Source organism: Dactylosporangium cerinum (genome assembly GCF_042653625.1).
Lineage (GTDB): Bacteria > Actinomycetota > Actinomycetes > Mycobacteriales > Micromonosporaceae > Dactylosporangium > Dactylosporangium cerinum.
Window position 1 is genome coordinate 110,850 of the sequence record NZ_JBHSIU010000066.1, and the last position, 451,593, is coordinate 562,442.

411 protein-coding genes and 5 pseudogenes (2 of these 416 running past the window's edge) are annotated in these 451,593 nt (G+C 72.1%); 222 read left to right on the plus strand and 194 right to left on the minus strand.

The features are described 5' to 3' along the window. Both ACFPIJ_RS42850 and ACFPIJ_RS42855 read right to left on the minus strand, forming a co-directional pair. On the minus strand, window positions 1-82 hold the 5' portion of the coding sequence (locus ACFPIJ_RS42850; protein ID WP_380124550.1) for a hypothetical protein. Its footprint begins 272 nt before the window's first position; the window shows 82 of its 354 coding nt (coding positions 1-82); it begins with the start codon at window positions 80-82; its stop codon lies off the left edge, out of view. A gap of 47 nt (window positions 83-129) precedes the next feature. Then, a complete protein-coding gene (locus tag ACFPIJ_RS42855; RefSeq protein WP_380124552.1) occupies window positions 130-1,245 on the minus strand; it encodes an SMI1/KNR4 family protein in 1,116 nt (371 codons plus the stop codon). A 117-nt stretch (window positions 1,246-1,362) separates the two neighbouring features. Between ACFPIJ_RS42855 and ACFPIJ_RS42860 the strand changes: the two genes are divergently transcribed. Together ACFPIJ_RS42860 and ACFPIJ_RS42865 are read left to right on the plus strand one after the other, a co-directional pair. Next, window positions 1,363-2,013, plus strand: a complete 651-nt coding sequence (locus tag ACFPIJ_RS42860) for a DUF4241 domain-containing protein (RefSeq protein ID WP_380124554.1) — start codon at window positions 1,363-1,365, stop codon at window positions 2,011-2,013. 123 nt (window positions 2,014-2,136) lie between these two features. After that, complete coding sequence (locus tag ACFPIJ_RS42865) at window positions 2,137-3,840, plus strand: substrate-binding domain-containing protein (RefSeq protein WP_380124556.1); 1,704 nt, start codon at window positions 2,137-2,139, stop codon at window positions 3,838-3,840. An 84-nt stretch (window positions 3,841-3,924) separates the two neighbouring features. Here ACFPIJ_RS42865 and ACFPIJ_RS42870 read toward each other — a convergent pair whose 3' ends face one another. The 4 genes from ACFPIJ_RS42870 to ACFPIJ_RS42885 form a co-directional block, all read right to left on the minus strand. Then, entirely contained in the window at window positions 3,925-4,224 is a 300-nt protein-coding gene (locus ACFPIJ_RS42870) for a hypothetical protein (RefSeq protein WP_380124558.1), read from the minus strand. Between the two features lie 112 nt (window positions 4,225-4,336). Then, window positions 4,337-6,742, minus strand: a complete 2,406-nt coding sequence (locus ACFPIJ_RS42875) for a family 20 glycosylhydrolase (RefSeq protein ID WP_380124560.1) — start codon at window positions 6,740-6,742, stop codon at window positions 4,337-4,339. 32 nt (window positions 6,743-6,774) lie between these two features. Beyond that, window positions 6,775-7,149 (minus strand): NAD(P)/FAD-dependent oxidoreductase, encoded by a 375-nt coding sequence (locus ACFPIJ_RS42880; RefSeq protein WP_380124562.1) that lies wholly within the window; start codon window positions 7,147-7,149, stop codon window positions 6,775-6,777. Between the two features lie 26 nt (window positions 7,150-7,175). Beyond that, window positions 7,176-7,736, minus strand: coding sequence for a hypothetical protein (locus ACFPIJ_RS42885; protein WP_380124564.1), 561 nt, complete (start codon window positions 7,734-7,736; stop codon window positions 7,176-7,178). Between the two features lie 45 nt (window positions 7,737-7,781). Here ACFPIJ_RS42885 and ACFPIJ_RS42890 point away from each other — a divergent pair, with 45 nt between their 5' ends. The 4 genes from ACFPIJ_RS42890 to ACFPIJ_RS42905 all read left to right on the plus strand — a co-directional run bounded on the left by ACFPIJ_RS42890 (window position 7,782) and on the right by ACFPIJ_RS42905 (window position 10,224). Beyond that, a complete protein-coding gene (locus ACFPIJ_RS42890; protein ID WP_380124566.1) occupies window positions 7,782-8,237 on the plus strand; it encodes a hypothetical protein in 456 nt (151 codons plus the stop codon). A gap of 26 nt (window positions 8,238-8,263) precedes the next feature. Continuing rightward, entirely contained in the window at window positions 8,264-8,875 is a 612-nt protein-coding gene (locus ACFPIJ_RS42895) for a YdeI/OmpD-associated family protein (protein WP_380124568.1), read from the plus strand. A 67-nt stretch (window positions 8,876-8,942) separates the two neighbouring features. Next, a complete protein-coding gene (locus tag ACFPIJ_RS42900; RefSeq protein ID WP_380124569.1) occupies window positions 8,943-9,701 on the plus strand; it encodes an arginase family protein in 759 nt (252 codons plus the stop codon). A gap of 118 nt (window positions 9,702-9,819) precedes the next feature. Continuing rightward, window positions 9,820-10,224 carry a VOC family protein gene (locus ACFPIJ_RS42905; protein ID WP_380124571.1) on the plus strand — a complete coding sequence of 135 codons (405 nt, stop codon included), beginning with the start codon at window positions 9,820-9,822 and terminating at the stop codon, window positions 10,222-10,224. Between the two features lie 49 nt (window positions 10,225-10,273). Here ACFPIJ_RS42905 and ACFPIJ_RS42910 read toward each other — a convergent pair whose 3' ends face one another. After that, window positions 10,274-10,909, minus strand: a complete 636-nt coding sequence (locus ACFPIJ_RS42910; RefSeq protein ID WP_380124573.1) for a DUF998 domain-containing protein — start codon at window positions 10,907-10,909, stop codon at window positions 10,274-10,276. A 78-nt stretch (window positions 10,910-10,987) separates the two neighbouring features. Beyond that, window positions 10,988-11,812, minus strand: a complete 825-nt coding sequence (locus tag ACFPIJ_RS42915) for an SCO6745 family protein (RefSeq protein ID WP_380124575.1) — start codon at window positions 11,810-11,812, stop codon at window positions 10,988-10,990. 159 nt (window positions 11,813-11,971) lie between these two features. Here ACFPIJ_RS42915 and ACFPIJ_RS42920 point away from each other — a divergent pair, with 159 nt between their 5' ends. The 3 genes from ACFPIJ_RS42920 to ACFPIJ_RS42930 all read left to right on the plus strand — a co-directional run bounded on the left by ACFPIJ_RS42920 (window position 11,972) and on the right by ACFPIJ_RS42930 (window position 15,026). Continuing rightward, a complete protein-coding gene (locus ACFPIJ_RS42920; RefSeq protein WP_380124577.1) occupies window positions 11,972-12,505 on the plus strand; it encodes a DUF418 domain-containing protein in 534 nt (177 codons plus the stop codon). Between the two features lie 58 nt (window positions 12,506-12,563). Then, window positions 12,564-12,950, plus strand: a complete 387-nt coding sequence (locus tag ACFPIJ_RS42925; RefSeq protein ID WP_380124579.1) for a DUF1398 family protein — start codon at window positions 12,564-12,566, stop codon at window positions 12,948-12,950. Window positions 12,951-13,358: 408 nt separating this feature from the next. After that, window positions 13,359-15,026: an NPCBM/NEW2 domain-containing protein gene (locus ACFPIJ_RS42930; RefSeq protein WP_380124581.1), complete on the plus strand. Its 1,668-nt coding sequence runs from the start codon at window positions 13,359-13,361 to the stop codon at window positions 15,024-15,026. Here ACFPIJ_RS42930 and ACFPIJ_RS42935 read toward each other — a convergent pair. Continuing rightward, entirely contained in the window at window positions 14,983-15,681 is a 699-nt protein-coding gene (locus tag ACFPIJ_RS42935; RefSeq protein ID WP_380124583.1) for a hypothetical protein, read from the minus strand. The two genes, ACFPIJ_RS42930 and ACFPIJ_RS42935, sit on opposite strands and share 44 nt — an antisense overlap. A gap of 41 nt (window positions 15,682-15,722) precedes the next feature. Between ACFPIJ_RS42935 and ACFPIJ_RS42940 the strand changes: the two genes are divergently transcribed. Beyond that, window positions 15,723-16,463 carry a MerR family transcriptional regulator gene (locus ACFPIJ_RS42940; RefSeq protein ID WP_380124585.1) on the plus strand — a complete coding sequence of 247 codons (741 nt, stop codon included), beginning with the start codon at window positions 15,723-15,725 and terminating at the stop codon, window positions 16,461-16,463. Window positions 16,464-16,465: 2 nt separating this feature from the next. After that, complete coding sequence (locus ACFPIJ_RS42945) at window positions 16,466-17,056, plus strand: hypothetical protein (protein WP_380124587.1); 591 nt, start codon at window positions 16,466-16,468, stop codon at window positions 17,054-17,056. On the opposite strand, the gene ACFPIJ_RS42950 is transcribed toward ACFPIJ_RS42945, so the two are convergent. After that, window positions 17,031-17,813: a hypothetical protein gene (locus tag ACFPIJ_RS42950; protein WP_380124589.1), complete on the minus strand. Its 783-nt coding sequence runs from the start codon at window positions 17,811-17,813 to the stop codon at window positions 17,031-17,033. The genes ACFPIJ_RS42945 and ACFPIJ_RS42950 overlap by 26 nt on opposite strands. A 142-nt stretch (window positions 17,814-17,955) precedes the next feature. Here ACFPIJ_RS42950 and ACFPIJ_RS42955 point away from each other — a divergent pair, with 142 nt between their 5' ends. Continuing rightward, window positions 17,956-18,651 carry a hypothetical protein gene (locus tag ACFPIJ_RS42955; protein ID WP_380124591.1) on the plus strand — a complete coding sequence of 232 codons (696 nt, stop codon included), beginning with the start codon at window positions 17,956-17,958 and terminating at the stop codon, window positions 18,649-18,651. Between the two features lie 60 nt (window positions 18,652-18,711). Here the strand turns inward: ACFPIJ_RS42955 and ACFPIJ_RS42960 are convergent, their stop codons facing one another. From ACFPIJ_RS42960 to ACFPIJ_RS42975, 4 genes are read right to left on the minus strand one after another with little or no spacing between them, the layout of a single operon-like run. Beyond that, window positions 18,712-20,325, minus strand: coding sequence for an FAD-dependent oxidoreductase (locus ACFPIJ_RS42960; protein WP_380124593.1), 1,614 nt, complete (start codon window positions 20,323-20,325; stop codon window positions 18,712-18,714). A 5-nt stretch (window positions 20,326-20,330) separates the two neighbouring features. Beyond that, complete coding sequence (locus ACFPIJ_RS42965) at window positions 20,331-21,575, minus strand: MFS transporter (protein WP_380124595.1); 1,245 nt, start codon at window positions 21,573-21,575, stop codon at window positions 20,331-20,333. Next, window positions 21,568-23,694, minus strand: a complete 2,127-nt coding sequence (locus tag ACFPIJ_RS42970; protein ID WP_380124597.1) for an MMPL family transporter — start codon at window positions 23,692-23,694, stop codon at window positions 21,568-21,570. Before ACFPIJ_RS42970 ends, ACFPIJ_RS42965 begins: the two co-directional genes overlap by 8 nt. Before the next feature lie 17 nt (window positions 23,695-23,711). Continuing rightward, complete coding sequence (locus ACFPIJ_RS42975; RefSeq protein ID WP_380124599.1) at window positions 23,712-24,506, minus strand: alpha/beta fold hydrolase; 795 nt, start codon at window positions 24,504-24,506, stop codon at window positions 23,712-23,714. Between the two features lie 144 nt (window positions 24,507-24,650). On the opposite strand from ACFPIJ_RS42975, the gene ACFPIJ_RS42980 reads away from it, so the two are divergent. Together ACFPIJ_RS42980 and ACFPIJ_RS42985 are read left to right on the plus strand one after the other, a co-directional pair. Continuing rightward, window positions 24,651-24,872 carry a 2TM domain-containing protein gene (locus ACFPIJ_RS42980; RefSeq protein ID WP_380124601.1) on the plus strand — a complete coding sequence of 74 codons (222 nt, stop codon included), beginning with the start codon at window positions 24,651-24,653 and terminating at the stop codon, window positions 24,870-24,872. A gap of 5 nt (window positions 24,873-24,877) precedes the next feature. Continuing rightward, window positions 24,878-25,462 (plus strand): class I SAM-dependent methyltransferase, encoded by a 585-nt coding sequence (locus ACFPIJ_RS42985; protein ID WP_380124603.1) that lies wholly within the window; start codon window positions 24,878-24,880, stop codon window positions 25,460-25,462. On the opposite strand, the gene ACFPIJ_RS42990 is transcribed toward ACFPIJ_RS42985, so the two are convergent. Genes ACFPIJ_RS42990 through ACFPIJ_RS43005 form a run of 4 tightly spaced genes read right to left on the minus strand, consistent with a single transcriptional unit; the run spans window position 25,446 to window position 31,501 of the window. Further along, window positions 25,446-28,577 carry an ATP-binding protein gene (locus ACFPIJ_RS42990; protein ID WP_380124605.1) on the minus strand — a complete coding sequence of 1,044 codons (3,132 nt, stop codon included), beginning with the start codon at window positions 28,575-28,577 and terminating at the stop codon, window positions 25,446-25,448. The genes ACFPIJ_RS42985 and ACFPIJ_RS42990 overlap by 17 nt on opposite strands. Next, window positions 28,574-29,473, minus strand: coding sequence for a bile acid:sodium symporter family protein (locus ACFPIJ_RS42995; protein WP_380124607.1), 900 nt, complete (start codon window positions 29,471-29,473; stop codon window positions 28,574-28,576). The genes ACFPIJ_RS42990 and ACFPIJ_RS42995 overlap by 4 nt, the downstream gene beginning before the upstream one ends. Window positions 29,474-29,520: 47 nt before the next feature. Then, window positions 29,521-30,942 (minus strand): dihydrolipoyl dehydrogenase family protein, encoded by a 1,422-nt coding sequence (locus tag ACFPIJ_RS43000; RefSeq protein ID WP_380124609.1) that lies wholly within the window; start codon window positions 30,940-30,942, stop codon window positions 29,521-29,523. A 1-nt stretch (window position 30,943) separates the two neighbouring features. Beyond that, a complete protein-coding gene (locus ACFPIJ_RS43005; RefSeq protein WP_380124611.1) occupies window positions 30,944-31,501 on the minus strand; it encodes a hypothetical protein in 558 nt (185 codons plus the stop codon). A 102-nt stretch (window positions 31,502-31,603) separates the two neighbouring features. Between ACFPIJ_RS43005 and ACFPIJ_RS43010 the strand changes: the two genes are divergently transcribed. Next, window positions 31,604-32,176 carry a TetR/AcrR family transcriptional regulator gene (locus ACFPIJ_RS43010; RefSeq protein WP_380124613.1) on the plus strand — a complete coding sequence of 191 codons (573 nt, stop codon included), beginning with the start codon at window positions 31,604-31,606 and terminating at the stop codon, window positions 32,174-32,176. 94 nt (window positions 32,177-32,270) lie between these two features. On the opposite strand, the gene ACFPIJ_RS43015 is transcribed toward ACFPIJ_RS43010, so the two are convergent. After that, window positions 32,271-32,864 (minus strand): MBL fold metallo-hydrolase, encoded by a 594-nt coding sequence (locus ACFPIJ_RS43015; protein ID WP_380124615.1) that lies wholly within the window; start codon window positions 32,862-32,864, stop codon window positions 32,271-32,273. 115 nt (window positions 32,865-32,979) lie between these two features. Here ACFPIJ_RS43015 and ACFPIJ_RS43020 point away from each other — a divergent pair, with 115 nt between their 5' ends. Together ACFPIJ_RS43020 and ACFPIJ_RS43025 are read left to right on the plus strand one after the other, a co-directional pair. Then, window positions 32,980-33,933: a GlxA family transcriptional regulator gene (locus tag ACFPIJ_RS43020; protein ID WP_380124617.1), complete on the plus strand. Its 954-nt coding sequence runs from the start codon at window positions 32,980-32,982 to the stop codon at window positions 33,931-33,933. A 99-nt stretch (window positions 33,934-34,032) separates the two neighbouring features. Further along, a complete protein-coding gene (locus ACFPIJ_RS43025; RefSeq protein ID WP_380124619.1) occupies window positions 34,033-34,551 on the plus strand; it encodes a hypothetical protein in 519 nt (172 codons plus the stop codon). A 57-nt stretch (window positions 34,552-34,608) separates the two neighbouring features. Here ACFPIJ_RS43025 and ACFPIJ_RS43030 read toward each other — a convergent pair whose 3' ends face one another. Continuing rightward, window positions 34,609-35,388 (minus strand): class I SAM-dependent methyltransferase, encoded by a 780-nt coding sequence (locus ACFPIJ_RS43030; protein WP_380124621.1) that lies wholly within the window; start codon window positions 35,386-35,388, stop codon window positions 34,609-34,611. Window positions 35,389-35,405: 17 nt separating this feature from the next. Between ACFPIJ_RS43030 and ACFPIJ_RS43035 the strand changes: the two genes are divergently transcribed. Continuing rightward, the gene (locus ACFPIJ_RS43035; protein ID WP_380124622.1) at window positions 35,406-36,140 is read left to right on the plus strand and encodes a helix-turn-helix domain-containing protein; all 735 of its coding nucleotides are present in this window, start codon (window positions 35,406-35,408) and stop codon (window positions 36,138-36,140) included. Here ACFPIJ_RS43035 and ACFPIJ_RS43040 read toward each other — a convergent pair. Beyond that, a complete protein-coding gene (locus tag ACFPIJ_RS43040) occupies window positions 36,108-37,166 on the minus strand; it encodes a saccharopine dehydrogenase family protein (RefSeq protein WP_380124624.1) in 1,059 nt (352 codons plus the stop codon). The genes ACFPIJ_RS43035 and ACFPIJ_RS43040 overlap by 33 nt on opposite strands. Window positions 37,167-37,284: 118 nt before the next feature. Here ACFPIJ_RS43040 and ACFPIJ_RS43045 point away from each other — a divergent pair, with 118 nt between their 5' ends. Continuing rightward, a complete protein-coding gene (locus ACFPIJ_RS43045) occupies window positions 37,285-38,352 on the plus strand; it encodes a helix-turn-helix transcriptional regulator (RefSeq protein WP_380124626.1) in 1,068 nt (355 codons plus the stop codon). 6 nt (window positions 38,353-38,358) lie between these two features. Here ACFPIJ_RS43045 and ACFPIJ_RS43050 read toward each other — a convergent pair whose 3' ends face one another. Together ACFPIJ_RS43050 and ACFPIJ_RS43055 are read right to left on the minus strand one after the other, a co-directional pair. Next, window positions 38,359-38,937: a dihydrofolate reductase family protein gene (locus tag ACFPIJ_RS43050; protein ID WP_380124628.1), complete on the minus strand. Its 579-nt coding sequence runs from the start codon at window positions 38,935-38,937 to the stop codon at window positions 38,359-38,361. 88 nt (window positions 38,938-39,025) lie between these two features. Further along, window positions 39,026-40,282 (minus strand): outer membrane protein assembly factor BamB family protein, encoded by a 1,257-nt coding sequence (locus tag ACFPIJ_RS43055; protein WP_380124630.1) that lies wholly within the window; start codon window positions 40,280-40,282, stop codon window positions 39,026-39,028. A gap of 59 nt (window positions 40,283-40,341) precedes the next feature. Between ACFPIJ_RS43055 and ACFPIJ_RS43060 the strand changes: the two genes are divergently transcribed. Then, on the plus strand, window positions 40,342-40,626 hold the full coding sequence (locus ACFPIJ_RS43060; protein WP_380124635.1) for an ADP-ribosylglycohydrolase family protein: 285 nt from the start codon (window positions 40,342-40,344) through the stop codon (window positions 40,624-40,626). A gap of 27 nt (window positions 40,627-40,653) precedes the next feature. Next, window positions 40,654-41,121, plus strand: coding sequence for an HIT family protein (locus tag ACFPIJ_RS43065; RefSeq protein WP_380124637.1), 468 nt, complete (start codon window positions 40,654-40,656; stop codon window positions 41,119-41,121). A 19-nt stretch (window positions 41,122-41,140) separates the two neighbouring features. Here the strand turns inward: ACFPIJ_RS43065 and ACFPIJ_RS43070 are convergent, their stop codons facing one another. Both ACFPIJ_RS43070 and ACFPIJ_RS43075 read right to left on the minus strand, forming a co-directional pair. Then, window positions 41,141-41,530 carry a MerR family transcriptional regulator gene (locus tag ACFPIJ_RS43070; RefSeq protein ID WP_380124639.1) on the minus strand — a complete coding sequence of 130 codons (390 nt, stop codon included), beginning with the start codon at window positions 41,528-41,530 and terminating at the stop codon, window positions 41,141-41,143. Then, complete coding sequence (locus ACFPIJ_RS43075; protein ID WP_380124641.1) at window positions 41,530-42,288, minus strand: SDR family NAD(P)-dependent oxidoreductase; 759 nt, start codon at window positions 42,286-42,288, stop codon at window positions 41,530-41,532. Before ACFPIJ_RS43075 ends, ACFPIJ_RS43070 begins: the two co-directional genes overlap by 1 nt. An 80-nt stretch (window positions 42,289-42,368) precedes the next feature. Here ACFPIJ_RS43075 and ACFPIJ_RS43080 point away from each other — a divergent pair, with 80 nt between their 5' ends. After that, window positions 42,369-43,214, plus strand: coding sequence for an alpha/beta hydrolase (locus tag ACFPIJ_RS43080; protein WP_380124643.1), 846 nt, complete (start codon window positions 42,369-42,371; stop codon window positions 43,212-43,214). Between the two features lie 46 nt (window positions 43,215-43,260). Here ACFPIJ_RS43080 and ACFPIJ_RS43085 read toward each other — a convergent pair whose 3' ends face one another. Continuing rightward, on the minus strand, window positions 43,261-43,674 hold the full coding sequence (locus tag ACFPIJ_RS43085) for a DUF4259 domain-containing protein (RefSeq protein ID WP_380124645.1): 414 nt from the start codon (window positions 43,672-43,674) through the stop codon (window positions 43,261-43,263). A 405-nt stretch (window positions 43,675-44,079) separates the two neighbouring features. Here ACFPIJ_RS43085 and ACFPIJ_RS43090 point away from each other — a divergent pair, with 405 nt between their 5' ends. After that, on the plus strand, window positions 44,080-45,063 hold the full coding sequence (locus ACFPIJ_RS43090) for a serine hydrolase domain-containing protein (RefSeq protein ID WP_380124647.1): 984 nt from the start codon (window positions 44,080-44,082) through the stop codon (window positions 45,061-45,063). A gap of 183 nt (window positions 45,064-45,246) precedes the next feature. Continuing rightward, complete coding sequence (locus tag ACFPIJ_RS43095) at window positions 45,247-45,378, plus strand: hypothetical protein (protein ID WP_380124649.1); 132 nt, start codon at window positions 45,247-45,249, stop codon at window positions 45,376-45,378. 50 nt (window positions 45,379-45,428) lie between these two features. Here ACFPIJ_RS43095 and ACFPIJ_RS43100 read toward each other — a convergent pair whose 3' ends face one another. From ACFPIJ_RS43100 to ACFPIJ_RS43115, 4 genes are all read right to left on the minus strand, one after another. Continuing rightward, window positions 45,429-45,893, minus strand: coding sequence for a hypothetical protein (locus ACFPIJ_RS43100; protein WP_380124651.1), 465 nt, complete (start codon window positions 45,891-45,893; stop codon window positions 45,429-45,431). After that, complete coding sequence (locus ACFPIJ_RS43105; protein WP_380124653.1) at window positions 45,890-46,363, minus strand: hypothetical protein; 474 nt, start codon at window positions 46,361-46,363, stop codon at window positions 45,890-45,892. Before ACFPIJ_RS43105 ends, ACFPIJ_RS43100 begins: the two co-directional genes overlap by 4 nt. 94 nt (window positions 46,364-46,457) lie before the next feature. Beyond that, window positions 46,458-46,691 carry a DUF2283 domain-containing protein gene (locus tag ACFPIJ_RS43110; RefSeq protein WP_380124655.1) on the minus strand — a complete coding sequence of 78 codons (234 nt, stop codon included), beginning with the start codon at window positions 46,689-46,691 and terminating at the stop codon, window positions 46,458-46,460. Between the two features lie 56 nt (window positions 46,692-46,747). Then, complete coding sequence (locus ACFPIJ_RS43115) at window positions 46,748-47,164, minus strand: hypothetical protein (RefSeq protein ID WP_380124657.1); 417 nt, start codon at window positions 47,162-47,164, stop codon at window positions 46,748-46,750. 216 nt (window positions 47,165-47,380) lie between these two features. Here ACFPIJ_RS43115 and ACFPIJ_RS43120 point away from each other — a divergent pair, with 216 nt between their 5' ends. After that, the gene (locus ACFPIJ_RS43120) at window positions 47,381-47,704 is read left to right on the plus strand and encodes an antibiotic biosynthesis monooxygenase family protein (protein ID WP_380124659.1); all 324 of its coding nucleotides are present in this window, start codon (window positions 47,381-47,383) and stop codon (window positions 47,702-47,704) included. 72 nt (window positions 47,705-47,776) lie between these two features. On the opposite strand, the gene ACFPIJ_RS43125 is transcribed toward ACFPIJ_RS43120, so the two are convergent. Further along, window positions 47,777-47,938: a hypothetical protein gene (locus ACFPIJ_RS43125; protein ID WP_380124661.1), complete on the minus strand. Its 162-nt coding sequence runs from the start codon at window positions 47,936-47,938 to the stop codon at window positions 47,777-47,779. A 23-nt stretch (window positions 47,939-47,961) separates the two neighbouring features. Between ACFPIJ_RS43125 and ACFPIJ_RS43130 the strand changes: the two genes are divergently transcribed. Next, window positions 47,962-49,044, plus strand: a complete 1,083-nt coding sequence (locus ACFPIJ_RS43130) for a PQQ-dependent sugar dehydrogenase (protein WP_380124662.1) — start codon at window positions 47,962-47,964, stop codon at window positions 49,042-49,044. Window positions 49,045-49,105: 61 nt separating this feature from the next. On the opposite strand, the gene ACFPIJ_RS43135 is transcribed toward ACFPIJ_RS43130, so the two are convergent. Continuing rightward, window positions 49,106-50,044: a nidogen-like domain-containing protein gene (locus ACFPIJ_RS43135; RefSeq protein ID WP_380124664.1), complete on the minus strand. Its 939-nt coding sequence runs from the start codon at window positions 50,042-50,044 to the stop codon at window positions 49,106-49,108. Between the two features lie 220 nt (window positions 50,045-50,264). Here ACFPIJ_RS43135 and ACFPIJ_RS43140 point away from each other — a divergent pair, with 220 nt between their 5' ends. Beyond that, window positions 50,265-50,939: a hypothetical protein gene (locus tag ACFPIJ_RS43140; protein ID WP_380124666.1), complete on the plus strand. Its 675-nt coding sequence runs from the start codon at window positions 50,265-50,267 to the stop codon at window positions 50,937-50,939. Between the two features lie 55 nt (window positions 50,940-50,994). Beyond that, the gene (locus ACFPIJ_RS43145; RefSeq protein ID WP_380124668.1) at window positions 50,995-52,545 is read left to right on the plus strand and encodes a DUF2334 domain-containing protein; all 1,551 of its coding nucleotides are present in this window, start codon (window positions 50,995-50,997) and stop codon (window positions 52,543-52,545) included. Window positions 52,546-52,610: 65 nt separating this feature from the next. On the opposite strand, the gene ACFPIJ_RS43150 is transcribed toward ACFPIJ_RS43145, so the two are convergent. Next, window positions 52,611-53,795, minus strand: a complete 1,185-nt coding sequence (locus ACFPIJ_RS43150; protein ID WP_380124670.1) for an ROK family transcriptional regulator — start codon at window positions 53,793-53,795, stop codon at window positions 52,611-52,613. A 46-nt stretch (window positions 53,796-53,841) separates the two neighbouring features. On the opposite strand from ACFPIJ_RS43150, the gene ACFPIJ_RS43155 reads away from it, so the two are divergent. Together ACFPIJ_RS43155 and ACFPIJ_RS43160 are read left to right on the plus strand one after the other, a co-directional pair. Further along, window positions 53,842-55,107, plus strand: a complete 1,266-nt coding sequence (locus tag ACFPIJ_RS43155; protein ID WP_380124672.1) for a Gfo/Idh/MocA family protein — start codon at window positions 53,842-53,844, stop codon at window positions 55,105-55,107. A 36-nt stretch (window positions 55,108-55,143) separates the two neighbouring features. Continuing rightward, entirely contained in the window at window positions 55,144-56,103 is a 960-nt protein-coding gene (locus ACFPIJ_RS43160) for a hypothetical protein (RefSeq protein ID WP_380124674.1), read from the plus strand. 96 nt (window positions 56,104-56,199) lie between these two features. On the opposite strand, the gene ACFPIJ_RS43165 is transcribed toward ACFPIJ_RS43160, so the two are convergent. Further along, complete coding sequence (locus ACFPIJ_RS43165; RefSeq protein ID WP_380124676.1) at window positions 56,200-56,586, minus strand: hypothetical protein; 387 nt, start codon at window positions 56,584-56,586, stop codon at window positions 56,200-56,202. 662 nt (window positions 56,587-57,248) lie between these two features. Between ACFPIJ_RS43165 and fxsT the strand changes: the two genes are divergently transcribed. After that, window positions 57,249-59,498, plus strand: coding sequence for an FxSxx-COOH system tetratricopeptide repeat protein (gene fxsT / locus ACFPIJ_RS43170; protein WP_380124678.1), 2,250 nt, complete (start codon window positions 57,249-57,251; stop codon window positions 59,496-59,498). Between the two features lie 80 nt (window positions 59,499-59,578). On the opposite strand, the gene ACFPIJ_RS43175 is transcribed toward fxsT, so the two are convergent. From ACFPIJ_RS43175 to ACFPIJ_RS43185, 3 genes are all read right to left on the minus strand, one after another. Further along, window positions 59,579-60,136 (minus strand): HD domain-containing protein, encoded by a 558-nt coding sequence (locus ACFPIJ_RS43175; protein WP_380124680.1) that lies wholly within the window; start codon window positions 60,134-60,136, stop codon window positions 59,579-59,581. 76 nt (window positions 60,137-60,212) lie between these two features. Next, on the minus strand, window positions 60,213-60,887 hold the full coding sequence (locus tag ACFPIJ_RS43180) for a hypothetical protein (RefSeq protein ID WP_380124681.1): 675 nt from the start codon (window positions 60,885-60,887) through the stop codon (window positions 60,213-60,215). Window positions 60,888-61,202: 315 nt separating this feature from the next. After that, entirely contained in the window at window positions 61,203-63,131 is a 1,929-nt protein-coding gene (locus ACFPIJ_RS43185; protein WP_380124683.1) for a tetratricopeptide repeat protein, read from the minus strand. Between the two features lie 88 nt (window positions 63,132-63,219). On the opposite strand from ACFPIJ_RS43185, the gene ACFPIJ_RS43190 reads away from it, so the two are divergent. Continuing rightward, window positions 63,220-64,386 carry a CHAT domain-containing protein gene (locus ACFPIJ_RS43190; RefSeq protein WP_380124685.1) on the plus strand — a complete coding sequence of 389 codons (1,167 nt, stop codon included), beginning with the start codon at window positions 63,220-63,222 and terminating at the stop codon, window positions 64,384-64,386. A gap of 28 nt (window positions 64,387-64,414) precedes the next feature. Here ACFPIJ_RS43190 and ACFPIJ_RS43195 read toward each other — a convergent pair whose 3' ends face one another. The 3 genes from ACFPIJ_RS43195 to ACFPIJ_RS43205 form a co-directional block, all read right to left on the minus strand. After that, window positions 64,415-64,969 (minus strand): dihydrofolate reductase family protein, encoded by a 555-nt coding sequence (locus tag ACFPIJ_RS43195; protein WP_380124687.1) that lies wholly within the window; start codon window positions 64,967-64,969, stop codon window positions 64,415-64,417. Window positions 64,970-65,111: 142 nt separating this feature from the next. Next, window positions 65,112-65,525 carry a TrmH family RNA methyltransferase gene (locus tag ACFPIJ_RS43200; RefSeq protein ID WP_380124689.1) on the minus strand — a complete coding sequence of 138 codons (414 nt, stop codon included), beginning with the start codon at window positions 65,523-65,525 and terminating at the stop codon, window positions 65,112-65,114. Window positions 65,526-65,736: 211 nt separating this feature from the next. Further along, window positions 65,737-67,062, minus strand: coding sequence for a condensation domain-containing protein (locus tag ACFPIJ_RS43205; protein WP_380124691.1), 1,326 nt, complete (start codon window positions 67,060-67,062; stop codon window positions 65,737-65,739). 113 nt (window positions 67,063-67,175) lie between these two features. On the opposite strand from ACFPIJ_RS43205, the gene ACFPIJ_RS43210 reads away from it, so the two are divergent. Further along, the gene (locus tag ACFPIJ_RS43210; protein WP_380124693.1) at window positions 67,176-68,216 is read left to right on the plus strand and encodes a hypothetical protein; all 1,041 of its coding nucleotides are present in this window, start codon (window positions 67,176-67,178) and stop codon (window positions 68,214-68,216) included. 51 nt (window positions 68,217-68,267) lie between these two features. On the opposite strand, the gene ACFPIJ_RS43215 is transcribed toward ACFPIJ_RS43210, so the two are convergent. The 3 genes from ACFPIJ_RS43215 to ACFPIJ_RS43225 form a co-directional block, all read right to left on the minus strand. Next, window positions 68,268-68,921 carry a Kelch repeat-containing protein gene (locus tag ACFPIJ_RS43215; RefSeq protein ID WP_380124695.1) on the minus strand — a complete coding sequence of 218 codons (654 nt, stop codon included), beginning with the start codon at window positions 68,919-68,921 and terminating at the stop codon, window positions 68,268-68,270. A 245-nt stretch (window positions 68,922-69,166) separates the two neighbouring features. Beyond that, the gene (locus ACFPIJ_RS43220; protein WP_380124697.1) at window positions 69,167-71,665 is read right to left on the minus strand and encodes a DUF4832 domain-containing protein; all 2,499 of its coding nucleotides are present in this window, start codon (window positions 71,663-71,665) and stop codon (window positions 69,167-69,169) included. 67 nt (window positions 71,666-71,732) lie between these two features. After that, a complete protein-coding gene (locus ACFPIJ_RS43225; RefSeq protein WP_380124699.1) occupies window positions 71,733-74,063 on the minus strand; it encodes a fibronectin type III domain-containing protein in 2,331 nt (776 codons plus the stop codon). Window positions 74,064-74,213: 150 nt separating this feature from the next. On the opposite strand from ACFPIJ_RS43225, the gene ACFPIJ_RS43230 reads away from it, so the two are divergent. From ACFPIJ_RS43230 to ACFPIJ_RS43250, 5 genes are all read left to right on the plus strand, one after another. Continuing rightward, window positions 74,214-75,158 carry a carbohydrate ABC transporter permease gene (locus tag ACFPIJ_RS43230; protein ID WP_380125411.1) on the plus strand — a complete coding sequence of 315 codons (945 nt, stop codon included), beginning with the start codon at window positions 74,214-74,216 and terminating at the stop codon, window positions 75,156-75,158. Further along, window positions 75,158-76,039, plus strand: coding sequence for a carbohydrate ABC transporter permease (locus ACFPIJ_RS43235; RefSeq protein ID WP_380124701.1), 882 nt, complete (start codon window positions 75,158-75,160; stop codon window positions 76,037-76,039). The genes ACFPIJ_RS43230 and ACFPIJ_RS43235 overlap by 1 nt, the downstream gene beginning before the upstream one ends. A 31-nt stretch (window positions 76,040-76,070) precedes the next feature. After that, window positions 76,071-77,405: an ABC transporter substrate-binding protein gene (locus tag ACFPIJ_RS43240; RefSeq protein ID WP_380124703.1), complete on the plus strand. Its 1,335-nt coding sequence runs from the start codon at window positions 76,071-76,073 to the stop codon at window positions 77,403-77,405. A gap of 84 nt (window positions 77,406-77,489) precedes the next feature. Further along, window positions 77,490-78,989 (plus strand): glycoside hydrolase family 36 protein, encoded by a 1,500-nt coding sequence (locus ACFPIJ_RS43245; protein ID WP_380124705.1) that lies wholly within the window; start codon window positions 77,490-77,492, stop codon window positions 78,987-78,989. Between the two features lie 4 nt (window positions 78,990-78,993). After that, window positions 78,994-79,365, plus strand: coding sequence for a DeoR family transcriptional regulator (locus tag ACFPIJ_RS43250; protein ID WP_380124707.1), 372 nt, complete (start codon window positions 78,994-78,996; stop codon window positions 79,363-79,365). A gap of 10 nt (window positions 79,366-79,375) precedes the next feature. Here the strand turns inward: ACFPIJ_RS43250 and ACFPIJ_RS43255 are convergent, their stop codons facing one another. Continuing rightward, window positions 79,376-79,861: a DUF1801 domain-containing protein gene (locus tag ACFPIJ_RS43255; protein ID WP_380124709.1), complete on the minus strand. Its 486-nt coding sequence runs from the start codon at window positions 79,859-79,861 to the stop codon at window positions 79,376-79,378. A 180-nt stretch (window positions 79,862-80,041) separates the two neighbouring features. Here ACFPIJ_RS43255 and ACFPIJ_RS43260 point away from each other — a divergent pair, with 180 nt between their 5' ends. Further along, entirely contained in the window at window positions 80,042-80,443 is a 402-nt protein-coding gene (locus ACFPIJ_RS43260; RefSeq protein ID WP_380124711.1) for a hypothetical protein, read from the plus strand. Window positions 80,444-80,470: 27 nt separating this feature from the next. After that, window positions 80,471-80,602, plus strand: coding sequence for a hypothetical protein (locus ACFPIJ_RS43265; protein WP_380124712.1), 132 nt, complete (start codon window positions 80,471-80,473; stop codon window positions 80,600-80,602). 33 nt (window positions 80,603-80,635) lie between these two features. Here ACFPIJ_RS43265 and ACFPIJ_RS43270 read toward each other — a convergent pair whose 3' ends face one another. Next, window positions 80,636-81,091 (minus strand): cupin domain-containing protein, encoded by a 456-nt coding sequence (locus ACFPIJ_RS43270; protein ID WP_380124714.1) that lies wholly within the window; start codon window positions 81,089-81,091, stop codon window positions 80,636-80,638. A gap of 944 nt (window positions 81,092-82,035) precedes the next feature. On the opposite strand from ACFPIJ_RS43270, the gene ACFPIJ_RS43275 reads away from it, so the two are divergent. Next, complete coding sequence (locus tag ACFPIJ_RS43275) at window positions 82,036-83,268, plus strand: rhomboid-like protein (RefSeq protein WP_380124716.1); 1,233 nt, start codon at window positions 82,036-82,038, stop codon at window positions 83,266-83,268. Here ACFPIJ_RS43275 and ACFPIJ_RS43280 read toward each other — a convergent pair. The 3 genes from ACFPIJ_RS43280 to ACFPIJ_RS43290 all read right to left on the minus strand — a co-directional run bounded on the left by ACFPIJ_RS43280 (window position 83,248) and on the right by ACFPIJ_RS43290 (window position 88,389). Beyond that, entirely contained in the window at window positions 83,248-84,885 is a 1,638-nt protein-coding gene (locus ACFPIJ_RS43280; RefSeq protein WP_380124718.1) for an APC family permease, read from the minus strand. The genes ACFPIJ_RS43275 and ACFPIJ_RS43280 overlap by 21 nt on opposite strands. A gap of 151 nt (window positions 84,886-85,036) precedes the next feature. Continuing rightward, on the minus strand, window positions 85,037-87,337 hold the full coding sequence (locus ACFPIJ_RS43285) for a bifunctional lysylphosphatidylglycerol flippase/synthetase MprF (RefSeq protein WP_380124719.1): 2,301 nt from the start codon (window positions 87,335-87,337) through the stop codon (window positions 85,037-85,039). After that, a complete protein-coding gene (locus ACFPIJ_RS43290) occupies window positions 87,334-88,389 on the minus strand; it encodes a lysylphosphatidylglycerol synthase transmembrane domain-containing protein (protein ID WP_380124721.1) in 1,056 nt (351 codons plus the stop codon). Before ACFPIJ_RS43290 ends, ACFPIJ_RS43285 begins: the two co-directional genes overlap by 4 nt. Window positions 88,390-89,080: 691 nt before the next feature. On the opposite strand from ACFPIJ_RS43290, the pseudogene ACFPIJ_RS43295 reads away from it, so the two are divergent. Then, window positions 89,081-89,911, plus strand: a pseudogene (locus ACFPIJ_RS43295) (sulfatase-like hydrolase/transferase); the annotation flags it as partial. A 257-nt stretch (window positions 89,912-90,168) separates the two neighbouring features. Continuing rightward, window positions 90,169-90,702: a GNAT family N-acetyltransferase gene (locus ACFPIJ_RS43300; RefSeq protein ID WP_380124723.1), complete on the plus strand. Its 534-nt coding sequence runs from the start codon at window positions 90,169-90,171 to the stop codon at window positions 90,700-90,702. Here the strand turns inward: ACFPIJ_RS43300 and ACFPIJ_RS43305 are convergent. The 6 genes from ACFPIJ_RS43305 to ACFPIJ_RS43330 all read right to left on the minus strand — a co-directional run bounded on the left by ACFPIJ_RS43305 (window position 90,686) and on the right by ACFPIJ_RS43330 (window position 98,704). Beyond that, window positions 90,686-91,297 carry a nucleotidyltransferase family protein gene (locus ACFPIJ_RS43305; protein ID WP_380124725.1) on the minus strand — a complete coding sequence of 204 codons (612 nt, stop codon included), beginning with the start codon at window positions 91,295-91,297 and terminating at the stop codon, window positions 90,686-90,688. The genes ACFPIJ_RS43300 and ACFPIJ_RS43305 overlap by 17 nt on opposite strands. Before the next feature lie 221 nt (window positions 91,298-91,518). Next, window positions 91,519-95,226, minus strand: coding sequence for an FHA domain-containing protein (locus ACFPIJ_RS43310; protein WP_380124727.1), 3,708 nt, complete (start codon window positions 95,224-95,226; stop codon window positions 91,519-91,521). A gap of 49 nt (window positions 95,227-95,275) precedes the next feature. Further along, window positions 95,276-95,719, minus strand: coding sequence for a CBS domain-containing protein (locus ACFPIJ_RS43315; RefSeq protein ID WP_380124729.1), 444 nt, complete (start codon window positions 95,717-95,719; stop codon window positions 95,276-95,278). Between the two features lie 188 nt (window positions 95,720-95,907). Then, entirely contained in the window at window positions 95,908-96,393 is a 486-nt protein-coding gene (locus ACFPIJ_RS43320; RefSeq protein WP_380124731.1) for a GNAT family N-acetyltransferase, read from the minus strand. Next, window positions 96,393-97,046, minus strand: a complete 654-nt coding sequence (locus tag ACFPIJ_RS43325) for a response regulator transcription factor (RefSeq protein WP_380124733.1) — start codon at window positions 97,044-97,046, stop codon at window positions 96,393-96,395. The genes ACFPIJ_RS43320 and ACFPIJ_RS43325 overlap by 1 nt, the downstream gene beginning before the upstream one ends. Continuing rightward, the gene (locus tag ACFPIJ_RS43330; protein WP_380124735.1) at window positions 97,034-98,704 is read right to left on the minus strand and encodes a sensor histidine kinase; all 1,671 of its coding nucleotides are present in this window, start codon (window positions 98,702-98,704) and stop codon (window positions 97,034-97,036) included. The genes ACFPIJ_RS43325 and ACFPIJ_RS43330 overlap by 13 nt, the downstream gene beginning before the upstream one ends. Window positions 98,705-98,790: 86 nt before the next feature. Between ACFPIJ_RS43330 and ACFPIJ_RS43335 the strand changes: the two genes are divergently transcribed. The 3 genes and pseudogenes from ACFPIJ_RS43335 to ACFPIJ_RS43345 all read left to right on the plus strand — a co-directional run bounded on the left by ACFPIJ_RS43335 (window position 98,791) and on the right by ACFPIJ_RS43345 (window position 103,556). Then, a complete protein-coding gene (locus ACFPIJ_RS43335) occupies window positions 98,791-99,603 on the plus strand; it encodes an SGNH/GDSL hydrolase family protein (RefSeq protein ID WP_380124737.1) in 813 nt (270 codons plus the stop codon). 118 nt (window positions 99,604-99,721) lie between these two features. Further along, window positions 99,722-102,046 (plus strand): annotated as a pseudogene (locus ACFPIJ_RS43340) (Hsp70 family protein); the annotation flags it as partial. A 109-nt stretch (window positions 102,047-102,155) separates the two neighbouring features. Then, a complete protein-coding gene (locus ACFPIJ_RS43345) occupies window positions 102,156-103,556 on the plus strand; it encodes an MFS transporter (RefSeq protein ID WP_380124739.1) in 1,401 nt (466 codons plus the stop codon). On the opposite strand, the gene ACFPIJ_RS43350 is transcribed toward ACFPIJ_RS43345, so the two are convergent. From ACFPIJ_RS43350 to ACFPIJ_RS43375, 6 genes are all read right to left on the minus strand, one after another. Next, window positions 103,549-104,241 (minus strand): type 1 glutamine amidotransferase domain-containing protein, encoded by a 693-nt coding sequence (locus ACFPIJ_RS43350; RefSeq protein ID WP_380124741.1) that lies wholly within the window; start codon window positions 104,239-104,241, stop codon window positions 103,549-103,551. The genes ACFPIJ_RS43345 and ACFPIJ_RS43350 overlap by 8 nt on opposite strands. A gap of 61 nt (window positions 104,242-104,302) precedes the next feature. Next, a complete protein-coding gene (locus ACFPIJ_RS43355; RefSeq protein WP_380124743.1) occupies window positions 104,303-105,577 on the minus strand; it encodes an ammonium transporter in 1,275 nt (424 codons plus the stop codon). A gap of 36 nt (window positions 105,578-105,613) precedes the next feature. Beyond that, a complete protein-coding gene (locus tag ACFPIJ_RS43360) occupies window positions 105,614-107,119 on the minus strand; it encodes a VWA domain-containing protein (RefSeq protein ID WP_380124745.1) in 1,506 nt (501 codons plus the stop codon). A 14-nt stretch (window positions 107,120-107,133) separates the two neighbouring features. Then, the gene (locus tag ACFPIJ_RS43365) at window positions 107,134-109,647 is read right to left on the minus strand and encodes a hypothetical protein (RefSeq protein ID WP_380124747.1); all 2,514 of its coding nucleotides are present in this window, start codon (window positions 109,645-109,647) and stop codon (window positions 107,134-107,136) included. Then, window positions 109,648-111,018 carry a hypothetical protein gene (locus ACFPIJ_RS43370; protein ID WP_380124749.1) on the minus strand — a complete coding sequence of 457 codons (1,371 nt, stop codon included), beginning with the start codon at window positions 111,016-111,018 and terminating at the stop codon, window positions 109,648-109,650. Then, complete coding sequence (locus ACFPIJ_RS43375; protein ID WP_380124751.1) at window positions 111,015-112,799, minus strand: hypothetical protein; 1,785 nt, start codon at window positions 112,797-112,799, stop codon at window positions 111,015-111,017. Before ACFPIJ_RS43375 ends, ACFPIJ_RS43370 begins: the two co-directional genes overlap by 4 nt. Before the next feature lie 206 nt (window positions 112,800-113,005). On the opposite strand from ACFPIJ_RS43375, the gene ACFPIJ_RS43380 reads away from it, so the two are divergent. The 5 genes from ACFPIJ_RS43380 to ACFPIJ_RS43400 all read left to right on the plus strand — a co-directional run bounded on the left by ACFPIJ_RS43380 (window position 113,006) and on the right by ACFPIJ_RS43400 (window position 119,136). After that, the gene (locus tag ACFPIJ_RS43380; RefSeq protein ID WP_380124753.1) at window positions 113,006-114,076 is read left to right on the plus strand and encodes an effector-associated domain EAD1-containing protein; all 1,071 of its coding nucleotides are present in this window, start codon (window positions 113,006-113,008) and stop codon (window positions 114,074-114,076) included. Between the two features lie 413 nt (window positions 114,077-114,489). Then, the gene (locus ACFPIJ_RS43385; RefSeq protein WP_380124755.1) at window positions 114,490-115,152 is read left to right on the plus strand and encodes a hypothetical protein; all 663 of its coding nucleotides are present in this window, start codon (window positions 114,490-114,492) and stop codon (window positions 115,150-115,152) included. Beyond that, entirely contained in the window at window positions 115,152-116,129 is a 978-nt protein-coding gene (locus ACFPIJ_RS43390) for an AAA family ATPase (protein ID WP_380124757.1), read from the plus strand. The genes ACFPIJ_RS43385 and ACFPIJ_RS43390 overlap by 1 nt, the downstream gene beginning before the upstream one ends. Then, complete coding sequence (locus ACFPIJ_RS43395; protein ID WP_380124759.1) at window positions 116,093-117,316, plus strand: VWA domain-containing protein; 1,224 nt, start codon at window positions 116,093-116,095, stop codon at window positions 117,314-117,316. The genes ACFPIJ_RS43390 and ACFPIJ_RS43395 overlap by 37 nt, the downstream gene beginning before the upstream one ends. Then, window positions 117,313-119,136: a hypothetical protein gene (locus ACFPIJ_RS43400; RefSeq protein ID WP_380124761.1), complete on the plus strand. Its 1,824-nt coding sequence runs from the start codon at window positions 117,313-117,315 to the stop codon at window positions 119,134-119,136. The genes ACFPIJ_RS43395 and ACFPIJ_RS43400 overlap by 4 nt, the downstream gene beginning before the upstream one ends. Window positions 119,137-119,176: 40 nt before the next feature. Here ACFPIJ_RS43400 and ACFPIJ_RS43405 read toward each other — a convergent pair whose 3' ends face one another. The 9 genes from ACFPIJ_RS43405 to ACFPIJ_RS43445 form a co-directional block, all read right to left on the minus strand. Beyond that, a complete protein-coding gene (locus ACFPIJ_RS43405) occupies window positions 119,177-119,926 on the minus strand; it encodes an FkbM family methyltransferase (protein ID WP_380124763.1) in 750 nt (249 codons plus the stop codon). Then, on the minus strand, window positions 119,926-120,627 hold the full coding sequence (locus ACFPIJ_RS43410) for a RibD family protein (protein ID WP_380124765.1): 702 nt from the start codon (window positions 120,625-120,627) through the stop codon (window positions 119,926-119,928). The genes ACFPIJ_RS43405 and ACFPIJ_RS43410 overlap by 1 nt, the downstream gene beginning before the upstream one ends. A gap of 50 nt (window positions 120,628-120,677) precedes the next feature. Next, entirely contained in the window at window positions 120,678-122,354 is a 1,677-nt protein-coding gene (locus ACFPIJ_RS43415) for an alkaline phosphatase family protein (protein ID WP_380124767.1), read from the minus strand. Next, window positions 122,351-122,977, minus strand: coding sequence for a GTP cyclohydrolase II (locus tag ACFPIJ_RS43420; protein WP_380124769.1), 627 nt, complete (start codon window positions 122,975-122,977; stop codon window positions 122,351-122,353). Before ACFPIJ_RS43420 ends, ACFPIJ_RS43415 begins: the two co-directional genes overlap by 4 nt. Continuing rightward, window positions 122,970-123,902, minus strand: a complete 933-nt coding sequence (locus ACFPIJ_RS43425) for a lysylphosphatidylglycerol synthase transmembrane domain-containing protein (protein ID WP_380124771.1) — start codon at window positions 123,900-123,902, stop codon at window positions 122,970-122,972. The genes ACFPIJ_RS43420 and ACFPIJ_RS43425 overlap by 8 nt, the downstream gene beginning before the upstream one ends. 61 nt (window positions 123,903-123,963) lie before the next feature. Next, window positions 123,964-124,746 (minus strand): class I SAM-dependent methyltransferase, encoded by a 783-nt coding sequence (locus ACFPIJ_RS43430; protein WP_380124773.1) that lies wholly within the window; start codon window positions 124,744-124,746, stop codon window positions 123,964-123,966. Between the two features lie 82 nt (window positions 124,747-124,828). Then, window positions 124,829-125,866: a glycosyltransferase family 4 protein gene (locus tag ACFPIJ_RS43435; protein ID WP_380124774.1), complete on the minus strand. Its 1,038-nt coding sequence runs from the start codon at window positions 125,864-125,866 to the stop codon at window positions 124,829-124,831. Continuing rightward, window positions 125,863-126,261: a 6-pyruvoyl trahydropterin synthase family protein gene (locus ACFPIJ_RS43440; protein WP_380124776.1), complete on the minus strand. Its 399-nt coding sequence runs from the start codon at window positions 126,259-126,261 to the stop codon at window positions 125,863-125,865. Before ACFPIJ_RS43440 ends, ACFPIJ_RS43435 begins: the two co-directional genes overlap by 4 nt. 2 nt (window positions 126,262-126,263) lie before the next feature. Next, a complete protein-coding gene (locus ACFPIJ_RS43445) occupies window positions 126,264-127,205 on the minus strand; it encodes a zinc-dependent alcohol dehydrogenase (RefSeq protein ID WP_380124778.1) in 942 nt (313 codons plus the stop codon). Between the two features lie 81 nt (window positions 127,206-127,286). Between ACFPIJ_RS43445 and ACFPIJ_RS43450 the strand changes: the two genes are divergently transcribed. The 3 genes from ACFPIJ_RS43450 (at window position 127,287) to ACFPIJ_RS43460 (ending at window position 131,428) form a co-directional block, all read left to right on the plus strand. Beyond that, the gene (locus tag ACFPIJ_RS43450) at window positions 127,287-128,021 is read left to right on the plus strand and encodes a CDP-alcohol phosphatidyltransferase family protein (protein ID WP_380124780.1); all 735 of its coding nucleotides are present in this window, start codon (window positions 127,287-127,289) and stop codon (window positions 128,019-128,021) included. A 163-nt stretch (window positions 128,022-128,184) separates the two neighbouring features. Then, window positions 128,185-129,348, plus strand: coding sequence for a hypothetical protein (locus ACFPIJ_RS43455; RefSeq protein ID WP_380124782.1), 1,164 nt, complete (start codon window positions 128,185-128,187; stop codon window positions 129,346-129,348). Between the two features lie 538 nt (window positions 129,349-129,886). Further along, window positions 129,887-131,428 (plus strand): FG-GAP repeat domain-containing protein, encoded by a 1,542-nt coding sequence (locus ACFPIJ_RS43460; RefSeq protein ID WP_380124784.1) that lies wholly within the window; start codon window positions 129,887-129,889, stop codon window positions 131,426-131,428. A 67-nt stretch (window positions 131,429-131,495) separates the two neighbouring features. Here the strand turns inward: ACFPIJ_RS43460 and ACFPIJ_RS43465 are convergent, their stop codons facing one another. Next, the gene (locus tag ACFPIJ_RS43465) at window positions 131,496-132,323 is read right to left on the minus strand and encodes an MFS transporter (protein ID WP_380124786.1); all 828 of its coding nucleotides are present in this window, start codon (window positions 132,321-132,323) and stop codon (window positions 131,496-131,498) included. Between the two features lie 83 nt (window positions 132,324-132,406). On the opposite strand from ACFPIJ_RS43465, the gene ACFPIJ_RS43470 reads away from it, so the two are divergent. From ACFPIJ_RS43470 to ACFPIJ_RS43495, 6 genes are all read left to right on the plus strand, one after another. Further along, window positions 132,407-134,437 carry an autotransporter outer membrane beta-barrel domain-containing protein gene (locus ACFPIJ_RS43470; protein ID WP_380124788.1) on the plus strand — a complete coding sequence of 677 codons (2,031 nt, stop codon included), beginning with the start codon at window positions 132,407-132,409 and terminating at the stop codon, window positions 134,435-134,437. A gap of 724 nt (window positions 134,438-135,161) precedes the next feature. After that, on the plus strand, window positions 135,162-136,853 hold the full coding sequence (locus ACFPIJ_RS43475; protein ID WP_380124790.1) for an MFS transporter: 1,692 nt from the start codon (window positions 135,162-135,164) through the stop codon (window positions 136,851-136,853). 215 nt (window positions 136,854-137,068) lie between these two features. Further along, window positions 137,069-137,644 carry an RNA polymerase sigma factor gene (locus tag ACFPIJ_RS43480; protein WP_380124791.1) on the plus strand — a complete coding sequence of 192 codons (576 nt, stop codon included), beginning with the start codon at window positions 137,069-137,071 and terminating at the stop codon, window positions 137,642-137,644. An 8-nt stretch (window positions 137,645-137,652) separates the two neighbouring features. After that, window positions 137,653-138,912, plus strand: a complete 1,260-nt coding sequence (locus tag ACFPIJ_RS43485; RefSeq protein ID WP_380124793.1) for a CU044_5270 family protein — start codon at window positions 137,653-137,655, stop codon at window positions 138,910-138,912. Window positions 138,913-138,914: 2 nt separating this feature from the next. After that, the gene (locus tag ACFPIJ_RS43490; protein ID WP_380124795.1) at window positions 138,915-142,190 is read left to right on the plus strand and encodes a S8 family peptidase; all 3,276 of its coding nucleotides are present in this window, start codon (window positions 138,915-138,917) and stop codon (window positions 142,188-142,190) included. A gap of 259 nt (window positions 142,191-142,449) precedes the next feature. Then, window positions 142,450-143,793, plus strand: a complete 1,344-nt coding sequence (locus ACFPIJ_RS43495; RefSeq protein WP_380124797.1) for an ABC transporter substrate-binding protein — start codon at window positions 142,450-142,452, stop codon at window positions 143,791-143,793. A gap of 14 nt (window positions 143,794-143,807) precedes the next feature. On the opposite strand, the gene ACFPIJ_RS43500 is transcribed toward ACFPIJ_RS43495, so the two are convergent. Next, window positions 143,808-148,667, minus strand: a complete 4,860-nt coding sequence (locus tag ACFPIJ_RS43500) for an NAD-glutamate dehydrogenase (protein ID WP_380124799.1) — start codon at window positions 148,665-148,667, stop codon at window positions 143,808-143,810. A 179-nt stretch (window positions 148,668-148,846) separates the two neighbouring features. Between ACFPIJ_RS43500 and ACFPIJ_RS43505 the strand changes: the two genes are divergently transcribed. Next, window positions 148,847-149,254 carry an Rrf2 family transcriptional regulator gene (locus tag ACFPIJ_RS43505; protein WP_380124801.1) on the plus strand — a complete coding sequence of 136 codons (408 nt, stop codon included), beginning with the start codon at window positions 148,847-148,849 and terminating at the stop codon, window positions 149,252-149,254. After that, on the plus strand, window positions 149,251-149,835 hold the full coding sequence (locus ACFPIJ_RS43510; RefSeq protein ID WP_380124803.1) for an NIPSNAP family protein: 585 nt from the start codon (window positions 149,251-149,253) through the stop codon (window positions 149,833-149,835). Before ACFPIJ_RS43505 ends, ACFPIJ_RS43510 begins: the two co-directional genes overlap by 4 nt. 78 nt (window positions 149,836-149,913) lie before the next feature. Here ACFPIJ_RS43510 and ACFPIJ_RS43515 read toward each other — a convergent pair whose 3' ends face one another. Further along, window positions 149,914-150,357: a hypothetical protein gene (locus ACFPIJ_RS43515; protein WP_380124805.1), complete on the minus strand. Its 444-nt coding sequence runs from the start codon at window positions 150,355-150,357 to the stop codon at window positions 149,914-149,916. Between the two features lie 182 nt (window positions 150,358-150,539). Between ACFPIJ_RS43515 and ACFPIJ_RS43520 the strand changes: the two genes are divergently transcribed. From ACFPIJ_RS43520 to ACFPIJ_RS43530, 3 genes are read left to right on the plus strand one after another with little or no spacing between them, the layout of a single operon-like run. Then, a complete protein-coding gene (locus tag ACFPIJ_RS43520; protein WP_380124807.1) occupies window positions 150,540-151,379 on the plus strand; it encodes a hypothetical protein in 840 nt (279 codons plus the stop codon). Window positions 151,380-151,409: 30 nt separating this feature from the next. Further along, complete coding sequence (locus tag ACFPIJ_RS43525) at window positions 151,410-152,315, plus strand: hypothetical protein (RefSeq protein WP_380124809.1); 906 nt, start codon at window positions 151,410-151,412, stop codon at window positions 152,313-152,315. After that, window positions 152,303-152,590: a hypothetical protein gene (locus tag ACFPIJ_RS43530; protein WP_380124811.1), complete on the plus strand. Its 288-nt coding sequence runs from the start codon at window positions 152,303-152,305 to the stop codon at window positions 152,588-152,590. The genes ACFPIJ_RS43525 and ACFPIJ_RS43530 overlap by 13 nt, the downstream gene beginning before the upstream one ends. A gap of 210 nt (window positions 152,591-152,800) precedes the next feature. Here the strand turns inward: ACFPIJ_RS43530 and ACFPIJ_RS43535 are convergent, their stop codons facing one another. Continuing rightward, window positions 152,801-156,604: an nSTAND1 domain-containing NTPase gene (locus ACFPIJ_RS43535; protein WP_380124812.1), complete on the minus strand. Its 3,804-nt coding sequence runs from the start codon at window positions 156,602-156,604 to the stop codon at window positions 152,801-152,803. Window positions 156,605-157,032: 428 nt separating this feature from the next. Between ACFPIJ_RS43535 and ACFPIJ_RS43540 the strand changes: the two genes are divergently transcribed. The 10 genes from ACFPIJ_RS43540 to ACFPIJ_RS43585 all read left to right on the plus strand — a co-directional run bounded on the left by ACFPIJ_RS43540 (window position 157,033) and on the right by ACFPIJ_RS43585 (window position 162,275). Beyond that, entirely contained in the window at window positions 157,033-157,617 is a 585-nt protein-coding gene (locus ACFPIJ_RS43540) for a hypothetical protein (RefSeq protein ID WP_380124814.1), read from the plus strand. Window positions 157,618-157,686: 69 nt separating this feature from the next. Then, window positions 157,687-158,754: an SRPBCC family protein gene (locus tag ACFPIJ_RS43545; protein WP_380125413.1), complete on the plus strand. Its 1,068-nt coding sequence runs from the start codon at window positions 157,687-157,689 to the stop codon at window positions 158,752-158,754. Then, entirely contained in the window at window positions 158,751-159,164 is a 414-nt protein-coding gene (gvpJ, locus tag ACFPIJ_RS43550; protein WP_380124816.1) for a gas vesicle protein GvpJ, read from the plus strand. Before ACFPIJ_RS43545 ends, gvpJ (ACFPIJ_RS43550) begins: the two co-directional genes overlap by 4 nt. Window position 159,165: 1 nt before the next feature. Continuing rightward, complete coding sequence (locus tag ACFPIJ_RS43555; RefSeq protein ID WP_380124818.1) at window positions 159,166-159,960, plus strand: GvpL/GvpF family gas vesicle protein; 795 nt, start codon at window positions 159,166-159,168, stop codon at window positions 159,958-159,960. Window positions 159,961-159,962: 2 nt separating this feature from the next. Then, window positions 159,963-160,235: a gas vesicle protein GvpG gene (locus ACFPIJ_RS43560; RefSeq protein ID WP_380124819.1), complete on the plus strand. Its 273-nt coding sequence runs from the start codon at window positions 159,963-159,965 to the stop codon at window positions 160,233-160,235. Window positions 160,236-160,280: 45 nt separating this feature from the next. Then, on the plus strand, window positions 160,281-160,589 hold the full coding sequence (gene gvpO / locus ACFPIJ_RS43565) for a gas vesicle protein GvpO (protein ID WP_380124821.1): 309 nt from the start codon (window positions 160,281-160,283) through the stop codon (window positions 160,587-160,589). A gap of 10 nt (window positions 160,590-160,599) precedes the next feature. Beyond that, complete coding sequence (gene gvpJ / locus ACFPIJ_RS64600; RefSeq protein WP_460492432.1) at window positions 160,600-160,971, plus strand: gas vesicle protein GvpJ; 372 nt, start codon at window positions 160,600-160,602, stop codon at window positions 160,969-160,971. Continuing rightward, on the plus strand, window positions 160,964-161,752 hold the full coding sequence (locus ACFPIJ_RS43575) for a GvpL/GvpF family gas vesicle protein (RefSeq protein ID WP_380124823.1): 789 nt from the start codon (window positions 160,964-160,966) through the stop codon (window positions 161,750-161,752). The genes gvpJ (ACFPIJ_RS64600) and ACFPIJ_RS43575 overlap by 8 nt, the downstream gene beginning before the upstream one ends. Continuing rightward, window positions 161,752-161,967 (plus strand): gas vesicle protein, encoded by a 216-nt coding sequence (locus tag ACFPIJ_RS43580; RefSeq protein WP_380125415.1) that lies wholly within the window; start codon window positions 161,752-161,754, stop codon window positions 161,965-161,967. Before ACFPIJ_RS43575 ends, ACFPIJ_RS43580 begins: the two co-directional genes overlap by 1 nt. Next, window positions 161,964-162,275, plus strand: a complete 312-nt coding sequence (locus ACFPIJ_RS43585; RefSeq protein WP_380124825.1) for a gas vesicle protein K — start codon at window positions 161,964-161,966, stop codon at window positions 162,273-162,275. Before ACFPIJ_RS43580 ends, ACFPIJ_RS43585 begins: the two co-directional genes overlap by 4 nt. 75 nt (window positions 162,276-162,350) lie before the next feature. Here the strand turns inward: ACFPIJ_RS43585 and ACFPIJ_RS43590 are convergent, their stop codons facing one another. From ACFPIJ_RS43590 to ACFPIJ_RS43615, 6 genes are all read right to left on the minus strand, one after another. Then, window positions 162,351-163,091: an SDR family NAD(P)-dependent oxidoreductase gene (locus ACFPIJ_RS43590; RefSeq protein WP_380124827.1), complete on the minus strand. Its 741-nt coding sequence runs from the start codon at window positions 163,089-163,091 to the stop codon at window positions 162,351-162,353. Beyond that, entirely contained in the window at window positions 163,088-163,753 is a 666-nt protein-coding gene (locus ACFPIJ_RS43595) for a type 1 glutamine amidotransferase domain-containing protein (protein WP_380124829.1), read from the minus strand. The genes ACFPIJ_RS43590 and ACFPIJ_RS43595 overlap by 4 nt, the downstream gene beginning before the upstream one ends. A gap of 11 nt (window positions 163,754-163,764) precedes the next feature. Further along, window positions 163,765-164,805 carry a phosphotriesterase family protein gene (locus ACFPIJ_RS43600; protein ID WP_360572170.1) on the minus strand — a complete coding sequence of 347 codons (1,041 nt, stop codon included), beginning with the start codon at window positions 164,803-164,805 and terminating at the stop codon, window positions 163,765-163,767. A gap of 33 nt (window positions 164,806-164,838) precedes the next feature. Further along, the gene (locus ACFPIJ_RS43605; protein WP_380124832.1) at window positions 164,839-165,267 is read right to left on the minus strand and encodes a DJ-1/PfpI family protein; all 429 of its coding nucleotides are present in this window, start codon (window positions 165,265-165,267) and stop codon (window positions 164,839-164,841) included. A gap of 106 nt (window positions 165,268-165,373) precedes the next feature. Continuing rightward, window positions 165,374-166,330, minus strand: a complete 957-nt coding sequence (locus tag ACFPIJ_RS43610) for an ROK family protein (protein WP_380124834.1) — start codon at window positions 166,328-166,330, stop codon at window positions 165,374-165,376. Then, on the minus strand, window positions 166,323-167,171 hold the full coding sequence (locus tag ACFPIJ_RS43615) for a cupin domain-containing protein (protein ID WP_203849672.1): 849 nt from the start codon (window positions 167,169-167,171) through the stop codon (window positions 166,323-166,325). Before ACFPIJ_RS43615 ends, ACFPIJ_RS43610 begins: the two co-directional genes overlap by 8 nt. A gap of 139 nt (window positions 167,172-167,310) precedes the next feature. On the opposite strand from ACFPIJ_RS43615, the gene ACFPIJ_RS43620 reads away from it, so the two are divergent. Continuing rightward, window positions 167,311-168,066 carry a GntR family transcriptional regulator gene (locus tag ACFPIJ_RS43620; protein ID WP_380124836.1) on the plus strand — a complete coding sequence of 252 codons (756 nt, stop codon included), beginning with the start codon at window positions 167,311-167,313 and terminating at the stop codon, window positions 168,064-168,066. 26 nt (window positions 168,067-168,092) lie between these two features. Here the strand turns inward: ACFPIJ_RS43620 and ACFPIJ_RS43625 are convergent, their stop codons facing one another. From ACFPIJ_RS43625 to ACFPIJ_RS43635, 3 genes are read right to left on the minus strand one after another with little or no spacing between them, the layout of a single operon-like run. Continuing rightward, a complete protein-coding gene (locus ACFPIJ_RS43625; protein WP_380124838.1) occupies window positions 168,093-168,917 on the minus strand; it encodes a carbohydrate ABC transporter permease in 825 nt (274 codons plus the stop codon). Further along, the gene (locus ACFPIJ_RS43630; RefSeq protein WP_380124840.1) at window positions 168,914-169,873 is read right to left on the minus strand and encodes a carbohydrate ABC transporter permease; all 960 of its coding nucleotides are present in this window, start codon (window positions 169,871-169,873) and stop codon (window positions 168,914-168,916) included. Before ACFPIJ_RS43630 ends, ACFPIJ_RS43625 begins: the two co-directional genes overlap by 4 nt. Window positions 169,874-169,877: 4 nt before the next feature. After that, entirely contained in the window at window positions 169,878-171,143 is a 1,266-nt protein-coding gene (locus ACFPIJ_RS43635; RefSeq protein ID WP_380124842.1) for an extracellular solute-binding protein, read from the minus strand. Between the two features lie 377 nt (window positions 171,144-171,520). Here ACFPIJ_RS43635 and ACFPIJ_RS43640 point away from each other — a divergent pair, with 377 nt between their 5' ends. Further along, window positions 171,521-173,125, plus strand: coding sequence for an IS1634 family transposase (locus ACFPIJ_RS43640; RefSeq protein WP_380124844.1), 1,605 nt, complete (start codon window positions 171,521-171,523; stop codon window positions 173,123-173,125). On the opposite strand, the gene ACFPIJ_RS43645 is transcribed toward ACFPIJ_RS43640, so the two are convergent. Continuing rightward, complete coding sequence (locus ACFPIJ_RS43645; RefSeq protein WP_380124846.1) at window positions 173,076-174,023, minus strand: amidohydrolase family protein; 948 nt, start codon at window positions 174,021-174,023, stop codon at window positions 173,076-173,078. The two genes, ACFPIJ_RS43640 and ACFPIJ_RS43645, sit on opposite strands and share 50 nt — an antisense overlap. After that, entirely contained in the window at window positions 174,020-174,982 is a 963-nt protein-coding gene (locus ACFPIJ_RS43650) for an acetylxylan esterase (protein WP_380124848.1), read from the minus strand. The genes ACFPIJ_RS43645 and ACFPIJ_RS43650 overlap by 4 nt, the downstream gene beginning before the upstream one ends. Window positions 174,983-175,114: 132 nt before the next feature. Here ACFPIJ_RS43650 and ACFPIJ_RS43655 point away from each other — a divergent pair, with 132 nt between their 5' ends. Next, window positions 175,115-176,227 carry a C45 family autoproteolytic acyltransferase/hydolase gene (locus ACFPIJ_RS43655; RefSeq protein WP_380124850.1) on the plus strand — a complete coding sequence of 371 codons (1,113 nt, stop codon included), beginning with the start codon at window positions 175,115-175,117 and terminating at the stop codon, window positions 176,225-176,227. 43 nt (window positions 176,228-176,270) lie between these two features. After that, the gene (locus ACFPIJ_RS43660) at window positions 176,271-176,948 is read left to right on the plus strand and encodes a FadR/GntR family transcriptional regulator (RefSeq protein WP_380124852.1); all 678 of its coding nucleotides are present in this window, start codon (window positions 176,271-176,273) and stop codon (window positions 176,946-176,948) included. A gap of 25 nt (window positions 176,949-176,973) precedes the next feature. Here ACFPIJ_RS43660 and ACFPIJ_RS43665 read toward each other — a convergent pair whose 3' ends face one another. Next, window positions 176,974-177,975: a LacI family DNA-binding transcriptional regulator gene (locus tag ACFPIJ_RS43665; protein ID WP_380124854.1), complete on the minus strand. Its 1,002-nt coding sequence runs from the start codon at window positions 177,973-177,975 to the stop codon at window positions 176,974-176,976. 87 nt (window positions 177,976-178,062) lie between these two features. Here ACFPIJ_RS43665 and arfA point away from each other — a divergent pair, with 87 nt between their 5' ends. The 6 genes from arfA to ACFPIJ_RS43695 all read left to right on the plus strand — a co-directional run bounded on the left by arfA (window position 178,063) and on the right by ACFPIJ_RS43695 (window position 184,163). Further along, a complete protein-coding gene (arfA, locus tag ACFPIJ_RS43670) occupies window positions 178,063-179,559 on the plus strand; it encodes an arabinosylfuranosidase ArfA (RefSeq protein ID WP_380124856.1) in 1,497 nt (498 codons plus the stop codon). A 3-nt stretch (window positions 179,560-179,562) separates the two neighbouring features. Further along, on the plus strand, window positions 179,563-180,876 hold the full coding sequence (locus tag ACFPIJ_RS43675) for an ABC transporter substrate-binding protein (protein WP_380124858.1): 1,314 nt from the start codon (window positions 179,563-179,565) through the stop codon (window positions 180,874-180,876). Window positions 180,877-180,941: 65 nt separating this feature from the next. Then, the gene (locus tag ACFPIJ_RS43680; RefSeq protein ID WP_380125417.1) at window positions 180,942-181,808 is read left to right on the plus strand and encodes a carbohydrate ABC transporter permease; all 867 of its coding nucleotides are present in this window, start codon (window positions 180,942-180,944) and stop codon (window positions 181,806-181,808) included. After that, window positions 181,805-182,629 carry a carbohydrate ABC transporter permease gene (locus ACFPIJ_RS43685; protein ID WP_380124860.1) on the plus strand — a complete coding sequence of 275 codons (825 nt, stop codon included), beginning with the start codon at window positions 181,805-181,807 and terminating at the stop codon, window positions 182,627-182,629. Before ACFPIJ_RS43680 ends, ACFPIJ_RS43685 begins: the two co-directional genes overlap by 4 nt. Beyond that, the gene (locus tag ACFPIJ_RS43690) at window positions 182,626-183,624 is read left to right on the plus strand and encodes a glycoside hydrolase family 43 protein (protein ID WP_380124862.1); all 999 of its coding nucleotides are present in this window, start codon (window positions 182,626-182,628) and stop codon (window positions 183,622-183,624) included. Before ACFPIJ_RS43685 ends, ACFPIJ_RS43690 begins: the two co-directional genes overlap by 4 nt. Before the next feature lie 74 nt (window positions 183,625-183,698). Further along, window positions 183,699-184,163: a hypothetical protein gene (locus ACFPIJ_RS43695; RefSeq protein WP_380124864.1), complete on the plus strand. Its 465-nt coding sequence runs from the start codon at window positions 183,699-183,701 to the stop codon at window positions 184,161-184,163. Between the two features lie 60 nt (window positions 184,164-184,223). On the opposite strand, the gene ACFPIJ_RS43700 is transcribed toward ACFPIJ_RS43695, so the two are convergent. After that, entirely contained in the window at window positions 184,224-185,441 is a 1,218-nt protein-coding gene (locus ACFPIJ_RS43700; protein WP_380124866.1) for a cytochrome P450, read from the minus strand. Between the two features lie 11 nt (window positions 185,442-185,452). Further along, complete coding sequence (locus ACFPIJ_RS43705; RefSeq protein WP_380124868.1) at window positions 185,453-187,072, minus strand: FAD-dependent oxidoreductase; 1,620 nt, start codon at window positions 187,070-187,072, stop codon at window positions 185,453-185,455. Window positions 187,073-187,276: 204 nt separating this feature from the next. Here ACFPIJ_RS43705 and ACFPIJ_RS43710 point away from each other — a divergent pair, with 204 nt between their 5' ends. After that, window positions 187,277-187,651 carry a hypothetical protein gene (locus tag ACFPIJ_RS43710; protein ID WP_380124870.1) on the plus strand — a complete coding sequence of 125 codons (375 nt, stop codon included), beginning with the start codon at window positions 187,277-187,279 and terminating at the stop codon, window positions 187,649-187,651. A 149-nt stretch (window positions 187,652-187,800) separates the two neighbouring features. Here the strand turns inward: ACFPIJ_RS43710 and ACFPIJ_RS43715 are convergent, their stop codons facing one another. After that, the gene (locus ACFPIJ_RS43715; protein ID WP_380124872.1) at window positions 187,801-188,496 is read right to left on the minus strand and encodes a hypothetical protein; all 696 of its coding nucleotides are present in this window, start codon (window positions 188,494-188,496) and stop codon (window positions 187,801-187,803) included. 158 nt (window positions 188,497-188,654) lie between these two features. On the opposite strand from ACFPIJ_RS43715, the gene ACFPIJ_RS43720 reads away from it, so the two are divergent. Continuing rightward, window positions 188,655-189,389, plus strand: a complete 735-nt coding sequence (locus tag ACFPIJ_RS43720) for a sulfite exporter TauE/SafE family protein (protein ID WP_380124874.1) — start codon at window positions 188,655-188,657, stop codon at window positions 189,387-189,389. Between the two features lie 36 nt (window positions 189,390-189,425). Here the strand turns inward: ACFPIJ_RS43720 and ACFPIJ_RS43725 are convergent, their stop codons facing one another. Next, window positions 189,426-191,675 carry a winged helix-turn-helix domain-containing protein gene (locus tag ACFPIJ_RS43725; RefSeq protein ID WP_380124876.1) on the minus strand — a complete coding sequence of 750 codons (2,250 nt, stop codon included), beginning with the start codon at window positions 191,673-191,675 and terminating at the stop codon, window positions 189,426-189,428. Window positions 191,676-191,998: 323 nt separating this feature from the next. Here ACFPIJ_RS43725 and ACFPIJ_RS43730 point away from each other — a divergent pair, with 323 nt between their 5' ends. The 4 genes from ACFPIJ_RS43730 to ACFPIJ_RS43745 all read left to right on the plus strand — a co-directional run bounded on the left by ACFPIJ_RS43730 (window position 191,999) and on the right by ACFPIJ_RS43745 (window position 196,767). After that, window positions 191,999-193,468 (plus strand): GAF domain-containing protein, encoded by a 1,470-nt coding sequence (locus ACFPIJ_RS43730; RefSeq protein ID WP_380124878.1) that lies wholly within the window; start codon window positions 191,999-192,001, stop codon window positions 193,466-193,468. A gap of 102 nt (window positions 193,469-193,570) precedes the next feature. Next, window positions 193,571-193,918: a PadR family transcriptional regulator gene (locus ACFPIJ_RS43735; RefSeq protein WP_380124880.1), complete on the plus strand. Its 348-nt coding sequence runs from the start codon at window positions 193,571-193,573 to the stop codon at window positions 193,916-193,918. Beyond that, window positions 193,915-194,628: a hypothetical protein gene (locus ACFPIJ_RS43740; protein WP_380124881.1), complete on the plus strand. Its 714-nt coding sequence runs from the start codon at window positions 193,915-193,917 to the stop codon at window positions 194,626-194,628. Before ACFPIJ_RS43735 ends, ACFPIJ_RS43740 begins: the two co-directional genes overlap by 4 nt. Before the next feature lie 279 nt (window positions 194,629-194,907). Next, a complete protein-coding gene (locus ACFPIJ_RS43745; RefSeq protein WP_380124883.1) occupies window positions 194,908-196,767 on the plus strand; it encodes a hypothetical protein in 1,860 nt (619 codons plus the stop codon). A gap of 214 nt (window positions 196,768-196,981) precedes the next feature. Here the strand turns inward: ACFPIJ_RS43745 and ACFPIJ_RS43750 are convergent, their stop codons facing one another. The 4 genes from ACFPIJ_RS43750 to ACFPIJ_RS43765 all read right to left on the minus strand — a co-directional run bounded on the left by ACFPIJ_RS43750 (window position 196,982) and on the right by ACFPIJ_RS43765 (window position 201,679). Further along, window positions 196,982-197,797, minus strand: a complete 816-nt coding sequence (locus ACFPIJ_RS43750) for an SAM-dependent methyltransferase (RefSeq protein WP_380124885.1) — start codon at window positions 197,795-197,797, stop codon at window positions 196,982-196,984. A 203-nt stretch (window positions 197,798-198,000) separates the two neighbouring features. Then, window positions 198,001-198,495, minus strand: a complete 495-nt coding sequence (locus tag ACFPIJ_RS43755) for a (2Fe-2S)-binding protein (protein ID WP_380124887.1) — start codon at window positions 198,493-198,495, stop codon at window positions 198,001-198,003. After that, on the minus strand, window positions 198,492-199,382 hold the full coding sequence (locus tag ACFPIJ_RS43760; RefSeq protein ID WP_380124889.1) for an FAD binding domain-containing protein: 891 nt from the start codon (window positions 199,380-199,382) through the stop codon (window positions 198,492-198,494). The genes ACFPIJ_RS43755 and ACFPIJ_RS43760 overlap by 4 nt, the downstream gene beginning before the upstream one ends. A gap of 8 nt (window positions 199,383-199,390) precedes the next feature. After that, window positions 199,391-201,679 carry a xanthine dehydrogenase family protein molybdopterin-binding subunit gene (locus ACFPIJ_RS43765; RefSeq protein WP_380124891.1) on the minus strand — a complete coding sequence of 763 codons (2,289 nt, stop codon included), beginning with the start codon at window positions 201,677-201,679 and terminating at the stop codon, window positions 199,391-199,393. A 511-nt stretch (window positions 201,680-202,190) separates the two neighbouring features. On the opposite strand from ACFPIJ_RS43765, the gene ACFPIJ_RS43770 reads away from it, so the two are divergent. Further along, entirely contained in the window at window positions 202,191-202,694 is a 504-nt protein-coding gene (locus ACFPIJ_RS43770) for a hypothetical protein (RefSeq protein WP_380124893.1), read from the plus strand. Window positions 202,695-202,926: 232 nt separating this feature from the next. On the opposite strand, the gene ACFPIJ_RS43775 is transcribed toward ACFPIJ_RS43770, so the two are convergent. From ACFPIJ_RS43775 to ACFPIJ_RS43790, 4 genes are all read right to left on the minus strand, one after another. Further along, window positions 202,927-204,351, minus strand: a complete 1,425-nt coding sequence (locus ACFPIJ_RS43775; RefSeq protein ID WP_380124895.1) for a glucose-6-phosphate dehydrogenase — start codon at window positions 204,349-204,351, stop codon at window positions 202,927-202,929. Window positions 204,352-204,415: 64 nt separating this feature from the next. Then, window positions 204,416-205,003, minus strand: a complete 588-nt coding sequence (locus ACFPIJ_RS43780) for an NAD-dependent epimerase/dehydratase family protein (RefSeq protein WP_380124897.1) — start codon at window positions 205,001-205,003, stop codon at window positions 204,416-204,418. Window positions 205,004-205,072: 69 nt separating this feature from the next. Next, complete coding sequence (locus ACFPIJ_RS43785) at window positions 205,073-205,747, minus strand: response regulator (RefSeq protein WP_380124899.1); 675 nt, start codon at window positions 205,745-205,747, stop codon at window positions 205,073-205,075. Then, window positions 205,744-207,309, minus strand: a complete 1,566-nt coding sequence (locus ACFPIJ_RS43790; RefSeq protein WP_380124901.1) for a sensor histidine kinase — start codon at window positions 207,307-207,309, stop codon at window positions 205,744-205,746. Before ACFPIJ_RS43790 ends, ACFPIJ_RS43785 begins: the two co-directional genes overlap by 4 nt. A gap of 75 nt (window positions 207,310-207,384) precedes the next feature. On the opposite strand from ACFPIJ_RS43790, the gene ACFPIJ_RS43795 reads away from it, so the two are divergent. Then, on the plus strand, window positions 207,385-208,767 hold the full coding sequence (locus ACFPIJ_RS43795; protein WP_380124903.1) for a cation:dicarboxylate symporter family transporter: 1,383 nt from the start codon (window positions 207,385-207,387) through the stop codon (window positions 208,765-208,767). On the opposite strand, the gene ACFPIJ_RS43800 is transcribed toward ACFPIJ_RS43795, so the two are convergent. Further along, window positions 208,764-209,489, minus strand: a complete 726-nt coding sequence (locus ACFPIJ_RS43800; protein WP_380124905.1) for a DUF1275 family protein — start codon at window positions 209,487-209,489, stop codon at window positions 208,764-208,766. The two genes, ACFPIJ_RS43795 and ACFPIJ_RS43800, sit on opposite strands and share 4 nt — an antisense overlap. A gap of 63 nt (window positions 209,490-209,552) precedes the next feature. Between ACFPIJ_RS43800 and ACFPIJ_RS43805 the strand changes: the two genes are divergently transcribed. The 6 genes from ACFPIJ_RS43805 (at window position 209,553) to ACFPIJ_RS43830 (ending at window position 218,516) form a co-directional block, all read left to right on the plus strand. After that, complete coding sequence (locus tag ACFPIJ_RS43805; RefSeq protein ID WP_380124907.1) at window positions 209,553-210,884, plus strand: cytochrome ubiquinol oxidase subunit I; 1,332 nt, start codon at window positions 209,553-209,555, stop codon at window positions 210,882-210,884. Next, window positions 210,877-212,130, plus strand: a complete 1,254-nt coding sequence (locus tag ACFPIJ_RS43810) for a cytochrome d ubiquinol oxidase subunit II (protein WP_380124909.1) — start codon at window positions 210,877-210,879, stop codon at window positions 212,128-212,130. The genes ACFPIJ_RS43805 and ACFPIJ_RS43810 overlap by 8 nt, the downstream gene beginning before the upstream one ends. Then, entirely contained in the window at window positions 212,105-214,465 is a 2,361-nt protein-coding gene (locus tag ACFPIJ_RS43815) for an FdhF/YdeP family oxidoreductase (RefSeq protein ID WP_380124911.1), read from the plus strand. Before ACFPIJ_RS43810 ends, ACFPIJ_RS43815 begins: the two co-directional genes overlap by 26 nt. Before the next feature lie 88 nt (window positions 214,466-214,553). After that, window positions 214,554-214,976 (plus strand): hypothetical protein, encoded by a 423-nt coding sequence (locus tag ACFPIJ_RS43820; protein WP_380124913.1) that lies wholly within the window; start codon window positions 214,554-214,556, stop codon window positions 214,974-214,976. A gap of 52 nt (window positions 214,977-215,028) precedes the next feature. Beyond that, window positions 215,029-216,099: an NYN domain-containing protein gene (locus tag ACFPIJ_RS43825; RefSeq protein ID WP_380124914.1), complete on the plus strand. Its 1,071-nt coding sequence runs from the start codon at window positions 215,029-215,031 to the stop codon at window positions 216,097-216,099. Window positions 216,100-216,179: 80 nt separating this feature from the next. Further along, window positions 216,180-218,516, plus strand: coding sequence for a transglycosylase domain-containing protein (locus ACFPIJ_RS43830; protein WP_380124916.1), 2,337 nt, complete (start codon window positions 216,180-216,182; stop codon window positions 218,514-218,516). Between the two features lie 38 nt (window positions 218,517-218,554). On the opposite strand, the gene ACFPIJ_RS43835 is transcribed toward ACFPIJ_RS43830, so the two are convergent. The 3 genes from ACFPIJ_RS43835 to ACFPIJ_RS43845 form a co-directional block, all read right to left on the minus strand. Beyond that, entirely contained in the window at window positions 218,555-219,670 is a 1,116-nt protein-coding gene (locus tag ACFPIJ_RS43835; RefSeq protein WP_380124918.1) for a hypothetical protein, read from the minus strand. Beyond that, window positions 219,663-220,190: a SigE family RNA polymerase sigma factor gene (locus ACFPIJ_RS43840; protein ID WP_380124920.1), complete on the minus strand. Its 528-nt coding sequence runs from the start codon at window positions 220,188-220,190 to the stop codon at window positions 219,663-219,665. The genes ACFPIJ_RS43835 and ACFPIJ_RS43840 overlap by 8 nt, the downstream gene beginning before the upstream one ends. Before the next feature lie 307 nt (window positions 220,191-220,497). Beyond that, window positions 220,498-221,445 (minus strand): alpha/beta fold hydrolase, encoded by a 948-nt coding sequence (locus ACFPIJ_RS43845; RefSeq protein ID WP_380124922.1) that lies wholly within the window; start codon window positions 221,443-221,445, stop codon window positions 220,498-220,500. Between the two features lie 66 nt (window positions 221,446-221,511). Here ACFPIJ_RS43845 and ACFPIJ_RS43850 point away from each other — a divergent pair, with 66 nt between their 5' ends. Beyond that, window positions 221,512-222,111 carry a TetR family transcriptional regulator gene (locus ACFPIJ_RS43850; protein ID WP_380124924.1) on the plus strand — a complete coding sequence of 200 codons (600 nt, stop codon included), beginning with the start codon at window positions 221,512-221,514 and terminating at the stop codon, window positions 222,109-222,111. A gap of 64 nt (window positions 222,112-222,175) precedes the next feature. Next, a complete protein-coding gene (locus ACFPIJ_RS43855; RefSeq protein WP_380125419.1) occupies window positions 222,176-225,505 on the plus strand; it encodes an NACHT domain-containing protein in 3,330 nt (1,109 codons plus the stop codon). 9 nt (window positions 225,506-225,514) lie between these two features. Here the strand turns inward: ACFPIJ_RS43855 and ACFPIJ_RS43860 are convergent, their stop codons facing one another. The 5 genes from ACFPIJ_RS43860 to ACFPIJ_RS43880 all read right to left on the minus strand — a co-directional run bounded on the left by ACFPIJ_RS43860 (window position 225,515) and on the right by ACFPIJ_RS43880 (window position 229,104). Next, window positions 225,515-226,018 (minus strand): hypothetical protein, encoded by a 504-nt coding sequence (locus ACFPIJ_RS43860; protein ID WP_380124926.1) that lies wholly within the window; start codon window positions 226,016-226,018, stop codon window positions 225,515-225,517. Between the two features lie 31 nt (window positions 226,019-226,049). Beyond that, window positions 226,050-226,376: a transcriptional regulator gene (locus tag ACFPIJ_RS43865; protein ID WP_380124928.1), complete on the minus strand. Its 327-nt coding sequence runs from the start codon at window positions 226,374-226,376 to the stop codon at window positions 226,050-226,052. Beyond that, the gene (locus ACFPIJ_RS43870) at window positions 226,373-227,074 is read right to left on the minus strand and encodes a hypothetical protein (protein ID WP_380124930.1); all 702 of its coding nucleotides are present in this window, start codon (window positions 227,072-227,074) and stop codon (window positions 226,373-226,375) included. The genes ACFPIJ_RS43865 and ACFPIJ_RS43870 overlap by 4 nt, the downstream gene beginning before the upstream one ends. Before the next feature lie 144 nt (window positions 227,075-227,218). Continuing rightward, complete coding sequence (locus ACFPIJ_RS43875; RefSeq protein ID WP_380124932.1) at window positions 227,219-227,965, minus strand: response regulator; 747 nt, start codon at window positions 227,963-227,965, stop codon at window positions 227,219-227,221. After that, entirely contained in the window at window positions 227,944-229,104 is a 1,161-nt protein-coding gene (locus ACFPIJ_RS43880; protein ID WP_380124934.1) for a sensor histidine kinase, read from the minus strand. Before ACFPIJ_RS43880 ends, ACFPIJ_RS43875 begins: the two co-directional genes overlap by 22 nt. Before the next feature lie 118 nt (window positions 229,105-229,222). On the opposite strand from ACFPIJ_RS43880, the gene ACFPIJ_RS43885 reads away from it, so the two are divergent. From ACFPIJ_RS43885 to ACFPIJ_RS43905, 5 genes are all read left to right on the plus strand, one after another. After that, on the plus strand, window positions 229,223-229,888 hold the full coding sequence (locus tag ACFPIJ_RS43885) for a hypothetical protein (RefSeq protein WP_380124936.1): 666 nt from the start codon (window positions 229,223-229,225) through the stop codon (window positions 229,886-229,888). 4 nt (window positions 229,889-229,892) lie between these two features. Further along, complete coding sequence (locus ACFPIJ_RS43890; RefSeq protein ID WP_380124938.1) at window positions 229,893-230,432, plus strand: hypothetical protein; 540 nt, start codon at window positions 229,893-229,895, stop codon at window positions 230,430-230,432. Then, complete coding sequence (locus ACFPIJ_RS43895) at window positions 230,429-230,866, plus strand: hypothetical protein (RefSeq protein ID WP_380124939.1); 438 nt, start codon at window positions 230,429-230,431, stop codon at window positions 230,864-230,866. The genes ACFPIJ_RS43890 and ACFPIJ_RS43895 overlap by 4 nt, the downstream gene beginning before the upstream one ends. 78 nt (window positions 230,867-230,944) lie before the next feature. Continuing rightward, window positions 230,945-233,227, plus strand: a complete 2,283-nt coding sequence (locus ACFPIJ_RS43900) for a putative bifunctional diguanylate cyclase/phosphodiesterase (RefSeq protein WP_380124941.1) — start codon at window positions 230,945-230,947, stop codon at window positions 233,225-233,227. Window positions 233,228-233,273: 46 nt separating this feature from the next. Continuing rightward, window positions 233,274-234,110, plus strand: a complete 837-nt coding sequence (locus tag ACFPIJ_RS43905) for an alpha/beta fold hydrolase (protein WP_380124943.1) — start codon at window positions 233,274-233,276, stop codon at window positions 234,108-234,110. Here ACFPIJ_RS43905 and ACFPIJ_RS43910 read toward each other — a convergent pair. The 6 genes from ACFPIJ_RS43910 to ACFPIJ_RS43935 all read right to left on the minus strand — a co-directional run bounded on the left by ACFPIJ_RS43910 (window position 234,107) and on the right by ACFPIJ_RS43935 (window position 239,055). Beyond that, window positions 234,107-235,285 (minus strand): RNA polymerase sigma factor, encoded by a 1,179-nt coding sequence (locus tag ACFPIJ_RS43910; RefSeq protein ID WP_380124945.1) that lies wholly within the window; start codon window positions 235,283-235,285, stop codon window positions 234,107-234,109. The two genes, ACFPIJ_RS43905 and ACFPIJ_RS43910, sit on opposite strands and share 4 nt — an antisense overlap. A 2-nt stretch (window positions 235,286-235,287) precedes the next feature. Beyond that, on the minus strand, window positions 235,288-235,641 hold the full coding sequence (locus ACFPIJ_RS43915; protein ID WP_380124947.1) for a YciI family protein: 354 nt from the start codon (window positions 235,639-235,641) through the stop codon (window positions 235,288-235,290). A gap of 26 nt (window positions 235,642-235,667) precedes the next feature. Continuing rightward, a complete protein-coding gene (locus ACFPIJ_RS43920; protein WP_380124949.1) occupies window positions 235,668-236,105 on the minus strand; it encodes a DUF6069 family protein in 438 nt (145 codons plus the stop codon). Between the two features lie 118 nt (window positions 236,106-236,223). Then, window positions 236,224-237,027: an SDR family oxidoreductase gene (locus tag ACFPIJ_RS43925; protein WP_380124951.1), complete on the minus strand. Its 804-nt coding sequence runs from the start codon at window positions 237,025-237,027 to the stop codon at window positions 236,224-236,226. Between the two features lie 85 nt (window positions 237,028-237,112). Beyond that, on the minus strand, window positions 237,113-238,549 hold the full coding sequence (locus ACFPIJ_RS43930) for a hypothetical protein (protein ID WP_380124953.1): 1,437 nt from the start codon (window positions 238,547-238,549) through the stop codon (window positions 237,113-237,115). Then, window positions 238,546-239,055 (minus strand): SigE family RNA polymerase sigma factor, encoded by a 510-nt coding sequence (locus ACFPIJ_RS43935; protein ID WP_380124955.1) that lies wholly within the window; start codon window positions 239,053-239,055, stop codon window positions 238,546-238,548. Before ACFPIJ_RS43935 ends, ACFPIJ_RS43930 begins: the two co-directional genes overlap by 4 nt. 114 nt (window positions 239,056-239,169) lie before the next feature. On the opposite strand from ACFPIJ_RS43935, the gene ACFPIJ_RS43940 reads away from it, so the two are divergent. Continuing rightward, on the plus strand, window positions 239,170-239,814 hold the full coding sequence (locus ACFPIJ_RS43940) for a DUF6518 family protein (RefSeq protein ID WP_380124957.1): 645 nt from the start codon (window positions 239,170-239,172) through the stop codon (window positions 239,812-239,814). Between the two features lie 3 nt (window positions 239,815-239,817). Here ACFPIJ_RS43940 and ACFPIJ_RS43945 read toward each other — a convergent pair whose 3' ends face one another. Further along, window positions 239,818-240,819 (minus strand): serine hydrolase domain-containing protein, encoded by a 1,002-nt coding sequence (locus ACFPIJ_RS43945; protein ID WP_380124959.1) that lies wholly within the window; start codon window positions 240,817-240,819, stop codon window positions 239,818-239,820. Between the two features lie 52 nt (window positions 240,820-240,871). Here ACFPIJ_RS43945 and ACFPIJ_RS43950 point away from each other — a divergent pair, with 52 nt between their 5' ends. Next, window positions 240,872-241,426, plus strand: coding sequence for a hypothetical protein (locus tag ACFPIJ_RS43950; RefSeq protein ID WP_380124961.1), 555 nt, complete (start codon window positions 240,872-240,874; stop codon window positions 241,424-241,426). 98 nt (window positions 241,427-241,524) lie between these two features. Here the strand turns inward: ACFPIJ_RS43950 and ACFPIJ_RS43955 are convergent, their stop codons facing one another. From ACFPIJ_RS43955 to ACFPIJ_RS43970, 4 genes and pseudogenes are all read right to left on the minus strand, one after another. Beyond that, a complete protein-coding gene (locus tag ACFPIJ_RS43955) occupies window positions 241,525-241,773 on the minus strand; it encodes a molecular chaperone DnaJ (protein WP_380124963.1) in 249 nt (82 codons plus the stop codon). 7 nt (window positions 241,774-241,780) lie between these two features. Continuing rightward, a pseudogene (locus ACFPIJ_RS43960) lies at window positions 241,781-242,698 on the minus strand (DnaJ C-terminal domain-containing protein); the annotation flags it as partial. A gap of 1,592 nt (window positions 242,699-244,290) precedes the next feature. Then, entirely contained in the window at window positions 244,291-244,968 is a 678-nt protein-coding gene (locus ACFPIJ_RS43965) for a hypothetical protein (protein WP_380124965.1), read from the minus strand. Beyond that, the gene (locus tag ACFPIJ_RS43970; RefSeq protein WP_380124967.1) at window positions 244,946-245,764 is read right to left on the minus strand and encodes a hypothetical protein; all 819 of its coding nucleotides are present in this window, start codon (window positions 245,762-245,764) and stop codon (window positions 244,946-244,948) included. The genes ACFPIJ_RS43965 and ACFPIJ_RS43970 overlap by 23 nt, the downstream gene beginning before the upstream one ends. A 387-nt stretch (window positions 245,765-246,151) precedes the next feature. On the opposite strand from ACFPIJ_RS43970, the gene ACFPIJ_RS43975 reads away from it, so the two are divergent. From ACFPIJ_RS43975 to ACFPIJ_RS43995, 5 genes are all read left to right on the plus strand, one after another. Further along, window positions 246,152-247,144, plus strand: a complete 993-nt coding sequence (locus tag ACFPIJ_RS43975) for a LacI family DNA-binding transcriptional regulator (protein ID WP_380124968.1) — start codon at window positions 246,152-246,154, stop codon at window positions 247,142-247,144. 55 nt (window positions 247,145-247,199) lie between these two features. Next, window positions 247,200-248,495, plus strand: a complete 1,296-nt coding sequence (locus ACFPIJ_RS43980) for an enolase C-terminal domain-like protein (protein WP_380124969.1) — start codon at window positions 247,200-247,202, stop codon at window positions 248,493-248,495. Between the two features lie 66 nt (window positions 248,496-248,561). After that, the gene (locus tag ACFPIJ_RS43985) at window positions 248,562-250,628 is read left to right on the plus strand and encodes a PQQ-dependent sugar dehydrogenase (protein WP_380124971.1); all 2,067 of its coding nucleotides are present in this window, start codon (window positions 248,562-248,564) and stop codon (window positions 250,626-250,628) included. A gap of 13 nt (window positions 250,629-250,641) precedes the next feature. After that, window positions 250,642-253,443: a glycoside hydrolase family 2 protein gene (locus ACFPIJ_RS43990; RefSeq protein ID WP_380124972.1), complete on the plus strand. Its 2,802-nt coding sequence runs from the start codon at window positions 250,642-250,644 to the stop codon at window positions 253,441-253,443. A 114-nt stretch (window positions 253,444-253,557) separates the two neighbouring features. Further along, on the plus strand, window positions 253,558-254,670 hold the full coding sequence (locus ACFPIJ_RS43995; protein ID WP_380124974.1) for an RICIN domain-containing protein: 1,113 nt from the start codon (window positions 253,558-253,560) through the stop codon (window positions 254,668-254,670). 24 nt (window positions 254,671-254,694) lie between these two features. On the opposite strand, the gene ACFPIJ_RS44000 is transcribed toward ACFPIJ_RS43995, so the two are convergent. The 5 genes from ACFPIJ_RS44000 to ACFPIJ_RS44020 form a co-directional block, all read right to left on the minus strand. Beyond that, on the minus strand, window positions 254,695-255,255 hold the full coding sequence (locus ACFPIJ_RS44000) for a DUF7158 domain-containing protein (protein ID WP_380124976.1): 561 nt from the start codon (window positions 255,253-255,255) through the stop codon (window positions 254,695-254,697). Next, a complete protein-coding gene (locus tag ACFPIJ_RS44005) occupies window positions 255,252-259,379 on the minus strand; it encodes a glycoside hydrolase family 38 N-terminal domain-containing protein (RefSeq protein ID WP_380124978.1) in 4,128 nt (1,375 codons plus the stop codon). Before ACFPIJ_RS44005 ends, ACFPIJ_RS44000 begins: the two co-directional genes overlap by 4 nt. A gap of 13 nt (window positions 259,380-259,392) precedes the next feature. Next, complete coding sequence (locus ACFPIJ_RS44010; RefSeq protein ID WP_380124980.1) at window positions 259,393-260,205, minus strand: carbohydrate ABC transporter permease; 813 nt, start codon at window positions 260,203-260,205, stop codon at window positions 259,393-259,395. 85 nt (window positions 260,206-260,290) lie between these two features. After that, window positions 260,291-261,139 (minus strand): carbohydrate ABC transporter permease, encoded by an 849-nt coding sequence (locus ACFPIJ_RS44015; protein ID WP_380124982.1) that lies wholly within the window; start codon window positions 261,137-261,139, stop codon window positions 260,291-260,293. A 5-nt stretch (window positions 261,140-261,144) separates the two neighbouring features. Continuing rightward, window positions 261,145-262,485 carry an extracellular solute-binding protein gene (locus tag ACFPIJ_RS44020; protein WP_380124984.1) on the minus strand — a complete coding sequence of 447 codons (1,341 nt, stop codon included), beginning with the start codon at window positions 262,483-262,485 and terminating at the stop codon, window positions 261,145-261,147. A gap of 126 nt (window positions 262,486-262,611) precedes the next feature. On the opposite strand from ACFPIJ_RS44020, the gene ACFPIJ_RS44025 reads away from it, so the two are divergent. From ACFPIJ_RS44025 to ACFPIJ_RS44045, 5 genes are all read left to right on the plus strand, one after another. Further along, window positions 262,612-263,586 carry a LacI family DNA-binding transcriptional regulator gene (locus ACFPIJ_RS44025; protein ID WP_380124986.1) on the plus strand — a complete coding sequence of 325 codons (975 nt, stop codon included), beginning with the start codon at window positions 262,612-262,614 and terminating at the stop codon, window positions 263,584-263,586. 218 nt (window positions 263,587-263,804) lie between these two features. Further along, on the plus strand, window positions 263,805-266,198 hold the full coding sequence (locus ACFPIJ_RS44030) for a ricin-type beta-trefoil lectin domain protein (protein WP_380124988.1): 2,394 nt from the start codon (window positions 263,805-263,807) through the stop codon (window positions 266,196-266,198). Window positions 266,199-266,211: 13 nt separating this feature from the next. After that, entirely contained in the window at window positions 266,212-267,624 is a 1,413-nt protein-coding gene (locus ACFPIJ_RS44035) for a glycoside hydrolase family 76 protein (protein WP_380124990.1), read from the plus strand. A gap of 99 nt (window positions 267,625-267,723) precedes the next feature. Continuing rightward, window positions 267,724-269,097 carry an FAD-dependent oxidoreductase gene (locus tag ACFPIJ_RS44040; RefSeq protein ID WP_380124992.1) on the plus strand — a complete coding sequence of 458 codons (1,374 nt, stop codon included), beginning with the start codon at window positions 267,724-267,726 and terminating at the stop codon, window positions 269,095-269,097. Then, window positions 269,094-269,993, plus strand: a complete 900-nt coding sequence (locus tag ACFPIJ_RS44045) for a maleylpyruvate isomerase N-terminal domain-containing protein (RefSeq protein WP_380124994.1) — start codon at window positions 269,094-269,096, stop codon at window positions 269,991-269,993. The genes ACFPIJ_RS44040 and ACFPIJ_RS44045 overlap by 4 nt, the downstream gene beginning before the upstream one ends. An 11-nt stretch (window positions 269,994-270,004) precedes the next feature. On the opposite strand, the gene ACFPIJ_RS44050 is transcribed toward ACFPIJ_RS44045, so the two are convergent. Beyond that, window positions 270,005-270,601 carry a hypothetical protein gene (locus ACFPIJ_RS44050; protein WP_380124996.1) on the minus strand — a complete coding sequence of 199 codons (597 nt, stop codon included), beginning with the start codon at window positions 270,599-270,601 and terminating at the stop codon, window positions 270,005-270,007. Between the two features lie 127 nt (window positions 270,602-270,728). On the opposite strand from ACFPIJ_RS44050, the gene ACFPIJ_RS44055 reads away from it, so the two are divergent. Then, window positions 270,729-271,112 (plus strand): hypothetical protein, encoded by a 384-nt coding sequence (locus ACFPIJ_RS44055; RefSeq protein ID WP_380124998.1) that lies wholly within the window; start codon window positions 270,729-270,731, stop codon window positions 271,110-271,112. Between the two features lie 70 nt (window positions 271,113-271,182). On the opposite strand, the gene ACFPIJ_RS44060 is transcribed toward ACFPIJ_RS44055, so the two are convergent. From ACFPIJ_RS44060 to ACFPIJ_RS44080, 5 genes are all read right to left on the minus strand, one after another. Then, window positions 271,183-271,974: a DeoR/GlpR family DNA-binding transcription regulator gene (locus ACFPIJ_RS44060; RefSeq protein WP_380125000.1), complete on the minus strand. Its 792-nt coding sequence runs from the start codon at window positions 271,972-271,974 to the stop codon at window positions 271,183-271,185. 312 nt (window positions 271,975-272,286) lie between these two features. Then, the gene (locus ACFPIJ_RS44065) at window positions 272,287-273,321 is read right to left on the minus strand and encodes a LacI family DNA-binding transcriptional regulator (RefSeq protein ID WP_380125002.1); all 1,035 of its coding nucleotides are present in this window, start codon (window positions 273,319-273,321) and stop codon (window positions 272,287-272,289) included. Between the two features lie 107 nt (window positions 273,322-273,428). Then, window positions 273,429-274,289 carry a carbohydrate ABC transporter permease gene (locus ACFPIJ_RS44070; protein WP_380125004.1) on the minus strand — a complete coding sequence of 287 codons (861 nt, stop codon included), beginning with the start codon at window positions 274,287-274,289 and terminating at the stop codon, window positions 273,429-273,431. After that, window positions 274,286-275,242: a carbohydrate ABC transporter permease gene (locus ACFPIJ_RS44075; RefSeq protein WP_380125006.1), complete on the minus strand. Its 957-nt coding sequence runs from the start codon at window positions 275,240-275,242 to the stop codon at window positions 274,286-274,288. Before ACFPIJ_RS44075 ends, ACFPIJ_RS44070 begins: the two co-directional genes overlap by 4 nt. Then, on the minus strand, window positions 275,239-276,543 hold the full coding sequence (locus tag ACFPIJ_RS44080) for an ABC transporter substrate-binding protein (protein WP_380125008.1): 1,305 nt from the start codon (window positions 276,541-276,543) through the stop codon (window positions 275,239-275,241). The genes ACFPIJ_RS44075 and ACFPIJ_RS44080 overlap by 4 nt, the downstream gene beginning before the upstream one ends. A 347-nt stretch (window positions 276,544-276,890) precedes the next feature. On the opposite strand from ACFPIJ_RS44080, the gene ACFPIJ_RS44085 reads away from it, so the two are divergent. After that, window positions 276,891-279,125: a glycoside hydrolase family 97 N-terminal domain-containing protein gene (locus ACFPIJ_RS44085; protein WP_380125010.1), complete on the plus strand. Its 2,235-nt coding sequence runs from the start codon at window positions 276,891-276,893 to the stop codon at window positions 279,123-279,125. A gap of 66 nt (window positions 279,126-279,191) precedes the next feature. On the opposite strand, the gene ACFPIJ_RS44090 is transcribed toward ACFPIJ_RS44085, so the two are convergent. Beyond that, on the minus strand, window positions 279,192-280,484 hold the full coding sequence (locus tag ACFPIJ_RS44090; protein WP_380125012.1) for a hypothetical protein: 1,293 nt from the start codon (window positions 280,482-280,484) through the stop codon (window positions 279,192-279,194). Window positions 280,485-281,311: 827 nt separating this feature from the next. On the opposite strand from ACFPIJ_RS44090, the gene ACFPIJ_RS44095 reads away from it, so the two are divergent. Beyond that, the gene (locus ACFPIJ_RS44095) at window positions 281,312-281,842 is read left to right on the plus strand and encodes a VanZ family protein (protein WP_380125421.1); all 531 of its coding nucleotides are present in this window, start codon (window positions 281,312-281,314) and stop codon (window positions 281,840-281,842) included. 75 nt (window positions 281,843-281,917) lie between these two features. Here the strand turns inward: ACFPIJ_RS44095 and ACFPIJ_RS44100 are convergent. The 3 genes and pseudogenes from ACFPIJ_RS44100 to ACFPIJ_RS44110 all read right to left on the minus strand — a co-directional run. Beyond that, window positions 281,918-282,988 (minus strand): annotated as a pseudogene (locus tag ACFPIJ_RS44100) (diguanylate cyclase domain-containing protein); the annotation flags it as partial. A gap of 121 nt (window positions 282,989-283,109) precedes the next feature. Then, window positions 283,110-284,195: a sensor histidine kinase gene (locus ACFPIJ_RS44105; RefSeq protein WP_380125013.1), complete on the minus strand. Its 1,086-nt coding sequence runs from the start codon at window positions 284,193-284,195 to the stop codon at window positions 283,110-283,112. Beyond that, complete coding sequence (locus tag ACFPIJ_RS44110; protein ID WP_380125015.1) at window positions 284,192-284,854, minus strand: response regulator transcription factor; 663 nt, start codon at window positions 284,852-284,854, stop codon at window positions 284,192-284,194. Before ACFPIJ_RS44110 ends, ACFPIJ_RS44105 begins: the two co-directional genes overlap by 4 nt. A gap of 88 nt (window positions 284,855-284,942) precedes the next feature. Between ACFPIJ_RS44110 and ACFPIJ_RS44115 the strand changes: the two genes are divergently transcribed. Next, a complete protein-coding gene (locus ACFPIJ_RS44115) occupies window positions 284,943-286,385 on the plus strand; it encodes a DUF1349 domain-containing protein (RefSeq protein WP_380125017.1) in 1,443 nt (480 codons plus the stop codon). Between the two features lie 11 nt (window positions 286,386-286,396). Here ACFPIJ_RS44115 and ACFPIJ_RS44120 read toward each other — a convergent pair whose 3' ends face one another. Further along, complete coding sequence (locus ACFPIJ_RS44120; protein ID WP_380125019.1) at window positions 286,397-286,951, minus strand: TetR/AcrR family transcriptional regulator; 555 nt, start codon at window positions 286,949-286,951, stop codon at window positions 286,397-286,399. 96 nt (window positions 286,952-287,047) lie between these two features. Between ACFPIJ_RS44120 and ACFPIJ_RS44125 the strand changes: the two genes are divergently transcribed. Then, window positions 287,048-288,070 carry an aldo/keto reductase gene (locus ACFPIJ_RS44125; RefSeq protein WP_380125021.1) on the plus strand — a complete coding sequence of 341 codons (1,023 nt, stop codon included), beginning with the start codon at window positions 287,048-287,050 and terminating at the stop codon, window positions 288,068-288,070. Between the two features lie 23 nt (window positions 288,071-288,093). On the opposite strand, the gene ACFPIJ_RS44130 is transcribed toward ACFPIJ_RS44125, so the two are convergent. After that, window positions 288,094-288,495, minus strand: coding sequence for a DUF6069 family protein (locus ACFPIJ_RS44130; RefSeq protein ID WP_380125023.1), 402 nt, complete (start codon window positions 288,493-288,495; stop codon window positions 288,094-288,096). Window positions 288,496-288,661: 166 nt separating this feature from the next. Between ACFPIJ_RS44130 and ACFPIJ_RS44135 the strand changes: the two genes are divergently transcribed. Continuing rightward, window positions 288,662-289,435: an SDR family oxidoreductase gene (locus ACFPIJ_RS44135; protein WP_380125025.1), complete on the plus strand. Its 774-nt coding sequence runs from the start codon at window positions 288,662-288,664 to the stop codon at window positions 289,433-289,435. A gap of 58 nt (window positions 289,436-289,493) precedes the next feature. Beyond that, window positions 289,494-290,135, plus strand: a complete 642-nt coding sequence (locus tag ACFPIJ_RS44140) for a tetratricopeptide repeat protein (protein ID WP_380125027.1) — start codon at window positions 289,494-289,496, stop codon at window positions 290,133-290,135. 6 nt (window positions 290,136-290,141) lie between these two features. On the opposite strand, the gene ACFPIJ_RS44145 is transcribed toward ACFPIJ_RS44140, so the two are convergent. From ACFPIJ_RS44145 to ACFPIJ_RS44180, 8 genes are all read right to left on the minus strand, one after another. Continuing rightward, entirely contained in the window at window positions 290,142-290,477 is a 336-nt protein-coding gene (locus ACFPIJ_RS44145; protein ID WP_380125029.1) for a nuclear transport factor 2 family protein, read from the minus strand. A gap of 122 nt (window positions 290,478-290,599) precedes the next feature. After that, window positions 290,600-291,283 carry an arsenate reductase/protein-tyrosine-phosphatase family protein gene (locus tag ACFPIJ_RS44150; RefSeq protein WP_380125031.1) on the minus strand — a complete coding sequence of 228 codons (684 nt, stop codon included), beginning with the start codon at window positions 291,281-291,283 and terminating at the stop codon, window positions 290,600-290,602. Between the two features lie 32 nt (window positions 291,284-291,315). Then, entirely contained in the window at window positions 291,316-292,260 is a 945-nt protein-coding gene (locus ACFPIJ_RS44155) for an ornithine cyclodeaminase family protein (protein ID WP_380125033.1), read from the minus strand. 219 nt (window positions 292,261-292,479) lie between these two features. Next, window positions 292,480-292,752: a DUF4235 domain-containing protein gene (locus ACFPIJ_RS44160; protein ID WP_380125034.1), complete on the minus strand. Its 273-nt coding sequence runs from the start codon at window positions 292,750-292,752 to the stop codon at window positions 292,480-292,482. Then, window positions 292,749-293,102 (minus strand): DUF3618 domain-containing protein, encoded by a 354-nt coding sequence (locus tag ACFPIJ_RS44165; RefSeq protein ID WP_380125036.1) that lies wholly within the window; start codon window positions 293,100-293,102, stop codon window positions 292,749-292,751. Before ACFPIJ_RS44165 ends, ACFPIJ_RS44160 begins: the two co-directional genes overlap by 4 nt. Beyond that, window positions 293,102-293,533, minus strand: a complete 432-nt coding sequence (locus tag ACFPIJ_RS44170) for a phage holin family protein (protein WP_380125038.1) — start codon at window positions 293,531-293,533, stop codon at window positions 293,102-293,104. Before ACFPIJ_RS44170 ends, ACFPIJ_RS44165 begins: the two co-directional genes overlap by 1 nt. A gap of 46 nt (window positions 293,534-293,579) precedes the next feature. Then, window positions 293,580-294,119, minus strand: coding sequence for a histidine phosphatase family protein (locus tag ACFPIJ_RS44175; protein WP_380125040.1), 540 nt, complete (start codon window positions 294,117-294,119; stop codon window positions 293,580-293,582). Window positions 294,120-294,147: 28 nt separating this feature from the next. Then, a complete protein-coding gene (locus tag ACFPIJ_RS44180) occupies window positions 294,148-295,209 on the minus strand; it encodes a DUF6183 family protein (protein WP_380125042.1) in 1,062 nt (353 codons plus the stop codon). A gap of 29 nt (window positions 295,210-295,238) precedes the next feature. Between ACFPIJ_RS44180 and ACFPIJ_RS44185 the strand changes: the two genes are divergently transcribed. Then, the gene (locus ACFPIJ_RS44185; RefSeq protein WP_380125044.1) at window positions 295,239-295,934 is read left to right on the plus strand and encodes an alpha/beta hydrolase; all 696 of its coding nucleotides are present in this window, start codon (window positions 295,239-295,241) and stop codon (window positions 295,932-295,934) included. A 3-nt stretch (window positions 295,935-295,937) separates the two neighbouring features. Here the strand turns inward: ACFPIJ_RS44185 and ACFPIJ_RS44190 are convergent, their stop codons facing one another. Continuing rightward, entirely contained in the window at window positions 295,938-296,339 is a 402-nt protein-coding gene (locus ACFPIJ_RS44190) for a DUF6855 family protein (protein WP_380125046.1), read from the minus strand. A gap of 133 nt (window positions 296,340-296,472) precedes the next feature. On the opposite strand from ACFPIJ_RS44190, the gene ACFPIJ_RS44195 reads away from it, so the two are divergent. From ACFPIJ_RS44195 to ACFPIJ_RS44210, 4 genes are all read left to right on the plus strand, one after another. After that, the gene (locus tag ACFPIJ_RS44195; protein ID WP_380125048.1) at window positions 296,473-297,075 is read left to right on the plus strand and encodes a hypothetical protein; all 603 of its coding nucleotides are present in this window, start codon (window positions 296,473-296,475) and stop codon (window positions 297,073-297,075) included. A 98-nt stretch (window positions 297,076-297,173) separates the two neighbouring features. Further along, complete coding sequence (locus ACFPIJ_RS44200; RefSeq protein ID WP_380125049.1) at window positions 297,174-297,797, plus strand: SGNH/GDSL hydrolase family protein; 624 nt, start codon at window positions 297,174-297,176, stop codon at window positions 297,795-297,797. Window positions 297,798-297,901: 104 nt separating this feature from the next. Continuing rightward, window positions 297,902-298,639: an SDR family oxidoreductase gene (locus ACFPIJ_RS44205; RefSeq protein ID WP_380125051.1), complete on the plus strand. Its 738-nt coding sequence runs from the start codon at window positions 297,902-297,904 to the stop codon at window positions 298,637-298,639. Window positions 298,640-298,730: 91 nt separating this feature from the next. Then, window positions 298,731-300,212, plus strand: a complete 1,482-nt coding sequence (locus ACFPIJ_RS44210) for a beta-N-acetylhexosaminidase (protein WP_380125053.1) — start codon at window positions 298,731-298,733, stop codon at window positions 300,210-300,212. Window positions 300,213-300,347: 135 nt separating this feature from the next. Here ACFPIJ_RS44210 and gap read toward each other — a convergent pair whose 3' ends face one another. Next, window positions 300,348-301,343, minus strand: a complete 996-nt coding sequence (gene gap, locus ACFPIJ_RS44215) for a type I glyceraldehyde-3-phosphate dehydrogenase (RefSeq protein WP_380125055.1) — start codon at window positions 301,341-301,343, stop codon at window positions 300,348-300,350. 77 nt (window positions 301,344-301,420) lie between these two features. Beyond that, window positions 301,421-302,359, minus strand: a complete 939-nt coding sequence (locus tag ACFPIJ_RS44220) for a GlxA family transcriptional regulator (RefSeq protein ID WP_380125057.1) — start codon at window positions 302,357-302,359, stop codon at window positions 301,421-301,423. Window positions 302,360-302,481: 122 nt separating this feature from the next. Here ACFPIJ_RS44220 and ACFPIJ_RS44225 point away from each other — a divergent pair, with 122 nt between their 5' ends. From ACFPIJ_RS44225 to ACFPIJ_RS44245, 5 genes and pseudogenes are all read left to right on the plus strand, one after another. Next, window positions 302,482-303,330, plus strand: coding sequence for an HAD hydrolase family protein (locus tag ACFPIJ_RS44225; protein ID WP_380125059.1), 849 nt, complete (start codon window positions 302,482-302,484; stop codon window positions 303,328-303,330). A gap of 207 nt (window positions 303,331-303,537) precedes the next feature. Continuing rightward, window positions 303,538-303,708: pseudogene (locus ACFPIJ_RS44230) on the plus strand (winged helix-turn-helix domain-containing protein); the annotation flags it as partial. Window positions 303,709-303,883: 175 nt separating this feature from the next. Then, on the plus strand, window positions 303,884-304,762 hold the full coding sequence (locus ACFPIJ_RS44235; protein WP_380125061.1) for an AfsR/SARP family transcriptional regulator: 879 nt from the start codon (window positions 303,884-303,886) through the stop codon (window positions 304,760-304,762). Then, window positions 304,732-306,096, plus strand: coding sequence for a tetratricopeptide repeat protein (locus ACFPIJ_RS44240; protein WP_380125431.1), 1,365 nt, complete (start codon window positions 304,732-304,734; stop codon window positions 306,094-306,096). The genes ACFPIJ_RS44235 and ACFPIJ_RS44240 overlap by 31 nt, the downstream gene beginning before the upstream one ends. 114 nt (window positions 306,097-306,210) lie before the next feature. Continuing rightward, window positions 306,211-307,323, plus strand: coding sequence for a glycoside hydrolase family 130 protein (locus tag ACFPIJ_RS44245; RefSeq protein WP_380125063.1), 1,113 nt, complete (start codon window positions 306,211-306,213; stop codon window positions 307,321-307,323). Between the two features lie 42 nt (window positions 307,324-307,365). On the opposite strand, the gene ACFPIJ_RS44250 is transcribed toward ACFPIJ_RS44245, so the two are convergent. Then, window positions 307,366-307,686, minus strand: coding sequence for a hypothetical protein (locus tag ACFPIJ_RS44250; protein WP_380125065.1), 321 nt, complete (start codon window positions 307,684-307,686; stop codon window positions 307,366-307,368). A 252-nt stretch (window positions 307,687-307,938) separates the two neighbouring features. Here ACFPIJ_RS44250 and ACFPIJ_RS44255 point away from each other — a divergent pair, with 252 nt between their 5' ends. Continuing rightward, the gene (locus ACFPIJ_RS44255; RefSeq protein ID WP_380125067.1) at window positions 307,939-308,496 is read left to right on the plus strand and encodes a hypothetical protein; all 558 of its coding nucleotides are present in this window, start codon (window positions 307,939-307,941) and stop codon (window positions 308,494-308,496) included. Here the strand turns inward: ACFPIJ_RS44255 and ACFPIJ_RS44260 are convergent. Beyond that, window positions 308,460-309,149, minus strand: coding sequence for a TetR/AcrR family transcriptional regulator C-terminal domain-containing protein (locus ACFPIJ_RS44260; protein ID WP_380125069.1), 690 nt, complete (start codon window positions 309,147-309,149; stop codon window positions 308,460-308,462). The two genes, ACFPIJ_RS44255 and ACFPIJ_RS44260, sit on opposite strands and share 37 nt — an antisense overlap. A gap of 77 nt (window positions 309,150-309,226) precedes the next feature. Between ACFPIJ_RS44260 and ACFPIJ_RS44265 the strand changes: the two genes are divergently transcribed. Continuing rightward, a complete protein-coding gene (locus ACFPIJ_RS44265; RefSeq protein WP_380125071.1) occupies window positions 309,227-309,697 on the plus strand; it encodes a hypothetical protein in 471 nt (156 codons plus the stop codon). 50 nt (window positions 309,698-309,747) lie between these two features. Here ACFPIJ_RS44265 and ACFPIJ_RS44270 read toward each other — a convergent pair whose 3' ends face one another. The 3 genes from ACFPIJ_RS44270 to ACFPIJ_RS44280 form a co-directional block, all read right to left on the minus strand. Beyond that, complete coding sequence (locus ACFPIJ_RS44270; protein WP_380125073.1) at window positions 309,748-311,289, minus strand: DUF7402 domain-containing protein; 1,542 nt, start codon at window positions 311,287-311,289, stop codon at window positions 309,748-309,750. Between the two features lie 226 nt (window positions 311,290-311,515). Beyond that, on the minus strand, window positions 311,516-312,385 hold the full coding sequence (locus ACFPIJ_RS44275) for a S41 family peptidase (RefSeq protein ID WP_380125075.1): 870 nt from the start codon (window positions 312,383-312,385) through the stop codon (window positions 311,516-311,518). 11 nt (window positions 312,386-312,396) lie between these two features. Then, window positions 312,397-312,951 carry a TIGR03086 family metal-binding protein gene (locus ACFPIJ_RS44280; RefSeq protein WP_380125077.1) on the minus strand — a complete coding sequence of 185 codons (555 nt, stop codon included), beginning with the start codon at window positions 312,949-312,951 and terminating at the stop codon, window positions 312,397-312,399. Window positions 312,952-313,087: 136 nt separating this feature from the next. Here ACFPIJ_RS44280 and ACFPIJ_RS44285 point away from each other — a divergent pair, with 136 nt between their 5' ends. Next, window positions 313,088-313,210, plus strand: a complete 123-nt coding sequence (locus ACFPIJ_RS44285; protein WP_380125078.1) for a hypothetical protein — start codon at window positions 313,088-313,090, stop codon at window positions 313,208-313,210. A gap of 5 nt (window positions 313,211-313,215) precedes the next feature. Here ACFPIJ_RS44285 and ACFPIJ_RS44290 read toward each other — a convergent pair whose 3' ends face one another. Beyond that, on the minus strand, window positions 313,216-313,638 hold the full coding sequence (locus tag ACFPIJ_RS44290) for a hypothetical protein (protein ID WP_380125080.1): 423 nt from the start codon (window positions 313,636-313,638) through the stop codon (window positions 313,216-313,218). A 249-nt stretch (window positions 313,639-313,887) separates the two neighbouring features. On the opposite strand from ACFPIJ_RS44290, the gene ACFPIJ_RS44295 reads away from it, so the two are divergent. Continuing rightward, on the plus strand, window positions 313,888-314,403 hold the full coding sequence (locus ACFPIJ_RS44295; RefSeq protein ID WP_380125082.1) for a hypothetical protein: 516 nt from the start codon (window positions 313,888-313,890) through the stop codon (window positions 314,401-314,403). Here the strand turns inward: ACFPIJ_RS44295 and ACFPIJ_RS44300 are convergent. Next, the gene (locus ACFPIJ_RS44300) at window positions 314,327-315,166 is read right to left on the minus strand and encodes a helix-turn-helix domain-containing protein (RefSeq protein ID WP_380125084.1); all 840 of its coding nucleotides are present in this window, start codon (window positions 315,164-315,166) and stop codon (window positions 314,327-314,329) included. The two genes, ACFPIJ_RS44295 and ACFPIJ_RS44300, sit on opposite strands and share 77 nt — an antisense overlap. Window positions 315,167-315,175: 9 nt before the next feature. Then, on the minus strand, window positions 315,176-315,964 hold the full coding sequence (locus ACFPIJ_RS44305; protein WP_380125086.1) for an alpha/beta fold hydrolase: 789 nt from the start codon (window positions 315,962-315,964) through the stop codon (window positions 315,176-315,178). Window positions 315,965-316,124: 160 nt separating this feature from the next. Between ACFPIJ_RS44305 and ACFPIJ_RS44310 the strand changes: the two genes are divergently transcribed. Genes ACFPIJ_RS44310 through ACFPIJ_RS44320 form a run of 3 tightly spaced genes read left to right on the plus strand, consistent with a single transcriptional unit; the run spans window position 316,125 to window position 319,098 of the window. After that, the gene (locus ACFPIJ_RS44310) at window positions 316,125-317,282 is read left to right on the plus strand and encodes an endonuclease (RefSeq protein WP_380125088.1); all 1,158 of its coding nucleotides are present in this window, start codon (window positions 316,125-316,127) and stop codon (window positions 317,280-317,282) included. Further along, window positions 317,283-318,236, plus strand: a complete 954-nt coding sequence (locus ACFPIJ_RS44315; protein ID WP_380125089.1) for a DUF2332 domain-containing protein — start codon at window positions 317,283-317,285, stop codon at window positions 318,234-318,236. Window positions 318,237-318,282: 46 nt separating this feature from the next. Then, window positions 318,283-319,098 (plus strand): alpha/beta fold hydrolase, encoded by an 816-nt coding sequence (locus ACFPIJ_RS44320; protein ID WP_380125091.1) that lies wholly within the window; start codon window positions 318,283-318,285, stop codon window positions 319,096-319,098. Window positions 319,099-319,111: 13 nt separating this feature from the next. On the opposite strand, the gene ACFPIJ_RS44325 is transcribed toward ACFPIJ_RS44320, so the two are convergent. Beyond that, window positions 319,112-319,504, minus strand: a complete 393-nt coding sequence (locus ACFPIJ_RS44325) for a cupredoxin domain-containing protein (RefSeq protein ID WP_380125093.1) — start codon at window positions 319,502-319,504, stop codon at window positions 319,112-319,114. 197 nt (window positions 319,505-319,701) lie between these two features. Continuing rightward, on the minus strand, window positions 319,702-320,415 hold the full coding sequence (locus ACFPIJ_RS44330; protein ID WP_380125095.1) for a YcnI family protein: 714 nt from the start codon (window positions 320,413-320,415) through the stop codon (window positions 319,702-319,704). 180 nt (window positions 320,416-320,595) lie between these two features. Here ACFPIJ_RS44330 and ACFPIJ_RS44335 point away from each other — a divergent pair, with 180 nt between their 5' ends. Next, window positions 320,596-322,047 (plus strand): PepSY-associated TM helix domain-containing protein, encoded by a 1,452-nt coding sequence (locus ACFPIJ_RS44335; protein ID WP_380125096.1) that lies wholly within the window; start codon window positions 320,596-320,598, stop codon window positions 322,045-322,047. 139 nt (window positions 322,048-322,186) lie between these two features. On the opposite strand, the gene ACFPIJ_RS44340 is transcribed toward ACFPIJ_RS44335, so the two are convergent. Further along, window positions 322,187-322,780: a copper resistance CopC family protein gene (locus ACFPIJ_RS44340; protein WP_380125098.1), complete on the minus strand. Its 594-nt coding sequence runs from the start codon at window positions 322,778-322,780 to the stop codon at window positions 322,187-322,189. A gap of 116 nt (window positions 322,781-322,896) precedes the next feature. Between ACFPIJ_RS44340 and ACFPIJ_RS44345 the strand changes: the two genes are divergently transcribed. Both ACFPIJ_RS44345 and ACFPIJ_RS44350 read left to right on the plus strand, forming a co-directional pair. Beyond that, window positions 322,897-323,415, plus strand: a complete 519-nt coding sequence (locus tag ACFPIJ_RS44345) for a copper chaperone PCu(A)C (RefSeq protein ID WP_380125100.1) — start codon at window positions 322,897-322,899, stop codon at window positions 323,413-323,415. A gap of 1 nt (window position 323,416) precedes the next feature. Further along, window positions 323,417-324,652, plus strand: a complete 1,236-nt coding sequence (locus ACFPIJ_RS44350) for a Dyp-type peroxidase (RefSeq protein ID WP_380125102.1) — start codon at window positions 323,417-323,419, stop codon at window positions 324,650-324,652. A gap of 19 nt (window positions 324,653-324,671) precedes the next feature. Here the strand turns inward: ACFPIJ_RS44350 and ACFPIJ_RS44355 are convergent, their stop codons facing one another. Next, window positions 324,672-325,427, minus strand: coding sequence for a class I SAM-dependent methyltransferase (locus ACFPIJ_RS44355; RefSeq protein ID WP_380125104.1), 756 nt, complete (start codon window positions 325,425-325,427; stop codon window positions 324,672-324,674). A gap of 217 nt (window positions 325,428-325,644) precedes the next feature. Between ACFPIJ_RS44355 and ACFPIJ_RS44360 the strand changes: the two genes are divergently transcribed. The 3 genes from ACFPIJ_RS44360 (at window position 325,645) to ACFPIJ_RS44370 (ending at window position 329,876) form a co-directional block, all read left to right on the plus strand. Continuing rightward, window positions 325,645-327,771, plus strand: coding sequence for a diguanylate cyclase domain-containing protein (locus ACFPIJ_RS44360; protein ID WP_380125106.1), 2,127 nt, complete (start codon window positions 325,645-325,647; stop codon window positions 327,769-327,771). Between the two features lie 69 nt (window positions 327,772-327,840). Then, window positions 327,841-329,547 (plus strand): Hsp70 family protein, encoded by a 1,707-nt coding sequence (locus ACFPIJ_RS44365; protein WP_380125108.1) that lies wholly within the window; start codon window positions 327,841-327,843, stop codon window positions 329,545-329,547. A gap of 5 nt (window positions 329,548-329,552) precedes the next feature. Continuing rightward, window positions 329,553-329,876, plus strand: a complete 324-nt coding sequence (locus ACFPIJ_RS44370) for a hypothetical protein (RefSeq protein ID WP_380125110.1) — start codon at window positions 329,553-329,555, stop codon at window positions 329,874-329,876. 4 nt (window positions 329,877-329,880) lie between these two features. Here ACFPIJ_RS44370 and ACFPIJ_RS44375 read toward each other — a convergent pair whose 3' ends face one another. Further along, entirely contained in the window at window positions 329,881-330,993 is a 1,113-nt protein-coding gene (locus ACFPIJ_RS44375; RefSeq protein ID WP_380125112.1) for an acyl-CoA dehydrogenase family protein, read from the minus strand. A gap of 93 nt (window positions 330,994-331,086) precedes the next feature. Here ACFPIJ_RS44375 and ACFPIJ_RS44380 point away from each other — a divergent pair, with 93 nt between their 5' ends. After that, window positions 331,087-332,508, plus strand: a complete 1,422-nt coding sequence (locus ACFPIJ_RS44380) for an aldehyde dehydrogenase family protein (RefSeq protein WP_380125114.1) — start codon at window positions 331,087-331,089, stop codon at window positions 332,506-332,508. 41 nt (window positions 332,509-332,549) lie between these two features. Here the strand turns inward: ACFPIJ_RS44380 and ACFPIJ_RS44385 are convergent, their stop codons facing one another. Further along, the gene (locus ACFPIJ_RS44385) at window positions 332,550-333,212 is read right to left on the minus strand and encodes a GntR family transcriptional regulator (RefSeq protein WP_380125116.1); all 663 of its coding nucleotides are present in this window, start codon (window positions 333,210-333,212) and stop codon (window positions 332,550-332,552) included. A gap of 65 nt (window positions 333,213-333,277) precedes the next feature. Between ACFPIJ_RS44385 and ACFPIJ_RS44390 the strand changes: the two genes are divergently transcribed. Both ACFPIJ_RS44390 and ACFPIJ_RS44395 read left to right on the plus strand, forming a co-directional pair. Beyond that, a complete protein-coding gene (locus ACFPIJ_RS44390) occupies window positions 333,278-334,381 on the plus strand; it encodes a CaiB/BaiF CoA transferase family protein (RefSeq protein WP_380125118.1) in 1,104 nt (367 codons plus the stop codon). Beyond that, on the plus strand, window positions 334,366-335,397 hold the full coding sequence (locus ACFPIJ_RS44395) for an LLM class F420-dependent oxidoreductase (RefSeq protein WP_380125120.1): 1,032 nt from the start codon (window positions 334,366-334,368) through the stop codon (window positions 335,395-335,397). The genes ACFPIJ_RS44390 and ACFPIJ_RS44395 overlap by 16 nt, the downstream gene beginning before the upstream one ends. Before the next feature lie 54 nt (window positions 335,398-335,451). Here ACFPIJ_RS44395 and ACFPIJ_RS44400 read toward each other — a convergent pair whose 3' ends face one another. Together ACFPIJ_RS44400 and ACFPIJ_RS44405 are read right to left on the minus strand one after the other, a co-directional pair. Next, window positions 335,452-337,266 (minus strand): AMP-dependent synthetase/ligase, encoded by a 1,815-nt coding sequence (locus ACFPIJ_RS44400; protein ID WP_380125122.1) that lies wholly within the window; start codon window positions 337,264-337,266, stop codon window positions 335,452-335,454. 126 nt (window positions 337,267-337,392) lie between these two features. Beyond that, a complete protein-coding gene (locus ACFPIJ_RS44405; RefSeq protein WP_380125124.1) occupies window positions 337,393-338,619 on the minus strand; it encodes a TetR/AcrR family transcriptional regulator in 1,227 nt (408 codons plus the stop codon). 92 nt (window positions 338,620-338,711) lie between these two features. On the opposite strand from ACFPIJ_RS44405, the gene ACFPIJ_RS44410 reads away from it, so the two are divergent. The 3 genes from ACFPIJ_RS44410 to ACFPIJ_RS44420 all read left to right on the plus strand — a co-directional run bounded on the left by ACFPIJ_RS44410 (window position 338,712) and on the right by ACFPIJ_RS44420 (window position 343,948). Beyond that, complete coding sequence (locus tag ACFPIJ_RS44410) at window positions 338,712-339,923, plus strand: acetyl-CoA C-acetyltransferase (protein ID WP_380125125.1); 1,212 nt, start codon at window positions 338,712-338,714, stop codon at window positions 339,921-339,923. Further along, a complete protein-coding gene (locus ACFPIJ_RS44415; RefSeq protein WP_380125127.1) occupies window positions 339,923-342,016 on the plus strand; it encodes a 3-hydroxyacyl-CoA dehydrogenase NAD-binding domain-containing protein in 2,094 nt (697 codons plus the stop codon). Before ACFPIJ_RS44410 ends, ACFPIJ_RS44415 begins: the two co-directional genes overlap by 1 nt. 111 nt (window positions 342,017-342,127) lie before the next feature. Next, window positions 342,128-343,948 (plus strand): putative bifunctional diguanylate cyclase/phosphodiesterase, encoded by a 1,821-nt coding sequence (locus tag ACFPIJ_RS44420; RefSeq protein ID WP_380125129.1) that lies wholly within the window; start codon window positions 342,128-342,130, stop codon window positions 343,946-343,948. A gap of 12 nt (window positions 343,949-343,960) precedes the next feature. Here ACFPIJ_RS44420 and ACFPIJ_RS44425 read toward each other — a convergent pair whose 3' ends face one another. Beyond that, a complete protein-coding gene (locus ACFPIJ_RS44425) occupies window positions 343,961-346,309 on the minus strand; it encodes a glycoside hydrolase family 3 C-terminal domain-containing protein (RefSeq protein ID WP_380125131.1) in 2,349 nt (782 codons plus the stop codon). 346 nt (window positions 346,310-346,655) lie between these two features. Here ACFPIJ_RS44425 and ACFPIJ_RS44430 point away from each other — a divergent pair, with 346 nt between their 5' ends. From ACFPIJ_RS44430 to ACFPIJ_RS44460, 7 genes are all read left to right on the plus strand, one after another. Further along, window positions 346,656-348,356, plus strand: coding sequence for a type 2 periplasmic-binding domain-containing protein (locus ACFPIJ_RS44430; protein ID WP_380125132.1), 1,701 nt, complete (start codon window positions 346,656-346,658; stop codon window positions 348,354-348,356). Next, a complete protein-coding gene (locus ACFPIJ_RS44435; protein WP_380125134.1) occupies window positions 348,353-349,330 on the plus strand; it encodes an ABC transporter permease in 978 nt (325 codons plus the stop codon). Before ACFPIJ_RS44430 ends, ACFPIJ_RS44435 begins: the two co-directional genes overlap by 4 nt. Beyond that, the gene (locus tag ACFPIJ_RS44440; protein ID WP_380125136.1) at window positions 349,327-350,256 is read left to right on the plus strand and encodes a carbohydrate ABC transporter permease; all 930 of its coding nucleotides are present in this window, start codon (window positions 349,327-349,329) and stop codon (window positions 350,254-350,256) included. Before ACFPIJ_RS44435 ends, ACFPIJ_RS44440 begins: the two co-directional genes overlap by 4 nt. A 4-nt stretch (window positions 350,257-350,260) precedes the next feature. Beyond that, complete coding sequence (locus tag ACFPIJ_RS44445; RefSeq protein WP_380125138.1) at window positions 350,261-352,174, plus strand: beta-galactosidase; 1,914 nt, start codon at window positions 350,261-350,263, stop codon at window positions 352,172-352,174. After that, window positions 352,171-354,507 carry a glycoside hydrolase family 95 protein gene (locus ACFPIJ_RS44450; RefSeq protein ID WP_380125140.1) on the plus strand — a complete coding sequence of 779 codons (2,337 nt, stop codon included), beginning with the start codon at window positions 352,171-352,173 and terminating at the stop codon, window positions 354,505-354,507. Before ACFPIJ_RS44445 ends, ACFPIJ_RS44450 begins: the two co-directional genes overlap by 4 nt. A 162-nt stretch (window positions 354,508-354,669) precedes the next feature. Continuing rightward, the gene (locus ACFPIJ_RS44455) at window positions 354,670-355,491 is read left to right on the plus strand and encodes an ABC transporter ATP-binding protein (RefSeq protein ID WP_380125142.1); all 822 of its coding nucleotides are present in this window, start codon (window positions 354,670-354,672) and stop codon (window positions 355,489-355,491) included. Next, entirely contained in the window at window positions 355,491-357,986 is a 2,496-nt protein-coding gene (locus tag ACFPIJ_RS44460; RefSeq protein WP_380125144.1) for an ABC transporter permease, read from the plus strand. Before ACFPIJ_RS44455 ends, ACFPIJ_RS44460 begins: the two co-directional genes overlap by 1 nt. On the opposite strand, the gene ACFPIJ_RS44465 is transcribed toward ACFPIJ_RS44460, so the two are convergent. From ACFPIJ_RS44465 to ACFPIJ_RS44490, 6 genes are all read right to left on the minus strand, one after another. Further along, window positions 357,970-358,614 (minus strand): response regulator, encoded by a 645-nt coding sequence (locus ACFPIJ_RS44465; RefSeq protein ID WP_380125146.1) that lies wholly within the window; start codon window positions 358,612-358,614, stop codon window positions 357,970-357,972. The genes ACFPIJ_RS44460 and ACFPIJ_RS44465 overlap by 17 nt on opposite strands. Before the next feature lie 25 nt (window positions 358,615-358,639). After that, window positions 358,640-359,785, minus strand: a complete 1,146-nt coding sequence (locus tag ACFPIJ_RS44470) for a sensor histidine kinase (RefSeq protein ID WP_380125148.1) — start codon at window positions 359,783-359,785, stop codon at window positions 358,640-358,642. A gap of 10 nt (window positions 359,786-359,795) precedes the next feature. Beyond that, window positions 359,796-360,749: a nitroreductase family protein gene (locus ACFPIJ_RS44475; RefSeq protein WP_380125150.1), complete on the minus strand. Its 954-nt coding sequence runs from the start codon at window positions 360,747-360,749 to the stop codon at window positions 359,796-359,798. After that, window positions 360,746-361,825 (minus strand): GNAT family N-acetyltransferase, encoded by a 1,080-nt coding sequence (locus ACFPIJ_RS44480; RefSeq protein WP_380125152.1) that lies wholly within the window; start codon window positions 361,823-361,825, stop codon window positions 360,746-360,748. Before ACFPIJ_RS44480 ends, ACFPIJ_RS44475 begins: the two co-directional genes overlap by 4 nt. An 82-nt stretch (window positions 361,826-361,907) precedes the next feature. Next, window positions 361,908-362,360, minus strand: a complete 453-nt coding sequence (locus tag ACFPIJ_RS44485; protein WP_380125154.1) for a DUF4188 domain-containing protein — start codon at window positions 362,358-362,360, stop codon at window positions 361,908-361,910. Further along, entirely contained in the window at window positions 362,357-363,898 is a 1,542-nt protein-coding gene (locus tag ACFPIJ_RS44490) for a phenylacetate--CoA ligase family protein (RefSeq protein WP_380125156.1), read from the minus strand. The genes ACFPIJ_RS44485 and ACFPIJ_RS44490 overlap by 4 nt, the downstream gene beginning before the upstream one ends. A 98-nt stretch (window positions 363,899-363,996) precedes the next feature. Here ACFPIJ_RS44490 and ACFPIJ_RS44495 point away from each other — a divergent pair, with 98 nt between their 5' ends. Beyond that, on the plus strand, window positions 363,997-365,595 hold the full coding sequence (locus tag ACFPIJ_RS44495) for an amidohydrolase family protein (RefSeq protein WP_380125158.1): 1,599 nt from the start codon (window positions 363,997-363,999) through the stop codon (window positions 365,593-365,595). On the opposite strand, the gene ACFPIJ_RS44500 is transcribed toward ACFPIJ_RS44495, so the two are convergent. Then, the gene (locus tag ACFPIJ_RS44500) at window positions 365,583-366,140 is read right to left on the minus strand and encodes an Rv0361 family membrane protein (protein ID WP_380125160.1); all 558 of its coding nucleotides are present in this window, start codon (window positions 366,138-366,140) and stop codon (window positions 365,583-365,585) included. The genes ACFPIJ_RS44495 and ACFPIJ_RS44500 overlap by 13 nt on opposite strands. A gap of 85 nt (window positions 366,141-366,225) precedes the next feature. On the opposite strand from ACFPIJ_RS44500, the gene ACFPIJ_RS44505 reads away from it, so the two are divergent. After that, the gene (locus tag ACFPIJ_RS44505) at window positions 366,226-367,884 is read left to right on the plus strand and encodes a protein kinase domain-containing protein (protein WP_380125162.1); all 1,659 of its coding nucleotides are present in this window, start codon (window positions 366,226-366,228) and stop codon (window positions 367,882-367,884) included. Window positions 367,885-368,249: 365 nt separating this feature from the next. Beyond that, window positions 368,250-369,158, plus strand: coding sequence for an ADP-ribosylglycohydrolase family protein (locus ACFPIJ_RS44510; protein ID WP_380125164.1), 909 nt, complete (start codon window positions 368,250-368,252; stop codon window positions 369,156-369,158). On the opposite strand, the gene ACFPIJ_RS44515 is transcribed toward ACFPIJ_RS44510, so the two are convergent. Next, a complete protein-coding gene (locus tag ACFPIJ_RS44515; protein WP_380125166.1) occupies window positions 369,153-369,488 on the minus strand; it encodes a hypothetical protein in 336 nt (111 codons plus the stop codon). The genes ACFPIJ_RS44510 and ACFPIJ_RS44515 overlap by 6 nt on opposite strands. Window positions 369,489-369,535: 47 nt before the next feature. Between ACFPIJ_RS44515 and ACFPIJ_RS44520 the strand changes: the two genes are divergently transcribed. Genes ACFPIJ_RS44520 through ACFPIJ_RS44530 form a run of 3 tightly spaced genes read left to right on the plus strand, consistent with a single transcriptional unit; the run spans window position 369,536 to window position 372,577 of the window. Then, complete coding sequence (locus tag ACFPIJ_RS44520; RefSeq protein WP_380125423.1) at window positions 369,536-370,180, plus strand: tyrosine-protein phosphatase; 645 nt, start codon at window positions 369,536-369,538, stop codon at window positions 370,178-370,180. Window positions 370,181-370,183: 3 nt separating this feature from the next. Continuing rightward, window positions 370,184-370,510 (plus strand): hypothetical protein, encoded by a 327-nt coding sequence (locus ACFPIJ_RS44525; protein ID WP_380125167.1) that lies wholly within the window; start codon window positions 370,184-370,186, stop codon window positions 370,508-370,510. A 21-nt stretch (window positions 370,511-370,531) separates the two neighbouring features. Beyond that, a complete protein-coding gene (locus ACFPIJ_RS44530) occupies window positions 370,532-372,577 on the plus strand; it encodes a hypothetical protein (protein WP_380125169.1) in 2,046 nt (681 codons plus the stop codon). Here ACFPIJ_RS44530 and ACFPIJ_RS44535 read toward each other — a convergent pair. Further along, complete coding sequence (locus tag ACFPIJ_RS44535; protein WP_380125171.1) at window positions 372,561-373,055, minus strand: PaaI family thioesterase; 495 nt, start codon at window positions 373,053-373,055, stop codon at window positions 372,561-372,563. The genes ACFPIJ_RS44530 and ACFPIJ_RS44535 overlap by 17 nt on opposite strands. Before the next feature lie 35 nt (window positions 373,056-373,090). Between ACFPIJ_RS44535 and ACFPIJ_RS44540 the strand changes: the two genes are divergently transcribed. Further along, window positions 373,091-374,374, plus strand: coding sequence for a hypothetical protein (locus ACFPIJ_RS44540; protein ID WP_380125173.1), 1,284 nt, complete (start codon window positions 373,091-373,093; stop codon window positions 374,372-374,374). Here the strand turns inward: ACFPIJ_RS44540 and ACFPIJ_RS44545 are convergent. Both ACFPIJ_RS44545 and ACFPIJ_RS44550 read right to left on the minus strand, forming a co-directional pair. Next, window positions 374,316-374,903, minus strand: coding sequence for an NADPH-dependent FMN reductase (locus tag ACFPIJ_RS44545; RefSeq protein WP_380125175.1), 588 nt, complete (start codon window positions 374,901-374,903; stop codon window positions 374,316-374,318). The genes ACFPIJ_RS44540 and ACFPIJ_RS44545 overlap by 59 nt on opposite strands. Further along, window positions 374,896-376,407 carry an MFS transporter gene (locus ACFPIJ_RS44550; RefSeq protein WP_380125177.1) on the minus strand — a complete coding sequence of 504 codons (1,512 nt, stop codon included), beginning with the start codon at window positions 376,405-376,407 and terminating at the stop codon, window positions 374,896-374,898. Before ACFPIJ_RS44550 ends, ACFPIJ_RS44545 begins: the two co-directional genes overlap by 8 nt. A gap of 82 nt (window positions 376,408-376,489) precedes the next feature. On the opposite strand from ACFPIJ_RS44550, the gene ACFPIJ_RS44555 reads away from it, so the two are divergent. After that, a complete protein-coding gene (locus tag ACFPIJ_RS44555; protein WP_380125179.1) occupies window positions 376,490-377,230 on the plus strand; it encodes a TetR/AcrR family transcriptional regulator in 741 nt (246 codons plus the stop codon). Between the two features lie 156 nt (window positions 377,231-377,386). Further along, entirely contained in the window at window positions 377,387-377,650 is a 264-nt protein-coding gene (locus ACFPIJ_RS44560; protein ID WP_380125181.1) for an FAD-dependent oxidoreductase, read from the plus strand. 4 nt (window positions 377,651-377,654) lie between these two features. Here the strand turns inward: ACFPIJ_RS44560 and ACFPIJ_RS44565 are convergent, their stop codons facing one another. Continuing rightward, on the minus strand, window positions 377,655-378,221 hold the full coding sequence (locus ACFPIJ_RS44565) for a hypothetical protein (protein WP_380125183.1): 567 nt from the start codon (window positions 378,219-378,221) through the stop codon (window positions 377,655-377,657). A gap of 256 nt (window positions 378,222-378,477) precedes the next feature. Here ACFPIJ_RS44565 and ACFPIJ_RS44570 point away from each other — a divergent pair, with 256 nt between their 5' ends. From ACFPIJ_RS44570 to ACFPIJ_RS44595, 6 genes are all read left to right on the plus strand, one after another. Next, on the plus strand, window positions 378,478-380,061 hold the full coding sequence (locus ACFPIJ_RS44570; RefSeq protein WP_380125425.1) for an ABC transporter transmembrane domain-containing protein: 1,584 nt from the start codon (window positions 378,478-378,480) through the stop codon (window positions 380,059-380,061). Further along, on the plus strand, window positions 380,058-381,764 hold the full coding sequence (locus tag ACFPIJ_RS44575; RefSeq protein WP_380125185.1) for an ABC transporter ATP-binding protein: 1,707 nt from the start codon (window positions 380,058-380,060) through the stop codon (window positions 381,762-381,764). Before ACFPIJ_RS44570 ends, ACFPIJ_RS44575 begins: the two co-directional genes overlap by 4 nt. A gap of 16 nt (window positions 381,765-381,780) precedes the next feature. After that, window positions 381,781-382,134, plus strand: coding sequence for a hypothetical protein (locus ACFPIJ_RS44580; protein ID WP_380125187.1), 354 nt, complete (start codon window positions 381,781-381,783; stop codon window positions 382,132-382,134). A 90-nt stretch (window positions 382,135-382,224) separates the two neighbouring features. Further along, window positions 382,225-382,728: an RNA polymerase sigma factor gene (locus ACFPIJ_RS44585; protein WP_380125188.1), complete on the plus strand. Its 504-nt coding sequence runs from the start codon at window positions 382,225-382,227 to the stop codon at window positions 382,726-382,728. Next, window positions 382,725-383,444: a hypothetical protein gene (locus tag ACFPIJ_RS44590; RefSeq protein ID WP_380125190.1), complete on the plus strand. Its 720-nt coding sequence runs from the start codon at window positions 382,725-382,727 to the stop codon at window positions 383,442-383,444. Before ACFPIJ_RS44585 ends, ACFPIJ_RS44590 begins: the two co-directional genes overlap by 4 nt. A gap of 103 nt (window positions 383,445-383,547) precedes the next feature. Further along, window positions 383,548-384,009: a YybH family protein gene (locus tag ACFPIJ_RS44595; protein WP_380125192.1), complete on the plus strand. Its 462-nt coding sequence runs from the start codon at window positions 383,548-383,550 to the stop codon at window positions 384,007-384,009. Here the strand turns inward: ACFPIJ_RS44595 and ACFPIJ_RS44600 are convergent. Then, complete coding sequence (locus ACFPIJ_RS44600) at window positions 383,983-384,408, minus strand: DUF4259 domain-containing protein (protein WP_380125194.1); 426 nt, start codon at window positions 384,406-384,408, stop codon at window positions 383,983-383,985. The genes ACFPIJ_RS44595 and ACFPIJ_RS44600 overlap by 27 nt on opposite strands. A 26-nt stretch (window positions 384,409-384,434) precedes the next feature. On the opposite strand from ACFPIJ_RS44600, the gene ACFPIJ_RS44605 reads away from it, so the two are divergent. Continuing rightward, window positions 384,435-384,980 carry an AAA family ATPase gene (locus ACFPIJ_RS44605; protein ID WP_380125196.1) on the plus strand — a complete coding sequence of 182 codons (546 nt, stop codon included), beginning with the start codon at window positions 384,435-384,437 and terminating at the stop codon, window positions 384,978-384,980. Here the strand turns inward: ACFPIJ_RS44605 and ACFPIJ_RS44610 are convergent. Together ACFPIJ_RS44610 and ACFPIJ_RS44615 are read right to left on the minus strand one after the other, a co-directional pair. Next, window positions 384,944-386,755, minus strand: coding sequence for an ABC transporter ATP-binding protein (locus ACFPIJ_RS44610; RefSeq protein ID WP_380125198.1), 1,812 nt, complete (start codon window positions 386,753-386,755; stop codon window positions 384,944-384,946). The two genes, ACFPIJ_RS44605 and ACFPIJ_RS44610, sit on opposite strands and share 37 nt — an antisense overlap. A gap of 122 nt (window positions 386,756-386,877) precedes the next feature. Then, entirely contained in the window at window positions 386,878-387,366 is a 489-nt protein-coding gene (locus ACFPIJ_RS44615) for a MarR family winged helix-turn-helix transcriptional regulator (RefSeq protein ID WP_380125200.1), read from the minus strand. A gap of 60 nt (window positions 387,367-387,426) precedes the next feature. Here ACFPIJ_RS44615 and yczE point away from each other — a divergent pair, with 60 nt between their 5' ends. The 8 genes from yczE (at window position 387,427) to ACFPIJ_RS44655 (ending at window position 394,454) form a co-directional block, all read left to right on the plus strand. Further along, complete coding sequence (yczE, locus tag ACFPIJ_RS44620) at window positions 387,427-388,041, plus strand: membrane protein YczE (protein ID WP_380125202.1); 615 nt, start codon at window positions 387,427-387,429, stop codon at window positions 388,039-388,041. Next, window positions 388,038-388,862, plus strand: a complete 825-nt coding sequence (locus tag ACFPIJ_RS44625) for an LLM class flavin-dependent oxidoreductase (protein WP_380125204.1) — start codon at window positions 388,038-388,040, stop codon at window positions 388,860-388,862. Before yczE ends, ACFPIJ_RS44625 begins: the two co-directional genes overlap by 4 nt. Before the next feature lie 170 nt (window positions 388,863-389,032). After that, complete coding sequence (locus ACFPIJ_RS44630) at window positions 389,033-390,250, plus strand: ABC transporter substrate-binding protein (protein ID WP_380125206.1); 1,218 nt, start codon at window positions 389,033-389,035, stop codon at window positions 390,248-390,250. 21 nt (window positions 390,251-390,271) lie between these two features. Next, entirely contained in the window at window positions 390,272-391,147 is an 876-nt protein-coding gene (locus tag ACFPIJ_RS44635) for a branched-chain amino acid ABC transporter permease (protein ID WP_380125208.1), read from the plus strand. Next, a complete protein-coding gene (locus tag ACFPIJ_RS44640) occupies window positions 391,144-392,103 on the plus strand; it encodes a branched-chain amino acid ABC transporter permease (RefSeq protein ID WP_380125210.1) in 960 nt (319 codons plus the stop codon). Before ACFPIJ_RS44635 ends, ACFPIJ_RS44640 begins: the two co-directional genes overlap by 4 nt. Continuing rightward, window positions 392,096-392,893, plus strand: a complete 798-nt coding sequence (locus ACFPIJ_RS44645) for an ABC transporter ATP-binding protein (RefSeq protein ID WP_380125212.1) — start codon at window positions 392,096-392,098, stop codon at window positions 392,891-392,893. Before ACFPIJ_RS44640 ends, ACFPIJ_RS44645 begins: the two co-directional genes overlap by 8 nt. Beyond that, window positions 392,880-393,599, plus strand: a complete 720-nt coding sequence (locus ACFPIJ_RS44650) for an ABC transporter ATP-binding protein (RefSeq protein ID WP_380125214.1) — start codon at window positions 392,880-392,882, stop codon at window positions 393,597-393,599. Before ACFPIJ_RS44645 ends, ACFPIJ_RS44650 begins: the two co-directional genes overlap by 14 nt. Before the next feature lie 48 nt (window positions 393,600-393,647). Further along, window positions 393,648-394,454 (plus strand): hypothetical protein, encoded by an 807-nt coding sequence (locus tag ACFPIJ_RS44655; protein WP_380125216.1) that lies wholly within the window; start codon window positions 393,648-393,650, stop codon window positions 394,452-394,454. A gap of 13 nt (window positions 394,455-394,467) precedes the next feature. On the opposite strand, the gene ACFPIJ_RS44660 is transcribed toward ACFPIJ_RS44655, so the two are convergent. After that, window positions 394,468-395,211 carry an SDR family NAD(P)-dependent oxidoreductase gene (locus ACFPIJ_RS44660; protein ID WP_380125218.1) on the minus strand — a complete coding sequence of 248 codons (744 nt, stop codon included), beginning with the start codon at window positions 395,209-395,211 and terminating at the stop codon, window positions 394,468-394,470. Window positions 395,212-395,252: 41 nt separating this feature from the next. Here ACFPIJ_RS44660 and ACFPIJ_RS44665 point away from each other — a divergent pair, with 41 nt between their 5' ends. The 7 genes from ACFPIJ_RS44665 to ACFPIJ_RS44695 all read left to right on the plus strand — a co-directional run bounded on the left by ACFPIJ_RS44665 (window position 395,253) and on the right by ACFPIJ_RS44695 (window position 400,876). Continuing rightward, window positions 395,253-396,119, plus strand: coding sequence for an LLM class F420-dependent oxidoreductase (locus tag ACFPIJ_RS44665; protein ID WP_380125220.1), 867 nt, complete (start codon window positions 395,253-395,255; stop codon window positions 396,117-396,119). Further along, a complete protein-coding gene (locus ACFPIJ_RS44670) occupies window positions 396,116-396,961 on the plus strand; it encodes an SDR family oxidoreductase (RefSeq protein ID WP_380125222.1) in 846 nt (281 codons plus the stop codon). The genes ACFPIJ_RS44665 and ACFPIJ_RS44670 overlap by 4 nt, the downstream gene beginning before the upstream one ends. After that, window positions 396,951-398,102: an acyl-CoA dehydrogenase family protein gene (locus tag ACFPIJ_RS44675; RefSeq protein ID WP_380125224.1), complete on the plus strand. Its 1,152-nt coding sequence runs from the start codon at window positions 396,951-396,953 to the stop codon at window positions 398,100-398,102. The genes ACFPIJ_RS44670 and ACFPIJ_RS44675 overlap by 11 nt, the downstream gene beginning before the upstream one ends. Next, on the plus strand, window positions 398,099-399,061 hold the full coding sequence (locus tag ACFPIJ_RS44680; RefSeq protein WP_380125226.1) for an acyl-CoA dehydrogenase family protein: 963 nt from the start codon (window positions 398,099-398,101) through the stop codon (window positions 399,059-399,061). Before ACFPIJ_RS44675 ends, ACFPIJ_RS44680 begins: the two co-directional genes overlap by 4 nt. A gap of 47 nt (window positions 399,062-399,108) precedes the next feature. Next, entirely contained in the window at window positions 399,109-399,831 is a 723-nt protein-coding gene (locus tag ACFPIJ_RS44685) for a permease-like cell division protein FtsX (protein WP_380125228.1), read from the plus strand. Between the two features lie 28 nt (window positions 399,832-399,859). Further along, window positions 399,860-400,636: a PH domain-containing protein gene (locus tag ACFPIJ_RS44690; protein WP_380125230.1), complete on the plus strand. Its 777-nt coding sequence runs from the start codon at window positions 399,860-399,862 to the stop codon at window positions 400,634-400,636. Between the two features lie 87 nt (window positions 400,637-400,723). Beyond that, the gene (locus ACFPIJ_RS44695) at window positions 400,724-400,876 is read left to right on the plus strand and encodes a hypothetical protein (RefSeq protein WP_380125232.1); all 153 of its coding nucleotides are present in this window, start codon (window positions 400,724-400,726) and stop codon (window positions 400,874-400,876) included. Here the strand turns inward: ACFPIJ_RS44695 and ACFPIJ_RS44700 are convergent. Continuing rightward, window positions 400,859-402,994 carry an MMPL family transporter gene (locus ACFPIJ_RS44700; RefSeq protein ID WP_380125234.1) on the minus strand — a complete coding sequence of 712 codons (2,136 nt, stop codon included), beginning with the start codon at window positions 402,992-402,994 and terminating at the stop codon, window positions 400,859-400,861. The genes ACFPIJ_RS44695 and ACFPIJ_RS44700 overlap by 18 nt on opposite strands. A gap of 121 nt (window positions 402,995-403,115) precedes the next feature. Between ACFPIJ_RS44700 and ACFPIJ_RS44705 the strand changes: the two genes are divergently transcribed. Beyond that, window positions 403,116-403,835 carry a TetR/AcrR family transcriptional regulator gene (locus ACFPIJ_RS44705; RefSeq protein WP_380125236.1) on the plus strand — a complete coding sequence of 240 codons (720 nt, stop codon included), beginning with the start codon at window positions 403,116-403,118 and terminating at the stop codon, window positions 403,833-403,835. Here the strand turns inward: ACFPIJ_RS44705 and ACFPIJ_RS44710 are convergent. From ACFPIJ_RS44710 to ACFPIJ_RS44720, 3 genes are read right to left on the minus strand one after another with little or no spacing between them, the layout of a single operon-like run. Next, window positions 403,800-406,940 (minus strand): NACHT domain-containing protein, encoded by a 3,141-nt coding sequence (locus ACFPIJ_RS44710; protein WP_380125238.1) that lies wholly within the window; start codon window positions 406,938-406,940, stop codon window positions 403,800-403,802. The genes ACFPIJ_RS44705 and ACFPIJ_RS44710 overlap by 36 nt on opposite strands. 12 nt (window positions 406,941-406,952) lie before the next feature. Continuing rightward, window positions 406,953-407,729: an SDR family oxidoreductase gene (locus ACFPIJ_RS44715; protein ID WP_380125240.1), complete on the minus strand. Its 777-nt coding sequence runs from the start codon at window positions 407,727-407,729 to the stop codon at window positions 406,953-406,955. Beyond that, on the minus strand, window positions 407,704-408,855 hold the full coding sequence (locus ACFPIJ_RS44720; protein ID WP_380125242.1) for an acetyl-CoA C-acetyltransferase: 1,152 nt from the start codon (window positions 408,853-408,855) through the stop codon (window positions 407,704-407,706). The genes ACFPIJ_RS44715 and ACFPIJ_RS44720 overlap by 26 nt, the downstream gene beginning before the upstream one ends. 46 nt (window positions 408,856-408,901) lie before the next feature. Between ACFPIJ_RS44720 and ACFPIJ_RS44725 the strand changes: the two genes are divergently transcribed. From ACFPIJ_RS44725 to ACFPIJ_RS44740, 4 genes are read left to right on the plus strand one after another with little or no spacing between them, the layout of a single operon-like run. Further along, complete coding sequence (locus ACFPIJ_RS44725) at window positions 408,902-410,377, plus strand: FadD3 family acyl-CoA ligase (protein ID WP_380125244.1); 1,476 nt, start codon at window positions 408,902-408,904, stop codon at window positions 410,375-410,377. Further along, window positions 410,377-411,036 carry an SDR family NAD(P)-dependent oxidoreductase gene (locus ACFPIJ_RS44730; RefSeq protein ID WP_380125246.1) on the plus strand — a complete coding sequence of 220 codons (660 nt, stop codon included), beginning with the start codon at window positions 410,377-410,379 and terminating at the stop codon, window positions 411,034-411,036. The genes ACFPIJ_RS44725 and ACFPIJ_RS44730 overlap by 1 nt, the downstream gene beginning before the upstream one ends. A gap of 14 nt (window positions 411,037-411,050) precedes the next feature. Further along, window positions 411,051-412,244 carry an acetyl-CoA C-acetyltransferase gene (locus ACFPIJ_RS44735; protein WP_380125248.1) on the plus strand — a complete coding sequence of 398 codons (1,194 nt, stop codon included), beginning with the start codon at window positions 411,051-411,053 and terminating at the stop codon, window positions 412,242-412,244. Then, window positions 412,244-413,101 carry an SDR family NAD(P)-dependent oxidoreductase gene (locus ACFPIJ_RS44740; RefSeq protein WP_380125250.1) on the plus strand — a complete coding sequence of 286 codons (858 nt, stop codon included), beginning with the start codon at window positions 412,244-412,246 and terminating at the stop codon, window positions 413,099-413,101. The genes ACFPIJ_RS44735 and ACFPIJ_RS44740 overlap by 1 nt, the downstream gene beginning before the upstream one ends. A gap of 137 nt (window positions 413,102-413,238) precedes the next feature. On the opposite strand, the gene ACFPIJ_RS44745 is transcribed toward ACFPIJ_RS44740, so the two are convergent. Continuing rightward, a complete protein-coding gene (locus ACFPIJ_RS44745) occupies window positions 413,239-413,442 on the minus strand; it encodes a hypothetical protein (RefSeq protein ID WP_380125252.1) in 204 nt (67 codons plus the stop codon). 269 nt (window positions 413,443-413,711) lie between these two features. On the opposite strand from ACFPIJ_RS44745, the gene ACFPIJ_RS44750 reads away from it, so the two are divergent. Next, window positions 413,712-416,435 (plus strand): AfsR/SARP family transcriptional regulator, encoded by a 2,724-nt coding sequence (locus ACFPIJ_RS44750; protein ID WP_380125254.1) that lies wholly within the window; start codon window positions 413,712-413,714, stop codon window positions 416,433-416,435. A gap of 20 nt (window positions 416,436-416,455) precedes the next feature. Here ACFPIJ_RS44750 and ACFPIJ_RS44755 read toward each other — a convergent pair whose 3' ends face one another. Beyond that, entirely contained in the window at window positions 416,456-417,799 is a 1,344-nt protein-coding gene (locus ACFPIJ_RS44755; RefSeq protein ID WP_380125256.1) for a carbohydrate-binding domain-containing protein, read from the minus strand. A 105-nt stretch (window positions 417,800-417,904) separates the two neighbouring features. Between ACFPIJ_RS44755 and ACFPIJ_RS44760 the strand changes: the two genes are divergently transcribed. Then, window positions 417,905-418,570, plus strand: a complete 666-nt coding sequence (locus ACFPIJ_RS44760; protein WP_380125258.1) for an RraA family protein — start codon at window positions 417,905-417,907, stop codon at window positions 418,568-418,570. Here ACFPIJ_RS44760 and ACFPIJ_RS44765 read toward each other — a convergent pair. Continuing rightward, the gene (locus ACFPIJ_RS44765; RefSeq protein WP_380125259.1) at window positions 418,560-418,736 is read right to left on the minus strand and encodes a hypothetical protein; all 177 of its coding nucleotides are present in this window, start codon (window positions 418,734-418,736) and stop codon (window positions 418,560-418,562) included. The two genes, ACFPIJ_RS44760 and ACFPIJ_RS44765, sit on opposite strands and share 11 nt — an antisense overlap. A 401-nt stretch (window positions 418,737-419,137) precedes the next feature. Here ACFPIJ_RS44765 and ACFPIJ_RS44770 point away from each other — a divergent pair, with 401 nt between their 5' ends. Both ACFPIJ_RS44770 and ACFPIJ_RS44775 read left to right on the plus strand, forming a co-directional pair. Further along, a complete protein-coding gene (locus ACFPIJ_RS44770; protein ID WP_380125261.1) occupies window positions 419,138-421,357 on the plus strand; it encodes a hypothetical protein in 2,220 nt (739 codons plus the stop codon). A gap of 49 nt (window positions 421,358-421,406) precedes the next feature. After that, entirely contained in the window at window positions 421,407-422,444 is a 1,038-nt protein-coding gene (locus ACFPIJ_RS44775; RefSeq protein WP_380125263.1) for a hypothetical protein, read from the plus strand. Window positions 422,445-422,447: 3 nt separating this feature from the next. Here ACFPIJ_RS44775 and ACFPIJ_RS44780 read toward each other — a convergent pair whose 3' ends face one another. Continuing rightward, window positions 422,448-423,044: a TetR/AcrR family transcriptional regulator gene (locus tag ACFPIJ_RS44780; RefSeq protein ID WP_380125265.1), complete on the minus strand. Its 597-nt coding sequence runs from the start codon at window positions 423,042-423,044 to the stop codon at window positions 422,448-422,450. Between the two features lie 171 nt (window positions 423,045-423,215). Here ACFPIJ_RS44780 and ACFPIJ_RS44785 point away from each other — a divergent pair, with 171 nt between their 5' ends. From ACFPIJ_RS44785 to ACFPIJ_RS44865, 17 genes are all read left to right on the plus strand, one after another. After that, window positions 423,216-424,031, plus strand: a complete 816-nt coding sequence (locus tag ACFPIJ_RS44785) for a CoA transferase subunit A (protein ID WP_380125267.1) — start codon at window positions 423,216-423,218, stop codon at window positions 424,029-424,031. Next, entirely contained in the window at window positions 424,028-424,783 is a 756-nt protein-coding gene (locus ACFPIJ_RS44790) for a CoA-transferase subunit beta (RefSeq protein ID WP_380125269.1), read from the plus strand. The genes ACFPIJ_RS44785 and ACFPIJ_RS44790 overlap by 4 nt, the downstream gene beginning before the upstream one ends. Continuing rightward, window positions 424,780-425,829 (plus strand): NAD(P)H-dependent flavin oxidoreductase, encoded by a 1,050-nt coding sequence (locus ACFPIJ_RS44795; protein WP_380125270.1) that lies wholly within the window; start codon window positions 424,780-424,782, stop codon window positions 425,827-425,829. The genes ACFPIJ_RS44790 and ACFPIJ_RS44795 overlap by 4 nt, the downstream gene beginning before the upstream one ends. After that, window positions 425,829-426,470, plus strand: a complete 642-nt coding sequence (locus ACFPIJ_RS44800; protein ID WP_380125272.1) for a gamma carbonic anhydrase family protein — start codon at window positions 425,829-425,831, stop codon at window positions 426,468-426,470. Before ACFPIJ_RS44795 ends, ACFPIJ_RS44800 begins: the two co-directional genes overlap by 1 nt. Then, the gene (locus ACFPIJ_RS44805) at window positions 426,467-427,246 is read left to right on the plus strand and encodes an SDR family oxidoreductase (RefSeq protein ID WP_380125274.1); all 780 of its coding nucleotides are present in this window, start codon (window positions 426,467-426,469) and stop codon (window positions 427,244-427,246) included. The genes ACFPIJ_RS44800 and ACFPIJ_RS44805 overlap by 4 nt, the downstream gene beginning before the upstream one ends. 9 nt (window positions 427,247-427,255) lie before the next feature. Beyond that, window positions 427,256-427,678, plus strand: a complete 423-nt coding sequence (locus tag ACFPIJ_RS44810) for an FAS1-like dehydratase domain-containing protein (protein ID WP_380125276.1) — start codon at window positions 427,256-427,258, stop codon at window positions 427,676-427,678. Beyond that, window positions 427,675-428,040, plus strand: coding sequence for a MaoC/PaaZ C-terminal domain-containing protein (locus ACFPIJ_RS44815; protein WP_380125278.1), 366 nt, complete (start codon window positions 427,675-427,677; stop codon window positions 428,038-428,040). The genes ACFPIJ_RS44810 and ACFPIJ_RS44815 overlap by 4 nt, the downstream gene beginning before the upstream one ends. Next, window positions 428,037-428,771 (plus strand): enoyl-CoA hydratase family protein, encoded by a 735-nt coding sequence (locus ACFPIJ_RS44820; protein ID WP_380125280.1) that lies wholly within the window; start codon window positions 428,037-428,039, stop codon window positions 428,769-428,771. The genes ACFPIJ_RS44815 and ACFPIJ_RS44820 overlap by 4 nt, the downstream gene beginning before the upstream one ends. Continuing rightward, complete coding sequence (locus tag ACFPIJ_RS44825) at window positions 428,768-429,901, plus strand: acyl-CoA dehydrogenase family protein (RefSeq protein ID WP_380125282.1); 1,134 nt, start codon at window positions 428,768-428,770, stop codon at window positions 429,899-429,901. The genes ACFPIJ_RS44820 and ACFPIJ_RS44825 overlap by 4 nt, the downstream gene beginning before the upstream one ends. 10 nt (window positions 429,902-429,911) lie before the next feature. Continuing rightward, a complete protein-coding gene (locus ACFPIJ_RS44830) occupies window positions 429,912-430,802 on the plus strand; it encodes an acyl-CoA dehydrogenase family protein (RefSeq protein WP_380125284.1) in 891 nt (296 codons plus the stop codon). Further along, window positions 430,802-431,644, plus strand: a complete 843-nt coding sequence (locus ACFPIJ_RS44835) for an enoyl-CoA hydratase (protein WP_380125286.1) — start codon at window positions 430,802-430,804, stop codon at window positions 431,642-431,644. Before ACFPIJ_RS44830 ends, ACFPIJ_RS44835 begins: the two co-directional genes overlap by 1 nt. Beyond that, on the plus strand, window positions 431,644-432,378 hold the full coding sequence (locus ACFPIJ_RS44840; RefSeq protein WP_380125288.1) for an SDR family NAD(P)-dependent oxidoreductase: 735 nt from the start codon (window positions 431,644-431,646) through the stop codon (window positions 432,376-432,378). Before ACFPIJ_RS44835 ends, ACFPIJ_RS44840 begins: the two co-directional genes overlap by 1 nt. Further along, window positions 432,371-433,960 (plus strand): class I adenylate-forming enzyme family protein, encoded by a 1,590-nt coding sequence (locus ACFPIJ_RS44845; RefSeq protein WP_380125290.1) that lies wholly within the window; start codon window positions 432,371-432,373, stop codon window positions 433,958-433,960. The genes ACFPIJ_RS44840 and ACFPIJ_RS44845 overlap by 8 nt, the downstream gene beginning before the upstream one ends. A gap of 52 nt (window positions 433,961-434,012) precedes the next feature. Next, window positions 434,013-436,781 carry a helix-turn-helix transcriptional regulator gene (locus ACFPIJ_RS44850; RefSeq protein WP_380125292.1) on the plus strand — a complete coding sequence of 923 codons (2,769 nt, stop codon included), beginning with the start codon at window positions 434,013-434,015 and terminating at the stop codon, window positions 436,779-436,781. Window positions 436,782-436,882: 101 nt separating this feature from the next. After that, window positions 436,883-439,636, plus strand: coding sequence for an AAA family ATPase (locus ACFPIJ_RS44855; RefSeq protein ID WP_380125294.1), 2,754 nt, complete (start codon window positions 436,883-436,885; stop codon window positions 439,634-439,636). Window positions 439,637-439,662: 26 nt separating this feature from the next. Continuing rightward, window positions 439,663-440,964 carry a lanthionine synthetase LanC family protein gene (locus tag ACFPIJ_RS44860; protein WP_380125296.1) on the plus strand — a complete coding sequence of 434 codons (1,302 nt, stop codon included), beginning with the start codon at window positions 439,663-439,665 and terminating at the stop codon, window positions 440,962-440,964. Window positions 440,965-441,057: 93 nt separating this feature from the next. Beyond that, window positions 441,058-441,291 carry a hypothetical protein gene (locus tag ACFPIJ_RS44865; protein ID WP_380125298.1) on the plus strand — a complete coding sequence of 78 codons (234 nt, stop codon included), beginning with the start codon at window positions 441,058-441,060 and terminating at the stop codon, window positions 441,289-441,291. 89 nt (window positions 441,292-441,380) lie between these two features. Here ACFPIJ_RS44865 and ACFPIJ_RS44870 read toward each other — a convergent pair whose 3' ends face one another. Together ACFPIJ_RS44870 and ACFPIJ_RS44875 are read right to left on the minus strand one after the other, a co-directional pair. Further along, window positions 441,381-442,322 carry an RNA polymerase subunit sigma-70 gene (locus ACFPIJ_RS44870; RefSeq protein ID WP_380125300.1) on the minus strand — a complete coding sequence of 314 codons (942 nt, stop codon included), beginning with the start codon at window positions 442,320-442,322 and terminating at the stop codon, window positions 441,381-441,383. A gap of 41 nt (window positions 442,323-442,363) precedes the next feature. Continuing rightward, window positions 442,364-443,974, minus strand: a complete 1,611-nt coding sequence (locus ACFPIJ_RS44875) for a class I adenylate-forming enzyme family protein (protein ID WP_380125302.1) — start codon at window positions 443,972-443,974, stop codon at window positions 442,364-442,366. A 64-nt stretch (window positions 443,975-444,038) separates the two neighbouring features. Between ACFPIJ_RS44875 and ACFPIJ_RS44880 the strand changes: the two genes are divergently transcribed. Then, window positions 444,039-444,659, plus strand: a complete 621-nt coding sequence (locus ACFPIJ_RS44880) for a thioesterase family protein (protein ID WP_380125303.1) — start codon at window positions 444,039-444,041, stop codon at window positions 444,657-444,659. A 145-nt stretch (window positions 444,660-444,804) separates the two neighbouring features. Here ACFPIJ_RS44880 and ACFPIJ_RS44885 read toward each other — a convergent pair whose 3' ends face one another. The 4 genes from ACFPIJ_RS44885 to ACFPIJ_RS44900 form a co-directional block, all read right to left on the minus strand. Continuing rightward, window positions 444,805-445,827, minus strand: coding sequence for a methyl-accepting chemotaxis protein (locus ACFPIJ_RS44885; RefSeq protein WP_380125305.1), 1,023 nt, complete (start codon window positions 445,825-445,827; stop codon window positions 444,805-444,807). Window positions 445,828-445,905: 78 nt separating this feature from the next. Then, window positions 445,906-446,775: an alpha/beta hydrolase gene (locus ACFPIJ_RS44890; protein WP_380125307.1), complete on the minus strand. Its 870-nt coding sequence runs from the start codon at window positions 446,773-446,775 to the stop codon at window positions 445,906-445,908. 147 nt (window positions 446,776-446,922) lie between these two features. Continuing rightward, window positions 446,923-447,285 (minus strand): hypothetical protein, encoded by a 363-nt coding sequence (locus tag ACFPIJ_RS44895; RefSeq protein ID WP_380125309.1) that lies wholly within the window; start codon window positions 447,283-447,285, stop codon window positions 446,923-446,925. A gap of 273 nt (window positions 447,286-447,558) precedes the next feature. Further along, window positions 447,559-448,458 (minus strand): alpha/beta fold hydrolase, encoded by a 900-nt coding sequence (locus tag ACFPIJ_RS44900; RefSeq protein ID WP_380125311.1) that lies wholly within the window; start codon window positions 448,456-448,458, stop codon window positions 447,559-447,561. 41 nt (window positions 448,459-448,499) lie between these two features. On the opposite strand from ACFPIJ_RS44900, the gene ACFPIJ_RS44905 reads away from it, so the two are divergent. After that, window positions 448,500-449,060 carry a TetR/AcrR family transcriptional regulator gene (locus ACFPIJ_RS44905; RefSeq protein ID WP_380125313.1) on the plus strand — a complete coding sequence of 187 codons (561 nt, stop codon included), beginning with the start codon at window positions 448,500-448,502 and terminating at the stop codon, window positions 449,058-449,060. A gap of 7 nt (window positions 449,061-449,067) precedes the next feature. On the opposite strand, the gene lepB is transcribed toward ACFPIJ_RS44905, so the two are convergent. Further along, window positions 449,068-449,601, minus strand: coding sequence for a signal peptidase I (lepB, locus tag ACFPIJ_RS44910; RefSeq protein ID WP_380125315.1), 534 nt, complete (start codon window positions 449,599-449,601; stop codon window positions 449,068-449,070). A 162-nt stretch (window positions 449,602-449,763) separates the two neighbouring features. Here lepB and ACFPIJ_RS44915 point away from each other — a divergent pair, with 162 nt between their 5' ends. Next, a complete protein-coding gene (locus tag ACFPIJ_RS44915; protein ID WP_380125317.1) occupies window positions 449,764-450,585 on the plus strand; it encodes a tetratricopeptide repeat protein in 822 nt (273 codons plus the stop codon). A 3-nt stretch (window positions 450,586-450,588) separates the two neighbouring features. Further along, entirely contained in the window at window positions 450,589-450,897 is a 309-nt protein-coding gene (locus tag ACFPIJ_RS44920) for a DUF7489 domain-containing protein (RefSeq protein WP_380125319.1), read from the plus strand. Here the strand turns inward: ACFPIJ_RS44920 and ACFPIJ_RS44925 are convergent. Next, window positions 450,857-451,593 carry the 3' portion of a class I adenylate-forming enzyme family protein gene (locus ACFPIJ_RS44925; RefSeq protein ID WP_380125321.1) on the minus strand. 703 nt of this gene lie beyond the right edge of the window, so only the last 737 of its 1,440 coding nucleotides appear in the window; its start codon lies off the right edge, out of view; the stop codon is at window positions 450,857-450,859. The two genes, ACFPIJ_RS44920 and ACFPIJ_RS44925, sit on opposite strands and share 41 nt — an antisense overlap.

The window sequence follows — 451,593 nt, forward strand, 5'->3', positions numbered from 1 at the left end:
CGGTGCGATCGGTGTACCAGGGCCGCAGGTACTCATGCCAGCCGGTGCCGTCCGGCCGGAACATGAGGACCTCGTCCTCCATGGCCGAATGAAACCCGTGATCGAGCGACCACAATCCAAGAAGCTCCTTCATCGCTGGTGACCGTTCTTCGGGGTGGTGGCGATCCAGGCGGCCCGCTGCGGGGTGACGAGCGGACCCAGCACCGGATCGGTGAGCAGCTCCAACGGCGCGATGCGCAGCGGGTCGGCGCTGTGCCACCGAGGCACCGCCTCGGCGAGGACCGCCCATGCCGCCTCGGCGTCGCCCCGGCGCACCAGGTCGCGGGCCCGGTCGAACTCCGGCGGCTCCGGCGGCACCGCCGCGTCGACGGCCGCCCCGAGCGCCTCGTCGACCATCCGCCGGGCCCACGCACCGGGCTCGCGTCGCAGGAACAGCGGCACGAGCTCGGCCCGCACCCGACCGGCGCCGACCGCCTCGATGACATGCGGGTGCGCGAGCACGTCGTTGCGGATCCTGTGCTGCACATCGGGCTGCAGGAACGCCGCGACCACGACGGCCAGGTACTGTCCCGCGCCCGAGCCCTTGCGGGCCGCCGCCTCGAACAGCTCGCCCGCCGCCTCGGCCTCGCCCAGCAGCGCCATCCGCCGCCCCTCGGTGACGAGTGCGGCCGCACCGTCGGGCTCGACCGCCCGTCCCTCACGGGCGTTGAGCTCCTCGAACGACTCCCGCTCGGCCGCGACCAGGTCGGCGAACGAGTCGTACCGGTCGCCGAGACCCGGATACCACGAGGCCCAGCCGTACGCCGCCCACTCCCCGTTGTCGTCGACGTCCGAGGGGTCGAGCAGCCAGTAGCAGGCGTCCGCGTCGGCGGACACCAGCAGCGCCCGTGCCATCAGCTCCTCATCCTCGTCACCGAGGTCGCACAGCTCAGGCACGAGGTCCCGCAGCCACCCGACATCGGCCGTGGTCCGCATCGTCCACACGAACGGCCCCAGCTCGAGCCACCCGTCCGACGCCTCGAGAAACGCCCGGTACCCGGGCGGGAGCGCCACTCCGAGCCGCGCCTCGACGGCGGCGAGCGCGTCCTCGCCCGCCCCGGCGAACCCGAGCCACCCGCCGGCCCGCCGTTCCTCCCCGAGCCCTTCCAACCGCTCGGGGTCGGCGACGCGGAGGAAGTCGGCGCTGTAACCGGCAAGGTACGCCCGCCACTGCTCGGCCGTGCGGGGCCGCTCGATCAACGTCACGCCCCACCCTACGACGCAGAGGAGGCATCGACGTGACCGTCGTCATCCCGGGATACGTCGCAGCACTGAGCCATGCACCTGGCTGAACTCAGCTGATCTTCGCCGGTAGCTGTCCGCGTGCCGTACGTGCCGGATCTGCATGTGTTGTTGACCGCTGGATACCGTGTGGAGCACGGCGGGCTCGCCTGCGTCGTTACGCCCGTCGATCTCGGTGCAGTGGTCCTGCCGACCGGCCGGGTCGTGGGCTGCGACCCGCTGATTCCGCGCACGACGCCGTTCGTCGAGGTGGTGGCGCCGGGCCGCTACGAGCTGAGGGCCTGGGTGGCGGTGGTGCACAGCGACGGCGGCAATAGCCGCCGGATCGCCGCGCTGCAGCTGGTGGTGGCGGACGCGCCGACCGTGTCCTGGACCATGGCGTTGCTGCCGGGCAATGACCCCGCCTCGCTCGGCGATGACGACTACTTCGGTTACCTGGTCGACTCCGGTACTGCGACGCTGGCCGACCAGATCGCGATCGAGGCGCTGAGCAAATGGGACTACGACCAGATGGACGAGGCGTTCATTCCGGCACAGATCCCAGCTGACCCGATCGAGGCCGTCCTCGCGGCGGTCGTCGACGAGCCAACCGGGGCCAATGTGTACGTCGTCGGTGCCGGATGGGGTGACGGCGTGTACGCGACCTATGTCGGCCGCGCGGACGACGGGCAGATCACGAGCTTCGTCACGGACTTCGGCGTGGTGCCGGTCCCGCCCCTGACGGGCCTCTGAGCGAGCGGCAGCCGGTGTCCGGCGTTCGCCGGGCGTTCGCCGCCTGGGTGCGAGCCCGACGCCTGGTGCCGGTCCAATCTTCCTCCTCGGGTGGAGGGGGACCACATGGGTCGCGGTCGGCTGGTGGCAAGTGTCGTGACGTTGGTGCTGGTGGTGGCGGCCGGTGCCACGGCGAGCCTGCCGGCGTGGGGCGCGAACCACGCCCGCATCACGGGAACGGGCTCCTCGTGGGCCGCGAACGGGATCAACCAGTGGGTCGCCGACAGCGCCCGGCAGGGGATGCAGGTCGACTACACGCCGACCGGTTCGTCGACGGGGCGCAAGGACTTCGCGGCGACCGCGGTGGATTTCGCGGTCAGCGACATCCCGTTCCAGGGCACCGATCCGGTGACCGGCCAGATCGACACGAACCAGGGCCGGCCCTTCGCGTACCTGCCGATCGTCGCGGGCGGCACGTCGTTCCCGTACCAGATCCGCGTCAACGGCACGCTCGTGCGCGACCTGCGGCTCTCCGGGCGGACCCTCGCCAAGATCTTCACGAACCAGATCACCAACTGGAACGACCCGGCCATCACCGCCGACAACGGCGGGCGGGTGCTGCCGGCGCTGGACATCATCCCGGTCGTGCACGCGGAGGGCTCCGGCGCGACGTGGCAGCTCACGGCGTACCTGGCCAGTCAGTTCCCGGCGGACTGGAGCGCGTTCTCCGGCCTGTCGCGGGCGACCTCGTACTTCCCGCCGGTCCAGGGCCGGGCGATCGCCCGGAACGGCTCGGACGGCGTGATGAACACCGTCAGCGCCGGTTCCAGCAACGGCGCGATCGGCTATGACGAGTACTCCTACGCCCTGGCCGCGAACTACCCCGTCGCGAACGTGCAGAACGCGGCCGGCCAGTTCACCGCGCCGACGGCCGGCAACGTCACGGCCGCGCTGACCCGCGCCACGATCGACGCCGACCCCGCCTCGCCCACCTACCTCACGGCCAACCTGAGCCAGGTGTACACCTCGCCGGACGCGCGGGCGTACCCGCTGTCGTCGTACTCGTACGCGATCATCCCGACCGGCACGAACAACCAGGACAGCCGGATGAACACCGGGAAGCGTCAGACGCTCGCCGACTTCCTGGCGTACGGGCTCTGCGGCGGCCAGAGGTCCCTGAGCGTGGCCGGCTACGCGCCCCTTCCGGCGAACCTCGTCCGGGCCGGATTCGAGCAGATCCGCCGGCTGCAGACCGCCGATCCCGCGGTCGACCTGACCGGCGCGACGTCCTGCCCGGTCGCGGCCGGGGTGCTGCTGAACGGGGACAACCAGACGGCCCCCTACCAGGGCGCGGTCACGTTGCAGGTGGCCGGCGGCACCGCCGTACACCTGCTGCAGACGGATCCCGGTGCACCTGGTGGCCATCCCGCGCAGGCGACCGACCCGACCGGACACCGCCACGCCTGGGTGTTCACCGGCACCCTCACCGGCATCGCCGTCTCCGACACCCGACCCGACCAGCCCGGCTGGACACTCACCGGCCAGGCAACCGACTTCGTCGCCGGCGCGACCACCGTCTCCGGCGCCAACCTCGGCTGGATACCCGAGCTCGTCACCTCCACCAGCGACGCGGAAGGCACCCCCGTCGCCGGACCCGTCGTCCTGCCGCGCATGCAGGTGGCCACCGCCAACGGACTGGCCGAGCCCGGCAACACGCTCGCCAGCGCACCTCCCGGCAGCGGCCTGGGCATCCAGAACGTGTCGGCGGCGATGGCGCTGTGGATCCCGGACACCGCGCCCACCGGCACCTACACGAGCACGCTCACCCTCACGCTGATCAGCCCGTAACGCCCCCGACGCCGGCGATCTCCGCCGCGGCCGGCCTGCCCGGCTGCCGCACGCCGCCTGAGGGTCCGGTGGCGGCGGAAGGGGTCAGCGGATCTTCGGGCAGTACTTCTGCGCGGCCTCGACGGCCTTCTCCAGGCGGGTGACGGCGTCCCCGGAGTCGGGCTTGGTGTACCACGCGTCGACCGCGTCCAGGTACTGCTCCAGGGCCGCCCGCTGGCCGGCGTCCGACGACTTCGCGACCTCGGCGCGGGCCGCCTTGCTCAGCCGCGGGACCATCTCCTCGAGCTTGGCCTTCAGCTCGTCGGCCTTGGCCGTGTTGCCCTGGTTCGTAGCGGTGACGTACTGGCCCCACGTGCTCGTCAGGATCAGCCGTTCTGGCGGCATGAGAAGCAGGTCCGCGAGGCCGACAGGCCGGAGCGTGCAGGGGGCCGGGGCCGGCCGTCGCGGCGTGGTGCCACGACGGCCGGTCAGGGCGACGTGCTGGGTGAAACAGGCGTTACCGGTTGAACTGGAACCAGTTGAGGTTGACGAAGTCGGTGCCCGCGGTGCCGGTGAAGGTGAGGTACACCGTGTGGACGCCGGTGGCCGAGCCGGACAGGTTGGTGGTGGTGCTGGTCCAGGCCTGCCAGCCGCCGGTCGAGGTGACGGGGACGCTGGCGATGATCGGGCCGGTGGTGGAGTCCAGGCGGTACTGGATGGTGCCGCTGGACGCGCCGGAGGCCAGCCGCGTGGTCACCGACACCGCGGTCGGGGTGCCGAAGTCCACGCCTGCGTAGCCGAGCCAGTCCCCGGGCGTGACATAGCCGACGTTCTGGCCGCCGCCGGTGTCGGTGGTGGTCTCGGTCTGGGTGCCGGACTGGCTGCTGTAGCTCTCCGTCTGCCGCACGCTGTACGCGTTGGGCAGTCCGCCGCCGGCGTTGAACTGCAGCCAGTTGAGGTTGACGAAGTCGGTGCCAGCGGTGCCGGTGAAGGTGAGGTACACCCGGTGCACGCCGGTGGCCGAGCCGGACAGGTTGGTGGTGGTGCTGGTCCAGGCCTGCCAGCCACCGGTGGAGGTGACGGGGACGCTGGCGATGATCGGGCCGGTGGTGGAGTCCAGGCGGTACTGGATGGTGCCGCTGGACGCGCCGGAGGCCAGCCGGGACGTGACGGAGGCCGGCGACGCCGTGCCGAAGTCGAGGTCGTAGGCGAGCGTGTCACCTGGCGTGATGTAGCCGACGCTCTGGCCGCCGCCGGTGTCGGTGGTGGTCTCGTTCTGTGTCCCGGTCTGGGTGTTGTAGCTCTCGGCCTGGATCTGGGTGTACGCGCTGCGCGTCGGCTGCGACGTGCTCCACGGGACCTGCGGCGAGGCGTAGAAGTTGATCCCCTGCACCGTCCACCGTGGACCCTGCGCGCCGAGCCGCACCTTGAACGTGTCCCAGTTGCGCGCCGACTGCGGCGACCACGCCAGCTCGGCGAGTGCCGGCAGCCGCGGGAACGCCATGAACTCGATGTCGGCCTGCGTGGTGACCGTTTCGGTCCACAGCGGCGCCTCGACGCCGATGATCGCACTGGCCGGCACGCCGGACAGGTAGGCGCCCGGGTCCCAGTTGTAGGCGGTCTGCACCTCGATCAGGCCGGCCCACGTGTTGCCGATCGGGGTCGAGTTGGTGTACTTCATGTCGATGTAGGCCTTGTTCGCCGGCGACAGCAGGATCTTGTCGCCCTTGCTGACCGCCGCGCTCAGGTCGGCGTCCGATGTGGACGTTCCCCAGTACTGCGCGACCCGGTTCGCGGTGTGGTTCGCCTGCCCGATCTGGTGCCAGCCGATGACGGTCTTGCCGGCCGCGCCGACGAAGGGCTGCACGCGGTTCATGAACGTGGCGTAGTCCGCCGCCGGCGTGCTGGACGCCTCGTCGCCGCCGATGTGCAGGTACGGCCCGGGGGTGATCGCTGCCAGCTCGTTGAGCACCTGCTGCACGAAGGTGTACGTGACCTCCTTGCTGACGCACAGCGAGCTGAAGCCGACGTTGGTGCCCGTGTACAGCGGCGGGGCCGTGTTGTTGCAGTTGAGCTGCGCGTAGGAGGCGAGCGCGGCGTTGGTGTGCCCGGGCATGTCGATCTCGGGAACGATGGTGATCTGCCGCGACGCCGCGTAGGAGACCAGGTCGGAGTACTGCGCCTTGGTGTAGTAGCCGCCCGCGCCGCCGCCCACCTGCGTGCTGCCGCCCACGGTCGCCAGCTGCGGCCAGGCGTCGATCACGATGCGCCAGCCCTGGTCGTCGGAGAGGTGCAGGTGCAAGGTATTGATCTTGTATTGCGCGATGTCGTCGATGTACCGCTTCACCACGGCGGGGGCGAAGAAGTGCCGCGACACGTCGAGCATGGCGCCGCGGTACGCGTATCGTGGGTAGTCGATGATCCGGCCGCCGGTGACCGTCCACGGTCCACTCTGGACGGTCTTCGCCTCGATCGTCACCGGCAGCAGTTGCCGCAGCGTCTGCACCCCGTGGAACAGCCCGGCCGCGGTCTGCGCGCGAAGCGTGACGACGGCGGCGGTCACGTCGAGCTGGTAGCCCTCGGCGCCCACGCTCGGGTCGGCGCCGGACAGCAGCAGCGCGATGCCGCTCGTCGGCGTGCCGGTCGTGGTGGAGACCGGCAACGCGTAGCCGGTCGACGGGCGGAGGATGCCGGCGAGGTAGTTGCCGGCGTCGGTGGCGCCGGCCGCGGTCTGGATCGCGGCGTTCGACGGCAGCGTGTAGGTCACGCCGGCCGCGGGCTGCGCCGATACCGGTGCGGGTACGACGTCGGAGAGGCTCACCGCGGCGCTGGCCGGGGAGGCCGCCAGTAGCCAGGCGGCGCCGGTGGCGGCTATCGCGACGGCCACGGCGGAGGCGAGTAGCGGATTGCGGGAACGGTGCACGGCATCCTCCAGCGAAACTGTTAAGTTTCCTGCTAGTTTGACGGCACGCTATGTCCCGTGCAGGAAAGTGTCAAGGAGCGGCCCCTCCGAGCTGTGTCGCGGACACAGCAGTCGGCAAGGCCGGGAAGGCCCAGGCGCCGGTAGCGGACACCGCTGGCGACGACCACGGCCGAGGCCAGGACGTCGAGCTCGTCGTCGAGCCGGACCCGGAACCCGCCGCCCGCGTCCCGCGCCAACGTGGTGACCGCACGGGGTGAGGCCAGCCTGGTGCCGAACTTGACGGCCTGCAACATCGCCAGACGCGCGGCCAGCACCCGCAGATCCCCGGTGACGACGGCCGCACCCGCCGCGGGCAGATCGCAGGTCTCCGCGAGTTCCGTCCAGGCCCCCGCATCGCTGCGGAGCACCGTCCGGTACGGGATCTGGTCGCAGTTCAGAGCTTGCCGGCGACCAGCCGGATCCGGTGACCCAGCCGACTGCCGATGCCGGCAACGAAGTCGTCGCTCAGCGGTGGCCAGTTCCAGAAGGTCAGGCCCAGGTTGGCGAAGGCCCAGGCGCCGTCCGGCCATCGCCACTCGTTGACAGCGATGGTACGGCTGCAGTGCCGGCACGCCGTGTCGCTCGGGCGCTGGGCGTACCAGGCGTCGATCGCCTCGAAGAACGCGGCGCCGAGCGGTTCGTCGAACGGCTCGACGGTGTCGCAGCGCGGGCAGCCGACTTCGACGGAGCCCTGGCCCGGGTGGACCACCGTCCGGCCCGACCAGGCGTGCAGGCCGTTGGTGCGCAGGGTGAGGACCACGCAGTCGGGGCCGTCGAACGCCTCCGTGTAGCGCGGGCCGGGCGGATGACCCTCGTCCGCGCCGAACACGCAGTCGGTGCGCTCGGCGCTCACGATGCCGTCGGCCACCAGCCACGCCACCAGGCCGCCGGCCAGGCCGGGCGCCTCCGCGGAGGTGGCATCGAGGTCCGCGATCGTCTGAAACCAGTCGCCCACCTCGGGAGCGTATCGGCCCGCAGCCGGACCGTACGATGCCGCGCTGTGCAGTATGGTCGGCGGCGCCTGCTCAACGACGTGCGGGAGGACTTCACGTCGATGGCGTGCGGGCTGGTCGTCGTCAGCGACTCCGAAGGCACCGATGCGCCGAACACCTGGAGCCTGCAGGGCACCATGAGCGGCGACCGGCCGATGGCGGTCACCTGCGGCCACTTCGCCGATGGCGTGCTGAAGTACCTGACGTGCGCGGAGAAGCATTCGGCGGAGTACGTCGGGTCCGTTGTCGACGGCGGCGATCACGACACCAGCTGCCAGCGGCTGGCCGCGGCCCATCTCGGGCTGAGTGCCGACGAGTTCGCGACCCGCGAGGATCTGCAGGCGCACTGGCTGACCACGTTGCGCGACGGTGAGCGTACCGGCTGCGTCGTGGTGGCGGCATCCGGCAAGGACGTCCTGACCGGCTCGGTGAAGGGCCTCCGCACCGGACCGCTCCCAGGTTGAGGCGGGGCAGGCCGTAGCCTGCGGTGGTGGCAGGAAGTGAACTGGACGAGTTGATCGCGGTCGACGGTGCGGCGCTGCGCGCGTGGCTGCTGGAGCACCACACTGCCTCCCCTGGCGTGTGGCTCGCCCTGACCAGGAAGGGCGGCTCCGTCACCACGCTGACCTGGCAGCAGGCGGTCGATGAGGCACTGTGCTTCGGCTGGATCGACGGGCAGGCCCGCAAGCGCGACGAGTGGAGTTCCTGGAGGCGGTTCACCCCGCGCCGGCCCCGCAGCGTCTGGTCCCAACGCAACGTCGCCAACGTGGCCCGGCTGGAGGCGGCCGGCCTGATGCTGCCCGCCGGCCGCGCCGCGGTGGACGCCGCGAAGGCCGACGGGCGGTGGACGGCCGCCTATGCGCCGTCGTCGGAAGCGGAGGTGCCGGCCGACCTGAGCGCCGCGATCGCCGCCGACCCGGCGGCGCAGGCGATGTTCGACGTGCTCACCAAGACCAACCGCTTCTCCCTCATCGCCCGCGTCAATGCCGTCAAGCGGGCCGAGACGCGCACCCGGAAGATCGCCGAGTTCGTGGCGATGCTGGCCCGGCACGAGACGATCCACCCGCAGCGAGCCAGACCGGCGGACCCGCCGATGTCGTGACGGGGTGTGAGCCGGAACAGAAAAATCCGCGCACCCTGCGACGTCCACGTCGGACTATGGTGTGGGCGTGTCAGTCATCGGCGTTCCTTATCACCTCGACGAATACCTGCCTGACCTGGACTTTGCGCTGCGGCCGGGCGAGATCGTGACCGCGGAGCTGGCCGCCGGTGACCTGTGGGCGCGGCTCGCACCGCTGTATTCGGCGGTCGCCGGCGCGGTGGCTGCGGCGGCCCCGGCGGGCGGCGGCACTCCGCTGGTGGTCGTGACGGGCGACTGTCTCACAGCGCTGGGGATTGTGGCGGGGCTTCAGCGCGCGGGCACGGATCCGGGCATCGTGTGGTTCGACGCCCACGGCGACGTGCAGACGCCGGAGACGACGACGTCCGGCTATCTGGCCGGCATGTCGCTGCGGCTGCTGACGGGCTACCGGCCGGAGCTGATCGCCGGGCGGCTCGGCCTGCACGCTGTCCCGGAGCGGCAGATGGTGCTGGCCGGCGCGCGGGATCTGGACCCGCCGGAGGCCGCCTACCTGGGCGGGGCGCAGATCCGCCAGTGCGGGGTCGCGGACCTTACCGCCGCGGGGTTGCCGGACGGGCCGCTGTACGTCCACCTCGACATGGACGTCATCAGGCCGGCCGACCTGCCGGGCCTGCGCTTCCCGACACCGGGCGGCCCGTCCGCCGCGCAGGTCGCCGACGCGCTGCGGCTGCTGGTGGATACCGGACGGGTCGCGGCTGTCGGCATCGCCTGCAGCTGGTTGCCCGGGCACGGCGCAGCGGCGGCGATCGGCCCGCGGCTGGCGGCCGCGCTGGGAATCCAGCAGTAGCCGACCGGCCGGCGCCGGCTTCCGATCGCGCGACCCAGGCAAGCACCGGCCTTCGCGTTGCCGGGACCTGGACGCTTGGCCGCAGGCGTGCTGTGGTTGTCCTGTCAGGATGGGCTTCATGACTGGTGATGACGCGCATCGATCCGGGCTGGTCGAGTGGATGGCGCTGACGGTCGACTGTCCGGAGCCGAATGTCATGGCGGACTTCTACGCTGCTCTGCTCGGCGGAACGGTCACCCGTCGTAGCGCCGGTGAGGCCAAACTGGACGCTGCGGGCAGGCTCATCTACTTCCGGGCCCAACCCGGCTACAGGCCCCCGACGTGGCCCTCGCCCGAGGTGCCGCTGCATGCACACTTCGACTACGTCGTCGAGGACCCGCACGCCGCTGCCCAGCACCTTCTGCGGCTGGGTGGCAGCCTGGCTGCGCACCAGGACCCGAGCGACCCGCACCTGCTGGTCATGCTCGACCCGGCCGGGCATCCGTTCTGCCTCATCCGTAGCAGCGCGGCCGGACGCTATTGACCGCGAGCAGGCAACATCCCGTGGCACCGCCGGTCGTGTGTTGCGTGCATCAGATCTTGCCGGCATTGGGAGCGGCGGCACGGCCCAGCAGCACGGCGAGACCGGCGACGGCCATCCACACCGGCACGGCGAAGGCGGTGACCCGTTCGGTGCCGCCCATGCCCAGCCCGAGGTACGTGCCGGACAGGTGCAGCGTCGCCGCGGCCAGACCGGACACGCCGGCCGCCACCGCGAACCGGCGCAGCGGAGCGGGCCAGCCGCTGCGACCGGCCAGGAGCAGGCCGACGTTGCCGGCGAAGAAGATCATGACGGCGCCGAGCAGATGCCACGCCAGGTGCACGTCGGCCGGCACGAACCCGACCAGCACCCAGGCCGCGGCCGTTGCGAGCAGCAGGGCCGGCGCGGTGCGGGTCCGCCAGTACCGCCGCAGCAGCAGCACCCCGGCCATCAGCAGCAGGCCGGACACCACCAGGGCGGCGTTCATCCAGGCGTGCCGCGGCGAGCACACGTATCGCCGGTCGTCGCCCCAGAGCCCGCAGGTCACGTTGCCGAGGTCGCTGATGTTGTGATGGGCCCAGCTGTACGGCTGGGTCCAGGCCGCCTGGACCGCCAGGTGCGCAGCGAGGAACACGACGGCGGCGAGCACCCAGCACGCCGCACCGAACCGAGCTGATGCTGATCTCATGTCGGTCAGCTTGCCGCCGGGGCCGGCCCACCCACATCTGCCGAACGGCAGATCCACCCAGCCACCTGATGCACCCGCTCAGTCGTCGGCGGCCGCTACCGCGGCGGCGATCGGTTCGAGTCCCGCGACCAGCCCGTCGATCTCGTCCGCGCTGAGCACCTCGTACGCCGGTGCAGCCAGCTCGTCGGTGAGCGCCTCGATCCGCTCCTTGATCGCTCGGCCGGCGTCGGTGAACCCGCCGGCGGCGTCCACGAGGCCGCGGTCGCGCAGCCCGTCGATGACAGCGGCCAGCTGCGCCTTGGGCAAGTGGTGGATCCGGCCGAACTCCTCCGCCCTCATGCCGAGGGAGACGGCGAGAAGGACATGGGCCTCGGTGCCGCCGATGCCGTGCGCGAGGAGGGCGGCGTTGTGGCCGTCCCCGCGGTGCTCCCGCAGCAGCGTCGCCGCGTGCCAGAGCCTGGCCACCGGCTCCTCCGGCACGTCGAGCGCCCGAAGCCCGGCGTACAGCACCCGGCCCTCGGTCGGCGCGCTGAGCGCCGCTCGGGTGGCGAGGTCGGCGACCCGCACCAAATCCGGGGAGTCGGCGAGCTCCCCGATCATCTGCCGCAGCGCGGCGGCGCTGCTCCGCTCGCGCACGGCGATCGCCTCCTGCGGGGTGATCTTCCCCCAGACCCACGGGATGTGGCGCGCCACCTCGCCGTCGGCGAAGTTGTAGAAGACCGCGTGCACCACCCCGGCCGGTGCCAGCCCCAGGGGCGCGGCCCGGCCCGCGAAGTATCCGTCCCAGTAGTTGCGCATGCCGACGGCCAGGAACGCCTCGTTCGGTACCTCGGAGAAGGAGACAGTGGCAATCGGCTCGACGAGCTCGAACATGCGGTGGATCTTGGCCTGCGGGTGTGGCATCGTCCGCTACTCCTGTGGTCGTGACAGCGCCCTCGTGGGCGGCCTCTCACTCAACCTACGAACAGCGCGGCCCGGATCCGACAACTCCGATCGAAATCAACCCAGCCAAGATCGGCCGTACTCCCATGGCCGCCGGTCGGGCTACGGCGTGCTCTGGACGTGGGCCGTCACGGTCTACGTGAACCTGCTGCGCCGGCGGCCCGTGCTTCTTCCCGACCGACAAGGAGACACTCCGGCGCCCCCGAGCACCGGGCCCGGCTGCGCACGCTCGCCAGGGTCGGCGTCGGCGTGGGGCTGCCGCTCAACGTCCTGGTCGTGGTGGTTCAGAGCGCCGAGGGCTTCTTCGTCGTGGTCGCTGGGCAGGTGCTGCTGATAGCGCTGGCCGCCCCGCTGCTCACGGTGGGCCTCGCCGCCGGCGGCGTCCTGCTTTACGAGCGCCGTCGCGCGCCGTGGCTGGAGGCGGCCGGACGTCTGGCGCTGAACAACTACCTGACCCAGTCACTGGTCTTCAGCGCGGTCTTCTACTCCTACGGCCTCGGCCTCTTCGGCCGGGTCGGCGCCGCGACGGGCGTTGGCCTGGCACTGGCCCTGTTCGCGGTCCAGCTCGTGGTGAGCCGCTGGTGGCTCGCCCGGTTCGGCGCCGGCCCGGTCGAACGCGTCCTGCGACTGGCGACCCACGGCGGCCGGCGATGAGCCGCCCACCGGGCATGATCCGGCTGTGGAGCGCTCAATTGACCTCTACACTGTCGCCGTGTTTACCCTTGAGCAAATCACTGACATACACCACCGCTTGGGCAAACGGGAGACTCTGGGTGCCTATTTGCGGGCGCTGCGGGACATTGGCATCGAGACGTATGACTCGTACGTGACCGACGGGCACTCCGAATATTTCGGTGCGGACGGGCATCGGCTGGCCGGCCCGGCGTTCCACGAGACGTTTATCATTGCCGAGACCTGCGACAAGGAGCAGTTTCTGCAGTACATGCAGCAGGTTGAGCAAGGAGGCGTCGGCTACGTGGAGATGTCCAAGGCGCTGGCCGACCACGGCGTTGAGAAGTGGACGTTTGACACGGAACGGTTGACCATCACGTACTTCGACAAAGCTGGAATCGTGTTGCTGGACGAAAAAGTCGATTAGGCGGCGTGTGCCGGGCCGGAACCGGCTATTCCTGGACGAACAGTTTTCCGGCGTACGGGCTTCGATCAAGCCCGGGAACGTTGTCAAGCAATTGCTGCCGGCCGTACGAAAGGAATCCGGTCAGGGCTTCCAGGAGCTCGGACCGATCCGCCTCGGCCGAACAATCCGGTGCAGGGTCCACGATCCGGACCAGGACATCAGCACCAGGTTGCGACCTGTACCTGGTGCCACCCGTCACGTGAGCCGCGCGGTGACCGGACCGACGTCTCCGGTAGGGTATGGGCGGTATTCGGGGGAGTTGTAGCAGTGGGTGTCACGCCCCCGGACCATGTCGAGGCCACCTTTGATGGACGAGCACCACACCTTCGCACGGGCGGCAGTCCGTTGAGAGCAACCGAGCAACCGGCAGTGGCCCTGGCAGCGGCCCGGCCGCGGGAGCGCTACATCGACGTGTGGCGTGCTGCCGCGGTGGTGCGGATCGTCGTGTACCACGGCAGCGGCCTGGCCTGGTTGACCCTGCTGTTCCCGGCGATGGGCCTGATGTTCGCCCTCGCCGGTTCGCTGACCGCGCGGTCGCTGGACCGTTCGCCGTCGCATGTCGTGCGGGGACGGCTGCGCAGGCTGCTGCCGCCGCTGTGGGCGTACGGGGCGATCATGCTGCCGTTGACGTTCCGCGACGGCTGGGGACCGTTCCTCGACGAGCCACGCGAACGCATCGACCTGCTGTGGTGGATCGTACCGATCGAATGGCCACCACCCGGCGGCGCGGAGTGGGGCTGGATGGTCACCGCCGTGCTGTGGTACCTCGTCGCGTACCTGTGGTTCGTGGTGCTCGCGCCGGTGACCCTGCGGATCTTCCGGGCCTGGCCGGTCCCGACGCTGCTCGTCGCGCTGGCCGCGCCGGTCATGCTGCACCTCGAGCTGATCACCGTCGGCGGTTCGTTCGAGTCACTGACGCGGGACCTGTCCACGTACTTCGCCTGCTGGTTCGTCGGCTACGCCCACCGTGACCGGCTGCTGCACCGCATCCCGGGGCAGGTCTTCGCCGCCGCCGTGCTGATCCTGGCCGGGGCCGCGACGATCTGGCTGTTCCGGCACGGCGGCGGCCGCGCCGACTTCGACCTCAACCATCACCCGGTGGCCAACGCCTGGTGGTCCACCGCGTTTGTCGCCACGGTCCTGCGCTGTGACCAGCCGCTGCGCTGGCTGCGCCCCGGGAGCCGGCTCGACCGGGCCGTCGCCGTGCTCAACGCCCGGGCGGTTACCGTCTACCTCTGGCACTTCCCGATGCTCGGACTGGCGCAGTATCTGCTGGACGGTGCGAACCTCGGCGACTGGACCCGCCGGGCGCTGACCACCGGCATCGTCGTCGCCGCCACCTGCGTGCCGGTGCTGGCGCTGGGCTGGGTCGAGGACCTCGCCGCCCGCCGACGGCCCAGCATCGTGCCGCAGGCACTGCGGAAACCGGCCGGCGCCAGCCCACCGCCGGTGGCCACCGGCGACCGGCCCGACCAGTGGGCCCGCCGGACCCTCGCCGCGTTCGGTGTCACCGCCGTCGCGGTCGTCGTCGTCACCGGCGGCTGGACCGGCGACAGCACCTCCGGCAGCTCCGGGCAGTCCGGCGGCAGCGACCGGCAGCCGGTCCACGAGCAGGAGGACTTCGTCAGCGACCTGCCCTACACCGCCCTGCGCAACGGACTCGGCCCGATCGAGCGGGACCGCACCAACGGCGCCGCGGACCCCGACGACGGCGACCCGATCGTCCTGGCCGGTGTCTCCTACGACCACGGTCTCGGGGTCACCACCCCCAGCGCGGTCCGGCTCTACCCGCGGCCGGGCTGCCTGCGCTTCACCGCGATCGTCGGCATCGATCCGGCCGGCGACACCGGCACCGCCACCTTCCAGATCGTCGCCGACGACACGAGCATCGCCATGATCGGGCCGCTGGAGGCCGGACAGACCAGCGACGTGACCGTCGACATCACCGGTGCGACCCGCCTCGACCTGATCGTGGAGGACCACCAGGGGTCCGTCAGCGCCGTCTGGGCCGACGCGAAACTCGTCTGCTCCCAGTGACCAGCAGCCGCCAGCCCACCACGCCGTACCAGATCATGACGGGGAGCTGGAGTGCGTAGCCGAGCTGCTCCAGCGTCGGTGACATGCCGTGGGTCCCAGTGGTCCACGGCACGACCACCGCGGCAAGGCCGGCGAGGGCAGCGAACCCACCGGCACGGCGAAGCCGGCCCGGAAGGTGGGCGCCGGCCGCAGTGACCGCAGTGGCGGCGACCCACAACAGCCCGGCCAGGTTGACCCCCCACTTGGCGGTCAGCAGCACCGCGCCGGCCACCTCGGCGCTCGCGCCCACGGGCTCGGCGGCGAGCTGGGTCACCGCGAGGTTGCCGGCGTCGTGGAGCAGGCCCGCCAGCCCCGCGGCGGCCAGCAACCCACCGGCCGGCACGGCCAGGTGGGGCCGGATCACCGTGCCGGGGTTGCCGGCCAGCACCAGCCCGGCCGCGGTCAACGCCAGCCAGCCGAGCACGTCGAACGCGAGTTCGTTGAGATGCAGCCCGACGTGGTCGTGCACTGCGGTCAACGCGGCGGCCGGATCGGCCGGATTCAGGGAAAGTCCCGATGGCACCACGACAGCCGCCGAGGTCAGGATCGCCACCAGCGAGACCAGCAGCAGCATGCCCACATACCGGGCGCCCGGGTTCTTGTCAGCCAGCGTCATGGTGCGCGACGGTAGAACCCTGACCCAGGGAGAAGGTCAACATGTGGCGGATCGGGGAACTCGCCCGGATGGCCGGCGTCACCGAGCGCACCTTGCGGCACTACGACAAGATCGGACTTCTGACCCCGACGGCCGTCGACCGCGCGTCCGGTTATCGCTGGTACGGGGTTGCGGCGCTGTCCCGGCTGGAACGTATCCGTGGGCTCCAACGCCTCGGTCTGCCACTGCGCGACATCGCCGACCTGATCGAGGCGCCCGACGCGCAGGTGCGGCAGGCAACGCGCGAGACCGTGGCGGGCCTCCGCCGCGACATCGCGGCCCTGGCCCAGCTCGCCGACCGCGCCGAGGACTACCTCGCCACACCCATGTCGATCCTGCCCCAGCAGGCCACCGTCGGCGCACGCCACCTGCGCGTGCGCTACCTGACCGTCGAGCACCCCAGCGAGATCGCCGCGGCCTGCGCCGCCCACCCCACCACCCTGCTCACCTGGCTGTGCGCCCGCCCCGCCGGCGGCTTCACCGCAGCCGTCGGCACCGGCCGGACCGGCGAGCGGCTCACGTTGCCGGCCCGCACCGTGGTCCGCGCCGTCGTCCCACGCGAGACCGGGATCGTGCCCGCCGGGCACCAGCTCTTCGACTGGCTGCACCGCCACCGCCTGGCCGTCGCCGGCCCCACCGTCGAGGACCACCTCGTCGATGCCGACGGCGACCGCGCCACGGTGATGGAGGTCCCCATCCTCCGCGACGTTGCCTTTGGGGAGCCTGGCCGTGATACTCCGTGATCATGATCGCACCGCTCGCTGGGCCGCAACGGCGAGGCCCCCGCGTAGGACTCATCATCGGCATCCTCGGCCTGGTCGCGGTGCTGTGCACCGGCGTGGCAGGGATCGCCGCCTATGCGTTGCGTGACGACCTGCCCACGATTGCCGAGCAGAGCGGCTACACCATGCCGAAAGACGTCTGCGCCCTGCTCACCGGCGACATGGGCGAGCAGGCCGGTCCGGTCAGCGACAAGCAAAAGCTGGGAGACGCCTGCCAGTTCTCGTTCGCGGGCGAGCTGGGCGTGAACGAACTCCGGGTGTTCGTCGCCGTCGACAACGCCGTGGAGCGGTACAACGCAGCGGGTGCGGACTTCGGCAACCGCGACGGCTTCGTCGGCGACGTCATCGCCGACCTCGGCGACGCGGCGTTCTTCACCCGGCGGCTCCTGGACGGCGGCGGCCTGGTGGATGCGAAACTCGGGTGCGTCACCAGCAATCTCTACGTCGAGCTGCGCTTCCACGCCTCATCCAAGCGGGCATGGAGCTCCGATGACGTGCGGGCAAGACTCACCGCGATCGTCCACCGGCTCATGCGAGAGACGCCGCGCGGGTAGTACGCCAGAAGATTCCCGGAACCGATGACCACAGCGAGCGGGCCGGGACCGGCGGCGGCCGCGTGTTCGATGATCGCGAGTGTCTGCGGCAACCGTCGGGCTCGTGAGCGCCGGATGGAGCGGTCGTGAATGTTGTGTTCGGGCGACTGCCCAGGGTTCCGGGCAGGTGCTGAGTCGTGGCATGCTGCCGTGCGGAATGGTTGCGCAACGTCGTGGAAGGCGCACAGAAACCGAAACCGGGTTTGGCCTGGTGCGCCATTTTGCACCGATCGACATTCACGCCGAAACGTCGGGCGATGGTCGCTGGCCGGCGAATGTCGACTGACCGGGAGGATTCGGCGGCAATGAACCCGCAAGACGCGTCGCCGGACGTCTCGCACCGTCCGGCGCTCCGCCGCACCAGCGCCGGGATCGTCGCCGTGGCAATGATGGCCGCGTGTGGGTTGAGCGCCTGCAAGAACCTGCCGGTGGTCAGTGCCCGTTCGGAGCCGCCGGCCGGCGAAGGCAGACCGTCCGCGGCGGCCGGCAGCCATCCGGGCAGTTCGGCCTCGCCGACCGGTCCGGCCTCAGCCGCGAAGTCTGCCCCGGCAGCGGGTTCGGCGTCATCAGCGGCCGCAGGTTCGCCAGGCTCAGGTCCGCCGACGGACCCAGGCTCGGCGGCGGGCCCGGCGGCGCCGACCGACTCACGTTCGCCGGTTGGATTGCCGTCGTCGGCGCCGACGGCCACGACGACCAGCCCGACGATCGGCCCGACCACCAGCGCTCCGGCGCCTGGCGGCACCGGCGCGCCCCCGCCCTACACGGTGGCCGGGTACCCGGCCGCGCACAACACCGGGTATCCGCAAGGGCTGCCCGGCGACACCCGGGCCAGAGTGACGCTGACGCCGTATACGGGGCCGATGACCATCACCGTCGACGGCACCGTCATCGACGGCAAGGACATTGCCGGTCATCTGGAGATCAGGGCCAGGAACGTGACGATCCGCAACAGCCGGATCCGCGTCGCCAACGTCCAGGCAGTCACCGTCATCGACGACAGCGCCAGGCTCCGCATCGAGGACACCGAGATCGACGGTCAGGGGCAGGACGCGTCGCGCGGCGGTATCGCGCTCATCGGACGGACCGGCTTCAGCCTGCTGCGGGTCAACGCCCACAGTTCCGGCGACATCCTGCGCATCGACGGCTGGGGTGAGGTCCAGGACTCGTGGCTGCACGACCCGAACGGCGTCGGTGGGGAGCAACACAACGACGTCATCCAGTCGACGAACGCGATCTACATCCGCATCCTGCACAACCGTCTGGAGAACCAGCACACCCAGACATCGTGCATCCTGTTGAAGGCCGACCTTGGTTCGATCAGCGACGTCGTCGTGGACAGCAACCTGATGAACGGCGGCGGCTACCCGTTCTACTGGTACGACGCCAACTACAAGATCACCAACGGCAGGGTCACGAACAACAGGTTCATGCGCCAGGCCGGCGGTGGTTACTGGCCCAAGGGCGGCTACTTCGGCACGCAGGCCTTCCAGGCCTCGACGCTGCCCCAATGGTCCAACAACACCTGGAGTGACAGCGGTCAGCAGATCGGCATGTAACGCTGCGGGCCGGCGCTCAACTGCAGGGCGGCTGTCTGATCCGGAAATGATCGGTGCCCGTCATTCGCCGGCAAGGGCGGCGTGGACGGAGGAGACCCCGCCCGCGCCCTCGCCGACGGCGGTGGCGACGCGTTTTGCTGAGCCCGAGCGGAGATCGCCGATCGCGAAGACGCGGGTGGTGCTGGTCTGGAACGACAGCGCTCCACCGGACGATCCGGCGGGCAGCCGATTGTCGGTCAGGACGAAACCGTCGTCATCCACGGCCAGCCCCGACAGCCAGCCCGACACCGGGTCGGCGCCGATGAAACAGAACACGGCGGCGCAGTCCAGCCGGTTCCGGTGGCCGTCGACCCGCTCGGCGACGATCGACGTGAGGGTGCCGTCGCCGTTCAATGAGCAGATCGCGCTGCTGGCGTGGACCCGGATCCGGGGGTGCGCCTGGATCCGGTCGGTCAGGTAGGACGACATGCGAGCCTCGAGGTCGGCGCCGCGGATGATCAGTTCCACCGTGGCGCCGCGGGCGGCCAGGGACAGGGCGGCCTGCCCGGCGGAGTTGGCGCCGCCGATGACCGCCACCGGCTGATCGTCGTAGTTGCGGACGTCCAGGTCGGTCGCCGCGTAGCGGATGCAGCCGGACTGCTCGAACGCCGCCCATCCGGGGACGTCAGGGCGGCGGTAGTGCGCCCCGGTGGCGGCGATCACCGCCCGGGTCTGGATGCGTTGGCCGTCGTCCAACACGACGGCCGGCCGCTGCTCGTCGGTCAGGTCGAGGCCGGCCACGGCACACGGCGCGTGGATGCGCACGCCGAACTTGAGCGCCTGGACCATCGCCAGGCGGGTCAGGTGCTCGCCGCTGATGCCGTGCGGGAAGCCCAGGTAGTTCTCGATCCGGGCGCTCTTGGCGGCCTGTCCACCGATCCCGCTGCGGTCCAGCAGCACGGTGGTCAGGCCCTCGGACGCGCCGTAGACGGCGGCGGCCAGGCCGGCCGGGCCCGCGCCGACGACGACGAGGTCGACCGGGCGCCGGTCCGGCCGGTAGGTGAGGCCGAGCGCCTGCGCGACCGTGCCGGGCGTCGCGTTGCGCAGCGCCGAGCCGTGCACCACCACGGCCGGCAGGTCATCGGTGGTCAGCCCGGCCGAGGCCATCGTCGAGCGCCCGGCGGGGGAGTCCGGGTCGTGCCAGGAGTGCGGCAGGAGCAGCTGCGCCGCGTAGGTGCGCAGGTGCAACGCCGATGCGCCGTCGCGCCGCCCGACCACGACCAGGGCGCTGCCGGCCATCGTGCGGAAGACGTCGCGCCGTTCCTGGAACGCGGTGAGGAGCAGGTCGCCGATGTCGTCCTGCTCGGCGAGGGCCCGGCGCAACGCCGTCGCCCCGACGCGCACGACGGCGCCGGCGGTGACGACCCGGGCGGTCAGGTAGACGTGCTGGCCGGTCAGCAGGTTGAGTTCGCCGAGGAAGTCGCCGGGACCACCCCGGTAGATGAGCCGCGCCGGTTCGACGGCGGTGGCGTCGCGGACGATGTCGACGGCTGCGGTCAGGAGCAGGAAGCAGTCGTAGGACTCGTCGCCGGGGACGTACAGGTCCTGGCCGAGCTCGACGTGCTCCTCGGCTCCGTACGTGGCGAGGCGGCGGAACTGCTCGTCGTTGAGCACCGGGCCGCGCGGCGCCGCCACGCCGGTCACGTGGCCGGGTTCGGGACGGGCGCCGGCTGCATCCGGGCGACGGTCGTGACGTAGAGGAGCAGACCCGCGGCGGTCATGACGAAGCCGGCCCACACGGTGGACAGCGTCCCCCATCCGGCGTCGAGGGTGACAGCGCCGCCGATCGCGCCGAGCGCGTTGGCCAGGTTGAGCGCGGCCAGGTTGAGCGCGCCCTTCAGGGTCGGTGCGCCGGGTGCGAGCCGGGTCAGCCGGACCTGGATGGTGGGGATCGCGGCCATCATGGTGGCGCCGACGCCGAACAGGCAGGGCAGCAGGACCGCCAGGTTGGCACCGGCGACACCGATCAGGGTGAGCAGCGCCAGGGTGCCGCCGTATCCCCAGAGCAGACCGCTGTGGTCGTGCCGGTCGGCGACGCGTCCGCCGATGTGGTTGCCGACGGCCATGCCGACGCCGAAGACCGCGAGGGCGATCGGGACGAACGAGGCGTCCCGCTGCGCCGCGTCGGTGACGAATGGGCCGATGAAGGTGTACACGGCGAAGATGCTGGAGATGCCGAGCGCCGCGACGGCGACCATCAGCCAGACGCCCCGCCGGCGCAGGGCGTCCAGCTCGTTGGCGATGGACCGGCCGCGCAGGGCCTCGGTGCGGGGCAGCCACGCCACCAGCGAGGCGCCGGCGAGCAGGCCGATGCCGACGACGGTCCAGTACAGGCTGCGCCAGCCGGCGTGCTGGCCGATGAACGTGCTCAGCGGTGACCCGACGACGGCGGCGACCGTGAGCCCGCTCATCACCGTCGCGAACGCCCGGCCGCCCTTGCCCGGACCGTAGACGTAGGCGGCCACGACGGCACCGGCGCCGAAGAACGCGCCCTGGACGCTGCCGGCGACGAACCGGAAGACGACGAGCAGCGCGATGTCCGGCGCCAGCGCCGACAGGACGTTGCCGAGCAGGAACAGCACGATCAGGCCGAGCAGCAGGGTGCGCCGGTTGATCCGGGCGGCGAGCAGGACGATCGCCGGTGAGCCGAGCATCACCCCGACGGCGTACGCCGTGATCGCGTGGGTCGCGACCGGGATCGACACGTCGAGATCGGCGGCGAACAGCTGGATGATGCCGTTGCTGCCGAACTCGCCCGTGCCGATCGCGAAGGTGCCCAGCGCCAGCGCGAACAGCGCCAGCCGCGGGTTACGGATCGGTGTGGTGGCGGTGGTGTGCCGCCGCTCCTCGTCGACGCACTGGTCGTGGTATGCGCGGTCATGCACGGGGCTGTCCCGAGGTTTCCCGGAAGCCGTGCCGGTCGGAGAAGCGTTTCAGCGGTGCCGGCGCCCACCAGTTCACGGCCCCGAGCAGCCGCATCGTCGCCGGCACCAGCAGCGCCCGCACGATGGTGGCGTCGACCAGCACCGCGATGAGCAGGGCGACCCCGATCAGCTTGATGAACGTGATCCCCGAGATGGAGAACAGCCCGATGACGACGAGGATGAGCAGGGCGGCGCTGGTGATGATCCGGCCGCTGCGTTGCAGTCCGACCGCGACCGCGTGGGTGTTGTCGCCGGTGCGCTCGTACTCCTCGCGGATCCGTGACATGAGGAAGACCTCGTAGTCCATCGACAGCCCGAAGACGACCGCGAGCACGAGGATCGGCTGGGTGGCCTCCAACGTGCCGGTGGAGGTGAAGTGCAACAGGCCCGACAGGTGGCCGTCCTGGAAGATCAGCACCAGCGCGCCGAACGACGCACCGAGCGACAGCACGTTCATCAGGATCGCCTTGACCGGCAGGACGAGCGATCCGAAGGCCAGGAACAGCAGCACGAACGTCGCACCGACGATGATCAGCGCCATCCACGGCAGCCGGTCGGCGACGGCGTCGAGCTGGTCGGCGAGCCGTGCGGTCAGGCCGCCGACGAGCACCTCGCCGCCCGGCGGCGCCGGGACGTCGCGGATGTGGCCGACCAGGTCGCGGGTCTCCGCCGAGATCGGGTCGCTGCGATACGTGACGGTCACCCGGAAGACGTCGCCGGAGCGGCCGGTGATGTCGGCGCCGGTCACCCCGTCGACCGCGCGGACCGCCCCGACGTACCGTTCGATGGTGGCCGGGTCCGGCGCGGTGACGATCGCCTCGATCGGCAGCTGGCTGTTCTGGACGAAGTCCCGGTCGACGGTCTCGGTGACCACGCGGCTCTCGGTGCCCGCCGGGAGCACCCGCGGGTCGATGCCGCCGAACTCGACCCGCAGGAACGGCGCGCCGGCCAGCAGCAGCACGGCGAGGACCCCGACCGCGTAGAGCACCGGGCGGCGCATGATGCTGTGCGCGAGGCGATACCAGAAGCCGTGTTCCGTGGCTGTCGCCGGTCGGCGTCGACGCACGGACAGGGCGTCGACACGATGACCGAGCACGCCGAGCAGCGCGGGCAGCACGGTCAGCGCCGCGATCATCGCCACCAGCACCGCGGACAGCCCGCCGAGCCCCATCGAGCGCAGGAACGGCATCGGGAAGATCAGCAACCCGGCGAGGGACACCGCGACGGTGACGCCGGAAATCGCGACCGTACGCCCGGCGGTGGCCATCGTGCGGGCCACCGCGTCCTGCACATCGGAACCGCGGGCGAGCTCCTCGCGGAACCGGCCGACCATGAACAGGCCGTAGTCGATCGCCAGGCCCAGCCCGAGAATCGTCACCACGTTGATGGAGAACACCGACACGTCGGTCAGGTAGCTCATGACGCGCAGCGCGGTGAACGCGCCGATGATGGCCAGCCCGCCGATGGCGAGGGGCAGGCTCGCCGCGGCCACGCTGCCGAAGACGAGCACCAGCAGCGCGAGCAGCACCGGGATGGAGATCGTCTCGGCCAGGGCGATGTCGGACGCCACCCGCTCGCGGATGTCGCGGCTGACCGCGGTGACGCCGCCGACCTGGGACTGCAGGCCGGGAGCGGCCAGGTCGTCCTCGATCTCCTGCAGGGCCTGCCCGCGCTCGGTCTCGTCGGCGCCGGCGAGGGTCAGCACCGCGTAGGTCGCCCGCCGGTCGTGGCTGACCAGGCCCGGGCTGTGGTTCGTGTTCCAGTAGGTGACCGTCGCGGTCACCGTCTCGCCGGGCAGCGCGGCGAGGGTGTCGGTCACGGCCCGCTGGAACGCGGGGTCGTCGACCGTCATGGTCGGGCTCCGGTAGAGGACCACGACGTCGTTGCCGGTGCGTCCCAACGTCTCCTCGGCGCGGACGACGGCCCGGGAGCTCTCGCCGGACGGGTCCTCGAACCCCTCGGTGATCAGCGCCCCGAAGACCTGGGTGCCCCAGACGCCGCCGAAGGCCATGAAGGCCAGCGCGGCGCCGATGATCCACCACCTGCGGCGGACCATCGTCCGCCCCCACCGCTCGAACATCGCAGTCCTCCCCGTCGTCAGCGCGCGGCGCGCGTGATGAGTTCGGCCGTCGCGGTCGGCCGCGAGATCATCGCGACGTGCGAGGCGCTCACCTCGACGACGCGTGCCCCGGCCCGCTGTGCCATGAACCGTTGTGCCGCAACGGGAATCACCTGATCGTCGCGGGCGGCGAGGTACCAGGAGGGGATCGCGTTCCAGGCCGGCGGGCCGGACGGCTCCTCGAACGCGCCCACGTGCAGCGGCCGCTGACTCGCCCACATCCGGGCGGCCGTCGTCCTGGGCAGGTCGGCGGCGAACGCGTCGCGGAAGAGCTCCTTCTTGATGTAGGCGTCGGCGCCGGTGCTGTGGGGGCGGTAGTCCAGTGCCTCCGGGGTCACCTTGCTACCCGGGAACCGGTACTGCAGGCCGGGAAGCGTGTCGTCGGCGTCGGGAGCGAACGCCGCCACGTACACCAGGGCGGTGACGTTCGGGTTGCCGGTCGCGGCGTTCGTGATGACCATGCCGCCGTAGGAGTGCGCGACGAGCACCAGCGGGCCGCTGAGGGTGGCCAGGACGCTGGCCAGGTAGGCGCAGTCGGCGGCGACGCCGCGCAGCGGGTTCGCCGGGGCGATGACCGGGTAGCCGTCGCTCATCAGCCGGGCCGCCACGTCGTTCCAGCCGGACGCGTCGGCGAACGCGCCGTGCACGAGCACCACGGTGGGCTTCGGTTTCCCGGCGGGCCGGGACTGGGCCTGCGCGGCCGAGACCCCGGTCAGGGCGCCGGTGGCCGCCGCGGCGGAGCCTGCCAGCAGCGTTCTGCGAGTCGTCGTCATTGATGGAGCCCTTTCCACAGGTGGTGCAGGTCGGGAATTGCGGGTCAGCGTAGAAACGCGCACTTGACGGGCGCTGAACGACGACGGAAGCCCGTTTCACGAACCGTTCCGTCGCTGTCAAGTGCGCCGGCCTAGCGTCCGGGCATGACATCGATGAAGAGTGAAGCTGCCAGAACATGGGGCCTGCGAATCCACGTGCTCTGTTACGTGGTGGCCAACGTGGTGCAGGTGATGGTGTGGTGGTTGTTCGACTCGAACCACCACTTCTGGCCCGTGTGGTCGATCGTGGCCTGGGGCATCGGCCTGGCGTTCCACGTCCGGGGCGCATCCTCGGCGTCCAGGGTCAGCCACCGCCACCGGTACTGACGGCGGTGTCGTTCCTCCTGGAGTTCGTCCGCGACCCCCTGACGGTCGGCGCGATCGCACCGAGCGGCGCCGCGCTGGCCAGGGTGGCGACGGCTACGGTGCCCCGGACCGGTTCACCCGTCGTGGTGGAACTGGGTCCGGGCACCGGCGCCTTCACCGGCGCCATCCAGCGGCGTCTCGCCGGGCGTGGCCTGCACATCGCGGTGGAGGTCAACCCGAGATTCGCGCGGCACCTGGGCGCTGTGCATCCCGGGGTCGACGTGGTGACCGCGGACGCGACCGACCTCGCGGCGGTGCTGGCGCAGCGCGGGATCAGCCACGCCGACGTCGTGGTCAGCGGCCTGCCGTGGGCGGCGTTCGCCGAGCACCGTCAGCGCGACGTGCTGCGCGCGGTGGTCGCCGCCCTGCCGCCGCACGGCGCGTTCACCACTTTCGCCTACCTGCATTCGCGGTGGCTTCCACCCGCGCGGCGGCTGCTCATGTCCCTGCGGTCACGGTTCGACGAGGTCGTCGTCAGCCGCACCGAATGGGCCAACGTTCCGCCCGCCCTGGTGTACTACTGCCGCCGTCCGGTCACTGAAGCTCAGTGAGCAACAGTTCCGCGCGGCGGGCGAAGAGGTGCGTCGCCCGCCGCGCGGACCAGGCGCGGGCCTCCTCGGCGGCGGCCCGGACGACGTCGACGGGTGCCCCTTCGGCGTGCAGCACGCGCGCCCGCAGCAGCCGGATCAGGCCTTCGGCATAGCGCTGGCCGTGCGCTTCCAGGGCCCGGTCCGCCCGGTCGAGCGCCGTGCGGGCCGCGTCCGGGCGGCCGGCGGCCAGCCACATCTCGGCGATCAGCCCGTTGTGATACGCGATGCCCCACCGGGGCGGGTCGGTGAGTGTCGCGGCCAGGAGCTGCTCGGCCTCCGCCGTGGTCGCGGCCGGGTCGTCGCCGGTGAGGGCGCGGGCCCAGAACCAGTTCAGCCGCACGTAGATCTCCTGCTGGACGGCGGAGCGGCCGGTGCCCATGGCCATCCACCGCTCGATCGTGCGCATCACCCAGTCCGCGTCACCGGCCATGGAGGCGATGATGGTGATGTAGTACGCCCAGGTCGCCACCCCGTACGGGTCGGTGGGCCCGTTCCACTCGTCGATCATGGTGCCGGCCGTCTCGACGTCACCGTGCAGCGCCGTCACGACGGCCCGCCATCCGGGCCACTCCCCGGACACGTCGCTGCGGACCGAGGTCTCGCTGCGCGAGGAGACGTCACCGTGCAGCAGGGCGGGGTCGTTGTCGATGAAGTACCGGTACGCCTCGCCGATGTTGCCCGTATCCCACTGGTGCAGCCCCCACGCCTGCCGCCCGTACACGCGCAGGACCGGGTTGCCGGACGCCTCGCCCTGCTCATACAGGCGGCGGACCAGATGCGCGCGGTCCGGCTCCAGGAACGTGTAGGCCCCGAACAGGCGGGCGAAGAGCAGACCGGCGGCCTCGACGTCCCGGCCGAGCTGACGGGCCAGCAGCTCGGCCCGCTCGAGCAGGTCGAACGTGGTGCCGCCGAACCCGGCCTGCCGGCGCGGGGCGATGGCCAGCAGCGCGAGGGCGGACAGCTCCAGCTCGGGCAGCCCGGCCGTCCGTGCGATCTGGGCGGCCGTTTCCAGATGCCGGTCGGCGGCCGCGAACGCGAGTTTGCTCGTCGCGCGGCGGCCGGCGCGCTTGAGCGCCTCCACGGTGCGCACCGGGTCGGCGAGCGGGCCGGCGGCCCACAGGTGGTAGGCAAGGCGCTCGGGGACGGAGTCGTCGTCGGCCAGCTGTTCCTCGAGCGCGTCCGCGACGCGCAGGTGCAGCCGGATCACCCGCTGCGGCGCCGTGGTCTCGGTGATGGACTCGCGCACCAGGTCGTGCGCGAACCGCACCGAGAACGGGGCCTCGGGCCGCGTTTCGAGCAGGCCGAGCGCGTGCAGCGGCTCGAGCCGCTCCAGGCAGCCCGCGACGTCCGCCTCCGCGACACGGGCGAGCAGACCGAGGTCGACGTCGCGGCCGATGAGCGCGGCGATCTGCAGCAGGTCACGGGCGCTGTCGTCGAGGCCGGCCATCCGGCCACGCACGACGTCTCGCACCCCGGCCGGCACCCCCGCCTGCACTCCGGCCGCATCGTCGGCGAGTGCGCCCCGGTCGCTGAGGAACCGGGACAGCTCCCGGACGTAGAACGGGTTGCCGGCGGTGCGGTCGTAGATGGTGCGGGCGGTGCCGGCGCCGGGCTCGTGACCGGCGGCGCGGCGGATGAGTTCGGTGGCGTCGGCCAGCCCGAGCGGGCCGAGCCGGATCCGGCGGTGGATGGGCAGCCGGCTGGCGTCGGCGAGCGCCCGGGACAGGTCGGAGCCGGGCACGGGCGCGCGGTTGCGAAGGGCACCGATGACCGCGGTGCGCACGGGCAGCCGGCCCGCCAGATGGCCGAACAGCTGCAGCGAGGCGGCGTCGCCCCATTGCAGGTCGTCCAGGACGAGCAGCAACGGCTGCTCCGCCGCGGCCTGCCCGACGACGGCGACGACCAGCTCGAACAGCCGGAACTGGGCACGGCCGCCGGAAGCGACCGGCCTGCCGTCGTCGTGCCGCGATTCGACGAGACTCCCGAGGTCGCTTGCCAGCCACTTTTCGCGCGCCGACACCGGCAGGCCGTCGACGACGGCGGTGAGCGCCTGCTCCCACGCCCACATCGCGGGCGTGCCGTCGCCTTCCAGGCACGAAGCCCAGACGACCCGCGCCCCGCGCCGGCCCGCGTCGGCTGCGGCCTCCTGCACCAGGCGGGTCTTGCCCACGCCCGGCTCGCCCTCGACGAGGGCGAGCCCGGTGCCGCCGGTGAGCGCCGCCTCCACGGCCTGCCGCAGGACGGCGAGCTCCTCGGCCCGGCCGACCATGCTGCGCACGGGTGCGGTGCCGGCCCCGGGCGGTGCTGCCGGGGTCTGCGCCAGCACCCGCAGATACGCGGCCTGCAGCGCCGGGCCGGGGTCGATGCCGAGTTCGTCGGCCAGGCGGTCCCGGAACGCGCGGAACGCCGACAGCGCCTCGGCCTGGCGCCCGGCGGCGCCGAGCGTCGCGACGAAACCGGCCAGCACGGGTTCGTGGAACGGTGCCGTCTTCGTGGCGAGCTGCAACGCCGGCAGCACCCGCTCCGGCCGGCCCGCCGCCACGGCCAGGTCGGCCGCAGCCGTGCAGGCGGCCCGGAACTCGTCGTCGAGCGAGGCGAAGACCGCCATCGCGGCCGTCTCGTGGGTGAACCCGTCGGCCACCGGGCCCTGCCACAGGCCGAGCGCGTCGAGGTAGTGCTGGAGCGCCCGTTCGTGCTGGTCCTGCGCCAGCGCCGCCTCGGCGGCCGAGACGAGCTCCCGGAAGGCGAGCAGGTCCAGCGTGCCGGGGCCGCCGACGAACAGGTACGCGTTGCCGCGGCGGTGCAGGTACGAACCGGTTTCCCGAGCGGGGACCTCGGGTTCGAGCAGGCGCCGCAGCGCTCCGACGTACTTCTGGATCACGTTGAGCGCGCTCGTCGGGGCGTCGTCGCCCCAGATCAGCCCGATCAGCTCGCTGGTCGTGACCGGGTTGCCCACGCGGGCCAGCAGCAGCGCCAGGAGATACGCCTGTTGCCGCGGTCCGACGTCCAGCTCGACCCCGTCGCGCCACACCCGGAGCGGGCCGAGCACCTGTAGGCGCAGCCCACCGCCGTTCATCCTTGCTCGACCGGGGTCGCGTCACCCGCGGACCGCCGGACCCGGCCGCGGGTGAGCAGCACGCCGAACCCGGCCGCCGCGAACTGCATGACGACGCCGTAGACCACGCCCGGGACGGCCATCTCGGCGTTGTCCAGCAGCGCCGGGCTCAACGCGACCGTCACGGCGATCGTGGTGTTGTGGATGCCGATCTCGAACCCGGCGGCGATGGCCTCGCGGTGCTCGACGCCGGCGAGCCGCGGTGCGCCGTACCCGATCAGCAGGCTGACGAGGTTGAACGTCAGCGCGGCGAGCCCGACTGCGACGAAGTAGTCCGCGAGGTTGGCCCGCTCCGCGTACAGCACGAGGGAGATGACCGCGACCAGGACCACCACCGACAGCACCCGCACCGGGCGGTTGAGCCGCCGCGCGACCTCGGGCGCCCGCGCGCGCACGAGCATGCCGATCGCGACCGGCACGAGCACCATCAGGAACACCTGCAGCACCTTGCCGAACTGCAGCCCGAGCGCGGCCTCGTCGGGCAGGAAGTACGTGGTCGACAGGTTCACCACGATCGGCAGCGTGACGACGATCAGCGCCGTGTTGACCGCGGTGAGCGTGACGTTCAGTGCGACGTGCCCGCCGAACAGGTGGCTGTACAGGTTCGCGGTGGGACCACCCGGCGACGCCGCGACCAGCATCATCCCCACCGCCAGCGCCGCCGGCAGCTGGAACGCGAGCACCAGGCCGAAGCAGATGAGGGGGAGCAGCACGAGCTGGCACAGCAGCGCCACGACGACCGCCCGGGAGTGCCGTCCGACCCGCCGGAAGTCCTCGACGGTCAGGCTGAGACCCAGGCCGAGCATCACGACGAAAAGGGCAACGGGCAGACTGGCAGAGATCAACGCGGAGCCCACGGTGCATTGTCACCGGTGCGCCGCAGCCGGTCAATAGTTGATCTCCGTCAGCGGCTGTACGCCTCCAGCAGCCGCAACCACACCTCGCTGACCGTCGGGTACGCGGGAACGGCGTGCCACAGCCGATCCAACGGCACCTCGCCGACCACCGCGATCGTCGCGGCGTGCAGCAACTCCGCGACGTCCGGGCCGACGAGCGTGACACCGACGATCACCTGCCGGTCCTCGTCGACCACCATCCGGGCCTGCCCCTGATAGCCGTCGGCGTGCAGCGCGGATCCCGCCACGGCCCCCAGGTCGTAATCGACGACCCGGATCCGCAGCCCGGCGGCCTCCGCGGCGGCCGCGGTCAGGCCCACCGACGCGACCTCCGGGTCGGTGAAGACGACCTGCGGCACGGCCCGCTCGTCGGCGGTGGCGACGTGCCGGCCCCACCGCCCGTCGTCAACGGCTTCGCCCTTGGCGCGGGCCACGATGACGTCGCCGACCGCGCGGGCCTGGTACTTGCCCTGGTGGGTCAGCAGCACGCGCCGGTTGACGTCGCCGGCCGCGTACAGCCACCCATCGCTTTTGGCGACCCGCAGTGTGTCGTCAACCGTCAGCCAACCGCCCGCCTCCAGCCCGATCGTGTCGAGGCCGATGTCGTCCGTGTTCGGCCGGCGGCCGATCGCGACCAGGACCTCGTCGGCGTCGACCTGCCCGCCGTCGGTGAGCGTGACGCGCACCGTGCCGTCGCCGTCCCGGTGCACCGACGCGGCCTCGGCGCCCACGAGGACCGCCACGCCGGCGTCGCGCAGCGCCTGCGTGACGCGCTCGCCGGCGAACGGCTCCGCCTGTGGCAGCACACCGTCGCGGGCCAGCACCGTCACCATGGCGCCGAGCCCCGCATAGGCGGTCGCCATCTCCGCCGCGACCACGCCGCCGCCGATGACGGCGAGCCGGCCGGGAACCTTGCCGGCCGCGGCCGCCTCCCGGCTCGTCCAGGGCGCCGCCTCGCGCAGACCGGTGACGTCCGGCAGCAGGGCGCTGCTGCCGGTTGCGACGACGACCGCGTGGCGGGCGGTGAGCGTGACCGTGCTGCCGTCGGCGCCGGTCACCTCGACCACCCGGTCCGAGCTGATCCGTCCCTGGCCGCGAAACAGGGTGATCCCGGCCGAGTCGAGCCAGGCCACCTGCCCGTCGTCCGACCAGTTCGAGGCGAACGAGTCGCGGCGGCGCAGCACGGCCGCCGCGTCCAGGTCGCCGGTCACCGCCTCGCGGGCGCCGGGCAGCCGGCGGGCCGCCCGGAGCGCGGCCCCGCTGCGCAGCAACGCCTTGGTCGGCATGCACGCCCAGTAGGAGCACTCACCGCCGACCAGTTCCCGCTCGACGACGGCGGCGGTCAGCCCGCCCCGCACGACCCGGTCGGCGACGTTCTCCCCGACGGGTCCCGCGCCGATGACGATGACGTCGTATGTCGCGTGCTGCACGTCAGTTGCCTTTCGCTGCGCGGCCGAGGCGGATGGCCGAGATGAGGAAGAAGATGGCGCCGGGGATGGCGTAGCCGATCGCGTTGGTCAGCACCGGGTCGTCCGCGCCGGCGCCGGCGATGAACGTCGCACCGGCGACGACGGACAGGCCACCACTGATGATCATCGGCCATTGGCCGCCCAGCTGGCGGCGGGGGATCGCCACGATCAGCTGCACCAGGCCGGCGGCGATCGCCCAGGCGCCCCACACGCGCAGGACCGCCGGGATGCCGGACGCGTCGGCGAAGGCCAGGCCAACCGCGGCGAGCAGGCTGATCGCGACGTTCACGTACAGCAGGGTGGGCGTCGCGGTGGCGCGGGACGCGCGGGCGTCGACGAGCGCGGCGGCGACGTCGAACAGCGGGTAGAGCACGAGCAGCGTCATGGCGAGCGGGCCGAGGTGCTCCGCGGTCGTGAACATCACGAGGGCCCAGACGATGGCGAACGCGAAGCGGACGAAGTACAGCCGTCGCAGGGCGGACGCTGTGGTGGAGATGCCGGGGGCGGCAACGGTGGTCATGGCGATCCTCACGATGGGAGAACGAACGTTCTGTCTCGCCTAAGAGTGCCGACTCGCCCTCGGCTTGTCAAGACGGAACGTTCTGTCGCTACCATTGGGCCCATGGCACGCAGCGAAACCGAGACCAGGCCCTCCGAGGCGCGGGACCGGCTGCTCGCCACCGCCGCCGGGATCTTCTACACGCAGGGCATCCACTCCGTCGGCGTCGACCGGATCATCGCCGAGGCAAAAGTGACCCGGGCCACGTTCTACCGGCACTTCCCCGGCAAGGAGGACCTCGTCCTCGCCTACCTCCAGGCGGCCGACCAGGCCATCCGCGGGCAGGTCGACGCCGCCGTCGCCGCCGGCCTCCCGGCGCCCGACGCGCTGCGGGCCATTGCCGAGGCGATCGCCCAGGGCATCCGCTCCACCGGCTTCCGCGGCTGCGCGTTCCTCAACGCCGTCGCCGAGTACCCCGACCCCGGCCACCCCGTGCACCAGGCCGTCCTCGCGCACCGGCAGTGGTTCCTCGACACGATCACCACGCTGATGGCGGGCATCCAACCGACCGGCGCCGAACCCGCCGCCCAGCACTTCGTCATGCTCCGCGACGGCGCGATGGCGGCCGGCTGCCTGTTCGACCCCGGCCAGATCTGCGCGACCTTCCTCCGCGGCGTCGAGGACCTCATCCGCTGAGGTGCGCCGTGGACCGGTCGGTCCACGGCGCACCCACGGTCCGTGCGCCCCCGAGACGCTTCCGCACGGACCGGTTCGGGCCGGTGCGGGCCGCTCAGCGCGGAGTGGCCGCGTCCGGCCGGAACGGCGCACCATGACCGGGCACGATCACGTCGGCGACCGCGATGACCCGCTCCCGGCTGGCCCGCAGCCGGGCACGATCCGGCGCCACCGGATCGTCGGCCGGGCCGTCCGGCCGCCACCACAGGTCGCCGGCGAACGCGATCACGGCCTCCGGCGTGCCCACCAGCACCGTGACGTCCTCGGCGCTGTGGCCGGGCGTGCGGATGAGCTTCACCGACGGGGTGAGCTCGTAGCCTTCGGCGTCCCGGTCCTGCCACTGGTCACCGTGGTAGATCGCCTTGTGGTCGTGCACCCGGGCCCGGTCGAACAGGCCCGCGTTGAGGATGTTGTCGGGATGGTGATGGCTGAGCACCACGTCGGTGACCTCACCGGCGCTCACCCCCAGCGCCGACAGCGGATCGAGGATGACCGAACGGTGCGCGACCATGCCCGGATCCACCACGATGCGCCGGTCGTCGTCGGCGATGAACGACACGGTCGCCGCCACCCCGGGGCCGGTCGAGCTCGTGTAACCGGTCGCCAGGACATGGGTCGAGGCGGTGCGGGCGCGCGGAGCGTCAGGCATGGGAGTTCCTCACTGTGGTGTCGCGATCGTGGCGGGTTCAGCGTCGCCGCCCGGGGCGGGACTGACGAGTGGCACGATTGACACGGATCGCGGGTATCGTGCCAAGCTGATGCGCATGGCGTTCGTCTCGATTGCTGTCTACGCGCCGCCCGGGGTCGCCGCGTTCGGGCTCGGCCTGGTCGCCGAGGTGTTCGGCGACCGCCGACACCTCGGCCTGCCCGGCTTCGACGTCTCGGTGTGCGCGGACGCACCCGGACCCGTCCGGACCGACCTGGGCCTGCCGCTGCACGTCGAGTGGGGTCTGGACCGCCTGAGCGGCGCCGACCTGGTGTTCGCGCTGCCGGGCAACGACTTCCGCGACCCGCCGTCCGCCGCGAGCCTCGACGCGTTCCGCGCCGCGCACGCCCGCGGCGCCATCGTGGCCAGCCACTGCGTCGGCGCCTACCTGCTGGCCGCCGCCGGCCTGCTCGACGGCCGCCGGGCCACCACGCACTGGCGGTTCGCAGCCGGGCTCGCCGCCCGGTATCCATCGGTCACGGTCGACCCCGACGTGCTCTACGTCGACGAGGACCGGGTCGTCACCGGAGCGGGCGCCGCCGCCGGCGTCGACCTGTGCCTGCACCTGCTGCGCCGTGAACACGGCGCGGCGGTCGCCAACGCGGTGGCGCGCGACCTCGTGGTGCCGCCCCACCGCGACGGCGGGCAGGCACAGTACGTCGCCGCGCCCGTCGCGACCGGCACCGACGACGAACGCCTCGGCGCCGTGCTGGCCTGGGCCCGGGCCAACCTGCACCGCCGCACAACCATCGACGAACTCGCCGGCCGGGCACTGACGAGCCGCCGCACCTTCATCCGGCGGTTCCGGGACGTGACCGGCGCGACCCCGCACGCGTGGCTGCTCACCCAGCGGCTGAACCAGGTCGAGGAACTGCTGGAGGTCACCGACCTGAGCATCGAGGAGATCGCCCACCGGACCGGGTTCAGCAGCGCGGCCGTGCTGCGGGAGCAGTTCGTGCGCCGCCGCGGCGTCCCACCCCGCGACTACCGGCGCACGTTTGTCCGAGGTTGATTGTCCGAGCAGCGTGACGCTGCCGGACAACGCCGGAAACACGCATGGTCAGGAGGTGCGCGGCGGACGGCGCCGCGCGTCTCATGGAAGGGACCGTCCTTGAAGCGACTCTCCCGGGCGATCGCCGCGCTGCTCGTCACGTCGGGCCTGGCCGTCGGTGTCGCGTCACCGGCGCACGCGGTACCGCCGGACCTGCCCTACGACACCACGATCTGGCGGGTCGAAAACGGGCAGTGGTATGACAGCACCGGCGTCCGCGTGATGAAGAACGCCTCCGGCCAGCAGATCGGCTGGTACGAGCTGTGGGTGAACTACTACCACATCAACTACAACTCGGTGGAGGTCAGGATCTGCGTCTGGGACACGCTCGGCAACGGCCGGGGGGTCAAGGCGCGGGTCATGGGCAAGTACGGGGACAACAAGAGCGAAGACGTCAAGAAGGACATGTTCAAGGACGGCGGCTGCGAGACCGTCTACCACAACTTCGACAACCGGATCTGGGCCATCGACGTCGACCACGGCGAGACCTGGGCCGGCACGCCGTACCAGTACACCGGCTACTTCGACCGCTACGTGGTGTGGAACCCCACCAAGCCGAGCGTCCCCGGCTTCCGCTGACCTTCTTCCCCCTCCAGCGGTGGCCGGCTCCGCGGCCCGGCGGGGCCGGCCACCGCGCTACCCGCGCAGCGCGGTCACCAGCCAGGCCCGCGCGCCAAACCAGACACCCTGATCGCTTATCCGCGCGGCGAACGCGTCGCGGAGCCCCGTCACGGCAAGGCTCGCGACGGCCGGATCGGCGTTCTTCAACGCGGCGGCGGTACTGCTGAAGCCTCGGACCCACGCCAGCGCCGCAGCCTCGTCGGGGCCGTAGTAGACGGGTTCGTCGACGTCGGCGAACTGGACGTCGACGAACCCCGCCGCCCGTAGGATCCCGTCCCCAGTGGACGGGTCGGCGAGCGAGAACGCATCCGGCCCATCGTCGGCCGCAGGTCCGGTGACGGCCAGGGCCTGACGGATGGTGACCGCCCACTCGTTGCGGTCGCGGGCCTGCCAGACCAGCATGACCAGGCGCCCGCCCGGGCGCAGCGCGCGCCCGATGTTGGTGAACGCGGCGACCGGGTCGGCGAAGAACATCGTGCCGAACCGGCTGATCACCACGTCGAACGAGCCCGGCGCGAAGTCGTGCACCTGCGCGTCGGCACATTCGAACGTGACGTTGTCCAGGCCTTCGGCGCGGGTGCGGGCGCGTTCGACGGCTGCCGCGGACACGTCCACGCCGAGGACCCGGCCCGCCTGCGCCGCGCGGGCGGCCTCCCGCGTCGTCTGCCCGGCGCCGCAGCCGACGTCCAGGACCCGCTCCCCGGGCCGGATGTCCCAGGCGTCGCACAGGACCGCGCTCAGCCTGCTCAGCTCGGAGTCGAAGTCGACGGGGCGGGCGTTCGCGGGCTGATGCATCGGACCACAATAGGCACGTGGCACTCCGGTTCGAGACCCGCGCGTCCGACTCGCCCTGGGTCGACACCGTGTGGACCTGCACGAGTGCGCAGGTCGCGGAGATGACGTCGGTCGCCGGCGTGTGCTGGGGACTGGTGTTCTGGCAGCGCGACGGCATCGCGTACGCCAGCATCAGCGGACCGGAAACGAGGACCGGCACCGCGCCCGTGCCGGAGGGCGCGACCTTCGTCGGCATCGAGTTCGCCGTCGGCACGTCGCTGCGGACCGTGCCGACACCCGCCCTCGTCGACGGCGGCGTCGAACTTCCCGACGCGACCCGGCGCAGCTTCCGGCTGGACGGCGCCCGCTGGGAGACGCCGAGCGCCGATGACGCCGAGGCCCTCGTCAACCGGCTCGTCCGGGCCGGCGCCGTGATCCGCGACCCGCTCGTCACCGACGTCCGCCGGGGCCACGCACCGGCCGTGACCGCGCGCACCGTCGAACGCCGGTTCCGCGAGACGACCGGCCTCACCCAGGGCGCCGTCCGCCAGATCGAGCGCGCCCGCAACGCCTCGGCACTGCTCGCCGCCGGGGCCCCGGTCGCCGACGTCGTCACCGGCCTCGACTACTTCGACGAGCCGCACCTGGCCAGGGCATTGCGCCGGTACGTGGGACGCACCGCCCGGCAGCTGCGCGACGGGACCGGCGGGGCGATCGCCCTGAACCTGGACCGGCAGGACCTACACCCGCGCCGCGACCTGCGTCTCGTATGAGAAGCCGTGGGTGGACAGGAACCGCAGGAAGTCCGCGATGTCGAAGGCCTGGGCCGGGGACAGCACACCGGTCCGGTCGGCGCCGGCGACCAGGCGGCGGGCACCCTCGACCGCGATGACGGCAGTTGAGCCGTACACGTCGCGGCCGCGGATCACGGCCCGCCCGAGCCGGCCGTCGGCGCCGACCGCCTCGGCCAGGACCGTGAACGCCGCGGCCGGGCGCTCGTGCTCGGCCGGTCCCTCCGGCAGCGCGTCGATGACCCGCGCGGCCGCCTCCGGGGGCGCCTGCAACAGTTGCGCGAACTCCGGCGTCGCGGCGGCGGCGTTGATGACCACCTCGACGTTGCGGGTCCGGACGTGCCGCGGGACGGTGACGACCTCGCAGCCCGGCCAGGCCATCACCGGCGATTCGACGTCCCCGCCCGGGAACCGCATCGCCGCGCGGCGGGGCGGGCGGGGTGTGCGGTTCCAGCCGCCGTCGGCGTAGCCGAGCTGGGTGCCGTGCAGCATGTCGTAGGCGGAGCGCAGGGTGCCCCGGGTCATCCCGAAGTTGTTCAGGTCGTAGGCCACGACGAGTTCCTCGACCGGCTCGACCGCGGCACCGGCGAGGTGGGCGGCGAAGTCGCCGGGCAGGATGTCGTAGCCGGTGGCCGGGACGACCGCGACGCCGGCCTGCTGGGCCTTGTCGGCGAACCGCTCGAAGACGTCGGCGAGGAACTCCTGCTCGGCGCTGGTGTCGACGTAGTGGCAGCCGGCCGCGACGGCGGCGCCGACGACGCCCAGGCCGAGGGTGGTGAACGGGCCGGCGCAGTTGATGACGGCGTCGCAGTCCCTGAAGGCGGCGGCGAGGGCCGCGGGATCGTCGGCTCCCGCCGGGCGGACCTCGGCGCCGCCGACCCCGTCCGCCGTTTCCCTCAGGCGCCCGGCGTCGCGGCCGGACAGCACGACCTCGATGCCCCGGCGGCGCAGTTCGGCGGCGACGAGCCGCCCGGTGTACCCACTGGCTCCGTATACGGCGATCCTCACGATGGTTTCCCTTCCCGTTCCTCGACTGACGCACCTACCGTGCCGGTGGCGTCGTGCCGGGTCCATCCCGCAGGTGAGGGGGTGGCCGGGGCCGCTGCGAGCGGGCTACGGTCGGGCGATGCGCAGAACGACGCTCGGCTCCGGCGCTGCCACCACGCGGGCCGCCATCGAGGCGCTGTGCGCGCAGCCACTGGAGCCCGACGTGATCGTCCAGGAGGTCGCCGAACGGATCGGCCGGGTCGTGCCGCACGACACCGCCGCCTGGATGCGCACCGACCCGGAGACGCTGCTGCCGACCCACGCCCTGACGCTCGGCCTGCCCGACCCGGACGGTGTGGCGGCGGCGAAGGCACGCGGCGAGTTCGTCGACCGCGATTTCAACCGCTTCGTCGACCTGGACCGCTCGGGGCGCACCGTCGCCACCCTGACCGCGGCCACCGGCGGTGACCTGGCCCGCAGCGACCGGCACCGGGCCGTCTACGTCCCGCTCGGCCTGCACGACGAGCTGCGGCTGCTGGCCCGCTCGGCGACCTCGACGTGGGCCCTGGCCTGCCTGGTCCGCGCGGCCGACGCGCCGCCGTTCAGCGCGGACGAGGCGCGTTTCCTCGCCGGCGTCGCCCGCCACGTCGGCGCCGCCCTGCGCGCGGCCCTGATCCGCACGGCCCGCCCGGCTCGCGCCGACGGGCCTGATGGCGGGCGCGGCATGCTACTGCTTGACGAGCTGGGCCGGGTCGCGGCAGCCACGCCCGAGGCCACCCGATGGCTGGACCAGCTCCCCAGGTCCGGCCCGGGAGAGACCCCGCTGCCGGTGGCGATGGTGGCGCTGCAGGCCCAGGCTGCGGACACCGACCGGCCGGCCCGGGTTCGGGTGCGGCTGACCGGCGGCGGCTGGCTGCTGATCCACGCCGACATCCTCGTCACCGACACCGCGGGCCCGTCCCAGGTCGCCGTGATGCTGGAGTCGGCCGGCCCGGCGGAGCTGCTGCCGGTGCTCTTCGCCCTGCACGGCCTCACCGGACGGGAGCGGCAGGTGACCGGGCTGCTGCTGGCCGGCTACGGCACCGACGACGTCGCGCGGCGGCTGCACGTGAGCCGGCACACCGTCCGCGACCACGTCAAAGCGACGTTCGGCAAGGTGGGCGTGACCTCACGGGCCGGGCTGACCGCGGCGTTCAGCGGCGCCTGAGCCTGCTCAGCCGGTCACGTCGTAGATCACCTTCAGCACGCCGTTCGGGTACGCCTCGGACTCCCGCAGCCGCAGCATCTGCTTGGCCTTGTCCGCCGGGCTGAACAGCCGCTTGCCCGCGCCGAGCAGGACCGGGAAAACCAGCAGGTGGTACCGGTCGATGAGCTCCGCGTCGGACAGGCGCCGGGCGAGCTCCGCGCTGCCGTGCACGAAGATGGCGCCGCCGTCGCCCTGCTTCAGCGCGGCCACGTCCTCGGTCGAGCGCAGGATCGTCGCGGGACCCCAGCCGTCGACGAGCGCGTCGTCGGGCAGCGTCGCCGAAACCACGTACTTCGGCAGGTCCTTGTAGGCGGCGTGGTCCTCCGAGGTGCGCCACAACGGCGCGAACGCCTCGTAACTGCGCCGGCCGAACATCAGCGCCGTCGTCTCCTCGAGCTCGTCGCCCTTGAGCGAGAACGCCTCGGGCAGGAACTCGACGTCCTTGACCACCCAGCCGCCGCTGCGGTGCTCCTCGCCGGGGCCGCCGCCGGGGGAGTCGACGACACCGTCGAGCGAGACGAACCCGGTGTAGACCAGTTCACGCATGTGCGGTTTCTCCTCTGCTGTTCGCTTCAGAACGAATGCTAGGAGTGGCCGCGGTGGCCGTCTTGTACGGAAACGACGCTTGTGGAGTTCAGACGCAGACCGCCGCCCCGCACAGCCGCCACACCGACACCCGCTCGCGGTGGCAGGCCAGCAGCGTGGCGGTGACGAGGCACTTCGGTGGGGCGGGCCAGTGCTCCGTGCGGCCCAGCACCGTCACCGCGCCCGTGTCGAGGTCGAGGCGGCCGACCAGGGAGCCGCCGGGGTTGCGGCCGGTCACCAGGGCGGCGTGACCCGGCAACGCCGCGACCACGTCCCACGGGCCGAACCGGCGCACGACCCGGCCCGTGGCGGCGTCCAGCACGACGGCGCCGAGGGCCGGGTCGGCGGTGTTCGGGGTGGGCATCGTCGCCCACATGAGGCCGGCGTCGAACGGGCCGAGGTCCGTCCAGCCCGTGATGCTCCAGCGCTGGTCGCCGGTGTCGGGATCCACGACCGTGGTCCGCCCGACACCGCCGCCGCACAGCACGGTGCCGCACCACCACAGGCCACCGGCCGCCGCCATGTCGGTGCGCTGCCACAGCCGGCGGCCCGTCGCCAGGTCGAACACGGAACTGACCAGCAGCGTGGTCCGCTCGAAGTGGTAGACGAGCAACCGGTCGCCGGCGATGTCGAAGCCGTCGACCGGGTCGAGCCCCGGCAGCGCGACCGTCCGCACCACCGCGGCCGATCCGGCGTCGCGGACGAGCAGCGGCCCGCCGGGGTCGAGGTCGACGATCTCCGGCCGCCCGTCACCGGCCAGCAGCACCCGCCGGACCGCGGGCGTGCCGAGCTCCCAGCGCACCGCCCCGGTGCCGATGTCCAGGCCGAGCAGGCGCCCGTCGATCACCCCGTCCGCGCGGGCCAGCAGCAACCCCGGCGGGCCCTCACCGGACGGCAGCGCCGGCACGGCGCCCTCACGCCGCCAGACCTGGACGCCCGTGGCGGCGTCGAGACCCACGATCCCGGCCGTCTCCGCCTCTTCCATGAACAGCACCACCCGGCCCTGTGATGCGGCCAGCAGCTTGGCGCCGGGCTCCACCGGGACGCTCCAGCGGCGGGCACCGTCCGGCATCCGGTACGCCGCCATGACGGTGCGCCCCAGCAGGTACAGCGTGTCGCCGTCGGCGCGCAGTTCGCCGATCCCGTCGCCGTCCAGCACCACCGACGGACCCGGCGGCTGCCCCGAACCGCCGCCACCGGGCAGCAGCAGGAGCAGCACGGCGACCAGCCCCAGCGGCAACCAGCGGCGGCGTGACGGCGGCACCGCCAACGTCCGCGCCGGACCGGGAGCGTCGAGGTCAATCACCGCCTCAGTCTCGCCGAAACGGTTCGACACTTCGAGTGCCCGCCTGCCACGATCGGCGCATGACCGCCAACGTTGACGCCGCGACCCGCTCGTTGCACGGAACGGCGCTCGGCGACGCGTTCGGCGAGACGTGGTTCTTCCGGCCCGCCGACCAGATGCAGTGGCTGGTCGAAGAACGGCTGGTGCCGCAGGGACCGTGGCCGTGGACCGACGACACCGCGATGGCCGTGTCGCTGCACCGGATGCTCCGCGAGCACGGGCAGGTGGTGCAGGACGACCTGGCCGCCCTGGACGGGGTCCCCGCCGAGTGGCTCGACGCCCGCGAACCATTCCCGCGGCAGTAAGTGCCGGCGTCCCGCATACTCGTGACCGTGAGTTGGCCCGAGGACTGGCGGGCGCGAGTGGCCGGAACGGCGTGCACGTTCTGCGCCGAGGGACGTCCGCAGGAGTCAGCGGTGGGGTTACGCATCTACGCGGGCGACGTCAGCGATGCGTATCTGTCCCGCCGGGCGATGGTGCGGGGATACGCGGTGGTCATCTGGCGCGGCCGTCACGTGATCGATCCGCACCACCTGTCCGCGCAGGAGGCCGCAAGCTTTCATCTGGAGGCGTTGCGGGTGGGCGCGGCGCTTGAGCAGCACTTCGAACCGCTCAAGATCAACTACATGACGTTGGGCAACCGGGTGCCGCATCTGCATACGCACGTGACCGCTCGTTACTGGGACGATCCGGCACCGGGCGGACCGCTGCCCGACGGGCCGAACTATGACGTGCCACCGGACCAGCTTGCCTCCGACGCTGCCGCCCTTCGCCTGCTCCTTCGCACTCCTGAGAGGTAGTGCCGCACGACTGCGGCGCCTATGGCCCCAGCAGGTGGGTCCTCTCCCGCAGTGCGGCTTCCAGCCGGTCGCGGGCTTCGGTCTGGGCGGCGATGCGCTCGTTGAGGACCGCCAACCGGTCCAGCGCGACCCGCAGGCCCGCGTCCGAGGGCGGCACGGCAGCGACATCGCCGTCCAGGCACGGCAGGAACACGCGCACGTCGTCCAGGGTGAGCCCGGCGGCCAGCAGATGACGGATGTTGCGGACCCGCACCGCGGCCAGTTCGTCGTAGACACGGTAGCCGTTGGCGGTCCGTTCGGAGGAGATCAGCCCGGCCTGCTCGTAGTGCCGCAGCGCGCGAGCGGTTGTTCCCGTCGCTTCGGCCAGCTCGCCGATCCGCACCCGCTCCACCTCCCGTGCCGGTCGCATCAGGCTACGACTGCCCCACCGTCGACCGGGAGCACCACCCCGGTGACGAACGACGCACCCGGCGCGGCAAGCTGGACGATCGCCCAGGCCACCTCCTCGGGACGGCCGATGCGGGCCAGCGGGGTGTGCGCCAGCTGCCACTTCCGTACTGCCGCCGACTGCTGCGGGGTCAGGCCCTGATGCTCGCTGATGGGGGTGTCGATCGCGCCGGGGGCGACCGCCACGACTCGGACCCCGCGGGGCGCCAGCTCGACCGCCCAACTGCGGGTCAGCAGGTCCAGGGCGGCCTTGGTCGCGGCGTAGACCGAGTTGCCGGGCCAGGCCCGCTGTCCGATTGCGGTGCTGACGTTGACGATCACCCCGCCGGAGCGCTCCAGGAGCGGCAGCGCGGCCTGAGCCAGCAGGATCGGCGCGACGAGGTTGGTGGCGACCTGCGGGGCGATCAGCTGCTGGGTCAACGCACCGAGGGCGCCGCCACGCACGACGCCGGCGTTGTTGACCAGCACGTCCAACCGGCCGAAGGTCTCCGACACCGATCGGACGATCTGCTCGGGCCCGCGCTCGGCGGTGATGTCGACGGACAGTGGCGTGATCCGGTCATGCCCGGCGGCGGTCTCCACGAGTGGTTCGCTGCGCCGTCCGATGGCGACCACGTGGGCGCCCTCGGCGGCGAAGGCGTGGGCGGTGGCCCGGCCGATGCCGGTGCCGGCCCCGGTGACGGCGACGATCCTGACGCTCTGCGGTGCGGTGCTGTCCATGCCGGCGATCATGCAACCCTGCCGCCTACGGCAAGGTCAACCAGCGACGGCGGGACGGCGTTCCTCCGTAGGGTGCCCCTGTGACCGTCGAGGTGCCGTTTCAGCCCCTTCCCGTCGATCAGGACGTTCGGTACGCCCATGGCCCCGACTCGGCACGGCAGCCGGGAGTGCCCGCCGGCCGGACCGTCGAGTTCGACTGGAACGACAGCGTCGTCTATCCGGGCACGTCGCGGAGGTTCTGGGTGCACCTGCCGGCGCAGTACGACCCGTCGCAGCCTGCGGCGCTGATGGTGTTCCAGGATGGCCGGCTGTACCTGGATCCGGACGGTGAGGTCCGTGGCGCGATCGTCCTGGACAACCTCATCAGCCGCGGCGACATCCCGGTCACCGTCGGCGTGTTCGTCGATCCTGGCGTCCGGGACGATGCCGTGGGGCCGAAGCATCGCAACGTCGAGTACGACGCATTCGACGACCGCTACGCCACCTTCCTGCTGACCGAAATCATCCCGCAGGTCGCGGAACGCTATTCCATCACCACGGATCCGGGCGGGTGGGGCATCTGTGGCGGCAGCAGCGGCGGCAACTGCGCCTTCACCGTGGCGTGGCTGCGCCCGGACGCGTTCCGCCGAGCGATCTGCTGCCTGTCCAGCTTCGTGCAGATGCCGGACGGAAACCCGTACCCCGAGCTCATCCGCAGCGTCCCCCGCAAGCCGCTGCGCATCTTCCTGCAGGCCGGACACCGGGACCTGCGCTGGAACGAGCCAGAACGGAACTGGCTCGCCAGCAACCTGCACGTCGCCGCCGCCCTGGCGGAGACGGGCTACGACTTCCGGCTCGTGCTCGGCGACGGCGGCCACAGCCCCAACCACGGCGGTGTCCTGCTGCCGGACGCGCTGCGCTGGCTGTGGCGGCCGCTGGACTCCTGACAAGCCAGCGTTAGCTGGCAGTCCGGGCAGCTGGATCTGCCGCGCACTAGCCCAAGGACGAGCGCAGGACTGTGGCGACCGCGCGAGCCGTGCGGGCGCCCTCGCAGTCCTCGTCGCCGTCGATCCAGGTGTCGTACCAGTCGTTGCCGGGTTGCAGCATCAGCTCCAGCCCGGCGAGCGCCTGCGTCCGCAACTCGATGTCGACACCACCGGTCACGACCGCAGCCCCGGCACCGTGCCCGACGTCGGCCAGCAGCTCCCGACCGCCTGGCACGCTCAGCGCCACAAGCGCCGCCGCATCCACGACGTCCTGCTCGAACCAGTCAAAGCTGCGGTCCCCGATCCGGTTCACGCCGCCGAGGATCTCGCGCAGCACCCTCCGCCGCTCGTCCTCGGTGCTCCCGGCCAGCCGGCCGAGCAGGTCCTGGCCGGCATCACTCGCGAACGGTTCCGGTCCCATGTCGCCATGCGTCGCAGTACAGCACGGCGGGATCGCGCGATGCGATCGCGGTGACGGCCCCGGCGCCGGAGATCGGCCGCCGACCAGGGAACCCTCGCGGCGGTGCAGGGCAGCAAGCAAACTCCGCACCCACGCCGCGCCGGAACCCGACGTTTCGAACAAACCAGGTCGTTGAGGATTGCCGGTTCGGAGCGCTGGTACCGACCAGTCCAGCTGAACAGACCACCACCCGCGAACCACGACGAGGCCAACGACAGCGCCGCGGCCGCCGGCCGAGGGTCCCAAAAAGTGAACGGCGGAGTCCGGCGCTGCGTAGGTACTGTCGTCGGACAACTTCAGGTGCGCCGGTAACGGCTCGTTCTTCCGGCAGGCGCGCCGTCACTACTCAGGACTTCGGGAGCTGCGGTGCTGGACGACCTCGAAGGCTTCTCCGGGGCCGTCCGTGTCGACCGTGGCGGCGTGACGCTGTTCGCCACCGCGCGCGGGCTCGCCGACCGTGCGGCCGGCGTGGCCAACACGCTCGGCACCAGGTTCGGGATCGCGTCGGCGACCAAGGGGTTCACCGCGCTCGTCGTCATGAGCCTCGTCGAGGACGGGACGTTGTCGCTGGACACGTCCGCGCGGAAGGTGCTCGGCGACGACCTGCCGCTCATCGGCCCGGACGTCACCGTCGAGCACCTGCTGGCGCACCGGTCCGGGATCGGCGACTACTTCGACGAGGACCTCGACGGCGACATCACCGACTTCGTGCTGACCGCGCCGGTCCACGAGTTGGGCGAGACCGAGGACTATCTGAAGGTCCTCGGCGGGTTCCCGGCGAAGTTCGCACCCGGCGAGCGGTTTTCGTACTGCAACAGCGGCTACGTCGTCCTCGCGCTGATCGCCGAGCGTGTCGCCGGGGTGCCGTTCCGCGACCTCGTCGCGCGGCGAGTGACGGGGCCGGCGGGCATGACGGCGACCGGCTTCCCGCGCTCGGACGAACTGCCCGCCGGTGCCGCCCGCGGCTACCTGCACGGGGCCGGCTCCGACCGGACCAACGTGTTCCACCTGCCGGTCCGCGGCAGCGGCGACGGCGGCGCGTACTCGACGGTCGCGGACCTCAGCGCGCTCTGGACGGCGCTGTTCGCCGGGCGGATCGTGCCGACCGCGCGCGTGGCGGAGATGATCCGGCCGCGCAGCGTCGCCACGGAGGGGGACCGGCGCTACGGGCTCGGCTTCTGGCTGGCCGGATCCGGCCCGGCGGTCAGCCTGGAGGGCTACGACGCGGGCGTGTCGTTCCGCAGCGTCCACGACCCGTCGGCGGCGCTGACGTGGACCGTTGTGTCCAACTCGTCCGACGGCGCGTGGCCCGTCGCGCGGCGCCTGGCGCAGCGGCTGGCCGAGAGTTAGGCCGTGCGTCGACGTCGGGCGTGGATCTGAACACCCATGTGGCCTCCCGGCCTGTCCTCACACTCCGCCGAGCGCGCGAGACTTGGCCGACGGTGGCCGGCGTCGTGGCACGATCGAGATGTGACGGATCCAGGTCGCGAACTTGGTGATCTGCGCGCCTGGCTCGCGGTGACACTTCGCCTGATGGAGCGTTCTCCCGGGCCCGCCGGCCTCACCGTGGTCAGTGTGCCGTCCGACCGCGAGCTGGTCGAGGAGGTCCGGCGGCTTCGACGCCTGGCCGACTCGTTCGGTGACACCCAGCCGCATCAGGAATGACGTCCGCTCATGCTTGATCGGGCAGTCGAGCCGCCCGGCGATCGTGAGCTTCAGGGCAGGCGCTGAAACCAGTCGCCGGTGGTCGTCAGGATCAGGACGTGGTCGGGGGCGTCGGTCGGCGTCGAGGCATTGAGCTGGACGTCGCCGTGCTGCTCGACCGGTGCGTTGTCGGCGTCGAGCAGTTCGTCGAAGTCGAGCACGGCCTCCCGTGCGGTCTGCGGCGAGGAGTGCGACCTGGTGCCGAGCGTCCAGTGGCCGTGGCCGTGGAACGGTCCCACCCGGCCGGTGCGCTCGTAGATGGTGCCCAGCTGGCCGGCCGGTACGCCGGTCGCGGCGAACGTGCCGTCGGCGCGCAGGTCGTACCGCGCCGAGCTCTGGTAGCCGGCCCACACGCCCACCAGGTCGGCGGTGCCCACCTCGACCGGCTCCGTCGGGTAGTCGGCCAGGGCGTCGCCGAGCCCGCAGGCCGCGGCCAGCAGCAGTGCCGGCACGGCCAACACGAAGCGCCGCTTCACTGCTCGGTCATCCAGTCCGCGCCGAGCCCCAGCGTGAGCGGCTTCACCGGATCGTCCGGCGGGTCGCTGACCCACTGCGTCGCGCTGAACGTGATGCCGCGCGGCTGTGCGTACGGCTGCGCGTCGCGTTCGTCGCGGATCGAGATCACGTCGAGCACGAGCAGATGGCGGTCCGTTGCGATGTGCCAGGAGCCCCGGCAACGGTACGGCCCGATCGGACCACCGATGCGAAACGGCGCGTCGTCGTCGAAGGTCGCGGTCGGTACGCCGGCAGCCTCGAACGTGCCGTCTCCGGCGAACGTGTACGTGGCGCCGCTGACGTGGCCGACCCAGACACCGACGACGTCATCGTCGGTGAGGTCGACGTATTGCTGCTCCGAGTAGCGCGAGCCCGGCGAGGGATCCCAGAAGCATGCGGCACCGAGCACCACCACCGTGACCCACGCCGCCGTCCGCAATCCCCGTTGCACGCGGTCAACGTAGACGCCCGTCGTTGTGCGCTGCTACACCCGCTACAGAATCTTCACAGGCGCTCCACGCATGATCCGGGCCGGGCGCGGACGATCAGGTGATGTCCTCCGCCATTGCGAGCAGTTCCGGCGCGAGCTTCGTGCTCGCCGCCAGCACCTCGATGCCGGCGAGGCGGCCGAGCTCGTCGAAGTCCAGATTGATCATTCCGTCGACCTCGATCGGGTTGCACGGGTACATGCGGGCCACTCTGGCGCCCTCGGCGCCCGGCTTGAGGTAGATGTAGGCGGCATTCACGGACCTGTCGTACGTGACCTTCAACTGAGCCATGGCACAGGCTCCCATACCCGTTGATCCAACTCGCAGCGCGATCGCCCGCTGCTTCGTCATGCGGCGGAGGCAGCCGTCCCTGGCCCGGCGTTCCAGGCTCGGGACAGCAGGGCGGCCAGATCGACCGCTTCACCCGCGTCAACGGTCAGCAACTGGATCACCGAGCGGTGCCCGGGCCCGGGTTGGAACGGATGATCCCACCAGACGACGTACTCGTCGGGGTCCATGGCGATGCCGATGCCGACCGGCAGGATGTCCTCAGCGGCACCGGGCAACGGTGTCGCGCAGAACCACAGACCGCTCATGCTCGTGAACGGATGGAACGCGCCGAGCGTGCTGTCGCGGGCGGCCAGCACGAGTGCGGTCCGTAGCGGTGGCGGCCACGTTCCCGGCACGGACCTCGCGTCGTCGAGCCGTGCGCCCGCCAGCAGGTCGTCCCACTCCCGGTGCAGATCGCGGTCACGCCCACGCATGACTCCATCATGCCCTCAGTGGGGCATCACTCGGGCACGCCGTACGGGCTGAGCACCCACCACAGGCGGTCGGCACCCAGGCCGCACGAGGTCTGGATCGCGGGCGCCAGCGGGTACGGTCGGCGTCCTGCAGGCAGGTAAACGGCCGCTACCCGAGGTTTAACGGAGCACAATGCGCGCATAGGATCGACAGCTACCGTGGAAGGCTGGTGCAGCGTGATCGCACGGACTTGGCGAGGCTGGGCTTCGGCTTCCTCCGCCGATGAGTACCAGCAGCATTACGAAACCGAGGTCGTCGAGCACCTGCAGCAGGTGCCGGGATTCCGCGGTGCGCGGCTGCTGCGGCGCCATGACGGTGACGAGGTGCTGTTCACCTCCATCACGTTCTTCGCGAGCATGGATGACGTGCGCGCGTTCGCGGGCGAGAAGCCCGAGCAGGCCGTGGTGGCGCAGGCCGCCCGTCGCGCGTTGACCCGCTGGGACGAGCACGTGACGCATGACGAAGTCGCCGTCACCGGGCCGGCGATCCAGCAGGAGTGATTGCGGCGCCGAAACCTGCGAAGAGCAGCTGACGTCGTCAGCCGTTGCCCAGGATTGCATGGAAGGCGCTGGTCAGAAGAAGACCGTCCGGATGACGTAGACGGCCAGGACGACCGTGGCCGCCACTGCGGAGACAGCGACCAGGCCGTAGATGATCGCCACCGAAATGATGGCGGTGTTCATCCGCCGCTCGCCGAGCCGTCGCAGTTGCTCAGCCGTGCGGTCCCGCGCCATGCGGTGGAGCCTACGCTGGGGTGATGGCAACCCTGTTCACGTGTCCAAGCCGGGTTCTGGTGGCGTTGCTGGTCGCCGGCGCGGTCGCCGGTTGTGACAACGACAGCCGCTCCGCCGCGGAGTCCGGCATCGCCTCCGGGCAGGTCGCCGGCAGCGTCCCGTCCGGCCGTCCCGACCTCGCCGCCCCGCAGGAGGTGGCGCGGGGCATCGACGTGCCGTGGGGCCTGGCGTTCCTGCCCGACGGCGACGCGCTCGTCGCCGAGCGCGACACCGGCCGGATCCTGCGGCTGCGCCCCGGTTCCACGCCGCAGGAGGTGTACCGGGTGCCGGGTGTCGACGCGGGCGGTGAGGGTGGGCTGCTCGGCCTGGCCGTGTCGCCGCAGTACGCCGGCGACGGGCTTGTGTACGCCTACTTCACCGCCGAGCAGGACAACCGCGTGGTGCGTTTCCGGCTCGACGGCCGTCCGGAGGTGATCGTCGACGGCATCGCGAAGGCCGGTAACCACAACGGCGGCCGGATCGCCTTCGGACCCGACGGTCTGCTGTACATCGGCACCGGCGACGCCGGCGTCACCTCCCGTTCGCAGGACCCGGCCAGCCGCAACGGCAAGATCCTGCGGGTGGCGCCGAACGGCACAGTCACCGTGCACAGCCTCGGCCACCGCAACGTCCAGGGCCTCGCCTGGGACACCGAGGGCCGGCTGTTCGCCACCGAGTTCGGCCAGAACGACGTCGACGAGATCAACCTGATCGAGGCCGGCCGCAACTACGGCTGGCCCGAGGTCGAAGGCGTCGGTGACACCGCCGGCGGCCGGTACACCAACCCGCTGCTGACCTGGCCGACCAGCGAAGCGTCCCCGTCCGGCATCGCGATCAGCGGCACCACCGCGTACGTGGCCGCGCTGCGCGGCGAACGCCTGTGGACGGTGCCGCTGGTCGGCGCCACGACCGGGCCGCCGTCGGCCGTGCTGCAGGGCCGCTACGGCCGGCTGCGCACCGTGCAGGTCGCCCCGGACGGCGCCCTGTGGGTCACCACCTCCAACACCGACGGCCGTGGCGACGTCCACGACGGCGACGACCGCATCCTGCGCTTCCCGGCCCGCTGAACCGCCCGCTGAACCGCCCGCTGGACCGCCCGCTGACCCCGCCCCACGACCCGGTCAGGAGTCAGGAGCGGGGAGACGCGTAGGTGTCACGAGAACACGCCGAGGGCGGCGGCGATGCCGACGGCGACGACCGCGCCGCCGGCGAGCTCGCGGGGCCAGGACTGCTGGCGTTCGTCGCCTTCGCGGCCGAACAGTTCGATGAGGGAGAAGGCGAGGCCGGGCAGGGAGAGCAGGACGAAGCCGTTGACGATGCGGGAGGCCCGCCGGGCGGCGTGGGTTGCCCGCCGCGGACCTGGTACACGTACCGGCCGAGGTGCCCGCTGCCGCCGCTGTTGCGGATGAGGCCCGTGGTGGTGTTCGCGTCGCCGAGCGCGCCCGGGACCCCGGAGCCCGGGTGCACGTAGGTGGCCGTGCCGCTGGAGTAGCCGACGGTCAGCCCGCCGGCCGGTTCGTACGTCAGCCGGTCGTAGTTCATCACCAGGTCGAAGTTGCCGGCCCCGGTCTCCGACCGGTCGACGAGGATCAGCTGGGAGCTGTTGAGCCGGTCGGCGCCGTTGTTGAAGTAGCCGACGTTGACCCAGTTGACGCAGTACGCGGGCCGGCCGGCGAAGGTGATCGGGCCGTGCGACACCGGGGTCGTGGCGGGTGCGCGGGTGTCGACGTCGAAGAACGCGACCGCGACGATCGGGTTGCCGAACGCGGCGAGGTTGAGCCCGGAGAAGCCGGAGTAGGCGCTGCCGAACGTGACGTCGCCGTTGTTGTTGACGTACATGCCGCTGTACGTGGTGCCGAAGAAGTTGACCGGGAACCCGAGCGGCACCTGGCCGGACGAGCCGTCGTCGCTGCGGCCGAGGGAGTTCGTGGTGCATCCGGCGTCGGCGACCACCGCGTCCGGCCCGGCCGCGGCGGCGGGTCGGACGCCGAGGCCGAGGAATGCGGCCTGGGTCGCCAGGATGAGCAACGCCAGGAAACGAAACGCACGTCGGCCGCGGAAGGTCATGGGCCCACCATCGGCACCGCCGCCGCGCACTTGACCGGTAACGGCCCGCCTGGACGAACATCACAGCAGTCGGCTGAGCTGGGCGGAGTCGTTCGGATAAGAATGATCTCGCCGCGCCGAAGCATGCTATTCGTTGAAAACACAAGCAACCATGATTTACCTCCATCAATGACGGATAGGCGCTCGAACTCCGCTTTCCACGGGCCGACACTGGGTCGCGTTGATCCACGACATCAAGGGGGAGCACGTCATGGTCCAGCAGAACCCAACGAACCGGCTCAGCCGCCGCGGCATCCTCACCGGAGCGGGGGCCGGTGGCGTGGCCGCGGTCGCCGCCGCCGTCACCGCCACCGGCCCGGCCGCCGCCGCGCCCGGCGACCCGGTCGTGCAGGGCGCCGACAACAACGCCGGCGCCGACACCACCATCCTGCGCTCGACCTCCGGCGACGCCACGCTCGACGTGCGCAACACCGCGACCGTCGCCGTCGACGCCGACGGCTTCGACGCGGGCGTCATCGGCTTCTCCTCGAACGGCAACGGTCTCATCGGCCGCAGCGACATCGGCTACGGCGTCATCGGCATCGCCGGCGGAGCCGGCGGCGTCGCCGTCGTCGCCTCCGCACCCGACGAGTACGGCAAGACCGCCCTGTCCGTGCGCGGCCAGGCGCAGTTCAGCCGCAGCGGCACGACGACGGTCCCGGCCGGCGCCAACAGCGTCACCGTGTCCGGCCTGCACCTGTACGCCTCGACCCGGGCGTTCGCCCTCGCCCAGCGCAACACCGCCGCGTTCGTGAAGGCGGCGGTCCCGGACCCCGCGACCGGCCAGCTGCGCCTGCACCTCAACATCGCCGCACCTGCCGGCGGGGTGCCGGTCGCGTGGTGGCTGCTCGCCTGATCCGGGTTGGGCGAATCGGGGCCGGCCGGACTGCCCGCCAACTACCGTGGAGACAGTGGGTAGGCGAGAGGTGGTAGTCCGGCGGCTCTGCGCCGCGATCCTCGCGCTGGTGCTGGTCGCCGCCTGCTCGCAACCGTCCGCACCGAAGCCGAAACCCAGTCTGCCGCCGCCGACCGGGGTGCTCGTCCTCTACGACACCACCGGCGAGTTCGGCTCGCTCGGGGAGCTGTACGCGGTTCAGGCCGGCAACCTCGCCTCCCACTTCGACAAGTGGGAGGCGCAGCCGGTCACGCGGTACACGCCCGGCAGCGCCGCCCGGCACCGGCTGACCATCTACATCGGCTCGACGTACGACGAGCCGCTGCCCGACGCGTTCCTGGCCGACGTCGCCGCCGGCGCCGCGGTGCTGTGGATGGGCGCCAACATCTGGCAGCTCATCGAGAAGCGCGGCGTCGCCGGGCTGCAGAAGGCGGCGATCGATGAGTCAGCGGTCACCACGATCCGCTATCACGGCACCGAACTGACCCGCAACGCAGCCGCCGGTGCGATGGTCCGCGTCGGGACCGCCCAGGGCGCGGTCACGCTCGCCGACGCGGTGCTGCCCGACGGCGGCGTCGCGCCTTACGCGGTGCGGGCCGGCGCGCTCACGTATGTCACCGAGGTGCCACTGACGTACGTGACGTTCGACGACCGGTACCTCATGCTCGCCGACCTCCTGTTCGACCTGCTCGAACCGGGCGCGCCGCAACGGCACCGGGCGCTCGTGCGGATCGAGGACGTCGGCCCGCACTCCGACCCGGCCCAGCTGCGCACCATCGCCGACTTCCTGTCCGCCCGCGGCGTGCCGTTCTCGGTGGCGGTGTTCGCCGTGTACGACGACGCGGCCGGCGTGTACTCCGGCGGGGTCCCCGTGCACAGGACGCTGAGCGGCACGCCGGCGGTCGTGGACGCGCTGCGGTACATGGTCGGGCACGGCGGCACCCTGCTCATGCACGGCTACACCCACGGTCTCCTCGGGGCGAAGAACCCGTACGGCGTCAGCGCCGAGGACTACGAGTTCTACCGCGCCCACGTCGACCCGGACGGCACCGTCGCCCTGGACGGCCCGGTCCCGGACGACTCGGCCGAGTGGGCGCTGGGCCGCCTTGCCGCCGCCCGCCAGGAATGGACCGCGGCCGGGCTGACCCCCTCGGACATCTGGGAGTTCCCGCACTACACCGCCAGCGCCGTGGACTACCGCGCGATCGCGACGGCCCCCGGCATCCGGGCCCGCTACGAACAGGGTCTGTACTTCTCCGGCATTCTGAGTGGTACAGCCACCGGCAGCCGCTCGGTCAGCCAGTTCTTCCCGTACCTGGTCGACGACGCCTACGGCACGCCCGTGATCCCGGAGACCCTCGGCAACGTCGCCACCCAGCGGTTCAACCAGCACGGCGTGCGGCTCGCCCCGGACCTGATCGCCTCGGCGAAGCGGCAGCTGGTCGTGCGGGACAACGTGGCGAGCTTCTTCTACCACCCGTTCCTGGGCCTGCAGTACCTTCCCGAGCTCGTGGAGGGCATCCAGCAGCTCGGTTACACCTTCGTCCCGGCGACCTCGCTGCTCTGAGCGGCCTTCAGGTGGGGCTCTCCCCGCGGCGCGCCGTCAGGTGGGGCTCTCCTCGCGGCGCGCCTTCAGGCGGGGCTCTCCTCGCGGCGCGGCGCCGCCGGGGGAGCGCTGAGCCCGACGGTGAACAGGCGCCGGTCGACCTCGTTGAGCGCGAGCCGCAGCGCGCCGAGCGCGACACTGTCGGCGCCGAGCGTCGAGGCCCGCACGTCCGGCACCCGCAGGCACAACTTCTGCAACTCCCGCCGCAGCGGCTCCAGGACGAGGTCGGCGGAGCGGGAGAAACCGCCACCGAACACGACGACCTGCGGGTCCAGGGCGAGGACCAGCGCGGCGGTGCCGACGGCGATGTCCTTGACGTAGCGGTTCACCGCGGCGCGGGCGTCGCGGTTGCCGTCGCGGGCGGCGTTGAAAACCCAGGCGGCGGCGTCATCGGGGCTGACCGTGGTCGGCACGCCCGGGCAGCCCTGCAGGTGCGCCGGCGCCGACAGCCAGCGCACGGCCTTCAACGCGCCGATCTCACCGGCCGCACCGCCGAAGCCGCGACGCAGGACCCCGTCGATGATGAGGCCCGCACCCATGCGCATGCCGGCGAGGAGGAACACGATGTCGTTCGCGTCGCGGGCGGCACCCCGCCAGCGCTCGGCCAGCGCGGCCAGCTTGCAGTCGTTCTCCACGATGATCGGGCAGGTGAACCGGTTGCTGAGGTGCGCCGCGAGGTCGACGGTCTGCCAGCCCGGCAGCGGGGTGAACAGGGTCGTCTTGCCGGTGGCGTCGACCGGGCCGGTGACACCGGCGGTGACGGCCCAGATGTCCTGCGCGGCCTTGCCCGACTCCGCCAGGCAGGCGGCGAGCACCTCGTCGAGGGCGGCGAGCCGCTCGCTCGGGTCGGCGTCGGCTGCGACGGACCTGCGCGCGGTGTGCACGACGGTGCCGTCGAGGTCCGCGAGGAGCGCCAGTATCTTGTGGGCGCCGACGTCGACCCCGATGACGTGCCCGGCGCTGGCGCGGAACCGGTACCTGCGGGCGGGCCGGCCGACGACGCTGCTGCCGTCCGGCTCGACGACCGTGGCCCAGCCGCCGGTGACCAGCCCCTGCGCGATGACGTCGACCGCGGGGCGGGACAGCCCGGTCAGTTTGGCGAGCTCGGTGACGGTGGCCGGCGGCTGGTCGCGCAGGGCGCTGACGATCGTCAGCGAGTTCAGCTCCCGCAGCCGGGTCAGGTCGGTGCCCGCGATGACCTGATCTGTCACTGTGCGCCCCTTGACGTGTGCTGCCGGTATCCCCACCAATATTGCTATGGAGTTTACAAAGTCCGGGGGGAATCGCAAGCCCGTCACGATCGCGGTGGTCGGCGCCGGCCTCCGTGGCAGCGCGTACGCCCGCCTGGCCGTGGCGAGCGGACTCGGCCGGATCGTGGCCGTGGCCGAGCCCGACCCCACCCGCCGGGCCGCGTTCGCCGCTTCGCACCGGCCCGCGTCGGTGTTCACCGGCTGGGAATCGCTGGCGGCGGCCGGGCGCCTGGCCGACGTGGCGGTGATCGCGACGCAGGACCGGCTGCACGTCGAACCGGCCGTGGCGCTCGCGCGGCAGGGGTATCACCTGCTGCTGGAGAAGCCGATGGCGCCGACCGAGCCCGAGGCCCGGCAGATCGCCGACGCCGTCACCGCGGCCGGAGTGATCGGCGCGGTGTGCCACGTGCTGCGGTACACCGACTACACGCGTCGTCTCAAGGCGTTGCTCGATGACGGCCGGATCGGCACGCTCGTCAGCGTCCAGCACCTGGAACCGGTCGGCTGGTGGCACCAGGCCCACTCGTTCGTCCGCGGCAACTGGCGCCGCGCCGCCGACTCCGGGCCGATGCTGCTGACGAAGTCCTGCCACGACCTGGACTGGCTCGCCTACCTCATCGGCGCCACCCCACGCTCGGTGGCGTCCTTCGGCGGGCTCGCCCACTTCCGCCCCGAGCACCGCCCGGCCGGGGCATCGGACCGGTGCGTGTCCTGTGCGGTGGAGCCGTCCTGCCCGTATTCGGCGGTCCGCCTGTACACCCGCTGCCTGGACGACGGCGAGGACTGGCCGCTGAACGCGGTCACCCCGTCGCGGACCCGTTCCTCAATGCTTCTGGCGTTGCAGGACGGCCCCTACGGCCGGTGCGTCTACTCATGCGACAACGACGTGGTGGACCACCAGGTGGTGGCGCTGCAGTACGACACGGGCGTGACCGCCACGTTCACCATGACCGCGTTCACGCCCATGCAGCGCCGCCAGACCCGCCTGTTCGGCAGCCACGGCAGCATCGACGGCGACGGCCGCCACCTGCACGTGACCGACTTCCGAACCGGCCACACGGAGACCATCGACACGCACGGCTCCGGCGGCCACGCGGGCGCCGGCCACGACGGCGGCGACGCCGGCCTGGTGGAGGCGTTCCTGGCCGCGGTCGCCGCGGCAGACCCGTCCCTGCTGAGCTCCGACATGGCGACCAGCCTCGCCTCCCACCGCGTGGTCTGGGCCGCCGAACACGCCCGAACCACCGGCACGGTCGTGACCGTGTCCTCTTGACCAACTGCGGCGCATGCACGCGGTACCGTCCTTGTTGTGCTCGTCGTTCTGTGCCATCCATCGGACGTCGTGCCGGGCGCGGCGGAGCGGGACCGCTGGGTCGACCTCTTCGACCCGGCCGGCGCCGATCCCGGCAACATCAGTCGCTACCTGCGCGACATCTCCCTGGGCGCGTACAACGCCTCGGCCGTGCTCGTCACGGAGTGGCTCGACGTCGGGCACACCGCGGCGGATGCGGCCGCGGCCGGCGGGGGCGCGCAACGCGACCTGCTGGGCGGCTGGGGCGCGGACGCCGCGGAACGCGTCGGCCTCGACCTCGACGCGGGCACCGGTGTCGTCTTCGCCTACAACATCGACGCCGACCACGGCTCGCTCGGCGGCCGCCGCGCGGTCCTTGCCTACCGTGCCGGCCGGCCGTTCGAGCCCACCTTCATGGCCCATGAGGTCGGCCACGTCCTCGGGTTGGGCCACTCCCGCTCGCAGAGCGACGGCGAGTACGGCGACCGCTTCGACATCATGAGCGCCATGAACGTCTGGACCTTCCGCGACGCCTGGGGACGCGACGCCGGCCCGGCCGCGACGGGCATCAACCTCCAGCAGCTCGGCTGGATGGACGAGAGCCGGGTGTACTACGCCGACATCACCACGGCCGGCGGCTCCCTGCCGTCCGCGGACAACTTCCCCCTCACGCCGCTGTACCGGCCAGAGGTCGCGGAGGAGTCCCGGATGGTGGTGATGGCGACCCCGGCCGGCACCTACTACATCGAGTACCGCGAACAGAGCGGCTGGGACGCCGGCCTCCCGGGCCCGCGGGTGCTGATCCACCAGCACGAGAACGGCCCCGTGATCCTGGGCGGCGGGCCGGAACCGCTCGGCGCGCTCGCCCTGGGCGGCAGCGTGCAGCTGTCCGACGAGCCGTGCCCGTGGGGCCTCGCCTTCTACGCCGTGCGCGCAGACGGCTGCGCGGAAGTCGGCGTATGGGTCGACTACATGTAGGCCAGCCGGAGCCGGACCCTACCAAGTCGATCGACAAACTGGATGCAGTCGGAGCCACCATGTTCGGGCCGTGACTGTGGTGACTGTGTGGCCGGCTCAGTGGAGATCGGGTCCGCCCGCCTCCGCGAGTTCGGACAGCACACTGATCGCCTCGTCGACGTCGTCGGGGACGGCATCGGGGACGGCATCGGAGAACGATTCGGGTGCTTCCCCGTCAGCGAGGTGCGGGTACTTCTCGATAAGGAACCGCCGCCGGTAGGCAATGTCGGCGGCGTCGACGATCCGTTCCAGCGTGGCCCAGTTGAAGACGCCGCCGAGGACGATCCCGGCCGCGGGCACGACCTTGCCGAGCGACTGCTTGGTGACGCGAACACCGAATGCCGCCGCGAACCGCTTGTAGACCTGCGTGATGATCGACTGTTCCAGGACGGGCCAGGCCTTGCCGCGCACGAGTGCCTGGGTGAGCCGCGAGATGTCGGCCATGGCGGCGGTCTTCGTGCCCGAGCTTCTGGTGGCGGGCCACCACGCGGTTGGGGGAGAGCCCCACCCGCGAGACCCGTCCGACCGTCTGCCGCACCGACGCGAGCGCGGAGCCGCTCCAGTCGGTGACGCCGTCGGGTATGGCATCGGCGGCCTTACGCGCCCCTGAACCGATCACCTGGGCGCCCTTCACAACGAAGTCCTGCCCACGCGAAACGGCCGACTGCGCCCGTGGCTTGTTCTCCAGGTACTTCGTGGCCCGCTCGCTGAGCTTCGCTGCGCCGCTGGCGACCTGTCCGCTGGCGTTGCGCATCATCCGGGACAGGAGCCGGCCCTTGAACCGTTGGATGTCACGCCATGCCTCGAGCTCGTAACCCGACGGTTCCGTCATGCCGCGACTGTAGTGTCCCGGACCAGCGCAGAGAATGAACAAGTGGGTGCCGGAGCTGGTGTTCGTACGATGACTTCCCAGCCGGCCGGCCACCCGACCGCGTGGCGCTTGACGTCTCGGCGCGCGGGCCAGGAATCATGCACATCGCTTCATGGCGTCGGCCCGGGAGACCCGTCCAAGCGGCCGGAAAATCGGCATCGACGGACGACTTTGATGAAGCTCGCGATCCCCTACGTTGAGTCGGTATCAACGTACGGAGATGGAGCGATGGTTCATGACTCTGTTACGGCGTCACGGATTACCGGCGGGCATCTCGACGCTGTTGGCCGTCGGCACCGGAGCGCTGACGAACATCGCAACAGCGCAATGGCAGCCCTCGCTGGCCGCAGGTCTCGGCGTTCTCGTCGTCGGCTACGTCGGGTTCGAGGCGTGGCGGTCGACCCGGCAAGCTTCCGAGGACCAGCAGCCGCCGATGGTGTTCAGCGGTTCGGGATCCCACAGCATTTATCTCGGCCCCGTCGTCGCCCCACCTGCCGCCGCCACCGGAGCCACGAACCCGGTTCCACCCACTGCGGCCATCGCCGTAGCGGAAGGCTCCCTGGCGAGAGCGGTGCCACGGGTACGCAACGTCGCACCGCGGAATCCGGGCTTCGCGGGTCGCGACGACCTCATCACCCGCCTGCACGAGCGGCTGGCCGCCGGCGGAACCACGGTCGTGCAGGCGCTGCACGGCATGGGCGGGGTCGGCAAGACGCAGCTCGTGATCGAATACGTGTACCGGTTCGAAAGCGACTACGACGTCGTCTGGTGGATCTCGGCAGAGCAGCCGGAACTCATCGGCGACCAGTTCAGCGCACTCGGCGTCGAGCTCGGCCTGGCAGGAGCGGACACCGACGCACCGACGGCGGCACGTGCGCTCCGCTCGTACCTGCGCCAGCACGACCGTTGGCTCCTGGTCTTCGACAACGCAAACGACCCCGCGCACCTGCGCGAGTGGCTCCCCGACGGGCACGGCCATGTGATCGTCACGTCCCGGCTGGAGGGCTGGAACGATCTTGCGGCACCCGTCGAGATCGGCGTATTGACCAGGGCGGAATCGATTTCGCTACTGCGGTCGTACCACCCACGCCTGGAGGCGGACGACGCGGCGGGGCTCGCCGAAGCGCTGGGCGACCTGCCGTTGGCGTTGGCCCAGGCCGCCGGGTTCCTCGCGGAGACCGGGATGCGCAGCCGAGACTACATCGACCTGCTGGCGTCCAGGGCGACCCAACTCCTCGGCGAAGGACCGGCCGGCGCCTACCCCAGAACCCTGGCCGCAACGGTGCTCCTGGCCTCGACCCAGCTGACCCGCGTCGATCCCGCCGCGCTCGCGGTGTTGCGCCTGTGTGCCTTCTTCGCTCCCGAGCCGGTCCCCGCCGAGTGGTTCAGCCGCCCGCCCGAGGACGACGGATCCGTCCTGCGGCCACTCGCACTGGCCGCCGGCAACATCATCGAGTTTCGTCGCAGCATGGCCCGCGTCGCCTCGTTCGGCCTGGCAAAGGTCGATGTCGCCGGCGTCCAGATGCACCGGCTGATCCAGGCGATCGTCCGCGACCAGCTCGCCGACGGCGAACGTGACGTGGTCCGGCGGCATGTCGAGGCGGTCCTCACGTCGAACTCGCCCGGCGACCCCGCCGACCCGCCGAACTGGAGCGGTTGGGGCCGGCTGCTGCCGCATCTGCTTGCCGTCGAACCGGCCCGGAGCGACGACCCCATGCTGCGCCAGATGATCTGCGACGCTTGCTGGTATCTGCTGGCCCGAGGCGACGCGACCAGCGCCGAGGAGATCGCCGAGGAGCTGCACCGCTACTGGATCGGTCGTTTCGGCGAGGATCACGAAGACACCCTCTATGCGGCGGCCTGCCTGGCCCGGTCCTACCGGGACCAGGGCAAGCACGACATCGCACGAACGCTGGACGCGGACATCCTCGCCCGTCGTGTGCGGGTGCTCGGCCAGGACGCCCCACTGACGCTGCGATCGGCCAGCAATCTCGCGCTCGACCTGCACGCGCTGGAAGACATCGAGCAGGCCCGCCAACTCAACCAGGACACGCTGGAACGGCGGCGCCGCACGCTCGGCGACAACCACCCCAACACGCTGACCTCGGCCAGTCACCTCGCGGCAGACATCCGCGAGGCCGGCGACATCGAGGCCGCACTCGCCCTCGACCAGGACACCCTGACCCGCCGCCGCGAGGTCCTCGGCGACAACCACCCCAACACGCTCATCTCCGCCAACAACGTCGCCAGCGACCTGCACCTGCTGGGCAGGTTCGACGAGGCGTTGGTGCTCAACAGCGAGACCCTGCAACACCGGCGTCAGATCCTCGGCGACCAGCACCCGAACACCCTCAACTCCGCGAGGAACCTGGCCACGAACCTCCATGCGCTCGGCGACTCAGCGCAGGCACGCCGCATAGAAGCTCACTTCTCGCTGCCCGACACGCGGCCGTCAAGACGGGACCGAAGGCGGCCCCGTCGATGAGGAGGCCGGGCAGACCTTGACCAAGGCGCTGCAACGCCGGCTCCGCGAGGTGGGTTGGTGCACAGGCTGGCTGCGGCGCGTCAGGTGCGGCCCGGTCGGAGGTGGTCGCGATGCGCGTACTCGCGCAGCCGCGGGGCCCAGGTCTCGAGGCCGGGCACCACCCGGCCCACCTCTTTCGCCGACTCGTCAGCGCGACGGAGCGCGATCGCGGCCACCGCCTCAGGGCGCTCGGCGAAACGCTCCGCCTCCGGTCCGGTCATCGCGGCGCCCTGCCGGCTCAGGCTGAGGGAACTGGCCGGCGACAGGGCGTACGTCTCGGTGGCGGCCAGGTAGCGCTTCGCCTCCACGTGCAGGCCGACAAGGTCGGCAACGCGGTCGCCGAGGATCGGGCGCACCGCGGCGGCGCCGGTGTGGGCGTGGTCAGGATCGTCCCCGCCGGCGGCGTGGCCGATGTCGTGGACCAGCCCGGCGAGCTGCAGGCCGAGGTCGTCGGGGTGTCTGGTGCGCAGGACGTCGGCGCACTGCAGACCGTGCGCCAGCAGGTCGACCGGGTCGCCGTCCGGCGGCGGGGCGTCGAACACGCCGTCGAGTCCCGCGAACCAGCTCAGGAAGACGTCGACATCCGAGAAAACCGCCATGCCGGCAGGCTATCGCCGGCCAGATCACCCTGAGGCTCCACGACGACGGCCGGGCGGTGAACGGCGAGTGACAATGTCAGGTGGCCTCGGGGGGCAGCCACTCGTCGACGATCGCCAGCAGGGTGTCGCCGGTACGGATGGAATCCTGCCGGACGAGATCGACGAGGGCGGGCGTCAGTTCGCGACGTTCCAGCCACTCCAGGTGCCTGGCCAGTGTCGCGAGCTCCAGCAGGTAGCCCGAGCTGCCCGTCTGCCCCTCCAGCGCCGGGTCACGATCGTGGAGCATCTCGCCGGTGGCGTACCAGCTGGACACCAGGTTGGCGGCGGCGCCGACCGTGGCCCGGGTGTACGCGGCGGGATCGGGGTACCCGATGAGGTCGAGATGCTCGGCCAGGTTGCCGAAGGTCACGGTGATCCACGAGTCGTCACCGTCGAGGATCCGGTCCTCGGGGCCGGTCGGGACGAAGCCGCGAAGCTCCACGGCCAGCCGGCGGGACTGTTCACGGATCTGCGGCGCCCGTTCGGCGAGCGGACCGGGCTGCTCCCAGGCGAACCGCAGCGAGGCCTCCGCGGCGGCCCGGAACGCGGCACGGGCCGGAAATCGCGTGGTGCTGCGTTCGAAGAACGGGAAGCAGCGCTGGATCGCGCCCAGCGCGGCCACCAGCTGCTGCCGCACCGGCAGCCGGCCGGCCCGCTCCTGCAGCGCCTCGCACATCAGGTACCCGGGTGGCGGGGTCCATGTCACGGCCATGTCGCACCCGCATTCCTGACTGCCGTCCTCCGTTCGGCGGGACTGTACCGACGTGCGCGCAGCCGATCAAGGCAGCACGTTCGTCGGCATGACGGCTCGCCGGAGCCGGCGCGGCATTCCGGTCTTCCGCAGCCGCTGGGTCATGCCTAGGAACGGACGCTGCGGTCCGTCAGATGTAACTGCGGTGCGATGTTCGGTCCCGCCGGACGCCTACCTGCCCTCGTCGGGCGGGACATTGGACACGCTCGCGGAGTTGCCGAAAGGACGACCGTGGCACTCGGCCTGACCGGCCAGCCACGATCGGCGCTCAGTCACTCATGGCCTTGACGCCTCTCCGCTGAGCAGGCCGCGGACCTTGTGGTACTCGGCGGCCAGGTGCGGGTGCGTCTGCTCGAGCCGGTCGATGCCATCCGCGTGACGGATCTCGAGCGCCTGGGCCAGCAGCACGGTGCGGGCCTGCTCGTGGCGCCGCCAGGCGGCCCGGACGACGTCGGGCGTGGGTCGCTGCCCTGTGTCACCGAGCGTGGCGCGGACGGCGTCGGCGGCGAGGTTCTGCAGCTGGGCGAGGTGGTGCTGGCGGTCCCTCGGGTCGAGCCCGTGATCGACGAGCATCGGCAGGACCGCCAGGATGTCGTCGAAGACCAGTTCGGCACTCGTCCAGTCACCGCGTTCGGCGGCGACCGCAGCGCCCTCGCGGCCGGCGCGGGCCCGGATCATGGGTGGTGCGGTCGGGTGTCGCAGGGCCTCGCGAAAGACGCTCAGGGCCCGGTCGAGATCGGCGGTCGACCCGGTTCGTGCGTGGCGCTGGCGAAGGGACCGGCCGAGGTTGGCGAGATATCCGGCCCTGGCCGGGTCGTCCGCCGCGGCGGCGTCGGCTGCCGCCTGGCAGGTCGCGACGGCGTCCTCGAGGTCGGCCGGTGCCCCGCCGCGCGTGTAGCGGGTGGCCATCGCGATGCCCAGATTCGCCAGGGAGGCCGCGTAGTCGGGGTGGTCGGGCGGCATGGCGTCGACCGCCTGCCGACCCACCGTCACGGCCGCGTCCAGGTCGGCCGGCGCCTTCGTGAGACGGTGCCGGGACGCGAGCGCGGGGCCGAGGTTGGACAGGCAGGTCGCCCGGTCGGGGTGATCGGGCGGAATCTCGTCGATCGCCCGCTGGAGAAGGGCGATGGCCCGGTCCAGATCCTCGGCAATCTCGGTCCGGAGGTAGTGGGTGTACAAGGCGCTGCCGAGATTGGTCAGCAGCCCAGGCTCAGGGTGCGGCATTGCGGCCTCGGCATCCAGCCCGACGGCGATCGCCGCCTCCAGGTCCGCCAGCGCCCCGGTATGACGGTGGCGGGCCTGCAGTGCCGCGTTCAGATCCGACTGGACCTTCGCCCGGTTGGGCCGGTCCGATGCGACATGGCGGAGCGTCCGCTCGGCCAGCGCGATGGCGGCATCCAGGTCGGCCACGTTGCCGTTGCGGCGGTAGCGCGCCTGGAGGTCGGCACCGAGATCGGCAAGGCGCCTGGCCAGGCCGGCGGCCTCGGGTCGGGCGGCGTCCGCCGCCTCCAGAGCGGTCACGACGGCTCGGTCGAGATCGGCCGGCGATCCGGTGTGTTCGTAGCGGACCTGGAGCGCAGCGACGAGGTTCGACAGGAAGAGGGCGTAGTCGGGGTGGTCGCGCGCGGTGGCGTCCACCGCCTCCCGGGCGCTGGAGACCGATCGGTCCAGGTCGGCCGGCTCGCCGGTGTGCCCGTACCGGGTACGCAGGGCGTTGCCGAGGTTGGTCAGGAAACCGGCCCGGTACGGGTGGTGGTGCGGGAGGACCTCGACCGCCTGCTCGAGCCAGGCGACCGCCTGGCTCACCGCGGCCACGTCGGCCGCCAGATCCGGGTCCTGCAGGATCTGCATCGACTGGTGGTAGAGGCGCGCGGCGATGTCGCCGGCCACCTCCGCCTGACGCTCGAGGTATTCGCGGATCGGCTTCGGCACCAGCTCGGCCGCCAGGGGCAGCACCCGGCCGAAGGCGGCCAGCGCCACCGTGAGGTCTGCCGCGTCCCGGTCCTCGCCCGAGCGTTCGAACCGCACCCACCGCACGGCCGCGACGGTCAGCCACGCCTCGATGTCCGTGCGAGCGGCCACCGCGGCCAGGCGGTCGGTCAACGTCACGACGTCGGCCGCCATGATCGGCCCTGCGCTGTCGCCGTCGTTGTTGGCCACATCCAGCACGGCCGTCAACCGGCCGACCAGTTCGTCCCGTTCCATCGTGTCCCATTGAAGTGGACCCGCGACCGGAACGTATCCGTCGTCGGGCCGAACGACAACGCGAACGGGCAGAAGTAGGGTCCCGGGTATGTCCCTACGCGGTGATGCGGCGGCCCGGTGGCCCCACCTGTTGGACGAGATCCGGCAGGTGGCCGGCTTCGAGGGCTTCGCGCTGCCGCCGGCGATGGAGGCGTTGCACGAAGCCGCCGGCGTGGGGACCGTCGTGGCGATCACCGTCACCCGCCACGGCTGCGGGGCGCTGTGGCTGGACCGCGACGACGCGGGCAGCGTGGAGCTGCCCGACCTGACGATGAGCGACGCGGCCGAACACGCCAGAGACTTCCTCGACGCGATGAACACGCCATCGGGCCTCGTCGACGCCGCCGGGATCGCGCGGGTGCTCGCCTGGTTGTGGGACGCGGTCGCCGGCCCTGTGCTGGACGCCCTCGGCCACACGATCCAGCCGGACGTGCAGAGGCCGGACGGGTGGCCCCGGGTGTGGTGGATACCCACCGGGCCGTTGAGCGTGCTGCCCCTGCACGCGGCCGGCCACCACGACGATCCGCCGCAGGCCCGGCGCAGTGTGCTGGACCGGGTAGTGTCGTCGTACACGCCCAGCGTCCGGGTGCTTGCGGACGCCCGTGGGCGGATCGGCCGGCCCACGTCCGGGATGGCCGTGGGCATCAACCAGACGGCCGGCAGCGACCTGCCGCCGCTTCGCAAGGCCGAGACCGAGGCGAGCGGCGTCGCACGGCTGGTGCACCGGGACGCACCGCCGCTGCTGGGCCCGGACGCGACCCATGAGGCGGTGATGCGCCGCCTGCCGGAGGCCGGGTGGGCGCACTTCGCCTGCCACGGTTTCGTCGACCACGACGACCCGGGGCAGAGCTACCTGGCCCTCTATGACGCCCCGCTGAAGGTGCACGAACTGTTCAACGTGGAGCTGCGCAACCCGTACCTTGCCTTCCTGTCGGCCTGCACCACGGGCCAGGGATCGACGCGCCTGCCCGACGAGAGCATCCACCTCGCCTCCGGGTTCCAGCTGGCCGGCTACCCCCACGTGATCGCCACCCTGTGGCCGATCAACGACTCCATCGCGGTCCGCCTCGCGGAACGCATCTACACTGCCATCCATCCCGCGCCCGAGTCCTGGCACGAGCCCGGCCTGGCCCTGCATCGCACCGTCCATGCGTACCGGGAGCGATACCCGTCCGCCCCTCAGATCTGGGCGTCCCACGTCCACTTCGGGCCCTGAGGCCCCGACGCGTCGCAGCAGGGGATCGTCAGCCGCTCGGCGGGGCGTCGAGCACGGTGGGCACGTATTCGAGCAGCTGCAGCCGGCCGTCGAACGTGCGGTGGTCCACCAGGTCCAGGGTGATGTCCGGGTACCCGTCGAACAGGCGGTCATGTCCGGTGGCGCCGGTGATCACGGGGAAGACGACGACCCGGTACCGGTCGACCAGGCCGGCCTTGAGCAGCGACCGGCTCAGGCTGAGGCTGCCGATGGTGCGCATGGGCAGGTCGGCGTCCTGCTTCATCGCCCGGACCGCCTCGACCGCGTCGCCGTCGACCAGGGTCGTGTTGGCCCACGCCAGCGGCGCCTCGACGGTGGCGGAGAACACCACCTTCGGCTGCGCCGTCAACGCCGCCATGCTGGGCTCGTCCGGCATCTGCACGGCGAAACCGGACATCAGCCGGTACGTCGTCGCGCCCATCAGGGCCGTGTGCTCCTCCTGCCCGTCGAGCCAGGCCAGGTACTCCGGCCCTTCCAGGCCCCAGTAGCCGGGCCAGCCTTCGGCGGCTCCGTAACCGTCGAGGGACATGATGTAATCCACCATCAGATTCGGCATCGGTACCTCTCATCGGCTGCTGCAGCGGCGGTGCTGACAACGGCTCCGGCAGGCGCAGACCGCCCGCGGCCGTCAACATCTCCGCAAGCCTACGGGCAGGACAGGTCCGCCGCAGCGCGTCGGCGGCGCTTCACAGCAGCCCGGCGAGCTTGTACAGCACCAGCGACCCGGCCACGGCGACGTTGAGGCTCAGGCCGGTGCCGACCATCGGGATCTCCACGGCGCCGTCAAGCAGGTCCAGCGCTTCCGGCGGGATGCCGGTGGCCTCGTGCCCGAGCACCATGACGGTCCGGCGCCGCGCGACGGGCAGGTCGGCGAGCCGGACCGCCTCGTCGGCCAGCTCGACGCCGAGGACGTGCGCGCCCGCCCGGCGCTCGTCGGCGAGCCATTGCAGCGGGCTGCCGACCCGGTGCACGCAGGACGGCTGCCGCAGCGTGTTGCCGCGGGCGAGCGCCTCGTCCACCCACCCGAAGGGCGGCACGGCGAGGCACGCCCCGACGGCGTCGCAGGTGCGCAGCAGCGTGCCGAGGTTGGCACCGTGCATCGGCCAGAGCGGCGCGGCGACGAGGTGTCCCCAGCATCGGTGCCGGCGGGGTCGTCGGGTCGACCGGATCTCTTGAGGCGTCCGGACCCGGATCGCGGGACTCACCGCTCGGGAGCGAAGCCGCTCCTGTGTTCAAGACTCATGTGGGACACGCTTTTCGGCGCGTGCGGGCCATCAACGGGGACCTGGTTCCGCATCAGAATACATGCTGTCAGGCGAGCGCCGCATCGACCACGGTCGCCTCCATCCGACGCAGCAGTGCCGTCAGGTCGTCGCGGCTGATGGCGGTGGTGTTGAGCTGGGCCCGCACGCTGAGGGCGTCGTCGGCGTCGTTGATGTGGACCATCAGGGGCTTGTGGAGGTCCGGGAGCTCGCGCCACTCCAGCGTGGTCGGACCGGCGGCGCGCACGTCCGCCGCGGTCGGCACCGTCTCGATGGGGCCGTCCTCGGAACGGCGGTTGTTGAACAGGCACAGGTGGTCGAAGCTGACGCCGCGCTCACGGCTGACTTCGGCGATGATCCGGTCGAGGTCGACCTGCGAGTAGTACGCGTGCTTGTGCGCGGCGAGCAGCCGGCGCCGGGCCAGGACCACGAGGTCGTCGAACCCGCCGTCGGCGAGGTCGAGCGTGCACAGGCCGTGGTGGCTCATGTGGCCGGCGGCGTCGGCCAGGCCGGGCCGGAACCTGCTGTTCACCGTGATCATCGTGGCCACCCGGGTGGTTCCCGCCGCGTGCCCCAGCGCCTCCGCGTACGCCGCGTACAGGACCGGTGTCGTGGTCACACCGAGCCGGGCGGCGACGGCGCGAAGGGCTCGGTACAGGGCGGGCGACAGCAGGTCCAGCTCCCAGTAGCGGTGCTCCGCCGCCGCATCGCCGGCCGGTTGTGGAAGGCGTGGGGACGGCAGCGCCTGCAGTTGCGTCTGCCAGTACCGCAGCGCAGCCTCGTTCTGGCGCAGCGCCGACGGTGTCTGCTGCAGCTGTGCCTGCTCCAGTGGCTGCAGGCCGGGCGGTCGCGGCGGCTCGCCCGTCACGGGGTCGCGGCTGGTCAGGTCCTCGAACATGGCCATCGCGGCCGTCGGGTCGGCGACGTGGTGCGAGATTGCCACCACCAGGTGGGTCAGCGCCCCGGCCTGCCGGACGAGCGCCATCCGCATCGGCCATTCCCGCTCGTAGTCGAACGGGACGAAGTAGTACTGCGCGCTCACCTCGGCGGCGACGGCGGCCGGGTCGCGGTCGGCCGCGTCGTACACCTCGATGTGGGCCGTGCCCGAGTCCCGCACGACCTGCGTGACGCCGCCGTCCGGTCCGAAGCGCAACAGGGTGCGCATCGACTGGTACCGGCTCAGGTAGAACCGGTACTCCTCGACGTACTGGTCCACCGTCGCGCCGGGTTCGAGGTCCCTGACGGCGCCCAGCGCCAGTGAGCTGCCGGAAATTGCCATCTCCTTCCAGATGGACTGCTGGCCCCAGCTCAGGGGCCCCTCCCCGCTGCCGTCACCGGTGAACGGGACGGCGATGCGCTCGATCAGGCCGTTCATGAAGGTGGCTCCGTTCGACGGACGATACCCAGCGGCACTCTATCGGTCGATAGAGCGCTCTCTCGACGGGGACGGGTGGGCGCGGCAACGGTGACGCCGCTGCGGTGCCGGGGATGGCGATGGACGATGAGGAGTGGCTGGCGCTGCTGCGCAGCGTCGATCAGGCCGCGCAGCCGTTTCCGGCGGACCGCGATCCGTATCCGTCGTGGGTGCCGCCCGACTTCGACCGGGACGCGATGCAGGCGCGGTTCGGGGTGGACGGCGGGTGGAACTATGGCGCCATGCGTGATTTACGGGCATGGATGGCGCGGGTCGTCGCGGGTGGGCTGGGAGTGCTCCTGGTCGCCGTGGGCGGTCTGGTGGTGACGCCAGGCATAGCGGCCGCGGCGACGACGTTCTTCTCGTTCAGTGCGGGGGTGTTCGCGCCGAATCAGGTCAAACACGTCTGGTGGAACAATGCCAACTCCGACGCCTACGCGGCCGGGCTGGAGGTTTCCGGCACCGACGACCCCGGGGCGAAGTGTCACCTGGAGGTGCAGCGCACCTGGTATCAGCGCAACGCGTCCGGGGAGCGGGAGTTCCACCTGGAGATCGAGGGCGACTCGGTGCTGCGGTGCCAGGCGACGGTGTGGCTGGCGCGGCTGACCAAGTTCCGGGAGTCCTCGACCGGCACCCTGGCGGCTGGTCAGTCCCGGTCGTGGCACTGGAACAACGCGGACGCCGAGGGCACCGTCTACGCCGTCGGGGTGCTGCCGTCGCAGCCGGCGTCCGGTAGCTGCGCGATCGAGGTGAGCACGCAGTACCGGACCCAGCCGGACGGCGAGTACGAGTTCTCCTACCGGGCCACCAACGTCGGCACCGTCACGTGCAGCGCCACGTTGCGGCACGTGGCGCTCGGCGTCGACACCACCGTGGCGGTGCCCGAGGTGCCGGCCGGCGGCCCGTACAACATCGGGGTCCCCGGCGTGCCGGCCGGCACGAGGGTGATCGTCGCCGGTGCGGCCCAGAGCGTCACCCCCGCAGGGCCGTGCCAGGTCAGCGTCCTCACGACGTTCTACCAGCGGCAGGGAACCACGACGGGTGTCTACGCCGGGTACCGCAACACGGGCAGCGTCGCCTGCGAGTCGACGGCAACCTTCGCCCTGCTGTCCTGACGCGTCCATGGGCGCCGGGCGGTCGCCCTGAGACGGCCGCCCGGCTGAGGGCTACAGCTGGAGCACGACGGCGGTTGCCGTGAGGAAGGTGCGGTCGTCGTAGCCGCCGGCGATGAGGACACGGCCGTCCGGGAGCGCGGCCACCGCCGGGAACTGCCGCTCCGGGCCCGGAACGGTTCCCAGTGCGCGCAGCTCACCGTCGGCGTAGGTGTCCACACCGTATCCACCCGCGATCACGACCCGGCCGTCGGCCAAGCTGAGGACCGCTTCGGAGATCTTGTACCGCGGCTCGGACATCGGCGGCCCTGGCCGGAACGTCCCGGAACGTGGGTCGAAGCGTTCGGTCCGGGCGAGCCGGGCCTGCGGCTCGTCGGCGGTCTGGCCGCGGCGTACCGACACCGTCCCGGCGGGCGTGAACCGGCCGGTCGCCGGGTCGTACAGCTCCGTGCCGGCCAGCGGCGGCAGCCGCTCACCCGAGAACCCGCCGACCACGAGGACGCGGCCGTCGGCCAACGCCGTCGCGGTGTGACCTGCCCGCGGCGCGGACAGCGGCGGGCCGGGTGTGAACCGTCCGGTCACCGGGTCGAACAGTTCGCTGTCGGCCCCGGCGGTCCCGTCACAGTGATCCACCACGCAGCCGCCGATGATCAGCACCCGTCCGCCGGGCAGCGGCGTCGCCGTGTGCGAGGCTCGCGGGGTCGCCATCGCCAACCCACCCTGTGCCTGCGTGGTGACCTGCGACCGCTGAGGCGGTGATGGCCGGGACTGGTCCGAGGTGCAGCCGGTGGTGAGCCCGCCGGCCGCCACGATCACGCACACCGCGGATGGAGCGCGCACTGCCCACCTCCAGAACGACGAGGACCTGCAACGTCGATCCCGCGCGAGGCGTCCAGGTTCCCGGCGTCCGTGCATGGGTTGCCGGGGCGCCCCATGCACGGACGGTCCGCGATCTACTGGAAGGAGATGCTGTCGATGGTGATGGTGCTGTTGCCGCCGTACCAGAAGCCCATGGCGAGCTGGGCGGGGCTGGTGCGGCTGATGCCGTTGGCGACGAGCGGGATCCTGATGTCCTGGTAGGTGGTGGTCAGCGCCGGGTGGCCGCCGCCGTCGAGGGTGTAGTCGCCGAAGACCTTGCTGGTGCCGCCGAGGCTGAGGTTGAAGTGGGACTGTTCGCCGCCGGTGGCGCCCTTCACGCGCACGACGAGGTAGGTGTACGCGGACACGTCGGTGCCGACGTCGCTGCCGAACCAGCCGCAGTTGTTGTACTGCAGGGTGAGCGCCCCGCCGGAGACGGCACCGTTGCCGCCGCCGTTGGTGAAGCAGTTGCCGCCGGTCCACCGGCCCAGGTCGTTCTTCGCGGCCGAGGGGTACGCGGGCGTGCCGTCGAAGTCGTCGAGGACCAGGCCGACCGGGGGTGGGGTGGCCGTCGTGGCGGTCAGCGGCGCCGACGCGGTGGAGACGTTGCCGGCCGCATCTCTGGCCTTCACGGTGTACGTGTACGCCGTCCCCGCCGACAGCCCGGTGTCCGTGTAGGAGGTACCGGTCGGCGAGGCGACCTGCGTACCGTTGCGGAACACCTGGTATCCGGTGACGCCGACGTTGTCCGTGGCCGCGTTCCAGGACAGCGAAATCGATGTCGTGGTTGTGGCCGAGACCGCCAGCCCGGTCGGGGTGGACGGTGCCGCGCAGTCGGTGCAGCCGACGCCGACGGTGACGGTGTTGCTGGCCGCGGACTCGTTGCCGGCCGCGTCGCGGGCGGTGACCGTGTAGGCGTGCGATCCGGCCGGGACGCCGGTGTCGGTGAACGTCGTGCCGGTCACCGTGCCGACGACCGTGCCGTCGCGGCGGACCTGGTATCCGGTGACGCCGACGTTGTCGGTCGCGCCGGTCCAGGACAGCGACACCGACGTGCTCGTCACGGAACCGGCGGTCAGGGTCGGTGCGGACGGCGGTACGCAATCCGAAGTGCAGGAACCGACGGTGATGGTGTTGGTGAGCACGTTATAACCCTTGCCCGCGTCCCAGGTGCCGGTGTTGGCGAGCCGGACCGAGTAGGCGGGGTTGCCGCGCAGCCCGGTGGCCTGGTCGGGCAGCCACAGGGCGAGCTTGTACGTGCCCGCGGTCATCGCCGGCAGCGTCACCGTCTGGGTGGGGACGGTGACCGCGCCGGGCCGCCAGGTGCGCGGGTCGAGACCGGTGAGCGGCACGTTGTACCGGGAAGCGCCGTTGTCGAAGACCAGGAACACCGGGCGGGGCTTGATGATGCCGGCGTAGCCGTCGTTGGTCAGGTGCGCGGCGAACGTGAACGCGCTGCCCGCGACGGCCTGCGTGGTGTACGTGGCGTCCTGCAGGCGCAGCCGGTAGCCGAGCTTGCGTTCGATGCGGGTGAACAGGGTCTCCGCCGGGTCGTTTCCGGACGCGGCGAGGTGCGCGGCCTTCCAGATGTCGGTGTTGACCGGGGCGTAGTCCTCGTTGATCTCGGTCCAGTGCTGGTGGGACAGCTCGTACTGGGCGTTGACGCCGGCCGCGTCGTTGGCGCCGCTGGCGTTGCAGGTCTCACCGCCGATCATCTTGTTGCCGCCGGTGGTGGTGGCCATGTCGTACACCCACTGCTTCTTGACCGACACGTCGAACCAGCCGAGCCACGAGTTCTGGTCGTAGGTGCCCATGTCGGCGGTGTCGGCGAGGAAGCAGTCGTCGTGGAAGCCGAGCCGGTCCTTGTCCTGGGCGGTCATGAGGCAGTTGTCCGGCAGCGGGCAGCCGGCCGGCGGGGTGGTGCGCTGCGCGAACTCGTAGTTGAAGATGGGGTAGCGGATCAGCACGGGCATGCTGGCCGGGGTGCTGCTGAGCAGCTTCTTCACCAGGCGGTAGCGCACCGGTGCCTGGCTCTCCTCCGACGACGCGGTGTACGGGCTGGAGTGCCACTCGCCCCAGGCGCCGAAGAACCCGGCCTCCAGGTGCAGGATCACGTCGGCGTTGGCGGCGAGGACCGGGGCGAGCTGGTCGATGTGCCGTTCCATCTGCGGTTCGGTGACGGCGGAGTAGCCGTCCCAGACGTAGGCGACCCGCAGGACGATCTTCATGCCCTGGGTGCGGATCGCGGCGAGGCCGGTGCCGAGGTTGGTCAGCAGCGCGGGTGGCAGGTCGCTGGTCTGGTACTTGTCGAGGTGCAGGTAGCTGTGGATGAGCGTGTTGCCGTTCGTGCGCGCCCGGGCGAAGGTGCGGTCGAGCATGTCGGGGTTGAACCCGGGGATGGTGTTGCTCGCGTAATCGTTGACGGCCGGGTCGTCGACGATCTCGTAGCGGTTGTGGAAGCCGCGTTCGGGGTTGGTGAAGACGCCGGTGAGGTCGGCGGTGTATGTGGCGGTGGTCGTGGGCGCTGCGGCAATAGCGGCGCCGGGCGTCAGCGTCAGCGCGAGGGCCAGCGCGACGGCGAAGGTCCGTTTCATCGTTCTCCTTGAGAGAGCCGGCTTGAGGGTGCCGGCGCCGTCCACAGTGGACGGCGCCGGCCGGCGGTCAGTTGGTGAAGGAGAAGTGGTCGATGGAGATGCTGCTGTTGCCGCCGTACCAGAAGCCCATGGCGAGTTGGCCGGGGCTGGTGCGGCTGATGCCGTTGGCGACGAGCGGGATCTTGATGTCCTGGTAGGCGGTGGTGATGGCGGGATGCCCGCCGCCGTCCAGGGTGTAGTCGCCGAACACCTTGGTGGTGCCGCCGAGGCTCAGGTTGAAGTGCGACTGCTCGCCGCCGGCGTTGCCCTTGATCCGCACGACGAGGTAGGTGTACGCGGACACGTCGGTGTTGACGTCGCTGCCGAACCAGCCGCAGTTGTTGTACTGCAGGGTCAGCGCCCCACCGGAGACGACGCCGCTGCCGCCGCCATTGGTGAAGCAGTTGCCGCCGGTCCACTTGGCCAGGTCGTTCTTCGCCGCCGACGGGTAGGCGGGGTTGCCGTCGAAGTCGTCCAGGCCGATCCCGCCGCCTCCGCCGCCGCTCGCGTTGGTGGTGACGGTCAGCGGGCTGGACGCGACCGAGGTGTTGCCGGCTGCGTCATAGGCCTGCACGGTGTACGTGTAAGCGGTCGAAGCGGTGAGCCCGCTGTCGGTGTAGGAGGTGCTGGTGGTGGTGCCGACCTGGGTGCCGCCGCGCAGGACGCGGTAGCCGGTGACGCCGACGTTGTCCGTGGACGCGGTCCAGGTCAGCGAGACGCTGCTGGACGTCTTCGCCGGTGAGGCGAGCCCGCCCGGGGTGGACGGTGCGGTGGTGTCGCCGCCGGTCGTGCCGACGCCGATGCCGCCGAGGCCGAGCCATCCGTCGGCGTTCTGGGTGGTGTTGCCGAACCGCAGCTTCTTCGCGGCCGGGCTGACCGCCTCGAGGGGGTTCTTGACCCGCATGACCAGCTGGTAGGAGCCGGTCGCCACGCCGGTGAGGCTGACGGCGGACTGGAAGTACTGCGGGTAGCCGAAGTCGCGGTAGGTGGGGTCGGCGCCGACGCCCCAGTCGGGGAAGGCGCGGATCTTCAGCGGCTGGACGGTGCGCAGGTCCCAGGGGGTGTCCCAGGTCTTCACGACCGTGCCGGCGGAGTTCTTGAGCCCGAGCGTGACCGTCCACGGGTAGTAGAACGGGGCCACGCCGTTGTTGGCGAGCGTGACGCCGACGGTGGCGGTGCTGCCGGAGACGGTGTTCTGGTAATACGCGTGGGTGGCGGTGAGGTCGTAGCCCATGAGGCGCACGGCGGCGGCCACGTTGGCGTCGGTGGGGGAGTAGCTCTGGCTGGTCTGGTTGATCTTCCAGGTGGTGTGCTCGAGCTCGATGCAGGCCTTCATGTTGTCGACCTGGCCGGAGCCGCCGGGCCAGGCGCTGAACGCGGAGCTCTGGATCTCGGGGCGGACCTCACCGCCCATCGAGCTGGTGATCCACTTGTTCTCCACGCCCATGTTGAGCGCACGCTGCAGCTGCGCGTAGTCGGCGCCGCCCATGGACTGCGGCAGGGTCACGCCGGCGAGGGGCGAGCCTTCGCGGTAGCAGAACGAGTCGTCGTGGTAGCCGATGTCGCGGGTGTTGGCGGCGCCGCCGGCTGAGTCGGGGTAGCGCACCTCCAGCTTGGTCTGGTTGAACGCGGTGTCGAACGCCTGGATGATCTGCGCGCCGTGGGCGTCGGTCGGCATCAGGTTCGGGTAGCCGTCGGCGGTGTCGGTGTCGAAGGGCCAGGTGTGCCACTCGCCCCACAGGCCGACGAGGCCGAGGTTGATGAACCCGATGCGCGGGTCGCCGTCGTAGCGGGCGCCGAACGCGGCGATGAAGTTGGACACCGCGCTGAGCAGGTAGGGGCTGTCGTAGTCCGGGGAGACCGTGCCCCAGAAGGTGTTGTTGCGATACGTGACGTGCCCGTCGAAGCAGTGCGGAATGGCGTTTCCGGGGTGGCTGCCGGTGCCGCCGGGGTACTCCATGTAGAGGCGGATGGCGGCCTGGTTGCCGTAGGAGGCGATCTCGTTGAGCGCGTTGTCGACGATCGACCAGTCGTAGGTGCCGCAGTTCGTGGCGCTGGTCATGACCTCGGAGAGCCCGAAGTAGCTCCACGCGAGGGAGCGCGGATAGCCGGAGTTCTGGTTGTCGCCGGGGAAGTAGAAGCGGGCGAAGCCCTTGAGCGGGTTGTCCAGGGGGCTCGGGGCGGCGGTAAGCGGGTGGTCGGTGAGCGACGGGCTGGGCGTCGCCGGTGCTGCCGGGCGGGCTGGCGGGCCCGCGGGTGCCGCGGCGCTGGGTGTCGCCACGGCGAGCACGGCCGTGGCGGCGGCGGTGCAGAGTGCGGCGGCGAGCGCGGAGCGACGCCGCCACAGGGCGGTACGCATGGATTGAACCTCCGGGATGTGAGTTCGTGATACGAGGAGGTGTTGACAAACTTTCTCTGAGCTTCATCATTATTAACGGCCGTCCACCCCCCGCCGCAAGACAGAAGACTCGACGACTTTCGATGAATGAAACGAGGCCGGATCGTGACGATGCGTAACTCCCTGGCGGTGACCGCCCCGCCGGCATCGGGCCCGCCCGCCGGCCCCGCCCCCGGGGGCGCGCGCCGTCACCGCGACGACCGCCGGGTCGCCTGGCTGTTCCTGGCGCCGGTGCTGGTCGGTTTCGCCGTGTTCTACCTGTACCCGACCGTCCGCGGCGTCTGGTACTCCCTCACCGACTACAGCCTGCTCAACACCCCGTCATACGTCGGCGCCGACAACTACACGAAGCTCATCAGTGACGCACAGTTCTGGAGCTCGCTGCGCATCACCGGCTACTACGTGCTCGTCAACATCGGCACGCAGACGCTGCTCGCTCTCGGCCTGGCCGCGCTGATGCACCGGCTTACCCGCTCGGTCGTGTTGCGCGCGACGCTGCTGCTGCCGTGGCTGGTCCCCAACGTCACCGTCGGCCTGCTGTGGATGTGGCTGCTGGACGCCAACCTCGGCTTCGTCAACCACCTGGTGTCCGCGATCGGCGGGGAACCGCGCAGCTTCCTGGGCAACGCGGACCTGGCGATGCCGTCCATCGCGCTCATCAACACCTGGGCCTACACCGGCTACACGGCGCTGCTGCTCTACGCCGGCATGCTGCAGATCCCGCCGCACCTCTACGAGAGCGCGTCGCTGGACGGCGCCGGCGAACTGCGGATGTTCCGCCGGATCACGCTGCCGCTGCTGCGCCCGATCCTCGCCCTGGTGCTGGTGGTGTCGCTGATCGGCTCGTTCCAGATCTTCGACACCGTCGCCGTCACCGAGAAGGTCGTGCCGGTCGGCGCCACCCGGGTCATCTACCTCTACATCTACAAACAGGCCTTCACGTACTTCCACATGGGCTACGCGGCCGCGGTCGCCATGGCGCTCGTGCTGATCCTCGGCCTGCTGACCGCCGTGCAGATGTGGCTGCTGCGCGCCTCACGATCGGACCTCACCTGATGACCCGCCGTTTCCGGCCGGGCCGGCTGCTGGCCTGGACCCTGCTGATCGTGGTCGTCGTCGTCACGATCCTGCCGTTCTACTGGATGGTCCGCACGGCGCTCACCCCCGCCGCCGACATCTACGCCGACAGCACCGGCATCGTGCCCAAGCACCCCACAATGATCAACTTCTGGCGCGTCCTCGGCCTCGTCGACGAGCAGAAGGCCCGCGACGCCGGCGGCTCCGGCGCGAAAATCAACTTCCTCCGGTACGCCCTCAACTCGATCATCTACAGCGGGCTCATCGCGGGCGTCCAGACCTTCTGCTGCGCAATGGCCGGCTACGCCTTCGCCCGCCTGCGCTTTCCCGGCCGGGACCTGCTCTTCGGCGCCGTCGTCGCAGCGCTGATGGTGCCACCCATCTTCACCCTGCTGCCCAACTTCTCCCTCGTGCGCAGCCTCGGCTGGATCGACACGTTCGCCGGCATGGTCGCCCCGACGCTGCTGATGACCCCGTTCGCGGTGTTCTTCCTGCGGCAGTTCTTCCTCTCCGTGCCCGCCGAGGTGGAGGAGGCAGCCACCATCGACGGCGCCGGCCGCTGGGGCATCTTCTGGCGGGTCATCCTGCCGATGAGCCGCGGCCCGCTCATCACCATCGGGCTCACCACCTCCGTGTGGGCCTGGAAGGACTACCTGTGGCCGCTGCTCGTCGGCCGCGGGGAGGACAACCGGGTGCTCACCGTGGCCTTCGGCGTGTTCCTGCAGCAGTCACCCAACACCCAACCGGACTGGACCGGCCTCATGGCCGCCTCCACCCTCTCCGTCCTGCCCGTCCTGCTCCTGCTGATCTTCTTCGGCAAGCGCCTCGTCCAATCGCTGAACTTCACCGGCATCAAGTGACGACACCCCTCATTTGCGAAAGGTAACCCCCGTGAACCCACGATTCCGCACGGCGGCCGCGCTGACCGCCGCTGCGCTCGCCCTGCCTTTGGCCGCCTGCTCCTCCGAGTCCGGCGACGACGGCGGCAAGGTCACCCTCAACTACTGGCTGTGGGACGACAAGCAGCTGCCCGCCTACCAGGCGTGCGCCGACGAGTTCACCAAGGCCAACCCGAACACCACCATCAAGTTCACGCAGACCGCGTGGCAGCAGTACTGGCAGAACCTCACCACCCAGCTGGCCAGCGGCAGCGCCCCCGACGTCTGGACCGACCACGCGTCCTACTACCCGCAGTTCGTGACCAGCAACCAGATCCTGGACATCCAGCCGTTCGTCGACAAGGACAAGGTCGACCTCAACCAGTACCAGGCCGGCCTCGCCGACCTGTTCGTCAAGGACGGCAAGCGCTACGGCCTGCCGAAGGACTGGGACACGATGGCCCTGGTCTACAACACCAAGCTCGTCCCCGACGCCAGTGGCCTGGACAAGCTCACCTGGAACCCCGGCGACGGCGGCACCTTCGAGCAGGCGATCGCCAAGGCATCCGTCGACGCGCAGGGCCGCAACGGCCTGGACCCCGCCTTCGACAAGAACAACGTCAAGGTCTACGGCTTCCTGCCCGAGTGGGCCGACGGCTCGCAGGGCCAGAACGGCTGGGGTGACCTCGCCGTCGCCAACGGCTTCACCTACCTCGACAAGAACCCGTGGGGCACCAAGTACAAGTACGACGACCCCAAGCTCGCCGAGACCATCGGCTGGTTCAAGCACCTGATCGACAAGGGCTACGCGCCGAAGTTCGACAAGCAGTCGACCATCGGCCGCGACGCCACGATGGACTCCGGACAGGCCGCGTTCACCATCGTCGGCTCCTGGACCATCGGCACCTACCTCGGCACCGGTGCGAAGCAGCAGTACGCCTTCGCCCAGCTGCCCACCGGCCCGGCCGGGCGCAAGACCGCCATCAACGGCCTCTCCGACGCGATCTACGCCGGCACCAAGCACCCCGACCAGGCGTGGTCCTGGGTGAAGTTCCTCGGCTCCTCCGCCTGCCAGGACATCGTCGGTGACAAGGCCGTCGTCTTCCCGGCGGTCAAGTCCGGCACCGAAAAGGCACTCGCCGCCCACAAGGCCGCCGGCCGCAACGTGCAGGCGTTCACCGACCAGGCGACCGCGTCCGGCGGCACGTTCTTCCTGCCGATCACCGACCACGGCAACGAGGTCAGCCAGATCGTCCAGGACGCCATCCAGTCCGTCGTGGTCGGCCAGGCCGCCCCGGCCGACGCCCTCAAGAAGGCCAACGACCAGGTCAACGGCCTGTTCAAGTAACGCCTTCCCCTTTGCTCGCCTGCTTGTCCGCGCGGTGGGGCGCTGTGGTCGCGCCCCGCCGTGCAATTTCTGAAGAGGAGAACCATGGCACAGCTCGTCGAGGTCGGCGGACACCACTTCGCCCTCCAGCACTCCGCGAACGGGGCACCGCAGCCCGTCGCAGGCGGTGTCCTGCTACCCCCGGGCCGGGTGGCGATCCTGCACGGCCTCGGCGACGCGTCGTTCTACCGGCACGGACACAACTCGTGGAGCCCCTGCGGCTGGCGGCGGCTGAGCGAGACGCCGCTGCGGGTGCCGAACCCGCAGCGGCTCGTCACCGCCGACGACCCCACCTTCGACGACCCCACCCGGCACCACTCCTCGGCCGTCGCCGCCCTGCAGTCCGCTGACGGCCGGACCCTCCTGCTGGGCGCGCTCGGCCTCGACACGCCCCGGCTGGTCGCCGATCACGACACCCTCACCGGCTGGTACGCCAGCGCCGGCGCCGACTGGTTCCTCGCCCACGGCACCGAGGAGGACGTCTTCAGCGCCTACACCGAGCAGCTCCGGCTGCGGTTCGGCGGCAGCACCCGCCACGCCGGCAACGTCTGGTGCAGCTGGTACGCCTACTACGAGAACGTCACCGAGAGCCAGCTGACCAAGGACATCGCCGACCTCACCGGGCTGCCCTTCGACGTCGTGCAGATCGACGACGGCTGGGAGGAGCTCGTCGGCGACTGGCAACCCAACGCCAAGTTCCCCAGCGGGATGCGCAGCCTCGCCGAGCGCATCACCGACGCCGGCTTCACCCCCGGGCTGTGGCTCGCCCCGTTCATCGCGCTGCCACACTCCCGCATCGCCACCTCCCGACCGGAGCTGCTGCTGCGCGGCGCCGACGGGAAGCCGGTCATCGCCGGGTACAACTGGGGCGGGCCGTACTACGCGCTCGACCTGGCCCGCCCCGACGCGCTCGAACACGTCACCGACCTCATCCGCACCGTCGTGCACGACTGGGGCTTCCGCTACCTGAAGCTCGACTTCATCAACGCCGGCGCCGCCCCCGTTCCGAACGCCGACCGCTCACGCGAGGCGCTCTACCGGGAGGGGCTGCGGGTCATCCGCGAGACCGCCGGCGACGACGTGTACCTCCTCGGCTCCGGCGCCATGCTGCTGCCGTCCCTCGGCCTGCTCGACGGCATGCGCAGCGGCCCCGACGTCGCCCCGATGTGGGACAACTACGCCTCCGTCGACCCGTCCGACGCGACCGCCCGCAACGCCGTCGTCAACAGCCTGCACCGGCTCTGGCAGGCGCCCCTGGTCGAGGTCGACCCCGACGTCATCTACTTCCGCAGCAAACTCAACCTGCTCACCACCCAGCAGCTGCAGTGGCTGCGGGACCTCGCCGACATCTGCCGCTTCCGCGCCGTGTCCGATCCGCCCAGCTGGCTGACCCCCGCCGAACTCGAGGACCTCCGCGACTACCTCGACGCCACCCCGGCGGTTCGCCGCCTCGGCCGCTACCGCTTCAGCGTCGACGGCCGCGACGTCGACTTCGGCCCAGCCGTCGCCGCGGACACGGGCGGCCAGCTGTACCCGATCTCGTGACGTCATGTCTACGACCTTGCTGCCGTCCGTGCGCCACCAGCGGATCCTGGAACTGCTGGCCCAGCGCGAGTTCGTCACGATCACCGACATCCGCGAGGCGACCGGCGCGTCGCTGGCCACCACCCAGCGCGACCTGACCAGCCTGGCCCGCAGCGGCGCGCTGACCCGCCTGCACGGCGGTGCCACCCGACCACCGGCGCCACGCGGCGAGACCCGACTGCTCGCCGCGTGCCTGGCCCGCGGCCGGCACGCCCTCGACCGCCACGACCTCACGGCGGTCGAGGACGCCCTGCACCAGGCCCTCGCCGCCTGCGAACGCCTCCGCCGCACCCGTGCCGCTTCCGGAACCGCATCGGCTCGGTCCCCGTGGCGGTGACGTTGCGACTTCAGGCATCAGTTGCCTTCTTGACGAGGGCGGTGATGGTCGCCGCGGCTTCGTCGCTGAGCTCGGCGACGGCGTACGACGTGGGCCACAAGCCGCCGTCGTCGGCGAGGTTGGCCGCGGAGGTGAAGCCGAATGTCGAGTAGGGCTCCTTGTCGCCGTGCCCACTGCGGAAGAAGCACACCACCTTGCCGTTCCTGGCGTAGGCGGGCTGCCCGTACCACAGCTTCGGCGACAACTCAGGCGCCGCGCCGGTGACGATCGCGTGGACGCGTTCGGCGAGCGCGCGGTCTGACGGCTCCATCCCGGCGATCTTCGACAGCACGTCGACCTCGCCGAGCGCCGCCCGGTTGCCCCGGCCGCGGTTCGCGTCCTTCTTCACCTCCACGGCCCGTTCCTTGATCGCGGCGCGCTCATCCTCGGAGAGGCTGTCCGGGCTGGTCTTCCTGGTCGCGGTCATCGTGTCGCTCCTCCTGGCGGTTGCCGGCATGCGGTGTCGCCAACGTAACTGCGCTTCGGCAGCAATCGCTTCTTGATTCCGGACCGATGCGGCGGATGCCTCCGCCGTACCTCGGAGCGGCGTTGAGGCAGCGCACAGTCGTATGCTGCTATTGATCACGGACTGCCGGTTGCAGCCCCGGCCGTCGCTGCCCGAACAGAGGAGCTGCCGATGCCGCACGTGACGCTCCACGCGCTCGAACACGAGCTGGCCGGACGCGAACCCGTCCTCATCACGGAGCTGACCAACGCCGTCGTGTCCGTGTACGGCGACTGGGCCCGAAGTTCGGTGGATGTCAGGCTCATCGGCATCCCGGCCGGACGATGGGCCCGTGGTGGAGCGGCGGTCACCACGGCCGCACCCTCGGTCACCTTCGGCCTGCGCGAGGAGGTCTTCGCGCGTGAGGACGCCGCCGGCGTCGTCGCGAAGCTGGTCGCCGCGTTCACCGATGCCGTCACCGCCGCGTTCGGCGACGACTGCCGCGACGAGGTGCTCGTCGAACTCGTCGGCCAACCCACGTCCCGGTCCGGGCTCGGCGGCCAGGTCATCAGCGACCGGAAAGCCGGCGGCTAGCGCTCAGCACCGCTCCAGGAGGCTCGCATGTTCGAGACGGCACTGGCCATGGCGGCGGCCGAACTGCTCGACGGCGCGACCGTCATCCACGGCGACGACTTCTACCTGCAGACCACGTGGCCCCAGACCCGAGCCCATCTCCTCGTCCGGGGCCACTGAAACTCGCCCGCGCAGGCCGGAAAGAACGCCTCCTCACCCACCCGCGAGGGCGACGCCGTGGCGGCTGGTCACCGAGAGGATCGCCGCCATCGAGTCCGTGGCCGGCCGGTCTGCCGGGACCGAGTCGGCGAAGTCGGCGAAGTCGGCGAAGAACCGTCCGGCGCCGTCGCCGGAGGTGATCGCCAGGAACCTGGCGGACCCGCCGACGACCTCGAACGTGGCGGGGGTTCCGGCCGGGATGACGACGATGCCGCCGGGCTCCACGTCGTGCGGCGTGCCGTCCACCAGCGCGGTGATCCGGCCCTCGATCAGGTACAGCACGCCGCTCCACGGCGAGACGTGCGGGGGCGCCGGCGGGGCGGCGGGGGCGATCACCTCGAAGACCTCGAAGGCCCCGGCGGTGTCCTGGACGGCCGCCTTCGCGACGTGATCGCCGTCGATCATCGGGTAGTGCCGGCCGTCGCCGGGCCGGACGTGGACTGCGCTCATGGCTCCTCCTCGCGATGCGTAGGAACAGCCTCGGCCGGCGCAGCGGCACGGGCGCGGCGGCGAGCAGGTCGCCGAGCCGGGTCCAGGCGTCGGCGGCCTCGAGCAGCGCATCGCCGTCCTCGTCGGCCCAGGCCCGGGCGTGCGCGCGGGCGGCCGCGGCCCGGGGGCCGAGGCCGGCGAGGGCGTCGAGGCGGGGCAGGGCCGTGGTTGCGTCGCCGAACTGGATCGCGGTCTGCCACGCGAGCACCTCGTAGGCCGGGGCGCCCGTCTCACGGGCGAGGGCCGCCGCGGCGACGGCGTGGCCGAGTGCCTCGGTCGTCGATCTCTCGGCGGCCGCTCCCCACGCGCGCGCAAGCAGGTCGTCGGGCGCGAGGAGGCGGTACGCCGGATGCTGTCCTTCGACGATGCCGGCCAGGAGGGGTGCGGCCGCGGCCGCCTGGCCGCCCTGCGCCAAGGCCGTCGCCAGCAGGGTGCGGCAGCGGAACCGGAACTCGTGCCCCGAGTCCGCCAATCCGGCCCACGCCTCCCGCAGCGGGAGCAGCGCGTCGCGGACCCGGCCCCCGGCGAGGGCGGCATGCCCGGCGACGACCAGCCCCATCAGCCGGGCCGGTCTCGGGAGGTCGGCCGACGCGGCCTGCATCCGCCGGGCCGGGTCGTCACCCCGGTCCGGGGTACCGGCGAGGCGGTGCCCGAGCACCTGGTAGTCCGCGAGCCCGAACCCGGGGATGGCGGTCGGCACCCGATCGGCGGTGAGCCCACCCACGACCGCGGCCTCGTCGAGCAGTCCGGTGTCGCCGACGACCGCGGCCGCCGTCCGCTGAAGCGGGTAGCGGACAAGATCCGCTGCCGGGCGGGCAGCATCGCTCGTGAGCCACGATGGTTGCGTGTCGGGTGCCCGGCGGCAGTACCCTCGACAGAGAGATCATCTGGATAGGTCGCAGCTGATGGGTGTGCCGAGCCGGTGCCGGTTGTACAAGGACCTGCCTGGCCTTGTGGCGGCCTCCTACCTGCCTGGCGGCGACCTCGCCGATGCGCTTCGGGCGGCGGAGGGCTGGTCGTCCAGGGCGAAGATCTGCCTGTCGTTCCTTGCCCGGGTGCGGCTCGCCCCGCTGTATGTGCTGATCGTTATCGGCATCGATGTCATCCTGCACCACGCCGTCAGTGCGGAGGTCCGGAGCCAGATCGTCTCCGCCAACTCCACCAACGTGGTCAACCTGCAGAACCACCGGATCTGGACGTTGGTCACCAGCGCCTTCGTGCTCGACGAGCGGGCCGGCGTGGTGGCGATGATCCCGCTGCTGCTGCTCTTGTCGGTGGCCGAGGTGCTGTGGGGTTGGCGGCGACTGCTTGTGGTGTTCTTCGTGTCCAACGCCGTGACGAGCTGCCTCGTGTACGGGCTGTTGCTGACGGGCGTCCGCGGCGGCTGGTTGGGCGGCGCGATCACCATGGCCAATGATGTGGGCACGAGCTACGGCTCGCACGCGGTCGGCGGCGCGCTCGCGCTCACCCTGCCCGTGCGGGCACGGCGCTATCTGGTGCCGTTGGCAATTGTCGTCGTGGTCCTGCCGTTGCTGAACGGCGGTACCTTCACTGACGTCGGGCACCTGCTGGCCGTCCTTCTGGGCTTTCTCGCCGGTTGGCAGATGCGGCGGCGTCCGCTGGCCGGTCGCCTGCGCCGCCCGGCCCTGCTGCGCGCGGACCAGACCATGGCCTACTCGTTCGACGACGTGACGCAGGCCCGTGCGGCACTGATCACGGCGCTGCGCCAGCACCGTCCGGTGCGCCTCGACGACGCCGCGGTCGCCTGGTCCGACCGGGCGGACCGGATACACGTGCAGGAGACCCGGGACATGGACGCGATCGACGGCACCCTCGCCGGCGCTGCCTGGGGGGTGGTGCTGGGCACGTTCGTCGGCCTCCCGATGACCGGTCTGGTCATCGGCGCGGGTGCGGTCGCGGTGGTGGCGCGCTGGCACGACGCCGGCCTCAGCGACACCACTGTCGAGAGGACGATGCATGCCCTCCCAGCGGGGCGGGGCGCACTGCTGCTCCTGACCGACCCGGCCGGCCAGCCGGCACTGACCTGCGCGCTCGCCGGGACCGGTGGCACCCCGGTGCCCGAGGTCGTGCCGGAACGGGGTGCCGCTGGACCAGAATCAGGACGGGTCACCGGGTGACGGGCGGACATGACGGCCCACCGGGTCCTGTTCCCGGTCGACCGCGGCCCGCACCCGTTCGCTGTCCATGGCCACGCTGACGGCGTAGGCGAAGACCACCAGGCTGAAGGCGATCACCACGAGCAGGTCGATCCAGCCGGGCAGCCACAGGCGTGCGCCGCGCCCGTACCGGCCGAGGAACCCGATGACAGTGAGGCCGATGAGCCAGGGCCAGATCCACGACGACGCACGCCAGTCGACGGCGGGCCGTTCCCGGTCCGGGGTGTACGCCACGGTGATTGCGAAGAGGGCCAGCCCTGCACCGATGGCCAGCAGGAGTTTCCAGGTCGCCTCGAAGCCGCCCCAGTAGATCACCAGGTTCGCCGCGACGAAGGCCGCGGGTGCGGCGATCCCGGCGGCGGGTATCCGGTAGGGGCGGTGGTGCTGGGGATCACGCCGGCGCAGCGCGGTCAGTGACACCGGCGCGAACGCGTACATGATCGCGGTCGCCGACGTGACCAGTCCGACGAGCGACTGCCAGCTGGGGTACGGCAGGAAGGCCAGCTCTCCTGCGACGAACGCCAGCGCGATCGAGTACAGCGGGACGCCGCGGCGGCTGAGGTAACTCAGCGCCGGCGGCAGGGTGCCCTGCCGGGCCAGCGCGTAGGAGAGCCGGGCCGAGGTGCCCAGGTAGACCAGTCCCGTCCCGGCGGGTGAGACGAACGCGTCGGCGTACAGCAGCACGGCCAGCCAGCCGGCGCCCGCCGCGGCGGCGATGGTCGCATACGGGCCGAAGTCCCCGGCGCCCACCGGATGTGTCCAGCCGTCGGCGAGGTTGCGCGGGTCCAGGCCGCCGATGAAGACGATCTGCAGCAGGATGTACAGCACTGTTCCGATCAGCATGGCCAGGATCACGGCGCGGGACAGGTCCCGCTGCGGGTTGCGCGCCTCCCCGCCCAACTGGATCGCCTGTTCGAAGCCCTGCAGGGAGAAGACGACACCGGCGGGCAGCGCGGCGAAGATGCCGTGGGCACCGTACGGGCTGAATCCGCCGCCTGCGGTGAAGTTGGACGGCTGGAAGGTCAGCGCGGCCACGACGATGACGGTGAGCACCGGTATCGCGAGCTTCCAGAGCACGACCGTGGCGTTGCTCCTGGTGAGCCGCCGCACCCCCAGCACGTTGATCACGGTGAACAGCAACATGAGCAGGGTGGCGAAGCCCAGCCCGGCCGGTGACAGCGTGCCGTCGGCGTGCAGGAGGCCGAGGTGGCTGCGTACCCATCCGATGTTGTTGAGGTACTGTAGGCTTGCCTCCACCTCGATCGGCGCGATCGTCACGGCCTGCAGCCAGGCGGCCCAGCCCGCGGTGAGCCCGGCGAGTGCGCCGAACGCGAACCCGGGGAACCGTGCGGTGCCGCCGGCGACCGGGTAGGCGGTGCCGAGCTCCGCGTGGACCAGGGCGAGCAGCGCGAGCATCCCACCGGCCAGCAGCCAGGAGATCACCGAGGCGGGCCCGGCGGCCTGCGCCGCGGACAGCGCGCCGAGCAGCCAGCCGGAGCCGATGATCGATCCCAGTGACACGAAGGTCAGGCCCCACAGCCCCACTTCGCGCCGCAGGAAGCCGGAACCTGCGGGCATCCGGCCGGCCGTGCCGCCCGCATCCTGCACGGCACACCTCACCAGGTCGGTGGCGGGCCGTGACAGCGCGTCAACAGACGGGGTACACCGGCCCGTTCCGGCCCAGATACCGCGGTTCCGCCCACCCGAAACCCTGGCCTGACCGGAACTTCTACGGTGATCGCCCGATCCACCGGCGGGCGGCCGCGACCGCGCGTCCGGCCCGCGCCCGGCGCCATACCGGCAGCAGGGCACAGGCGCCGACCGTGACGAGCGCCGCGATGAGATGCTCGACGTCGAAGAGCCGGCGGTGGGTCACCACCGCAACGCCCAGCGTCGCGAGGACCCCGGCGACGGCGAGCAGCCGTGCCCTGCCGGGCAGGCTCCAGGCCACCGCGGCGGCCAGCGCCCAACTGCCGGCCGAGGAGCCGGCGTCGCGTTCGGTGATGAGCCGCGCCGCGCCGGTGGACCCGGTGGCCGCCGCCAGCCGGAGGGTGAGCAGGACCGACAGCGTCGCGACGGCGTCCGCGGCGAAGAAGATCAGCACGGTACGGCGGGAGCCGAGGCGCCACTCGGCCAGCGGCAGGAACGCGAGCAGCAACCACACCACCGACCAGACCCAGCCCGGTTCCGTCTGGATGAGCGGTGACGACACCAGGCGCCACACCAGGCCGTTCTGCAGATCGCGCCAGGCGAGACCGAAGTGGCGGATCAGTTGCCCGTGGGTGTCCGGGTCGAGCGCGGTCGCCGTCATGACCCACGCTTGGAGCAGGAGGAACGCCGTGGTCACCGGCATGCGCCGCAGCAGCCGTCTCAGCCGGCCGATCGGCGAGCGCGGGTCGGGCAGCTCCCCGGCGCGCACGAGTGCTGCGGCGCTGACGAGCAGCCGCGCGTCGGAGCGGTAGGCGAGGTACCGCGGCTCCCACCGGGGATGCCACTTGGCCTTGAACGCGCGCAGGCCGGCGAAGTTGAACGCCGCGCCGGCGTGCGTATAGATCAGCTGGAGGACCCGGTCGGGCAGCGACAGGCCGGAACCCGCGCCGGACAGCGGCGCCAGTCCCAGGTTCATGCCGGCGTACCCGCCCGCCCGGAACCGCTCGATGAGCGCCACGAACAGCTGCTCGACGACCCCGTTGACCGCATCGGGCCGGCGACGCATCAAGTCGAAGGTGGCGTCCCGCGACCGGTATGTGGGCACGATGTTCGCGAACGCCTGGATGCGCCCGCCGGCGTCGAGCACCGCCACGATCGGGGTCGTCCTGAGGTACCCACGGTCGAACCGCCCGAGCGTGAAGGTCCGTTCGCGGTGACCGCCGGAGGCCAGCCAGGCGTCGGACACCTCGCGCAGTTCGGCCAGGGTCGCGTCATCGATCGGGTGCGGCAGGTCGACCACGTGGTACCCGGCACGTTCGCAGCGCCGCACCGACGACCGGATCCCCTTGTACTCCGGGCGTTGCAGGTCGAACGCCGCCAGGTCGACGATCGCCTCCTCGCCGATCTTCAGGGTCTTCCACCCCGTGCCGGCCAGCACGGGCAGACCCTCGCCGGTCACCTGATGGAACACCGGGTTCCAGCCGTTGAGGGCGCACAGCTGGGCAAAGTCGCGGGCCGCCGACAGCACCGAGTCGCCGTGGCCGATCGGCTCGCCCAGCGCCACCGCCGTGGTGCCGACCACCTTGTAGCCGACGAACGCACGGCCGTCGGCGGTGATCACCCACGCCTTGTCGTCGAGCAGGTGGAAGTGGGCGAGCGCGGTGGCGGCGTAGCGGTCCAGCAGCTGCCGCACCCGGCGGCGCTCCCGGTCATGGCCGGGCCGGCCGATCACCGTCGCGACCAGCCAGATGAGCCCCAGCACCGCCACGCTCAGCGTCGCCGTCCGCGCCGACTCCATGAACCACCGCCCGTGCCCGGTGACCGGTTCGACGCTCACCGGCAGGAGGAACAGCAGCCGCAGCGCGTCGACGACCGCCGACCCGACCGTCTCGCGGTCACGGAAGTCGGGGTCCAGCCGGGACAGGCCGAGCACCGCGTACGCGAACACCGCGATCTCGCCGACCACCAGGACCGCCAGCCCACGGCGCAGGAGCGCGGGATCCGACCGGGCGACGAAGGCCTCCCGGCAGATCAGCAACAGCAGCAGCAGGCCGGCGGTGGCCACCAGCCGTGGCCACTGCCCCGGCCCGGCATGGTGGCCGGGAAGCGACACCGCCGCGGCGAGCAGCGCGACCCACCACGCCGCCCGCTTGCCGCGCAGCAGCGCCCAGACCACCAGCAGCAGGCAGACCCCGGAGGCCAGCAGGACGTAGTGCGCACCGAACAGCGCGGCGACCGGGTACGGCACGGGGCGGTGCGGCACGGCTGCGGGGGACACCACCACGGCCGCTGCTGCCAGGTCGATGAGCGCGAGCAGCAGCGCGGCGGCGGCGCACCCGCGGCGCGCCCACCGGCCGGCGGGGCCCAACGCGTCGTTCACCCGAACGCCTCATCCGCAGCGGGTCCCGACCCGCCCGGCCGGTCCGCAGGTCCCGCCCGGCGCCGGGGCAGCCACCACACCGCCACCGCGCCGACGGCGAGGGGGAGCCAGAACTCCCACAGCCGGAACACGACGGCCGCCGCGGCGGCGACCCCGACCGGTACACCGAACGAGACCATCACGGCCGCCGAGCCGACCTCGACGAAGCCGAGCCCGCCGGGCAGGAACCCGACGATGCCGAACACCGCGGAGATCGCGTACGCGACCAGCGCCACGAGCGGCCGATTGCCGCCGCCGACCGCGGCCAGCGCCGTCCACAGCATCGCCACCCCGAGTGCGTCGACGCCGAGGGCGAACCCGAACGGCGGCAGCCCGGTCAACGGCCGGGCGCGCAACACCGTCACCGCGTCGTAGACCTCGTTCGCCTTCGAAGGGTCGTACCCCGTGGCCGGACGCCGCAGCAGCCGGTCACGCCAGCGGGCGGGGACGCCCCACATCCGGACGAACGCCTCCCGGCTGCGGATCACCGCCAGCAGCAGACCGGCCCGCGCGACCAGGAACGCCAGGAAGACCGTCACGGCGGCGACCTCCGGCCGGGTGAGTCGCGCCGACGCCCACACCACCGAAGTCCCGGCCACCAGCGTCACGAAGAACGCCCCCTCCGCCAATACGGCGGCGAGCACGTACGCACTGCCGACCCGGCCGGGCGACAGCCGCCGATGGTGCCCGTCGTCCAGGAACAGCGCGAGCCCGGCCAGCCCGCCGGACTTCACCATCAGGTTGGCCGCGACGGCACCCACCACCACCGGAACCAGCCGCCGGAACTCCCGGTAGCCGCCCACCCGGGTGATCCGGCGGCACGACAGGTACAGCAGGGCCCACGCCGACCACCAGACGGTCAGCGTCAGCAATCCGCCTGCCAGCCACCTCGGGTCGGCGCCACGGAGAGCCCGGACCGCGGTCGGCAGTTCCGCCCGGTTGACCCAGACGACAAGGAGCAGGGCGATGACCGTCGCCCCGGCCACCGCCGTACGAGCCCACCGGCGCCGCACCGGCCTCCCCTTCCCCCGCACCGACGAGCACGGTCAGGGTCGACGCGGTCGCGCCTGGCACCCACCGTCCGGGACCAGGAGCCCACCGCCCGCGCCCGCCGCCCGCGCCCGCCGCCCGCCGAACAGGACGCTGCCGGACCCGGACGCCAGACGGCATCGCCGGCCACGGCGATCGTGCGGACCGATCCTCAGCGGGTGGCTGGGCGAAGGCAGCATTCCTCGAGCGCTCGCGCCCCGCACGGCAGTCTCCTCACTGCCCGGCGGCAGCCGCCGCAAACCCACCATGGCTGGTGACGGCACGGCTGCAGCGATCGAATCTCCGTGGTCGCCGTCAACCCGCACCCGGCCGACCTGAGGCGGCGGATCAGCACGCCCATGGGATCGCGCCGCGTTTCGGCGACGGTTGGTTTGTGCAGGTGGTGACGGGTGTATTTCGTCGGACGGCTCCGGCAAAATCCTATCTAACCAATAAGATTTACAGGATTCGAACACGGCGTTCGCCCAAAGCCGTGTCCCATCGTTCATCGTGGATGGCATGCGTAGATCCCTGGCCGCCCTGGCCACCGCCGCGCTCGCCGCCACGGCCGGCCTCGTCGCCTCCGCCGGCGCGTCGCCGGCCGTGGCTGCCGCCGCCCCGCCGAACATCGTGTTCGTCCTCGTCGACGACCTGGCGTGGAACCTGGTCCAGCACATGCCGAACGTGCAGCGCCTGCAGACCGACGGCACGACGTTCACCAACTACACCGTCACCGACTCGCTGTGCTGCCCGTCCCGCTCGTCGATCTTCACCGGGAAGTTCCCGCACGACACGGGGGTCTTCACCAACGGTGGTTCCGACGGCGGCTTCGCGGTGTTCCGCAACCGCGGCAACGAGTCGAAGACGTTCGCCACCGCGCTGCAGGCGCAGGGGTACTCCACCGCGTTCATGGGCAAGTACCTCAACGGGTACCTGCCCAAGGATCTCTACACCCCGCCGGGCTGGACCACCGCCGAGATCGACAAAATCAACACCGACTACCGCAAGCGCGCCCAGGCCGTCCAGGCCGTCGACCGCATGATCGCCGGCCTGCGCCAGCAGCTCACCGCCTCCGGGGTCGCCAACAACACCTACGTCGTGTTCAGCTCCGACAACGGCTTCCACATGGGCGACCACCGCCTGGTCGAAGGCAAGCAGACGGCGTACGACCATGACGTGGTGGTGCCGCTGGTGGTCGCCGGCCCGAACGTGCCCAGCGGCATCAGCCGCCCGCAGATCGTGCAGAACATCGACCTGGCCCCCACCTTCCAGCGCCTCGGCGGGGCCCCGGTCGCCGGCGACGTCAACGGCCGGTCCCTGGTCACGCTGCTCACCGGCGGGCAGACCGCCCCGTGGCGCACCGGCTCACTCATCGAGCACCACGGCCCGGGCGTCAGCGCCGACGACCCCGACGTCCAGGACGCCCGCAACGGCATGCCGACCACCTACGAAGCCCTGCGCACGGCGACCTACACCTACATCGAGTACGACAACGGCGAGCACGAGTACTACGACCGCACCGCGGACCCGTACCAGCTGAACAACACCTACGCCGGGCTCTCCGCGTCCCGCAAGGCGACCCTGCACTCGGACCTGGACGCGCTGGTGAAACTGCCACACGAACGCGTCCTGCTGGACCGCCGGCCACGTCAGCTGATCCAACGCCCCTGGGCACCGGCCGGGAGCGGACCGCCGCCCCCGGCCGGCTCGGTCACGTCCAAGAATTTCCCCGTCCCCCCGATCGACCACGCTAGCGTCGGGTGGTGTCCGAGTTGCAGCGCCTGCGGGCCGACCATGGCGCGGCGGTCCTGGCCTTCGAACTGGCGAACCGCGCCTACTTCGCTGCCTCGATCTCCGATCGGGGCGACGCCTACTTCGAGCAGTTCGCCGAGCGGCACCGCGCGATGCTGGCGCAGCAGGAGGCCGGCACCGACGCGTACTACGTGCTCGTCGCCGAGGACGGCTCGATCCTGGGCCGGTTCAACCTGTTCCTCGTCGGGGACGCCACGGCGAACGTCGGGTACCGGGTCGCGCAGCACGTCGCCGGCCGCGGCGTGGCGACGGCGACCGTCCGGGAGCTGTGCCGGCTGGCGGCGGTGGACCACGGGCTGCGCACGCTCAGGGCGGCCGCCTCCCACGACAATGCCGCCTCGCGGAAGGTGCTGTCCAAGGCCGGCTTCGTCCCGGTCGGCCCGGCCGCCCCGGCCGACCTCGGCGGAAAGCCGGGCACCTGGTACCAGCTCGCTCTGCGCCCGCACTCCGGGCGGCGAGCGGGCGGAACTACTGCGGGCGGATGACCGTGACGCCGGGCCAGCGGGTGTGTGGCTGGTGGCGCTCCAGTCTGGACAGGGAGCGTTCGACGGTGATCCGCTGGGGATTGCGCCGCCAGATACCGGCCAGGAGGTCGTCGAGACCGAGTGGGGCGTTGATCTCGACGGTGTCGGCCGGGCTGAGGCGCACCGCGACGGTGGTGGCCGTCTCGGGCCACGTCGCCAACGCCTCGTCGACCGATGTCAACGGTTCGACCGGGCCACCACCGAACTCGGCGGGGTACCAGAGGTGCACCGCCGCCTGATTGCTCGCCTCCCACGGCACGTCGGGCAACCGCCGCCGGAGGCGTTCGGTGACCCGGGCGTCGTTGTCGCGGCTCAGGTCGTGCGGATCGAAGAAGGCGACGTCCACGTCACGGACCCGTTCGGGCGCGAAGCCTGACCCGTACCGCGTTCCCCACACGAGGTCCCGCAGCGCGCCGGCCCCGACCCAGGCATCGGGAAGCTGTTCGTCGCGCACCGCGGCCAGGACCCGCAGCAGCCACCCACTCGACCGGACCAGGTCGATCAGGGCTGCTGCGGGGTCGGTTGGGCCCGGGAGCGGCTCGAGAGGTGTGACCATGGCGGCCAGTATGCCGTGACCATGTCGCGCGCGACCGCCCGGCGGCGCAGCCCGTCAGACCTCGTTGCGGCCACCTGGCGGAGCCGCGGTGAGGTTGCCGGCGAGCCCGCGGCTGCGCAGTCGCTCCTCGATGCTGCGGTTGGCGTTGCTGAGCGCGATGCGGCAGCCGATCCGCTGGGCTACCCGGCAGGCGGTGAGGTTGACGCCGGTTGGGTGTCAAGTTAGATCGGCGGGCCGCCGTGGCCGGGCAGGCCGCGGTCGGCCGGGACCGTTTCCTCGCCCGGCACGGCGGCGATACCGTGGCCGCTGGTCTGCCCGGCCAGGCGCCGGTGGTAGTCCGCGACCACGTCCAGCGGTGCGCGGGCGGCGCGCAGCAGGTCGGCCCCGGCCCGCTCGACGACGTCGGCCTCGTGCGTCTCGAAGGCCCGCACGCCGTCGAGCACCGCGGCCTTCACGTCGCGCAGCAGAGCAGTGTCGGCGTGGGCGTAGGTGCGGCACAGCACGGTGACCCGCCGGTGGTCCTCGCCGCTGCGCAGCAGCTCGCGCACCGCCGGGAGGCTGTGGCGGACCAGGGTGGCGTTGGCGTCGCCGGAAAGGGCGGCCAGGGCGGCGTCGTACGCGCGGACGTCCTGCCGTGGGTCACAGAATCCGGCCGTCTGCCGCCACAGTGTCCGCAGGTCCTCCTGCAGCAGCCCGTCGAGGTAGCTGACGAGGAACCGCCGGTGCGCCTCGAGGACATACTGGGCCTTGTACGGGGTCAGCTCCGCCGGGTCCTCGCCGGCCGTCGCGGTGGCAGCGGTGAAGCCGTAGTCGGCGCGTAGCGCGTTCTCCATGCCGACGACGAGGTACACGAAACGCACCCAGGACCGGAACAGCTCCTCCAGGGGCATCGAGCGCAGCCCCTCCTCGGTGAGCACGACGCCCCAGCGGGCTCCGAAGCGCAGCCGGCGCAGGTGGCCGAGGTGATACATCGCCAGTTGTGCATCGATCTCGGCATGCGTGTGGTGCAGCACCTTGCGGTAGGCGGCGGTGGCGTCGAGGCCGGTGTGGTTACGGATGATGTGCGGGCCGCCGACGTGCAGGTGCAGGAACTCGCCGACGTCGAACACGGCGCCGCCGATGGCCATCCAGTACCCCGTCTCCGGGGTGTTGCGGCGCGCGAGGTCCGACACGTCGAACCGCGGCCCCTGCTGGGCGTGGCCGAGGTAGGTCGTGAAGACGTCCTCGCCGAGCCGTCCCTCGGCGACGAGGCGGCGCAGGAACTCCCTCCCGTCGCCGGGCGCGATCTCGGCCAGCGCCCGCACAACGGCGGCGGCGAAGTACGCGCTGCCGCAGATGTAGACGTGCGCGCCCGCGCCACCGTCCTCCACCGGGCGCAGCAGCTCCTGCAGCGCCTCGGCGTCGGCCCGCACGGCGTCGTCGACCCGGTGCCGTGAACCGTCCCTGGTGACGTGGCGCTGCCCGTCGAAGCCGGCGGCGGTGTCGGCCCGGGAGAACGCGACGTGCAGCCGCAGCCGCCCGGCCGCGGCTGCCGCGTCGAGGCCGTCGCGCTCGACGAACTCCGCCGGGGTCCGCAGGCCCCAGTAGAGCCGATCGGCCGCGGTGGACCCGGCGGCTTCGGCGCGGGCGGCGACGAACGCGAGGAACGGGGCGACGCCGGATCCGGCCGCGAACATGATGACGGGCCGCGCAGGGTCGACCGGCAGCCGGAACCGGGGCGTGGGCACGATCCGCAGCGACAGCCTCGCCCGGCCCTCCATGCCGGCCCGGCGCAGGAAGTGCGACGCGGCTCCGCGCCGGCCCCGCGGATACGACCACGGGGTGCGGGCCGAGGTGTACTCCAGCCCGGCGACGACCAGCTGCAGCGTGGTGACCGGCCCGCCCGGCGGCGCCGCGGACGCGATGGAGTACAGCCGGAACGGCTCGGGCGGGATCACCGCGCAGAACGCCTCGGGCTCACCTGGATCGGCCTTCCACAGCCGGGTGACGTCCCACCCGCCCGCGTGCAGCAGGTTGAGCACGTCCCACAGCTCCCACTGCTCCTCCATACGGGCGTCCACGATCCGCCCCCAGGAGCCGACAGCGCTCAGCCGGGCGAGCCGCTTGGCCACGTCCCGGCCGATCGGGCGGAGCCGGGCGAAACGCAGCAGCGTACGCAGCGGCAACACGTCGACGTCGCCGTCGTAGCCGGCCCGGCAGGCCACCGCCGCCTGCCACGCCGGGGTCAACCGGACCAGCTCGTCGCCGCCGGCCTGCAGCGCGGCGACCGTGCGGGTCACCAGGTCGTCGTCGTGCTCGGCGAGGATGCCGACCCGGTCGCCCGGCTGGTGCTGCACGCCCTGGCCGGTCACGTCGAGCTCCAGGTAGCAGGTCCACGCGCCGCCGTCGGCGGTGACGACCCGGCCGCGGCGAGCGGTGCCGAACACCACCGGCGGTCCGACCGGTGGGCGCCGCTCGTCGCGGACCACCGCCAGCTCGACGTCGACCCGGTCCCACGTGCGGTCCTTGAACAGTCCCGTGAACCGGGCACCGGTCGTGACCTGGCGGCCGACCTTGAACGCCACCTCGAGGAAGCCGTACGCCTTGACCCGGTGCAGCCCCATCCAGCCCCGGTCGCCGGCGTACGCGTCCAGGACCGCGTTGTAGACGCCGCGCAGCGCCTGGTTGCGGGTCCGTTCGACGTACTGGCGCACCGACACCTCACGCAGCGCCGCCACCAGCTCCCGCCAGTGCCGCGGGAAGAAACCGGCGAGGTACACGCTCTGCTGGCCGACCATCGAGCCGAAGTCACGCCGTTCCAGGAACGCGTCGATGGCATGGAAGTGCGGCTGCGCGGTGCCGCTGGGGCTCGGGGCGCCGTCGAAGATCGGTACGCCCGCGGTGCCGACGGTCTTGGCCCACAGCACCTGGTCAAGTGGGTGGCGGCCGCGCGGGTTGGGGTCGATCTGCGGGTAGACGGCCTCGGTGACGTGGCGCAGGCTGCCGAGGATGACCAGCAGCGCACGCTCCAATCGGGCCGGGTCCTCGGCGACCACGGCCTCCTGCGCGTCGAGCATCGCCCCGAGCACCGGGGTCAGCCCCATCGCGAACTCGGTGGTGACCAGGTAGAAAACCCGTTCGGCGGCGTTGTCCCAGGTCGGAACGAGCAGCTCGAGGTTGTCCAGGACCCGCGGCCCCGACGGGTCCCGCAGCCGCCAGTTGTAGAAGAACAGGTCGATGTAGGACACGGCCGGCTGCGCCTTGCCCAGCCGCCGCGACACCGTGGTCCACGGCCGCAGCAACGACTCCGGCAGGGCCGTCGGCGGGTCGACCGCCATGTACTGATACGCGTGCGCGTAGACCCCGAGCAGCGTCGAAGCGCGCAGCAGGTACCTGTCCGGCAGCGCCTCGGGACGCGCGTCGAGCACCGGCAACGCGTCGAACGCCCGGCGCAGCGCCAGCCGGCGGAACAGCTCCGGCAGCCGGCCGGTCATGTCGTCCCAGGCCCGGTGCGACTCCGGGAACGCGGTGAGCGGCGGCTCGACGGGCAGGAACCCGTGCGCCAGCGACAGGAAGCCGTCCAACTCGTGTCCCACCCGCCGGTTGTGCGCCTCGGCGTTGTCGACGACCGTCCTGGCCGGGATCGTGGGCGGGCCGACCGGCTGTAGCGAGGTCCGTTCGCCCGGGTCGATGAACGCGGTCGCGTCGGGGTCGACGAAGAGCCAGCGGATGTCGTACCGCCCGATCCGCAACACGTCACCGGGGCCCAACGTCCGGCGGGTCACCCGCTCCTCGCCCGCGAACGTGCCGTTGGTGCTGCCCAGGTCGGTCACGAGCAGCGCGTCGCCGGCCGCGTCCAGCCGGGCGTGGCGCCTCGACACGTCCCGGTCGTCGAGCACCACCGAGGCAACCTTGCCGTCGCGGCCGAGGGTGACCGGCAGCGCGCACAACCGCTCGGTGCGCTCCCCGGTGTGCCGGTCGACGAGGACGAGCCGGACGTCAGGAATGGTAGATCACCGCCCGGCAGAGGTCGGCCCGCGAAAGCGTGCCGACGAGCGTGCCGTCGTCGACGACGGGCAGCCGCCGGATGCCGCGATCGATCATCACCACGGCCGCGCGGGCCAGCTCGTCGGTGGGGCGCACGGTGGCGGTGTCACGCACGACCAAGGGGTCCACGACCCGCTCCGCCAGGGCCCGCCCCTTCTCCAGGAACAGCCGGAACGCGTCGTCGAGGCTGCCACCGCTGTCGGTGACCTCGTCGAACCCCGGGAGCATGGCCCGGACGAGCTCCTCCTCGCCGAGCGACCCGACGAACCGGCCGTCGTGGTCGAGCACCATCAGCTGCCCGACCTCCGACACGCTGACCAGCTCCGCCGCCCGCCGGATGGTGGCCCCGAGCCGGATGTACGCCGGAAACGCCGTCATCACATCGCCGACCAGCACGCCGCCTCCCGCGTGTTCGATCTCCCGCCAGGTGAATGTAGCCCGGCCCGCCCCTCCCCGATGATCAGACGAACGGTTGCTCTCAACGCCGGCGGCGCAGCGTGGCGAGCACGCGGGCGGCCCGGTCAGCCGACCGCGTCGAGGTAGGACAGCACGGCGAAGGCCGCCGGCACCGCGGGCGCGGGCGGCTACGCCCTGGGATCGCTGCCCGTGACGTAGTGGCGCAGCGTGACGTGGTGGCCGTCGGGAGTGGTCCAGTCGGCGTCGGTGGTGTGGGTGTGCCGCCAGCCGGTGGCCTCGTAGAACGCGACGGCGGCCGAGCGGTGTCCGTCCGTGACGTTCAGCGCCAGTCCGGAGCCGTGTTCGGTGGCCCACGACCGGGCATGGTCGGCCAGTGCCCTGGCGACCGAGCGGCGGCGGGCGGCGGGGACGACGAAGAGGCGGGACAGTTCGGCGCCGGCGGTGTCGAGGCGTTGGACCGCGACGTGGCCGACGACGGAGCCGTCGGGCTCCACGGCGACCCACGCCTGCAGCAGCCGCGGTGGGGTGAGCCAGGCACGGGGGTCGGCCGGCCAGTTCAACGGGTAGGCGTCGGTGCGGTGCACCTCGCGCAGGGCCTCGACACACCGGTCCAGGTCGGACACCAGCCGGGTCCGGATGCTTGGGTACGGCATCAGCCCACCGCGTCGAGGTAGGACAGCACGGCGCGGACGCGGCGGTTGTCGGTGGCGGAGTCGGCGATGCCGAGGCGGTCGAAGATGTGCTGGATGTGGGTGCCGACCGTGCGGGGCGACACGGCCAGCCGTTCGGCGATGCCACGGTCGGTGAGACCCTCGGCCATCAGCACCAGGACGTCCCGCTCGCGGTCGGACAGCACGGCGAGGGCCGCCGGCACCGCGGGCGCGGCCAGCAGCAGCTCGACCAGGGTCGGGTCGACGACGACGTCACCGGCGCTGACCCGGCGCACCGCGTCGATCAGGGTGGCGCGCTGCATGATCCGGTCCTTCAGCAGGTACCCGACGTGGGTGCGCCCGCCGTCGAGGAGTTCCATCGCGAACGCCGTCTCGACGTACTGCGACAGGACCATCACGGCAACCGAGGGGTGGTCGCGGCGGATCCGGCCGGCGGCGTGGATGCCCTCGTCGGTGAACGTGGGTGGCATGCGGATGTCGACGATCGCCAGGTCCGGCCGGTCGTGGGCGACGATGCGGTGCAGCTCCCCGGCGTCGGCGGCCTCACCGACGACCTCGACGGCGTCGATCGCGCCGAGGAGCCTGGTCAGGCCGGCCCGGACGATGAGGGAGTCGTCGGCGATCACGATACGCACGGCACTCCTTCGAACCGCGCCGACACCGTGGTGCCGCCCCCGGGTGGGCTCTGCACGGTCAGGATCCCGCCGACGACGGCGACCCGGTCGGCCAGGCCGCGCAGCCCCGACCCGCGGTGCACGTCCGCGCCGCCGGGGCCGTCGTCGCGCACCGCGACGAGCAGCACGTCGTCGGCGAAGGTGACCTGGATCGACACCGAGGCGCCGGGCGCGTGCCGGGCCGCGTTCTGCAGCGCCTCGCTCACCACGAAGTACGCGGCCGTCTCCACGTCGGCGGCCAGCCGGGGTACCCCCGCAACCTCCAGCGTCGCCGGCACCCGGGCGCGGCGGCGCAGCTCGGCGAGGGCCGTGGGCAGGCCGCGTTCGGTGAGCATCGCCGGGCGCAACCCGCGGGCCAGGGCCCGCAGCTCGTCGATCGAGTGACGCAGCTGGCCGCTCGCGTCGTCGAGCATCGCGGCGGCCGGGTGCGTGTCGGGGACCTCGAGGCGGGCCGTCTCCAGGGCCATGCCGACCCCGATGAGCTGCTGCTGCGCCCCGTCGTGCAGGTCCCGCTCCACCCGCCGGCGTTCGGCGTCGGCGGCCTGGACGAGCCGTTCCCGGGACGCGCTCACCTCCGCCAGTTGCGCGAGGACCTGCCGGTGCAGCCGCGCGTTGTCGATGGTCATCCGGGCCGCCGCCACGGCCGCGTCGAACAGCTCCGGGTCCTCGGTGCGGGCGCTGCTGTGGTGCCGCAGGACGTAGCCGTCGCCCAGGTCGGTGCCGTCTCCCGCGGCATCTGACACGATGCGCACGGACGGGTCGCGCAGCAGGGTCGCGAGGCCCGACTGCAGCTGCGGGATGTCGGCGTCGCGGAGGCGCACCAGCAGCGCCGCCACGTCGGCCCGGGCCAGCTTCATGTTGACGAGTGCGATCAGCAGCCCGACCGGCACCAGGAACGTCGCCAGGCGCCGTGTCCACCACATGACCGCCCAGAGGGTGCCGTCGGGAGGCTCGATCAACGACAGCGTGGCCTGCATCAGGTACGCGGCCGACAGCACCCCGATCGCCCACAGCGCGGGTGCGGCGCTGCGCCGCTCCGGCGGGGCCATCCCGCGCCGGCGCAGCACGACCAGGGTGAGGAACCAGACGCCGAGGGCGATGGCGAGGGCGTCGTTGGCGTCGAACCAGTGCTCCAGGAACGCCCGCTGCGGCGAGATCAGGAACGGGTTGGCGGGGCAGCCGTCGGCCGGGCAGACGACCATCCAGCCAGGTTCGGCGAACAGCCACCCGGTCAGCCACCACAACGGCCACAGGTACGCGACGGTGAGGAAGACCCGTTCCCGGCGGTGACGCGTGCGGCCGTCGGGGTAGGTGAGCATCGCGTGGGCGAGCAGCGCCCAGTACCACGGCTGCAGACAGCCCTCGATGACGAGCAGCGCCCCGCTCTCCGCCGTGCCGGGGCCGTTGAGCACGACGAACAGGCCCCACCCCAGCAGGATCAGGCCGACCCGGCTGTCGGGGCGCCGTTTCGCGGCCACGAGACCGGCCACGATCACCGCGAGCTGCACGGCGGCGTTGATCAGCATCAGCCAGAGCCAGCCGCCGAGCCGCTCGAAGTACCAGATGCGCAGCGCGAGCAGCAGCACGGCGATCGTGAGCACGGCGACACGGAACTTCACCGCCTCAGGATGGCACCCGGAGTCAGTGGTGGACATGCGTAGAACTACCGATGCCCCCACAGGCGCAGCGACCGAGCATCGAACCCATGAACCGACCGCTGACCCGGCTGCTCGCCGTCGCACTGACCGTCGCCGCCGTGACTGTGGCGACGCCCGGCGCCGCGATCGCCCGGCCGCCGCTGCGCTACCACCTGGCCCTGGGCGACTCGCTGCCCTACGGCTTCACGACCGCCGGGGCCCTCGCCGGCCTGCCCCCGTCCGCGTTCACCGGCTTCACCGACCTCGTCTCACGGGTCGCCGGGCTGAAGACGGTCAACTACTCGTGTCCCGGCGAGACCACCGGCACCTTCATCACCGGCCCGTGCGGCTGGCGCGCCGCCGGCTTCCGGCTGCACGACGACTATCCGGGCAGCCAGCTCGCGGCGGCGGAGGCGTTCCTCGCCCACCACCAGCCGACCCTCATCACCGTCACCCTGTGGGGCAACGACATCCGGCTGTTCCTGCAGTCCTGCCCGGACATCCGGTGCGTGCTGGAACGGGCACCGGCCGAGATCGCGGCCCTCGCCGGGCGGCTCCAGCAGGCGCTGACCCGGCTGCGGCAGGCGGCGCCCGGGGCACGGATCGTGCTGGTCGGCGCGTTCACGGTGCAGCTCACCGACCTCGAGGCCGCCGACCGGCTGATTACCGCGCTGAACGCCGCCATGGCCGCCGTCGGCGCCGCTGTGGGCGCACGGTTCGCCGACCCGTCACCGGTCTTCAACCCGCCCGGCGACGCCACCGTCCGGCGGCGGGTCCTGTGCCACCTGACGCTCATCTGCGCGGAGAACGACGGCCACCCCAGCGCCGCCGGGCACCGTGCGCTCGCCGCGGTCGTCCTGGTGAACGGCTGGCGGCGATGACCGCCGGGCTGCTGGGCGTCGACTTCGGCACCTCCACGACGGTCGCCGTCGTCGCCGGGCCGGACGGCCGGCCCAGGCCGCTGCTGTTCGACGGCACCGAACTGCTCCCGTCGGCCGTGTGCGCCGACGACCACGGCAACCTGCTCGTCGGCCGCGACGCGGTGCACGCCGCCCGCGCGTACCCCGGCGGATACGAGCCGCATCCGAAACGCGGCGTCGACGACGGCACGCTGCTGCTCGGCGGGCGCGAGTTTCCGGTGCAGGACGTGTTCGCCGCCGTCCTGCACCGGGTCGCCGTCGCGGCCGGGCCGGTGTCCGGCGCCGTGCTGACCTGCCCGGCGGGCTGGGGTGCCCGCCGCCGGCGGTCCTCACCGGCGCCGCGACGGCGGCCGGCCTGCCGGACCCGCGGCTGCTGGCCGAGCCCGTCGCGGCCGGTTGCGCCTTCACCGGCGTCTCCGGCGCCGTCGCCGACGGCGGCAAGATCCTGGTGTACGACCTCGGCGCCGGCACGTTCGACGCCTCCGTCGTGCGCAGCACCGGCGACGGCTTCGACGTCCTCGCCGAGCACGGCCTGCCCGACGCCGGCGGCCTGGACATCGACGCGGCGATCGTGGCGCACCTCGGCGCCACCTACGCGCAGCGCGACCCGGAGACGTGGCAGCGGCTCACCCGACCGGCCACGCCGGCGGACCGCCGCGCCGCGCACGCGTTCCGCGAGGACGTCCGGGTCGGCAAGGAGATCCTGTCCCGGACCGCGTCGACGCTGCTGCACGTGCCGATCTTCGACGACGACGCGCTGCTGACGCGGGTACAGCTGGAGCAGCTGGCGCTGCCGATCCTGCAGCGCACCATGCGCGCCACCCAGACAGCGCTGCGCGAGGCCGGTGTGGGCCTCGGCGACCTGGCTGGGGTGTTCCTGGTGGGCGGGGCGGCGCGGATGCCCCTGGCCGGCACGCTGCTGCACCGCCAGCTCGGCGTGACCCCGACGGTGGTGGAGCGGCCGGAGCTGGTGGTCGCCGAGGGCAGCATCCTCGCCGGGCCGCAGACCGCGTCGCGGGCGGGCCTTACCACGGCGGCCGTCACCACGGCGGTGGAGCCGGTCGCCGTCGCTCTCGCGGCGGACGGGTCGCAGGCCACCGACTCGGCCTGGCCCGCCCCGCCCCGGGCGCTGGCTGCGGCACCGCCCATGGCGGCCCAGGTAGCGCCCGTGACGGCTCCGGCAGTGGAACCGGCGGCGCCGGACCGGCCGCGGCGGGGACGGGTGGGCATCCTCGCGGGCGTCGTTGCCGCGCTGGTCTTCGTGATCGTGACGCTGGTCCTGGGCGCCCTCTCCGCCGTCGCCGTGCTCCTCGTCGGTGCGGTGGTGGCAGCGGTCTGGCGCGGCCGGGGTCGCGCGGTCGCGGCCGCCGTCGCCGCCGTCCTGGTCGCCGCGGTGGTGGGCGGGCTCATCTGGCACAACCGCGACGACGACGACCGGGCCGCGAGCAGCGGCAGCGCGTCGTCCGGTGGCTCCGTCGAGGTCGCCACCGGCGCCAAGGACTCCGTCGGCATCGGCTCCGGCACCGTCGGCGGCGCCGCCCCCGCGTACGTCCGCACGCTGACCGGCCACACCGGCGAGGTGACCGGCCTGGCCTTCCTGCCCACCGGCGCGAAACTCGTCAGCAGCAGCAACGACAGCACCTCCCGGGTCTGGGACGTGGCGAGCGGCACGAGCGGCACACCGTTCAGCTCCGGACGCGGTGGGTACTGCGTCGCGGTCAGCCCCACCGGCGCCACCATCGCCACCGGCGGCAACGCCGACCAGTCCGTCCGGCTGTGGAGCGCCGACGGCGGCCGTAACGCCGCCACGCTCACCGGCCACACCGCCTGGGTCCACGCGGTCGCCTTCAGCCCCGACGGCAACACGCTCGCGACCGGATCCTTCGACGCGACCGCCCGGCTCTGGGAGGCACACACCGGCAAGGCGAAGGCCGTCCTGCAGGGCCACACGAAGGTGGTGTACGACCTGGCCTTCAGTCCCGACGGCAAGACCCTGGCCACGGCGGGCGGGGACGGCACGATCCGGCTGTGGGACGCCGCGACCGGCGGCGCGCTGCGCACCATCACCACCGGTTGGACGACCGTCTCCAGCGTCGCGTACAGCCCCGACGGCACGACCATCGCCGCGGCCGGCAGCGACGGGTCGACGGGCGGCATCAGGTTCTGGAAACCCGCAGCGGCGGCGCAGGTCCTCGCCCCCGTCGACGCCGAGCTGAACGCCGAGGTCGTCCGGTACAGCCCCGACGGCCGCCACCTGGTCACCGCCGTGGGTGACGACGTGCGCGTCCTGGACGCGGCCACCGGTGCGCTGACCGCCACGCTGCGCGGCCACACCGGATCCGTGCAGAGCCTGGCCTACAGCGCGGACGGGACCACGCTGGCGACCGGCAGCCAGGACCAGACGATCCGCCTCTGGCGGATGGACAGCCCCCCCGGCCGCGCCGGTGCAGGCGTCGGCCGGGTCACAGTCCGGCGTCGGGTCGTGAGCCGCCGCGCCTGGCATGATCGTCGGTGTGACCCAGGCGCCCGGCGGTTGGTCGCGGCCGGTGGCGTTGACCGTCGCGGCCGCGTTCTTCCTCGAGCAGACCGACGCCACCATCCTGGCCACGGCACTGCCCGCGATCGCCCACGACTTCGGGATGCGGCCCGGCGACGTCGGGGTGGCGCTGACCGCGTACCTCGTCACCGTCGCCGCGCTCATCCCGGTGAGCGGGTGGCTCAGCGACCGGTACGGCGGCCGCCGGGTCTTCCTCACCGCCGTTGCCGGGTTCGTCGGCGCTTCGGTGCTGTGCGGGCTGAGCTCATCCCTCGCCATGCTGGTGACCGGGCGGGTCATCCAGGGCGTGGCCGGCGCCATGATGGTGCCCGTCGGCCGGTACATCGTGCTGTCGGGCACCGCCAAGACCGACCTCGTCCGCGCCGTCGCGTACCTGACCTGGCCGGCGCTCGCGGCGCCCGTGGTCGCCCCGTTCGTCGGTGGCGTCGTCACCCAGTACGCCGGCTGGCCCTGGATCTTCTTCGTCAACGTGCCGCTCGGCGCGGTCCTGCTCGCGGTCGCCTGGCGGGTCATCCCGGCCACCACGCCCACCGGCCGGTCCGGCCTGGATGTGCCGACCCTGCTGCTGGTGGTGACCGGTGTCGTCGGCCTGGTGGTCGGCCTCGACCTCGTCACCGACCCGCGGCGGACGTGGGCCGCCACCGGCCTGCTCACGGTCGCGGCCGCCGGGCTCGGCTGGGCCGTGCGGCGCGCCCGGCGGGCCCCGACACCCATGCTGGACCTGCGCGCCTTCGCCCGCCCGACGTTCCGGGCGTCCGGCACCGGCGGCGTCGCGTACCGCACCGCGGTGGCCTCGGTGCCGTTCCTGCTGCCGCTGCTGCTGCAGGACGGCTTCGGCTGGACCCCGGTCGAGGCCGGGCTGATGGTCATGTGGGTGTTCGTCGGCAACTTCGCGATCAAGCCGGTGACGACGCCGCTGCTGCGCGCGCTCGGGTTCCGCCCGCTGATCGCCGCGTCCTCGGCCGGGCTGGCCGCCACGATGGTGGCCTGCGCGCTGATCACGCCGGGCACCCCGGCCTGGGTGACGGCCGGGATCTTCCTGCTCAGCGGCGTGTTCCGGTCGGTCGGGTTCACCGGGTACAACACGCTGCAGTTCGCCGACGTCCCGGCGGAGCAGATGAACGGCGCGAGCACGCTGTCTTCGACGGTCACGCAGCTCGCCAACGGCCTCGGCGTGGCCCTGGCCGCCGTGTGCGTCCGGGCCGTCGACGCCACCGCCGGCTACCGGTTCGCGCTGCTGGTCATGGCCGCGGTGGCGGTGCTCAGCATGGCGGCGCTGCTGCGCCTGCCGCCGGGCGCGGCCGAGCACGTGCGGCGCCCGGTGCCCACTCCGACGGCGCGGCAGAAGGTCAGTTGAGCACCGCGAGGAGCTGCTGGGCGAGGGGACCGGCGGACGCCGGGTTCTGGCCGGTGTACAGGTTGCGGTCGACGACCGTGTAGGGCTTCCAGATCTCACCGCGGCTGAACTCGACGCCGAGGTCGACGAGTTCGTCTTCGAGGAGCCACCGCGCCTTGTCGGCCAGCCCGACCGCTGCCTCCTCGTCGTTGGTGTACGCGGTGACCCGGTACCCGACGAACGGCGACACGCCCTTGTGCCTGGTGGCCAGCATCGCCGCCGGGGCGTGACAGACGACGGCGAGGGGCTTGCCCGAGTCGAGGGCCTCGGTCAGCAGCCGGCCGGACGCGGCGTCGACCGACAGGTCCTCCATCGGGCCGTGACCGCCTGGGTAGTAGACCGCGTCGTAGTCCTCCAGGCGCGCGTCCGCCAGGTCGATCGGGGCGCGCAGCTCATCGGCGGAGCGCAGGATCCCCTCCAGCTCCAGGGCGATCTGCTCGCTGCCCGCCATCGTCGGCCGCAGGCTCATCACGTCGACGTGCGGCACCACACCGCCCGGCGTGGCCACCACGACCTCGTGCCCGGCGCGGACGAGCGCACTGTACGGCGCCGCGAACTCCTCGGCCCAGTACCCGGTCGGGTGCCTGGTGCCGTCCTTGAGCGTCCAGTAGCTCGCGCCGGTCATCACGAACAGGATCTTCGCCATGACGAAAGCGTTCCCGGCCCAGGATCCCGTTGCCTGATCCGCGGGGGATGACTTGACGGGGTCAGAGCTCGTCGTAGGCGGACTCCTCGTGCTGCATCCGGTCCAGGCCACCGTCCTCGTGGTCGTGCGGAACCCGTCCCCGGTCGCCGCGGCCCAGCAGCCGGCCCAACAGCAGGGTGAGGCCGAAGGAGTAGAGAACGACCGCGGCGACGGCGACGAACTGCAACAGCAGCTGACCGGGTCCGCCGCCGTAGAACAGACCGTTGACTCCCGCCGGGTTGACGTCCTTGGAGGCGAACAGTCCCACGGCCAGCGAGCCGACGACGCCGGCGACCAGGTGCAGGCTGAAGACGTCGAGGGAGTCGTCGACCCTCCCGCCGATGAGGGCGGGCGCGGCGCCGCCGGCGACCGCGGCGAGAAACCCGATCGCGACGGCGCCGAGGGGTGTCACGTAGCCCGCGCACGGTGTGATCGCCACCAGTCCTGCGACGACCCCGGACGCCGCGCCGATGGTCGTGGGCCGTGAGCGCCGGAGCCGCTCGAACATGATCCAGGTCAGCAGGCCGGCGCAGGCGGCGGTGTTGGTGTTGATGAAGGCGTACGCCGCGACCTCGTCGGGCCGCAGGGCAGACCCGGCGTTGAACCCGAACCAGCCGAACCACAGCAGCGCGGCACCGAGCAGAACGAACGGCCTGTTGTGCGGCCGGATGCCGTCGTAGGGCTGCCAACCGCGACGGGGACCGAGCACGATCGCCATGGCCAGGCCGGCGGCGCCGGCGTTGGCATGCACGACGGTGCCGCCGGCGAAGTCCAGGGCGCCGCCCTTGAACGGCCCGATGGCAAGGGTCGCGATCCAGCCGGTCGGCGAGAACACCCAGTGCGCGATCGGCGCGTAGACCAGCAGCGTCCACAGCACCATGAACGGCACGAACGCGGAGAACCGCCACCGGTCCGCGGTCGAGCCGGTGATGAGCGCCGCGGTGATGACGGCGAACATCATCTGGAAGATCACGAACGCCAGCGGCGGGATGACCATCGCCTTGGCACCGACGAACCCGGGCACGACGTCGTGCATGTGCGCGAGTCCGGCGAAGCGCAGGCCGCCGAAGAACGCGTTGCCGTGGCCGAAGGCGATCGAGTACGACACGACCACCCACACGACACCGACCAGCGCCATCACTGTGAAGCCCTGCATCATCATGCTGAGCACGTGCTTGCTGCGGACCAGTCCGCCGTAGAAGAACGCGACCGCCGGCGTCATCAGCATGACCAGCGCCGCGCAGGCCAGGACCCATGCCGTCGCGCCGGAGTCCATCGTGGCGAAGTCGAACGTCATCGAACCCCCTCGTGGTTGCGTGCGGGCGTCGAACGGTCAGTGCGCATCGTCGCGGCACCATTCGAAGGCGACCCCGTTGACGATGACGAGCCGGCCGAGGCGGCAGTCGGTGGGATCGGCGGGCTCGCCGACCGGCCCGTAGCCGATCCGGAGCTTCACACCGTCCGGCTCGGGTGCCGGTGCGCCGCTGACCGTGCCACGCCCCGGCACGGCGAACGCGGGCGGCGCGATCGGCATCCTGCGCCCGCTGAGGCGGACCTCGCCGAAGAGCTGCCCCGAGATGGGCGACGTGGCCCGCAGCCGGCCGAACATCTTCGGGTTGCGCCCGAGCCAGCGTCGCCCCAGCAGGACGGCGCCGAGGAGCAGCAGGACGCCGAGGCCGGCGGCCCATGGCGCGAGCTGCCCCCGCTGGGCGGTGCCCTCGACGTGCCCGGTGGTGCCGTCGAGTGCCGGCGTGAAGTCGATCCCCAGGTTCTGCCGGATCACGGTTGACCAGGGGGAGTCGACCTTGCCCGCGGCCCTCAGCGTCGTCCGGGTCGATCGCGTGTCCACGGGCCAGGTGCTGCGCGCGCCGGCGTCCCAGTGGATGGTCATGTTGACGGTGGCGGCCGTTCCCGGCGGAATGCTGACGTGGTCCGTGTCGAGCTCGGCGGTGACCCGCGGGTCGTCGGACGTCACGGCCAGGCCGCTCACATCCAGTGGGACGTTCCGGGTGCGGGCCCGCAGGACGAGACTGGTGCGGGTGGTGCCGGCGGACAGGTCACCAAGCGCACCGGCCGGCCACTCGACGGTGACGCCGCGGCCGGGGTCGTCGCCGAGCGCCGCCCGGGCCTGCGCGGCCCGGCTGGCCTTCTTCGGGGCGGCGAGCTGCTGTTCCAGGTCGCCGATCGAGGCGATGGTCAAGGTCCGGGCGTCCGGCACGATCCGGGTCAGCAGACCGGCGTCGGTCTGCCCGGCCAGCGGCACCGCGTACCCCATCAGATGCTGCTTGTGCGTCTCGGCGGCCCGCTGGGTCAGCGTCGTCCAGCTGGTGCCTTCGGTGAACGGGTACCGGCTGCCGACCGGCGGGTCGTGCTTGCCGTCGGTGAGCAGCAGCACCGTGGTGATCGGGTTCGTCGACCCCTGCAGGACGCCGACCGCCACCTCCAGTGCCCGGCCGATGTCGGTGTGCGCCCCGCCGGCATCCGCCGGCAGCCTCGCGATCAGGCCGTCCGGGTTGTCACCGGCCGGGCCCTGGAACCGCACGACCGCGTCGTTGTCGAAGGTCACCAGCGTCACGTCGTCGGTCTTGTCGAGCGCGGCGAGGAAACCGCGGAGGCTTGCCTTGACCCCCGAATACGGGGCGCCCCGCATCGAGGACGAGGTGTCGATGAGCACGACGTACTGCGCTCCCGCCCGGTCCAGCCCGAGTGCCCGGTAGACCTCCTCCTCGGTCGCCGGCGCCGCCGACACGCACGCCGGGGTGGCGAGGACGACGGCCAGGACGGCCGCGAACGTCACCGGCAGCCACCAACCGGCCCGCACCGAGCTGTTGTGTGCCACGAACGGTTCACCTTTCATGTCGGTGGTTCCGGTTTGCGGCGCTGGACCCGACGCACGATCGACCAGCGGTGTGGCGAGCCGATGCCGGGCCGCAGCGCACGGCTGATCGCCAACCAGTGCAGCCGCGCCCCCTCCTGCGCGTCCACGAGCACGTCGCGGTACTCGGCGGCCATCTCCGCGCCCATGGCTTCGCCGAGGACTGCCTCGTGCACGTGTTGCGCCACCCGGTCGGCGGCGCGGGCCCCGGGCTGGATCTCGGGCCGGGTCAACGCGATCACCAGGAGGTACACCAGGTCGTACAGTCGGATCGCGGTGACGCCCGGCCAGGCCCGCAGCCGCTGCAGGACGGACTCGACGGAGCAGCCGAGCAGCAGCGCCCGTCGCCACAACTCCGCCACCTCGTCGAGCTTGTCGTCGTCTTCTGTGCAGGTCGCCAGCACCGCCGAGATGCGCTCCAGCACAGCCCGCTCCCGCAGCGCCGGCGACATTTCGACCAGCTCGTCCTGCATGACGGCCGGGAGATCGAGCAGCAGCGCCGGCGTTTCCTCGACCGCCGGCAGCACCGCGACCAGCACGTGGCGGTGCAGTTCGTCGGGGCGCAGCCGGTCGGCCAGCGCGGTGGCGACGAGCAGGCCGGAGCGCTGGTGCCGGGGGCCGGTGAGCCCGCGGACCAGCTGGACCGTCGCCATCCGCCGCCGGTCCGGGGTGAACAGCCGGCGCAGGAGGTCGGCGGCGACGGAGGCGTAGGCGTCCGCGTCGTCGACGGGCCGGGCCGCACCCTCGAACGACTCGCACGCGGCAAGCAGCAGGTCGACGAACGCCTGCGTCGCAGCGGACTGGGTCGCGATGCCGGTGAGGAGCCTCCCGATGCTCGCGCGCGCCTCGGGCTGCTCCGCCGCCCGGAGCAGCTCCGGCGTCAGGACCGGCAGCGTCTGCGGCAGTGTGTCGCGGGCACGGGCGAGGCAGAGCACGGCGAGCAGCGCGCGGGCTCCCCAGAGGGCCAGCGATACCGCATCGGCGTGTTGCATGGCCGGGCGGGCGCCGACCGCCACCCCGAACGGCCGCAACCAGTCCGGCGTCGGATGACTCGGGTCCGGCGTGCCGTCGGCGAGCCAGCGCAGCCATCGGATGGCGGGCTCGTCAGCGCGGTTGGCGACGGTGACGGCGAGCTCGAGGCACAGCGTGTGGTTCTGCAGCACCAGCGCCCGCAACGTGGTGTCGTCCTCGGCCGGTGGTGGTGAGGCGGCCAGGATCCGGGCCATCCGGACGTGGGCGGCGGGGTCTGGTCGGTGCGCCGCATCGCGCACCCACCTGTGGCGCATCGCGGTCAGCTCGGGTCGCCGCGCCAGCAGCGCGACGTAGCGTGCCGCGACCGGTTCGGCCGCCGTGCTCGCGACGGCTTCGCCCAGGACGGCGCCCACCTCGCCCGACCAGAGCCGGTCGAGCAGGTGCAGGTCCTGCTCGTCGCCGTCGACCGCGACCTGCCGGAGCAGGCCGAGGCGGATCTCGGCCGGCAGCTCCGCCGGGTCGGTGCTGGCCAGGGCCGCTCGGGCCTCGCCGGCGACGGCCGTGCGGGACTGGATGCGGTGGTACACCGCGTGCGGCAGATCCTCGTTCTCCAGCACGCGCAGCACCGCCGCCGCGACGTCCTCGTCGGGGGCCAGCGGCAGTGGCGCCGTGTGTTGCCACAACCGCCGGACGAGCCAGTCGGTGCCGTTGCGCCGCTGCTGCCGCTGAACCTCCTCCAGGTAGCGCGCCGTCGACGCGCTCAGCGCCGGCAGTGCCGGCAGCTGCTGCCAGCCGACCTGGAACTGGCTGTTGTTCGCGCCGTCGGCGAAGCCGAGGTCGATCTCGTGCTCCGCCGCGTTCGGCGTCCAGGTGCCGGCGACGAGGTTCGCCCGCAGCCCGTACGGCAGCAGGGCAACCACGGCGTCGAGGCAGCGTATCCGGTCGGCCAGCGGCGGCGGCTGGTCGCCGACGACCATCACCGGCCGGTCCAGCAACAACGCGGCCAGGGTCGCCACCCACTCGAACCCGAGCGAGTCGACGTCCTCCACCAGGTGCTCCAGGTTCGCCGCCGGCAGCCGAACCGAGACGCTCCCGTGCGCCAGCGGCAGTTGCAGCCGAGCGATCGCGGTGTAGAGCTCGAGATAGCCGGCCTGGCAGTCCGGTGCCGCCTCGAACGCGACGTCGAAATAGCGGTTCGCGATGATCGGCCGGCCGGTGCCGTCGCTGATGCGCCGGCCCGTCTCGTCCGTGGCCCAGTCCACGACGGACACGCCGAGCCGTTTGCCGGTGCGGGAGTGCTCGCCGCTGCCGGTGAACGTGAACCACGGCAGGTCGTGTCCCGGACCGGCCTTGCGGGGGGTTCCGGGTGAGGCCCTGCGGATGAGCAGGGCCAGGTCCCTGATGTCCTGCCCGCGGGTCGACTCGGCGATGATGGCGTAGTCGTCGAGTCGCCCCTGGTGTTTGCTGTACAGCGCCCAGCGCAGTGGGCGCGACGGCGAGTTGTACGGGACGAGGGTCATCTACCACGACCCCGTCGTGATGCGACGCTCGAGCCCGATCAACGGCTCCAGCACGTTGATCGGGTAGATCTGGTCGCGGATGCGCGGCTCGCCGTCGATGATGAGCACGTTGCTGTAGTCGCTGAGGTCCAGGACGTGGTCCCGGTTGAGGCTGAAACCGATGGAGGAGCACACGAAGTAGGCCACCCGATCGGCGTGGAAGTTCACGCTCAGCGCATCGCGGACCAGGTCGGCGCCGCTGCTCGGGGCGTGGTCGCACAACCAGTCGAAGAACTTGTGAGCCTTTCGACCGTTGGGCACGTGTGGCTGGTTTCTCGGCCCGCCGTCGAGGCTGACCGCGCCGGCGTCCACGGCCTGGGCGAAGACGATGGGGTCGTCGAACTTCGTGACACACACCGCCACGTGGTGCGGCAGCCGTCCCTCGACGAGCCTGTCCCGTTCCCACAGGCGCGTCCTGAGATGCTGCAGGACGCGGTTGAAGTACTCGAAGTTGCCCTGTTGGCCGTCGTCGGCCAGGGTGTCCCGGATCGGGTCGAACAGGTAGAGCAGACCATCGGACTCGCAGAGGTTGTCCAGCACGCGCTCGTCCGCCGGGTTGGCCTCGTCGAGCAGGAACCGGTTGCCCGGGATGTCCTGCAGCTGCAGGACGAACTCGATCTGGGCCCGGCTGGGCCGCGCGGGTGAGGAGTGCCCGCGGAACCAGCCGCGGCGCTCCTTCACGGGTGCCCTGTCCTGGTCCTCGGGGCCGGTGCGAAGGTCGCCGTGGACGAACCAGCTGAGCGGCTCGACGCCGATCGACGCCGCGGGGAACCTCCGCCCTCGCGCCAGGAGGTCCGTCATGTCGGTGAGGAACTTCGTCGCCTCGGTCGAGACACCCCCGACGTTCCAGCGGCCGTCTTCGCTGCAACCCCGGATCGACGCGATGCCCAACGCGCCGAGGTAGGTGGTCTTGCCGCCGCCGGTGGCTCCCCACAGGCCGATGCGGACCCGCCCGTCGGTGGCGTCACGCTGCTGCGGCACCGTCGGCACCGGCGGCTGGGGCAGCGGGCCGCGCTGCAGCGGGGGTGGCGTCGCGACGCTACGGCCGAAGCGTTGTCTGGTGCTCTGATGCCGCGGCGTCCAGGGCACGGCCGTCGGCACCGGCTGCGGCGCGGGGGACACCGGCTCCGGTTCGTCGACCAGGTCCTCAGGGTCCGTCGCGTCGGCCGGGTCCGCGACAGCCGGCGTGCCGCCGTACGCCTGCTGCGGTGCGGCGGTAAGCAGCGGTTCCGGGTCGTCCTCGCCGTCCGTCACCAACGGCTGGAAATTCTCCGGGAGGTCGCGGCGCCGCAGACCTCCGGGGCGTCCGTCATCGAAGGAGCCTGTGCTCACGTCGTTCCACCTCCGGAGGAGTGCGTGACGTCGTCGGGCGGAAGGAGGGCGAACGGTGACGTCGAGGGCGCGTCACCGACGAGCGCGGCGAGGTCCACCAGGTCGCGCGGCGAGGTGCGGTCCATGTCGTGGTCGCCGTGGGTGGCCAGGGACTGCCAGGCCATGGTCCGCTCGTGCAGTGCGGCGCGCACCCGGCTGTGCCCGCCCCAGCGCGGCTTGCCCCGGACCACCACCATCTGGACACCTTCCTGGCGAAGCTGTTGGACAAGTTGCTCCCAGTTGAGGCCGAGTGGACACGGAACGGCCGGGTCGAACGGTGTCTGACGGACCGGATACGGCGGCTTGGTGCCGAGGAACACGGCGACGCGTCGCGCGTCGGGGCGCCACTGAATCCGGCGGATCGCGTCGAGCGCGTCCTCGAGGGCCGCGGCGTGGTCGTCGAGATTGTCCTGGACGGGCCACCCGGCCAGGCGCCTGCCCGCTTCGGACGGCGCAGGGTCCTCGGCGACCTGGACCGGTGTGTCGGTGCGGGACTCGTGCCGGTTCCGCGAATGCTGCCCGTATCCGACCAGGAGGACCCGGACCAGTCCCGGCACCCGTTCGTCGATCTCGGCCAGCACCCGCTGGGCGTACGCCAGCCTGGCGGGGGCGGAGTCCTTGCCGGAGTGTTCGACGGCGAGCACGAGGTCGGTCGGTGACGGTGCCGGTGGGAGCATGCCGAGCAGCTCGACCCAGGATCGCGGATCCTCGACGACCTCGCCGACGCCGTCGAAACGGACCTGTCCGTCGTCGTCGAGCCGCGCGGTGACCGTCACGAGGTCGCCTGGTTTCAGGCTCGCCGAGTCGACCCGCACCGCGGTCCACTCGTGCGGGGCGAGCAGGTCGCCGGTGATGTCGTCGAGGCCCGTCACCACGGGCAGCGCGACCGAGCGGGGCAGGTCGGCGGGAGCGGGCCCGGGAACGCCGAGTGTCACGACCGTCGCGTCACCCGGGACCGCCCCGGTCGCGAACAGTTCCACCGTGGTCATCTCGGTCTGACCGGCCGCACCGAACCTGGACAACGCGAGGTGGTAGGGCCGGGTGATCGGTCGCTGGCCGCCGACCAGCCGCAGTAGCTCGCGCCTGCCGCCGCCGAGCCAGACCTCCGCGGCGTAGCGCCCTGCCGCCATCTCGGCCAGCCTCCGCAGCAGCGCCCACGCCGTGGGTGTGGCGAGGATGTACTGCGGTTTCCCGGCCAGCCGGGACGGGAGGTTGTCCCGGGCCTCGATACGGAGCTTGACGGGGTCGACGTCGTCGCTACCGACCCCGCCGGCGAGATGGAAGCGCAGCCGCGACGGGTCGTCGGCCTGGCTGGGCAGCAGCTGCGCCCACGACATCCGCTGCAGTGTGGCCAGCCGCGGCGGCCCGGTTCCGTCCTGGACCAGCTGCGCCACCTCGAGGTGGTCGGCCGACAGCTCGAGCACGGTCAACGAGGTCGGCGGCTCGCCGGACCACGGCGGCGTGAGTCGCGGTGACGCGGCACCGGCGGCATCAGCTTCGGTGTCGGCCTCGGCCGGTTCGCCCCGCAGCCAGGGCTGCATCCGCTGCAGGCCGGTGGGGTCACCGTCGCAGGCCCGACGCGCGGCCATGAGGTCCCACGCGTACTGGGCACAGGCCAGCGCCCGGCCATCGGAGCCGTCGGCGACCCACCCGCACGTCTGGCAGGGCTGCGTGGGCGGCACCGGCCACCGGCACACCGCACACGGCGACGTCACCGAGTTGGACTGCTGATTGATGAACATATCCGATGCCTCGATAGCTGAGTCCGTGATCTTCTGTACGCGTGAACGGTGCGGCGACATGACATCACGATTCCGAACGACCGGCATCGTTTTACTGTGTCGATCGGTTGCCCTGTTCGGTGCGGAAGACCACCGTTCGGGGGAATGCGGAGTGTCTCCGTCATCACGATATTGTCGATCGTCGTCGTAGCGAAGGGGGCCGATCAATGCAGGTGAAGGGCTGGGTGGTGGAGAATCTCGGCAAGGCGCTGCGAGAGGCATTCTCACCGCCGCAGCGGTTCGACCAGTTCCTTATGTTTTCACTCGACCGTAACAGGCATGAAATATCTATGGCAGGCGATTACGTCGGTATCACGTACGACGTGATCCTGGCCGCGCAGGCCGAGGGTTGGCTGGTCGACCTGGTGGCCGCGGCGCGCCTGGCGCGGCCGGCGAACCCGGCGTTCGTGCAGGCCGCGCGCGAGGTCGGACTGACCACCGGCCGATCGGACCTGGAGCGCATCCTCAACACGTCGCTGCCGGAGACCGACTCGTCGCCGTGGCTGGCGCGTTACGGCGAGTTGGAGGGCCGCGTCTGCCGGGTCGAGGTGGCCGGCCGGCCAGTGGGCACCGGCTTCCTCGTCGGGCCGGACCTGTGCCTGACCAACCACCATGTCGTGGCCGACGTGCTGACCGGCCGGGCCCGCCCCACCGACGTGCGCCTCCGCTTCGACTATCGTCGCAGCCCGGACGGGCGGGAGATCAGCCCCGGCACCGCGTTCGACCTCGCCGAACCCTGGGTGGTGGGGTTCTCGCCACCCAGCTCGCTGGACGGCGTGGCCGAGCCGGGCGATGCGCAGCCGTCGGTGGACGAGGTCGACGTGGCGGTGTTGCGGGTGGCCGGCCGGCCCGGTGAGTATCCGCCCGGCCGGGTCGACGGCGTGGCCGGCACGCCGCGGCGGGGGTGGATCGGGGCCGTCGGCGCGGCGCCGGGCAAGGGTGACGCGCTGTTCGTCCTGCAGCATCCGGCGGGCGAACCGTTGAAGCTGGCCGTCGGCCCGGTGCTGAGCACCAATGGCGCCGGCACCCGTTTGCGTCACAGGGTCAACACCCGGGCGGGATCATCCGGTTCACCGTGTTTCGACGCGAATCTCGACCTGGTGGCCATCCATCACGCGGGTGACTCGTTGCATCCTTCGCAGGGCGACCCGCGGTTCAACGCGGCGGTGCCAATGGCGGCCATCACCTCCTGGGCATCCCGACAAAATCCACCCATCCCGCTGTTTCCGGCGGCGTGACCGGCAGGTAATCGCGGCTGCCTGCAGTTGAGTTTCTGGACGTTCGGTCGGGGTGCCGTTGTCCGCCGCCGTCATATCGTTGCGGGTGCGGAAGTCACCGCATCGACGAAAGGTGTCCGGGGCTCGTGATCGATGACAGCGCATTGGACGCATTGGACGACGCGCTCCGCAGCTGCATTGTCGACCTCAAATCTCTGGATCGACTGGTTTCCCGGGCGCTGGGTCAGTCGCCCAGGAACATCTACCCGGAGAACGTCGGGATCGACGAGGCCGCCACGAGGACCACCAGATGGTCACGGACCCACGGCAGGACCTGCATCCTGGTGCACACGGCAATAGGTCAGTTTCCTCTGCGCGTCGAACCGCGCGAGTGGTGCGCCCAGCGGTGCCCGAGCAGTCGGCAACGCAGGGAGGTGCTGGAGGGGCCGGCGTACTTCGACCTGAACGAGCTGCGCCGCAGGGTCGCCACCACGCTGACCGCGCGGGACTCCGGCGTCTTCGGCTTCTCCGTCGCGTTCACCGACGGCATGTTCCTCAGCGAGCTCGCCAGGTGGTTCGACCTGGACATCCTGCCTGGCGCAGACGTGCGGGCGACGTTGATGCTGGATCCGTTGTACGCGACCGCCAACTGGCGAACCAAGATGCTCGCCGGCTACGGCGACATCCTGCAGCAGCGCGACCTGGTCTGCCCGGTCCTGGTCACCGAGGACACGACCGCTGAGGCGTCGCAGCAGTTCTGGCGCGCCGCGCAGGACCACTACTCGGGCGGCCGCCGCACGCTCGTGCTGATCTTCAGCGCGTCGAAGCCGGCCCTGTTCCCGGAGGGGCTGGTCGAGCTGCCCGTGCCGGAGTTCGAGATCGACGACATCAACCTCTGGGCCCTTCGCCTGGCAAGCTACTGCAGCACCGACGGCAGAACCGCGGCGCGCCGCATCACCGAACGCATCCGGGAGGCCGCCTGGACGGACGGCCGCCTCGCGGTCCGCCTCGTCTACGAGGCCATGTCCGACGTGATCAAGGCGATCGACAACGACCCCGACGAGTTCCTCATGAGCCTGGAGAACGGGAGCGAGTAGTGGACTACCGGCACGACGTCGACCTCGGCACGCGGTTCCAGCAGGACGCGCCGGCGCCGACCGAGAAGACCATCGAGATTCCCGACCAGGATCCACTGCAGGAACACGCCTGGGAGAGCCAGGTCGTCACCCGCGAGCCGTACCGGGCGAGCAAGGAACTCGAGGACGCGGTCAACCTGGCGATCGCGTTGGGCCGGCCGCTGCTGCTGCAGGGCGACCCCGGCACCGGCAAGACCCGGCTGGCGCACGCGGTCGCGTTCACCCTCGGCCTGCCGCTGGAGGAGATCCACGTCAAGTCCACCACCCGCGCCCGCGACCTGCTCTACACCTACGACGCGGTGCGCCGGCTCTACGACGTGCAGATGAGCGGTCCGGACTCCGACGGCCTCGGCCGGGAGGCGGCGCCGTACGTGCGGCTCGGCCCACTCGGCCGGGCCATCGCGCGGGCGGCCTACGGGCGGCGTTCGGTGGTGCTGATCGACGAGATCGACAAGGCCGACATCGACTTCCCCAATGACCTGCTCCGCGAGCTCGACCGGCCCGCGTTCGAGGTCGCGGAGGTGCCGAAGCTGCGATGGCGCGTTCCGCAGCGGACGGGCCTGCGGCCGATCGTGATCGTCACCAACAACGAGGAGAAGGCGCTTCCGAACGCGTTCCTGCGCCGTTGCGTCTTTCACTTCGTGACCTTCCCCGAATCCCACGAGGATCTCGACGCGATCCTCAGTCTGCACAACATCGAACGCCCGGAACTGCGCGCACAGGTGGTCCACACGTTCCGCGAGCTGCGGGGACTGGACCTTGCCAAGCGACCCGGCATCAGCGAGCTGCTCGACTGGGTCAACTACCTCGACGCGATCGACGAACCCGTCGAGAACGTGGCGTCGGTGCCGCATCTCGGTGCCGTGGTCAAGCAGCGCGGCGACCAGCTGCGGGTGGCCGAATGGCAGCGGGGCAGGACTTCCCGGGACCCGCAATGAGCGCCGGTGCGCTGCCGGAGTCCGTCGACATGTTGATCCGGCAGTTGCGCGGACGCGGTCTGCCGCTCGGCATCGACGACTGCCAGGCACTGCGCACCGCACTCGGGGCCGGGTTCGGCTGGGGGTCGTCCCGGTCGTTCCACGACCTGTGCGTCGCGCTGTGGGCGAAGTCGCCCCGCGACGCCGCCATCATCGGCGCCGTGCTCGCACGGATCGACGTGACGCCGTGGCTCCGCGTCGATCCGCTGGCCACGGGCGACGCACCACCCGAGCCCGCCCCCGGATGGCCGGCGGACCCGGACCGGGCGCCGGACCGCATCCCGGACCCGGGGGCCGGACCTGAAACCGGACCCGACGACGACCCGCCGTCGGTCGGGCCCGCCCCGAGCCTGTCCGCGACGCCCCCGGCCAGCGGACTTCCGGGTCCGCCGCTGGTGCTCGTGCCGCAGTACCCCGTCACCGAACGCGAGGCGATACAGATCTGGCGCGGGCTGCGCCGCAACCGCCGGGAGGGCCCACCCGTGCAGCTCGACGTCGACGGGACGGTCGACCGGCGCTGCCGGCTCGGGCTGCCCACCCCGCCGGTGCTGCTGCCCGCCCGGTTGAACACGGCACGACTGACACTCCTGGTGGACCGCAGCGCCTCGATGATGCCGTACCACGAGTTCGTCGAGCACCTCGAGCACGCGATCGGGACCTCGGCACGGATGGCCCGCTGCACGATTGCCTACTTCCGCAACGTCCTCGGCCACAGCCAGCACCGCTACCTGCTCGGCGGCGACGGCCCGGTGGGCCGCACGGCGCTGGACGCGGTGCTGCCCGTGATTCCCGCCCTGCAGGACGGCACCGTGTTCCGCGACCGGGCGATGACCGCGCTGCTGCCGTTCGCCGAGCTCATCGACGGGTTGGACAAGGACACGGGCGTCGCAGTGGTCAGCGACGCCGGTGCCGCTCGGGGCGGACTGTCACCGGTCCGGCTCCTCGACAGCGTGGCGGGGCTCAAGGCGCTCACCGCCCGGGCCGGCGCGGTGGTCTGGCTCAACCCGTCACCCAGCGACCGGTGGCGGCGCACGACGGCAGGCCGAATCGCCCGGCACGTCCCCATGCACCCACTGACCGTCGACGGCATGCACCGCGCGGTTGACGTGCTCCGCGGCCGGCAGACCGCCGTGGAGCGTCCGCTGTGATCGCCCCGACCCGCCTCGCCCATGCCGCCGGCCTGCTCACCAGCGCCCGCAGCGCGCTGACCAACCCGGCCTTCGAACTCGCGTACCACATCGCCGTGCCGGTCGTCGTCACGCCTACGTTCGTCCACCTGGTGCGCACCAACTTCTTCCTCGATCCGCCCGCCGAGGTGACCTACGAGGACGAGGCCAGGCTGCTGCTGTCGGCGCTGTGCCGCGAGGTCGGCCAAGGCCTGTATGACATCGACCCGGACCTGCGCGCACTGCTGCTGGTCGGGCTCACCACCCGGTTCGGCGCCGACCGCCTTCGCAGTGTCGCGAGCCTACTGGAGCGGTATACCGCGCACGGCGACGTCTGGGGCGGGCTGCCCGAACTGGAACAGGCCCAACGGCTGACCGCGCTCAGCCTGCTCCGGCCCGCGGTGGCCAGAGCCTGGTTGGACACCCACGAGACGATCGCCGAAACCGACCCGCAGCTCGGACCGGAGTGGTGCGTCGCGATGCGCCGTCGCATTCACGACCAGCCGAGGCCGGAGCGCCGGCTGGCGGAGGAGATCGCCTGGACCTGGTGCGGGCCGGCGACCGGTGGGACCATTCCCAACGCGGCCGCGTTACGGGCTCTGGCGTCCCTGCCCGGGGTGGACCGCGACGGCGTCGTGTCGGCGCTGCGGGACATCCGGCGCGGCACAGCAGCAGACGACGACCAGCTGGACGAGTCGGTGAGGACGGTCATCGCTGCCCTGACCGATGTGGACGTTGCCCCGGCACGGCCCGCCGATGTGCCGTTCGCCCCGCTCATCACGCAACGCTGGCCCGTGTCGGGCGCTGCTTCGACCGTCCCGCAGCGGACCGCCGCGACGGCGCAGCCCGATGCCACGGACTCGACGCCGAGCACCAGGATCATGATCGTCGGTGCGCCGGGCGCCGGGAAGACCACGTTCCTGGTCAGCCTGAGCCTGGCGGCGATGAGTCACGGCACCACGGGCACGCCGTGGACGCTGTACCGCTCGGATGTCGACGACGCGGCCGCGACCACGCTGCGGCTGGCGACGGACCGGCTGGCCCACGGCCGGTTCCCGGCCCGGACTCCAACCGACCCCCTACGGTTCAGGCTGGTCGGGGAGGTCGGCGAACGTACCACGCAGAAGGGCTGGGCCGGCACACGCACCCCGAGACGCCAGGTTTCCTGCATCGTCGAGGTGTTCGACGGGCTCCTGCCGCGAGCCGGGGCGGACCCCGGCGCCGCGCCCGTCGATCCGATCGCCCAACTCGCCGCCACGGACGGCGTGGTCTACCTGATCGACCCGACCACGGAGCTGACCGCCGGCCCCGGCCAGGGCAGCGGCTTTGAGTACGGCAACGCGCTGCTCCAGGCACTGACGAGCGAGTTGTACCGGCAGGGCCGCCTGGACCACGGCCGGTTGCCGCAGCATGTCGCGGTCTGCCTCACCAAGCTCGACGATCCGCTCGTCTTCGAACCGCTCGTCGCGGCCGGCCTGGTGCGGCTGTCGGACAGCCGCGGCCCGTACGTCCCGGACGACCGGGCCGCGGACTGCCTCGACTGGCTCGGCTCGACCGCCCCCTCACAGAGCAACGTCTCGCTGCTGCTCGACGCGCTTCGGCACGCGTTCCCCCCGTCCCGGCTGACGTTCTTCGCCAGCTCGGCGGTCGGCTTCTTCCGCCCGCAGGGACCGTCGAGCCCCGCCGAGTACCGCAATGTGGTCACCCGCGGCGACGAACTGCGAATCCGCGGCCCGCTCCGCCCTCTGAACGTGCTGGAGCCGCTGATGCTGCTGGAACGCCGCGTCGCCGAGCGCCGCTGACCCGCGCTGACCCATCGACACCGCCGGGCCCGTGACAGCGCTACCCTGACGCACCTTCGAGGCGGGCGTAGACGTCGCCGGAGCGGCCGAGCGGGCGGAACCGGTGCAGCAGGCGCATCAGGTCGGCGCGGTCCAGCCAGCGCTCGCTGGCGAACCGCATCGTCTCGATCGGCGAGTAGTTGTAGCGGTACGGGCCGAGCCGCTCCACCACATCCAGCACCGCGACTGTGGCGTCGTGCGCGAACGGCAGGTATTCGAACGACAGCGCGCGCAACGGCGTGCTCAGGCCGGACAGCACCTCGATCTCGAAGCCCTCGACGTCGATTTTGCAGAACGCCGGCTCACCGTGCTTCGCGATCAGGTCGTCGAGCGTCACCACCTCGACCTCGATCGACCGGTCCCACCGTACGCGGGCGAAGCTGCGGTCCTCGCCGACCGTCTCCATCCACGAGGACGACATCGACGAGACGGTCGGGGTGGCGCTGGACAAGGCCAGGTGGGCCGTCCCGGGCCGGGCGCCGACCGCGCCCGGCACGATCGTGACGGCATCGTCGCGGCCGAAGAACAGCCGCAGCACCTTGAGGCAGTCCGGCTGCGGCTCGACCGCGATCACCTTGGCGCTGAGTTTCCGCCACGCGCGCACCCGGCTGCCCACGTGGGCGCCGATGTCGAAGCCGATGTCGCCCGGACCGAGAAACTCGCTGTAGAAGCGGACCATGTTCCGGTGCCGGCCCGGTATGCCGTGGTACATGGCCAAGGATCGCCCGATCCCCCAAGCCCTGCTGAACATCAGGCACCTCCTCGAGCACCGTAGCGGTCGCTCAGCGCGTACCGCAGCAACACCACGTCCTCGATCTGCTGGACGTCCATGAGCGTGGCGCGGCACCCGGCGTTCCACGGGAAGTCGCCGTCACCGACGAAGCGCGGCGCCTTGGAGTTGCCGACGAAGAACGGTGCGACGACCAGCTGCGCCTCGTCGGCCAGCCCGGCGGTGAGGAACTGTGTGTGCATGCTGCTGCCGCCCTCGACCATCAGCCGCCGGATGCCCCGCTCGGCGAGGTCGGCGAGCAGGTCGAACAGGTCGATCACCTTACCGGCATCGACGACCGTCGCGACCCGACCGAGCCGGGCACACGTTTGTTCCACGACCGGCGAGGCGCAGTAGACGATCTTGTCGACGTCGCCGGCGGTGAAGAACGCCGCGTCCGGGTCGAGGTCGCCGTGCGCGGTGAGCGTGACCTTCGCCGGTGATGGCGGCAGGCCCCGGGCGGCGCGCGCGGCGCGCCGGTCGGGGGAGCGCACGAGCAGCCGCGGGTTGTCCTGGCGGATCGTGTGCGCGCCGACGAGGATCGCGTCGCAGCCGGCCCGCACGGCGTCGACCCGGTCGAAGTCGGCGTCGTTGGACAGCAGCAGCCGCGTCTCGGTGGCGTCGTGGATGTAGCCGTCGATCGACATCGCGCAGCTCAGCAGCACGTACGGTCGTTCTCTCACAGATGCCTCGCTACGGGGCATGGCAGGCCCGGTGGTCATCGGCTCGGTGCTCATCGGCTCAAGGGCCCGAAGGCGGTCAGGAACCGGTCGCGGAACGTGTCCATCTTCCAGACCGGAGCCTGCGGGTCGGGTCTGAGGCCGTCCTGCCAACCCCAGCCGGAGATCCGCTCCAGCACGGCCGGGTCGCGGGCGACGATCGTGATCGGCACGTCGCGGCTGGCGTTCTCGCCGGTGATGACCGGCGCCGGCTGGTGGTCGCCGAGGAAGACCATCACGAGATTGTCGTCGCCATACGTCTGCACGTAGGAGATGATCACACCGAGCGAGTATTCGATGGTCTGCCGGTAGTCGGCCCGGACCTGGGCGCCGGTGCGCTCCAGGACGCCGTTCTGGCCGCCGCCACCGAACGTGGAGCCGTCACCGATGCCGCTGTAGTCGACGAGCCGCGGGATGGGCGTCCACGGCGCGTGGCTGGACAGCAGGTCGATCTCGGCGAAGAGCGGCGGGCGGTTCGGCGCGGTCCGCTCGAGGCGCTGGAAGGCCGAGAGCGTGTATTGATCGGGGATCGAGGACAAGGCGTACGTCGGGCCGCGGTACCCCATGCCCCTGGAGTCGTAGATCTTGTCGTAGCCGTAGATCCGCCCCTCCGGCCAGTCGCGGGTGTTGGCCGGCGCGAAGCAGACCGTGCGCCAACCCGCGCGCTTGAACGCGCCGCCCAGCGTGAAGCGGGTGCTCGACGTGAACTGCAGGTAGCGCTGCTGGTTGTCGATCCACAGCCCGGACTGCAGCGTCGAGTGCGCCAGATGGCTGCCGCCGCCGGTGGCCGCCGACGTGAGGAACGCGCTGCGGGAGCCGAACCCGGCCGCGTCGAGCTGCCGCGTCCCCGCGTCGAGCACGGCGTTGACCTGCGGCGCGTATTCCGGGTTCTCCACCGCGTCGCGCCCGTAGCTCTCGACGAACGTCACGACGACGTCCTTGCCCCGCAACGCGGTGAGCAGCTGCGGGCCGAGCGAGTCGCGGAACGCGTCGACCGACGCCTCGGCCGCGAACGTCCTGCGGTCTCCGAAATCCTCCTGCACCAGGCGCAGATGGTCATACACCGGACCGGCGGCGTTGGTGGCGGCCACCGGCAGGCCGGCGACGACCTGCAGACCGAACACCGCGCAGCCGAGCCACGCCACGGTGCGGATGCTCGTGGCGCGGTGCCGCACCACGATGCCGGTGAGGCGAAGGACCGCCAGCGGCACGAGCACGAGCAGTCCGAGGACGAGCACGACGACACCGATGACCGCGCCGATCGCGCTCGGTCGGCCGATCGAGTCGGAGAGCACCTCGACCGCGGGCCCGAACAGCCGCCAGTCGAGCATCGGGTCGAACGGCCGCGCGAACGTTGCGAAGAAGCCCATGTCGAGCAGCTTCAGGATGCTCAGCAGCGCCAGGGCCACGCCGGCGACGACGGCGCCGATCCGCCGCGCGCGTCCGGGCAGCAGGAGCAGGGCGGCGACGCCGGGCAGCGCTTCCACCGGAAAGCGGACGAACGGCCGGCCCGGCTGGTTCGGCGCCGCGAGCGCGACGAGCACGAGCAGCGCGGCGAGCGTCGTCGCCGTCCACGCGACCACCGCCTTGGCCCGGCCGGTCCGCGGAGCCGCACCGGGCCGGCCCTGGTGCCGCGGCGCTACGGGATCCGCTGCAGCGTCTTCGTCGGTACCTTGCAGCACAGTCGTCATCCCCCGAACGGCGACACGGCGAGCCGGGCAGCCCTGGTCGCCTTCGCCGCGAGGTAACCGACGTTCGCCGGCGACCGGTACACGCCCGTCGGCACGCATTCGGTCACCGTCACCCCGAGCCTGCTGAGCTGGTCTGACTTGTCCGGATTGTTGCTGAGCAACGCGATGCGGTCGGCGCCGAGCGCGCCGAGCATCTGCGCCGCGACGGTGTAGTCGCGCTCGTCCTCCCGATGCCCCAATGCCAGGTTGGCCTCGTAGGTGTCCAAGCCGGTGTCCTGCAACGCGTACGCGTCGAGTTTGGCGTACAGGCCGATGCCGCGCCCCTCCTGCCGCAGGTACAGCAGGTAGCCACCCACGTCGGCGATACGCTCGACGGCCTCGCGCAGCTGCGGGCCGCAGTCGCAGCGTTGGCTGCCGAACACGTCACCGGTCAGGCACTCGCTGTGCGGGCGGACGAGCGGCACCCGGTCGTCGGTCAGCCGGCCGAGGCCGAACGCGAGGTGCTCCCGCGCGTCGACGAGACCATGGAACGTGAAGACGCGCGCGGTGGCGGCGAACCCGTCGGGAAACCGGAGCGGCACCGTCACCTCGGTGCGGACTGCGGCGGGCAGGAAGTCAAACACGGGTCTCCTCAGGACGGTCACGGGCGCGCCGGGCAAGCACCAACACCGCGGCTCCGGGCAGGGTCGACACGAGTGCCAGCGCCCCGTAGACCATCGCGGTCGCGACACCCTGGGTGGCGCTCAGGCCGGCGGCACTGAACGCCCATGCGGCGACGCCTTCGCGCGGACCGAAGCCGCCGACGTTCGCCGGCAGGACCATGGCCAGCAGGGCCAGCAACGTCAGCGGCACCAGCTGGGACAGCGGCGCGGTCGCGCCGGCCGTGCGCGCCGCCACCAGAAACGTCGCGAGGTTGCCGGCGAGGACCACGGCGGTGGCCAGGAGGACGCCGACCCACTTGCGCCGGGCGATCAGCCCGTCGCGGATGTCGGCCTTCGCGGTGCGGAGCGCACGCAACCAACGCGCCGGGCCGCGCTCGGGCACGAACCGGGCCAGCAGCACGGCGACGAGCGTCGCGACCACCGCCAGCGCGACCACGACCGGCAGGTACCGCCGGATCGGCGACGGGAACGCCAGCAGCACCACGGTCGCCAGGAGCACCGAGATGACCGTGCCGGCGGCGCGCTCCCACACGACCGCGCGGATGCCGCGGCTCACGTCGCCGGAGTCCTTGCCGTGCCGCATCGCGCGGTGGACGTCACCGAGCACACCACCCGGGAGCGTCGCGTTCAGGAAGGTGGCGCGGTAGCAGTGGGCCACCGCGGTGTGCAGCGGCAGGCGCACCCCGAGGCCGCCGGCGACCAGGCTCCAGCGCCAGGCGCAGGCCCACGTGGTCAGCACGCCGATGCCGAGCGCAGCACCGAGCGCGGGGGCGTCGATCAGGCGCAGCCCGGCAACGAACGGGCCGCCGCCCAGCCGCCACAGCAGGGCGGCGAGGATACCGACCCCGGCGAGCGGGTGTACCCAGGAGCGGATCGACCGCGGCACCGGACCTCCTTTGCGACAGGGGCTTCTCGTCTGAGGTATACGTACGCGGACGGCCAGGGGTTCATTCGCCGCCGGCGAGGAGGTCGTCGTGGTGCACCACGACCCCGAGCCGTCCCGCTGCCGCCTCGGCGAGCCGGCGACGACCGTACTCCTCCGCCGGCCCGACCAGGCCCGGTTCCTGTTCGCACGCCGCGCCCAGCCACCCGCGGAACCACTCGGCCGTCAGGGCACCGTGGTCGGATCCCAAGCGCCAGGGACTGGGCCGGACCAGCACCTCGATGCCGTGCCGGCCGAACGCGTTGATCGTCGCCTCGACCGCGTCCGGCCCGAGCAGCGACCGGCCGCCGGCGGTGCGGCGCTGGTGCGCGTTGAACGCCTCCATGATCGCCGCGTCCAGCGGGTCCGGCGGGTCCAGCTCCACCCGGCCGGTCACCGAGATCGTGAACAGCGTCGGGAACCCGGCGCACGCCGCGGCCACGCGCTCGACCTCGTCGGCGGTGAACATGTCCAGGAGCGCCGACGCGGTGATCAGGTGAGCGCCGTCCAGATCGTCCCTCGTGAGCCTGGTGATGTCGCTTTGCCGGATCTGTACCGTCGCGCTCTGGCCGATCTCCGCCCGCTCCAGCAGGTCTGCGTCGCGGTCGTAGAGCACCCAGTGCTGCGGACCCGGCAGCAGCGGTGCCAGCCAGCGCCCCATGGAGCCGGTGCCGGCGCCGAGGTCGTGGATCACCAGCTCCGGGCTGCCCACGAGGCGGGCCCGGAGCCGTTCGACGAGTTCGACCGATCGGGCCGCGGCATCGGCCGGCTCCCGCAGCGCCAGCCATTCGGGGGTGACGCGGCTCATGCCGCCACCTCCGCTGCGCTCCGGCGTCGGCCTGAGCTGAACCTGTCACATGATGAGCGGCCCGAGCCGCTGCGCTGGCCGCTCATGCCGCCACCTCCATCAACACCCGGGAAACCCGTGCGGCTGTGTCCGCCCAGCCGGTGAGCGTGGTCCGGCGCGACGTCGCGGACCGGCGCAGCGCCTGCCGTAGCTCGGGTTCGCTGAACCAGCGGCGCAGCCCGTCGGCCAGCCCGCCGGCCTCCTCGTCGGCGCTGACGAGGAGGCCGGGCAGGGAACCGTCCGGCGCGTGCCCGAGCGCTTCGGGCACCCCGCCGACCGCGGTTGCCAGCACCGGTATCCCGCGCGCGAGCGCCTCGGTGACCACCATGCCGTAGGTCTCACCGTGCGAGGCGAGCAGGAGCAGGTCGGCGCCGGCGTAGGCGGCCGTGAGCCCGGCCCCGGTTCGCGGGCCGGCCAGGACGACCCGATCCTGGATGCCGTCGGCGGCAAGCTGCCGGCGGAGCCGGTCGACGAACGCCGGGTCGCGATCGAGGGAGCCGACGCACACGCAGTGCCAGGGCACGTCGGCGACCTTGGCGAGCCCTTCGGCGAGCCGGTCGTGGCCCTTGTGCGGGGTGACCGCTGCCACGCACAGCAGCGCCGTGCCGGCCCCGGAGCCAGGCACGAGCGGCGCCGGATGGACGCCCGGCGGCGCGGCGTGGACCCGGTCGCCGGGCAGCGCGTAGGACTCGATGAGGCGCCGCCGGGTCCAACTGCTCGTGGTGACGATCGCGCGTGCAGTGACCAGTGCCTCGCGCTCCTGCTCGTTGTCGAGCGGCAGGTGCACCAGCACCACGAGGCGGAGGCGTTGCGCGTGCTCGCGGAGCACCGCTGGAACAACTGAGGCGATCAGACCGTCGAGCAGGACCAGGGCGCCGTCCGGCGCGGCTGCGAGGACTCTCGCGAGGCCGGCCCGCGAAGCGGCACCCGGCTCGGGCCACGTCCCGGGCACTGCGTGCTCCCGCACCGTCCACCCCTCGGCGACCAGGCCGTTGCACACCTCGCGGTCGTAGGCGTTGCCGCCGCTCGGCGTCGCTGGATCGTCGATGTCGTTGGGCAGCACGACATGTACGACCCTCACAGGGATCGCTCGTAGGCCGCCGACGCGATGTGCGACTCGTGCAGGGTGACCTTGATGGCGGACAGCTCGCGGGCGTTGTCGCCGAAGTTGCCCGCCTCGATGCGATCGGCGAGGCGGTCGGCAACGAACCGGGCGAGCACTTCGGTCGAGGTGTTCTGCCCGGCGAACACCTCGACGTCGTCGAGATTGCGGTAGTTCAACTCACCGACGACGGCGGCCAGCTCGCGCTGGGCGCACCCGATGTCCACGACCAGGCCGTCTTCGTCGAGATCCGTCCGGCTGAAGGTGGCGTCGACGACGTAGGTCGCACCGTGGAGGCGCTGTGCGGGCCCGAACACCTCGCCGCGGAAGCTGTGGGCGATCATCATGTGATCACGGACGGTCACGCTGAACATGGTCATTCTCCGCTGTAGGTGATGAGATGGCACAACGCGGGAAGGTTGCCCGCGGCGAACACGTCAGGTAGGTCATCGAAGCGCGACTCGCCGGCGATCAGCGCGTCGAACGCGGGGTCGCGCAACAGCTCCAGGGCAAGCGCCATTCGCTGCGCGAACGTACGGCGCGGGTGGGCAACGGTGCCGACCTGGCTGCTGCGGATCGTCAACCGGCCGGAGTGGAACGCGCCGCCGAGCCCCACGCTGACCGGCCGGTCACCGTACCAGCTCAGCTCGACCACCGTGCCCTCGGGCGCGAGGAGGTCCAGCGCACACTGGAGCCCCTCGGACGTCGCACTGGCGTGGATCACGAGATCCCGGCGCCGGTCGGCGGTGTCCGGCGTGGCGAACTCGACGCCCAGCGCGCCGGCCACGGTTTCGCGTTCCATATCCACGTCGACGAGCTGCACGTGCACACCGGGAAGCCCGGCGACCAGCCTTGCGACGCAGCAGCCGACCATGCCGGCACCCACGACGGTCACCCGGTCACCGATCCGAGGAGTGGCATCCCACAAGGCGTTCACTGCCGTCTCAACGGTTCCGGCCAGGACGGCACGTGTGGGCGGCACGCCGTCGGGTAGCACGTGGACGGCGCTGGCCGGCACCACGTAGGCGGTCTGATGTGGGTACAGGCAGAACACCAGCCGACCGTCGTCGAGCTGACCGACGTTGAGGTAGCCGTACTTCACCGGCCCGGGAAAATCACCTTCCTGGAACGGCGCGCGCATCACGGCGTACTGGTTCGCTGGCACGCGTCCCTGGAACACGAGCGTTTCGGTGCCCCGGCTGACGCCGGAGAACCGTGTGCGCACCAGCACCTCGTCCGGGCCGGGTGTGGGCAACGGCACGGGCCGGATCTCACCCGCGCCCGGCTCGCGGACCCAGAAGGCACGCGCTGTCGGCATCTACTCCCACCAACCCTTGAACCAAATCGTTGCCGTTGACGTATCCACGATCAAGGTCGCACACCATGGTACGGAGGCACGGTGCAAAAGGTTCAAACCGGTCCGGCAATCGGGTTTATCGCCCAGTTTGTCCTGCTGGCCGGCCTCGGCGAGACGGCCGGCCTCGGCGGTGCCGGCTGGCTGGTCGGGCTGACCTACGGTGCTGCGCTGTGCGGCCTGCTCACCTGGGGCATGCACCGCTCGGGTGTCCTCCACCTCGGTCCGGCCGACTGGGTGACGCTCGCCCGGGCGGTGCTCATCGGCGGCGTGGCCGCGCTGACCGCGGACTCGTTCGACCAGCCGGTTCCGGCACGGCTGCTGGTCAGCTTGACGATTGTTGCTCTTGTGCTGGACGGCGTGGACGGTCAGGTCGCACGGCGGACCGGCACCGTGTCGGCGCTGGGCGCGCGCTTCGACATGGAGGTCGACGCTTCGCTGCTGCTCGTGCTGAGCCTCTACGCCGCGCACCAGGTTGGCGCGTGGGTGCTCGTGATCGGGCTGATGCGCTACGTTTTCGTCGTCGCGACGTGGTTGCTGCCGTGGATGCAGGCGACGCTCCCGCCGCGGTACTGGCGAAAGGTCGTTGCCGCGACCCAGGGCGTTGTGCTCGTGTCCGCGAGTGCCGGCGTCATTGCGTTGCCGCTGATGGTGGCCGCGTTGATGATCGCGTTGGCGCTGCTGGTGGAGTCGTTCGGCCGCGACGTGCTGTGGATGTGGGCGCGCCGCGTCCCCAAGGTTTCACCCGCGACCCGGCGGTCCGCTGTGGACGTTGCCTGACGACGGAGACGGCATCCATGAAGTGGCGGACGGCGGCCGGATCATCGAAATAGGAATAGTTCAGGCAGAACATTGGGATTGGTTCAGGCAATACAATGAGCGTGGTTTAGGCAAATCAAATTGACGGTTCCATTTGGGGAATTGATCATGAACAATTGCTGATATGAATTCCCAATTCAGGTTGCGAACCGCCGTTTTCGCTGCCGTCCTCGGGTTGGTCGTCGCGCTGCCCGCCGCGCCCGCGGCCGCCGACGAGGGCACGGGTAGCTCGACAGCCACCACGACGAAGCAGGACGCAAAGCGCGCACAGCCCGGCGCCGGGGTGGCGCCGAAGACCGTCGCACCGCCGAAGCCCACCGTGTCGCCGAAACCCGCCGCGCCGAAGGTGGGCGTGCCCAAGCAGCGGTCCGCGCTGGCCGCCTGGCAGCTGACCCTCAACGTGCCCGGCGCGCACGACAACGGCGAGGGCGCACAGGTCTCCTGGCTGTGGATCACGCAGAGCTTCCACATCACCGCGACGGCGAACCAGGACGTCGGCCCGACGCCGTACTACATCCGGATCTACCGCGACGACGTGCAGATCGCGATCTGCGGCACCGGCACCACCTGCTCGGTCGACGTGGGCAGTTCGGTGATCGCCTCGTCCTGGATCAGCGCGGACATCAGCACCGCCGCCGGCAGCCGGATCGTCGCGTCGAACCCGCCGTTCGTGCTGGTCGACTGGCACTTCACGACCGTCAGCCTGAACGTCGCCCAGACGACGGTCAACGTCGGCAGCGCGGCGACGCTGACCGCGCGGACGTTCTTCGACGTCGGCCCGTCGCCGTTCTGGACGCAGATCTTCGACCTGACCACCGGTACCCGGGTGGCGATCTGCGGCAGCGGCGAGAGCTGTCCGGTGAACATCACGCAGGCGAGCGCCACGACGCACCGGTACCAGGCGTTCGTCGGGTACAACAGCGCCACGCTCCCGCTGTCCGGCCCGCAGAGCAGCAGCCTGGTCAACTGGGTCACCTGGTCCAACAGCGGGTTCCGGATCAGCCTGACGGCGCCGGTGTACACCGAGACGACCGAGACGGTCACCGCGACGGCGTCGTCGAGCGTGACACCGACCCCGTGGTACATCGAGATCTTCGACGCCGACACCGGCACCCGGATCGCGTTCTGCGGCAACGGGTCGGTCTGCTCGCTGACCGGCTACACCCCACCGGTGCCGAACGTGCGCACCCACCTGGTCGCGTTCGTCTCCAGCTTCAGCACGGCGTTCCCGCCGTCCGGCATTCAGGCGACCTCCAACCTGGTGGAGACGATGCACTACGTCCCATGACGTCGGGGTGGACGGCTGTGCGGGGCGGCGGCATCACCCGGCCGGCGCCGAGCCGCTCCGCCAGCAGGTCGCTGGATCTCGGCGTCAGCACCGAGATCGTCACGTGAACCACCGGTCCGCCGGCGCGGGGATGCGTCGGCGGACCGGTCACGTGCTGGGCGCGGTCAGGCCAGGTCCCGCAACAGCTCCGTGCGGGTGACCGGGTCGAGCCCAAACCGGCCGGACCCTCGGCGCGTGCAAGCCGGGTGCGGGAGAAGCCACCCCAAGTCGCACAACAATGTGTCCGACGCTCGACCGAAGCACTCCGGTCCACTGTGGACTGTTGAGGCGCGGGTGCGTCGCGGCGCATACGGCTGAGCCGCGGCGAGGACGGTTCCGGCCGGGCCGGAAGGGGCCAGGCCAGAGGCCTTCCGGGTTGCCGAGCGATCCAGGAAAGTATTCCTCAGCGGCAGCGAAAACGCCCGAGAAAATGAAACGGGAAGCACATAAATCACTTTCTGGAAAGGGCGGAGCCATGTCAATTTCGGATCATTGATCGATGTCCCGGAGCAATTCTCTTCGCATTCTTCGCAGTGTGGTCCACGTTGCAGAAAACCCTCATTGCAATTTTATCGAAAGGTGTACAGCCATGCACAAGGTCATTCGCCGCGGTTTCGCCGGTCTGCTCACCAGCGCCATTGCGTTCACCGGGCTCAGCCTGATCTCCGCCCCGGCGCACGCCGCGTTCACCTCCACCATCGGCGGGGACATCACGCGGTCGGAGGTGATGCAGCGGGCGCAGTACTGGCTTGACCACCAGCCCGGCTCGTACTCGCAGAGTTCGTTCTCGCCGGACCCGATCGGGTCGCGGAACTACCGCCGGGACTGCTCCGGCTACGTCGACATGTCCTGGCATGCGGCCGGCGACTACACGACGTACAACCTGAGCTCGATCACCACGGCGATCAGCCGCGCCGACCTCAAGCCGGGCGACGCCCTCAACGACGCGCAGCACCACGTCATCCTGTTCAAGCAGTGGAGCAACAGCGCGCACACGAACTTCGACTACTACTCGTTCGGCTCGACGCCGGTGAAGCTCATCCGCAACGCCTCGATCTCGTCCGGCACTTGGGACGGGCACCCGAACTCGGCGTATGAGGCGCGCCGCTACGTGCACATCAAGGACGACGTGGTCGCGCCGCCGCCGGTGGTCTACGACCAGTCGCCCGGCGAGGCCGACGTCAACGGCGACGGGAAGTCCGACCTGGTTGCCCAGAACGACACGAGCACCTGGGTGATGCTGTCCAACGGCACCTCGTTCAACGCCCCGGTGCAGTGGTCCAGCGTGGCGTTCTTCGGCGAGGTCGCCAACCACGCCGGCGACGTGAACGGCGACGGCAAGGCGGACCTGATCGCCCAGAACCAGACGGACACCTGGGTGATGCTGTCCACTGGCAGTTCGTTCAGCGCGCCGGTGCGGTTCTCGAACGTGGCGTTCTTCGGCGGCGTGGCGAACCATGTCGGCGACGTGAACGGCGACGGCAAGGCCGACCTGGTCGGGCAGAACGAGACGGACACCTGGGTGATGCTGTCGACCGGCAGTTCGTTCAGCGCGCCGGTGCAGTTCTCGAACGTCGCGTTCGTCGGCAGTGTGGCGAACCACATCGGGGACGTCAACGGCGACGGCAAGGCGGACCTGGTCGCGCAGAACGCCGCCGGTGCCTGGGTGATGCTGTCCGGCGGAGCGTCGTTCGGCGCACCCACCCAGTTCTCGGCGCCGGCCTTCCAGGGCGGGATCGCCAACCACATCGAGGACATCAACGGCGACGGCAAGGCGGACCTGGTCGCGCAGAACGACAGCAGTGTCTGGGTGATGCTTTCGAGCGGCACCGCGTTCGGCGCGCCGGCACAGTGGGCGACCGGCGCGTTCTACGGCACTGTCGCCAACCACATCGGTGACATCACCGGCGACGGCAAGGCGGACCTGGTCGCGCAGAACGAGACCGACGTCTGGGTTCGCACTTCGACGGCGAGCGCCTTCAACTCGTCGGCCAAATGGTCGAACGTGAACTTCTTCGGGCAGGCGGCGAACATCGGCTGACCCACCGCCACACCACGCTCATCCAACAACGTGAAGAAATATTGTCGCCCCCAGCGGCAATATTTCTTTACGTTGTTCTGCTGTGCCAGACCCCCGACGCCCACGACCAGGTCCGGTGCCCCGGTTCGCGAGATAGCCGGGTCACCGGCCAGCGCGGCGGACGAAGACGAACAGCCACGCGCCGGCGGAGCCGGACAACAGCGCGATACAGATCAGCAGCGGGAGATAGCCGGTGGCGCCGACCACCGCCGAGCCGATCGCGATGCCTGTCACCTGCGGGGTTCTGGTCAGCATGCCCATGGCGCCGGCGGCGCGGCCCTGCAGGTGCTGCCGGGGTCGTGCGTTGGAGCTTGGTCTGCTGCGCCACCACGAACCACGGCAGCGCGGCGCCGTAGAGCGCGAACCCGGCCAGCACCACGGGTAGCAGGGGAACCGCTATCAGTGCGGTGCCGACGGCCGCCGCGGTCAAACCGGTGCCGGCGGTGCGGGTCTCGCCGAAGGCGCGCACCGCGCGGCCGGCGAACAGCCCGCCGATCACCGCGCCGGCGCCCTGCAACGTGAACAGCACGCCCACGAATGCGGGCGGCCGCTGCAGGCCGTCGCTGTTGAGGGCGAACTCGGTGGGTTCGAGCAGCCCGAGCCCGAACACGGCCGTGGCGGCGGCGAGGACGATGCGGCGCAGCGCCGGGGTCTGTCGGCAGGCTATCGCAACATGTGTTTCGATGGTAGCGACGAAACGATGGATGTCAATCTGGGGACGAAGGTCCTTCGACCGGTGCCGGCTGGGCGTCGGCGAGCTCGTGCCGGTCGTGCAGCCGGACGGGACCCATGCCGCCGCGCCGTGGCGAGAGCCCCGCCGAAGCGGCGCCGGCCTGCGCGGCGAAGGTTTCTGCAAGGTGTACGGCAGGCCCGGCCGACACCCTGAGCCACGACTCGACCGGCCGAACCGTTCGGCCGGCGTGGCGAAAGGAAACGGCCTTGAACCGATCAACCATCCGCCGGGCGGCGATCACCGCCCTGGTCCTCACCTGCGCCGGCCTTGGGATGCCCGCGCCTCCGGCGAGCGCCTTCGCGATCTATGTCGTCACGAACGTCAACGACACCGGAGCCGGGTCGCTGCGGGACGCCATCGACATGGCCAACGGCAGCCCCGGGCTCGACTCGATCATGTTCGCCCTGCCCGGCGCCGGGCCGCGGGTGATCGTCCCGCAGAGCGACCTGCCGACGATCACCGATCCGCTGATCATCGCCGGCTACACCGAACCGGGCGCGTCCCCGGCGACCGCGACCACCCCGGCCACGCTCACCGTGGTCATCAACGGAACGTTCATGACCACCGGCCTGACCATCGACGCCGACGACAGCGCCGTGTCCGGGATCGTCATCAACAGCGTCGCCGGGGCCGGCGGCGACTGCGGCGGCGCCGGCATCTGCGTGCGCGGCGATCACAACCTCATCCGCGGCAACTACATCGGCACGGGCAACGCCGGCGCGGTCGCCCTGCAGAACAACGACTCCGGCGTGATCGTCCTCGGCGCCGACAACCAGGTCGGCGGCGAGCACCCGGCCGACCGCAACCTCATCTCCGGCAACCGGCTGTACGGCGTCGAACTGCAGGGCACCGGCACCAAGGTGCTCGGCAACCGCATCGGCAGCGACGCGACCGGCGCGAACGCGCTCGGCAACGGCAGCGGCGGCATCCTGGTCAACGGTGCCGGCAACCAGATCGGCAGCGACCAGGCCGGCGGCGGCAACGTCATCTCCGGCAACCCCGGCATCGGCGTCGACATCGACAACGGCGCCGACTTCACGATCCTCCACGGCAACCTGATCGGCGTCAACGCGGCCGCCACCGCGGCCCTCGCCAACGACAGCGGCATCGAGGTGAGCAGCAACTCCAACGAGATCGGCGGCTTCCTCACCGGCACCGCCAACGTCGTGTCCGGCAACACCGGTGTGGGCCTCGAGGTGGACGGGATCGCCGGGTCCAACCAGATCGTCGGCAACCTCATCGGCGTCGCGCCCGGACCGATGGGCCCGGTGGACATCGGCAACGGCGGCGACGGCGTCTGGCTGCGCAGCAGCACCGTCAACTCCCTGGGCACCGACGACGAGGGCGGCGGCAACACCATCTCTGGCAACGACGGCGACGGCGTCCGGGTCGACGGCAACGACCAGGACATCAAAGGCAACCGCATCGGCACGGCGGTCGGTGCCGCCGGAACGCTCGTGCCGCTGCCCAACACCGGCAACGGCATCACGGTCAGCGCCGACCGGACGATCATCGGCGGTGACAACAAGGAATCAGCGAACGTGATCGGCACCAACGGCGCCAACGGCATCGAGCTCGACGCGGCCACCGACGAGACCGTGATCCGGGCCAACGCGATCGGCACCGACCCCACCGGCGCGATCACCCTGTCCAACACCCTCAACGGCATCCTGATCACGGACGCCGACACCAACCACATCGGCTCGGTCGACCCGCTCGTCCCGCCGAACCGGATCGCCTTCAACGGCCTCGCCGGGATCGCGCTGAGCGCCGGCGCGGTCGACAACGACATCCTCGGTAACCTCGACTACGGCAACGCCGGCCTCGGCATCAACCTCGACCTGGCGCTGGCGCCGCCCGCGGTCGTGCCCAACGACTTCCAGGACCCGGACGCCGGTGCCAACAACCTGCAGAACCACCCGATCATCACGGCCGCCACCTACACCGCGGCCGGCACCACCACCATCAACTGGCGCCTGAACAGCACCCCGGTGACCATGTTCCGGGTCGAGTTCTTCGCCGCCGCGGCCTGCGGTGTCGGCGGCGTGAGCCCGGCGGAGACCTTCCTCGGCGCCGTCACGGTCGTCACCAACGCCAACGGCAACGTCGTCGCGGCGACCGTGCCGCCCGTCGCCACCCCGGCCGGCACCGTGGTCATGGCCACCGCGACCGAGATGCCGGCCGCGGCCACCTACGCCTCGACGTCGGAGATCAGCGCCTGCGTCGTCGTCGTGTAATCCCTGGGGCCGCCCGGACGCCAACCGGGCGGCCCAGCGCCATGTCGCTCGGTTGGCGATCGGGACGGTCACGCGTGCGTCACGAGGCCGGCCGAGCGGGCGGACGGCGTCGACGTGGCGATGGCGAGTGCCCCGTTGATCAGGGGCAGGGCGAGGGACGCGCCGGACGCCATGTCGAGGTTGCGGACGCGGTGACCGCCACGCTGGCCGCCGCGCCGGTCCCGGCCGGCTGACTCGGCCGCTCAGCTCGGGTGGGGCAGGTGCAGGTGCTTCCGCGCCGGCAGCACCCCATGAGCCGGGCAGCTGTGGCACCAGATGCCGTGCAGCGCACCGCCGCCAGAGGTCGGTCTTCATGGTGGCTGACCCCTCTGACGCCCCGGATACCTCAAGTGCTTTCAGCTGCCCAGCCGGAAGACGGGAGTGTTCTTGAAGCCCGCCGGGAGGTTGACAGTGAGTCCAGTTCTCAGCCCGGGTGCCCACTGCCTGATCCGCAGGGGGCGACTCGACCTGATGCACAGCGGCGCCGAGATCACGACGAAGTGCCGGCTCAGCCGATGCGGCCCGCCTGAGGGTGACGGGCGACTACCCGCTGGCTGGTAGTGCGACGCCCGGCTGGCGGGCCCGGATGACGGACGGTAGCGCCGATGATCAGGGCCGCCCGGATCCGAACACTTGAGCCCGTTGTCCTGATCCCGGCGTGTTGTGGAGGCCTTTCATCGTGGGTGTGCAGACCGCGGCATCGAAAGCATCGGGCTCGGCGTCGTCCGCCTGGGCGCCGTTGCGTTCTGGTGCGTTTCGCGCGGTGTGGCTGATGACCCTTGCCGTCAACATCGGCAACTGGATGCAGACGGTCGGGGCGCAATGGCTCGTTGTCGGCGCACCGCAGGCCGATGTGCTGATCGCCCTGCAGCAGGCCGCCGGAATGCTGCCGATGCTGCTGGTGGCCGTGCCGGCCGGCGTCATGGCGGACATCCTCGACCGCCGGCGGCTGATCATCGGTGTGCACCTGTGCACGATGGCGATCTGCGCGGGGCTCACGATGGTGACCCTCGACGGCGCCGTGCATCCAGGGGTGCTGCTGGCGATGCAGTTCGCCCTGGGCGTCAGCGTGGCGTTGAGCGTGCCTGCACTCGGCGCGCTCACCCCGGACCTGGTCCCGGGCTCGCAGCTGACGCAGGCGTCGGCGCTCGGTTCCATCAGCATGAACGTGTCACGAGCGATCGGCCCCGCCATTGCCGGGCTGCTCATCCCGCGGCTGGGACCGGCCTCGGTCTTCGCGGCCGACGGCCTGGCCGTCGCGATGTTCATCGCGGTCATGCTCCGGCTCCGCCCCACCCACCGGCCCGCCACGCGCCGCCCTGAGCGGTTCGCCGCTGGTCTGCGCGCCGGTGCCCGATACGTGCGGCACGCGCCGGTCGTGCAGCGGATCATGCTGCATGCGCTGCTCTTCCTGCTGCCGGCGTCGGCCCTGTGGGCGCTGCTGCCGATGTTCGCGAGCCGGCACCTGCATCTGAGCGTGTCCGGGTACGGCATCCTGCTCGCCGCACTGGGCATCGGGGCCGTCCTCGGCGCGCTGGTCCAGCCGCGGCTGCGTGCCGCGCTGTGCGGCCGGCGCATCGCTCTGGCGGCCGGCGCCACGTACGTGTGCGTGATCCTCGTGCTCGCGTGCGTGCAGCAGCCGATCGTGGTCGCGGCCGCGCTGGTCCCGGCCGGCATCGCGTGGGTGGTCGCGCTCGCCCACGTCAACGCCGAGGTCCAGAACGTGCTGCCGGCCTGGGTGCGGGCCCGCGGACTCGCCGTGTACCAGGTCGTCATCTTCGGTGGCCAGGGCGTCGGCGCTCTCGCCTGGGGCTTCTGCAGCAGCCAGATCGGCACCCGGTGGACGTTCGCGGCGGCGGCCGGCTGCCTCGCGGCCGGGGTCTGGGCAGCGTGGCACCGGCCGCTGCACGACACGACCCGGATGAGCCACCACCCGGCGGCGATGTGGCCGGAGCACCCCGCGGTGGAGGTCGAGCCCCACCCGGACGCCGGTCCGGTCCTCGTGGTCTGCAAGTACCAGGTGGCGAAGGCGGACGAGGACGCGTTCGTCGCCGCGATGCACGACGTGGGACGCTCCCGGCAACGTACCGGAGCGAACGACTGGCGCCTGTCGCGTCCACTGGGCACGGCGGGGGAGTTCGTCGAGACCTACGCGCTGCTGTCCTGGGACGAGCACCAACGCCACATCCACGACCGCAACACCACCTGGGAGAAGTCGCTGCAGGACCGTGCGGCGTCCCTCGCGGCCGGGCCGCCCCGCGTCGAGCGGTTCGTCGCCCCAGGCGCCCCAAGCGCCCAGGTGGACCGCGACGGGTCGGGCACCGCCGAGCCGGCGGACGGCGTGCGCGCACTCGACCTGGTCAGCGCCACCGGCTGACCTGCAGCGGCAGCGCGACCGCTGCGGGTCCTCCGCCTGCTCACGGAGCACATAACCGGTCTGATACCTACCTCGCAGAGGCCCTGGCGTTCTCGCCAGGGCCTCTATCGGCATGGCCGCGTTCGGCGGGATCGAACTTTTCGGCCGTACCCGTGAAGATCATGTTCTGCGCCGTCAATCAGGACATGAAGGGTATGACCGAAGAAGGGAGCCGGATGGGTTCGAAGGTGGCGGTGGAGGGGGACGACGCCGAGTTGCTGGCGCGGTCACGCTCCGATCCGGAGAGCTTCTCGACGCTGTTCGACCGGTACTTCACGGCACTGCACGGGTACGCGTCGCGACGGCTCGGCGGCACGGGTGGCGACGACGTGGCGGCCGAGACGTTCCTCGTCGCGTTCCGGCAGCGGGACCGGTTCGACCCGGGACGCGGGACCGTTCGCGCCTGGCTGTACGGGATCGCGACGAACCTCATCCGCGAGCATCGGCGGATCGAGGAGCGCGGCTACCGGGCCCACGCGCGGGTGGCGGCGCAGCCCGCGTACGAAGGTGACGTGGACCGGGCCGACTCCCGGGTGTCGGCGGCGGCGGCCCGGGACGGGCTCGTCGCGGCGCTGGCGGATCTGCAGCCCGGCGACCGCGACGTGGTGCTGCTCGTCGTCTGGGGCGAGCTGTCGCACGACGAGGTCGCCTCGGCGCTCGGCATTCCGGTGGGCACGGTCGGATCCCGGCTGCATCGCGCCCGGAAGCGGCTTCGGGTCGCCCTGGACAACATCAACCCGATCGAAAGGTGACGGCCGACATGGACGAACTTGAACTGCTCGCCGATGCGAGGCCGGTGAGCCCGCCGTCGGTGGAGACGGTGAACGAGGCGCGGCGCCGGCTGGGACGCGAGATCTACGCCAGGCCCGCGTCGCGCTGGCGGGTGCGGCTCCTGCTGCCCGTCGCGGCCGGGGTGCTCGCCGTCTCGACCGGGATCGTGGTCGGCACGCACGTCCTGAGCCCGGACCCTCCCGCTCCGCCCGGCGCCACCGGCCGCCCCGGACCGACCCGCACGCCGGACACCGGACCGCTGAAGCCGGACAACCGCTCGGCGCAGGAGCTGCTGCTCACCGCGGCCGAGCAATCGCTGCACCAGACCGACCCCGGCTCGGGCAAGTACTGGCTGTCCACCTGGGAGGAGGGCCAGCTCCTCCAGGTCGGCCGGAAGGGCGCCGAATACGCCATCATGGGCCGCTACTCCAACAGCCAGTGGTACTCGACCAAGGACAGCTTCAGCGTGTTCGAGACCCGCTGGGACGGTGCGGAGCCCGCCTCCGAGGCGGACAAGGCGGCCTGGAAACGGGCCGGGTCGCCGAGCAGCTGGCCGATCGATCAGGGTCCGGGGTGCCCGACGGACCCGACCCGGAGCTACACCGCCGACGCCGCAACGAGCAGCTGGGTCTCCAGGTCCGACGACGGTGCCGGGAAGACCGGCAACGGCAAGCTCACGCCCACCAAGGAACCGACCCAGTTCCGGGTCCTCGGCGAATACCTGACGGCGGACCAGATCCGCGCGCTGCCGTCCGACCCGGCCGCGTTGAAGCAGTGGCTGATCGGTGTCATCAAGAAGCAGAACCTGCCGCACAAGACCGACGTGGAGCTCGGCGAGGCGCTCTTCAACGGCGTGCAGAACCTGCTGTTCTTCAACCCCATCACGCCGCCGGTCCGCGCCGCCGCGTACCAGGTGCTCGCCGGGATGCCCGGCGTGACGTCGCTCGGCGCGGTGAAGGACGGCGCGGGGCGCAACGGCGTCGCCGTCTCCATCACCAGCAACGACACGGTCGAGGAGCAGCGCGCCGACTCGGGCGGGCCCTACGCGGTGAGCATCGTGTTCAGCCCCGACACCGGCGACACGCTCTCGTTCGAGACCCGGGTGCTCAAGCCGGCCGACTACCTGTCGTGGGTGCCGAAGGGCGCGCTGTTCAGCTACCGGGCGGTGACCGAGATGCGCTGGACGAACGACGAGCCGCCGGCCACGAACACGCCGTCGGTGGTCATGCGCAGCGCCGGGGCCTGCTGACGATGCGGCGTCTCAGCTGGCTCGCCGCGGCGGGTCTGATCCTCGCCGCGGCGGCGACTGTCGTGACTCCGGCAACGGGCCCGGCGGGCGCGACGCCGACCAGTACGGATCCGAACGGGTTCGCGGTCACGCTGGTCACCGGTGACCGGGTGCTCGTCAGCGGGAACCGCGAACACGTCACGGTGCGCAACGTGGTGCCGGGCAAGGGACGCGCGAGCGTGTCGTTCCGGCACCGGACCGAGCACGGCAACGAGTACGTGATCCCCGACGACGCCGTGGCGCTGGTGAACGCGAAGCGGGTCGACCGCCGGCTGTTCGACGTGTCACTGCTGGTGCGGTCCGGATACGACGACCGCAGCCGGACGACCCTGCCGCTGATTCTCGGTGGGCGGGCGTCCGCACCGGGGCTGCGGACGGTGCGGGCACTGTCCAGTGTGGGAGGGAGCGCGAGCACGCTGAGCAAGGCCGACGCGACCGGCTTCTGGAGGACCGTCGCCGACCCGCGGGCGAAGACGCTGACGGCCGGCGCGACCAGGATCTGGCTGGACGGCCAGGTGAAGGCGACGCTGGACAGGAGTGTGCCGCGGATCGGCGCCCCGGCGGCGTGGCAGGCCGGCCACACGGGCAAGGGCATCACGGTGGCGGTGCTGGACAGCGGGATCGACACCGGCCACCCGGACCTCGCCGGCGCCGTCGTCGGGGCGCAGGACTTCACCGGCAGCGCTTCGGGCACCGCCGACGGGTTCGGGCACGGCACGCACGTCGCGGGCATCATCACCGGCGACGGTGCCGCCTCCAGCGGCAGGTACGTCGGGGTGGCGCCGGACGCGACACTGCTGAACGGCAAGGTCCTCAACGACAACGGCCTCGGCCTGGAGTCGTGGGCCATCGCCGGGATGGAGTGGGCGGTCCAGCAGGGCGCCCGGGTCGTGAACATGAGCCTCAGCGGCTCCGTCGGGCCAGGTGCCGAGGACCTGATGAGCGAGACCGTCGACCGGCTGACCGAGCAGTCCGGCACCCTGTTCGTGGTCGCCGCGGGCAACGCCGGTCCGAACGCCGGCACCGTCGGCAGCCCCGGCACGGCAGAACGGGCGCTCACCGTCGGCGCGGTGGACGGGGGCGACGCGATGGCCGACTTCTCCAGCCGCGGCCCCACGAACCCGGGCGGCGCGCTCAAGCCGGACGTCACCGCGCCGGGCGTGGACATCGTGTCGGCGCTGGCCGAGGGTTCACGGTTCGCCCAGTGGTACGCAGCCGTGGACGGTCACTACGTGTCCCTGTCGGGCACCTCGATGGCGACGCCGCACGTGGCGGGTGCGGCGGCGATCCTGGCCGGGGAGCACCCGGGCTGGCAGGCGGTCGAGATGAAGGCGTCCCTGATGGGCACGGCCGCTGCGAACCACGAGGCGAGCGTCTACGCACAGGGCGCGGGCCGGATCGACGTCGCCGCGGCCACGAAGCGCCCGGTGTACGTCACGCCGTCCTCCGTGGACGGCAGGACCGTCGCCTGGCCGCACGCCGACGATCAGCCGATCGACACGGCGCTCACGTATCACAACGACGGGGACACGGCGGTGACGCTGCACCTCGAAGCCCAGGTGCAGGACCCGGCCGGGCACGCTGCCCCGGCGGGTATGTTCACGCTGCCCACGGCCGACGTTGCGGTGCCGGCGCACGGCACGGCTGTCGCGCATCTCGTCGCCGACCCGCGGGTGAGCGGGCCCGACGGGCAGTACCAGGGGTATGTCGTGGCGACCGGCGGCGACACGGTGGTGCACACGCCCGTTGCACTCAACCGCGAGGTGGAGAGCTACGACGTGCACGTAGCGGTGATCGGGCCCGACGGTGTGCCCGTCACCGACCACGACCTCTTCGGGGTCAGCTTCGCCGACGTGCGCACCGGCTTCAGCGCGGGAACGGCAGGGTCGACGGTACGGCTGCCGAAGGGCACGTACTTCGTCACGTCCAACCTGGCCGTGGCGATCGGGACGGACGACGTCGAGTGGCGGTACGTCAGCGGCGCCGAACCTTCGTACACAGTGGACGGTTCGAAGACGTTCGTGTTCGACGCCCGCAAGGCAAAGCCGATCGGGTTCAAGCTCGACCGGCCGGGTGCCGCGCTCGCCGGGAGCGCGAACATCGGCTACTTCCGCACCGTTGCGGGGCAGGTGTGGAGCGACGAAACCATCGGGCCGCCGGAGCGGTACACGGTCGTCCCGTCGCAGACCTCGGCTCCGGCCGGGCAGTTCACGTACCGGGTCGCCGCGATGGCGGGCAGGGCCGGCAAGGGTGCGTTCAGCGGTTCGCCGTACGCGTACGCGATCGAATGGAAGCACGACCGGAACGTGCCGGACGACCTGACCCCGCGCCTGCGGGACAGCGAGTTCGCGCGGGTCGAGCACCGGATCGCCAACAGCGGGCCGGACCAGGAGGCCTGGCTCGGCGCGGTCGGTCCGCTCACGACACCGGCGAGCATCACCGAGCTGCGCACACCGGAGCTGCCGTGGCAGTCGGCGGTGGCCCTGTTCCGCGCGGGCGGAGGTCCCGACGACGCCAACCTGCAGACCGTCTACTACCCGCTCGACGCGACGTACCGGCGCGGGCAGGTCGTGGTGAAGCACTGGAACTGCGGGGTTTTCGGGCCGGGGCTGGCGCCGCATCCATGGTTTTCGCCGTACCTCGTCCGGGACGGTGCCTATATCGGCTTCGGGGTGCCGTTGTTCGGCGACCAGTCGGGTGCCGACCGCATCGGCTACAGCCGTCCGGACACGGCGCGGCTCGTCCTGTCGAAGGACGGGCAGCGGATCGGTGAGTCCACCTACGACTCCGACGCCTTCCAGGTGCCGGACGAGCCCGGGACCTATCGGCTCGAGGCGCAGGTGACCCGGACCAACGCCGCGTACTCGACCCAGCTGTCGGCGGTGTGGACGTTCGTATCGTCCAGAGTGGACGCCACGGCGCTGCCCGCGCTGGCCGTGCGATTCGCGCCCGCGCTCGACGATCACAACCTGGCCCGCGCCGGCACGGCGAAGTATCCGGTCACCGTGCAGCAGCAGGCCGGAGCCACGTACGGGAACCTGACCACGCTGACGGTCGAGGTTTCCTACGACGACGGCAGGACGTGGCGGCCGGCGAAGGTCCAAGGAACAGGCCTCAACAGGACGGTCACCGTGCACCATCCTGCCGGCACGCGGTTCGTGTCGCTGCGGGCGACCGCAGCCGACGATCGGGGGACCGCCGTGACGCAGACCTTCATCCGGGCCTACGGGCTGCGCTGACGACCGAACCGGAGCGGGGTGGGTACGCAGGTCGTGCCCACCCCGCTCCGTATCCCGGCTACTTGCAGCGCCAGAGCACCGGGAGCGTGCTCCTGCGTCAGCGGGGTCGGGAAGTCGTCGACGAGCACCTCGACGGTCCAGTCCTCGGCAGAGGATCTCAGCAAGTTTTCCTCAAGGTTCCTTGTGGTTGCTGGTCGGGTGGGGCGGGGGTGCCTAGCCTCTGGCGAGGCTGGTTCGCGGGGGGGGAAGGGCAGGTGTCGTGGGACGCAGGACCTCGATGGTCGTGGCACTGATCGGGGTGGTGGCCCTCGTCACCGGCTGCGGCACGCATCCGGGTGACGGCGCGGATTCGGGCAAGCCGCTCGTGGTGCGGTTGTACGGGTCCGACGCGAACATGACGAACTCGCTCAGGGACAAGCTCGCCGACGCGCCCGGGGTGTTGAACGGGATGACGGGGACCGCGCCGCTGCTTGCGTTGCCGGAGTCGTTCAAGGCGCGGCTGCGGGGGATCAATCCGGCGCTCGTGGACTATGGGTACGCTGCCGAAGCGTACGACGCGGTCATGCTGGCGGCACTCGCGGCCGAGTCGGCGCGCACCACCGAGCCGGCGCAGGTCGCGAAGCACATCGTGGGCGTGTCGACGTCCGGCACGATCTGCGACACTGCCGCGGCCTGTGTGGCGCTGGCCAAGGCGGGTAAGGACTTCGCGTACCGTGGCGTCTCGATGCGCCGCAGCGGATTCAACGACACCGGCGAGCCGTCGTCCGCCTCGTACGGGGCGCTGCACTTCGGCCGGGACAACACGATCAACGACAACCTGACGGAGTACATCGGCGCCGGCGACGAGTCGCTCGCCTCGACCGCGGCCGGCCCGCCGTTCTCCTCGTACCCCACCTCCGGCAGCGGCAGGAAGAAGCCCGCGCCGCTCAAGATCGGCGGCCTCATGCCGCACACCGGACGGCTCGCCTATCGCAGCCCGCCCCGCTTCGCTGCGGCCAGGCTCGCCGTCGCAGATGTCAACGCCGCCGGTGGCGTGCTGGAGCAGCCGGTCGAGTGGGTCGACGGCGACGACGGCACCGACGCGACGGTCGCCGCCGCCACGGTGGACCGGTTTGTCGGCCTGGGCGTGCAGGTCATCATTGGTGCGTCGTCGTCGAGCGTGACGAAGGCGGTCATCCCGAAGGTCGTCGCCGCCGGCCGGATTCTCATCTCCCCGTCGTCCACATCGGACGAGCTGACCACCGTCGCCGACAACGGGCTGTTCTTCCGCACCGCACCCGCCGACACGCTGCAGGCCCGTGCCCTCGCCGACGTGATCATGCGCCACGGCCCGCACAGCGTGACCATCCTGGCCCGCGAGGACGCCTACGGTCTCGGCCTGCAGACGAACGTGAAGGCCAACCTGGTCGCGGCCGGCATGCCCGACACCGCGATCGACCTGGTGTCCTACGCGACCACGATGGTCGACTTCACCGCCATCGCCGCCCGCGTGCGGACCAACGCCCCCGAGGCGGTGCTGATCCTGGGGTACGACGAGACCGCCCTCATCGTGAAGGCGCTGTTCGTCCAGAAGATCGGCACGGCGGCCGCCCTCAACATATGACCTCGGCGTGAGGGTCAGGCGGCTGAGGTGCGGACCAGCGTTCTGATCTGGCGGAGCAGCACCGAGATGACGGCCAGGTCGCCCGAGGACTCGGCGAACTCGCCGATGGCGTTGCGGGTGCGGGCGATCAATGCGGCGTTGCTCTGCTCCCATTCGCGGACGCGGGCCTCGGCGTCGTCGGGGGCCGTCGCGTTGAGGACCTCCGCCGTCAGGGCGGCCAGCGCGGCGTACAGGTCGTAGCGCAGCGCCGTGCGGGCGAGCGTCTGCCAGCGGTCCTCGCGCGGCAGGTTGGAGATCTTCGACAGCAGGTCGTCGACCCGGAACCGCTCCGACAGCACGTAGTAGACCGTGGCGACCTCGTTGACGTCCCGGCCGGTCTGCGAGGCGACCTCGACGATGTCGAGGAGACCGAAGCCGTACATGATCCGGGTGGTCGTGTCGGCGATCTCTGCCGGCAGGCCCAGCCCGCGCAGCGTGGCCGCGTGGGTGTGCAGCGCCTCGCGCTCCCGGCCGCGGAACAGCGTCTCCAGCTGTGGCAGCAGGCGCGAGACGCCGGGGCGCAGGCGGGCGATCTCGCCGGGGACGTCGATCGGCAGGCGCCGGTTGGAGACCAGCCAGCGGACCGCCCGGTCGAGGAGCCGGCGGGTCTCCAGGCTGACAGCCGTCTGCGCCTCCGTCGGGACCTGATTGTCGAGGGACTCGACGGCGCGGCGGAGCTCGCCCAGCCCGTACACGTCCCGGGTCACCACCGATGCCCGGAGGATGTCGGCGGCGCCGGCCCCGGTCTCCTCGGCGGCGCGGTGGAAGAACGTCGGGTCGCTGCGGTTGACGGCCTCATTGACCACCTGCGTGGTGACGATCTCGCGGCGCAGCGGGTGCTCGGCCATCGCCGCAACGAAACGCTCCCGCAGCGGGGTCGGGAAGTAGTCGACAAGCACCTCGGTGGTCCAGTCCTCGTCGGGGAGGTGGGAGTCGAGGATCTCGTGCTCGAGGACGATCTTCACGTAGGACAGCAGGACGGCGAACTCCGGCGAGGTCAGCCCGAAGCCGGCCGCGGCCCGCGCGTCGAGCTCCTCATCGGTCGGCAGCCCTTCCAGGGCGCGGTCGAGCTGGCCACGGCGCACCAGGTCGGCGATGAGCCGCTTGTGGACCGGCAGCAGCGGGCGGGACTGCGCGCGGGCGTGGCCGAGCGCGGTGGCCTGGTCGTAGTTGTCCTTCAGGACCAGCTCGCCGACCTCGTCGGTCATCTCGGCGAGCAGCGCGTTGCGGTCCTTCGGGTCGAGCGCGCCGTCGATGACCGCGCGGTCGAGCAGGATCTTGATGTTGACCTCGTGGTCGGAGCAGTCGACACCGGCGGAGTTGTCGATGAAGTCGGTGGCGATGCGGCCGCCGCCGAGCGCGAACTCGATCCGGCCGCGCTGGGTCAGGCCGAGGTTGCCGCCCTCGCCGACGACCTTGGCGCGCAGCTCCCGGCCGTTGACCCGGATGTGGTCGTTGGCCTTGTCGCCGACGTCGGTGTGCGACTCGCCGGTGGCCTTGACGTAGGTGCCGATGCCGCCGTTCCAGAACAGGTCGACGGGGGCGGCGAGGATCGCGTGCATCAGCTCGTTGGGCGTCAGTGCGGTGACCGCCGCGGGGAGGCCGAGCGCGTTCCTCGCCTCCGGGGAGATCGGGATCGACTTCGCCGTCCGCGGGTAGACGCCGCCGCCGGCGGAGATGATCGACCTGTCGTAGTCGTCCCACGAGGACCGGGGCAGCGCGAAGAGCCGGGCCCGCTCCTCGAACGACGTCGCGGCGTCGGGTTCCGGGTCGACGAAGATGTGCCGGTGGTCGAACCCGGCCACGAGCCGGATGTGCCGGGAGAGCAGCATCCCGTTGCCGAACACGTCTCCGGACATGTCACCGACCCCGACCACCGTGAACTCGGTCGTCTGGGTGTCGACGCCGAGCTCGCGGAAGTGCCGCTTGACCGACTCCCAGGCGCCCTTCGCGGTGATGCCCATCTTCTTGTGGTCATAGCCCGCCGAGCCGCCGGACGCGAACGCGTCACCGAGCCAGAACCCGTATCGCAGCGAGATCTCGTTGGCGATGTCGGAGAACGTGGCGGTGCCCTTGTCCGCGGCGACCACCAGGTACGGGTCTTCCGGGTCGTGACGCACCACGTCGGGCGGCGCGACCACCTTGCCGCCGTCGAGGTTGTCGGTCACGTCGAGCAGGGCCGAGATGAACAGCTGGTAGCACTCGGAAGCCTCGTTCCGGTCGCCCGGCTTGTCCTTGAGGACAAATCCGCCCTTGGCGCCGGACGGCACGATGACCGCGTTCTTGACCACCTGCGCCTTGACCAGACCGAGGACCTCGGTCCGGAAGTCCTCACGCCGGTCGGACCAGCGCAGCCCACCCCGCGCCACCGTGCCGAAGCGCAGGTGCACACCCTCGAACCGCGGCGAGTAGACGAAGATCTCGAACTTCGGCCGCGGCGCCGGCAGATCGGGGATCGACTGCGGGTCGAGCTTGAAGGCCGTGTACGACTTGGGGCGCCCCTGCTCGCCGCGCTGGAAGAACGAGGTGCGCAGGGTGGCCTGGATGACGTGCAGGAAGGAGCGCAGGATATGGTCCTGGTCGAGGCTGGTCACCGTGTCGAGGTCCTCGTTGATCGCCGCGGCCATCTCCTTCGACCACTCCGACCGCGCCGTCTCGGACAACCGCAGCCGCACGTCGAAACGCGCCGTGAACAGGTCCACGAGCTTCGAGGCGATCGCCGGGTACTGCAGGAGCGTGGTCTCCATGTAGTCCTGCGAGAACACCGTGCCGGCCTGACGCAGGTACTTCGCGTAGGCCCGCAGGACGACAACCTCGCGCCAGGTGAGGCCGGCCTTCAGCGCCAGGGCGTTGAACCCGTCGACCTCGGCCTCACCGTGCCAGGTGGTGGAGAACGCGTTCTCCAGGTGGGTGCGTACCTCGGTGATCGCCCGCGCGTCGGGCGGTAGCTGCAGCCCGAAGTCGTAGAGGAAGATGGTGCCGTCGGAGCGCACGATCTCATAGGGCCGCTCGTCGGTGACCCGCACACCGAACGAGTGCAGCACCGGCAGCACGGCGGAGAGGGTCATCGGCGTGCCGTAGCGGAACACCTTGAACCTGATGTCGCTTTCGGCGCGGCGGCGCCGGTAGACGTGGATCACGAGCTGGCCCGGCACGTCGAGCAGCTCCAGCTTGGCGACGTCCTGCACCGCCTCATTCGGCGTGTGGTCGTTCTTGTACGTGTCCGACAGCGCGCCGCCGTACCGCTGGTAGAGCGCCTTGGCCTGGTGCTCCTCCCCGCACTTGCGCTCCAGGACGAGGCGGAAGTCGTCGTCCCACAGCCGGGTGGCTTCGGAGAGCCGCTCGGTGAGACGGTGGACGTTGATGTCGCCGGGCGGATTGCCGGGCTCGGTGCGCACGATGAAATGCACCCGGGCGAACTTCCACTCGCCGACCCGGGTGGTGTAGTCGACGCCGATGCCGTTGAGCTCGGCGAGCAGGATCTGCTGGATGCGCAGCCGGTTGGCGGTGGTGAACCGGTCCCGGGGCAGGTAGACGAGGCAGGAGATGAAGCGGCCGTAGGCGTCGCGGCGCAGGAACAGCCGCAGCTGCCGGCGGCCGGCCAGGCGCAGCACGCCCATGACGGCCTGGAAGAGCTCGTCGGTGGTGATCTGGAACAGCTCGTCGCGCGGATAGGTTTCGAGGGTCTCCAGGAGTTCCTTGCCGGAGTGGCTGCGCGGCGACAGCCCCGAGCGCTCCATCACCTCGGCGACCTTGCGCTTGACGACCGGCAGGTCACGGACACTGGTCCGGTAGGCGGCCGACGAGAACAGCCCGAGGAACCGCCGTTCCCCGACCACCTCGCCGTCGGCGTCGAACACCTTGAACCCGATGTAGTCCAGGTAGGCCGACCGGTGCACGGTGGCCCGCGAGTTGGCCTTGGTGACGATGAGCAGCCGCTTCTCCAGCGCCTTGGCGTAGGCCTCGGCGGTCATCGAGCTCAGCACCCGCGGACTGGTCTGGTCGGCCCGCAGGATGCCCAGGCCCGAGCCGAGCACCGCCTGGATCAGCTCCGCACCGTCGTCGCTCTTGACCAGCCGGTATTCGCGGTAGCCGAGGAACGTGAAGTGGTCGTCCACCAGCCAGCGCAGCAGCTCGACGGAGTCGGTGACGTCCTTGTCCGGCACCGGCAGCTGCGCGCCACCGAGCTCGTCGGCCAGCGTGAGCGCCTGCATGCGTATCCTGGGCCAGTCCTCGACCGCCTCACGCACGTCACTGAGCACCCCGGTCAGGTCGTTTCGCAGCTCCTCGAGATCGTCCTCGGCCCGGATCCGGTCGACCTCGATGCGGATCCAGCTCTCCACGATGTCACCGGGCGCGGCGTCCTCGGGCTCGAGGCCGGCCCGGACCCGCTCCAGCGCACCCAGCGGCGCCCGCCGCACGACGACGAGCGGGTGCACCAGCATGTTGACGTCGATGTCGCGGGACGACAGCGCACTGGTGACCGAGTCGACGAGAAACGGCATGTCGTCGGTGACGATCTCCAGCGCCGTGCCGCCGACGACACTCGTGCCCAGACGCAGCCGCAACTCGCCCGGCACCCGCTGCCGGGCCAGCTCCAGGTGCGACCGCGTGGCCTCGACCATCCAGGCCACCTGGCAACCGGCAAGCTCCTCGTCGGGCACGAGGCGCCAGTAGTGTGCGACCAGCTCGGGATCGGCGTCCTGGGCCGCCGCCAGCACGACGGCCTCCGCGACCAGGTGCTCCGCATCGGGCACGTACTGCGCTGCCTCGTCGTCCTCGACCGCAGGCTCGGCAATGCCAGCGCTCGCACGGGTGGCCGTCGGCCGGTTCATCAGTTGTTCTCTCCTCCCCAAATCTGCTGGAAAGAGGACAAGGTGGCTGTTTCTTGTAGTGTCTCTCAGCCTGGTCGGCCCAGCCAGGATGTGTCCGCACGGGCCGGCCGAATGTAACAGCAATGGTTGCTTCTGGCTGGGGTGTCGGTGAGACTGTCACGGTGACGGCCAATAGCAGGGTGACGATCGCTGCCCATGCCTTGGCATGGCTGGAACTGGCCAGGCGGCGCGGACGAGCGGTGCTCACCTCGGAGGAGGTGGCAGCCAGCGTCAACACGAACGCGGTCATCATCCGGCGCAGCCTCGGTGACCTGCAGCGGGCCGGCCTGGTGACGGCGCGCCGCGGCAACGGCGCCGGTTTCTCCCTCAGGCGGCCGGCGACGACGATCACGCTGCTGGACGTGTGGCTCGCCGTCTCGCCCGAGCCGCTGCTCGCCCTGCATCACTCCGAGCCGAACCTGGAATGCCCGGTCGGGCGCGGCATCCGTCCGGTGCTGACCGATGTGTACGACGAGGCGACCGACGCGTTCCGGGCGACACTGGCGCGCTGGACCGTCAACGACGTTCTGGAAAGGATCCTGACATGATCGTCGAACTGCGCCGGTACACCTTGCGCAAGGGACGCCGCGACGAGTTGATCGACCTGTTCGACCGTGAGTTCGTCGAGACCCAGGAGGAACTGGGGATGGCGGTGCTGGGCCAGTTCCGCGATCTCGACCGGCCCGACCAGTTCGTGTGGCTGCGCGGATTCACCGACATGCCGTCGCGGCGCGCCGGCCTGACCGCCTTCTACTCCGGCCCGGTGTGGGCGCAGCACGGCCCGGCGGCGAACGCGACGATGCTCGACTCGGACGATGTCCTGCTGCTCCGCGACATCGTCGCGGTCCCGGTGTTCGACCGCGGCACCGCCGACCCCGAAACGGTTCTGCACGCGACAATCTGGTATTGGGCCGGCCCGTTCCCCGATCCCACCGAACGCGCGCAGGACACCCTGGCCGTGCTGCGAACCGAGTACGCCGGGAACGACTTCCCCCGGCTGCCGATCCGCGAGGGAGAGCACGCGCTCGTCTGGCTCACCCGGTCACCCCTGCAGACGGAAGCTCCCGAGCAGGTGGTGAAGACCGAGCACTTCCGCCTCAGCCCCACCCACCGCTCCACCCTGCACTGAGCGGCGAACATGCTGGGTGCGCCTGCCGCCGATCGGTGCGCACGATCGGCGGCAGCGGAGTGCGTCCGGAGGCAGTGATCAGGCGGTCGGAGCCTGCTGCAGTGCGGCGGCGAGCGACTCGGCGTTCTTCTTGTCCACCCGCGGGAAGGTGAGCGCCACACCGTCGCCCGGAGTGCCGAACGAGAGACGCAGCAGGCTCACGATGCCCATCTTGACCTCGGCCAGCGAGAGCTGCGCCCGGGGCACCTCGCCCAGGACGTTCTTGCCGGGGCCGCCCAGGAACGTCTGCGACAGGAAGATCATGCGGTGGGTGGTGAGCACGACGAACTGCTTGCCGGTCGAGGCCAGCGCCGCGCCCAGCATCCCCGCGCCCTCCACGACCAGCGCCTGGCTGACGACCGCCCCGAGGCGACCGGCCGAGAACTTCCCGACCATGGCCCGCGTCGCCACGAGCGGCTGCTCGCCCGGGTGCAGGATCGGCGTCACCTGCTCGAACGCGCGGGTCTGAAGCTTCTGCTGCATTGCATCTCCGTTTCCACACGCGGCGGACCGCCGCGATCGTGCCGAATACTAGTGATCCAGCGGCTGATCTAGATCAGACGATCAGTTGACATCAAAACTCGGGAACGGTACCGCAGCCGAAGAGAAGCGTTGAGCTGGAAGGTGGTAGCCAGGTGGCGGATTCCGCGGATCACTTCCGTGAGATGGCAGAGACCTTCGCTGAGGAGCTTGGTGGGCCGCCGACCGTCGAAGAAGTGATGGGCATCCTCGAGCTTGCGGGCATCGGCGGGTCGGGCGTGGGACTGCGGTACACCACGAACATCAGGGCGGCGCCCGGAGCATCCCGGGTCGGTGACCTGAACGACGCGACGTTCGTGGCGGCCTCCGATGGCCTGGACGTGGTGATCGGGCCCGACACGGATCCGGATGGGCCTGGGTTCGCGGCAGAGGTCGGGCGCCGGCTCACGGTCGCGTTGCGGGAGGCGGGCATTGCCTACGCCGACGTGGATTCGGGTCGTGACGTCCAGGTCACGGCCACGGTCGTGCGCCGGTCGAAACGCATCCGGGTCGGCGATGTCGTGGCAGCGCCGGTCGAGGCGGGCGGGTATCGCATCGGGGTGCTCGTTGCCAACGATGTGTTCGGCGTGGCGATCGGATTCTTCACGGCGGTCGTGCCGGGTCCGCGCCTGCCGGCCGTCACCGCCGAAGTCGTGCCGTATCCGATGTATCTGGCCGATCGCTCGGTCGAGTCCGGGCAGTGGCCGGTCATCGGTCACGACGAGCGGCTGCTCGGCCTGTTTCCGCGCGAACCCGAGATCTACCATCGGCCGGACTGGCCGGCGAAGCAGCGCCGCGGCGAGTTCGGCACGGCGGAGACGGCTGCCGGTGCGCTCCGCAAGATCGACGCAGCGGAGGCGCGAGCCGTCGGACTTGCGGACGGCTCGTATCACCAGTTCCTCCCCGGGCCACGGATGCTGCTCTGGCTGGACACGCACTATCCGCCGGGCGGTGGCACGCGTGACGTGGTCGGGCATGTTTCTTGAACACCGAGGCAAGAGGGCGGCGTGCTAGCGATGGCGACCGAGGAGATGCTGCGGGGTCTGCTGCGGTGGCAGCACGTCGCGTTCGCGGCGGGATGTGTGTATCGGGTGGCGCCGTTGGTCGAGGTGTTCGGCGCCAGGGATGAGCGGTGGACCTGGCGGGACGCGGTTGAAGTGCTGCTCGACCCGCAGGGGCCACCGGCCGATGCGGCGTGCGAGCCGCTGCTCGCGCCGCTGCGGATCGTGCAGCGCAATCCGGACGTGATGGCGACCCCGCAGTTCCTCGATGCAGCGATGAGGACCATGCGCGCCGCCCTGCAGACCTGCCAGGCCGAGACGGCCGATGATGCGGAGGAGCTGGCGCTCGGCGCCGGGTGGGCCGCGGACGAGGTGTTCGAAAGCGTCGACGTCGACCCGGCGGTGGAGATCGACGCCCAGCAGCGGTCCGTCGATGCGATGCGCGCCGCGTCCGGTGCTTCCTGGGCGGACATGGTCGGTTTCATCCGGCGCGATGCCACGGACCTGACCGGGCTGATCGAGCGGTTGGCGGCGCTGGGCAAGGTGCGCCGGGCGGGGCCGTTGCCGGCCCGGGGTGTCCCGCGCCGCCGCCATGCGGGTCACGGGGGAGTGGCGCTACCGGTGTCCCCGCGGCAGCGCAGGACGCTCGTCGAGGTGGACGAGCGGGAGTTCGTCCCGGACGGTCAGGGCCGCACGTCGTGGCGGACCGGTGACGTGGTGGAGCTGTCGTGCGGATTCGTCGACGCGACCGTGGTGCGGGCCGACGAGTACGGCACCGGCCTCGCCGTGCCGTGGCACCCCAGCGAAGGCCGGTCCAGGTCGTTCTGCACCATCGGGCGTACCCGTGGCTGCGGCCCGGCGACCGGGTCCGCGACGCCGCCGGGACCGAGCTGGTCTTCCACCCGCCGTTGCTGTTCCTGACCGACCCGGCGGAGGCGGCCGTCCAGGACCCGCTCGCCTGGCCGGCGGCGACCGTGCCGCAGTGGCCGCTCACCCTGCTGCATCGCGAAGGGCGTGCGCCGAGCGCCGATCAGGTGGCGGCGGTCGCTGCCGCCACCGCGACCGGCTGCCACGACGAGCAGCTCGACGCGTGGGAGCTGCACGCCGGGGTCCGCCTCCCGGGCGAGGATCAACTCGCACCCTGCTTTCTGCGCATCGGCCAGGTGCCGCGCCATATCACGTATCGCCCCATGTAGGCCGTGCCCGGCGGCCTGACCACCGACGCGGCAACGGACGGACGCCGCACCACCGACATCCGTCCGCTGCCGCTGGCCGGCATGGCCCCCTCCTGCCTGCCGACCGCCGGGGCTGGCACCCAGCGGCACCAAGTTGCTGCCACTTCGAGGAAACTCCTGTTGGCGGCCCGGCGACAGGTCTGCGGAATCAGTCGGACAGGTTCGGACGCGCTACGGGCACGGTGCGGAGTACTGGATGTCGGGAACGTAGCGGAGCCACTCCTGCCTGGTGATCGGATCGCCGGCCGCCGCGCAGATCCAGGTGGTCGCGGAGGCGGGATCGGTGTCCCACAGCCGCACAGTCCGGTCGTGGCTGCCCGCGGCGAGGGTATGGCCGTCAGGGCTGAAGGCGACGCCCAGGACGCTGGCGCCGGGTCCGTTCAGTGTCGCCCGGAATGCGGGTGACTCAGGCCGGGCGAGATCCCAGAGCCAGACGGTGTTGTCGGAGCTGCCGGCCGCCAGCAGATTCGAGCGCGCCCCGAACGCTACGGAATAGATGCTTCCCACGGGGCCGGTGAGTGGCGGGCCGACCGGGGTGGGCCGTTCGGGGTCCCTGACGTCCCAGAGCCGGATGGTGTTGTCGGTGCTGCCGGCGGCGAGCAGCGTCCCGTTGGCGTGGAACGCGACCGTGTAGACGGCAGAGGCGAAGCCGCTCATCGTCGCGGCGAGCCGAGGGGCACGGCGGTCGGTGATGTTCCACAGTGACACCGTGCGGTCCTCACCGGCCACCGCCAGCAGCCCGCCGTCAGCGCTGAAGGCGGACTGGTACACCGGGCGCGGTTGATCCGGCCGGAGCGCGGCGAGTGGCATCGGGCGCCGCCGGTCCCGGATGTCGAACAGGTGCACGGCGCCGTCGTCGCCGCTGACGGCGAGGGTGTTGCCGGTGCCGTCGAGACTCATCGTCTGGATCAGGTCATCGGCTGCGTGGAACGGCTCGCCGAGCAGGACCGGCGCGGTGGGACCGGAGACGTCCCACAGCTGCACGGTGCCGTCGACGGACCCGATCGCCAGGGTCCGGCCGTCGGGCGTCAGCACGCCGGAGCCGGAGAAGCGGCTCTGCGTGGGGGAGTTCACCACGGGGTTGCCGAAGCGGCGCGGCCGGTGCGGGTCGCTGGTGTTGAAGACGGTTGCGGTGTTGTCGGCGGCTCCCGGTCCGACGAACATCCTGGCGCCGGTGCGGTCGAACCCGACGACGAACACCGAGTCCTTGGCTTCGGTGATCACCGGGCCGGGCAGCGTCCAGCTGCGGACCGTCCCGTCCTCGGCGGTGGTCACCAGCGCGCCGTTGCTGCCGAAGTGGACCTGACCCACCGGGCTGGGGTGCGGTAGCTTCTCGATCACGTCATGGGTTGCCGGGTCGAACAGCCATAACAGACCGTCCGAGCTGGCGGCGGCGAGGGTCGCGCTGTCCGGGCTGAACGCGACGCCGTTGACCCAGCTCGCCGGACCCGTCAGGGGCGGCCCGCCGCTGACCGGGCGGGCCGGGTCGGTGATGTCCCAGACGTACGCGTTGTGTTGTGCGCCGGTGCCGGCCGCCAGCCAATGGCCGTCGGGGCTGATGGCCACGGCGAACACCTTGCTCGTCGGGCCGGGAAGGGTCGGCGGGAGGGTGACGCGTCGGGGGTCCGCAACGTCCAGGAGCCGGATCGTGGCGTCGAAGCCGCCGACGGCGAGGACGCCACCGGTGGGTCCGAACGCCAGTGCGCTGACCGTCTGGTCGGACACGGTGATCGTCGTCATCGGTGTGGTGCGGGCGGTGTCGGCGAGGTTCCACAGGCGCAGGATGCCGGCGGCGTCGCCGGACGCGAGTGTCCGGCCGTCCGGGCTGATCGCCAGCGAGGCGACCCGCTCGGTGCCTCCGGTCAATGCACGCGGCGCCCTGGTGTCGCTGTGCACCAGGACCGATCCGTCGACGGCTCCGACCACGAAGGTGGCACCGTCCACGGCTGCGGCAACCGCCGAGGCCGTGCCTGCGCCGGCGGGGATCGGCGCCGGTTGACCTGCGAAGCTCCCGTCCGGGTTGGCGGACCAGGTCTGGACCGTGTTCTGGTCCGCGACCGCCACGATGCGCCGGCCGTCACCGCTGAGCGCGGCAAGTGTCACCTGCCCGGCAGGGCTGGGCAGGCGCGCGGCAGCGGGTAACGCCGTCGCGTTCAACAGGCTTGAGCGCGCCTCGGCCGTCGGCGCGATCCGGTACGCCACCAGGGACAGCTGCATGGCCAGCGAGACATCCTTCCCACGCAGCCGGTCCGCCTTTCCCGCCACCAGCCGGGACAGCGCCTCGGCCGCGATCCGGTTGGCGACCTGCCGTTCGTGGCGGCTCGCGGCCTCGGCCTGGTGGGCGTAGAACCCGACCGACAGGGCGAGGGTCGCGAGTGCCGCAACCAGCGCGATCGTCTGTTGCCGCCGGCGCACCTGCCGGCGTCCCCGCAGCTGGTCGGCCTCCCGGCGGGCCAGGCTCGCGTCGATGAAGTCCCGTTCGACGTCGTCGAGGTCGCGCCGGCGGGTGCCGGCGGTGAGCCACTCCTGGGCGGTGTCGAGGGTCGCACCGCGGAACACGCCGTCAGGGTCGCGTCCGGTCTCCTGCCAGTGCTCGGCGGTGGACGCCAGCGTGCGGTGGAAGCGCCGCCAGGCGGCGTCCGCGTCCAGCCAGTCCGTCAGCCGTGGCCAGGCCGCGAGCAGCGCCTCGTGGGCGATACCGACCAGGTCGGTGCCCGCGGTGAGCAGCCTGGCGTCCACGAACCGGTCCAACACCACCCGGCGGGCCGGGTCGGTGCCGTCGCCGACCCAGTCGGCCCGGCCGATCCACCGCCTGGTGTGCACGGCACCGTCGTCGGTGCGCACCAGCCGCAGGAAGAGCCGCCGGGCGGCGTCACGTTGCTCGTCGGTGGTCAATGCGCCGAAGGCGTCCTCCGCGGTCTTGGCGACCGCGCCGTGAATCCCGCCTGACGACCGGTAGTGTGCGGTGGTCAGGGTGCGCCCTGTCGCCTGGTCCCACGTTGCCAGCAGCGCGTGTGACAGCAGCGGCAGCACACCGGCCTCATGCGCGGTGTCGGCGCTGCTCAACGAGCGCTGGCGCAGGTCGTGCAGCAGCGTCTCGACAAGTCCGGGCTCGAGCTCGAGACCGGCCCGCCGCGCCGGTCCGGTGATCGCCTGGCGCAGCTCGTCCTCGGTCATCGGCCCGACGGCCAGTTGCCGATGCTGCAGGGCCGTTCTGAGCGACGGATACTGCAGTGCCTGTGCGTAGAAGTCGGCGCGCATCCCGATCACGACGGTCCTGCCATCGGCCGCGGCGACCCCCAGGGCGTCGATGAAGCGCTGCCGGGCGTCGGTGTCCTCACATGCGGTGAACACCTCCTCGAACTGATCGACGACGATGATGCCGGCGTCCACCAGCCTGGACATCGGGTCCGTGCCGGGCGTGAGCAGCGCGCACCGCTCGCTGACGGCGTCCGTGCCGCACAGCGCCGGAATCAGCCCGGCCCGCAGCAGCGACGACTTGCCTGATCCGGACGGTCCGATGACCATCACCGGGCCCGACCCGCCGTTGTGCACGAGCTGGACGAGTTCAGCCGTCAGTGCGGAGCGCCCGAAGAAGAACTCGGCGTGTTCGGGCTCGTACGGGGCGAGCCCCCGAAACGGCGACTGCATGCTGGACGGCCGTCGTCCCGGCGTGCTCCTGACCCGCCGTAGCGTGTCGAGCCAGAGGTCGATCCGCTCCTCGTCGGTCTCACCGCAGATCCGCAGCAGGTCCGTGAACATGCCGGCGTTGACCAGTTTCAGGGTCGGCAGGTGGCTCCCGCTGAACCAGCCGCCGAGCGTGGAGGTCGACACCGGAGCGGGCCCCTGCCGGCTCAGGAGTTTCGCGGCGTCCCGGATCGACAGGCCTGCGGCGACGCGGGCCCCGGTCAGTGCGCGGGCGAAGTCGGCGGGTGTCTCGATGCGTGTGAGATCCGTCAATGGCAGGTCAGGCACCTGGTCCTCCACCGGTCCGCGCCGCCGGGCAGCAGCATCACCAACAAGGAAATTATGTTGGTGAATGGCTTGGATGCCGTCGCCGGGTCAAGTGGCCGACTGTCCGGACGTGTCCGGACTATCGCGATCGAGATCGCGGCCGGGGCACGTCGCTGCCGCACACCTGTCGGTATGGCGGGCGGACATCGCGTTGCCGTCGTTGTGCGTTCCCGCCGTGCCCGCGGCAGGCCGTCGCGCGTCGCGTCGGCGGTGCAATGCGGGTTTCGCCCCTGGCGGGTGGGGTAGCGGATCTTGTGCGGTAGAACGCGTCTAAGTGCGGCAGGACGAGAGTTTTTTGTTCATGTTCGCGGGCCGGTTGCTTGCCTTTCCTGCGTCGCACGGGCCGCCGCACATGCCGGCCGGGTGGACCTGGGCCGAAGGGGGAAACTGTGAACTGCAGGACGCAGGTGGTGATGGCGGCCGGTATCGGCTATCTGCTGGGGCGACAGCGCAAGCTGCGATGGGGACTGTTGCTGGGCGCCGCTGCGGCCACTGGCCGGCTCAGCCGCCCGGGCGGATTGTTGCACCACGGGGTGCGGGCGCTCGCTTCATCGCCGGAGATCGGCAAACTCGGCGAGCTGGGTGCGCCGCTGGTGGAGGCGACGAAGGATGCGGCCCGGGCCGCGGTGACCGGCCGGATCGGCTCGATGAGCGACCGGATCCGCGGCCGGGCAGACGCACTCCGCGAGCCGCGCAAGGCACGCAAGCCCGAGGCCCGTGAGCCCGAGGAGCCGGAGGAGCCGGAGGAGCCGGAGGAGGACGTGCGTGAGCGTCCGGCCCGGCGCCCGCGAGCGGCATCGCCCGAGCCGCGACGAGACGACGAGGAAGAGTACGCCGAGCGTGGCGACGACCGGTCCGCCCGTCGATCACCGCCCGAAGAGGACTACGAGCGGGACGACGACGAAGAGGAGCTGGTGCCGGCCCGTGGGCGGTCGGACGGGCGGCGGCCACCCGTGCGCCGCAGGGAAAGGTAGCGGGCCATGGCTGGGCAATCGAGCACCAAGGCCGCCGGGGGTATCGGCGAGAAGATCACCGAGTTGCTCGTGCGGGAGCTGGGGAACCTGCTCTCGGCGGCCGGGCAGCGGGCGGTCGACGCAGCCGGCCAGAAGGTCGGTTCGGTGACCGATCGCCTGACCGAGTACGCGAGCGGTCAGGGTGGAGCGGGTCTCGTCGCCGCGGTGACCGGCGCGAAGAAGGTCGCCGAAGGGAAGTCGCCGCTGCGGGCGGCATTCAGCGGAGGGCTGGCCGGCATGAAGGAGAAGGTCAAGGGCCTGTTCGGCGGCGGCAAGGGCGGCAAGGCCAAGAAGCTGAAGATGACCAACATCGAGGAGACGCTCGATGTCGGTGTGCCGGTGCGGGTCGCGTACAACCAGTGGACCCAGTACGAGGACTTCCCGAGCTTCATGAAGAAGGTCGAGAACGTCGATCGGCCGTCAGACGAGAAGACCAACTGGAAGGCGCAGGTCTTCTGGTCCCACCGCACGTGGGAGGCCACCACCATCCAGCAGGTGCCGGACCAGAACATCGTCTGGCGTTCCAAGGGACCGAAGGGGCACGTCGACGGGGCCGTCACGTTCCACGAGCTGTCGCCGGACCTGACGCGCATCATGCTGGTCATGGAGTACCACCCGCAGGGGCTCTTCGAGCGCACCGGGAATCTGTGGAGGGCGCAGGGTCGCCGGGCCCGCCTGGAGTTCAAGCACTTCCGGCGGCACGTGATGACGCAGACGATCCTCAAACCGGATGAGGTCGAGGGCTGGCGCGGCGAGATCCGCGACGGTGAGGTCGTCAAGGACCACGAGACCGCCATGCGCGAGGAGCAGGAGGCAGGGAAGCAGGAAGCACCTGAGCGGGAGCAGGAGGAGCCGGAAGCGTCTGACCGGGAGCAAGAGGAGCAAGAGGAGCAAGAGGAGCAAGAGGAGCCGGAGGAGCAGGAAGCGTCTGACCGGGAGCAGGGCGGCCGCGAGGAGGAAGCGGAGGAAACAGCAAGCCGCAAGCAGAAGCGGCCGCTGCGGCAACGTCGGGAGAACGTCCGATCCCGCCGGCCGGACGCTGACGTCAGCGCCGACCGGGACAACGAAGACCAGAGATCCGAGGTGCCAGCACGATGACCACGGCCCTTCAGCAGGGTGGCGCCGGCGGAGCTGTCGACCGGCCGTCGTCCGCGTCACTGGCCGACGTGATCGACACGATTCTCGACAAGGGACTCGTCATCGACGCGTACGTGCGGGTGTCGCTGGTCGGCATCGAACTGTTGACGATCGACGCGCGCATCGTCGTGGCCAGCGTCGACACGTATCTGCGGTTCGCGGAGGCGGTGAACCGCCTGGACATCTCGCAGGAGAAGGAGGGGCTGCCCGAACTCGTGCAGGACATGACGCAGGGCGGCGCCAAGCACAAGGTGAAGGGCGGAGTCCAGGGCGTTCTGGAGGCGGCCGGGGAGAAGGTGCGGGACGTGATCGACGAACCTGCCGAACCGGAACGTGTGCCGCGTCGCCGACGCCAGGCGGAGGAGGAGTGACATGTCGACGGCCACCGCATCCACCGGGACGACCGGACAGGCGCAGGCAACTGGAGTCTACGTCTACGGCATCGTCCCGGAGGACGTCGAGACGGACCCCGAGGCCCACGGTGTCGGCGGAGAGTCGGCAACCGTGACCGTCGTGCGCCACGGCCGGATCGCCGCCCTGGTGACCGAGCTCGACCTCGACCGTCCACTCGGGACACCCGATGATCTGCTCGGGCACGAACGGCTGCTGGACGCCACCGCGGCCGTGGTGCCGGTGTTGCCGGCGCGCTTCGGTGCGGTGCTGGCGGACCGGCAGGCCACGGTCGACGAGCTCCTCGCGCCCAACCACGACTGGTTCGCTGCGGCGCTGCGCGAACTGGAAGGCAAGGCCGAGTACGTCGTGCGCGCCCGCTACGTGGAGGGGGCGGTGCTGCGCGAGGTGATCGAGTCGGATCCGGCGCTCGAACGGCTCCGCGCGCGAATCCGGGACAAGCCGGAGGAGACGACCCGCAGCGAACGCATCGCGCTCGGTGAAGCCATCAACACCGCGATCGACGCCCGGCGGCAGGCGGACGGCGGACGGGTGGCGCAGGCGATCGAGCCGTCGGCCGCCGGCGTCATCGTCCGCGATGCGGCGGGCGAGCTCGACGCCGCCAACGTGGCCGTGCTCGCCGAGACCAGCCGGGAGCCGGAGCTGGTGCAGGTGGTGGAAGGCCTGGCCCGGGACTGGGCGGGACGGGTCGAGGTCCGGCTGCTCGGCCCGCTGGCACCGTACGACTTCGTCGCGGATCTGCGGCCGGGGGAATGACCATGGGACTTATCGGCGGGATCGTGACCCTGCCCTTCGCGCCGGTTCGGATGGCGCTCTGGGTGGGCGAGCTGATCCGCGAGCAGGTCGAGCACGAACTGTTCGACCCGGCCGTGATCCGGAGCCAGATCGAGCAGCTCGACGAGGACAGATCAGCCGGCCGGATCGCCCCCGCGGAGGCCGACCGGCAGCAGCGGGAACTCATCGCCCGGCTGGTCCGGCCGGTCGGGCGCCCGGAACCGACGACTGCGACCGGCAGCAGGCAGGAGGGCTGACCCGTGCCTGGTGGACGCACCGCTGCGGACAGGCGCGCGGATGAGGTGTACGAAGACTACGACGAGGAACGCGAGCGGGCCGAACGGCGACCCCGGGAGGCGCTGTCACCGGCGACCGTGACCCGGGCCGTCCTGCGGGACGTCGCGGAGCTGACCGGCAAACAACCGTCGGGTGTCACGGCCCTGGAGCGCGACGACGACGGCTGGGTGGTGGAGGTCGAGGTCGTCGAGGAGCGGCGCATCCCGTCATCCGGCGACATCCTGTCGATCTACCGGGCGGAGGCCACCGCTGCCGGGTCCTTGACCGGCTTCCGCCGGATCCGCCGCTACCAGCGCGGGCAGGGCAACGACTAGGCGGTATGCGATGACCCAGGCAGCCCACTCCGGCGCGATGTTCGGCCCGAGCTCCGCGAACCCGGCGACGTCCGGGCACGAGCCGGCCAACCTCGGCGACATCCTGGAGCGCGTCCTCGACCGTGGCATCGTGATCGTGGGCGACATCCGGGTGAGCCTGCTGGACATCGAACTCCTCACGCTCAAGCTGCGGCTGGTGGTCGCCTCGGTCGACACCGCGCGCCAGATGGGCATCGACTGGTGGGAGCACGACCCGTGGCTCACGTCCCGCGCGCGTGGAGAGCTGCCCGAGGGTGCGGCCGGCGCCGACGCGCTCGAGGCCAAGGCCGGGGCCGAGGCGATCGACACCCACCCGGCGCACCGGCAGGTCCGGCGTGGCTGACAACCGGCAACCTGCCGGTGTCTGGCTGCACGCCGTGACCCGCGACGCCGATCCCTGCGGGCTGGACGGCCTCACCGGGATCGGCGGTTGCGCCGTGCGCACCGTCCAGGCCGGGGGACTGGTCGCGGTGGTCAGCTCCGTGGACCTGGCGCAGTTCGGGGAGGAGCCCCTGCGCCGCAACCTCGAAGACCTGAACTGGCTGGAGACGGTCGCCCGGGCCCATCACAGCGTCGTCGAGGCGGTTGGCCGTTCCCGCCCGGTGGTTCCGGCCCGGCTCACCACCGTCTACCGCGACGATGCCCGGCTCCGGGCGATGCTCGAGCAGCGGCGCGGCGACTTCGACGCCGTGCTGGACCGGGTCAGCGGCCGGACGGAATGGGGCGTGAAGGTGTATGCCGTACCGACCACCGCACCGTCGTCCGAACCCAGCGGCAGGAAGGCCTCCGGCCGCCCGGGAACCGCCTACCTCCAGCGGCGCCGCGCGCAGCTGTCGGCCGAGGACCAGCGGTGGCAACTGGCGGTGGCCGACGCTGAGGAGGTGCACGCGGCGCTCACCGCCTTCGCCGCCGCGGCCCAGCGACATCCGCCGCAGGACCGCCGCCTCACCGGCCGGACGGAGCCGATGTTGCTCAACGGCGCGTACCTGGTCGAAATGCGGGACTCGGATCGGTTCGGGGACGCGGTCACCGCGCAGGCGGCCCGCCACCCAGGGCTCCACCTGGAGCTGACCGGGCCGTGGCCGCCCTACTCGTTCGTCACGATCGACGAGGAGCCACCGTGATGACACCGCCGGCGAACGGCACCGTGGCGATGCCCGAGCGGGTCGCCCTGGTCGACCTGCTCGACCGGCTGCTCTCCACGGGCGTGGTCATCACGGGCGAGGTGACGCTGTCCATCGCCGACGTCGACCTGGTGTACATCTCGCTCCGCGCGCTCGTCGCGTCAGCCGGCACGGTCGCTGCCGATCCGCCCGCCGGCGGAGACGGGGCACCGTGACCGGGCCCGAGCCGCCGGTCCGTCGGCTGGGCCAGCGCATCGAGGTCGACCGCGACGCGGTTGAGCACGGATTCGCCAGTCTGGTGCTGACCGTCGTCGAGCTGCTGCGCCAGCTGATGGAGCGGCAGGCCCTGCGCCGGGTCGACGTCGGTGACCTCACCGACGACCAGATCGAGCGGATCGGGGAGACCCTCATGGCGCTGGAGGAACAGATGGCCGAACTGCGCGAGCACTTCGGCCTGTCGCCCGAGGACCTCAACCTCGACCTCGGGCCGCTCGGACCGCTGCTGCCGCGCGACCCACCGTGACCAGCCAGGGGTTTCCACAGGTCGGCGACTTGCGGAAACCCCTTTGCACCGCCCGGTTTTCCCGCCTGGCGTAGCTCAGGCGGAGAGCAGACCACCATCGATGACCACGGATTGTCCGGTCAGATAGGCGGAGCCCGGACCGAGCAGATACACGATGAGGGCGGCCACCTCCTCCGGATCGCCCTGCCGACCCAGCGGCACCCGCGTGACGATGCCGTTCAGGGCGGCCTCGGTGTCGGCCTGGGCGCTCCAGTACGGATCGTTGAACGGGGTGTCGATCCACCCCGGGCACACGCTGTTGACGCGAACGCCACGGCCCGCGAGCTCGACCGCCAATGATCGGGTCAGGCTGATGAGCGCACCCTTGGACGCGGCATAGGCAAACGTGCCGGGGCTGCCGCGGTGGGCCGCGGTCGAGCCCGTGAACACGATGCTGCCGCGGGTGTCGGCCAGCGCCGCCGCGGCCGCCTGGGCCAGCAGGTAGGGCGCCCGCACGTTCACCGCCATGGTCGCTTCCCAGGCCTCGAACGCGAAGGCCTCCAGGGGAGCGACGACGTGCAGACCGGCGGTCACGACAACGTGGTCGAGCCGCTCGAATGCCTCCAGGGCGGCGTCCACGGCGGCCTTCGGCGCGTGCCGGTCGGCCAGGTCGTGGTGCCCCACGACGATCCGCCCCGGGGCCTCCTGATCCGCCACCTCCCGGGCCGCCGAGTCGTTGACGTCGGCCAGGTAGACGTCGGTCCCGGCGGCGCGCAGGGCCCGGACGGTTGCCCGTCCGATGCCGGTGGCGCCGCCGGCGACCAGCGCGACGGTCACTCGCCGGCCACCGCGTACGCCCGGTAGTTGGCCGATCCCGGCCCGGCCGCGCGGTTCTTCACCACGGCGGCCGCGCGGTAGACCGCCGAGCTCGGCGTGGCATCACGGACGACGGCCGGGACCTCACCGCCCTTCGCGTCGCTGTCGGCCAGGGCGTCGAGGATCCGTGCGAGGAACTGGGGCAGGTCATTGGGCAGCTGCGAGGTGATGAGGTTGCCGTCGACCACGACGGCCTCGTTGCGCCAGTCGCCGCCGGCGTGAATCACGTCGTCCTTGATGACGGGGACCGACGTGACGGCCCGCCCCTTCACGATGTCCGCCGTCGCCAGCAGCCACCCCGCGTGGCAGATCGCCGCGACCGGGGCGGCCCGGTCGTTCAGGGCGCGGACGAACTCGACGAAGCGCGGTTCCCGGCGCAGGTACTCGGGCGAGAAGCCGCCGGGCACGATCACCGCGTCGAAGTCGTCGGGCGACACGTCCGCGATGCCGACCTCGGCCACCGCCGGGTAGCCCAGCTTGCTGGCGTACACCTCGCCCGCGCGGGAGCCCACGATCGTGACCTGTACGCCGGCCTCACGCAGTCGCAGGACCGGGTACCACAGCTCCAGCTCCTGGTACAGGTTCTCGGCCAGGACGGCCACTCGAGCCTTCTGCAGTTCCATTCAGTCCTCCGTCAGACCGCAATCGACAGGATGCGTCGGGGGTTGTGAATCATGATCTGGTCGAGCTGCTCGTCGGTGACGCCCTTGGCCTTCAGGCGCGGCACCCAGCTGGTGAACATGTAGTTGAGGTTGACCTTCTCGTTCTCCAACTGCGGGTCGGTCTCGGTGACCGTCGCCCGGGGGTTGAAGAACCACCGGTCGAACGACAGGACGATGCGGTCCAGGTAGCCGTCCTCGATGAGCTCGATGAGGGCGTTGGCCATCGCCTCGTCCAGCTCTTCGGCGCTGCCGACGCGCCAGGGGATGCCGATGTGGTCCAGCTGGACGTTGGCGCCCATCTTGAGGACCTCGCGCATCATGTTGACCTGCGGCGGCACGAAGGCGTGGCCGATGATCACCTTGGAGAGGTCCATGCCGACCTCGTCGAGGATCTCGAGCTGCTCGCGTCCCGGGTTCGTGACCTCGAAGTCCATCGGGTCGATGTGGGTGTTGATGCCGCAGCCGGTCGCCATGGCCGCCTTGCCGGCCGCCCGGATCAGGCGGTCCTCCACCTCGTGGACGTGGCGGCCGTACGCGCCCACCGGGCTCGGCTTGGGAAAGACGCTCTCCTGACCAGTGGCGATCTTGATGGCGCCGGCCTTGTACGGCGTCTGCTGCCAGGCGAACACCATGCCCTCGGTGAGGTCACGCACGAAGAAGTCGGTGAGCTCCTCGACGGTCTGCCGGCGCCAGTAGTACGGCACGCCCATGCGTTCCGGGAAGAACCCGGTGATCGCCACGACGTTGATGCCGGTGCGCTTGGCGACGTCCACCATGAACTGCGGGTGGCGGCCGACCTCGGCTGGGGTCATGTCGATGAGGGTGTTGTAGCCGTTGGGGATCATGCCGGTGACGATCTGATCGCTGACCCGCTCGACGGCGGCGGGGTGGTCGAACACGGTCCGGTGGTCCAGCTCGGCCCCGGGGTAGCCGTAGAGCAGGTGCTCGTGGGTGAGGATGCGGCCCGACTCCTCGGCCGGGACGTCACCGAGCACGGTACGGAAGATCTGCATGACGAACGCTCCTTCGACGTCGGCGAACGGGGCTCAGCCGGCCAGCTCGGTCCGCAGCCGGGTGAACAGGGAGGGAAGGGCGTCGGCGTCCACCGCGACGCGGTCGGGATCGACGTCGAGGACGAGCTCCCGGACCAGGTGGGCGCCGGAGCCGCTGGCGAAAATGGGCACCTCCGCGGCGCGCAACCGGCGCAGGAGCGTCACCTGCTCGTCGCTGGCCGCCGGGCGGCCGGTCACCGTCCCCGGCACGACCAGTGCGTCCACGTCCTCGGACACGACCTCGTCCGGGACCGTGTCCCCGAGGATCGGGTAGCCCAGGTGGCTCTCACACGGGCCGTCCCCCGGACCGACGACCTTGACCTCCGCCCCCTCCTCCCGGGCGCGCAGGACCGGGTACCAGAACTCGAGCTCCTGGTAGCCGTCGAAGGCGAAGACGACGATCGAACGGTTGGACAACGTCATGGGGAGTGACCTGGCCTCTCAAGAGAACTGGTCTATTACATGAACCAGTTGCAGTTTGCCACACGATGGATCGGCTGGGAAGTTCGTCAGGAGCCGGGCCGGGCCGCTACAAAGCCGCGGTGAACCTGTCGAGTGCGTGCGACGCGGCCCCGAGCAGTGCCGCGTCCTCGTCGTCGCCCACGTGGTGCAGCTCCGTGCGGGCCCAGCGCGGCCGGGTGCGGTCCCAGTGGGTTCGCACCGCCCGGCCGAACCACGTGTCCGGGGCCAGGGGCGCCCCGGCAAGGACGATGCGCTGCGGATCGTGCGTCGCGACGATCGTGCGCAGGCCGGCGGACAGGGCGAACGCGGACCGGTCGAGCACGCCGGCCGCCTGGCCGTCGCCGTTCTCGGCGGCGTCCTGCAGGTCTCCGGCGTGCAGGGCGCGTCCGAGCTGTGCGCGGGCGGCGAGCAGGGGACTCAACCCGTCCTCCGCGAGCGCGCCCGCGGCTTCGGCCAGGACCCGTCCGGAGACCAGCGCCTCGAGGCAGCCGGTGCCGCCGCAGGGGCAGCGGGGGCCGTACACATCGACCACCACGTGGCCGAAGTCGCCGGCGCCGCCGAGCCCGGAGTCCAGCGAGCCGTCCCTGATCACCGCTCCGCCGATGCCGGTGCCCATGGTCAGGACGGCGGTCGTGCCGTGCGGCCAGCGCGCCGCCACACCCAGCGCGGTGGCCTGCGCGTCATTGAGCAGATAGGTGGGCAGCGGCAGGTGCGGGCGCAGCGCCGCCGCGACGTCGGTCCCGTCGGTGAAACCGAGGTTGACGGCGGTGCCGACGATGCCTTCCTGCACCACGCCCGCGAGTCCCACGCCCACCGCTGCCGGAGGCGGGGTCAGGTCCGCGGTGGTGTGCAGGACCATCTCGGCGACGGTGGCGTACTGCTCGGCCAGGCTCGCCGGCTTGGCGCGGCGGTCTTTGCGCACGATCCGGCCGCCGGACACGGCGGCCGCCCGGATCCAGGTCCCACCCCAGTCGACGGCGGCCACGATGGTGTCGTGACCGCCGCCGACCGCGATGTCAGGCAACGCAGCCCGGCCGGTACTCGCCGGCCACCGAGAAGAGGCACGTGGCGGGCTCGTGGCTCATGTTGTAGAACGAGTGCGGCGTGCCGGCCGGGATCCGCACACCGTCCCAGGCGTCCAGCTCGACCCACTTCTTCGTGCCGGTCAGCTCGACGTGCAGGTTGCCCGACTCCACGAAGATCACCTTGTCGGCGCCGTGGCTGTACACGTCGCTGCGCTGGCCGCCCAGGAACGACATCTTCCCGCCGGTGAGGTGCTCGGTGCTGGCCAGGATGCCCACGAGGATCTCGCGGCCCCGCGTGGTGCCCTCCATCCGCCAGAGGATGTCGGCCTCCCGGATCATCCAGGTGGTCCGCTCGCGCGGAGTGTCACGGGCCATCGGCCAGTTGCCGAGCAGCTCGTCCTGGCCCTGCTTCGGCGGGCCGTCGAGCGGGGGCTGGGCGCGCGCGTAGGCGCCGCCCGTTCCGGCCTTGGGGGCGGGCTGGAAGAACTCGAGCATCCGCAGCTGCACGTTGCTGTGGTTCCACTGGTAGTGCCAGGTGTCCTTGCGGAAGAAGATGGCCTCGCCGGGGTTGACCACGAAGACCTCGCCGGTGACCGGGTTGCTCTGGACCATGCGCCCTTCGAGCACGTAGAAGAGCTCGTCGGCGCCGAACACCGTGGGGTGCTCCGGCGAGGAGATTGCGGAGCCGTTCGGCGGCATGCCGACAATATTGAGGTTCATCGTTGCGTCGTCGGCGTAGAACCAGTCGCACAGCCGCCCGGTGGTCTCGTCGCCCCATGTGCGCCGCTCGAGGTCTCGATACCGAAGGACCTGCGGCTCGCGGATGCTCTCGTCTGTCATGTCGCCCTCTCGTGACGCCAACTGGTCTGTATTCTAGACCAGTCTGGAGGACCGGGTCGTGCGTGTCAATCGGATCCGCCATGCGCGGCAAGGGCGCTAGGATGCAGCGCACACACGAACCAACCGAGGAGTGGCAGCCGTGGCGAAGGCACTCGACCTCAAGGTCTCCCTGGCCCGGGTGGAGGGCCGCAACAACGCGGTCGAGGCCTACCGCGCCCTCCAGGAAGCGCTGACCGTGGGGCAGTTCCCGGCCGGCACCCGGCTGCCCGGTGAGCGCACCCTGGCCGCCGAGCTCGGGGTCAGCCGGGCGACGCTGCGGCAGGTGCTCAGCGCCCTGGCCGATGCCGGCCGGATCGTGCCGTCGCCGCAGCGCGGCTGGTTCGTCGCGGAAAACCGGCTCGTGCACGAGCCCAACCGGCTGCGCGGGCTCAGCGAGGTCGCGCGCGAGCGCGGCATCGAGGCGACGTCCCGGGTCGTGCGGGCCATGATCCGCCCGGCCACGCTGGCCGAGGCGGAGGTCCTGGGCATTGACGCCGCCCAGCCGGTGGTCGACCTGCGCCGGGTCAGGTTCCTGGACGGCTCGCCGCTCAGTGTCGACCACTCGTGCCTCGATGCCGCCCGGGTGCCCGGCATCGAGGACGTCGACTTCACCGGCCAGTCGCTCTACGACGTGCTGCGCGACCGGTATGACATCGCGGCCAGCCGGTGCGACTACGAGCTCGCGGCGGAGGCGGTCAAGGCGCGCGAGGCCAAGGTGCTCGGCCTCGAGCCCGGCGATCCGGTGCTGGTCGGCTACCAGAAGACCTTCGACCAGCACGATCAGTGTTTTGACGTGGGCCGTCAGCTGTACCGCGGGGACTCCTACCGGTTCCAGGCGTCGCTGTTCCGCTTCTAGTCCTTCATCTTCTGGCCCTTCGTCTTCTAGCCCTTCATGGCGCCCGATGCCATTCCCTGCATCAGCCGCTTCTGCATGATCAGGAAGAAGATCACCACGGGAATCGTGAAGATCACGCTCGCCGCCATCACTCCGCCCCAGTCGGTGTAGTAACTGGAGAAGTACTGCTGCAGGGCGACGGGGAGCGTTTCGATCGCGGGCCGCTGCATGTACGTCGCCGAGAACATGAGCTCGTTCCACGACGTGATGAACGCGTAGACGGAGCTCGCGGCCAGCCCCGGCCACGCCAGCGGAAACACGATCGACCAGACGGCGCGCAGCCGGCTTGCCCCGTCGACCAGGGCGGCCTCTTCGAGCTCGAACGGGATCTCCACGACGAATGAGCGCAGCATGAACGTGCACAGGCCCACGGTCAGGGCCAGGTGGCTCAGGGTCAGCCCCTGAAACGTGTTGAGCAGGCCGGCGTTGCGGAACAGCGTGAACAACGGGATGACGAGGATGGTCTGCGGCAACAACTGCGTGACGAGGATGACGACCGTGAGGATGTGCCGGGTCCGCAGCCGGTAGCGGGCCAGGGCGTAGCCCGCCAGCAGGGCGATCAGGCCGGTCAGCACCGTCGTCGCCACGGCGACGATGAGGGAGTTGCGGAACTGGGTGGGGATGTTGCCGTCGAGCAGGTGCGTGTACCGCTCCACGGTCGGCGACGTGACGATGAACCGCGGGGTGCGGGTGAACAGCTCGCTGTCGGGCTTGACCGACGTGACCAGCATCCAGAAGAACGGGAACAGGCTGCTCACCACGATCACGGCAACGAGCAGGAACAGCGCCCCACGGCGCAACAGCGACGTCATCGAACGTCCTCTCGGTTCAGCCGGACGTACAGCACGCTCACCGCGGCCAGCATGAGGAACAGGACCACGGCCATGGCCGCGGCGGAGCCCTGATCGAGCTGCGCGAACGCCTCGAGCCAGGTCAGCAGGGACAACACCTCGGTCGAGTGGTCCGGGCCGCCGGGCGGTGTGGTCATCACCAGGAAGTGGTCGAAGGACTGATACGCCCAGATGGTCGAGATCGTGGTCATCACGACCAGCAGGGGGCGGATCATGGGCAGCCGGATCCGTCGCAGGATCTGCCAGGCGCTGGCGCCGTCGACCCGGGCCGCCTCCACCACTTCACCGTGGGTGCCGCGCAACCCGGCGAACAGGGAAACCGCCACGAAGGGGACCGAGTGCCAGACGACAGCGACGGTGATGGCGACCATGGCCGGTGTACCCGTGCTGAACCAGGAGTAGCCGTTGAAGGAGTCGAGGCCGAACCAGTTGACCAGCAGCCAGTTGACCACGCCGTACTGGTCGTCGAACATCCACTTCCAGACGATGCCCGACGCGACCCGCGGCATGGCCCAGGGAAGCAGCACGATGACGCTGAGCACCCTGGCCGCGCGGGGTGCGGCGTCAAGGACCAGGGCGATGGCCAGACTGAGCAGGATCGTGGTGACGACCACCGCGGCCGCGAACAGGGTCGTGCGCAGCAGCGCGGCGGTGTAGTTCGGGTCGGCGAAGATGTCGCGGTAGTTCTGCAGCCCGACGAACGGTCCGCTCTGCAGGTACTCACCGTCGAAGAACGACAGCCAGATCGTTCGCGCCACAGGGTATCCGACCACGCCGACGATCACCGCGAGCAGCGGCGCCAGGAAGGCCCACGGCAGGAATCGTCTCTCGAAGCCCTGCTGCCCGTGCAGCAAGCGCCGCTCGCGCAGCGCCCTCGGGATGGCCGAGGACGCCGCGCGACGGATCGTGGTCTTCACATTCTTAGCCAATTGCCTGGTTCACCTGGTCCGCGAGTTCCTTCATGGCGACGTCGGCCGTCTTCTTGCCGCTCATGATCGATTGCATGGCGTTCACGATGGAGTTGGCCCCCTCGACCTTGCCCCAACTGGCCACCGGGGGAATGGAACGGGTGTGGTCGGCCTGCTCGGCGTACGCCTTGAACAGCGGGGCGGAGAATGACCCGGTGGCCTTCTCCTGGGCCAGCGCGTCGTTCGTCGCCGGGAGCAGACCCAGGTTCGAGGTGACCGGCACGAGGTTTTCCTTGGTCATCATGAACTTCACGAAGTCGTTCGCCACCGCCTTGTTGTTGCACTCGCGGAACACGGCGAGGTTGCTGCCGCCGGCGAACGTGTCGTTGTTCCCGCCCGGCCCCTTGGGCAGGACGGCCGTGCCCAGTTTGCCCTCCAGATCGGGGCTCTGTTTGAGAATGGTCCGCAGGTCCCACGATCCGCCGACCATCATCGCCGTCTGGCCCAGGCCCATGGACTTGTCGACGTCGGCCGCGGTCCAGGCCGAGGCGCCGGCGGGCGACAGGCGGTCCTTGGTCAGCAGGTCGGAGTAGAACTGGAACGCCTGGACGGACTGCGTCGAGCCGGCCTCGGAGACCCACTTGTCGCCGCTCTGCTTGGCGATCTCCCCGCCCCAGTTCCAGATCAGCGGCAGGTAGTACCAATGCGCGCCGCCGATGATGCCGAACCCGTTGACGCCCTGGTTCTTGGCCTGAATGGCCAGGGCGTCCTCGCGCAGCTCCTGCCAGGTGGCGGGGGCCGCGGTCTTGCCGATCGCCTCGAGCATGTCCTTGCGGTAGATCAGGGCGCGGACACCGGTGTCGTAGGGAACGGCGTAGGACTTGCCCTTGAAGATGGTCGACTCGATCATGCCGGGCACGTAGGTGCCCTGCAGCGTCTTGGGGTCGTTGGCGTAGACCTCGAGGGCGTTGAGCGCCGCGAATTCGGGGGTCCAGGTGTTGCCGATGAGCGCGACACAGGGAACGCTGCCACCGGCGATCGAGGTCAGGTACGTCTGGTGTGCGTCTTTACCGAGGAACCGGAGGTTCACCTTGGTCCCCGGATGTGCGGCGGCGTAGTCGTCCGCCAGTTTCTGCATGATTGGCTGCTGGGCGTCCCCGATGGGGTCGCCCATCCAGAAGTCAATGGTTCCCTTGATCTCGCCCGAGCTGTTTGCGCCCGGGTCGCTTGCTCCACCACAGGCCGCGAGGGCCAGGGCCCCCGTCAGCCCGATGGCCACGGCGACACGGCCGCGCCAGAAGTTCCTTGCACGCATCGCTGCTCTCCTCTGCTGGGGACTGAAGACCTGCCAAACGCGGGGTACGCAGTGCCTCCGAACCTGTCCACCTGCCCGGCTGTCTGACAGCCGGATAAGTTGTCCCTCAGGGTGCACCGTGGTGAGGTGGATCGCAAGGGCCTCCGCTCGGTTCGTTACGAAGTTTCCTTGCGTCCGGGGCCCGCAGTTTGGTACACACGCGGGAGTGATCAGTTTCGGATCGCCGCTGGTCAGCAGCGGTATCGACCGGTCGCGAGACGGCTCGGAAGGATGAACATGTAGTAACGCGACTCAGTATCTTGACCTTGTGCTGGCAGGTCAAGAATGGTTTGGTCGTAGGCATGTTCCTGCGATTCACCTCGCGGACCAACGCCGACGGCGCGGTGGTGCGCTATGTTGCGCTGGCTCACAACCGGCGGGTGGACGGGCAGATCAAGCCGGACGTCCTGATGAATCTGGGCCGGGAGGACCAGGTCGACGTGGCCGGGCTGCAGCGGCTGGCCGCGTCGATCGGCAGGCACTTCGGCGGCGATGAGCCGGCCGGTGCCGCGTCGGCGGGTGCGGCCGCCCGGGCCGCGTCGCTGGAGGTCATCGATGTCCGGACCATCGGAGCCACCTGGCTGCTCGACGCGCTGTGGCACCGCCTCGACGTGGGTGCGGCCGTGCGTGCGGCCACCGGCGCGCGGCGGTTCACCGCCGGCCTGGAACGGGCGTTGTTCGCGCTGGTCGCCCACCGGGCGGTGGCCCCGATGAGCGGGCTGCCGGCCGCGGAATGGGTGCGCGAGGAGGCCGCCGTGCCGGGGCTGTCCACGATGGACGATGAACACGTCCGCCGGGCGATGGATCTCCTCGTGGGCACGGACACACAGGCGCGGGTGCAGGAGGCGCTGTTCCTCGCCGGGACCGACCGGCTCGACCCGTTGTTCTTCGACACCATCCAGTTCGCCTGCGACGACGGGGAGCAGATCGTCATCGGCCTGGCGGTGACCAAGGAAGGCATCCCGGTCCGCTGCTGGTGCTGGCCGGGTGGCGCCGGTGACGACGCCGTCCCGGCCGAGGTCCGCGACGACCTGCTGGACCGGCATCCTGGGCGGGTCATCACCGTGGTCGAGCGTGCCTTCTCCGGCGCGGACGACCTGGCCGGCCTACGCCGCGCCGGCGAGCACTACATCGCCGGGATGCGCATGTGCGACGGCAACCGCCTCGTCGCGGCGGTGCTGTCCCGCCCGGGCCGTTACCGGCACGTCCGCGACGACCTGCGCGTCCGGGAGATCCGCCTCGACGGCCAGGACGCCCGGTTCGTCGTGTGCCACGATCCGGACCAGGCGCAGCGCGACCGCCGGGAGCGCGACGAGGCCATCGTCCACATCCAAACCGAACTGACCCGGATCGCCGACCAGTACGCCCGAGACGAAGCCGCCCGCGTGCGGGCCGAGTGCACGCTCCGCGACCACCCCACCCTCGGCCGCTGGCTGATCCGGCTGCCCGACGGGCGCCTGAAGGTGGACCTGGCCAAGGCCAAGGCCGAGGCCAGGCTCGACGGCAAGTTCCTCATCGCCACCTCCGACCCGCACATCAGTGCCGAAGACGTCGCCCTGGGCTACAAGAATCTCCTGGAAGCTCGTGACCTCAAGGCGTGGCTGCTGCCCGGAGCGGCCGCCCACCGCTCGGGACAGCGCATCCGCGCGCACGTGCTGATCTGGTGGCTGGCGCTGCTGCTGATCCGCGTCGCCGAGCACTCCAGCGGTCAACCCTGGCGGACCATCAACCGGCAGCTCGGGCGGGTGGCCCAGGTGACCCTCACAGGTCCGGCCGGCACCGTCACGCAGACCACGCCGCTGGGCCCCGAGCAGGCGGCCATCTACCGGGCGCTGAGCATCCAGCCGCCGGCCCGGGTCACCGCGTCCGCGCCCGGTCGCCGAGGAGCTCGCGGGCGTTCTCGCTGAGCACGGCCGACCGATGCGTGTCGCCGAGATACTCGCGCAAGAGGGCGAAGCGCTCGGCCACCTCGTCGAGCGACGAGAACGGGAAGTCCGTTCCCAGCACGACCCGCGAGTCGTCGATGAAGGACAACAGCGCGCCGAGGTCGGCGGCGGTGTGGGACAGCGCGGTGTCATAGCGGAACGCCGCCAGCGCGCGCAGGACGCCGCCCTGCGCAGCGACGGCCGTGAGCTCCGGCATGCCTTCGGCCAGCACCATGCGCGGAGCGACGACCGGCATCGCGCCGCCGCAGTGCGAGAAGACCCACCGGATTCGCGGAAATCGGCGCGGCACATCGGTGAGGAGCAGATTCGTGATGAGGCGCGTCGAGTCGAAGAGATACTCCAGGACCGACGGCCGGATGGGGATCTCGCCCTCGGGCCACCATGCGGGCAGCACCGGATGCACGTGGATGAACGCACCGCGGTCGTTCAGGGTTTCCAGCAGGCCGTCGAATTTGGGATGGCCGACGTACGACCCGGCGTAGCTGGTGAGCAGGCCGACGCCGACGAACTCCGGCCGGTCGAACACCCGCTCGACCTCGGTGAGCGCGGCATCGACCGAGGGCAGCGGCAGGCAGGCAACCGCCGCGAACCGGCCGTCGCCATCGCGGACCACTTCGGTCAGCTCGTCGTTGGTGTCCCGGCACAGGGCCGTGGTGAAGGTCTGATCGCCGAAGTAGAACCCGGGTGAGGCGACGGACAGCACGGCCAGGTCAATGCCCAGCCGATCCATCATCCGGACCGAGTCCGCCGGCTCCCACACCGGAAACGGGGCGCCCGGCTGAGCCTGGATTCCCAGTGCCGTCAACCGGCTGACATAGGACGCCAATGGCGCGTGGTGGTGAAAGTCGACGATGGTCATGACACCAGCTCTCGGACGGCACGGATGGTTCGCAAGAGGTCTTCGGGCCCGCCCGCCTCGTGGCCGTTGAACTGCCACACGGTCATCTCCTTGGGCCCGGCGTAGGCATTGTATGCAGCGAAAACGGTGGAAGGCGGACTTACGACGTCATGCAGGGCGACGCAGAACCGGCCGGGACAGGCGGCCCGGCGGGCGAAGGACACGGCGTCGAAGTAGGCGAGGGTCTCGAAGGCGCGCTCCACCGAACCGCGGTGGGCGGCCAGCCATCTGACGATCTCCCCATGGGGATTGTGGTCCGTCACCTCTACTGCGCGCCGGAAGGCGGACAGGAACGGCACATGCGGCATCGCCAGCCGGACATCGTCCCGCAGGCCGGCTGCCACGAGCGCCAGGGCACCCCCCTGGCTGCGTCCCGTCACCGCGATCCGGTCGCCCGCCACGGCCTCGTGGGTCGCCACGGCATCGACGAACCGGTACGCGTCGGTGAACAGGCGGCGGTAGTAGTACCGCTCGGGATCGAGGATGTCCCGGGTCATGAACCCCGGCGCGGACGGGCCCGCCCCATGCGGGTCCGCGGTGTGGCCGGCCCGCAGGGCACTGCCCTGGCCGCGGGAGTCCATGATGGCGTGCGCGAAGCCGGCACTGGCGTAGGCGAGCGACTCGACCGGGTGCCCGCGTCCGCTGCCGTAGCCCAGATACTCCACCACCAGCGGCAGGGGACCGGTTCGCTCGTGCGGCAGCAGCAGCCAACCCCGTACCTCGTCCCCGGCATATCCGCCGAAGGTGACGTCGTACACGTCAACGGTCCGAACCAGCGCGTCCACCCGCTCAAACCGCGGATCGAGGGCATGCGCGCCCTGTTCGTGCAGGGTCCGGCTCCAGAAGGCGTCGAAGTCCCCGGGCTCGGGGTGCGGGTACTCGTACCGCACCAGTTGATCGAGGGGAAGGTCCACCCGCATTGCGCGACTCCTGTCTGACAGTCCGACAGGAGTCTAGGCAACGACGACCCCGCCGGGGAAGGGACAACTTGTCATGCAACCTGATAGCCTGCCAGGCGAGTGAAGCCAGGAGCTACGAGTGGAGGTGCGGGCATGGCGCGGACAGTCGCCTCCGGGTACGACGTCATTGCCGTCGCGGGTGACCCGGACGAGCGGGGATACCAGTACGGCCTCGCCGCGAAGACCCGGATCGAGCACGCGTTGCGGACCTATGCCGATGTGTTCCGGCACTACGCGTCGTGGGACTGGGACACCGTGCGGCGACATGGACTCCGGTTCGCCGGTCCGATCGAGGACTTCTCGCCGGCGTCCGCGCGGGAGATCCGGGCGATCGCCCGCGGTGCCGGCGTCGAGGTGGCCGACATCCTGGCCCTGAACACCCGCAGCGAGATCATGTTCGCCGCTCCCGGACGGGCCCGGGCGGTGGCATCCACCGAGTGCACGTCGTTCGCGCTGACCCCCGAGCGCACGACCTCCGGCGCCGCGCTGATGGGGCAGAACTGGGACTGGATCGAGGGGGCCCGGGAAACCGCGATCGTGCTGCGGGTGCGCCGGGACGACGGCCCGGACTTCGTCACGGTGGTCGAGGCCGGGATGCTGGCGAAGGTCGGGATCAACTCCAGCGGGGTCGGCCTGTGCACCAACACCCTCATCTCGGACGGGGACGAGGGCCGGTTCGGCGTCCCGTACCACGTGCTGCTGCGATCGGTGCTCGACAGCGACAGTGGTGCGGAGGCCGTCCAGCGGATCCAATCCACATCGCGGGCGAACTCCGCAAATTATCTCATCGCGGACGCGGGCGGGTTCTGCGCGGACCTGGAGACCGGACCGGGCGACGGCCCGTGCGGCGTGATCGCTCCCGTCGACGGTGCGGTCACGCACGCCAACCACTTCCTGGTCGACGGTCTCACGGGGGTGGACCGGTATCTCGAGCGCAAGGCGCACACCCGCAACCGGCTGCACCACCTGACCGCGCGCGTGCAGCAACACGACACGCACACGATCGAGAGCCTGCAGGAGGCGCTGGCCGACCACGCGGACGCACCGCACAGCGTGTGCCAGCACCCGGACTCGGCTCAGCCCGTGGCCGAGCGCACCTGCACCGTCGCGGGGATCGTGATGGACCTTTCGGCTCGCTCGCTGGTGTACGCCGCCGGCAGCCCGTGCGAGTCGACCTGGTCAGCGCCGGTGCGCGTCGATGCCTAGTTCCGGCCGTACGGCTGCCCGACAGGCTGTTAACCTGGCAGCCGTGAAGGTGATCCCCGTCGCGCAGCGCACTGCCGCGGAACACGTGCGATCGCAACTCATCGAACTCATCGAGTCGGGCGAGTTCGCGGTGGGTCAGCGGCTGCCGTCCGAGGCCGAGCTGTCCAAGTCGTTCGAGGTCAGCCGTTCGGTGATCCGTGAGGCGCTGCACAGCGTGAGCGCGCTCGGTCTCACCCGTTCATATGCGGGCAAGGGCACCTTCGTCGACGCGCAGTTCGCGCCGTCCCAACTGCTGACCGGCAAATACCTTCCCCGCGACCTGCACGAGGTCCGCCGGACGCTGGAGGTGCCCTTGGCCGCCCTCGCGGCCGAGCGCCGTTCGCGGACCGACCTCAAGACGATGACCGCGCTGCTCGTGCGGTTCCGTGAGGAGCAGGACCCCTCCATCCGGGTCGGCATCGACGCCGACTTCCACGTGGCCATCGCCACCGCGACCGCCAACCCGCTGTTCCCCCGGCTGGTCTCGGAACTCCGCTCGGTCCTGCAGGAGCAGGCCATCGCCGCGGCAGCCGTCCCGGGCCGGGCGGTCCAGGCGGCCGACGAGCACGACGCCATCCTCGCCGCCATCTCGGAGCGCGACGCCAACGCGGCGGCCAATGCGATGAAGCTGCACCTGGCCGCCGTGGAGGACACCGTGAGCGCGTCCGGACGCCGGAAATAGCAGCCCACGCCTTACGTCGCCGGGGTCAGGCGCTCTCGCCCCGGCGCAGCTCGTAGTCGACGAGGCGTTCCTGGGGCGGCGCGCCGTCCGGGCCGGCCAGGCGGGCGGCGAGCAGGTCGACCGCCACCTGGGCCAGGCGCTCCTTGTCCGGGGCGATGGTGGTCAGTGTCGGCACGCAGAAGCGGCCGTCCTCGATGCCGTCGAAGCCGGCGACCGCCACGTCGTCGGGGACCCGCAGGCCGGCGTCGTGCAGCGCCCGGAGCGCGCCCAGGGCGAGGGTGTCGTTGAAGCAGAACACGGCGTCCGGGCGGGCGCCGGTGGCCAGTAACGCGCGCATGCCGGCGGCGCCGTCGGTGCGGTGCCAGGCCGAGGCCGGCACGATCAGCGTCTCGTCGACGGGCAGCCCGGCGGCGGTCAGCGCGGCGGTGTAGCCGGCCAGGCGGAGCCGGGCCGTGACGCCCTCGGCGGTGTGCTGGGCGCCGATCGCGGCGATCCTGCGCCGGCCGAGGGCGATCAGGTGGGTGGTCATGTCGCGGGCGGCGGCGATGTTGTCGATCGCGACGTGGTCGGCCGGCCCGTGGTGCACGCGCTCGCCGAGCAGCACCATCGGCGCCCGCTCCGAGCCGGTGGCCAGGTCCGCGGCGGTCAGGGCGAGCAGGCTGAAGATGATGCCGTCGATGAGGTGGTCGCGGATGCCGAGGGCGACCGTGCGCTCCTGCTCGGCGGAGCCGTTCGTCTGGTCGATGAGCACGGTCCAGTCGTGCTTGGCCGCGGCGTCGACGACGTGCCGGGCGAGCTCGGCGAAGTAGGGCAGGTCGATCTCGGGCACGGCGAGCGCGATGATGCCGGTGCGGCCGCGGCGCAGGTTGCGCGCGGAGAGATTGGGCCGGTACTCCAGGGCGGCGATCGCCTCTTCGACCTTGGCGCGGGTGTCCGGCCGGACGTGCGGATATCCGTTGACCACATTGGACACCGTCTTCACCGACACCCCGGCGCGCTCGGCGACGTCCTTCAGTCTGTGGCGCACGCGAGGACTCTACCTTGTGTCCAGCTCTTTACAACGTTGTATTCAACGTTGTAGAAAGTCAGCACGTTCGAACGAAAGGCGACACCATTGGACACGGCGAAGGTGACGATCGACCCGGCGTTCCGCATCGGCCCTGCCGACCGGCGGCTGTTCGGCTCCTTCGTCGAGCACATGGGCCGCTGCGTCTACGGCGGCGTCTTCGAGCCCGGCCACCCCACCGCCGACCCGCTCGGGCTGCGCGGCGACGTCCTGGCACTGACCCGGGAACTCGGGGTGTCCGTGGTGCGCTACCCCGGCGGCAACTTCGTCTCCGGCTACCGCTGGGAGGACGGCATCGGCCCCACCGGCGACCGGCCCCGCCGCCTCGATCTGGCCTGGAAGAGCGTCGAGACCAACGCCTTCGGCCTGGACGAGTTCATGGTGTGGGCGCGGGCGGCCGGCGTGGAGCCGATGATGGCGGTCAACCTCGGCACCCGCGGCGTGCAGGAGGCCTGTGACCTGCTGGAATACGCCAACCACCCCGGTGGTACGCACCTGTCGGACCTGCGGCGCAAACACGGCGCCGAGGACCCGTACGACATCCGCCTCTGGTGTCTGGGCAACGAGCTGGACGGCCCGTGGCAGGTCGGGCACAAGACCGCCGACGAATACGGCCGGCTCGCCGCCGAGACGGCCCGGGCGATGAAGATGGTCGACCCGCGGGTCAGCCTCGTCGCCTGCGGCAGCTCCAACCGGGGGATGCCCACCTTCGCCGCCTGGGAGGCCACGGTCCTCGAACACACCTATGAGCACGTCGACTACATCTCCGCGCACACCTACTACGACCCGACCGACGGCGACCGCGCCAGCATCCTGGCCTCCGCGGTCGACATGGACGCGTTCATCACCGAGGTCGTGGCGACCGCCGACCAGGTCGCGGCGAAGCAGCGCCGCACCCGCCGGCTCAAGATCTCCTTCGACGAGTGGAATGTCTGGTATCAGCAGGGCCTCCCCGCCGACCTGGACCGCGACTGGGCCGAGGCGCCCGCACTCATCGAGGACACGTTCACCGCGACCGACGCCGTCGTCGTCGGCGACCTGCTCATCACGCTGCTGCGGCACGCCGACCGGGTCGGCGTCGCCTGCCAGGCGCAGCTGGCCAACGTCATCGCGCCGATCCGCACCGTCACCGGCGGGCCGGCCTGGCGGCAGAGCATCTTCCACCCGTTCGCCCTCACCGCCCGGCACGCCCGCGGCACGGTCCTGCGCACCGAGCCGACCGGCCCCTCCCACGACACCGCCCGCTACGGCCGGGTGCCGTCCGTGGACACCGTCGCCGTCCACGACGAGGAGACCGGCGCCCTCGCGGTCTTCGCGGTCAACCGCGGCGACACCGACATCCAGCTGCAGCTGGACCTGCGCGCCCTGCCCGGGCTCGTCGCCCACGAACACCTCAGCATCGCCGCCGGCGACGCCACCAACACCGCCGAAACACCCGACCGCGTCACCCCGCGCCCGCTCTCACCGCCCACCGCCGGCCTGGTCCGACTCGAGGCCGCCTCCTGGAACCTCATCCGCTTCGCACACCCCCACGAGGAGCGCTGAACCATGACCACCTTCAACCGACGACAGCTGCTGGGCCTGGGGCTCGGTGCCGCCGCCGCGATGACCTTGGCCGCCTGCGGCGACGACGACAAGGGGCCCGCCGCCGCGGGCAACGGCGGCAAGGACTACACCGGCCCCAAGGTCACCATCAACCTGTGGAACGGCTTCACCGGCGGCGACGGCGACATCTTCAAGAAGCTCGTCGACCAGTTCAACACCGAGCACGCCAACATCGCGATCACCGTCGCCACGTACAAGTGGGAGGACTACTACGCCAAACTCCCCGGCGCGGTGTCCAGCGGCAACGGCCCCGACATCGCGGTCATGCACATGGACATGCTCGCCACGTTCGCGGCCCGCAAGGTCATCCAGCCGGTCGACGACGTGGCCTCCGCGCTCGGCCTGAGCGAGTCCGACTTCGCCGCGACGGTCTGGAAGGGCGGCCTGTACCAGAGCAAGCGCTACGGCATCCCGCTCGACATGCACCCCGTCGGCATGTACTACAACAAGGCCCTGTTCCAGAAGGCCGGGCTCGACCCGGCCAAGCCGCCGACGAACCGCAGCGAGTTCGAGGCCACGCTCACCGCGCTGAAGGGAGCCGGCATCCAGGGCTTCTGGATCAGCCCGTTCCAGTTCACCGGCGGCATGACCGGCTACTCACTGGTCCACCAGTTCGGCGGCACGCTCTACAACGCCGACGCGACCAAGGCCACCTTCAACTCCGACCAGGCCGTCGAGGCGGTCAGCTGGCTCACCAAGCTCATCGCAGACGGGCACTCACCGGCCAACGTCGGCCAGGACGCGGACTACCTGGCGCTCAAGAGCAACCAGAACGCCATCAACATCAACGGCATCTGGCAGGTCAACGACCTCAAGAAGAGCCCCGACGTGCAGTGGGGCGTCGCGCCGGTGCCGCAGATCGGCACCAAGAAGGCCGTCTGGGCCAACTCGCACAACTTCACCATCGTGCAGCAGAAGAAGACCGACGAGAACAAGGTCGCCGGCGCGAAGGTCTTCATCAACTGGCTCAGCCAGCACTCCCTGGACTGGGCCGCCGGCGGGCAGGTCCCGGCCCGCAACGCGGTCCGCGACGACCCGAAGTTCAAGGAACTCACCGAGGTCAACACCCTCGCCGCGGAGCTGCCCGACGCCGCGTTCCCACCGGCCGCGCCCGGCATCGGCGACGTCACCAACCTGTTCTACACGGCATTCAACGAGGCGGTGCTGGGCAAGAAGTCACCGAAGCAGGCCCTCGACGACGGCGTGGCCAAGGCCGACAAGCTCCTCGAGGACAACCGCAAGAAGTACGGGAGCTGACCCGGATGAGCTCGCCAGTGGCATCACCCGGATCGCCGCCTGCACCGTCAGGGGCGGCCCGGGTGATGCACGGCAGGTCGACGCCGTACCTGTTCCTGCTGCCGTACCTGCTGATCTTCGGCGGGTTCGGGCTGCTGCCGATCGGGCTGGGCGTGTGGCTGAGCCTGCACCAGTGGGACTTCCAGCTGCCCAACAAGCCGTTCACCGGCCTGGACAACTACACGGAGCTGTTCACGCCCGACTCGCTCGTCTACAGCGACTGGTGGGAGAGCGTCCGCGCCACCGCGATCTTCACCGTGCTCTCGGTGCCGCTGCTCGTCGCGCTGCCGCTCGGCATCGCCGTGCTGCTCAACCGGTCGTTCCCGGGCCGCACGTTCTTCCGGGCGGTGTACTTCGCGCCCTACGTGCTCGGCGTCGCCGTCATCGGGCTGCTGTGGCGGTTCCTGCTCGACGCGAACCTCGGCTTCGTCAACCACCTGTTCGGCACCCACACCCCCTGGCTGACCGCGACCCCGTGGGCGTGGGTGTCCCTCGTCGGCGTCACCGTCTGGTGGACCTGCGGCTTCAACGCCGTCATCTACCTCGCCGGGCTGCAGGACATCCCGGCCGAGCTCTACGAGGCGGCAAAGATGGACGGCGCCTCCGCCTGGCAGCGGTTCTGGCACGTCACCCTGCCCGGGCTGCGACCGGTGCTGCTGTTCGTCATCACCACCACGATTCTCGCCTCGGCCAACATGTTCGGCCAGTCCTACCTGATCACCCAGGGCGCGCCGGGCAACGAGACCCGCACCGTCGTGTCCTACGTCGTCGCACTCGGCATCGGCCAGAACGACGCCGGCCGCGCGGCCGCGATGAGCGTCACCCTCACGCTCATGCTCGCGGTCGTCAGCATCGCCAACTTCCGGCTCTTCCGCTACCAGGAGGACTCGTGACGATCCGCCGCATCGCGCTGTACGCCACCCTCCTGGCCTTCACCGCCGTCTTCGTCATCCCCCTGGTGTGGATGGTGCTGACCTCGTTCAAGACGTACCCCGCCGCCCAGCAGAGCCCACCGACCTGGCTGCCGGACCCGGCCTCGACCTACGGCTACGGCCGGCTGTTCGAGGCCGGCTCGCAGAACCCGGTGCTGCGCTGGTTCGCCAACAGCATGCTCGCCGCCACCCTGCACGCCGTGCTCGTGCTCGCCACCGCCTCCACCGCCGCCTACGCCCTGGCCCGGATGCGGTTCCGCGGCCGGGGCGCGGTGTTCGGGCTCATCGTCGCCACCCTGTTCGTGCCCCCGGCGACCCTGATCATCCCGAGCTTCCTCATCGTGGACACCATCGGCTGGCTCGACACGCTCACCGTGCTGGTCGTGCCCACCGCGGCCTCGGCCTTCGGCGTCTTCTTCCTGCGCCAGTTCTTCCTGTCGCTGCCCCGCGAACTGGAGGAGGCCGCGATCCTCGACGGCGCGAACCAGTGGCAGGTGTTCGTGAAGGTCGTCCTGCCGCTGTCCCGGCCGGCCCTGGCGACCCTGCTCGTGCTGTCGTTCCTCACCAACTGGAACGACTTCCTCTGGCCGGTCTTCACCCTGTTCAGCGCCGACCACCTGACCCTGCCGGCCGGGCTCGGCCTGCTGCAGGGCGCCTACGTCACCGACTACCCCGTCGTCATGGCCGGCGCCGTCCTGGCCAGCGTCCCGGCGCTGGTGCTCTTCGTCCTCGCCCAGCGCTACGTGATCGAGGGCGTCTCCCGCAGCGGGCTCAAGGGGTGAACCGCCCGCTCCTGGCCGCCGCTGTCGTCGCCGCGCTCTCCCTTGGCGGCTGCGACGGCGGCGGCCCCCCACCCGCCGCGGAAGGTTCCAGCATGTTCACCAACCCGGTCCACACCGCCGACACCCCGGACCCGCAGGCGATCCTCGTCGACGGCACCTGGCACCTCTTCCACACCAACGCCTCCGGCGCGAACGTCCCCGTCCTCACGTCGCCGGACCTGGTCACCTGGACCCCGGCCGGCGACGCGTTCCCGGCCCTGCCGGCCTGGGCCGCACCGGGCAAGACCTGGGCGCCGGAGGTCCTCGCGCTCGACCCTGGGCGCTACGTGCTCTACCCGACGGTCGCCGACCGCGCCTCCGGGCGGCAGTGCATCGGCCGGGCGACCGCGACGGCGCCCGGCGGTCCCTACGTGGACAGTGCCGCCGGTCCGCTGGTGTGCCAGGCGGACCTCGGCGGTTCGATCGACGCCAGCCCGTTCCGCGACACCGACGGCAGCCTCTACCTGCTGTGGAAGAACGACGGCAACGCCATCGGGCAGGACACCTGGCTGTGGTCGCAGCGCCTGTCGCCGGACGGCCTGACGCTGCTGGGCGAGCCTTCGCGGCTGCTTCGGCAGACCGAGCCGTGGGAGGGCCACGTCGTGGAGGGCCCGTTCCTGTGGCGGCACGACGGTCAGCTGTTCCTGTTCTACGCCGCCAACGCCTACGACAAGGCCGACTACGCCGAGGGGTACGCACTGTGCGACACCCCGCTCGGCCCCTGCCACAAGCCGCCCGGCAACCCGATCCTCACGTCCGGCAACGGCGCCTCCGGGCCTGGCCATGCCTCCATGGTGGAGCACGACGGACGGACCTGGCTGCTGTACCACGCGTGGCCGGCCGGCGCGGAAGGCTCGATCGCTCCCGGCCGGCAGCTCTGGCTCGACGAGGTCACCTGGGAGGACGGCCGGCCGGTGGTGCACGGCCCGACATCCACCCCGCAGCGCCGCCCCTGACGCCGGCGCCGGCTCTATGGTGTCCCTCGTGACCGACGTATTCGATCTTCATGCCGAACTCGCCGGCGGCGTTCGTGATGCTCGTGGTGCGTGGCGCTTCGTCCGGCTGTTCGCAGCTCGATACGCAACCCCGATCGGCCGTGGCTGAGCCGGACCCGCCGGCGGTGTTCCGGCTCGAATCGTCCAGGCCGGCGGAACGCGCCTGGCAGCCCTACTTCGATCGGGTGTCGGTCGCTTGTGTGGAGATGGCACTGTCGGAGTGGATGCTCTCGGGCGAGATGCTCACCGACAACCGTGAGCTGGACGACGAAGCCAGGGTGTCGCTGGAGCAGCACTTCCGCCGGCTGCCGATCCCTGACTACCCGCTGTGGGCGGGCGGCGGGCCGATGCGGTGGTTCGAAGGGCCTGGGGCAATCCTGCGTGAGGACGCTGGGACGTGGTTGTGGGTCCGCGCGACGTCGGCCGACGCCATCGCCGCAGTACGGCAGGTGGTGCCGGGCGAATGGCTGGATGGCGGCGAGTGCTGGACGGACGAGTGATGGGCGGAGCATGCTCGTGAGCCTCGCCGTACGTCCACTCGCAGCGCCCGACCGTTTCCGCTACGGCGCGGGGCGGATCGCGTCGAACTCGATGGGCAGGTGGCTGGGGCCGCGCAGGGTCGGGTTCGGGCGGTACGGCGGTGGGTCGGATGCCAGCCGCGGGTTTACCAGCCGCTGCGCGAGGGCTGCCAGGGCGACCTGCGTCTCGACCCGGGCGAGCGGCGCGCCGAAGCAGTAGTGGATGCCGCTGCCGTATCCGAGGTGCTGGTTGTCGGGGCGGTCGGGGTTGAACTGGTCGGGCTCGGTGAAACGCTTCGGGTCGCGGCTGGCGGCGGCGAGCATGAGCATGAGCGGCGAGCCGGCCGGGATCGTGGTGCCGTCGACGTCGATGTCGGCGAGGGTGCTGCGGCTGGTGATCATGTGCACCGGCGGCTCGTACCGCAGCAGCTCTTCGACCAATGGCACGGCCCGGTCGGGGTCGCGGCGTAGCCGATCGAGGTGGTCCGGATGGCGTAGCAGGGTGAGCATGCCGTTGGCGATCAGGTTCACCGTGGTCTCGTGGCCGGCGACGAGCAGCAGCGCGCTCGTCGCGACGATGTCGCCGCGGGCCAGCGGGCCGTGCGGGCCGGGGTCGGCGAGCATGCCGGAGATCAGGTCGTCGCCTGGGTGGTCGCCGCGGTCGTCGACCAGGGCGGCCAGGTATCGGCCGAGCTCGGCGGTGGCCGCGTTGCGGGCCTCCTGCCGTTGGGGGAACGTGCCGGTGCTCGGGTCGAAGGTGCGGATGAGCGCGTCCGCCCACTCGTGGAAGCGGGGCTGGTCCTCGCGGGGCACGCCGAGCAGCCGGCAGATCGCCGCGACCGGCAGCGGGTAGGCGAACTCCTCGACCAGGTCGACCTGGGTACGGCCGGCGAAGCCGTCGATGAGGTCGTTCGAGAAGTCGGTCAACCAGGGACGCAGGGCCTGGATGCGTCCGGGCGTGTGCGGCGGTCCGAACGGGCGCATCGCCGCGTCGCGCAGCCGGTCGTGCTCCGGCGGGTCGAGGCGGATGAACTCCATCGGCAGACCGTCGGGGGACGCCGTCAGGTCGTCGCTGCCGGGATGGTTGCGCGGGTCGGAGCTGAGCCGTGGGTCGTGGAGCAGGGCGACGACCTCGTCGTAGGTGCTGACGACGTAGGTGCCGTCCGGCTGACGGGCCACCGGGGTCTCCCGGAGGCGTTCGTAGAGCGGGTACGGGTCGGCCCGGCTGGCCGGGTCGAGGATCCGGTCAAGAAGTGCCATCGGTGCCCCCTTCAGCGGTGGTGGACCAGTTCGGCGCGGCGATCGCTCGGAGCGTGCCCGGTCACCAGCACCGTCGCCTCGAGGTCGCGCGTGCCGTGGTCGGGCAGGCCGGGCGGCACGGGGCGCCGGTCGGCGGGCGGGTCGACGGCGCGGAAGTCCGGCGGGAACGGCGCGGACCGCTCGATCAGTCGCTGGTAGAACTCCAGCCACCGGCCCTGATCGAAGGCGACCGCGGCGGTGATGCGCCCCTCCTTGCCGTAGACGGCCACGAACCGGCGCCGGTCGGTGCTGCCCTGCGCGATGACGACCTGGTCGGCGAACGTCGGTACGCCGACGGATTTGATGTTGACGCCGAACTGGGAGGACCAGAAGACCGGTGTGGCCAGGTGCGGCCAGCGGTCCGGCGTGGCGCTGATCATGTTGTGGGCGGCGACTTCGGCCTGGGTGACCGCGTTGCCCCAGTGCTCCAGTGCCAGGAACTGGTAGTCGTACAGCGGGTGCGGGAACCGGGCGACGTCCCCCGCCACGAACACGTCGTCGGTGACCAGGCCGTTGACGTCGAACGCGCGGCAGCCGGCGTCGCAGCCCACGCCCCAGGCGCCCACGGCGAGACCCGAGTCGTACAGCCACTCGGTGTTGCGAAGCGCCCCGAGCGCGACGACCGCCACGTCGGCGTCGACGGTGGTGCCGTCGGACAGATGTGCCCGGCGTAGCCGGCCGGCATCGCCCTCGAGCGCGGCGACGGTGACGCCGCAGCGCAGGTCGACGCCGTGCTCGCGGTGCAGGTCGGCGGCGACCGCGCCGACGACGGCGCCGAGCGCGCCGACCAGCGGGGTCGCGCCGCGCTCCGCGACGGTCACGGGCAGGCCGCGCTCCCTGCAGACGGACGCGACCTCGGAGCCGGTGAAGCCGGCGCCGATCACGAGCACACGGTCGGGACGCGCGTCGAGGCGTTGGCGCAGCGCGGCCGCGTCGTCCCGGCCGCGGAGCACGAACACGCCGTCGAGCGCCGCCTCGGCCGGGTCGGGCCAGGGCCGGGCCCGGGTGCCGGTGGTGACGAGCAGCCGGTCGTACTCGACCGCGCTGCCGTCGGCGAGGTGTACCCGTCGCTCAGCGCGGTCCAGGGCGGTTGCAGGGGTACCGAGCACCCACTCCGCGTCGAGCTCGTCGCGGCGGGGCAGCTCGGTGTGATCGGCGCCGAGCCAGCCGTCGAGGACCTGCTTGGACAGTGGCGGCCGGTCGTAGGGCTGGTGCGGCTCGTCGCCGATGACCGTCAGCGATCCGCGGAAGCCGTCGCGGCGCAGGACCGCCGCGGCGCGGGTGCCGGCCAGCGACGCGCCGACGATGACGACCCGGCCTTCCCGGCGCAGCATCTCGAGGCTGGGGTCGGCCCGGCCCGGCCGTCCCGCCGCCGTGACGGGCTCGTCAGCCTCCCGGGCGCCGAGCCCGTCGACCAGGATCGCCTGCACGGGGCAGGCGGCCGCGGCCTGCAGGACGCGCGCCCGCTGCGCCTCGTCCGGTTCGGCGTCGTACAGCAAGGCCTCGCTTCCATGCATCCGGAACACGTCCGGCGAGAGGAATGCGCACTGGGCATATCCCTGACAACGGGTGAGATTCACGACGACCCTCATCAGCCGACCTCCCGGACGAGACGTCCGGCGGGTCTGCCCGCTGCCGCGGCGACAAAACCTGGTGAAGCGGCCGATCTCTCCTCCGGCAACAATGGCGGCGGTACCCCTGCGGGCGGTGCAATCGGGTCCTGTGGTGAAGTGACCACCGTCCCTTGGGAAGGCCGGCGATCGATCGGCGAGCCGCGTGTCGTGGAGGTGGGCGGGTTGGACGACCTCGACAGTCTCTGGAATGACGCTGCTGACTACGGCGCCGACGGGGAGGTCCCTGAAGGAACCCCCTCGGGTGTCGAGCAGCTCGCGTCCTTGCTGCGCGTCCACAATTCAGCGATGGGTGGCGGCCTGGGCTTCGCGCTGGAGGTCAACGAGCCGTTTCGCGTCAGGCGCGCGATCGACGCCATGCGGTACTTCGGGTTGCCGGCGCCCGCGGACCTTTTGGAGGACGTCCTGCGCCGCAGCTTGATCGGCGAGTCCGCCGATTCGTGGACGGACGACTTCTACGACCTGGTGGACGATGAGCTCGTGCGTGGGGCATTCAAGGCAAAGGCGGCCGAGGTACCGGCCGACTTCGGCCGTGGATAAGGCGTTCGGCCGTTGCGGAGGTCGCGGGCGAACCGCCGGTGCTCGTCTGCAAGGTCGCTGTGCTGTCGCCGAGCGGACCGGAGCCTTCATCCTGCTGGCCGTAACCTGCCGACGCGACCAGCGGTGATGTCGACGGCTGCGGCGGCGAGTTACAACTGGGTCGGCGGCACCCGGCTCGGCTGGCCCTGGCCCCGGGTGCGGATCAGGTCGAGCAGGCCCGCCGGTGAGGACAGCATGGCGGTCAGCGGGACGGTGCCGGGCTGCCACTGCGGTCCGTAGAGTTCGCGCAGTTCGTCGAGCACCTCGCCGGCCTCGGGCTCGCCGTCGAGATAGTCGAGGTCGTTCGCGCCCTGCGCGGTGGCGCCGACGACGTCGATCGTCAGCTCGGTCAGCGGCAGGAGCGAGAACTGCCCGGCCTGGTTGCGGAACACCGGTGCGAGCTGCCGCCCGCCGGCGATGTCGGTCCATGGCACGCTCACCGGCTGGTATCGCCGTCGCCGGGGCAGCAGCAGCCCGCGCGGGGCGATGGTCAGGCCGAGCGCGTCACCGGTGATCCGGCACGGAAGCCAGCCCTGGTAGCTGAAGAGCGCGAGGCCGCCGGCATCCCACAGCCAGGCGGTGGCCATCGCGGCGTCGAGGTGCCCCTCCCACCGCCCCTGACCGCTGGCCTGCGCGGCGAGCACCCGGCGACGGGCCAGCCATTGACCGCCGTAGGCGGCGGCGGCGAGCGCCAGCACGGCCGGAACGACCGGCCAGGCGCCGGTCGACAGCAGGGCCAGCAGCGGGACACAGGCGAGCAGCAACGGGACGGCGGCAGCCAGCCGTGACGAGCCCTTGTTCGGCAACGCGTCCGCCCTTCCCGATCATGATCGCGGCCAAGGATATCGGCGCGACCTGCCTCGCCGGCCGTGGCGTCAAGGCGTCGTCACCGTGTCGGTGCAGGCCGGTGGATGATGGTCGCACATGCCCAGCCACTCATCCGAGCGAGAGATCGGTTCCCCTGATGGCAGGCGCTCTGGTGCCCACGTTGCTGCTCGCCTCGGCGGCGGCGTTCCTGCTGGCGATGCTGTCGGCGGTGGCCGGGTTCGGTGGTGGTGTGCTGCTGCTGCCGGTGTTCACCGCCCTGTTCGGGCTGCGCTTCGCCGTGCCGATGCTGACGCTCACCCAACTGTCGAGCAACGGCTCCCGGACGTGGCTCAACCGCGACGCGGTGCGCTGGCCGCTGGTGGGCTGGTTCGCCGCCGGGGCCGTCCCGCTGGCCGTCGCCGGGGCGCTGTTGTTGACGCACGCACCGCTGAGCCCGCTGAAACGCATCCTCGGGGTCTTCCTGATCGCCGTCGTCGGCTGGCGCCGGCTGCACCGCCGGCCCGGCGCGCTCAGCGACCGTGCGTTCGCCGGGGTCGGCGCGGCCTCCGGGTTCGGGTCCGCGCTGCTGGGCTCGGTCGGCCCGCTGACCGCCCCGTTCTTCCTCGCCTACGGCCTGACCCGGGCCGCCTACATCGGCACCGAAGCGGCCGCCGCGCTGACCATGCACCTCACCAAGGTCGTGGCGTACGGGACCGGTGACCTGCTCACCGTGCGGGTGCTGCTGTACGGCGCCGCCCTCACCCCGGCCACGCTCGCCGGTGCGTGGGTCGGCAAGAAGATCGTCGGCCGGGTCAGCGACCGGGTGTTCGTCGTCCTGGTCGAGGCCGGCCTGCTCGTCGCCGGACTGTGCTTCCTGGTGGGCCTCTCCTGACCGCCGGTCGTCACCGTGTCCGGCGGTCCTTGTCGGTTACAGCAGCTGCAGCGTGTACGCGAGCCGCACCGCGTCCCGGCGGCGGCGCACCTTGAGTTTGCGGTAGATGCCGCTGACGTGGGATTTCACGGTGTTGTCGGTCAGGTGGAGCGCAGCGGCGATCTCGGCGACCGTCAGCAGGGTGTTGAGCAGGCGCAGGACATCCAGTTCGCGATCGGTGAGCGTCGCCGGTGGCACCCGATCGGCCGGCCCGCGGACTGGTGGGCCCGGATCCACCGTGTTCTGCGGCGGGTTGAGCAGGAAGGGGCGCCGGATGCCGGCCGGTGCGGCGATACGTTCGGCCTGGCGGCGCAGGTGGGTGGCGTGTTCGAGGTGACCGGTCTGCGCTGCCGCGTCCGCGAGCAGGAGCAGGGCGTCGATGCGGCACAGGGTGGAGCCGTCGGTGTGTTGCACGAAGGTCTGCAGCGTTTCGGTGGCCTCGGCGGCCCGGTGCTGGGCGAGCAGGAGGCCGGCGTCGACGAGGCGGCGGAGCGGGTCGGTGAGCCACACCGCGTAGGTCTGCGCGTGCCGCTCGGCATCGATGGTGTGCCCGTTGGCCAGGAGCAGCTGGACGTGCAGGTGGAGCAGCTCCGCTGACGGCGTGCCGGTCTCGATGAGCTGCCGGGTGGTGCGCAGCGCGGCCTGGACGTCGCCGCGCTGCTGCTCGATCATGGCGCGGTGCAGGTGTTCGGCGGCGGTGAGTGGGGCGTCCGTGCGCCACAGGTCGACGGCGAGCCCGCGGAGCTGCTCGGCGGCGGCGGTGAGCTCGTTGCGTTGGATGTGCACGGCGGCCAGCACGATCGTGGCCCAGCCGTCGTCGTGCGCGCCGCTGACCCCGTGATCGGCGAGGATCCGGCGGGTCTGGCCGGCGCGGGCCGCGGCCAGTTGGAGGTTGCCGAGCTGCAGCTCCGTGGCGGCGGAGTGCCGCAGCGCCCGGGCGTGGGGGAGCGGTCCGAGCTGGTGGGCGGCGCGGAGCCAGGCGATGAGGTGCGTTCGAGCCTCGAGCGGGCGGCCGGCGTTCAGGGCGGCGATGACGGGTGCGGCCCGCTCGACGACGTGCCGGGCGGCGTCCGCGTCCGGTGCGTCCCGGGCCGTGGCCGCCGTCTGTGCCAGCACGCCGGCAACCGCGGTCACCGGTCCGGCGTGCCGGGATGGCCTGTTGCCGGCCACCAGTGGAACCGGCCAGGTGGGTGACGGCGCCGGGATCACGGTGATCAGCGGGCCGTCGGCGAGCAGGTGGAAGCGGTACCTGGTGGTCAGCTCCGCGGCGTGCGCATGATCGCCGGCGGCGGTGGCGTGGTGGACCGCTTCGCGGTACCGGCCGTGGGCGAGGTACCAGTCGCCGGCGGTGCGGTGCAGGCTTCGCAGCCGGTCCGGTTCGAAGTGCTGGGCGTGCAGGTACAGGGCCGTGCGCCACAGGCGGCAGTACCGGTGCCAACCGCGCTCGCCGACAGCAACGGCGAACATGCCGTCCCGGGCGAGCTCCTCCAGGAGCCGCCCGGCGTCGGGCCGGCCGGTGAGGGCGGTGAACAGCGCCGCGGAGACGGTCTCCACCGAGCTGGTGTCGGCGACCGCCCGGCGGTCGTCGTCGGACAGGTGCGCCAGGACGTCGCCGACGACGTAGTCGTGCAGGGTCGCACCGATGGCGTGCAGCCGGTGCAGCTGATGCCCGGTGCCGACCGGATCGCCGGCGATGCTCGTGGCCGCGACGATCGCGCCCGCGGTCCAGCCGCCGGTCACCGCGTACACCTCGGCGAGGGTCTCTGGTGACAGGCGGCCGTAGCGGGCGCAGAGCCGCGCGGTCTCGTCCTCGGTCAGCGCGAGCGCGGAACCGTCGATCTCGGTGCTGCCGGCGGTCGGCAGGCAGGCCCGGAGCCGGGGCGGCACCCACCGGCCGGCGATGACGAGCCTCGGCCCGACCGGCTCGGCAAGCAGACCGATGATGTCGTCGAGTTGCGTCTTGCTCGCACGGTGTACGTTGTCCAATACCATCGACATCGACGTCTTGGACCGGACGGGCGGGCGCAACCGCGCCGGTCCGTCGTGGGCAAGGTCGTAGAAGGTGACCATGGGCTGTTCGGCGCACCAGGCCCGCAGCAGCTCGGTCTTGCCGATTCCCGCCGGCCCGATCACCAGGACGCATCGATGTCCTGCGGCGCCGTCGAGGGTGTCGTGCAGGCGGTCCCGGCGCAGGTGCCGGGACGACAACGCGTTCCCAGGCGGTGCCACATCGTCGAGGTCCGTCATCACGAACCGTCCCGGAGGCCCGACTGTGAGCGGGCGTCGCGCCACGTGATGCACGGAATTGAACCCATTTGCACCTCCGACCTCCGCTGACGATCTTCCGCTAGCCCCATCGAGTCGGTGGGCAGCATCGATAGGACGGTCTGTGTCGCCACCCTGCCGCATCAACGGAACGTGTGTCTACCTTCGACGGATCGTCAGACTTTTTTCCGCGCCGGTATTACCGAAACGCAACACTGGGCCGGTCGCGTCATACTCGCGATGAATGTCGGCATCGCTGCACGGCGGTGCCTCCGCAGATCGTCGAGGGCCGGAAGGAGTACCCATTGGACCTGGACACAGCCCTGGACTCGATCGATCCGGTCCGCACCGCCGCCGCGGTCCGTGATCCGGCCCGGCTGAGAGCGGTCGCCGCGATCGGCGACGCCACCGTCGACGCCTGGTGCGACGACCTGGTCGCGTCCGCCCGGAGGCAACTGGGCACCTCGGCCGCGCTCGTGTCGATCGTGGAGCGGCACGGTCAACGCTTCCCCGGTGCGCTCGGCCTGCCGCCGCCGTGGCAGCGCCGCCGTGCCGCGCCGCTGACCCACTCGTTCTGCCAGTACGTGGTCGGCTCCCGCCGGCCGCTCGTCGTCACCGACGCCCGCCGGCATCCCGTCCTGCACGACAACGCCGCGATCGGCGACCTCAACGTGGTCGCCTACGCCGGAGCGCCGATCGTCACCGAGGCCGGCCACGTCCTGGGCGCGTTCTGCGCCACCGACAGCGTCCCCCACATCTGGACCGGCACCGAACTGCGGCAGATCGCCGCGTACGCGGCCCGCTGCGGGGAGCGCTTCAGCCGGCGGGACCCGGAGCCGGGCCAGGCGGATCCGCCCCCCATGCCGCAGCAGCCTCCGGCGGGCACCGGACCGGCGGATCACGCGCCGGCCTTCGCCAACCCGGCCCCGTGGGACCCGACCACGCTGATCCCCGGTTTCCGCCTCGACCCCCGGCCACCGATCCGCATGTCGCGCGACGAAGTGGTCTTCCGCGGCCGCTTCCACGCCGAAACCGTCACCATCAAGATCCGCATCACCGACACCGCCGAGGCCCGCGCCCGATTCGTCCACCGCGTCCACGTGTACGCGGAGTTCGGGCCGACACCGCCACCGGTGGTCGCCGGCGCCTACCGGTGGAGCGACAACGACCGGTTCCTGATCCTGTCAGGTGGCCCCGGAACGATGCTGCAGACCCGCGAGGAGCCCGACCCGGCCCTCACCTCCGCGCACCTGCGCGACGTCGTCGCCGCGGCCGCGCAGCTGTCGACCTGGCGCCCTGACCGTGAGGACGCGGAGATCTGGCAGGTCGACCACCACCGCATGATCGACGAACGCCGCCGCGCGCACACCATCACCGACGACACCGCCCGCCGCCTGCACGACCTGGTGGACTGGTGCGAGCCGGTGCGGATGTTCGCGCACGGTTCCCTGACCATGCACTGCGTGAAGCAACTGCCCTCCGGCCGCCTCACCTTCACCGGATTCGACCGGGCCGGCATGTACCTGCCGGGGCGCGACCTGGCCACCCTGTACGTGACGCTGCCGCACGACGACCACGCCGGCCACCGGCACATCCTGGACCGGGTCATCGAGGTCGACGCGCTGGAACCCTTCGCCGTCAACCTGTTCCTCGCCGCCACACCTGTCGACGCCCCGGCCGGGACGACCGCTGCCGGGCGAGCCGCGCAGTGGGCGGCGTTCTGGCACGCCCGCGACGTCGCGCACCGCCTCCTGCGGCAGTTCACCACCGACTGACGGACGGGGACGGCCCCGCTCGGTCCTTCTGGTTGCCCTTGCGCCGAAGCCGGGGTGATCGGGGTGGTTGGTATATGTCCGTGACGGACGTATCCTGGTGTCGTGACGAGCAACCGAGCGCTGGCACCACTGACGCCCGCGGTGTTCCACATCCTGTTCGCGCTGGCCACCGGTGACAAGCACGGATACGAGATCGCCAAGCAGGTCGCTGAGGACAGTCAGGGGCAGGTGAGGATGGGCACCGGGACGCTGTACGGATCGATCAAGCGCATGCTGGCCGACGGCCTGATCGAGCAGGCCGAGGACCGGCCCGCTCCGGAACTCGACGACGAACGCCGCCGCTACTACCGGCTCACCGGTGAGGGACGCCGCGCCCTGCACGCCGAGGTGCAACGCTATGCCCGGGTGGTCGCGGTCGCCGCGGACCGTGACCTGCTGACACCGGCATGAACGCTCTCAACGGCCGGAGGCGTCGGGCGCAGCGGATCTACCGGCTACTGGTGCGGCTGTACCCGACGGCGCACCGGCGCGCGTTCGGCGAGCAGATGGTGCAGATGTTCGGCGATCACTACCGTGACACGGTCGAGGGCCGTAATGGCAGCCGACTGCGGTTCTGGCTGTCGGTGCTGACCGACGCCGCCGGCAGCCTGGTCGCCGAGCACGCCACTGAAGCCCGAGCGCGCCTGAGAGAAGCGCCGAAACGGGCGCTGCGCCGCCGCCGGACGAACACGCGCACCGATCACCGCGGGACCGGTCGCCCGCCGCGCCGACGGGCACGTGTGTCGCGGCGGTTGCGGTACCAGCGGATCCGCGTGGTGATCCGGACCCGTCGCCACCAGCTGGTGTACCGGGGCCGGATCGCCGCGCCGATCGTGCTGGCGACGTCAACCGCTACCGCGCTCAGCGCGGGCGCGGCGACCGGGCATCTCGGCATCGGTGCGGTAGTGACCGGTCTGATCGCAATGGTGTGGCTGGTGTCCACCCTCCGGCTGACCCGGCCGGTCCCGTCCGGACCGTCTGGCGACGGACCCACACCGCCCGGCGGGGCGTCCGTGCGCGAACCACGCAGCCCGCTACCGGTACGTCCAGCCGGATCGGCCGCCCGAGCCAGACCCGACCAGGTCGAGCCCGGACAGGCCGTCGCCCTCGTCGCCCCATGATCATTCCGAACGATGGCGTTACCAGCCGGCGATCGTTGCGCTCCTTCCGCCTGACCGGATACGGCCGGGCCGCCGGATTCAGGAGGGCAACTGACCGTGCAACACCGGAGGTGCCGCACGGTTTCCCGCCGCACCGGCTCCTCCTGGGACGCCAAAGGGCCGGGCGGACCTGGCCGGAGGCACTGCGTCGGCAGCTGTTCGTATCGACTTGCGCGTAGTCGCCCCGAAAGCCGGTGGTGGGCTGAACGATGGGGGCACTCGGCGAGTTGGAGGTGCCCGATGCGCGGGACGAGGACGGCTGCGGCGATCATTGCCTGCTGTGCGGTGCTCGCTTCGGCCAGTGGATGCACCACGAAGCAGGCCAACGAATCGCAGCCGGGCTCCGACCTGCCGACGCCGACGGTGCAGGCGAAGGGCGACGCCATCGTGGTCGCCGTCGCGCCGGACCAGCCTATCGCGGTCGCGGTCCCGGGGCTGGGGCATCTCACGGCGCCGGCGGGGACGTTCAGCGCGCCCGGCAAGCTGATCGCGCGCAGGTTGCAGTCGGACAGTCAAGACGGCTCGCTCGTCGTGGTTGGGGGATCGGGCGTCGACGTCGCCTTCGAGGGCACGTCGCTGGTGTCACCGATCACGGTCCTGTTCGACGACCCGGCCGCGACCCGGGACCTGCCGAAGGACGCGCTGCCGGTGGTCCTGCACAAGCCCGACGGGGGTGACTGGGAGGCGAAGCTCCTGTCACGCACCGCCGACGGGGTGCCGTACATCTCGACCAGGGAGTTCTCGCCCAACCTGCTCGGTTGGATCCCGATTCCGGGCTGGATCCGTAACCTCGCGGACTCCTTCGCGGACTTCACCACGCAGCGCACCGACGCCCGGCCCTGCGGCGGCCCCGCCGCACCGGGCTGGAGCAGCGTCGACAAGCGGACCACACTGGTCCATCTGTGTTCCATCACCAACGCCGACCGGGCTGAGATCCAGGTGCAGTCCAACCGCCGGTTCTATCAGTGGGTGGGCGTGCCCGCCGGTGCGGACTACATATGGGTCGAGGGCCAACCCGACCCGCTCCGCCGGGTCATCGCCAAGGTCACCGGGCACGACATCGGCAGCAACGTGCTCCTGGCCGGCAACGGCCGATTTACCGCCGGGTACAAGCAGCCCGCGCAGACCGCGAGGAAGGACTTCAACGCCTACCTCGATCCGTGGAGCGCCGGCCTCAGCGTCGGTATCAGCGTGCTCGGGCTGAATCCGAGCACGAACGTGTCCAGCGCCGTGCTGATCGTGGCCAAGTGCGTCACCCAACTGCTGCCGTTTCCGTCAGCCGACGGCGCGAAGGCGTTCCTCGGCTGTTTCGTCACGCAGGCGCTGAAGAACCTCGAGAACCCCGACGTAGCGCTCAGCGCGGCGAAGGACCTGTTCGGCGAGGCGGCCTACGCCAAGGAAGCGGAGGAGGGCCTGAAGCAGGCGAAGGACCGGCTGCGCTACCTGGGTCGGTTCCTGAAGGTCGCCGGGATCATCACCTCCACGTTCCCGCAGCTGCCCGACCTCTTCTCGTCGTGGGGCAACGACCAGCCCGGCCGGTTCACCCTCGAGCTGAAGGGAAGGCCGGCCCCGCAGGCGACGCAGCCAACGGGCGGCTCCGGCGGCAACCAGTCCACGCCGCCGGCGCCCCAGCAGCCGCACGCCGTGTCGCCGTACGACAACTACGGCGCCGCCAACGCCGGTCGTGCGATGTGCCGGGGCAACCCGGGCAACAGCAGGTCGGTGCCGGGCGGCACCGCGTCGCAGACGTTCGTGGTCCCGGCCGGGGTTTCTTCCATCGACCACATGCTGGTGCAGATCGATCCCGACGCCACCGTCACAGGCCACCTGAAGGTCTACGTCAACGGCGGCCTCGCGGCCACGGCCGACGCCGCCGCCGCGGGTGACACGCACTTCTCGTTCGGCGCCGTCGGCGTCTCCGCCGGCCAGACCGTGACGCTGAGCCTCGGGTTCACCGCCACGTCCGGGAAGATCATCACCGTCTACACCGCCGGAGCCCCTGGCGGCACGTTCACGGCGTCGAACAGCTGCCCGGACGGCGCGCCAAACGTGTCGACGTCGGCTACCGGCCTACGCGCCGTCGTGTCGGGCTGGAGCTGACGGTCAGGCGCCGAAAGCCCGCGTAACCGCTGCCGAGCCGGCGAAAGGCCACGGCGATCCGCTGTGCACGCCATGACAGCTGACGGGCTCGAGGCATTCACACGACGTTTTAGGTTCGCCGTCATCAATTCGTCCGGTGTTTGATCGACACCTCGATCGGCGCCGGACGGCCGTCGGCCCGCCGCAGCAGGGCGTCGTTGCAGCGGGCCGAGCACTACGGCTTGCGGGCGACGCCTGCCCAGATGCTGATCCGACTGGGGTCGACCGAGTCGTCGGTGGTCTGCGGGCGCCACCGCGAGACCAGGACGATGCCGGGATCGATCATCTCCAGACCGTCGAATATCGTGGAAAACTCGGCCCGGTCGCGGGGCCAGATGTCGCTCATGCCGGAGTCGAGCATCTGCCGGTACATGTTCTGCTCGTGCTCCGGCATGAAGTCCAACGTGAAATGCGTCGCGGCGAGGTAGCTGCCGGAGGGAAGCTCGTCCAGCAATTGCTGCACGATGGGGCGGGCTTCTCCCTGACCCGGGATGAAGTGCAGAATCGCGATCAGCATCAACGCCACTGGCCGGGACAGATCCAAGGTGTCGCGTTGCCGCAGGGCGGTAAGGATCGCCTGCGGGTCTCGCAGGTCCGCCTCGATGTAGTCGGTCACTCCCTCACCGGTGCTCGTCAGCAACGCGCGGGCGTGGGTCATGACCAGCGGGTCGTTGTCGACATACATGACCCGGCTGTCCGGTGCGACGCGTTGGGCCACTTCGTGGGTGTTGTCCTCGGTGGGTAGACCGGTGCCGATGTCGAGGAACTGCCGGATGCCACCTTCCGCGGCAAGGAACCGGGTCATCCGGCCGAGCACGTCACGATTGGCACGGATACCGGCGCGCATACCAGGGAACTTCTGCTCGATCGCGTCAGCGGACTCGCGATCGGCGGCGAAATTGTCCTTCCCACCCAGCCAGTAGTTGTACCGCCTGGCCGGATGCGCGACAGACGTATCGATCGCTGGCGACGTGTGCGTCGGCTCGGTCACAGCGGCTCCCTATCGACAGGAACGAAGATGCGAACAGCACTCTAACCCGTGCCTTGCCGCAACGCCGCAACGCGATCCTTCGGGGACGTTGCGGCGTTGAAGGAACACGCCGACGCCATCCACAGTGGGCCGCCTCCGCGAGAAGGATGGACCGGGGGCGTCATGGCCGTCAGCCTGCGGCGCTTCAAACGGCCCATCGACGCTCAAGGCATCGGCGGGCCTGACGGTGGCCGTTGCTCGTCGGCCGCGCGCAGGACGGCCCGCCGGATCGGTGCGTAGCCGGTGCACCGGCAGAGGTTGGAGCCGACCAGGGCGTCGATGCGCTCCGGATGCTCGGCGAGGTCGGGGTCGGCGTCCAGGGCGCCCGCGGCCAGCATCAGGAAACCGGGGGTGCAGAAGCCGCACTGCAGGGCGTGTTCGGCGGAGAACGCGCGTTGCAGCGGATGCGGTCCGCCGTCGGCTCCGGCCAGGCCTTCCACGGTGCGCACCGTCCTGCCGTCGCACTGCACGGCCAGCATCAGGCAGGACCGGACCGCCTCACCGTCCACCAGCACCGTGCAGGCCCCGCAGACGCCGTGTTCACAGCCGAGGTGGGTACCGGTGAGCCGGCAGTCCTCGCGCAGCACGTCGGCGAGGATCCGGCGGGGCTCCACGTCGAGCGGGTAGTCCGTGGCGTTGACCGTGAGGGTGATCTTCATCGGAGCCCTTCCGTGCGTTCGGTGGCACGCGAGCGCTGGTCCGCCGCTGCCAGGCGCAGGGTCCGGCCGACCAGGACCGCGACGGCCTGCCGCTTGTACCCGGCGTCGGCGAACGGCTCGGCAACCGGTGCGGCGTCCTGCTCGGCGGCGACGCGGCCCGCGTGGCTGAACAGATCGTCGATGGGCTCGGCGCCGATCAGCGACTGCTCGGCGGCCCGCGCCCGCACCGGCCGGTCCGAGGCGTTGACCAGGCCGATCCGGCTGTCGCTGATCACGCCGTCCCGGACGGTCAGGGTCGCGGAGACGGCCACCGTCGCGAAGCAGAAGTGCGTGCGCCGGTGCTCGATGAAGCCGACCCCGGTGTCGTCGCCGAGCAACGGGAACCGCACGGACGTGATCAGTTCCCGGGGCCGGCGGGCGGTGCGGTGCGGCCCCTGGAAGTAGTCGCCGGCCGGGACCTGCCGCGCGCCGTCGCTGTCCTGCAGGGCGATGTCGGCGTCCAGGGACAGTGCGACCGCACACCACTCCGACGCCGGGTGCGCCCAGGCGAGGCTGCCGACCAGCGTGCCGCGGGCACGGATCGGCGGGTGCGCGATGTTGGTCACCGCCTGCCGGAACAGCGTGCCGAGCGGGCCCGGCACGGCCTGCGGCGCCTCGAAGGCGGCATGCCGGACCAGGGCGCCGACCCGCAGCGAGTCGCCGTCGACGCCGAGACCGTCGAGTCCGGCGACCCGGTTGACGTCGACCACCAGGTCGGGTCTGCGCCGCGCCAGGTGCATCTCCAGCAGCAGGCTCTGCCCGCCGGCGATGACCACGGCGCTGCGTCCGGGGTCGCCGAGCGCGTCGACGGCCTCGCGCACCGACCGCGGCGCCACGTAGTCGAACACCGGCGGTTTCACTGCGCGGCCCGCCAGACCAGCTCCGGCGTGAGCGGCAGCTGCAGCACGTCACGGTCGGTGGGCCGCAGCGCGTCCGCCACCGCGTTGACCACGGCGGCTGGGGTGCCGATGCAGCCGGACTCGCCGGCTCCCTTGGCGCCGAGCCGCGTCATCGGGCTCGGCGTGCAGGTGTCCCTGCCCACGAACGGCGGGACCTCCGCGGCAGTGGGCAGCAGGTAGTCCAGCAGGCCGTCGGTGAGCATCGGCACGCCGTCGTCGTCGAAGCACATGCCCTCGTACAGCGCCTGGCCGAGCCCCTGCACCGCGGACCCGAACGCCTGCGCGTGGACCACCGCCGGGTCGAGGACCACACCGCAGTCGTCGACGGTCACCAGTCGCAGCACCCGGACGGTGCCGAGCTCCGGGTCGACCTCGGCGACCGCCGCGTGGGTGCCGAACGGGAACGCCATCCCCGACTCGAAGCGGTCGTCGACCCGCAGCGGCCCGGTGGCCCGCACCAGCGCCGCGAGGTCCATCGCCGGGGCGCCGTCCTGGGAGCCGTGCACGGTGCCGTCGGACCACCGCACCGTCTCCGGCGGCAGGTCCCACAGTTTCGCGGCCCGGTCCCGGGCCTCGTCGGCCAGCAGTGCCGACAGGTGCTGCAGCAACGCGCCGGAGACCTGCGCCGTCCGGCTGGCGAACGAGCCGACCCCGTCGGGCTGCTCGCCGGTGTCGCCCTCGACCAGCAGGACCCGGGCCACGTCGACGCCGAGGGTCGCGGCGACCAGCGCGGGAAGCACCGTCTCGTGGCTCTGGCCGCTGGAGGCGGCACCGCACCGGGCGGTGATCGCGCCGTCCTCGTCGGCCTCGAGGCTGCCGAACTCGTGCAGCCCGCCGGGTTCACCGCCGGAGCGCTCCACGTAGCACGACAGCCCGATGCCCAGCGGCAGGGCGTCGGGGTCGGCGCGGCGCCGGGCCTGCTCCGCGCGCCACGCGTCGTAGCCGAGGGTCTCCAGCGCCAGGTCGAGCGCGGCGGCGTAGTTGCCGCTGTCGTACCGGCGGCCGGTCGGCGTCTCGTACGGGAACCGGTCCGGCGGGATGAGGTTGCGCCGGCGCAGCTCCGCCGGGTCGAGGCCGAGGCGATCGGCGAGGGTGTCGATCGACCGTTCCAGGGCCATGGTCGCCTCGGCCCGGCCGGGCCCGCGGTACGGGTAGGTGGTCATCGTGTTGGTCAGCACCGACCGCAGCGTCGCGTGCACCTGCGGCGTGGTGTACGGGCCGGTCGCCATCCACGCGGTCTGCATCGGCAGCCCCGCGCCGATGTGCGGGTAGGCGCCCACGTCGGCGTCGATGTGCAGCTCGTAGGCGAGCAGCCGGCCGTCGGCATCGGCGGCGAGCCGGACGCGCTGGTCCTGGCCCCGGCCGCGGGTCGCGACCAGCATCGACTCCAGCCGGTCCTCGATCCAGCGCACCGGCCGCCCGAGCCGCACCGCCAGGAACGCGACCGCGACGTACTCGGGGAACGACGCGCTCTTCGACCCGAACGCTCCTCCCGTGTCGGGCACCACGACCCGGATCCGCTCGACCGGCCAGCCCAGGGCGGCGGCCAGTTCCCGGCGCAGGCGGTGCGGCGCCTGATGCCCCGACCACACCGTCAGCCGGTCGCCCTCGGGGACCGCGAGCAGCGTCCGGCACTCCATCGGCGTCGGCATCAGCAGCGCCTGGCGGTAGCGGCCCTCCACCACGGCCGCCGCGCGCTGCCACACCGACTCGTCGACGGGCTGCCCGGCGGACCCCTCGAGGGCGACGTTGCTCAGTCCCTCGAACAGGCGGACCGTGTCGTCCAGCGCCGCCGCGGGCGTCACCATCGCGGGCAGCGGGTCGACCTGGAACGTGACCTCGGCGGCGCCGTCCTCGGCCCGGTACCGGTCCTCGCCCAGGACGACGGCGACGGCCTCACCCGGGTACCGCACGCGGTCCTTCACCAGCACCGGCCACTCCCGCCCGGCGACCGCCTCGTCCGAGGACAGCTTCGCCAGCACCGTGTGCGGCATGGGCGGCAGGTCCGGCAGGTCGGCGGCCGCGTGCGCGCACGGCGGCAGGTCGTGCAGGTCGGCGGCCGACCAGGCCCCGATCACCCCGGGCACCTGCCGGGCGGCGGCGCAGTCGACGCCGCGCAGCGTGCCGTGCGCGACGCGGCTGCGCACGAACGCCGCGTCCAGACAGCCCGGGACCTGGATGTCGGCCACGTAACGGCCCCGGCCGGACAGCAGCCGCGCGTCCTCACGCCTGGCCCAGATGCTCACACCGGCGGAACTGCCCAGGCCGGCCGCTCAGAAACGCCGGCCGCTCAGAATGCCGGCCGCTCAGACCGGAACGTCGCCAGCCGAGCTCATCGCCGCCCTCGACCACGACCGCGCACTGCTGTTCGTCCGGCGTAACCCGGGCCGCTGGTTGTCGAGTACGTCGTTCACCACCTCGACCCTGCCGTCGCCGATGTCAGCGTCGACGACACGCCGGCCGCCGTGCAGCGTCCGCTGAAGTGCTGAGAAAATGCCGATGGAATACCTTGAATCTCGTATTTGAATGCGATATAGGCGTGGAACACTCTGGCGAATGCTGCTGTTCTCTCAATTCTTCCTCAAGGACCTACGCTCGTCATTGACAGGCGGTTTCAAATCTGTCCGTCTCTGCTTGGTATTGCCGTTATCTTCCCGTTACATATCGGGCTCGCCGTAGGTTATGTCATCGACGCTAATATCGGTGCGCTCGAAGAAATCGAGCAGGTGCGAGATGGCGTAAAGATATGGAGATCGCGTGCGTCGGTTAATCATCATGGCCCTCCTCGCCACGTTTGCATTCGTTGTGACTCCGGCCCAGGCAGCCATGGCAGCCTGCCCGGAGGTCGGTGACGTGTACTACTCCTTCAGCAACGTCACGACGAGCAGGTTGCTGAGCAACCTGCGCAGCGACTACCTGAAGGGACCGGGCACCATCACCTACACCAAGACGACCACCGGCACGGTCTCCGGGTCGGTCACCGGCACCGCCTCGGCCGAGGCGGGCGTCATCTTCGCCAAGGCCAGCGTGTCGATCGGGATCACCGTCGGATACTCCTGGGCGAAGACGGACACCTGGTCCTACGCCAAGCCGGTCCCGTCGGGCAAGACCGCCCGACTGGTCATGTGGCACGAGTCGCGCAAGATGACAGTCACCAAGAAGCAGATCGTCGCACCGTGCAACGTCAAGACCGTCTGGACCAGGGCGGCCCAAGCGCCGATCATGGCCAACATCAATGTATGGGATCTGCAGTACGCGTAACAAAAATTGATCCCGGAGACTTTCATCGGGCGAGCCGATGAAAGTCTCCGGGATGATGCGTCTGGCCTGGGCGCTTTATCGGGGGCTGCAGGTGGAAGTGCTGACGTTCCCGCTGGGGCAGTCCGCAGTCGACGTTGCCGGCACAACCAACGGGCTGAACCCGAATGACGCCTTCGCACCCAACTCAAAGTCCGCCGCCCCGACTACCCGGGCATGGAGCGCTGAGTTCCGTTTACCGGTCCCCGAGCAACCACCGCTGCGGCGCGGGGAGGGCACGGGCGCGGGCCGGGCCCCAGGAGCCCTGCGCATACGTGGCGAGGCGGGGCGGGTGGTCCAGCAGCGGCTGCGCGACCTTCCACACCGCCGACAGCCCGTCCGGCCGGGTGAACAGCGAACGGTCGCCGAGCAGGACGTCGTGGATGAGCCGCACGTACGGCGGCAGGGGCTCGGCGTCCGGCAGCTGGGACAGCGGCAGCCGCGCGGTCGCCGGCTCGACGCGCAGGCCCACGCCGGGCTGCTTCGCGAGCAGCCGCAGGTCGATCTCGCCGGTGCCGGACAGGGAGAACGACAGCAGGTTCGTCTGCTTCGGCAGGCCGGGGAACGGGCACAGCGGGGTGCGCAGCACGACGCTGACACGCTGCTGGCTGTCGGCCATCCGCTTGCCGGTGCGCAGCAGGAACGGCACCCCGCGCCAGCGCGGGTTGTCGATCCACAGCCGCGCGGCGACGAACGTGTCCGTCTTCGACCGGGGCGCCACGCCGGGCACCTCCCGGTAGCCGGCGAACTGCCCGAGCACCACCTCGGCCGGATCCAGCGGCCGGAACGAGCGGATCACCTTCTCCCGCGCCGCCTGCAGGTCGGCGGCGCCGAGGGAGGCCGGGGTCTCCATCGCGACCTCGGCGGCGACCTGGAACAGGTGCGTCACCAGCATGTCCAGCACCGAGCCGGTGGCGTCGTAGAACCCGGCGCGGTCGTCGACGCCGAGGGTCTCCGGCACGTCGATCTGCACGGACTCGATGTGGTCGCGGTCCCACATGGCGGAGAAGACCTCGTTGGCGAAGCGCAGCACGTGCAGGTCCTGGGTCGCCTCCTTGCCGAGGAAGTGGTCGATCCGGTACACCTGCGACTCGTCCAGCACCCGCCGCACCGTCCGGTTCAACGTCCGGAAGGTCTGCGGTGAGGTGCCGAACGGCTTCTCGTAGACGACCCGCGCGTCGTCCACCAGCCCGTGCCGGCCCAGCGCCTCGGTGAGCCCGCCGAACGCGACCGGCGGGACGGCGAGGTAGTGCACGAGCTGCGGGTCATCGCCCGTCCGCGAGCGGGCCTGCTCGATGACGTCGAGCAGGCTGCCCGGGTCGTCGGCCCCGAACCCGCCGCCGGCGAACAGCAGCCTCGGCTCGAAGTCGCGCCACCACCGTTTCTTCGGGCGTGGCCCGAATTCGCTGAGCGCCTTGTGTACGTGGTCGCGGAAGTCCTCGTGCGGGATGTCACCGCGGCCGTTGCCGATCAGTACCCACTCCTTCGGCAGGAGTCCCTCGGCGGCGAGCGTGGCGAAGGCCGGCAGCACCATCCGCTTCGCGAGGTCGCCGGTCGCACCGAACAGCACGAATACGGTGGGCCGCGGAACACGCTCGACGGCGTCACGGATCGTCGACATCACCCCAGCGTATGGAGCACGCGGGCCGCAAATGTCGGCATCACCCCGTTTCTCATCGCCACGGTCAGTCGGTGATGACGACGACCCCCGACGGCGCGTCCAGCAGCGCGACCGTCCGGTCGGCGGCACGGTCGATCTGGATCCGGGGCGGCGCGGGGACGTCGCGTTCGTGGTAGGTGCCGGGGCCGTAGAACTGCCCGTAGCTCAGCACGACGCCCTCTTCGGCGAGGACGGAACGCTCCAGCTCCGCCGCCGCGGCGGCGTCCGGGCCGTCGGGCAGCTGCCAGGCGACGGTCTGCGCGAGGATCCGGGGCTTGCCGCTCTTGCGGGCGGCCTCGATCAGGTTCTGGTTTCCCTCGGTGCGGATGCGGGCGTTCATCTCGGCGTGGGCGCCGATGTCCGCGAGGTCGTCCGGGAGATCCGTGAGCTCGTTGATGATGACGTCCGGGGCGAAGTCCCGGACGGCCTGGGTCAGCGCGCCGCGGTCGAACACGTCGCAGAGGACCGGTTCGGCGCCGAGCTGGCTGATCATTTCGGTCTTGCCGGGCGACCGGGTCATGCCGCCGACGACGTACCCGGCGTCGACCAGCCGGGGGATCAGCCGCTGGCCGATCACGCCGGACGCGCCGGCGAGGAACACGCGTTTGGGCATCTGCCTACCTGCCTTCATCCGGGACCGTGCGGTTGGGCACCGACGCGCTGTACCCGCCAACCGCTGCGGTCACGCCTTCCAGCGGTACTCGACCTCGGGGCGGCCGGCGTTGCCGTACCGGGCGTGGCGGGAGGCCAGCCCGACCTCGGCGAGGTGCTCCAGGTAGCGCCGTGCCGTCACCCGCGACGCGCCGAGCACCGCGGCGACCTCGGCGGCCGACCGGCCGGCGGCGGCGCCGCGCAGGGACGCGGACACCGCGTCGAGGGACTCCTGGCTCATGCCCTTGGGCAGGTTGACCGGGTCGGGACTGCGCAACGTGGCCAGCAGCCGGTCGACCTCGTGCTGGTCGGAGACGGAGCCGGCGTCGAGCACCTGCCGGCGGTAGTCGTGGTACCGCTCGAGCTTGTCCCGCAGGGTCGCGAACACGAACGGCTTCAGCAGGTACTGGACGATGCCCTGCGACACGGCGGCGCGGACCACTGCCAGGTCCCGGGCCGACGTCACGGCGATCACGTCGGCGCGGTGACCGGCCGCCCGCATCGCGCGCACGACCTCGAGCCCGTGCAGGTCCGGCAGGTGCATGTCGAGCAGCACGAGGTCGACCGGCACCCGGCTGAGCAGGCGCAGCGCGTCGGCGCCGGTGCCGGCGCGACCGGCGACGGCGAAGCCGGGCACCCGCCCGACGTAGACGACGTGCGCGTCGGCGGCGATCGGCTCGTCCTCGACGACCAGGACCTGGATCACCGCGGTGCCTCGGCCGGCACCGGCAGGCGGACCGTGAACGCGGATCCGGCGACCTCGACGGTGCCGCCGTTGCGGCTGACCGCCTGACCGACCAGGGCCAGCCCGAGCCCGCGGCCGGCCGGCTGCTTGGTCGACCAGCCGCGGCGGAACGCCTGCGCGACGTCCTCCAGGCCCGGTCCGCTGTCACTGATCCGCAGCACCAGCTCGCCGTCGTGGACGGCCGCGTCGATGCGCACCCACCGCGGCGGCGGCGCGGCGACGGCCGCGTCGATCGCGTTGTCCAGCAGGTTGCCCACGACGGTCACCAGGTCCCGCGGGGCGACGGCGCCCTCGGGCACGTCGGCGTCCTCGGCGACGAGCAGCTCCACGCCGCGCTCGCTGGCCTGGGTGACCTTGCCGAGCAGGAGCGCGGCGAGGACGGGCTCGCGCACCGCGCCGACGACCTGGTCCGTGAGCTGCTGGGCGGCGGCGATCTCCGCGGACGCGAACTCCAGGGCCTGCGGCGCCCGGCCCAGCTCGATCAGCGACACGACCGTGTGCAGCCGGTTCGCCGACTCGTGCGCCTGCGCCCGCAGGGCCTCGGCGAAGCCGCGCACCGAGTCGAGTTCGCCGGTGAGGGCCTGCAGCTCGGTGTGGTCGCGCAGGGTCACCACGGTGCCGAGCTCGACGTCGTCCCACCGCGCCGGGGCCTGGTTGACGACGAGGACCCGGTCGCCGGTGAGGTGGATCTCGTCGGTGCGTGCGTGCCCGGCCGCGAGGGCCTGGGCGAGGGGTTCGGGCAGGCCGACGGCGCCGATCGGCCGCCCGACCGGGTCGCCGTCGAGGCCGAGCAGCCGGCGGGCCTCGTCGTTGGCCAGCTGCAGCCGGCCCTGCCGGTCGAGCAGCAGCAGCCCCTCGCGGACCGCGTGGAGCACCGCGTCGTAGAACTCGTACATCCGGGCCAGCTCGGCCGGGCCCAGGTCGTGCGTCTGGCGGCGCATCCACCGGCCGACCAGCCAGGACCCGGCGCCAGCGAGCAGCAGCGCGATCGCGGCGGCGCCGGCCAGCAGCGGGAACTGCTGGCGCAGCCCGCGGCTGACGGTGTCCAGCAGGATGCCGACGCCGACCCGGCCGCGCACCTGACCGCCGTCGAGGATCGGCACGACCGCGCGCACCGACCGGCCGAGCGTGCCGGTGAACGTCTCCGTCACCGGCGCGGTGGGGGTGGCGCCCTGGATGTGCCCGATGAACTGGCCGCCGATCTGCGCGGGGTCCGGATGGGTGTACCGGAGGCCGGTCGGGCTCATCACGACCACGAACCTGGTGCCGGTGTCGACGCGGATGCGTTCGGCGATGGGCTGGAGCACCGCGGTGGGGTCGGGCCGGCTGAGCGCGGCGAGCACCGCCGGGTCGTCGGCGACGGTGCGGGCGACCGCGAGGACCGTCTCCTGCGCGACGGCCAGGCTGTTGCGCCTGGCCTGCAGGTACGCGCCCGCGATGCCGCCCGCCATCAGCACGCTGATGATGACGGTCTGCACCGCGAGGAGCTGCCGCGCCAGACTCCAGCGCCGCGGGTGGAACACATCGCCCGCCTCAGGTCACATGTACGCAATGAACGAAATAGTGACCTGAGTCACCGCTATCGGCAACCTCGTGGCATGTCCACCTCCGCTGACACCCCCGCCGCAGCTGTCGCGCCGAAGCGCGACCGGACGCACTACCTCTACCTGGCCGTCATCGTTGCCGTCGCCGCCGGCATCGCGGTCGGCCTGCTCGCCCCCAAGACCGCCGTCGAACTCAAGCCGCTCGGCACCGGCTTCGTCAACCTCATCAAGATGATGATCGGCCCCGTCATCTTCTGCACGATCGTGCTCGGCGTCGGCTCGGTGCGCCGGGCGGCGCAGGTCGGCCGGATCGGCGGCCTGGCCCTCGGGTACTTCCTGGTGATGTCGACCGTCGCCCTCGCCATCGGTCTGGTCGTCGGCAACCTGCTGCACCCCGGCGCCGGGCTGCACCTGACCGCCGCGACGAAGGCGGCCGGCGCCAAGGCCGCGGCCGGCGGCTCCGGCGGCACCGTCGACTTCCTGCTGGGCGTCATCCCGACCACGCTGCTGTCCGCGCTCACCTCCGGCGCCGTGCTGCAGACGCTGCTCGTCGCGCTGCTGGTCGGCTTCGCGCTGCTGGCCCTCGGGCGGTCCGGCGAGCCGATCCTGCGCGGGGTGGAGCACCTGCAGCGGCTCGTCTTCCGAGTCCTGGCCATGATCATGTGGCTGGCGCCGATCGGCGCGTTCGGCGCCATCGCGGCGGTCGTCGGCGGCAGCGGCTGGAAGGCCCTGACCGCGTTGCTGCAGATCATGTTCGGCTTCTATCTCACCTGCGTGATCTTCGTCGTGCTCTTCCTCGGCCTGCTACTGCGCCTGATCGCCCGGACGAGCCTGTTCGCGCTGCTGCGCTACCTCGCCCGCGAGTTCCTGCTGATCCTGTCCACGTCGTCGTCGGAGTCGGCGCTGCCGAGGCTGATCGCGAAGATGGAACACCTCGGCGTGTCCCGCACCGTCGTCGGGATCACCGTGCCGACCGGCTACTCATTCAACCTCGACGGCACGGCGATCTACCTGACGATGGCGTCGCTGTTCGTCGCGGACGCGGTCGGCCGGCCGATGTCGATCAGCCAGCAGATCTCGCTGCTGGTGTTCATGGTGATCGCCTCCAAGGGCGCCGCCGGGGTCACCGGCGCCGGGCTGGCGACGCTCGCCGGCGGCCTGCAGGCACACCGCCCGGACCTGGTCGACGGCGTCGGGCTCATCGTCGGCATCGACCGGTTCATGTCCGAGGCCCGCGCGCTGACCAACTTCGCCGGCAACGCGGTGGCCACCGTGATCATCGGCTCCTGGACCGGCGAGTTCGACCGCGAGCGCTCACTCGCGGTGCTCGGCGGCGACCTGCCCTTCGACGAGGCGACCATGCTCGACACCCAGGAGCCCGCCACGGCACCGGAGCCCGCGCCCGTGCCGTCCCAGCTGTCCGCAGTGGACGGTTAACGGTCCCCCCGGCCCGCGGCCGGCCTCCGTCCAGCACGGGGGCCGGCCACCGCGGCGGCGGCAACCAGCAGGAGCGCCGGCACCGGCGCCCAGAGCGGCGCGACCCGCAGCAGGACCGCACCCACGACGGCGCCGCACAGCAGGGCCAGCAGCCGGCCGGCACCACCGAACCCGGTGGCGAACCCGTGCGGGTCGAGGACACCGGCGCGCACGATGCCGGTCAGCGTGCCGGTGAGGTAGGTGGTCGACGCACCACGCACCCCGGTGCCGATGGTCACGACGCTCTGCACGCCCATCGCCACCACGCTGAACGCCAGCAGCGCCAGCGCCACCCAGCGGTCCGGCTGCCCACCGACGGCCAGCCAGCCGGCAGCCACGCCGCCCAGCAGCATCACCTCCGCGACCGCGACCGCCCAGGCACCCCGGCCCCGGAGCGCGGCGGTGGCGGCCGCCACGCCGAGGGCGTAGCCGGCGACGCCGGTGCCGGCGCCGGCCGCCAGCCAACCGTCCGCGGCCGCGACGGCCCGGCCGAGTTGCACCAGGTTGCCGGTCACGACGCTGGCGAACACGCCACCCAGCCGGGCCACGCAGACGGCGTCCAGGCAGCCCGCCGCGGCGGCCAGGCCGGCCAGCCGCCAGCCGACCGTGTCCGGTGCCTTCACCGGCGGTGCGTACCCGGCGCCGCGGGCGGCATGCGCGGCGCCGCACCTGGCAGGGGGCATCTTCTGACCGATTCGGGGAAGGTCCAGCCGGACAGCGATGGCGAGGACCGCCGGGGGTGGTGGGTGCCGGTCGATCCGGACTATCTGTGGCAGGCGCGGCAGATGCAGGCGCTGTCCTTCGCCGTGCACATCCCGCTGGTCTGTTTCGGCATCGCGTTCCCGTCGATGGTGCTGTTCTGCGAGTGGCGGTCGCTGCGCACCGGCGATCCCGTGCTCGCCACGCTGGCGCGGCGCTGGTCGAAGGTGATGCTGGCGCTGTTCGCCGTCGGCGTGGTGACCGGCACGATCCTGAGTTTCGAGCTGGGGCTGCTGTGGCCGGAGTTCATGGCCAGGTTCGGTGCGGTGTTCGGCCTCGGGTTCACCCTGGAGGGCTTCTCGTTCTTCACCGAGGCGATCTTCATCGGGATCTACGTGTACGGGTGGGACCGGCTGCCGCCACGGCTGCACCTGCTGTGCGGCGTGCCGGTGGTCGTGGCCGGGGTGACCGGCTCGCTGTTCGTCATCGCGGTCAACGGCTGGATGAACCACCCCACCGGTTTCACGATGCGCGACGGCGTCGTCGTCGACGCCGACCCGTGGGCCGCGCTGTTCGGCAACACCTACTTCTGGCACGAGTTCGTGCACATGTACTTCGCCGGGTACATCGTCGCCGGGTTCGCGGTGGCCACCCCATACGCCTGGGCCGTGCTGCGGGGCCGCCGGGGCCGCTACGAGCGCACGGCGCTGACCGTGGCGATGTCGACCGCGGCGGTCGCCGCGCCGCTGCAGGTGATCGTCGGCGACTGGGCCGCCCGCGAGGTCGCGGAGCACCAGCCGGTGAAGCTGGCCGCGCTGGAGGGGCTGGGCCGGACCACGCGCGGCGCGCCCGAGCACCTCGGTGGCTGGTACAACGGGCACGAGGTGGTCTACGGCATCGAGATCCCGCGGCTGCTGTCGCTGCTGGCGCTGCACAACCCCAACGGCACCGTCGTCGGCCTGAACGCGGTCGGCGCGGACGACATCCCGCCGGTCAACGTGGTCCGGTTCGCGTTCCAGACGATGGTCGGCATCGGCACGCTGCTGGCGCTGCTCGGCCTGCTGTTCCTGTACGTGCGGCTGCGGCACCGGCGGCTGCCCCGGTCCCGCTGGTTCTACCGGGCTGCGGTGGCGGCCGGGCCGCTGTCGGTCGTGGCGCTGCTCGCCGGCTGGGTCACCACCGAGGTGGGTCGCCAGCCCTGGGTCGTGTACGAGGTCATGCGCACCACCGACGCGGTCACCGGCGCGTCCGGGATCCCCGTCGGGTACGGCACGCTCGTGGTCGTGTACCTCGGGCTTGCCGCCGCGGTCGGGTGGCTGCTGCGCAAGTTCAGCCGCACACCCGTCGAGCTGCCGGCAGAAGCGCACGACGATGGCTGAGGTCCCGATGGTGTTCATCCTCGCCGGGCTCGCCGCCTACACGGTGCTGGCCGGTGCGGACTTCGGCGCCGGCCTGTGGATGCTGCTGGCCCGCCCCGGCCGGGCCGCCCCAGCCGTGACCCGCGACCACGCCCGGCACGCCATGGGGCCGGTGTGGGAGGCCAACCACGTGTGGCTGATCTTCGTGCTCGCCGTGTGCTGGACCGCGTATCCGGTCGCGTTCGGCTCGATCGCCTCGACGCTCGCCGCGCCGCTGTTCATCGCCGCCGTCGGGATCATCCTGCGCGGGGTCTCCTACGCGCTGCGCGGCCAGGTCGGCGGGGCCCGTGGCCGGCACCTGGTCGAGTCCCTGTTTGCGTTCTCCTCGATCCTGACGCCGTTCGCGCTGGGCGCCACCGTCGGCGGCATCGCCTCGGGCCGCGTCCCCGTCGGCAACGCGGCCGGCGACCTCGTCACGAGCTGGCTCAACCCGACCTCGGTCGTCATCGGCGTGCTGGGCGTGGCCACTGGCGCCCACCTCGCCGCGGTCTACCTCGCCGCCGACGCGCACCGGCTCGGCGAGCGGGCCCTGGAGCTCGACTTCCGGGCCCGCGCCCTCGGCTCCGGCGTGGTCGCCGGCGCCCTCGCCCTCGCCGGCCTACTCGTCGTGCGCGTCGACGCCCCGGCCCTGTACGACGGCCTCACCGGCGGCTGGGGTGCGGTGATGGCCGGCATCTCCGCCGCCGCCGGACTGGCGACCCTGGTGCTGGTCTGGCGGCACCGATTCGGCCCGTCCCGGGCCACGGCGGCGCTCGCCGTGGCGGCCGTCCTGGCCGGCTGGGCGTCGGCGCAACGACCGAGCATCCTGCCCGGGCTGACCGTCGAGGAGGCCGCCGCCGGCCGGGCCACGCTGCTCGCCGTCATCGTCGCCGTCGTCGCCGGCGCGGTGGTCCTGGTGCCGTCGCTGCTCCTGCTGTTCCACCTGTTCCTGCGGGGCCGCCTGGACCCGGTCGCCGGGCCCAGCGCGGCGGCCGGCATCCGGCCGGCGACCGGCCACGAGCCCCGGCACCGGACGGCACTGGCCGTTGTCGCGGCGGCGGCGCTGCTCGCGGGTGTGGTGCTGACCAGCGTGGTCGGCTCCGGCTGGCCCCTGGTCCTCGGCGTCGGCTGCCTGATCGTCTGCGCCGTCGCCACGTTCGGCCTGGCAACCATCGACATCGACGAGGAGAGGAGCAACGGCCGTGCCGCACTCCGACGAGAACCATGACGCGGAGCAACTGATGATGGGCGCGGTGCCGGGCGAACCGGCGCTCGGCCGCGGCCCGGTGCGCAACGGCGGCTACTCGCGCCACGAGTACCACCACCCGGCGGCCGGGTGGGGTGCCGCCCGCAGCGTGGGCGAGGTGCTCGAACGTGCCGGGGAGCCGCCGGAGGGTGTCCGCGCGCTCTTCGTGATGAACCAGGAGGACGGTGGCTTCGACTGCCCCGGCTGTGCCTGGCCCGACGACCCGAACGGGCTGCACCTGGACATCTGCGAGAACGGCGTCAAACACGTCACCTGGGAGCTCACCCGGGCGAAGGCCGGCGCCGCCTTCTTCGCCGCGCACCCGGTGCGCGAACTGGCGCAGTGGAGCGACCACGACCTCGAGGCCGTGGGGCGGCTCGCCGAGCCGCTGCAGTACGACCCGGCCAGCGACACGTATCAGCCGATCACCTGGAACGACGCGTTCACCCTCGTCGGGGACACGCTGCGGGCGCTGCCCAGCCCCGACCAGGCGGCGTTCTACACGTCCGGTCGGCTCAGCAACGAGGCGACGTTCCTCTACCAGCTGTGGACGCGTGAGTTCGGCACGAACAACCAGCCGGACTGCTCGAACATGTGCCACGAGGCCACCGGCCGCGCGCTGACGGCCGCGCTCGGCACCGGCAAGGGCACCGTCGACCTGCACGACTGGGAGGCCGCCGACGCGATCTGGGTGATGGGCGACAACGCCGCCTCGAACGCGCCGCGGATGCTCACCTGGCTGGCCGAGGCTGACCGGCGCGGCGCGCAGCTCGTGCACATCAACCCGCTGCGCGAGGCGGCCTCCCGGCGCACGATCGTCCCGCACGAGTTCGCCGACATGGCCACCTTCCGCACCACCCGGATCGGCACGATGACCGTGCAGGTCCGCATCGGCGGCGACATGGCGCTGCTGCGCGGCGTCGCCAAGGCCGTGCTCGAGGCCGCCGACGGCGAGCCCGGCGTCCTCGACCGGGAGTTCATCGACCGCCACACCCACGGATTCGACGGGTACCGCGAGCTCGTCGCCGCCACCCCCTGGCCCGACCTGGTCCAGGGCTCGGGCGTCGCCGAGGCCGACATCCGCCGGCTCGCGGACTCCTACCTGCACTCCGAGCGCGTGATCATCGCCTGGTGCCTCGGCCTCACCCAGCACGAGCACGGCGTCGACACCGTCCGTGAGATCGTCAACCTGCTGCTGTTGCGCGGCAACATCGGCCGCGAGGGCGCCGGCCCGTGCCCGGTCCGCGGGCACAGCAACGTCCAGGGCAACCGCACCTGCGGCATCAACCACCGGCCGGACGCGCAGTTCCTCGACCGGCTCGCCGAGGTCTGCGGGATCCGGCCGCCACGCGAGCACGGACTCGGCACCGTCGAGACGATCCAGGCGATGCACCGCGGCGACATCCGGGTCTTCGTCGCGCTCGGCGGCAACTTCGCCCTCGCCAGCCCCGACCTGCAGTACACCGCCGAGGCGCTGCGCAACTGCGACCTGACCGTGCAGGTGAGCACCAAACTCAATCGCAGCCACCTCGTCCACGGCCGCCGGGCGCTCATCCTGCCGTGCCTGGGCCGCACCGAACGGGATATCCAGGCCAGCGGTGAGCAGGGCGTCACCGTCGAGGACTCCATGGCGATGGTGCACATCTCCTACGGCATGAAGGACCCCGCCTCACCACACCTGCGCTCCGAACCCGCCATCCTGGCCGGCCTGGCCCGGGCCACCCTGCCGGACAGCGCGACCCCCTGGCAGGACTACGCGGCCGACTACGACCGCATCCGCGACACGATGGCCCGCGTCCTGGACGGCTTCGAGGACTTCAACCGCCGTGCCCGCCACCCGCACGGCTTCCGCATCGTCCAACCGGCCCGCGACCGGGTGTTCCTGACCCCGACGGCGCGCGCCGAGTTCTCGTCCGCGGCGCTGCCGGACGACACCGACCCGGGCGACGGGCGGCTGCTGCTCACCACGATCCGCTCCCACGACCAGTTCAACACCACGATCTACTCCAACGACGACCGGTACCGCGGCCTCAAGGGACTCCGCACCGTCATCTTCATGAACGACGCCGACATGCGTGAGCGCGGCCTCGACGAGTTCGACCTGGTCGACGTCACCAGCTTCTCCAGGGACGGCAGCCGGCGCGCCGTGCACGGCTATCGCGCCGTCCGCTACGACATCCCACCAGGCTGCGCGGCGGGGTACATGCCGGAGCTGAACGTGCTGTGCGGGATCGCCGACGTCAGCACCCAGAGCGAACAGCCGGTGACCAAGCACCTCGTCGTCGAGGTCACCCCGGCAGCGGCTGACGGCGGCTGACGCAACCGGCAGACCTGCGTGGCGCGGGGCAGAGTGGCGCGCACAGGCCGGCCGGTGCCCTGCTGCAGGCGGGCTACGATCGGTGACGGTGGCTGCCGGTGTGGCGGCCTTTCGGCAGGTGCTGGAAGAGTTCGACACCGAGATGGGCGAGAGCCCCGAGTTCGCGGTCGCCGACGCCATCATCCGCCTCGGCACCAATGTGATGGCCGAACGCCGCATGCGGGTCCTCACCGTGCTGAAACTGCGCGGCAGCGGCTTCCTGTCCGGGCAGCACGCCTACCGCCTGTCCCAGGCCGGCCTTGACCTGTTCCCCCGCCTCGCCGACACCGGCGAAGGCAGCACCTACCAGCTCCACGACACCCGGATCTCGACCGGCGTCACCGGCCTCGACGCGCTCACCATCCTCAAGGCCCGCGCCAGCCGCCACGACGTGGCCGTCCGCCAATACACCATCACCGACCGCGGCATCACGCTCGGCGACGCCTTCGCACCCGGCCAGGACCTCAGATGACGCCCGCCCGGCAGCGAAGCAGCGGCGGGTCGCCGGGCGTACGCTGACCGGCGTGGATCAGGAAGACCGTATCGCGCTGTTCCTCGACTACGAGAACCTCGCGCTGGGCGCACGGGACCATCTCGGCGGCATGTCGTTCGACTTCCGGCCGATCGCCGACGCCCTGGCCGAGCGGGGAAGGGTCGTGGTGCGCCGGGCCTACGCCGACTGGTCCTACTTCGACGAGGACCGCCGGATGCTGACCCGGTCCCACGTCGAGCTGATCGAGATGCCGCAGCGGATGGGCGCCTCGCGGAAGAACGCCGCCGACATCAAGATGGCGGTCGACGCGATGGAGCTGGCCTTCGAACGCGAGTACATCTCGACGTTCGTGCTGTGCACCGGTGACAGCGACTTCACGCCGCTGGTGCACAAGCTGCGCGGGCTGAACAAGCGGGTCATCGGCGTCGGGGTGGAGAAGTCGACGTCGGCGCTGCTGCCACCGGCGTGCGACGAGTTCCTGTACTACGACCGGCTGGAGGGGGTCGAGGTCCCCGCCGCCCGCACCCGCACGCCCCGCTCGCCTCGCGTCGCAGAGCCGCAGCTCGCGTCGCCGCCGCCATCGCCGGAGGCGCCGCATCCCGAGGCGCCGCAGCCGGTCCGCGACGTCGACGCCCTCGCCGTGCTCGTCGCGCAGACCGTCGCCGGCCTGCAGGGCAGCTCCGGCGGCGAGGTCACCGCGTCGTCGCTGAAGCGGACCCTGCTGCGCAAGGACCCGACGTTCAGCGAGTCGGACTACGGGTTCCGCGCCTTCGGGGAGATGCTGCGCCACCTCGCCGACCGCAACGTGATCGAACTGGCCGACGGCCCCGCCAAGGGCGATCCCGGGGTGGCGCTGCCCGAGCACGGCGACCAGGAGGCGGCGTTCGCGCTGCTGCGATCCGTCGTGCAGGACGTCACCACCGGTGACGCCGGGGTGGCACTGTCCGGGTTGAAGACCCAGGTGCGCCGGGTCCGGCCCGACTTCAGCGAGAAGAAGCTCGGCTACCGGACCTTCCTGCAGTTCTGCAAGGCGGCCGCCACCAGCGGCGCCGTGCACCTGCGGTGGAGCGCCGACGCCGACGACTACTTACTCACCGTATAAGCGGGGCAGTGGGACGCCTGCCGGTTTTGTAGGATCTGCCGCGATCGATCATCACTCGACGCGACGGGCAGGTAGGGCGTATGGACGAGGGCGACCAGGACCGCACACCGCCGAAGGACATCACTCACAGTGCGTCGGGGGAGCCCGCTGAGGAGCCGGGTCCGGCGCCCTCCGACCTGCCGGCCACCGACGATGCCGTCACTGCTGCGGCCGCTGCCGACCTCGCGCACTCGACGGCCGCCGGGGCGCGCAAGCGCCGGCGCCGCAAGATCCTCCTCAGGTCGGCCGCGGCCCTCGTCCTGATCGCCGCGCTCGGCCTGGTCGGTGTCACGTACTACTACGACAGCGTCGCGCTGCCCGAGGACGTCGCCATGAAGCAGGCGACGACGATCTACTACGCCGACGGGGCGACCCCGATGGCACGTATCGGCGACACGAACCGCACGGTGCTGCCCTTCGACCAGATCCCGCTGGACGTGCAGCACGTCGTCGTCGCCGCGCAGGACGAGACGTTCTACACCAACAGCGGTGTCGACTACTCCGAGGCCGCCGGGGCACTGTGGAACCAGGTCACCGGCGGCGACACGCGGGGCGCGTCGACGATCAGCCAGCAGTACGCGCGGCAGTGGGCCGAACTGGAGGGCGCGTCCTTCGGGCGCAAGGCCCGCGAGGCGGTGATCGCGACAAAGCTCAACGAGGCGTACTCCAAGGACCAGATCATGACGATGTACCTCAACATCGTCTACTTCGGCCGGGGCGCATACGGGATCCAGGCGGCGGCGCAGGCGTACTTCGGCAAACCCGCGAAGGACCTGACGATGGCCGAGGGCATCGTCCTGGCCGGGCTGATCGACAACCCCGAGGGCAATGAGGGCAAGGGCAGCCCGTTCGACCCGACGGTGGACGCCAAACAGGCCCAGGACCGCTTCGACGCCATCAAACGCACGGTGATCAAGCTGAACTTCGTGCGGTCGGAGGACGCCGACCAGAAGCTGGCGTACCCGACGAAGGTGCTGACGGCCGCGGAGGCCCGTGCCAACTCGATCACCGTGCAGGCCGGCCTCGACAAACCCGAAGGGCTCATCGTCCACCATGTGCTCGGCGAGGTTGCGGCGCTGAAGGACCCGAAGACCGGCGTGCTGCTGTACGAGGGGACGGACTCGATCGGCAGGAAGCAGTTCGACCGGGTCCGCAACGGCGGGCTGAAGATCGTCACCACGATCGACAAAACCGTGCAGCAGATCGCGGTCCGCGAGGCGAGCCGGAACGCCGAGTCGAACATGGACGGCCAGCCCAGCAACCTGCAGGCGACCATCGTCGCGGTCGAGCCCGGCACCGGCGCGGTGAAGGCCTACTACGGCGGCGGCAGCGGCAACGGCGGCGACTTCGCCGGCTCCTACCGCGACCCGGTCCTCCACACCGGGGAGGATTCGTGCTGCGGCGGTCACCCGGCCGGCGCGAGCTTCCAGCCCTACGCGCTCGCCGCGGGTCTGATGGCCGGCTACTCGACCGACTCGTACTGGAACGGCGAGTCGCCGCAGCAGTTCCCGGCCAGCGGCCGCGGCGCCCAGAACCCGATCCTCAACGCCGGTGAGAACAGCGCGACCGCGCCCGCGTGCCGTTCAGGTTCCGCGAAATGGTGCACGTTGGACGAGGCCACCGCCATGTCGCTCAACACCCCGTTCTTCGGCCTCGCCGAGAAGGTCGGCCCGGCCAAGGTGATCGACACGGCCCGCGCGGCCGGGATCACCGAGATGTGGGCCAACGTGGACGGCAAGTCGAAGAAGATCGACCTGGTCGCCAACAAGGGCTCCGACGTGTTCCCGAAGTACTTCAACACCGAGGTCGCCATCGGTCAGTACCCGGTGACCGTCCTGGACCAGGCCGGCGGCATGGCCACCTTCGCCGCTCGCGGCGTCGCGGCGAAGACCCACTTCCTCAAGGAGGTGTGGGAGAACGGCAAGAAGACCTACGGCGAGGTGATCAACCCGAAGCGCATCCCGGGCTTCACCGAACCGATGGCCGACGACCTCAACGCGGTCCTGCAGGGCGTGCCGCAGCACTACGGCCTGAAGCTCAAGGACGGCCGCCCGGTCGCCGGCGCGGCCGGAGCATGGCGGCTGACGTCGGGCTCCGCCGACAACGCCCACGCCTGGATGGTCGGCTACAGCGCCTACGACCCCGCCAGCAAGGCGAACGGCCTGGCGGTCGCGGTCTGGGTCGGCAACAAGGAGCAGGAACAGAAGATCGTCGACAAGAGCGGCAAGACCATCATCGGCGGCACCCTGCCCGGCACGATCTGGCGCGACTTCCTCGGCGACGCCCTCACCGCGCTGAAGGCACCGATTGTCGCGTTCCCCCCGAAGCAGGCCACCGGTGACAAGAAGGTCGGCACGGGAGTCTCACCCGGCCCGTGAACCCGTGCGGCCGTGAGCCCGTGCACCCGTTCGTGGGTTCACGGGCTCACGGTGTATTCGGTGTCGTTGTTGCCGACGGATGAGTCCGTGTAGTCGTCCGGAGGCCAGACCTGCACCACCCGCTGCGGCCAGTCGACGTTCGCGGGGACGTCGATGGTGATGGTCAGGGCGAGTTCGGCGCCGGCCCTGAGCGGCAGGCCGATGCACAACGCGGCGGCCGTGTCGCCGGGGGACAGGTAGACGCACCCGTAGCCGCCGGTGACCACGGCGTTTCGCGGGACCGGCAGGTACACCCACCAACCAGGTGCCTCGATCATGCTGTTGTTGCGCACCGTGACGGTCATGGTGCCGCGGCGCAGGCCACCGCCCAGGTCGGTGAAGGTGAGCTCCGAGGCGCGCACGGCCAGGTCGATGCCGGTCGGCAACTGCGGGAACGTGGTCGGCCCGGCGGTCTGCCGGAAGGTTCCGCCGTCCCAGGTGTAGGTGCGCCAGTGGGTGACGATCTGATTCGACGGCGGCCTCGTGCAGGCGTCCGGCCGCGCGTCGTCGGAGACCAGCAGCTTCACCGCGCCGCCCACCGTGGCCTGCACGCTGCACACGGCTCGCAGGTCGCCGTCCTGGGCGGCGACCTGGCCGACGGTCCGCAGCGCGCCGGACCCGTCCAGCCGGACCGCGACGACCTGGAACGCGACCGCGTCCTGGATCGTGCAGTTGAGATGGATCACGGCCTCCTTGACGCCGTCGTGGTCGACGTCGACGTCCGTCACCTGCTGGATGGTGACCGTGCCGTTCGGGCCGCGGTAGGCGCCGCCGCTGAAGCGTGTCGGGCCCGACGCGCAGGCGTTCGCCGCCGCGTCGCCGCGCCAGGCCGGCAGGTCGAGCGTCGATTCGGCCAACTGCTCGAGGGAGGTCTCGGTGTTCCCCGTCTGTGTGCCGACGCCCGAGGTGTCGTCCCCGCCCAGACCCGCGCGCAGCACCGCGAACGTGCCGGCCACGGCGAGCGCGACGACCGCCGCGGCGGCGACCTTCCCGCGCCGGTGGCGGGTGTCCAGCCGGCGGTACAGGTCGGCCGGGCCCGGCGTGGTGACGTGCGGGGCCACGCCGCCGCGCAAGTCCGCGAACGCGTCGATGAGTGGGTCGCGAAGGTCAGACATCCTGCGGCTCCTCGGCGAGCTGTCCGGCGAGTGCGAGACGGCCGCGATGCAGCCAGGTCTTGACGGTGCCCTCGGGGATGCCTTCCTGCTCGGCGATGTCGCGGACCGACAGGTCGGCGAGATAGAAGAGGATCAGGATGCGGCGCTGCCGCTGCGGCAGGGTGGCCAGCGCCCTGGCGAGCGCGACCCGGTCCGGATCCGGCCCGGGCACGTGCTCCTCACGGTGGCGGCGGGCGAACCGGGCCGCGCTGCGGGCCTTGCGCCAGCGGCTGGTGGCGAGGTTCCAGGCGACCTGCCGGACCCACGACACCGGGTCCTGGTACGCCGAGATCTTCTCCCACCGCACCAGCGCCCGGTAGAACGCCTCCTGCGCCACGTCCTGGGCCGCGTCAAGATCGTTGGTGTAGGCAAAGAGCTGGATGGTGACCGCCTGGAACGACGCGGCGTAGAACGCCGCAAAGCTGACGTGCCGGGGTGGACGGTCGTCGGCCGTGCGCGGATCGTCGTGCACCGTGACCACGGCGTCCTCTCTCTCGGCCCAATGGCTGCACGAGTATCACGCGCGACCCCACCCACGGGTTTCAACGATTCTCCGCGTCCTGGCGATGCAAGGTGATTGATGTCACGCCACCCCGGTGAAACCCGCAGCCAGCCCGCCATCAGCGCAAACCCGCCCGCCGGCCCGGTTCACCCGGACCTCTTCCGCCGCGCCCCGGCAATCCCTACGGTTCGGGCTGCGGGCCCCGGCGACGACCGTGGGTGCGTGCAACGGGGGTGATCCGGGCCGGTGCCTGCCGGTCCGGATCCGCGGGCGGCGGCCGGCCCGGTCAGGCCACCGTCAGCGGCAGGACGTGCTTGCGGAGTTCGGCCAGGAACTGGTCCGGGTTGGTGAAGGCGCAGAAGTGGCTGGCGCCGTCGATCAGCTCCAGGGACTTGCGCGGCGCCTGGACCTGGTTGAAGTACTCGACCGCGGGGCCGGTCAGGGTGACCACGTCGCTGGCGCCCTGGAACAGGAAGAACGGGATCTCGTAGGTGGTGCCCAGCGCGTACGCGTCGAACTGCATGAATTGCTCGAACATCGCGTCGCGGACCGCGCCGAAGCCCTTGAGCCAGTTCCACGCGTCGATGAGGGAGTAGTCCGGGTTCTTCAGCAGCAGCGGCATGATCAGCTTCATGACGACGTTGGGGCTGGTGGGGTCCTTGGCCATGGCCCACTGCATGCGCACCAGCCAGTCCTTGACGGTCCAGGTGGCCGGGTCGGGGTCGACCTTGGTGAGGGCGGCCACGCCCCGCTTGTCGCCGGCGGCGCGGAGCCGTTGCAGGGTGTCCTGGTAGCCCTGGCGCTCGTTGTCGAGCATGCTGACGTAGAAGTCGGTGCCGACGTAGGCGTTGAACAGGTCGGGCCGGCGCTGCGCCATCGGCAGCCCGATGATGGTGCCCATCGAGCCGGCCATCAGGGTGAGCCGCTCGGTCGCCAGGTGGCCGCGCAGAAACTCGCTGACCTCGATGCCGTCGTCGATCGCCCGCTCGAAGGTGAGCTCGCCGGGGCGTGGGGCGCCGTTGCGGCGCAGGGTCTTGCCGCAGCCCCGCCGGTCCCAGTGCACGACGGTGAAGTCCTGCTCCCATTCGCGCAGCACCGGGGTGAACAGCGAGTAGGGCGAGCCGGGCCCGCCGTGGACGACGAGCAGGACCGGGTTGTCCCGGTTCCGGCCCTTGATCTGCACCCACTGCTCGACGCCGCCGACCGTCACGTACCGACCCTCGTTGATGTCCATGCCGACACGGTACACACGTGTCACACAAATGTGCAACACAGGCGTGTGAGACGGTACTATCGGCGCATGGGCAATCGGGAGAAGCTGGTTGACGGCGCGTTGACGTGCCTGCTCACCAAGGGATTCGCGCGGACGACGGCACGGGATGTGGCCGCCGCGGCCGGCGTCAGCCTGGCCGCCATCGGCTACCACTTCGGCACGACCGAGGCGCTGCTCAGCGTCGCGCTGGTGCGGGCCATGGAGCAGTGGGGCGAGGAGCTGGAGCACGCCCTGGCGAGCGAGGAGGACCAGGCGCTGTCCCCGCAGGACCGCTTCACCGCGATCTGGCGCCGCGTGATCAACTCCGTCGGCACCAACCGGCCGCTGTGGGCCACCCAGTTCGAGGTCCTCACCCAGCTGGAGCGCTCACCGGAGCTGCGCGAGAAGTTCCTCGGCAACGCCCCGGAAGGCGCCGGCGGCAACGCCCAGGAGCAGGCCCAGTTCGGCCTGGCCGCACTGTTCGACGGCATCGACCCCGCGGCCGAACCCGAGCTGGCCCGCCAGGTCGGCGCGTTCTACCAGGTCCTGCTGACCGGCGTGGTCGCCCAGCACCTCGTCGACCCCGAGCACGCGATCTCCGGCGAGGACCTCCTGATCGCCATCCGCGCGGTCGCGTCCCGCCGTTGATGCATCCGGCGCTGCAAGGGCCGCACCTGTGGCGGGCGCACGGGATGATGGCTGTGTGCGTTCGATGCTGCGGTATGCCGACGCGGTCGCGTTGCTGGGCGGGGACAGTCCGGCGGTAGCGGCCCTGGACCGGGCGCTCGGGGGTGCGCTGCTGGTGTCGACCGCCGGTGGCAGCGCCGTCGTCGCGGGCCTGCTCGGTGCCCGGGGCGAGGCGCTCCGAGCGGGCCACGAGCTGGTGCGCGGCATCCGGGACCGGCTGCACGGATACTCCCGCTACGACCGGACCCAGCGGCTGCACGCGGCGCACACCGTGCTGGTCGTGACCGCGTTCTTCGAGGCCTTCGAGGAGCTGCGGCTGCCGCTGGACCTGGACCGGGTCGAGCTGACCGGGCAGGACCAGCTCCGGCTGGCCGAGCCGAACAGCGCCGGGCAGGACGTCGTGCAAGGGCTCCTCGACGCGCAGGTCGCCATGCCGGGCGTGGACCTTCCGCACGAGACGCTGCTGCGGCAGCTCAGCGACTGGTATGGCGGCATGGCCGGGCGGTGGCTGGGGTTCCTCGAAGGGCTCAGCGCCTGGTCCGACCTCGACGAGACCCAGCGACGCCGGGCCGCCGCCACGATGCGTGAGGATCTGCCGCCGCTCGCCGTGCGGCGCTACGAGGATCGGTACCGCCAGCTGGCGCTCGAGGTGCCGGAGTTCGCGTGGTGGAGCGGCCAGCAGGAGCACCGGGCGACCCGGCGGGCCTTGGCCGGCATCGAGGAACTGCTGCGCGGGGTCGCCGCCGGTCGCGCACCGGACCAGCGGCGGCGCGAGCTCGCCCGGGCCTACCAGGACGCGCTCAGCCGGCCGATCCTCGCCGACGGCGACGCCCCGGCCGGACTGACGATCCCGACCCTGGCCGCCGCGTACGTCGACCCGGACTTCCGGCTCGCGACCGGCCTCACCGACAACTCGGCGGCGAACGAGTCGTTCTGGGAGACCCGGCCGGTGCGGACCGACCTGGCCGCGTTCCTGACCGCCCACCTGACCGGGCCGGCCGCCACCGAGGCGCCGCTGCTGGTGCTCGGCCAGCCCGGCGCGGGCAAGAGCGTCCTGACGCGCATCCTCGCCGCCCGCCTGCCCGCCACCGACTTCCTGCCGATCCGGGTGGAGCTGCGCGACGCGCCCGCCGACGCCATGATCCAGGACCAGATCGAGCACGCGGTCCGGGCCGCGACCGGCAAACGGGTGGACTGGCCGGATCTCGTCGGCAGCACCGGCGACGCGCTGCCCGTCGTGCTGCTGGACGGCTTCGACGAGCTGCTCCAGGCCACCGGTGTGAGCCAGACCGACTACCTGCTGCGGGTCGCGGACTTCCAGCATCGTGAGGCGGTCCAGGAGCGTCCGGTCGTCGTGCTGGTCACCAGCCGCACCGCCGTCGCCGACCGCGCGCAGGTCCCGCCCGGCACCGCCGTGCTGCGGCTCGAACCGTTCCGGCCCGAGCAGATCGAGCAGTGGCTGCAAGTCTGGAACGAGGTCAACCAGGCGTCCTTCGCGGCGCGTGGGGTCGCGCAGCTGCCCGCGACGGCCGTGCTGCGGCAGCCGCAACTGGCCGGCCAGCCGCTGTTGCTGCTGATGCTGGCGCTGTATGACAGCGACGCCAACGCCCTGCAACGCGACGCCGCCGCGCTCGACGAGGCCCAGCTCTACGAACAGCTGCTGAAACTGTTCGCGGCCCGGGAGGTGCACCGGCAGCACCCCGGGGCAACCGGCGACGCGCTGGCGGCGCTGGTTGACGACGACCTGCTGCGCCTGTCGCTGGTGGCGTTCGCGATGTTCAACCGGGGCCGCCAGTGGGCCACCACCGCGGAGCTGGACGCCGACCTCGACGTCATCGACGAACGGCACAACCCGAACCACGACCTGCGCCGGGGCCTGCGCAGCGGCGAGACCGTGCTGGGCCGCTTCTTCTTCATGCAGCGGGCCCAGGCCCTCCGCGACGGCGAACGGCTGGCGACGTATGAGTTCCTGCACGCGACCTTCGGCGAATACCTGGTCGCGCGGCTGGTGCACCGCCTGGTGGTGCAGATGGCCGCGCAGGAACGGGCCGCCCTCGCCACGCCCTTCGGCGCCGGCGGCAGCCAGGACGGGCTGCTGCACGCGCTGCTGTCGTTCGCGCCGTTGATCGGCCGCGGTCCGGTGCTCGGGTTCCTGCGGGGGTTCGCCGGTCACCTGCCGCCCGGGCAGCGCGCCGCCGACCTGCCGGTGACGCTGTTCCAGCGGCTGGACACCCGCGGCGAGGACCTGCGGTACGCGCGCTACCAGCCCGCGCCGGTGCCACCCGTCGGCCGCTATGCGCGGTACTCGCTGAACCTGGTCCTGCTCGCTGCCGTGTACGGGTCCGGGGTGCACGCCAGCGCGCTGTTCCCGGCCGGCGCGGACGTGGTGGCGCGCTGGCGCAGCCTGACCCTGCTGTGGCAGTCGGCACTCGGCGCGGAGGAGTGGGGCGCCCTGCTGTTCGCCACCCGGACCCGCCACCTGTGGAGCGACACAGCCCGCGACGTCCGGGTGGAGCTCGACGATCTCGACGGTGCCCCGTCCGAAGCCGTGGACCTGTACTGGTTGAACGACATCCCGCCGTACCGCGCGCAAGCCACGACGAACCGCGCCGGCATCATCGGCCACCGGTACATCGCCAGCGAACAGCTGAGCCGGCAGGCCGCGTTCACCGCCGACGAGGTCACCGCGCTGGCCGTGCACGCCATCGAGCCGTTCCTGGCCCAGCCGCAGGGAACGGCGAACGTTGTCGTCGGCTTCCCGCCCTGGGACCGGCAGGCGCGGCCGGACCCGCTGCCGGTGACGATGCTCGGTGGTCTGCTGCGACTGCTCGCGGCGGCCGTGTCGCAGGAGACGGCCCCGGCGACGCTCGCGTATCTGTTCCGGGCGGTCCTGGTGCCGGCGGCGCACTGGTCCGACGTGCTGGACGGGCGGACCCGCACGGAGGCGCTGGGCGTCGGCCTGTCCCTGCTCGCGGTGCACTCGCATCGCCTGCCCACGGACGAGTTCACGGTCCTGGTGGAGGAGGTCACCGAAACCAGCCTGGACGACGACCGCCGCGAATCGCTGATCGAGGCGATCGTCAATCACCTGGCGGCCGGTCGGGCCGACCCGGTCGAGGCGATGTACCTCCGGACGCTGACCGAGGGCTTCCTCCGGCTCGACCACGCGGAGTACGCCCGCTGGCGGGTCGGGCTGCACGAGGCGGGACACCGGGCCAGCGAGACCCACCCGATGATCCCCGGCAGCGCGCTCGTCGACGTCGAACCGCGGCTGCTGGCCCGGGTCAGGTGGCTGTTGCGGGCCGAGTTCGGCATGGACCTGCCGGCGTCGGCGGAGCCGCCCGGGTCGCCGTGACCCCGTTGCTCAGTCGTCCTCGGACAGATGGTCCGCCGGGCTCGGCGGGGTGTCGTCGACGCCCATGGCCTGCAGCTCCGCCGGGGTGAACGTCAGCTCGGCCCGGTCGCCGAGCATGATGGCCGCCAGGTCGTCGAGGATCGCCAGGTGGGCCTGCCGCGACTCGGCGGTGAGGGTGTTGATGCGGGCGCTCTCCGCCATCACCCGGGCGCCGGGCGGGCCGGCCTGCTCCACCTTCATGATCAGCAGGCCGGCCTCGAGGAAGTTCGACCACGGGGTGCGCAGGGCGAGCACCGAGGCGGCCGTCGAGCTGAACAGCATGAGCAGCACCCGGTGGTCGAAGGTCTCCGTCCGGTGCCGGTCCAGGCGCAGCCCGAACAGCCGCTCGAGCCCGTGGAGCACGGCGCTGTGGTGTTCCCTGAGCGCGGCGTTGAAGGCGGATGACTCGTCGTGGCGGTCGTCGTAACCTCGTGCGCCGAGATACGCGTCGATGAGCTGACGTCGGCTGTACATGCATCCCCCGAGAAGTCGCCGGACCCAGAGGTTACCGGGCCTCCGGGTTCGTCTCGATCCGGGCGATGAGTGCCTTCAGCCGCCCGACCTCCTCGGCGAGGGCGACGTCGCCGGCGGGCGTCAGCGTGATCCAGGTGCGGCCGCGTTTTCCGGCGTACCCCTTCTCGAGCTGGATGAGGCCGGCCGCCTCCAGGACGCTCAGGTGCTTGGACAGGTTGCCGGCGGTGAGGTCCAGCTGGGTGCGCAGATAGCCGAACTCCGCCCGGCGGGCCTCGTGCACGATGGTGAGGATGCCCAGCCGGACCCGCTGGTGCACCACCTCGTCAAGGCCGGTGACCGGGTGCCGCTCGGCGGTCACCGGTGCCGCCGGCGGGCGACCGCGAAGCCGGCCGCGCCCAGCAGCAGCACCGTGCCGTTGATGACCTGCGCCGGCAGGAACTCCGAGTGGTCCGCCCAGGCGAAGTGCACGCCGAAGGTGATCGGCACCAGCACCACCGCGAGGTATCCGAGCGTGAACGCCAGCAGCGCGACGTTACGCTCCAGCCGGGCCAGCACCAGCAGCGCCAACCCGATCGTGCCCCACGGTGCGATCAGGCGGTCCAGCACCAGCACCCAGTACGGGAACTCATGCGGCCCGAGGAACAGCCGGGCGAGGACCCACGCGGCGGCGAACAGGACGGTCAGCGCGCCTCCGGTGATCGCGTAGGGCAGCACCCGCGTGCCCAGCCCCCGCGCCCGGGCGACCCGCACGTAGCTGACGGCGATCGCCGCGTAGGCCAGCAGCAGCGCCGGCGGCCAGTAGAACAGCGCGCCCCGGCGCCAGGTGGTGCACACGGAGGCGTCCGCGGATCGCACCAGGTCCGCGGCGGCACCGGGCTCGCAGCGCACGTCCAGGCCGTAGTAGTCGATCGGGATCGCCACGAACGTCACCGCGGCCAGCACCAGCAGCGCCACCCAGGTCACCCGCTGGTCGACCCGCACCCGGTGGGCGAGGGCAAGCACGTCCGCCAGCAGCCGGCGAGGGTCGCCGGCGGCTGGCGCCGAATCAGTGGTCATGCCATAAGGTTTGCACAGCCAACCGATTGGCGCCAGTACCAAACTTCGTGAAGCCGGTGCGGAGCGGCATGAGCGCCGCCGACGCACAACCGGGACCGCTACGAGCGGATCAGGTTCCCGCCCGGGTGACCGGGTAGCGCCGGTTCAGTCCGGCAGCTCCGCGTCGTGGACGAGCAGCGCGACCTGGACCCGGTTGTTGAGGTCCAGTTTGGACAGCAGCCGCGACACGTGCCCCTTCGCGGTGGGCACGCTCATGCCGAGCTCGGCGCCGATCTCCGCGTTGGACAGGCCACGGCCCAGGGCGAGCGCCACCTCGTGCTCGCGTCCGGTGAGCGCGGTGAGCCGCTGCCGGGCCCGGGCCCGCCGCGGCCCGGCGAGCGGGTCGGCGACGTGGTCGATGAGCCGCCGGATGACCGCGGGGGACAGGATCGCCGCCCCGGCCGCGACGGTGCGGACCGCCGCGATGATGTCGCGGGGCGGGGTGTCCTTGAGCAGGAAACCGCTGGCGCCGCCGCGGAGCGCCTCGAGGACGTATTCGTCGGCGTCGAACGTGGTCAGGACGATCACCTGCGGCGGCGACGGGCGGCACCGGATGCGTTGCGTGGCGATGAGCCCGTCGACCCGGGGCATGCGGATGTCCATGAGGATCACGTCCGGCCAGTGCGCGTCGGCGACCGCCACGGCTTCCGCGCCGTCGCCCGCCTCCGCGACCACTTCGATGTCCGGTGAACCGCCCATGAGGATCCGCAGCCCGGCGCGCACGAGCGGGTCGTCGTCGACGACCACCAGCCGGATCGGCCGGCCCGCAACGCCGCCGACGCGGCCGGCGTCGCCTCCGGCGCGGCCCGTGGGGCCGCCGCCGTCCGCGGCTACGCCGGCCACGGCAGCCACGCCCGTAACCGGAACACGCCGTCCTCGACGCCGTGCTCGATCCGCCCGCCGGCGAGCGCGATCCGCTCCCGCAGGCCGACGAGACCGAGACCCGCACCGGGGATCGCGGGCCGCCCACCGGTGCACCGGTTGGTGACGGTGACCCGCAGGTCCCCGCCCGCGGCGCCGTCGAGCAGCACCCGCACCTCGGCACCGGGCGCGTGCTTGCGGGCGTTGGTCAGGCCTTCCTGCACGAACCGGTACACCGTCCGCCCCAGCATCACCGCCGGCCCGTCGACCGGCACCCGGCACGTGTAGTCGACCGTCATGCCCGCCGCCCGCGCGGTGCCGAGCAGCTCGGGCAGGTCGCCGAGGCCGGGCTGCGGCGGCTCCGGGCGCCCCTGGCGCAACGCGCCGAACACGGTCCGCAGCTCCTGCAGCGCCTCGTGCGCGCCGGTCCGGATCGCGCCGGCGGCGATCGCCGTCTCCGCCGGCGACGCGTCGGTGCGGACCTCGAGGGCACCGGCGTGCAGGCTGATGAGCGACAGGCGGTGGGCGAGGACGTCGTGCATCTCCCGGGCGATCCGGGCCCGCTCGGTCAGCCGCGCCTGCTCGACCCGCAGGTGCTGCTCGGCCTCGAGCCGGGCGGCATGGTCCCGCAGCGAGCCGGTCAGCCGGCGGTACGCCTGCACGAACAGCCCCCAGCCGACGGCGGCGGCGGTGACCACCGACCGCACCAGCAGGTCGACCCACAGCGGAAACGGCGGGTCGTCCTGCAGCGCGAAATACCCGGCGCTGGTGGCGACGTTCGCCACCGCGAGCCACAGCACGACCGCGGGCCGGAACCGCACGGCGACGGTGAACAACGCGACGACGATCGCACCGGTCGCCATGACCGACACCGCCCCGAACGGCAGCAGCGCCAGCGCGAGCCCGAGCGGCCGGCGCCGGCGCAGCACCAGCGCCGCGACACACCCCACGCCGATGGCGACGTCGACCTGCCACGGGATCGCCGCCCCGGGGTGCGTCGCGTCGCCGAGTGGCAGCATCAGCGCGCCGTAGCCGGCGGCCAGGCCGACCGCGACGGCGTCGGCCACCGTGTTGCGCCGCGCCGACCGGGGACTGTCCGCCGGTTCGGGCACGAGCAACGCGAAGAGCATGGCCGCAGCTTACGAGGTACACCATGCCGCCGGGACCTACCAAAGTAGGGCCCCGCACCGGACCCGGCACATACATCGGCCGATGCGCCGCGCGGCCCGTGCCTGCCATGCTCGGCGGGTGACAGCTGGTGTCGATGGGTTCGGGGCGGCGACGCTCGACGCGGTGCGGCGGTGTCTGGGGACGCGGCCCCGACGCAGGACGGTGGGGGTCACCCTGCTGCTGGCCCTGCTGGCCGGCGAGGTGCTCGGCGCGGCCGTGAAGCCCGGGGACCTGACGTTCGCCGCGGTCAGCGACCCGGTGCAGAGCCTCATGTCGGTCACCGTGCCGCTGCTGGGCATCCTGGTGGTCAGGGACCGGGAGCGGCTCCTGTCGACACTCTGGGCCGTGGTGCTGCTGGCCGCCGGCCTCGGCGCGTTCGGGGCCGTGTGGTGCGCAGCGGTCACGACCCGCGGCAGCGCACCGGACCCGTGGCGGCACGCAGCCACCATCGCGCTCGGCAGCGTGCTGGTGCAGGTGCTCGCCGTGCTGGTCGGGACCGGCCTGGGACGGCTGGTGCGGCCGGTGCCGCTGGCGTTCCTGGCCACCTTCGTGCCGCTGCTGCTGTGGCTGGCGCTGAGCGCGGCGCCCGGGTCCGCGGAGGACTGGCTCACGCCGTACCCGACCGCCCGGCACCTCCTGTCGGGCGACATGAGCCGCCCGGCGTGGCCGCAGTGGCTGACGGTGTTCCTGATCTGGGGCGTCGCCCTCAACGTGCTCGGCGCGAAACGGCCCTGGCAGACTTGACGGCGTGAACGCCGCCTTCCGCGCCGACTGGGTGCGCCTGTGGCACCTGGTGCAACGCGTCGAGGCCGCCACCGGCGACGGCTTCGTGGACATCGGGCTGCGCCTGGTCGACCCGGCCGAACCGCCGCAGGACGGCGGCTACCGGACCAGCCCGGCCAACGCGATCATGTTCGCCGGCACCGGCGGCGACGGCGTCCACTTCAGCGTCCTCACTCCGGCCGCGGGCAGTCCCGCCGCCGCGCCGGTGGTGATGACCGCCCCGATGGCGTTCGACTCCCCGAACCACATCGTCGCCGGCGACCTGATGGAGTTCCTCGCGCTCGGCTGTCAGACCGCCTACTACAACCTGGACCACCTCGCGTACCCGTGGGGCCGCAGTGCCATGATGGCCCGCCTGCAGACGGCCCGGCTGGCACCGGGCACCGACGGCGCCCACCTCCTCCAGCCACTGATCGACGAGTTCGACCTGCGGCCGTGGCCGGACGTCGAACGGCGCCTCGACGAACTCGACGCGGCCTACCGCGGCGACATCCAGCTCCGGTGATCAGGGGACTGTACGAACTCGCGGCCGACCCGATCGACGTGGTCTGCCCTCGTTGCGGGCGCCGGGCCGTGAGCGCCGCGCGGCCCACGCCGAGCCGATGGGTGGCCTCCTGGCCGCGCCGGCTCACCTGCGGCCGGTGCGGTCACGCGGCCGCGTGGGAGCCGCCCGGCGCGACCTCGGTCTGGGGTGCGCCGGTCGACCCGTTCTTCCAGGTGCCGCTGTGGCTGCGGGCCGAGTGCTGCGGCGGGCACACGCTGTGGGCGTTGCACCGGCGGCACCTGGACCTGCTGGACGACTACGTCGGCGCGAAACTGCGCACCGACGGGCCGGGCATGACGCTGACCGCCCGCCTGCCGGCCTGGCTGAAATCGGCGAAACACCGCGCGGAGATCCTGCGCGTCATCGACCGGCTCCGGCACACGCTCGACGACTGAGACGCGGGCCGGTTGCGGTTGCGTGGCAGGACGGTGGCGGACTTCAGGTGCCTGCCACCGTGGCCGATGGGGCGCTCCGTGACCGCCGACCAGCGAGCCCCGTTGCGTCACGTCGCGGCCGTCGTCGGCCTCGCGGCGCTCGGCGCGCTGTGGTACGCCGTCTGGACGGTCACCGGTGGCCGCCCGGCCGCCGTGTCCTACCTGGTGCTGCCGGTCGGCGCCACGGTCGCCACCCTCGCGGTCCGGGACCTGCTGCGGCGCACCCCGCTGACCGACCCGGCCCGCGGGTTCTGGCGGTTGATGCTGGCGGCGCTCGGCTGCGTCAGCGTCGGGTACGCCGTCCTCGCCGCCGCCGCGTTCCGGGACATCTCGATCCTGCCGGCGATGCCGACGGCGGCGGCGGTGCCGGCCGGGGCCGGGTTCCTGGTCGCCATGTGGGCGATGGTGCGGGTCCCGCTCGGCATCACCAGCGCCGGCGAACGCTGGCGGCAGTGGCTGGACCGCTCGATCGCCTTCCTCGGCTGCGGCACGGTGCTGTTCCACTTCGGCCTCGCCCCGCTGCTGACAGCCCCGGGACGGTGGAGCACCCAGACGATCGTGCTGCTCGGCCTGTCGTTCGCCCTCGCGGTCGGCGGCATCACCAAGGTCGCCTACATCCGCGGCGGCCCGATCGACCGGTCGGCGCTGCGCCTGATCGGCCTGACCGGGTTCGTCGGCGCCGGGGTGGCGCTGCTGCTGGTGCTCGGCGGCGACCCCGGCACCGTGCCGGCGCAGGCGGTGGTCATGCCGCTCGCGCCGGTGCTCGCCGTGCTCGCGGTCCGCCGGCAGTGGGCGCACACGGCCGCCCGCCCCGGCCGGGCCGGCACCTGGCTGCCGTACGTCGCGGTCGCGGCCGTCGACGTGCCGCTCATCGCCGTCATCCCCGGCGTGCTCACCTGGACCGACAAGCTCGTCATCATCGCCTCGGTGCTGGTGACCGGGCTGGTCACGGTCCGGCAGTTCGTCGCGTTCCGGGAGAACGCCCGGCTGCTCGCCGACAAGCGGGTCACGCAGGAGCGGCTGCAGCACGAGGCGACCCACGACGGACTGACCGGCCTCGCCAACCGCGCGCTGTTCCGGCAGCGGCTCGGCGCGCAACTGGAGCACGGGGACGCGACGGTCCTGCTGGTCGACCTCGACGACTTCAAGACGATCAACGACTCGCTCGGCCACGACGTCGGCGACCACCTGCTGATCGCGGTCGCCGACGTGCTGCGGGCCGCCGGCGGCGCCGACGGCCTGCCGGTGCGGCTCGGCGGCGACGAGTTCGCGATCCTGGTGACCGGGGCGACCACCCTCGGCGAGACGATCGCGCAGCGGACCCTGGACGCGTTCACCGGCCCGCTCAGCCAGCACGGGCTGCTGGTGCACGCCAGCGTCGGCATCGCCACCGCACCCGCGGGCACCCCGCTGGACCAGCTGCTGCGCGACGCCGACGTGGCCATGTACGCGGCCAAACAGCGCGGCAAGGCCAACTGGGTGCGCTACCACGACGGCATGGCCCAGCCCGTGGCCGGTCACGCCCAGCTCGGCGGGGAACTGCGGCGGGCCCTGGAAGCGGGCGAGTTCACCGTGCACTACCAGCCGATCGTGGCGCTGCGGACCGGCCGGATCGTCGGCGTCGAGGCCCTCGCCCGCTGGCAGCACCCGACCCGCGGCATGATCCCACCGGCGGAGTTCATCCCGGCGGCGGAGAGCACCGGACTGATCGTGCCGATCGGCCGGTGGGTGCTGCGCGAGGCGTGCCGGCAGGCGGCGCAGTGGTTCGCCGAGTTCGGCCCGGACGCGCTGCAGAAGGTCGGGCCCAACGTGTCCGTCCGCCAGTTGCACGACCCCGACTTCGTCGCCGACGTCCAGGCCGCCCTCGCCGACTCAGGCCTGCCCGCTGACCGGCTCGTCCTGGAGCTGACCGAGTCGGCGGTGCTGCGCGGGCAGCAGGTCTCCCGCGCCCTGTTCCAGCTGCACGGCCTCGGCGTCCGCCTCGCCCTGGACGACTTCGGCACCGGCGAGTCGTCGCTGAGCCTGCTGCGCGCGTTCCCGGCCGCGATCGTCAAGCTCGACAAGTCGTTCGTCGACGGCGTCGAACTCGACGCGCCGGGCTCGCCGGAGGCCGACGCCCGGCAGGCGGTGGCGCGGGCCGTCATGCAGCTCGCCCTCGCGCTCGGCCTGGACACCGTCGCCGAGGGCATCGAGAACGGCGCGCAGGCCGACCGGCTGATCGAGCTGGGCTACTCGCTCGGCCAGGGATACCACCTGGCCCGCCCGATGCCGGCCGACGGGATGACCCGCCTCCTCGCCGCCCAGCGGGAACTCGTGGCCTGACCCGCGATGAGTTTCCCGCCCCCGCTTCGTATGGACTGATATGCAGATGCAGATCAAGACCAACGGTGTCGAGCTGTGCGTGGAGACCTTCGGGGATCCGGCGGATCCGCCGGTACTGCTCATCGGCATCACCATGATGAGCTGGCCGGACGAGTTGTGCGCGGCGCTGCGCGGGCGCTACGTGGTGCGCTACGACCTGCGCGACGCGGGCCGCTCGACGTTCGCCGACCCCGACGCGCCCGGCTACGACCTGCGCGACCTGGTGACCGACGCGTCGCAGCTCCTCACGACCCTCGAACTGGGCCCGGCGCACGTGGTCGGGCTGGGCGTCGGCGGGTTCATCGCCCAGCTGCTCGCGCTGGACCATCCCGGGCAGGTCGCGTCGCTGACGCTGATCTCCACCCGGCCGGTCGCGCCCGGCCCGGTCGACCCGGACCTGCCCGACCACGACCCTGAGGTGATGGGGCAGCTGTTCGGCCGCCCGGCGCCGGACTGGACCGACCGCGACAGCGTCGTCGACTACATGACCGGCAGCGCGCGGCTGCTGGCCGGGTCGCGGGGCTTCGACGAGGACGACGCCCGAGCCACGGCCGGGGCCGTCTTCGACCGGGCCGGCCCGACCGCGCAGGCGCAGCGGGCCAGCCACATCGGCAGCATGTTCGCGGCCGTCGACTGCCGGCCGCGGTGGCGGGAGCGGCTCGGCCAGATCACCGCACCGACCCTGGTGGTGCACGGCGACGAGGATCCGTTCTTCCCGCACGGGAACGGGGTGGCCCTGGCCGCGGAGATCCCCGGCGCCACGCTGCTCACCCTGCCCGACGTCGGTCAGGGCGTGCCGCGCGTGGCCTGGCCGGTCGTCGTGGACGCCCTGCTGCGCCTCTAGAGCTCGGCGCGGCGGCCCTGCAGGAACGTCCGCTCGGTGTCGTTGCCGGCCAGGGTGATCGCCTCGTCGTACGCGGCGCGGGCCTCGCCGGTCCGGCCGAGCCGGGCCAGCAGGTCCGCCCGCGTCGCCGGCAGCAGGTGGTAGCCCGGCAGGTCGACGCCCTCGATCGAGGCCAGCGCCAGCGCCGGACCGTGCACCTCGGCGACGGCGACGGCCCGGTTGAGCAGCACCACCTGGGTCGGCGACCGGGCCAGGAGCTGGTCGTAGAGCGCGAGCACCTGGATCCAGTCGGTGGCCGGTCCGTCGGTGTGCACGGCGTTGATGGCGGCCTGGATCTGATACGGGCCGGGCCGGTTGCGCTTGAGGCACCGGCGGACCAGGGCGTGGCCTTCGGCGATCAGCTCCTGGTTCCACAGCGACCGGTCCTGCTCGGTGAGGGTGACGAGCTCACCCGTGGGGCCCACCCGGGCGGGGCGCCGGGCCTCGATGAGGATCAGCAGGGCGAGGAGCCCGAGGACCTCGGGCTCGTCGGGCATCAGGTCGGCGAGCGCCCGGGCCAGCCGGACGGCCTCCAGGCACAGGTCGGTGCGGACGAGGTCGCCGGACGTCGACGCGTACCCCTCGTTGAAGATCAGGTACAGCACGGTCAGGACCGGTGGCAGCCGGGCCGGCAGCTCGGCGCCGCCCGGCACCCGGTAGGGGATGCCCGCGTCGCGGATCTTCTTCTTGGCCCGCACGATGCGCTGCGCGACGGTCGCCTCCGGCACCAGGTAGGCCCGCGCGATCTCGGGCACCTCGAGCCCGCCCATGAGCCGCAACGTGAGCGCCGTCTGCGCCAGCGGCGCGAGCGCCGGGTGGCAGCAGGTGAAGATCAGGCGGAGCTGGTCGTCGCGCACGGGTCCTACCTCCTCGGGCTCGTCGGGTTGATACAGCAGCAGCGCCTGGGCGTGGCGGGCCTCGCGGGTGGATTCGCGGCGCAGCCGGTCGATGGCCCGGTTGCGGGCCGTGGTCACGATCCACGCCCCCGGGTTGGGCGGCGGCGTGTCCCACTTCTCCAGGGCCACGGTGAACGCGTCCTGGACCGCCTCCTCGGCGATGCCGATGTCGCCGAGGAGGCGGGCGAGGGTGGCCACGCAGCGCCCGTACTCCGCCCGGTAGATGCCGTCGAGGTCCATGCTCAGGCGGGCTCGTCCTCGAACGGCCGCACCTCGACCGGGCCCCGGCACGCCTGCGAGCACTGCTCCGCCCAGCGCAGCGCCGCGTCGAGGTCGGTGCAGCGGATCACCCAGAACCCGCCGAGCTGTTCCTTGGTCTCGGTGTAGGGCCCGTCGGTCATCGTGGTGTCCCCGGTCCCGGCCAGCACGACGGTCGCGGTGTCCGGTGACAGCAGGCCGCCGCCGAAGACCCAGACGCCGGTGCGCACCATCTCCTTGTTGACCCGGTCGACCTGCTCGGAGGCGGTCTGCAGGTCGTCGCCGGCGGGCATGGGCACGTCGTAGTCGTGGTGCACGGACAACATGTACTGCTTCATGATCGGCTCCCGTTCGGTGGCAGGTCTCAGGCGGACAGGCGGCGCGCGACCGCGGGGATGACGATCGAGGCCGCGACCAGGTGCGTCAGCATCAGCAGCGCCTTGGTCGCGGGCGCGGCGTCCGCGATGACGTCCGGCACCAGCGACAGCGCCGTCAACGCCACCGTAGTGCGGACGAAGGCCCGGCGCGGGCGGGCCGCGAACCGGCGCAGCACGGTGGCGAGCACCAGCCCGACCAGCGAGAAGAACGCGGTCAGCGTGGCGAAGCCGGGCACCGGGATGGGCGCACCGGACACGTCGAGACTGATCCCGGCCGCGTGCCCGGCGGCCGCGACGGTGGCGGTGGCGACGCTGGCCACGGCCGTGGCGGCGGCACCGGCGAGCAGCAGCGAGCGCAGTGACGGCCGGCCGGCGGTGGTGTGCCGGGTGCCGGCCTGGCCGGCGGTGTGGGTCGTGGTGGTCATTGCGGCCTCCGGTGGAGTGCGGACCGGCCCTGCGCCGGTCTCTCACCTGGGCTACGAACGCACCCCCACCCCGATCGACAACCCGGCCGGAACTTTTTCCACAAACTTCGGCAGCTGCTCAGCGGCGCAGGTCGTGGCGGCGGTGGACGGTTTTCGACACCAGGCCCGACGGCAGCAGGCGCCGCAGCGGGAACACGACCGGCGCGTTGCTGCCGACCGCGTAGAACGCCTTCGGCCGGGGTGCCTCGACCGCCTTGACGATCGTCTCGGCGACCAACTCGGCCGGCACGCCCTTGCTCTCGTTGCGGTCGAGCGCGGCCAGCATCCGCTCGAAGTCCGTCCGGTGCGGCGAGCCCTCCGCCACGTACTTCGTGCGGCGCTCGCTGATCCCGGTGTTGATGGACCCGGGTTCGACCGTGGTCAGCCAGACGTTGAACGGCGTGTACTCGTGCCGGGCCCCGTCGCTGAACCCCTTCAACGCGGCCTTCGACGCGACGTAGGACGAGCGGTACGCGAGCGGGAACGACGCGAGCATCGACCCGACCATCACCACCCGGCCGCGCCGCCGCTCGCGCATGCCGGGCAGGAGCAGCTGGGTGAGCTGGACCGGCCCGAGCACGTTGACCTGGAACAGCCGGCGCAGCGCCTCGCCGGGCAGCTCCTCGAACGGCCCGGACTGGCTCTCCCCGGCGTTGTTGACCAGCACGTCGACCGGGCCGACGGCGGCGGCCAGCGCCTCGATCGACGCCTCGTCGCCGAGGTCCAGCGCGAGGAACTCGACGCCCTCAGGGCGCTGCCCGTCGCTGAGCGTCTCGGGCCGGCGGCTGGTGCCGACGACCCGGTAGCCCCGCCTGACGAGGGCGGCGGCGGTGGCCCGGCCGATGCCCGACGATGCCCCGGTGACCAGCGCGGTGCGATCCATCGCTGCACCATACCGTCGTGCCGCCGGGGCGTCCGTCGGAGCGTGGCCCCGGGCACGAAGCTGCGCCGGGGCCACCGTCCGCGTGCTACCAGCGCTGCAGCAGCGGCTGGCCGAAGATCAGCCCGTCGCCGTCGGGTTCTGACACCTTCAGCTGCGCGAGCGTCGCGCCGCCGGCGTCGGTCGCCCGCACCGTCAGCACCGCCGGTATCTTCGCGGTGATCACGCCCACGCCGTCGACGAGGGGTACCGTCGGCGTGCTGCTGCCGGTGAGCTGCAACTTCGTGGCGCCCGGCGGGGCGATCACCAGCAGCCGGTCCGACAGCACGAACGGGTTGGCCGGGTCGGGCAGCCGCACGACCACCAGATCGGCCGACGCCGCGACGGCGGTGGTGACGCCGGCGCGTGGGCCGTCCGCCGGCAGCGGGCCGCCACCGCTGTAGTCGAGCGGGCCGCGCGCCACCACCGTGGCGAACACGGGGTGCGCGTCCGTGCCGGTGAGCGCGCAGACCTGCACGCCGCCGCCCGGCGCCTCACCGATGAGGACCACGGTGGGCTCGGTGGTGCCCGGCGGGGTCCCGCCCCACAGCGCCCGGTGTCTGCTCACCGGCAGTCCCGGCAGCGACCGCCACTCCGCCAGGGCCTGGGTCACCAGGGCCGGGTCGGCCCGGCCGCGTTCGGTCACCGGCGGGCCCGTGAGCGTCGCGGGGGTTGCCGCGTCCGACGATCCCTGTTTGACGTCACGCACGATCCCGCCGCAGGTGAACCGCCACCACATGTTGATGTCGTTGCCGGGGCGCACGAGGTGATCGCCCTGGTCGACCCAGGTGCGGGCGACCGTGCCCGGCGACTCGAACCGCGCCTCCCGGGAGGTGGCGATCTCGCAGCCAGGCGGTGCCAGCGCCCACACGTACGAGTACGGCGGCTTGCCGGTGAGCTCGGCGCCCGCGGTGGAGGCCGTGAACGGGCGCAGGCCCTCGACGCCACCGCCGAACTCCCCACCGGCGAGGGCGGCCGTCGAACTTCCGGGCGGGCCGCCCGAACTGACGGACACGGCATGGGTGTCGTTGTAGTACGCCATCACGTACATCCGCGCCCCGCCGACATCGGCCAGCAGCAGCACCTTCACCCGGTCCAGCGCCGGGTCCACGTTCCAGAACCGCCGATTGGCGGCCAGTTGCCGGGTGAGGTCGGCGACCAGCGCGGTGTCGCCCGCGAGATTGCCGCGGGTCGGCGCGGCCAGCAGCTCGCGGGTCCACTGCGACGTGATCGGCGCGTTGATCGTCTCCCGCGCCGGGCCGACCGGCGGCGGCGTCGGGGGGACGTCCGGCGCGGGCCCCCCGGCGGTCGTGAGCGCACCGCCCGTCAGTGCCAGCACCACGGCGGTGGCCAGGGCACCCGTCCAGCGCCACTGCAGGCGGCGGCGACGGCGGGCGAGCAGGCGACGCATCGGATCCTGCGCGGGCCGCATGACGTCCGCCGAGCGGATCAGTTCCGCCCGCAGCCGGTCTTCTACTTCCGTCACTGCCCACTCCTTCGCACCGCAGGGTTCTCCAGGGCATCCACCGGCTCGCTCAGCAACGTCCGCAGCCGGGCCAGCCCCCGCGACGCCTGGCTCTTCACCGAACCGACCGAGCACCCCAGCACGCCGGCCGTCTCCGCCTCGGACAGGTCGTCGAAGTAGCGCAGGACCAGCACCGCCCGCATCTGCCTCGGCAGCCGGGCAAGCTCGGCCACGAGGGTGGTCCGGTCGGCCAGCCCACCGGCCGGGTCGGACACCACCGTGTCCGGCGGCCGGGCGCTGAGCAGCTCCCGCTGCAGCCGCCGCCACAGGCTGATCCGCTGGTTGACCATCGCCCGCCGCAGGTACGCCATCGGATCGTCGACCTCGTCCCACCGCGCCATGACCTTCAACAGGCACGACTGCACCAGGTCCTCGGCGGCGTGCGGCGAACCCGTCAGCAGGTAGGCGGTGCGCGCCAGCTCGGCGTAGCGCACCGCCACGAATTGCTCGAAGCCGTCGATCTCCACACCATCGCCTCTCCCTCATGACCCGTCACCGCACAGACGCGCCACCCCGTGCGGAGGTTGAAAAGCGATTTGAAGGGGCAACGCGACGGCGGCACGGTCTGGATGATGGCAGGCATGGTGACGTTGCGGCTCGGATGGCTGGCGCCGATCGCGGTGGGGGTGGGGCTCGGCGTGGCCTCCGTCTACGCCGACCGGGTCGACGGCACGTTGCGGACGGTGCTGCAGTTCCTGGCCAGCACCGGGTTCGCATGGGGCTGCGCGGCGTTCGTCGCGGCGTTCCCGGCGCGGACACGGGTCGGCGCGGCGGCCGCCGCGATCGTGGTCCTGTGCACGGCGACCGGCTGCTACTACGTGCTCAACCTCAGTGGCGGTGACTGGCTCGCGCCGGTGCTGACGGCGGCGGCGTACTGGATGCTGCTGTCGGTGGCCGGCGGGGCCGTGCTCGGCGTGCTCGCGCACGTGATCCGCACCGACCGGGCGCCGGTGGCCGCGGCGGCCGCCGGGCTGGCCTGCGGGCTGCTGGCCGGGGCCGGCGTCGACATCGTCGTCAGCCTGCTCGCCGTCGGTGACCACGGGCGGCAGCGGCTCGCCGAGGGGTGCCTGCAGGTCGTCGCGGGGGTGGCGGTCACCGCGTGGCTGTTCGGGCGGCGGCGCGGTCCGCAGTCGTGGCCGAGGTTCGCCGTCGCGGCCGTCGTGGCGTGCACCGTCAGCGGCCTGGCGTGGGGTGCGGTGGAGTCGGTGCCGGTGATCGGATTCTGACCGTCACGCCGCCGCGGCGACCAGGTCCAGCAGGCGGGCGCACCAGGCGTTGAACGGCTGCCGGTCGGCGCGCACCGGATGGATGCGGTTGCTCAGCACCGCCACGCCGTAGCCACGCCCGGGTTCGAGCCAGATCCGGTTGCCGACGAACCCGGACATGCCGTAGCCGTCCGGACCGGCGGACGGCCCGCCCAGCGCCCGGGTGGGCGCCAGCCACCAGCCCAGGCCGAAGCGCTCCCCGTCGCCGTTCGACGACCACTGCCGGCGGACCGCCCGGTGCAGCTCCGCGGTCGTCACCCGCTCCGCGAGCCAGTCCTGACCGATCCCGGCCAGCAGCCCGATCGTCGCGAACGCGCCCGCGTGCCCGGCGACCCCGCCCATCGCGGCGGCGTTCTCGTCGTGCACCTCACCGGTGATCAGCCGCCCCCGCCAGCCGCAGCGCTCGGTCGCCACCGCGGGGCCCGGCAGCGGCGGATAGCGCAGACCGCTGCGCTGCGCCGCGGCGGTGGCCAATGATGTGCCGGTGAGCGCCTCGGCCAGGGCGCCGAGCAGGACGAAGTTCACGTCGCTGTACACCGCGCCGGAACCCACCGGACGCTCCAGAGGCGTGCGCAGGGCGGCGTCGACGATCCGGTCGCGTCCCGTCAGGCCGGTGTAGAACGGGACGGTGGCGGGCAGGCCGGCGTCGTAGCTGAGCAGCTGGGCGACGGTGGCGGCGGCGAACGGCGCGTGCCGGGCGGCCGGCCAGGCGGTGTGCAGCGGCTGGTCGAGCCCGATCCGCTGCCGCGCCACCAGGTCGAGCACCTCGGGGACCGTCACGAGGACCTTGGTGAGGCTGGCCAGGTCCCACCAGGTGTCCCGGGTCGCGGCCCGGCCGGTGCCGAGGTCCGCGACGCCGTGCACGACCTCGGCGAGCCGCTCGTCCCTGGTGAAGACCGCGACCGCGACGGCCGGCATCGGCGCTTCGCGGGCGAGCGCGATGACCCGGTCGCCGAGAGACGTCACGGACCCAGTCTCCTCCGTTGCCCGGCCCGGCACATGGCGACACAATCGGCGGGTGCAGACCGACGGTTCGTCATGGGAAGACCTCACCGCGGCGTTCACGTCGAGCGGGCTGCCGGTCCCGCCGGTGCCCGGGTCCCTGCGACCCGCGCTGCGGGCGCCGCGGCCGTGGTGCTGGACCACGCGCGACATCGACCCGTTCCAGATGTACCTGTTCGAGCCCGGGTTCCTGGCCGACGTCCTCGCCGGCGATACCCCTGACTACGTCGCGGTGAGCCACGCGGGCCACGGCGTCAACTCCTACGCCGTCAACTACCACCTCGTGCACGGCCGGCTCGCCGTCCTCATGCAGGTCGGGTGGGGCGGGGTCTACACCGACAACGCGGACGCGGCCCGGCGCCTCGGCGAACTGTGGCGGCGCTGCGACGCGATGCTCGCCCACCGCGGGCCGGCGGACGCCGAGCGGGTCCTCTGCGTGTACAGCGGGCCGCGCGGGATCTCGGCGTGCGGGCCGGTCCCGGCCGGCGGCGGTGACGTCCACGAGTTCCTCGCCGCCCACTGCACCGACGGCACGGCGGCCTTCGACGTGGCGGAGCGGCTGATCGGCTGATTCGACACCCACCACCTGGCGCCGGCCGCCGCCGAGGCGTGCGTGCTGGCAATGCAGCGGTCGCTGCTGCCGTCGCCGAACCGCGACGTTGGGCAGCCTCAGTCGCTGCTGTCGAAGGCGTCCCCAACCCGATCGAAGGCGCCAGGTTGCGACGACGTCAACGCGGCAACCTCCTTTCGGAGCCTGGCGAACCGGCGCAGCAGGCGCTCCGACTCGGTGTCCAGCATGGCGGGCACCGGCACCTCGAACTGGACGATCAGGTCGCCCCGATCGCCGGTGTCAGCGGGCCGGCCGTGGTCGCGGAGACGGACCCTGGCGTCGGGCTGTGTGCCCGCGCGGACATGCACCTCGACGTCACCATTGGCGGGGCTCCTGACGAACAAAACTCGTGCCCAACGCGGCCAGGGCCATCGGCACCGACACCACCACATGCACGTCCAGGTCGTGCTCGGTGTAGGACGACGGCGCGACCGCCGCATTCTCGGCACGATGGGTCGCGAACTCCATGAGCGTCAGCCGCTCATAGGCAGTGAGGAACTTCGGTGTCGGGATGCCGAGGTGGGCGATCAGGTCACCCCGGCCGCTCCGGTGCAGGTGCGGCACGCCCTTGCCCGCTATGCGCACCGTGGCGCCGGACTGCTCACCGGGATGAACGTCGAACGTCACCTCGCCGTCCAGGGTCTGGATCGTCGGCTGGGTGCCGAGGGCCGCTGCGGCCATCGGGACGGTGACCCGGCAGTGCAGGTCGTCGTTCTTGCGCGTAAAGACGTTATGCGGGCGCTCGTGGATTTCGACGTACAGGTCGCCGGGAGGCCCGCCGCCGGGGCCGACCTCGCCTTGCTGGGCCAGCCGGATGCGCATGCCGTCCTCGACGCCCGCTGGGATCTTCACGGTCAGCGCGCGGCGGGTGCTGACCCGCCCGTCGCCCTCGCAGGTCACGCACGGGTTCGGGATGAGAATGCCCTGGCCCTGGCAGTACGCGCAGGTCCGGGGCGCGACACCGGCACCTTCGGACATGCGGACCTCACCACGCCCGGCGCAGGCCGGACAGTCATCCGGATGGGTGTCCGGCGCGGTGCCGGCGCCGGCACAGGCGGCGCAGACCACCGCGGTGTCGAACTCGATCGGCGCCTCGACACCGAACGCGGACTCCTGCAGGTCCAGTTCGAGGCGGAGGATCGCATCGGCGCCGGGCCGCACCCGCGGACGCGGTCCCTCGCCCAGCGACCCGCCGAGAAACCCGTCCATGATGCGCTGGAAGTCTTGGAACGGTCGCGTCTGGTCGGCGGCCGGCTCCGGCGGCTGTTCCACGTCGTCTGGGCCGGGCTGTGGGTCGTCGCCCGGGCTGCGGTGTGCCAGCAGGACGACCTGTCCGTCGGCGACGGCGGCGATGTCTCCCCGGTCGGTGACCGCGAGCACGCTGACCGGCCCGGAGACCGGCACGACGTCGAGCCGCCGCTGCTCCTCGACGTCCCAGATGACCACGGCGCTGCCCTCGGTGGTCGCGGCCAGCAGCCGGCCGTCGACGGTGAAGCACAGCGGCGCACGGTCGCCGCCCGGCAAGGTGATCGCGCTGCTCCCGTCGACGTTCATCGGCGCGAGCCGGTCGCCGAGGGGCACCGTTGCCAGCCCGAGAACGAATGACGTGGCAGTTCCGAAGTAGACATCCACGAGAAAGGCCGTGGCGGAGGGTCCCGCCAGGACCGCGAACAGCCGTCCGGCGACCGACGTGAGGCTCATGCCGCCCGCGGCTGATGCGCCGTGGACGCGGTCGGCGCGCACCTCGGCACCCGACATCGCGTCGTACAGCCGCAGCTCACCGTCGGACGAGAACGAGAGCAGCACGAGCCGTCCGGCATGGCGCCCGAACGCCAGTGCCTCAGTTCTGGACCCGTGCCCGGTGAGTGGCCCGGTCAGTGCCGTGCCCCGGTGCCGGTCGAGGAGGTGCACCTCGCCGGCCACATCGCCCACCGCGACGACGTCCGCCCCCTCCGCACAGGCCACCGCGGTGACCGAGCCGGCGAACGACCAGGCCGGCTGCCACGGCACGGGGGCCTGCCCCGGCGGGTTTGCCAGCCGCCACGCCGCGTCGCGGGCGCCGTGCCGCACCGCGCACAGGGCCAGCAACTGCCGTCGCAGCAAAGGATCCGCGGCCTCGAGCAGGTCGTCAGCGGTCAGCCACGGATGCCCGTCCAGCAGCGGCGCCACTGTGACGGGGTCGGCGTGGACCAGGAACTCGACGTCGTCGAGCAGCAGTGAGAGCTGGTCGGCGTCGGCGGCGTGCTGGGCGGCGTGGCGCAGCAGGTACGGCTCGGCGATGTCCCACCGGTGCCCGTCCGCACCGCTCAACGGCGCGAGCAGCGCGGCGAGCAGCAGTTTGGGGTCGACACCGCCGGTCTCGGTCCGCTGCACGGGATGGGAGCGCAGGTGGTCGGCGAGGCTCTGGTGGAACAGCCGGTAGAGCGTCGTGCCGTCGACGTCGGTCACCCGCCGCAGGTAGAAGCGGGCGGTGGCGAGCGCGGCCGCGATCTCGTCCGGCGGTGCCTCCTCGGGGATCTGCACGCCGAGGAACGCCCGGGCGGCGTGCCCGATGATCCGGGCCGGCATCCCGTCCCCGCGGGCGTGCGCGACCGCGGCGAGCACCGGTCGCAGCCAGCGCACTCCGGCGCGGACGGTCAGGTCGAGCTCCAGCAGGTCGGGCAGCGTCATCGGCACCCGACGGCCCAGTTCCGATGCCTCCGACACGTCCTGAATGGGGGAGTACCCGGTGACGAAATGGTTCGCGTACAGCCCGGCGACGAGGAACTCGCCCCACTCCCGGCGGCCGGACTGTTCGTCGGGTGAAGTGAGCGCGGTCGCGACCGCTACGGCGAACGTCTGCCGGGCGCCGCTGTAGGAGACCGTGTCGTAGGGCTTGTGCCGCCGGAGCAGGTCGCTGACGTAGTTCTCCACGTCGTAGCGGACCATCTCCGTCGGCACGTCGTCGAGATCAACGAGGCCGGCGGCCGCGAGGTCGAACAGCGGTGCGAACCGCTCCCATCGCCGCGTCGCCACCGGCTGTCGCCGCCGGCCACGGACATCTGCCAGCTCATCCGGGTGGCGGCGCCGGCGTGGCACAGGTCGAGCAGGAACAGGGTGCGGGGCGATCCGGGGGTGTCGACGATCCGCTGCAGCCAGTGCCCGACGTCGCTCAGGGAGTGGTGTTCGCCGTCGGCGCCGATCGCGTAGAGGGCGCCGGTCTCCGACACGTGTCCGTGGGTGAGCAGGTGGACGACGAGGACGCCGTCGGGGCCGAGGTCACGCGCTGCGGCCCAGATACCGTCGGCGAGGCGTTCCGCCGTGAGCGCCGCGACGTCCGGCGGTGTTTCGCACCGGTATCCGAACCGGGCCAGGACCGCCGTCATCGCCTGGACCCGGTCGGTGGCGAAGTCCAGCGGCTCCCACCGGGCGGCGGGCGCCTCCTGTCCCCGCTCCCGCCTGCGGCCGAACCGGCTGATGCCGATGCTCAACGCCTGCAGGTCACCCGACGGAGGCAATGGCACCTGCCACGACGCCGCTGTTGAGGTACTTCACGACCCGGTGGAAGTCGAACAGCCCGACGCTCTCGCGCAGGTCGGCGTCCACGGCGAACGACCCGGCGAGGGACGACGGCACCGCGACCACGTCACCGACGTCGGCCACGTTGACCCACCTGCGCACCCCCGGCGGCCGGCGCGGCACGGTGCCGGTGTGCGCCGCGAGCCGGTCCAGGACCACGTCGGGCATGGCCAGGGGCGAGCCGACGGTGAGGAACAGGTCGATCGGGAAGTCCCGGGGCGCGTGCAGTGCCTCGTACGCCACGACCGAGCCGAGCGAGTGCGCGACGACGACCTGCGGGCGGTGCGCCGCGACGGCCTGGATCACGGTGTCGCGGGCGGCGTGCCGGGCGGCGCCGTCCTCGTCGCGCAGGTAGGCGTCGACCTCGGTGAGGAACGTTGCGACGAACCACCGCATCAGCCGCGCGTCGAGGCCGAACCTGGCGGCAACCCACTCCGCGAACTGCTGCACCGGCTGGGTCAGATACCCCTGCGCGACCTCGGCGGGCGCGCCGAGCGCCTCCGCCCACCGCTGGAGCGCCGCGGCGAGCTCCGGCGGCAGCGGCAGGTCCCCGGCCAGGCTCTGCCCGGTCTCGCCGCGCAGGTGCGGCGCGTAGTAGGCGACCCGCAGGTCGACGCTGTCGGCGGGCACCCGCTTGCGCAACGCATCCGACCAGATCCACGCGAGGTCCTCGGCGGCCTGGTCGGCGGTGAGGTCTGGATCGTAGTTGCCCACGCCGTGGACGCCGACGATGCGAGGCACCGCAACCCTCCGCCCGCCGGGAATCTGACCCCGCAATGATAGTGCCGGCCGCCCGTGGATCGACGCGGAGAAGCGGTTGGATGGTTGCGGCGGCGTGGGGCAGTCGTCCTGGGACGTTCGGGGGAGTGTGCCGATCGAGGTCGGCGGGATGCGCGAAGACGGTCGGTTGTGACACGCCTGTCGCCTCAAGCTGTCGAGGCGTGTGGGATTTTGGGGAATCGATGACAGCTTTTGCTTGACAACCTCTTGCAAAGGATTGCAGACTCCCATGACAACGATGACAGACGAGAGCACGAACGGGAGCGAAGCGAGCGTGGGGGGCGTGGGGTGGGAACCCCCCACGGAACCGCTGGCGAAGCCTACGGAGCTAGAAACAGGAGGCGATCGATGGTTGCGACGATCTATGACGTCGCGCGGGCTGCGGGGGTATCGCCGTCCACGGTGAGCCGGTCGCTGTCCGTGCCTGACCTCGTCAACGCCGAGACCCGCCTGCGGGTCCAGCAGATCGCCGCCGAACTCGGCTACCGGCCCAACCGCGCGGCCCGAGGGCTCATCACCGGCCGGACCGGCAACATCGGGCTGATCGTCACCGACCTCAGCAACCCGTTCTTCCCCGAGGTGGTCAAGGGCGTCCAGGGCCGGGCCCGGGAATCCGACTACTCGGTGCTGCTCGCCGACACGGGGGAGGATCCGACCGTCGAGGTCGGGCTGATCCGCGCGCTGTGCAAGCAGGTCGACGGCATCGTGCTGTGCTCGTCCCGGATGACCGAGGCCGACCTCAGAGGCGTCACCGGTGACACGCTCACCGTCCTGCTCAACCGCAGGGTCAGCAAGGTCCCGGCGGTCACCATCGACAACGCCGACGGCATCCGCCAGGCCGTCGCCCACCTGCAGGCGCTCGGGCACCACCGGGTCGGCTACGTCGCCGGGCCGCGCACGTCCTGGTCCAACCGGGAGCGGCTGCGGGGGCTGCGGGCCGCCACCACCGCGGCCGGGCTCGAGCTCGTCGAGGTCGGCGCGGTGGCACCGCACTTCGCCGGCGGGGTCGCCGCCGCCGACCTCGTGCTGTCGGCGGGTGTGACCGCGGTGTTCGCCTACAACGACCTGATCGCGCTGGGGCTGCTCAACCGGTTCCGGGCGAAGAACGTCTCCGTCCCTGGCGACATCAGCGTGATCGGCGTCGACGACATCATGTTCTCCGAGATGGTCAGCCCGTCGCTGACCACCCTCGCGCAGCCCAAGGAGCAGCTCGGCCGGGTCGGTGTCGACCTGCTGCTGCAGCTGCTGCAGGACGCCGACCCCAGCGGCGCCGCGCGCCGCACCGTCACCTCGCAACTGGTCATCCGCAGCTCCACCGGAACGGCACCGCCAGCGCGCTGACGTGCCGCTCCGCTCCCATCTGCCGCCGCCACCCAGATGAACGGGGAGCACCCCCATGGCCACCATCATCGAGCTCGCCGTCCACGACGTCCGCTTCCCGACCGCCGCCGATGGCGACGGATCCGACGCCATCAACAAGGGCGACTACTCGGCGACGTACGTCGAGCTGCGCACCGACGCCGGGTTGACCGGCACCGGGCTGACCTTCACCAACGGCCGCGGCAACGAGGTCACCTGCCTCGCCGTCACGGCACTGCGCCACCACGTCGTCGGGCGGTCGGTCGAGGACATCTTCGCCGCGCCGGTGCAGTTCCTGCGCTCGCTCACCGCCGACGTGCAGCTGCGGTGGCTCGGCCCGGAGAAGGGCGTCATCCACATGGCGGCCGGGGCGATCGTCAACGCGGTGTGGGACCTGCGGGCGAAGCTCGCCGGGCTGCCGATGTGGGAGCTGCTGGCGACGCTGCCGACCGAGGACCTGGTGGCGGCGATCGACTTCCGGCACATCAGCGACGCGCTGACCCCCGACGAGGCCCGCGACCTGCTGGACAAGGGGGCGACCGGCTACGCGGAGCGGCTCGAACAGCTCACGGCCGACGGTTTCCCCGCGTACACCACGTCGGTGGGGTGGCTCGGGTACTCCGACGACAAGGTCCGGGAGCTGACCCGCAGGGCCGTCGCCGACGGGTGGACCGCGATGAAGATGAAGGTCGGCGGCCGCATCGACGACGACGTGCGCCGGGCCCGGCTGATCCGCGCCGAGATCGGCCCCGACGCGCTGCTGATGATGGACGCCAACCAGGTCTGGGACGTCGACGAGGCGATCACCAACATGGCCGCGCTGTCGGCGGCCGACCCGGCGTGGATCGAGGAGCCGACGCACGCCGACGACGTCCTCGGCCACGCCCGGATCGCCCGGGCGGTCGCGCCGATCCCGGTCGCCACCGGTGAGGTCGCCGCCAACCGGGTGATGTTCAAACAGCTGCTGCAGGCCGGCGCCATCGGCGTCTGCCAGGTCGACGCGTGCCGGGTCGCCGGCGTCAACGAGGTCCTCGCCGTGCTGCTGATGGCCGCCAAGTTCGGCGTTCCGGTCTGCCCGCACGCCGGCGGCGTCGGCCTCTGCGAATACGTGCAGCACCTGTCGATCTTCGACTACCTGCGGGTGTCCGGCTCCCTCGACGGCCGGATGATCGAGTACGTCGACCACCTGCACGAACATTTCACCGACCCGGTCAGCGTGGTCGGCGGCCGCTACCGGCTGCCGCGCAGGCCCGGGTACAGCGTGACCCTGCAACCGGAATCCCTGCGCCGTTACACGTTCCCCGACGGCGAGGCGTGGCGGGGCGCGCGCTGATGCGAACATCCAGCGCCGGATCGGTCCGCCAACCTGATCCGGCAACGCTTCCGACCTGGAGGACTGATGCGAACATTCACACCCCGAAGGCTGGCCGTCGCCGCCGCCGCGATCCTCGCCACGGTGACCGTGGTGCTGGTCGTCGTGCGGGTGCCGGCCGACGCCGCCGTCGGATCGACCATCAAGAGCGTCGCGTCGGGCCGCTGCCTCGACGTGGTCGGCCAGTCCCAGACCGACAAGGCCCTCGTCAACATCTACGACTGCAACGGCCAGGCGAACCAGGCGTGGACCTTCACCGCCGCCGGCGAGCTGCGGGTGTACGACTCGCCGAAGTGCCTGGACGTCGCGGGCAACGACACGACCGCCCCGGCGACGGCGCAGATCTACACCTGCAACGGCGGGCAGAACCAGAAGTGGCGGATCAACACCGACGGCACCATCACCGGGGTCCAGTCGGGCCTGTGCCTGGACGTGACCGGCGCCGCCACCGCCAACAGCACCCCGGTCGCGCTGTGGACCTGCAACGGGCAGAGCAACCAGAAGTGGACCACCACCGCGGGTGACACGCAGCCGCCGACCGTGCCCGGCAACCCCCGGGTCAGCAACCTGGTGTGTGACGCGGTCACGTTCTCCTGGAACGCCTCGACCGACAACGTGGGTGTCGCGTTCTACGACGTGTTCCACGACGGGCAGCTGATGAAGTCGGTGACCACCCTGTCCACCGACCTGACCGTGGTCGCCGGGGTCACCTGGGGCCTGTACGTCAACGCCCGCGACGCCGCCGGCAACGTGTCCCAGGCCAGCACCACGGTGCCGATCACGCCGCCGCAGTGCCAGGCCGACACCACCCCGCCGACCGCGCCGACCGGCCTGACCGGGTCCGCGTCCGGCACGACCGTCACCCTGCGCTGGACCGCCGCCACGGACAACATCCAGGTCCGCGCGTACGACATCTACCGCGACAACGCCAAGGTCGGCACCATCACCGGCACCGCGACCACGACCCCGGCGACCACGTTCATCGACAGCGCCCTGGCCGCGAACCGGACCTACGCCTACCAGGTCGTCGCCCGCGACGCGCAGGCCAACCAGTCGCCGCGCAGCAACACCGCCAACGTCACCACCGGCGCGGCGTGCGGCAGCTCGGTGTGTTCGGTGACGCAGATCGGCACCGACACCGACATCCCGTGGGGCCTGGTCACCCTGCCCGACGGCACCATCCTGTACACCCGCCGCGACGCCCACGACATCGTCCGGCTCAACCCGTCGACCGGCGCGAAGAACACCATCGGCACGGTGCCGAACGTGCAGAACACCGACGGTGAGGGCGGACTGCTCGGCCTGGCCATCTCCGGCAACTACGCCAGCGACCACTGGCTGTACATCATGCACACCTCGCCGACCGACAACCGGATCGTGCGGATCAAGTACGAGAACGGTTCGCTCAACACCGGCAGCGAGCAGATCCTGCTGCAGGGCATCCTGCGCAACAAGTTCCACGACGGCGGCCGGCTGCGGTTCGGCCCGGACGGCAAGCTGTACGCCAGCACCGGCGACGCGCAGAACGGCGACAACGCGCAGAACATCAACAGCCTCAACGGCAAGGTCCTGCGGCTCAACACCGACGGCAGCGTCCCGTCGGACAACCCGTTCGGCAACTACGTGTGGAGCTACGGGCACCGCAACCCGCAGGGCCTCGCGTTCGACTCCCAGGGCCGGCTGTGGGAGCAGGAGTTCGGCAACGCCGTCATGGACGAGACGAACCTGATCACCAAGGGCGGCAACTACGGCTGGCCCGCCTGCGAGGGCACCAGCGGCACCTGCGGCACCGCCGGCTACATCGCGCCGAAACGCACGTACCCGACCGCGGACGGCTCCTGCTCCGGCATCGCGATCGTGCGCGACGTGCTGTACATCGCCTGCGAACGCGGCACCCGCATGTACCGCGCCGTCATCTCCGGCACGTCGCTGACCAACGTGCAGGCGTACTTCAACGGCACCTACGGCCGGCTGCGCACCGTCGAACCGGCGCCGGACGGCGGGCTGTGGCTGACCACCAGCACCACCGGCGACAAGGACAGCATCCCCAACAACAGCAACGAGAAGCTCTTCCACGTCACCCTCGGCAACTGACGGGAGCGCCACCATGGACATCAACCGTCGCAACGTGCTGGCGCTCGGCGCCGCCGGGGCCGGCCTGACCGCGCTCGGCGTGGTGCGGGCCCAGCCCGCCGGCGCCGCGCTCGCCGGGCCGGTGACCGAGACCATGTACCTCACCGGCACCGACGCCGACAACACCGTCCCGTGGGACTTCCAGGTCACCGCCGGGCGCCGCAGCGGCGAGTGGAGCACCATCCCGACCCCGTCGAACTGGGAGTTCCACGGCTTCGGCAGCTACAACTACGGCGGCACGCTCGTGCCGGAGGAGAAGGGCAACTACCGGCACACGTTCACCCCACCGGCCGCCTGGTCGGGCCGGCGGATCTTCGTGGTGTTCGAGGCCGCCATGACCGACGCGGAGGTGAAGGTCAACGGCACCTCCGCCGGCGCGAAGCACCAGGGCGGCTTCTACCAGTTCCGCTACGACATCACCGGGCTGCTGCGGCCCGGCCAGTCGAACCTCCTCGAGGTGACCGTCAGCAAGGAGTCGTCGAACAACTCGATCAACGACGCCGAACGCCGCGGCGACTTCTGGAACTTCGGCGGCCTCTTCCGGCCGGTGACGCTGCAGGCGTTCCCGGCGGCCCGGATCGACCGGGTCGCGGTCAACGCGAAGGCCGACGGCACGTTCACCGCCGACGTCACCCTCGCCGGGGTGACCGCGGCCGGCCGGGTCACCGCACAGATCCGCAAGCTGGACGGCACCGCCGTCGGCGGGTCCTTCTCCGCCAGCGTCGCCAGCGGCGCGACCACGGTGCGGGTGAGCACCACCGCGTCCCAGCCGGCGCTGTGGACCGCGGAGACTCCGAACCTGTACCAGGTCGAACTCACCCTCGCCAACGGGTCCGGCGCGGCGCTGCACAGCACCGCGACCCGGTTCGGGTTCCGCACGATCGAGGTCCGCACCGGCGACGGGATCTACGTCAACGGCAAGCGGATCGTGCTCAAGGGCGTCAACCGGCACACGTTCTGGCCGACCCTCGGCCGGGCGTCCAGCCCGCGGCTGGCCCGCCAGGCGATCGGGCTGATGAAGGACATGAACATGAACGCGGTCCGGATGTCGCACTACCCGCCGGACACGTTCTTCCTCGACCTGTGCGACGAACTCGGCCTGTACGTCCTCGACGAGCTCACCGGCTGGCAGCGGCGCTACGACGAGAACGTCGGCGCGCCGCTGGTCGCGGCGATGGTGCGCCGGGACGTCAACCACCCGTCGATCCTGTTCTGGTGCAACGGCAACGAGGGCGGCTGGAACACCGCCCTGGACGACGACTACGCCCTCTACGACCCGCAGCAGCGCAAGGTCCTGCACCCGTGGACGACGTTCAGCGGCATCGACACCAGTCACTACCAGACCTACACCAGCACCGCGAACAAGGCCGCGGGCAGCACCATCTTCATGCCGACGGAGTTCCTGCACGGCCTGTACGACGGTGGCGCCGGCGCCGGGCTCAACGACTACTGGAAGGTCATGAACGGCGCCCAGCGCTCCGCCGGCGGGTTCATCTGGGCGTTCGCCGACGAGTCCGTGGCCCGCGACGACCGCGGCGGCGCCATCGACACGTTCGGCAACCGCGCACCCGACGGGATCCTCGGCCCGTACCTGGAGAAGGAGGCGAGCTTCGCCACCGTCCGGGACATCTGGTCACCGATCCAGCTCAACAGCCCCGACTACTACGCCAACACGTTCCCGTCCGCGTTCGACGGCACGACGAAGATCCAGAACAGGTACACCTTCACCAACGTCAACCAGCTCCGCTTCACCTGGCAGCTGGTGAAGTTCCCGAACCCCGGGGCGGGCACCGGGCACACCGTCACCGCCGAACGCACCTTCACCGGCCCCGACGTCGCACCCGGCGGCACCGGCTCGCTGGTCCTCGGGCTGCCCGCGGACTGGCGCGAGCTCGACGCCCTCGGGGTCACCGCCACCGACCCGACCGGGCGCGTCATCACCGGCTGGCTGTGGCGGATCAAGAAGGCCGCCGACTACCGCAGCCGCATCGTCGTGCCGGTGTCCGGGTCGGTCACCGCGACGGAGAACACGACCGGGGTCACCCTGGCCGCCGGTGGCCTCCGGGTCACCATCGGCAAGTCCAACGGCCGGTTGACCGCGGTCAGCCGCGACGGCACGGCGGTGTCCCTGACCAACGGGCCGGCCCTGTCCGTCGGCACCGGCACCTTCACCGGCCTCAGCCACTTCAAGGACGGCACCGGCTGGGTCGTGCAGGCCAACTACACCGGCGACCTGACCTCGGTGCGGTGGCGGCTGGACAGCAACGGCTGGCTGCAGCTGGAGTACCGCTACCACCGCACCGGCAACCACGACTACCTCGGCGTCAACTTCGACTACCCCGAGTCCAAGGTGCGCAGCCTGACCTGGCTCGGCGACGGTCCCTACCGGGTCTACAAGAACCGGCTGCGCGGCGTCACCCCGGACGTGTGGACCAAGCAGTACAACAACACCGCCACCGGGGCGAGCGGCTGGCAGTATCCTGAGTTCAAGGGGTACCACGCCCGCACCTGCTGGGCCCGGCTCGGCACCACCGAGGGCACGATCACCATGGTCGCCGCCGAGGAGGGGCTGTTCCTGCGCCTGTTCACGCCTGCCGTCGGACCGGACCCGCAGACCGCCACCGCACCGTTCCCGGGCGGCAACATCTCCTTCCTCGACGGCATCGCGCCGATCGGCAACAAGTTCCACGGCGCCGCCTCCGTCGGCCCCGAGAGCCAGCCGAACGTTGCCGCCGGGGACTACCACCGCAGCGTCTACTTCCTGTTCTCAGCCTGAGCGCTGCCCCATGGCCCCGTCCCGGGCGTGCGCCGCCACGCCCGGGACGGCCCTCATCGCACCACCCGGGCGGTCCGCCAACCGCCCGGCGGCACCCTGACGGAAGGCTTCACCATGCGAAGCAGCATCAGAAGGCTCGGTATCGCCGGGCTCGGGCTCGCCCTCACCGCCGCCATGACGCTGGTCGGCACGACCGCCGCGCACGCCGAGTCCAACGGCGGCGTGCGGGTCATGCCGCTCGGCGACTCCATCACCGACGGGTTCAACGTGCAGGGCGGCTACCGCAACGGGCTGTGGCAGCGGCTCGCGAACGCGGGCGTCCTCACCGACTTCGTCGGCTCGGGCTCCAACGGCCCGGCGTCCCTCGGCGACCACGACCACGAAGGCCACTCCGGCTGGCGGATCGACCAGCTCGACGCGAACATCGCCGGCTGGATCCAGGCCGCGAACCCGCGCACCGTCCTGCTGCACATCGGCACCAACGACATCGGCCAGAACTACGACGTGCCCAACGCGCCGGCCCGGCTTTCCGCGCTCATCGACAAGATCCGGACCTACGCGCCGCAGGCGCACATCTTCGTCGCCCAGATCACCCCGCTGGGCAACACCGCCAACGAGGCGAAGGTGAACACCTTCAACGCCGCGATCCCCGGGATCGTCTCCCAGAAGGGGCCGCTGACGCACCTGGTGGACATGCACACCGGGTTCACCGTCGCCGGCGACATCGCCGACGGCATCCACCCCAACGCGGCCGGCTACGACAAGATGGCGGCCCGCTGGTTCGCCGCGCTGCAGGCCGCGTCGGGCAGCCTCAGCACCCTGGCAACCCCGCCGACCGGCAGCGCCGCGCTGCTGTCCAACCCGCAGTCGAAGCGCTGCCTCGACGTGTCCGGCGCGAGCATCACCCCGGGCGCCCAGACCCTCATCTGGGACTGCCACGCCGGCGCCAACCAGCGCTGGACCCGCACCGCCGCGGGGGAGCTGCGCGTCTACGGCGACCGCTGCCTCGACGTCAACGGCAACGGCACCGCCAACGGCACGAAGATCACGATCTGGACGTGCAACGGCGGCGCGAACCAGCGGTTCACGTTCAACGCCAACGGCTCCATCGCCGGCGTGGGCTCCGGCAAGTGCGTCGACGTCAACGCCAACGGCACCGCGAACGGCACCGTCGTGCAGCTGTGGGAGTGCAACGGCACCGGCGCCCAGACCTGGTCCGCCCGCTGACCTGCTGTTCCTGAGAGGCCCCCGTCAGTGCCGGTGCGTCGCGTCGGCGTGGCGGGGGTCCCCGGGATGTTCGTAGCCCGGCTCGAGGCGGACCAGCGCCGCGCACCGCTCCTCGAGCCAGCCCACGAACCGCCGCTCGGCGTCCTCGGCCCCGAGCCGGGCCGCCAGGGCGTCGCGTTCCACGGCGTAGTCCTGCGGATGCCGGTCCCGGTTGCGCTGGAAGTAGGCCCGCGTCTCGGCCTCGTCCGCCGGCACGGGCGGCGCCACGCGGTCGCGCAGCACCCGGGCGACGGGGTGCGCGGCGATGACCGCCGCGACCACCCCGCCGGTGCGCAACGCGTCGGCGAGGCGCACCGGGCGCGGCTCGCCGGCACCGGCGGACAACCCCAGCCGCCCGGCCTCGTGCTCGACGACCCCCTCGACGGTGAGCACCTGCACCAGCCACCGGCGCAGGTTGCGGCCCTCGGCGGTGGCCGGGTGGGGGAGCCGCGCCGCGTACGGCCCCCGCCGCAGCGCGTCGAGCCGCTCGTCGACGGCGGCGACGGCGATCGGCCGCCCGGCGACCCAGGCGGCAACCCCGGTCACGCCGTCACCTCGACGGTGATCGGCTCGGTGTAGTGCAGTTCGCCGCCGTGCGCGATCCGGCACAGCGCCCACCAGCGGCCCGGACCATGACCCGTGAGGACCCGGACCGGCAGCCGCAGCGTGGTCCGGCCGCCAGCGGGCAGATCCACCAGCGCCGCCGGTGCGGGGAACAGGTCCCACGTGTGCCACGGGCTGATCAGCTGCACCTCGACCGAGATCGGCCCGGCCGCGTCGGTGGCGAGGTCGAGCGCGACCGCCGTTTCCTGGCCTGGCCGCAGCACCAGGCCCGACGGGTCGCTCCAGCCGGCGGTCACGGTCTCCGGGCCGTCGGCGCCGACGAGGAGCCGGGCCACGTCCTCGACGCCCCGTTCGGTGCGGGCCCGCAGCCAGTACACGCCGGATCCGGGCCGGTCCGGCGGACGGACGACGACCTCGTGGCGGGTGTGGCCGCCGGGCGGCAGGTCGTAGGGGAACGCCGCGGGCGCGGCGTCCCAGCCCGGCGGCACCACCAGCTCGACCGTGCCCGCCGCCCGGTCCACGGTCAGGTCCGACGACACCGTCACCGTCACCGGGACCGGCCCGTCCACGACGGACACCGGCGGGTCGAGGTGCACCGTCACCGGCAGGTTCCCGGTCGGTGCGGGGCCGGTGTTGTGCAGCCAGTACTTCGCATACGCGGGCTCCGCCGGTGCCACGGCAGCGGTGATCCGGCCGACCCGGACGGCGGCCTGCGCGATGTCGGCGCCGCCGAGGGACAGCAGCACCGCGCCGTCCCGCACGGGCAGCGGGTCGCCGGGGGCCTCGAGGAGGTTCGTGGCCGTCGCGCCGGTCGCCGGCGTCCACAGCCGCAGCCGCACGTCCGCGGGGCGCCCCGCGGCCTCGTAGAGCCGGACCGTGACGCTGTCGACAGCGGTGACGGCGGCACCCGACGCGAGGGGGTTGCCGGTCGGCTTGAGCGCCGCCACGACCACCTCACCGTCCGACTCCACCGTCACGTAACCGCCCGATGCGGCGGCGGTGCCGTCCGTGACGCGGGCGTGCAGCGGGTGGTTCACCTCGTGGCCGTGCCGGACCAGGCCGGTGGCGCGCCAGTCGCCGGCGCCGGCGACGAGCGCGGCGTCGAAGGTGTGTGTCCAGTGCTGCTGCTGGAACGTCGAGCCGTCCGGGGCGGTGCGCCGCGGCGGGTCGATCCACACCCCGGAGGGCCAGCCGGTGCAGGAGCGCAGCAGCGACAGGTGCAGGGCGCCGGTGGTGTCGACCGCGAAGCCCGGCACGCCCCGGTTGACCAGCGCCACGGTCCGGTCGTCGAGGTCCGGGTCGGGCAGATCGGTGAGCGGCTGGGTCACCGGCACGACCCCGGTGGCCAGGTCCGCGCACAGCGTCTCGAGGTCGTCGACGGTGATGAGCACCGGCAGGTCCAGCACGCCGGTCAGGTCGGCGTTGGGCAGCCACACGCCGGTCAGCGCCTTCGCGGCCGGCACCAGCACGCGGGCCCGGCCGTGCGCGGCGAGCTGCCGGCCGACCTCGTCGGCGTAGCCGGGGCCGGCGGCGGCGAGGACCGCGGCCGTGAACGCGGTCCGGCCGACGCTGATCCGCACGTCGGGCAGGTTCGAGTCGACGGCGAGCCGGCCGTAGCGGGGGCCGTCCGGCCGGGACGTGGTGGCGGTGACGCCGCGGCGGACCAGGGCGACGGCGAGGTCCCGGACCGCGGGCCGGTCGGCGTCCTCGGCGACGATCTCGGCGATGCCGAACGCGCGGGTGTGCCGGCGGGTCCCGGCGAGGTCGTGCACGTCGACGCGGGCGGTGCTGGAGACCGCGAACCAGTGCTGCGCCGGGTTGTCGAGGGTCCACGGCGCCTGCTCGGTGTCCACGTCGATGAGGCCGAACCCGCGGCCGACGACGGCGTTGCCGACCTCGCTGACCGGCAGCCCACCGGCGACCGCGGCCGGCCAGCACAGCCGGACCAGGTGGTCCTCGCCGGTGAAGTCGTCGACCTTCGTGGTCACCTCGAGCCGGTCGCCGCCGTGCCAGAGCGTCAGGGTCTGCGTGTGGCGCAGCGGGCCGGTCCCGCCGGTGACGGTGATCCGCTGGCCGAGCGGGCTGTGCTCGACCCGGACGGCGTCGGCGGGCCGGCGGGCGGAGCCGTGCGTGGCGGGCCCCTTCGGCAGCAGGTGCCACGGGCCCTCGTGGAAGCGCGGATGGGCGGAGTACTCGTCGTAGACCAGCAGCTCGTTGCCGACCCGCCCGGGCTGCAGCAGCTCGCGGCCGGTGCGCAGGTCGACGAGGCTGGACACGCAGCCGCCGCGGGCCGGGTCGACGGCGACGCGGTAGACCTCGTTCTCGATCACCGGCGCCCCGCCGGCCTCGCTCCAGCCCACGACCTCGCCGTGCGCTGTCAGCGGCCAGGCGCGGTAGCCCAGCGCCGGGACGTCGTCGGCGCGGAACACGACGTCGGCGGCGGCAAGGGTGCCGTCGGCATGCCGCCGGACGTGTTCCAGCAGCGCCGGCCGGTCACCGACCGAGACGCCGGCCGGGCCGGGCTCGGGGAACTCGACGGGGACCCGCACGAGGTCGGTGCGCGGCCACGCCGAGGGGTTGAACACGACGATCCGCCGGCCCGGCCCGCCCCCGCCGATGCTGGACGAGGGCGGGCCGAGCCGGCGCAGCGCCCCGTCGAGCACCGACGCGGCCAGGTCGTGCGCCTCCCGCCAGCCGGCCAGGAGGTCCAGGTACACCTGGTCGGACTCGCTGCCGGTGATGGCGTCGTGGTGCGCGCCGTAGACCAGTTGCCGCCACGCCTTGTCGACCGCCTCGTGCGGGAACCCGGCGCCGTGCGCGGCGGCCACGGTCGCGAACAGCTCCGCGTCCACCAGCAGCGCCTCGACGTGCCGCTGCGCCTGCTTCGTGTCGATGAACGACACGTCCTTGCCGGTGTAGACCGGGTTCATGTCCCGGGTCTGCGGGGACGGAGTGAAGCCGGGGGTCGCCCGGACCGCGGCGAAGAACTCCCTCGGCAGGCCGCAGACGAAGCGCGGCGACACGTACCTGGCGTTCCAGTCCCGCTGGATCTGCGTCACCCACTTCGCCGGCGGTGTGTAGTCGGTCCCGACGGGCAGCAGCACGTTGCGGGTCGCGGCGACCTGCTTCAGCAGCAGGAACAGCTCGTACACGTGCTGCTCGGCGCCGGCCAGGGTGGGCTGGGCGTCGATGTGCCAGCCGGCCGAGTAGTGCGCCGGCATGTAGTGCGTCAGCACGCCACGCCCCGACGGGGAGATCCATTCGAACTCGGAGCTGAACTGCATCGTCGACGGGTCGCCCCAGCCGTCGCGGGGCTCGTGCGTCCACAGCATCGGCCCCCACTGGTGGAACGGTCCCCGGGCCCACGACGAGGAGTCCAGCCCGGCGTCGGCGACCAGGCCGGGGAACTGCGGGTCGTGCCCGAAGACGTCGAGCTGCCAGGCGGTGCGGGGGTCGCCGCCGACGACGTCGCGCTGGAAGCCGATGCCGTGCACCAGGTTGCGGATCGTCGACTCGGCGGAGGTGAGGTTGGTGCTCGGCTCGTTGTAGGTGCCGCCCATGAGTTCGAGCCGGCCCTCCTCCAGGAGGGTCCGCAGGTATCGCCGGTCCTCGGGGTGGCTGTCCCAGTAGGGCTTGAGGTAGTCGAGCTCGGCGAGCACGAACTTGTAGTCGGGGTCCCGCCGGGCCGTCTCCAGGTGCAGCCGGACCAGGTCGAAGCCGGTGTGCTGGAACCCGGCCCGGAACTCGGTGCCCAGGCGGCCCGCACGGTCCCACATCGCCGTGTAGGCCGCCTGGGTGTTCCACCAGACCGGGTCGTAGTGGAAGTGCGACACCATCCACACCGTCCACCCCGGCTCGGCCACGACGAGGGTCGCGGCCGCGCTGTGCCCGTCGCCGGTCGTGACCTCGATCGGCACCACGGTGCCGGGCGGCGCCGTGCACTCGACGCCGACCTCCACCAGGGGTCCACTGTGGACGTCCGCGTGGCCCCGGACGCCGTCCCCGGTGATGTCCAGCCTTCCCGGCCAGTCCGTGACCTCGACGCGGACGACCTGCAGCGGGCCGGTGACGAACAGTTCGGTGCCGGTGACGGCGAGGATGCGCATGCAGCAGGACCTTTCAGCCTTTTACCGCGCCGGTCAGGCTGAACGCCCCACCGAGCACTTTGGACAGTGCGGAGTACAGCAGGATCACCGGTGCGGTGTAGAGGATCGAGAACGCGGCGAGCTGGCCGTAGGCCACCTGCCCGTACTGCGAGAAGAACGTGTAGATGGTCACCGACGCCGGCTGCTTCTCGGGGCTGAGCAGCAGGATGAACGGGACGAAGAAGTTGCCCCACTGCAGGACGAACGTGAAGATCAGCACGACGGTCAGGCCCGGGACCATCAGCGGCAGCACGATGCGCCACAGCGACTGGAACCAGCCGGCCCCGTCGGTCCAGGCCGCCTCCTCGAGGCTGACCGGGACGCTGTCCATGAAGTTCTTCATCATCCAGACCGCGAACGGCAGTGACGACGCGGCCATGAACGCGATCGTCGCCGGCACCGAGTCGATGAGGTTGAACCGGCTGTACATGGCGTAGACCGGCACCATGACGGCGGTGATCGGCAGGCCCGTGGCGAACAGCACGACGTACAGGAACGACCGGCCGAAGCTGGTCCGGTACCGCGACAGCGGGTAGGCGGCGAACACGGCGACGAGGACCGTCAGCAGGGCGGTGCCGCCGGAGATGACGAACGAGTTCCACATCGGGATGAACACGGTGTCGGCGTCGAGGATGTCGGTGAAGTTGGCGGCGGAGACCTCCCAGGTGATGTCGGCGGACATGGCCGCGCCGGGCTGCACGGAGGCGACCAGCAGCCAGCCGAACGGCAGCAGGAACGCCACCGCCACCACGGCGAGGGCCAGGTAGACCGGCAACCGCCTGATCATGCCGCCACCTCCGCTGCGCTCCGGCGTCGGCCTGACCCGAACCTGAGCCTCCGATGCCCGGTCACTCCGCTGCGCTCCGGACCCGTCATGCGTCCTCCAGCTTGATCAGGCGCAGGTAGACCAGCGAGAACAGGGCCCCGATGAGCAGCAGCACCAGGGCCATCGCCGTGCCGTAGCCGAGTTGGTAGAACTTGAACGACTGCTGGTACATGTACAACGGCGTGGTCTGGCTGGCGTTGCCCGGACCGCCCCCGGTCATTACGTAGATGAGCCCGAACGCGGCGAGGGTCTGCAGCGTGATGAGCATCAGGTTGCTCACGATCGAGCGGCGGATCATCGGCAGCGTGATGTGCCGCAGCCGCTGCCACGCCGAGGCGCCGTCGACCTGCGCGGCCTCCACCAGCTCCGGCGGCACGTCGGACAGCGCCGCGGAGTAGACGAGCATGGAGAAGGCCGTGCCGCGCCAGACGTTGGCCAGGATGACGGCCAGCATCGGCGTGGTGTAGAGCCAGTTCTGCTGGACGCCGACGTGCTGCAGGAGCTGGTTGAGCGTGCCCGTGCGGTACAGGAAGGCATACCAGCAGAAGCCGGCGACGGTTTCCGGCACCGCCCAGGCGGCGATGATCAGGCCGGTGACGACGGTCCGGGCCGTCCGGCCGCGACCGCGCAGGAGCAGCGCGATCAGCAGGCCGAGCGTGTTCTGCCCGATGACCGCCGAGCCGACGACGAACACGAGGGTGAGCAGCAGCGAGTGCAGGAACGCCGGATCCTGCGCCATCCGGGTGAAGTTGTCGGCCCCGACGAAGTCGACGGTCACGGACCCGGTCAACGCCATGTCGGTGAAGGCGGTGTAGACGCTCCACAGCATCGGCCCCGCGAAGAAGACCACGAGCAGCAGCAGGGCGGGCAGCAGTGGGGTGAACCGGCGCAGCATCGGCGCTACTTGACCTTGTCTGGTCCGACGACCTGCTTGAGCTGGTTGCCGAACGCGGTGACGGCCTGCTGGGGGCTCTGCTGGCCGGTCATGACGGCCTCCATCGCGACCTGGATCGCATTGGAGACCTGCGGATAGTCCGCGTACGCGGGTCGGAAGTGCGTGACGGAGACCAGGTCAGTGAAGAACTTCAGGGACGGGTTCGCCGCCAGGTACGCCGGGTCCGCGGCGACGTCGGCGCGCTCGGCGATCTGGCTCGCGGCGATGTCGTAGGCGAGGGTGTTCTCCTTGTTCAGCGCGAGGCTGACGAAGTCGAACGCGGCCTGCTTGTCCTTGCTCTTCGACCCGACCGACAGCACCCAACCGCCGGACATGCTGGTCCTGCCCGGCGCCTGGCCCTTCTGGGTCGGCATCGCGGCCAGGCCGAGCACGGTGTTCCACTGCGGCCACGGCTTGGAGCCGCTGGGCAGCCAGGTGCCGCTCTGCCAGGAGCCGTCCAGTGCGATGGCCAGCTTGCCGCCGGGCAGCAGCTCGGTGCTCAACCGGCTGCCGAAGTTGGGGTCGAGCGCGTCCTGCGGGGTTGGGGCGAGCCCCTCGCCGTAGATGGTCTTGATGAAGCCGAGCGAGTCGAGCATGCCGGGGCTGGACCCGATCCACTTCTTGCTCGCGTCGTCATACAGGGTGTCCTCGGTGCCGTACAGCAGCATCTCCAGGCCCTGCATCGTGGCGGCCTCGCCGGCGGCCTTGCCGGAGTAGACGTTGAGCGGGATCACACCGGGCAGCTTGGCCTTGAGGGTGCGGGCCGTGGCGAGGATGTCGTCCCAGGACTTCGGCTCCCACGGCACGGTGATGCCGGCCTGCGCGAAGAGGTCCTTGTTGTACCAGAGGGCGCGGGTGTCGGTGCCCATCGGCACGCCGTAGGTCTTGCCGTCCAGGGCCTTCGCGGCGGTCTTGGAGGCGTCGGTGAACTGGCTCCAGTCCGGCCACTTGGCGAGGTAGTCGTCGATCGGGGCGAGGAAGCCCGCCGCGATGTCGGTGTTGACGAGGAACGTGTCCTCGTACATGACGTCGGGCGCGGTGTTCGCCGAGCGGTTCATCAGCGACAGCTTGGTGTAGTAGTCGTTCTCCGCGGCCTCGATCGGCACCAGCTTCACGGTCGTGCCGGGGTGGGCCGCCTCGTACTGGGACTTGACCTTCTTCATCTGGTCGTCCATCTGCGTGAACGCGCCGAACTTCTGGTAGGCGACGGTGACGGTCTTGCCGCCGTCGCCGGAGCTGGAGTCGCACGCCGCGGCGGCGGGCAGGATCAGGGCGGACAGGGCTGCAAACGTGACGATGCGTCGCATCGCTGCTCCCGGGGGTCTTGGCGGAACCGGTGACGGAGCTGTATGAGAACGTAATCAGAGAACGTAATCAGATAATCTGGGCCGGTCAATCCCTGAGGAGGTCCGGTGACGTCGAGACGACCGACCATGCGTGATGTGGCAGTGCTGGCCGGGGTGAGCCCCGCGACGGTCTCGAGGGTGGTCAACGACGAGCGGTACATCCGCCCGGAGACGCGCTACGCCGTCGAACGCGCGATCACCGAGCTCGGCTTCCACCGCAACGAGCTCGCCCGCGGCTTACGCCCGGGTCAGACCACCGAGACGATCGCGTTACTCATCGAGGACCCGGCCAACCCGTTCTGGTCCGGGGTCACCCGCGGCGCCGAGGAGACCGCCCGCCGGCACCAGCACATGCTGGTCGTCGGCAGCACCGGGCAGCGCTTCGAGCAGGAGCGCGACCTGCTGCGCGACCTGGTCCGCCGGCGGGTCGACGGGCTGCTGGTCACCCCGACCGCGCACGATCACGTCGACCTGCACGCGGAGCTGGCCCGCTGGGCGCCGATGGTCTTCATCGACCGGGTGCCGCAGGGCGTGCCGGCCGACTCGGTGGTGCTGGACAACTACGGCGGCGCCCGCGAGGCCGTCGCGCACCTGACCGCGCAGGGGCGCCGCCGGATCGGCTACATCGGCGGCGACCCGGCCGTCTTCACCGGCGCCGACCGGCTCGCCGGCTACCGCCGGGCGGTCGAGGACGCCGGCCTCGGCTACGACCCGGTGCTGGTCAGCCTCGACAACCACACCGTCGAGGCGGCCCGCGCCGCGGCGACGGCACTGCTGGACGGCCCGGCCGCCGCCGACGCGATCTTCGCCGACAACAACCGGATCTGCGTCGGGGTGCTGCACGCCGTCGCGGGACGCGACGAGATCGGCGTCGCCGGCTTCGACGACCTGGAGCTGGTCGACCTGCTGCCCCGGCCCGTCCCGCTGGTCACCTACGACACGGTCGAGCTCGGCCGGCGCGCGGCCCAGCTGCTGTTCGGCCGGATCGCCGGCGACACCGGGCCGACCACGCAGGTCCTGCTGCCGACCAGGCTCGTGCTGCGGGGTGGTCGCGCACAGTGACCGGCACGGTGCCGGGCAGCAACCGATTGCGGTCACTGTCCTGACAACGTTGACATCGGTCCAACGTTGCCCTTCTATGGGTGTTGTCGCAGTTGTTCGATCTGGTCCGCCAACCACATCGAACCGTGCCGGCGCCCGCGCCCACCCCCGCGCCCGCGTCGCCCTTCAGGTTGGCCTCCTCCCGATCGTTCCGCCAAACATCGAGGGAGAACACGCCCATGCAGCACCACGCCCCCCGCAGCCGAATACCCCGCAGCATCGCCGTCCTCGCCGCCGCCGCGCTCGCGATCACGGCCGCCTCCGTCGTCACCGCGGCGCCCGCCAGCGCCGCCACGACCACCGTCAACATCAACGGCGGGATCGTCGGGCGCACGTTCGACGGCGTCGGCGCGATCAGCGGTGGCGGAGGCAACTCCCGCCTGCTGATCGACTACCCCGAGCCGCAGCGCTCACAGATCCTCGACTACCTGTTCAAACCCAACTACGGCGCCGCCGTGCAGCTGCTGAAACTGGAGATCGGCGGCGACGCCAACTCCACCGACGGATCCGAACCGTCGCACCAGCACGTGCGCGGCGACATCAACTGCAACGTCGGCTACGAGTTCTGGCTCGGCGAGCAGGCCGTGGCCCGCAACCCCAACATCAAGCTCGTCGCACTGCCGTGGACCGCACCTGGCTGGATCGGCGGCGGCAACTTCTGGTCCCAGGACATGATCGATTACGACATCTCGTGGTTGAACTGTGCCAAGGGCCACGGGCTGAACATCAGCTACCTCGGTGGCTGGAACGAACGCGGCCACGACAGCACCTGGTACAAGAACCTGCGGTCGGCGCTGAACAGCCGCGGGTTCGCGGGCGTGCAGATCGTCGGCGACGACAGCGGCTGGAGCATGGCCGACGAGTTCGGCGACACGACGCTGAAGAACGCCGTCGGCGTCCTCGGCAACCACTACGTGTGCGGCTACCTGTCCCAGGCCGACTCGTGCAGCACCACCTCCAACGCCCGAAACAGCGGCAAACCGTTGTGGGCCAGCGAGTTCGGCTCCCAGGACGACAACACGGGGGTTGTGCCCTACATCCGCACCGTCAACCGCGGCTACCTCGACGCCGAGATCTCCGGTTACATGAACTGGCCGCTGATCGCCGCGATCACGCCGAACCTGCCGTACTCGACGGTCGGGCTGATGGACGCGGGTTCACCGTGGTCCGGTGCGTACCGGGTCGGCAGGAACCTGTGGGCCAACGCGCACTACGCCCAGTTCACCCAGCCCGGCTGGAAGTACCTCAACAGCTCCGCCAGCGGCTACCTCGGCGGCAACCGCGCCAACGGCAGCTACGTGTCGCTGAAGTCGCCGAACAACAGCGACTACTCCACGATCTACGAGACCAGCGGCACCACCTCGACGCAGACCGTCAACGTGACCGTGTCGGGCGGGCTGAGCACCGGGACCGTGCGGGTCTGGTCGACCGACATGGGCTCGTCGAACCCGTCGTCCTACTTCGTGCGGCAGGCCGACATCCAGCCCAGCAACGGCTCGTACACCCTCACCATGCAGCCGAACCGCATCTACACCCTGACCACCACGTCCGGCCAGGGCAAGGGCACCGCATCGAGTCCGGCCTCGTCCTCGCTGGGGCTGCCCTACAGCGACAACTTCGACGGCTACGCCGTGCGGAAGTCACCGCGCTACTTCGAGGACATGCAGGGCTCCTACGAGACCCGCGCGTGCGCCGCCGGCCGCTCCGGCACGTGCCTGCAGCAGGTCGCGCCGCAGCGGCCGATCAACTGGCAGGACGACAGCGACGCCTACACCCTCGTCGGCGACCCGGCATGGAACAACTACACCGTCAGCCTGGACGTCAACATGCAACAGGCCGGCACCGTCACCCTGCTCGGCCGGGCCAACACCCAGCTGCGCCCGCAGAACCGGCAGGCCGCCTACCAGCTGCGGGTCACCAACACCGGCGGCTGGTCGATCGTGCGGCACGGCACCGACAACTCCAACACCACCCTGGCGTCCGGCAGCCGCGCCGCGCTGGGCCTCAACACCTGGCACAACCTGAAGCTCGGCTTCTCCGGCACCCAGATCACCGCCCAGATCGACAACGCAGTCGTCGGCACGGCCAACGACGGCGCGTTCGGCGGCGGCATGGCCGGCGTCGGCGTCGTCGGGTACCAGACCAACCAGTTCGACAACCTCAGCATCACCCCCAACGCCGGCCCGGTCCTCAGCGTCCTGCGCGGCGCCGAGTCCGGCCGTTGCGTCGACGTCCCCGGTGCCACCCAGGCCAACAGCACCCGGGTCGCGTTGTGGGACTGCAACGGCGGGACCAACCAGCAGTGGGTGGCCACGGGATCCCGGCAGCTGCAGGTGTACGGCAGCAAGTGCCTCGACGTGAGCGGCGGCAGCACCACCGACGGCGCGGCGGTCATCATCTACGACTGCACCGGCGGCACCAACCAGCAGTGGACGGTCAATCCGGACGGCTCGGTCGTGGGGGTGGGCTCCGGCAAATGCCTCGACGCCACCGCGCACGGCACCGCCAACGGCACCCTGCTGGAGATCTGGACCTGCAACGGCGGCGCCAACCAGCGCTGGTCGCGGACCTGAGAGGAGTTCTTTGATGCGAAGGATACTGATCGTTGTTCTCACGCTCGGCCTTTTCCTGGCCGGGTCCGCGGGCGTCGCATCGGCGGCGACGCCGGCCTCCAACAGCGTCGGCGTGCTGATGCAGTCCTACAACGCCAACACCGGCCGGATCGGCAGCGACTGGTGGACCAGCGCGGTGTCGCTGAGCACCGTCATGACGTACCGCCAGGCGACCGGTGACACCCAGTACGACTACGCGATCTCCGGCGCCTACGCGAAGAACCCGGACTTCACCAACGAGTTCATCGACGACACCGGCTGGTGGGCCCTGGTCTGGATCCAGGCCTACGACATCACCGGCAACCGCGCCTACCTGACCACCGCCGAGAACCTCGTCAAGTACATGCACAACTACTGGGACGGCACCTGCGGCGGCGGCGTCTACTGGAAGACCGACCGCCAGTACAAGGCGTCCATCGCCAACGAACTGTTCCTCGCCGCTACCGCCGGCCTGCACAACAGGATCGCTGGCGACAGCACGTACCTCGGCTGGGCCACCGCCGAATGGAACTGGCTGCGCGGCAACGGCGTCATCAGCAACAACCTCGTCCGCGACGGGATCACCATCCCCGGCTGCGGCTACAGCACCGCGGTGTACACGTACAACCAGGGCGTCGTGCTGCAGGGCCTCATCGAGCTCAACCGTGCGACCGGCGACGCGTCGCTGCTGACCACGGCCAGGTCGATCGCCACCGCCGCCGTCGCCCGCTTCAACCGCAACAACGTCCTCTACGAGGGCTGCGAGCCGAACTGCACCGGCGACGGCCAGGCGTTCAAGGGCATCTTCATCCGCTACCTGCGCGCCCTGGCGGTCTTTGTGGGGACGACCCAGTACGACGGGTTCATCACCACCACCGCCAACTCGATCCTGGCCAACAACACCAACAGCGCCGGCCAGCAGGGCAACTCGTTCGTCGGGCCGTTCGCCCTGTGGAGCCCCACCACGCAGGCGGCCTCGGCGGCGGCGCTCATCGCCGCGCTCGGCAGCACCACCCCGCCGGCCAGCAACGTCCTGCGCGGCGCCGAGTCCGGGCGCTGCGTCGACGTCCCCGGCTCCACCCAGACGAACAGCACCCGGGTCGCGCTGTGGGACTGCAACGGCGGGACGAACCAGCGCTGGGTGGCCACGGGATCCCGGCAGCTGCAGGTGTACGGCAGCAAGTGCCTCGACGTGAGCGGCGGCAGCACCGCCAACGGCGCGGCGGTCATCATCTACGACTGCCACACGGGCACGAACCAGCAGTGGACCGTCAACGCTGACGGCACCGTGGTCAGCGTCGCCTCCGGCAAGTGCCTCGACGCCACCGCGCACGGCACCGCCAACGGGACGCTCCTGGCCATCTGGACCTGCAACGGCGGCGCCAACCAGCGCTGGTCGCGCAGCTGACCTTCGTAGCGGCCCGTCCCGCTCCGGCGGGACGGGCCTGCTCGAAGTGCGCAACGAGAAAGACGACATCGAGCTGCACTGATCAATAGAGTGCGGCTCATGGCTGGTGACGGCACGGCGGTGGTGATCGGCGCGAGCATGGGCGGGCTGCTGACCGCCCAGGTGCTCAGCGCGCACTTCGCACAGGTCCTCGTGGTGGACCGGGACACGCTGCCCGGCACGCCCACCCATCGCCGATGCGTGCCCCAGGGCCGCCAACTGCACGTGCTGCTGTCGCGCGGGCGGGAAGCCCTGGAGGAACTGTTCCCGGGTCTCTCCGCGCAGCTGAGCGACGCCGGGGCGCCGATGGTCGACCTGCACGGGCAGGTGCACTGGTGCAACGACGGCTACCCGATGCGGCGGGCGCCATCCGACCTCATCGCGGTCGGGGTCAGCCGGCCGCTGCTCGAGCACACCGTCCGGGAGCGGGTCGTTGCGCTGCCCGCGGTGCAGCTGATCACCGGCGCCGACGCCGTCTCGCTGCTCACCGGCGATGGCACCGTTCTGGGCGTGCGGATCTGCCCGCTCGGCGAACTCAAGCAGTCCTATGACATCACGGCGGATCTCGTCGTGGACGCCGGCGGCCGGGCCTCGCGAAGCCCACGGTGGCTGGCGCAGCTCGGCTTTCCCGTGCCGCGCGAGGACCGGGTCCGGGTCGACGTCACCTATGTCACCCGCGTGTACCAACGGGATCCATCGCACCTCGACGGCATGCTGGGTGCGCTGACCAACGCGGTCCCCGGCGCACCGCGGGCCGGGATCGCCGCGGCGCTGGAGGACGACCGGGTCGCGGTCGCGCTGAGTGGCATGCTCGGTGAGCAACCGCCGACCGACGACGCGGGCATGGCGGCGTTCGCCGACTCGCTGTCCGCACCGCACATCGCGACGATCGTCCGGGACGCCCGGCCGGTCAGCGACGCCGCGACGATGCGGTTCCCGGCCAGCGTCCGGCGCCGGTACGAACGGCTGCGCCGGTTCCCGTCGGGATACCTGGTCGTCGCCGACGCGCTGTGCAGCTTCAACCCGATCTACGGCCAGGGCATGACGGTCGCGTCCCTGCAGGCGCTGCTGCTGCGCCGGCTGCTCGCCTCGCGGCCAGGGTTTGGCAACGGGCTCGCGCGAACCTTCTTCCGGGACGCCGCGAGGATCATCGACGCGCCGTGGTCCATCGCGGTGGGGACGGACCTGCGGTTCCGCGAGGTCCCGGGACGCCGCACCGCCCGGGTGCGGGTCACCAACGCCTTCGTCCACCGGCTGCACGCCGCCGCGACCCGGGACGCCACGCTCGGTGCCGCGTTCCTGCGCGTGGTGAACCTGGTGCGGCCACCGGCGTCGCTGCTGACGCCGGGCACTGTGCTGCGGGTGCTCCGCGGATCCCTGCGCAGGCCCCGCCCGGCCGCCGCCGTTCCGCAGCGCGCTGCGACGAGGGTATGACGGCCGTGCCGTACCTGGTGCCGCCACAGCGCTGGCAGCTGGCCCGTGCCGCGCTGCGCGACGCCGGCGACCGGTTCAGGTCGCTGCTCACCGACGGGCGCGCCCGCAGCGCGATGGCGACCGCCGACTGGACCGTCGCGGATTCGGCCGCGCACGTGCTGGGCATCGCGATGATGTACGTGTCCCTGGTGGAGCACGGCACGGCGACCCTGGACGTGCCGGACCTGGAGGCGGCCCTGGACACCGTCAACGTGGACACGGTGGCCGACCTCAACGCTCATGTGCTCTCGCACTACGCCGAGCGTGATCCGGACCGGCTGTCGGAGCTGCTCGGCGGGTCCGTCGACCGGATCCTGGCCGCGACGGGGTCCATGCGGCCGGAGGCTCCTTTGCGGTGGCTCGGCGACTCGCGGGTGCCCGTCGCCGGAGTCGTCGCCCACCTGGTCAACGAGTTCCTGGTGCACGGCTGGGACATGGCCCGCGCGTTGCGCCGGCCCTGGTCGATGCCGGATGGGCACGCCGCCCTGTACTGGGAGCTGTTCTTTGTCGGCATGCTGCACCACGACTACGGCGCGCTGCTGAACACGTCGCTGCCGATGCCCCGCCGGCCGATCGCGGTGCAGTTCCGCTCGGCGTACACACCTTCCTCGACGGTCGTCCTCGGCGACAAGCGGGTATGGCTTGCGCCCCCGCAGGATCCGTTCGACGTCCGGGTGACGTTTCGACCCGCCGGTTTCAACCTCATGCTCTTCGGCCGCATCGGCACGGTGACGGCGGCGCTGCGCCGGGACGTCGTCGTCGGCGGACGCCGTCCGTGGCGGCTGCCGGCGTTCCTGCGCGTCGTGCACATGCCCAACGCGAGGTTCGCCCCGCCGCGAGGTCGGGGCCGCAGGTAGGAACGGCCGCATCACCGACCATCACCGCCCAGGCTTTTCGCGCGGGCGGCGACCGCGTCGAGTTGTTCGGAGCGCAGCGGCACGAGCGCGCAGACGAGCTCGCCGAGCGCCTGGAAAGCGGCGAGGTACTTCAGCAGGGGCGCGTCGACCGGCGGCACCGAGTTCGGGTGACCCGCCATCGCATCGACGTCGTCGCCGCGCAGGCCGAGCGCCGCAGCGATGCCGAAGACCCGCTCCACGGCCGGCACGCGAGCGCCGTGCATCATCATGTTCACTGTGGTCTCGGCCGACCCCGTGATCCTGGCGAGCAGCCTGCGGTCCACGTTCCGCAGGTGCATCAGCCGGCCGAAGACGGGGCCGAAGGTGGGTTCCGCCAGAGCGGGGATGCTCTTTCGGTCGTCCGAGCCGGGCTGCCGCGGTAGCGACCGGGCGTATTCACACAGCTCGGCGATGACGTCGTTGCTGCAGGACCAGGCTGCGCGCAGTACCGCCTCAACCTGCCGATGCGCCCGAAACTCAGCGGGCGTCAGCGCCGCCGGGATCTCATGCCCCGCGATGGCAAGCACGTCGACGTGCCGCAACCGGAGCGCGACCGCAAGCTCAAGCAACTGCCCATCCCGCGGCACGGCGACTCCCCGATGCGCACAGAGGCGCTCAAGCGGGCTCCCCGTGGTGTCCACAACACGCGGTGGGACAGGCGCATTCACAACCGTGGACTTTAGTACGACAGTCGGCGTGCGCCTGTTGTTCGTCGGGCAGACCCTCTGGATGGTTCAGCCACCAGCCCGGACCCCAGCGCAGCACCTTGCCGTAGATCGTCAGGGTAAGGCCCGACTCGAAGTCCCCGGCGGGGCGGCGAACCGCACGCACCAGGGGATCGCCATCTCGTCGCCACTCGTAGCGTCCAGCACCTGGCACGTACTCCTCGTGGTGCTCGGCGAAGCAGTCGATGAAGACCCATCCGGACATGTCAGCTGGGGCGTAGCAGAGCACACGCTTGTCGACGATGAGGCTTGGCGATCCGAAAGCAGCCTCGACCTCGCTGCGGCGAACGTCGTGGCCATCGAATCGCTCGCGGATGCCGCTGGTGAGGCGGTCCCACTCGCCTGCGTCGAGTAGCCGCTCTGCATCGATTCACGCTACCGGTCACGCTCCGGTTGTCAGGCACCGGCCAACGTGGGGGAGTTCGTCAGGGCCTGGGAGGTGCCGGTCCCCTGGCGACGACGGCGCGGATGCCGGCTGAGGCGAGGTCACCCCGGGCTTCCTGCCGCAGGTGCGCGTCGACGAGCAGCAGCACGCCCGATGCGCCGGTGATGACCTCGTGCGCGGCGAGCCGGTGCCACGCCGTGTGATCCGTGTAGCAGACGACGCGGGCGGCGGCGGCCAGCACGGCGCGGTTGAGCTCGGCGGTGCCCGCGTCGACGTTCGCCGGCCGGCCGTTCGGGGCGATGCCGTCGAACTCGACGAACCCGGTGTCGATGCGGAGCGAGTGCATCGTGCCCGCCGCCAGGGGACCGGTCAGGCCCTGCGTGCCGGTGAAGACGCCGCCGGTGAGGATCAGGGTCTGGTCGTCACGCTGGTGGGCCCGGAACACCTGGGCGACCGGCAGGGAGTACGTCACGACCGTCAGCTCCGGCACCGTCGTGAGGTGCTCGGCGAGCAGCTCCGAGATCGGCCCGGCCGGCAGCGCGACGACCGTGCCGGGTGCCACGACGCGCGCGGCGTCGGCGGCGATCGCGGCGCGGGCGGTCTGCCGCACCAGCACGGCGGAACGCAACGGTTTGCGGCTGCGGGCGGTGCCGGGGCGCCGCACCGCGCCGCCGTGCACCCGGGCCACCAGGCCGGACGCGTCGAGCATGGTCAGGTCGCGGCGGATGGTGCCGGGCGAGACGCCGAAAAGGTCGGCCAGCTGCCGAAGTTGCGCGCCGCCGTCGCGGTCGACGATCTCGAGGATGGCGACCTGTCGTGCCGATGCCAGCATCGATCCAGCTCCAGTGCGTCGACGTGGTCGCCCACGTGTTCCGGCATGTCAGCGTTGTCATGGCGCCATCTGGGTTGTCCAGCGCGGCGACGTGACAGTTGTTCCCGGGACCGCAAAGGATTGTTGTCCCGGTCGAAGGCTTGTTGTCGCGGTCGGAGGTCGTTGTCGTGGCGGAACGTCTGCTGTTCCCGGCCGAAAGCGCGGCTCGTCCAGCAGCCGAAACGCCCCTGTCGGCGGCCGGAACGGCTTACCGGCAGCCGGAACGCCTTGTTCAGCGGCCGGGAAACCTTGCCGGCGGCCGGAATGGGGCGGTCAGCGGTCGGTCGGTGGGCGGCGGCTGGAGGCGCGCGGGATCAGGCGGGTCGGCAGGATCACCCAGCGGGCCGTGCTGGTGTAGCCGTCCAGGCGTTCCAGCAGCAGGCGGGCGGTCTGCCGGCCCATGTTCTTCGGGTCGTGGGTCACCACGGTGACGCCCAGGATGTCGCCCATGTCGAGCTCGTCGAAGCCGATGAGCGCCGGTGGCGCCGGATGCCGGTGCAGGACCCGCAGGGCGCCGGTGGTGATCCGGTTGTTGGTCGTGAAGATGGCGGTGGGTGCGGGGTCGCGGCGCAGCAGATCCAGAACCGCCCGCTGTGCGGTGTCCACGTCGTGGGCGTCCTCGATCAGGTGGTCCCGCCAGCCGGTGACGCCGGCGGCCTGCAGGGTGGCGCCGAAGCTGGTGACGCGTTCCTGGTTCGTGCTGAGCCGGGACAGGTCACCGACGATGCCGATGCGGGTGTGGCCGAGCTCCAGCAGGTGCGCCGCGGCCTGGTGTGCGCCGCCGCGGTTGTCCAGCAGCACGGCGTCCGCGGACAGGCCGACGGGCGGGCGGTCGACGAAGATGAACGGGATGCCGTGGCGGTGCTCGGCGGCGAGGTGTTCGTGTGAGGGCAGGGTGGAGGCGACGACCAGGGCGCGGACCCGCCGCTCGAGCAGCGCGTCGGTGAGCCGCTGCTCGGAGCGGGTGTCCTCGTCGGTGTTGACGGTGACGAGCTGCAGGCCGCGGAAGCGCACCTCGCGCTCCAGCCCGCTGGCCAGCTTGGAGTAGAACGGGTTGCCGAGGTCGCCGCCGAGCATGCCGATCAGCGTCGAGGTGTTGCCGCCGAGGCGCAGTTCGCGGGCCATGCCGTTGGGCCGGTACCCGAGTTCGTCGGCGGCCTGCTGGACGCGCTGGCGGGTCTCGTGGGCGACGTAGCCCTCGCCGTTCAGCGCCCGGGACGCGGTCTTGATGGACACGCTGGCCCGCGCGGCGACTTCCACCAGGCCCGGGCGCCCGGGCCGGCCAGGCCCTGGGGCGTCCTCCGTCATGGCGCAGAGTATGCCAGCGTGCCGCCGGCCGCTCGCAGGGAGACATGCGATCATGCGCGGTCCCTCCAAGAAACAAACGGCCGACGGCAAAGCAAAGCAGCAAAGGCTCAGCCCTTGGTGGATCCGAGGGACAGCCCGGCGATGAACTGCTTCTGCAGCGCCACGTAGACGATGAGGGTCGGGATCGCGGCGATCAGCGCGGCCGCGGCGATCATGTTCTGATTGGCGACGAACTGCCCCTGCAGGTTGGCCAGGGCCGAGGTGACGGGGCGTTTGTCGCCGGTGGAGATGAGCGTGATGGCCCAGAAGAAGTCGTTGTAGATCCAGGTGGTGAGCAGGGTCGCGAGGGCCGCGAGCGCCGGCCGGCACAGCGGCAGGGTGAGCCGCCAGTAGCGGGTCCAGACGCCGGCGCCGTCGACGATCGCGGCCTCGTCGAGCTCCGCGGGCAGCGTCTTCATGTAGTTGCTGAGGACGAACACGCAGAAGCCGAGCTGGAAGGCGACGTTGATGACGATCAGGCCGAGGTACGAGTTGTACATCAACCCGCTCTCGCTGAGCCAGTGCGGCAGCGGGATCGCCAGGTACAACCGGAACAGCGGCGTGATGATGACCTGCTGCGGCAGCAGGTTGCCGGCGGTGAACAGGATGAGCAGCGCGATGTTCCAGCGGAACCGCAGCCGGGACACCACGTAGGCGAACGACGACGCCAGGAACAGCGTCAGCAGGACCGCCGGGACGGTGATGTAGAGGGAGTTGAGGAAGAAGTGCCACATGTCGGACTGGTTCCACGCGGCCTGGAAGTTGTCCAGCGTGAGCCGGTCCGGCAGGGAGACGTAGCCGTGCGCGTTGGTCTCCTCGATCGGCCGCAGCGCGACGTACAAGGCGAACAGCACCGGCGTCACCCAAAGGACGAGCATGACGATCATGAACACCTGCGCCGCCACGCTGCCCAGCCGGGAGGGTTTCATTTCGGAGACTCCTCTCGCCGGAACGCCTGGTACAGGAAGATCGTGATCGGCACGAGGGAGATGGCGAGCAGGATGACGCCGAGGGTGGAGCCGAAGCCGATGCGTTGGGTTTCGCCGACGATGTTCTGGGTGACGGCGACGGACAGCAGTTCCAGGCCTTTGAGCGGGTTGCCGCCGGAGGTGATGTACACCAGGTCGAACGCGCGCAGCGACTCGATGACGGTGACGACCATGACGACGATGTTGATGGGTCGCATCGCTGGGAAGATGACCCGCCAGAAGGTCTGCCAGCCGGTGGCGCCGTCGATCTGGGCCGCCTCGCGCAGCGCCGGGTCGACGGCCTTGAGGCCGGCCAGGTACAGGATCATGACGTAGCCGGCCTGTCTCCACGAAGCTTCGACCAGCAGCGCCCAGAGGTTGAGCGAGGGGTCGCCGAGCCAGTCGATGAGGTTGTCGTCGGCGGTGCGGTCGATGACGGAGTTGATGAGGCCGTAGTTGGGGGAGTAGATGAGCTCCCAGATGATGCCGATGAGGGCCAGGGACAGCATCACCGGCAGGAACAGCACGCTCTGGTAGATCCGCGAGCCGCGGATGCCGCGGTCGATGACCACGGCGAAGAGCATGCCCAGCGGGGTGGCGAAGCCGGCGAAGACCAGCAGCCAGATGATGTTGTGCTGGACGGCCGGCCAGAAGTCGGGGTACGTGGTGAACGCCTGGCTGTAGTTGTCGACGCCGTTGAGGCAACCGGGTTGCGGGATGCCGGGCACCGACGGCAGCGAGTCGCAGGACTTCAGCTGGACGCTGCCGACGCCGGTCCACTTCGTGAACGACAGCCCGACCGAGGCGAGGGCGGGGAGCCAGATGAAGGCCGCGTCGATGATCAGTGGAACGCCGAGCATCGCCGCGACGACCAGGCCGTCGCGGCGATTGAAGCGTTTGGTCCTCTTGCTCACTTGGTGAAGATGGTCTTGGCCTGGTCCTCCGCGCTCTTCTGGATCGACGCGACCGTTTCAGGGGTCGGGCTGTCCACGAAGGTCTGGATCGCCTTGATCATGGCGGTGGCCATGTCGGGCACGGTGTCGCGGTCCATGAACTGGGAGACGTTCTTGCACTTGGCGATCTCCGCGACGGACTTCTTCTGGATCTCGTTGTACGTCGGGGCGACGAGGCCGTTGGCGAGGCCGACGTCCCAGTGGTCGGTCTCCAGGAACTTGGCCTCGGCGGCCGCGGTGCCGATGTACTCGAGGACCGCCTTCGCCGCGGCCGTGTTCTTGCCCTTCTTCGGCAGCATGAACCCGTCGGTCGGGGCGTCCATGTAGTCCTGGCCGTAGGTGGGGTTGATGACGGGGTACGGGAAGAAGTCCAAGTCGGCGAGGTTTGCCGGGGCGTAGTTCGCGGCGACCTGGTTGGAGCCCTGGAACATCATCCCGGCCTGCTTGTTCTCCAGGGCCTTCGCGGCGTCCTGCCAGGTGCGGCCGTTGGCGCCGTTCTGCAGGTACGGCATCAGCTCCCGCCACTTGTCGAAGACCGCGGTGACGCCGGGGTCGGTCCACGGCACCTCGTGCTTCATCAGCTTGATGTGGTAGTCGTAGCCGTTGACCCGCAGGTTGATGATGTCGAACGTGCCCAGCGCCGGCCAGCCGTCCTTCTCCGCGAACGCGAGCGGGATCAGCCCGTCGGTCTTCATCTTCTTGCACAGGTTGATGAAGTCGTCCCAGGTCTTCGGCACCTGGTAGCCCTTCGCGGCGAAGACGCTCTTGTTGTAGAACACGACCCACGGGTAGTTGTACAGCGGCACCAGGTAGTACTTGCCGTCGATGCCCTTGGAGAGGCTCTTGGCGGCGTCGTTGAAGTTGCCGCCGATCTTCTCCCACACGTCGTCGATCGGGGTGAGCAGCCCCTGCGCGGCGAAGAACTGCAGCCGGTAGCCGGCGAACCAGGTCGCCAGGGAGTCCGGGGTGCCCTGCAGGTAGCTGCTGATGTTGTTCTGGAACGTGTTGTGGTCGACCGTGTTGACGGTGATCGGCACCTTGGTCGACGTCGTCGCGGCCGAGGTCAGCGCGGCGAACGCGGTCTTGGTGGCGTCGTCGGAGTAGTTGGAGCCGAACGTGATCGGGTCCGTCGCGGACCCGCTGTTGGCCGCCGGGGTGTCGTCGTCGCCGCAGGCGGCGAGCAGGGCGGGTGCGCCGAACAGGGCGGAGGCCCCGGCGAGGCCCTTGAGGGCGGACCGGCGGGACAGTCGCGGATCTGTCATGGGTATCTCCTGGTGGGAGGCGCGGAGGGGTGTGGGTTTGAAATCTTGAAACCAGGTTTCAACAGGATCCAACTAGGGCGCTCAAAAGTCACCACAGCCAATCGACAAGGTGTCACAGTTGTCAAGAGCCAGTTTCGGAGAACTTTCGCCTGCGCAGGCGACCTTGACAGCATCATGATCAAGATGTTCAATTGCTCAGAGTCGCGCATGTACCAACGTAATCAAACGACAAGTGTTGACAACGTTGACATCCGAACGCAGCCACGACGCTGCGCGCAGCCACGAGGCTGCGACGTGCGCCGGCCCCACCCCGTCCGCAGGTTCCGCCAGACCCCGGAGGACGTTCGATGCGACACCGCAAACCCTTGCTGCTGCGGGCCGTGCTGGTCACGGCCATGATCGGCACCGCTGTCACGGTCGCCGCCGCCCCGGCCTCGGCCGCCACCACCTGGACCGTCACCGGGCCGTCCGCCGGTTCGCCGACCTCCGCCCAGGTCACCCTCAACGACAACGGGACGCTGAGCTTCGCCGTGTCCAACCAGGGCAGCACCGTGCTGTCCCCGTCGCCGATCGGCATCGTGACCAGCGCCGCCGACCTCAGCAAGAGCCTCACCTTCACGGGGCGCACCAACCGGACCGTCACCGAGGCGTACTCGATGACCACCGGCAAGCAGCGCAACCGTTCGACCACCTACAACGAGTCGACGCTGTCGTTCACCGGCACCGGTGGCGCCCGGCTCGACGTCGTCGTGCGCGCCTCGGACGGCGGCGCCGCGTACCGCTACGTGCTGCCCGGCACCGGCTCGGTGACCGTGCAACGCGAGACGTCGTCCTGGTCCGTGCCGACGAACACCAACAGCTGGCTGCTCCCGTCGCACCGCGAGGACCAGGGCTACCCGCTGCAGGCGACCGCCGGCGCCGCGGCCACCGGCACCTTCCGCAACCCGGCGCTGTTCGACGTCGCCGGGAAGTACGCGCTCGTCGCCGAGGCCGACCTCGACGGCCGGTACGCTGCGATGAGCCTGCAGCACCAGAACGGCTCCGGCACGTTCACCGCCCTGCTGGACAGCGGCACGATCACCGCGAACCGGCCGCTCTCCACGCCGTGGCGCACCGCCGCGGTCGGCTCGCTGAGCGCGGTGACCACCTCGACGATCGTCGACGACCTGTCCGCGCCGTCGCGGGTCAGCAACACCTCCTGGGTCAAGCCCGACACCGTCACCTGGTCGTGGCTGACCGAGCACTCGAGCCCGTCGGATCAGAACCGGCAGCGGCAGTACATCGACTTCGCCGCCCGCAACGGCTGGGGCTACGTCCTCATCGACGAGGGCTGGCAGCAGAGCTGGGCGCCGAGCGTCGTGCAGTACGCCAGGGACCGCAACGTGCAGGTGATCCTGTGGTTCAACTCCAACCAGCTGTGGACCTCCGCGCAGCGCGAGCAGTGGCTGCCGCTGATCAAGAGCTGGGGCGTGGCCGGCGTCAAGGTCGACTTCTCCTACGAGTTCACCCAGCCGACCCTGCAGTGGTACGACGCGATCCTCGCCCGCACCGCCGAGCTCCAACTCATGATCAACTTCCATGGGTCGGCGGCGCCGCGCGGCATGCAACGCACCTGGCCGCACGTCATGACCGCCGAAGCGGTCCACGGCGCCGAGCAGTACCTGCGCGCGGACAAGAACACGATCCTGCCCTTCACCCGCAACGCCATCAGCAGCATGGACTACACCCCGGTCATCTTCAGCCCCTACAACCGTGACACCACCCGGGCGCACGAGCTGGCCACCTCGATCGTCTTCGAGTCCGGCTGGCAGCACCTCGGCGACAACCCGGAGAGCTACGAGTCGCAGCCCGAGGCGATGCGCATCCTCAACCAGATCCCGACCACATGGGACGAGACCCGGCTGCTCGGCGGACGCCCCGGCCAGGAGGCGTACTTCGCCCGCCGCAACGGCGGCAAATGGTACGTCGCCGGCCTCACCAACCTGCCCGCGAAGACCTACACCACACCGCTGAACTTCCTCGGCTCCGGCCAGTGGCTCCTGGAAACGGTGCGGGACAACGGCGGCAACCTGCTGCGCGAGACGCGGACCGTCACCAACGCCGACACCCTGTCGGTGCCCCTGCTGGAGCGGGGCGGATTCGCGTCCGTCGCCTGCCCGTACACCGCCGGCCTGACCACCTGCGGCGCGCCCCTGGTCGGCTCGCCCCTGCGCGGCGTGCAGTCCGGGCGCTGCGCCGACGTGCCCAACAACACCACCGTCAGCGGCACCCCGGTGGCGCTGTGGGACTGCAACGGCGGCGCCAACCAGCGCTGGAACGCGACCGCTTCCAAGCAGCTGCAGGTCTACGGCAACAAGTGCCTTGACGTGGCCGGCAACTCGACCGCGGACGGTGCGGCGGTGCAGATCTGGGACTGCAACGGCCAGACCAACCAGCAGTGGACGATCAACAGCAACGGCACGGTCGTCGGGACCGGCTCAGGCAAGTGCCTTGACGCTTTCGGCGGCGGTACGACCAACGGCACCAAGTTGGTGATCTGGCCCTGCAACGGCGGCGCCAACCAGCAGTGGGCGCGTAGCTGATCGCTCGTGATCCGGAAGACCTTGCTCACCCCTGGGTGCACAAGGTCTTCCGGATCACGGGATGGTTCAGCCGCGCAGCCAGGCGCGCAGGCGGTCCAGCAGGCCCTTCCTCGGCACCGGGGGCAGGGAACGCAGCAGCTCCGCGTCTGTCACCGGCCGGGCGTTCAGCACCGCCTGCCGGAGCAGCGCCTTGTCGACGCCGACGCCGCCCATGGCGTAGACGTTCAGGTTGCCGCGGCGCACCACGTAGCCGTGCGTGTCCTCGACGCGGCGGTACTGCAGGCCGTCGGTGTCCGGCGTGCAGGTCGCGAAGCCGCCGCACGGCTGCTCCGAGAAGTCGACGTACACGTCGATCATCACGCTCAGCGGCGCCGCTGCCGGATCGGACGGTTGCAGCTGGACCCCGTGCGGCATGCCGATGGCGCTCGGCACGTAACCCGGCGCCTCGGCGGTGAACAGCTCCTCACCCGGGAAGCCCAGCGACGCCAGCTCCGCCGGGGTCGCAGGGCGCACCTTGCCCGCCGTCGCTCGCAGCACCTGCCGGTCCACGGCGAGCGTGCCGGCGACCACGACGATCTCCTTGCCGACGACGACCTGATAGCCGTGCGCAACGACACCACTGCGGTAGATCCAGCCGTCCGGCTCGACCGTGCACTCGGTGCTCTGCAGTTCCGAGTCGCGGGCCGTCTCACCGCACGGACCGGGATCCTTGTACGCGTACTCACGGGCGTAGCTGAGGACGGTGATCCGCCGCGCCGCCGGGACTGCCGCCGGGTCCACCGGCATGAACTGGCGGATGCCGACGTCGTCGCCGTACCTGGTGTCGAGCGGGTGGTAGCCGGGGATGCTGACCACGTAGAGCAGGTCGCGCTGCACCGGCGGGTCCGCGTGCGCGAGCCGGTCCGCCAGCTCCGACGGGCCGGACTGCGCGAACACGGTGAGGCCCGTCGCGGCCAGCACGACCACCGCCCCGAGCGCCGTCAGGCGGGCCCGCCACCCTCGCAGCAGTACCCCCGCCACAACGACGACGACAGCACCGCCACTGACCAGGACCAGCCCCGGACCGCCGGTCGACGCCAGCCCGAGCCCGCCGAGCGCGGCGGCGAACCCGGCGCCGAGCAGCACCCACGCCACCTTCCGGCCGGTCGCGCCCGCCAGCGGCGACCCGGCCGCAGTCATCCAGACGGTCAGCCACAGCAGGGCCACGAGGACCGTCGGCAGCGCCAGCGCGCCGATCCCGGGCGCGGGCGCGCCGTCGCGGGTGAGGCCGAGGAGCAGCCCGACCCCGGCCGCCCCGCACACCCCGATCGCGCCGAGGGCGAGGGCCGCGGGCCGCTTCGAGGCATCGACATCGCTCACGTGGTCAGCCTTCCGGCGCCCGGCGTGCGCGGGCAACCCGTCGTCGTACTCATCCGGCGTGAGTACCCGGCTCAGTATCGCGTGATGATCAGGTCGAGGCCGGCGGCGGCCACGGTCCGGCAGTGCCCGGCGAACTCCCGCAGCTGTGCGAGGACGTCGTCGAACGTCTCGTCGCCGTGCGCCTTGTACACGCCGAGCTCGACCATCTCGGCGGCGGAGAACTCGCGGCGGGCCGCGGCGGCGTCGAGGGTGTCGACGCGGTGCACGGCCTCGCCGAGGAACGCCGCCGTCGAGCACCGCCACGGGAAACCCTGCCCGGAGGTGGCGTGCTCGGCGAACACCTCGTCGCCGCCGATGATCCGGTACGGCACGGACCGCTCACGCTCCGGCCAGCTGCGAAGCGCGCGGTAGGCGACCGGGTCCAGGAGATACTCGGCCTGCTCGAAGGAGCGGTCGCCGAAGTGGCCGACCCAGCCGGTGCCAGCCGGCACGACGGCGAGCAGGGCCCGGCTGATGTCCGGCAGCGGCTCACCGGCCCGCGCCGCCGCGAACGGCGGCAGATCATCGGCGGACTCCCACAGCTGCGGGTCGGCGCGGATCGCCCGCACCGGGCCGGCGCCCAGCGGCACGGCGATGCTGCGCAGATCGATGCCCACGCCACAGCACACCACGTATCGCGGGCGTATCCAAAACCGCATACACCCCGGCAACGGCCCGGCGGCTGCACTGGGGGCATGAACCACTCCGCATCCCTCCGCCGTGTGTACCTCGGTCTGGCGGTCCTCGGTCTGGCGTGTGCGGTGTACACCGTGCGGCGGCCGCTCATGATGTCCGCGCCGACGTGCCTGGCCGGGCGGTGGCACGGCTGTCTCGACACGGAGAACGGCGTGCTGCTCACGTTGCTGGCCGGCCTGCCGCTGGCCGCGCTGGTGGTGTGGGCCCTCGCGCGCCGCCGCGGGGGCGCGTGGCGGACGTCGCTGGCCGAGGTGGGCCTGGTCTACGCGACGGTGCCGCTCGTGTGGCTGACCCTGCTGCCGGGACCTGGGGCCGGTGTCGTCCCCGGCCGGGTCAGTCTGGTCCCGCTGCGGGACCTGGTCACGATGGGGCCGATCGGGATCGGTGGCAACCTGCTGCTCTTCGCGGCGCTGGGGTGCTTCGCGCCGGTGCGGTTCGCGGCGCTGGCGTCCGTGCCGCGGATGCTGGCGCTCGGGGCGGCCTGCTCGGTCATGGTCGAAACCGCGCAGTTCGCCCTCCGGCTGGACCGGGTGTCGTCGGTGGACGACGTCCTGCTCAACGCGGCCGGCGCCGCGCTCGCCGCGGCGGCGTCGCGCCCCTGGTGGCGCACGCCGGCGGGTTGAGCACCGGGGGTCACACGGCGGCGGTGGGCTGGTGCAGCAGCCGTTCGATCTCCGCCGCGGGCTGCGGGCCGGCACGTCGGTGTCGCGGACGCTGCTCCGCAGCACGTCGGCGAACGCGACCAACAGCTGGTCCCCGACCTCGTGCCCGTAGGTGTCGTTGACCTCCTTGAACCCGTCGAGGTCGATGAGCAGCACCGCCAGGGGCCGGCCGGTGCGCCGGTGGCGGTCGGCGGCGGCCGCGAGGCCGGTGCGCAGCTGCAGGCGGTTGGCGAGGCCGGTGAGGCTGTCGGTGACGACGAGCGTGTAGTTCTCCCGTGAGGCGAGGACCTGCCGGGCGGCCACGCCGAGCGTCATGAGCAGCGCACCCGCGACCAGTCCCAGCCACGGGTACAGCCCGGCCCGGGCCGCGGCGAGGACCAGCAGCCCGTAGCCGCTGGCGAGGGCCACGTACGGCAGCCGGCTCTGGCCACGCAACTGCCGGGCCGCGGCGGTCGTGGTGCCGGTGGGCCGCTGGACCGAGGCGAGCAGGATGAGGAAGACCGGGCCCAGCAGCAGCGACGGGATGAGCGCGTCCGGGCCGACCTCACGGATCGACATGTACAGGAACGCGGTGTCGACCGCCAGGTATCCCAGCGTCCCGGCCAGCAACAGCGTCAACGGCCGTCGCGCCGACGCGACCGCGCCGCGCAGCAGCACCGTGCCGACACCCACGAGCAACACGACGTCGCCGACGCTGAACAGCACCGAACCGAGCCGCAGCGGGTCGAACAGGTGCCCGCCGGACAATGCCGGACCCAGCACCAGGTACCACATCAGCATCAGGCCGGCGCCGAGCACCGTGGTGACGTCCATGACGAGCTTCCACCGGGCCCGCCGGTCCATCGGCCCGGCGCCGAAGGACAGCAGCGCCGCGAGCAGGATCGGCACGATCGACGTGCGGGCCACGACCGCCACCACCATCGGCGGACCCCACGACTTGTCACCGGTGGTGAACACGATGGAGAACCCGATGCCGCCGGCGACGAGCATCGCGAGCGCCGCGGCGATCAGCCAGAACGGCCGGCGCTGCGCCCGGGTCAGCCCACGCCGGGTCGCCGCCCGCACGTGGTAGCCGAGCGCGAGCAGCTCGAACCCGCACAACTGCATCCCGGCGGCCGGGGTGTCGAACGGGTCGCTGAGCCGTAAACCGACCAGCACGGCGAACACCACCCACGGCAACCACAGCACCCAGGTCCTCGTCACCCCATGCACATCGGACCGGAGGCGGTCATCCTGAGCCGGATCGATGACCGGGCGCGGCCGGGAAGTCGACGGTGATGTGCAGGCCGCCGTCCGGGCGGGGGTGGGCGGTGAGCGGGGCGCGGTGGGCGTGGGCGATGGCGGCGACGATGGCCAGGCCCAGGCCGTGGCCGTCGGTGTGGTCGGTGCGGTCGGTGCCGAGGCGCTGGAACGGCTGGAACAGGCGGGCGACCTCGGCCGGCGGGACCGGGGCGCCGGTGTTGCTGACCGTGAGCCGGCCGGGGGCCGTGGTCGAGACCTCGACGGTCCCGCCGGGGACGTTGTGCCGCAGCGCGTTGTCGACGAGGTTCGTCACGAGGCTCGCGGCCAGCCGCGGATCGCCGGCGACGACGGCCGGGGCGAGCGCGGTGCGGACGTGGACGCCGCGGCGCCCGGCCGACGGCCCGTGGTCCAGGACGATCCTGCGGGTGAGGTCGGCGAGGTCGACGCGTTCCGTGTGCTCGACGCCCTGGTAGCCGCCGGCGAGGGCGAGCAGCGCGCCGATCAGGTGCTCCTGCTGCCGGCCGAGGACCAGCAGCTCCTGGCAGGTCGACCGGAGGGTGTCGGCGGTGGCGTCGGGGTCGGTGAGGGTCAGCTCGAGCAGGGTCCGCTGCACGGTCAGGGGCGTGCGCAGCTCGTGGGAGGCGTTGGCGACGAACTGCCGCTGCGCGGTGAACGACTCGTGCAGCCGGCGCAGCAGCCCGTCGAGCGTGTCGGCGAGTTCGGTGAACTCCTGGTAGGCGGCCGGCACGCGCAGGCGGCGCCCCAGGTCGTCGGCGGACAGGCCGCGGGCGGAGCGGGTGAGCAGGTGCAGCGGGCGCAGCGCCCGGCCGGCGATCAGCCAGCCCAGCGCGGCCGACACCGGGGCGAGGAGGACCAGCGCGACGGCGCAGTACCGCAGCACCTCGCCGAGGTTGCCGCCGGCACCGTCCCCGCCGCCGGCGTCCCCGACCGCGGTGGTGTGGCCGGTGTCGAGCAGCGGCAGGCCGACCATGGCCAGCAGCACCACGCCGCAGGCGAAGACGAGCGCGGCGTGCAGCAGCGCCAGCCGGGTCCGCAGCCGCGGGCGGGTCACGGCGCGCCGATGCGGTAGCCGCCGTCGCGGACGGTGTGGATGGCCGGCGGCTGGCCGAGCTTGGCGCGCAGCCGCCCGATGGTGGTCTTCACCGTGGTGGTGAACGGGTCGGTCGCCTCGTCCCAGACCCGGTCGAGGAGCTCCTCGGCGGACACGACCCGGCCGGCGGCGGCGAGCAGGTGCGCCAGGACCGCGAACTCCTTCGGGGCGAGGTCGAGGCGCCGGCCGGCCCGCGACGCGACCCGGCGGTTCGGGTCCAGGGTCAGGTCGCCGTTGTCCAGCACCGGCGGCAGGGCAGGGGTGCTGCGGCGGCCCAGCGCCCGGACGCGGGCGACGAGCTCGGCGAAGTCGAACGGCTTGGGCAGGTAGTCGTCGGCGCCGAGGCCGAGGCCCTCGACCCGGTCGCGGACGGTGCCGGCGGCGGTCAGCATCAGGACCCGGCTGCCCGCCCCACCGGCCACGATCCGGCGGCACACCTCGTCGCCGTGGACCCCGGGCAGGTCACGGTCGAGGACCACGACGTCGTAGCGGGTGGTGGCGACCTGCTCCAGCGCGGCGTGCCCGTCGAGCGCGGCGTCCACGGCCATCGCTTCGCGGCGCAGGCCGGCCGTGATCAGCGTGTTCAACGCCCGGTGATCCTCAACCACGAGCACCCTCATGCCGCCCACCATGCCAGGCGGCAGGTGACAGGACGGTGACAGCGCGACGCACCGGGCTGTCACCACCGGCGGCGTAGAACACCGGGTCATGAGTGATGCACTGCTTCTGCTGCGGTCGGAGTGGACCAAGTTCCGGTCGGTGCCGGGCTGGTGGCGCGGCATCGCGGTCGCGGCCCTGATGATCGCGTTGTTCCCCGCCGTCGGGCTGGGCGGCGCCCCGCCCGACCAGACGTCGCAGGTCCCGACCGGCCCGGACGGCACCCCCGTCAACGACGCGTACTACCTCGTGCACCGGGCCCTCACCGGCGACGGCAGCATCACCGTCGCGGTCACCGCCCTGACCTCCGAACGGGCCTCGCCCTGGGCGAAGGCCGGGCTGATCATCACCGCGGGCCCGGAGCTCGGCGCCCGCTACGCCGCGGTCATGATCACCGGCGCGCATGGGGTACGGATGCAGCACGACTACCTGTCCGACCACGCCGGGCCGCCTGGGGCAGGGGTGCGCTGGCTGCGGTTGACGCGGGCCGGTGACACAGTCACGGGCGAGGCGTCCACCGACGGCACCACCTGGAGCGTGCTGGACACGGTCCGGCTGCCGGGGCTGGCCGGCACGGTGCGGGCCGGCCTCTTCGTGGCGTGCCCGCCCCGGGTGGAGGGGCTCGGCACGGCCGCCGACGTGGCCACCGCCGCATTCGACGCACCGCGGCTGGCCGGCGACTGGTCCCCGGCCGACTGGACCGGCGAGCAGGTCGGGGCCCACACCGCCGGCTTCGCCGGCTACGCGCCGGGCCGCGAAGGCGGGTACGCCCCGGCGGGGGACGGGTTCACCGTGACCGGCGCCGGCGACGTCGGCCCGGCCACCCGCGCCGACGTCCCCATTGGCGCCGCCGCCGGCGACCTGCTCATCGGCACGTTCCCGGCGCTGGTCGTGGTCGTCGTCATCGGCACGCTGATGATCACCGCCGAGTTCCGGACCGGCCTGATCCGCAGCACGCTCAGCGCCGGGCCCCGCCGCGGCAGGGTGCTCGCGGCGAAGGCCGCAGTGCTCGCCGGTGTCACGTTCGCCGCGGCCCTGACCGCCACGGCGCTCGCCCTGCCGGTGTGGCTGCGCGTCGTGCGCGGCCTCGGCGTCTACGTGTTCCCGGTGCCGCCCGGGGTCCTGCTGCGCGCCGAGGTCGGCACCGCCGCGGTCCTCGCCGTCACCGCCGTGTTCGCCCTGGGTGTCGGCACGATCCTGCGCCGCGGCGCGGCCGCGGTCACCACCGTCGTCGCCGTGACCGTGCTGCCGTACCTGCTCGCGCTGACCCCGTTCACGCCGGCGCCGCTGGCGCTGTGGCTGACCCGGGTGACGCCCGCCGCCGCCTTCGCGGTGCAGCAGACGGTCACGCCGTACCAGCACGTCGATGGCGTCTACACGCCCGCGCTCGGCTACTACCCGCTGTCACCGTGGGCCGGGCTCGCGGTGCTGTGCGCCTACACCGCCCTCACCCTCGCCGTCGCCGCGGTGCTGTTCCGGCGCAGGGACGTGTGACGGCCGCCGGTTCAGGCGGTGGTGCGCAGGCCGTCGACGAAGATGTCGACCAGGCGCCGGCTGTACTCGGGGCCCTCGCCCGGCACGGGCTGACACAGCAGCCCGACCCCGTGCAGGACGGTGCGGGCGCTGACGTCGGCGCGGATCCCGTCGGCCGCCGCGGCCTCCAGGAGGGTGTCGAGGACCGGGCCCACGCGCTGGTAGACGTGCTGGGCCAGGGCCTCGTGGGCGCCGTCCGCGGCGTGCAGGGCGGAGGCGAGGCCCACCTTGGTCGCCACGAGTTCGGCGTACCGCTGGATCCACGTCGCGAGCGCCACCGCCGGTGGATTGGCGGCGCTCAGCACCGGACCCGCCTCCGCGCAGGCCTCGATCTCGCGGCCCAGGACGGCGATGACGAGGTCCGAGCGCTGCGGGAAGTGCCGGTACAGCGTCCCGACCCCGACCCCGGCGAGGTCGGTGATCTCCTTCGCCGGCGCGTTCACCCCGGACCTGGCGAACACGGTCTTCGTCGCCTCGAGCAGCGCGTCGAGGTTGCGCTGCGCGTCGGCGCGTCGGGTCTCCTTCACGGGCGTCCTCCGCGTGCTTGCCGAAACGGAAAGCCTTTCCGTATAGTTTCCGGAAGAGCTTTCCGTTTAGCCGTCACGCTACAGCAGGAGGAACGCATGCGGTACCGCACACTGGGCCGGACCGGGATCAAGGTCAGCCCGTACGCGCTCGGCACGCTCATGTTCGCCACGTCCGTCGGCAACGCCGACCCGGCCGACTCGGCCCGGGTCCTGCACAAGGCCCTCGACGCCGGCATCAACTTCATCGACACCGCCGACGCCTACGGCGACTCGGAGGAGGTCGTCGGCGCGGCCCTGAAGGGACGCCGCGACGACGTCGTGCTCGCGACCAAGTTCAGCCGCCCGATGGGCCAGGACCCCAACCAGCAGGGCGCCTCCCGGCGCTGGATCATGACCGCGGTCGAGCACTCGCTGCGCCGGCTGCAGACCGACTACATCGACCTGTACCAGATCCACCGCCCCGACCCGGACACCGACATCGAGGAGACGCTGTCGGCGCTCACCGACCTCGTCCACAGCGGCAAGGTCCGGGCGATCGGCTCCTCACAGACCCCCGCGTCCGACATCGTCGGGGCGCAGTGGGTCGCGCAACGCCGTGGCCTGGAACGGTTCCGGACCGAGCAGCCGCCGTACTCCATCCTGAACCGCGGCATCGAACGCGAGGTGCTGCCGAACATCCAGCGCTACGGCATGGGCGCCGTCGTCTGGGGACCGCTCGGCCAGGGCCTGCTCACCGGCCGCGTCCGCAAGGGCGGGCCGAACGACCTGAGCCGCGCCCGCTTCTTCCAGCACCTCAACGACGAGCGCCGGCTCGACGTCGTCGAACAGCTCATCCCCGTGGCCGCCGAGGCGGGCCTGCCGCTGACCCACCTCGCCATGGCGTTCACCATCGCGCACCCCGGCGTGACCAGCGCGCTGCTGGGCGCCCGCACCGAAGCACAGCTCGACGACCTGCTCGGCGGCGTCGACGTCGCACTCGGCGACGACGTCCTGGACCGCATCGACGAGATCGTCCCGCCGGGCACCGACGTCGGCACCCTCGACCAGGCCTACCTGCCCCCGCCGCTGCTCGACCCGAACCTGCGGCGCCGCCCGGCCACCGACCGCTCCGCCGCCTGAACTCAGGCGGCGGCGATCGGTGTTCAGGCGGACAGCCGCCGGGCTACCACGGGGATGACGATCGCCGCGGCGATCAGGTGCGTCAGCATCAGCAGCGCCTTGGTGGACGTCGCCGCGTCGGCGATGGCGTCCGGCACCAGCGACAGCGCCGTCAGCGCCACGGTGACCCGGACGAACGCGACGCGCGGGTGCCGGGCGAAACGGCGCAGCAGCGCGGCGATGCCCAGGCCGATGAGCGAGAAGACGGCGGTCAGCATGGCGAACCCGAGCACCGGGATGGGCTCGCCGGCCATGTCGAGGCTGATCCCGGCCGCGTGCCCGGCGGCCGCGACGGCGGTGGTGGCGACGCTGGCCACGGCCGCGGCCGCGACACCGGCCAGCAGCAGCGAACGGATCGCGGGCACCTGAACGGTGGTGGTGGTCATGACGTCCTCCGATGCGGTGTGAACCGGCCCTTGTCCCGGTTCCTCACCGCAAGGTCGAACGGGCCTCTGCCGCGATCGACAGGCCCGGCGAGAAGATTCAGACCGACACCGGGCCGGCGTGCGCCGGGGCACATCCAAGATCCGGACCGCGGTAGTCTCGGTGGTCGTGACCGTCGATGCGCAAGATCCGTCTCTGACCTCCCGACCGGTGGCGCTCGTCACCGGGGTCGGCCGCACGATCGGGATCGGCGCCGGGATCGCGCGCCGGCTGGCGGCGGCCGGCTGGGACATCGCCTTCTCCTACTGGCACCCGTATGACGAGCGCATGAGCTGGGGCCCCGAAGCCGGCGCGACCGAGGCCATCAGCGCCACGCTCGACGGGCGCAGCGCGGCGATCGAGGCGGACCTCGCCGACGCCGCCACCCCGGCCGCCGTCTTCGACGCGGCGGAAGACCGGCTGGGCCCGGTCACCGCGCTCGTCATGTGCCACGCCGAGTCGGTCGACTCCGGCCTGCTGGACACCACCGTGGAGAGCTTCGACCGGCACTTCGCCGTCAACGCCCGGGCGTCCTGGCTGCTGATCCGCGAATACGGACGGCGCTTCCAGGGCCCGCACGGCACCGGGCGGATCATCGCGCTGACCAGCGACCACACCGTCGGCAACCTGCCGTACGGGGCGAGCAAGGGGGCACTGGACCGCATCACCCTGGCCGCCGCGCACGAACTGGCGCACCTCGGCGTCACGGCGAACGTCATCAACCCCGGCCCGATCGACACCGGCTGGATGACCGACGAGGTCCGGGCCGCCTGCCTCCGGCAGACACCGCTCGGCCGGCTCGGCACCCCGCAGGACACCGCCGACCTCGTGGAGTTCCTGTGCTCACCGCGCGGGCAGTGGATCAACGGCCAGCTGCTGATGAGCAACGGCGGCTCGGCCTGACGGGCAGCATCGGCTGATGGAGCACGCTGTCGGACTGAGTTCGGGGGATCGGGGCGGGATGGGAACGGAAGATCGGATCGAACGGGCCAGGCAGGCGTGCCACCAGGCGGTCTTCGCCGGTGACGTCGACGCGCTGGACGGCGTGGAGCGGGACCTGGACGCGGTCGAGGCGGACCTTGCCGTGGCGCGCGGCCGGGTGATGCAGGCGCGGGCGCGGGAGCGGCGGACCGAGAACCCGGCCGAGCTGGCGTCGTTCGAGCGCGCCGCCGAGTTGTACCAGCGCCTCGGCGACGTGCGGGGCGAGGGCGAGGCGCTGTTCTGGGTCGGCACCTACCACCAGATGTCGCGGCAGGACGACGGCACCGCGGTGCCGGTGCTGGAACGGTCGCACGCACTGGCGGTGCGGGCCGGTGACAAGCTCACGATGTCCTACGCGTTGCGGCACCTGGGCTACGCGGACCATACGGCCGGGCGGCTCGACGCGGCGCGGGAGCGCCTGGAGGAGTCGACGCGGCTGCGGCGTGAGATCGGGCTGCTGCCCGGGGTGGCCGCGAACCTGGTCGGGCTGGCGTACGTCGCGGCGGCGCAGGGCCGCCGCGACGACGCGGTGACGTTGCTGGAGGAGGCGGGCGCCATCGCCGGCGCGAGCGGGGCGCACGCCGTCGTGCGCCAGGTCGAGGAGGCCGGCGCCCACCTGTAGGCGGGCTCAGCGCTGGTGGTAGGTCCACATCTCGGCCATCAGGCCGTCGGTGAAGCGGACCAGCCAGACGAGCTGCCCGGGGGAGTCGCCCTGCGGTTGCCCGACCGAGCCCACCGCGGCGACGAGCTTCTCGTCGCCGAGCACGCTGGTCAGCTGGAACCGCAGGCCCGGGCGGGCGGCGCGGATCGCCTGGACGGACTGCCGCACCCCGGCGGGTCCGGTGACCTCTGGGTGCGCGTGGTCGACCCAGTCGGGGTGCAGGATCTGCTCGGCGACCGTGGTGTCGCCGGTGTTCCACATGTCGAAGTACCGCGCGACGGCGCGGACCGGTTCGTCGGTCATTGAGGTGTCCCCGTTTCGGTGGTGGTACCGCGAACGTAGCGGACCGTCGATGCCGGCAGCGCCCCGCGGGCAGCGCGGCACGGGTCCGGCGGACGGCGTCGAGGTCCGGCCGGGCCGGGTCTTCACCGGTCGGGTGCCGGTGGCTCGACGGCCGGGGCGAGGCGGTCGATGCGGCCGGCGAGGTCGGCGAAGGTGGCTTCGAATGCGGCGTCGGTGTCCGCGGGCGCCGGCACCGACCAGTGCAGCCGGGGCCGGACCCCCTGGGTGAGGTCCTCGTGCGCGTTGTCGCAGACGGCGACGACGAGGTCGGTGTCGTGCACGACGTCGGCGACGTGAGCGGTGCCGGTCGCGGTGATGCGCAGCCCGTGCCGGCGGGCGACCGCCACGGCCCGCGGGTGCACGCGCGCCGCCGGGTGGGTGCCGGCCGACGCGGCGGGGATCCGGGCCCGGTCCGTCCAGATGGCGGCGGCGAGCTGGGAACGGGCGGAGTTGTGCGTGCAGACGAACACGACGCGCGGCACCTGCGACAGGGTGGGCGCGGCGAGCGAGGCCAGGGCGCCGGGCTCGAGGCGCAGGTAGGTGCGGCGGCGGTCGCCCTCGGAGCGGACCCGCACCAGGAGCCCGGCCTCGTGCAGGACCTTCACGTGGTGCGCGACGAGGTTGGTGGGCAGGCCGAGGGCGCGGGCGATCTCGCCGGGCGAGGCGTCGCCGAGGGTGAGCGTGTCGACGACGGCGAGGCGCGCCGGGTCGCCGAGGGCGGCGTGGATCCGGGCCCGCCGCTCCACTGTGGAAGGCTCGACGTTCACTGAGGAGATGCTGGGTGAGCGGGCTGCGGGCGTCAAGAGGGCCCGCCGGACGGGCGCAGGACGGCCTCGGCGACGACCAGGTCCTCCCACGCCATGCCGACGCTCTTGAAGACCAGTGGCCGGTCCGGGTCCGGACGGGCGCGGCCGGTGACGAGGTCACGCATCGGGACCAGGTCCGCGACCCGCAGCGCCTGCTCGTCCACGGCCAGGCACACGTCGCCGGCCTCGCGCAGGGCGGTGGCCACGTCCTCGACCACGACGGTGCCGCGGGCGAGCAGCGCGCCGGGCAGCTCCCGGGCGTCGGGCTCGTGCGAGCCGACCGCGACGACGACGGCGGCACCGCCGATCAGGTCGGCGTCGAACAGCGGGGTCCGCGCCGACGTGGCGCACACGACGACGTCGGCACCGCGCAGGACGTCACCGGTCCGCGGGTCGTCGACGGCGACGACCGCGGCGCCGCCGATCGGCGCGGCCCGGGCCGGATCGCGGACCAGCTGCGTGACCGGGCCGAGCGGCCGGAACGGGGTCAGCACCGCGGCGAGGGTGGCGACGTGGCCGTGCGCCTGGGGACCGGCGCCGAACACCGCGACCGCCACCGGACCGGTGCCGGCCTGGAGCCGGGAGGCGACGGCCGCGACCGACACCGCGGGGGTGCGCAGCGTCGTGAGGGCGGTGCCGTCCAGCACGGCGACCAGGCCCAGCGTGACGGCGTCGAAGACCAGGTAGGACGCCTGCACCCGGGGCAGCCCGCGGCCGGGGTTGCCGGGCGCGACGGTGGCGACCTTGATGCCGGCGTGTGCGCCGCCCTCGGACGGCATCAGCAGGAACTGGCCGGAGCGCAGCGGCACGGCCTGGCGGGCCGGGTCGGCGGCCGGGTCGAGCCCGCCCGCGAGCGCGGCGGTGACCGCCTCCACCGCGCGGGCCGGATCGCAGGCGGCACGGACCGCGGCGGCGTCCAGGAACCTCGGCGCGTTCATCGCCGCACCAACCCGGGCCCGAGCGGGTGCGCACCGGTCCGGTGGGCGTGCTCACTTCGTCGAAACGCGCAGCGGGTCCACCCGCCGATTCTCGCACCGGCAAGCACCGGCAAGCACCGGCAAGCACCGGCAAGCACCGGCGGTCGCCGTGGAATGCCGGTTTGGGCCGTGGAATGCCGGCGGGTGCCACCGACCGGTGGCGCCCGCCGGTGGACGTGCTCAGGTCGGCCAGCGGCCGGTGGCCTTGCGGACCCCGACGGCGCCGCCGCGGTCCACGGCCGCCTTCACGGCGGCGAAGATCGCGCCCTGCAAGGCCGCCGCGATCAGGATCTCGGTCCAGCCGCGGTCCTCGTCGGTGGCGTTCGGGGCGTCCCGGTCGTCGCCGATGACCTTCCACACCTGCTTGAAGATCAGCCCGGCCGCGAGACCGGCGCCGGCGCCGAGCAGCAGCCCGACCGGCTTGTACGCGAGCTTCCCCACGATGCGGCTCATACCCGCCTCCTGCGCACCACGACGACGACCACTCCGATGAACACGGCCGCCAGGGCGATCGCCGCCAGCGGCACCGGCCGCCGTCGCACCGTCCCCGCCGCAGCCGCCGAAACCGTGCCGGCCGCCTCGCCGACCTTCGCCGCCGCGGTGCCGGCGAGCTGGACGGCCTGGTCCCGGGCCGCGCCGACCTGCGCCTTCACCTGGTCGGCGGCCTGCCCGGCGGCCTCCTTCGCCCGCGCCTTCACGTCCACCTTCGCGGCCAGGGCCTCGACGGTGTCGCCGAGCTCGGCGCGGGTGCGTGCGATCTCGGCCCGTAACAACTCCGGGTCCGTCGGGGTGTCCGCCGGCATCACGACCGTCCTTCCCGGACGGCGGCCTTGACCGCGTCCACGTCCTGATTGACGCTGGCGAGCGTGCCGCTCGGCGCCAGCGGGGTGGCGGCGGCGAACTGCCGCCGGCCGAGCAGCGCCGCGACGCCGGCCGCGGCGAACACGACCACGGTCACGACCAGCAGCGCCAGCCACAGCGGCCAGACCAGGTCCAGCGCCACGACCGCGAGGGCGAGCGCCAGGCCGAGCCCATACAGGCCGAGCGCCGCCGCGCCGCCGAACAGGCCGCCGCCGAGGCCGGCGTGCCTGCCCTTCTCGACCAGCTCCACCTTGGCGAGCGCGAGCTCGTCCCGCACCAGCGTCGAGAGCTGCTCGGCGACCCGGCTCACCAGCTCACCGGTGGACGCGTCGGATGCTTGTCCGGATGGCACGGCAGCCACCTCCTTCGACATTTGCCGCCAAGGTGCCCGCACCCGCCCACCGCCAAACGCGCGGACCTCACCCGAGCCGGTACTCCCACCCCTCCGGCTGCCACTCGAAGTCCGCGGCCACCAGCTCGTGCACGCTGAGCCCGGTGCGCATCCGCTCCAGGGCCCGGTAGGTGGCGAGATGCCCGATGAGCAGGACCCGCCGCCCGTCCCACCGGCTCGGCAGGTCCGCGAGGAGCCCGGCGACGCGGTCGAGCGCCTGGCTGTGGCTCTCGCCGCCGGGGTACGGGCGGTCGACGTACTCGAGGCGGTCCCGCTTCACGTCGGGCGCCGGCGAGCCGTTGCGCGTGCCGAAGTCGCACTCCCGCAGCCGCCAGTCGTGCAGGACCGGGATGCCGCTGTCGCCGAACGCGATCTGCGCCGTCTCCACGGCCCGCCACAGATCCGACGTGAACACCGCGGCGATGCCGTCGTCCCGCCGCCGCCGCCCCATGTCGGCCGCGTTCCGCCTACCCTGCTCACTGAGCCGGCCGGGCAGCCACCCGGTCGCGAAGCCCCGCTCGTTGTCCTCGGTCAGCGCGTGCGTCTCGTACACGATCTCGATCGACACCGTGCGATCCTACCGAGGATGCGGCGGGTCAGTCGGTGTCGCTGGCGGCCAGGACGGCGAGGCGGCGCCCGTCCGGCGACACGACCGCCAGCCCGACGTCCCAGGCGACATCGTCGAACCAGTCGGTGGCGCCGGCGAAGGAGTGCCACGACGCGGCCCGGGCCACGGACTCGACGCCGGCCGGTGACGCGTCCGACGGGGCGCCCGCGAGCGCGGCGACCGAACGCCAGGCGAAGAGCCTGCCGTACGCGCCGAAGTCGCCGGCGTTGTACGCGCCGCCGGTGGACGCCGCGAGGAACAGCTGCCGCCAGGCCTGGTGTGCCGTGCACGGGCCGGGTTGCTGCCGCAGGCCGGGGACACTTTCCAGGCCGAGGCCGAGCAGGGTGGCGCCGACCGCGTCCGGGTGCAGGTCGCCGTCGAGCGCGAACGTCCGCGCCTCGACGCGCCCGTTGGACCAGTCCGCCCAGTTCGCCACCGCGGCGCCGAGCGCGGCGGCGTCGGCGTCCGTGGTGGTTTCCCGGGCCGGGACCGCCGGACCGTCGCCGGGAGCGGGTGGGACGGTGATACCGGCGGTGCCGTGGCTGCGGCCGTTGATGCTGTAGAACGGCAGCTCGGGCCGGCCCTCGAGGGGCGTCAGCGACCGCGGCAGCCAGTGCAGCGGATGCTGTCCGACCGGCCGGTGCTGGACCTCCGCGCCGCGCACCACCAGCTCGTGCAGCACGCAGGCGCGCAGCTCGTCGGACCCGGCGCCGTCCAGGACCGGGGCGAGGTCCGCGGGGGTGTGCGCCGAGGCGAGCAGGGCGGCCGCGAACCGGACCCGGCGCGGGTCCAGGGTCACCGAGATCAGCCGCAGCGCCTCGTCGACCGCCGGGGTCTGCAGTGTCAGCAGCCGCAGCATCCGGTCGAACGCGCTGTGGTACTGCCACGGCGGCACGGGCTGCCGGCCGTACCGCTGCCACATCGCGATCCCGAGATCCGCGACGAACGCGGCGTCGCCGGCGGTGAGCCGCCGCTCGGCGAGCGCCCACACGTCCTGCACGCGGTCCATGCCTTCGAGCCGGGCCGCGACGGCCTCGGGACTGTCGTCCATGCCGCGACTCTAACCAGCACAATGCACGGATGGATGCCGCGTTCGTACTGGTGCACAGCCCGCTCGTCGGGCCGCTGACGTGGGCGCCGGTGGCCGCGACGTTGCGGGCCCTGCAGCGGACCGCGGTGGTGCCGTCGCTGCTCGGGGCGACGGACGGGCACCCGCCGTTCTGGCCGCAGATCAGCGCGCGGGTCGCCGGGGCCGGGCTGCCGTCCGGCGCGCCGCTGGTCGTGGTGGCGCACAGCAACGCCGGCTACTTCGTGCCGGTGATCGTCGAGGCCCTGCGGGGGACCAGAAGGGTGGTCGCCGGCAGCGTGATCGTCGACGGGGCGTTGCCGGCCCGCACCGGCCCGACGCGGGTCGTCGCGCCGGGCCTCCTCGACCGGCTGCTGCCCAGGGTCGTCGACGGCCGGCTGCCGCAGTGGTCCGCCTGGTGGGACGAGGACCCCGGGCCGCTGTTCCCGGATCCGGAGACCCGGCGGGCCGTGGAGGCCGAGCAGCCGCGCCTGCCGCTGACCTACTACGACCAGCAGGTCCCCGTCCCGGCTGGCTGGGACAGCGGGCCGTGCGGATACCTGCGGTTCAGCGAGCACTACGAGCCGGCGGCGCGGGAGGCCCGCGACCGCGGCTGGGCCGTCGCGCACGTGCCCGGCCTGCACCTGCACCAGCTCGTGGACCCGGAGACGGTCGCCGCCCGGCTGGTCGCGATGACCGGCCGCTGGTGACGCTCAGCGGGCGCGGATCCGGTTGTTGCGGGCCTCGTGGGTCAGCTCCGCCAGGCCGAGCTCCTCCAGCAGCGGCGGCAGGTACATGCCGAACCGTCCGCGGTAGCCCTTGCGCAGCCCGTACCAGCCGCCCACCGGGTTGTCGGCGGCGCGTCCCCACGCCTCGACGGTGCCCTCGGCGGCGGGCTTGTTCTCGTCGGCGGCACCGAGCGGGACCCAGTCGCCCTGCGCCGTCAGCCACCCGTGCAGGTCCTCGATCGCCCGCAGCCGGTAGGTGAGCCGGGTGCTGCTGACCTGGCAGACCAGCGCCGGCGGGTCGGCGGCCTCGTCCCGGTGCATCGTGTACTGCGACGAACCGGGTGGGGTGCGCAGCACCCACGGGTCGTCCTTCGAACCGGTGGCCATGAGGCGAACTGTAGGCCGCCGCGGCCCGGGCCGGCGCGTCGAACGGGCGAGATGCACCCGTCGGTGCGCCGGATCGCCTCACCCGAGCCTCACCCGGCGCGATCACCGTGCCCAACCGGGGCGGGTGATGGAGGTGGGCACATTGATCTATCGTCGTGCGATGGTTGACGAATCGGACGAGATCGGCGTCCGGCAGGCGGTCGGCAGGCTCATCGAGCTCGGGCTGGTGACCGCAGATGCAGTTGCGGAGCATGTGACCCGTGAGGCCCTCGCCAGGACGCTCGGCTACTTCGGCCGGCCCACCTGGAACGGGGCATTGGGATTGCTCAGCGGTCTGGGCATGACATACGGCATGGACCACAAGACACTGCGGTACGCCTGCGAGGACGGCGTGGAGGCGTACGAGGACGAGCTCCGCTCCATCGCCGACGCCACCGGCGGCCTGATCACCATCACCGACGTGACACTCGTCAACGACGCGGACGACCACCTGCTGCAATTTCTCTGCAACGGGGCACCCCACGAGTGGACGATCCCACACGTGGACGACGACGAAGGCTTGGAGGCGCAACTGATCTTCGCCACCCACATTCGGGAGTTGACGGCCGATGGCTCGCCAGCAGAGTGGTGCCAGGTGCAATCGCCGCCGGACGGGTACGGGTTCTTTGCCGTCTTCGCCGACCAGGAGCTGCTGAACCAGTTCGGCGCGCCATATGGTCTGACCTTCGAGGATTGACAGCCGGCCGCATCCGACCCTGCCCCGAACCACCGCGATCGACCGCCGGGCCGACCAACCGCCACGGAACGCAACGGCGGTGGTGAGACCATGGATCGGTGATCTTCGAGGCTGACCAACGCATCGTCTTCATCGGCGACAGCATCACCGACTGCGGGCGGCGGGACGTGCGCGCGCCGTACGGCGACGGGTACATGAACCTGGTCCGTGCGCTCGTCACGGCCCGCTTCCCGGCCACCCCACTGACCTGGGTCAACCGCGGCGTCGGCGGCGACACCGTGCGCGACCTGGCGGCCCGGTGGGAGCGTGACGCCGTCGGCGAACGCCCCGACTGGCTGTTCGTGATGATCGGCATCAACGACGTGTGGCGGGCGTTCGCCGGCCAGCCCGACCAGGCCGTGCCGCTGGACGAGTACGAGGCCACGCTGCGCACCCTGCTGCGCCGGGCGGTCGACGCGACCGGGTGCCGGCTGGTGCTCGCCGACCCGTACCTCATCGAACCCGACCGCGCCGACCCGCAGCGCGCCGAGAGCGACCGGTACGCCGCCGTGGTGGCCGGACTGGCATCGGAACTCGGCGCACCGCACGTGACGACGCAGCGGGCGTTCGACGACGTCCTCGCGGTGTCGCCGCCGACGCTGTGGGCCGACGACCGGGTCCACCCCGACCTGCCCGGCCACGCGGTCATCGCCGACGCGTTCCTCCGCGTCATCACCGGCTGAGGCACACGCGGTGGGTCGCCTCTTCCGGGCGATGCGGTGACCGGCTGACCCCCTCGACGATCGGAGGCGGACGACTGCAGCCGAGCGGGAGGGGAAGCCACGGCATGAGCGGCTCCGGGACGCTGGCGGGGCAGGTGGTCGTCGTCATCGGCGGCAGCGCCGGCATCGGCCTCGAGACGGCCCGCCGCGCCCGTGCCGAGGGCGCCGACCTGATCCTCGCCGCCCGCGACCCGGACCGCCTGGCCCGCGCCGCGACCGAGGTCGGCGCCCGGCACACCGGGGCGTTCGACGCCACCGACGCGGTCGCGCTCGAAGGCTTCTTCGAGCGACTGCCGCGCACCGTCGATCACGTCCTGGTCACCGCCGGCCGGCCCTACTACGGCCGGCTCGCCGACGTGGACCTGGCGGCGGCGCGCCGCACCTCGGACGAGCACCTGTGGTTGCCGATCGCCGTTGCCCGGCACGCCCTCGGCCGGGTCCGGCCCGGCGGCACGCTGCTGTTCATGGGCGGCACCGGCGCCCGCCGCCCGGCGCCCGGGCTGCTGTTCGCGGCGATGGGCACCGCCGCGCTGCCCGCCGTGACCGCCAACCTCGCCCTCGAGATCGCCCCGATCAGGGTCAACCTCATCGCCGCCGGCTTCGTCGACACGCCACTGTCCGCGCGGCTGCTCGGCGACGACCTCGACAGCCGCCGCGCACAGCTGCGCGACACGCTGCCCATCCGGCGCGTGGTCCAACCGGCCGACGTCGCCGCCCTCGCCGTGCACCTCATGGTGAACGACGCGCTCACCGGCGGCACGTACGACATCGACGGCGGCCAGCAACTCCTCCCCAGCGGCTGACGCCTCGCCGACGCCGATCGCCACGATTATGTGGATCGACGCCGGCGGATCTGCGATACCGTGTGGGACCGCAGACCTTGGGGAGGCAACGGTGCTCGATCCGACCCAACCGTCCAGAATGGACGCGCTGATCCCGGCACCCGTCCACGCGCGCGCCGACCCCGCCGCCGACTTCGCCGTCTCCGGGGCGACCGCGGTGCACGCCGCCGAGGCTTCGGCGCCCGTCGCGGAGCTGCTGGCCGGGGAGCTGCGCGCCCTCACCGGCCACCCGGTTCCGGTCGTTGCCGAAGGAGCCGCACCCGACGGCGCGATCACGCTCGTCCTGGACCCCGCTGTCGGGCATCCGGAGGGGTACCGGCTGAGCGTCACGAACCGCCAGGTGACGCTGCGCGCCACCACACCGGCGGGACTGTTCGCCGGGGTCCAGACACTGCGGCAGCTGCTCCCGGCCGCCTCGGGCCCGTGGACCGTCGCCGGTGGGGAGATCCACGACCGGCCGCGGTTCGCGCACCGCGGCACGATGCTGGACGTGTCCCGGCACTTCTACACCGTCGCCGAGGTCAAGCGGTTCATCGACCAGATCGCCCGGTACAAGCTCAACGTGCTGCACCTGCACCTCACCGACGACCAGAGCTGGCGCCTCGAGATCCGCAGCTGGCCGCGGCTGGCCACCTATGGCGGCAGCACCCAGGTCGGCGGCGGCCCCGGCGGTTACTACACCCAGGAGCAGTACCAGGACCTGGTCGCCTACGCGGCGGGCCGGCACATCACCGTCATCCCCGAGATCGACGTGCCCGGGCACACCACGGCGGCGCTCGCCTCGTACCCCGAACTCAACGCCGGCGGGGTGGCGCCGCCGCTGTTCACCGCCCAGGGCAACGCGACCGGGTTCAGCTCCCTCGCCACCGACAAGGAGCTCACCTACCGGTTCGTCGACGACGTGCTGCGTGAGGTCGCCGCGCTCACCCCCGGCGACTACCTGCACCTGGGCACCGACGAGACGCACGCGACCCCGGAGGAGGGCCGCCTCGCGTTCATCGACCGGGTCCTGCCCATGGTCGCCCGGCACGGCAAGACGGTCATCGGCTGGCACGAGCTGCTCCGCTCGCCGGACCTGCCCGTCTCGGCGATCCCGCAGTACTGGGGCCGGGAGCGCAGCGACCCGCTGATGGCCGCCGCCGTCGCCCGCGGCCACCGGGTCCTGCTGTCCCCGGCGCACCGGGTGTACCTCGACATGAAGTACGACCTCAGCACGCCCATCGGCTACGAGTGGGCCGGCTACATCGAGGTCGCCGACAGCTACGACTGGGACCCGGGCACCTACATGGACGGCGTCGGTGAGCCGGCGGTGCTCGGCGTCGAAGCTCCACTGTGGTCGGAGACCCTGAACTCCTACGCCGACGTCGAATACATGGCGTTCCCGCGGCTCGCCGCCCTTGCCGAGGTGGCCTGGTCGCCGTGGAGCACCCACGACTGGGACGCCTTCGCCCGGCGGCTCGCCACGCACGGCCCCCGCTGGGAGGCGCAGCAGGTCAACTTCTACCGCTCACCGCAGATCCCGTGGAGCAGCTGATGCCCACCCCGGCGCGACCGGCCTCGACGACCCGTTCACCTGGCCGGCCGCGCACCGGACCGGCCTGCACCTCGGCACGAGGTTCACCGACACCGACGCCGACACGGTGCTCGCCGCGATCCACCACTACCGGCCTTAACCGGCCATCAACTCAAGCGTGTCGATGACCCGGTTGGCGAAACCCCATTCGTTGTCGTACCAGGCGACCACCTTGACGTGCCGGCCGGCGACGCGGGTGAGCGCGGCGTCGAAGACGGCCGAGGCCGGGTTGCCGGTGATGTCGCTGGAGACCAGCGGATCGTCGGTGTACTCGAGGATGCCGTGCAGCCCCCCGCCGGCCGCCGCACGGTACGCCGCCAGCACGTCGTTGCGGCTCACGGCGCGGGCGACCGTGGTGTTCAGCTCCACCAGCGAGCCCACCGGCACCGGCACGCGGATCGAGTCGCCGTCGAGCTTGCCGTCCAGCCGCGGCAGCACCTTGCCGATCGCCTTGGCGGCACCGGTCGTCGTGGGTGCGATGTTCACCGCGGCGGCGCGGGCCCGGCGCAGGTCGCGGTGCGGTCCGTCCTGCAGGTTCTGTTCCTGCGTGTAGGCGTGCACCGTGGTCATGAAGCCGTGTTCGATGACGGCCAGGTCGTCCAGCACCGACGCCAGCGGCGCCAGCGCGTTGGTCGTGCACGACGCGTTGGAGACGATGAGGTGCCGGTCCGGGTCGTACGCGTCGGTGTTGACGCCGAAGGCCAGCGTGACGTCGGCGCCGTCGGACGGAGCGCTCACCAGCACCCGCCGGGCGCCGGCGTCCAGGTGGGCCCGGGCGGCCTTGGCGGCGGTGAAGCGGCCGGTGGACTCCAGCACGATGTCGACGTCGAGCTCGGCCCAGGGCAGGGCGGCGGGGTCACGCTCGGCGTACACGCGGATGCGGCGCCCGTCGACCGTGAGATCGGCCCCGTCGGCGCCGACCGGGCGTCCGAAGCGTCCCAGCGTGCTGTCGTACTTGAGCAGGTGGGCGAGGGTCTCGGCGGGGGCCAGGTCGTTGAGCGCCACGACCTCGAGCTTGCTGTCGCGCTGCAGCAGGGCTCGCAGGGTGTTGCGCCCGATGCGTCCGAATCCGTTGATGGCGATGCGAGTCATGCACCGATCGTCGGCGCCGCGTCTCCTTCCCGAAAGTGGCTTGAGAGCCACCATGCGCAAGGATCTCGCCACCAAGATCAAGAAGAGAACGTGTTGCGGTACTCCGTCGGCGAGGTGCCGAGGATGCGCTGGAAATGCAGGCGCAGGTTGGCGGCCGTGCCGAGACCGACCCGGGCGGCGACCTGCTCCACCCCGAGGTCGGTGACCTCCAGCAGTTCGCGGGCGAGGTCGACGCGGGCGCGCAGCACCCACTGCATCGGGGTGTATCCGGTGTCCTCCACGAACCGCCGCGAGAACGTGCGCGCCGACACCCGGGCATGACGGGCCAGCGTCTCCAGGGTGAGCGGCCCGTCCAGCCGGGCCAGGGCCCACTCGCGGGTGCCGGCGAAGACGTCACCGAGCGGTTCGGGGACGCTGCGCGGCACGTACTGGGCCTGACCGCCGCTGCGGTAGGGCGCCGCGACCAGCCGCCGCGCCACGATGTTGGACAGTCCGACCCCATGATCCCGCCGCACCAGGTGCAGGCACAGGTCGATGCCGGACGCCGCGCCGGCCGAGGTCAGCACATCGCCCTCGTCCACGAACAGCACGTTCTCGTCGACCCGCACCAGCGGGTGCTTCCCGGCGAGGTCCCTCGTGTAGTGCCAGTGGGTGGTGGCGCGCTTGCCGTCCAGCAGGCCGGTCGCGGCGAGTGCGAACGCGCCCGTCGAGATCGCCGCGAGCCGGGTGCCGCGCCGGTGCGCGGCCCGCAGCGCGTCGACGACCGCGGCCGGCGGCTCGGTGGTGGCCGGCCGCCGGTAGCCGGGGATGAAGATCGTGTCGGCGTGCTCGAACGCCTCGACCCCCTCGGCCACGTGATACGACAGCCCGTCACCGCCGGCCACCAGCCCCGGCGCGGCGCCGCACACGGACACCTCGTAGGGCATGGTCGGCCGGCTTGCGAACACCTGCGCGGGAATGCCCACGTCGAGCGGCTTCGCGCCGTCCAGCACGAGCACCGCCACCCGATGATTCATGGCCAGAATGGTACCGATCGCAAGGATCACGCCAGCTCGCGGTTGACCTTGGACAATCTGACTGGTCCCAGGCAGTCAGATTGTCCAAGGTCAACCGCGCCGAGGGCTGCTAAGGTCCGCACATGTCAGGACCGGGGGCGCTGCTGGTCTCCGACCTGGATGGCACGCTCCTGCGACCGGACGAGACCCTGAGCGCGTTCACGGTCGGCGTGATCAACGACTACATCGCCGACGGTGGCCTGTTCACCTACGCGACAGCCCGGTCCTACGCCTCGGCCGCCCGCGTGACCGCGCCGTTGCGGCTGCGGCTTCCGGTGATGACGTACGGCGGCGCGATCGTCGTCGACCCGGTGACCGGTCGGGCACGTCAGGCGCGGTTCCTGCCGGCCGCGTTGGTCGAGGAGATGTTCCGGCTGACCGACGGTTCCCGGCTCGTGCAGCCGATCGTGTACGCCATCCGGGAGGGCCGGGACCGGGCCTGCTGGCTGGCCGACCGGGTCACGCCCGGAGTGGCGAACTACCTGCGCACCCGATCCGGCGACCCCCGGCTGCTGCCCCTGTCCGCCCGGGCGGACATCGATGTCGCAGCGGTGTTCTACGTCTCCCTGATCGGCGACCGGCAGCCGTTGCAGGAACTCTTCGAACAGCTCCCGGCCGCGCCGGACGGCTGCCACTTCGTCCTCGCCGAGGACATTTACGCGGCCGGGCAGTGGTGGCTGGAACTGACCGCCTGCACCAAGGCCGCCGCGGTCGCCGCGTTGAAGGCCGAAGTCGTCGCGGCAACGGTGACGTGCTTCGGGGACCAGCTCAACGACCTGCCGATGTTCGCGGTCGCCGACACCGCGCTGGCGGTCGCGAACGCCGCGCCCGAGGTCCGCGCGGCCGCCACCCGGGTGATCGGCGCCAACACCGACGACGGCGTGGCCCGCTGGATCGCCGCGACCGCCGCCCACGACGACGGCGTGCCGTAGCAAAGCCGGCGGCCGGGCGCATTGTCTTGCGATCTTGAGCACCATTACCGTATCGACGTGGCGCACCGCGTGGGTCGGCGCGGATTGGAGGTCGACGTGATGGCCGCCCTGGTCTACCACTGCGACCGGCTGGGTGTCTGATGGTGGTCCGGTTGCGCTTGCAGGTCATGGGCCCGTTACGGGTATGGCGGGGTGATGTCGAAGTCGATGCCGGCCCCCCCGCAGCAGCGGGCTCTGCTGGCACTACTGCTGGCGCAGCACGGCCGGCCGGTCGGACTGGGCGAGCTCGTCGACCTGATCTGGGTGACGGACCCGCCGGCGACCGCGGTGAACATCATCCACAAGTACATCGGTGCACTACGCCGCGTGTTGGAACCCGACGTGGCGCCGCGGTCGTCCGGGTCGTACCTGGCCCACCAGGGCAACGGCTACCGGCTGACGGCCGGTCCCGATGTGCTCGACCTGGCCGCCTTCGGCCAGTTGGTCACGACGGCGAAAGCGGCGGCCGCCGCTGGGCGGACGGGTGAGGCGCTCGATCGCTACGGCGAGGGCCTTGCAGCTGTGTCAGGGTCCGGCGGGCGGCGGCCTGGCGGACAACGCAGCTGCTGCGGCCGTCTTCACCGGCATCGACAGCCAGTTCGCCGACGCGGCGGTCGACGCCGCCGGTATCGCGGTGGCCGAAGGCCGTCCGGGCGAGGTGCTCGCGCCGCTGCGACTGGCTGCGGGCATGTTCCCGCTCCACGAACCCGTGCACGCGGGACTAATCGCGGCGCTCGCCGACGCCGATCGTCAGGCCGAAGCGCTGGCGATGTACCAGTCGATTCGTGCACGTCTCGCCGACGAGCTCGGTGTCGACCCGGGACGCGAGCTGCGCGAGACGTACCTGCGGGTGCTGACCCCGGTCGAGTTGCCGCCCACCGTGCCCACCGTTGTCGTCCCGGCCGAGCTGCCGCCCACCGTTCCTGTCCCGGCCCAGCTGCCGCCCGATCTCCCGCTGTTCGTGGGACGGCGGGCGGAACTGGCGATGCTCGACGACCTCGTGGCCGCGACGACCGACCGGACCGGCCCCCTGGTGATCGCGATGGACGGCATGGGCGGCGTGGGCAAGTCGACGCTCGCCGCGCACTTCGCGCACCGCGTCGCCCAGACGTTCACCGACGGCCAGCTGTACCTGGACCTGCAGGGCCACGAGGACGACGGCGAGGGCGTCCCGGTCGTCGAAGCCCTGCGCTCCCTGCTCTACGCACTGGGGCTGCGCGGTGCGGACGCCCCGGAGTCGCTGGAGGCGCTGGTGGGCACCTACCGCAGCCGCACGGCCGGGAAGCGGATCCTGGTGCTCTCGACAACGTCCGCGACCAGTCGCAGGTCCGACCGCTGCTGCCGGGCTCGGCCGGAAGCCTGGTGCTGGTCACCAGCCGCCTCCCGCAGGTAGGCCTGGCCGCCCTCGGCGGCGCCCGCCTCATCCGGGTCGACCTGCCCGACCGGCAGGTCGCCCGCACGATGCTCGAACGGCGGCTCGCCCACACCGACCGGGTCACCGGCGGCAACGCCGAGTCCCTCGACGCGATCGTCGAGCTGTGCGGGCGGCTGCCACTGGCACTGGCGATCCTGGGCGCCCGGCTCAGCGCCCGGCCGCGACTGTCGCTGGCGTCGGTCGTCGCGGAGCTGCGCGACGACGCCCACCGGCTGGCGGCGTTCCCCGGCGGGCGGGGTGTGCGGGACCCGCGTGCGACGTTTGCGTGGTCGTACCTCCAGCTGAGTCCCGACGCGGCCCGGCTGTTCCGGTTGCTGTCGGTCGCGCTGACCCCGGGGATCACGGCCGAGGCGGCCACGAGCCTGTCGGCGTGGGAGCCGCGACGCACCCGCGAGGCCCTCATGGAGCTGGCGGAGGCCGCGCTCGTGACAGAGGACGACCACGGCTGGTTCACCTCACACGTCCTGGTCAAGGCGTACGCGGAGGAGCTGTTCCGGGAAACCGAACTCCCCGCCGAGCGGGCGGCGGCCGTGAGCCGACTCCTGCAGCATTACCTGCACAGCGCGCTGCATGCCCAGTCCGAGCTGAAGAGCCACTTCCGGATCGAGCCGCCGCTACCTCCGCCGGACGGCGTCGTCGCCGAGCGGCAGGGCTCACTGGACAACGCCCACGGCTGGTTCGATCGGCACCGCGACGCGCTGTTCGAGGCCGTCCACGTCGCGGCCGAGGGCGACCACGGTGTCGCCCCTTGGCGGCTGGCCCTGGCCTTGCCGCAGTACCTGGAGAGTGCGGGCCTCCTCCGCGACTGGGAGGACGTCGTCCGTCTGGCGCTGCAGGCCGCCCGCGAGCACGGTGACGCGATCGGCGAGGCGCATCTGTGCCGCAGCCTCGCCGGTACAGGTCAGTCGCTCACCGAGCTTCAGCGGTTCGAGGAGGCGGTACACGCGTCGCGGCAGGCGCTCGACATCTGCCGCGACCTCGACCAGCGGACCGACGAACCGGTGATCCGGCACCTACTCGCGCGGAGCCTTGCGGGCATGGGCCGAGTCAACGAGGCGATCGCGGAATACACCACGGCGGTCCGGCTGGGCGGCGTGTTGGCGCAGGGACCGCTGCAGGTCTCGGCGCTCCGGGACCTGTCGAAGCTGCTGCTGTCGACGGGTGACGTGGCGGGGGCGCGGCGGGCATTCGACCGCGCCGTCGAGCTGATGGGCACATTCCAGGACGGCGGACCCGAGTTCCTGCAAGCCGACCTCGAGGAGCTCGCAGCACTGCTCGGCCAGCACCGCTAGGACGCCGGCAGCGACAGGAGTGGGCGGCGTCCTAGCGGTGCTTGCATTGGGTCCCGGTGAGGTCGCCCTCGAATGGTGATCCGGGACGGCCGCCCGTGTGCGACGGTGAGCGCTGTGACGACGCGCAACGTACGCTTCGCCGATGCGACGACCGGGACGGTCTCGATCGACCGGCCGGTCCTGCGTCACCCGGCCAATCCGGTCCTCACCGCGCGGCAGGTCAACGCCGTCTGGCGCGAGCCGCACCTCCAGGTGGTCACCGTGCACAACGCGGGCGCGGCGACGCTCGCCGGCCGGACCGCGCTGCTGTTCCGGTCGCACCTGCGCTGCGGGATCAGCGTGCTCGGGCTCGCCACCAGCGCCGACGGCGTGACGGACTGGACGGTGCACCCGCGGCCGGTGTTGTCGCCGGCGACCGAAAGCGACCGGTGTGTCGACGGCGTCGACTGGCAGCACCTCGTCGAGGTCGAGTCCGGCGGCGTCGAGGACGCCCGGATCAACCCCGTCGAGGACACGTTCGCGGTCACGTACAGCGCCTACCATGCCGGGATCCGCAATCGGGTGCGCGTGTCGCTCGCCCTCACCGACGACCTCGTCACGTTCACCAGGCACGGCCCGATGCTCGACCGGGACATGCGCAACGTGGTCGTGTTCCCGGAGCGGATCGGCGGGCGCTACGTCGGGCTGTTCCGGCCCAACGACGTCAGCCCGGGCGACACCGGCGGCGCGTACACGCAGGTCAGGATCGGATACACCGACGACTTCCGGACCGGGCCGTGGGAGGTCGCCGACGAGCCGGTGATGCGCACGGGAGCGGGACCGAGCGCCTTCTCCGACAAGATCGGGCCGGGCGCGCCGCCGGTGCGCACGCCGCACGGCTGGCTCAACGTCTTCCACGGCGTGCGCACGACGATGGACGGCAACCCGTACGTGCTCGGCGTCGCCCTGCACGATCTCGACGACCCGAGCGTGGTGCGCGTTTCCAGCATCCCGATCCTGTTCCCGTCGCGCGCCGACTGCCGGGTCCCCGACACCGACTACGTCCACGTGCCGAACGTGGTCTTCTCCTGCGGACTGGTCCGCGAGGACACCGGCACGATCGTCGTCTACTACGCCGGCAATGACACGGTCATGAACGTGGCCGTGACCCACGAGGACGTGCTGGCGGAGTTGTGCCTGCGCTACGGCCAGGACCCGCTGACCGGCAGGCTGCTGTACTCCCTGTGACCGCGTCGACGCCGGCCGGGACGTCGATGCCCGCTGTGCTGACTACGGGACGCCGTTGTCGTGGTGACGGCCGGCCGCCAGGCGCTCGGCGGGCGTCAGGTCGTCGTCGCGCATCAGCCGCACGGCGGTGAGGTGCTCGCCCACCGGGCAGTACTGCAAGCGCACCAGGCCGAGCCGGATCGCCTTGAACGACATCATCGGGATCCACGTCGTCATGAACAGGTGCCCGTCGCGGCACCGCACGATCACGTCCCGCCCGAACCGGTAGCCCTGCTGCTGCGACGTCCTTCGGACCCTGACGACCACCGCGGCGAGGATCACCACGGCGAGCAGGTAGATCAGGATCTGCGTCAGGGGGGACACCCATCGACCATACCGCCGTCGCCTCGGTGGAACATGCAGGTTGCCGGGTGCACCGGGAGCGCCCCGGCGGTGCTGCCGGGGCTTCCGCCCGCCCGGGCGGACCGTGACCTGCATGGAGTACAAGACTCCGAGTGCTGAGCACGCCGTTCAGGCCTCCCGTATGGCGGGGTTTTTGCGGATTGTCGTACCCGTCGATGCGTACGTACAGTCTGTTGACGGAGTCCTTACCGAAAGTAATTCGGGGAGGGTCAGATGAAGATTGACGTCCGCCTGGATCTGGTCGATGAGCAGCTCGAACGGGCGTGGCAGCTGTACTGCGTCGCGTTCCGCCACCTCAACGCGCTCACCGTGCAGCGCCATCTGATGTACAGAACCGAGTTCGACGACGTGATGACCGATCGCCGGATCGAGAAGTGGCTCGCCTACTCCGACGACGGCGTCATGCTCGGGCTCGCCACCTATACCAACCAGCTCAGCGCCTGGCCGCTCATCTCGCCGGAGTACTTCGCCCGCCGCTGGCCCGCGCACTACGCCGACAACCGCATCTGGTACTGCGGCTTCGTCGCCGTCCCGGGCCACGAGCACGGGGTGTTCGTCAAGCTCATCGAGGCGATGTACCGCCACGCCGAGGAGCACGAGGGCGTGATCTCACTGGACATCTGCCGCCACAACATCGAGGCCTACCGGCTGGACCGGGCGATCGGCACGTGGCTGCGCCGGATCTCCGGCGGCAAGGTCCGCAGCGAGGCCGCCGACTCGCAGACGTTCATGACCTACGAGACCGCACCGGGTCTGGAGAGCGCGGCGTAGCCGTCCAGCAGGATGTCGACGGCAGAAGTGAAGCGGGTGTCGAAGTCGAGGCCCGCGCGGGTGGTGATGATCTCGGTCAGGTTGGGGAACTGCGCCGGGTCCAGCTCGTCGGCGTGCTGGTCGAGGTCCGGTTCGGTGCCCTCGTGGCCGGGGGTCTGGCCGACCTCGGCGAGGGTGTGCCCGATGGTGAACGTGGCGATCACGTTGATCACGTCCATCGCCATGCCCAGCGGCAGGCCGGCGGCGCGCATCGCGGCCAGCCAGCGCTCCGACATCAGCAACGCGTCGGGGGAGTTCACCGGGCGGGTCGCGGCCAGCGGTAGCACCCCGGGGTGGGCGCGCAGCGCCGCCCGGAGGCCGTGCGCGAACTGCCGCATCCACGGCACCCACGCGCCGGCCGGTGGGTCCTGCAGGCCGGTGAACGCGAGCTGCATGACCCGGTCGACGAGCCCGTCCAGCAGCGCGCCCTTGTTCGGCACGTGCCGGTAGAGCGACATCGCCTCGACGCCGAGGTGCGTGCCGAGCTTGCGCATCGACAGCGCGGGCAGGCCGTAGGTGTCGAGGTACTCCAGCGCGCCGTCGAGGACGCGTTCGCGGCTCAGCCCCGCCTTGGCGCCGGTGCGGCGATCCGTCAACGCAACCCCCTTGACCATGCTTACGGTGTAAGCCACGATAGCAGCGGCAGGGATGCTTACGGTGTAAGCATCCGGCGGACCATCGTGGAGGACCCATGCTCGCGCTCGCGTTGACCCTGCTCCTGGCCGCCGTGGCCTACTTCCTGCTCGTCACGCTCGTCGACCTGTTCCCGCTGAACAACGTCCGGGACGCCAAACGCGAAGAGCAGCGCACCGAGGTCGCGATCAACGCGCCGATGATGACGCTGCCCGCGGTGCTGCTGGCGCTCGCGGCGGTGCTGTCCGTGCCCGCGCTCGGATACGTCGCCGGCGCCCTGGAACTGCTCTTCGCCGCCGGTGGCCTGGTGCTGTGGTGGATGCCGTACCTCATCGGCGTCGCCGCGCCGTGGGCGACCGCCGGCACCGGCACCACCTGGGCGGAGCTGCACGCCCGCACCTACGCGCAGACCCTGATCGTCCTGCCCCGCATCGGCGACCGGCCCCGGCCCAACCTCGAGCACATGATCCTGCACGGCCTGATGCTCGCCGGCGGCGTGTGCGCCGTCCTGGCGGCGGCGCGACTGTGACCGCGGCGTCCCGGGGGCATCGCTGCGCCCGCCCCCGGGACCGGCACCCGTCAGCTCGCGTAGGCCTTGACCTCCAGCAGGCCGACCGAGTTCGTGCCGTTGGACTGCAGCACGACCCGCAGCCGGGCGGTGCTCACCGGCGTGAAGGTGACCGTGATGTACGCGTTGGCGGTCACCGGGTACCCACTGGCGCCCGGCACATCGGCGTAGGCGCTGCCCGTCCAGTACTGCAGCTTCCAGCTCGACGGCAGGTCGATGCCCTGGTTGTCGTCGAACAGGTACACCTGCGCCCGCCGGACGGACACGGCCGCCGGCCAGGTCAGCTCGGCCCACTGCTGGCCGCTGTTCGGCCAGGTGCCCCACCGCGGGTTCACGGTGTCGTTCGACGACGGCGGGTCGATCCCGTCGTTGATCGCCGCGACCGACTCCCACGCCGAGGTGTAGGACGCCGACGCGACCGCCGACCGCGCGAGGTTGCTGTCCGGCTGCGGATTCCCGGTTCCCTTGATGAGGAACAGGTTGTCCGCGACGTTGTAGTACTGCGACAGGTACGACCCGGCCGGCGGGTTGGTGCTGTAGTAGTCGTCGTGGTTGCAGTCGAGCCGGTCGTCGTGGGACCGGTTCGTGCACACGGTCCGCACGACCACGTTGTCGCCGTCCTTGTAACACATGACGTCCCACTCGTCGGTGCAGTGGCCGTAGCCGGACGCGTTCGGCGCGTTGTTGTTGACGGCGCCGAGGGTGTGGCCGAGCTCGTGCGCGGCGACCCCGGCGGACCAGCAGCCGTTGTCGGCGCGGGCGTACTCGGGCCCGCTGTTGGACCGGTTCGCGTCGCTCTTGCGGGTGTCGCCGGCCAGGCCGCCGATACCGCAGTACACGTCTGTGTCGACGAACTGCAGGTACTTGCGGTCCGTCCTGGTGTACCCGGCGGCCTTGACGGCGTTGAGCAGCGGCGCCCAGTCGTTGGCGTTGAGCGCGGCGTCGGCGATCTGCACGTTGCGCACGACCGGCCGGCACGCGCCGTTGACGGTCTCGGTGACGTACCGGACGTGCCGCTCGCCGCCGGTCTCCTTGGCGCTCTCGTTGAAGATCGTGTCGACGCCCTCGGCGAGGGTCCGGAACGTCTCCAGGTACTGCGTGTAGCGGCTGGTCGAGCCGTGGATGTACAGGACCTCGACCCGGCGGCCGCTGGTCCCGTCGCCCTCGCACACGGCCAGGGACCGGGCGGCGGGCGCCGCGGCGGCGAGGGCCGGCACGCCGGACTTCACGGACAGCCCGGCGGGCGCCGCGTCGGGGCCGTGCGTGCACATGACCGGGCTGGTGCCCTTGACCTCCAGCAGGTTTGGTCCGCAGGGGCCGGCCGGGCGGCGCTGCAGCCCGTCGTAGACCAGGCCCTTGGCGGCATCGTTGGCGGGGAGACCGGCGGGGAGACCGGCGGGGAGACCGGCGGGGAGAACGGTGCGGACGGCCCGGTCACCGGCGAGCGCGGTGCCGGCGAAGGCGTTGAAGCCGAGGAGTCCGAGCGCGGCGGCGACCACGGCGGTGACCGCGACGGCGACCCGGGTGGTGCCGCCTCGGGCGGATCTGGGCATGGCGAAGCTCCCTTCGCGAGGGTTGCGGGGATCGATGCGACGGCCGGGGCGGCGGGCGGGCCGGGCCGGCGGCTGCGGTGCACGACCGCGCGCCACATCGACGAAAACCTTTTCGAAGAGTGCCAGGGCAAATCGTCAGATGTCAATCATGTGACAACGTGTGCCAAGACTTAAGCAGCACCAAAGCGCGCTGCGCGCAACCGAAAGGTTTTCGGGCGTGAAAGGTTCACCGAGTCCGGCGGATCCAGTCGACGGCCGCGGCCAGCGGGTCGGTGCCACCGGATTCGTCGGGCTGCAGCGGCCCCCGGCAGACGGTGTGATGGTGGTCGGCGAACCAGGCGACGGTCACGGACAGCCGGGCGCCGTCGCGCAGCGGATGTATCTCGTTCGCACTGGTCATCCCGGCCGTCTCGGACCCGAACGTCCGCACGTCCGGCCGGCCTCGGAACGCCACCGCGACGGCCTCGCCCGAGCTGCCGGTCCCGCCGTCGGTGAGGACGGCCACCGGGCCGCCCGGGTGGTGTGGTGCGACGGTGCGGGCCATTGTCCGGCTGTCGAGCAGGACCCGGCCCTGACGTAGCCGCCACACCTGGTCGGGGCCGGTCGGTGGCACGAAGTAACCGAGGACGCCGTCGGGCAGCAGCGACCCGATGACCCCGAGCATCGGCCACATGTTGCCGCCCTGGTTGCCGCGCAGGTCCACGACCCAACCGGACGGCCCGGCGGCGGCGAGGTCCCGCATCAGCTGGTGGCCGGTGTCGCGGTATCCGCGACCGCGTTCGCTGCAGGCGGGCAGACCGATCCGGGCGACACCGTCGATGACTTCCCCGCTGGGCAGTGTGCCGGTGCCCCACGCGCTGGCCGGACCTGGCCGCCGCAGCCCGCTGTGCGCACCGCCGGCCTGCTTCACCACGGTCCATACGGTGTCGTGGATGCCGGTGTACGACACCGCGCCGGCGCACGCGGCGACGGCTTCCGCGCGGACCGTGGGCCAGTCCACGGTGTCGCTGAACAACGCACGGCGTTCGACGATCTCCAGCGCGTGCAACAGGTACCGCCGCGTCCGCCGCTGCCGCCAGCCGTCGGTGATCGCCACGATGCTGTCTCCTACAGCGGATTTCGGCCGATGAAGGCGAGCAGCTGGGTCTGCGCGTCGGCGCCGTCGGGCACCTCGACGCGGGGGCCGTAGTGGCCGCTGCTGCGCAGCACCTCGTCCATCGGCAGCATGCCGGCGAGCATGACCGCGCAGCGGTGCGGGTCCAGGCGCTCGTCCTGGCCGGTGGCGCGGGCCAGGTCCCACGTGTGCAGGAAGACGTCGGCGGTGTAGAACTGACTGATCGCCGCGTCGAGCGGGATGTCGCCGATGTGCGGGTTGCTGAGCACCCGGTCGCCGCAGCCGGGGTCGTCGAGGACCGCCTGCACGGCGTCGGTGTGCACCTGCCAGGCCGCGACCGGGTCCTCGCTGACCTTCGGCCCCTTCGGCAGCTCGATGCCGGTGCCGGCCTGCAGGAACCCCGGGAACCACTCGACCAGGTGCCCGACGACGTCGCGGGCCACCCAGCCCTCGCACGGCGCCGGTGCGTCCCAGCCGTCGGCCGCGACACCGCGGACCCGGTCGGTGAACGTGCCGGCGATGCTGCGGTGCTCCTCCGCTGGCGTCATTGGGCCACCGTATCGCCCCGCACCGGCCGCCCGTGGCCCTTCGCGCGAATGGACGCGGTTTGATCAATGCCGGCCTGGGCACCATGCATCGTGATGGATGTCGCCGGAGCGCCGGCGACCGAGCGAAGGAGCTGCCATGCCCTGGGTCAGAGGACACTACGCCAGGCCGCCGCGCAACGGCCGGTCACCGCTCGGCCTCGGCGCGATCCTCGGCATCGCGGTCGCCATCTTCGTCGTGATCTACCTCGTCACCCGCTGAGGCCTTCAGCCGATCTCGATGACCAGCGCCTGATCGTCGCGCAGCGCCGCGACCTGATCGCGCAGCAGGGTCAGCGTCTCCTCGACCGCGATGGGGGACTCCTCGAACGAGCCCCCCATCTCGTCCAGGTAGTCGTCGAACGCCGCCTGATCGAACGTCGCGACGTCCAGCCGCGGCAGGTGCGCCTGGTGTTCGGCCGTGAGCACGAAGCGCATGCCGTCCGCCGGGTCCGGCAGGACCTCGTCGTACCGCGACCGCGACACCGGCACGTCCTGCTCCTCCTCCAGGAACAGCAGCAGGTACAACATGAAGTACCCAGACCAGTGGAACGCGTCGCGCAGTTCCAGGTCGTCCGGTGCGTGACCGGACTCGGCCAGGGTGCGGACGTCCGGTTCGCGGAGCACGTACAGCGAAGCGATCGACGACATCGACGTAGCGTATGCACCACCTGACCGCTGGGGCGCGCAGACCCCGGCCGACGACGCCTGCTACCACGAAACCAGGAAGAACGTCATTGCCACAGACACGTCGGTGCTGAGCCGCGCCTGGCTCGACACGGCACACCGGAAGTCCCTCACCGACCCGACGCCGATGCACGTTGTCCGGGTGCGCCGCGGCCGCCAGGACACCGCCGTAGCCTATGGTTCCGACGGTGCAACGGGTGAGAGGACGCGGAAATGGATGCCGGGCCGCCGAGCCTGATCGCGATCGACCACGATGACTACCACGCCGAGCACGTCGGGCGGACCGCCGACGGCAGGCAGTTCTTCCTCACCACGCCGTTCGAACCGGCCTTCGCGGGCAAGGACGACGGCCAGGAGTTCGTCGCGCTCTACCTGTTCGACGGGCACGGCGCGCTGGTGGCGGCGAAGATCGACGCCTTCGGCCCGCGGGCCTTCGTGGACGACGAGGCGCGGCGCGCAACGTATGAGGCGCGGCTGCGGGAGCTCGGCGACGTCACCTTCACCCGCATCGAGATCGCGCCGTTCGCGGTCGAACGGTTCGGCACGACCTTCGGCCTGATCCCCAGGCCGCCGGAGGAGGCGACGACGGGTGGTACGTCACGCTCGAACCCGGCGACTACATGGGCTTCGCTGAGCCGTGGGACAGCGGCGACTACGACACCTGAGTGGCCGGCCAGGCGACGGGGTCGATCGCGAGCCACGGCGCGACGGCCACGGCGGCCGGGGTGAGGCCGGCGAAGGCCCTGGCGTCGCGGTGCAGGTGGGACTGGTCGACGTAGCCGCACCTGGCGGCGACGTCGGCGCCGGCGTGACCGGCCGCGAGCAGGTGCGCGGCCCGGTCGAAGCGCACCAGCCGGGCGGCGCGCTTGGGGGTGATGCCGAGCTGGGCGCCGAACCGTGACCACAGCCGCTTGCGGCTCCAGCCGACCTCGTCGGCCAGGTCCTCCACCCGCAGGCGACCCCGGCCGGCGAGCGTCCGCCGCCAGCTGTGCGCGACCTCCGCGTCGACCGCCGGGCGGGCGCGCAGGCGCCGGGCGAGGATCTCCACCGCGATGCCGAACCGTTCGTCCCACGACGCGGCGACCCGGAGCCGGTCGACGGTCCGCCCGGCGTCGTGGCCCCAGACGTCGTCGAGGGGCACCACCGCACCGCTGAGCGCCGCCGGGGCGCCGAGGATCGCGGCCGCGACGGCCGGGTCCAGCCGGATCTGCAGGCACGCCCCCGCCCGGCCACCGGTGCGCAGGTCGCCGGGGGCGAGCCCGACGACGACGCTGCCGTGCTGGCGGCGGCCGCGGACGTCGTACACGAGCCCGCCCTCGTTGCTCAGGTCGAGCAGGACCGTGACGGATGGGTGGGGGACCATCGCGATGTCGACGGGCCCGGCCCCGTGGGCCTCGAACCCGGCCATCCTGACCCCCGGCAGCCGGTCCGGCGCGCCGGGGACCGCGACGGCCATCCGCGACCAGTCCGGTGGTGTCCCGTTCGGCGGCACGGACCCAGCTTAAAGCGTTGCCGCCGCCGTGAACTGCAGCAGCAGCCGGCTGGTCGCCTCGGGCGCCTCGAGCATGGGCAGGTGTCCGACCCCGGGCAGCAGCTCCACCCGGGTGTCGGGCAGGGCGGCGTACCGCTGGGCCGAAGCCGGTTCCCAGCGCGGGTCGGCGGCGCCGAAGATCACCAGCAGCGGGACCCGCACCGCGGCGAGCCGCTCCGGCACACCGCGGGCGGTGATGTACTCGGCGTTGCGCCGCAGCACCGTGCGGAACGTCCGGTATCCGGTGCCGCGCAGGTCCGCGACCAGGTCGTCGGGGACGTCGATCGGGCGCACGGCCGTCGCGCAGAGCCCCTTGCGGATCATCGCGTCCGAGCGCCGCGACCACAGCAGCGGGCCGAGGGGCGGGGACAGCAGGGCCCGCAGGATGAGCGGCTGCGGCAGTAGCGCGTCGAGGCTCGGGCCGCAGCTGATCAGCGTGATCGACCGCACCAGGTCCGCGCGCTGCTCGGCGAGCGCGGTGGCCACGTAGCCGCCGCTGGAGTGCCCGGCCACGGCGAGCCGCCGCAGGCCGAGCCCGTCGAGCAGCGCGGCCACCTGGCCCGCCTGGGCGGGCACGGCGTAGGACGGCGCGGGTGGGGACTGGCCGCAGCCCGGCAGGTCCACCACGATGACGTGATGCCGGGCGGCGAGCGCCGCGACCATCGGCCGCCAGGACGCGCCCGAGGCGCCCGACCCGTGGAGAAGCAGGAGCGGCGGCGCGTCCCGCGCCCCCTCGTGAACCACATGCAGCTCGCTCATGCCCGAAAACGATGCCGGGGCGCCGCGCGCGCGTCTTGGACAAATGTCAGCGGCGGGGCCGGCGGGCCGTCGCAAGTTAAGTGAAATACCGGCGCTGCGGCCGAATCCATCGGCAATCTACGATGTCCGCAGGTCCTGGTGGATGGCGAAGGGCGAAACCATGTGGAGAACCCGGCGGATCGCGGTGGCGCTCGCCCTGACCATGACCGCGGCGGGTGCCGCGGTCGTGCTGACCTCGACGGCGGCGGTGGCCGCCGATCTCTCGGTGAGCCAGGCCCTGGCCGCGCAGGACGGCCGGTCGGCGTCGGTCGTCGGCTACGTGGTCGGGCAGCCGACCGCCACGAGCACCGTCCTGCGGTCCGGGTTCACCGGTGACACCGCGCTAGCCCTCGCCGACACGGCGAGCGAGACCGGCACCACCCGGATGCTGTACGTGCAGATCACCGCCGCCTACCGGGCCTCGTTCGGGTTGCAGTCCAACCCGTCGCTGATGGGCCGGCGGCTCGTCGTGGCCGGGCAGCTCACGGCGTACTTCTCGCACGGCGGGCTGAAGTCGCCGACCTCGATGAGCCTCGCCGGCAGCACGCCGACCACGACCCCGACCGGCGGCCCGACGCCGACCGGGCCCGTCGAGACCTACTACGCCGCGGCGGCCGGCAAGACCGGGACCGCGCTGCGCTCGGCGCTGCACGGCATCATCAAGGTGCAGACCAAGATCACCTATGATCAGGTGTGGGACGCGTTGAAGGACACCGATCAGGACCCGAACAACGCCGGTAACGTCATCCTGCTCTACTCGGGGCGGTCGCAGAGCAAGACGACGAACGGCGGCGGCGCCAACGACTGGAACCGTGAGCACGTGTGGGCCAAGTCGCACGGCGACTTCGGCACCGCCACCGGGCCCGGCACCGACGTGCACCACCTGCGCCCCGAGGACGTGTCGGTGAACGCCGCGCGGGGCAACAAGGACTTCGATCTCGGCGGGTCGGCGGTCAGCGAGGCGCCGGGCTGCCTGACCGACAGCGATTCCTTCGAACCGCGGGCCGCCGTGAAGGGCGACGTCGCCCGTATGATCATGTACATGGCGATCCGGTACGAGGGCGACGACGGCTGGCCGGACCTGGAAATCAACAACTCCGTCGGCAACGGGTCGGCGCCCCGCATCGGCAAGCTGTCAATCCTGCTGCAGTGGCACCAGCAGGATCCGCCGGACGCCTTCGAGAAGCGCCGCAACGAGCGGATCTACGCCGCCTGGCAGCACAACCGCAACCCGTTCATCGACCACCCGGAATGGGCCGCAGCGATCTGGGGCGCCTGAGTGCCGACCGCGGACTGGTTCGCCCAGTTCGCCGCGGGCGAGGCGCGGGGCATCTCACCGGTGTACGAGCGGCTCGCCCTGGCGGTCAGCGGCGACGACGTGCTGCTGGGGCTGCTCGAGTCGGTGCCGCCGCCGAAACGGCAGCCGAACCTGCTGTTCGGCGTGGTGCGGCTGCTCGGCGGGCCGGTCGACGACCCGGCCGCGTTCCACGACTTCACCGTGGCGAACTGGGCGGCGGTCGAGGCGCAGCTGCGGATCCGGGCCACCCAGACCAACGAGGTCGGGCGCTGCGCGCTGCTGCTGCCGGTCCTGGCCGGGTTGCCGCAGCCCCTCGCATTGCTGGAGGTCGGCGCCTCGGCCGGGCTGGGGCTGTTCCCGGACCGGTACCGCTACCGGTACGGCGGGCACACCGTCGGCAACGGCGGGCCGGTCCTCGAGTGCGACCTCACCGGGGCGCCGCCGCCCGCCACGCTGCCCCGCGTGGTGTGGCGGGCCGGGCTGGACCTCAACCCGCTCGACGTGACGGATCCCGCGGACGCGGCCTGGCTGGAGGCGCTCATCTGGCCCGAGCACGACCACCGGCGGGAGCGGCTGCGGGCGGCGGCCGCGCTGGCCGCGGCGGACCCACCGGTGCTCGTGCGCGGCGACCTCGTCGACGACCTGCCGGGCCTGGCCGCCCAGGCGCCGCCGGACGCGACCCTGGTCGTGTTCCACACGTCGGTGCTGTACCAGGTGCCGGCGCCGCGCCGGACCGCGTTCATCGACCTGGTCCGCGGCCTGCCGGGGCACTGGATCTCGGTCGAGGGGGCCGACGTGGTCCCGCACCCGGAACTGCCGGCGCCGCCGGGCACCGAGCTGCACAACGTGCTCGCGCTGGACGGCACACCCCTGGCCTGGACCCGGGCGCACGGGCAGGGAATGACCTGGATCGGAGCACAAGTTAGGCTCCCCTGACTCATCCGGCCGGAAGGACGTCAGTGGCGCAGCGCGGGACCGACCCATGCCGTTCGTGAACGCCGGCGCCGTGACCCTGCACTACGAGGAGGCCGGCAGCGGCGACGCCGTCGTGCTCGTCCCCGGCACCGGCGCCGCAGGCCGGACCTGGCGGCTGCACCAGGTGCCGGCGCTGGTCGCGGCCGGATACCGGGCCATCACCGTCGACAACCGGGGCGTGCCGCCCAGCGACCCGGCCGGACCCGGCCTCACCGTCGCCGACCTGGTCGCCGACACCGCCGGGCTGGTCGAGCGGCTCGCCGGCGGGCCGTGCCGGCTGGTCGGCTCCTCGATGGGCGCGCACATCGTGCAGGAGCTGCTGCTGACCAGGCCCGACCTGGCCACCCAGGCGGTGCTGATGGCCAGCCGTGGCCGGCCCGACGCGTTCTCCCGGGCGCTCGCCGCCGCCGAGCAGTCGCTGCACGACCAGCGCGTGCAGCTCCCGGCCTGCTACGACGCCGCCATGCGGGCGATGCAGAACCTGTCGCCGCGCACGCTGCAGGACGAACAGGCGGTGCAGGACTGGCTCGACATCTTCGAGATGTCCGCACCGGACGTGACCGACCCCGGCGTCCGGGCGCAGCTCGACGTCGACGTGCGCAGCGACCGGCTCGGCGCGTACCGGCGGATCACCACCCCGACGCTGGTGCTCTCCTTCGCCGACGACCTGGTCGCGCCGGCCGCCCGCGGGCGGGAGCTCGCCGCCGCGATCCCCGGCGCCCGATACACCGAGATCCGCGACGCCGGCCACTACGGCTACCTGGAGCAGCCCGAGGCGGTCAACGCCGCGATGCTGCGGTTCTTCGCCGGGGACCCGCGCTGACGGCCGTGCCCGGTCAGCGCACCACGAGCTGGACCAGCAGCAGGTGGTTGGCGTGGGTCTCGACCTCGAACATGCCGGTGCGGTCGGCGCGGAACTCCACGGTCGCCGGCCGGCCGGCCTCGAGGGTGGCGCGCTGGTCGTAGCCGTGGACGTGCAGCTCGTCGGGCACGTCGGAGGTGACGGTCAGCCGGATCGTGCTGCCCTTGCCGACCTCGACCCGGCCGACCGGCGGATCGACCTTCCCGCCGGTGATGGAGACGCTGATCGACCGGTCCTGCGCCGCCGTCCCGCCCGAGCCGTCGCGCAGCAGCAGCGCGACGACGGCGCCGGCGGCGATGAGGATGGCGACGGCGACGAGCCGGTAGACGGCGTCCCGGGACCGGGCGGGTGCGGCGGTTGAGGGCACGGCAGGTTCCTTACGCGAGCAGGGGCGGAGGCCCCGGTGCGCCGCACACCGAAGGCCGGAACGTCCGCCCGGCCGCCGAGCCGGAACGCGAACGGGGATCACTGTAGCGGCCCGTCCGCGCTGCGGCGAGGGGTCAGGTGGCGGGCCCGTCCTCGCCGCCGCGTCACGTGGCGCGCCGTTCCGCGCCGTGCCGAGGGTCAGCCGGCGCGGCCGGCCCGGCGGTAGGCGAGCACCCCGACGACCAGACCGGCGAAGCCGGCCAGCAGCCCGAGGACCGCGAGGGCGATGGTGGTGCCGTCGCTGTCCCTGTCGTCGTTCATCGCGCCGGCGGCGTCCTGCCCGGCGCTCGTGTTGCCCGGTGCGCCGGTCGCGGCGCCGGGCTTGGTCAGCTTCAGCACCGGCGCCGGGTGCTCGGCCTCGGTGCCGGCGGCCGGCTCGTCGATCCAGCGCACGACCTCCCCGTCGGAGTACGTCTGCAGCGCCTTGAACACGATCTGGTCCGTGGTGGGCAGCGGGCCCAGGGACACGTCGAACTCCTGGAACTGGTGCGGCTTGATCGCCGAGGCGGCGTCGGCCGTCCAGGTGATCTTCGAGACGCCCTCGGTGATCTCGCCGTCGTCGGTCTTGACCGGCGTGGCGAGCTTGGTGCTCTCGGTCACCGCGGTCCAGCCGGGCACCGGTTTGACCGACACCGACGCGATCGGCTTGTCGGTCGGGATCGCGATCTCGACCTTCACGGTGTTCGCGTCCTCCTTCTCGTTGGGTACGCGGAAGCTCACCTTCGCGTAACCACCCTGGGTGGCGGTGCCCGGGTTGACGGTCACGTGGGCCGCGGCGGCCCCGGGCAGGGCGAGGGCGGCGACCGCGGCGGCGACGACGGCCGTGGCCGCACGGGCGACAACTAGACGCATGGATGAGGTCCTCTCGGGAACTTCGGCGGCGCTGCCAACGACCAACTTGGTGACGCACAAACTAGTACATGCCAAATGCCGATTTTTCATCATGTATCGCTGGGAACTTTCCGGGCCTGGGCGACGACTACCGTGCCGAACCCCCAGTCGCCGCCCGCCACATCACCCGGAGGTCCCGCCGTGTCCGTCGACACCGACGTCTCACCCACCGCAGCGGACGAGGCCGAGAGACCGGCCCCGGCCGGCCGGTCCTGGTCGATCGTGCCCCTGCTGACCAGGCTGCACTTCTACGCCGGGATCCTGGTCGCCCCGCTGCTCGTCCTCGCCGCCGTCACCGGCCTGCTGTACGTCCTCACCCCGCAGCTCGACGGCATTGCGTACGACCGGGAACTGCACGCCGCCAAGATCGGTGCCGGGCTGCCGATGCCGCTGTCGGAGCAGGTCGCCGCCGCCGTCGCCGCGCACCCGACCGGCACCCTGTCCGCCGTGCAACCGGCCTCGGCACCGGACGCGACCACGAAGGTCGTCTTCAGCCTGCCGGAGCTGGGGGAGAAGCAGCACACGGTCTACGTCGACCCCTACACCGGCGAGATCCGCGGCCAGCTGACCACCTGGTGGGGCTCGACCCCGCTGACGACCTGGCTGGACGACCTGCACCGCAACCTGCACCTCGGTGACGTCGGCCGGGCCTACTCCGAGACCGCCGCCAGCTGGCTGTGGGTCCTGGTCCTGGGCGGGCTGATCCTGTGGTGCAACCGGCAGTGGCGCCGCCGCGGGGAACGCCGCCGCGGCCGCGCCGAGGCGACCCTGCTGTATGACCTCACCGCCGCGAAGGGCGTGCGCCGCACCCGCAGCCTGCACGCCGCGACCGGGATCTGGCTCGTCGCCGGCCTGGTGTTCCTGTCCGTGACCGGCCTGACCTGGTCGCGCTGGGCGGGGGAGAACTTCGGGCTCGCGCTGGACGGCCTGGACTCCCGCACCCCCGAGGTGAGCACCACCGTCGGCGGCGGTGGTGCGGCGCCCGGCGGTCACCACGGGGAAGCGGCCGCGGCCGCCGGGGACCCGGCGCAGATCGACGCGGTCCTGCACCTCGCCCGCGGCGCCGGGCTCACCGGGCCGACCGAGATCGGGCTGCCGGCGGAGGAGGGCGCGGCGTGGACGGTGAGCCAGATCGACTACGTGTGGCCGGTGCACCTCGACCGCATCGCCGTCGACCCGGTCGCCGGGACCGTCGTGGACCGGTCCGACTTCGCGGACTGGCCGCTCCTGGCGCAGCTCACGAAGCTCGGCATCCAGGCGCACATGGGCCGCCTGTTCGGCCCGGCCAACCAGCTGCTGCTGGCGGCGCTCGCGCTGGGGCTGCTGTGCGTGATCGTGTGGGGGTACCGGATGTGGTGGCAGCGGCGCCCGACCCGGGCGGACCGCCGGTCCGCCGCCGGTCCGCCGCCCGCCCGCGGTGCCTGGCGCCGGCTGCGGCTGCCGCTGCTCGTCGCCGGGATCGTCGTGGTCGCCGCGATCGGGTGGGCGCTGCCCGCGTTCGGGGTCACCCTGGTCGCGTTCCTGCTGCTCGACGCGGCGACCGGCGCCGTGCAGCGGATGCGTCGCAGACGGGCGGCACCGGCCGGCTCCTGAGCTCCGGGCCGGTTCCGGACCGGCCCTGGTCCGGAGCCGGTCCTTGCCGGTCAGCCCCGGCCGTGGCGAGTCCTTGCCGCCAGCCCAGGTCGGGGCCGGGCCTTGCTGTCAGCCCGGGTCGGGGGCTGGTCCTTGCCGGTCAGCCCTGGTCGGGGGTCCGGCGGCGCCACCAGACGGCGCCGCGGGCCAGGACCAGCACCACCGCGACGGCGCCGAGCACCACCCACAGCAGCCCGCTGTCGTCGCTGGAGTCTCCCGTCCGGTCCGTCGCGACGGTCGGCGCGGCGGCGGACGGGACCATCGGCGCGGCACTCGTCGCGGGCGCGGCGCTGGACGGGGCCGCGCTGGTCGGCGCCGGAGCGGCGTTGGTGAACGTGAACTGCCCCTCGAGCGGGTGACCGTCGCCGGACACGGTCCGCCACACCACCGTGATCGCCCCGGCCGGCAGCGGCTTCACCGGCTGGGTGAGGGTCTTGTCGACCGACTTCGGCGTGCCGTCGCTGTAGGACACCCCGTCCGGACCGGTGACCACGACGGTGCTGAACTGCTGCTTCACCATCTCGTTGAAGGTGAACACCACCGCCGTGAGCGGCGCGCTGACGGTGGCTCCGCCCGCCGGGTCGGTCTTGACCAGCTTGGCGTGCGCCCATGCGGGCTGGGCCGGCAGCAGCATCACCAGGAAGGCCGCCGCGGCGGCGGCGAGGGTCGCGCGGAGCGTCACGTGCAGTCGCATGGACCAATCCTGGACCCTGCGCCATCGCGGCCGTCGCACGGGGGTACGGCGGGAACTTTCCCCGCGCGGCCGCCGACTACCCGTGGCAAGCTCTCCCACGAGGTGAAGGATCGCTGATGTCGTTGCGCAACCATGGATTGCTGGCCGCGGCCGGCGCGGTGCTGGTGCTCGCCCTGACCACCGCGTGTGGCGCCGGCGAACCCGCGACCGGCACCCCGGCGGCCGGTTCGAGCCGGCAGGCCGGGCTCGTGGTGCGGGATCCGTGGGTGAAGACGGCGAAGTCCGGCATGTCCGCCGCGTACGGCACGGTGCAGAACACCACCGGCAAGGACGTCGTGGTCGTGTCCGCGACGTCGGCGGTGTCACCAGCGATCGAGCTGCACGAGACGACCACGGTCGACGGGAAGATGGCGATGCGGCCCAAGGCGGGTGGGTTCGTCATCCCCGCCGGCGGCACCCACGAGTTCAAGCCCGGCGGCGACCACCTCATGCTGATGGACGTCACGACCGAGGTGAAGGCAGGCGACCAGGTGACATTCACGCTCACGCTGCAGGACGGCGGCACGGTGCAGTTCACCGCGCTCGGCAAGGACTTCGCCGGCGGCAACGAGACGTACCAGCCGGGCATGGGCTGACGTGACCGACCGCACCGGGGAGCCGCTGAGCCGGCGTGCTCTGCTGGCCGGCAGCGCACTGTCGGTGGGCGGCGCGATCGGCGGGGCCGTCGCCGTCGGTGCCGTGGCCGCCCGGGACAGCGGCGACGGCCCCCGCGCCACCCCGCCGTCCACAGTGGACTACGGCGGGCAGATGGTGCCGTTCTACGGCCGGCACCAGGCGGGGATCGCCACTGCGGCCCAGGCGCACGCCGCCTTCGTCGCCCTGGACCTGGCCGCCGGCGTCGACCGGGCCGCGCTGCGCCGGCTCATGCTGCTGCTGTCCGACGACGCGGCCCGGCTCACCCAGGGCCGCGCGCCGCTCGCCGACAGCCAGCCCGAGCTGGCGCAGGTGCCGGCCCGGCTCACCGTCACGTTCGGGTTCGGTCCGCGGCTGTTCGACGTCGCCGGGCTCGCCGGGCAGCGGCCGGCGACCCTGCAGCAGCTGCCGGCGTTCCCGATCGACAAGCTGCAGCAACGGTGGTGCGGTGGGGACCTGCTGCTGCAGCTCTGCGCCGACGACCCGCTCACCATCGCCCACGCCCAGCGCATGCTGGTGAAGGACAGCCGGTCGTTCGCCACCGTGCGGTGGGTGCAGCGCGGGTTCCGCCGTGGCCGCGGCATGCAGGACGACGGCGTGACCCAGCGCAACGTCCTGGGCCAGCTGGACGGCACCGGCAACCCGGCACCGGGCAGCGCCGGCTTCGACAGCGCGGTGTGGACCGACAGCGGCCCGCAGTGGCTGCACGGCGGGACGACGCTCGTGCTGCGCCGCATCCGCGCGGAGCTGGAGTCGTGGGACGCCGCGGACACCGCAGGCAAGGAGTTCGCGGTCGGCCGCCGGCTGTCCGACGGCGCCCCGCTGACCGGCCGGCACGAGCAGGACCCGCCGGACTTCGCCGCGAAGAACGCCCTCGGGCTGTCCGTCATCTCCGAGTTCTCGCACGTGGCCCGGGCACACGTGACCGGCGACCGGCAGCGGATCTTCCGCCGCCCGTACAACTACGACGATCCGCCCGGCCCGGACGGCGCCGCCGACACCGGACTGGTCTTCGCTGCGTACCAGCGCGATGTCGGCGGGCAGTTCCTGCCGATCCAGCGCAACCTGGCCGAGGCCGACCTGCTCAACTCGTGGGTCACCCCGATCGGCTCCGCGGTCTTCGCGGTCCCGCCGGGCTGCGAGGCGGGCGGCTGGATCGGCGAAGGGCTGCTGGGCTGAGGGGCTGCCCGGGGGAGCGTCAGCGGACGGCGGCCACGGCCGCGTCCGCGCCGCCGCGCCAGATCGTGCCGGCCTCGGTGAAACCCGCTGCGCGCAGCGCGTCCAGGTGCCACGAGATCGGCGGCAGCCACTCCGCGGTGTGCCCGGCCGGGTAGACCTCCTGCCGCAGCACGACCAGCGGCCCGAGTGCCGGGTCGGCGTCGACGTGGTCCCACCAGTCCCGCCAGGACAGCACCGCCCCGGCCGCGTATCGGGCGTCGCGGTCCCGGTCGGCCCGGGCGGTGATCCGTGCGGTCAGCCCGGGCAGCGCGTCGTCGGGCATGTGATCGGCGTTGACGAAGATGCCGCCGTCGTCGAGGAGCCGGTGGATCTCGCGGTACAGCTGGCCGAGCCGCTCGGCGGGCAGCCAGTGCAGGGCCGTGGCGGTGAGCACGGCGTCGAACCCGCGCGCGGGCAGCGCCGCCGCCCAGTCCGGCCGGCGCAGGTCCGCGGTCACGATCCGGGCCCGCCCGTGCAGTGACGCCTCGGCGATCGCGAGCAGCACCGGGTCGAGGTCCAGCAGCGTGACGTCCGCCCCGGGGAACCGGTCGAGGGCCCGCAGCGTGATGGATCCGGTGCCGCCGGCGAGGTCGAGGATCCGTGGCGCGCCGGCGGCGGTCGCGTCAACGGCGTCGAGCATCGCGGCCAGCCGGTGCTCACGGTCCGGCAGGTACGCCTCCTGCTGCCGGTCCCAGCTCTCCTGCCATGCCCGCGCGTTTGCGATGTAAGGAGTCATAGCCACCAGGCTAGTTACCTCGTGAGCGCTGGACAAGACTGGAACAATGGGCCGCCCCGGGGGTGATCTTGAGGTTATCGGCGTCGCCGGGGGCGATGTTCCGGGTGCTGGTGGTGTAACTCTGGATCTCGCCGGTGTCGAAGTGATCGGGGATCCTCCGGGAGCGGAACCACGAATCCGGCGGCGGGTCGTGCCGATACGGAGACTGGAGGTGCGCATGGGCAACGGGCCGGTGGTCGGTGTGCTGTCGCCGTTCGCCGGCGGTGCCTACTACGGCACGATCCTCGCCGGGATCAGTGCCGCCGCCGCGGCGGCCGGCTGCCGGACCGTCGCGGTCCAGACCCTCGACGCCGCCGCCGACATGACGGTCAACGGCGGCACGCCGACCTTCACCGCCCCGGTCGCATGGGACCGCATCGACGGCTTCGTCGTCCTGGCCGACGCGATCACCGGCGCCTACCTCGACCGGCTGCGCGCCGCCGGCAAGCCCGTGGTGCTCCTCGGGCACAACGCCGGTCGCTCCGATCTGCCCACCGTGGTCGCCGACAACGGTCCCGGGATCCGCGCCACCGTCGAGCACCTGATCCGGCACGGGCACCGCAGGATCGCCTTCACCGGGTTCACCGCCGCCTCCGACGTCGCCGAGCGGCACCGCGCCTACACGGAGACCCTCCTCGCCCACGGCATCGACCCGGATCCCGCGTTGTTCCGGCCCGCGGCCGACAACCTGGAGAGCGGCGTCGCCTGGGCCACCCCGGCGGCGCTGCGGGACCTGGCCGCGACGGCGATCGTGGCGGCCACCGACCGCAACGCCATCGGGTTGCTGCGCGCCCTCGACGCGGCCGGGCTCACCTGCCCGGGCGACGTCGCGCTCACCGGCTTCGACGACGTCGAGGTCGCCGCGTACCTGGGGCCGGGCCTGGCCAGTGTCCGGCAGCCGCTCGAGGTGATGGCGGCCAAGGCGGTGGACCTGCTGCTACAGGGCATCGCCGGCGTCCCGGTCGCGGCCGGGGAGCGGCGGGTCCCGACGGTGTTCGTCGCCCGTGGGTCGTGCGGCTGCTCCGAGGCGGCACTGCGGCTGCCGCCGGCGGTGGCGGACGCGGGACCGGACCGGCTCACCGAGCGCCTGGCGACGCTGCTGCCGCCGGGCGCCGTGCGCACCGCCGAGCATCTCGCGGTGCTGGCGAAAGCTTCCGACGCGGTGGTCGACGTCGCGGCCGCCGCGGTCGCCGGGCGCACCCCGGACCACAGCGGCGCCACGGCGGCCCTGCTGGCCCTGGTCGCCCTGCAGGCGCAGCCCGAGGGCCTGCGGATCGCCGCCCGCGCCGTGCAGGAGTACACGCAACAGATCCCGGCGGCCGACGTGGCGACCGCCCGCCGCCTCGACGGTTGTGTGCAGGAGCTCATCCTCGCCGTCGTGCGGGTCCGCCAGGTCGCCAACTTCGGCGACCGGTGGCGGCTGCGGTCCACGATCAGCGCGCACTATGACCTGTCCATGGCGCTGCTGTACCACCGGCGGACCGACCCCCGCGACCTCAGCTGGCTCGCGGTCACGCCCGCGAGCGCAGGGTCCCTCGGCCTGTGGACCGGTGACGGCCGCCTGGAGGTCCCCGCCGGCTGGTGCCGGCTGCCGGGACCGCCGATCGCCGCCGGCACGACGTCCGTGCCGGCGTTCCCGCCGGCCGAGCTCATCGACGCCGCCGGCCCCGGGGAAACCGTCTTCGTGGTGCCCGCGAAGGTCAACGCCAGCGACCGCGGGCTGCTCGCCGTGGTCGGCGTCGTGGAGCGCCAGGTCGAGGACGGGCGGGAGCTGGTCAACCAGTGCGCGGCGCTGCTCACCGTCGGGCTCGACCTGCGCGAGCAGGAGAGACGCCTGCGCCGGGCGGCGCTGTCGGACACCCTGACCGGACTGCCCAACCGGGCCGCGCTGGTGGAGACCCTGGAGCGGGCGGTGCGCGCCACCGACCGGCGGTTCGCCGTGCTGTTCCTGGATCTCGACGGCTTCAAGCAGGTCAACGACCGGCACGGGCACGCGGCCGGCGACGAGCTGCTGGTCTACGTGGCGGAGCGGATCCGCCGTTCGCTGCGGTCCGGCGACATGGCGGCCCGCTTCGGCGGCGACGAGTTCGTGGTGTTCCTGGCCGAGGTCGGCTCGCCGGAGCAGTTGCACCGCATCGCCGAGCGGCTGCGGGCGTCGATCGTGGCGCCGTACACGGTGGCCGGGACGGTCGTGCGGGTCGGCGTCAGCATCGGCTGCATGCCGTGCGGCGAGAGCGCCAGCGCCGACGAGATCCTGTCCGCCGCCGACGCCGCCATGTACCGGGAGAAGATCGGCGGTCGCTGAACGCGCGGTGCCGATGATCGGCTGATCGGCCGAGGACCGCCGCGGTGCCCGGTTCCTAAGCTGCTGGACGTGTCTGCCCAACTCGCCATCGATTACGGGACGTCCAACACGGTCGCGTTGCTGCGCTGGCCGGAGGGACGGGTCCAGCCGATCCTGTTCGACAGCTCACCGCTGCTCTCCTCGGCCGTGTACGCCGAGGTCGACGGCCGGCTGCTCACGGGGCGCGACGCGACCAGGGCGGCCCGGCTGGACCCGGCCCGGTTCGAGCCCAACCCGAAGCGTCGCGTCGACGACACCGACGTCCTGCTCGGCGACACCACGGTCGCGGTCGTCGACCTGATCGCGGCGACGCTGCGGCGGGTCAACGACGAAGCCGTCCGCGCGCTCGGCCAGCGCCCGCAGACCATCGTCGTCACGCACCCCGTCGCGTGGGGCCCGGCGCGGCGTTCGGTCCTCACCGACGCCTGCGAGGCGGCCGGGCTCGGCCGGGTCGACCTCGTCCCGGAGTCCGTCGCGGCGGCCACCAACTTCGCCGTCGCCGACGGCGGCAAGGTCGACGACGGTCAGGTGGTCGTCGTCTACGACCTCGGCGCCGGCACCTTCGACGCCAGCGTGGTCCGCCGCACCGGCGACGGGTTCGAGACCCTCGCGTACCGCGGCGTCGACGACCTCGGCGGCCTGGACCTCGACGCGCTCGTCGTCGCCCACGCCGGCGCCGCCGTGACGGCCGACGAGGCCGGCGCGTGGCGTGCCGTCACCGAGCCCACCGACACCGACGGCCAGCGCCAGCACCGGCTGCTGTGGGACGACGCCCGCGAGGCGAAGGAGACGCTGTCCCGGCAGCCTTCGACCGCGTTCCACATCGGTGCGCTGCGCCGCGACGTCCTGCTGACCCGGACCGAGTTCGAGTCGGCGGCCCGGCCGCTGCTCGCGCAGACGGTCGCCGTGACGGAGGCGACGATCCGCGAGTCCCGGTCCCCGGTGGAGCGGATCGCCGGCGTGTTCCTGGTCGGCGGCGGCAGCCGCATCCCGCTCGTGGCGACGATGCTGCATCAGGCGATCGGTGTCGCGCCGGTGCTGCTCGAGCAGCCCGAACTGGTCGTCGCCCAGGGCGCGCTGAGCACCGTGACCCCACGAGGGGACGCCGCACCGGTGCGATCCGGGGCCGCCGTCGCAGCGCCGTCGGCGATCCCGGCCGCGGACCGCCTGGTCCCGCTCTCGCCGGCCGCCGCTGCGGCTCCCGTTGCGGCTTCCGTGACGGCTCCCGTGGCGGCTCCCGCCGGCGGCGACGAGGACTGGTCGGCGTCCGAGGCCGCGGATGCCGGCGACCCGGACTGGCCAGAAGACCCGGCTCCGCTCCGGGCGCCCGAACCGGCAGCCCGTAGGACGCCGTCGCAGCGGACGGCGCCGCGGGTCACGCCCCGTATGCCCGCCAGGCCCGCTGCGCCGACCGGTCCCGCGCCCGACCGGGCCAGCCGGATCCGGTGGTTCGCCTTCCCCGCGTTCTCGTTCCTGGTCGCCCTGGTGTGCTTCACCCAGGAGGTCAAGTACGGCGCCATCGTCCTGGGCATTCCCACCCTCCCGACGCTCATCGCGGCCGCGATCGGCGCCTGGCGCGACGAACGCCGCGGCGTGGCAACCCCGCCGTGGGTGCAGGCACTCGTCATCTTCCTGACCGGCGTCACGGTCAGCCCGCTGCTGCTGGCCGCCGCCCCGGTCACGTTGATCGTCGTGGTCGTCTGGCAGGTCCGCAAGCGCCGCCGGGCGGCGCCGTGACGCCCGTGCCCATCGACACCCCGCGTGGGGCGCCGGAGGTGATCGCCAAGCTGGCGCTGGAGCGGGCCGACGTCGAGCGCCGGTTCGGGCTGCGGTTCGCGCCGGTGGACAACGACCTCTCGCCGGCCGTCATGGCGCTCGGACGGCTGGCGGGCGGCACGCTCATCGGGTTCGCGAAGGTGGAGCTCGACCCCTCCCCGGGGGTCGAGGTGGTCCAGTTCGGTGGCCCGGCGCCGGAGCCGCGGGACGTGGTGTCGGAACTGCTGGAGGACACCGGTCTGACGTGGGACGAGGTGACGTGGCTGCTGCCGCCGCGGGGCGAGCCGTGACCCGTCACAGCCCGTAGGTCTTGCCGATGATCTCACGCTGGATCTCGCTGGTGCCGCCGTACACGGTGGACACGACCGTCGAGCGGACCAGGCGTTCCATGCCGTACTCGGTGGCGTAGCCGTAGCCGCCCATCATCTGCATCGCGTCCAGGGCGACCCGGCGGGCGGTCTCGGTCGCCTTGAGCTTCACCATCGACGTCTCGCGGGGCAGCACGGTGCCGGGGTCGCGGTCGACGAGCTCGGCGGTGCGGTACACGAGCAGGCGGGTGCACTCGATCTCGGTGGCGAGGTCGGCGATGCGGTGCCGCAGCACCTGGAAGCTGCCGATCGGCCGGCCGAACTGGCGGCGCTGCTTGATGTAGCCGAGGACGTCGTCGAAGGCGCGCTGGGCGGTGCCGAGCATGATCGCCGCGAGGATCAGCCGCTCGACGTTGAGCCCGGCCATGAGCTGCTTCCAGCCGTGGTCGACGGTGCCGACGACCGCGTCCGCCGGCAGGAAGCAGTCCGTGAAGTACAGGTCGTTGACCTCCCGCCCGCCCATCGTGTCGATGCCGCTGATCCGCAGGCCGGGGTGGTCGGCGGGGACCTGGAGCATGGTCATGCCGGCGTGCTCGCCGGGTGCGCCGGAGGTGCGGGCGACCAGCAGGATGCCCTCGGCGATGTGGGCGTTGGAGCACCAGGTCTTCTGCCCGTTGACGACGAACCCGCCGTCGCGGGGCTCGGCCCAGCAGGCCAGGGCCGCGATGTCGGAGCCGGCCTCCGGTTCGGACATGGCGATCGACCAGACGTCGCCGGCGCCGATGCCGCCGAGGACGGTCCTGCGCTGCTCCGGTGAGCCGAATCGTTCGTAGGCGCCGGCGACGATGATCGAGGTGTTGAAGCCGCCGATCGGGAGCTGGCCGTGCGCCGTCGCCTCCAGGAACAGGCAGGAGTCGAGCATGCCGCCGCCGGCGCCACCGTGCTCCTCGGCGATGGCGACGCTGAGCCAGCCCAGCGCGGCGACCTTGCGGTAGAGCTCGGGATCGTGTGCCCCGCGCGGGCCGGTGCCGACCTCGCGCCGGCAGAAGTCGGCGACGGCGGAGACGAACGCGCGTTGCTCGTCGGTGAGATCCAGCATGCTGCCACTCCTCGGGATTGACAGCGACCGTAGCATATCAAATATCAAATCTGGAGCACCTGTCGTGAGGGGTTCACCATGCCGGCGGAGACCGTGAAGCCATCGACGGAGACGGACGCCGTGCCGGCCGCGGTCGCCGCGGCCCGGGCAGCCGCCGGCTGGTGGGCCGGGCTCGGGTGGGACGGCCGCCGCCGCGCGCTGCTCGCCTGGAAACGCACCCTCGCCGGCCGCGTCGAGGAGCTCGCCGCGCAGATCCGCGCGGAGACCGGCAAGCCGCACGGCGACGCCGTCCTCGAGGTGATGCTCGCCGTCGAGCACCTCGACTGGGCCGCCCGGCACGCCCGGGCCGTCCTGCGCCGGCGGCGGGTGCCGGCCGGGCTGCTCGCCGCCAACCAGGCGGCCAGCGTCGGCTACGAGCCGCTCGGCGTGATCGGCGTGATCGGCCCGTGGAACTACCCGGTGTACACGCCGCTCGGCTCGATCTCCTACGCCCTCGCGGCCGGCAACGCGGTCGTCTTCAAGCCCAGCGAGCACACCCCCGGCGTCGGCCGGTGGCTGGCCGAGCGGTGGGCCGAGGCGGTCCCGGGCCCGGCGGTGTTCCAGGCGGTGACCGGGGACGGCGAGACCGGCGCGGCGCTGTGCCGGGCCGGCGTCGACAAGCTGGCGTTCACCGGCTCCACCGCGACCGGCCGCACGGTGATGGCCGCCTGCGCCGCGACCCTCACCCCGGTCGTGGTCGAGGCCGGCGGCAAGGACGCGCTCATCGTCGCCGCCGACGCCGACCTGGACGCCGCCGCCCGGGCCGCCGCGTTCGGCGGGTTCGGCAACGCCGGGCAGACCTGCGCGGGCGTCGAGCGGGTCTATGTCGAGCGCAGCGTCTACGAGCCGTTCCTGGACCGGCTGGCCGAACTGGCCCGGGCCACCCGGCCGGGCGAGGAGCCCGACGCGCGGTATGGCCGGATGACCACGCCGGCGCAGGCCGCGATCGTCGCCGCGCACATCGGGGACGCCCTGGCCAGGGGCGGCCGGGCGGTCGTCGGCGGCCCGGCCGCGGTGCGCCCGCCGTTCGTCGACCCGGTGGTCCTCGCCGACGTGCCGGAGGACAGCCTGGCGGTGACCGAGGAGACCTTCGGCCCGACGGTGGTGGTGAACCCGGTCCGCGACCTGGACGAGGCGGTCGAGCGGGCCAACGCCTCACGCTACGGGCTGGCCGCCTCGGTCTTCACCGGCAGCCGGCGCACGGCGGCGGACCTGGCGGCCAGGCTGCGGGCCGGCGCCGTCTCGGTGAACGCCGTCCTGGGCTTCGCCGCCGTCCCGGCGCTGCCGTTCGGCGGGGTCGGCGACTCCGGGTTCGGCCGCATCCACGGCGCGGACGGGCTGCGCGAGTTCTCCCGGCCCAAGTCGGTGACCCGGCAACGCTTCGCTGCGCCGATCGACCTGCTGCGGCTGGACCGCCGGCCGGCCGCGCTGGCCCGCGCGACCCGGCTGTTCCGGCTCCGGCACGCGCGCGGATGAGGAGCGCACCGCCGGCGGCGACGCCAAGGTCGGCGGCGGGCCTACGCCCAGCTGCCGAGGTCGTCCAGGTGCTTGATGAGGCGGTCGGCGCCGTCGGTGAAGTGCCGGGCCATCGCCGCCCGGGCCGCCGCCGCGTCCCGATCGGCGAGCGCGGCGAGCAGCGCGTCGTGGTCGGCGAGCATCCCGGCCCGCCAGGCCGGGTCGCCGGCGAGGAAGCTGGCCGGCGTGTACCGCGTCGCCCAGTGCAGCAGCCAGGCCAGCTTGCGGGCGCCGGCGATCCGGTTGCCGGCCCGGTGGAACTCGAACTCGAGCCGCTCGAGCTCGGCGACCGCGGCCCGGCGACCCTGCGCGGCGCGCCGGATCGCCTTGTGCACGGCCGTCAGCTCGTCCAGGTCCGCCGCCGTCGCCCGCTCGGCGATCCGCGTGGCCAGCTCGCCGGCGATGTGCGCCTGCAGCTGGAAGACGTCGACGATGTCCTGCCGGGACAGCGGCGCCACCACGTAGCCCCGGCGCGGCTGCAGCTCGACCATGTCGTAGCCGCGCAGCGTCAGCAGCGCCTCCCGGACCGGGGTGATGCTGACCCCGAGCTGCTCGGCGACCTCCTCGAGGCGGATCCGCTCGCCGGGGCGCAGGTCGCCCGACATGATCCGGTCCCGCAGGTGTGCCACGACCTCGTCGGCCAGCTGCGGCCGCTCGACGGCCATGGTGTCTCCTCCCGAAAGCGGCTTACTCTATCAAATATCAAACTATCGGGCTTCCGGGAGATCCTATGACTGGCCCGCTGCACGGGCTGCGCGTCGTCGAGCTGGCCGGCATCGGGCCGGGGCCGTTCGCCGCGATGCTGCTCGCCGACCTGGGTGCGGACGTGGTCCGGGTCGACCGGGCCGGCGGCGGCTCGCCGATCGGCGCCGACCCGACCGGTGACCTGCTCAACCGGGGCAAGCGCTCGATCGCGGTCGACCTCAAGCAGCCCGCCGGCGTCGAGACGGTGCTGGGCCTCGCCGGCCGGGCCCACGCCCTCATCGAGGGCTGGCGCCCCGGCGTCGCCGAACGGCTCGGCGTCGGCCCGGACGCGGTCCTGGCCCGCAACCCGGCGCTGGTCTACGGGCGGATGACCGGCTGGGGCCAGCACGGCCCGCTCGCCACCACGGCCGGCCACGACGTCGACTACATCGCCCTTGCCGGCGCGCTGCACCCGATCGGCCCGGCCGGCGGCCCGCCGCAGATCCCGGTGAACCTGGTCGGCGACTTCGGCGGCGGCTCGCTGTACCTGGTCGTCGGGATCCTCGCCGCGCTGCGCGAGGCGGACCGCACCGGGCGCGGGCAGGTCGTGGACGCCGCGATCGTCGACGGCACCGCGCACCTCACCACGCTGCTGCACGGCCTGCGCGCGGCCGGCCGGTGGCAGGACCGGCGGGGCGCGAACCTGCTCGACGGTGGCGCGCCGTTCTACGCCGTGTACGAGACCGCCGACGCCCGGCACATGGCGGTCGGCGCGCTCGAGCCGCAGTTCTATGCGGAGCTGCTGCGCCGCCTCGACCTGGACCGCGAGCCGGACCTGCCCGGCCAGCACGACACGGCCGGCTGGCCGCGGCTGCGCCGCGTGTTCGCAGCGCGCTTCGCCACCCGTACCCGGGAGGAATGGACACACCACTTCGCCGGTGGCGACGCCTGTGTCACCCCCGTGCTGACCCTGGACGAGTCGACCCGGGACGCGCACCTGGCCGCCCGCGGGACGTTCGTGGAGCGGCACGGCACGATCCAGCCGGCGCCGGCGCCCCGGTTCTCGGCCACCCCGGCGGAGCTGACCGGCCCGCCGCCGCTGCCCGGCCAGCACGGCCGGCAGATCCTCGAGGAATGGAAGGTCCGTTGATGCGCCTCGCCACCACCCTGCAGTACGCCGCAGACCCCAGGACCGCCGCGGATCAGGCCGCCGGATGGGAATCGGCCGGGCTCGACGCGATCTGGGTCGCCGAGGCGTACGGGTTCGACGCCCCGACCATCCTCGGATACCTCGCCGCCCGCACCGAACGGCTCGCGATCGGCTCGGCGATCCTGCCGATCTACTCCCGCACCCCGGCGCTGCTCGCGCAGACCGCGGCCGGCCTCGACGCGCTGTCCGGCGGCCGGGCCATGCTCGGCCTCGGCGCGTCCGGCCCGCAGGTCGTCGAGGGCTGGCACGGCGTGCCGTACGACAAGCCGCTCGCCCGGACCCGCGAGATCATCGAGATCTGCCGGCAGGCCTGGCGCCGCGAACCCCTCGCGCACGACGGCCTCTACCGGCTGCCGCTGCCGTCCGGCCTGGGCAAGCCGTTGAAGATGCTCACCCACCCGGTCCGCGACCGGATCCCGATCTATCTCGCCGCGCTCGGCGACCGCAACGTGACGATGACCGCCGAGCTCGCCGAGGGCTGGCTGCCGTTCCTGTACCTGCCGGAGCGCGCCGGCCAGGTCTGGGGCGACGCCCTGGCCGCCGGTGCCGCCCTCCGCGACCCGGCGCTGGGCCCGCTCGACATCGTGGCCGGCGGCCCCCTCGCGATCGGCGACGACGTCACCCACCTGCGCGCGCTGGCACGTCCGATGATCGCGCTCTACGTCGGCGGGATGGGCGCCCGCGGCCGCAACTTCTACCACGACGTGGTCACCCGGTACGGCTTCGGCGCCGCCGCGGACCGCGTCCAGGACCTGTTCCTGTCGGGCCAGAAGGAGGCCGCGGCCGCCGCCGTCCCCGACGAGCTGGTGGAGCTGTCGACCCTCATCGGGCCGGCGGGATACGTGCGGGACCGGATCGCGGCGTTCAAGGACAGCGGTGTCACGACGCTCAACGTCACGCCGTTGGGCCCCGACCCGCAGCGGCAGCTCGCCGCCGTCAAGGACATGCTGGCATGAGCGGCTGGACCTCGCCGCGCCCGCCCCGCCGGTGAGCGGGGTGGGCGTCGTGCGTCAGTGGTACAGCCCGTCGATGACGTCGGCGTAACGCTCGACGATCACGCGGCGGCGCAGCTTCAGGGTCGGGGTCACCTCGCCGGTCACCGGGGACCAGGCCGCCGGCAGCACCTGGAACGTCTTGATCTGCTCGGGCCGGGACAGCTTGGCGTTCGCCGCGTCGACCGCTGCCTGGATCTCAGCCAGCAGCAGCGGGTCGGTCGCGAGTGCGGCCAGCTCCAGGTGGAGGTCGCGGGCGCGGGCCCACATCGGGGCCATCTCCTCGTCGAGGACGATGAGGGCGGTCACGTACGGGCGGCGGTCGCCGATCGCCACCGCCTGACCGATCAGCGGATGCGCCCGCAGCAGGTTCTCGATCTGCGCCGGCGCGATGTTCTTGCCGCTGGACGTGATGATGAGTTCCTTCTTGCGGTCGGTGATGGTGAGGTACCCGTCGCCGTCGAGCACCCCGACGTCGCCGGTGGCGAGCCAGCCGTCGGCGTCGGTGGCCGGCTCCACGCCGCCGTCGGCGCGCAGGTAGCCGAGACAGACCAGGGGGCCGCGGACCAGGATCTCGCCGTCGTCGGCCAGCCGCAGCTGCATGCCGGGGTTGATCCGCCCGACCGTGCCGGTGCGGAACGCGTCCGGGGCGTTGATCGTGGCGGTGCCGGTGGTCTCGGTCATGCCCCAGACCTCGAGCACGTCGAGGCCGCAGCCGGCGAGGAACCGCAGCACCGCGACCGGGATCGGGGCCGAGCCGCTGCCGGCCCAGCCGGCCCGGTCCAGCCCGAGGCGCGCCCGCACCGGGCGGAGGACCTGCTCGTCCAGGGCGGCCACCTTGGCGGCGAGGTCCGCGGGCACCGGCAGGCCGGCCTCCCGCAGTACATAACCCTCCAACGCGGCCGATTGGGCCGCTTCGAAGGCGGCTCGGACGGCGGGGTCGGCGGCGGCGACGAAGGCCTGGATGCCGGCGACCATCTTCTCCCACACGCGGGGCACGCCGAAGAACGAGACCGGGCGGACCTGCAGCAGCCCGGCGGCCAGCTGCGCGGGGTCGGCGCAGATCGTGACGTGCCCGGCCCGGTACACCGCGTTGTAGATGCCCAGCATCCGCTCGGCGATGTGCGCGAGCGGCAGGTACGCCAGCGCCGGCGCGTGGTCGGGCACCGGCACGGTCGCCTCCAGCACGACCGCCTGGTACACCACGTTGCGGTGGCTGAGCAGCACACCCTTCGGGTCGCCGGTCGTGCCCGAGGTGTAGAGCAGCGTGACGGGCTGGTCCGGGCGCACCGCCCGCCACAGCCGCTCGAACGCCGCCGGGTCGGCCGCGGTCTCGAGGTCGTGCAGCGCCGTCGTGCCGGGTTCGGGCGGGCCGTCGAGCTGGACCACCCGGAGCAGCGACGGCAGCTCGTCCAGGAACGGCCGGATCCGGTCGAGCTGGGCGGGGTCCTCGACCACGATCACGCGGGCCTGGCTGTGCTGGGCGACGTAGCGCAACTGGTCGCCGCTGAGCGTGGCGTAGGCGGTGGCGGGCACGGCGCCGAGGTGCACCGCGGCGAGGTCGATCAGCCAGTGCTCGGGCCGGCTGGACATCAGCGTCAGCATGCGGTCGCCGGGGCGCAGCCCGAGCTCGTGCAGGCCGAGGGTGAGGGCGGCGACCCGGTCGCGCAGCTGCGCCCAGGTCAGGGTGCCGGTGCCGGCGAGGGTGCTGAGGGCGGCCAGGTCGCCGAACTCTCGGGCGTTGCGGTCGAGCAGCGAGGGGATGGTCAGGCCGTCGGCGGTCGCGGCGAACCGCCGCGCGAGGTCGTCCTGGGTGTCGGTGGCAGAGGTCATCGTGGTGCCTCCCTTACCCGGTGGCCGTGCGCGGGGGTGTGGTCACCGGAGCGTCGTGGCGTCTGACGTCGCCGGAGCGGGGCACGGGCACACCGCCGTCGCTCCTGTGGGCACTGTAAACGACGGTTAACTTTCTGGGAAGGTGTGCAGCGCGACGAGCGCGAGCTGCGCGACGGCAGCGGGAACGCCGCCGGTCTCGGTGAAGCGGACCGCCCGGCCCAGGTCGGTGACCAGGTTGATGGCCGCGTGCACGAGCACCCGGGCGTCGGTGGCCGGCAGGTCGGCCCGGGCCTGGGTGAGCAGCCGCACCCACTCCTCGACGTGCAGCCGCTGGACCTTGCGCAGCTCGTGCCGGTCCGGCTCGGGCAGGTTGTTGTTCTCGGCGAGGTACACCGAGACCAGGTCGCTCTCGCCGAACGCGAACCCGACGTAGGCCGCGACGAGCCGGCGCAACGCGTCGCCGGGGTCGGTGGCGCCGCGCAGCGCCGTCGCCGTCGAGGCGGCCAGCCGGTCCGAGGCGCGGTAGTACGCGGCGGCGAGGAGGTCGCCCTTGCTCGGGAAGTAGCGGTACACGCTGGAGGCGTTGATCCCGGCGGCGGCACCGATGTCCTCCATGCCGACGGCGTGATACCCGAGCCGGCGGAACAGCCGGATCGCCGCGGCGAGCAGCAGCTCCCGGCGCGACTCGAGCCCGGGCACGAGCGGCTCGGCGGCATCGGCGGCGGCGCGGCCGGCGGCACCGCGGGCGGACCGGATCGCGGCCGCGGGCGGCGCATCGGCGCGCAGCATCGCCCAGCCGAGGCGGTGCAGCGTCGCCTCGGCGCGGGCCTTCGGCGCGGCGGCCCGGTGCGTGGTCAGGCTGCCGAAGGTGCTCAGCGCGGCGCGCACCAGGAACTCGGCGCCGCCGGCGGACAGCTCCGGGCGCAGCCGTCGCAGGGGGGCGACCAGGCGGGCGTCGAGGCCGGCGAGGTCGGCGCGGAACTCGGTGCGGTGCTCCTCGGCCAGGTAGCGCCATTCCCACTGATACAGCGCGCCGACCTTGCGCCGCTCCACGGTGAACCGGGCGAGCGCCGCCAGCTGCGCGTCGAGCACCCCGGCCGGGTCGTCGCCCGGCACCTCCCGGGCCGCGTCGAGGGCCGCGGTGACCAGCTCGCGGGTGGCGTGCACGAGGATCGCGTACTTGTTGGGGAAGTGCCGGTAGACCGCCGGCCCGCTGATCCCGACCGCCGCCGCGATCTCGTCGATGCCGACCAGGTGATACCCGCGCTCGCAGAACAGCTCGGCCGCGACAAGCGCGATCTGGGCCTTTCGGTTCTTCGGCCGCTTCCTGGGTGCGAGGTCGGTGGCTGGCACACCGTGGAGCCTACGGCAGGCCCGGCCTTGACGGGCGCGGAGCATCTCCGACAAAGTTAACGAAGATTCGCACGCCGACCGGAGAGGTTGCGATGACACCAGAGGCCTACGTGTTCGACGCGGTCCGCACGCCGCGCGGGCGCGGGAAACAGCACGGCGCGCTGCACGGCGTGAAGCCGGTGTCGCTGGTCGTGGGGCTGCTCGACGAGCTGCGCGCCCGCCACCCGGGCCTGGACCCGGCCGCGATCGACGACATCGTGCTGGGTGTCGTCTCGCCCGTCGGCGACCAGGGGTCCGACATCGCCAGGACCGCCGCGATCGCCGCCGGGCTGCCGGACACGGTCGCCGGGGTGCAGCTCAACCGGTTCTGCGCGTCCGGCCTGGAGGCGGTGAACATCGCCGCGCAGAAGGTCCGCGCAGGCTGGGAGGACCTGGTCCTCGCCGGCGGTGTCGAGTCGATGTCGCGGGTGCCGATGGGCTCCGACGGCGGCGCCTGGGCGATGGACCCGGAGACGAACTACACCACCCGGTTCGTCCCGCAGGGCATCGGCGCCGACCTCATCGCCACCATCGAGGGCTTCAGCCGCGAGGACGTCGACACCTACGCCCTCGAATCGCAGACCCGCGCGGCGAAGGCCTGGGCGGGCGGATACTTCGCCCGCTCGGTGGTGCCGGTCCGGGACCGCAACGGCCTGGTGGTGCTCGACCGCGACGAGCACCTCCGCGCGTCCACACCGGAGGGCCTCGCGGCGTTGCCGCCGTCGTTCGGGGCCATCGGCGAGCTGGGCGGCTTCGACGCCGTCGCGTTGCAGAAGTACCACTGGGTCGAGCGGATCGAGCACGTGCACACCGCCGGGAACTCCTCCGGCATCGTCGACGGCGCCTCCCTCGTCCTCATCGGCAGCGAACGGGCGGGTGCGGCGGCCGGGCTGACACCACGGGCGCGGATCGTCGCGGCCGCCGTGTCCGGCGCCGACCCGACGATCATGCTGACCGGACCGGCGCCGGCCAGCCGCAAGGCCCTCGCGAAGGCCGGCCTCACCGCCGAGGACCTCGACCTGGTCGAGATGAACGAGGCGTTCGCCGCCGTCGTGCTGCGGTTCGCCAAGGACCTGGACCTCCCCCTGGACAAGGTCAACGTGAACGGCGGGGCGATCGCGATGGGGCACCCGCTCGGTGCGACCGGCGGGATGCTGCTCGGCACGATCGTGGACGAACTGGAACGCCGCGGCCAGCGGTTCGGCCTGGTCACCCTGTGCATCGGCGGCGGCATGGGCATCGCGACGATCGTGGAGCGGATCTGATGACCATCCGATACGACCTCGGCGCCGACGGCGTCGTCGTGCTCACCGTTGACGACCCCGCCCGGGGCGTCAACACCATGAACGAGGCGTTCCTGTCGAGCCTCGACACCGTCCTGGACCGCCTCGAAGCCGAGCGGGCCGACATCACGGGCGTGATCATCACCTCGGCGAAGCGGTCCTGGTTCGCCGGCGGCGACCTGGACATGCTCGGCAGCATCGGCGCGGACCAGGCGGCAGCGGCCTACGCGGCCAGCATGCGGGTCAAGGCCCAGCTGCGCCGCCTGGAGACGCTGGGCCGGCCGGTGGTCGCGGCGATCAACGGCACCGTCCTCGGCGGCGGCCTGGAACTGGCCCTCGCCTGCCACCACCGGGTCGTCGCCGACGACCGCACGATCGAGATCGGGTGCCCCGAGGTCACGCTCGGCCTGCTGCCGGCCGGCGGCGGGGTCGTGCGGACGGTGCGCCTCCTCGGCCTCACCGAGGCGCTGCTGCAGGTGCTGCTCAAGGGCCAGCGGCACCGGCCGGCGAAGGCCCTCGAGATCGGCCTGGTCCAGGAGGTGGTGCCGGCCGGGCAGGTCCTCGACGCGGCCCGGGCCTGGATCGCGGCCAACCCCGGCGCGGTGCAGCCGTGGGACGTGCCCGGATACCGGATCCCCGGCGGCACGCCGAGCAGCCCGAAGCTCGCCGCGAGCCTGCCCGCGTTTCCGGCGAACCTGCGCAAGGAGCTCAAGGGCGCCCCGTATCCGGCGCCCCGCAACATCCTCGCCGCCGCCGTCGAGGGCGCGCAGGTGGACCTGGCGACCGCGTCCGACATCGAGGCCCGGTACTTCGCCGAACTGGTCACCGGGCAGATCGCGAAGAACATGATCCAGGCGTTCTTCTTCGACCTGCAGGCCGCCAACGCCCGAGGCGGGTCCCAGAAGTTCGCCGAGGTCGCCGTGCTGGGCGCGGGCATGATGGGGGCCGGGATCGCCTACGTGTGCGCCCGTGCCGGCATGCGGGTCCGGCTCAAGGACGTCACCGTCGAGGCCGCCCAGCGTGGCAAGGCATACTCGGAACGGCTCGTCGCCAAGGGGCGCGGCGGACCGGACCTCCTCGAGCGGATCATCCCGACCGCCGACCCGGCCGACCTGGCCGGCGCGGACCTGGTCATCGAGGCCGTGTTCGAGGACCCGGCGCTCAAGCACCAGGTGTTCGCCGAGATCGAGGACATCGTCGCCCCCGACGCGCTGCTGTGCTCCAACACCTCCACCCTGCCCATCACCGGGCTCGCCGAAGGCGTGCGCCGCCGGGCGGACTTCGTCGGGCTGCACTTCTTCTCACCCGTGGACAGGATGCCCCTCGTCGAGGTCATCCGCGGCGCCGGCACCTCCGACGCCACCGTCGAACGCGCCCTCGGCGTCGTCCGGCAGCTGCGCAAGACCCCGATCGTGGTCAACGACAGCCGCGGCTTCTTCACCAGCCGCGTCATCGGCACCTTCACCAACGAGGGCGTCGCGATGCTCGCCGAGGGCATCGCCGCGCCGTCGATCGAGCAGGCCAGCTCCCAGGCCGGCTACCCCGCGCCGGTGCTGCAACTCATGGACGAGCTGACCCTCACCCTGCCCCGCAGGATCAGGCGCGAGAACGCCGCCGCCGGCAGCTGGACCCCGCACCCGGCCGACGCGGTCATCGACCGCATGATCGACGAGTTCGGGCGGCCCGGCCGGTCCGGCGGCGCCGGGTTCTACGAGTACGCCGACGGCAGGCGCACCCGGCTCTGGCCCGGCCTGCGCGAACACTTCGCCAGGGACGGCGTCCGGCCGCCGCTGATCGACCTGCAGGAGCGGATGCTGTTCGCCGAGGCCCTCGAATCGGTGCGGTGCCTCGACGAGGGCGTCCTCACCTGCGTCGCCGACGCCAACATCGGCTCCATCCTGGGCATCGGCTTCCCCGGCTGGACCGGCGGCGTCCTGCAGTACGTCAACCAGTACACCGGCGGCCTGCCCGGCTTCATCGCCCGGGCCCGCGAGCTCGCCACCCGCTACGGCCCCCGCTTCGACCCGCCCCAGCTCCTGCTGGACAAGGCCGCCCGCGGGGAGGAGTTCCGCTGAGCAGGGTAGCGGGGCCGGGTAAGCCGCCACCGACATGAACGGCAGGTAACGGGCGATCGTCCGGAAAGATTGGGCTTTGTCCGCACTGGCCGCTCGTCGATGATGGACTGCGTGTCGCAGCATGCGTCCTCGACGCCGCCTGACGTGGTCGGGCCCCTCGCACGTCCGATCGCCGTCGTCAACGCCACCATGCGCTGCGGCGAGCTCGATCTGCACTTCCGTGCGGACCCGGAGCTGCCCTGCGTGGCGGTGCTGTATCTCGACGGCGGTGTCGGCCTGATCAGCCGCGAGCGGTTCGCGCAGCTGATGGCCGGGCCGTTCGGCTACGGGCGGGCGCTGTGGGAGAGGACGCCGGCGGGGCGCACGGCCGATCCGGCGCCGATGATCGTGGCGGAGGACGCGCTGGTCGTCGACGTGTGCGAGCAGCTCGGCCGGCGCGACCGGACGCGGCGCTACGACGACGTGCTGGTGCGCCGGCCCGGTGGCCAGCTCGCCCGGGTGTCGGCGGCGCGGCTCTACGAGGCGCTCGCCGATCTCATGAACCACCAGGCCGTTCGGGATCCGCTGAGCGGCCTGGTGAACCGGGCCCGGTTCCTCCGGGGGCTCGCCGCGGCCTGCCGCGACGCCGAGCACCCGGGCATCGCCGTGGTGTTCCTCGACCTGGACCGGATGAAGCAGGTCAATGACACGCTCGGGCACAACGTCGGTGACCGGCTCATCGTCTCCGTCGCCCGCCGGCTCAGCGCGCTCGCCGGCGACGGCGACCTGGTCGCGCGGCTCGGCGGCGACGAGTTCGCGGTGCTGACAACCATCGCCGCAGGTGCCCGCGCGGACCTGTCGGCCGCGGCACTCGGCGAGCGGTTCTGCCAGGCGATCGCGACGCCCGATCCGGCGCTGCCGGCCGGTGCGCACAGCACGGCCAGCGTCGGCGTGGCGATCGGCAGCGCGGGGTCCGACGCGGAGACCCTCCTGCGGGAGGCGGATCTGGCGATGTATCAGGCGAAGCGCGCCGGCGGCGGCACGGTCCGGACCGCGTCGGCCACCGGCGCGCAGGGCGACCCGGTGCCCGGCGCCGGCGACGGCATCCGCGGTGCCATCGACCGCGGCGAGCTCCGGCTGTTCTACCAGCCGATCATCGGCGTCAACGACGGCCGGGTCTGGTCCGTCGAGGCGCTCGTCCGCTGGCTGCACCCCCGGCACGGGTTGCTCACCCCCGAGCGCTTCCTGCCGGCGGTGTCGCAGGCGGGCCAGTTCCCCGCCCTGGACCGCTGGGTCCTCGAGCGCGCCTGCGCCGACCTTGCCGCCTGGGAGGCGGCCTACGGCGGCCGGGCGCCGCGGTGCGTCAACGTGAACCTCACCGTCGAGACGCTCAGCGACGCCGACCTCGCCGGCACCGTCCTGGCCACGCTGCGCCGCGTCGGGCTCGCACCGGAGCGCCTGCGGGTGGAGCTGCCGGAGTCAGCCGACCTCGCCCAGCTGCAGGGCGCCGTCGACCAGCTGCGGCGGCTGCGCGACCACGGGGTCGGCATCGTGCTCGACGACATGGGAGCCGGCTCGGCGACGCTGCGCCATCTGTCGGTCCTGCCCGTGACCGGCATCAAGATCGACCGGTCGTTCGTGGCCAGGATGCTGGACAGCCGCAACGACCACGCGGTCGTCAAACTGCTCGGCGATCTCGGCCGCAGCGTCGGCATCGAGGTGACGGCCGAGGGCGTCGAAGTCGACGAGCAGCTCACCTGGCTGCGGCAGCTGCAGGTCCCGTTTGCGCAGGGCTACCACCTCGGCATGCCCGCGCCCGCCGATCATCTCACCGGCCTGCTGCGCACCGGGCGTCGGCAGGCCGCCGCGACGGGCGCGGTCGGCCGGCACCGGCTCCAGCCGTTGCCCGAGCTGCAGGCCGCGCTGCCGGGCGATCCGGTGGTCCAGGCCTGAGGCGGGTCCGGGTCAGGCGCTCCGGGTCACCGTGCACCGGGCGTCCGGCCCGGCGTGGAACACGTACTCGCCGGGCGGGGCGACGAACTCCCCGGACCAGTAGGCGAGGGCCGTCACCGGCACGTCGAAGCGGACCTCGCGCGCCTCGCCCGCGGCCAGGGGCACCCGCTCGAAGCCGACCAGCCGCCGGGCCGGCGCCGGCACCGGCCAGCACCGGGGGGTCACGAACAGCTGGACGACCTCGTCGCCGGCGCGGTCGCCCGTGTTGGTGACCGTCACGCACGCGGTGTACCCGGTGCCGGTGGCCGTCACGTCCAGCGGGCCGTAGCCGAACGTCGTGTACGACAGCCCGTGGCCGAACGGGTAGAGCGGCTCGCCGCGGTGGTACTGGTACGTCCAGCCGGAGCCGATGATGTCGTAGTCGGTGGGCGCGGGCAGCGCGGTGTCGCCGCGATACCAGGTCTGCGGCAGCCGTCCGCCCGGGTTCGCCGCGCCGAGCAGCACGTCGGCGAGGGCGTTGCCGAGCTCCTGCCCGCCGTGGCTGCTCCACAGGATCGCCGGTGCGTGCTCCTGCGCCCAGTCGATCGCATACGGGTAGCTGGACACCAGCGTGACGACCGTGGCCGGCGCCGCGTCGAGGACCGCGCGCAGCAGCGTCTCCTGCTCCGGCGGCAGCGGCAGCGCGGCCCGGTCGACGGTCTCCCGGCCGTTGATGTGCGGGTCGTTGCCCAGCACCAGCACGACCCGCGCCGCGGCCCGGGCGGCCGCCACCGCCGAGGCCACCCCGGAGGTCACCTCGAGGCGCGTGAGCCGCAGCGCACCGCCGTCGCCGACGGTCAGCCGCCCGTCGGCGGACCCGGTCACGTACCGGCCCAGCGCGTTGGAGTGCAGCAGGAACTCCCCGTCGCCGGCGGGGTGCTGCTCCCACAGCTCGCGCACCACCCAGCCGTCCGGCGTCACCGCGGTCGCGGCGAGGACGCCGGACTCCTCGACGGTGACGTAACGGTCGGTGCTGTGCTCCCGCAGGGTGTGGACCGGCACCGGGCACGGCACGCTGGTGCCCCACTGCTGATGGGCGAACATCGCACCGGGTGCGTCGCCGAGCCGCAGCGTGCCGTCGGGGTCGAGGAGCACCTGGCGGCCGTCGGGGGTGGCCAGCCGGATCCGGTCGACACCGTCCACAGTGGTCACCGAACGCCAGCCGAGCCGAGCTCGTAACGCATCGGCGACGCTCACCGTGTAGGGCGGCGTGCCGCTGTACCAGTCGGTCAGCACCCGGTCGCCGAGGTGCCCGATCACGGCGACGCCGCCGGTCCCGGTCCACGGCAGCGCGCCGGCGGCGTTCTTGAGCAGCACGACACCCGCGTGCGCGGCGCGGGCCGCCAGCCGGGTGTGTGCTTCGCAGCCGATGACGTCGTCGCGGATCCCGGTGTACGGGTCCCGCGCCGGTTCGAACTCCCCGGTCCGGGCCCGCAGCAGCAGGATCCGTCCCAGGGCGGTGTCGAGGTCCGCCTCGGTGATCAGGCCGCGCCGGAGGGCCTCGGTGAACCGGGCGATGGTGGGTGCCGGGTCGGGACCGTTGTCGGTGTAGCTGTCCACCCCGGCCCGCAGCGCCGCGGCGTGCGCGGCGGCGTGGTCGGGGAAGTACCGCTCGGTGTCCACCAGGTTCGACGGTGCCTGCGCGTCGGAGCACACCACCAGGTCGGGCGCGACGGCCCGCAGCACGTCGGCGATCAGCGGATGCACGTGGTTCGGCACGCCGTTGACGAGGTTGTAGGCCGGCATGACCCCGGCCGCCACGCCCGCGCGCAGCGGCTCGAGGAAGCCGGGCAGCTCGTATTCGTGCAGGACCCGCTCCGGCACGGCGATGTCGACGACGTCGCGGGCGGTCTCCACGTTGTAGGCGAGGAAGTGCTTGAGGACGGGCGCGGTCCGCCACACGTCGGGGTGCCCACCGCGCAGCCCGGTGCAGTACGCGACGGCCAGCTCGGCGGTCATGAGCGGGTCCTCGCTGTACCCCTCCTCGTTGCGTCCCCACCGCGGATCGCGCAGCGGGTTGACCACCGGCGCCCACACGTTGAGCGAGGCGCGCCCGTCCCGGTGCAGCGCCCGGACCTCGGTCGAGACGGCCTCGCCGACCGCGCGCAGCAGCGCCCGGTCCCAGCTCGCGCCGAGCCCGACGGCCTGCGGGAAGACGGTGGCCCGGCCGAGCCAGGCGACGCCGTGCAGCGCCTCGCAGCCGGTGTGGAAGGCGGCCAGGCCGAGCCGCGGCACGGCCGGCTGCCGCTGGTGCAGCAGCGCGATCTTCTCGGCGGTGGTGAGCCGCCGCAGCAGGTCCGCGACGGCGTCGGGCGGGCTCATGCCGCCACCTCCGCTGCGCTCCGGCGTCGGCCTGAGCCGACCCTGCGCCCCTGATGCGCGGCACCTCCGCTGCGCTCCGGTCCGCTCATGCGAGGTCCCCGATCTGCTGGATTGCCGGCCAGTCGAAGCGCTTCGATGATCGGTGTCCGGCCGGTGCCTGTCAAACCGGGCGAAACTTTCACGCTCGGTGGCACGGCCCACGTCGATGTCCTGGTCGTGTCTCTGTCGTGTCCTTGTCGCATGGGCGTCGATGCCCTACGGTCTGGCCAGTCGTCGCGCTGTCGAAGCGCTTCGATACTTCGCGCACCGCATCGTGCACCTCGATCACCCGGAGGGTGGAACCACCATGCAAAGCGGAGCGATCCCAGACGCCGGCGGGCTGAGCCGGCGCGGCCTGCTCACCTCCATCGCCGTCATCGCCGCCGTGCCGTTGCTGGACGCCTGCGGCAGCCCGAAGGAGAAGGGCGCCGGCACGACCACCGAGGGCGACCTGTCCAAGGCACTGCCCGCCTACGCACCCAGCGACCTGGTCAAGCCCGACATCCCGGTCGTCGCCGGCGCCAACGGCGCGTCCACCGACCCGGCGTTCCTGGCGTACCCGGCCAACCCGGTCCGCACGGTCACCGGCGCGGTCGGCGCCGGCGGGACCTACGTGACCATGACCCCGCTGTGGGGCGCCATCCCGCCGTCCAGCGGCAACGCCTACTACGACGCGGTCAACAAGGCACTCGGCGCGACCCTGAAACTGCAGCCCGCCGACGGCAACACCTACGCCGACCTGCTGCCGCCGCTGTTCGCCGCCGACAAGCTGCCGGACTGGATCGACGTGCCCAGCTGGACCATCACGAAACTCAACTTCGGCGAGGCGGTCCGCACCAAGTTCGCCGACCTCACCCCGTACCTGGCCGGCGACAAGGTCAAGCAGTATCCGAACCTGGCTGCGCTGTCCACCAACGCCTGGGTGTCCGGGGTGTGGAACGGCAAGCTCTACGGCCTGCCGATCTACTCCTCCAACGCCGTCATCGCCGGCGCGTACTACTACCGCAAGGACATCTTCGACAAGGCGGGCGTCTCCGCCGACGTGAAGAGCATCGCCGACCTGGAGGCGATCGGGAAGGCGCTGACCAACGCCACCGCCGGGCAGTGGGCGTTCGACGACCTGTTCGGCAACGACGCCGGCTACATCTGCCAGCTCTTCGGCTTCCCCAGCCAGGGGTACCCGTGGACGACCGACTCCGGCGGCAAGCTGCAGCATCGGTACGAGACCGACGGCATCGTCGAGGCACTCAACTGGCACGCGAAGATGGTCAAGGCCGGCTACCTGCACCCGGACGCGGTCGCCGACAACAGCCAGAACGCCAAGCAGCGCTTCTGGAGCGGCAAGGTCGCCGTGTGCGTCGACGGCACCGGCGCCTGGAACGGCGACGACGCGAAGTCCGGCGCCGCCGCCAACCCCGGCTACAACCGGCAGGCGTTCAAGCTGTTCAGCGCCAAGGGCGACAAACCCACCATCCAGCTCGGCAACGGCGCGTCGATGTACAGCTACCTGAACAAGAAGCTCAACGACGGACAGATCAAGGAACTCCTCGCGATCGCCAACTACCTCGCCGCGCCCTACGGCTCCGCCGAGTGGCTCACCGTCAACTTCGGCACCGCCGGCACGCACCACACGATGACCGCCGGCAATCCGCTGCTCACCGAGCAGGGCAGCAAGGAGATCGCCACCACGTTCCAGTTCCTGGCCTGCCCCGCGTCGGCCAGCACCGTGCAGTCCGGCGCCGTGCAGGTGGTCAAGGACGCCGCCGCCTGGCAGGCCGACCTGGTCAAGTACACGGTGAAGCCGCTGTTCTACGGCATGAACGTGTCCGAGCCGGCGCAGTTCTCCGCGCTGGGCCAGCCGATGATGGACACGATCACCGACGTGAAGCTCGGCCGCAAACCGATCTCGGCGTGGACCGAGGCGGTCGCCACCTGGCGCAAACAGGGCGGCGACGACCTGCGCAAGTTCTACGACGGCATCCGCGAGAAGTTCGGCACCGGCAAATGACCACCGGCGGCACCGCGACGAAGCCGGACGCGCCACCGCGTCCGGCTCCGGCCGCGACCGTCACGCAGCGGCGGTGGCGGATCCGGCTGCGCCGGGACCGTTCGCTGCTGCTCATGACGCTGCCGGCGGTCGTGCTGCTCGCCGTCTTCGCCTACGTGCCGATGCTCGGCCTGGTCACCGCCTTCCAGAGCTACGACGTCTACTCCGGCTTCTGGTACAGCCCGCTGACCGGCGTCGACAACTTCCGGCGGCTGCTCGACGACCCGATCTTCTGGCACGCGCTGTCCAACACGCTCGTCATCAGCGCCGTGCAACTGGTGCTGTACTTCCCGGTGCCGATCGCCCTGGCGCTGGTGTTCAACGAGGTCGTCAACGCCCGCCTCCGCTCGTTCGTGCAGTCGGTGGTGTACCTGCCGCACTTCTTCTCCTGGGTCCTCGTCGTGACCGTGTTCCAGGAGATGCTCGGCGGCGCCGGCGCGCTCAACACCATGCTGCGCCGGCACGGCTGGGCGACCTGGGACATCATGACCGACCCCGACGCCTTCAAGTACCTCGTCACCGCGCAGGCCGTGTGGAAGGAGGCCGGCTGGGGCGTCATCGTGTTCCTCGCCGCGCTCGCCGCCATCGACCAGAGCCTCTACGAGGCGGCCGCTGCCGACGGTGCCGGCCGGTGGCGCCGGCTGTGGCACATCACGCTGCCCGGCATGCGCGGCGTCATCGTGCTCATGCTGGTGCTGCGCCTGGGCAACGCGCTCACCGTCGGCTTCGAACAGATGCTCATCCAGCGGCGAGCGGTCGGCCGGGACGCCGCCGAGGTGCTCGACACGTTCGCCTACTACTACGGCGTGGTCAACAACAACTTCAGCTACGGCGCCGCCGCCGGCCTGTTCAAGGGCGTGCTGTCGCTGATCCTGGTGCTGGCCGCCAACAAGCTCGCACACGCCTTCGGCGAGGACGGACTCTACCGGAAATGACCGCCGCCACCGTTGTTCGCAAGAAGCACACCGGCCCCGTGTGGGAGGAGCCGCTCGGGCCCGCGGGCAAGGCAGGCAAGGGCGTCACGCTGTTCCTGGTCGTGGCGGTGATCCTGGTGCCGCTGTACTCGATCGTGCTCACCAGCTTCTCCACGCAGGCGGCCATCAACGAGGCCGGCGGGCTGGTCACCGTGCCCACGGAGCTGACGGTCGAGGCGTACCGGCAGATCTTCACCAACCAGCTCGTCACCCACTCGCTGCTGGTCAGCCTCGCCATCACCGCCGTGGGCACGGTGCTGTCGATGGTGGTGACCGTCCTGTGCGCCTACGGGCTGTCCCGGCACGGATCCCTGGGGCACCGCGGCATCCTGCTGTTCCTGGTCGTCACCATGTTCTTCAGCGGCGGGCTGATCCCGACGTTCCTCGTCGTCACCTCGCTCGGCGGCTACGGCGAGTACTGGACGATGATCCTGCCCAGCGCCGTGTCGGTGTTCAACATCCTGGTGATGCGCGGCTTCTTCAGCAGCACCGCACCGGAGCTCATCGACGCGGCCCGCATGGACGGTGCGGGGGAGTGGCGCATCCTGTGGTCGGTGGTGCTGCCCACGTCCCGGGCCGTCACCGCCGTCATCACCCTGTTCTACGCCGTCGGCTACTGGAACTCGTTCTTCAACGCGCTGCTGTACCTGCCCGACAACGGCAAGTGGCCGCTGCAGATGATCCTCTACACGTACACGCTGCAGGGCAGCTCGATGCCCGGCGGCGGGGTCACCGGCACCGGCCAGTACGCCGGCCACCAGCAGATCGCCCAGCTGTCGCTGCAGATGGCGGTCGTCACCCTCACCCTGATCCCGATCGTGGTGGCGTACCCCTTCGTGCAGCGGCACTTCACCAAGGGCATGCTCACCGGCGCGATCAAGGGCTGATGCGGTGCCCGGACTGCAGGACGTGACGCGGGGGCGGCTGCTGTACGGCGGCGACTACAACCCCGAGCAGTGGCCGCCGCACGTGTGGGCCGAGGACGTGCGGCTCATGCGCGACGCCGGGGTGAACCTGGTGACCGTCGGGGTCTTCGCGTGGGCGGCGCTGCAACCGGCGCCGGACCGCTTCACGTTCGGCTGGCTCGACACCGTGCTCGGCCTCCTGCACGACGGCGGCATCGGCGTCGCCCTGGCCACGCCCACCGCGTCCCCGCCGCCGTGGCTCGGCCACCATCACCCGGACACCCTCCCGCAGGGCCCCGACGGGATCCGGCGCCTGTACGGCTCCCGCAACCAGTACTGCCCCTGCGCGCCCGCGTACCGGCGGGCCGCGCTGGCGATCAGCTCGTTGATTGCGACGCGCTACGCCCACCACCCGGCGCTGCGACTGTGGCACATCGGCAACGAGTACGGCACCACCTGCCACTGTGGACACTGCGCCGAGCGGTTCCGCGGCTGGCTGCGCGACCGCTACGGCGACCTCGACGGCCTCAACACCGCCTGGGGCACCGCCGTGTGGTCGCAACGCTACGGCGACTGGGCCGAGGTGCTGCCCCCGCGGCGCGTCCAGTACGTCATCAACCCGCTGCAGGACCTGGACTACCAGCGCTTCTGCGACGCCATGCTGCTGGAGTGCTTCACCGCCGAACGCGACGCCGTCCGCGCGGCGAATCCCGCGGTGCCGGTCACCACCAACTTCATGGACACCTACCGGCACACCGACGGCTGGCGGTGGGCCGCCGAGGAGGACCTGGTGTCCCTGGACACCTATCCGGACCCGAACGATCCCGGCGCGGCGATGCGGGCCGCGATGTCCAAGGACATCATGCGGTCCCTCGGCGGCGGGCGGCCGTGGCTGCTCGCCGAGCAGTCACCCGGCGCCGCCAGCTGGCAGCCGGTCGCCACCCCGCTGCGCCGCGGCCTGCACCGGTTGTGGTCGATGCAGGCGGTCGCCCGTGGCGCCGACGGCGTCCTGCACTTCCAGTGGCGCGCCTCCCGGCAGGGCGCCGAACGGTGGCACGGCGCGATGGTGCCGCACGCCGGCCCGGACTCGCGGGTGTTCCGGGAGATGTGCGCACTGGGCCGCGAGCTGGCTGGACTGTCCGGTGTGGTCGGTGCGCGGGTCCCCGCCGATGTCGCGCTCGTCCTGGACTGGGACGCCTGGCGGGCGGTCGAACTCGATCACCAGCCGCACTTCGCGTTCCGCTACGTGGACCGCCTGCTCGACTACTACGCGCCGCTGTGGCGGGACAACGTCACCTGCGACTTCGCCCCGGCCGGCGGGCCCTTCGACGGCTACCGGCTCGTCGTCGTGCCCAACCTGTATCAGCTCAGCCCGGCGGACGCTGCGTGCGTGACCGATTACGTGGCCGGGGGTGGCGCCCTGGTCGTCGGCCCGTTCAGCGGGGTCACCGACCGGGACGAGCGCGTGTACACCGGCGGCTGGCCCGGGCCATGGCAGGACCTGCTCGGCGTCCGGGTCGAGGAGCACTGGCCGCTGCCGGACGGTTCGTTGCTCGACATCGTGTCGCCGTTGCTGGGCGACTTCACCGCCACCATGTGGGCGGAGTGGACGGTGGCGCGGGGCGCGGAGACCGTCGCGTCCGTGCGTGGTGGCCCGCTGCACGACCGGCCGGTGGTGCTGCGGCACCGCCACGGCGCGGGCACGGCGTGGTACGTCGCCACGCTGCCGGCGCCCGACGCGCTGCGCCGGTTGCTGCGCCACGTCTGCACCGAGGCCGGGGTGACGCCGGTGCTGCCGGACCTGCCGCCGGACGTCGAGGCGGTCCGCCGCGGTGACCTGGTGTTCCTGCTGCACCACGACACCGGCCGGGTCGAGTTCCGGCGTGAGGCGGCGCCGTGACCCGGCACCGCATCTCCCTCACGGCGCCGGCGGGGGAGTTCCACGACGGGTTCCCGCTCGGCAACGGCAGCCTCGGCGCCATGCTGCACGGGCGGCCCGGCCTCGAGTGGATCGACCTCAACGCCGACACGTTCTGGTCCGGCGGCCCGCTCGCATCGTCCGCCGGCGAGGCGCGGCAGCCGGCCGGCCCGCTGCTGTCGGCCGCCGGCCCGGCCGTGGAGGTGCTGCCCGCGCTGCGGCAGGCCGTCGCCGACGGCGACCACGCGACCGCGGACCTCCTCGCCAGGCAGTTGCAGGGCGACGCATGGACCCAGTCGTTCCAGCCGCTGGGCCGCCTCGAATGGGCCTACGCCGACGACCACGACGTCACCGGGTACCACCGCCACCTCGACCTCGCCGACGCCCTCGCCGAAACCGATTACGTGACCGCGTCGGGGCCGGTGCGGCTGACCGCGTTCGTCTCCGCGCCCGACGGCGTCCTCGTCGTGTCCGCCACCGGCCCTGGCAGCCTGGCCGCCGCCGTCCCGCCGGTGCTGCACACCCCGCACCCGGCCACGACCGGGGTGGTCGACGCCGGCGCCGGGCCGTGCCTGCTGTGGACGGGCCACGCGCCGGCGCACGTGCTGCCCAACTACGTCGACCGCTCGCCGGCCGTGGATTACACCACCGCCGGTATGGGGTTCGCGGTCGCCGCCGCCGTGCGCCACACCGCCGCCGAGACCCGGCTCATCGTCGCCGCCGCGACCGGGTTCCGCGGCCCGGACGCGCCTTTCGCGGACCTCGCGACCGTCGCCGGTGAAGCGCTGGCCCGGGTCACGCGAGCGCTGGCCGTGCCCATGGCGAAACTGCTGCAACGGCACGTAGCGGACCACCGGGCGCTGTTCGACCGCGCCGACCTGGCACTGCCCGGCGCCGACCGGGCCGAGCTGCTGTTCCACCTGGGCCGCTACCTGCTGATCGCGAGCTCCCGCCCCGGCACCCAACCGGCGAACCTGCAGGGCATCTGGAACGCCGATGTGCGGCCCGGCTGGTGCGGCAACTGGACCACCAACATCAACGCGCAGATGAACTACTGGGCGGCGGAGCCGACCGGCCTGCCCGAGTTGCACGAGCCGCTGCTCACCCTGACCCGTGAGCTGGCCGTTTCCGGCGTGCCGACCGCCGCCCGGTACTACTCGGCGCGCGGCGCCGCTGTGCACCACAACACCGACCTGTGGCGATTCACCGCACCGGTGCCCGGCGACCCCCAGTGGGCGAACTGGCCGTCGGCGCTGCTGTGGCTGTCCGCGCACGTCTGGGACCACCTCGAGTTCGGCGCCTTTGCCGACGCCGCCTTTGCCCGCGAGGTGGCCCTGCCGGTGCTGCGTGCCGCCGCCGAGTTCACCCTCGACATGCTCGTCCCCGACCCCTCCGGCGCCCTGGTCGTCAGCCCGTCGACGTCGCCCGAGCACCAGTTCCTGACCGCCGCCGGCGGCCACACCGCGGTCTCCTGGGGCTGCGCCCTCGACCAGGAACTCGCCCGCGAGGTGCTGACCCGACTGCTGGTCCTCCTGGACCGGTGGCCGGATGCCACTTTCGCCACTTTCGCCACTTTCGCCGCTCTCGCCGCCGAGGCGACGGCCGCCCTCGCCGCCCTCCGCCCCGTCCAGACCGGCCCTGACGGCGCCCTGCTGGAGTGGCACGACGACCGCCCACCCCGAGAACCCGGCCACCGGCACCTGTCCCACCTGTACGGGCTCTTCCCCGGCACCCGCATCACGGAGTCCTCAACCGATTACGCGGCCGCCCGCCGCGCGCTGCGGACCCGCCTCGCCCACGGCACCGGCCACACCGGCTGGAGCCGCGCCTGGGTCCTCTGCCTCGCCGCCCGTCTGCGCGACCCCGAGCTGGCCGAGCAGTCCCTGACCGCCCTCGTCGAGGAACTGTGCTCGGCGTCGCTGCTGACCCTGCACCCGGACGCGGGCCGCCCCAGCGGCTGGATCTTCCAGATCGACGGCAACCTCGGCATCCCCGCCGGCATCACCGAACTCCTCGTCCAGAGCCACGCCGGCGCCGTCAGCCTTCTCCCGGCCCTCCCGTCGGCGTGGCCCACCGGTCACATCCGCGGTATCCGCTGCCGCGGCGGCCACCGCGTCGACGTCTCCTGGACCGGCGGCCGGCTGGCCACGGCCCGCATCGTCGCCGGCACCACCGGACCCTTGACCGTCGAACTGCCCCCATCGGCGCCGGTCACCGTCCATGCCCCCGACGCGACGATCGTGCCGGGCGCCCCACCGGACCGTCGCCGGATCCGCTGGCAGGCCCACAAAGCAGCAACATATCTAGTTTCCTAGGATGCCTTACGCGCTGTGTGGCCCGTCATCGGTCATGGTTCTTCACCTGTTCGGTGACCGGCTCTGGCCTGCGAGTTTCAGCAACAGGTACAGCCAGCTGTACCTCGGGGACGGCGGCGCACCGTATCGGATCACGCGGGCGGCGGGCCTAGCGTCGAGCGCATGAGTTTGGACCATGCGGTGCGGCTGGAGTCGGTGTCAAAGGAGTACGGGCGTGCGGTGCGGGCCCTGGACGGCGTGACGGCCGGGTTTCCGCGCGGCTCGTTCACCGCGGTGATGGGGCCGTCCGGGTCAGGTAAGAGCACGTTGCTCAACTGCGCCGCCGGGCTGGACCGGCCGACGTCCGGACGGGTCGTGCTGGGCGACACGGACCTGTCCGGCCGGTCGGAGACGGAACTGACCGAGCTGCGGCGGGACCGGATCGGGTTCGTGTTCCAGGCGTACAACCTGCTCGGCGCGCTGACGGTGGCGGACAACGTCGCGTTGCCCGTCCGGCTGGCCGGGAAGCCGGTCGATCCGGAACGGCTGGCCGGTGTCCTCGCCGCCGTCGGGATCGCCGAGTACCGCGACCGGCGGCCGAGTCAGCTCTCCGGTGGCCAGCAGCAGCGGGTGGCGATCGCCCGGGCGCTCATCAACCGGCCCGACCTGGTCTGTGCGGACGAGCCGACGGGCGCGCTGGACAGCCACAGCGGGCGGCAGGTCCTGGCGCTGCTCCGGCGGATCGTCGACGAGCTGGGGCAGACCGTGCTGATGGTCACCCACGACCCGGTCGTGGCCGCGCAGGCCGACGCCGTGGTGTTCCTCGTGGACGGCCGGTTGGCCGGCAACCTGACCCGGCCGTCCGCCGAGCAGATCGCCGAGCGGATGACCCACCTGGGAGACGAGCGGATGACCCGCCCGGGAGACCAACGCATGACCCGCCCGGGAGACGAGCGCATGACCAACCTGGGAGACGCGCGCACGACCCGCCTGGGGGAGCGGTGATGCTCAGGCTGGCCTGGAGCACCGTCAAGGGGCGCAGGGGCGGGTTCGTCGCGGCGTTCGTCGCGGTGCTGTTCGGCTCGGCGGTGATCACGGCGTGCGGGATCCTGCTGGAGAGCAGCGAGCGTTCGGGGGTGCCGGTCGAGCGGTACCGGGCCGCCGACGTGGTGGTGGGTGCCCCGCAGGCGCTGCGGGTGGCCGACGACGTGGACCCGCTGTTCGCCGAGCGGGCCACCCTGCCCGCCGGCCGGGTCGGCGACGTCGCGGCCGTGCCCGGAGTGCGGGCGGCGATCGCCGACGTGAGTGTCGCGGTGACCGTGGTGACCGCCGATGCCGGGCCCGCGGTCGGGCACGGCTGGCAGTCGGCCGTGCTCGGCCCGTTCACGCTGCGGGCGGGCCGTGCGCCGGCCGGGCCGGACGAGGTGGTGCTGGACGCCGACCTGGCCCGGCGGGCCGGGGTCACCGCCGGCGGGTCGGTCCGGCTCGCGGTCGGCTCTACTCCGCAGACCTACCGGGTGACCGGTGTCGCTGACCTGCGAGGGCCGAGCAGGCGGTCCGCGGCGTACTTCACCGACGACAAGGCCCGGGAACTGACCGGCCGGCCGGACCGGGTGGACACCATCGGCGTGCTGGCCGCACCAGGGGTGAGTGCCGGCGAACTCGCGCGGAGCGTCGAGGCGGCCGTCCCCGGCGTGGTCGTCTACACCGGTGCGGACCGCAGCGACGCGGAGTTCCTCGACGTCGGCAGCACCCGGTCGTTCCTGAGCGAACTGTCGCTGGCGTTCGGCGGCAGCATGGTCCTGGTCATCATGGTCGTCGTGGGCAGCACCCTGGCGCTGTCCGTCCGGCAGCGGTTGCGGGAGCTGGCGCTGTTGCGGGCGATCGGCGCGACGCCGAAGCAGGTGCTGCGCATGATCGCCGCCGAGACGATGGTGGTGGGCATCCTGGGTGCGGTGCTCGGGGTGCTTCCCGGTGTGGGGCTGAGCGCGGTCCTCCTGGCGGCCTTCACGGCGGCCGGCGCGGTGCCGGACGACTTCAGGCTCACGGTCGGCCCGTTGCCGGTGCTCGCGGCGCTGGTGCTGTGCCTGGTCGGGGCGCGTCTCGGTGGTTGGATCGCGGCGCGGCGCGCGTCCCGGCTCAGGCCGGTGGACGCGCTCGGGGAGGCCGCGTTGGAGCCGCCGAAGCTGGGGTGGGTCCGGTTGACCGTCGGCGTGCTGCTGGTCCCCGCCGGTCTCGCGATGGCGGTCGTGCTGCCGTGGTCGCTGCCCGGTGAGGGGTCCGAGGAGAGCGCCGCCTTCTCCGCGTTTCTGCTCGTCATCGCCGTCGGGCTGCTCGGGCCGCGGTTGCTCAGCGGCGCGGTCACGGTGCTCGGCCCGGTGCTCAACCGCGGGTCGGGGGTCAGCGGGTTCCTCGCCGGTCGCAACGCGCACGCCAACTCGCGGCGGCTGGCGGCGGCGACCACCCCGCTGATCATGGGGATCACCCTGGCCGCCGCGCAGCTCTTCAGCGGCACGACCGCCACCGAGGCCGCGCAGCGGCAGGCCGCCGACGGGCTGCGCGCCGACTACGTGGTCACGTCCACATCCGCCGGTGTGTCACCGGAGCTCGCCGGCCTGCTCCGCGACGTGCCGGGCGTCGAGACGGTGACCCCGGTCGTGCGGACCCGGGTCATGGCGACCTTCCGCAACGGCGACGACCTGCAGATCAGGCAGTACGCGGCGCAGGGCGTCGGGGCGGACCGGCTGGCCGACACCCTGGACCTGGCGGTGCGCGCGGGGAACCTCGCGGACCTGCGGGGCGACACCGTGGCGTTGAGCCGGATCGCGGCCGGCACCCTCGGCGCCACCGTCGGCGCCACCGTCACCATGAACCTCGGCGACGGCACGCCGGTCCGGCCCACGGTGGTGGCGATCTACGAGCGGGGACTCGGCTTCGGTGATGTCACGCTGCCGCACGACCTCGTCCTGGCGCACACCACCGACCGGGTGGACGCCGCGGTGCTGATCGCGGCGGCTGGCACCGACGTCGGGGTGCTGCGGTCCGCCGTCAGGGACCTGCCGACCGTCCGGGTCGACGACCGGGGGTCGTTCGCCGCGGCGCGGCGCGAGGCCATGGCCGGCGAGTCGGCGGTCGGGCTGATGCTCAACGCGGTGCTGCTGGGCTACCTGGCGATCGCCGTCGTGAACACGCTGGTGATGGCGACCGCCGCGCGTTCCGGCGAGTTCGCGCTGCTGCAACTGGTGGGCGCGACGCCGAAGCAGGTGCAGGCGATGATGCGCGCCGAGACCAGGATCATCGTGGTTGCGGCCGTGCTCATCGGCACCGCCGCCGCCGTGCCGTCGTTGGTCGGCACCAGCATCGCGCTGACCCGGACCCTGACCCCGTCGATCCCGCCACTCGTCTACCTGGGCATCGTCGCGGTCGCCGGGCTGCTGGGCTGGGCGGCCGTCATGACCTCGACCCGCGTCGCCATGCGCCCGGTCAGCGACTCCCGTTGAGATACGCGAGGACGGCGAGGACCCGGCGGTGGCCGCTGTCGGTCACGGCCAGGCCGAGCTTGGCGAAGATGTTGCCGATGTGCTTCTGCACCGCGTTGTCGGTGATGACGAGCTGCCGCTCGATGGTCTTGTTGTCGTGGCCCTGCGCCATCAACGCCAGGACCTCGCGTTCGCGCGGGGTGAGGGCGGCGATCGGGTCGCCGGCGCGCTGGACGAGCTGCGCGATGACCTGGGGGTCCATCGCGGTGCCACCGGCCGCGACCCGGCGCAGGGCGTCGATGAACTCGTCCACCCGGCTGACCCGGTCCTTGAGGAGGTAGCCGACGCCGCCGGAGGCGGTGGAGAGCAGTTCGGCGGCGTACTGCTGCTCGACGTACTGCGACAGCACCAGCACCGGCAGTCCGGGGTGTTCGCGGCGGGCCTGCAGGGCGGCGCGGATGCCCTCGTCGCGGAACGACGGCGGCAGCCGGACGTCGACGATGGTGACGTCGGGCCGGTGTTCCCGCACGGCGGACAGGAACCCGGAGGCGTCCTCGGCGACGGCGGCGACGTCGAAGCCGGCGCGGCCGAGCAGCAGCTGCAGCCCGCTGGACAGCAGCACGTTGTCCTCAGCGATCACGACCCGCACGGCAGCTCCCCGACGAAAATGGCGATCACGACCCGCACGGCAGCTCCAGGGTGATGGTCGTCGGCCCGCCGGGCGGGCTGTCGACGTCGATGGTGCCGTCGAGCGCGAGGACCCGGCGGCGGATCCCGGCGAGGCCGGTGCCCCGCCGGTCGTCGGCGCCGCCGACGCCGTCGTCGGTGATCACCACCGACACCACGTCGGCGTTGCGGTGCACCCGGACCCCGGCCGTGGTGGCCCGGCTGTGCTTGGCGGCGTTGGTGAGTGCCTCGGCGACGGCGAAGTAGACCACGGTCTCCACGGCCGCCGGCACGTCGTCGAGGTCGCCGGCGTCCAGCCGGGTCGGCACGCCGCATTGAGCGGTCACGGCGGTCAGCGCGCCGGCGAGGCCCCGGTCGGCGAGGATCGGCGGGTACACGCTCTGGATCACCGCGCGGAGCTCGGTCATCGCCGCTTCCGTGCCCTCGTGCGCCTCCCGCAGCAGGTCTTCCAGGAGTTGCTCGTCGCGTGGTGTGTCGGACAGGGCCTGGCGGGCCACGGCCAGCCGCATCGCGATCGCCACGAGCCGGGCCTGGGTCCCGTCGTGCAGGTCGCGTTCGATCCGGCGCAGCTCGGCGCCGTGCGCGTCGAGCACGTCCGCCCTGGTGCGGGTCAGCACCGCGACCCGCTCCGCCAGCTGCTCGGCCGTCGAGGTCGCCAGCACCATCAGGCAGATCCTGGCATGCGCGCGGGCGACCGGCGGGAACGTCAGGTACGCCAGGGCCGCGAGCAGCAGGATCTGCAGCGGCCCGAGGGTGAGGGCGGTGCCCCAGCCGGGCACCGGCACGTCGACGAACAGCCGGGGCCGTTCCGGCGGCGTGAACGCCCACCAGAGGGGCGTGGCGATCGCGGCGACCACGACGTTGCCCAGGCACAGCAGCGCCACCAGGCCGAACACCAGCCCGGTGACGGCGTTGACCGGCAGCCAGAGGAGGCTGCGCCCGGTGCCGGATCGTCCTGGGTCGGGCGTTCCCAGCAGCCGCCCGGCCCGGTTGCGGTGCCGGTCCGCCCACCACCGGGCCAGCCGGGGCACGAGGAACAGGGGCAGGGCGAGCACCGTGACGACGCCGGTGAGGAGGGACACCAGCAGGTACGCCCCGCTGCGCCGCACCTGCACCCACCGCGCCCCCGCCACGGGGTCAAGCCTATGCAGCCGGGATGCGGGCGGACCGGACCGGGGTCTGGAGGGGGCGGCCGGCCCGGAACACGGCCAGGGGTGACTCGTCCGGGGCGAGGTCGAGGCGGGCGGCGAGCCGGGCGCTCGTGGCGGCGCAGTCCAGCAGCTGGCTCAGCGGGTGCACGGTGAGGCCGCGTTCGGACAGCGCCAGCCAGACGCGGACGAGGGCGCGGCCGTGGTCGATGACCGCTTCGGGGGTGACGGCGCTGCCGACCAGGATGAGGACGCTGCCGTCGTAGCGCAGCAGCCCCTTCGACGCGGCGGCGAGCAGCGCCGGTCCACCGAGCCGGCGGGTGACCCGGTAGGCGCGCGGCCCGATCATCGCGGCCAGGCCGGCCGCCTCGACCCGGGACAGGGCCATGGCGCGGTCGGTGAGGCCGTCGAGGTGATACCGCGGGTGCTTCGGCGACAGGCGCATCCAGGCGCGCAGTTCATCGACGACGGCGGGCGTGCCGAACATCCAGCGGTCCGCCTCGGCGAGCGGCCCGGCGAGCTCCCGGGTGGGGACCTGCCGCAGGTCGGCGCCGAGCCCGGCGAGACTCTGCGGGTCGAGGGTGCCGGGCGTGTAGCCGCCGCGGGCGCAGCGCCGCTGCCGGACGGACTCCACGGTGAACGGGGTGTCGTACACCTCCGGACCGGGGAGCAACCGGGCGGCCCGCAGCGTGGCGTGGTCGACGGCGATCTCGGCCCGCACCGGCAGCCCGGCGGACGCGGCGACGATGAGGGAGGTCTCCACGAACGCGCCCAGCGACAGGAACAGGTCCCGCCGGGTCGGGTCGGAATCCGGCAGCGCCCGCGCCGGGTCCCAGTGGATGTCGACGCTGTCGGAGGTGTACCGCGGCAGCCACGGCTGTGTGTTGTGCGCGCTGGGTGCGCGCCGGCAGTCGTCCTCCAGCGCTCTGAACGCGTCAGTCCAGGTCATGCGACATCCCGCTGGTAGAAGGTGTAGCCGTGCAGCGGGCGGCCGCCCACCCGGCGGTAACCGGCCGCCGAAGCCGGGTTGTCGCGCTCCACGTAGGTGCTGCGCAGTGTGCGGTAGCCGCCGGCGCGCAGGTTGCGGTGCAGCTCCCGGGACAGCAGCGTCAGGTAGCCGCGGCCCTGCTCGCCGGGGACGGTGCCCTTGATGATGAGCACGGCGTCGCGGCGGTAGCGGCCGCGGGTGGCGAGCAGCCGCAGCTGGTTGAGCACGCCGAGCCGGCCGCGGACCTTCATGAAGAACTCCGACACGTCGGGCACGGTGACGACGAACGCGACCGGCCGGCCGTCCTTCTCCAGCCACAGCAGCAGCGACTCGTCGAGCAGATACGCCAGGCCGTCGGTCTGCGCGGCGAGCTCGTCGGCGGAGATCTCGGTGTAGTAGCCGAGCTGCGCGAAGGAGGCGTTGAGCATCTCCCGCAGGATCGGCAGCTGCTTCGTGAACCCGCGGCGGGAACCGTGCCGCAGCACGAGGTGCTCCGCTTCGATGCGCGCGTCGTCGAAGGCGAACACCGCGTCGGCGTCGACGTCGAGCCGTTCGCAGATCCACGTGTCGGCCTCGAACCGGCGGGTGAAGCCGTGCCGCTCGTATGCCTCCGGGTAGAACGCGGGGTTCCAGGCGGAGTCGATGAACCCGCGCTCCTCGAAGCCGGACGTGATGACGCCGCCGGTCTGGTTGGGCAGCAGCCCGACCGGGCCGAACAGCGCGTCGGTGTCCCGGCCGCGGTCGGCGACCAGGTCGAACAGGGCGGCGGCGGTCTCCTCGTCGCGGAACTCGGTGAGCCCGAAGAGCTGGTGCCGGCGGCCGAGCTTGGCGTCGAACTTGGCGTTGCGGTGCAGGGTCGTGCGCCCCACGACGGTGCCGGCCGCGTCCCGGGCGAGGAACAGCTGCACGTCCTTGAACCCGGCGATGACCTGCGCCGCGAGGGGGACGTACCGGTCGGCGGGGTGCAGGCGCAGCGGCAGGTCGCAGAACGCGCGCAGCCCGGCCCGGTCCGTGACCGGAGAGACGAAAACGCTCATGCCGCCACCTCCGCTGCGCTCCGGCGTCGGCCTGAGCCAAACTGCAATCCTGGTGAGCGGCCCGAGACGCTCCGCTGGCCGCTCACGCCAGCCGCCGGTGCACGCTCGGGCCGTCGGTCTCGTGCGACAGCGGCGTGTAGGTCTCGATGTGGGCCATGGTGTCGCCCTCGGCCCGCCAGACGCCGTTGGTGTAGCCGCTGTCCTCGGCGTTGTAGAGGCGGATGTAGCCGCCGCTGGCGTTGCGCTTGCCGTGGTCGGTGATCCAGCACATGAGGTCGCGGTGGTGCTTGGTCCGGGCGAACTTCAGCAGCGCGTCCTTGTCGCGGAAGAACGCGATGGTGCCGAGCGTGAACGGCCACTGCCAGTAGACGGTGTGCCAGCAGTACCCGGGCAGCCGCCGCATCTGGCGGACCATTTTGAACCATGTGAAGGTGAGGATGAAGATGGAGTGCGGCCCGCGGTAGCGGGTGGCGCCGACGAACATCGCGGTGGCCTGGCCGACCGGTGGCACCTTCGAGAAGTCGGTGGTCCTCATGCGGCGGTGCTCCTCGCCAGGTAGACGTTCTTGATCTTGCCGGTGGTGCCGGCGAACGGGCCGGTCTGGTGCTCGTGGACGCGGATGCGCAGGTCCGCGGCGGTCGGGTCCTCGGCGAGGGACTCGGCGAAGTCGCGGCTCACCTCGGCGAGGTAGCGGACCAGGCCGCGCCGGCACACGTCGGCGAGCTGCGCCACCTCGGCCTCGGCCAGGTCGACACCGTCGCGGAGCTGGACGTGCACGACCGGGCGGCTCTCCAGGTCGGTGCTCTCCTCCAGGGTCAGGCAGAAGCTCTCGATCTGGTGCGCGAGGGGGTTGTCCCGGTACAGGCCGTTTTCGACGTCCTGCGGGTAGATGTTGGCGCCCATGTAGGAGATGGTGCTGTCCTTGCGGCCGTACAGGAACAGCAGCGGCAGCCGCATCCGGTCCACCGCGAACGCCTGCTGTGCCTCGGCCCACGCGGCCGGGTCGGTCTTCAGGACCGCCGCGAGGTCGTCGTAGGACATCAGCTTGCCCTCGTCGCCGATGTTGTAGCGGACCTTCGGGTTCAGCACCGCGGTGGTGTTGATCGTGCACAGGATCTCGTGGTCGGCGGTGGTCTCCAGGTACGTCTCGAGCGGGTTGTACTGGAAGATCATCGGCAGCCGGTGCTCGTCCGGGCCGAGCAGCGCGGCCCGCAGCCGCTGGTCGGTGCGCAGCCGGCGGCGCAGCCACACGCTGAGGTCGGTCTCGCCGCCCATGCCGATGGTGAGGTCGCTGGCGCCGTAGCCGGAGCGGACCTTCGTGAACCGCTGCTCCAGGTAGTCCCGCAGCGCCTCGGTCATCCCCTCGCCGCCGACCAGTGCACTCAACCGGTACGGCGCCCAGTCGAAGCCGATCGCGTCCATCTTGTCCAGCAGGTGCTTCAGGAACGGCGGGTACGCGGTGATGACGTAGTCGAAGCCGGGCCCGAAGTGCCGCAACGTGTCGATGATCTTGTCCAGGTCGGGGCCGGTGTTCTTCACCATCGCGACCCGGGCCATGGCGATGCCGGTGTTGGTGCCGGTCGCCCACGCGCCCATCGAGTAGGCGTTGATGACGAACCGCCGCTTCGACGGGAACACCAGCGTCGTGTACCCGGCCAGGTTCTTGTGCACCGTGTTCAGCTCGCGGCGGCTGCGGACCCAGTTGTACGGCTGGCCCGACGAGCCCGACGACTCGTCCACGACGCTGCCGGCGATCTCGAACCGGCCGTGCCAGCAGCGCTGCTCCTGCGAGTACGCCTTCACGTAGGACAGCTTGTCGGTCGGCGGGTAGGAGGTCAGGTCGAACCAGCGGAACTGCCAGCCGTTGCGGCGCAGGAAGTCACCGTAGGCGGGCACGTCGATCGCGGCGAACTGGCACGTCATCCACGCGTGCAGGCGGGCGAACCGGGCCATCCACGGCCGGTAGTTGCGGGCCATCAGCCGCCACACCGCCGGATGCACGCGGTAGATCGCGTACAACCAGGTCAGCCCGAAGCTGCTGACGCGAAGCACCCATTGCCGCACGAACGTCACGACACGTTCCCTTTCTCCTGGACCACTACCATCCTCGGTTCGCGGCGGTCCGGGCGCCTGAGCCGTCCTACTCGCATCCGGGTAAGTATGGTTGGCACATGGCCGGGACCCTCATGACCGGAGCGACGATCTGGGCCGGCCCGACCTGCGACCCGCAGCCCGGCTGGCTGCTGGTCACCGGCGACAGCATCACCGCCGTCGGCGGGCAGGACACGCCGCCCCCACCGGCGACCACCATGATCGACCTCGCAGGTTGCCACATCCTGCCCGGGTTCGTCGACACGCACCTGCACACCACCGTTGTCGGGTGGCAGACGCTCGGCATCGACGGCGCCGCCTGGACCGACCTGCCACAGGCCCTGGCGGCGATCGGCGCCGCGGCCGCCGCGGACCCGCAGGCGCCCTGGCTACTGTGCTGGAACGCCCGGCCGTTCCGGTGGCCGCAGCGCCGCCTGCCGACCGCCGCCGAGCTCGACGCCGTCGCACCCGGCCGTCAGATACTTGTCAGCGGCGTCGACGTGCACCGCGGCGCCGTCTCCACCCAGGCGATGCGCACCCTCGGCCTCACCACCCTGCGCGCCCAGGCCGGCGACGTCACCCGCGACCGGCGTGGCCGGCCCACCGGCGAGATCTGGGAACAGGCCTACGGTGAGGCCCTCGCCCGGGCCCTCGCCGACGCGCCCGGCTCACTGGAGGACCTGACCCGGCGGGCGCTGGACCGGTGCCTTGCGCTGGGCATCACGCACGCGCACGAGGCGTACGTCGCGCCGCAGCAGCACGAGCTGATGCTGCGCCTGGCCGCGCCCTCGGCGCCCCGGCTGTCCTGGGCCGTCGGCGCCGGATCCGGCCTGCTCAGCCCCGCGCCGGGACCCGCCGGTGCGCCCGACGGCCCGTACGGCGCCGCCAGCCGCGAGGCGAAACTGTTCCTCGACGGCGGCGACCGGTGCGCGGTGTGCCTGCCGGCCCGCGCCCTCGGCCGGCTCACCCTGCAGGCCGTCCGCGAGACCGTCGCCGCCCGCCACCCCGGCCCGCTGCGCGACGCGCTGCGCCGGCGCTCCGCGGTGCGCGGGCGGGAGCTGCACCTGCAGTACCTGCGCTACGCCGGCGCCGATCTCACCCGGCTGCTGGCCGGCTACCTCGAGGCGGGTATCCGGCCGCGGCTGCACGCCCTGGGCAACCTCGCGGTCCGGCAGGCCGCCGAGGCCCTGCGCGCCGCCGGCGCCGGACCGGGCGCGGCCGTCATCGACCACCTCGTGCTGCTCGACCCGGCCACCGTCGACCTGGTCGCCGCGAGCGGCGCGTGGGCGACCTACCAGCCGGGGTTCCTCACCACGTTCGGCCCGCAGATCGTCGACGGCGGCACCGACCGGTTCCTGACCGTGCTCGGCGGCCGGCAGCTGTTGGACGCGGGCGTGCCGCTGACCCTCGCGTCCGACCACCCGGCCGGTCCCCTGGACCCTCTGGGCAACCTGCGCCACGCCGTGCATCGCACGATCCAGCCGGCGCAGGCGCTCACCCGGGTGGAGGCGGTCCGGGCCCTCACCACGACGGCGGCCGCGTCCATCGGCGCGCCCGGCGCCGGTGGCATCACCGCGGGCGAGCCCGCCGACCTGGCGATCTGCGACGGCGACCCGTTCACCCCGGCGACCCGCGTCACGCAGACCTGGGTCGGCGGGGTGCCGCGTCACTCGCCGTAGCCGCAGATCTTCCAGTCACCGTCCTCTTTCACCAGCGTCAGCGCGAGGTTGTTCGTGGACGTCCGGCCACTGCTGGTGATCTTGACGGTGAACGCCGTGTAGACGGTCGCGGTGCTGCCGCTGATCGTCTCGCCGGTCACGTGCCAGTCCAGGACGGTGCTGCGGCTAGACCCGGACGACGTGTCGTTGGCCAGGTCCTTGCTCAGCTTCGCCGCCTCCTCCTTGCACAGGTACTTCTCGACCTTGCCCGCGTCGGGATGCTCCTTCACGACCTCGGACAGGTACGCCTCGACGACCTCGGTCGGGGTCTGCACGAACACCTTCTGGAAGGTGAAGTAACCGCCGACGACGGCCAGGATCAGCAGCAGGACCGCGCCACCGATGAGCAGCGCCCCCTTGCCGCCGCGCTGCTCACCGCCCGGGGGCACCGGCTGCTGGACAGGCTGCGGCAGGTACTGACCGTAGGGCTGACCCTGCACCGGCGGCTGCGGTGCGTAGGGTGGCTGCGGTTGGTACGGCTCTGGCGGTCCCCCGGGATACGTCACGGGCACATCGTATATACACGGAGTTCACTGCTGCCGGGCCATCGCCGCCGGAACGATCCTGCGGCCGGGGCGAGAGGATGTGGCGTTGATCGGCGCGGGAACGGTGCTGGCAGGCCGATACGAGCTCGGCGAGCACATCGCCAGCGGCGGCATGGGCGACGTGTGGCAGGGCGTCGACCGGGTGCTCGGCCGCACCGTGGCGGTCAAGCTGCTGCGCGCCCCGTCGGACGAGCCGGAGTTCGCCTTCGCCGGCCGGTTCGTGGCCGAGGCCCGCACCATGGCCACGATCAGCCACCCCGGCGTCGTCGACGTGTACGACTTCGGCGACGACCCGGCCGCCGGCATGTACCTCGTCATGAAGTACATCGAGGGCGAGTCCCTCGAGCGCACCCTGGAACGCGAGGAGCGGCTGCCGCCCGCGGCCACGATGCGCCTGATCGCCGAGGCGGCCGAGGCCCTGCACGCCGCCCACGACAACGGCGTGACGCACCGCGACATCAAACCCGCGAACCTGCTGCTGCGCCCCGACGGCAGCACGGTCCTCACCGACTTCGGCATCGCCCGCTCCGCCGCCGCGACCCACCAGACCTCGACCGGCCTGCTGCTCGGCACCGCGTCGTACATCGCGCCCGAGCGGGCCGCCGGCGACCCGGCAACGGCCCAGTCGGACATCTACTCGCTGGGCGTCGTCGCGTACCGCTGCCTCGCCGGCCGCCTGCCGTTCGTCGGCGAGAGCCTGCTGCAGATCGCCCTGCGGCACGCCAACGACGAGGTGCCGCCGCTGCCGGACGACGTGCCGCCCGGCGTGCGTGCCGTGGTCGAACGGGCCCTCGCCAAGGACCCGGCGCAGCGCTGGCCCTCGGCGGCGGCCTTCGCCGCGGCGGCCCGTGCCGCGCTGTCCACCACCCGCGTCCTGCCTGTTCCGGTGCCGGCCACCAACCGCCGCCGCATGCTGCTCGTCGCCGGCGCCGCGGTCGTTGTCGTGGCGGTCGTCGCCGCGGCGCTGCTGCTGCCCGGCCGCGACGGCGACCCCGAGTCCCCGGCCGCCGCCTCGACCACCGCGGCGGCGGACTCGGCCGGCCTCGGCGCGGGTGCCACTGGCCCGGCTCCGTCCCCGGCGGCTTCGTCCGCATCCGCGCCCGGGTCCGCGCGTCCGAGCCTGCCCACCGGCACCCCGCCCGCTGGCGCGCCGCCGGTGCCGGCGAACCTGACGGCGACCCCGGTCAGCGCCACCACGATCCGCCTGCAGTGGAAGGACACGTCCAGCAACGAGACCGGCTTCACCGTCATCAACGGCGCCACGTCCCGCACCACCGCGGCCAACGCGACCACCCTCAACTGGGACGGCCTCGCCCCCGACACCCGCATGTGCTTCAAGGTCCGCGCCGACAACGCCGCCGGCGGGTCGCTGTACTTCCCGACCCCGCAACAGGACTGGGTCTGCGCCGTCACCCTGCCCGGCACCGGCCCCGCGGCCCCGTCCGGCCTCACGGCAACCCCGGTGAGCGCCACCGCGATCCGTCTGCAGTGGACCGACAACTCCACCGACGAGAGCGGCTTCACCGTCATCAACGGCGAGACGTCGCGGAGCGCGGGCGCCAACGCGACGTCGTACACCTGGGACGGCCTGGCACCCAACACCTACATGTGCTTCAAGGTCCGCGCCCACAACCCCGCCGGCGTCTCGGCCTACACGCCGCCCGCCCAGCAGGACTGGGCCTGCACCACCACCCCGGCCGCATGAGCGTCGACCCCGGCGCTCCCGGCCGGACCCACCTCGGCACGGTCCGCGTGGGCAGCGCCGTGTCCGTTCTGTCTCGCGACCCTTCCTGTGCAGGGTTTGCCGGTTGCGGCGCTCCGGGAGCGCGGGCCCGGAGCGCCGATCCGCCGCGTCACCGTTCGGGTGCGCCGGCACGGTCGAGGTCGGTGCCGTGCACCGCCCGCGCCGTTCCGGGTGCATGATCGTTTCATGGGCTTCGTGGATGACCACTGTGCGGCCGGGTTGGACGATTGCGGGGGCCGTCTCTCCTGCGGGGTCGGCCGGTGACCACCGGGGTGACCACAACTGGGAGCGCACGGGGGAGCCGCGCCGATCGGGTGGTCGGGGCGGTGGTGGGGTCAGCGGTCGGGGACGCGCTCGGCGCGCCGTTCGAGTTCGGGCCGGCCGGGGCGTTCCGCCGCAAGTTTCCGGACGCCGCCGAGGCCACGATGGAAGCCGGCGGCGGATGGGAGGCCGGGGAGGGCACGGACGACACGCAGATGGCGTTGCTCGTCGCCGATTCGCTGCTGGAGCGCGGCGGGTTCGACGGCGCTGACATGTTCGAGCGGTTCTGCCGGTGGGTGGCCGCGGAGCCCAAGGACGTCGGGCTGCAGACCGAGGCGGTGCTCACCAGCGGACTGGCCTGGGACCTGGCCGCCGCCGACCACGCCGCGCACAACCAGCGGGCCGCGGGCAATGGCTCGCTCATGCGCACCGTGCCGGCCGCCGTCTTCCATGCCCGCGGTGGTCGCGCCGCCACGATGGACGCGGCCCGCCGGATCTCGGCCCTCACGCACGGCGACCCGGCCGCCGGCGAGGGATGCGCCATCTACCACGAGCTGCTGCGCGTCGCGCTCGACGGCGGCGACCCGCTCGACGCCGTCGACGGCGCGCTCGACGCGGTCGCGCCCGCACACCGGGCCCGCTGGGCCCGGGTCCTCGCGGCGGACTGGGACCCGGACCAGGCCACGGAGTCCAACGGCGCGGTCTGGCCGACGCTCGGCTGCGCCGTCTGGGCCGTGCGCACCTGCGACACGTACGCGGAAGCCGTCGCCGGCGTCATCGATCTCGGCGGCGACACCGACACGCTCGCCGCGGTGACCGGAGGCCTCGCCGGCGCGGTCCACGGCGTCGACGACATCCCGGAGCAGTGGCGCCGCGCGGTGTTCGTGCCGGTCCCGGGATTCGGTGACCGCCCCCGGACCTGCGACGATCTGGCCGAGCTCGCGAAACGACTGGACCAGGACCGGCCGTTATGAGGGGAGACCGGGTCGTATCTCGTTGCCGGCGGTGTCGGAGACGGCGGCGAAGCAGGACGTGGCCCAGACGGTGATGCGGTTGGGTTCGTGGACGGTTTCGAACGGGTGGTCCTCCCAGGGCCCGTAGGACGTCACCGTCACGGCCTCGCCGGGACCGAGCCAGTAGCCCTGGCCGAACGGCTCCAGGAACAGCTGCAGCAGGGCGTCGCTGTCGTTCTGCACGAGCAGCGGCATCGGGTTGCCCATTGCCTGCAGGGCCGCGAAGCTGAAATTGCCGGTGCCCGGGTCGAGCGTCGGTCGGGGTCTGGCGCGTCTCCATCTGGCGAGCACGAGCATGATTGTCTCTCACGGTGGTCGCCTACGCTTGGCGGGTGACGATGCTGCGGTGGGAAGGGCTGCACAACGCCCGGGATCTCGGTGGGCTGCCGGCGGTGGACGGTGGCAGGGTGCGGCACGGGGCGGTGGTGCGTTCGGACTCCCCGCACGAGCTGACCGCCGACGGGGTCGCGGCGCTGCGCGCGCACGGGGTCACGCGCATCATCGACCTGCGGTGCGCGGACGAGGCGCGGATGCGGCCCAACGTGCTCGCCGATGACCCGATGTACCGGCTCGTGCCGTTCACCGATCCCGACGACGACCCCGCCGCCGAGCTGTCGGACCTGGCGGGCATCGACGAGCTGTACCGGTGCCGTATCGCCGGTGACGCGCGCCGGGTCGTGGCTGCCGTCGCGGCGGTGGCCGACGCGCCGCCCGGGGCGGTGCTCGTGCACTGCCAGGCCGGCCAGGACCGCACGGGCATGCTCGTCGCGCTGCTGCTGCGGGTGGCGGGGGTGCCCGACGACGCCATCGCCGACGATTACGCCTACTCGCCGACGCATCCCGGGGTTGAGTGCGAGCCGGAGTCGATCCTGTCCATGCTCGAACTCGTCGACGAGCGCTGGGGCGGCGCCGAAGGCTACCTCCTCGAGCACGGCCTGACGCCGGCGCAGCTGTCCGCGCTCCGGACCAGGCTGCGCGGCTGACCCGTGCTGCCGGCCTGGCTGCCCGACTGGAACGGTGCCGCGGACGCGGTCAGGGACGCCGACCTGGCCGCCGTGCGCGCAACGGCGCGCGAACTGGTCGACCTCGTCCTCACCGAGGACTCCCGATATCTGGACGCGCTCACAGAGACCGTCGAATCGGCGATCGTCACACCGCTCGCCATGTTGTCGGAGGCCCTGGACCGCGGGACCGACGCCGAGGTGTTGGTCGCCGCCCGGCTGGTGCGACGCTCGGTGGAGGCATACCTCGCCGAGGCGCCACTGCGGCTGCGGCACCTCGTGCGTGGGCTGCCCGGGCCGCACCGCGGCTGACCGGCGCGTACCGTGTCGCCGGTGACGCACGGGTGGGACGACATCGACTGGGCGCTGCACCAGGGCGCCTACGGGCCGGCGACCGACGCGCCGGACATCCTCCGGGCCATCGCCTCGCCCGACCCGCAGGCGGCGAACGACGGGCGGTTCGAACTGCACTCGACGCTGTATCACCAGGGCAGCGTCTACCCGGCGACGGTCGTGGCCGTGCCGTTCCTGGTGGAGCTGGCCGTCCGGCCCGGTGTGCACGGCCGGGCCGCATTGATCGCCACCATCGGCAACCTGTGTGACCCGGACACGAGCAGAGGGCAGGAACAGCCGGCCGTCCACGCCGCGATCGCGGCGGTGAGCGCGCGGCTGCTGCCCGGCCTCGAGGACCCTGATCCGGAGGTCAGGGAGGCCACCGCGTATGCCCTCGCCCGCAGCGGCCCGCATCACGCGGAGGACCTGCGGGCGCGCTGGGCCGTCGAGCCCGCACCCGCCGTCCGGGCGTCGCTGCTGCTCGGCATCGCGCTGCACGACGCCGCCCCGGATGCCGCGCTGCTGCGGACGGCGCTGACCGAGCCGTTCCCGGTGCCCCTGGCAGCGGCGTTCGCCGGTGCGCGGGCCGGACTGGCGCTGCCGGCCGCCGATATGACGCTGGTGGCAGTGGCGCACGACCAGGGCCGGCGCTGGCTCGGATCGTGGCACACCGCCGACGGCGACCCGAGCGACCTCACCCGGGTCCTGCCCGCCGAGGCCGCGGCGGCGTTGACGGACGCGCTGCTCGCCCGGCCCACCGCGTTTCCCCGGCAGCGGGCCGCGGCCGGCCTGGAGAGCCGGTTCCGGGCCCTGCGGTCCGCGCCACCGCTGCTGATGGACCGGCTCGCCCGGCTGCTGGACGACCCCGACGCCGCCGTGCGCGCCGCCGCGGTGTCCGCCGCAGACGCCGCCGGCCGGCCCGTGGCGGCGGTGGCCGACCGGCTGGCGTCGATCGCTGCCGCGACCGACGACGAGCCGGCGAGGACCGCGCTGGACACCCTGATCAGGCTCGGTGACGCCCGGTGGAAGGCGCCGGCGCTCGCGGTGTGGTCGGCCGGCCGTGACCTCAGCGCCGCCAGACTGTTCGACGAGCACCCGCCGGCCTTCGACGCGGAGGTTCTTGCCGCGGTGCGGCAGCGCCTCAGCGCCCACAGTGCCGCACCAGCCGGCCGCCGCCGCAGCATCATGGCGTCCTTCACCGACGGCGAGGATCCCAACGCATCGATCTACCTCGTCCAGCTGCTGGGCACGTGGGGTCCGGCGGCCGCCGACGCGGTGCCGGAGCTCATCGCCGCCTACGACCGGGCGTCCGGCGTCGCGCCCCGGGCCCTCGCCGCGATCGGGCCGGCGGCACTGCCCGCGGTGCCGGCGCTGCGCGAGCGGGCCGCCGGCGGCGATATCCGCGCCGGGCACGCGGTCTGGAACCTCACCCGCGACCCGGCACCCCTCGTCGCGGCCATCGGCGGGCAACGCCGTCCGGGCGCGTGGGACCTGCGGTTCGCGGCCGCCGCCGGGACGGACCTTGCGCCGGCCGTACCACACCTGCAAACGCGACTGCGGGACCTGGCGTCGGGCGACGCACACATACGGTTGGCGCTCGCCGAGGTGCTGTGGCGCGCCACCGGCGACCCTGGGCGGGCGCTGCCGGTGGTGGCCGCCGTCCTTGCCGACCACCGGCAGGCCGACGCCGCCGCGAGCCTCGCCGCCGAGCTCGCCCCGGCCGGCGCCGAACTCGCCCCGGGCCTGTGGCGGCTGCTGAGCGAAGGCGCGCCGTGGAGCCGGGTGGACGCGGCCCGCGCGCTGTGGAAGCTCGGCACCCCGGTTGCCGACCTGGTCCCGTCGCTGCTCGCCACGGCCGCCGATCCGGGCGGGAACCCGGCAGCGGTGACGCTCCTCGCCGACATGGACGCGGTCACGGCCGTCCCGGGCCTGGTCGACCTGGCAGAACGCGACGAGCGGGTGGTCTGCGCCGGGACCATGGGCTGGGTCTGGCGCGACGACGCGCTCCGCGAGACGCTGCGGGCGGCGATCACCCGCCTGCGCTGACGGCGCCGCCGGCATCACCGCCCGGCGAGAGGCCCGGCGAGACGGCCGGCGAGACGGTTGGAAGGCGGATCAGGGTCTGCTGGCCGGCGGCGACGAGCCGGCCGCCGGCGTCGAACACGTCGAGGCGGCACACGGTCAACGTCCGGCCCGACTTGAGGACCGTGCCGACCGCCTCGATGTGTTCCCGCGCGGGCGCCAGGAGGTTGAGCTTGTACTCGACGGTGAGCACGTCGGCGTCGTCGGGGAACAGCGTGAGCGCGGCGTATCCGCCGGCGCTGTCGGCGATGGCGCTGGTCGCGCCGGCGTGGATGTAGCCGTGCTGCTGGGTCACCTCGGGCCGGCTGTCGAGCTCGATGTGCGCCCGCCCGGGCCCGATGTGCGTCAGCCGGGCACCGAGATGCGCCATGAGCCCCTGCCGCTCGAAGCTGGCCCTGACGCGCTGCTGCACCTCAGGTGGTGCCGGCTCCCGGTCGCTCATGTCGCTCCATCTCGGACGCTCTGTACGATCAGCGGATGCCGTCGAAGGTACGCCGGGTCCTGCGATGGTCGTTCCGGTTGGTCGCCGTCAGCCTGTGCGCGCTGGTCGGTGCGATCCGGCTGGTCGCGCCCGCAACGGCCGGCGACGCCGCCGGGGTGCGGCGGCAACTGGCGTTCCTGCGCGCCGCGATCGACGGCGGGGCCGCCACCGACGCGCAGGCGCTCTATCCCGAGGGCTATTTCTTCATGCACGTGCTGTACGGGCTGACCTGGGTCGAGCTCGGCATGCGCGGGAAGCCCGCCGACCGGGCGGCGCCGCTGCGCGAGGCGCGGTGGGCGTTCACGCAGCTGAGCTCCCCGGCCGGCCGGGCACCGTTCAGCGAGGGTCTCACCCCGTCCTACGGCGTGTTCTACCGCGGCTGGAGCAACTGGCTGCTCGGTGGCGTGCTCGGCCTGCAACCGGCGGACCGGCGCGATCCGGGGGAGCTGCGCCGGTTCGTCGACGACTCCGCCGCGCTCGGCGCCGCGTTCGACGCGTCGGCGTCGCCGTTCCTGACCGCCTATCCAGGGCAGGCGTGGCCGGTGGACTCGACGGTGGCGATCGCGTCGCTGCGCCTGCACGACGCCCTGCTGCCGGCCCGGTACACCGCGACGGTGCAGCGGTGGCTCGGCGGGGTCCGCGACCGGCTCGACCCGCGCACCGGCCTGATGCCGCACCGGGTCTCCGCCGGGACCGGCGAGCCGGCCGAGGTGGCCCGGGCCACGTCCCAGAGCATCATCCACCGGTTCCTGCCCGACATCGACCCCGCGTTCGCCCGTGACCAGTACCTGCGGTTCCGGGACCAGTACGTGGTGCGACGGCTCGGGCCGGCCGTGCGCGAGTACCCCGCCGGGATGGACGGCCCGGCGGACGTCGACTCCGGTCCCCTCCCGCTCGGCGTGAGCCTGTCCGCGACCGTGGTCACCATCGGCGCCGCCCAGGTCAACCACGACGACGCGCTCGCCGGGGCCCTCGCGAACTACGGCGAGTTCGCCGGTGTCCCGGTCAGCACGCCGTGGACGAAGCGCTACGCCCTCGGTCTGCTCCCGGTCGGCGACGCGTTCCTGGCCTGGTCGAAGACCGCCCGTCCCTGGGTCGCGGCGCCGCCACCCGCACCGCCGGCGAGCATCACGTGGTGGTGGCGGCTGCCGTTGCTGCTGATCCTGACGGTCCTCGGGACCGGGCCGTGGCTGCCGGCGCTCCTGCGGCACCGCCGCCGGGTCAGGCCCGGTACGGGGTGGCGCGCTTGGCGTCCTTCAGCGCCCGCGCCCACCACGTGACCTGATCGAGCAGGGCGGACGCGGCGGACGCGGGGCCCTGCGGGTCCTTGGGCCGGCCGTCGCCGTCGAACTGGTCCCAGGTGCCGTGGAAGCTGACCGTGTCGCGGGTGGTGACGGCGTGCAGCTCGGCGAAGACGAGCCGCAGGTGTTCCACGGCGCGCAGGCCACCGGAGCGGCCGCCGTAGGACACGAACCCGACCGGCTTGGCGTGGAACTGGGCGTTGTGCCAGTCGATGGCGTTCTTCAGGGCACCCGGGTAGCTGCGGTTGTACTCCGGGGTGACCACGACGAACGCGTCCGCGGCGGCCAGCCGTGGCGTCAGGTCGCCGAGCGCCCGGAGGACCTCGGCCGGGGGCGACATCGTCGGGGCCGCGGCGCCGATGCGCACCTCGGCGAGGTCGACCAGGTCGACGTGGACGTCGTCGCGGCCCGCGGCCTCGCCGGCGAACCAGTTGGCGACGGTCGGGCCGAACCGCCCGTCGCGGACGCTGCCGATGATGACGGCGAGCTGCAGGCGCTGCTCAGACATGGTGCTCCTCAAGGGTTGTCGTGGATGCCGGGGTGTTGCGGTCGCGCAGCGGGGTCTCGCGGATGAGGCAGGCGAGGGTGAACGCGACGACGCCGAGGGCCGCGCCGGCGGCGGCCATGCCGTGCACGCCGTCGGTGACGCCGGCGCGGATCGCGTCCTGGACCTCGCCGGGCAGGCGTGCGGCGACGGTCAGCCGGCCGTCGGCGAGGACCTCACCGGCCCGTCCGGTGCCGAGGCGGGCCTGGAGGGTGTCCGTCAGGCGGCCGGTGTACAGGGCACCGAGCACTGCGGCGCCGAGCGAGGCGCCCATGGTGTGCCAGAGCGTGACCGAGCCGCTCGCCGCGCCCATGTCCCGGGGCGCCGCGCTGTTGATCGTGACGATGGTGGTGCTCTGCATGATCAGGCCCACTCCGGCCCCGCCGAACAGGGTCAGCGCCGAGGCCGGGACCAGGCCGGTGTCCGGTGTGAGGGCGAACAGCGCGAGCATGCCGCCGGTCAGCACCGCACCGCCGAGGACCGCGATGCCGCGATACCTGCCGGTGCGGGAGATGTACTGGCCGCTGCCGACCGAAACGGCGACCATGCCGAGCATCGCGGGCAGGATCAGCAGGCCGCTCGCGGTCGGGGAGGCGCCCTTCGCCAGCTGCATGTACAGCGGCAGGAACGCGGCGAACACCATCATCGCCGCACCCGCGGTCAGGCGCACGACCTGGGCCAGGGTGAAGCTCCGGTCGGCGAACAGCCGCAGCGGCACCACGGGCTCGGCCGCCCGCCGTTCCACCCACAGGAAGCCCGCCGTCGTCACGACCGCGGTCCCGGCCAGCCCGGCGATCGGCAGGGATGTCCAGGTGTACCGGGTGCCGCCCCAGCTGGCGAGCAGGCTCAGCGACACCAGCACGGTCGTCAGCAGGGCCGCCCCGGCCACGTCGATCCGGGCGGCGAGCCGGCGCCGCTCGAGGCGGATCCTGGTCGCGACGAGCAGCGCGGCGACGGCGCCGACCGGCAGGTTGACGTAGAACGCCCACCGCCAGCTCAGCTGCTCGGCGAACACGCCGCCGAGCAGGGGCCCGGCGATCAGCGCGGCCGGCATGATCACGCCGAACAGGCCCATCAGCCGGGCGCTCTGCCGGGGCGGGACCAGCTCGGCGATGAGCGCCAGCGCGCCGACCATGAGGCCGCCGCCGCCCAGGCCCTGCACCACACGGAAGGCGATGAGCTGCCACATTTCCTGCGCCGTGCCGGCCAGGGCCGAACCGAGCAGGAACAGCGCGATCGCCGACAGGTAGGCCGCCTTGCGCCCGTACAGGTCGCCGAGCTTGCCCCAGATCGGCGTCGCCGCCGCCATCGGTACCAGATATGCCGTCATCACCCAGGAGAAGTCCTGCGCCCCGCCGAGATCGGTGACGATGACCGGCAGCGCGGGGCCGAGCATCATCCCGTCGAGCGGGGCGGTGACCATGCCGAGGATCACCCCGACCACACCTGCGTAGAGCCTTCGGTTCACGTTCCACTCCATTCGCGTACGCCGTACCTGAATTCGAACCCTGCCATTCGAGTACGATGTACGCAAGAGAGGGAGGTGTGACGTGACGGACAGCAACGTCAGCATCTGGATGCGGCCGGAACAGGTGCAGCGGTCGGGTCCCGGTCGGCGCCCCGGCTACAGCAGGGCGCAGATCACCGCGATCGCCGTGCGCATCGCCGACGCCGACGGCCTGGACGCCGCCACGATGCGCCGCATCGCCGAGGAACTGGGCACCGGCGCGATGTCGCTGTACCGGTACGTGCCCAGGCGGGACGACCTCCTCGACCTCATGGTCGACGCGGTCACCGGCGAGATCGACCTGCCCGGGCGGCCCAGCGGCGACTGGCGGGCCGACCTGTCCCTGGTGGCGCACCGCTCGCGCGAGGCCGGGCTGCGCCACCCCTGGAGCGTGAGCCTGGCCCGGCGCCCGACCCTCGGCCCGCAGTCCCTGCGCGTGTTCGACTTCGCGCTGGGCGCCCTGGACGGCTTCGGCCTGCCCGTCGACACGATGACGACGCTGAACAACATGGTGGTCAACTACGTCGACAGTGCCGTCCGGGAGGAGATCGGCTGGCTGGAGCACGCCCGGCACACCGGCATGGACCGCGGGCAGTGGATGGCGCAGTACGTCGGCCCGTACGTCAGCCAGGTCGTCGCGTCCGGCCGGTACCCGATGTTCAACCGCAACATCCGCGAGGGCCGGCTGTCGCACCAGCCGCCGGACGTGCGGTTCCAGTTCGGCCTCGACATCGTCCTCGACGCGATCGCGGCTGTATTGCCTGATTTGCCGCTTTCAGAGTGAGATCATCGGTACGACCTTGACGCTTCTGGAACGCCGTTCCATGATGTTCTGGAACGGCGTTCATCCACGTGGGCGGCGCCGCGTCCCGGGTGCTCGACCAGCACGGCAAGGTGCTGCTCGATCCACGCCCTGCCGGACGCCCACCGCTGGGACCGCGTGCCCGGGGTGACCCTCATCGGCGACGCCGCCCATCTGATGCCACCGTCCGGCGAGGGCGCGAATCTCGCCATGTTCGACGGCGCCGAGCTCGGCAAGGCGATCGCCGCCAACCCCGGCGACCTCGAAGCCGCCCTCGCCGCCCACGAGTCGGCGATGTTCGCCCGCAGCGCGGCCGAGGCCGCCGACGCCCACGAGATCCTGGAGGCCTGCCTCGGCGACCGCGCCCCCTTCAGCCTCATCGACTTCTTCACCGGCGGCTGATCCGCTACCCGGTGCTGAGGCCGAGCCGCCGGAGCAGGTCGAAGAACAGATCCTCGGCGAACGTCTCCTTGCCGTCCAGGACACCGGCGACCGCTTCCACGCTGTCCGGGGTCAGGCCCGCGCCGCGAGCCCAGTCCGTCACGGTGCGGGCTCCGGCCGTGCCGCCGGGTGCCTCATCGAGGATCTCGCGCCGGACCAGTTCGACCTCTGCCTCGTATTCGGGGTCGCGCCAATCGCTACCAAGGAAGTTGCCGTCATCGTCGAAAGGACTCGGCGGCGCCAGCAGGTAGCCCATCGCATAGTCGAGCTGCAGCCACACCTCCCACGGCGGCGGAGCCGCACCGACCCCGGTGACCCGGACGGCGCTGCTGTCCAGCACCCGGCCGAGCAGCACCGGCCCGCCGGTTGCGGTGCGCAGCCGGTCGAGCAGATCCTCCGGCAGCGGCCCGGACGAGTCCCGGACCACCCACACCTGCCAGCCCGCGCGCCACGGCCCGCCGCTGCTGGGAACGGCATCGCCCAACGCCATGGTCCCCGGCAGGAGCCGCGCCGGCGGCTCGGCTGAGCGCACGACCACATATCTGCCCAGAAACCCATTGCCGGCCCTGCCTGACCTCGACGGACGATCTTGGCCAGCAGTGTAGACATGGCATCCGACAAGAAGATCCACAACCCGCGCCGGACACGACAGTGGTAGACGCCGGCGAATATTGGGGCGACGGGGACCGGGGGGTGTCAGGCAGCATGGGGGCGTGGACGTACGGGGACCGGCGCGCTTTCTGTGGTGGTTGGGTCGGCGGGTCAAGGGCTGGGTGGCGCTCGGCGCCATGTTCGGGTCGCTGTGGTTCATGAGCCTGGCGTTCACGCCGTTCCTCATCTCGCAGGCCGTCGACCGGGGGTTGCAGTCGCGGCGGCCCGGGGTGCTGATCGGGTGGGCGGCGGCCGTCCTGGTCGTCGGGGTGGCCAGCGCGGGGCTGGGGATCATGCGGCACCGGAGCATGACGAAGCTGCGGATGGCCGCCGCGTTACGCACCGCCGACCTGGTGATGACCCACGCGACCAGGCTCGGCGCCGCGCTGCCCCGGCGGGTCACCGCCGGCGAGGTGGTCACCATCGGCATCTCCGACGTGTGGACCATCGGCCGGGCGATGAACGTCGGCGGCGTCGGGTTCGCCTCGACGCTCGCGTACGTCGTCGTCGCGGTGCTGCTGTCGCGCACGTCGCCGCTGCTCGCCGTGGTCGTCGCCGCGGGGCTGCCGGTGCTGCTGCTGATCGTCGGGCCGCTGCTGCACCGCACCCAGCGGGCCGGGCTGCGCTACCGGGACCGGCAGGGCGAGCTCAACGCCAGGCTGGTCGACATCCTCGGCGGGCTGCGCATCCTCAACGGGCTCGGCGGCAAGGAGACCTACCTCGGCCGCTATCGGAAGGAGTCGGCGGCGCTGCGGGATCAGGGGTACCGGGTCGGCGGCCCGAACAGCTGGATCGGCGCGTTCGGCGACGGGCTGCCGGTCGTGTTCCTCGGGGTGGTGGTGTGGCTGGCCGCGCGGCTGGCGGCCACGGGGGAGCTCACCGTCGGTCAGCTGGTCGCCGTGTACGGGTACACCGCCATGCTCGTCGTCCCCGTCAACGTGATGATCTTCTGCGGGTCCGACATCATCCGGGGGCTGGTCGCGGCCCGGCGGGTGGTCGACTTCCTGCGGCTGCCGGTGGACGACCCGTCCGGGGGCGCCGCGCCGGCCGCGCCGGCGACCCTGCACGATCCGGGTTCCGGGGTCGTCGCCGAGCCGGGCCGGTTGACCGCCCTGGCCGGGGCCCGGCCGGAGGACGCCGCCGCCGTCATCGACCGGCTCGGGCGCTACGGGCCGACCGACGCGACCTGGGGCGGCCTGCGCCTGTCGGACATCGCGCAGGCCGAGGTCCGGGCCCGGATCCTGGTCGCCGACCACGACGCGGACCTGTTCGCCGGGCCGCTGCGGGAGGTGGTCGCCGGGCCGGACGAACCCGACGACGACCTGGTCCGCCTCGCGATCCGCACCGCCGTCGCCCACGACGTGGCCGCCGACCTGGGCCGCGCGGTCGAATGGGGCGGCCGCAACCTGTCCGGCGGGCAACGGCAACGGGTCCGGCTGGCCCGGGCCGTCCACGCGGACCCGGAGATGCTGCTCGTTGCGGAGCCGACGTCCGCGGTGGACGCGCACACCGAGGCCGCCATCGCCGAACGGCTCTCCGCCGCCAGGGCCGGCCGCGGCACCGTCGTGGCGACCACGTCACCGGTGCTGCTGGACCGCGCCGACGTGGTGCACTACCTGGTGGACGGCAAGGTCGCCGCGTCCGGCACGCACCGGACGCTGCTGGCCGCACAACCCGGCTACCGGGCGCTGGTCAACCGGGCCTTCGGGGACGACGCATGACGGCCAACCTGCCCATCGCCGACCAGCGCATGGTCGGCCGGGCCGCGCTGCGGCTGCTGGCCGCCGACCGCCGCTCGGTCGCCACGATCATCGCGCTCAACTCCCTCGCCGCGCTCGCCGGGCTCGGCGCCCCGTGGCTGCTGGGCCGGATCATCGACGCGGTCACCGGCCGGGGCGGGCACGTCGACCGGCTCGCCCTGGCGGTGCTGGCCTGCGCCGTCGCCCAGACACTGCTGACCCGGTTCGCACTGGCCATCGCATACCGGTTCGGCGAGCGCACGGCGTACCGCATCCGCGAGAATTTCCTCAGTCGGGCGCTGGGACTGCCGGCGGCCGTGGTGGAACGGGTGCCGGCGGGAGACCTCGCGGCGCGGGGCACCACCGACATCGACGCCGTCGCCAACACCGTGCGCGACCTCGTGCCCAGCATGGCCGTCGGCGCCGTCCAGATCGTGTTCATCGTGTCGGCGGTCGTGGTCCTGCACCCGGTGCTCGGGCTGGTCGGCGTCGCCGGGCTGTCCGGGATCTGGTTCGTCACCAGGTGGTACCTGCGGCGGGCGCGCGACGCGTACCTCGCCGAGGGCGCGGCGAACTCGGTGCTCGCCGACGACCTGACCGCGACCACCGCCGGCGCCCGCACGATCGAGGCGTTCGCGCTGCGGGAGCGCCGGCTCGCCGCCGGGCACGCGGCGATCACCGAGACCCGCCGGACCCGCCTGAACACCCTGGCGCTGCGCTCGGTGTACTTCCCGCTGGTCGAGACGTCCTACGCGGTGCCCGGCGTCCTCGTGCTGCTGCTCGGCGGCCTGCTCTACATCGACGGGCGGGTCAGCCTCGGCACGGTCGTCGCCGCGGTGCTGTACCTGCGGCAGCTGGTCGGGCCCCTCGACGGCATCCTGATCTGGATCGAGCAGCTGCAGAGCAGCAGCGCGTCGTTCGCCCGGGTCGAAGGCCTGGCCGCGATCCCCGCCGACCCGCCCGCCGCCTCGTCGGCGCCGCGGGACGAACGCATCGAGGTCAGCGGCGTGCGCTACGCGTACGACCCCGGCCACGACGTCCTGCACGGCGTCGACCTGACCATCCGCCCCGGCGAGCGGCTCGCGATCGTGGGCCTGTCCGGCGCGGGCAAGTCCACGCTCGGCATGCTGATCGCCGGCGTCGACCGCCCCACCGCCGGCAGCGTCTGCGTCGGCGGGGTGCCGATCGCCGACCTCCCACCGGACGAGCTGCGCCGGCAGGTCGTCCTCGTCACCCAGGAGCACCACGTCTTCCGCGAGTCCCTGCGTGACAATCTCATCGTGGCCGCGCCCGACGACGTGCTGCGCGGGGCGCTGAAGACCGTCGGCGCGGACTGGGCCGACGACCTGGACCGCGACCTCGGCGAGCAGCCCCTGGACGGCGCGCAGGCGCAGCAGGTCGCCCTCGCCCGGGTGGTGCTCGCCGACCCGCACACGGTGATCCTCGACGAGGCGACCGCGCTGCTCGACCCGACCGCCGCCCGGACCGCGGAACGGGCCCTGGCCGCCGTCCTGCACGAGCGCACCGTCATCGCGATCGCGCACCGGCTGCAGACCGCGCACGACGCGGACCGGGTCGCGGTGATGGACGACGGCCGGATCATCGAGCTCGGCGCCCACGCCGACCTCGTCGCCGCGAACGGCCCGTACGCTGCGTTGTGGCACTCCTGGCACGGCGGCGGGTGACTCTCGGAGGCGGACAATGCAGCGAGTACTGGTGATCGGCCTGGACCCCGTCCGGATCCCGGGCTGGGACCCGGCGCCGGTCGTGGCGGCCATCGCGCGGGGCCAGGCCCGGTTCGCCGAACACGGCCTCGAGGCCGACCTGTGCCTGGTCGCCCCCGACGACGCGCCCGAGGCCGCGATCGTCGAGGCGCTCACCGCCGCCGAGTACGACTGCGTCGTGGTCGGCGGCGGCATCCGCAAGCACGAGCCGCTGCTGGAGCTGTTCGAGACGGTGGTCAACCTGGTCCACCGGCACGCTCCTGGCGCCGAGATCGCCTTCAACAGCACCCCCGACGACACCGCCGACGCCGCGCTGCGCCGGCTGCGGTAACCGTCCGGTCGCTGCAAACGGCGGCGGGGCGGTGGCGTGTCATAACCATGAAAGGGACCACGCGGGCCGAGGCCCGGAAACGGACACGTCGTGATCACGACCGCCGGTGAACCGACGACGGCGGACTTCGCCGCGTTCTACCACGCCGACTACGGCAGGTTGACCGCGCAGCTGTACGCCTACCTCGGCGACGCGGCCGAGGCCGAGGACGTGGTGCAGGAGGCGTACCTGCGCGCCTGGCAACGCTGGAAGACCGTCAGCGGTTACGCGGACCCGGTCGCCTGGGTGCGGCGGGTCGCCTGGAACCTCGCCACCAGCCGGCTGCGCCGCGTCGCCGTCGCCGCGCGCACCCTGCGCGCGCAGCGGCCGGTGACCGTGGTCGAGGCGCTCGGCCCGGAGCGGGTGGCGCTGGTCGCCGCGCTGCGGCAGCTGCCGGACCGGGAGCGGCAGGCGCTCGTCCTGCACTACATCGCGGACCTGCCGGTCGACGAGATCGCCGAACTGCTCGGGGCGCCGCGCGGCAGTGTGGCGAGCTGGATGTCCCGTGGCCGGGCCCGCCTGGCCGACCAACTGCAAGGGAGTGACCGCACATGAACATCGCACCGGAGGACGCGCTGCGGTCGTTCGCGCAGGCGGCGCCGTCGGCGTTCGTCCCGCCGCCGGTCGCCGCGGTGCAGGCCGCGGGCCGGCGCCGGCAGACCCGGAACACCGCGCTCGTGGCCGCGATCGCCGTGGCCGGGGTCACCGGCGGGGTGGCGCTCGCGGGCACCGGCACCGACGCCCCACCGCCGCAGCCGGTGCCCGCGACGGCCGGCCCGGCACCCTCCCCGGACCCGACGAGCAGACCGCCGGACCTGGACCTCACCACGGTCGACTGGAAGAACGTGACGCTCACCCTGCCACCGCAGGCAGGCAACGGCTGCCCGCCGGGCGGCACGGTGACGTTGCGCGAGGGTACGCCGGCCATCACCGACGGCATCCGGGTGTCCGTGATCAAACTGGCCGTCGGTGACCTGACCGGCGACGGGCGGGCCGAGGCGGTCGCCCTGGTGCACTGCGAGGCCACCACGGGCATGCACGCCGGCCCCGCCAGCGGCGGGCTCGCCGTGTTCACGGCCACCGGCGGTGCCGTCGTCGGCCTCGGCTGGGCCGGACCGGTCGGCGAGAACATCCCGGGCGTCACGGTCGACCAGGGCCAGCTCGTCGCCACGGTCGAGCAGCGTCGCGACGGCACCGTCCAACAGCGCACGTTCACCTGGGACGGCACGACCTTCCGGCAGACCGCCGGCCCGACGGCGTTCCCGTCCTGACCTCGCGGTGGCTCGGTGCGTCCGGGCCACCCCGGGCCCGTGCGCTGACCACGGCCCTGGGGCGCGGCTGAACCTCGCGGGCGTCCGGTGCGTGCACCGGTGCATGACGCAGGCAGACGAGCTCATGGCCCTGGTCCGGCGCACCTCGGACGCGGCGAAGGCGTTCATCCGCGGGGACGTCCGCGGCTACGTCGACCTGCTCCCGCACGCCGACGACTACACGCTGATGCCGCCCTACGGTGAGGTCCGGCACGGCTTCGACCACTCCGACGCGTCGCTTGCCGCGACCGCGCAGTGGTTCCAGGGCGGCGAGGCCGAGCTCGATGTCGTGCGGGTGGACCGGTCGGGCGACCTGGCGGTCATCGCGGCCGTCGAACGGCAGCGCGGCGTGGTCGGCGGCCTGCCCGAGCAGGACTGGTCGCTGCGGGTCACGCTCGTGTTCCGCTTCGAGGACGGCGGCTGGAAGCTGGTCCACCGGCACGCCGACCCGCTGGTGCGCCCGATCGACCACGCGCGGCTGTCGGTCCTGGCCCGCGGATCATCGCCGCTCGACGGCCCGCAGTAGTGTCGCGCGGACGGTCTGCAGGGCGCCGGCCGCGTCGTCGTACAGGCCGGCGTCCTCCCACAACTCCCGCCATTGCGAGTGCTCGCCGACGATCCGGTCCAGCGCCCGCAGCGCCAGCGGCACGACGTCACCGGGCACGTCGAGGGTCCCGCCGTCCAGCAGGAAGTCCGGCGCGTACGGCGAGACGACCGGCTCCCCGCCCGGCAACTGGGACGCGACCACGGCGGCCGCCGCGAACGCCCGGTCCGCGAGCCGGTTGCGCAGGCGCGGCTCGTCGACGGTGGCGCTGAACGTGACCCGGATGAACGGCAGCCGCTCATCCGCGGCGGCCTCGTCCAGGTCGTAACACCAGTCGGCGGCGGTGTCGTTGTCGAACGGCCCCACGTCCCACGTACCCATGCGTCCCCCGCCGATATCGTTGTGATGTGACCGTATCCGGTGACGCCAACCCGATGCACGGCCTGACGTTGTTGGTCGGCCCGCCCGCGGCGGGTAAGTCGACGTTCGCCCGCAGCTGGGTCGAGGGCGGCCGGATCGACGCCGGCGGCGTGGTGTCCTGCGACGCCGTCCGTGCCGAGCTGTTCGGCACCAGGGTCGACGTCGCCGACGACCCGGACGTGTTCGCGGAGATGGACCGGCGGGTCTCGGCGCGGCTGGCCGCCGGGCAGGCCGTGGTCGTCGACGCCACCAACGTCCTGCCGCACGCCCGGGCCCGGATGCTTGCCTGGGCGCGGCAGCACGACCGCCCGGCGGCGGCGCTGCGGTTCCAGGTGGACGTGGACGTCCTGCTGCGCCGCAACGCGGCCCGCACGGGACCCGCGCGGCTGCCCGAGGAGACCGTCAGGGAGTACGCGGCGCTCGCGGCCCGCCACGCCACCCGCCGGCAACTGCTGGCCGAGGGCATCGACCCGGTCCTCGACGTCCACGGCGACCGTCACGACGGGTCGGCGCCGAGGAAGCCGCCGGACTGATGGGCCCACAGCGTCGCGTAGAGCCCGCCCTGGTGGAGCAGATCCTGGTGGGTGCCCTGCGCGACGATGCGGCCCGCGTCGAGGACCACGATGCGGTCCATGCGCGCGATCGTGGACAGCCGGTGCGCGACGGCGAGGACGGTCCGGTCGGCCATCACGCGGTCCAGCGTCTCCTGGATCACCGCCTCGGTCTCGGAGTCCAGGGCCGAGGTGGCCTCGTCCAGGATGAGGATCGGCGCGTCGCGGTGCAGGGCCCGGGCGAGGGCGATGCGTTGCCGCTGGCCGCCGGAGAGCCGGACGCCGCGTTCGCCGACGCGGGCGTCGTAGCCGCGGTTGCCGTCGGCGTCGCGGAGGGTGGCGATGAACCGGTCCGCGGCGGCGGCCCGGGCCGCCGTCTCCACGGCGCCTGCGCCGATGTTCTCCCGGACGGTGCGGTGCAGCAGGGTCGTCTCCTGCGTGACCATGGCGATGTGCCGGCGCAGGCTCTCCTGCGTCACCGCGGCGATGTCCTGGCCGTCGATGAGGATCGTGCCCTGCTCCGGGTCGTAGAACCGTAGCAGGAGGTTGACCAGGGTGGACTTGCCGGCGCCGGAGCGGCCGACGAGACCGACCCGCTCGCCGGGGGCGATGTCCAGCGACAGCCGGTCCAGGCCGCCGGCGCCGTTGCCGTAATGGTGGCTGACGTCGGTGAAGGTGATCGCGCCGGCGGTCACCTGCAGCGCAGCGGCGTCGGGGCGGTCGGCGACCTCGAGCGGCTGGGCGACGGTGGCGAGCGCCTGCCGCAGCGCACCGACGGCCCCGAACAGCGCCGAGACCGCGTCGAGGAGCCATTCGGCAAGGGAGGTGATCCGGACGCTGAGCGCGATCGCGGCGGCGACCAGCCCGAGCGGGGCGGTGCCGGTGCGCCACAGCGCGACGCCGTAGCCGACCAGGCCGACGAGGAGGACGCCGCTGAGGACGTCCATGCTCGCGTTCATGGTCACCTCGAGCCGTTGCACGCCGAGCTGGGCCTGCCGCGCGTCGGCGAAGACCCGCCGGGCGGCGCGTTCCTCACCGGGCCGGTCGGCGAGCAGGGCCAGGGTGTCGACGTTGGCGTACGCGTCGACCAGCAGCCCGGTCAGCGCCGAGTTCGCGTCCTGCTGCCGGGCCGAGGCGCGCCGGTAGCGGGGGACCACCCACCACATCAGGGCGGCGTAGCAGCCGAGCCACGCGGCGAGCGGCAGCAGCAGCCGCGGGTCGATGGCGGCCATCAGCCAGGCCGAGCCGGCGATGTACGCCACGATGAACGCCAGCGCGTGCACCGTGTTGTACACGCAGCTGGTCGCGGCGGCACCCCCGTCGCGGACCCGGGTGGCGGTCCGGCCGGCGAGGTCACGGCGGAACCAGCCGACGGACTGGCGCGACACGTACCGGTGCGCCCGCCAGGTGGTCATCGTCAGCGCGTTCGGTTTCAGCGCGACGTCGTCGATCGCCTCGCGCACCAGGTTGGTCGCCGGCCGCACGACCAGCACCAGCGCCGCGGCGCCGAGCAGCTCGGTGCCGTGTTCGGCCCAGAACGTGTCCGGGGCGGCGGCGCCGAGCAGGTCGACCAGGCGACCGGCGTAGGCGACCAGCCAGACGTCGATGGCGGCGACGACGACGGAAAGCCCGACGCTGACCGCGACGACGCCGCGCAGGGGCCGCAGGACCTGCCGGAGATAGCTGGGGACGGTGGCGGGCGGGGCGGCTACGTCGTCACGGAACGGGTCGACCCAGCGCGCGAGCAGGCGGAACAAGCGTTACCTCCAGATGAGACCGACGGCCTGACGCTCGAAACGGCGACCTGTGACATGTCGATCTCCTCTGTAGGCGGCTGGAAGGTAACCGTAGCGGCGCTCGCGCAAGAGCCGCACCAGGTTTACGACGCGCGGCGGCGGCGCGGCGGGGTCGGGGGTGTGGCCTCGGTGAGGTGGGCGAGCACCTTGTCGGCGATGCGGCCGAGGTCGGCCACGTCCTGCTCGTCGAGCACGTCGATGAAGTGCCGGCGGACCGACGCGACGTGGTGCACCGCGGCCGCCTGGACGGTGGCCCAGCCGGCGTCGGTGAGGGCGACCGTCGCGCCGCGGCCGTCGTCGGGGGAGTCGCCGCGGGCCACCAGGCCGCGCTGCTCCATCCGGGTCACCTGGTGCGACAGGCGGCTGGTCGACCAGCGGATCGACGCGGCCAGCTCGCCGAGCCGCAGCTGCCGGCCCGGCGCCTCCGACACCGAGGTGAGCACGTCGTAGTCGGCGTCGGACAGCCCCGAGTCGGCGCCGAGGTCGCGGGTGAGCTGCAGGTCGAGCAGGGCGCGCATGCGGCGGTAGCCGCGCCAGGTGTGCATCTCGGCATCGGTGAGCCAACGCGTCATGGGGCCGATCCTACGAGATCTGTTTGACATGTCAAGCAGAGCGGACGTAGCGTGTTTGACATGTCAAGCAGAAACCTGGCCCGGCTCTACGGCGGGCTGGTGCTCTTCGGGATCAGCCTCACGCTGATGCTGCGGGCCGGCCTCGGCCTCGGCCCGTGGGACGTGCTGCACCAGGGCATCTCCCGGCACACCGGGATCTCGATCGGCCTGGTCGCCAACCTCGTCGCGGTGGCGGTCCTGCTCCTGTGGATCCCGCTGCGGCAGCGTCCCGGCCTGGGCACGGTCAGCAACGTGATCGTGGTCGGCCTGGTCACCGACGCCACCCTCGCTCTCACCGCCCCCGTCCACGACCTCGCCGCGCGCACCGGCCTGCTGGTCGCGGGCATCCTCGCCAACGCCGTCGCCACCGGGCTCTACGTCGGCGCCGGGTTCGGCCCCGGCCCGCGCGACGGCCTGATGACCGGCCTTGCCGCGCGCGGTCACTCGCTGCGGCTGGTCCGCACGTCGATCGAGCTGACCGCGCTCGGCGCGGGCTGGCTGCTCGGCGGCACCGTCGGCCCGGGCACCCTCGCGTACGCGCTCGCCATCGGACCTCTCGTGGGCTGGCTCATGCCACGCCTCGCCGTGACCCCCCGCAACCCGCGGGGCATCGTGCTCCAGAAAGGGCAATCATGATCAGTTTCGGTCTCGACATCCCCGCGTCGACGGGCGTGGACCCGGTCGCGGCGGTCCGCGCCGCCGAGGACCTCGGCTACGACTTCGTCTCCACCGCCGACCACCCCAGCGGCACCGACCCGAGCCACGAGGTCTGGACGATGCTCGCCTGGATGGCGGCGCACACGTCGCGGATCGGCGTCATGCCGCGGGTGCTCGGGGTGCCGTACCGCAACCCCGCCATGGTGGCCAAGATGGCCGAGACGCTCGACCGGCTCAGTGGCGGCCGGCTGATCCTCGGGCTCGGCGGCGGCCACTCCGACGAGGAGTTCCGCGCGTTCGGCATCGGCGTGCCGTCACCGCGGGACAAGGTCGACGGGCTCGCCGAGGCGATCGAGATCATGCGCGGGCTGTGGACCGAGCCGGCGCTCACCTACCCCGGCCGCCTGCATCACACCGAAGCCGCGCCGATGGAGCCGAAGCCGGCCCGGCGGATCCCGATCTGGCTGGGCACGTTCGGGCCGCGCGCCCTGGCCGTCACCGGGCGGCTGGCCGACGGGTGGATGCCGTCGCTGGGGTACGCCCCGCTGGATCAGCTTCCCGTCATGCGCGACCGGATCGCCGCCGCCGCGGATCAGGCCGGCCGCTCGATCGACGACATCACCTGCGCGCTCAACGTCGAGGTGCGACCGGCCGAGCTGGAGGAGCCGGGCCGGCTCGCCGAGCGGCTGCGGGATCTGACCGCGATGGGGTTCACGGTGCTGAACCTGAAGCCGGCCGGGCCCGGCCGGGAGGAGACGGTCGAGCGGCTGGCCCGGGAGGTGCTGCCCGAGGTTATTTGACGGTTCTGTTACGTCCATGCGTCCCCCGTGTTCTTGACACCCCGCGCGCCCGTGGCCAAGATGTAGAAACCAAGCGCTTGTTAGGTTTTGAAAACGGGATCTTGGCGGCGTTCACCGCGAACACACCTCCTGAGGCTGACGATTCGTATAATTCCGTGACAGGGGTACAAATGGGCGTTTCAACGACGAGTCGCATCGTCAGCTGCCTCGCGCTGGCGGCGCTCACCGTCGCCGGCTGCGGCAACAAAGCGGGGGATGAGAAGCCGAGCAACGGGACCGCCTCCGGCGCTCCGATCATCATCGGTCTCGACGAGGACAGCACCGGCTCCGGTGCCTCCTACAGCACCATCGCCGGCAAGACGATCCGGCTGGCGATCCAGGACGTCAACGACAAGGGCGGCGTGCTCGGCCGCCCGCTGCAGCTGGTCGTCGAGAACGACGAGTCCGACCCGACCAAGGTGCCGGCCGTGCTGCAGAAGCTCGCCAGCCAGGGCGCCAAGGCGCTGTTCCTGCAGAGCGGCAGCGCCGCCATCCTCCAGGCGAAGTCGACGCTCACCCAGCTCGGCCTGCCCGCCATCGCCCCGACCGGCGTCACCGCCACCCTGGTCCAGCCGCCGGACAACGAGCTCATCTACATGCTCGCCAACACGACCACCGACTGGGCCCAGGTGTACTGCGGAGCCTTCAAGGCCGCCAACATCACCAAGATCGGCGTCCTCACCGACGACACGACCACCATCGCCGCGCTCGACAAGGCGCTGCTGCCGTCGCTGTCCTGCGTGCAGATCGTGGCCACCGAGAAGGGCGCGGCCAACGCTTCCGACCTGTCCGCACAGGTCGCCCGGCTCAAGAACGCCAACCCCGACGCGATCCTGGTGACCAGCGTCGGCGGCGCGTTCGAGGTGCTCGCCCAGAACACGCTCGGCAGCCAGATGAAGGGCACCAAGCGCTTCTCGCTCGCCTCGATCGGCAACCAGCCATCCTCCTGGAAGCTGGCCGCCCCCGGCGCGCTGGAAGGCCTCATCTTCATGGGTTCCATCAACACCGCGAACCCGCGCACCCAGGAGCTCGTCAAGCTGCTGCAGACCAAGTACGGCAAGGACTACGACATCACCGCCTACGACGCGCAGGCGTGGGACTCGGTGCACGTGCTCAAGCAGGCGATCGAGAAGGCCGGCGGGGTCGACGACTCCAAGAAGCTCAACGAGGCCATCCAGAGCATCAAGGGTTACCCTGCCACCTTCGGCCAGGCCAACTTCACCCTGTCCTTCGGTGCCGACAAGCACCTCGGTGCCGACGGGCCGTGCGGACTCTCGCTGATCGAGTTCGGCGCGGACAACAAGCCCAAGGGACCGTGGGCCACCTTCCAGCCGCCGTGCGCCAAGTAAGCAAGTAGGGGGAAAACAGGTATGGGCCAGCTGCAACTCTGGTTGTCCGCCCTGGAGATGGGGTGTTTCTTCGGCCTGCTCGCGCTGGCCTACTACCTGGTCCTGGTGGGTGCGGGGTTCTTCAACTTCGCGATCGGGCCGTACGCGATGGTCGGCGGCCTGTGCACCTCCTACCTGGTGCTCTACGAGGAGATGAACGTGTGGGCCGCGGCGGCGGTGGCGATCACCGCCGCCGCGGCGCTCGCCGTCGTCACCGAGCTGGTGGTGGTCCGCCCGGTGCAACGCCGCTCCGGCGGCGGCGAACTGCCCGCACTGGTCGCCGTCGCCGCGGTGCTGTTCGCGATCCAGCAGCTCGCCGGGTACCTGTTCGGCTACACCACGCTGCCGGGCCAGAACGTGCTCACGTTCGACCCGGTGAGCGTCGGCGACACCGTGGTGCAGCCGAGCACGCTGGTGCTGCTCGCCTTCACCGTCGTCGCCTTCGCGGGGCTCGCGGTGTGGATCCGCAGCACCCGCACCGGCCGGCTGCTGCGCGCCGTCGGTGACAGCACCCACGCCGCCCGGCTCCTCGGCCTGCCGGTCAACCGGGTCCGGCTCATCGCGTTCGTCCTCTCGGGCCTGCTCGCCGGGATCACCGGCCTGCTGTTCGCGCCCAAGGCCGGCGTCAGCTCACTGTCCGGGCTCAGCTGGGCACTGTCGGGCTTCCTCGCGATGGTCGTCGGCGGCACCGGCTCGGTGTGGGCGCCGCTCTTCGGCGGGCTGCTCCTCGGCGCCGTCGAGGTCTTCGTCCCCTACTACTTCGGCGGCCAGTCCCACGTGTACGGGCTGCTGATCGTCGCCCTGTTGTTCTTCGCCCTCAAACCGAGCGGCCTGTTCGTGCGGAGGGTACGAGCGTGAAGCGCTTCCCCGGCTCCTTCAGCCTGCTGGGCGGGGTCATCGGCGCGGTGCTGATCCTGCTGTGGGTCGGCGCCGACGGCTACAAGCAGACCCTCGTCACGACGACCGCCACCTACGCGCTGATCGCGCTCGGCATGTACGTGCCGTACCTGATGGCCGGTTCGCTGTCGATGGCCTACGGCGCGTACGCCGGCATCGGTGGCTACGCCGTCGGGCTGATCTCCAGCAAGAGTGGCCTGCCGCTGGTCGTCGCCTGGATCGTCGGGCCGATCGTCGCGGCCGCCGTCGCCGTGCTGCTCGGCCTGGCCACCCGCCGCCTGTCCGGCTTCTTCCTCGCCGCGGTGACCCTGCTGTTCGGCATGGCGTTCACCGCCTGGCTGGTCGACGCCGAAGGCATCTCCGGCGGCTCGGCCGGCCTCGGCAGCCTCCGCAAGCTGAACCTCTTCGGCTGGCAGCCCGACCACTACGACGTCGTCGTCGGCTCCACGGTCGTCGTGTGCGTCATCGCGTTCCTGCTCGACCGGCTGCGGATGTCACCGTGGGGCGTCATCGTGCGGACCATGCGTGACGCGCCCCGCGCGGTGGAGGCCGCCGGCGTGCGGGTGCCGGTGATGAACCTGGTGTCCCTCGCCATCGGCGCCGCGATCGCGGCCGTCGGCGGCGGCCTGTTCACCTACTCCGCCGGCAGCGTCACACCCGACACGTTCACGCTCAACCTGGTGTTCCTGGCCATCTTCATGCCGCTCATCGGCGGCTCGGCCACCCCGTGGGGCGCCGTCCTCGGCGCGGTCATCGCGGTCGAGCTCACCCTGAACTTCCCCGCCGTGGAGACCAGCGGCACGCTGATCCTCGCGCTCGGGGTCCTCGTCATCCTGCTCGTCGCGCCCCAGGGCGTCATCGGCTATGCGAACAGGCTTGTCAGGCTTATCAACAACGCAGGAGGACGCCGTGGCTGAGACGCTCCTCGTCGGATCCGGCCTGACGAAACGCTACGGCGGGGTCACCGCCCTGCAGGACGTGTCGTTCTCGCTCACCGCCGGTGAGGTCCTCGGTCTCGTCGGGCCCAACGGCGCCGGCAAGACCACGCTGGTCGACCTCATCTCCGGCGCGCAGCCCGCCACCGAGGGCTCCCTCACGCTGCGCGGGCAGCGGCTCGCCGGTCCCGCGTCCCGGCGCGCCAAGGCCGGCCTGGCCCGCACCTTCCAGTACCCGCAGCTCGCCCTCGAGCTCACCGTCGCGGAGAACCTGCTGCTCGGCCGGGTCGCCCGCCGGCACGGCACCGTCTGGCAGATGATCACCGGCGCGTTCCGCGGTGCGTTCCGCCCGTACGACAGGGCGGACACGCTTGCGGTCGCGGCGATCGCCGAGGAGCTCGGCGTCGACCGACTCGACCGGCCCGCCGGCGACCTGTCACTGGGGGAGCAGCGCCTCGTCGAGGTCGGCCGCGCCCTCGGCCAGGACCCCCTGGTCCTGCTGCTCGACGAGCCCTTCGCCGGCTCCGACGCGGCCGGGGTCACCGGCATCTCCGAGGTCGTGCGCACCGTGCAGCGGCGCGGCCACGCGGTGATCCTGGTGGACCACAACGTCGACCTGGTCGCCGGTCTCGTCGACCGGATCATGCTGCTGGACCGCGGGCAGTCCGTGTTCGACGGCTCGCCGCGCGAGTGCCTCGACAGCCCGCAGATGCAGCAGGTGTACTTCGGCGTCACCGAAACCCCCGAGGAGGTCGACCGTGTCGGCTCATGAGCTGCGCCTGGAAGGGCTCACCGTCCGGTACGGGCATGCCAGCGCGGTGGCCGGTGTCGACATCGTGGCGCCCGGCGGCGTGATCACCGCCCTGGTCGGCCCGAACGGCGCCGGCAAGAGCAGCGCCCTGCTCGCCGCGTACGGCTCCGTCGCCGCGACCGGCCGGGTGTTCCTCGACGGCGAGGACGTCAGCAAACTCAAACCGGCCGCCCGGGCCCGCGCCGGCATCGCCGTGGTGCCCCAGGGCCGGCAGCTGTTCCCGAAGCTCAACGTCGCCGACAACCTGCAGGTCATGGCGGAGCTGATGCACCTGCCCCGCAGCGCGGTGCAGACCGCGATCGACCGGTTCCCGATCCTGCGGACCCGGATGAAGAGCCTGGTCGGCGTGCTGTCCGGCGGCGAGCAGCAGATGCTCGTCGTGTCCCGGGCGCTGATGGGCTCGCCGCGGGTGCTGCTGCTGGACGAGATGATGACCGGCCTGGCCCCGCTCGTGGTGCAGGAGCTGCTGCGCACCGTCACCCAGCTCGCCGCCGAGGGCGTCGCGGTCCTCATGGCGGAGCCCGCGCTGGGTGCGGTCCGCGGCGCCGTCGACCGCGGCTACGTCCTGGTCCGCGGCGAGGTGGTGGCGACCCGGGAGGACGGCGGCGCGGCCCTCGACGAGGAGTACCGCACCCGCATGGGCGTGCTCAAGACCGCCGCGCACTGACCGCGGTACCGTTCAGCCCGGCTGAAGGGCGCGACGGGGAGCGATCGGGTGGGTGCGGATGGCACGGTGCACGTCTTCGACTACGACCGGTACCGGCACACGGTGGTGCCCGGCCTGATCGGACTGATCGGCGGCGCCGGGCCCACCCCGTGGTTCAACGACGTGTGCGACCGGCTCGGCGGCGGCTTCGAACCCGGATGGCGGCAGCTGGCCGCCGAGCTGCGGGAGCGACCCACCGACCTGGCCCGGCACTGCACCTGGCTCGGCGAGGACCTGCGCCACCCGGGCCGGTCGCCGGCCGCCCGCGATGCGTGGGAGGGCCGCCGCGGCCGCTGGGACCTCGTCCGCTGCTCGTCGCAGACCTGCCCGGAGCGGACCCACTGCCTGCTGCACGAGCGGCTGGGCCGGGCCCGCTCGGAGCTGATGGAGGAGTTGTTCATCCTGGTCGAGGCGGTCACGGAGGACTGTTGCGTCGGCCTGGGCAGGTTCATCGGGCGCAACGCGACCCTGCACGGCCTCCGGCCGCTGCTGTCCGACCTCGGGGTGCCGGCGGGCGACCGGGTGTTCGAGCTGTTCGCCGCCCTCGGCGGCCGGGGCTGGGCGAACGGCTTCTCCCTCGGTGCCGCGGACGGCGTGCACGGCTGGCTGACCCCGCCCGAAGCCGTGGAACTGGCAGCCCGCCTCGACCCGCTGGACCTGCCCGCCGTCGAGCCGACCGACGCCGCCATGGGCCGGGCCCATCGCGCCTCGATGGACGATCCGAGCATCCCCTGGCTGCCGCTGACCCTGTCGTTCGTCCGGATCATGGCGCACCGCGCGGCGCGGGACGGGCACGGCCTGCTGTTCGAGCATTGAGTCGCGGCCGCGGTCAGGCGGCATAGCCGCCGTCGACGTCGAGCTTCTGGCCGGTGATGAACCGGGCCCGGTCGCTGGCGAGGAAGCACACCGCCTCGGCGACGTCGATGGCCGTGCCGAACGTCCGCAGCGGGATGTTCGCGCGGGTGACCTCGAGGGCCCGGTCGTCGAGGTCGCCGTCGGCCATCAGCCGGGCCGCCATGCCGTCGGTGAGCATGCCCGGCCCGACGCAGTTGGCCCGCACCCCGTAGCGGCCCTCCTCGGCGGCGATCCCGCGCACGAGGGCCTCCACCGCGGCCTTCGGGCCCGCGGACAGCCCGTCGCGGACGGGGAACCGGCGGGTGGCGGCGGTGGTGACCGCGACCACGCTGCCCCGCGACTCGCGCAGCCGCGGCAGGGTCGCGGCGAGGATGTTGAAGAACCCGGCCACGTCGTCGGTCAGCTGCGCGGCGAACCGCTCCGGGGTGACCCGGCTCAGGTGCAGCATCGGCACGTGCGGGCCGGCGGCGTGTACGAGCGTGTGCACGACCGGTGCCGCGTCGATCAGCGCCGCGCACGACGCCGGATCGCCGAGCTCGACCCGGTGCGCGGTCGCGTCCGGAAGCGTCGCCGCCAGGGCCGTGGCGGCGTCGGCGTTGCCACGGTACGCCAGCAGCACGCGGCTGCCCCGGGCGGCGAGCAGGCGGGCGACGGCGGTGCCGATGCCGCCCGAGGCGCCGGTGACGACCGCGACGCCCTTGCGGAACCTGAAATCCATGCGCTTACGTTACCAAGCAAGCGTTTGGTAGAGTACCCGTCGTGGAGCTGAAACTCGGGGTCATGCCGGTCCTCGGCGGCAGCGGTGCCGCCGATCCCGCCACCACCGCCCGCTTCGTCCGGCTGCTCGAGGACCTCGGCTGCGAATCCGTCTGGGCCGTCGAGCACGTCGTGGTCCCCGGCGACTACACCTCGATCTACCCGTACGACCCGGGCGGCCGGATGAGCCTCGGCGCCGACGACGACATCCCCGACCCGCTGGTCTGGCTCACGTTCGCCGCCGCCTGCACCACGACGCTGCGCCTCGGCACCGCCATGCTCATCCTGCCCGAGCACCACCCCGTCGACCTCGCGAAACGGCTCGCGACCCTGGACGTGCTCAGCGGCGGGCGGCTGCTGGCCGGGATCGGCGTCGGCTGGCTGCGCGAGGAGTACGACGCCGTCGGCGTGCCGTTCGAGGAGCGCGGCGCCCGCGCCGACGAATACCTCGCCGCCATGCATGCCCTGTGGACCCAGGCGCCGGCCGCCTACGCGGGCCGGTTCGTGACCTTCCGCGACGTGCACAGCCGGCCCAGGCCCACCCGCCCCGGCGGGGTGCCGATCGTCGTCGGCGGGCACTCCATGGCCGCGGTCCGCCGCGCCGCCCGCTACGGCAGCGGCTGGTATCCGCTCGGCGTCACCGGCGACCGGTTCGCCGCGCTGCGCGCCGCCCTCGCCGAGGAGTGTGCCGCCGCCGGACGCAGCACCGACGACATCGAGATCACCATGCGGGCCCCGGGCAACGTCGGCGACCTCGAAACCCTGCGCTCCCTCGGCGTCGCCCGGGTCGTCATCCGCGCCGACCCGACCGACCCGGTGGCTGCGCGCGACAAGATCCGCCGGTATCAACGAGAGGTCCTGCGAGTATGAGATCTGTAGTGATCACCGGCGCCGCGCAGGGCCTCGGCCGCGCGCACGCCCTGGCCTTCGCCGAATCCGGCGCCCGCCTCGTCCTCAACGACCTGGACGCCGACGCGTTGGCCGAGGTGGCCGAGCTCACCGGCGCGGTGGCGCTCGCCGGCGACATCGCCGACTGGGACTTCGCCGCCGCCCTCATCGGCACGGCCGTCGCCGAACACGGCCGGCTCGACGCCCTCGTCAACAACGCCGGCCTGGCCCGCGACCGGATGGTCGTCAACCTCGCCGAAGACGAATGGGACGCCGTCATGCGGGTCAACCTCAAGGGCACCGCCGCCCCGCTGCGGCACGCCGCCGCGCACTGGCGGGCCCGGTCCAAGGCCGGCGACGACGTCGCCGCCCGGGTCGTCAACACCACCTCCGGCGCCGGGCTGATGGGCAGCGTCGGGCAGGCGAGCTACAGCGCCGCCAAGGCCGGGATCGCCGCCCTGACCCAGGTCGCCGCCGCGGAACTGGCCCGCTACGGCGTCACCGTCAACGCCATCGCGCCCAGCGCCCGCACCGCGATGACCGAGGTCGTGTTCGCCGACGCCATGCGCGCCCCCGACGCCGGCTTCGACGAGATGGCCCCGGGAAACGTGTCGCCGCTGGTCGTCTGGCTCGCCGGCGCCGACAGTGGCGACGTCACCGGCCGCGTGTTCGAGGTCTCCGGCGGCAAGATCGGCGTCGCCGACGGCTGGCAGCACGGCGAGACCCGCGACGCCGGCCGCCGCTGGCACCCCGACGAACTCGGCCCCGTCGTGCGCGACCTGCTGTCCCGCGCCCCGCTGCCGGCGGCCGTCTATGGCGCCTGAGATCTCGTTGCGTGCCCCGGACATCCGGGCCTGGCTGCGCGACCACCTGACCGGCGAGTTCGCCCCACTCGTCGGCACCGGCGGCCCCGGCCGCGAACACGAGCACCTCGACCTGCGGGCCAGATGGGAACGGGTCCTCGGCGCCGCCGGCTGGATCGGCCTCGGCTGGCCCGCACCCTACGGCCGCGGCGCGAGCATCGCCGAGCAGGTGGTGTTCTTCGAGGAGTACGCCCGCGCCGGCGGCCCCGGCCGGCTCAGCCACATCGGCGAGTACCTCCTCGCACCGACCCTCATCGAACACGGCACCGACGCGCAGCGCCGCCGCTTCCTGCCGCCGATCGCCAGCGCGTCGGAGCTGTGGTGCCAGGGGTACTCCGAACCCGGCGCCGGCTCCGACCTCGCCGGTGTGCGCACCCGCGCCACCCTCGACGGCGACCGCTGGCTGGTCACCGGGCAGAAGGTCTGGACGTCCCTGGCCCACGTCGCCGACTGGTGCTTCGTGCTCGCCCGCACCGACCCCGCGTCCACCCGCAAGGCCGGCCTGTCCTACCTGCTGGTGCCGATGCACCAGCCCGGCGTCACGGTGCGGCCCATCGTGCAGCTGACCGGGACCTCGGAGTTCAACGAGGTCTTCTTCGACGGCGCTGTTGCGGATGCCGACCTGGTCGTCGGCGCGCCCGGCGACGGCTGGCGGATCGCCACCAGCACCCTGTCCTACGAGCGTGGCGTCGCCACCCTCGGCCAGCAGCTCGGCTTCGCCCGGGAACTCGCCGCCGTCGTCGCCGCCGCCCGCGCCAACGGCACCTTCGACGACCCTGTCGTCGCGGACCGCATCGCCGATGCCTGGGCCGGGCTGCAGGGCCTGCGCCACCACGCGCTGCGGACCCTGTCGGCCACGTCGCCGGACCCGACCGGCGCCTCGGTGGCGAAGCTGCTGTGGGCCGGCTGGCACCAGCGCCTCGGCGAACTCGCCATGGACGTCGGAGGGCCCTTGTCCACCGTTTTGGCGGAGGCGCCGGACGACCTGACCGACTCCCAGCGGCTGTTCCTGTTCACCCGCGCCGACACCATCTACGGCGGCTCCGACGAGATCCAGCGCAACATCGTCGCCGACCGCGTCCTCGGCCGGGTGCAGCGATGACCCCCGAACAGGAGGCGCTGCGCGCCAGCGTCGCCGACTTCTTCTCCACCGGCGCCGACTGGGGCCGGCTCACCGGCGAACTCGGGCTCACCGCCCTCGCGATCGGCGAGGAACACGGTGGCTTCGGCGCGTCCCTCGTCGAGGTCGGCATCGTCCTGGAGGAGGCCGGCGCCGCCCTGCTCAGCTCGCCGCTGCTGGCCACCACCGTCGCCGCCCTCGCCGTCGACCCGTCCCTGCCCGCCGCCGCGGACCTGCTGCCCGCCCTCGCCGCCGGCGACCTGATCGGCACCGTCGCCCTCGACGGCACCTGCACCGCCCGCCCCGCCGGCGACGCGTTTGTTCTCGACGGCTCGTTCGCCCACGTCCTCGACGCCGCGCCGGCCGGCGTCGTCATGGTCTCGGACGGCACCGCGCTGTTCGCCGTCACCGACCCTGACCTACGTCCCCAGCCGACCCTGGACCAGACCCGCGGCCAGGGCACCCTCGTGCTGTGGCAGACCCCCGGCCGGCTCGTGTCCCACAACCCCGCGCACGCCCAGGACCTGCTGCACGCGGCCCTCGCGGCCGAGTCCGTCGGCGTCGCCCGCGCCGCGCTGCGGTTCACCGTCGAGCACCTGCGCACCCGGTCCCAGTTCGGCGTGCCCCTGGCCACCTTCCAGGCGCTGCGGCACCGGGTCGCCGACCTGCACGTCCAGCTGGAGCAGGCGGTGTCGTCGGTGTGGTTCGCCCTGGGCGCCGCCAGCACCCCCGAGTTCGCCACCGCCGCCCCGCTGGCGAAGCTCATCGCCACCGAGGCCGCGTACACGGTGACCCGGGCGTCGATCCAGCTGCTCGGCGGGATCGGCTTCACCTGGGAGCACGACGCCCACCGCTACCTGAAACGCGCCACCGCCAACCGCCTCCTCGCCGGCGACCCCGTGACGTTGCGCCGCCTCCTGCTGTCCCGGGCCGACCTGTAGCGCGAGCGGGGCAGCGGCCGCCCGGTCGTCGATCTACTGTGGACGCCGTGTTCCGTAGCCTCGCGACCGTGGTCGCCCTCGCCCTGTTCGCATCGCCGTTGTCGGGGTGCACGGGTGACGACCCCGACCCGTTGCCGGCCAGGATCTCGGCCCTGCTCGACCGGGACGCGGACGCGCAGCAGGCGGCGATCGAGGCGCGCATCCGGGCGGTGCCGGCCGTCACGTCGGTCACGTTCGTCAGCCGGGAAGCTGCGTGGGAGCGGTTCAAGCAGCAGTTCGCCGACGCTCCGGACCTGATCGCCGGCACGAAGCCGGACAGCCTGCCGGCGTCCTTCGAGGCGACCGTCGCCGACGGGTCGGTCGCCGAGGCGGTGGCACTGGTGATCGGCACCTTCGACGGGATCACCGACACCACCCTCCGCAACGGCGACGGCGACGTCACCAAGTACGAGCAGATCGGCGTGCTCGTGCCGCTGAAGAGCGGGGTGACCGACGGGCAGCGCGCCGCGGTCGAGCAGCTGATCCGGGGCCTGCCGCGGACGGCGTCGATCCGGTACGAGACCGGCGAGCAGACCAAAGCTCGGCTCCTGCAGCGGTGCAAGGGCAAGGGCGACCTGGCCGCGTCCCTCGAGAAGGTCGACGCGTCCGAGATCCCGGCCTCGTTCCGGTTCCGGATCGGCCTGCACGGCGGCAAGATCCCGCAACTGGCGGACCTGCAGCGGCTCGACGGGGTCGAGGCGATGCTGTTCGTGCCCGTCGAGGTCATCTGAAAACGCCGTCGCCGCCTAGACTCCCGCCATGACGTTCGCCTGGCGGGTCGCCGCCACCGCAGCCGCCGTGGCCACGCTGGTGGCGCTCGTGGTGGACAAGTTCGTGATCGTGCCGTTGACCTGGCACATCGAGCCGGACGCCCTGCGCCTCGGGGTGGTCTTCCCGGTGGTCATGCTTGCCGGCGCCGGGCCGACACTGGCGTTGCTGTGGCTGGGCCGCCGGCTGTTGAAGAGCCCGGCGACGTTCCAGCGATCCGCCGACGGTGCGGCGTTCGTCGTGCCCGACGGGCCGGTCTGGCCCGGCAACCTCGCCTGCACGCTGATGCTGGTGGCCGGCATGGCGGTGCCGTACGAGCGGGCACCGAACTCCGAGCGGATCCAGCTGCCGACGGACCCCGGGTTCGGGATCCCGCTGCTCGCCATCGGCGCGGTGCTGGCCACGGTGGCCCTGGCGATCATCTGGCTGCCGGCGCCCTCGGTGCGGCTGACGCCGACCGGGATCACCGTTCGGGGAGCGTTCCGCAGCCGCGACCTGCGGTGGGAGGACCTGGTGCCGGGCGGGCCGCACCCGCCGGGGCAGTGGACGATGCGCCTGCTGTACCGGACCGACGGCCGCCAGAAGCGCTTCAGCCTGCGGACGTACCGCATGCGGGTCGACGGCACGTTCCTGGCCACGGTCGTGCGGCACTACGCGGAGCAGCCGGAGCACCGCGCCGCCATCGGCACCCAGGCCGAGCTCGAACGGCTCGAATCCGCCTACGCCAGCTGGAAGGCGGCGCCGGCACTGTTGCCGAAGGCCGCCTGAACGAAGCTCAGCCGACGGTGCCGCCGAGGCGGCGCAGGCCGGAGGCCAGTTCGACCTCGAACATCGGCTCGGGTCGGTCAGGGCGAAGTGCAGGCCGAGCACGGGTGGCGGCCCGAGATGCACCACCGCGCCGACGCCGCCGCCCGCTACGGACGCACCGACGCCGGCTCGCCGGCCGGCGGCTTCATCACCGCGACCCGGACGGGCAGCGAGGTGACGGTGTCAGGCGCTGCTGGGTGATTGAGCGGAAACGAGGTCCGGCTGGGGCGCTTCCGGCCCGCCGTCCGCGTCACCCGCCGACTCGCGGATGCCGAAGCGCCGGTACACCCGCAGCAATGGCGACGGCAGCCACCAGTTGGCCCGGCCGAGCAGCCGCATCGTGGCCGGGACCAGCAGCGCCCGGACGATCGTCGCGTCGACGACCAGGGCGATGATCATGCCGACGCCGATCATCTTGATGAACGAGATGCCGCCGGTGGCGAAGCCGCCGACCACGACGACGAGCAGCAGCGCGGCCGAGGTGATGATGGCGCCGGTGCGTTGCAGGCCGGTCGCGACCGCGGTGGCGTTGTCGCCCGTGCGGTCCCACTCCTCGCGGATCCGGGACAGCAGGAACACCTCGTAGTCGGTCGACAGGCCGAACAGGACGGCCAGGATGAGCACGAGCTGGCTGGCCTCGAGGTCGCCGGTCGGGGTGAAGCCCAGCAGGTCGCTGAGGTGCCCGTCCTGGAAGATCCAGACGATCGCGCCGAAGGAGGCGCCGATCGACACCAGGTTCATGAGCACCGCCTTGACCGGCAGGACGAGGGAGCCGAACGCCAGGAACAGCAGCACCATCGTGCCCGCCGCGGCGACCAGCGCCATGTACGGCAACCGGCTGCCCAGGCTGTCCAGGCGGTCCTCGACGTCGGCCGCCGTGCCGCCGACCAGCACCTGCGCGCCCGCCGGGGCCGGCAGCGCGCGGACGTCCAGCACCAGGGCCCGGTTCAGCGGGCCGGCGTAGGCGACCGTGACGACCGACGACGCACCCTTCGTCGCGGTGACGGTCGCCGCGCTCACCCCGTCGAGGCGGCCGATGTCGCCGGCGAACGCGTCCACGGCCGCCCGGTCCGCGCCGCTGACGAGCACCGTGAGCGTGCTCCCGCCGCCGCCCGGGAACTCGGCGGCGAGCCGCTCGGACACCACGCGGCTCGGCGTGCCCGGGGGCAGGACGCGTTCGTCGGCGGCGCCGAACTCCGCCCGCAGGAACGGCGACGCGAGGACGGCGAGCACGATCACGACGGCCGCGATCACCGGGACCGGCCGGCGCATGACGGCATGCGCGATGCGGGCCCACGCCCCGCCGGTCGTGCTGCGTTCCCGTTTCGGCAGGGGTACGCGCAGCGCGTTGATCCTGGTGCCGAGCAGCGCGAGCACCGCGGGGAGGATCGTCAGCGCGACGAGCATGCCGACGAGGACCGCGGCCATCCCGCCGAGACCCATCGAGCGCAGGAACGCCTGCGGGAACAGCAGCAGGCTCGACAGCGCGAACGCCACGGTCAACCCGGAGACGAGGACCGTGCGCCCGGCCGTGGTCATGGTGCGTCCGATGGACTGCGGCACGTCGTGGCCGAGCGCGAGCTCCTCCCGGAAGCGGCTGACCACGAACAGCGCGTAGTCCACGGCCATGCCGAGGCCCATCAGGGTGATGATGTTCAGCGCGAAGACGGATACCTCGGTGACCGAGGCGAGCAGGCGGGTGACGACGAAGGCGCCCAGGATGGCGAGGCCGCCGACCAGCAGCGGCATGGTGGCCGCGACCACGCTGCGGAAGACCAGGGCGAGCAGGACCAGCAGGATCGGCATCGACAGCAGTTCGGCGTGCGCGATGTCCTCGCCGACCTGGTCGCTGACGTCGGCGAAGATGGCCGTGTGCCCGCCGACCTGGGTGTCGATGCCGGTGGCCCGCAGGTCCGGGCGGATCGCCTTGAAGTCCTCGTCGTTGTCGGCGGTGCGCATCGTGATCGCCGCGTAGGTCGCGTGCCGGTCGGTCGACACCAGTGCCGGGTTGCCGGTGTCGTAGAACGACACCACCCTGGCCACCTCGGCCCGCTGCCGGACCTTCGCCAGGGCGTCCTGCACCGCGGTCTGGAACCGCGGGTCGTCGACGGTCAGGTCCCGCGACGTGTACAGCGCGACGACGTCCGCGTCCTGCCGCCCGATCTCCGCGACGATCCGCTGGGTGGCGCGGGCCGACTCACTGTCCGGGTCCTCGAACCCGTTGCTGCTCAGCGTGCCGATGACGCCGGTGCCCCAGACCGCGCCGAGCACCGCGAGCGCGACCCCGGCCAGGAGCACCCCCCACCGTGCACGCAACACGTTCCGCCCCCACCATGCGAGCATGCCGACCCCCAGATCCGCCGTACGATGAACACGATGTCCACTTCAGTGAACGCCGTTCACTTTGTCACTGGCGTTCGCTTTAGTCAACGGGAGTAGCATGACGACACCGCCCAGCCGACGTGAGCGGAACCGCGCTGCGACGGTCGAGGAGATCAAGCAGACGGCCCGCGCGCTGCTGGTCAAGGACGGCGTCGCCGGTCTGTCGCTGCGCGCGATCGCCCGCGAGATGGGCATGGTGCCGGCCGCGCTGTACCGCTACTTCGCGAGCCTCGAAGCGCTCATGGAGGCGCTCACCGGCGACCTGTACGACGACACCCGCGCCCACCTGGAGCAGGCCCGGGACGCGGTGGCCTCCGACGACCCCGGCGACCGCCTGATCGCAGTGTGCCGCGCCTTCCGCCGCTGGGCCCTGGACCACCCCGCCGAGTTCGGCATCATGTTCGGCAGGCCGCTACCCCTGGACGGCTCCAGATATCTGGACCCCGAGCACTTCGAGGATCCGGTGCACCAGGCCGGCGACCGCTTCGCCACGGTGTTCAGCGCCCTCTTCGCCGAGATCTGGTTCCGGTCGCCGTTCCCGGTCCCCGACGAGATCTCACCGTCGCTGCGCGACCAGCTGCAGGCCTACGTCGACCGGATGCCGGTGCCCGTGCCGGTCGGCGCCGCCCAGGTCGCCCTGTCGTGCTGGATCCGGCTGTACGGGATGATCGCCCTGGAGGCATACGGGCACCTGCACTTCGCCCTGACCGACCCCGAGCCGATGTTCGAGGTCGAACTGGCCTCAGGCCTGCACCGCCTCGGCGTCACCACCCGCTGACCGGGGCGCGACATCGATCTCGTCCTCGGCGGATGCTTCGTGCAGGCGCTTGTCCAGCACACTCGCCAGGTGGCCGGCGACGACGAGCACCTGGCGCCGTTCGTCGACCAGCCCGGCCATCCCGTCGATCCAGGGACGCAGGTCCTCGAGCGGGCCGTACAGGTCGCCGGGAGCACGGGAAAGGATCCTCGCGCCGAGCGGCCAATGGTCCCGCCAGACCAGCGCCCCGGCAAGCAGCGCGGCGAAGGGGGGTCCCGTGACATCGACCCATTCGGCGTGTGCGGCGACCTCGGCCTCTTCGGCGAGCTGCGGGTACTGGGCGGCGATGAGCGACAGGGGCCACGCAGCGGCAGACCTGGATCCCGGGATGGCGAACGGTGCCAGTGCCTGGACATCTTCGTACGTGAACAGTTCCGGGCTGTTGGCGACATGGGCAGTCAGCAGGCAGGCGGTGTAGTCGCGCGGTCTGTCTCGTTCGGTTGCGTAGCTGAGGCTGATCACGCTCAGGTGAGCGTCCCGGACTGCGGTTGGATCTACGAAGGCGCGCGCCACTTGTCCCATGGCGCCGATTTCGATGTCGGAGCTCCCGATGGAATAGTCGTTGCCGATGATGCCGTGGCCCGCGTTGAAAATTGTGGCATCGATTCGCGAAAGGCCGAGCCACTCCGCGTGCACCACCGACTGTTCATCGAACCGTTCGTGCCGGATGACTGCCCAATCCTGATCTGCGACCACTGTCATCGATTCGAGGAATTCGAAGCCGAGATACTTCTGCCAGATTCGGACCAGCTTCGGCCACTGGTTGTAGGCCGACTCATGGAAGATCGACGTGAGCGCAACGGGCCCACTCTCCAGACGCAGCAAGATCAGGATCAGGTTGCCGGTGTAGATGGCGAAGCGTTCCAGGTAGTTTCCCGACGAGGGAGAATATGCTCCATACCGGCCGCTGTCCCATCGATCGCTGGCCTCGCTCAGCAGGATGCGCAGCATTCGGCCGGCGTGCGATCTGACGTCGGGCGCTGCGTGCAACTGTTCGAGGAACGGCAGAATCGCCGATCCGCCCGAGTCGAAGGTCTGGTGGGACAGTAATGCGTAGAGGCGGTCATCGTCCCAGTCCTGCGAGGACGGACGATCACGGGAGTTCCAGAGCTCTGCGATCTCGGTCATGGTGATGTAGGCGACGAGATACTCGCTGAAGGTGGCATGCAGGAACTCGTAGCTGCGCCCCTCGAGGCCCTCGTCCGCTTCTGACGCGTGGATGAAGAAGAACCGTCCGAGCACCCGGCGTGCCGCGTTCAAGGCAACGCCGCCGCGCGGGGTCTTCCGCGGCCGGGAAACCGGGTCCAGGGCATGCAGATCATCGAGGAGCGTATGTTCCTCGATGTAGTGCTTGCCCCGGTTGAACATGCCGAACGCTGCGATGCCGAGCCGCCAGAGCTCGGCGTGCACCTGTGTTTCCTCGTCTCCGACCGCCTCCGCATCGGTCGGCTTGCCCAGTTCACGCCGGATGAACCGGCGCAGGATGCCGCCGTAGATGTGTGCGGGCGACGAGTCCTTCTCCATTGGGGGCAGCCCGTTCGACACGCCGTAGAGCACCAGCAGCAGGAGGAGCAGCGGCTGACGGGCTAGATCTCCGTACGAGAGAACGGACTCGGCGGACGGGATTCCGGCCAGGTTGCTGTGCCGCAGACGAGGATTGGCGTTCTGCCAGATGTCGAGGCAGGTCTGCACCTGGCCGGGCGAGAAGTCCTCCAGCTTGATCACAAGGCAACCGTCAGGAATGCGGGCCATGTCCGCGACCAGGGTCCGCGACGTGACGACGACCGCGACCGGGTGGGACGTGATGGCCTCGACGCGCTGGAATTCCACCACGTTCTGCAGGAAACTCGACTCCGCGGTGCCGGACGCCTGCATGAACTCGTCGAGACCGTCGATGAACAGCACCCGGGTCGCGTTCGCGGACGCGCTGCTGAGGTCGGGCCAGGAGACGCGGCCGTTCGTGGCCTTGCTGAGCACGGCCGTCACTTGCTGATAGATCGGGGCGCTCGGGTCCGGCACCTGCCGCAGCGGAATCCGGGCGGCGGAAAAGGCGTCGCTGCCCGACAGCCGCGCCGCGCAGACCTTGGTGAACATGCTCTTGCCCGAGCCGGGGTGCCCGAGGACCACCAACGGCCGGTCAAAGCTCTGCGGCGAGGAGAAATAGGCCGCCAGAAACGCGTCGAGATCGGTGTGCTCGGCCGTAGCGCCGGCCCACCAGGACTCACTCGCCGGTCTGGCGTCGCCGCTCATCACCATCGAGCGGAACGACGGGCTGAGATAGCCGTCCTCGATGGTCGGCACCTTGAGCGCGGGAAGGTCGTGCGAGATGCCGGCGGTGATCAGCGGCTCGTTCAGGACCGCCCGGTTGAAGCCGGCGCTCAGCCGTCGGACGTGGTCGGCCTCATCCCGGGTGGTTTCCGTCAGGGACGCCATGAGCCGCTCCAGCCGCGCCAGGGAGTCCGCGACCTGGCCGCCGGCCGTGCGCGCAGCGGCGGGTCCGTCGGGCATTGCCCAGAGGTCGAACTCCCGGACCTCGGCGGCCAGCATGCCGTACCCGGCGTCATAGCGGTCGAGCGACCGCCCCACGACATCCGTCAGCGCCTCAGGCGATGACGCTGCTTCGACGTACAGGTGAGCGAGTTCCGAGTGCAACGACTGGACGGACGCGTCGCGGTTGGCCTGGAACGGGCAACCCGCCCAGGGGAGGAGGACCCGGGTGGTGGTGAACGTGAGGGTCAGCTGTTCGGAAGCGGGCACCGCGGCCGATACGAGCGTGTCGGGCAGCGCGTCGAAGAAGGCTTCGTACGCCAGTGCCGTGTGTGTCGCGGCCAGGAGGTCGGCCCGCTCCGGCGACCGCCTGCCGCGGAGACGCTCGACACCTGCGGTCACCAGTTGGTGCAGCGCGGTGCTCACGGCATGGTCGTGGGCAGACCACAACCCGGGCGCGATCACCGTCAGCGTGCCGCCAAGGTCGGACAATACCTTGACTGCGCCTTCCAGCGTGTACGGAGAAGGTGCCATCGGATGATTCGAGCGTTCCGATGCCCGGGGGTCAAGCCCGGTCATCCGAATGGTCCGCTACGCGGTGGGGCGGGCGGTGTCGGTGTAGCGGGGGAGCTGGCCGCCGCCGTCGACGAGGAGGCTCGTGCCGGTCAGGTACGTGGCGAGCGGCGAGGCCAGCAGCAGCACCGCGTCGGCGATGTCGGCGGGGGTCGCCATGCGGCCCATCGGGACCGTCGCGGCGACCGCGGCCAGGGCGGCCTCGTCGCCGTAGTGCACGGCGTTGTCGTCGGTGCGGACCACGCCGGCGGTGACCGTGTTGACCCGGACCTTCGGCGCCCATTCCAGGGCCAAGGCGCGGGTGAGGGTCTCCAGGCCGGCCTTCGCGGCGGCGTAGGCGGCGGTGCCGGGGGCCGGGCGCAGCGCGGACACGCTGCCGATGTTGACGATCAGACCGCCGCCGGGCTGGGTCTGCATGACCGCGTTCGCGGCCTGGGAGACGAAGAACGGGGCGAGGAGGTTGAGCCGGACGACGGCGGTCACCAGGTTCGGCGAGACGGTGGCGGCCGGCACTGCGGGGGAGCCGCCGGCGTTGTTGACGACCAGGTCGAGGTGGCCGAACGACGAGACCGCGGTGGCGACGGCGGCGGCGGCCTCGGCCGGCTCGCGCACGTCGGCGGCGGTGTACGACACCCCGGGCGGCAGGTCGGCGGGCGCGCGGCGGCCGCAGACGAGGACCCGGTAGCCGGCGGCGGCCAGGCGCGCGGCGATCTCCCGGCCGATGCCCCGGGTGCCGCCGGTGACCAGGGCGGCCGAGGCAGAAGTGGGGTCAGAGGCGTTCGATGATGGTGACATTGGCCGTCCCTCCGCCCTCGCACATGGTCTGCAGGCCGTACCGGCCGCCGGTGTCCTCCAGGGCGTGCAGCAGCGTGGTCATCAGCCGTGCCCCGGTCGCGCCGAGCGGGTGGCCGAGCGCGACCGCGCCGCCGTGGATGTTGACGCGGGACGGGTCGGCGCCGGTCTCGCGCTGCCAGGCGAGGACCACCGGCACGAACGCCTCGTTGATCTCGATCAGGTCGATGTCGTCGATGGTGAGGCCGCTGCGGCGCAGGGCGTGCGCGGTCGCCGGGATCGGGCCGGTGAGCATGTAGACGGGGTCGTCGGCGCGGACGCTCAGGTGGTGGATGCGGGCGCGGGGGCGCAGACCATGGGTGTGCAGCGCCTGCGCGGAGGCGACGAGCAGGGCGGCGGCGCCGTCGGAGATCTGGCTGGCCAGGGCGGCCGTGACCGTGCCGCCCGGAGTCAGGGTCGGCAGGGCCGCCATCGCAGCCAGGGTGGTGGCCGGGCGCGGGCCCTCGTCGGCCGTCACGTCCCCGAGGGGCACGGTCTCGCGGGCGAAGCGGCCCGAAGCACGAGCGGCGGTGGCCTTCTGATGGCTGCTCAGGGCGTACACCTCCATCTCCGGACGATTCAGGGACCATTTGGCGGCGATGAGCTCGGCCGCCCTGAACTGGCTGATCTCCTGGTCACCGTAGCGGCGCTGCCAGCCGGTGGAGCCGCGGAACGGGTCGTCGAAGCCGTAGGCCCGGCCGGCGAGCATCGCCGCGGAGATGGGGATGGCGCTCATGTTCTGCACGCCGCCGGCGACGACGAGGTCGGCGGTGCCGGACATGACCGCCTGGGCGGCGAAGTGCAGTGCCTGCTGGGACGAGCCGCACTGGCGGTCGACGGTGACCCCCGGCACGGCGTCGGGCAGGCCGGCGGCGAGCCACGAGGTGCGGGCGATGTTGCCGGCCTGCGGTCCGATCGCGTCGACGCAGCCGAAGATGACGTCGTCGACGGCGGCCGGGTCGACGTCGCTGCGGTCCATGAGTGCGGTCAGCACGTGCGCGCCGAGATCGGCGGGATGCACGCCGGCGAGGCCACCACCCCGCCGGCCGACCGGGGTGCGGACCGCTTCGACCAGGTAAGCCTCCGTCATGTCCACCACCTTACCAAGCGAGCGCTTGGTTGGTAAGGTGGTGGACATGGAACCGTTGAGTGCCCGGACCCTGCCGGATCTGGTGCGCGCCGGCGCCGAGCACCACGGCGACCGCGAGGCGATCGTCGACGGCCCGGTCCGGCTCACCTATGCCGGGCTGGCCGAGGAGGTCGCCCGGTTCGCGGGAGCCCTTGCCGCCAGGGGTGTCGGCAAGGGCGACCGGGTCGCGCTGTGGGCGCCGAACTCGTGGCGGTGGATCGTCGCGGCGCTCGGGGTCGTCACCGCGGGTGGTGTCCTCGTCCCGCTGAACACCCGCTTCAAGGGCCCGGAGGCCGCGTACATCCTGACCCGCAGCGGCGCCCGGCTGCTGCTGGTCGAGGACGGGTTCCTGGGCAACCGCTATGTGGACTCCCTGGCAATGACGGATATGCCAGACATCGTGACGTTCGACCAGTGGGACGCGTTCGTGCGCGACGCGAAAAGCGTCGTCAGCGACGTGCAGCCCGACGACCTGTCCGACCTGTTCTTCACCTCCGGCACCACCGGGCGGCCCAAGGGCGCGATGCTCACCCACGGGCAGAGCACCCAGGTGTACGCCGCCTGGAGCGAGCTCGCCGACCTGCGCGCCGGTGACCGGTACCTGCTGGTCAACCCGTGCTTCAACACGTTCGGCTACAAGGCCGGCGTCATCGCCTGCCTGCTGCGCGGCGCGACGATCGTGCCGCAGCAGGTGTTCGACGTCGCCGAGTCGCTGCGGCTGGTGCAACAGGAGCGGATCACGATCCTGCCCGGCCCGCCCACGCTGTACACCTCGATGCTGGACCATCCCGCACGCGGCGACCATGACCTGTCCAGCCTGCGGGTGGCCGTCACCGGTGCCACGACGGTCCCGGTGGTGATGATCGAGCGGCTCCGGGAGGAGCTGAAGCTGGCGACGGTGCTCACCGCCTACGGCCTCACCGAGTCCTGCGGCACCGCGACCATGTGCCGCCCCGACGACGACCCCGTCACCGTGTCCACCACGTGCGGTGCGGCGATCGACGGGGTCGAGGTGCGGGTCGACCCGGCCAGCGGGGAGGTGCTCGTGCGCGGCTACAACGTGATGCGCGGCTACTGGCAGGACCCGGCGGCGACGGCCGACGCGATCGACGCCGACGGCTGGCTGCACACCGGCGACGTCGGCGTCCTCGACGAGCGTGGGTACCTGCGCATCACCGACCGGCTCAAGGACATGTTCATCGTCGGCGGGTTCAACGCCTACCCGGCCGAGATCGAGCAGGTCCTGGCCCGGCACGACGGCGTCGCCGAGGTCGCGGTGATCGGCGTGCCGGATGAGCGCCTCGGCGAGGTCGCCCGCGCCTTCGTCGTGCCCCGGCGCCCGGTTTCGGAGGCCGACCTCGCCGCGTACTGCAAGGAACGCCTCGCCAACTTCAAGGTGCCCCGCTCCTACGTGTTCCTGGACGCGCTGCCGCGCAACGCCAGCGGCAAGGTGCTCAAGACGACCCTGCGCGGAGAGGCCTGATGGACACCGTCATCGTCACCGGCGGAGCCAGCGGCATCGGCGCCGCGATCGTGCGCCTCGCCGCCGCGCAGGGGCTCCGCCCGGTCGTGTGGGACCTGAGCCCGACCGACGGCGGACTCGTGGTCGACGTCCGCGACCCTCTGCAGATCGAGGCCGCTCTGGAGGCGACCGGGCCGGCGCGGTACCTCGTCAACAACGCCGGCCCGGCCAGCGGCGGCGCGCCCCTCGGCTTCGGGGACGGGCTCGTCGCGACCGCCGGCAGCGTGGAAGCGGTCACCGCCGCGTGGCTGCGCACCGGCCCGCCCGCCGACGCCGCGGTGGTCAACGTCGCCTCGGTCGCCGGGAACCTCGTCGGCACCGACTCCGCGTGGTACTCAGCGGGCAAGGCCGCGATCGCCGGGTACACCCGCCATCTCGCGACCCGGCTCGCGCCCGCGGTCCGCGCCAACGCCGTCGCGCCCGGCTTCATCGACACGCCCCGGATGGCGGGCTTCGGCGAGACGCCCCTCGGGCGGGACCTCATCGCCCGCAACCCGATGCGCCGGGCCGGCCGGCCCGAGGACGTCGCGGCCGCGGTGCTGTTCCTGCTGTCCCCGTCCGCCGCCTACATCAACGGCGTCCTGCTGCCCGTCGACGGGGGCTGGACGGTCTCTCAATGAAAGGGGCCTCGCAGATGCCCGAAGCCGTCATCGTCTCGGCCGTGCGCTCGCCGATCGGCCGCGCCTACAAGGGATCCCTCGCCGGCGTGCGCGCCGACGACCTCGCCGCGCAGGTCGTGCGCCTGGCCCTGGACAAGGTCCCGTCGCTGGACGCGCGGACGCTGGACGACCTGGTCCTCGGCTGCGCCCAGCCGGCCGGCGAGCAGGGGTACAACCTCGGCCGGCAGGTCGCCATGCACCTCGGCCTCGACATGGTCCCCGGCACCACCGTCAACCGGTACTGCGCCTCGTCACTGCAGGCGATCCGGATGGCGTTCCACGCGATCAAGGCGGGCGAGGGGCACGCGTTCGTCGCCGCCGGCGTCGAGGTCGTCTCGCACTACCCGGCGGGCAAGGCCGACGGCATGCCCGGCACCCGCAACCCCCGGTTCGACGGCATCACCGGCTCCAGGCCGTGGTCCGACCCGCGTGAGCGCGGCGAGCTGCCCGACGTGTACATCGCCATGGGGGAGACCGCCGAGAACGTCGCCGAGCTCTGCGGGATCACCCGGGCCGAGCAGGACGAGTTCGCGGTCCGCAGCCAGAACAACGCCGAGAAGGCCCTCGCCGACGGCTTCTGGGACCGCGACATCACCCCGGTCACCCTGCCCGACGGCAGCGTGCTGCGGGCCGACGACGGTCCGCGGGCCGGGGTCACCCTGGCGAAGGTCGCGGCGCTGCAGCCCGCCTTCCGGCCCGACGGCACCGTCACCGCCGCCAACTGCTGCCCCCTCAACGACGGCGCCGCCGCGCTGGTCGTGCTCAGCTCCACCCGCGCCGCGGAACTCGGGCTGACGCCGCTGGCCAGGATCGTCAGCACGGGTGTGTCCGCGCTCAGCCCCGAGATCATGGGTCTCGGCCCGGTCGAGGCCTCCCGCCGTGCCCTCGCGCACGCGGGCCTCGGCATCGGCGACATCGACCTGATCGAGATCAACGAGGCGTTCGCCGCGCAGGTGATCCCGGCGTACCGCCAGATGGGCGCCGCACCGGACCGGGTGAACGTGCACGGCGGCGCCATCGCGGTCGGCCACCCGTTCGGCATGACCGGCGCCCGCATCGCCACCACCCTGCTCAACGGTCTGATCCACCGCGACGTCCAGTTCGGCCTGGAGACCATGTGCACCGCCGGCGGGCAGGGCATGGCCATGGTGATCGAGCGGCTCGCCTGATGGGCGCCCTCGATGGCAAGGCGGTCGTCGTCACCGGCGCCGGGCGGGGCCTCGGCGCCGCCTACGCCCGCCTCGCCGCCGCCGAGGGTGCGGCGGTCCTCGTCAACGACGTCGACGCCGACCTGGCCGCATCGGTGGCGGCGGAGATCACTACGGCCGGCGGCCGGGCGCTCGCGGCCGCCGGCACGATCGGCACCTGGGACGGCGCCGGCGAGGTGGTCGCCCGCTGCGTCGAGGCGTTCGGCGCGATCGACGGCCTCGTCAACAACGCCGGGATCTTCCGGCTCGCCGACCCGGCAGTGCAGGACCCGGACGAGTTCCGCGCGGTCATCGAGGTCAACCTGCTCGGCACCGCGTACTGCGGCCTGCACGCCATCCGGGCCATGCTCGCGCAGGGCTCCGGCTCGGTGGTGAACGTGACCTCCGGCGCGCACGCGGGATCGGCGGCGATGGGCGCCTACGGGGCCAGCAAGGGCGGCGTCGCGTCGCTGACGTACTGCTGGGCGGCGGACCTGCTCGGCACCGGCGTGCGGGTCAACGCCGTCTCGCCCAACGCGCACACCCGGATGGCCGATGCGTTCGAGGCGTACCTCGGCGCCGCCGCCCAGGGCCAGAACGTGCACAAGCCCCCGGAGCAGAACGCCCCGGCGGTCGTCTACCTGCTCACCGACGCCGCCGCGGCCGTGCACGGCCAGGTGATCCGCATCGACGGCGACGAGTTGTCGATGATCGCGCACCCCGTCGTGCAGGGCCACGGCGCCCAGGACGCCGACTGGACGGTCGAGAAGGTCGCCGCGGCCTTCGCGGCCGGCACTGTCGGCCCGATCAGCGCGGTAGGCCTGCACCGCGCCGGATAGGACCGCACCGCGCCGGACAGGTTCGCGCGATACGTGAGCAGCTGCCCCGCAACGGGTGGGCCGGACCCGGGACCGGCCGGCCCACCCGTTCGCCCCCGATGCCTACCGGGCGCCGCCGCGCACAGCCCGGCGGAGGCTCAGCAGGGCTCTTCGAGGTTTCCGTCGAGGTAGCCCTCGTAGATCCAGCCCCAGTTGGTGTAGGACCACCAGTTGCCCGTCGACGCGTTGAACCAGCTGCACCACTTGTAGACCACGGTGCCGTACGGCGCGTAGTCGATGACGGCGCACTTGGCCGCCGGACCGTTGTGCACCGCCGCCTTGGGTGACTTGAGCACATGCACCGCGCTCGGGCTGGAGCCACCACCGCTGACGCTCGGACATCCCGCCGCCAGGACAGCCGCTGGAGCCGCTGAGGCCGCCGGCGACTGCACGACCAACCCACCCGACGCGACGAGCAGTGCGGTGACAACCGTCGCTGCCCTTGCCGACGCCCACCTCATGGTGCCTCCCAAGAATCGTTCCGGCGATGCGCCAACCATCCGCGAGGATGGATGGAGAAAGATTGAAGGAACCTTGAATCATCGGCGACACCAGGACGGTCGAGGCGACGTTGGAGTTCCGCCTGCTCGGCACCATCGAGGCACGCAATGACGGCACGCCACTGGACGTCGGTCCCGCGCGCCAGCGCGGTGTCCTGGCGGCACTGCTGGTCGACGTCGGCCGGGTCGTGCCGACCGGCGATCTCGTCGAGCGGGTGTGGGGTCCGGCCCGGCCCCGGCGGGCGCGGCCGACGCTCTACAGCTACCTGTCCCGCCTCCGCGGTGTCCTCGGCGACGGGACGGCGCTGCGCCGCAGCGCCGGCGGCTACCTGCTCGCGGCCGAGCCGGCCGCGGTGGACGTGCACCGGTTCCGGCAGCTGTGCGCCCGCGCCCGCGCCGCACCCGACGAACTGGCCGCGGTCCTGTACGCCGAGGCGCTGGAGCTGTGGCGGGGCACGGCATTCAGCGACCTCGACACGCCGTACTTCAACCTGCAGCGGGAGGCCGCCGACCGGGAACGGCACGCCGCCGAGCTGGACCACGGCGACGTCCTGCTCCGGCTCGGCCGGCACGGTGTCCTGCTGGGCGACCTGTTCGCCCGTGCCGAGGCACACCCGCTCGACGAGCGGGTCGCCGGTCAACTCATGCTCGCCCTGTATCGCGGCGGCCGGGCCGCGGACGCCCTGGCGCGCTACCGGCTGACCCGCGCCCGGCTGCGTGAAGACCTGGGCGGTGAGCCCGGGACGGCGCTGCAGCACCTGCACCAGCGGATGCTCGCCGGTGATCCCGGCCTGGCCGGCAGCGGCGGGGCCGTGCAGGTGCCGCGGCAGCTGCCGGCTCCGCCGGCGGTGTTCGTCGGCCGGCAGCGGGAGCTGGCCGAGGTCGACCGGATCGCCGACACCGGTGCAGCGATGGCGGTCGCGACGATCGGCGGCACCGGCGGGATCGGCAAGACGACCTTCGCCCTGCACTGGGCGCACCGCAACGTCGCGCGGTTTCCGGACGGTCAGCTGTACGTCGACCTGCGTGGCTTCGATCCGGCCGATGATCCGGTGCCCGCCTCCGTTGCCCTGCGCGGCTTCCTGGAAGCGCTCGGCGTCGCGCCGTCCGAGGTGCCGGCGGACCTGGCGAGCCGGTCGGCGCTGTACCGCAGCATCGTCGCCGGCCGCCGGATGCTGGTGCTGCTCGACAACGCCCGCACGTCCGCGCAGGTCGAGCCGCTGCTGCCGGGCAGCGCGGCATGCACGGTCCTGGTCACCGGTCGACGGCAGCTCGCGGGGCTGGTGACGGCGGCCGGCGCCCGGCCGCTGACGCTGGACGCGTTGCCGAGCGCAGAAGGGCGTGAGCTCCTGGTGCACCACGTCGGCCGCGGTCGGGCGGCGCAGGAGCCGGAGGCCGCCGCGGCGCTTGTCGCACACTGCGCGGGCCTTCCACTGGCCACGAGCATCGTCGCGGCGCGGGCCCGGATCCAGTCCGCACTGCCGCTGGCGGCGCTGGCGGAGGAGCTCGACGACCGCTCGGCGCGGCTGGACGCGCTCGATGCCGGCGACCTCAACGCCGATCTCCGGGCGGTGTTCGCCGCGTCATACCGGGCCCTCGATCCGCCGCTGGCCGCCGCATTCGGGCTGCTGGGCGCGGCGCCCGGCCCGGACATCGGGCTGCCCGCCGCGGCCGAGCTGATCGGGCAGCCCGTCGGCCGGACGCGGGCGGCGCTGCGCCGGCTGACCGCCGCATACCTGCTCCAGGAGCACGCTCCCGGCCGGTACCGCATGCACGACCTGGTGCATCTGTACGCCGCCGAGTGCTGCGCCGAGGACCAGCCCGACGGCACCGTCCGGCTCGCCCGCGCGCGACTGGCCGCCTTCTACGCCGACGCCGCCGTTGCCGCCGACCGGTTGGTGGCGCCGCAACGCACCCCGATCGCGGTGAGCCCGGGCGGGCAGGTCGGCCCGTCCGGTGCCGCGGACGCCATGCCCTGGTTCGCGGCCGAGCACCAGGTCCTGCTGGCCATCCACCGGGCGGCCGCCGAGGACGGCCGGCACGCCGAGGTATGGCGGCTCGCATGGGCGCTCGACACGTTCCAGTGGCGGCGGGCCCTGCTCGCTGAGCGGGTCGCCATGCTGGAGGTCGCGCTGCCGGCGACCGGGGCGCTCGGCAACCGCGGTGCCGTCGCGCTCAACCACCGGTTGTTGGGCCGGGCGTATGTGCCGCTCGGCCGGCACGAACCGGCGCTGCACCACCTCCACCTGGCGGCCGCCGGCTACGAGCTGGCCGGTGACCCCGACGGCCAGGCACAGACGCAGCTCAACCTCGCCCTCGCCTGGGAGCACGTCGGCGATGACCGGCAGGCCCTGACCCACGCGGAGGAGAACCTGCGCATCCGGACCACGCTGAGCAACCCCGCGCGTGAGGCCGAGGCGCTCAACGCCGTCGGCTGGTATCACGCCCGGGTGGCTCAGCACGACGCGGCCGACGGGTACTGCCGCCGCGCGCTCGCCCTCTGCCGGGAGCACGGCTTCCTCGAGACGGAGGCGTACACCCGGGACAGCCTGGGCTACATCGCCCGCCACCGGGGGCGGCCCGCGGAGGCACTGCGGCACTACGGCAGGGCGCTGGAGCTGCGTCGGATGCTCGGCGACACCTACCAGGAGGGCGACACGCTGACGCACCTCGGGGAGGTCTACGAGGAGCTGGGCCGGCCCAAGGACGCGGCCGCGGCATGGCGCGCGGCGCTGGCGCTGTACGAGGAGCAGGGCCGCACCCGCGAGGCGGCCGCCCTCAGGCGGCGCGCCTGAGGACGGCCGGACGGGTCGGCTCAGTGCACCAGGCCGATTCCGGTGAAGGTCCGGTCGTACTGCGGGAACGACGTGTTGTCGAACGGCGCGGTGATCCAGGTGCGGACCGAGTCGGCGGCGGTGTCGACCTCGACGAGCCGGACCGGGTTGGTCGTGCCGGAGTGGAACGTCTGCAGGAACGAGTAGATCTTGTTGCCGTGCACGCCCGTGTCGACCCGGTTGCCGGCGACGCCGGTGTGGCCGGAGAACACGAACCGGATGTTCGCATACTGCTTGATCAGGTTGTCGAACAGGTACTGCGGGCTGGTCGCCCCGTATCCGCCGTTGGTCTGCTCGATGTTGCCGTTGCCGTCGATGTAGTCGTGCGTGACGACCGTGACGTTGTGCCGCGGGTTCGCCGCGACGACGTTCCGCGCCCAGGTGACGACCTCGGGCCGGGGCCACAGCTCGAGCGTGATCACCATCCACTGCACGCCGCCCGCCTCGTAGGTCGAGTACGCGTTGTCGACCTTCCCGGCCTCGAACTGCCCACGCACGGCGCCGTACTGCGCGGCGGTGAAGTAGCGGTTGAACACGGTCGTGTCCCGGACCAGCTCCTTGGTGTGTGCGGGGTCGCGGGCCGAGCCGCCGACGCCGGTCGCCTGCGTGTCGTGGTTGCCGATCGCGAGCGCGTACGGGATGCCGGCGGTCTCCAGCGGGCGCATCGCGTCGCGGGCGATCACGTATTGCGAGTGGTCCGGGGTGTCCCAGTTGACGACGTCGCCGGAGTGCGTCACGAACCGCAGGTCCAGCGCCGCGCGGTTGTTCACCAGCCAGGTCGTGCGCTGCCGGAAGCGGGTGTCGGTGGCGTTGAGCACCTCCTGCTGGGTGTCCGGCATGACGGCGAAGCTGAACTTCGTGTCCGTCGTGGCGAACTCCATCCGTGCGTACGCGACGTGGACGTTGCGGTCGCACGCGGCCGTCGACCGGTCGTTGACGAACTGGATGCGCACGACGTGCCGCCCGGCGGCGACCGCCGGCCCGACCGGGTAGGTGCCGTAGCTGGTGGCGCTCACGATGGTGGTGCGCCCGGCGACGGCGCCGTCGACCGTCACCTCGACGGTCGGCCACGCCTCGCAGTAGTCGCCGATGGCGCCGATCTGGACCCGGCCGGAGCCGTCGATCGTGGTGGTGGCGACGCTGCTGTTGCTCCACAGCGACGCGTGGGTCCCCGACGGCGGCACCGGTGTGCCGGTCGCCGTGCGGATCGCCCCGTTGACCACGGTGAACTGGGAGGCGGGCGCCGCCGCCGCGCCCGTGGGCGGCAGCACGGCGGCCGCCACGACGGCGACGGCTGCCAGTCTCATGAACGTCGATCGATGCATGGGCGGAGCGTACGAACCCGCCGAGCGCGGCCCGCGAATCCCGGGTGAACCCCGGGTGGCGGTCCGGCGGCAACCGGCCCACGGCGGAACGGGTACCGTCGCGGGGTGAGCGAGCAACTGGACGCGATCCGCCGGCTGGCCGCCGAGGTGGACACCACCGCGCTGTGCGATGCGGTCAACGACATCCGCGTCATGTCGCCGGCGCTGCGGTGCCGGTCGGCGAACCCGGTGCTGTGCGGGCCGGCGGTCACCGTGCGCTGCCGGGACGACTTCCTCGGCGTGATCCAGGCGCTGGAGCGGGCCGAATCCGGCGACGTGCTGGTGGTCGACGGCGGTGGGCGCGAGACCGCCCTGGCCGGTGAGATCTTCGCCCGGGTGGCGCTGGGCAAGGGACTGACCGGGATCGTCATCGACGGCGGCTACCGGGACCTGCGGTTCGTCGCGACCTGTCAGCTGCCGGTGTACAGCCGGCACGTCACCCCGAAGGCCGGCACCACGACCCGCCCGGCCGCCGCTTCGCAGGCCGTCAGCTGCGGCGGCGTGCCGGTCCACCCGGGTGACATCGTGATCGCCGACCACGACGGCATCGTGGTGCTCGACCCCGCCACGGCCGTCGCGCAGCTCACCGCGGCCAGGGACGTGATGGCCGCCGAGGTGCGCGTGCTGGAGCGGCTGGACCAGGGGGCCGCCCTCGGCGAGCTGCTCAACCTGGCCGAGCACGTCGAGCGGCTGACCCGCGGTGAACCGTCGAAGCTGCGGTTCACCGTCTGACCGGGTGCCTGGCCGCCTGTGACTGGAGCAGCAGGGTCGGCGCCGCGATGAGGCTGATGAAGCCGGCGATGAAGCTGGTCGACAGCCACGGGTCCGTCGGAGCGTCCTCCTCGACCGTCTTGCCGGCGTGCTGGAAGATGTAGGCCGCGGCGATCACCAGCACCACCAGGCTGAGCAGCCCGTGTGATTCCCTACCTTGATCGACTCACCATAGAAGCCGATCGACGCTGAAGCGGCAACGATGTCACGCCGGTCCGACTTCGCATCTGCTGCGAAAAGTCCCGGTTCGTGGTAACGGATCCGGGACCGGAAACGCCCCGATTGCCGGCGCAACGCGCCGACCAGGGGATCCACGGCTCGGCGAGGCCCCGCCCGGCCCACCCGGCGGGGCCTCGCGGGGTGGCGCCATCCGCCGTCCGTCCACCTGATTCCGGACGTCGGGTCGATAGCGGCAAACCGGCCCACACCAGTCGACAGCGGTCGATTGCATTGAGGCATGGGCGTCGATACCTTCGCCGCGTCTCTGGAAGCACGGGGCTCCAGGGTCGACACTCACGGGAGGGCGTCGTGCGCAGACTTGCGCATTCGATTCGACGACATTGCATCCTCGGGGTCGCGGCGATCGTCACCGCTCAACTGCTCGCGGCGCCGGCCCGGGCCGCCGAACCGGTCGACTGGCAGGCCGAGGTCGCGAAGATTCCGAGCGCCACGTACACGCGGGACGCCCGCGCCTCGATCGCCGAGGCCGGCAAGCGGCTGCAGCCGTACCTCATCGACGACCTCGGCCGGAACCGGCTCGCGCCGGTGCTGGCCGACCTCGACACGCGCTACTTCGACGGGGCGCGGTTCAAGGACACCGCGAGCGCCGACGCGGCGTTCGGCAACCTCAAGCACCTCGAGTCCTACCTGAAGGGCCGGGTCAGCGGCGGCGGCAAGCCGACCGGCGACGCGCTCGTCGCCTACGTCGACGGCCTCGTGCTGTCGCTCACCGGCATCCGGCTCCTCGCCGACGCGTCCGTGCAGGACGCGGAGGCGACGATCGGGCCGTTCCGGGCCAGCCCACCACCCGCTCCGGCGCCGCCGGGGCTCGCCGCGGCGTTCGGGGACCTCGACGCGGCGCGGTCGTCGCTGGCCAAGGCCGACGACATGCTGCGCAAGGCCAACCCGGAGCCGGCCACGGTGCACAACGCCCAGGCCTGGGGCTCGGCGTACAACGTGCTGGCCCGGCTGGGCATCACCTACGACGGCGACCACGACGCCGACGGCGTGGTCGACGTGGTGGAACTGCGGTTCGGCGCGAGCCCGCTGCTGGTCGACTCCGACGGGGACGGCCTCACCGACAAGTTCGAGATCTACCAGCTGAGCGGCTGGACCAAGACGAACTCCGTCGACAGCGACGGCGACGGGATCGGCGACGGCGCCGAGGACGTCGACGGCGACGGGCTGAGCAACCTGCGGGAGCAGGAGCTGGGCACCGCGCCGACGGAGGCCGACACCGACCACGACGGCGTCAGCGACGGCGCCGAGGTCAGCCGGGGCACCAACCCGCTCGTCCCCGACCCGCGCGAGCAGCCGCCGCTGGGCGGCGGCGCGCCACCGATCGTGCCGGCGCCGAACCTGGACGACACCGACGGCGACGGCCTCATCGACATCGCCGAGGCGGAGGAGGAGACCGACCCGAACAACGTCGACACCGACGGCGACGGGCTCTCCGACGGTGCCGAGGTCAACGAATGGTCGATCAACCCGCTCAACCAGGACAGCGACGGCGACGGCCTCCGCGACGACTACGAGTCGGTCCACGTCGAGGACCAGGGCCTCGACCCCGGCCGCCCGGACGAGCAGATCAGCAAGTGGACGTACGTCACCGACTTCCTGCTCGGGATGTTCGCCGGCGACTTCGCGCCGCGTGACTCGATGGCGTGGCTGGCCGGCAACCTGTGCTCCGGCGGGCTCAGCGCGATCCCGGTGGTGGGCTGGATCCTCGGTGGCCTGGCCGACCTGCGGGACACGATCGCCGGGCTCATCCACGGCGACTGGGTCAGCGCGGGGCTGAGCATCCTCGGCGTGGTGCCCTACGTCGGCGACGCGATCGCGATCCCCGGCAAGGCGGCCCGGTTCGTCCTGAAGTTCACGCACCGCATCGACGCGGTGCTCAGGTTCGTCGCGCGGTACGACAAGATCCCGGACTTCGTCAAGGAGACGGCGCTCCAGCTCATCCTGGGTGCCGACTGGGACGCGCTGGTCGGCGAGTCGGTGGGGCCCAGCCTCAACGCCAGCCGGTTCAGCAAGGCCGGGCTGGTCCGGCTGGCGCGGGGCGACCGCACCGACATCCGCCGGATCGCGCGGGCGATGTACGACCCGAACCACGTCCCGGGCGCGCGGGTGCCGTTCCAGTACAGCGGCGCGCGGGCCGAGGACTACCTGCACGACAACCTGCTCAGCGGCACGCGGCACCGGCAGTTCGAGGTCGACACGACCGGGTACCCGACGCCGCGCTCGCGGTCGCGGAAGGCCGACGTGGCGGTCGAGGACCCGCCGGGCGAGTTCACCCTCCACGAGGTGAAGGCGGGTGTGTCGAACTACGGCTCCGAGGTCACCCAGTGCCAGAAGGACGCCTGGATGCTGACCCCGGCCGGTCGTGCCGTGCACGGCAAGAACATCCGCGCAGTACATTGGCACTTCATGCCGCACGGCGCCTACAACAGCCTGGGCCCGTCGGAGGACCTGCTGAAGTGCCTGATCGACAACAAGATCCCCTTTACGATCCACACGCCGGACGTGTAACGAACGGAGGTCGGGCCGGGGTTGTGCGCGACCCCGGCCCGCTGGACACATGGGCACATCCCTTGCGGTGATCAAGCTGAACGAGCGGGGCGAGCCGGAGGCGGGCCTCGACCTGCCGGCCGGCGCGGTGGCCGGCGCGCTCGCCCCGCTGTTCGGCGATGCTCCGGACCTGACCGCGCCGATCGCGCCGGACGACTGCGCCGAGCTGTTCCACGACGGCGCGCGGCTCGGATCGCAGTGGTTCCTCTACGGCGGCCCGGCCGGCGTGCAGCGCGTCGCCGTCTCGGTGTGGGACAGCGACAGCGCCGGTCCGGGGGCCGACTTCCGCGCCGACTGCGCGCCGGTCCTGGAGGTGCTGCGGGATCTGGCGCGGACCGCCGGCGCCAGGGTGTTCCTCGACGGCGGTGACGTCACCGACGCGCCCCTGGACCGGGTCCTGGACCTGCTGGCCCCGGGCGGGCCCGCGAGGAAGCGGCGCAAACCCGACCACAGGGCCGCGGACGAGGCGGCCGAGCGGTACCTGCGCGAATACCTGTCGGCGGCCGGACCGCGCCTGGCGTGGCTGCGTGACCAGGCCGGTGGCCCGCTCGACTTCAGCCGCGACAGCCTCGTGCCGCTGTGGCAATGGGCGGTGACCCGCTTCCGGCCGCGCCCGGCCGACGCGCCCGCCGACTTCGTCGTGGCCGACGCCCGGAACCGCTACAGCGTCCCGCGCGACGCGGACCTGCCGATGTGGTTCGGGCGCACCGCGTTGCAGGCCCCCGCGCACTGGGACGACGAGTCCCTCGCGATCATCGACGCGCTGGTGTACTACCTCGCCGAGTGCCTGCTCCGGGCGGTGCCGGCGAGCCACTGGGAGGTGGGTCACGGCCCCTCGCGGAGCTGGGTCAACGAGTATCAGCCGGTGTTGAGCGGCTTCCGGCACGCGGGGATGTCGCTGCCGATCGAGCTGATCGGGCGGGTGCTCATCCTGATGTCGCCGGTCTACCGCACGTTCCGGCCCGACCTGCCCGACAACGGCGAACGGGTCACCCCGGAGGACCTCCGCGACTGCTTCGACACGATCATGAGCTTCCGGGAAGCCTGAGGCTCACGTCCGCACGGGCTTGGACAGGCCGTCGAGGAACAGGGACGTGCAGTCCTCCGCGAGGCGGGTGATCGGATACGCCGCGGTCGGCTTGAACCAGCGCACCGACAGCCACACGGCGTCACGCATCAGCCGGTAGAGGATCTTCGGGTCCAGGTCGTCGCGGATGACGCCCTCGGCGATGCCTGCCTCGATGACCGACAGCCAGGTCTGCTGGACCTCCTTGCCGGCGGTGCGCAGGTATCCGAACCGTTCGATCTGGGTCAGGTAGTTGACGTCGTTCTGGTAGATCTCGGTGGCGTGCGGGTGCGCCTCGACGACCTCGAGCGAGGCGACGATCAGGTCGTGCAGGCGGGTCCGCGGGTGGCTCTCGCCGTCCAGCACCCGCTTGTAGCGGGTCCGCAGGTCTTCCAGGTAGGAGGTCACGATCTCGTCGACCATGGCTTCCTTGGACTCGAAGTGGTGATACAGGCTGCCGGACAGGATTCCGGCCTCGTCGGCGATCTCACGCACGGTCGTCGCCGACACGCCCTTGCGGGCGAACAACGCCGCAGCGCTGGCGAGAATCCGTTCGCGTCGATCCCCAGGCTCTCGCGCCATCCCGCTCTTCCTCACCGGTGTCGTAATGCAGCCTCGTCTATCCCGTTCGCACCAGGAGTGTACGTGGACCGCGGCCGTGAAATACGGCTCAGAAGCGAGTGTAGCGTAATCAAGCAAGCGCTTGGTACGTTCACCGGGCAAGGTCTGGCCTGCGCGGTGAAGAAGGCGGCGATGGCGAACAAGCAGATGACCGAAGACGAGGTCGTGGCACAGCTGCGCTCGGGTATGACGATCGGGATCGGCGGCTGGGGCTCCAGACGCAAGCCGATGTCCCTGGTGCGCGCGATCCTGCGCTCCGACCTCACCGACCTGACCATCGTCAGCTACGGCGGGCCCGACGTCGGGCTGCTGCTGGCCGCCAAGAAGGTCCGCCACCTGGTGTACGGGTTCGTCTCCCTGGACACGATCCCGCTCGAACCGCACTTCCGGGCCGCCCGCCAGTCCGGTGCGGTGGAGGTGACCGAATACGACGAGGGTATGCTGCGCTGGGCGCTGTACGCCGCCGCCTGCCGGCTGCCGTTCATGCCCAGCCGGGCCGGCCTGGGCTCGGACGTGCTGAAGGTCAACCCGGGCCTGCGGACCGTCGCCTCGCCCTACGGCGACGAGGAGCTCGTCGCGATCCCGGCGCTGCGCCTGGACGCGGCCCTGGTCCACCTCAACCGGGCCGACGTGCACGGCAACGCCCAGTACCTCGGGCCCGACCCGTACTTCGACGACCTGTTCTGCACCGCCGCCGACAAGGCCTACGTGTCGTGCGAACAGATCCTCGACACCGCGGAGCTGACCAGGACCGCGCCGGTGCAGTCGCTGCTGCTGCAGCGGTGGATGGTGCACGGCGTGGTCGAGGCGCCCGGCGGCGCGCACTTCACCTCCTGCGACCCCGACTACGGTCGGGACGAGGCGTTCCAGCGCGAATACGTCACCGCCGCCGCCGACCCGCAGACGTGGGCCGCGTTCTACGACCGCTACCTGGGAGTGCCGGCATGAGCTCTGATGTGACCCGGGCAGAGGTCTGTGTCGTGGCCTGCGCCGAGGTGTGGCGCGGCGACGGGGAGATCCTCGCCAGCCCGATCGGCGTGGTGCCGAGCATCGCGGCCCGCCTGGCCCGTGCCACGTTCGCCCCGGACCTGCTGCTGTCCGACGGTGAGGCATACCTGACCCAGGGCACCTGGGCGATCGGCGGCACGCCACCGGTCATCGAGGGCTGGATCCCGTTCCGGGCCGTGTTCGACCTGCTGTACACCGGCCGCCGGCACGTCATGATGGGCCCCAGCCAGATCGACCGCTACGGCAACGCCAACATCTCCGCGATCGGCGAGTTCGCCCGGCCGACCCGGGCGCTGCTCGGCGTGCGGGGCGCGCCCGGCAACACCGTCAACCACCCCACCAGCTACTGGGTGCCACGGCACGGGCACCGCTCGTTCGTCGCCGCGGTGGACATGGTCAGCGGCGTCGGCTACGACCGGGCCGCCGCGAATCCCGCCGCCGGCCGGTACCACGAGATCCGCCGGGTGGTCAGCAACCTCGGCGTATTCGACTTCGGCACCGAGGACCACCGGATGCGCCTGGTCTCCATGCATCCCGGGGTCACCGTCGACGAGATCCGCACCGCCACCGGCTTCGACCTCGCCATCCCGGACGACGTGCCGTACACCCGACTGCCCGACGAAGAGGAACTCGCGCTGATCCGCGAGGTCATCGACCCCCGGTCGGTGCGCTCCCGCGAGGTCGAGACGTGAGCTCGCTGCGGACGCCGATCTGCGACCTGTTCGGCATCCGCCACCCGATCGTGCAGACCGGCATGGGCTGGGTGTCCGACGCCCGGCTCACCGCCGCTACCGCCAACGCCGGCGGCCTCGGCATCCTGGCCAGCGCGACCCTGTCCTACGAGGAACTCGTCACCGCGATCAGCGACGTGCGGAAGCTGACCGACGCGCCGTTCGGGGTCAACCTGCGCGCCGACGCACCGGACGCCGCCAAGCGCGCGGATCTCCTCATCCGGGAAGGGGTGCGGGTGGCATCGTTCGCCCTCGCGCCGAAGCCCGAGCTGATCGAGCGGCTCAAGGCCGCCGGGGTGGTGGTCGTGCCGTCCGTCGGCGCGCGCCGCCACGCGGAGAAGGTCGCGGCCTGGGGCGTGGACGCGGTCGTCGTGCAGGGCGGCGAGGGCGGCGGGCACACCGGCCAGGTCCCCACCACGCTGCTGCTGCCGCAGGTCGTCGACGCCGTCGACATCCCCGTCATCGCGGCGGGCGGCTTCTTCGACGGGCGCGGCCTGGTCGCCGCCCTCGCCTACGGCGCCGCCGGGATCGCGATGGGCACCCGGTTCCTGCTCACCAGCGACAGCCCGGTGTCCGAATCCGTGCGGCAGCGGTACCTGGACGCCACCCTCACCGACACCGTGGTCACCACCGCGCTGGACGGCGTCCCGCAGCGGGTCCTGCGCACCCCGTTCGTCGACGGGCTCGGCGAGACCGGCGCGCTGCGGCGGCTGCCGCGGGCCGTGCGCAGCGCGCGGGCGCTGCGGAGGATGACCGGCCGGTCGTGGCTGTCGATGCTGCGCGAGGGCCGGGCCATGCGCGGCAGCCACGAGCTGCGGCTGAGCCAGCTGGTCCTGGCTGCGAACACGCCGATGCTGATCCGCGCGGCCATGGTCGACGGCCGCGCCGACGCCGGCGTGATGGCCACCGGGCAGGTCGCCGGCCTCATCGACGACGTGCCCAGCTGCGCCGAGCTGATCGACCGCATCATGGCCGAGGCCGCGGACACCCTGAAACGGCTCGCCTGATGCCCGCCTACGCGATCGAGGACGTCATCCCGGTCGTGCACCCGTCCGCGTACGTGCACCCGACCGCGGTGCTCATCGGCGACGTCCACGTCGGCCCCGGCTGCTATGTCGGGCCCCTGGCGAGCCTGCGCGGCGACTTCGGCCGGATCGTCCTCTCGCAGGGGTCCAACGTGCAGGACTCGTGCGTGCTGCACACGTTTCCCGGCACGACCCTGACGCTCGGCCCGGACGGGCACGTCGGGCACGGCGCGGTCCTGCACGGCTGCCGGGTCGGCGCGGGCGCCCTCATCGGCATCAACGCGGTCGTCCTGGACGGCGCGGTCGTCGGCGACTACGCGTTCGTCGGCGCGCACTCCCTCGTCAGGGCCGAGTTCGAGGTGCCGCCGAGGACCCTCGCGGCCGGCGTGCCGGCCCGGGTCGTGCGGGACCTGACGGACGTCGAGCTGGCCTGGAAGGCGCACGGGACCGGGGTGTACCAGGCCCTCGCGGTGCGCAGCCGCGACTCGCTGCGCCCGGTGCAGCCACTGCCGGCCGAGGAGCCGGACCGGCCGCGGCTGTCGACGTCGGCTGCGACCGCCGTGCCGATCGACCAGGCCCGGCGCGCCTCTGGTGCACCAAGCAAGCGCTTGGTAGAGTCATGACCATGCCGAACTCGCCGACCGCTCCGAAGAGGACCCAGGGGCACGGGCTGCTCGCCGGCCGCACCGTGCTGGTGACCGCCGCCGCGGGCACCGGCATCGGGTTCGCCACCGCCGAACGGTGCGTCGAGGAAGGCGCGACCGTCGTCATCTCCGACCGGCACGAACGCCGCCTCGCCGAGGCCGCCGACCGGCTCGGCGTCCTCGGGGTGCCGTGCGACGTCACCGACCAGGCGCAGGTCGAGCACCTGTTCGCCACCGCGGTGGCGCACCTCGGCGGCGGCCTGGACGTCCTCGTCAACAACGCCGGGCTCGGCGGCACGGCGGCGGTCGTGGACATGACCGACGAGCAGTGGGGCAGCGTCCTGGACGTCACGCTCACCGGCACCTTCCGCTGCACCAGGGCGGCGCTGCGGCACATGATCCCGCGCGGCACCGGCGTCATCGTCAACAACGCCTCAGTCATCGGCTGGCGGGCCCAGGAGGGCCAGGCGCACTACGCGGCGGCGAAGGCCGGCGTCATGGCGCTCACCCGCTGCTCCGCCCTCGAGGCGGCGCACGCCGGGGTGCGGGTCAACGCCGTCGCGCCCAGCCTCGCGATGCATCCACACCTGGCGAAGGTCACCACCGACGAACTCCTGGCCGAGCTGTCCACCCGGGAGGCGTTCGGGCGGCCGGCCGAGCCGTGGGAGGTCGCCAACGTGATCGTGTTCCTGGCCAGCGAATACAGCTCGTACATGACCGGCGAGGTCGTCTCGGTCAGCAGTCAGCACCCCTAGGAGCCCGGCATGGTCGACGACAGTGCCGTCGGGGCGATCGGCGAGCCGTTCACCCTCGACGTCGAACGCGGCAAGATCCGCGAGTTCGCCCGGGCGACCGGCTCGGCGAACCCCGCATATTTCCAGGACGATCCGGTGATCCCGCCGACGTTCCTCACCACCGCCTTCTTCTGGCAGACCGGCGACTCGGATCCCTGGCAGGCGGTCGCGATGGACCAGCGCAAGGGCCTGCACGCCGAGCAGGAGTTCGTGTTCCACGGCCCGCCACCGCGCGCCGGCGACCGGCTCACCGGGCAGTCCCGGATCGAGTCCGTCACCCGCAAGGAGGGCCGCAGCGGCATCCTCACGTTCGCCGTGATGGTCACCGAGTTCCACGACGAGGCCGGCCGGCACGTCGCCACCGCCCGCCTGACGGGGGTCGAGACAGCATGACCACCTTCGGTCCGCTGACCAGGACGGACCTGGTGCGCTACCAGGGCGCGTCCGGAGACTTCAACCCGATCCACCACGACGAGCCGTTCGCCCTGGCCGCCGGCATGCCCGCTCCGCTGTCGCTGGGCATGCTGCAGGCGGGGTTCCTGGCGACCTGGGCCACCGACCGGTTCGGCGCCGAGGCGATCCGCTCGTTCCGGGTCCGCTTCGCCGCCCAGGTCTTCCCCGGCGACACCGTCACCTGCGACGGCACCGTCGTGCGGCAGGACGCCGAAAGCCTCGACGTCGAGATGACGTGCACCACCCAGGACGGCACGGTCGCCGTGTACGGCTGGGCCACCTTCGCTTTGGAGACACCATGATCGAGTCGACAGTGGACGACCTGGGCGTGGCCGAGATCGTCATGGCCAACCCGCCGGTGAACGCGCTGCCGGTGGCCGGCTGGTTCGCCCTCGCCGCCGCCCTCGACGCGGCCGGCACCGACCCCGCGGTCCGCGCCGTGGTGCTGCGTGCCGAAGGGCGCGGCTTCAACGCCGGCGTCGACATCAAGGAACTGCAGGCCGCGACGAGTCACGCCGCTCTCGTCGGGGTCAACCGGGGCTGCGCGGCAGCGTTCAGTGCCGTCTACGACTGCCCCGTCCCCGTCATCGCCGCCGTGCACGGCTTCTGCCTCGGCGGCGGCATCGGCCTGGTCGGCAACGCCGATGTCATCGTCGCCTCCGACGACGCCACGTTCGGGCTGCCCGAGGTCGACCGGGGCGCCCTGGGCGCGGCCACCCACCTGTCCCGGCTGGTGCCGCAGCACAAGATGCGGGCGATGATGTACACCTCGGCCACCGCCACCGCCGCCGAACTGCACGCGTTCGGCTCGGTCCTCACCGTCGTGCCCCGCGCCGACCTGCGGGCGGCGGCCTTCGCCGTCGCCCACGACATCGCCGGCAAGGACCCGCAGGTCATCCGCGCGGCGAAGGAGTCGCTCAACGGCATCGACCCGTGGGACCCGAAACGCAGCTACCGCTACGAGCAGGGCTTCACCTTCGAGCTCAACCTCACTGGCGTCGCCGACAAAGTCCGGGACGAGTTCGGCCAATGATCTCCCTCACCGACACTCCCGAGGAGGCCGAGTTCCGGGCCGAGGCCAGGGACTGGCTGCGGGCCAACGTGCCCGGGCCGCTGCCCTCCGGCGACACCCGCGACGGCTTCGCCGCGCACCTGCACTGGGAACGTGCCCTGTTCGACGCCGGCTGGGCGGTCGTGTCCTGGCCGCGCCGGTACGGCGGCCGCGACGCCTCCCTGTGGCAGTGGCTCATCTTCGAGGAGGAGTACTACGCCGCCGGGGCGCCGCAACGGGTCACCCAGAACGGCATCTTCCTGCTCGCCCCGACGCTGTTCGAGTTCGGCACGGCCGAGCAGCAGGACACGCTGCTGCCGCGGATGGCCGCCGCCCAGGATCTGTGGTGCCAGGGCTGGTCCGAGCCCGGCGCCGGCAGCGACCTCGCCGCCATCACCAGCCGCGCGGAGGCCGTTGACGGGGGCTGGCGGCTCAACGGACAGAAGACCTGGACCACCCGCGGTGCGTTCAGCACCCACCTGTTCGGGCTGTTCCGCACCGACCCGGCCGCCGCCCGCCACCGCGGCCTCACCTACTTCCTCGTGCCGCTGGACGCCGACGGGGTCACGGTCCGCGGCTTCGGCCGCCTCGACGGCGACGAAGGCTTCGCCGAGGTGTTCTTCGACAACGTCCACGTGCCCGCCGACGCGGTCCTGGGCGACCCCGGGAACGGCTGGAAGGTGGCGATGTCGACCACCGGCTCCGAACGGGGCCTCACGCTGCGCTCCCCGGGCCGGTTCCTGCACACCGCGCAGCGGCTCGTCGCGCTCGCCGCCGCGCAGGGCGACCGGCTGCGGCCCGCGGTGCGGGAGCGGGTCACCCGGGCCTGGCTCAACGCCCGCGCGTATCAGCTGTTCACCCTCAACCAGGTCACCGACCTCGTCGAAGGCCGGGCCCCCGGCGCGCGGTCCAGCCTCAACAAGCTGTTCTGGTCGCGGCTGGACATCGAGCTGCACGAGATCGCCCTGGAGCTGCTCGGCGGCGAGGCCGTCCTCGACTCGCCGTGGACCCGTGGGTTCCAGTTCTCCCTCGCCGGGCCGATCTACGCCGGCACCAACGAGATCCAGCGCAACATCGTCGCCGAGCGCGTCCTCGGCCTGCCCCGAGCGTGAAGGAGTCACCGTGCGGTTCGCGTTGACCGAGGACCAGGTCGCCCTGCGCGACGCGGTCACGGCACCCCTCGCGGCGGGGGACTGGGAGGCCCTCGCCGGGATCGGGGTCTTCGCCGCCATGACCGACCTCGGCCTGGACGAGACCGACCTGGTGCCGGTCATCGAGGAGGTCGGCCACGCCGCCGTCGCGCTGCCGGTGACCGCGACCGCGTTCGTCGCCGCGCCGCTGCTGATGGCGCTCGGCGACGACCGGGCCGCGGCGGGGCTGCTGAGGGTCGCCGTCGCCGGGCCGGGCGGGCTGGCGCCGTTCGGTGGCCAGGCCGACCTGGTGCTGCACCTCGACGGCGGCGTCGCCCGCACCGGCGGCCCCCGGACCGCGGCGTCCACCGTGGACACCAGCCTCGACGCGGTCGTCTCCACACCCGCCGGCGTGTTGACCGACGACCCCGCGATCGTCGGGGCGGCCGTCGCCCGCGCCGCCCTCGGGCACGCCGCCGAGCTGGTCGGGCTCGGCCGGCGGATGCTGGAGCTGACCGTCGGCTACGTCAAGCAACGGCACCAGTTCGGCGCGCCCGTCGGCAGCTTCCAGGCCGTCAAGCACCAGCTCGCCGACGCCTACCTCGGCCTCGAGTTCGCCCGGCCCGCCGTCCTCGCCGCCGCCTGGGCGCTGCGGGAGGGCGCGGGCGCGCGCGAAGCCGTCGACGGTGCCGTGGTGCTCGCCGCCGACGCCGCGCACGCCGCGAGCCGCGCCGCGATCCAGTGCCACGGCGCGATCGGCTACACCGTCGAATACGAGCTGCACCGCTACGCCAAACGGGCCTGGGCCCTCGCCGCCCTCGCCACCCCCGGCGACCGGCTCGACGCGCTCGCCACCACGATCGGCCTTCCGAAGGAGCTTTGATGACCGACGAGGACGTCGTTCGCTACCGCACCGAGGGGCCGGTGGCGATCGTGACGATGCACCGCCCCCAGTACGGCAACGCGCAGAACTCGGCGATGACCTATGCGCTCGACGACGCGCTGTACCGTGCCGCCGACGACGACGAGGTGAAGGTCATCGTGCTCACGGGGGAGGGGAAGCACTTCTCCGCCGGGCACGACATCGGCACCCCCGGCCGGGACGTCGACACCACGTTTCCGCGCCGCGCCGGGCTCTGGTGGGACCACGTCGGCAAACCCGGCGCGGAGAGCCGTTTCGCCCGCGAGTCCGAGGTGTACCTGGGCATGTGCCGGCGCTGGCGGGAGCTGCCGAAGCCGACCATCGCCGCGGTCCAGGGCGCCTGCATCGCGGGTGGGCTGATGCTCGCCTGGTGCTGCGACCTCATCGTCGCCGCCGACGACGCGTTCTTCGCCGACCCCGTCGTGAGGATGGGCATCCCCGGCGTCGAGTACTTCGCCCACCCGTGGGTGATGGGCCCCCGCCACGCGAAGGAGTTCCTGTTCCTCGGCGAGCGCGTCCACGCCGAGCGGGCCCTGCAGCTCGGCATGGTCAACCGGGTCGTGCCCCGGGCCGACCTGGAGTCGGCCACGATGGACATCGCCGGGCGGATCGCGCAGATGCCCCGGCTCGGCCTTGCCCTGACGAAGAAGGCCGTCAACCAGGCCGAGGACCTGATGGGGCTGCGCGCCGGGATGGACTCGGTGTTCGGGCTGCACCACGTCGCGCACGCGCACAACGCCGAAGTGGGCCAGGACTCCCTCGCCGGGCACGACGCCAGGTCCATGCGCGACGGCGGCCGCTGATGCCGCACCGGTACGACGGCCGCGTCGCCCTCGTCACCGGTGCCGCCTCCGGCATCGGCCGGGCCACCGCGGCCCGCCTGCGCGACGAAGGCGCCCGGGTCGTCGGCCTCGACATCGCGCCCGTGTCGCTCGACGGCGCACCCGGCATCCTCGGCATCCGCTGCGACCTGCGCGACGAGGAGCAGGTCGCGGCCGCCGTCGCGGACGCCGTGGAGTGGGGTGGCCGGCTCGACCTCCTGGCCAACGTCGCCGGGGTCGCCGCCTCCGCGCACACCACCGACGTCACCCTCGCCGAGTGGGACCGGATCCTCGCGATCAACCTCACCGGCACGTTCCTCGCCTGCCGGGCCGCCCTGCCGCACCTGGTCGCCACCCGGGGCGCCGTGGTCAACGTGGCCTCCCTGGCGGGGGTGCGCGGCTGGCGGTACAGCGCCGCGTACTCCGCCGCGAAGGCCGGGGTCGTCGGGCTCACCCGGTCCCTGGCCGTGGAGTACGCGCCCGACGGGGTGCGGGTCGCCTGCGTCTGCCCCGGATCCGTGGACACGCCGCTGAAACGCGACCTGGTGCCCGCACCGGATCAGGACCCGCGGCTGGCCGGGCACGCCCGGGCGCTGCTCGACCCGCCGGTCGCCGACCCGGCCGAGGTCGCCGCCGCCATCGCCTACCTCGGCTCCGCGGAGGCGCGTTTCGCCACCGGCGCCGTGCTGCGGCTCGACGGGGGCGCCGGTGTCTGAGCACCGACCGGGCACCGGCGCGCCGGTTCCGGAGTACCCGCCGGACGTCGTCGCCGCTCATTACGCCGCCGGCGACTGGACCACCGACACGATCGCCGCCATGGTCGCCCGCAACGACCCGGCCCGGGTCGCGTTCATCGCCCCCGAGGGCACCTTCACCTGGGGCGACTACGACACCCTCGCCGCCCGCCTCGCCGCGTCCTATGTGGACGCGGGGTTCGCGCCCGGGGACCGGCTCGCCGTCCTGCTCACCGGCGGCGCGCTCACCCACGTCGCGTACCTCGCCGCGCAGAAGGCCGGACTGGTCACCGTCGGCATCGGACCCCGGGCCGGCGACGCCGAGATCCGCCACCTCCTGGCCAAGACGGGTGCGGTGGGCCTCGCCACCCGGTCGTCGCACCGGGGGCGGCCCGGTGCCGAGATCGCCGCCAGCTGCGGTGCGCCCAGACATGTCGTGCTCGACCTGGCCGGGCTGCCGGCCGGTCGGTTCGAAGGCCCCGGGCTCGGCGCCGACGACCTGTTCTTCGTCAACTCCACGTCCGGCACCACCGGGCTGCCGAAGTGCGTCCGGCAGACGATGAACAGCCGCAAGTACTTCGGCCCGCTCGCCCACGCCGCCGGCCGGTTCGGCCCGGACGAGGTCTTCGCCAGCGTGCTACCCGCCCCGTACGGCTTCGGCCTGTGGAGCGCCCACGTCGTGCCCGCCATGTACGGCTACCCGACCGTCCTCACCGCCGAGTTCGACCCGGCCGAGACACTGCGGCTCATCGAGCGGCACCGGGTCACCGTCCTGTGCGCGGTCACCGCCCAGTTCATCATGCTGCTCAACGACCCGGCGTTCGCGACCACGGACCTGTCGTCGCTGCGGGTCATGTTCACCGGCGGGGAGCGGGTCCCGTTCGCCCGGGCCCGCGAGTTCGAGGAACGCACCGGCTGCGCCGTCCTGCAGTTCTACGGCTCCAACGAGGCCGGCCCGCTGTCGGTGACCACCGTCGACGACCCGCAGACGGCCCGGCTCACCACCGCCGGCCGCCCGGTCCCCGGCGCCCGCCTGCGCCTCCTGGCCGACGGCGCCGACCTTCCCGGCGGCCCGGGCCAGGTGGCGGCGACCGGGCCCGGCTGCACCTCCGGCTACCTCGACGACGACGCCGCGAACGCCGCCCTGTTCCGCCCCGACGGGTGGCTGCTCACCGGCGACGTGGCCACCGTCGACGCCGACGGCTACCTGGCCGTCACCGGACGGATCGCGGACTTCATCATCCGCGGCGGGCACAACGTCAGCGCCCTCGTCGTCGAGGAGGCGGTCGGCGGGCACCCCGAGGTCACGCAGGCCGCGGTGGTCGCCGTGCCCGACCCGGTCCTCGGCGAACGCGTCTGCGCCTACGTCGTCACCCGCTCGCCGCTCACCCTCGACGCGCTGCGCGTCCACCTCGACGCGACCGGTGTGTCGAAGCAGAACTGGCCCGAGTACCTGGTCGAGGTGCCGGCGCTGCCCATCGGCACCGGCGGCAAGGTGGACAAGGCAAGCCTGCGCGCGGACGCCGCCCGCCGGTACCCTGCCGGACCCATGATCAACAGGTGAGCCGGGGAGTGGCATGATGAGCTGATGTGGCCGTCGCGCCGGGGTGCCTGACGTGACCCCGCCCAGGACCCACCCGGGTCCGCTGCTCGGCCGGGACGTCGAGCAGCGGCAGGTCGCCGAGCTGCTGGCGGCGGCCCGCGACGGTCGCGGGGCGGCGCTGCTCATCACCGGCGACGCGGGCATCGGCAAGACCGCCCTGCTCGAGGCGGCGACGGCGGCCCGGGCCGGGTTCCGGGTGCTGCGGGTGCACGGGTACGAGGCCGAGTCCACCATGCCGTTCGCCGCGGTCCATCGCCTGATGATCGCGCTGCGCGGACACGTCGGGTCCCTGCCGCCCCGGCAACAGCGGGCGTTGCGGGTCGCCACCGGCGCGGAGGACGGCCCGCCGCCGGACCGGTTCCTCGTCGGGCTCGGCGTCCTCGGGCTGCTGGCGGCGGCCGGGGCGGCGGCACCCGTCGTCTGCGCCGTCGATGACGCCCACCTGCTCGACGCCGAGTCGGTGGACGCGCTGGCGCTGGTGGCCCGGCGCCTGGAGGCCGAGCCGGTCGTGGTGGCCTTCGCGGCCCGCGACGAACCCGGCCTGGCCGGCCGGCTGGACGGGGTCCCGGTGCTGCGGCTGTCCGGCCTGCCCGCCGAAGCCGCCGCCCGGCTGCTCGCGTCGGCACTGGGTGGGCCGATCGATCCGGTGGCCGCCGCCCGGATCGCCGCCGCGACCGGCGGGAACCCGCTGGCGCTGGTCGACCTGGCCACCGACCTGAGCGTGCGGGAGCTGACCGAGACCAGCGTCTTCGACGAGCCCGTCCCGGTCGGGCGCCGGCTGGAGGCGTTCTACCTGCGCCAGGTCCGCCGCGCGCCGTCCGACCTGCAACGCTGGCTGCTGCTCGCCGCCGTCGACTCCACCGGCAACCTGGCGCTGGTCCGGGCCGCGGCGGCCCGGCTCGGGCTCGCCGGGGTTGCCGGGGACGAACCGGACCTGGCCGGGCTGGTGGAGATCGAGCCGGCCCTGCGGTTCCGGCACCCGCTGATGCGCTCGGCCACCTACGCCGGCGCCGCCGGCCCCGACCGGCGCCGGACCCATCAGGCGCTGTCGGCCGCCGCCGATGGGTCCGGGCTGGTCGAGATCGCGGCCTGGCACGCCGCGAAGGCCGTCATCGGGGTGGACGCCGGCGTGGCCGACCGCCTCGAGGCGGTGGCCAACCGGGCCGGGCAGCGCGGCGGGTTCCGGTCCCGGGCCAGCCTGCTGACGCAGGCGGCCGGGCTGACGCCGCCGGGGCCGGTCAAGGACGGCCGGCTGGTCATGGCGGCGGAAGCGGCGCTGGCGGCCGGCGCCGCCGGCCTCGCCGAGCAGCTGATGGGTGAGGTGACCGATGCGGCGCTGGACCCGGCCGCCCGTGGCCGGCTGATCACGGTCCGGGTCAACCACGCGTTCTTCACCGCCGATCCCGCCGTCCTCCGGAGCCCGGCGGAAATGCTGGCCGCTGCCGACGCATTCCACGGGCGCGACCCGGCGGCGGAGCAGCACGCGCTGATCAAGGCGTTCGGGCACACCGTGACCGTCGACCGGCTCGGGTCGTCGGTGCCGCTGGCCGAGCTCGGCCGCCGCATGACGGCCGGCGCCGCGCTGGACGACGGCGTGGCCGCCACGATCCTGCGGGCACTGGGCGCGTACGTGCTGCGCCCCTACCGGGAGGCGGTGCCCGCGATGCGTGCCGCGCTCGGGTCCATCGACCGGCTCGGCCCGGCCGAACTGCTGCGGTTCGGCCCGGTCGGGGTGGCCGTCGCGGCGGCGCTGTGGGACGAGACGGCGATGCGGCGGTGCCTGGAGCGGACCGAGGCGGCCGCCCGCGACCTGGGCTCGGTCTACCTGCTCGACGCCATCCTGTGGCTGCGGTCACTGGCCGCGCTGCGCACCGAGACGCCGAGGGTCGCGCAACGCCACGCCGATCAGGCGCGGGCACTGCGCCGGGCGATGGGCTACGAGACCGCCAGCAGCCTGAACGTCGCGCTGCTCGCGTGGTCCGGCCACCCGCGCCGGCAGGTCGAAGCGATCATCGATCGGGCCCGCGAGACCGGTTTCGGCGCGGTCTTCGCCTCCGGCGACGGGGGCCTGGCGGTGCAGGACCTCGCCGCCGGGCAGTACGGTGCCGCGTACGCACGGCTCAAGCCCCTCGTCGACGAGCCGTTTCTGCAGGCGACCCCGCTGGACTACCCGGACTTCGTCGAAGCGGCGGCCAGAGCCGGCCACCTCGCCGAGGCGGAAGCGTGCACGGCGGGACTCGAGGCGATCGCCGCGGCGGCCGGCTCGGCCTGGGCGCGCGGCGCGGCGCACCGCTGCCGGGCCCTGGTGTCCAGCGACGATCACGCCGAGGCGCATTACACCGCCGCGATCGCGGCGTACGCCCCGACCTTCCTGGCGATCGACCTCGGCCGGGCCAACCTGCTCTACGGCGAGTGGCTGCGCCGGATGCGGCGGCGCCGGGACGCCCGTGAACCGTTACGGCGCGCGCTGGAGATCTTCGACGACGGTGACGCGCCCGCGTTCGCCCAGCGCGCCCGCAACGAGCTGGAGGCCGGCGGCGAACCACCGGGCGCCCCGGCGCCGCCGGGTCACGGCCTGACCCCGCAGGAGCTGGCGGTCGCCCGGCTCGCCGCGACCGGCAGCACCAACGCCGAGGTCGGCGCGGCGCTGTTCATCAGTGCGAACACCGTCGACTACCACCTGCGCAAGGTGTTCCAGAAGCTCGCGATCACCTCCCGCCGGCAGCTTGCGCACCACTTCGGTGACCCGGCCCGCGGCGCCACCCACGACCGGGGCCGGTAACGACTACGAGGACTACGTGGTCCGCGCGCCGGCGCTGCCCGGGCAGGCTGAGCAGCGACGCACCGCGGACACCCGCGGGCACGCTGAAGGAGGGGCCGCCCATGCCGGACCCGGGCGGCGAACGGCAGGTGATCCACGGCAGGGACGCCGAACTGGCGGTGGTCGAGCGGCTGCTCCTGGACGCACGGGCCAACCGGGGTGCGGCGCTCGTCGTGCGTGGACACGCCGGGATCGGCAAGACGGTGCTGCTCACCGCGGCGCGCCGGTACGCCACCGAAGCCGGGATGGTGGTGCTCACCACCAACGGCGCCGAGGCGGAGTCGGCGCTGCCCTTCGCCGGGCTGCATCAACTGCTCACCCCCGTGCTGGACAACCTGCGGGCGCTCACTCCGCACCTGCAGCGGACCTTGCGCGGCGCCTTCGGGCAGCAGGACACCCGCCCGGACCTGTTCACGGTCGGGCTCGCGGTGCTGGAACTGCTCGGTGACCGGGCCGCCGGCACGCCGCTGCTCATCCTGGCGGAGGACGCGCACTGGCTGGACCCGGAGACCCTCAACGTGCTGGTGTTCGTCGCGCGACGCCTCACCATCGAACCGATCGCCGCGGTCATGGCGGTCCGCGCCCAGTATCCACACGTGCTCGTCGGGACCGGCATCGGACAGGTGCACCTCGGTGAGCTCGGCGAGGCCGCCGCCAGGAGGGTGCTGCACGATGCCGCTCCGCAACTCCCGGCGGGACTGCGGGAGCGGATCCTGACCGAGGCGGCCGGCAACCCGCTCGCCCTGGTCGAGCTGCCCAGGTGCATCAGGCCCGGCGCCCCGGACGACCTGCCGGGCCTGCTCCCGCTCAACGAACGCCTGGAGAGCGCGTTCGCGGACCGGTTCGCGCAGCTGCCCCCGGCGACCCGGGCGGTGGTCGCCGCGTTCTCCGCCGACACCAGCTGCGCGGTGCCGGTGCTGCTCACCGCCGCCCGCACGCTGACCGGCCATGACGTCGCCATCGACACCGTCCAGCCGGCGATCGAGGCGGGTCTGCTGCAGGTCCAGGCCCAGCGCCTGCGGTTCCGGCACCCGCTGGTGCGCTCGGCCGTCTACCGCAGCGTCGACGCCTTCTCCCGGCTGACGATCCACGCGGTGCTCGCCGAGGCCTTCGCCGGCGACCCGGACCGGCGCGCCTGGCATCACAGCGCCGCGACGCTCGGTCCGGACGAAGCCGTCAGCGCCGAGCTGGAAGCGGCCGCCGGGCGCGCGCTGGAACGCGGCGCGCTGGGCGTGACCGTCGCCGACCTGGACCGCGCCTCGGAACTCACCGGCGACCCGGTGCGCCGGTCGTCATTGCTGCTGCGGGCCGCGGAGATCGCCGCGCAACTGCACGACCGCAGCGTCGCGGCGCACCTGGTCGCGAAGGCCGACCCGGCGCAGGGCGACGCCGCCGACCGTGGCCGCCTGGCCCTGGTCAGCGACATCGTCGAGCCCGGGGACGTGCGCGACACCGGCCGGATCGACGTCCTGTGCGACCTCGCCGTCGCGGCGCACGGCGCCGGCGACCCGGAACTGGCGGCGACGCTGTGCTGGCGGGCCGCATCGCGATGCTGGTGGGCCAGCCTGCCGTCGGCGTTCGGCGGCCGGGTCACCGCCGTCCTCGACAAGCTCAGCCTCGCCGCGAGCGACCCCAGGTTCCTCGCGATCGTCGCCCACGCCCAACCGGACGTCCTCGGCGCCGACGTGCTGCGGCAGCTGCCGACGCTCGTCCCGGACCGCACCGACATCGACGGCATGTGCTTCCTCGGCGGGGCCGCGCTGGTGCTCGGCGACTTCGTCACGGCGTCGTCGTTCATGGGCACCGCCGCCGCCGGCTACCGGTCGCAGGGCCGGGCGGCGTTGCTGGCCCGGAGCCTGTCGTCCACCGGGTTCATCCGGCTCTGGCTCGGCCGGTGGCCGGCGGTCCGGGCCGACCTGGACGAGGCGGAGGCCCTCGCCGAGGAGACGGGCGACCACTTCTGGGTCGCCGCCGCCAGAGCCGGCCAGGCGTTGCACGAGGCGATGTGCGGCAACAGCGGCGCGGCGTTCCAGCTCGCCGACGACGTGCTGGCCAGCCCACTTGTCGCGGGTGTGCGGTTCGCCGTCGAGGCCGCCCAGCACGCCCGCGGCGTCGCGGCCAACGCGGCCGGCCGGCACGACGAGGCGCTGGACATCCTCACCCCGGTCTTCGATCCGGTCGATGCGAGGTTCCACCTCGACATGTCCGGATGGGCACTGCCCGATCTCGCCGACGCGGCCGTCCGCTCGGGCCGGCGGGACGACATCCGCGACGTGGTCGCCCGGGTCGCGGAACGCGCCGCCCGGTTCCCGTCGCCGATGCTGCACCGCTGCCTCGCCTACGCCACCGCGGTCCTGGCACCGGACGACGCCGCCGGCCCGGCCTTCGACCGTGCCCTGGCCATGGATCTCGGCGCCTGGCCGGTGCACCGCGCTCGACTGGACCTCGCCTACGGGGTGTGGCTGCGGCGACGCAAACGCATCCTGGAGTCGCGGATGCCGTTACGGGCGGCCCGGGACGGGTTCGACGCGCTCGGCGCAGCGGCCTGGGGCCGGCTGGCCCGGGAGGAGTTGCGGGCGGCCGGTGAGGAGAGCGCCGGCCGGACCCTGCCGTCGCGCGAGCAGCTCACCGCCCAGGAGCTGCAGACGGCGATGCTGGCGGCGGCCGGGCTCAGCAACCGCGAGATCGGCCAGCGGCTGTTCGTGTCGCACCGCACGGTCAGCTCCCACCTGTACCGCATCTACCCGAAACTCGGCATCACCGGCCGGGCCCAGTTGCCCGGAGTCCTCGACGCGCTGCGGCCCGCTCCTGGCTGACCGGGCCGGCCGGATACGGTGACGGCATGGGAGATGCCGCGACATATCGGGAGCTCGGGGAGGCGGCCTGGGCATGGACCCTCGGCCAGGTGCGACACGGCGCCGACGGGCCGTGGCTGCCCGCGACCGTCACCGGTGAGGACCAGGAGCCCGGGAAGTTCCGCGACTCCTTCTACGAGGGCATCGCGGGGCTCGCGCCGGTCCTCGCCGAGCTCCGCCGGCACCGGCCGTGGACGCCGGCCGAGACGGCCCTCGCCGACGCGATCGTCGAGCGACTGTCGACCACGGACCGGGACGAGCCCTCGCTCTACGACGGCCTGGCCGGTGACGCCACCGCGCTGCGGCTGCTCGCGCCCGGCCGCGAGGTCGCCGTGCTGGCGCGCCTGGCGCAGCTGAGCACGCCCGGCGGCTGGGAGACCACCCTGCGGCAGGACTCGCGCGACCCGGCGTCCGACGTGGTCATGGGCAGCGCCGGGATCATGCTGCTCGCCGCGTGGGCCGGCGGCCCGCACGCCGCCGAGATCATGACGACCGGCGGCGAGGCGCTGCTGAAGGTCGCCGAGCCGACCGACGGCGGCCTCGACTGGCGGATGTGGCCGGGGTACCGCTCCAGCTCACCGAACTTCTCCCACGGCACCGCCGGGGTGGGCGCCGCGCTCGCCGTGGCCGGCCAGGCGCTGGGCCGGGCGGACTTCGTCGACGCCGCCCGCCGGGGCGCCGCGCACCTGCTCGCCGTGGCGGACCTGGCCGGCGGCGGGTTCGTCGTGCCGCACACGTCGCCGCCGTCGCAGCGGGAGGTCGAGCCGGTCACGTACACCTGGTGCCACGGACCGGCGGGGACCTCCCAACTGTTCCCGGCCCTCGCCCTCGCCGGGGTCTCAGACGTCGGCGGGTTTCCGGTCGGCGAGCTGCGCCGGCGCTGCCTGCACTCGCTGCTCACCTGCGGTCTGCCCGCCCGCCTGCGCCCGGGCTTCTGGGACAACGACGGGCGCTGCTGCGGCACCGCGGGCGTCGGCGACATCCTGCTCGACGCAGCCCAGGACGACCCTTCGGACGAGGCGCTGCTCACCGGTGCCCGGGTGATGGCCGAGGCGCTGGTCGAGCGCGCGATCCGCGACGGGGACGGCGCGTACTGGCGGTTCGTCGAGCACCGGCAGGACCCGCCGCTGCTGCCGCCGGGCACCAGCTGGATGCAGGGCGCCGCCGGTATTGCCGCCTTCCTGCTGCGGATGGCCCGGGTCTCGCAGGAGGGGCTCACCGCCCCTGTCGTCGACCGGCCGGACCAGTGGTGGGCCGTGCCGGCGGAGGTCCGCTCCAGGCGTCCCTGACACGCCGGTGGAAAGGGTGAGACGGAGGGTGATTTCCCGGTTCACCCGGTCCGGACCGGATCGGCGACCGCGGATGGCCATTACTGTCGATGCATGCCTCCGGTCCTGGTCCGCCCGAACGTCAGGGTCACCGCAGCCCATCGCTTCCCGTCCGCCTCCGTGCCACAGCCCTCGTCGATGCACCGGCCGCAGCACGCATCTGCCCGCGTGCACGAGGCTTCTGCGCCGCGTCCGGCCCGCTCCCGGCTCCGCATGCTGCCGTCCACCGCCGCCGAGGTCCGGCAGTGGCAGTTGGCGCACGGCACCCACGGGCGGCCGCTGCGCTGACCCGTTCCTGATGAACCCCCCGAACTCCCGGTGGCCCGGGCTGCTGCACGCAGGCGCCCGGGCTCCTGGCTGTTTCCGGGCCGCTGTTGTCAGGGACGCCCGGGGCCCGGCCCGCCGGTGGCTGCCGGACGGGCGAACCGGTCCACGAGAGCGGCGTCGGCGAAGACGGTGACGGCGGCGATCCCGTCGGCGGCGACGGTGAGCACCGCCACGCCGTACGGCTCGCCGTGCCACCAGGCGAGGGCGGCCGGCTGACCGTTGGCGCCGGCCGCCTCCATCCGCCACCCGCCGTCCATCGCCGTCGCCGCCAGGGCCAGGCACGCGGTGTTCCCGTCGGCGCGCACCCCGGACGGCACCATGCTGAGGACCGCGTCGGCGCGCAGCACGCGGGCGAAGGCGGCCGGGTCCGCGTGCTCCCAGGCGGCCATGTATGCCTCGAGCAGCTCACGGGTGCGCGGATCGGCCGGTTCGGTGATCCGGTCCGGCGCCGGCGCCGCCTCGGCGATGGTGGCCCGGGCCCGCTGCAGTGCGCTCTTGACCGCCGCCACGCTGATGTCCAGCATCGTGGCGACCTCGGCGGCCGGGAACGCCAGGACATCGCGCAGCAGCAGCACGGCCCGCTGCCGGGCTGGCAGCAGCTGCAGCCCGGCGACGAACGCCAGCCGCACCCCCTCCCGGGCCACCACCTCGGCCGCCGGGTCGGCGCCGACGAGCGCGGACGGGATCGGCTGGATCCAGGCTCCGGGTTCGGTCACGCCGTCCGACGGCAACGCCCGCCGGCCGCGGCCCGTCAGGGCGCTGAGGCAGACGTTGGTGGCGATGCGGTAGAGCCATACCCGCACCGACGACCGCTGCTCGAACGCCGACCAGCCTTTGAACGCCCGCAGGTATGCCTCCTGGACCGCGTCCTCGGCCTCGTCCCACGTGCCGAGCATGCGGTAGCTGTGCGCGAGCAGCCCACGCCGCTCGTGCTCGAACCGCTCGGTCAGCCCGTCCATGCCTGTTTCCCGGATCGCCGCAGTTTGGGTCATGACCGTGTAGACCGCGGCCGCCCCCGAAAGGAATCGCCGGCCTATCCTCGCAGGCGCTGGCGGAGCTCCGCCTTGGCGATCTTGCCGCCGGAGCCGCGGGGCAGGTCGGGCACCAGCTCCAGCCGCTCCGGCCAGTTGTCGCGGGACACCCCGCGCGCGTCGAGGTGCTTGCGGAGCCCGTCGAGGTCGAGGGTCGCCGCGTCGCGCAGCACCACGAACGCGCAGACCCGCTCGCCGAACGTCGGGTCCGGCACCGCCACCGCGGCCACCATCGCGACCGCGGGGTGCGAGCCGACGTGGTCCTCGACGGCTGCGGCGCTGATGTTCTTGCCGCCGCGGATGATGAAGTCGGACTTGCGGTCCACCACCCGCAGGTAGCCGTCGGCGTCGACGGTGCAGATGTCGCCGGTGAGCATCCAGCCGTCCCGGGTGAACAGCTTCTCGTTGGCGGCCGGGTCGGCGAAGTAGCCCAGGCAGGTGGCGGGGCCCGCGCAGGCGGCCTGGCCGGGCCCGCCGGCGGCGGTGACGTCGGTGCCGTCCTCGGCGAACAGCCGGACCTGCATCGCGTCGATGACCTTCCCGGCGGTGCGCAGCCGCTGGTCGACGGTGTCGGTGACCGAGGTCCGGGACAGGGCGCCGGTCTCGTTGGAGCCGAAGAACTGCAGCACCTTGGCGCCGGTGCGGCGCTCGAACTCGGCGGCCCGCTCGAACGGCACCGCCTCGCCGCCGGTGAACATGACCCGCAGCGACGACAGGTCCACCTCGTCCACCACCGGCGAGTTGAGCATCATGATGAACTGGGTGCTGACGCAGCACACCACGGTGACGCGTTCGCGTTCGATGAGGCGCAGCGCCTCGTCGGCGTTGAAGCGGGGCATGACCACGGTCGGCGCGCCGAGCAGCGTCGGGGTGAAGTTGGCCGTCCACTGCGCGAAGCCGTACGGCGCCGGGATCAGCGTCAGGAACACGTCGTCGGCGCGCAGGTCGCCGCACTCGACGGCGAGCTCGTGGTAGTAGAACCACCGGTCCTGGTTGTGCACCACGCACTTCGGCATGCCGGTCGTCCCCGACGTGGAGTTCAGCAGGTGGATCTCACCCCGGCCCAGCTCGTCCGGGCCCTTCGCCGCAACGATGCCGTCCTCGAGTTGGTCGATTTCGAGGTGTACGGCGATGCCAAGGCCCTCAACCAGCGCGCTGACCGGCTCGCCGCGGTGCTCGGAACGGCTGACGAGCGCGGTCGCGCCGCCGACGGTCAGCAGGTGGCGCACCTCGAGCCGGGCGGCCCGCGGCCCGATCGCCACGACGATCATGCCGGCCTTCATTGCGGCGAGGTACACCACGTGCACCTCCACGCCGTCGGGCAGCAGCACGCCGACGCGGGCGCCACGGGGGAGCCCGGCGCCGGCGAGCCGTCGCGCGAACGCGGTCGAGCGGGCGTCGAACTGCGCCCAGGTGAGCCGGTCGCCGCCGGCGACGAACGCGATGCCGTCGGGCTGTGCCGTGGCGTGCCGGCGGACGGTGTCGGGCAGCGTCTCACCGTCGCCGACCCCGGCGAGCCGGTCGGCGACGTAGCGCTCGTGGACGCTGCCGGGCGCCGGCGCGGCGCCGGCGGGGAACAGGTCGTGCACGAAGTACCCCCAGAGGTCTACCAAACAAGCGCTTGGTTGTGCAATTCTGTTCCCAGCCCTTCGAGCATGTCAAGGTAGGGAGCGCCGCGTGCCGGACCTCTGGACAGCCCCCGCAGACACCCCGGTCGACCTCCGGGTCCTGCCCCTGCTGCCGATCCCGCCCGGCGCCCACATCGAGCAACTGATCTGGCACGGCGTCCCGTCCGGCGGCCCTGGGCCGCTACGGCTTGTCGAGGCGGACCGCTCCGCGAGCGGGCGGGTCGTGACGCTGCGGCTGCTGCACGGTGAGGGCGTCGTCGCCGACCTGCGGGTCCGCCACGGAACCCCTCGCTCTTCGGCACCGCACCGGCTGCTGCGAACCACCCTCGGCCCGGGCGCCTCGTGCACCCGCACGTTCACGGTGACGGCCGACCTGACCACCGACCACGTCCCGGACGCCGAGCCGGTGCTGAGCACCCCGGCGCTCGTCGCGGCCATGGAGGACACCGCCGCCGACGTGTTGCGCCCGCACTTCGCCCCGGAGACGGCGTCACTGGGCACCTGGATCGGCGTGCGGCACACCGGCCCGGCACACACCGGCCAGCAGTTCCTGGTGACCGCTTCCATCGCCGACGTCCGCGGCCGCCGCTACCTGTTCGACGTGCGCGCCACCCTCGACGGCCGCCCGATCGGCGACGGTCAGGTCGCCCAGACTTTGATCAGCCACTGACCGCCGCCGACTGACCGCCGCCGACTGACCGCCGCCGACGGAGGCCGAACCGGGACCGGGCGGCGTCAGATGCGGAAGGTGGCGACGACGGTGCGGAGTTCGGCGGACATGCGGTCGAGGTCGTCGTTGAGCCGGAGTGCGTCGGTCACGCCGCTCTGGGCGGCGCTGGCCGCGTCGGCGACCCCGGCGATGCCCTGCGCGATCTCCGCGAGCCGCCGGCCGCGGCGTTGACGCTGCGGTCCATCTCGGCGGTGACCGCCGCCTGCTCCTCGACCGCGGCGGCGATCGTCTGCTGGTACTCGTTGATCTTCGCGATGATGTCGCTGATCCGTGCGATGGCCTCCACGGCGTTGCCGGTGTCGTGCTGGATCGCCTCGACCCGGCGGGAGATGTCCTCCGTGGCCTTCGCCGTCTCCTGGGCGAGGTCCTTCACCTCGCCGGCGACGACCGCGAACCCCTTGCCGGCGTCGCCGGCCCGGGCCGCCTCGATGGTGGCGTTGAGGGCGAGCAGGTTGGTCTGCTCCGCGATCGAGGTGATCACCTTGACCACGTTGCCGATCTCGGTCGAGGAGGCACCGAGACGCGCCACCGTCTGATCGGTGGCGTTCGCGGCGTCGACCGCGTCGGTGCCGACCCGCACCGCCTGGGCCGCGTTCTGCGCGATCTCCCGGATCGAGGCGCCCATCTCGCTGGAACTGGTCGCGACGGTGTCGATGTTGCTGGAGACCCGTTCGGCGGCGGCGACGATGCCCTGGGCCTGGCTGCTCGACTGGTTGGCGCTGCGGCCGAAGCCCTTGCTGACCGTGTTGAGCTCGCCGGACGTGCTGGCCAGGGCGGTCGCCGAGTGGTCCAGCGTGCGCACGACCCCGTGGATCGACGCGGTGGCCTGGTCAAGCGCGTCGGCGATGAGCCCGAACTCGTCCTTGCGCCGCAGGTCGAGCCGCCGGGTCAGGTCCCCGGTCACCATGGCGTCGAGGTGCGCGAGGATGGTCCGCGCCGAGATGAGCAGGGGTTTGATCCCGAGGTACGCGGCGACGGCGTTCATCACGGTGAGCACCGCGATGAACAGCACGGCGGTGGAGAACTTGATCTCCGCCGCGTCGGTCCACGACAGGATGGCGAACCCGAGCGACCCGACGACCAGCGTGGAGCCGATCTGCCCGCTCAATCCGACGAACATGATGGAGCGGGCGGGCCTGCGTGATGCCGGGGGAGAGGTCACACCGGCCGATCGGCACCCGACGCGTCAGGCTGAGGAAAATGAGCGGGACGCCAGGTGGGGCCGCACCCAGCCGGCGAAGTTCTGGACGGCCTGGTCGGCGACGCCGGTCGTGCCCGCGGCCATCTGGAACGTGTGCTGCTGCCCTGGGAACACCTCCAGGTCCGATGCCGCCCCGGCCCGGGCGTGCAGGGCGCGGCTGTCGTCGACCAGCGCCTCGTCGCCGCCCGCCTGGATGAGCATCGGCGGCAGCCCGGTCAGGTCGGCCTGCAGCAGGTCGATGCCGGGGTCGGTGGCGCTCGCCGGGCCGAGGAAGCCGGCGGCGAGGCCGTCCACGAGGTCCTTGTGGAAGAACGGGTCGGCGTTGGACCGGTAGCTCGCGCCGCGCTGGGCCAGGTCCACCCAGGGGGAGATGAGCAGCATCGCAGCCGGCAGCGGCAGCCCACGGTCGCGGGCCCGCACCGCCAGGGACAGGGCGAGCCAGCCCCCGCACGAGTCGCCGGCCAGCACCAGCGGGCCGCTGCCCTGGTCGAGCAGCCAGGTGTACGCGCCGGTCACCTGGTCCAGTTGCGCGGGGTGCACCTGTCCGGGCGCGTACGGGTAGCTCACCAGCAGCGCCTTCGTCCCGCTCGCGGCGGCCAGGTGACCGGCCAGCTTGCGATGCGTCCAGACACTGCCGCTGATGAACCCGCCGCCGTGGATGTACAGCATGACCGCATCGCTGGTCGCGGGCTCCACCCACAGCGCCGCAGCGCCGGCCACCGAAACCTCCCGGTGGGTGACCCCGGCCGGTTCCGCGGTCAGCGCCTCCCACGGTTCGGTCTCCTCCCTCAGACCCCGGAACCGCTCGTCCATGCGGGTCCAGTACCGGCGCACCGGGTCGTCGTCCACGTTCATCGTCTCTCCCGTCCATCATTGGGTACGGGATGAAGACCCTCGCCGTGGTCGAAAGGAATCGGTGTCAGACGAGGTCGCTCAACGCCCTGCGGGCGTCCTGGTCGTGGAGGACGGATGGCGCGGCCGGCCCGAAGCATCGTTTCGCGATCACGTCCAGCAGCGTTCGGTGGGCACCGGTGAGCGGCTCGACTGGCGGAAAGCCGTCCGGGAACGCCTTGCTGCGCAGCCGTGCGCCCCACTCCCCGTCGTAGATGATGCCGGGGCGTCGAGCAGGCAGGCGAGCAGCGTGCCCAGCGCTGCGGCGGCGACCGACGGATCGGCGTCGGCACGCAGCGCGCTCACGGCCCGGTGGACGGCCGGGCGCGCGGCGCGACACGCGTCGACGTCGGCCGGGAAGCCGCGCCGACGCTCGTCGGGCTCCGCCGCGTGGTGCAGGACCGACGTCAGCCAGTCCAGCAGGGCGACCCGAAGCGGCGCCCGGACACCTCGGCCGTCCCGCCGGACCAGCACCGGCGTCGTCGTGCGGGGGCCCGTCGAGCACCGCGGCGACGAAGTGGACCGCGGGTGCCGTCGCGCTGTAGAGGTTGCCCTGGTGATGGACGGCGCTGTAGAGGTCGCGCAACGCCTGCTCCTGACGGCCGGCGTCCGCACCCACCAGCGCCGCGAGAATCTCCCGCGTCGGGGTACGTCCGGTTCGCCGGTGTACGCGTGCTCGAGCGCGGACCAGTCGGTCTGCGCCAGGAGGTCGTCGTACGGCACCGACGGAGCATAGATCGGGAGCGGTCAGGTGCTGAGCCGGACCTGCGTGGACATCTGCTCCACCAGCGGCGCCCAGACGTGCGGCGGCAGGTTGTGGCCCATGCGCGGATACGTGACGAGGCGCGCGCCCGGGACCTTGCGCAGCAACGCCCTGGGGCCGCTGGGGCGCACGATCGGGTCGCTCTCCCCGTAGACGATCAGGGTGGGCGCGGTGATCCGGCCGACGTCGAGTTTCGTCTTGGTCGCCCGACCGGCCGCCAGCTGGCGGCGCTCCGCCGCCGGGTCGAAGGGGCGGCGGTCGTAGCAGCGTCCGGCGACCTCCCGCGCCCACCGCTCGTCGAAGCTGCCGTCGGGTGAGGCAATGAGGCGGAAGACGTCGACCAGCCGCTGGACCTGTCCCTCGCGATCGGCGGTGTACCGGCGGCCGCCCATCGTGAGCAACGGTGCGAACCTGATGTGCCGCAGGGCGGCGAGGCTGCTCGATGCGGGCATGGTCATCATGGTGGTCACGCTGCGCACCCGCTGCGGGTGCAGGACGGCCAGCATCTGGCAGATCGCGCTGCCCATCGAGGCGCCGGCGACGTGTGCGGAGCCCCAGCCGAGCGCGTCCATGACCGCCAGGGCGTCCTCGACGTACGCCATCGAGGAGTACGGCGGCTTGCCCTGCCCGAGCAGCGCCTGCCACCACTTCTGCTGACCGGCGCTGTCCTGCGGGCCGCCGAAGTGCGTCGACAGGCCGGAGTCCCGGTTGTCGAAGCGGGCCACGTGGAAGCCGGCCGCGGCGAGCGCCTCGCAGAACGGGTCCGGCCAGAGCAGCATCTGGTGCCCCAGCCCCATGATGAGCAGCAGCGGCTCGCCGCCCTCCTCGCCGAAGGTCTCGTAGGCGAGCTCCACGTCGCCGTTGCGGGCTATCTTGACCGTCATGTCGCACCTCCCCGTTTCCGATACGACTGTATCATAAAAACGTGCCGAAGCTTGTGGACCAGGACGCCCGCCGGCGCCACATCGCGGACACGGTGGTGCGGATCATCGGTACCCGCGGGATCGAAGCCGCCACCGTCCGCGTCGTCGCCGCTGAGGCCGGCGTGTCGGCCGGTGCGGTGCAGCGGTGTTTCGCGACCCGGGCCGAGCTGCTGCGCTTCGTGTTGCAGCACATCAACGTCGGCTTCACCGCCAGGGTGGCGGCCCGGATGGCGCGGCAGCCGGACCCCGCCGACGAGGCCGTCGGGCTGCGGGTGGTCATCGACGAGATGCTGCCCGTGGACGACGAGCGTCGCCTGACGTCCGCGGCGACCCTTGCGCTGCTCGCGTACAGCGCGACCGAGCCGCAGGCGGCCGAGGTGATGCGGGCCGCGTACACGGGCGCGCACACGTTCTTCCGGCGCGCCTTCACCGAGGCGTCGGCGGTCGGCCTGTACGCGGTGATCAGTGGACTGCAGGGCCCGCTGATCGTCGGCGCGATCACCCCGGAGCAGGCGTGGTCGGTCGTGGACGCCGCCATCGCGGGCGCCGAAAGGACCCGCTGACCGGGCCTCAGTTGCCGGACATCACCCCGAACACGGCCGTGACCGGCACCGGCCCGGCGCACCGTGAGTCGTTCGACCTGGCCCGGTTGTCGCCCATGAGGAACACGGTGTCCTTCGGCACCATGACCGGCCCGAACCGGCGCGGCTCGCAGGAGCCCGGGTTCGGGGGTACCTCCAGCGCCGCGTCCTCGGCCACGTAGGGCTCGTCGATCGGCTCACCGTCGACGGTCACCTTCCCGGCGACCGTGCAGCACGCGACGGTCTCGCCGCCGACGGCCACGACCCGCTTCAACAGCGGCGACGAGGTGCCGACCCAGTGCGCCTGGTCGCCGTGGAACACCACGACGTCGCCGCGTTTCGGCTGATAGTCCGCTCCGGTCTTCCGCACGGTGATGACCTGCCCGGCCTTGACCGCCGGCTCCATGCTGACGCCACCCTGCGTGAACTGCTCGGTCGCGGCCGAGGGCGGGTCTCCCGTCGCGTCCCCGCACCCGCCGACGGCGAGCGCGACAACGACCAGCACCATCCACGGCCTTCTCATCCGGCCGATCCTGCCAGAGCCGGGCGCCCCCGTGTGACCGCCCGCCGCCGCATAAGGCGCGCTTATCGCGCGCAGCCGAACCGGTATTGGACCGGCCGTGCCTGGCGGCCGCACGCTGACCGCATCGACGGCCGGCGTTCGAGGCGACACAAGGAGGCGGCGATGCACGAGTCGGTGCGGGCAGGGCTGGCGCGCGAGCACGCCGGTGACCTCGCCGCGGCGGAGCGGCTGTTCCGGCAGGCCGATGCCGACGGCGACGCCGATGCCGGAGCGCATCTCGGCGTGCTGCTGTTCGAGCGGGGCGACATCGCCGGCGCCCGCGAGTGCCTGACCCGGTCCGACGGCCGCGGCAGTGCGCTCGGCGCGTTCCGGCTCGGCTTCCTGCTGGCCCACCAGCGCGACTACGCCGCCGCCGAGCAGGCCTACCGCAGGGCGGCCCGGCGCGGCAACGAACTGGCGGCCGGCAACCTCGCGAACCTGGCCCGGTACCGCGAAACCCGCGACCGGCGCGACCCGGCGGCGATGCTGCGCGCCGGGGCCGCCCACGCCGCCGCCGGCAACGTCACCGCCGCCGAGGAGGCCTACGCGTCTGCCATCGACGTCGGTCATCCGGACCACACGGCCAACGCCTGGTTCAATCTCGGGGCGTTGCATCAGCACCACGGCGACCACGGGGCCGCGGTGCGCGCGTACCGCACGGCGATGGCACTGCAGCACCCCGAGTTCTCGCCGAAGGCGGCGGTCAACCTCGGTTTCGTGCTCTTCAACGCGCTCGGCGACGTGGCGGGCGCCAGGGCGGCGTTCGAAGCGGCCGCGACGTCCGACCATCCGGTGCAGGCGCCGCTCGCGATCCGCAACCTCGTCGCCATGTATCAGGTCGACGGGATGGCCGACCTTGAGGTGATCGACGACGACGTCAACGTGGCCGACGGCCGCGGGCCGGGCGGCTTCAAGTTTCGCCGCTGGCAGAGCCGGGAGCGGTGAGCCGTGCGTCTCTTCCTCACCGTGCTGTATGTGCTGGCCGGCACTGTGGTGTGGCTCGGGCCGCTGATGGTGTTCGTCGAGTGGGGACGGCGGCGGGCGCGGCTCGAGGCCTATGAGGGCGTCGTGCTGGCCAAGGAAGCCGGAGTGCACGTCAGCATCGACTCCGCCGAGATGCAGTACTGTCTCGTCGTCGACACCGGCGCGGACAGGCCGCTGCGCCGCCTGGTCGACGCCGACACGTATGCCGGCGTGCAACCGGGCGACCGGGTGGTCAAACGCCCGGGCGGGGAGGTCCGCCGGGCGGGTCCGTGAGCAGGTCCCGCAGCCGTCCCCGCTGGATCTGTCCCGTCGCCGGGGTCCGCGGGATCGACGCGGAGACCGCGACCCGCCGCGGCACCTTGAACCCGGCCAGCCGGCCGTCCACATGGGACCGGACCTGCGCCACCGACGGCGGCGGGCAGCCGTCCGGGACCACGAACACCGCGCAGACCACCTCGCCCCAGCGGTCGTCGGGCAGGCCGACGACCGCGACGTCAAGGACGCCCGGCAGGTCGCGCAGCGCGTGCTCCACCTCGGCCGGCCCCACGGACTCACCGCCGGTGCGGATCACCTCGCGGGTGCGGCCGGTCAGGAACAGGTACCCGTCCTCGTCGAGGCGGCCGAGATCCCCGGAGCGGTACTCCCCGGCCAGCGGCGCGGCGCCGAGGTAGCCGTTCATGAGCGCCGGGCCCGCGACGCACACCTCGCCGTCGTCGGCCAGCCACAGCGCGTTCGGCGTCGCGGCCCGCCCGACGCTGCCGGGCTTGCGGGCGAGATCCCAGTCGTGCAGGGCCGCCATCCGGCCCGCCTCGGTGGAGCCGTACAGGATCGTCGTGGTCGTGCCGGGCAGCCGCGCCTTGATCCGTTCGACCAGGTCGAGGGCGACGCTGGAGGTGCCGGTGTCCGCGTGCAGCAACGAGCGCAGGTCGGCGGCGCGGTGTTCGCGGTCCAGGAGGCGTTCCCACACCG

Excerpts from the sequence above, each read along its gene's own strand:
- ACFPIJ_RS44065 (WP_380125002.1), bottom strand. The coding sequence starts at position 273,321 with ATGACGGAGGACGCCCCAGGGCCTGGCCGGCCCGGGCGCCCGGGCCTG.
- ACFPIJ_RS43795 (WP_380124903.1), top strand. The coding sequence starts at position 207,385 with ATGTCCACCTCCGCTGACACCCCCGCCGCAGCTGTCGCGCCGAAGCGC.
- ACFPIJ_RS44740 (WP_380125250.1), top strand. The coding sequence starts at position 412,244 with ATGGGCGCCCTCGATGGCAAGGCGGTCGTCGTCACCGGCGCCGGGCGG.
- ACFPIJ_RS43085 (WP_380124645.1), bottom strand. The coding sequence starts at position 43,674 with ATGGGACCGGAACCGTTCGCGAGTGATGCCGGCCAGGACCTGCTCGGC.
- ACFPIJ_RS43005 (WP_380124611.1), bottom strand. The coding sequence starts at position 31,501 with ATGACCACCGTTGCCGCCCCCGGCATCTCCACCACAGCGTCCGCCCTG.
- ACFPIJ_RS43755 (WP_380124887.1), bottom strand. The coding sequence starts at position 198,495 with ATGAAGATCACCCTCACGGTCAACGCCACGGACTACCCGCTCGACGTG.
- ACFPIJ_RS43200 (WP_380124689.1), bottom strand. The coding sequence starts at position 65,525 with ATGCACGGTGCCAACCTCGGCACGCTGCTGCGCACCTGCGACGCCGTC.
- ACFPIJ_RS43650 (WP_380124848.1), bottom strand. The coding sequence starts at position 174,982 with ATGCGGGTGGACCTTCCCCTCGATCAACTGGTGCGGTACGAGTACCCG.
- ACFPIJ_RS44060 (WP_380125000.1), bottom strand. The coding sequence starts at position 271,974 with ATGCTGGCATCGGCACGACAGGTCGCCATCCTCGAGATCGTCGACCGC.
- ACFPIJ_RS43850 (WP_380124924.1), top strand. The coding sequence starts at position 221,512 with ATGGGCAATCGGGAGAAGCTGGTTGACGGCGCGTTGACGTGCCTGCTC.
- ACFPIJ_RS43995 (WP_380124974.1), top strand. The coding sequence starts at position 253,558 with ATGCGAAGCAGCATCAGAAGGCTCGGTATCGCCGGGCTCGGGCTCGCC.
- ACFPIJ_RS43800 (WP_380124905.1), bottom strand. The coding sequence starts at position 209,489 with ATGCCCCCTGCCAGGTGCGGCGCCGCGCATGCCGCCCGCGGCGCCGGG.
- ACFPIJ_RS43350 (WP_380124741.1), bottom strand. The coding sequence starts at position 104,241 with ATGGCGAAGATCCTGTTCGTGATGACCGGCGCGAGCTACTGGACGCTC.
- gap (WP_380125055.1), bottom strand. The coding sequence starts at position 301,343 with ATGACTCGCATCGCCATCAACGGATTCGGACGCATCGGGCGCAACACC.
- ACFPIJ_RS44580 (WP_380125187.1), top strand. The coding sequence starts at position 381,781 with ATGCAGCGAGTACTGGTGATCGGCCTGGACCCCGTCCGGATCCCGGGC.
- ACFPIJ_RS43355 (WP_380124743.1), bottom strand. The coding sequence starts at position 105,577 with ATGACGTTCGACTTCGCCACGATGGACTCCGGCGCGACGGCATGGGTC.
- ACFPIJ_RS43245 (WP_380124705.1), top strand. The coding sequence starts at position 77,490 with ATGGCACAGCTCGTCGAGGTCGGCGGACACCACTTCGCCCTCCAGCAC.
- ACFPIJ_RS44080 (WP_380125008.1), bottom strand. The coding sequence starts at position 276,543 with ATGACAGATCCGCGACTGTCCCGCCGGTCCGCCCTCAAGGGCCTCGCC.
- ACFPIJ_RS44780 (WP_380125265.1), bottom strand. The coding sequence starts at position 423,044 with ATGGCGCGAGAGCCTGGGGATCGACGCGAACGGATTCTCGCCAGCGCT.
- ACFPIJ_RS43060 (WP_380124635.1), top strand. The coding sequence starts at position 40,342 with ATGACCGCCAACGTTGACGCCGCGACCCGCTCGTTGCACGGAACGGCG.
- ACFPIJ_RS43395 (WP_380124759.1), top strand. The coding sequence starts at position 116,093 with ATGGCAGCGGGGCAGGACTTCCCGGGACCCGCAATGAGCGCCGGTGCG.
- ACFPIJ_RS43980 (WP_380124969.1), top strand. The coding sequence starts at position 247,200 with ATGGCCACCATCATCGAGCTCGCCGTCCACGACGTCCGCTTCCCGACC.
- ACFPIJ_RS43235 (WP_380124701.1), top strand. The coding sequence starts at position 75,158 with ATGACCCGCCGTTTCCGGCCGGGCCGGCTGCTGGCCTGGACCCTGCTG.
- ACFPIJ_RS44070 (WP_380125004.1), bottom strand. The coding sequence starts at position 274,289 with ATGAAACCCTCCCGGCTGGGCAGCGTGGCGGCGCAGGTGTTCATGATC.
- ACFPIJ_RS43255 (WP_380124709.1), bottom strand. The coding sequence starts at position 79,861 with ATGCCGGCAACCGCCAGGAGGAGCGACACGATGACCGCGACCAGGAAG.
- ACFPIJ_RS44375 (WP_380125112.1), bottom strand. The coding sequence starts at position 330,993 with ATGCTGGATCTCACCGACGAGCAACGCGCGTTCGTCTCCGCCGTCGCC.
- ACFPIJ_RS44855 (WP_380125294.1), top strand. The coding sequence starts at position 436,883 with ATGCCGGACCCGGGCGGCGAACGGCAGGTGATCCACGGCAGGGACGCC.
- ACFPIJ_RS42905 (WP_380124571.1), top strand. The coding sequence starts at position 9,820 with ATGACTGGTGATGACGCGCATCGATCCGGGCTGGTCGAGTGGATGGCG.
- ACFPIJ_RS44520 (WP_380125423.1), top strand. The coding sequence starts at position 369,536 with ATGCTGCGGTGGGAAGGGCTGCACAACGCCCGGGATCTCGGTGGGCTG.
- ACFPIJ_RS44425 (WP_380125131.1), bottom strand. The coding sequence starts at position 346,309 with ATGAGCCCGCCCGACGCCGTCGCGGACCTGCTGCGGCGGCTCACCACC.
- ACFPIJ_RS43305 (WP_380124725.1), bottom strand. The coding sequence starts at position 91,297 with ATGGTCACACCTCTCGAGCCGCTCCCGGGCCCAACCGACCCCGCAGCA.
- ACFPIJ_RS43500 (WP_380124799.1), bottom strand. The coding sequence starts at position 148,667 with ATGAACCGGCCGACGGCCACCCGTGCGAGCGCTGGCATTGCCGAGCCT.
- ACFPIJ_RS44540 (WP_380125173.1), top strand. The coding sequence starts at position 373,091 with ATGCCGTCGAAGGTACGCCGGGTCCTGCGATGGTCGTTCCGGTTGGTC.
- ACFPIJ_RS44595 (WP_380125192.1), top strand. The coding sequence starts at position 383,548 with ATGACGCAGGCAGACGAGCTCATGGCCCTGGTCCGGCGCACCTCGGAC.
- ACFPIJ_RS43480 (WP_380124791.1), top strand. The coding sequence starts at position 137,069 with ATGGGTTCGAAGGTGGCGGTGGAGGGGGACGACGCCGAGTTGCTGGCG.
- ACFPIJ_RS44415 (WP_380125127.1), top strand. The coding sequence starts at position 339,923 with ATGACCATCCGATACGACCTCGGCGCCGACGGCGTCGTCGTGCTCACC.
- ACFPIJ_RS43405 (WP_380124763.1), bottom strand. The coding sequence starts at position 119,926 with ATGTTCAGCAGGGCTTGGGGGATCGGGCGATCCTTGGCCATGTACCAC.
- ACFPIJ_RS44025 (WP_380124986.1), top strand. The coding sequence starts at position 262,612 with ATGCGTGATGTGGCAGTGCTGGCCGGGGTGAGCCCCGCGACGGTCTCG.
- ACFPIJ_RS44265 (WP_380125071.1), top strand. The coding sequence starts at position 309,227 with ATGCTCGCGCTCGCGTTGACCCTGCTCCTGGCCGCCGTGGCCTACTTC.
- ACFPIJ_RS44180 (WP_380125042.1), bottom strand. The coding sequence starts at position 295,209 with ATGGACGACAGTCCCGAGGCCGTCGCGGCCCGGCTCGAAGGCATGGAC.
- ACFPIJ_RS44160 (WP_380125034.1), bottom strand. The coding sequence starts at position 292,752 with ATGAGCCGCATCGTGGGGAAGCTCGCGTACAAGCCGGTCGGGCTGCTG.
- ACFPIJ_RS44785 (WP_380125267.1), top strand. The coding sequence starts at position 423,216 with ATGGCGAACAAGCAGATGACCGAAGACGAGGTCGTGGCACAGCTGCGC.
- ACFPIJ_RS44410 (WP_380125125.1), top strand. The coding sequence starts at position 338,712 with ATGACACCAGAGGCCTACGTGTTCGACGCGGTCCGCACGCCGCGCGGG.
- ACFPIJ_RS44840 (WP_380125288.1), top strand. The coding sequence starts at position 431,644 with ATGCCGCACCGGTACGACGGCCGCGTCGCCCTCGTCACCGGTGCCGCC.
- ACFPIJ_RS44095 (WP_380125421.1), top strand. The coding sequence starts at position 281,312 with ATGTCCGCGCCGACGTGCCTGGCCGGGCGGTGGCACGGCTGTCTCGAC.
- ACFPIJ_RS44285 (WP_380125078.1), top strand. The coding sequence starts at position 313,088 with ATGCCCTGGGTCAGAGGACACTACGCCAGGCCGCCGCGCAACGGCCGG.
- ACFPIJ_RS44190 (WP_380125046.1), bottom strand. The coding sequence starts at position 296,339 with ATGGCCACCGGTTCGAAGGACGACCCGTGGGTGCTGCGCACCCCACCC.
- ACFPIJ_RS44345 (WP_380125100.1), top strand. The coding sequence starts at position 322,897 with ATGTCGTTGCGCAACCATGGATTGCTGGCCGCGGCCGGCGCGGTGCTG.
- ACFPIJ_RS44355 (WP_380125104.1), bottom strand. The coding sequence starts at position 325,427 with ATGACTCCTTACATCGCAAACGCGCGGGCATGGCAGGAGAGCTGGGAC.
- ACFPIJ_RS43280 (WP_380124718.1), bottom strand. The coding sequence starts at position 84,885 with ATGCCCGCAGGTTCCGGCTTCCTGCGGCGCGAAGTGGGGCTGTGGGGC.
- ACFPIJ_RS44635 (WP_380125208.1), top strand. The coding sequence starts at position 390,272 with ATGGGCCAGCTGCAACTCTGGTTGTCCGCCCTGGAGATGGGGTGTTTC.
- ACFPIJ_RS44600 (WP_380125194.1), bottom strand. The coding sequence starts at position 384,408 with ATGGGTACGTGGGACGTGGGGCCGTTCGACAACGACACCGCCGCCGAC.
- ACFPIJ_RS43920 (WP_380124949.1), bottom strand. The coding sequence starts at position 236,105 with ATGACCACCACGACCCACACCGCCGGCCAGGCCGGCACCCGGCACACC.
- ACFPIJ_RS43855 (WP_380125419.1), top strand. The coding sequence starts at position 222,176 with ATGCTGCGGTATGCCGACGCGGTCGCGTTGCTGGGCGGGGACAGTCCG.
- ACFPIJ_RS43520 (WP_380124807.1), top strand. The coding sequence starts at position 150,540 with ATGGCAGAGACCTTCGCTGAGGAGCTTGGTGGGCCGCCGACCGTCGAA.
- ACFPIJ_RS43250 (WP_380124707.1), top strand. The coding sequence starts at position 78,994 with ATGTCTACGACCTTGCTGCCGTCCGTGCGCCACCAGCGGATCCTGGAA.
- ACFPIJ_RS44820 (WP_380125280.1), top strand. The coding sequence starts at position 428,037 with ATGATCGAGTCGACAGTGGACGACCTGGGCGTGGCCGAGATCGTCATG.
- ACFPIJ_RS42945 (WP_380124587.1), top strand. The coding sequence starts at position 16,466 with ATGATCGCACCGCTCGCTGGGCCGCAACGGCGAGGCCCCCGCGTAGGA.
- ACFPIJ_RS44675 (WP_380125224.1), top strand. The coding sequence starts at position 396,951 with ATGGCGCCTGAGATCTCGTTGCGTGCCCCGGACATCCGGGCCTGGCTG.
- ACFPIJ_RS43675 (WP_380124858.1), top strand. The coding sequence starts at position 179,563 with ATGACCACCTTCAACCGACGACAGCTGCTGGGCCTGGGGCTCGGTGCC.
- ACFPIJ_RS44495 (WP_380125158.1), top strand. The coding sequence starts at position 363,997 with ATGGCCGGGACCCTCATGACCGGAGCGACGATCTGGGCCGGCCCGACC.
- ACFPIJ_RS43335 (WP_380124737.1), top strand. The coding sequence starts at position 98,791 with ATGAACCGACCGCTGACCCGGCTGCTCGCCGTCGCACTGACCGTCGCC.
- ACFPIJ_RS44790 (WP_380125269.1), top strand. The coding sequence starts at position 424,028 with ATGAGCTCTGATGTGACCCGGGCAGAGGTCTGTGTCGTGGCCTGCGCC.
- ACFPIJ_RS43380 (WP_380124753.1), top strand. The coding sequence starts at position 113,006 with ATGCAGGTGAAGGGCTGGGTGGTGGAGAATCTCGGCAAGGCGCTGCGA.
- ACFPIJ_RS44710 (WP_380125238.1), bottom strand. The coding sequence starts at position 406,940 with ATGACCGGGCTTGACCCCCGGGCATCGGAACGCTCGAATCATCCGATG.
- ACFPIJ_RS43580 (WP_380125415.1), top strand. The coding sequence starts at position 161,752 with ATGACACCGCCGGCGAACGGCACCGTGGCGATGCCCGAGCGGGTCGCC.
- ACFPIJ_RS44385 (WP_380125116.1), bottom strand. The coding sequence starts at position 333,212 with ATGGCCGTCGAGCGGCCGCAGCTGGCCGACGAGGTCGTGGCACACCTG.
- ACFPIJ_RS44205 (WP_380125051.1), top strand. The coding sequence starts at position 297,902 with ATGAGCGGCTCCGGGACGCTGGCGGGGCAGGTGGTCGTCGTCATCGGC.
- ACFPIJ_RS43260 (WP_380124711.1), top strand. The coding sequence starts at position 80,042 with ATGCCGCACGTGACGCTCCACGCGCTCGAACACGAGCTGGCCGGACGC.
- ACFPIJ_RS43195 (WP_380124687.1), bottom strand. The coding sequence starts at position 64,969 with ATGGTGGATTACATCATGTCCCTCGACGGTTACGGAGCCGCCGAAGGC.
- ACFPIJ_RS44615 (WP_380125200.1), bottom strand. The coding sequence starts at position 387,366 with ATGACGCGTTGGCTCACCGATGCCGAGATGCACACCTGGCGCGGCTAC.
- ACFPIJ_RS44545 (WP_380125175.1), bottom strand. The coding sequence starts at position 374,903 with ATGTCTGAGCAGCGCCTGCAGCTCGCCGTCATCATCGGCAGCGTCCGC.
- ACFPIJ_RS42870 (WP_380124558.1), bottom strand. The coding sequence starts at position 4,224 with ATGCCGCCAGAACGGCTGATCCTGACGAGCACGTGGGGCCAGTACGTC.
- ACFPIJ_RS43440 (WP_380124776.1), bottom strand. The coding sequence starts at position 126,261 with ATGTTCAGCGTGACCGTCCGTGATCACATGATGATCGCCCACAGCTTC.
- ACFPIJ_RS44290 (WP_380125080.1), bottom strand. The coding sequence starts at position 313,638 with ATGTCGTCGATCGCTTCGCTGTACGTGCTCCGCGAACCGGACGTCCGC.
- ACFPIJ_RS44475 (WP_380125150.1), bottom strand. The coding sequence starts at position 360,749 with ATGACCTGGACTGACGCGTTCAGAGCGCTGGAGGACGACTGCCGGCGC.
- ACFPIJ_RS43220 (WP_380124697.1), bottom strand. The coding sequence starts at position 71,665 with ATGAAACGGACCTTCGCCGTCGCGCTGGCCCTCGCGCTGACGCTGACG.
- ACFPIJ_RS43870 (WP_380124930.1), bottom strand. The coding sequence starts at position 227,074 with ATGACCACTGATTCGGCGCCAGCCGCCGGCGACCCTCGCCGGCTGCTG.
- ACFPIJ_RS43095 (WP_380124649.1), top strand. The coding sequence starts at position 45,247 with ATGGAGCGTTCTCCCGGGCCCGCCGGCCTCACCGTGGTCAGTGTGCCG.
- ACFPIJ_RS44915 (WP_380125317.1), top strand. The coding sequence starts at position 449,764 with ATGCACGAGTCGGTGCGGGCAGGGCTGGCGCGCGAGCACGCCGGTGAC.
- ACFPIJ_RS43155 (WP_380124672.1), top strand. The coding sequence starts at position 53,842 with ATGGAGTTTACAAAGTCCGGGGGGAATCGCAAGCCCGTCACGATCGCG.
- ACFPIJ_RS43365 (WP_380124747.1), bottom strand. The coding sequence starts at position 109,647 with ATGACCCTCGTCCCGTACAACTCGCCGTCGCGCCCACTGCGCTGGGCG.
- ACFPIJ_RS43070 (WP_380124639.1), bottom strand. The coding sequence starts at position 41,530 with ATGCGACCGGCACGGGAGGTGGAGCGGGTGCGGATCGGCGAGCTGGCC.
- ACFPIJ_RS43515 (WP_380124805.1), bottom strand. The coding sequence starts at position 150,357 with ATGCAGCAGAAGCTTCAGACCCGCGCGTTCGAGCAGGTGACGCCGATC.
- ACFPIJ_RS43225 (WP_380124699.1), bottom strand. The coding sequence starts at position 74,063 with ATGCGTACCGCCCTGTGGCGGCGTCGCTCCGCGCTCGCCGCCGCACTC.
- ACFPIJ_RS43835 (WP_380124918.1), bottom strand. The coding sequence starts at position 219,670 with ATGTCTGACCTTCGCGACCCACTCATCGACGCGTTCGCGGACTTGCGC.
- ACFPIJ_RS44870 (WP_380125300.1), bottom strand. The coding sequence starts at position 442,322 with ATGACCCAAACTGCGGCGATCCGGGAAACAGGCATGGACGGGCTGACC.
- ACFPIJ_RS43705 (WP_380124868.1), bottom strand. The coding sequence starts at position 187,072 with ATGAGGGTCGTCGTGAATCTCACCCGTTGTCAGGGATATGCCCAGTGC.
- ACFPIJ_RS44085 (WP_380125010.1), top strand. The coding sequence starts at position 276,891 with ATGCGACACCGCAAACCCTTGCTGCTGCGGGCCGTGCTGGTCACGGCC.
- ACFPIJ_RS42990 (WP_380124605.1), bottom strand. The coding sequence starts at position 28,577 with ATGAACGGCGGTGGGCTGCGCCTACAGGTGCTCGGCCCGCTCCGGGTG.
- ACFPIJ_RS44690 (WP_380125230.1), top strand. The coding sequence starts at position 399,860 with ATGACGTTCGCCTGGCGGGTCGCCGCCACCGCAGCCGCCGTGGCCACG.
- ACFPIJ_RS44800 (WP_380125272.1), top strand. The coding sequence starts at position 425,829 with ATGCCCGCCTACGCGATCGAGGACGTCATCCCGGTCGTGCACCCGTCC.
- ACFPIJ_RS44110 (WP_380125015.1), bottom strand. The coding sequence starts at position 284,854 with ATGAGGGTGCTCGTGGTTGAGGATCACCGGGCGTTGAACACGCTGATC.
- ACFPIJ_RS44320 (WP_380125091.1), top strand. The coding sequence starts at position 318,283 with ATGCCGTTCGTGAACGCCGGCGCCGTGACCCTGCACTACGAGGAGGCC.
- ACFPIJ_RS44835 (WP_380125286.1), top strand. The coding sequence starts at position 430,802 with ATGACCGACGAGGACGTCGTTCGCTACCGCACCGAGGGGCCGGTGGCG.
- ACFPIJ_RS43230 (WP_380125411.1), top strand. The coding sequence starts at position 74,214 with ATGCGTAACTCCCTGGCGGTGACCGCCCCGCCGGCATCGGGCCCGCCC.
- gvpJ (WP_460492432.1), top strand. The coding sequence starts at position 160,600 with ATGACCCAGGCAGCCCACTCCGGCGCGATGTTCGGCCCGAGCTCCGCG.
- ACFPIJ_RS44735 (WP_380125248.1), top strand. The coding sequence starts at position 411,051 with ATGCCCGAAGCCGTCATCGTCTCGGCCGTGCGCTCGCCGATCGGCCGC.
- ACFPIJ_RS44705 (WP_380125236.1), top strand. The coding sequence starts at position 403,116 with ATGACGACACCGCCCAGCCGACGTGAGCGGAACCGCGCTGCGACGGTC.
- ACFPIJ_RS44810 (WP_380125276.1), top strand. The coding sequence starts at position 427,256 with ATGGTCGACGACAGTGCCGTCGGGGCGATCGGCGAGCCGTTCACCCTC.
- ACFPIJ_RS44725 (WP_380125244.1), top strand. The coding sequence starts at position 408,902 with ATGGAACCGTTGAGTGCCCGGACCCTGCCGGATCTGGTGCGCGCCGGC.
- ACFPIJ_RS42970 (WP_380124597.1), bottom strand. The coding sequence starts at position 23,694 with ATGTTCGAGCGGTGGGGGCGGACGATGGTCCGCCGCAGGTGGTGGATC.
- ACFPIJ_RS43605 (WP_380124832.1), bottom strand. The coding sequence starts at position 165,267 with ATGACGTTGTCCAACCGTTCGATCGTCGTCTTCGCCTTCGACGGCTAC.
- ACFPIJ_RS44625 (WP_380125204.1), top strand. The coding sequence starts at position 388,038 with ATGATCAGTTTCGGTCTCGACATCCCCGCGTCGACGGGCGTGGACCCG.
- ACFPIJ_RS43560 (WP_380124819.1), top strand. The coding sequence starts at position 159,963 with ATGGGACTTATCGGCGGGATCGTGACCCTGCCCTTCGCGCCGGTTCGG.
- ACFPIJ_RS44815 (WP_380125278.1), top strand. The coding sequence starts at position 427,675 with ATGACCACCTTCGGTCCGCTGACCAGGACGGACCTGGTGCGCTACCAG.
- ACFPIJ_RS42940 (WP_380124585.1), top strand. The coding sequence starts at position 15,723 with ATGTGGCGGATCGGGGAACTCGCCCGGATGGCCGGCGTCACCGAGCGC.
- ACFPIJ_RS44535 (WP_380125171.1), bottom strand. The coding sequence starts at position 373,055 with ATGAGCGACCGGGAGCCGGCACCACCTGAGGTGCAGCAGCGCGTCAGG.
- ACFPIJ_RS44040 (WP_380124992.1), top strand. The coding sequence starts at position 267,724 with ATGGCTGGTGACGGCACGGCGGTGGTGATCGGCGCGAGCATGGGCGGG.
- ACFPIJ_RS43125 (WP_380124661.1), bottom strand. The coding sequence starts at position 47,938 with ATGGCGCGGGACCGCACGGCTGAGCAACTGCGACGGCTCGGCGAGCGG.
- ACFPIJ_RS43415 (WP_380124767.1), bottom strand. The coding sequence starts at position 122,354 with ATGACGACTGTGCTGCAAGGTACCGACGAAGACGCTGCAGCGGATCCC.
- ACFPIJ_RS43860 (WP_380124926.1), bottom strand. The coding sequence starts at position 226,018 with ATGTACAGCCGACGTCAGCTCATCGACGCGTATCTCGGCGCACGAGGT.
- ACFPIJ_RS44460 (WP_380125144.1), top strand. The coding sequence starts at position 355,491 with ATGCTCAGGCTGGCCTGGAGCACCGTCAAGGGGCGCAGGGGCGGGTTC.
- ACFPIJ_RS43525 (WP_380124809.1), top strand. The coding sequence starts at position 151,410 with ATGGCGACCGAGGAGATGCTGCGGGGTCTGCTGCGGTGGCAGCACGTC.
- ACFPIJ_RS43640 (WP_380124844.1), top strand. The coding sequence starts at position 171,521 with ATGTTCCTGCGATTCACCTCGCGGACCAACGCCGACGGCGCGGTGGTG.
- ACFPIJ_RS43165 (WP_380124676.1), bottom strand. The coding sequence starts at position 56,586 with ATGGCCGACATCTCGCGGCTCACCCAGGCACTCGTGCGCGGCAAGGCC.
- ACFPIJ_RS43925 (WP_380124951.1), bottom strand. The coding sequence starts at position 237,027 with ATGGATCGCACCGCGCTGGTCACCGGGGCATCGTCGGGCATCGGCCGG.
- ACFPIJ_RS43845 (WP_380124922.1), bottom strand. The coding sequence starts at position 221,445 with ATGGACATCAACGAGGGTCGGTACGTGACGGTCGGCGGCGTCGAGCAG.
- ACFPIJ_RS43110 (WP_380124655.1), bottom strand. The coding sequence starts at position 46,691 with ATGGCTCAGTTGAAGGTCACGTACGACAGGTCCGTGAATGCCGCCTAC.
- ACFPIJ_RS43615 (WP_203849672.1), bottom strand. The coding sequence starts at position 167,171 with ATGACAGACGAGAGCATCCGCGAGCCGCAGGTCCTTCGGTATCGAGAC.
- ACFPIJ_RS44165 (WP_380125036.1), bottom strand. The coding sequence starts at position 293,102 with ATGCCGGCGGACACCCCGACGGACCCGGAGTTGTTACGGGCCGAGATC.
- ACFPIJ_RS44225 (WP_380125059.1), top strand. The coding sequence starts at position 302,482 with ATGTCAGGACCGGGGGCGCTGCTGGTCTCCGACCTGGATGGCACGCTC.
- ACFPIJ_RS43975 (WP_380124968.1), top strand. The coding sequence starts at position 246,152 with ATGGTTGCGACGATCTATGACGTCGCGCGGGCTGCGGGGGTATCGCCG.
- ACFPIJ_RS43075 (WP_380124641.1), bottom strand. The coding sequence starts at position 42,288 with ATGGACAGCACCGCACCGCAGAGCGTCAGGATCGTCGCCGTCACCGGG.
- ACFPIJ_RS43045 (WP_380124626.1), top strand. The coding sequence starts at position 37,285 with ATGCGCAGAACGACGCTCGGCTCCGGCGCTGCCACCACGCGGGCCGCC.
- ACFPIJ_RS43510 (WP_380124803.1), top strand. The coding sequence starts at position 149,251 with ATGATCGTCGAACTGCGCCGGTACACCTTGCGCAAGGGACGCCGCGAC.
- ACFPIJ_RS43265 (WP_380124712.1), top strand. The coding sequence starts at position 80,471 with ATGTTCGAGACGGCACTGGCCATGGCGGCGGCCGAACTGCTCGACGGC.
- ACFPIJ_RS44340 (WP_380125098.1), bottom strand. The coding sequence starts at position 322,780 with ATGCGACTGCACGTGACGCTCCGCGCGACCCTCGCCGCCGCCGCGGCG.
- ACFPIJ_RS44865 (WP_380125298.1), top strand. The coding sequence starts at position 441,058 with ATGCCTCCGGTCCTGGTCCGCCCGAACGTCAGGGTCACCGCAGCCCAT.
- ACFPIJ_RS43130 (WP_380124662.1), top strand. The coding sequence starts at position 47,962 with ATGGCAACCCTGTTCACGTGTCCAAGCCGGGTTCTGGTGGCGTTGCTG.
- ACFPIJ_RS44125 (WP_380125021.1), top strand. The coding sequence starts at position 287,048 with ATGCGGTACCGCACACTGGGCCGGACCGGGATCAAGGTCAGCCCGTAC.
- ACFPIJ_RS43700 (WP_380124866.1), bottom strand. The coding sequence starts at position 185,441 with ATGGCACTTCTTGACCGGATCCTCGACCCGGCCAGCCGGGCCGACCCG.
- ACFPIJ_RS43445 (WP_380124778.1), bottom strand. The coding sequence starts at position 127,205 with ATGCCGACAGCGCGTGCCTTCTGGGTCCGCGAGCCGGGCGCGGGTGAG.
- ACFPIJ_RS43185 (WP_380124683.1), bottom strand. The coding sequence starts at position 63,131 with ATGGAACGGGACGAACTGGTCGGCCGGTTGACGGCCGTGCTGGATGTG.
- ACFPIJ_RS43990 (WP_380124972.1), top strand. The coding sequence starts at position 250,642 with ATGGACATCAACCGTCGCAACGTGCTGGCGCTCGGCGCCGCCGGGGCC.
- ACFPIJ_RS44010 (WP_380124980.1), bottom strand. The coding sequence starts at position 260,205 with ATGATCAGGCGGTTGCCGGTCTACCTGGCCCTCGCCGTGGTGGCGGTG.
- ACFPIJ_RS44805 (WP_380125274.1), top strand. The coding sequence starts at position 426,467 with ATGACCATGCCGAACTCGCCGACCGCTCCGAAGAGGACCCAGGGGCAC.
- ACFPIJ_RS44255 (WP_380125067.1), top strand. The coding sequence starts at position 307,939 with ATGAAGATTGACGTCCGCCTGGATCTGGTCGATGAGCAGCTCGAACGG.
- ACFPIJ_RS43880 (WP_380124934.1), bottom strand. The coding sequence starts at position 229,104 with ATGCTCTTCGCGTTGCTCGTGCCCGAACCGGCGGACAGTCCCCGGTCG.
- ACFPIJ_RS43215 (WP_380124695.1), bottom strand. The coding sequence starts at position 68,921 with ATGGCGACCCCGCGAGCCTCGCACACGGCGACGCCGCTGCCCGGCGGA.
- ACFPIJ_RS43320 (WP_380124731.1), bottom strand. The coding sequence starts at position 96,393 with ATGCCGTACCCAAGCATCCGGACCCGGCTGGTGTCCGACCTGGACCGG.
- ACFPIJ_RS43115 (WP_380124657.1), bottom strand. The coding sequence starts at position 47,164 with ATGCGTGGGCGTGACCGCGATCTGCACCGGGAGTGGGACGACCTGCTG.
- ACFPIJ_RS44045 (WP_380124994.1), top strand. The coding sequence starts at position 269,094 with ATGACGGCCGTGCCGTACCTGGTGCCGCCACAGCGCTGGCAGCTGGCC.
- ACFPIJ_RS44170 (WP_380125038.1), bottom strand. The coding sequence starts at position 293,533 with ATGTCGAAGGAGGTGGCTGCCGTGCCATCCGGACAAGCATCCGACGCG.
- ACFPIJ_RS44825 (WP_380125282.1), top strand. The coding sequence starts at position 428,768 with ATGATCTCCCTCACCGACACTCCCGAGGAGGCCGAGTTCCGGGCCGAG.
- ACFPIJ_RS44005 (WP_380124978.1), bottom strand. The coding sequence starts at position 259,379 with ATGCGCATCCTCGCCGTCACCGGCACCGAACTGTTCGTCACCGGCCCG.
- ACFPIJ_RS43645 (WP_380124846.1), bottom strand. The coding sequence starts at position 174,023 with ATGACCATCGTCGACTTTCACCACCACGCGCCATTGGCGTCCTATGTC.
- yczE (WP_380125202.1), top strand. The coding sequence starts at position 387,427 with ATGTCAAGCAGAAACCTGGCCCGGCTCTACGGCGGGCTGGTGCTCTTC.
- ACFPIJ_RS42975 (WP_380124599.1), bottom strand. The coding sequence starts at position 24,506 with ATGACGACGACTCGCAGAACGCTGCTGGCAGGCTCCGCCGCGGCGGCC.
- ACFPIJ_RS44435 (WP_380125134.1), top strand. The coding sequence starts at position 348,353 with ATGACCACCGGCGGCACCGCGACGAAGCCGGACGCGCCACCGCGTCCG.
- ACFPIJ_RS43010 (WP_380124613.1), top strand. The coding sequence starts at position 31,604 with ATGGCACGCAGCGAAACCGAGACCAGGCCCTCCGAGGCGCGGGACCGG.
- ACFPIJ_RS44185 (WP_380125044.1), top strand. The coding sequence starts at position 295,239 with ATGGATGCCGCGTTCGTACTGGTGCACAGCCCGCTCGTCGGGCCGCTG.
- ACFPIJ_RS43595 (WP_380124829.1), bottom strand. The coding sequence starts at position 163,753 with ATGGAACTGCAGAAGGCTCGAGTGGCCGTCCTGGCCGAGAACCTGTAC.
- ACFPIJ_RS44270 (WP_380125073.1), bottom strand. The coding sequence starts at position 311,289 with ATGCCCAGATCCGCCCGAGGCGGCACCACCCGGGTCGCCGTCGCGGTC.
- ACFPIJ_RS44400 (WP_380125122.1), bottom strand. The coding sequence starts at position 337,266 with ATGACCTCTGCCACCGACACCCAGGACGACCTCGCGCGGCGGTTCGCC.
- ACFPIJ_RS43915 (WP_380124947.1), bottom strand. The coding sequence starts at position 235,641 with ATGAAGCAGTACATGTTGTCCGTGCACCACGACTACGACGTGCCCATG.
- ACFPIJ_RS43275 (WP_380124716.1), top strand. The coding sequence starts at position 82,036 with ATGGGTGTGCCGAGCCGGTGCCGGTTGTACAAGGACCTGCCTGGCCTT.
- ACFPIJ_RS44575 (WP_380125185.1), top strand. The coding sequence starts at position 380,058 with ATGACGGCCAACCTGCCCATCGCCGACCAGCGCATGGTCGGCCGGGCC.
- ACFPIJ_RS43740 (WP_380124881.1), top strand. The coding sequence starts at position 193,915 with ATGAACGCTCTCAACGGCCGGAGGCGTCGGGCGCAGCGGATCTACCGG.
- ACFPIJ_RS44130 (WP_380125023.1), bottom strand. The coding sequence starts at position 288,495 with ATGACCACCACCACCGTTCAGGTGCCCGCGATCCGTTCGCTGCTGCTG.
- ACFPIJ_RS44570 (WP_380125425.1), top strand. The coding sequence starts at position 378,478 with ATGTTCGGGTCGCTGTGGTTCATGAGCCTGGCGTTCACGCCGTTCCTC.
- ACFPIJ_RS43600 (WP_360572170.1), bottom strand. The coding sequence starts at position 164,805 with ATGCAGATCTTCCGTACCGTGCTCGGTGACGTCCCGGCCGAGGAGTCG.
- ACFPIJ_RS43940 (WP_380124957.1), top strand. The coding sequence starts at position 239,170 with ATGGTGACGTTGCGGCTCGGATGGCTGGCGCCGATCGCGGTGGGGGTG.
- lepB (WP_380125315.1), bottom strand. The coding sequence starts at position 449,601 with ATGAGAAGGCCGTGGATGGTGCTGGTCGTTGTCGCGCTCGCCGTCGGC.
- ACFPIJ_RS44395 (WP_380125120.1), top strand. The coding sequence starts at position 334,366 with ATGGAAGGTCCGTTGATGCGCCTCGCCACCACCCTGCAGTACGCCGCA.
- ACFPIJ_RS44890 (WP_380125307.1), bottom strand. The coding sequence starts at position 446,775 with ATGAACGTGGACGACGACCCGGTGCGCCGGTACTGGACCCGCATGGAC.
- ACFPIJ_RS43830 (WP_380124916.1), top strand. The coding sequence starts at position 216,180 with ATGGACGAGGGCGACCAGGACCGCACACCGCCGAAGGACATCACTCAC.
- ACFPIJ_RS44020 (WP_380124984.1), bottom strand. The coding sequence starts at position 262,485 with ATGCGACGCATCGTCACGTTTGCAGCCCTGTCCGCCCTGATCCTGCCC.
- ACFPIJ_RS43210 (WP_380124693.1), top strand. The coding sequence starts at position 67,176 with ATGGCGATGGACGATGAGGAGTGGCTGGCGCTGCTGCGCAGCGTCGAT.
- ACFPIJ_RS43485 (WP_380124793.1), top strand. The coding sequence starts at position 137,653 with ATGGACGAACTTGAACTGCTCGCCGATGCGAGGCCGGTGAGCCCGCCG.
- ACFPIJ_RS44330 (WP_380125095.1), bottom strand. The coding sequence starts at position 320,415 with ATGCGTCTAGTTGTCGCCCGTGCGGCCACGGCCGTCGTCGCCGCCGCG.
- ACFPIJ_RS43050 (WP_380124628.1), bottom strand. The coding sequence starts at position 38,937 with ATGCGTGAACTGGTCTACACCGGGTTCGTCTCGCTCGACGGTGTCGTC.
- ACFPIJ_RS44755 (WP_380125256.1), bottom strand. The coding sequence starts at position 417,799 with ATGCATCGATCGACGTTCATGAGACTGGCAGCCGTCGCCGTCGTGGCG.
- gvpJ (WP_380124816.1), top strand. The coding sequence starts at position 158,751 with ATGACCACGGCCCTTCAGCAGGGTGGCGCCGGCGGAGCTGTCGACCGG.
- ACFPIJ_RS43625 (WP_380124838.1), bottom strand. The coding sequence starts at position 168,917 with ATGACGTCGCTGTTGCGCCGTGGGGCGCTGTTCCTGCTCGTTGCCGTG.
- ACFPIJ_RS42980 (WP_380124601.1), top strand. The coding sequence starts at position 24,651 with ATGACATCGATGAAGAGTGAAGCTGCCAGAACATGGGGCCTGCGAATC.
- ACFPIJ_RS44720 (WP_380125242.1), bottom strand. The coding sequence starts at position 408,855 with ATGACGGAGGCTTACCTGGTCGAAGCGGTCCGCACCCCGGTCGGCCGG.
- ACFPIJ_RS44390 (WP_380125118.1), top strand. The coding sequence starts at position 333,278 with ATGACTGGCCCGCTGCACGGGCTGCGCGTCGTCGAGCTGGCCGGCATC.
- ACFPIJ_RS44485 (WP_380125154.1), bottom strand. The coding sequence starts at position 362,360 with ATGAGGACCACCGACTTCTCGAAGGTGCCACCGGTCGGCCAGGCCACC.
- ACFPIJ_RS44140 (WP_380125027.1), top strand. The coding sequence starts at position 289,494 with ATGGGAACGGAAGATCGGATCGAACGGGCCAGGCAGGCGTGCCACCAG.
- ACFPIJ_RS44630 (WP_380125206.1), top strand. The coding sequence starts at position 389,033 with ATGGGCGTTTCAACGACGAGTCGCATCGTCAGCTGCCTCGCGCTGGCG.
- ACFPIJ_RS44730 (WP_380125246.1), top strand. The coding sequence starts at position 410,377 with ATGGACACCGTCATCGTCACCGGCGGAGCCAGCGGCATCGGCGCCGCG.
- ACFPIJ_RS43905 (WP_380124943.1), top strand. The coding sequence starts at position 233,274 with ATGCAGATCAAGACCAACGGTGTCGAGCTGTGCGTGGAGACCTTCGGG.
- ACFPIJ_RS43455 (WP_380124782.1), top strand. The coding sequence starts at position 128,185 with ATGAATTCCCAATTCAGGTTGCGAACCGCCGTTTTCGCTGCCGTCCTC.
- ACFPIJ_RS44860 (WP_380125296.1), top strand. The coding sequence starts at position 439,663 with ATGGGAGATGCCGCGACATATCGGGAGCTCGGGGAGGCGGCCTGGGCA.
- ACFPIJ_RS44155 (WP_380125033.1), bottom strand. The coding sequence starts at position 292,260 with ATGAACGCGCCGAGGTTCCTGGACGCCGCCGCGGTCCGTGCCGCCTGC.
- ACFPIJ_RS43030 (WP_380124621.1), bottom strand. The coding sequence starts at position 35,388 with ATGCATCAGCCCGCGAACGCCCGCCCCGTCGACTTCGACTCCGAGCTG.
- ACFPIJ_RS43175 (WP_380124680.1), bottom strand. The coding sequence starts at position 60,136 with ATGGCGGTTTTCTCGGATGTCGACGTCTTCCTGAGCTGGTTCGCGGGA.
- ACFPIJ_RS42955 (WP_380124591.1), top strand. The coding sequence starts at position 17,956 with ATGACCATCACCGTCGACGGCACCGTCATCGACGGCAAGGACATTGCC.
- ACFPIJ_RS44455 (WP_380125142.1), top strand. The coding sequence starts at position 354,670 with ATGAGTTTGGACCATGCGGTGCGGCTGGAGTCGGTGTCAAAGGAGTAC.
- ACFPIJ_RS43985 (WP_380124971.1), top strand. The coding sequence starts at position 248,562 with ATGCGAACATTCACACCCCGAAGGCTGGCCGTCGCCGCCGCCGCGATC.
- ACFPIJ_RS43810 (WP_380124909.1), top strand. The coding sequence starts at position 210,877 with ATGGCTGAGGTCCCGATGGTGTTCATCCTCGCCGGGCTCGCCGCCTAC.
- ACFPIJ_RS44115 (WP_380125017.1), top strand. The coding sequence starts at position 284,943 with ATGAGTGATGCACTGCTTCTGCTGCGGTCGGAGTGGACCAAGTTCCGG.
- ACFPIJ_RS44440 (WP_380125136.1), top strand. The coding sequence starts at position 349,327 with ATGACCGCCGCCACCGTTGTTCGCAAGAAGCACACCGGCCCCGTGTGG.
- ACFPIJ_RS43775 (WP_380124895.1), bottom strand. The coding sequence starts at position 204,351 with ATGTCGACGATCCGTGACGCCGTCGAGCGTGTTCCGCGGCCCACCGTA.
- ACFPIJ_RS44030 (WP_380124988.1), top strand. The coding sequence starts at position 263,805 with ATGCAGCACCACGCCCCCCGCAGCCGAATACCCCGCAGCATCGCCGTC.
- ACFPIJ_RS44900 (WP_380125311.1), bottom strand. The coding sequence starts at position 448,458 with ATGACGGTCAAGATAGCCCGCAACGGCGACGTGGAGCTCGCCTACGAG.
- ACFPIJ_RS44660 (WP_380125218.1), bottom strand. The coding sequence starts at position 395,211 with ATGGATTTCAGGTTCCGCAAGGGCGTCGCGGTCGTCACCGGCGCCTCG.
- ACFPIJ_RS43190 (WP_380124685.1), top strand. The coding sequence starts at position 63,220 with ATGTCCCTACGCGGTGATGCGGCGGCCCGGTGGCCCCACCTGTTGGAC.
- ACFPIJ_RS43910 (WP_380124945.1), bottom strand. The coding sequence starts at position 235,285 with ATGGACCTCGACGGCATCTACCGGGCGGAGTACGGGCGCTGCGTGGCC.
- ACFPIJ_RS43135 (WP_380124664.1), bottom strand. The coding sequence starts at position 50,044 with ATGACCTTCCGCGGCCGACGTGCGTTTCGTTTCCTGGCGTTGCTCATC.
- ACFPIJ_RS43375 (WP_380124751.1), bottom strand. The coding sequence starts at position 112,799 with ATGTTCATCAATCAGCAGTCCAACTCGGTGACGTCGCCGTGTGCGGTG.
- ACFPIJ_RS43780 (WP_380124897.1), bottom strand. The coding sequence starts at position 205,003 with ATGCCCAAACGCGTGTTCCTCGCCGGCGCGTCCGGCGTGATCGGCCAG.
- ACFPIJ_RS42915 (WP_380124575.1), bottom strand. The coding sequence starts at position 11,812 with ATGCCACACCCGCAGGCCAAGATCCACCGCATGTTCGAGCTCGTCGAG.
- ACFPIJ_RS44305 (WP_380125086.1), bottom strand. The coding sequence starts at position 315,964 with ATGAGCGAGCTGCATGTGGTTCACGAGGGGGCGCGGGACGCGCCGCCG.
- ACFPIJ_RS43655 (WP_380124850.1), top strand. The coding sequence starts at position 175,115 with ATGGCGCGGACAGTCGCCTCCGGGTACGACGTCATTGCCGTCGCGGGT.
- ACFPIJ_RS43720 (WP_380124874.1), top strand. The coding sequence starts at position 188,655 with ATGGCAGGCGCTCTGGTGCCCACGTTGCTGCTCGCCTCGGCGGCGGCG.
- ACFPIJ_RS44035 (WP_380124990.1), top strand. The coding sequence starts at position 266,212 with ATGCGAAGGATACTGATCGTTGTTCTCACGCTCGGCCTTTTCCTGGCC.
- ACFPIJ_RS44430 (WP_380125132.1), top strand. The coding sequence starts at position 346,656 with ATGCAAAGCGGAGCGATCCCAGACGCCGGCGGGCTGAGCCGGCGCGGC.
- ACFPIJ_RS44680 (WP_380125226.1), top strand. The coding sequence starts at position 398,099 with ATGACCCCCGAACAGGAGGCGCTGCGCGCCAGCGTCGCCGACTTCTTC.
- ACFPIJ_RS44295 (WP_380125082.1), top strand. The coding sequence starts at position 313,888 with ATGGATGCCGGGCCGCCGAGCCTGATCGCGATCGACCACGATGACTAC.
- ACFPIJ_RS43205 (WP_380124691.1), bottom strand. The coding sequence starts at position 67,062 with ATGAACGGCCTGATCGAGCGCATCGCCGTCCCGTTCACCGGTGACGGC.
- ACFPIJ_RS44715 (WP_380125240.1), bottom strand. The coding sequence starts at position 407,729 with ATGTCACCATCATCGAACGCCTCTGACCCCACTTCTGCCTCGGCCGCC.
- ACFPIJ_RS43680 (WP_380125417.1), top strand. The coding sequence starts at position 180,942 with ATGCACGGCAGGTCGACGCCGTACCTGTTCCTGCTGCCGTACCTGCTG.
- ACFPIJ_RS44670 (WP_380125222.1), top strand. The coding sequence starts at position 396,116 with ATGAGATCTGTAGTGATCACCGGCGCCGCGCAGGGCCTCGGCCGCGCG.
- ACFPIJ_RS44220 (WP_380125057.1), bottom strand. The coding sequence starts at position 302,359 with ATGAATCATCGGGTGGCGGTGCTCGTGCTGGACGGCGCGAAGCCGCTC.
- ACFPIJ_RS43430 (WP_380124773.1), bottom strand. The coding sequence starts at position 124,746 with ATGAGCCGCGTCACCCCCGAATGGCTGGCGCTGCGGGAGCCGGCCGAT.
- ACFPIJ_RS44590 (WP_380125190.1), top strand. The coding sequence starts at position 382,725 with ATGAACATCGCACCGGAGGACGCGCTGCGGTCGTTCGCGCAGGCGGCG.
- ACFPIJ_RS44280 (WP_380125077.1), bottom strand. The coding sequence starts at position 312,951 with ATGACGCCAGCGGAGGAGCACCGCAGCATCGCCGGCACGTTCACCGAC.
- ACFPIJ_RS43745 (WP_380124883.1), top strand. The coding sequence starts at position 194,908 with ATGCGCGGGACGAGGACGGCTGCGGCGATCATTGCCTGCTGTGCGGTG.
- ACFPIJ_RS43180 (WP_380124681.1), bottom strand. The coding sequence starts at position 60,887 with ATGGCCGTGACATGGACCCCGCCACCCGGGTACCTGATGTGCGAGGCG.
- ACFPIJ_RS43490 (WP_380124795.1), top strand. The coding sequence starts at position 138,915 with ATGCGGCGTCTCAGCTGGCTCGCCGCGGCGGGTCTGATCCTCGCCGCG.
- ACFPIJ_RS43270 (WP_380124714.1), bottom strand. The coding sequence starts at position 81,091 with ATGAGCGCAGTCCACGTCCGGCCCGGCGACGGCCGGCACTACCCGATG.
- ACFPIJ_RS44480 (WP_380125152.1), bottom strand. The coding sequence starts at position 361,825 with ATGAGCGTTTTCGTCTCTCCGGTCACGGACCGGGCCGGGCTGCGCGCG.
- fxsT (WP_380124678.1), top strand. The coding sequence starts at position 57,249 with ATGACTCTGTTACGGCGTCACGGATTACCGGCGGGCATCTCGACGCTG.
- ACFPIJ_RS42910 (WP_380124573.1), bottom strand. The coding sequence starts at position 10,909 with ATGAGATCAGCATCAGCTCGGTTCGGTGCGGCGTGCTGGGTGCTCGCC.
- ACFPIJ_RS43555 (WP_380124818.1), top strand. The coding sequence starts at position 159,166 with ATGTCGACGGCCACCGCATCCACCGGGACGACCGGACAGGCGCAGGCA.
- ACFPIJ_RS43725 (WP_380124876.1), bottom strand. The coding sequence starts at position 191,675 with ATGACGGACCTCGACGATGTGGCACCGCCTGGGAACGCGTTGTCGTCC.
- ACFPIJ_RS44015 (WP_380124982.1), bottom strand. The coding sequence starts at position 261,139 with ATGCTGCGCCGGTTCACCCCACTGCTGCCCGCCCTGCTGCTGCTCGTG.
- ACFPIJ_RS44145 (WP_380125029.1), bottom strand. The coding sequence starts at position 290,477 with ATGACCGACGAACCGGTCCGCGCCGTCGCGCGGTACTTCGACATGTGG.
- ACFPIJ_RS44360 (WP_380125106.1), top strand. The coding sequence starts at position 325,645 with ATGGGCAACGGGCCGGTGGTCGGTGTGCTGTCGCCGTTCGCCGGCGGT.
- ACFPIJ_RS44310 (WP_380125088.1), top strand. The coding sequence starts at position 316,125 with ATGTGGAGAACCCGGCGGATCGCGGTGGCGCTCGCCCTGACCATGACC.
- ACFPIJ_RS43015 (WP_380124615.1), bottom strand. The coding sequence starts at position 32,864 with ATGCCTGACGCTCCGCGCGCCCGCACCGCCTCGACCCATGTCCTGGCG.
- ACFPIJ_RS44260 (WP_380125069.1), bottom strand. The coding sequence starts at position 309,149 with ATGGTCAAGGGGGTTGCGTTGACGGATCGCCGCACCGGCGCCAAGGCG.
- ACFPIJ_RS42935 (WP_380124583.1), bottom strand. The coding sequence starts at position 15,681 with ATGACGCTGGCTGACAAGAACCCGGGCGCCCGGTATGTGGGCATGCTG.
- ACFPIJ_RS43020 (WP_380124617.1), top strand. The coding sequence starts at position 32,980 with ATGGCGTTCGTCTCGATTGCTGTCTACGCGCCGCCCGGGGTCGCCGCG.
- ACFPIJ_RS43460 (WP_380124784.1), top strand. The coding sequence starts at position 129,887 with ATGTCCCGGAGCAATTCTCTTCGCATTCTTCGCAGTGTGGTCCACGTT.
- ACFPIJ_RS44775 (WP_380125263.1), top strand. The coding sequence starts at position 421,407 with ATGGGCACATCCCTTGCGGTGATCAAGCTGAACGAGCGGGGCGAGCCG.